Genomic DNA, 339815 nt, shown 5'->3' on the forward strand with positions numbered 1-339815 from the left:
GGCCCACTCGCCTCTCCACTTGCCGCAGCAATAGCGGAAATAGGATTGGGTCCCGGCTCGGCCTGACGGCCGTCCGGGACGACGGGGAGAGGACCTTCGATACGCAAAGGTCTCCATGAGGAGAGGGTAAGGGTGAGGGGGTAATCCCTCTCGGTAAGACAGGGCATCGCCACAAGGAGAGGCATTACCCCCTCACCCGGCACGCTTCGCGCGCCACCCTCTCCCCTTGGGATAGGGAAAGGCGGCGGCGTTTCGACCGTGCAGTTATTACCAGCGCCGGCCCCAACTGCCGCGCCAGCCGCCGCCGCCGCGCACGATGCTGATGAGGATCAGCAGCACGATCGCGCCGATGGTGGCGTTGATGATCGCCGCCAAGAGACCCGTGCCCAAGTGGATGCCGAGTTGCGGCAGGAGCCAGCTTCCGATCAGCGCGCCGACGACGCCGACTATGAGGTCGCCGAGCAGGCCGAAGCCGGTGCCCTGCACGATTTGACCGGCCAGCCATCCGGCAATCAGGCCGACGATGAGAATTACGGCAAGACTCTCGCCCGACATGTGCATCTTCATATCCTCCAGCAAAGAAGCGGACAAATCCCCCACGCGCAGGACGCGCGCGCTTGCCGCCGACAGGCTTTACGCTGTCAGCGGAAAGGCGGGGACAGCCCTTCTGTGCCATTCAGGCTACGCCCATGCCGGGGGCCGGACTGTGCAATATTGCTCATCGTGGTGAATTGAATGCTTCAATTCTTGATGTGCGGCTGGTCGTGCAGAATGACGTTCAGCAAGGAACTGTGCACCTCGATGCCGCCATTGTAGGAAATGAAGCCGAGCTTTCGAAATTTGTTCATGAAGAAGCTGACGCGCGCCCGCGTCGTGCCGATCATCTGCGCCAGCGTCTCCTGGCTGATTTTGGCGATCATCGGCTCCGGCTTGCTGTCCTTGCCGAAATTGGCGAGCAGCAGCAACAGCCGCGCAAGCCGTTTCTCGCTGGAATTGAAAAGCTGGTCGACGAGATCGGCCTCGACGCGGATGGCGCGGCCGAGCAGGTGGGCGATGAACATCTCCGAGAATGCCGTCTCCTCGTGGATCACCCTGAGGATCGCCGCCTTCTCGAGCCGGGAGATGACGCTGTCGGCCATGGTGGCGACGGTGGCGATGCGATGGGTCTGGCCGGCAAGGCAGCCCTCGCCGACGAATTCGTTCTTGCCGAGGATGGCGACGACGGCTTCCTTGCCCTGCTCGGAGACGACGGTGATCTTCACCTTGCCGCGCTGGATGTAGAAGACCGAATCGGCCGGATCGCCCTGGGCGAAGACGATCTGGTCCTTGCTGTATTTGCCGATGCTGCGGCCTTCCCCGACACGGGCGAGGAAGGCTTTGGGATCGAATTGCGGCGTCTGGCGCTTGACGGCCATGGCGAGACCTCCTGGCGCGGGGTTCGGTTGCGAACCATCCATGATTGCGTCAGGACATGATAGGTGCTGGCGCAAGATTTCGTAGGATAACAATGAGATTTCTTTATCTGTCAGTGCGAACAGGCGCTTGGCGCGCCAAACGAGGCGGCCCGGCGGCCCGATAGATCGAGCGCGGCTGTCTCGGGGAGATTTTCGGTACTGTTCAATCTTGCTCAGACATAGAGAACGCGCGCGGGCTAGTCTGGCCATTATCCCGGAGATGTCCTCCCCTTGTCACCGACGTCCGGGCCCTTCCCCGGCTGACACTATCAGCCGGGGCTTTTTACGTGCGGCGGGCGACAGGGCGACGCTGCATAACGCATTGTTTATTATTAATAAGGGCGGCGGTTGACGCGCGATGCCGCGGGCCCCGCAAGATTTCACACATTCTCACGCCATCTAACTCCCCCGCCGCACACTGTGACCGTAAGGTCGCGTGAATGCCTTGCCGCAGGCCGCGCGACGCATCGGACATCGGCTCCAAGACCTCGAAAGAAGGACACATGTCGAAAGTCTGGCTGATTACAGGCACATGCCGCGGATTTGGGCGGCTTCTCGCCGAGGCGGTGCTCGAAGCGGGAGACCGGCTCGTGGCGGCTGCGCGCAGGCCCGCCTGGCTTGCGCCCCTGGCCGAGCGCTATGGCGACCGCATCCGCATCGCCGGCGGCGATATCGGCGATGCGGCCCAAGCCCGCGAAACCGTGCGGGTGGCGGCGGACGGCTTCGGCCGCATCGACGTGCTGGTCAACAATGCCGGCTATGGCGATGTCGGCTCGATCGAGGACACCGGCATCGGCGAGTTCCGCGCCCAGATCGAGGCCGAACTGTTCGGCGCCATCACCGTGACCAAGGCCGCGCTGCCTTTGATGCGCCAGCAGCGCTCGGGCCACATCATCCAGCTCTCCTCCATCGCGGCCCGCATGGGATTGCCCGGCCGCGCCGCCTTCGCGGCCGCCAAATGGGGGCTCGAGGGCTTTTCGGAAGTGCTGGCCAAGGAGGTCGCGCCCTTGGGCATCAAGGTGACGATCGTCGAGCCGGGCAGCTTCCGCACCGATTTCGGTGCGCCGCCGGCGGTCGCCGGCCTCGCTCGCGGCATCAGCGAGCATACCGGGTTCCAGCCGGGCGATCCGGTCAAGGCCGCCGCTGTCATCACCTATATTGCCGGGCTGGCCGAGCCGCCCTTCCGCCTGCTGCTCGGAAGCGATGCCGTCGAATTGGCGCGGCAATGCGACCGCCTCCGCGCCTCGGCGGACGAAACATGGCGCGATTTGAGCCTCTTTACCGATTTCGCGCCGCCCGCCGGGGCAAGAAGCGCGCTCCCCCGGACCTCATGACGCGGCCAGCCGGTCGTACCACTGCGTCTGCTCGGCGCGGGTGAAATGGGCATTGGCCCCGCTCGGGTTGGGGACGAGAAAGACCCGGCTCGGCCCGAGGCGCAGATCCTGCGGCCCGAGCCGGATGCCGTCCGCCGCGCCGGTCAGCGCGCGCAGGACGTGGCGATAGCCGGTGACGCCGTGGAAGCAGGCGATGTCCGGGCGATAGCGCTCCAGCTTGGCGAGCAGATGCCCGACCCCTTCAGCGAATTCGGCCGGAGCCAGATCGCCGGCCTTGGGCGTCGGGCGCTTCACCAGGTCGGTGAAGCCGATGCCGTGGGCCAGCAGGGCCCGGTCATGCTCCGGCCCCAGCGCCTCGACGCCGAGCGCCCGCCGCGCCGCGAGGCTCAGCACCGAGCGCGACAGGCAGGGCCAGAAACGGTTGCTCCGCCGCGCGAAATAATGCCCGCGCTCGGCCGAATAGACCGACGGATTGATGCCGACGAAGACGATGCCGAGCCCTCCCTCGAGCAGATCGGGCAGGGTCGGCACCGGCTCGCCGCGCATCGGTTGGCCCTAGCGGTCGCCGAGGAAGTCGCGCAGATGGCCGTTGAAGGTCTCCGGGTCCTGCAGGAAGGCGAAATGGCTGACATTGGGCATGATCACCAGCTTGGCGCCCGGGATCGTCTTGGCCATATATTGATTGTGGTCCTGCCGGATGGCCTCGTCATGCTCGCCATCGGCGATCACGACGGGCGATTTGATGGTCTTGAGCTGGGCATCGGTCCAGTTCGGCTGCGACACCCACATCCGGCTGATCTGCTCCACGAAATCGTCATATTGCGTCGGCGTCGGCGACAGCCGGGCGTATTCCTGGCCCGCGCGCTTGATATAGGCGCCGAAGACGGGGTCGTTCTCGATGCCTTCCTTCAGGCCGCCGATGTTGGTGTTGGCGCCGAAGGCGAAGATGCGGCCGACGCGCGTCGGATGGCGCATCGCCATGTCGAGCGCGATGATGCCGCCGTCGCTCCAGCCGACGATGTCGGCCTTGTCGATCTTGAGCGTGTCGAGCAGGGCGACGACGTCGTCGGTCATCAGGTCGTAGCCGTAGGGCTTGCTGTCGCGCGTGCTGCGGCCGTGGCCGCGGCTGTCGACCAGGATGACGCGGTGCTTCGGGGCGAGCGCCTCGGCCTGCTTGCTGAGATAATCCGAATTGCCGAGCCCGCCATGCAGGATGACGACGGGCGAGCCGGCGCCGGTCTCGGCATAGAACAGGTCGATGCCGTTGACCTTGGCGTAGCCGGTCTTGGCGCCCGCGACCGGGGCCGGCGTCGGCGGCAGCGTCTGCCAGAGTTCGGCGGCCATGCCGGCCTGGATGGGCAAGGCGGCGAGGAGAAAGAGCGATAAGAGAATGCGGCGCATTCGGTCCTCCGTATGGGTGATGCGCGAGAGGCTGGATCGTCCGTGTTACGAAGAGATTTCAGCCTCCGGCCCCTCGTGTCAATGCCGGGGGCCATCACCCTTGTGGATGCCCGCGGGTCAGACCGTGCCGGGATCGGCCTCCAGCGGGCGCGTCGCGGGCGTTTCGCCGCGCCCGCCGATGCCGTAGCGGCCGTCGGGAAAGATCAGCGAAATCCTCGAGCCGCCGGCGCTGAAAACGCGGCAGACGCGGCCGCCGAGCCGGGCGGCGAGGCCGTCGACGATTTGCGTGCCATGGCCGGGGCGCGGACCCGTCGCCGCCTCGCCATCATCCATGACGGAACAGCGGATATGGCCGCCCGCGCGCCGGATCTCGACGCGGATGCATCCGCCCCGCTCCGCGAAGGCATGCTTGGCGGCGTTGGTGATCAGCTCGGAGACGACCAGTCCCACGGTCCAGCATTGCTCGGGCGTCAGCTCGACCCGTTCCTCGGCGAGTTCGAGCCGGATGCCGCGATCGTCGAGATGCGAGCGGAGGAGGGCGCGGCAGACGGCGCGCAGATGATCGGCGAGATCGGCCGCGTCGTCCTCGGCCGGCATTTGCAGCGCGCGATGCACATTGGCAAAGGCGAACAGGCGATCCGCTGCCGCGCTCAGCACCGCCTTGGCGTCGGAGGAGGTCGACTGAGCCGCCGCAAGCGACAGCGCCGCAATGGCGGAGCTGTATTCATTGCAGACGCGGTGAGTGATTTCGCGCAGCATCAGCATAGGCTCGCAGGCCCCTGGGTTCTCATTCGGCATCGCGTATCCTTAAGAGAGCCGGACGGGTCGCCGGGACATGTCAACGGGACCGGGCAACGGCTTTTGCGTCTTCGGCCGGAGCGGCGAAATGGGGATGGCCCCGGCAGCGGGTTGATTATGGATCGCGCGTGAGCCGAGCGCGCGTTAAACGTTGCTAGCCTGTGTGAGCAGGTGATATCGGCTACGCGCTGCGCAGTTGCGCGGGGCGCGGCTCCGTGCCGGAGAGCGCCCCGTTCGAATGTGCGGGCATGCCGAGTTGGTCCAGCAGGCGCCCGGCATATTTTACATCGGCGCTGTCGAAGCCTTCGGTCAGGCGCGCATAGACCGGCGCCAGCACCTCACGCGCCTGCTTGACGGCGTCCTGCGCGGCCCAAAAAGCCGCAAGGCTCGTTGCCGCGCGCAATTCCCATGCGAGCGCGCCCTGCCTTCGCGAAAGCTCCAAGGCGCGCCGTAAATACCCCTCCGCCTTGGCGGACTGGGCGCGCGGGCATGCCATCAGAATGCGGCCTTTGAGGCGAAGCAGCTCCGGCATGAAATAGCTGTCGCCGCCGCCGCATTCGGCGAGATCGAGGGTTTCGTCGATCTCCTTGAGCGCCGCCGCATGATTTCCCGTCATGGCCAAGCCGTTGGCGATCGAACTCTTGAAGCTTGCGGTCACCAATTCATAGCGGGCGGCGTGCAGCGTCTCCAGCGCGTCGCGCAACAGCTTCATGCCGGATTCGGCCTGGCCGCGCATGACCGCCAATTTGCCCTTCACTCCCTGTCCCACGGCATTATAGGGGGCGAGCGAATGCCGCTCGGCATGGGCCATGAAGCGGTCGAGACCTTCATCGGCGCTCTCGATATCGCCGCGCCAGACGCAGACCGAAACCGCGCAGATCAGCGCGATGCATAAGGTCACGGGATGTTCGAGCGCGGCCGCCTCCTCGACGGTCTGCCGGGCGAGGGCCAGCGCCTGATCGGCATGGCCTTGCAGCCAGAGCGTCCGGGCGAGGGTGATGCGCGCGCGGTTGCTGTGGTCGAAGCCGAAATCGCTGCTGTTGATGCGTTGGGAGCAGGGCGGCTGGATCAGCGCCGCTTCGAGATGCGCCCTGGCTCGGGCCTGATCGCCGTTCAGATGATAGCCGATGCCGAGCAGCGACTGCGCCGCCGCCATGCCGGCCGGATCGGCGATTTCGCCGGCGACGGCCGCGCCACGCTCGGCGCAGGCGAGCGCGCCGCGAAAATCGCCGATGCGCTCGTGAAAGATATGCAGCCTGCCGAGCAGCCTGAGCTGGCTGACCGGGTCTTTGAAGGCCTCGGCGAGCACCAGCGCCCGCGTGAAGGCGACGCGCACCTCCTCGCTATTGCCCTTGGTGAACATCAGGGCTAGTCCGAAGGCGCTCCGCAGTTCCAGCTCCCGCCGCGTGCCGCGCGCGCCTTGGTCGAGCGAGGCGAGCGCCCGCGCGGTCCAGCGGTGGCATTGGGTCAGCAGCGACATTTTCAGGAGGAGCGGCGCCGAAGCCGCCGCGAGGCCGACGCCGAGGGCGACATCGCCCCCCGGGCCAAAGCACCATTCCAGCGCCTTGCGTACATTGCCGACATGGATGGCGCAGGTGGCGCGCTCCAGGGACTGGGTGCCGCCACCGCGCAAGCCGGCTCCGATGCGCTCGAGATAATCGCGGTAATAGGCGGCGTGACGGCGGGACGCGGCATCGGCCTCGCCGCTGTCTATCAGCTTCTCCAGCACATAGGCGCGGGTGGTATCGAGCAGGCGATAATAGGTCTCGCCGGGCCCGATCGCGGCGGTGGCGAGCGACCTGGCCACGAGGCTTCCCACGGCGCCGACGATCTGTGCTTCGTCGACATCATCCCCGGCCGCGACCGACAGGCAGGCCTCGAGAGTGAAGGCGCCGGCAAAGACCGCCAGCCGCCGCAGGATCACCCGTTCCTGTTCGGTCAGCAGGTCGTAGCTCCATTCGAGCGTGGCGCTCAGCGTCTGGTGGCGGGGCAGGGCCGTGCGGCGCCCCTGCCAGAGCAGCCCAAAGCGGTGTTCCAGCAGCGCCGCCGTTTCCTTCACGCCATAGGCGCCGACGCGGCTCGCCGCCAGCTCGATGGCGAGGGCTATGCCGTCGAGGCGGCGGCAGATCTCGGCGACGACAGGCGCGTCGGCATCGCTCAGCTCATACCGGTTGCCGCAGGCGATGACGCGCTCGACGAAAAGCTGGATCGCGGGAAAGGCAAGCGCCTCGGCGGCGGTCAGGCCGGCGGCATCGGGCGGACTGTCGAGCGCGGCAAGGCGATGCACATGCTCGCCCTCGACCCAAAGCGGCTCGCGGCTCGTCGCCAGGATGTAGACCTGCGGCGCCTCCTCGAAAATGCGCTCGGCGAAAGCGGCGGCCGTCTCGATCACATGCTCGCAGCTATCGAGCATGAGCAGCATCCGCTTGTCGCGCAGGAAGCTGACGATGCTGGGCGTCGGATCGCTGTTGCGCACCATCAGCCCGAGTTCGGAGGCCAGCGTGCAGGGCACCAGTTGCGGGTCGCTGATCGGTCCGAGGTCGATGAACCGCACCGCGCCATCGAAGGAGGGGAGCAGCATATGCGCCACCGCCAGCGCGACGGTGGTCTTGCCGATGCCGCCAGGGCCGACAACGGTCAGGAAGCGTTCGGCGGCGAGCTGCTCGGTGATGGTCTGTACCGCGTCGTCGCGGCCCACCATCCGTTTGAGCGATGCCGGCAGCCGGTGGGCGGGCTCGGCGGCGAGACCGTCCTGCTCGGGCCTCCGGCGGGGCGAGGAGCGGGAGACCGGGGCGACAAAGCAATAGCCGCGTCCGGGGACCGTCGTCACGTAGCGGGCGCCGGACTGGCCGTCGCCGAGCGCCTTGCGCAAAGCGGCGATGTGGAAGCGCAAATTGCCTTCATCGACGGCGACATCGGGCCAGACGCGCGCGATGAGATCTTTCTTGCGCACAACTTCGCTGGCGTGCTCGACGAGGACGATCAGGATATCGAGAGCGCGCGCGCCAAGATTGAGCGGGCTGCCGGATTTTTCGAGCAGGCGCTCCCCGGCCAGCAGCCGGAACGGGCCGAACGAGACCGTGTCTTGGGCTTGGCCGGCTTTCTCATCGGTCATCCGCAACATCCCTGACGTGATCAATGCTGGCCGAAATCGCCAAGAGCTGCGGGCATTCCTGGAATGCCGACGCCGCCGCCAATGGCTAAACCCTCCACACCCGGCGCAGGGCAGCGCCAGACACCAGCATAAGGGTCCGGAACAAGGAGGGAGATAAAGAATTTAACATAATGAAGGCTCTATTAACGCGAGCGGACACAGCGATGCATCCGCCACGCCATCAAGGACATTCCGGTCTCCGCAATTGGACGAATAGGACCGCCTCAGGCGGCCCGGCGCCGTCCTACTCGCGCCGCTGCGTCCTTTACGCTCGGCCGAGGATCGCGCGCTATATGCTCACCCCGATGCCAGCTTCCTATAACACCTAGACATTATGGGCTTCGCTTTGCCAGCCGGTTAACATTACCCGTCTTGTTCTGGGGCGTCGGCTTGACATGCAAGCTCACCGCCTGTTGAAGCGCAGGCGCTTTTTCGGCCGGTGCCATGCAACCATTTACAGCAACTAACGGGATCTTACTCGGCTGCTGGAGCTTTGCCGCGTAAACTTCTCCAATCACTGCAAAAAACGTCAGAGCCGCTTTTGGGAGGGATCACGGAATGTTTAGCCCGGATTAATGGATCAAATGTCGGCCTCCGGCACTAATCCGTCGAGCCGCAGGAAGAGTACCGCATGAACGCCATCATTCCCGCCAATTTCACCCGGCCCAGAGAGATCGCGATCCTGGCGCTGGAATTGCCCGAGCTGCTCGACATTGCCGGCCCGGGGCAAGTCTTCGCGTCGGCCAACAGTCTCGAGGAGACGCGTGGCGCGCCGTACCGCGTCGCCGTCTATTCCGAGGACGGAGGCATGATCGAGACCGCATCGGGCGTCTCGATCGCGGCGCGGCCGCTGGCGGCATTGTCGCCGCACCGGGTCGACACGCTGATCGTCGCCGCCGGGCGCAGAGCGGTGCGGGGCGTGCCGCACCGGCAATTGTCGGTGCTGCTGGCGGCCTGCGCGCAAAGCTGCCGCCGCATTTGCGCCGTCGACGCGGGGGCCTTCCCGCTCGCCTCCTCGGGCCTGCTCCGGGGCATCAAGGCGACCACCCATTGGCGCTACGGCGAGCCGCTGCGCCAGCAATATCCGGACATTAAACTGGATTGCGACGTGATCTTCTCGCGGGACGGCGCCATCTGGACAGCGGCGGGCGGGGCGTCGAGCATCGACCTGTCGCTGGCGCTGGTCGAGGAGGATCTGGGCCATCTGGCGGCGCTGACCGTGGCGAAATCGCTGGTGGTGTTCCTCAAGCGGCCCGGCGGTCAATCCCAGCTCAGCGCGCCACTGAGCGCGCAGATCGCCTCGGCGACGGCGAGCGCGGACGAGCGCTTCATCGCCCTGCATGCCTGGCTTTCGGGCCGGCTGACGGAGAAGATCGGCGTCGAGCAGCTCGCCCGCTTCGTCGGCATGAGCGCCCGAAATTTCTACCGCAGCTACACCGCCAATACTGGCATGACGCCGGCCAAGGCGATGGAGCGCCTGCGCCTGGAAGCCGCCTGCCGGGAGCTGACCGGTTCGGCCTCCTCGCTGAAGCGGGTGGCGATGTCCTGCGGCTTCGGCAGCGAGGAGCGCATGCGCCGGGCCTTTCTGCGCCATCACGGCATTTCCCCTGCGCAATACCGCGCCCAAAGCCGCGACGCGGCGCATGTCCTGGCAAGCTGAGCCGGCCGGTTCTGATTGCGGCGAGGCGGGCGGCTGGTGCTATGCCCGGAGCCGCGTGAGTCCGGCTAATGCACCGTTCCATCCGCATCCGTAGCCTAGCTCCCTCGGGGAGCGGCTGGGGTGAGGGGGTAATACCTATCGGTAGGGCAGGCCGTCGCCTCAGCGAGAGGCATTGCCCTCACCCGGCGCGCTGTGCGCGCCATCCATGGGAGGGGTAGCCGCGACGCTGAGCGGCATCGCGCCGCTCAGGCCGATTTGAGTTGATGCGCCGCCTCCGCTTAGTCGCAGCCGTGATAGCGCGTGCAGCCGTAATAATCGCTGTTGCCCCAGCCCCAGCTCTCCGCGCAGCGATGACGCCAATAGCGGCAGCTATGGCCGTAGTCGCGATAGGATGAACCCTCATATTCGTCGTTGAAGAGCCAGCGCGCCCCCGCGTGCCGATAGCGGCGCCAGCCGTAATCTTCGTCGTCATCATCCCGGTAATATCGGCGGGAATAATAGCCGCCATAATATCCCGCCAATGTCACTTGTGTCCCGCTCGACGCGTCCGGAATGGCCGGGGCGGCGCCTGCCGGGAGCGCCGAGAGCAGGCCCGCAGCGCAGACCAGGCCCGCAATCAAACGAATTTTCGATCGGCTTTCCATGCTCGTCCTAACTCCATTGAATGAATTGCCTAAGTACGAAATGGTTAACGGCGAAGTATGAAACTGACAAAGTCATGTCAAAGAGCGCCATGCAAGTTCTAATTGCAGGATACCGAGTCATTATGGCGGAAGCTGTGAGTTTCGGCGGTATTTTGGGGATTGTTTGGCGCCGGCATTGCGTGAGAGGGGAGAAAGCGCGGAGCCAATTTTCGCCATCGTCAAGTCACAGCGGCTCGTACCTGCCCTCGGTCGGCCGCGACATTTTCCGATTGCGAAACAATGATGAAGCGCATTGCCCGCTTTGGCCATGGTCTTGTGATTCGCATCTGCGCGATTGCTTTGGCGGCAGCTTTGGTGCTCTGGCAGGTCTTTCCAAGCGGGGCCGACGAGGTGGCGCTGGGCAAAGCCGCCTGCCGCCGGGACTGGCCGGCCTGGAGGCTTATCGCGCCGGCCCTCAGGACCGCCTTCCGGCCGCCATCTTCCGGTGCTCGGCTTGCCCGACGCTGTTAAGCGCGCAGCCATCACCGCCTATCGCGCGACGCAGAAATAAGCGGAATTACTCAGAATTCTCAACGTGGCATTGGTGGACGCGCGGGGCGCGAGCCATCATGATGCGCGGAAAATATTTGACCTATTCTCGGAGTTATTATGCAAGTTTCTGCAAAGGCCGATCCGGCCCCGGCAAATCGCGCGGACGGCCGCGTCCCCATCGTCATCGGCATTGCCGCCGATAGCATCACCGCCAACCCCGATGCGCTCCCAGCGGCGGTCAAAGCGCAATGCGAGGAGCTGCGGTCGCGATACAAACACAGCCCGTTCCTAATCTTGTCCGGGCTGGCCGAGGAGGCCGACCGGACGGCGGTGCGGCTGGCGCGTGACCTACTCGGTGCCAGCCTCATCGCCGTGCTCCCGATGGCGCGCGAGGCGTTCGAGACCGAAGCGCCCACGCCCGCCGAGCGCGCGGAGATGGGCGCGCTGCTAGGCGCGGCGGAGGCGGTGCTGGAGCTGGGCGGCAGCGGCTTCACCAAGGCCGCCGCGACCATTGCGGAACACGCGCAAATTCTGATCGTGCTTGCGAAGGCTGGCGCGCCCGGCAAGGCCTCCGATGCCGTCGAGTGGTTTTGCCGGGGCCTCGCGCCGAACCGGTTCTCCTTCTATGCCGGCCAGCTCTCTCCACTCGACCCGCCCGAGCCGGGGCTGCTCATCCGCATCGATCCCGAGACCGGCGAGCAGAGCCGCCAGATCACGAAGAGCCGCGAGCAACTTGACAGCAACATCGAGCAGATCCTGGCCGAGACCGATCGCTTCAATGGTTCCGTCCTTGCCAATACTTCGCGCATGGGCAAGAATTACCCGTTGCTCGGTGGACTCATCTCCCAGGATGAGGCGGTGCGGGCCCGAGCCGAAGGGCTTGCCGCCGGCGTGGCGATGGTGCGCGCCGTCTACGACGCCGCCGATACGGTCGCGGTGCGCTTCGCCGGTCAGGTGCGGGTGCTGGACCAGTGCGTCTACGGCGCCGCGGTCGTCGCCTTCGCCATCTTCGCGCTGATGAGCGAGGCGCCTTATCTGGCGATCGTCTATTTCATCCTTGCCGGCATCATGCTCGCCGCCTGGGTCTACGTCTCCCGCACGGCGCTCGACAACCGCTTTCTGGAATATCGCGCGCTGGCTGAGGCGATGCGGGTGCTGTTCTTCTGGCGGCTTGCCGGGGTGAAGCGGGCCTCCTGGCTGAGCTACCTGCCAAAACATGCGGGCGTCGTCACCTGGGTGCGGCACGCCGTGCGCGCGGTCGAGTTCCGGCAGAACGCGTCCGGACGGCTCTTGCCCGAGCCGGGGGCGGACGGTGTCACCGCGGCGCGGGCGGAATGGATCGGCAGCCAGACGGAATATTACCAGAAGCGCCGGCGCGAGCACGAGATCTCCGGCAGGCGATGGCGGGCCTTCAGCCACAGCTCGCTCTATCTCTCCTACGCGCTCGCCTGTGTCCTAGTGCTCTGCGTTGCCTATTGCGTCCAGCAGCGCGGGCTCGACGCGATCACCGATTGGAAGGGCAACACCATCTTCACGATCACGGCGACGTCACTGGCCAACATCATGCAGATTGCGCTGGGCATCGCGGCAGCCATCGGCATCGCCGCGCGCGGATATCTGCAGCGCCGGGCGGACGAGGAATTGGTGAAGCAATACAGCGCCGCCCTGCACATTTTTTCCATCGCCAAGAGAGAGCTCGAGGAGGCTGACGCCGCGCTCCGCAACGGCACGGAGCCCGACTGGCCCCATGCCGCAACGCTCGAGCGTCTCGGGATAGAGGCGCTGACCGAACATGGCGAATGGCTGATCCTGCGGCACTCGCGGCCGTTCGAGCTGCCGCAGCAGTAAAGAGGCATGGGGCTTGGGCAAGCCCCGCCGGTGGAGGCCATCCCTGCCGGGGCAACGCCCGCTTCGCCCGCGCCGATTGGCGCGAAGTTGGCCGGGCGGAGCGATCACGCCGACTGCGCGGCGGCTGCGGGCGCGGCCTCCGGCTCACGCTTGGCACGGGCGGCGTCATAGGTGCGGTGGAGAAGCCAGATCAGGAAACGGATGAACATGCTGACGGCGAGGCCGATGAACAGCAGCAGGATCGATTTCGGACCCAATTCGCCCAGAAGCGTCGCATAGGCGCGATTGGCCAGTTCGGGCGAGAAGCGTTCGAGCTGGATGGCGAATTGGTTGAGCAGGTTGCGGCAGAGGCCGATAAGATAGCCGAAGGTCGCCAGGTGGTGCAGGTTCAAATACATATAGGCGACCATCGCCACCAAGACCTCGGCGACCAGATAGGCAATCAGCAGCGCCGAGAACACGATCGATTTTAAAAGCGATCCCACGCCGTCATTCCTCGACCGGGGCTTGGCCGCGCTCACGCGCTCCGCCTTCTTCTTGCGCCGTGGCCGGCCCACGCGCAAGCGCCCCATCCGCCTCAGCAGGCCGAGGCCGAGGAGGACGGGTGCGCCGGTTGCTTCAGATGTGTCACCGGTTGGCGTCATGCCTGGCCTTAGCGATCGGACAAGCACCGGCCCGGATTGGGCGTTACGAGCGGGGCCGCGAAGCGCGCCGCCGATCCGTCCGCCCGATGCTTGTCTCAAGCATAGCAAGCGGCACGGAACGGGAAAAGGGTCAGGCGGCCTCGGGTTCTCCATGCCGGTTTTCGCGGCGGCTGCTCATGCCCGGCTTGTCTTGCGGGGCGAGCGTGTCCTTGATGGCGCGGAAGCTGTTCTCGATGTGCTCGCGCAGCAGCCGGGAAAGCGTCGGCGCATCCCGACGCTCGATGGCCGCCATGATGTTCTGATGCTCGGCGATGATGTTCGCCCAGCGCGGGCCGGACAGGTCGACCGAGACACCGGCGCGGCGGATGCGGCTCGACACCGAGCGAATCAGTTGCACGAGATTGCGGTTGCGCGAGCCGGCCTCAATACGCTTGTGGATCTGCTCGTTGATCGCGAAATGGCCCTTCACGTCATGCTTTTCGTAGCTGGCGAGAAGCTGCTCATGCAGGTCGCGAATCTCGGCGATCTCTTCGGCGGTCAGGCGTTCGCAGGCCAGTTCGCCCGCCAGTGCCTCGAGCCGCGCGTAGATCGGGAAGGCTTCCTTGAGGTCCTGCAGCGTCAGTGCGCTGACGGTCGAGCCGCGATTGTGGTTCAGCACCACGAGGCCTTCGAAGGCCAAAACCTTCAGTGCTTCCCGTAAGGGGGTGCGGGAAACGCCGAAGCGTTCGCACAGTTCCTTCTCGGGGATCTTGGCGCCGGGCCGCAGTTCACCGTCGATGATGCACTCGCGAAGCCGGACCAGCAATTCGTCGTGGAGATGGCGCCGGGAGATCGGGCCGCTGCCTGGCTCCTCTTCGGCGAAATAATGCAGGGACGGGACAGACCGGCTGACCGCCGTGATCTCATTCATGCTGGAGACTTTCTCGTAAAGCGTAAATTCGTATTCTCGCGGCTGCCTTGCTGGAGCGCTTCCTGTGCCGGGCCTCGCCGTCAGGCTGCCCGATCGCTTTGTTTCGTCGCATTTCCGGCTCGAATCCGGTGCCCATCCCTTTGAGGCGGGCCAGTAATTACCCAAATGCTCTCGAACCCAACACCGCTTGCTTGCCGGGTGGCGTTTACCCGAAACGAGTTTTTTTCTTCCTCGCACTGCCGGGGCTTCCGACCTTGGTCCATTGCCCCTTACGCCTTTCATCTGCATGATATTATACGCAGATCACACTGCATACCAGCGCGGGCGGACGATCGAGCCATGCTCAAATCCGCAAATTGCCGTGATTATTCGACATAGCTGGCAAGCGGGCTCAGGCGCAGGCATCCCATGACCGGCGCCCCGCAAAGATCGAAGAGCTCGGGCCGAATTTAACGTATCAAGTGACGGATGACCGCCGGATTGTGCATACTTTCGGCCAAATCGGTATGCGTTATTATTCCAGCAGACTGTCGATGCCCGAACGCCGGGAACAAGGCTTTTCCCCATCACATTCTCCGGGGAGTCGAGATCATGCCCTGGGACGATTTCACGGCGCAATGCGGGCCAATGCGTAGTGCGTCAGTGAAGCATCCCCTCCCACTATCAAGGTCACAGAAGTGTGAATCGCGCAAGATAAACACAGTTACACTTGTAGTACTTTTTGTTTCAACCGCAGGAAAGCTGACATCGACATAATCCGATACAAAGCTTGAGCCGGTTGCGGGGAGAAATTCTGGAACATGCCACATTCTGGTGCGTTCTTGTAGCATCCCCCAATTCGGACACCGGGTCCGAGAGCGTATGTGAGAAAAGTATGATCACTTTAAAGCGCACAATGGCTGTTGTCGCGGTGGGCGCAACCATTGCGATCTCGGGCATCTTGCCCGGCTCCGCCGCACCTATCAGCGGATCCGCTCCGATGAGCGTCTCGCCTGACGGCTCCAGCGCCGGTAAAGCCACCGACGAAGGCCTCACTTTCGTTCGCCGCGGCGGACGCGGCGGCGGCCACTGGCGTGGCGGCGGCGGCGGTGGCCGGCACGCGTTTCGTGGCGGCGGCGGCGGCCGATATTTCCGCGGCGGCGGCGGACGCCGCTACGCCTGGTCCGGCGGTGGGCGACGTTGGCACGGTGGCGGCCGGCGCTGGCGCGGCAACCGAGGCTATTGGGCCGCTCCGTTCATCGCTGCGCCGTTTCTTTATGGCGGCTTCGGCGGTTACGGCTATGACGGCTACGGCTATTCGGGTTACCGCGGCTACGGAAATAGCTGCTACCAGCAATGCCGCTACTCGAACGGGCCGCGCTATTGCCGCCGGTTCTGGCGTCGCTACTGCTAAGGCAGCAAGGCTATCACATTGGGAGAGGGAGTGTTTGGACGCTCCCTTTCTTTTTGCCCGCGCTTTACTTTTCCCCAGGATTCAGCATTTCATAACCAAGAGCGCCCGTGCGTCGCGGCTGCTGTCAATCGTTTCGTATGGGACCGCCGGATGGGGCCAGACCGCGTCAGTGCCAGGGCGTCCGTCGTGGAGACCGCTTCGAGCTCCGGCGGGCTGAAGCCGGCTGAGCGGCAGCGCGTCGACGCGGCGGCCCGCTGGCTCGACAGCAATCTGGCCGCCCAAGGTGACCCCTCGCGCGCCAGCCGGATCCTCATCGCCGGAGACGCGACGCTTCCTCAGCCATGGGCCGTTGCGATTGCGCGCCTGCTGGCGGAGGACGGCGACCCGGTGCTCCTGATCGACACCAGCCAAGGCGGACTGGCCTTATCGGCGGCGCTGGAATTGCCGCGCTCGCCGGGGCTTGCGGAACTGTGCCAGCGCAGAGCCGAGTTCGAGGATGTGATCTGGCGCGACCCGCCGAGCGGATGTCATTTCCTGCCCTCCGGTCGGCCGCGCGCGGTTGGCGGCGGCTGGGGCGAGCCGGGCGCGGCGGACCGGGTGTTGCGCGCCCTCGATGCCAGCTACCGCACGCTGATCATCTGCGCCGAGGCCGAGGAAGCGCATCTGCTCGCCGGCAATCTCAAGCGCCGATTCTCCGCCGCGATCCTGATCGAGGCCCGGCCTCCCGGCCTCGGGCGGGGCATTCGCGACCTGTTTGCAGTGTTCGGTTTTCCCGCCTTGCAGGTCGAACCGCTGCGCTGAGCGCCCGCGCGCGCTCTCACGTATTTGCCTAAAATTTTACGCAAATCTTTGGAGGCGCGCCGAATCGTGCCAGCCTCGAATTGGGCATGTTTTTCCGCCGGTTCCGGGCACTGCGTAGGCGGTTTTTGGGGGATTGACCGTGGTGATTCGGGACTTGCCGAGAGGGCGATTCGACGCCTATCTGCGCACGCATTACAGGGACAAGCCGGGCATGCTTCCGCGCTTTTCCATGGGCTGTGGCGCGATTTTCATGATCCAGCGTGTTCAGCCGGTCGACGCGGCGGTTGCCTCGCGGGGCTCGCTTGGCGAGACCGATCCGGCCCTGCTGGAGGAGATGATTTCGCTGGTCGCGGCGCGCGGATTGGATGTGGTTTCGCCCGCCGAGATGCGCCGCCGCCTGCTCGAGCGGGATTTTTCGCGCCGTTTCATCCTGTTCACGTTCGACGGCGCCTATCGAGGCATCGTTGACACTGTGTTGCCGATGTTTCAGAAGCGGGCAATGCCGTTCACGGTTTATTCCGGCAGCGATTATCTCGGCACCGGCCGCTTGCCCTGGTGGCTGGCGCTGGAGGCGCTGATCGAGGGCAGCGAAAAGATCGCGCCGGAAATCGGGGCGGAAAAGCGCGAATATCGCTGCCGCTCGGCGTCGGAGAAGCAGGAGGTTTTCGCGGCGCTGTTCCGTCCGCTCGAGCTGATGGCGCCGGGCGAGCGCGACGCGCTGCTGGCCAAGGAATGCAAGCTTCAGGGCATCGGTCTCATGGATGCCGCCGCCCGAGAAATGCTGTCGGCGGAGGAGTTAAAAAGCTTGGCGCAGAACGGCTTGGTGACGGTCGGCAGTCAGGCTGGCGGCAGCCAGGCGTTGTCGGAGCTGAGCTTCGACGGGGCGCGCGAGGCGATCGCGGCTTCCCTGGCGGCGCTGGAAGTCGCCCTGGGCGAACGGCCGCGCCATCTTGCTTTTCCCGGCGGCGCCAAGGCCAATGTCACCGCCCGTGATGTGAGGCTTGCACGCGAATTGGAGTTGGAGACCGCCATGACAGCCATTGAGGGTGCGCTCTGGAAGGAGCACGCGGGGGAGCTGCTGGCACTGCCCCGCATCGCCCTCGACAATGACCCGGCGACGCTGGTCCGGGCCCTGATGCTGAGCAGCGGCGGCCTTAGCGATGTCGGCCAGCCCTGGAGCCGCGCGGCGATCGCCTGACCACGACCTATTCGGTATCCGGCGTTGTGTATACCGGCCCGGAGGGCCAGTCCGCCCATGGGAATGGCTTATCGTCGGTGTCGTGCAGCAGGTACAGCACTACGGCGCTGAGCCAGCGGGCGAGCGAACGGCCAAAAAGTGTGATGTTCGCGTTGGACTGGCCGGTGATCGCCTCCCAGAGGAACTGCAGGATAGCGGCAGCGGTCAAGACGGTCTGGCCGATGCCGAACAGGATCAGGAACGCAATCATGAACAGCGCCCGTACCCAGACGGACTGACCTTGCGGCTCGGCCGCTCGTGCTGGCGTCTGCTCGCTCATCGCTTGATGCTCCATTGGGGTTGGTTGCGGTCGATCGCGAGGGCCCGGGCCGGACTACATGCGATGGACCAGGACGGGCACCGTCGAATGCGTCAGCACCTTGACTGTCTCACTCCCGAGCAGGATCGCGGCGATGCCGCGGCGGCCATGCGAGGCCATCACGATCAGGTCGCAGCCTTTCGCTTTTGCCGTGTCGATGATCGCCTGATAGGGGTTCTCGTTCTCGACATGGACCGTTTCGCAGGCGACGCCCGCGGCCCGCGCCGCATCGGCAACCGCGCCGAGCGATTTCGCGGCATAATCGTGAGTGCGCGTGTCATAGGCGTCAGGCGTGTCCTCGAGCATGGAGGCGTCGGTCGTGAACGTATGAAACGGCGGCGTCGCGATGACGGCCGTCGTCTTGGCGTCGAGACGTTTGGCCAGTTCGATGCCGTGCCGGACTGCGTGCAATGCAAATTCCGACCCGTCCGTCGGTAAGAGGATATGGCTGTACATGGTCGCCTCCTTGCGCGTTGGCTTTCGCGCCGATAACGATCAGCCGGACGCGCCGCATCGACCTTGATTTTAATCAAGCGGCTTCAATTCTAGCGATGGTCTATTGGTGAACCGTTGTGGCGATTGCCTGGATTTGACAGGTCGCGCGCGAGGGATCGCATTTCCTGGCAAGTCGGCGACCCGGCGCCCAAGGGTCACAACCGCATGCGGGGCATGGTCGTTCGCCAAGGGGCCGGGGCAAGGGCGGGTCGTCAGGCGCGGCTGTACAGCATCCGGGCACGGATGGTGCCGGGGAGGTCGCGGATTTCCTTCAGCACGCCGCGGGCGTCGGCGACGGAGCCGTCAGCGTCCAGCACGACATAGCCGATCTGGCCGTCGGTCTGGAAATACTGGCCGGAGATGTTGATGTTGCGCCGATTGAAGATGGCGTTCAGCCGGCTCAGCTCGCCGGGCACGTTCTGGTGCACCTGGATGAAGCGCGTCCCGCTCGGGCGAGGCGGCAATTGCACTTGCGGGAAATTCACCGCGCCATAGGTCGAGCCGACGTCCGAATATTCGATCAGCTTGCGCGCGACTTCCGCGCCGATGCGCTCCTGCGCCTCCTGCGTCGAGCCGCCGACATGCGGCGTCAGGATGACGTTTTCCAGCCCTTGCAGCGGCGAGACGAATTTCTCGCCGTTGGCGGTCGGTTCGACCGGGAACACATCGACCGCCGCGCCGGCCAGATGGTTGACCTTCAGCGACGCCGCCAGCGCTTCGTCGTCGAACACCGTGCCGCGCGCATTGTTGATGAAGAACGCCCCCGGCTTCATCGCCCGGAATTCGGTCTCGCCGATCAGGCCCTTGGTGTCTGGCGTCTCCGGCACATGCAGGCTGACCACGTCGGACTGGCTCAGCAGCTCGCCGAGCGTGTCGACAGGCACCACATTGCCGCGATTGAGCTTGTCGGTCGGGTCGAAGAAGATCACCCGCATCCCCATGGCCTCGGCCAGTTCGGCAAGCTGGCTGCCGATATTGCCGTAGCCGATGATGCCGAGCGTCTTGCCGCGCACCTCATGCGAGCCGGCCGCCGACTTGTCCCAGCCGCCCTGATGCGCCGAGGCCGACTTCGGAAAAATGCCGCGAAACAGCATGACGATCTCGGCGATGGTCAGCTCGGCGACGCTGCGGGTATTGGAGAAAGGCGCGTTGAAGACCGGCACGCCCATGTCGCGCGCCGCCAGCAGATCGACCTGATTGGTGCCGACGGAAAAACAGCCGACCGCGATCACCGAGCGCTGCCCGTCCAGCGCCTCCGGCGTAAGCTGGGTGCGCGAGCGGATGCCGAGCATGGAGACGCCGGAGAGCGCGTCGCGCAGCTCATCACCGTTCAGCGCCTTGGTTTGACGTTCGATATTGCCGTAGCCGGCGGCGTTCAGCGCCGCGACGGCGGTATCGGAGATCCCTTCCAGCAGCAAAATCTTGATCTTGTCCTTGGGACGCGAAAGTGCCGTGCTCATGTGACCTTTAGAGTTTGGAATGCGTTTTCGCGGCCATGAACAGCAAATTGGCCGTGCGAATTCAAGCAAAGCTTTCGTGTTAGGTGGGTCCGGCGGCACGGCGTGGCAAGAAATTGCGTGCTTAAGACAAGACCGGGTCCTACCATCCGGCTAGCATCAACCCTTGTGTTTTGCTCGAAGGCGGTTGGCATGGGTGTCGAGATCGAACGGAAGTTCCTGGTCGCCACGTCAGACTGGATGGATGCGGCGGTCTCGTCCCGCGAATTGCGCCAGGCCTATATGGCCGTCACGCCCGCCGCTTCGATCCGCATCCGCATCGAAGGCGAGAGCGCGGCGTGGCTCACCATCAAAAGTGCGGCAGCTGGGATCGAGCGGGCGGAGTTCGAATATGCGATCCCCGTCAGCGATGCCGCGCAATTATTGACCTTGCGCACCGGCGGCGTGGTGCAGAAGCGCCGCCATATCGTGCCGGCCGGCGGCGATATTTGCTGGGAGATCGACGTCTTCGGCGGTCGGCTGGAGGGGCTGGTGATCGCCGAGATCGAATTGGAGACGCGCGAGCAGACCATTCCGCATCCGAACTGGCTGGGTGAAGAAATCACCGGAGACGCGCGGTTCTCGAATGCCAATCTCGCAATGAACGGGTTGCCCGAGGGATTTTTGCGTTAATTTTCGGTAACAAACGCGGCGCCGATCACGCGATTTTGAGCCTTAAACGAAAAAGGCCCGGGCTATTTCCCCCAGCCCGGACCTCTCTTCTGCCCCCCGGTCAAACCGTGAAACCCGCGATGCACGCGATTCGAGTACGTGGCGGATACTGGCCGCAGATTATGCCCGAACTGTGGCACGATGTGGCAAATCGCAAGGGATTCCCGCCCGTTATGGAACCTTCCGCGCGCATCATTATAAGCAACAGCGCTAGGCCCGTTTACGCATGCGGTGTTTTACCGAGCGGGATTTTGTTGACGGTGGCGTAAGGGACGCAAGGGGCGATTCGATTTTCGGGCCGCGGGCCTCGCCCTTTCCCTCCCTTCGTCCCGGACGCCGCGAAGCGGTGAGTCGGGACCCAATGGCCGTTCCGCGAACGCTGCTGCAGAGGAACCGCGAGTGGGCCGCGGCTCCGACGGCCCGGGCGACGATAAGAGGATTTCGGAAATCGCAGAGGTCTTCGCTGCTATGACGCGCTTAGCGTGCGGCGCACGGCGTCGCGCCAGCCGGCGAGTTTGGCTTCGCGGGCCTCCGCGCCGATGGAGGGTGTGAAGCGGCGGTCGAGGCGCCAGCTTGCGGCAAACCCTTCCTCATCCGGCCAGACGCCGGCCTGACGGCCCGCCAGCCATGCCGCGCCGAGGGCAGTTGTCTCCAGCACCATCGGCCGGTCGATGGGCGCATCCAGGATATCGGCGAGCCATTGCATGGTGCGGTCGGAGGCGACCATGCCGCCATCGACGCGGAGTACCGTGTCGCCATCCGAGCGCCAGTCGCGATGCATCGCATCGAGCAGGTCGCGGGTCTGGTAGCAGACCGATTCCAGCGCGGCGCGGGCGAGTTCCTTCGGGCCGGTCGACCGCGTGAGGCCGAACAGAGCGCCGCGCGCTTCGGCGTCCCAATGCGGGGCGCCGAGACCGGTAAATGCCGGGACGAGATAGACGTTCTGGTTCGGATCGGCGGCCTCGGCCATCGGGCCGGACTGGTCGGCGCGGTCGAGGATTTTTAGCCCGTCGCGCAGCCATTGCACCGCCGCGCCCGCAACGAAGATCGAGCCTTCCAGCGCATAGGTCGGCTTGCCGTCGAGCTGATAGGCGACGGTGGTCAGCAGCCGGTTCTTCGACGGCACCGGCTCCGCGCCGATATTCAGCAGCGCAAAACACCCCGTGCCATACGTCGATTTCATCATGCCCGGTTTGAAGCAGGCCTGGCCGACCGTCGCCGCCTGCTGGTCGCCCGCGATGCCGCCGATGGGGATCGCCGCGCCGAGGATGGAGGCGTCGATGGTGCCGAAATCGGCGGCGCTGTCCTTCACCTGCGGCAGCATTGCGCGCGGAATGCGGATCAGCCGCAAGAGCTCGTCGTCCCAGTCGCCGGTGCGGATGTTGTAGAGCAGGGTGCGCGAGGCGTTGGTCGCGTCGGTAACATGGACGCGGCCGCCGGTGAAGTTCCAGACCAGCCAGCTATCGACGGTGCCGAAGGCGAGCTTTCCCGCCTCGGCGCGCGCGCGGGCGCCTTCGACATGGTCGAGGATCCAAGCGGCCTTGGTGCCGGAGAAATAGGGGTCGAGTAGGAGGCCGGTGCGCGCGGCGACATCGGCTTCGGCGCCTTCTGCCTTGAGGCGGGCGCAGATCTCGGCGGTGCGGCGGTCCTGCCAGACGATGGCGCGGTGGATCGGCTTGCCGGTCTCGCGGTCCCAGATGACGGTCGTCTCGCGCTGATTGGTGATGCCGATGGCGGCGATGGCGCTGGCGGACAGGCCGGCATCGGCAAGGGCGAAGCGGATGGTGTCGAGGGTGGTGCGCCAAAGGTCGTCCGGCTCGTGCTCGACCCAGCCGCTTTGCGGAAAATGCTGCGGAAATTCCTGCTGGCCGCGCCCGCGCACGCGGTAGCCCTCATCGAAGACAATCGCGCGCGACGAGGTGGTGCCCTGGTCGATTGCGAGAATGAAGCCGCTCATGGTCCTGCCCTCCCTTTGAGCTTGTTTCCCGCATCTTACGCGGCGGGTTTGTGTGCGGAAAGGCTTGCGCTCAAGGCTTTCCCCCTCACCCACCCGCCTGACGGCGGGAGCCCTCTCCCACAAGGGGAGAGGCCAAGTGGGGCGCCTCTCGTTTTTTTGCCCTCTCCCCTTGCGGGAGAGGGCGGGCGCGAAGCGACCGGGTGAGGGGGACTTTTTCCTTCGCCTACTTCTTCTGCCAGCTCTTCACCAGCTCGTCATAGTTGACGGTGATCGGCTTTTCCTTCTCGTTGGCGATCTTGGGACGTGGGGCGCCGCCCTTCTTCATCCACTCTTCCGCGCTGGTCTCCGGGTTCAACTTGGGACCGATATCGCCCTGAACGCCGGAGCGTTCGATGCGGGCGAGCACCTGTTCCTGAGCCTGGCAGAGCGAGTCCATCGCCGCCTGCGCGGTCTTGGCGCCCGACGAGGCATCGCCGATATTCTGCCACCAGAGCTGCGCCAGTTTCGGATAGTCAGGCACGTTGGTGCCGGTCGGCGACCATTGCAGGCGGGCCGGCGAACGGTAGAACTCGATCAGGCCGCCGAGCTTGGGCGCGCGCTCGGTGAAGCTCTTGTCCTGGATGGTGGATTCGCGGATGAAGGTCAGGCCGACATGGCTCTTCTTCACGTCCACAGTCTTCGAGGTCACGAACTGCGCATAGAGCCATGCGGCCTTGGCGCGGTCGGTCGGCGTCGATTTCATCAAGGTCCAGGAGCCGGCGTCCTGATAGCCCAGCTTGTTGCCTTCCTGCCAATAGACGCCATGCGGCGAAGGAGCCATGCGCCATTTCGGCAGGCCCGCGCCATCGACGACCGGCAGGCCGGGCTTGACCATGTCGGCGGTGAAGGCGGTGTACCAGAAGATCTGCTGCGCGACCGCGCCCTGGGCCGGCACCGGGCCGGATTCGGAGAAGGTCATGCCATTGGCTTCCGGCGGCGCATATTTCTTCAGCCATTCGACATATTTCTCGATCGAATAGACCGAGGCGGGCGCATTGGTGTCGCCGCCGCGCGCCATGCACGATCCGACCGGCTGGTCCTTCTCGTTGACGCGGATGCCCCATTCGTCGACCGGCTTGCCGTTCGGGATGCCCTTATCGCCATTGCCGGCCATCGACAGCCACGCATCGGTGAAGCGCCATCCGAGCGAGGGGTCCTTCTTGCCGTAGTCCATGTGACCATAGACTTTCTTGCCGTCGATGGTCTTGCCGGTGAAGAATTCGGCGATGTCCTCATAGGCCGACCAGTTGACCGGCACGCCGAGATCGTAGCCGTATTTGGCCTTGAAATCGGCCTTGTTCTTCTCGTCGTTGAACCAGTCATAGCGGAACCAGTAGAGGTTCGCGAATTGCTGGTCGGGAAGCTGGTAGAGCTTGCCGTCCGGCGCAGTGGTGAAGGAGCGGCCGACAAAGTCGTTCACATCCAGCGTCGGCGAGGTGACGTCCTTGCCTTCGCCCGCCATCCAGTCGGTCAGGTTGCGGACCTGCTTGTAGCGCCAATGGGTGCCGATCAGATCCGAGTCGTTGATATAGGCGTCGTAGATGTTGTTGCCGGACTGCATCTGCGTCTGCAGCTTCTCGACGACGTCGCCTTCGCCGATCAGATCGTGCGTTACCTTGATGCCGGTGATCTCGGTGAAGGCCTTGGCGAGCACTTTGGATTCATATTCGTGCGTGGTGATCGTCTCCGACACCACCTTGATGTCCATGCCCTTGAAGGGTTCGGCCGCCTTGATGAACCATTCCAGCTCCTTCAGTTGCTCTTCCTTCGAGAGCGACGAGGGCTGGAACTCGGCGTCGATCCATTTCTTTGCCGCCTCGCTATCGGCGAGAGCCGGAAGGCAGCCGGCCAGCAGCGCGGCTGCCGCTACGGTTGCCATGAGATGTTTTCGCATTCTTCTTCCTCCCAGTTGGCTTCAGTCACTTCCAGTCTTCCCCGGCGGGGCGGCGCTTCCGGCCTATACCCAACGGAAAACGCAGAGCGCATAGGCGAATGAGATCGCCAGCGCCCACCATAGATTCGGGCCGATGAGCCCGAGCCAGGCGAGATGTATGAAGGCGCTGCCGAGCAGCGAGATGAACAGCCGGTCGCCGCGCGTCGTCTCGATGCGCAGCACGCCGTAGCGGGCGCCGCCGCCGGGCGAGTAATATTCCCAGACGCCCATCGAGGCGATCAGCAGCGCAATGGTGACGAAGAACAAGGCCGTCGGCCACGTCCAGGCCATCCATGACAGATCCATGCGAACGCCTCCTCAGACCCGGCCCAGGGCAAAGCCCTTGGCGATGTAGTTGCGCACGAAATAGATCACCAGCGCGCCCGGAATGATGGTCAAGACGCCGGCGGCGGCGAGCACGCCCCAGTCCATGCCCGAGGCGGAGATGGTGCGGGTCATGGTGGCGGCGATCGGCTTGGCGTCGGTGGTGGTCAGGGTGCGGGCGATCAAGAGCTCGACCCAGGAGAACATGAAGCAGAAGAAGGCCGCGACGCCGATGCCGGAGGCGATCAGCGGCATGAAGATCTTGCCGAAGAAGCGCGGGAAGGAATAGCCGTCAATATAGGCGGTCTCGTCGATCTCCTTCGGCACGCCGGACATGAAGCCTTCGAGAATCCACACGGCGAGCGGCACGTTGAACAGGCAGTGCGCCAGCGCGACGGCAATATGCGTGTCGATCAGCCCGAACGCCGAATAGAGCTGGAAGAAGGGCAGGGCGAACACGGCAGGCGGGGCCATGCGGTTGGTCAAGAGCCAGAAGAACAGGTGCTTGTCGCCGAGGAACCGGTAGCGCGAAAAGGCATAGGCGGCGGGCAGGGCGACGGTGATCGAGATCACCGTGTTCATCACCACATAGATGATCGAGTTGATATAGCCGTTATACCAGGCCGGGTCGGTGAAGATGACGGTGTAATTGTGCAGCGTCGGGTTGAGCGGCCAGAGCGAGAAAACGCCGGTGATCTCCTCATTGGTCTTGAAGCTCATATTGACGAGCCAGTAGATCGGCAGCATCAGGAAGACGATATAGAGCGTCATCACCAGCCAGCTATAGTCGCGCCGCCGCGTGCGCTTGGCGGCCTCGCGGGTCAGGCTGCGGGCGGCGGTGCGCTCGGCGGTTTCGCGGGACATGCCGCCGACGCCAGTCGTTTCCTCGCGGGACATCGTCATGGCCTATTTCCGGTCCTGTCCGGCATTGGTCATCACCGTGTAGAAGATCCAGGAGAACAGCAGGATGATCAGGAAGTAGATGATCGACATGGCCGCCGCCGGCCCAAGGTCGAACTGCCCGATCGCCATCTTCACCAGATCGATGGAGAGGAATGTCGTCGAATTGCCGGGACCGCCGCCGGTGACGACGAAGGGCTCGGTGTAGATCATGAAGCTGTCCATGAAGCGCAAAAGCACCGCGATCAGCAGCACGCGATTCATCTTCGGCAACTGGATGTAGCGGAACACCGCCCAGCGGGAGGCGCCGTCGATCTGCGCGGCCTGGTAATAGGCCTCCGGGATGGCGACGAGACCGGCATAGCACAGCAGCGCGACGAGGCTGGTCCAGTGCCAGACGTCGATCAGCACTACGGTGATCCAGGCGTCGAGCGGATCCTGGGTGTAGTTGTAGTCGAAGCCGAGCGCTTCCATTGTGTGGCCGAGCAAGCCGATATCGACGCGGCCGAAGACCTGCCAGATGGTGCCGACGACGTTCCACGGGATCAAAAGCGGCAGCGCCATCAGCACGAGGCAGAGCGAGACCGTCCAGCCCTTGCGCGGCATGGCGAGCGCGATGACGATGCCGAGCGGGATCTCGATGGCGAGCACGATGAAGGAGAACAGCAGGTTGCGCCAGAGCGCTTCGTGGAAGCGCTCGGAGGCCAGGATCTGCTTGTACCACTCGGTGCCGGCCCAGAAGAACTGGTTGTTGCCGAAGGTGTCCTGCACCGAATAATTCACCACCGTCATCAGCGGGATGACGGCGCTGAAGGCGACCAGCAAGAGTACCGGCAGCACCATGAACCAGGCTTTGTTGTTCCAGGTCTTTTCCATGGCTAAGCGGCCTCCGGCGTGACGAGACGGGCATCGGAGTAGATGTTGATGCGGGCGGGGTCGAAGCTGGCGCGCGGCTCGGCCGGCACCTCGTCGCCGTCGCCGAGAATGGCGTTGATCGGACGGCCGGCGACATGGCCGCGAACGATCTTGTGGCGCCCGATATTCTCGACCGCCCGGATGGTCACCGGCAGGTCGCCGGTCGCGCCGACGCGGACGAATTCGGGGCGGATGCCGAGCTCGGTCATGCCGGTCAGCTTGCCGTAATTGCGGCCGAGCGGGACGGTGAAATCCTGGCTCAGCCGGGCGCGGTCGCCCTCGACATGGCAGGGCAGCACGTTCATGCCGGGCGAGCCGATGAAATAGCCGACGAAGGTGTGCTGCGGCCGCTCGAACAGCTCGGCGGGCGTGCCCATCTGCACGACCTCGCCCTCATACATGACGACGACGCGGTCGGCGATGGTCAAGGCTTCGGTCTGGTCGTGCGTCACATAGATCATGGTGAAGCCGAAGCGCTTGTGCAGGTGCTTGAGCTGCGAGCGCAATTCCCACTTCAGATGCGGATCGATGACGGTCAGCGGCTCGTCGAGCAGGATGGCGTTGACGTCGTGGCGCACGAGGCCGCGCCCCAGCGAGATCTTCTGCTTCTCATCCGCCGTCAGCGCGCGCGCCTTGCGGTACGCCTTGCCGCCGAGGTCGAGCATCTGGATCAGCTCATCTACGCGCGGCTTGATCTCGGCCTCCGGCACCCGGCGGTTGCGCAAGGGGAAGGCCAGATTGTCGAAGACGGTCATGGTGTCGTAGATGACCGGAAATTGAAACACCTGGGCGATGTTGCGCTGCTCGGTAAGGAGGTACGTCACGTCGTCAGGGCCGAACAGGATGCGGCCATGCGTCGGCGTGATGAGGCCGGAGATGATGTTGAGCAGGGTGGTCTTGCCGCAGCCGGAGGGCCCGAGCAGCGCATAGGCGCCGCCGTCCTGCCAGACGTGGTCCATGCGGCGCAGTGCGAAATCGGCCTCGGTTTTCGGGTTCGGTAGATAGGAATGGGCGATGCCGTCGAGGGTGATGCGTGCCATGTGCCCCTCACGCGGCTGCTTGCGCGACCGGCCCGGCGGCGAGCGCGCCGGACGTGTCGAAGATGAAAAACCGGTCCGGCACCAGATAGACCGGGATGGTCTCGTCCGGCTTGATGACGCGGACGCCATGCACCAGCCCGACCCAGCGCGCATCGGCGAAATCGACGTGCACGAAACTTTCCGAGCCGGTGATCTCGGTGATGGCGACCTTGGCCTTGATCTGCACGGCCTCGTCGCGCGGCGGATCGAGATGCAGATGATGGGCGCGGAAGCCGATGATGTAGTCGCCGTCCGCGAGGCCGAGGCTCTTGCGCGGGACGGGGATCGAGATGCCGCCATCGAGCACGAAATTTGCGCCGGCCTTGCGCAGCCGGATGGTGTTCAGCGGCGGATCGGAAAAGATCTTGGCGGTGCGCAGGTTGGCCGGGTGCTGGTAGACGTCGATTGTCGGGCCGAATTGCGTGACCGCGCCTTCATGCAGCGTGGCGGTCTTGCCGCCGAGCAGCAGCGATTCGCTCGGCTCGGTGGTGGCGTAGACCAGGATCGAGCCGGTTTCGGCGAAGACGGGCGGCAGCTCGGCGCGCAGTTCCTCGCGCAGCTTATAGTCGAGATTGGCCAGCGGCTCGTCGAGCAGCACCAGCGAGGCCCGCTTGACGAAGGCGCGGGCGATGGCCGTGCGCTGCTGCTGCCCGCCGGAGAGATTCAGCGGCGTGCGGTCGAGATAGGGCTCCAGCTTCAGCAGGCGCGCGGCCTGGCGCACCCGCTTTTCGATCTCGGCGCGGTCGAGCTTGGCGACGCGCAGCGGCGAGGCGATATTCTCGTAGACCGTCAGCGAGGGGTAGTTGATGAACTGCTGGTAGACCATGGCGACATCGCGCTTCTGCACGGGCACGCCGATGACGCTCTTGCCGTCGACGAGGATGTCGCCGGAGGTCGGGCGGTCGAGGCCGGCCATCAGCCGCATCAGCGAGGTCTTGCCCGAAAGCGTCGGCCCGAGCAGGATGTTGAGCGAGCCCTTTTCCAGCCGCATCGACACGGAACGGATGAGCGTGTCGGAAGGCGTCGCCTTGCTCACATCGATCAATTCCAGCATGACACTCCTCCCTTCCCCCAAACGCCACTATATGCCGAATTCAGAGGCGCGCCGCCTTTAAAGACGGCAATTCATGCGTTTGGCTCATCCATCGCTCGAGCGCTTCGGCTTCTTCGCGATTGAGACGCAGCCCAAGTTTTGAGCGCCGCCACAGCACATCCGCCGCGGTGCGGGCCCACTCGGTTTCCATCAGATAGCGGACTTCCGCCTCATAGAGCGTGCCGCCGAAATGACGGCCGAGCCCGGCGATGTTGGTGACGCCCGCCAGTACATTGCGCGTATCGGTGCCATAGGCGCGGGCAAGCCGGTAGACATGGTCCGGCGCCAGGAATGCATATTGTTTGGCGAGATCGCGGTAAAGCGTGGCAAAGCCACTCACCGGAAAATCGCCGCCGGGGAGCTTGGCGTCCGCCGTCCAGGCCGGACCGCGCTTGCCCAGCACGGATTCGACCATCTTCATGGCGGATTCGGCCAGCCGCCGGAAGGTCGTGATCTTGCCGCCGAAGATGTTCAGCAGGGCCGGCTGGCCGTCCTCGTCCTGCAGCCGCAGCACATAGTCGCGCGTCGTTTCCTGGGCGCTGCCGGCGCCGTCGTCATAGAGCGGGCGGACGCCGGAATAAGACCAGACCACCTGATCAGGATTGACTGGCTTGGCAAAATATTCGCTTGCCGCGCTGCACAGATATTCGATCTCCTGCGGCGAGGCGGCGACGACGCCAGGGTCGCCCTCATAGTCGATGTCGGTGGTGCCGATCAGCGTGAAATCGCGCTCATAGGGGATGGAGAAGATGATGCGGCCGTCGCCGTTCTGAAAGATGTAGCAGCGCTCGTGCTCGTAGAGGCGCGGCACGACGATGTGGCTCCCCTTGACCAGCCTTACGGCGGCGGAAGCGTTCTGCCCGATGGCCTGCTGCAGGACTTCGGCGACCCACGGGCCTGCTGCATTGACCAGCATGCGGGCGGTCACTTCGCGGATCTCGCCGGTGGCGCCGTCATGCAGGGAGATGTGCCAGAGGCCATCTTCCCGACGCGCCGACATGCAGCGCAGCCGCGTGCGGATCTGGGCGCCGCGCGCGGCTGCGTCCCGGGCGGTCAGCACGACGAGGCGGCTGTCATCCACCCAGCAATCGGAATATTCGAAGGCCCTGCCGAATTCTGGTTTTAGGGGCTTGCCGGCCTCGTCGCGGCGCAGATTGAGCGTCCGCGTCGGCGGCAGCAGCTTGCGCCCGCCGAGATGGTCGTAGACGAAGAGGCCGAGGCGCAGCAGCCAGGCCGGGCGCAGGCCGGGCAGATGCGGCAGCACGAAGCGCAGCGGCCAGATGATATGCGGCGCGCTCTTCCAGAGCGTCTCGCGCTCGAGCAGCGATTCGCGCACCAGCCGAAATTCGTAATGTTCGAGATAGCGCAGCCCGCCATGTACGAGCTTGGTGGCTGCGGAGGAGGTACCGCTGGCCAGGTCATTCATCTCGGCAAGGAGGACGGAGAAACCGCGTCCGGCAGCGTCGCGCGCAATGCCGCAGCCGTTGATGCCGCCGCCGATGACCAGCAGGTCGTATTGAGCCGCTTGATTGCGCTCGTCCAAAAGCCTTCCTCCGTAGCACGATGCGTTATTGTAAGCTTCGCATCTGCGCGGGTGAATGGTAATCGAAAGCGCGGCGCTGTCAACCGAAAGAAAACGAAAGCGGTTCAGGCCGAAAGCGAAACCGGCTTGGGTGCCATCGCCTCATAGAGTTCGACCCGCGCCTCGGCGCAGATCTGGCGGATGGCGTCGTTATCGCAGCGGTCGGTGACGAAACTGTGCATCTGCGACAGATGCGCGATGCGAACCGGGGCGGCGCGCTCGAATTTGGTCGCATCCGAAACCAGGATGACATTGCGCGCATTGCTGATGATCGCCTGGGCCACCTTCACTTCCCGGTAATCATAATCGAGCAGCGCCCCATCGGCGTCGATCGCCGAGGCGCCGATAATGGCGTAATCGACACGGAACTGCTTGATGAAATCGACCGCCGCCTCGCCGACGATGCCGCCATCGGCGCGCCGCACGACGCCGCCGGCAATGATGACCTCGATATCGCGAACGGGGCGCATTGCGTTGGCGACGTTGATATTATTGGTGATGACCATCAGCCCCTGATGGCCGAGCAGCGCACGCGCCACCGCTTCGGTGGTGGTGCCGATATTGATGAAGAGCGAGGCATTGTTGGGGATCAGCGTCGCCGCCATCCGGCCGATGGCCTCTTTCTCCTCGTTGGCGATGGCGCGGCGAGCGTCATAGCCGAAATTCTCGATGCCGGAGGAGAGGATGGCGCCGCCATGCACCCGGGCCAGCAGCCGCTGGTCGCAAAGCTCGTTCAAATCCTTGCGGATGGTCTGCGGTGAGACGTCAAAGCGGGCGGCGAGGTCCTCGACCGTGACGCGGCCGACCTGCTTGGCGATCTCGAGAATGCTGTTCTGGCGGGCAACGAGCATGGGTCCGGTTTCGTTTCGGGTTGTCGCGAAACCATAAACGAAACCACGCAAATGTTGAATTATTATGCGGGAAGGCGGTGAATTTCCAGGGGCCGGCTGCCAAAGAGGCGTCGATAAGGGCCAATCCGCCATGGCATATGATATGCCTGACGAAAGTCAGCAGGCATATCGTATGCCAAAACGAAAGCCGATTGTCGCCAACCGCAGATGCTGAGCCGCTAGGGGCGCTCAGCGTGCGTTGAGGCCGGCGAGATAGCGCGAGGCCTGATCGCTGCCCAATTCCTGCGCCTGTTTGTACCAGCTTCGAGCCTGGGCGATGTCCGGCTGCAAGCCTCTGACTTTCAAATTGTTGAGGAATTGCGGATCGAAACTGCGGCCCATGGCCAGCGCTCCGGCGGCAATGCCCTTGCGCGCGACCTGCAGGTAGAACAGCCGCGCCGAAGCGATATCGCCTTGCTGGGCGAGGATATTGCCGCGCTCCATGATGGATTTGTCGGCGGGGCTCATTTCCTGTGCCTGCGGCTCGCTCCGGGCGACGATGCGTTCGGGCATGGTTTCGGCCGGCGGCGGAGCGACGGCCCGATCCGGGCGGATCACATTCGGCAGCCTGGGATTGGGCTGCAGCGCGGCCGTCGTCTCGGGGGCGTTGATGGCGGTGAAGGCGATGTCGACCGAATAGCGCTCGGGCTCGATGTCCTTGCCGCGGATAAGCAGCACATCCATGGTGAACATGCCTTGGAACTCGGGCGGCGGAATCAGCATCAGCCCGTCAATATCGTTCAGCGACACCGCCCAATAATCCTTCGTGCCGAAGCCGGCCGAGAGCTTGAACTCCGGCGGCAGGTTGCGGAACATCAGGAAGCTGTAGGCCTGGGCCTGATTGCGCGGCAGCCGAACCTTGAGCGCCAAGGGCATTCCGACTGTCCCGGCCGAATTCTCGACCGCGAAGCCCGCGCCGAACTGGATGCGCCGGAGCAGCGCCTCGCTCATCTCCAGGTCGGTCATCGGCGTCGCGGGAAAGGCGTGCGCCTTAAGAGGCGGACCGAATTGCGTCAGGCCGGCCGCGCCGACAATGGCCAAGATCCATGCCATGCGCCCGGCGGGCACCGATGCGGCGGGTTTGGCGCCGGCCGGCTGCGGGACGTTCGAAAAGCCAATGCGATTCAGGGTCATGGGACGGCTCGGACTCTGCTCAATGGTTGATGCACGATACAACGGCTCTGCAAGTCTCGGGCCGGTCGAGGCGGACGTGCCGCCGCGGCCGGGAGGATGGCATGGAGCAAACGCGCGGCCGGTCACCTGCCACGCGCAGGGCGCATGCAGGACGGCTTCGCAAAAAATCGAACCGGAGCTTTATCAAATCTGTGAAAGCCAAGGAAACGCCACCCCAATCCCCCAAGGATTGTGGCGTAATTATCGATAAATATCGACAAAAATAAGGGGACGTGTTTTTCCCCACGTCGATTGCATTCATTCCGTGTTCTTCGCGGTACAGCAGGCCCCCGGGGCAGCCGCGCGTTCGTTGCCCCGCAGCCGCCCTTCGGGGCTGGCGGAAAGCGGCGATCGGCACCTCAACGCGCCGTGCCCGGAGCGGGAATCCCCTGCGGCCGCCCGCGTCCGCCATTCGGGTCGAGCGGCAGGAATTCCACCCCCGACTGCTGCACCGGCTGCGGGTAGAGCGTCATCAGATTGAGCACGCTCTGCGGCAGGCCCAGCTTGACCGGCAGACCGAGCGCGGCGGCTTCGTCATAGGTCAGGGCGTAATCATGCGTCCAGTAGCCGCCCGCCAGCTTCTCGGCGAGCGCCGCTGCCCGTTCCTCGCCGAGCCGCTTGCGCGTCAGCTCGACCGCGCCGCGTTTCACCTGGGCCAGCGCCTTCTCGCTCATGTCGGCCATGACCAGCGTCAGGTCATGCACTTCGCTGAGCGGCTTGCTGTCGCGGGCGCGCACGATGCTGGCGGCGGGGAAGCCGGCGAGCTGCGGATCGATCGGCCCCAAAACCGAGAATTCGCCGAGCAGGATCTCGTTGGCCGCGAGCGCGATCAGCGTCCCGCCCGACATGGCATAGACCGGCACCATGACCCGGACGCGGGCCGGGTGCGCCTCGATGGCGCGCGCGATCTGCATGGCGGCGAGGACGAGGCCGCCCGGCGTGTGGACGATGAAGTCGATGGGCCGGTCCTTCGGCGTCTCCTTGATCGCGGCGATGATGGTCTGCGCGTCCTCCAGGTTGATGAAGCGCGAGACCGGGAAGCCGAGCAGGTTCCGCCGCTCCTGGCGGTGGATCATGGTGATGACGCGCGAGCCCTCGGAGCGCTCGATGGCGCGGATGGCATTCGCCCGCCGCATCGCCCGGACGCGCTCGGCGATGATCGGCTGCAGCGCCAGCACCAGGAACACGATCCAGATCCAGGAGAAGAGATTTTCCATGGCGAAGCCCCCTTTTTGCAGAACACGAACCTCATCATCGCAAACTTTCGCAAGAGCGGAAGTTCCGAATGGCAAAGCCGCGCCGTGACGGCCGCGCGGCCACAAAAAACCCCGGCACGCGGGCCGGGGCAGGTCGATCATCTCGTCTTATTCTTTGTTGCTAGGCGGACCCTCTCGAGGGGAATGGCGATGGGCGGGACGACGAATCGGGACGAAACTTTCGCCGGGCTGACGCGGACAGCCGGCGCCCATTCTGAGCTCGTATAATTCACCAGTCAGACATTTGTTCCGGAAAACTTCAGCGAATTTGCGACAGTTCTAGTGACCGGAACGTGCGTCTGCGGCATTCAATAAAACGTCAAACATGGTATAAGACCCTGATAATGGGTAGGCATTGGAATTTGGCCGCGAACGGCAAAATCAGTTTCAGATTTGGGCATTTTGGAAGGATTTGCGGGATCATGCTGCCGCTCGACTTTGGGGAAATGCCGGTGAGTTCGACGGACGGCGCGCTGGCAACGCGCCTGGGCCTGGGGGCCGCGACCCGGTGCGGAGGCAGAAATGACCGCACCGCCTGAGAGCTTTTCCAGCCTGACCGATGCCCGCGTCACCTCGCGGCTCGGCGAGATGAAGCGCCGCGTCGGCGAACTCGGCGAGGATCTGCAGGATGCCATCCATGGCCGCGTCGGCAGCTTCGTACATTCGCTGCTGAGCGATCTGGAATCGCATAGCTGCCGCATCGCGGTGATCGGCCAGATCAAGGCCGGCAAGAGCACGCTCATCAACGCGCTGATCCGCCGGCCCGACCTGCTGCCGACCGACGTCAACCCCTCGACCGCCGTCATCACCAAGCTCTATTTCGGCTCCGCCGCAGAGCAGAACAACACCGCCCTGTTCCAGTTCTTCAGCGACGACGAATGGGAGCGCATCATGTCGGGGGGGCGCGCCGGGGCCATGACCATGGAGCGCCACGCCGCGCTCCGGCCCGAACAGCTCGAGGAGCCGCTGGAGGAGCTGCGCCAGCGCGCGGAGACCCGGCTCGGCGCGGAATATCCAAAGCTGCTCGGCAAGCACCACCTGTTCTCCTCCGTTACGGCTGGGCTGCTCGAGCGCTATGTCAGCGCCGGCGATTATGACGACGTGCCCGCCGCCGATGGCGACCGCCGGCATTATTCCGACATCACCAAGACCGCCGAGGTTTTCCTCGAAGGCCAGCCGCTCGGCTATCCCTCGATCATCATCGACACGCCCGGCGTCAACGACCCGTTCCTGGTGCGGGACGAGATCACGCAAGGCAATCTGGGCGACGCCGACATCTATCTGGTGGTGCTGACCGCGCAGCAGCCGCTGTCCAAAAGCGATCTGGCCCTGCTGCGGATGCTAAAGGGCCTGCAGAAGGACCGCATCATCGCCGTCGTCAACCGCATCGACCTGGTGAATGTCGCGGGCGGCGCGGCGGAACGGCTGGCCGCCCATGTCCGCGCCAGCCTGAAGCGCGAATTCCCGCATACCGAGATCCCGGTGGTGCTGGCCAGCGCCCATTGGGGCAATGCCGCGCTCAGCCCCGACATCGATGAGCGCGACGCGGCGCTCGCCTCCTCCTTCGGCGATTATGCCGAGGATCTGGCGCGCCACGGCGAGCCCGGCTTCGAGCGGCCCCGCGCCGACTGGACGCCGGAGCGATCCGCGCAGATGCTCTATCGCGCGTCCGGCATTCCGGCCATCGTCTCGGCGATCTCGCGGCTGATCGGCCATTCGGTGACGGCGGAGCGGCTGCTGCCGGTGGCCTCGACGCTCGGGGCGATTGCCGAAAATACTTCGATCGCCATGCGCTACGGCATCAAGACGCTGCAAGGCGGCGATGGCGGCGACGGCTGGATCCGCGGCCGGGCGAGCCGCAGCTTGCAGGAGCTGGAGACGTTGCTGTCCAAGGTGGAGGCGACGCTGGCCACCTGCGAGCATGAGTTCACGGTGCTGACCGCCGAGGAGATCGGCCGCTTGCGCCGCTTCATGATCTACACGGCCGACAATTTCGCCGAGCAGCAGCGCGAAAGGCTGCTGCAATACGGCTCCTATGCCGCCTTTCGCGGCGAGTTCCAGGAGCAGACCTTCCAGCTCCGCTCGCAGCTCGCCGAGGATTTCTACAAATACATCACCGAGATCTCCAAGCAGTTCCTCACCCGCCAGCAGGAGGCGGAGGCGGCCTTGCGCGTGACGGTGCAGGAGGCGCTGCCGGCGCTCGACAATGTGCTGCATTTCGGCATCCAGGCGACCAGCCTGCCGCCGCCTTCTATCATGCCGCTGAGCAAGGTGACGGGGCTCGATCTCGACAGCTACTGGCTCCCGCGCGCGCATGCCGCGCAGGTCAATCCGGCCGAAGCCGAGAAATTCAAGCAGCTCGTTTCGGCCTCCTTCGCCGAACTGATCGAGGAGCTGTTTCAGCTCGCCGAAGCATCGCAGAAGGAGCATGTGTCCGACGCCCTGCGGCGGCTGCGCTTCCTGAGCTACAGCGCCGTCTACCCGATCGCGCAGCAGCTGCAACAGCTTGTTTCGGCACGCAAAACCATGTCCGGCCGGGCGGACGGGGGACAGGAATGGGTGGCGCCATTCTTCTGGGATCAATTTCTGGCGGAGTGCCGCCAGTCTCTGCTACGCTGCGAGGAGCTGAGCGCCGATTCAGTGACGATCCGGCGTCAATGCATCCAGATGATGAGCAATTAGGAGCGCCGCCCCGGTGGCCAGCAACCAAGACAGCCTGATGGCGGAGCTCAGGTCCATCCGCCATGCCTTGGCGGAGGCGGCGGGGGGCAAGCCGTCGGCCCTGCTCGGTCCCGTGCGCCGCGCGCTCGACCGGCTGGAGCGCTGCCTCGCCCGGCCGCTGCGGATGGCGGTGCTGGGCGAGGAGAATGCCGGCAAGAGCCTGCTTATCAACTATCTGCTGAAGCATCAGGTGCTCCCTTCGGGCGCTTTTGCTGGGGAAGGCAACCAGTTGCTGATCCGCTACGCCGCCGAACCCGCCGTCCATGCGGTCAGCCCCGATGGCAGCCGCAACCGGCTGACCTCGAAAGCCTTCGGCCGCCTGATCAAGCCCGAGACGGTGGTCGCGCGCGCCATGAGCGCCAGCGTGATCTACGACGCCGCGACGGCGGGCCGCTCCGGCCCGCGCGCGCCGATGATCGGTCCGGGCGATCTGGTGGGCGCGCCCCGCAAGACGCCGCAAGCGCCGATGCGTCTGATCGAGATCGGGCTGCCGCTCGATTTTCTGCGCCATCTCGAAATCGTCGAGGTGCGGGCGAGCCCGGATGGCGCATTGACCAGCCCGTCACGCCGCGCCTTCCGCAAGGTCGATTTCAGCATCTGGTGCACGCTGGCGACGCAGGCCTGGAAGGAAACCGAAGCGGCCGCCTTCCGGCGTATCGCGGCGGCGAACCGCAAATCGGCGTTGATGCTGGTGACCTACAAGGACGCCGTGCGGCGCGGCCGCGACGAGGAAAAGATCATCGCCCGACTGCGCCACGCCGGCGGCAAGCTGTTCGACAATGTCGTGCTGGTGTCGCTGCGGGATGCGCTGCAATCGCTGCTCTCCCCGGACGCGGACGATGCCCGGCGGCTCTTTGCCGACAGCAATATCGAGGCGGCCGAGACGGCGATCCGCGCCTTGGCCGACGGCCGCCAGCAGCGGCGCTACCGCAAGGCGGCGGGTCTGTTGCGCCACGCGGCCGAGCGGCTCGCATCGCATGCCCGGCAGGCGGGCGGCGCGGGTCTGGACACGGCGGCGCGGCTCAACCGGCTGGCGGCGGAGTTTCTTGACGCCTCGCCGTCGTTGTCGCTGGCCGAGCGGGCGGCGTGACCGGCGATGAGCGCCCTTTCTGACATGCGTCCTGTAGCCGGAAGGAGCCAGCCGAGCCTTGGCCAAGCTGCCGATGATTGACCGTAAAAACCAGCTCTGCGCCAATTGCCGCTTCTACTGCCAGGACGGCGATTCCGAGAACCGGCTCTATTTCGACGAAAAGAGCGGCGAGTGCCGGCGCAACCCGCCGCATGGCAATTTCTCCTGGTTCCGCACCCGCTCGCATCATTGGTGCGGCGAATGGGAGGCGCAGGGCGGCGGCGGCCGCGCGCGTTGGGCGCGGCTGTCGACCCATCCCAAGGACGACCGGCCGGTGCTGCTCTTCAAGAAGGGGAGCTTCTGCCGGCAGGGCGGCGTGATCGTCGGCTATTGGAATTCGGCCTTCGGCAAATGGCACGATGACGGCGACCGGCTGTTCGAATATAACGAATTCACCGGCTGGATGGAGCTGCCCGAGCCGCCTGATTCCTAGAGCGGGTGTGGCTTGAGATCACAATGATCTCAGTCTTGCATTTGGAGGCGGGCTGACGAGCGGAAAACCGGTCCCACTCCCGCTCTCATGACCGGAGCTGGGGAGGCCCCGTGAACCAGACCGTGCAATTCCTGTTCGCCGCGACTTTCGTCGTCAGCGTGATGTTCGCGATGGTCTCCGATTTCTCGCGGCTGCGCATTCCCAACAGCGTCTCGATCGTGCTGGTTGCCGCCTTCGCGGCCTATGCCCTGTTGGGCGGCGTTGCGCATATCTGGCTACATCTGATGCTGGCAGGCGGGGTGTTCGCGCTGCTGTTCGGGTTCTTCGCGCTGGGCTGGCTCGGCGCGGGGGACGTGAAGTTCCTGAGCGCCCTGATGCTGTGGGCGGGACCGGGGCAGGGGGTCAGCTTCATCGTGCTGTTTGCGGTTTTCGGCGGCGCGCTGGCCATGTCGCTGCTCGCGCTGCGGCGGGCGCTGCCCTATTATCCGATCCTCTCGGAATTGCCGGTGCTGAGCAAGTTCAGCCGTTGGGCGAGAAATGGGCTTTGCCCTTACGGAATCCCGATCGGGCTGGCGGCGCTCTGCGTTGCGCCGGCGATTTTCGCGATTCATTGAGATCCCGATTATTGTCATCCCCGCGAAAGCGGGGATTCAGTAAAGGGCAAAGCCAGCCGGTAGGCAGCGCTAAGCCGCGATTGCTGCGGCGTACCGGATTCGCGCCTTCGCGGGAATGACGAGCGCGGGGAGCCGCAGGGAACCAGGCCCTTCTGCCGCCACTACAACCCCCGCCCCACAATCAAATCGGCGGCGCGTTCGGCGATCATGATGGTGGGGGCGTTGGTATTGCCCCGGATCAAACTCGGCATCACCGAGGCGTCGACGACGCGCAAGCCTTCCGTGCCGATCACCTTCAGCTCCGGATCGACGACGGCGCCGGGATCGTCCGCGCGGCCCATGCGGCAGGTGCCGACCGGGTGATAGATGGTCTCGGCGCGGGCGCGGATGAAGGCGAGCAGTTCTGCATCCGACTGCATGTCCGGGCCGGGGTCGAGTTCGGGGCCGCGATAGGGGTCGAAGGCAGGCGCGGCGAGAATGCGCCGGCCGAGCCGCAAGCCCTCGATCATGATGCGCGCGTCGTCTTCATGGTCGAGATAGCGCGGGTTGATGGCCGGCGGCTTGACCGGATCGGATGAGGCGAGCCGGATTTCGCCCCGGCTTTTCGGTTGCAGGCAGCAGGTATGCAGGCTGTAGCCATAGCCGAAGACGCGGCTGCGGCCATGATTTTCGATGCGCACCGGCAGGAAATGGAACTGCACCTCCGGCAGCGCCGCGTCCGGACGGACCCGGGCAAACCCGCCCGCCTCGGCGATGTTCGAGGTCAGGAAGCCGCGCTTGCGCAACGCGTAATTGAGCACGCCCCAGATCATGGCCGGCAGTGCCGAGACCGCGATGGCATAACCGGCGCGCGAGCGCGTGCTGTGCTGCAGGGTGGCGTCGAGATGGTCCTGCAAATTCTGGCCGACGCCGGGGCGGTCGGCGATGGGCGCGATGCCGAAATCCGTCAGATGCGCCGCCGGACCGATGCCGGACAGCATCAGCAGTTGCGGCGAGTTCACCGCCCCTCCGCAGAGCAGCACTTCGCGTTCCGCCTTGAGATGGAGCGTCTCGCCGCCGCGCGAGAGCCTGACGCCCCGCGCCTTGCGCCCCTCGAACAGCACCGCTTCGGCAAAGCTCTCCGTCAGGATGGCGAGGTTCGAGCGTCCCGCCGCCGGGCGCAGATAGGCTCTGGCCGTCGAGCAGCGGCGGCCGGCCGTCTGCGTCACCTGATAGAGGCCGAGCCCGTCCTGGCGCTCGCCGTTGAAATCGGGGTTGGCGTGAAGCTGCAACTCGCCGCCCGCCTCGGCGAAGGCGCGCGAAAGCGGGCTGACATGGCGCAGGTCGCTGACCGAGAGCGGGCCGCCAATGGCGTGATAATCGTCGGCGCCGCGCTCCTGGTCCTCGGAGCGCCGGAAATAGGGCAGCACCGATGCCCAGCCCCAGCCGGTCGCCCCCTGCTCGGCCCAGCCGTCATAATCCTCCGGCGCGCCGCGAATGTAGCACATGGCGTTGATCGAGCTGGAGCCGCCGAGGGTTTTGCCGCGCGGCCAGTGCAGCCGGCGGCCGCCGAGCTCGAGCTGCGGCGTCGTCTCGTAGGACCAGCTTATGCCCGGCACTTTCGACAGGCCGGCGAGCCCGAAGGGAACGTGCAGGAAGGTGTGCTTGTCTGGGGGCCCGGCCTCGATCAGGCAGACGCTGACGGCGGGGTCCGCGCTGAGGCGGCCGGCGAGCACCGCACCCGCCGATCCCGCGCCGACGATGATATAGTCGAAGGCGCTGCCGTCAGCGGCGGTTTGCGCGCCCATCAGAAGGCCCTTTCCGACGGGAAGGCGGCCATCTGCGTCGTCAGCCGCCGCAGGTAGGACAGATGCTTGAAGCTGGCCCTGGCCCGCGCGCGCACCCGGTCGAGCTGAATGATAAGTTCGCCGTCCAATGGCATCGCCGCCTCCCCAGCCGCGTATTGAGCCAGAATGAGGCTGCAGCACCCGAATGTCCAGCATGGCGCGGTGCGGGATCACCAAGAATGCCTGACGCGAATTCTTCGAATTGCTAGTCTCGTAGAACTGCAAAAGCGACAGGACAGGCAATGAAAAACATGGATGGGAAGAGCGTCATCATAACCGGGGCGGGTACGGGGCTCGGCGCGGCGACCGCACTGGCGCTGGCCAAGCGCGGAGCGAATATCACGGTGAACTATGCCGCGAGCGCCGAAGCGGCCGCGGCGGTCGCCGAGGCCTGCCGCGCCGAGGGGGTGAAGGCGTTCGCGGTGAAAGGCAGCGTCGCCGATTTCGCCGATTGCGAGAGCGTCGTGGCGTCGGCGCGGGAAGCCTTCGGCGGCGTCGATGTGCTCATCAACAATGCCGGCATCACCAAATTCGCCGACCAGAAGGATCTCGACGCCCTCGAGGCGGAGGATTTCGAGCGCATCTACCGGGTGAATGTGATCGGCGCCTATCAGATGGTCCGCGCCGCCCGCAAGGCGCTCGACGCTTCGGGCGAGGGCGCCGTGGTCAACATCTCCTCGATCGCGGGCGTGATGGGGACGGGCTCGTCCTCCGCCTATGCCGCCTCCAAGGGCGCGCTGAACACGCTGACGCTGTCGCTGGCCCGCTCGCTGGCGCCGCGGATCCGCGTCAATGCGGTTTGCCCCGGCTATATGGCGTCCGGCTGGTTCACCAAATGGGCGGGCGCCCAGGCCGACGGGGCCATCGCCCGCAATATCGAACAGACGACACCGCTGCAGCGCGCCTCGACGCCCGAGGATATCGCCGAGACGGTGGTGTATTTCGCCTCGCCTGCCTCGCGGCATGTCACCGGCGAGTTCATTATGATCGATGCGGGCCTGCATCTGGGCGCATCGCCCATAAAAGCGCGGTAGGAGAGGCCGGGGGGCGTCCGAGTTCGGACGCCCTATGCCGCCATCAATGCCGGTAAAGCGATTCCAGCGCCCGGGCGTCGGTCTCGATGCGGGCGGCTCCGGCCGTTTCGAGCTCGGCGGCGACCGGCGCCTCGCCGCGCATGACGCGGATCATCGAGTCGGAGATCATGTCGAAAGCGGCGGTCCAGGCGGCGGCGGTCGGCTCGTCGAACTGGTCGCCAAGCTGCTCGGCGATGCTTGCCAGCAGCGCTTCCTTGCCGAGGCCAAAATCGTCGCTGCCGAGGCCGAGCTGGGCATGGTCGGCGACCAGCTCCGCGACGCCGGGAATGGCGATCTCGAGTTCGCGCGCGCCCGTGACGGGCATGGTCAGCAGCGAGCGGAGTTGCAGCTTGACGAATTCGCCAAGGAATTTCATCAGTTTGCGTTTGCTGGCCTCGAGGTCGGATTGCAGCGCCGGACGAATGTCCGGTGCCAATTCGCCAAGTTTTGCGTAAAAGGAGGTGCCGACCTGATCGGCATAGGGCTCGATCAGGGCAAAGCTACGCTGGACGAGCCGGATCTGTCTGGGAGTCATCGAAACTACGGACTCATAACGAAATGGGTGATGTTTTAGCGTAGCGAAGGTGGGGATTTGCGAATAGGACAAACGGGTGACAGTCGGGGATAAATTCTGCCCGCTTGGGGCCCGCCGTAGTCTCCCTCATGCTTGGCTGGCCGGATTCCGGGAAGAAAACAGTCGCAATTCCGGAAAATGCTCTTAGGTAAGGTCTCGATGCTACCGCAAGCGCCAGGATTCGCGCCCGCGCGGCGCATGATCCCCAAAAACAAGCCAGGAAGACGCCAGTGCTGAACACGCCCGCCATCACGAAGGATAAGCTCGTCGTCCGCCTCGCGCGCCTCTCGGACGTGCCCGCCATCGCCCGCCTCAGCGAGCGCACCTTCGTTGCGCCGCCCTGGGACTATGAGCGCGCGGTGCGCAGCCAGATCAACAATTTCCCCGAAGGCCAGTTCGTCGCCGAGCGCGGCGGCGAGATCGTCGGCCATTGCGCCACCTTCATCATCGACGGCGATATCGCGCTCAAGCCGCATAGCTGGGACGAGATCACCGGCGACGGCATGGCCTCGCGCCACGATCCCAATGGCGATTACCTCTACGGCATGGGCGTGTGCGTCGACAGCCGTTTCCGGCGGCTGCGCATCGGCCAGCGCCTCTACAGCGCCCGCCGGCGGCTGTGCGAAGATTACAAGCTGAAAGGCATCGTCTTCGGAGGCCGGATGCCGGGCTACGCGCGCCGCCGGGCGGAATATCCGACGCCCGAGGGCTATCTGGAGGCGGTGAAGGAGGGGCGGGTGCGCGACAGCGCCATACAGTTCCACCTCGCCGATGATTTCGAGACGATGGGCATCATCCGCAATTATGACGTCAGCGACCAGGAATCGCGCGGCTTTGCGGTGCATATGCTCTGGCGCAATCCGCTCGCCGACCAGACCCCCAGGGGCAAGGGCGAGACGCTGCACATGTCGACCCAGGACAATGTCCGCGTCGTCACGGTGCAGTTCCAGATGCGCGGCATCAGCGCCAAGGAGCAATTCGCCCAGCAGGTGGAATATTTCGTCGACGTCGCGTCCGATTACCGCGCCGATTTCGTAGTCTTCCCGGAACTGTTCACGCTGGAACTGCTGTCGCTGGAGGAAAAGGCGCTGTCGGCGAGCGAGTCGATCGAGCGGCTGTCGAGCTACACGGCCTGGTTCAAGGAGTTCTGCAGCAACCTGTCGGTCAGCTACAACATCAACATCATCGCCGGCTCGCATCCGACCAAGGACGATGCGGGCGAAATGAAGAATGTCTGCTTCGTCTTCCTGCGCGACGGCTCGATCCACGCGCAGGAGAAGATCCACCCGACGCCGAACGAGGCCTACTGGTGGAACCTGAAGGGTGGCAATACGCTGAATGCCATCAACACCGATTGCGGGCCCATCGGCGTGCTGATCTGCTACGACGCGGAGTTCCCGGAACTGGCCCGGCATCTGGTCGACCAGGGGGCGATGATCCTGTTCGTGCCGTTCTGCACCGACGAGCAGCGTGGCTATCTGCGCGTGCGCTATTGCGGACATGCCCGCGCCATCGAGAACCAGTGCTACGTCGTGTTATCGGGCGTGGTCGGCAATCTGCCCAATGTCGAGAACATGGACATCCACTACGCCCAGAGCTGCATCATCACGCCGTGCGACTTCGCCTTTGCGCGCGACGGCGTGGCGGCCGATACGGGTGCCAATACCGAGACCATCGCGCTCGCCGATCTGCGCCTGGGCGATCTGCGAGTCGCCCGCGCCTCGGGCACGGTGCGCAACCTGAAGGATCGCCGCTTCGACCTCTACCGCGTCGCCTGGGGCCGCCGCGCCGCGACGAAGGTGTAGGGCGGGATCATTTAGACCTTAGGCGCAATGCACCCGATTCTTGTCATTCCCGCGAAGGCGGGAACGACACCACAAGAGATGGCGGCGACCAACCGCATCAAAACCAATCCTCTTCAGGCCGCAAAAAAGGGGCTCTTCCGAGCCCCTTTTCCGCAGTCCTCAGGCGCACGAATCTCAGGCCCAGTAAGGCTGGGTCTTGTAATGGCGGTGTACGCCTTCTTCCCAATTGCGGTCCATCCAGCTATCGTCGCTGAAGGTGGGAGCGTCGCGGAGTTGGGCTTCGGTGATGCCGGTGATGAAGCCGTCCAGCGTGGTGTCGTATTTCAACGCTTGCCACGGAACCGGATAATGGCTGTGCCCGAAACCGAGAAAGCCGCCGAAGCTGATGACCGCGTAAGTCACCTTGCCCGATACCTTGTCGATCATCAGATGGTCGATTTCACCGATTTCCTCCCGGTTGGGACTGAAAACCTTGGTGCCCTCGACATCTTCACTCGAGATCAACTGGTGATTGGGGTGGACGGTTGCTTGTGCCATGGTGCTGTTTCCCGTGTTGTTGTGTTCTGGGAGTTCAACGCAAGGCTTGCCGCGCAAGTTCCTCTGTCGGGCGGCCGCCAACCACTTTCCATGGGCCGGAACTCGCAAGGTGACGGCGCGTTACGTCAAGGCAATTACACCCTCAGACAGGAGATGGAGAATGAAGCGCGAAGACAATCTCTCCCAGACCGCCGCATACAAGGCCCAGGCGGCCGCCAACAACGCGCATGACAAGGCCGAGGACGCCGCGGGTTCCGTCCGCGAGGTCGCCCACAATTTCGGCAATGCGCTGGACGATTCGCTGGCCAAGCAGCCGATGACCACGCTGGCCCTCGCGATCGGCGTCGGGTTTATCCTCGGCGCGCTCTGGAAGGCATAAAAAAATAACGAGGCAAAGAAAAAGCCCGCCGGGAGGCGGGCCTTTTTTATGCTTGACCTACTGATTGGTCGGCGGCGAGGCCGGCTGGGCCGGGGTCACCGGTTGGACGCCTTCGGGCGCCTGCGCCGGGGCCGATTGCTCGGTGGTGCTGCGCTGCGTGCTCGGCGGCACCTCGTCCGTGTTGGACAGCAGCATTCCGCCGATGATAAGGGCGAGCAGAATGGACGCGCCTAGGATCCAAACCGTCGCGCGCGGGGCGCCCGCCTGCTTGGTCTGGGTTTCCGTCCGCACAGGGCCTGTGCTGTGGTCGACATAGGGTGGGGCTTCGTCGCGATTCATGAAACGCCTCCTTGCGCTTTGATTCGTGGAAGTAACCCTTGCCGCTTCCGTCCGGTTCCACCGCACGGAACCGGCGCGCCAGACTGTTGGTTGCCTCGTTCTCACCCATGCCAGCAAAGGAGACGAGAAAATGCCCGCAAAGAGCAAAGCGCAGCAGCAGGCCGCCGGGGCGGCGCTTTCGGCCAAGCGCGGCGAGACGCCGAAATCGAAGCTGAAAGGCGCCTCCAAGCAGATGGAAGCCTCGATGAGCGAGACACAGCTTGAGGAATTCGCCGAGACCAAGCGCAAGGGTCTGCCGAACAAGAAATCCTGAGCGTCTGCGCGCCGGTGCCGGGGCGGTGCGGCGCTGACAAAGAAAAAGCCCGGCCGCGCGCTGGCGGACCGGGCTCGGTAGCGGATGAGACTCAGTTTTACTGAGTCTTTACCGGCTGGCTGACGGCCTTGGCATCGGCATAGACGAAGCTCGGAGCGGCCTGCAAGGCATCCTTAGTCGTGTCGAGACGGGCGACGCGAATATTGGAATTGTCCTGCGTGAAGGTCAGGGCGGCGAACGGGACGCCGATATTCTTCTCGCCGAGGCCCAGGAAGCCGCCGACGCCGATGATGGCGACAGCCGGTTGGCCGGAGCCGTCGACCACGATATCGCTGATGTCGCCGAGCGCTTCGCCCGCCGCGTTGCGAACGTCGGTGCCGGTCAATTCGCTCACCAGCATCTGGTTGGCGCCGACGCCGGTCGCAAATTGAATTGCTTCCGTCGTGGTCTTGGTCGTGGTGGTCGTCGTCGCTTTCGGCGTCTGCGTCACGGCCGGGGGGGTGGCCGGATCGGTGGCCGGGCGGTCCTGCGCAATCACGCCGGTGGCCAGCAGAGCCGCCGTGGCGGCGCTAATGGTCAGAAGCTTGAGTTTCATTGGATCTTCCTCTCCGTTACTAATCGATAAAGCGCGAGTGCGGCAGTTTGCGAGTGCCGCCTCCCTCGCTGGACCCTATCGCCAAACAACGCAGCGGAATCTTCTGAGTTCCCAGCCGGCGAACTCTAAAAGCTGCATGGAACTTGTGGCCGGGCGGCGAGTTAACTGCCCGGAAACCGTTTCTAAGGAAATCAGGAGTTCACAATATGCGCGGAGTTCTGCTTTGGTTGGTTGGTATTCCGATACCAATTATCATCCTGCTTTATCTCTTCGGAGTGATGTAGGACGCGCAAAAATCCGCCGGTCATCTTGGTCGGCGGATTTTTGTTATGCGGCACCGAAGCAGATTTCAGCCCGGGACCACCTCGCCATGCGGCACGCGGGCCGGTACGGCCTGGCGCTTGGCTTTGGCGGGCTTGGCGATCGGCGCATAGATCTGCTTCTGCGCCTCGACGATCATGACGCCGGAAAAGGCCGGCCACGCATAACTGCCGATGCGCTCCCAGGCGACCGCGGTATTCAGGACGATCGGCCGGTTGACCGGCGGCATGAACAGGCTGGGCCACCAGCCGGTCGCGCTATAGAGGCAATCGGCGAGAAGCCGTTCGAGTTGCCCTCGGCTGAAGGGATGACCATAACCGAACGGCGTCGAGTCGATCCGGGCCCATAGGCCGCGCCGGTTCGGCACCACCAGCAGCAGGCGCCCTTCCGGCGCCAGCACCCGCCAGATTTCCCGCAGCAGCGGCCGGGCCGAGCCCGAATGCTCCAGGCAATGCACCGCGAGTACCCGATCGACAGAGGCGTCGGCGAGCGGCAATTCCGTCTCATTGGCGAGAAAGCTGCAGACAGGCCCCTCTTCCGGCCAGCGCACCGCACCCTGTTCTTCGGGCATGGCGAGCAGGAGACGGCGCGCCTCATTGCGGAAGGGCCGCATGAAGGGCGCCGCATAGCCGATGCCGAGCACGGCGTCGGCGCAGACATTGGGCCAGACGCTGCGGATCCGGTGGGCCAGCAGCCGGCGCGCCACCGCGCCCAGGGGGCCGCGGTAGAATTCGCTCAGCTCGCTGACATCGGGCCGCATTGCCTCACCACCTCACCAAAGATCACGATCGCTTGACCCCTCGCCGATCCTGACCGGGAATCCCGCCGCTGTCTCGCGGCGACAGGAACCCCCTCCGCATCCGTGCCTTGACGGGGACGAGCCTTTTCCCGATCTTGCCTTCCATCCGACAGACGCAGTACCGGCTCGCGTTTTATGATAGCAAATGCGCCCCTGGGTCAAACAGGCGCCCGATGCAAAGGAGACGATGCGATGGCCGAGTTGACGATTGTCCAATTTCCCTGCCGAAGCGACAATTTCGGCGTGATTATCCACGATTCCGAAACCAGGATGACCGCCGCGATCGACGCGCCGGAAGCGGAACCCATCCGGCAGGTTCTGAAAGAGCGCGGCTGGAAACTGACCCATATCTTAACCACGCATTATCACCCCGACCATATCGAGGGGAACGAGGCGCTGAAGGCCGAGACGGGCTGCGTCATCATCGGGCCGGAGAAGGAAGCCGGGGGCGTTCCTGGCATCGATCGCACGGTCAAGGAAGGCTCGACCTTCGATCTCGGCGGCCACAACGTGACCGTGTTCGAGACGCCCGGCCACACGCTGGGTCATGTGACCTATTGGCTTCCTGACGATAATGTCACCTTTGTGGGCGATACGTTGTTCTCCCTAGGCTGCGGCCGTCTTCTTGAAGGAGATGGGGAGATGATGTGGAAATCTGTGCAAAAGATCATGGCTCTGCCCAAGGAAACCCTCATCTATTGCGGCCATGAATATAGCGAATCGAACGCGCGATTCGCGCTCAGCGTCGAGCCGAACAATGCCTCTCTTCAGCAAAGAGCCAAGGAGATACAGGCGCTTAGGGCGGATGGGCAGGCAACGTTACCTGTGACGCTGGCGGCCGAGCTGGCGCAAAACCCCTTCCTGCGCCCCGACAGTCCGGAGATTCAGGAGAGGCTGGGAATGGTCGGCCACCCGCTCGCCACAATTTTTTCGGAAATTAGACGGCTCAAAGATCGCTTCTAAAGTCGGCATTTGAGACCCGGGTTTGTGCGGAATTCGGGGTTGTCCACGATGGCCAGGGCGTGCGGCCGCAGGCCAATTGTGGATAAGGCAGACAGCGCCTGACTATGCTTGCGGTGAAGAACCGATTGACGTTTAGTTGGAATGAAAGGGCACGAGCGATTCGTCCGGTCGGCGGAAGCTGAATTAGGGCGGAAAAATAATAAGATAAAGGAACGAAGGCGCACCACGTAGGTTAAGTGATGGCGGGGAAAGTCTCACTTGGCAAAGAGGGCAGAAGCGGGTGCGTCCTTCCGTGTAAATAAAATTGCCGGGGTGCCGTTTGTTTGACGGAACCCGGTATACAGCGGGGTGTACGCAATGCTTCCGGGGAACGCGGGTGTTTGTTTATCCGCGATATTCATTGACTTTGACAATATTTACTTGTCGCTCAAGGGCCGGGACGAAGAAGCGGCGTCACGCTTCGCCAGGAATCCGTCCTATTGGTTACAACAAGTCGTGTCGGGTGCGCTGGTGCGCACCGATGCACCGTCTCCGCCGGTTCGCCGGCGGATCGCGGTCGGCCGATGCTATGGCAATCCGGTGCCGCGCCGCACGGGGCGCGACGGCGTCGGCGATCCCAGCTCCTTCGCCTATGTCCGGCACAGCTTCATGCGCGCCGGCCTCGAAGTGGTGGACTGCCCGCATCTCACCTCGCAGTTCAAGAACAGCTCGGATATCCGCATCGCCTGCGATGTGCGCGACTATCTCGACCATCCGACGCGCTTCGACGAATTCATCATCCTCTCGGGCGACGCCGATTTCACGCCCGTGCTGCTGAGCCTGCGCTCGCATAACCGGCAGACCATCATCTACGCCAACGACTATACTTCGCCTTACTACAAGGCGTTCTCGGATGGGCGCATCCGCGAGGAAGATCTCATCCGCTGCCTGATGCAGCCCGATGCGGCGCTGCCGGACGACCACTCCAACCTGCCGCAGCTCGAGCAGCCGCCGAGTTCGCCACGCTCCCGCGCCGCGCCAGCCGCTTTGCCGCCGCGCCAGGCCGCCATGGCCGTCACCGATGCCAGCCCGAAGCGCAAGGCCATCGGCACCCCCGAGGCCGCCATCCAGTCGCTGATCGACGATTTCAAGGTGATCGGCGACGAGATTCTCGGGCTGGTGCTCGAAGTCGTCGACTCGTCGGAAAAGCCGGTTCCGCTGGCCTATCTGGCCGACCGCGCGCAGAAGACGCTCGGCCATCCCAAGACCATCGGCACCAATTGGGCCGGTTCAGGCGGCTTCCTGAATTTCCTGACGCAGAACCTTCCCGAGCATCTGCGCCTGACGGAGAAGCCGCCGCATTTCGTCTACAACCCGGAGCGGCACCGCCTGCGCGAGGATGTGCGCGCCGTCGTCGACGAGCCGTTGCAGCAGCAACAGCAACCCGCGCCGGCACCCGTCGCAACCGCTTCGCTGGTGCAGGCGACGCCCTTGCGCCCGCGCGAGGCGCAGGGCGGCAGTAATGGCCGGCTCGCCGAATTGCAGCGCTCGATCACGCGGATTTACGAGGCCTGTCAGGCGCCGCCGCTGCCGCCGAGCGAATATCAGCTGCTGTTCACGCTCATCGCCGCCGAGGTGCGCGAAAAGGGCTTTGCCCCGGACCGCTCCGCCGACGCCGTGGTAACGCGCGCGGCGGCCGCGGGCCTGAAACTGTCGCTGAAGGATGTCGGCTTCGTCATCAACGCCGTCGACGAGATCGACCCCTGGCTGGAGCACACCCGCTCACCGGCTGCGGTCGCCCGGGCCTATCGCGATTATGTGCTGGCCCGCTGCGCCCAGGTCGGCGTCGATCTGACCGACGACGAATATCAGCTCATCCAGGTCTGGTTCGGCGCCAGCCAATGGGCCAGCGCCGGCGGCGACCAGCGCGCCGAGGCGCCCGCCGCGCCGCAGCAGGAGCAGAACCGCCGCTACGGCCAGCCCGATCTCGGCTTGCCTTCGCCGACGACCCATGGCGGCATCCCGCTGCCCGGCGATTTCGGCATGCCCGAAAGCGAGCGCCAGAACGAGCCGCCCGCCCAGTCCGGAAACCTGCGCTACAGCTTTCTGAAGCACGGCTAGAGGGGGCGATCGCCGGGTGGCTACTTCGCTTCCGGCTGACGCAACATATCGCAGACGACACGGCCCCGGAGCGCAGTCTGCGTTCCGGGGTTTTGTATGTGTGGCGATGTCTGTCTGAGTGCTGTTGTCGTTGAGCGGCGGATCCCGCGTCTCCTCCCCGTCGTCCCGGGCGGCCGTCAGGCCGGACCGGGACCCACTAGCCGCTCCGCCGGCACGGCGCTGGCGGAGAGATGGGTGGGCCCCGGCTCTTACGGCCGGGGCGACCGCATATGTCGTGGGTGTTCGGGCAAGTCGCGACCGCCCGCCCTCAAGCCACGTTCAGCGCATCCCGCGTCAACTCCAGCGGCGCGTGCACTTCCAGCCCGTGCATCACCTCATGGCCGAGCTTGACGCCGCGCTCGACCGTTCGCCACAGCTCCTCGATCACCTGCGCCCGGCCCTCGTCCGAAATCCGCTCGTAGGACAGCCTGTCGAAGCCGCTGATCAGCGCCACCAGCCGCCCGATCTGGCAATAGAAGGCGACGACCTTCAGGATCACCGGACGCGGCAACTCGGCCAGCTCGTTCAGATGGCTCTCATAGACGATGCGGTGGCAGGCGCTGGTGATATGCGGGCGCAGCGCCGCGTTGCTGCGCACGGCCTGCTTGGCCCGCTCCAGAGGCGGCGACAGCGCGATGAATTCCTCGAGGTCCTGGGTGTTGGCCTTGATCTCGGCATAGAGCGCGCAGATCAGCCGCTCGGCCTTGCGCGCCTCGTCGCGGCGGCGATAGAGCGCCGCGAGCACGTTCTTGACGAAATAGGCCGCGAAAACAGCCGCCGCCAGCAGCGCCGCCAAACCGGCGCTCTCATAGAAAAACTCCATGCGTGTCCCCCATCTGCTTGTGACCCTCTCTTAGTGCGAATCCGAGAGGTTTGGGAAGGCGGGCGGGAGCCGGAGGGCAATCGCCGCAGGCGTTGTTGCCCGGACACATCACCGGCGTTTTCATCGGCGCCGCGGCGGTCGCAACCGCACCCGGCGCGCGCATCGCAAAACCGCCCGCGCATCCTGCTTAAGTAGGGCTTCCGCGCCGCCGATCTGCTATAGAACGCGGCAGGAGCGGCGGTCCAGGCCGCACGGCGTTTCGGGAAACGGCGGCATGAATTCGAACAGCGACAGCCAGGATCTGACCAGCCGCATCATCGAGATCAAGCTCGATGAAACCTCCATCGGCCGCAATACGGCGGAGGTCGAGCATGAGCGCCAGATCGCCATTTTCGACATTCTCGACGCCAACCGCTTCGGCCTCGACGACGGCACGCCCGGCCCCTACCGGCTGCGCATCGCCATCGTCGAGAAGCGGCTCGCCATCGAGATTTCCAGCGACGACCGGCAGGTGCTGACCACCTTCGTGCTTTCGCTCTCGCCCTTCAGCCGGCTGATCAAGGACTATTTCATGGTCTGCGAGAGCTATTACGAGGCGATCAAAACGGCGCCGCCCAGCCGCATCGAGGCCGTCGACATGGGCCGCCGCGCGCTGCATGACGAGGGCAGCCGCATTCTTACCGACCGGCTGAAAGGCAAGATCACCACCGATTTCGACACCGCCCGGCGGCTGTTCACCCTGATCTGCGCGTTGCATTGGAAGGGGTAGCCCAGTTGAGTGCGACGCCTCCCCAGGCAGACCGACCCAAAGCCGTGCTGTTCGCCTGCAACATGAACTCGGTGCGCTCGCCGATGGCGGAGGCGATTTTGCGATTTCTGGCGGGCCGCCAGATCTACGTGGAGTCGGCCGGCGTGCGCGCGGGCGAGGCCGATCCCTTCGCGGCGGCGGTGATGGAGGAGATCGGCATCGATCTGTCCGCGCACGCGCCGCAAGCGCTTTCGGATCTCTATGACAGTTCCTTCGACCTCGTCATCAGCCTGGCGCCGGAAGCCCACCACCAGGCGCTTGAGATGACCCGCACCCAGGCCATCGACGCCGAATATTGGCCGACTATCGATCCCACCGCCGCCATGGGCAGCCGCGAGCAGATCCTCGACGCCTACCGGGAGGTGCGGGACGGGCTGTTCCGGAGGATCAAGGCACGGTTCCCGCTGGAAGGCCGCGCGGCCGATGTGTGACGGGGGTCCGACGGCGGAGGGCGAATGATTCGCCCCGCTAACCGCGACCGTTCTTCTTGAACGGCGCGAGCCCTTCGCGGGCCAGCTCGTCGGCGCGCTCGTTCTCCGGCTCGCCGGCATGGCCCTTGACCCAGCGCCAGTCGATCTTGTGGCGCATCCTGGCCTCGTCGAGCAGCTTCCAGAGGTCGGCGTTCTTCACCGGCTCCTTGCTGGCCGTCTTCCAGCCATTGGCCTTCCATTTGTTGATCCACTCGGTGATGCCCTTGCGGACATATTGCGAGTCCGTGTGCAGCTCCGCCCGGCAGGAGCGCTTCAGCGCCGTCAGCGCCTCGGTCGCCGCGCGCAGCTCCATGCGGTTGTTGGTGGTCATCGGCTCGCCGCCGCTGATCTCGCGGCGCTTGTCGCCGTAGATCAGCACCGCGCCCCAGCCGCCGGGGCCCGGATTGCCCGAGCAGGCGCCGTCGCTATAGATGATGACAGGCTTGTCGTCTTCGGCCTTGTCCATGCTCACAGCCCGTAATCATTGGCGGATGCGACTTGCTGATGGAAGCGCAGCTTGCGGCGGTATTCCAAGGGGTCCTTGGGCCTGACAAGCGCGTTCTCAGCGGTGTGGAACCAGTCATAGAGGCGCGTCAGCAGGAAGCGCAGCGCCGCCCCGCGCGCCAGCACCGGCAGCGCCTCGATTTCGGCCGCGCTCAAGGGGCGACGCTCGCCATAGCCGCGCAGCAGCGCCCGCGCCTTGGTGACGTTGATGGCATTCGGCTGCTCGAAGCACCAGGCGTTGAGGCAGATGACGAGGTCATAGGCATAGAGGTCGTTGCAGGCGAAATAGAAGTCGATCAACCCGGAAATCTTTTCGTCGAGGAAGAAGACATTGTCCGGGAACAGGTCGGCATGGATGACGCCGGAGGGCAGGTCGGACGGCCAATGGTCCTGCAGAAAGGCGAATTCGCGCGCGATCTCCTCGGCAAGGCCGGGCGCCAGATCGTCGGCGCGGGCGGCGGTCGCCTCGACCAGCTTGCGCCAGCCGGCGAGCGACAGCGCATTCTCCCGCGTTAAGCCGAAGCTGGCGCCCGCCAGATGAAACCCGGCGAGCGACTCGCCGAGCTGGGCGCAATGCTCGGCGCGCGGCCGGCGCACCGAATAGCCCGGCAGGAAACTGATCAGCGCGGCGGGACGCCCGGCGATCTGCTGCAGCGTCTGCCCGGAGCGGTCGCGGATGGGGGTCGGGCAGGGGATCGATTGGCCCGCCATATGCTCCATCAGCCCGATGAAGAAGGGCAGGTCGGAGGCGCTGACCCGCTTCTCGTAGAGCGTGAGCAGATACGGGCCCCGGCTGGTGGTGATGAGGAAATTGCTGTTCTCGACGCCTTCGGCGATGCCCTTGACGGAGACCAGCGTTCCGACATCGTAGCGCGCAAGGAACTCCGTCAGCTCGTCATCGGACACTTCGGTATAGACCGCCATCGCGCCTCAGGCCGCGCTTTCCTGCAGCGCCCTCGGAAGCTTGAAGGTGACGTTTTCGGTGGCGGTGGTGATCGTCTCGACGGTCACGTCGTAAACCTCGCGGAAGGCGGTAATGATCTCTTGGATCAGGTGCTCGGGCGCCGACGCGCCAGCGGTGAGGCCGAGACTGCGCAGATTCGAGAAGCGCTCCCAAGCGATCTCGCGCGCGCTTTGCACAAGCATGGCGTTCAGGCAGCCTGCCTTCTGCGCCACTTCGACGAGGCGGACCGAATTGGAGCTGTTCGGCGCGCCGACCACCAGGATCGCATCGACGCGCGGCGCGATGGCCTTGACCGCCTCCTGCCGGTTCGAGGTGGCGTAGCAGATGTCATTCTTGCGCGGCTCGGTGATGGTGGGGAAGCGCGCCTTCAGCACGGCGACGATCTCGCGGGTGTCGTCGACCGACAGCGTCGTCTGCGTGACATAGGCGAGCTTGTCGGCATCGGCGGGGACGAAGGTCTCGGCGTCGGCGACGCTCTCGATCAGCCGCACGGCGCCCTCGGGAAGCTGGCCCATGGTGCCGACCACCTCGGGGTGTCCGGCATGGCCGATCAGCAGGATTTCGAGGCCGCGCCCGAATAGCTGGTCGACCTGGACATGCACCTTCGAGACCAGCGGGCAGGTGGCGTCGAGATGGAACATGTTGCGGCGCGCGGCCGCCTCGGGCACGGATTTGGCGACGCCATGAGCGGAAAACACCACCGGCGCTCCATTGTCGGGGATCTCTTCCAGCTCCTCGACGAAGACGGCGCCCTTGGCCCGCAAATCGTCCACCACCGTCCGGTTGTGGACGATTTCATGCCTGACATAGACAGGCGCGCCAAATCGCTCCAAAGCCAGTTCGACGATCTGGATGGCCCGGTCGACACCGGCGCAAAACCCGCGCGGGGCCGCCAGGAGAATCGTCAGCGGCGGCTTTTTCGCGGAGCCATCATCCGGCGTCGCCTGGGCTTCGATCGCTGTCATCTGAGCGGGCCTTTGTTACGATTTGGGGGCTATGCACAATTGTCATCGTCATATAAGGCCAATAGGGGGCCTTATCGATCCGGGTCAGACTCGAATTGTCCATCACGCAAGCGGTTCTAGCAAGAACGGCGGGGGAAGAACAACATCGACGTCACACAGTGTCCGCAATCCGGCTTTACGGGTAGTGTGCGGGACGGTGGCACGTTCAGCCTTGGGGGAAGAAGTGAGCGCTAAGCTTTTCGGGACCTTCGGTCATCAGGCGTTGCGCGCGGGCGCGCTTGCGGCGCTTTGCGGCATTCTCGGGGGCTGCGGCGTCTCGACGCTGACATCGCCGTTCAAGAACGGCCTGTTCGGGGGCAGCCAGGAAACCACCGCCAGCACCGCTGCTCCGGCTCCCGCCGCCGAACCGGGCGTCAGCCAGGCCAATCTGCTGGGCCAGGCGCAGGCCGGACAATCGGGCGGCGGCGAGGTGACGGCCGCCAATATCGGCTGTCCCAGCTTCGACGTTTCCATCGGCGCCCGCAGCATCACCTTCAATGCGCCCGGCACATCCGGCGACAGCCTGTCCGTGATGCATCGCGGCGAGATCACCAATACCGCCCGCGAATGCAGCCCGTCGACCTCCGGGCTCGCGGTGAAGGTCGGCTTCTCCGGCCGTGTGCTGCTCGGGCCGCGGGGCAAGTCCGGCACGCTGACCTTGCCGGCGCAGGTGACCGTCGTCGACGGCTCCAAGAGCACGCTGAAGACGGAAAAGATCCGCGTCGTGGTCAATGTCCCGGCGGGCGAAACGGCGGGCTATTTCTCAGAAGTGCGCGAGATGGTGCTTCCGATCCCCGTCAGCAGCTCGCCGAAGAGCTACCGCATGTGGGTCGGCTTCGACCAGAGCGCGGCTGGCAAATAGCCGCCCAAATTACATGCAATAAAATGAATGTATAAAGCGCTCGACTGCCGCATTGCTTCGCGCTGGCCGAAGTGAAGGCCAACGCGGGGCGCAGCTTTAGGCGCAATATCGGGCAGGCGGCCACGATTTCCATTTGCGGTTAATTTAGCGCCCGTGCCGCTGCAAGCCATGCGAAGTAAAAAAGTGCTATTCCCAGCAGAATAGGCCGCGCGTTTTGGCGCATTGCAACTGAGACGATTTCAGGGCAAATTCTAGCGCTTCACGAATAATGGTGGAGCGCCGCTGATGAATATGCTGCCAATATTTGCGTCTAGCGACGTTGCGCGGCCGATATCGAGACAATCGCTTTTCGTCTATTTCTCTGCGCTGATAATGGCTTGCATAGCCTTGGCTTTCCCCGCACTTGCCGAATTCAGACTGGAGCGCGGCGTTCGCTCGGTGCAGCTCGCCCAGCATCAGGAAGGTGTCAAGGCCGTCTACTATGTCATGCTGGAATGGCGGTTCAAGACGGGGGAGCTCGATACGATGGCGCAGCGCATCAAGCAGGCGGCACCGAAAACCAAACAGATCCTGGTCCTCTATTTTCTGCGCGGCATGCGGCCCGAACTCGGCGCCTGGGCCAAGAGCACCTATAACCCGGCCTTCTCCAGCTTCGAGGTGGAGATCAACGAGGCCGCCACCGTGGACAACCCGCCCGATAGCGATCTGCGGGCCAATGCCGGGCAATAATCCCGCCGATCATCACGCCATCCCCGTCAGCGCAGGCGGCTCTTCAGAAGCTCGCCGCCGCGCTGCAGCACGGGATAGGCGGCTGCCGCCACGATATGCGCGTTCACATGCTTGATGTCGCGAACGAGATCGAGAAACAGGGTGGTGGTTTCGGCGATTTCGATGCGGCCCTCGCGCAGGCGCTGATAGTGATCCGCCGTCGCCGACACTTGAATCTCGCGAAAGGCCTGCTTCTCGTTGGCCAGCATCCGCGCCGCCCGCTTGTCCTCCGACAGGAAGACGCCGGCGGCCGTATGCAGATTGTCGCTCAGCCGCGTGAGCATCGCATCCAGATCGGCCCGCTCCTCCTTCGAGAAGCTCAACCCACGCTTCAGCCGCTTCGAGGCAAGGCCCAGCACATCGCGCTGGAGCAGATCGCCGGCGTGCTCGATATTGGTGACAAAGTTCAGGATCGCCGATTGGCGCTCGTGATCGGCCTCGCTCATCGCGTCGACCGTCATCGAGGTCAGGTAGGTCTTGATGGCGCCGTTGAGGCCGTCGAGGACGTCGTCCAGCTCCTTGGCCGCGCTCAGCCGCTTGCGGTCGCCGCCAATCAGCGCGTCCTTCGTCCCGCCCAGCATTTCGTCGAGGATGTCGGCCAGCCGCAGCGCTTCGCGGCCGGCGCTCGCGAGCGCCATGACCGGCGTTTCGCGCGCCGCCTCGCTGAGATAGAGCGGGCGCGACGGATCTTGCCTTGGCACGCGCGCCGGGAGGAGGCGCTTCAGCAGCGTGGCACACGGCGTCAGCAGCGGCAGGAACAGTGCCGCCATGATGATGTTGAACAGCATGTGGAAGCTCGCCACCGCCCGCGCGCCGTCCGGCAGCACGCCGCCGAGGAACGGGGTGATGACAGGCAGTGCCGCCAGGGCCACAACCACGCCCACCAGCCGGTTGATAAGATTGCCGACCGGCAGCCGCTTCGCCGCCGGATCATCGCCCGGAGGGCCTTCGAGCAAGGGGTTGACCGCCGCGCCCAGATTGGCCCCGAGCACCAGCGCGAAGGCGGACGTCAAGGACACGATGCCGCCGCCCGCCAGCGAGGCGACCACCAGGATCACGGCGACGCTGGAATGCATCGCCCAGGCCAGCACCGCCGCGATGATGACGTTTATCAGTGGCACCGCCTCGATCGCCTGCATGAACATCTGGAAGCCCGGCGAGGTCTGGTAAGGCGCGACGACGGCGACGAGCTGCAAAAGGGCGATCACCATCAGCCCGAGCCCGACGAGGACGCGGCCCAGATCATGCGTGCGCGACGTCCCCCCGCGACGGAACATGACGACGCCGATCAGGATGAAGACCGGGGCCAGCACGCCGACGTCGAAGGCCATCAGTTGCACGATCAGCGTGGTGCCGATATTGGCCCCGAGCATCACGGCGAGCGCCGTTGCCAGCGGGATCAGCCCGCCGACGGCGAGGCTGGTCGCCATCAGCGCGGTCGCGGTGCTGCTTTGCAGGAACAAGGTCACGCCGAGCCCGGCCATGAAGGCTTTCAGGCGGTTGTTCAGCGCCCGGCTCAGGATCGAGCGCAATTGCGGCCCATAGGCCCGCTGCACGCCGGTCTGCACCATGCGCACGCCCCATAGGAGCAGGGCGACGAAGCCGCAGATTTGCGTGATGACCAACAGTTCCGTCATGCCAGACTCCGAATATGCCGCCCGATTCCGGCCCCGCTCTCGCGGAAGCGCTCCCGCACTGAAAGGGATAGGAGTGACGAACGGATTTCAGAACGTAAGGAAGGCTGATGCTCGTGCAAGTTATGCACAGTCCGCTTACCCGAACCGAACGCCAGCAGCGCCGACAGCCTTCGCGCATCATGTGGCGCCGGCATGGCGATGCGGCATTCGCCCGCCAGGCTTTCGCACGTCGCGGCGTCGCCCCTCACCAAAATACAACATCCTCCCGTTAAGACCGCCTCACACGCTCGCATTTTGGGTGGAACTGCCCCGATCGATTTGCTATATGCATCGCATTAGACGGCTTTGCCCTCTATTCCCCGGTAGCTCAGTTGGTAGAGCAAGCGGCTGTTAACCGCTCGGTCGCTGGTTCGAGTCCGGCCCGGGGAGCCAATCAGCATAAAGATCTCCGTCGCCATCAGCCAGCTTTGCATGGACACAAGCGTGCTCCGTGCCTCGAATGCACCGCATTGCGGCAAATGGCCTTGGCCCACTAAAGGTCCGATTGCCCCCCACCGCATCGCCCTTCAATCTCCACATGTTGGGGGATTTTTGGGCGTGGGGCGAGTTCGGCCGATATTGAGCCTTCTGGCGGTATTCGGCGTGCTGTTGCATGGCGCGATGGTCGTGCGGCACGGCACGGCGATGCTCGGCTGGATGCAGCAGGTTCAGGCGCTGAAAAGCGGCATGGGCGTCATCTGCCTCGGCAATGGCGAGATGTCGCCGCTTGCCGCGCCCGACGCACCCGCCATCCCCGCCTCGGCCGGCGACCCGCCGAAATGCCCGATCTGCCTCGGCATGGGCTCGGCGGTCGCGATTCTGCCCATCCCCGATCTGGACCCGCGCCTGCTCGACCGCGCCTCGGCGCGGGTGGCGGCGGTCGGCGAGATCATCGCGCAAAAGCTGGCGGTCCGGCCGCCCCCGCGCGCCCCGCCCGCGATCTCCTGAGACGCAATAGTCCCCGCCCGCGCGATTGACGGCGTGTGATCGGCCATTGGCGCCGGCCGCCGCGCCCGCCCGGGCTGTCTCAGAAGAAGATTCAGGTTTCCACACATGACCACCACCCAGCCTTTTGGCGGGCGGCCGATGGCGTCGGCGCTCCGCACCCGCATGGCGTCCGCAGCGCTCGGCCTCCTCGCCCTGACGGCCGCCGAAACCGGCGCCCGCGCCCAGCAATCGCAACCCATCGCCCTGCCCGGCATCACCGTCGAATCGCAGCAGGCCCAGCCTGAGGCGCAGAAGGATTCCGCGGCCGCGACCGGCTTTCCCGGCGGTGAGCCGCGCAGCCGCAGCCTTACCGTGCCGACGCTCGAGGAGGCGCGGCGCGAGCTGTCGCTGGTGCCCGGCGCGGTCAGCGTCGTCTCCGGCGCCGACTATCGGGAGGCCACGTCCGCGAAAACCATCAAGGACGCGCTCGACTACGTGCCAGGTGTCTTCGTGCAGCCGAAATGGGGCGATGATTCGCGGCTGTCGATCCGGGGCTCCAGCCTGTCGCGCAATTTCCATTTGCGCGGCATCAACCTTTATATGGACGGCATCCCGATCAACACCGCCGACGGTTTTGGCGATTTCCAGGAGCTCGACCCTACCGCCTATGACTATATCGAGGTCTATAAGGGGGCGAACGCGCTGCGCTTCGGCGCCGCGACGCTCGGCGGCGCGATTAATTTCGTTACCGCGACCGGCCGGAATTCCGACCCGTTCGCGGCCAGCGTCGATATGGGCAGCTTCGGCTTCAAGCGGATCCAGTCGAGCGCGGGCGGCGAGGCCGGGGCGTTCGATTTCTTCGTCACCGGCTCGGCGCAGGAGCAGGACGGCTACCGCGATCACAGCGGGGGCGAGTCGCAGCGGCTGAGCAGCAATCTCGGCATCCGCCTTTCGCCCGATGCCGAAACGCGCTTCTATCTCAACGCCAATCACGTCGAGCAGGACATTCCGGGCGCCGTTACCAAGGACGCGGCGCTGAATTCACCGACCACGGCCGCCTCCGGCAACGTGACCAACGACCAGGAGCGCAATATCGACACGCTGCGCTTCGCCAACAAGACCACCGCGCTGGTAGCACCCGGCACGGTGGTCGAGGTGGGGGCCTTCGGCGTCGACCGGCATCTCAAGCACCCGATCTTCCAATGGCTGGATTACAAATATCTCGATTACGGCGCGTTCGGCCGGGTGATGAATGAAAGCAATATCGGCGGCTTCAAGAACCGGCTGCTCATCGGTCTGAACCAGCACAATGGATCGACCGACGCGGACCAGTACGAGAATAAGCTCGGCGAGAAGGGGCGGCTGCTCTCCAGCGCGCAGCAGGACTCGACCAACACCACGGCCTATATCGAAAACGCATTCTATGTGCTTCCCGACGTCGCGCTGGTCACGGGGACGCAGTTCCTCTACGCCTCGCGAGAGCTTGAGGACAAGTTCTTGTCCAATGGCGATCAGTCCGGTCAGAATGATTTCTCCGCCTGGAGCCCGAAGGTCGGCGTGCTCTGGGAGGTCGATCCGCATTGGCAGGTCTTCGCCAATGTCTCCCGCAGCGCCGAGGCGCCGAGTTTCGGCGAGAATAGTGACGATGCCGGCGCCGCCTTCAAGGCGGAACTGCAAACGGCCACCACCTATGAGATCGGCACGCGCGGCCGCCGTCCGGACTATAGTTGGGACGTGGCGCTCTACCGCGCCAATCTCGACCATGAGCTGTATTGCGTGACGGCGGCGGGGGCTCCGGCGGGGTCCTGCGCCATCCGCAATGCCGACGAAACCATTCACCAGGGCGTCGAACTCGGCTTTGGCGCGAGCGTGTTGAGGTCGCTGCTGGAGGAGGGCGAGCGGCCCGACCGGCTCTGGCTCAACATGGCCTACACCTATAACGACTTCCGCTTCGACGACGATGCGCAATATGGCGACAATGAACTGCCGGGTGCGCCGCGCCATTTTCTGCGGGCCGAATTGCTCTACAAGCATCCGAACGGCTTCTTCGCCGGGCCCAATGTCGAATGTGTGCCGGAGGCCTATTTCGTCGACAACGCCAACAGCGTCACGACGGAAAGCTATGTGCTCTACGGCATGAAGGCCGGTTTTGACGACGGCGGCGCGTTCTCGCTTTATGTCGAGGGCCGCAATCTGGCCGACACGCACTATATCGCCAGCACCAGCATCGCCGATCAGGCGAATGCAAGCTCGGCGCTCTTCGAGCCGGGCACCGGGCGGGCCTTTTACGCCGGCGCGAAGGTCCGGTGGTAGCATGTGGGGTCCGGCCTCAGATTCCGAGGCGCTGAATCCCATCTGATTTAGAATGAGGGGCGAACCCCCTCATTCCTCACAATCGAGCCGCGCGGGCAAATCTCTAGTCCAGAAACCGGTGCAACGCCGCAAGGGACGAAAGCTTTCTGACGCCGGCGGGCAGTCCGGCGTCAGCGCCGACATAGAATGCCTCGATTCCGAGCGCCAGCGCCGGGAGAATGTCGCTCTCCAAATTGTCGCCGATAAAGATGCATCGCGCCGGCCTCGGCGGCGCGTCCCGACGCCTTACGATAGAAATGCAAGGTGTCGTCGAGGTCGAACCCGACCCATCAAATTCCGGATTGTCCCGATCGCTCATGGGCAAGCGTCCTCGCGGATGCCGGTTGCTATCCGTTGCCATCAGCATCGTGCCACCAATGCCGGGCACGCAATCACGGGTTGCCCAGGGCGAGCGCGACACCGGAACACAGCAAAAGCCCCAATATGAGTCTCCGGAAGGCGGCCTCGTCCAGGACTCCGTAAAGCTTCATGCCGAGCCAGGTGCCGAGCAGCAGGGGCGGCAGTCCGATGAAGAACAGGCGCACCGTGTCGGCGTCGATGCCGCCGGTGCCGCCGAACCAGGCCAGCGTCAGCACGAAGGTGGCAAAGGCCGCCGGCTGGAGGACCGCGCGCTGCCTGTCCTTCGACCAGCCGCGCAAGGTGGTCCAGATCGTCGGCGGGATGCCGACCAGCCCAGTGCTGCCGCCTAGCACGCCGCTCGCCAGGCCGACCAGCGAATCCGAGACCGGACCTCCCCTGATGGGACGCAAACCGGGCTTGAGAAGGCCCCAAATGCCCAGGGCGATCGACAGAAAGCCGATAGAGGCGCGCATTTCCGCGGCGGGCATCCACCAGAGCGCTGCCGCGCCGAGCGGAATGCCGATGGCGCCGCCGGCGAATTGCGGCAGGATTTGCCTGGGTTCGATGACGTGTCGAAGCTTCCATACCGCCCAGGCGTTGATGATGATCGCGAATGCCGCGATGAGCGGCGCGCTTTGCGCGGGGGTGATGACATGCAGCCAGATCGCCGATGCCACCAGCCCGAAGGCAAAGCCGCTCATGCCCGCGACCACCGCCCCGGCGAAGGTGGCGATCATGAATGACAGGATATGCGGCAAGACAATATCGGTCATGGGAATGCCCTCGCGCTCCCCCGATGCGGCCGCGTCCAAGGCTGACGGTCGTGGCGGCAAGCGCTGATAATGTTCAACGTGGTGCGTGGCCGACATCCTGCGGCGCTGATCGCGCCGCAGGACTTTGTGGGACGGAGTGGCCTTCCGTCTCAGCAAGGCATGGATCACGCGGCGTGATGGTCCGGCGGGGCGGCTTCGTTGCCGATCGCCCTGGTCTGCAAATCCCGGCGGCGGGTGGCCGGGCCGGTCCGCGTCGCCAGATAATTCGCGCGAATGCGGCGCAGGACGTAGTCGCGGTAATTGGTCTGGGCAAGCTGCCGCCAGGCATGTTCGCGCCCCTCCAGGGAGCGCCGGGCGCAGGCGGCCAGATGCTCCGTCACCGGCACGGCGGCCATGGCCGGGGTCATGAAATCATAGCCATAATGGCGCATGTGGTCCTGCGCCAGGGTCTCGATGATCTCGATCTCGTCCATGCTGAGCTGCGATTTGTATTTATCGATATTCGCCGGGATCGGGGCGAAGCCGTTGGAAACCCAGAGGTCCGAGCGGCAGGCCAGTTCGGAGGCTTCCTGCGACCGCGAAATATCGAGCATCCCAGGCAGGAATTCCAAATCGAGAAACTGGCAGATCGCCCGTAGCGTGTGTTCGGGTCCGGCGAGGAAATCCTCGTAACGGACGGTCAGGACCCGGGCGGGGTGCTGTTCGGCGAGCGTCCTCGCCAGACGGTGCGCCTCGTTCCAGGTCATGGCATTCAGCGTCGAGTCGAAATCGTGGATGATGGCGCGGTTCATCGAGGCCACCTGCGCGCGCGGATCGCGGACGACGTTGAGGAACAGCATGTCAGGAAACAAAGCCATCAGCTCCTCGGCGTAGCGGACGCTGTCGAGCGATTTATCCATGACGATGCCGGCCTGGTGGGTCTCGCCCGCGCGCAGCAGCAGCTCCCAGACGATCCGGTGCACGCTTCGCGGCTCGGCCTGGATCGCGTCGAAGATCTCCATGGGATCGAAGGTGATTCCCGGCCATTTGACGACGTTGTTGGCCTGCAGGCCGATTACGTCGGCGACGAGCTGAAAGTAGCTGCCGTCATCGGCGAGGTCGCCATAGAGCGGCAGCAGCGGCATAAAATCGACGATATGCAGCGGGTAGGGCGAATAGAAATCGGGGTTGACGTTGAGGCGGAGGCGCAGGGCGTGGCTGCCGCAGCGGCGGAGCGGGATCATCATTACCGGACGCGGCCGTTTGGACATGCCTGTAGTATCGGGCGTGATCATGGGTCATCCTCGTCAAATCAATTGTAATTTATCGGTACGATAAAAATCGATCTTCTATGCGATGCTAAGTAACCAGTATTATAATTTGCCATCCCTGGAAAAATATTCAGAGGATGACCAGCGCCGCAATCGACACAATTTGACTAAAATTTCGCTTCAGCTTTGTCATTTTTGTGGCTGGCGCTTTACAGATTTATCGCGGGACAGCCCGGCGGTCTGTGGCGGTTAGCACAAGACCAGCATTTACAAGCAGTTAGATCGGCGATCTCGAAAGCATCGGTCACCGCGTGGTGTAAACCATGTTAGAGATCGGATTTTCACCGCGAAGCGCGTGGGGATTTTTCGTCCGCAGCACCGAGCAGGCTGGGCCGATCGCGCTCAGAGTGGCAGCTTTTCGAGATTGGGCGCGGCGGTGGTCAGCCGCCCCGGGCGGGCGGGCCGGCAGCTTCGAGGGCGGCGGCTTCGTCATCGGTGAACAGACGGCTGCGGGTGAGGAACCTGACGCCTTCGGGGGCCTCTAGCGAAAAGCCCGAACCGCGCCCCGGCACCACATCGATGATGAGTTGGGTGTGCTGCCAATAGTCGAACTGGGCCGCGCCCATGTAGAAATCGCAAGCCGCGATCCGGCCGAGCAGCACGTCCTGCGGGCCGACGCGGAACTCCTTTTCCGGATAGCACATCGGCGCCGAGCCGTCGCAGCAGCCGCCGGACTGGTGGAACAGCAGCGGTCCGTGCACCGCCCTGAGCGTATCGACGACCTTCACGGCGGCATCCGTGATGCGGACGCGGTCAACCATGGCTCATCCTCTCGCACAACGAATTTGGAAGATGGGCGCGCGAGGGATGCCCCCGCGCGCCCCCTCGCGATCGATCAGAAAAAGCCGAGCGCCTTCGGGCTGTAGCTGACCAGCAGGTTCTTGGTCTGCTGATAGTGGTTCAGCATCATCCTGTGGTTTTCGCGCCCGATGCCGGATTGCTTATAGCCGCCGAAAGCCGCGTGCGCGGGATAGGCGTGATAGCAATTCGTCCACACACGGCCCGCCTGGATGGCCCGGCCGAAGCGATAGGCTCGCGTGCCGTCGCGCGTCCAGATGCCCGCGCCAAGGCCATAAAGCGTGTCATTGGCCAGCGACAGCGCCTCCGCCTCGTCCTTGAACTTCGTCACGGATACGACCGGCCCAAAAATCTCCTCCTGGAACACGCGCATCTTGTTGTGGCCGGCGAAAATCGTCGGCTCGACATAATAGCCGTTGGCCAGCTCGCCGCCCAATTGCGCCCGCTTGCCGCCGGTCAGCACCTGCGCGCCTTCCTGGCGGCCGATGTCGAAATAGGAGAGGATCTTTTCGAGCTGATCGTTCGATGCCTGCGCGCCGATCATCGTGGCCGGGTCGAGCGGATGGCCCTGCTTGATGGTCTTGGTGCGGGCGATGGCGCGCTCCATGAACCTGTCGTAGATCGATTCCTGGATCAGGGCGCGGCTCGGGCAGGTGCAGACCTCGCCCTGGTTCAGCGCGAACATGGCAAAGCCTTCCAGCGCCTTGTCGAAGAAGGCGTCGTCCTGCGCCATCACATCGGCGAAGAAGATGTTCGGCGATTTGCCGCCGAGCTCCAGCGTCACCGGGATGATGTTGTCTGAGGCATATTGCATGATGAGGCGGCCGGTGGTGGTCTCCCCGGTGAAGGCGATCTTGGCGATGCGCTTGTTCTGCGCCAGCGGCTTGCCCGCCTCGACGCCGAAGCCGTTGACCACATTCACGACGCCCGGCGGCAGCAGGTCGGCGATCAGCTCCATCACCATCAGGATGCCGAGCGGCGTCTGTTCGGCCGGCTTCAGCACGACGCAATTACCGGCGGCAAGCGCGGGAGCGAGCTTCCAGGTCGCCATCAGGATCGGGAAGTTCCAGGGGATGATCTGGCCGACGACGCCGAGCGGCTCCTGGAAATGATAGGCGACGGTATCGTGGTCGATTTCGGAAATGCCGCCTTCCTGGGCGCGGATGACGCCGGCGAAATAGCGGAAATGATCGACGACCAGCGGCATGTCGGCATAAGTCGTCTCGCGGATCGGCTTGCCATTGTCGAGCGTCTCGACGAGGGCCAGCAGTTCGAGGTTCTGCTCGAGCTTGTCGGCGATGCGGTTGAGGATCAGCGCGCGCTCGGCCGCCGAGCTCTTGCCCCAGGCGTCTTTGGCCTTATGCGCGGCGTCGAGGGCCAGTTCGATATCGGCCGCGCCGGAGCGCGGGATTTGGCACAAGGTCTGGCCTGTGACCGGGCTTGGATTGTCGAAATAGCGTCCATCCGCTGGCGCGACCCAATCGCCGCCGATGAAATTCCCATATTTCTGCCGGATCAAAGCCTGTTTCGAGACTTTGTCGATCGCTTCCTGATACATGGACGTCTCCCTATTCGCCGGCAAGCCGGCTCGTTGACGCGCAATATTTCATTGGATATCGCGCACGTGAAGCCCAGCCATCCCGCATTTATTTAAAATTTGCGGGTGGAAATCGGCCCATCGCGTCAATCTAACCAAAGAGTTACTTCACTTGCGGCGCCGCAAGCTGTATCTCTTTGGAAAAATTATGGTGCGCCCAAGAGTATGTCGTGTCAACGCTGTATTCAGCGAGCTATTGCGGGGGGTTATGCTTGGTGGGCAAGCAGCGCGACGCTCCGTCCACGGGCGAACGGCTCTGGCAAAGGGCCCCCCTCGCGGGGTCGGGCGTGCTTTCCGTCCGTCAATCGTTCCATAATCAAGTTTTAGTGGCAAAACGCCGATTGTTTGTTCCAAAGCACTTTGAATTCTTCATGCGTTTGCTATGATGATCTTCATCGCGCGCCATGGCGCAAGCGGCGGCCCGCCGGCATTTTCAGCGGAGAGATCCCATGTTCGTGAATGATGGTGGCAGTTCGGCAATCTTGAATGCTTCGGTACCGGCCAGCGACGCCGAAGAGCAGATGAGGCTGGCAGTACAGAGGGCAGGGGGCGCGATCGGGACGAAGCCGGATGGCCGCGATTCTCGGTACGCCCCGCCGCCGCAAGCGGGTGACGTCCACGCGCAGTCGATCGAACTTGCGATTGAGGCCTATGTGCGGGCGAATGGCATGCCCGCCGTCGGCGCCGGCGAGGACGCCGCCGCCACCACGGCCGCAGCCTTCCGGCGCGCGATGTCGATATGGCGGCACCCTCAGCGGGACGACGAGCTTTTCACCCTCCACGCCGCCAAGGGCCGGAGCGGGGACGCCGAGTGAGCGCCAAACGAGGCTTGCAGGCGCCTGTCGCCTAGCGCGGCTCCGACATGGCCGAGGCGCCGCTGTCGTCATCAAGATCGACGCGGCGAAGCAGATCCTCGATCGGCTGCTGGGTCCAGGCGTCGGTGACGAAGCTTCCATGCGCTTTCGTGGTGGGCAGAAAGACCACGTTGCCGGCCGCGAGATGCGGCGCCAGTTTCCGCGTCACGGGGAAACGGCGTTGGCTGAGCGTCTGCTCCAGCGCCAGATTGCGGCCGCGTGTCGAGCTTGCATAGGCGCTGACGAAAAAGCCCGCCCGCTGGTCGATCCAGCGCGAGAACTTGTCGATTTCGCCGTAGAGCGCGTCGAACAGCACCACGCCCGTCACCCTCTTGCCGAGGCCGCCATTGGCGATCGTCCAGGCCGCCGGGACGAAGCCGCCGCTATAGCCGATGACGATGACCGGCATCGATGCGAAAGCCTCGCGCGCGCCGGCATCGCCCTGCATCTGGGCCAGCTTTACCGCTGCCTCGTCCAGGAAGCGCTTGACGCCGCCCGGCTGCCAAAACTTGCCGATGCTGCTGTCGCGCGCATCGACGGCAAGCTGCGGCGCCACCAGCACGGCATTGACGCCGGAATCGGAGATCTGCTTGGGAAGCTGCTGCCGCACCGCAACGTCGCGCTCGAGCGTGGCGCCATGGCCGTGGAAGAACAGCACCAGCACGGCCGGCTTCTTGACGTCGAAGCCGCGCGGAATGTGCAGCAGCACACGCGGGTCGTTATAGGTCTCGTTCTCCCAGTAGACGCGGCTATAGCTGCGGTGGCCGCGCCGGCCGTTCGAGACGATGTTGATGAACGGCGCCTTGGTGCCCGCGACGGTTCCGCTATAGGGGAAGGGGGCGCTCTGGAAGGCGACTAGGGAGGTCTTGGCCTGCTTCATCGGCGCCGGGCCGAGCTTGGGCGGCGTCAGCATCGCGGTCTCGATCATGGCCGAGGCCTCCGGGCTGGGTGCGGGTGGCGGGGCCAGACGTGGTGCGGGTGCGCTGACGGTTTCGGCAGCGGCGGCAAGCGGCGCGGTTGCGGTTTCCGCGCCGGGGGCGGCTGGCGCCTCCGCCGGGATCGATCCCGTTGCATCGTCCGCCGCGGCCTCGCGCCCGATCGCATCATCCTTCGCCGCGCCCTCGACAAAGGCGTTACGAAAGTCTTCGATCCGGCCATTCAGATTGTTGGTTTCCCGGTCGCGCTTTGGAGCCCCGGGTTCCTCGCGGCAGGCCGGCAAAGCCGATAGGGCGATCAGGGTGGCGGCGTAGAGGACGGCGGCTGGGCGGTCCCCGAACTTTCGCCGAAAAAGTCTGAATTCCAAATGCTTAGTCCGCCTCGCGGCTTCCGGCGGCTCCCCTTCTCCGCGCGGGGGTCGGAAGGCCCCGCGCCGTTGCTCCGAAGCCCCAGTCTATAAAAAAAGATCGTGACCAGAACGTGGGGAATTGGCGCACCCTGAAACAACCCAGGGTTTTATCCGTCGCGCGGCGGGTCCCAGGCGCGATCGCGGAAGCGGGACGGGCTTGCGGGAAACTGGGCTTAGGGAGGGAAAGTGCCGCCAATTAGTCCGAGTGATTAATTGCAATTTTATGTGTAGCGAAAGTGATTTAATTTCAATTTCAAATAAATATTCGATATCGTCCGCTAGCGTTGCTTCGCAACCAACACACAACATCACCGGAAAGCGGCAGACCATGTGCCGAATCAGGCGAGAGCTCCAGATTACCAAAACAATTTTAATAAAACAGCAGATTTAACTCAGTCTTCGCTCTTCAGGCGTAAAAGGAGAGCTGCGGGCCGGTTTCGCCCCGTGGATGCAGGCTCGCAACCCTCCGCCGCCGGCTGTGGGAATCCTCCCGAAGCTGGCGCATTGGTGCAAATTTCAGCGTGTTGCGTAGGTCAATGACCCTCCGATTCAGGAATTCTGCCACGGATATGACACATTCGAGCGGCGTCGCCGGCGTGGATCAGCGCAAGCTCGATGTCCCATCCGTATCCGCGATGACCGCGGTGGCGCTGGCCGTCGCCGACATGATCGGCATCGGCGTGTTCACCAGCCTCGGCTTTCAGATCGCAGCCATCCCCTCGCCCTTCGCCCTCCTGATGCTGTGGATCATCGGCGGCCTCGCGGCCCTTTGCGGCGCGCTCTGTTATGCCGAGCTCGCGGCGATGTTTCCGCGCTCGGGCGGAGAGTATAATTTCCTCTCCCGCAGCTATCACCCTGCCGTCGGCTTCCTCGCCGGCTGGGTCTCCGCGACTGTCGGCTTCGCTGCGCCGATCGCCCTCTCGGCGATGGCCTTCGGCAGCTATTTCACTGGCGTGGTGCCGGGCGCTCCGCCGATGCTGATGGGCCTGATCGTGGTCTGGTCGGTGTCGATCGTCCATCTCCTCGGCATCAAGCAGGGCAGCGTCTTCCAGAACGTCTCGACCTTTCTAAAACTCGGCCTGATCCTGCTCTTCATCGTCGCCGGGCTGGTCATGGGCGTGCCTCAGGGCATCAGTTTCGCGCCGACATCGGTCGATTTCAGCCTCATAAGCAGCGCGCCCTTCGCCATCGGCCTGGTCTTCGTGCTCTATTCGTATTCCGGCTGGAACGCGGCGACCTATATCGCCGGCGAAATCCACGATCCGAAGAAGAACCTGCCGCGCTCGATCATCATCTCCGTGCTGCTGGTCGTGACGCTCTATGTCGCGCTGAACGCGGTCTTCCTCTATACGACCCCGATGGCGCAGATGTCGGGCCAGCTCAATGTCGCGCTGGTCGCGGGCACGCATATTTTCGGCGACGCCGGAGGCCGCATCGTCGGCGGGCTGATCTGCGTCGGCCTGATCTCCGCCATCAGCGCCATGACCTGGATCGGACCGCGCGTCACCATGGCGATGGGCGAGGACTTGCCGCTGCTCAACGTCTTCGCCCGCAAGACCGCCAATGGCGTGCCCGCGACGGCGATCGCCACCCAGCTCCTCATCGTCAACGTGCTGATGTTCACGCAGAGCTTCGAGGCGGTGCTCGAATTCGTCCAGTTCAGCCTGACCTTCTGTTCCTTTCTCACCGTGGCGGGCGTCATCCTTCTGCGCATCACCCGCCCGGATTTGCCGCGTCCCTACCGCACCTGGGGTTATCCGGTGACGCCCCTGGTGTTCCTGTCGATCACGCTGTTCACCATGTACTATCTGCTGACCGAGCGGCCGCTCGAATCCCTGGCCGGCCTTGCCACCATGTTCGCCGGTCTCTTCATCTACTTTCTGTCGCAGAAGACCTGGCGCCAGCCCGCGCCCATAGGAGCCGTTGACCGATGAGTAAAGCGTTGAAGCTGATCCGGGCGACCGTCCCGGCGATGTTCGTCCTCGCAATCTGGGCCGGCGGCGCATTGGCCGCCGCCAGCACGCCGAACGATACGGCCCGCTTCCTGGCGGGCCTTGCGCCCGCGCCCGGAACCCCGCTCGCAGCTAAGGCCGAGGACGCGAACTGGAAGCGCCATGCCGCTTATTTCGACGGCGCCTGGGACCGGCTCGACAAGCGCCAGCTTTCGAGGATCCGGAGCTGGCAGGCCAAGAACATGACCTCGCCGCAGCCGACGCTCTTCTACATGTTCAGCGGGCCCGACTTCCTCTATGCCAACGCCTTCTTCCCCAAGGCGTCGACCTATGTGATGAGCGGCCTCGAGCCGGCCGGCAAGGTGCCGGAGCTGTCCGAGATGAATTCGCAGGCGCTCGCGAGGGAGACGCGCAATCTGGAAGTGTCGCTGAATTCGCTGCTGTCGGTGAGCTTCTTCATCACCTCCAACATGCAGCGCCAGCTCCGCGCGGGTAAGGTTTTCGGCACCTTGCCGGTGATCTATGTGTTCCTGGCGCGCTCCGGCAAGACCATCGACGATATGACCTATGTCGACATCGACGCCGAGGGCAATGTCGTCCCCGTGGGCCAGGCCGCCGATCCCAAGACCGCCACGCACGGCATCAAGATCGGCTTCACCGGCGCCGATGGTGCCAAGCAGACGCTCTATTATTTCACCACCGACATCTCCAATACCGGCGTGAAGAAATACGGCTTCATCAAATTCTGCGAGAAGCTGGGGACGGGCGACGCTTTCGTCAAAAGCGCCTCCTACCTGCTGCATTCGGGCGGGTTTTCCGGCGTGCGCGAGTTCCTGCTGGCCAAGAGCGCGACGATCCTGCAGGACGATACCGGCGTACCGGTGCAGTATTTCAAGGCTGACGATTGGGATCTGAAGCCGCATGGCCGCTATCTCGGCCCGATCAGCATCTTCCGCGGCAATTACCAGAACCGGCTGGCCAAGATCTTCAAGGGCGACAAGCGCGAGTCGATCGAATTCGGTGTCGGCTACCGCTGGCGGCCGAACGAGTCGAACCTGCTGATGGCCGTCAAGCGGCAGAAGACGACGGCTGTCGCGCGGTAGTAGCTTTTGAGAAAGCGGCTGCGATTGCGGCCGCTTTTTTATGGGAGAAGCCTGGAGGCGACGCCCGGAATCGAACCGGGATAGACGGCTTTGCAGGCCGCTGCGTAACCATTCCGCCACGTCGCCGATAGGTTGAAGATGCTTGGCGGCAGGCCCCCATGCACCCGCTCATGGCGAGACGCCACGAGCCAAGGCATATGTAGCGCACCTGCCGCGCGCTGATCAAGCGTTTCGGCGGGACTATCCCGTCAAACGAGCCTCGCCGATTTCAGGCTGACATGGCCGTCGCGGCCGACGATGAGATGGTCGTGCACGGCGATGTCGAGCTTTTCGGCCGCCGCCATGATTTCCTTGGTCATGGTGATGTCGGCGCGGGAGGGGGTCGGGTCGCCCGAGGGGTGATTGTGCACCAGGATGATCGCCGAGGCCGACAATTCCAGCGCCCGCTTCAGCACTTCGCGCACATAGACCGGCGTGTGGTCGACCGTGCCGCGGCCCTGCACCTCATCGGCGAGCAGGCGGTTGCGCTTGTCGAGGAAGAGGATGCGGAACTGCTCGCGCATCTCGAAGCCCATGGCGGCGCGGCAGTAACTCACCACCTTGTCGAACGAGCCGAGCAGCGGGCGCTTCATCACCTCGCCCTGCATCAGGCGGATGGCGGCGGCCTTCACCAGCCGGATCTCGGTGACGGCGGCGGCGCCGAGGCCCGGCACTTCGGACAGCCGCTCTTCGGTTGCGTTGATCGCCTCGGCGAAGCCGCCGAATTTGGCGATGATCGCCTTGGCCAGCGGCTTGGTGTCCCGGCGCGGAATGGCGCGGAACAGAATCAGCTCCATCAGCTCGTAATCGGGCAGGGTTTCCGCGCCGTTCTGGCGGAAGCGCTCACGCAGGCGCTCGCGATGGCCGTAATAATGCGGAACCGCTTCTTCCTTTAACGCCGACATCGCCGATCCCGCACGCGAACGCAATTCCCACCAGACGGCAGACTTCAGTCCCTGAGGACGGTGCCGTAATAAGGCGGCTTGTGCCAGCCGCGCGGCGAATAGGTGAAGATCTCGCAGCCCTCTTCCGTCACGCCGACGCTGTGCTCGAACTGCGCCGAGAGCGAGCGGTCGCGCGTCACGGCGGTCCAGCCGTCCGACAGCATTTTCACATGCGGCTTGCCCAGATTGATCATCGGCTCGACGGTGAACAGCATGCCCGGCTCCAAGACCGCGCCTTCGCCCGGCTCGCCGTAATGCAGGATGTTCGGGCGGTCGTGGAAGACGAGGCCGAGGCCATGGCCGCAGAAATCGCGCACCACGCTGCAGCGCTCGGATTCGGCGAAAGCCTGGATCGCGGCGCCGATATGGCCGACCGTATTGCCGGGCTTGACCGCGCCGATGCCGCGCATCATCGCCTCGTGGGTGACGTCGATCAGCCGTTCTGCCTTGCGCGAAATCTCTCCGACCGGATACATGCGGCTGCTATCGCCGTGCCAGCCGTCGACGATGACGGTGACGTCGATATTCACCACATCCCCCTCGCGCAATGGCCGGGGACCGGGAATGCCATGACACACGACATGGTTGACCGAGGTGCAAATAAATTTGGTGTAGCCGCGATAATTCAGCGTCGCCGGCACTGCATCATTGGCCAGGATGAAATCCAGCGCCACTTCGTCGAGCCGCTCCGTCGTCACGCCGGGCCGGACGTAATCGGTGATCATGTCGAGCGCTTCGGCGGCCAGACGCCCGGCGCGGCGCATGCCGGCAAAGGCTTCGGGCCCGTGGATCTTGATCTTGTTGGAGGTCGGCGAAACCGGCCTTTCGATGAACGTCATGAGAGCTTCGACCTTGCGCGGGCGTGAACAGGTAGCGTTTGACACATCATGTTACGAGAAATCCGATATTTAAATAGGCTTGCCAAGCCGTTCTTTGAAGTCCAGGTAATATTACGAGGTGACCGAACCGTTCGGTCCGGCCCCATGTTCAGAGTGCAACCGCACCGAGACCGGCTCCGCGCCACGGCTCAAAGCCGGCGCGTCCGAAACACGTTCGCATGGATCATGCTGCAAACAACCACGCCGCCGCCTGCCGCGCTCGCCAGCCGAGAGCAACCTTTTCCCGAATTCGTCGGCCTGATCGCGCTGATGATGGCGCTGACCGCCCTCTCCGTCGACATGATGCTGCCGGCTCTGGGCGAAATCGGCCATGATCTCGGCCTGGAGGCCGGCAATGACCGGCAGCTCATCATCACCTTCTATCTGGCCGGCTTCGCGGCCGGTCAGCCCTTCTTCGGCCCGCTCTCGGACCGCTTTGGACGCAAGGGCCCGCTCTATCTCGGCCTCGCTTTGTTCGCCATCGGCTCGGTCGCGGCGACGCTCGCGGAAAGCGCAACGGCCATGTTCGCCGCCCGCGTGCTGCAAGGCTTCGGCGCCGCCGCGCCGCGCATCCTCGCCATCGCCATCGTCCGGGACCGCTTCGCCGGGCGGCGGATGGCGCGCGTCATGTCCTTCGTCATGATGGTGTTCATCGCCATGCCGATCCTCGCCCCCTCGATCGGGCAGGCGGTGATGCTGGCGGCCCCCTGGCGCGCGATCTTCGCGGTGCTGCTGCTCGCCTGCCTCATCATTCTGGTCTGGTCCTGGCTGCGGCTCGCCGAAACCCATGCCGCCGGCTACCGGCTGCCGCTGTCGCCCGCCCGGCTCTTCGAGGCCATCCGCGCCATCATCACCCAGCGCCAGACGGCAGGCTACGCCATCGCCTTCGGCTTTATCTTCGGCATCCTCCTCAGCTATGTCGCGAGCGCCGAGCAGATTTTCGTCGTCGTCTACGGCCTCGGCACCAGCTTCCCGATCGTCTTCGGCGCCATCGCCTCGGCGATGATCGTCGCGTCGCTGATCAATGCCCGGCTCGTCGAGCGGATCGGGATGCGGCGCGTCTCGCATGTCTCGCTGCTGGCGCTCGCCACCGCCTGCGGCATCGTCGCCGCCTTCGGCTTCCCGGAAGCGCCGCCGCTGATCGCCTTCGGCCTGTTTATGGCGACGGTGTTCTTCTGCTTCGGCCTGATCGGCCCCAATTTCAACGCCATGGCCATGGAGCCGGTCGGCCATATCGCCGGCACCGCCTCCTCCTTCATCGGCTTCTATACGACCGCGTCGGGTGCGGTGTTCGGCTATTTGATCGGCCAGTCCTTCGACGGCACACTCCGCCCGCTCTCCATCGGCATCACGGCTTTGGTGCTCTGCGCCCTCGTCACCGTGCTGATCACCGAGCGCGGCCGGCTGGCGCGGCCGCAGCACGCGCCGCCCCCGGAGCCGAAATGAGGCCCATCCGGGAGTTTGCGCGGTTGACGCCCGGGCCGGAACCGGCTTAAACATATTCGCAATCTGAAAGCCGACGCTTTTCAGTGAACCTTGCACATGGCCGCAGGCCGGGAGGCAAGGCGCATCCCATCCGCCAGCGATGCTCGCCCGCGGATGCGTTTTTGTTTGGACGATGCATTGCGCGAACTTGCTCAGGCCTCCGGCGCTCCCTAGGTCTGTGACACCTGACACGGGAGCAAGGTTGAAAGATGTTTGACACCCTTTCCGAACGCCTTTCCGGCATCTTGGACAAGCTCACCGGGCGCGGCAGCCTGTCCGAGGCGGATGTGGCGACCGCCATGCGGGAAGTGCGCCGCGCCCTGATCGAGGCCGACGTCGCGCTCGAAGTGGTGCGCTCCTTCACCGACCGGGTGCGAGAGAAGGCGGTCGGCCGCGAGGTGGTGAAGTCGGTCACCCCCGGCCAGATGGTCGTCAAGATCGTGCATGACGAGCTGGTCGCGACGCTCGGCAAGGACGCCGAACCGCTCGACCTCAACGCTGCCTCGCCCTTCGCCTTCATGATGGTCGGCCTGCAGGGCTCGGGCAAGACGACGACGACGGCCAAGATTGCCAAGCGGCTGATCGGGCGCGACAAGAAGCGGGTGCTGATGGCCTCGCTCGACACGCGCCGGCCCGCCGCGCAGGAGCAGCTCAAAATCCTCGGTGAGCAGAACGGCATCGACACGCTGCCCATCGTCGCCGGCCAGACGCCGCCGCAGATCGCGCGCCGGGCGATGGAGGCGGGACGGCTCGGCGGCTATGACGTCGTCATGCTCGACACTGCCGGGCGCCTCCATATCGACGAGGCGCTGATGGCGGAGATGGTGGAGATCCGCGACGCCACCCATCCGCATGAGACGCTGCTCGTCGCGGACTCACTGACCGGCCAGGACGCCGTGAACCTGGCGCGAACCTTCGACGAACGAATCGGCATTTCCGGTATTGTTCTCACCCGTATCGACGGCGACGGGCGCGGCGGCGCCGCTTTGTCCATGCGCGCCGTCACCGGCAAGCCGATCAAGCTGCTCGGCACCGGCGAAAAGATCGATGGCCTCGAGGATTTCCACCCCGAGCGCGTCGCTGGCCGCATCCTCGGCATGGGCGACGTGGTCAGCCTGGTCGAGCGGGCGGCGGCGACCATCGACGCGGCGCAGGCCGAGAAGACCGCCCGCAAGATGCAGAAGGGCGAGTTCGACCTGCAGGATCTGGCCGACCAGCTCAAGCAGATGCAGAAGCTCGGCGGCATGTCCTCGATCCTGGGCATGCTGCCCGGCATCGGCAAGATGAAGAAGCAGCTCGACGGCGCCAATCTCGACGACCGCATGTTCAAGCAGCAGGCCGCCATCATCTCCTCGATGACTCCGAAGGAGCGCCGCAACCCGAAGATCCTGCAGGCGAGCCGCAAGAAGCGCATTGCGGCCGGCTCCGGTACGAGCGTGCAGGAGGTCAACAAGCTGATCAAGATGCACCGCCAGATGGCCGACATGATGAAGTCGGTCTCGAAGGGCAAGGGCGGTCTGGCGAAAATGCTCGGCATGGGCGGCGGCGGCCTGCCCCCGGAAGTGACGCCGGAAATGCTGGAGGCGGTCAAGAGCGGCAAGATGCCGGGGGGCCTGGGCGGTTTGCCGGGTGCCGGGCTGCCGAGCGGCGGCCTGCCGGGATTGCCTGGGCTGGGCGGTCTGCCGAAGGGGTTTCCGGGTATGGGCGGCGGGTTTCCGGGGCTGCCGGGGAAGAAGAAGTGATGGGCGAACGCTCTTCCCTTCTGCGAAATCCCCGCGAAGGCGGGGATCCAGTAACCCCGGTGGTGCTGGCGTGACTGTGCATCAAAATGGGCAAGGCACCCTGCTACGTTTACATCCTCGCAAGCCGTCTTGGCGGCACGCTGTACGTGGGGGTAACGAGCAACCTCACCGCCCGCGTTTACCAGCACAAGCAAGGCGCCGTTGATGGCTTTGCGAAGAGATACAGGGTGGACCGGCTCGTTTATTTCGAGTCGGTTGATGATCTGGACGCGGCGGTCTTGCGCGAAATGCAGATTAAGAAGTGGGATCGTAGCTGGAAGGTTCGACTGATCGAAGAGGAGAATCCGAATTGGGTCGATCTCTATCCGGAAATTGCGACGCCGTGAGTACTGGATCCCCGCCTTCGCGGGGATTTCGGGAAATTTGAATTTACAATAACAGGAACCAACACATGCCACTGAAAATCAGACTTGCCCGGGGCGGCGCGAAGAAACGGCCCTATTACCGCATCGTCGTCGCCGAGGCGACCGCGCCGCGCGATGGGCGCTTCATCGAGCGCATCGGATCGTGGAACCCGATCCTGCCCAAGGACAGCCCCGACCGCGTCGTGCTCGACGAAGAGCGCGTCAAGCATTGGCTCTCCGTCGGCGCGCAGCCGACCGACCGCGTGCTGCGCTTCCTCGACGCCGCGGGCATCAAGAAGCGCGAGGCGCGCAGCAATCCGAACAAGGCCAAGCCGGGCAAAAAGGCGCTCGAGCGCGTCGAGGAGAAGCGCAAGAAGGCCGAGGACGCGGCCGGCGAAGCGGCTGCGTAAGCGGTCGCCCGCTGACGTGGCGCGTGTCGGGCGGAAATCCGCCAGCCGCGAGCCGCGACGCGCCAAGAACGAGATTCGGTGGCTGCTCCCTTTCCCCACGCCGCGCACCACGGGCACGGCCGGACTCCCTCTCCCATGGGGAAAGGCTGGGGTGAGGGGGTAATGCCTCACCGATAGTTTGTAACCCCCTCACCCGGCACGCTTTCAGCGCGCCACCCTCTCCCACTGGGAGAGGGAAACAAGCGGCGCTCCTTCTGCGCTCTCAGGGCTACCCGATGGACAAAACCAACGGCCGATCCAGCGACGCGACCAGCAGCCTCGTGCTGCTCGGACGCATCGCGGGCGCGCACGGGCTGCGGGGCGAGGTGAAGATCAACAGCTTCACCGCCGCGCCCGAGGACATCGCCGCCTACGGCCCGCTGACGGACCCGGCCGGTCGCAGTTTCACCATCCGCAGCCTGCGTCCGCTGAAAGGCGGCGCCGTCACCGCGCAACTCGCCGGCATCTCCACCCGTGACGCTGCCGAGGCCCTGCGCGGCACCGAACTCTATATCGAGCGCGAAAAACTGCCCGAGCCCGATCCGGATGAGTGGTATTACGAGGATCTCATCGGCATGGCCGCCGTTTCGCCCGAAGGCGCCCCCATCGGCGAAATCGTCGCGGTGCAGAATTTCGGCGCGGGCGATCTGCTCGAGATTCGCTCGCCGGATGCGCGCCAGACGCTGTTCGTGCCCTTCACCGAGGCCACCGTGCCGGTCGTCGACATCGAGGCGCGACAGGTCACCGTGCTGTTGCCGGAGGAGATCGATGACAAGGACGAATGACGCCGAAGCCGCCCTCTCCTTCCGCGAGGCGACCCGCGCCGACCTGCCGGCGGTCATCGCCCTGCTGGCCGACGACCCGCTCGGCAAAAACCGCGAAATGGCCGGGCTCAGCGAGCTGCCCGAGCCCTATATCCGCGCCTTCGAGGCCATCGACGCGGACCCGCGCAACCAGATCATCGTCGCCGAAACCGGCGGCGAAATCGTCGGCTGCCTGCAATTGACTTACTTGCTCGGCCTCACCTATTCCGGCGGCGAGCGCGCGCAGATCGAGGGCGTGCGCGTCCGTTCCGGCCAGCGTGGCGCCGGGATCGGCAAGGCGCTGCTCCGCCACGCCATCGACCTCGCCCGCGAGCGCGGCTGCGTCCTGGTGCAGCTCACCTCCGACAAGCGCCGCGCCGAGGCCATTGCCTTCTACGGCGCGCTCGGCTTCACGGCCAGTCATGAAGGCCTCAAACTCCGGCTCTGACCATGTGGACCGCCTGCGTCCTGACCATCTTCCCCGAAATGTTCCCCGGCCCGCTCGGCCTCAGCCTTGCGGGGCAGGCGCTGGCGACCGGGCTGTGGCGGCTCGACGCCATCGACATCCGCGACTTCGCCACCGACCGCCACCGCTCGGTCGACGACACCCCGGCGGGCGGCGGCCCGGGCATGGTGATGCGGGCCGATGTGCTCGGCGCGGCTATCGACGGGGCGCGCGCCAAACATCCGGGCCTGCCGCTGATCTATCCCTCGCCGCGCGGCACCCCGCTCACGCAGCGCCGCGTCCGGGCGCTCAGCGCAGGGCAGGGGATGCTGCTGCTCTGCGGCCGCTTCGAGGGCGTCGACCAGCGCGTGCTGGAGGCGCGGCAGGCCGAGGAGATTTCGCTCGGCGATTACGTGCTCTCCGGCGGCGAGCTGGCGGCCATGGCGATGATCGACGCGGCCCTGCGGCTGCTGCCGGGCGTCATGGGTGCGGCGGCGTCGGCCTCGGAGGAAAGCTTCGAGTCCGGCTTGCTCGAGTACCCCCACTACACCCGCCCCCGCGAATGGGAAACCCGTAGCATCCCGGATATCCTTCTGTCCGGCGATCATGGACGGATCGCCAAATGGCGGCGGGCCCAAGCCGAAGCAATCACCCGCGCCCGCCGGCCCGACCTGTTGAAATCCGGCGGCGGCGATGAAACATAAGGGCAGGCGCAACCCAGACGTCGCACCCTTCACAAGGCGTTCATTCTTGGCGCCCAAGGGCATCGACAAGCGCGATTTTATGGATTATCACATGCCCAGTCTCCCGACATGCCGGCGCCTGCGAGCAAGCTCTTGCGGTCGATGCCGGTTTGGCGCGGCATTACGCCCGTCAAAAAGGAATTCAAGCGCAGCGAAATCGGCGCGACCGGCAAGCTGGCCAAGCAAAGGGCAACAGCCATGAACATTATTCAGGAATTTGAGAAAAACTACGTTGCCGAGCTTACGGCCAAGCGGCGCGTCCCGGATTTCAGCCCCGGCGACACCGTCCGGGTCAACGTCAAGGTCGTCGAAGGCACGCGCGAACGCGTCCAGGCCTATGAAGGCGTCTGCATCGGCCGCTCGGGCGGCGGCCTGCAGGAGAGCTTTACGGTCCGCAAGATCTCCTATGGCGAGGGCGTCGAGCGCGTCTTCCCGATCCATTCCCCGCTGATCGATTCGATCGAGGTCGTGCGCCGCGGCAAGGTCCGCCGGGCAAAGCTCTATTATCTCCGCGGCCTGCGCGGCAAGGCGGCCCGCATCTCCGAGCGCACCGACGCGCGCGCCAAGGCCCAGGCCGCCCGCGAAAAGATCATCAAGTTCAAGAAGCCGAAGGGCGCCCCGGACGACATCAAGGCCATCAAGGGCATCGAGGACGTCTACGGCAAGAAGCTGAACGACCTCGGCATCATCACCTTCGCCCAGATCGCCAACCTGACCGACGAAGAGATCGCCTTCCTCGACGATCATCTGGTCCTGCGCGGCCGGTTCGAGCGCGAGGATTGGGCCGGCCAGGCACGCAATCTGATGGCCGAATCGACCGTCAACGAAGTTCCGGTCGAAGAAGACGCAACGACTGAAAAAAAATAGGATTTGAGATGAGCAAGACGCTGTACGACAAAATCTGGGACGATCATCTGGTCGATGAACAGCCGGACGGCTCTTGCCTCATTTATATCGACCGCCACCTCGTGCATGAGGTGACCAGCCCGCAGGCCTTCGAGGGCCTGCGCATATCCGGCCGCAAGATGCGCGCGCCGGAAAAGACGCTCGCCGTCGTCGACCACAACGTGCCGACCACCGATCGCTCCAAGGGGATCGATGATCCCGAATCGCTGGTGCAGGTCCAGGCCCTGGCGACCAATGCGCATGATTTCGGTGTCGAATATTACGATGAGCGCGACGTCCGCCAGGGCATCGTGCATGTGATCGGCCCGGAGCAGGGCTTTACCCTGCCCGGCATGACCATCGTCTGCGGCGACAGCCACACCTCGACGCATGGCGCGTTCGGCGCGCTGGCGCATGGCATCGGCACGTCAGAGGTCGAGCATGTGCTCGCCACCCAGACGCTGATCCAGGCCAAGGCCAAAAACATGCGGATTACGGTCGACGGCCAGTTGCCGCCGGGCGTCACCGCCAAGGATATCATCCTCGCCATCATCGGCGAGATCGGCACCGCCGGCGGCACCGGCTATGTCATGGAATATGCGGGCGAAGCCATCCGCGCTTTGTCGATGGAAGGCCGGATGACGGTCTGCAACATGTCCATCGAGGGCGGCGCACGGGCCGGGCTGATCGCGCCCGACGAAAAGACCTTCGAATATATCAAGGGCCGCCCGCGCGCGCCGAAGGGCGCCGCCTGGGATGCCGCCATGCGCTATTGGGCGACGCTGCGTTCGGATGACGACGCGGTTTTCGACCGCGAAGTGCGTCTCGATGCGGCCAGCCTGCCGCCGATCGTCACCTGGGGCACCAGCCCCGAGGACGTCGTCGCCATCACCGGCGCGGTTCCCGATCCGGCGGCGATTGCGGATGAGGGCAAGCGCGCCTCGATGAACCGGGCGCTCGCCTATATGGGCCTGACGCCGGGCACCAAGATGACCGACATCGCCATCGACCGCGTCTTCCTCGGCTCCTGCACCAATGGCCGCATCGAGGATCTGCGCGCGGCGGCGAAGGTGCTGGAAGGCAAGCGCGTGCATGAGAAGGTGCAGGCGATGGTGGTTCCCGGCTCCGGCCTCGTGAAGGCGCAGGCCGAGGAAGAGGGTCTGGACAAGATCTTCATCGCGGCCGGCTTCGAATGGCGCGAGCCGGGCTGCTCGATGTGCCTCGCCATGAACCCGGACAAGCTCGCCCCGGGCGAGCGCTGCGCTTCGACCTCGAACCGCAATTTCGAAGGCCGCCAGGGATTTAAGGGCCGCACCCATCTGGTCTCGCCGGCCATGGCCGCAGCGGCGGCGGTCGCCGGGCATTTCGTCGACATCCGCACCTTCGGCTGATCTCGTGTTCCGTTCCGGGCGGCCGGCTTGCGTCCGAGGCCGCCAGGGAACGGGCAGCCCTGCCCGCGGGTTCCTAATGCGTCACACGAGCCGCTTGGAACCTGATTATGGCCGCTGTCAGCCGCGCCTCGGACGCGATCCGCGAGTTTTTGCGGCTTGAACAGGCTGGCGGCGTTCTGCTGGTCATGGCGACGCTCCTCGCCATCCTTCTGGCAAACAGCCCGCTCAGCGGCGCCTATCGCAGTTTCCTCGAAATTCCCGGCGCGATCCAGATCGGCGCGCTCAATATCGCCAAGCCGCTGATCCTTTGGGTCAATGATGGGCTGATGGCCGTCTTCTTCTTTCTGATCGGCCTCGAGATCAAGCGAGAATTCAAGATCGGCGAATTGTCGAGCATCTCGCAGGTGGTGCTGCCGGGCCTCGCGGCCATCGGCGGCATGGCGGCGCCGGCGCTGATCTATATCGGCATCAATTGGGGCCTGCCGCAGAGCTTGAACGGCTGGGCAATTCCCGCGGCTACCGACATTGCTTTTGCCCTCGCCGTGCTCTCGCTCCTGGGAAACCGGGTTCCGGCCTCGCTGAAGATCCTGCTGCTGGCCATCGCCATCTTCGACGACCTCGGCGCCATCGTCATCATCGCCTTCTTCTACAGCGGCGGCCTGTCGCATGAAGCGCTTCTGCTCGCGCTTGTGCCTATTGCGGCCCTCGTCGCGCTCAATCTGCGCGGGGTGACATCGACGCTGCCTTATCTCCTCGTCGGGATCGTGCTCTGGGTGTTGGTGCTAAAATCCGGCGTCCATGCCACCCTCGCCGGGGTGATCACGGCGCTCGCCATTCCGCTGGCGCCGGCAGGCGACGGAGACCGCACCGTGCTGGAGGATCTCGAACATGCCTTGCATCCGTGGGTGGCCTTCGCCATCCTGCCGCTTTTCGCCTTTGCCAATGCGGGCGTTTCCTTCGAAGGCATCGGGTTGGAAAGCCTTTACGAGCCGGTGACGCTCGGCATCGCGCTAGGCCTGTTCGCGGGCAAGCAGATCGGCATATTCGGCATGCTCTGGCTGGCGATCATCTTGCGGATTTCGCCGATGCCGAAGAATGCCCACTGGCTGCATTTGTATGGCGTCTCGGCGGTCGCCGGCATCGGCTTCACGATGAGCCTGTTCATCGGCTCGCTGGCATTTTCGACCGGCGCCTACGAAGCGCCGGTCCGGCTTGGCGTTCTGGTCGGATCTCTGGCCTGCGCGGGCTTTGGCTATGTCTTGCTGAGGCTTGCTAGCCGCCCCGACGAGACCTCGCACAAGGCCGTGCGGCAGGCCGAAATCTGATCGGTGCGTCCCGCCGCCCCTCTAAAGCCGCTTCAGCAATTCCGCCTTCTTCGCGCTGAACTCCTCGGCGGTCAGCACGCCTTTTTCCTTCAGCTCGGCGAGGCGTTCGAGCGCGGCGAAAATCGCGTCGGACGACACGGCGGATTCCGGCGCCCGCATCTCGCTTCGCGGCGCCGATGCGGGCACGCTCGACTGCCAGTCCGGCGTCGCCTCGGCCGTGCGCCACTCCGATCGCAGCGTCTCCTGGCGCCCGCCATCATCGACGCGGGGAAGGCTCTCCACCCGCACCAATCCGTGCTGGCTGGTGAAGCTGATCGAGGCGTCGCCGCTCTGCTGCTGGCCAAAACCCTGGATCGAGTGGTCAAGGGTGTCGAACACCTCCACCCGGCCGCCAATGTCGATCGCCAGCCGCTGCCGGTCGGGGAAATAGGCGTAGCGCACCGAATTCTGTGCGCCGGTCGCCGCCGGCTGGCCAAGGTCACCCGGCCACCAATGGCCGGAGCCGCCGCCCGATTGCGGCACGAACACGCTCGCCCCGCCGCCATATCCAGCGCCGCCGCTCTGCGACTGCGACTGGAAGCTCCCGGCCGCCGCGCCGAACGGGTCGCGGCCGAGCAATTCCGACAGCTCCGAGCACACCGCGTCGACCTTCGCCTTCAGCCCATGATTGAACATGTCGCCGACCATGGTCATGCCGCCGCGCAGCCACTGGCCGCCGCCGCCGAGTTCGGGATGGTTGAACTGCGCCATCGTGCCGCCGCCATTGGCGACCGCTTCGAGCAGCGTCCTCACCGCGTCGACGCTCAATCCGTGGCGCTGAGCGATCTCTCCGACAATCCGTTCGCCTTCAGGCGTGAGCGTGCGCATGGCGGTCTTCTCCAAGGGGTCAGCGGGACGGCGTGGGATAGTTTGGCATAAACGCAGGCGATTTTCGCCCGGCGATGCGGAATAACGGGCCAGGCCGGGAAAAGGTTCGCGCCCGGAACGATCTCGCCCTGCGGCGGTTCCCTCCGGCACAAAACGTCAGCAATGGGAGAAAAGCCGCAAGATGAGCTGGACCGCGTTACTCGATTCGACCCGCACCCACGCGCCGGAAATGGAAATCGCATTGCGGCTGGTGCTCGCCTCGGTGGCCGGCGGCATCGTCGGGCTGGAGCGCGAGATGCGCGATCGGCCCGCGGGCCTGCGCACCCATATGCTGACGTCGCTGGCGGCGGCGGTGTTCACCATCATCACCTTCGAGATCTTCCACGCCTTCCGCAGCATCGACCCGGCCGCCAGCATGGACCCGATCCGCATCGTCGAGGCGGTGACGGCGGGCGTCGCCTTTCTCGGCGCCGGCACGATCCTGCGCGGCGACGGCAGCGTCAAGGGACTGACGACGGCGGCCAGCATGTGGCTCGCCGGCGCGCTCGGCGTTGCCTGCGGCGCGGGGCTCTACACTATCGCCATCATGGCGGTGGCGCTGGTCGTCGCGATCCTGACCGGCGTCCGCCGTCTGGAGCGCCGGGTGACCGGCAAGAGCGCGCCGGCAAAGGAGCGTCCGGCCGTTTAGGGCCCGGCGGTTCCCGGCCGGGCGCGGGGCGCGCGCTCAGCGCTCGGCATGGGGGAAGGCCAGGCGTGCCGCCAGGCTCGCCAAATCTGAAGAATACTCGCTCGGCCTGGCTGAGTTAATCATCGCCGCATTCAAGCAATTCTGAAGCATGGAGCGGTGGTTTTCCATCTGCTCGTAATTCTTTATGTATTTTTGAAGCCGCTTTTCAGCTAAGTCTTTCGCATCTCCCGAAGTCCGGTAGGTGCGTACACGCTGGTTAGTGATGCGCTCAGCCACACGGCTGAGATAGACATCGGTCAGCACGATCTGATCTCGAATCAAGGCTTTAATCACGGCAACAACTCCGCTGACTGCGCCATTGCAGTCCGACTAAAAAACTTCGCTTACAAAACAATAACCTAATTAGTTGCATTGTAGCAACCCTTACCCTTCATGCGGGATTCGGGGCCCGGCTGGCGGCACGTTGGGCAAAACGAGACGGCCGCCGCCTGTCTCCCAGGCACCCCGGCGCCCGAGATCGCCGCAAGTTCATAATTCCCGGTAAAGTTTTGTTTCCTCTGACTTTCTCCAAATCTCCACACAATTCGGGGGGATGCTGGGCGCGAGCCATTCGCCGTCACCGCATGGGCAGAGCAGGAGAACCGGATGCCGCGCGACGCCGTCGCCAACAACGTTTTTATCCATGGCCCGCTCGGCGCGATCTTCGCAAGGACCGCGCTCCCGATCATCCTTGTGATGAGCATGCACGGCCTGCACACCGTCGTCGACGCCATCTTCCTCGGCTTTTTCGTCGGGCCGGACGCTCTTGCCGCCGTCACATTGATGTTTCCGGTCTACATGCTGATTGTCGCCTTGACCTCGCTGGTCACCAGCGGCATGTCGAGCCTGATCGCGCGGCGGCTGGGCGGCGGCAGGTTCGATGAAGCGCGGGCGATCTTCGCCGGCGCGCACGGTTTGGCGATCGCCATCAGCGGCGGCCTGATCCTGCTGTTCCTGGCATTCGGGCGCCAGGCGGCCCTGTTGGCGGCCGGCGGCTCGGCGCCGCTCGCTGCCATGGGCCACAGCTATCTGGCCATCGTCGTGCTCTATGCGCCGCTCACCTTCCTGCTCTCGGTCAGTTTCGATGCGCTGCGCAGCGAAGGCCGCATCGGCTTCATGGCGTCGATGAGCCTGCTGGCGTCCCTCGCCAATATCGGCTTCAACTACCTCCTCATCGCGCAGATCGGCCTCGGCGTCGCGGGCTCCGCCTATGGCACGGTCATGGCGAACGCCCTGGCACTCGCCATCATCCTCGGCTTTCGCCTGAGTGGCCGGACCGAGCTGAGGCTGACCGCACTCCTTCGCTACAGCCCGATGACAGGCTGGCGGCAGATCCTGGCGCTCGGCGCTCCGCAAAGCCTGAACTTCATCGGGATCGCGCTGATCTCGGCCGCCATCATCACCGCCTTGCAGATCGAGGCGACCAGCAGCTACGACGCCACCGTCTCCGCCTACGGCATCATCACCCGCATCATGACCTTCGTCCTCCTGCCGCTGCTGGGCTTTGCCCACGCCTTGCAGACGATCGCCGGCAACAATTACGGCGCCGGTCTCTGGCACCGGTCGGATGAAAGCCTGCGGCTCGGCGTCACCATCGCGCTGATCTATTGCCTCGCCGTGGAAATCATCCTCATCGGCTTCGCCCATCCCATCGCCCTCCTGTTCGTCAGCGACGGGGAGGTCGCCGGTGAGGTGGCGCGGATCATGCCGGTGATCGTCGCGATGTTCTTCGCGGCCGGACCATTGGCGATGATCGCGACCTATTTCCAAGCCATCGGCGATCCCCGCCGGGCGGCGCTGCTCGCCCTGGCAAAGCCCTATGGCTTCGCGATCCCGCTGATCTTCCTGCTCCCCGCCGCTTATGGCGAAGAGGGGATCTGGCTCGCCGGCCCCGCCGCCGAGGTGCTGCTGCTTTGCCTCACGGCCATCGTGCTGATGGACACGGCACGCGACCAGAAACTGAAATGGGGGCTGTTCAAGGCAAGCGGTCAGGCGGTGCAATGAGCGGGACACCGTGTGCGGGATGGCATCCCGCTGATGCCTTGAGCGACAGGCGGACCGAGGCTTCCCGGTCCGGAGGGCGCCATCCAGGCGCATAAAATTCTCCCCCAGGCGGGAAAACAGTTCAAATCCGCGTGATGCCTATAGTAGGCTCGCCGGGCTGGATTGCATGCTGTCCATCAAAAGGGGAACGAGATCATGAAGATAACCGCATTTGCGGGTGCCGCTGCCCTCGCCTTGGCTCTGGCGGCTCCGGCCTCCGCCCAGCAGAAATTCGTCACCATCGGCACCGGCGGCGTGACCGGCGTCTACTACGCCGTCGGCGGCGCCATCTGCCGCCTGCTGAACAAGGACCGCGCGACGACCAAGATCCGCTGTTCGACTGAATCGACCGGCGGCTCGGTCTTCAACGTCAACGCCATCAAGTCGGGCGACCAGGAATTCGGCATGTCGCAATCCGACGTGCAGTTCAATGCCGTCAAGGGCCTTGGCCAGTTCAAGGATGCGGGACCGGTCGCCGATCTGCGCGCCGTGTTCTCCGTGCATCCGGAGCCCTTCACCGTGCTGGCGCGCAAGGAAGCCGGCGTCACCAAATTCGAGGATTTCAAAGGCAAGCGCTTCAATATCGGCAATCCGGGTTCGGGCACCCGCGCCTCGATGGAGGAATTGCTTACGGAACTAGGCTGGAAGACCACCGATTTCTCGCTCGCCTCCGAACTGAAGGCCGACGAGCAGGGCACCGCGCTTTGCGACAACAAGATCGACGGCTTCTTCTACGGCGTCGGCCACCCCTCCGCGGCGATCCAGGATCCCACCACCGGCTGCGGCGCCAAGCTCGTCCCGCTCGAAGGCCCGGCCATCGACAAGCTGGTTGCCGAGAAGCCGTATTTCTCCAAGGCGACCATCCCCGGCGGCATGTACAGCGCCAATCCCAACCCGACCAGCACCTATGGCGTCGTCTCGGTGCTGCTGACTTCGGCCAAGGTGCCGGACGATGTCGTCTATCTGCTAACCAAGGCGGTGTTCGACAATTTCGACGAGTTCAAGAAGCTGCATCCGGCCTTCGCCAATCTCGATCCGCAGGCGATGATCAAGAACGGCCTGTCGGCGCCGCTGCACACCGGCGCAGTGAAATATTACAAGGAAAAGGGCTGGATGTAGCCCAGAGGCGAAACGGCGAGGCGGCTTAAGGGCCGCCTTGCTTTTATGACGGATTGTGGGGGCAGACATGGCCGATGACACCGCCGCTCCGGTCGCCTCGCGCGCCGAGCTCGAGCAACTGGTCGCCGAATCCGATCTCGGCGGGCGGCGTCCCGGCGGCCTTGTCGGCAAGTTCCTGACCCTCCTCGCCATTTCCTGGTCGCTGTTCCAGCTCTGGTACGCCTCGCCGCTTCCCTACGTGCTGAATTTCGGCATTTTCAATGACGGCGAAGCCCGCGCCTTCCATCTCAGCTTCGCCTTCGCGCTCTGTTTCCTCGCCTATCCCGCCTTCGCCAGCTCGCCGCGTGACCGCGTCCCGACGATGGACTGGCTGCTGGCGCTCGCCGGCATCGTCTCGGTGCTCTATCTGGTCGTCTTCTACCGCGAGATCGCCATGCGCCCCGGCCTGCCGACCACCGCCGACACGGTGATGGCGGCCATCGGCGTGGTGCTCCTGCTCGAAGCCTCGCGCCGCGCCGAGGGGCCCTGGATGCCCGTCATCTTGATCGCCGCGCTGATCTACGTCTTCACCGGCCCCTGGCTGCCCGGCCTCCTGGCGCATAAGGGCGTCTCGCTGTCCCGCGCCGCCTCGCATTTCTGGATCACCTCGGAAGGCGTCTTCGGCGTCGCGCTGGGCGTGTCGACCAATTTTATCTTCCTGTTCGTGCTGTTCGGCGCGCTGCTGGAGAAAGCCGGGGCGGGCAACTGGTTCATCCACGTCACCTTCGCGCTGCTCGGACGCTTCCGCGGCGGACCGGCCAAGGCGGCCGTCGTCTCCTCCGGCCTGACGGGCATGATTTCCGGCTCGTCGGTCGCCAATGTGGTGACGACCGGCACCTTCACCATCCCGCTGATGAAGCGCGTCGGCTATACGCCGGTGCAGGCGGGCGCCATCGAATGCGCCGCCGGCGTCAACGGACAACTCATGCCGCCGGTGATGGGCGCAGCCGCTTTCTTGATGGCCGAATATGTCGGCATTTCCTATGCGCAGGTCTGCATGCACGCGCTGATCCCCGCGCTGCTGACCTATGGCGCGCTGTTCTATGTCGTCGACCTCGAAGCCATGAAGGCCGGGATGAAGGGCGTCGCCTCGACGCGCCGCCGCACGTTGAAGGATTCCGCGATCAAGGCCGTGATGACGCTATGCGGCCTCGTCATTCTCGCCAATGCCGTCTATTTCGGCCTCGGCTGGCTGAAAACCCTGTTCGGCGAATCGTCCGGGCTGGTGACGATTGTGCTCGGCGGCGTGGTCTATATCGCCTGCGTCTGGCTGCGGGCAAAGAGCCACGATCTGCCTGAGGAGGACCTGACCACGCCACTCGTTGCCTCCGATTTCTATGACAGCGCGCGCACGGGCCTGCATTACCTCATCCCCGTCACGGTGCTGATCTGGTGCCTGATCGTCGAGGAGATGTCGCCCGGCCTCGCGGCTTTCTGGGGCGTCGTTGCCATGGCGGCGGTGGTGCTGACGCAGCGTCCGCTGACAGCATTCTTTCGCGGCGAGAGTGGTTTAGCCCGACATCTCGAGCGCGGCGCTCGCGATGTCATCGCCGGGCTGGAGACCGGAGCGCGCAACATGATCGGCGTTGGCATCGCGACCGCAACCGCCGGCATTCTGGTCGGGGCGGTGACGCTGACCGGCGTCGGGCTGGTGATGACCGAGATCGTCGAATATCTCTCCGGCGGCCAGATCGTGGTGATGCTGATGCTGGTCGCGGTGATCTGCATCCTGCTCGGCACCGGCCTGCCGACCACGGCAAGCTATGTCGTGGTGGCGACGCTGATGGCGCCGGTCGTCGTCGAACTGGCGGCGCAGAACGGCCTCGCCGTGCCGCTGATCGCCGTCCATATGTTCGTCTTCTATTTCGGGCTGATGGCGGACGTCTCGCCGCCGGTCGGACTGGCCGCTTATGCGGCGGGCGCCATCGCGGGCGCCGATCCGATCAAGGTCGGCTGGCAGGCCACCTGGTACGAGGCCCGGACGGCACTGCTGCCGTTCATCTTCATCTTCAATCCGCAATTGCTGCTGATCGACACCGGCGGCATCGTCAACATGGTGATCGTCATCGCCTGCGCCATCGTCGCCATGATCGCCTTCTGCGCGGCCTTCCAGGGGTTTTTCCTCACCCGCAGCCGCTCATGGGAGACCGCCGCGCTGCTGCTCGTATGCTTCACGCTGTTCCGGCCGAATTTCTGGATGGACCAGATCTTTCCGCCGACCCGGAATTTGCCCGCCGCGGAGCTCGACCGGGTGATCGGCGAGACCGAAGCGGGCTCGGCGGTGCGGCTGAACATCCAGTCCACCGACGTCGCCGGCGATGATGTGCTGAAGACCGTCCGGCTGACGCTCGGCAAGTCCGGCGATGCGCGTGAGAAGTTCGGCGCGACCGGGTTGATGCTGTTGCCGATGGGCGGCGAGCCGATGGTGACGGGCGTGCGGCCGGGATCGGAAGCGGCGCGGCTGAAACTGCGCCAGGGCGACAAGATCGACAGCGTGATTGTCGATGCCGAGCGGCCCGAGCCGTTCCTGTTCGCGCTGCCTGCCCTGGCGCTGCTGGGGCTGATCGCCATGATCCAGCGCACGCGACGCCGCGAGGCGGCTGCCGCTGGAGTGGTCGCTTAGAGACCATCCACAGGCCGTCGCCCCGGCCGTTAGAGCCGGGGCCCACTCGCGTCACGAAATTCCGCAGTGCTGGCCGATGGGCCATTGGGTCCCGGCTCACCGCTTCGCGGCGTCCGGGACGACGAAAAGGAGCTTGATTCTTGTAGCCCTCTCTCACGGGAGAGGGAGCTTGGTCGTGCCATGGGTTCAAGGGCGGCGGTCCACAGCGCGCAGGAGCGCGCGCGCTTCGCCGCGTCAGATCGTGAACGACGTCCCGCAGCCGCAGGAGGCCGTCGCGTTCGGGTTCGTGATCTTGAACGAGGCGCCGATCAGGTCATCCACGAAGTCGATCTCGGAGCCGTTCATGAACGGCATCGAGACTTCGTCGATGAGCACGGTCGCGCCCTGCTTCTCGATCACATGGTCGCCGTTCTCGCGGTCGGCGACGAGGTCGAAGGCATATTGGAAGCCGGTGCAGCCGCCTGCCTTGACGCTGACGCGGAGCATCGTCGCCGCAGCTTCTCCCGCGATGATCTCGGAGATGCGCCGCGCCGCGCGGTCTGTCACATGAACGGGTGTCGTCATTCTACCCACCGAATCACATAAATTGCCGTCAGAGTCGATTGCCTCTATGCAAGTGGGGATTGGGGGGCTTTTGTCAATCATTCCATGCCGGCTGCGGGAGGCGGCCTTCACGGAAGCAGGAGACGGGAATTTGCCGATGTCGATCCAGCCTCGTTACGCTGACCGGCTCGTCGCGGCCTATGCCTGCGCGGCCCAGGCGAGCCGTGGCCGGCTCTATGTGGAAGACGGCTGCTCGCTGCGCACCCCCTTCCAGCGCGACCGCGACCGCATCGTGCATTCCTCGGCCTTCCGCCGCCTCACCTATAAGACCCAGGTCTTCGTCTATCATGAGGGCGACCATTACCGCACCCGCCTCACCCACTCGCTTGAAGTGGCGCAGATCGCGCGCACGCTCGCCCGCATCCTCCGGCTCGACGAGGACCTGGCCGAGACCATCGCGCTCGCCCACGATCTTGGCCACCCGCCCTTCGGCCATGCCGGGGAGGAGGCGCTGCATGAAGTCGCCAAGCCGTTCGGCGGTTTCGATCATAACGCCCAGAGCCTGCGCACCGTCACCAAGCTGGAGAGCCGGTATGCGTCCTATGACGGACTGAACCTCACCTGGGAAACGCTTGAAGGGCTGGTCAAGCACAATGGTCCGCTGCTCGATGCCGCCGGCAATCCGACGCCGCGCTACGCCGCCGAGGGGCTGCCGCAAGCCATCGTCGAATATGGCGCGACCCACGATCTCGATCTCGCCAGCCATGCCTCGCTCGAAGCGCAGGTCGCCGCGCTCGCCGACGACATCGCCTATAACAACCACGATCTGGATGACGGTCTGCGCGCCGGGCTGATCGCCATCGACAAGCTGCGCGACGTGCCGCTGGCCGGCCGCTTCATCCAGGAGGTCGAGGCCAAGCATGGCGCGCTGCCGGTCAACCGGCTGATCTACGAGGTCAACCGCCGGCTGATCAGCGCCATGGTGCATGACCTTTCCGACGAAACGCTGCGCCGCATCGCCGAACTGGACCCGAAATCGGCGGACGACATTCGCAATGCCGGACATCCCGTCGCCGCCTTCTCCGAGGAGATGAAGCGCGACATGGCCGAGTTGCGCCGCTTCCTGTTCGCAGAATTTTATTTTCACCCGCGCGTGCAGGAGATCATGAACGGCGCGCAGAAAATCGTGACGGAGCTGTTCAACCATTTCCTGGCGCATCCGGAGGACTTGCCCGAAGGCTGGCGCGAAAAAGCCATCGGCGACCGCAAGGGCCGCGTCATCTCCGACTTCGTCGCCGGCATGACCGACCGGCTGGCGCTCGACACCCATCGGGGTCTATTTGACGACACGCCGCGATTGCGTTAGCGGGTACCAAGCGCCATCTGGCTCGTTCACACTCAAAGACATCGGCAATTGCAGCATGAATATCTTTACCCATTTCGAGGCGCGGTTTCATGAGGCGGCCGAGGCGCTGAAGGCCGAGGGCGTGCTGCCGGCCGACAGCAATACCGCCTCGCTGACCGTCGAGCCGCCGCGCGATGCCAGCCACGGCGACATCGCCTCGAACGCCGCCATGGTGCTCGGCAAGCAGGCGAAGATGGCGCCGCGCGACCTCGCCGCCCATTTCGCCAGGAAGCTCGAAGCCGACCCCGACATCGCCAAGCTCGACATCGCCGGGCCCGGTTTCATCAACATCACGCTGAAGCCGGAATTCTGGCCGCGCCTGCTGAAATCCATCCTGGAGGGGGGCGACGATTACGGCCGCTCGGCGCGGGGGCAGGGCGCCAAGGTCAATGTCGAATATGTTTCCGCCAACCCGACCGGGCCGATGCATGTCGGCCATACGCGCGGCGCGGTGTTCGGCGATGCGCTGTCCAACCTGCTCGCCTTCACCGGCCATGCGGTGACGCGCGAATATTACGTCAACGATGCCGGCGCCCAGGTCGATGTGCTGGCCCGCTCGGCCTTCATGCGCTACCGCGAGGCGCTCGGCGAGGATATCGGCGCGATCCCGGAAGGGCTTTATCCGGGCGATTATCTCCAGGCGGTCGGCGAGGCGCTGGCGGCCGAATACGGCAAGCGCCTGCACAATATGCCCGAGGCCGACTGGCTGCCGCTGGTGCGCGCCAAATCCATCGAGATGATGCTGGATCTCATCCGCACCGATCTCGCCGCGCTCGGCATCCATCACGACGTCTTCTTCTCGGAGCGCTCGCTGGTCGAGGGCAAGCCCAATCAGGTCGAGGAAACCGTCGAGGATCTGCGCGAGCAGGGGCTGATCTATGAGGGCATGCTCGCGCCGCCCAAAGGTAAGCTTCCCGACGATTGGGAGGAGCGCGAGCAGACCTTGTTCCGCGCCACCGATTTCGGTGACGATGTCGACCGGGCGCTGGTCAAGTCGGACGGCAGCTATACCTATTTCGCCTCGGACATGGCCTATCACCGGTCGAAGCTGCGCCGCGGCTTTGCACACATGATCAATGTTTTTGGTGCGGATCACGCCGGTTATGTTAAACGAATGAACGCAGCCGTCGCCGCCTTGAGCCATGGCGATGCGGATTTGGATATTAAGATCTGCCAGATGGTCCGTTTATTCCGGGCCGGCGAGCCGGTTAAGATGTCAAAACGTTCCGGGTCATTCGTGACCCTGCGTGAAGTGGTCGATGAAGTTGGACCGGGTCCGGTGCGTTTTATGATGCTTCACCGCAAAAATGACGCGATGTTGGACTTTGATTTCGCCAAGGTGCTCGAGCAGTCCCGGGACAATCCGGTGTTCTACGTGCAATACGCACATGCAAGAGCACAATCCGTTATGCGTAATGTCCAGGAATTAGCGCCCAAACTAGAAACAAGTGGAAAAGACCTCGCCGGCGCCCGGCTCGAGTTATTGCAGGATGAGGCGGAACTTGCCGTTGTAAAACGGTTGTCGCATTATCCCAGAATCATCGAGTCTGCAGCCGAGGCACATGAGCCGCATCGCATCGCTTTCTACCTCTATGAACTTGCGAGCGAGTTTCATGGATTATGGAACCGTGGCAAAGAGTTGCCACATTTACGTTTCATTATCGATGCCGATAGGGAGATTACCAGGGCGCGCGCCGGGCTGGTCGTGGCCGTCGCGCAGGTGATACGGTCGGGCCTTGGCATTTTGGGCGTTCAACCAATTTCTGAGATGCGCTGAAACTTAGCTCCGCTTGGGCCAAGCGGGGTTCAGGGCAAAGGAACAGTTGCACATGTCTATGTCTGACGATCCAAGAGGGTTCCGGCGCGGCCAACCCGGCAACCGTGACTATCCATCGTCTCAGCCGCAGCAGCAGCCATCGCGCGGCGCACGCCCCGCCCAGCCTCGCGACGACCGCTATGAAGGCTATCGACAGCCCGAACCGCCGCAGGCGCGTCCCGAGCGGCCGCAGCCGCCGCAGGAGAAACCGCAGCAGCCGGCCTTTTCCGCTTATCGTCCCGAGGCTTACGCCGCTCCCGAGCGCCGCCCGCCGGCCCGGCCGGAGCGCGCTGAATGGGAGGATACCCCCCGCAGCGCACCGCCCGCGCCGCCGCGCAGCATGCCCACCTCCGATCCGTTCCCGCGCACCCCGCCGCAGCCGCCATCGCGCGATCCCTATGCCTCCGGCCCGAGTGACCCTTACGCGCCGGCCTCCTCGCAGCGCGGCTACGAGAATGACTGGCGTCAGCAGGACCCCTATCAGGATCAGGGCGCGAACCAGTTTCCGAGCTTCTATCCGCCGCATGACGAGCCGTCGGCCGGCCCCGACGTGCAGTCGGTGCATAACCGTTTCTTCGCACCGGATCCCGAGCCGGAGCCGGCGCCGCCTGCGCAGAACCGCTTTCGCGGCTCCTTCGACGATCATGACCACGACCATGATTTCGGCGTGGACAGCCATTCCGGCTTCGGTTCCGAACCGGCGCAGCGCCATCACGGCACGCAGACCTTCAATTCCGGTTTCGACGATAAGCACGATTCCGATTGGGACAAGTTCGAGCAGGCGCCGCCGCCTGCTTCCGTGCGTCCTTTCCACCCGCCGGCAACCGTGCCCGACGATGATCTGGACGCCGATTTCTTCGCCGACGAGGACGATTATGACGGCGAGGATTATCCGGCCGAGCGCCGGGGCGGACGCAAGCGGATGATGGCCGCCGTGCTGCTCGGCGCGATCGTGACCGGCGGCGGTTTGGCGTTCCTCTATAAGTCTGGCGGCAATGGCAGTGCCGATGGCGACGGTCCGTCGCTGATCTCGGCCGACAACCGCCCGATCAAGGAAGAGCCGACCGAGCCGGGCGGGCGCGATTTTCCCAATAAGAGCAAGCTGATTTACGAACGCCTCGCCGGCGCTTCCGATGGCGAAGCGGGCGGTTCCAGGCTTTCCGGCGCTTCGACCGGCGGAGTGGTGAGCTCCGGCGGCACGCTGGAGGAGCGCATCGAGAATGCGCTGAAGGCGCAGAAGGACGAGGATCAGCCCACGGCCGCATCGGGCAAGGCAGCTTCGCCGGATGCGCCGCGCACCGTCCGCACCATGACCTTCGGCCCCGATGGCAGCCCGCAGGCCGTGCGCCCGAGCACGCAGCGCCTCGCCGCCAATCCGCCGACCACGCCGGACAGCGTTTCGCAGGGCATCGTGGTGACGTCGGAGGCAACCGCATCGTCGGCCCGCGACGTGCCGGGCGTAGACGATTCCGAGCGGCTGCCGACGGCGGCGCCGCCGCAGCGCGTCCGGCAGGCTCCGGGCCAGCGCGCGGCAGCCGTCGCCGAAGCGCCCGCACCCTCGATCAGCGAATCCGCCGGCGGTACGGGCAATTTCTTCGTCCAGATCGCCGCCCGCAACGATCAGGACGCGGCCATGACGGCCTTTGCCAGCCTGCAGCAGAAATATGCCGGCGTGCTGGGCAATCATTCGCCGTCGGTGCGCAAGGTCGATCTGGGCGACAAGGGCGTCTGGTACCGCTTGCTGGTTGGTCCGCTGGAGAGCAAGACCGACGCCGAGGAGCTTTGCAAACAGCTCCAGACCGCCGGTATGAAAAACTGTTTCGCCCGCAAGGATTGATGGTTTGCGGGCTTTCATCAGCGGCTGCGAGGGCCTCAGCCTGACGGCTGGGGAATTGGGCTTCTTCCGGGACGCCCGCCCCTGCGGCCTGATCCTCTTCAAGCGCAATTGCGGCGACGCCGACCAGATCCGGCGGCTCGTCGGCGACTTCCTCGAAGCGGTCGGCGACGAGCGTGCGCTGGTGCTGATCGACCAGGAAGGCGGCCGTGTGCAGCGGCTCGCCCCGCCGAACTGGCGGCGCTATCCCGCCGGCCGCCGTTTTGGCGACATGCATGCCGCCGACCCTGAGAAGGCGCTGGAAGCGGCCCGCCTCGGCGCGCGTATGATCGCCCGCGATCTGCTGAGCCTCGGCATCAACGTCAATTGCGCGCCCGTGCTCGACGTGCCCGCCCCCGGCGCGCACGACGTGATCGGCGACCGGGCCTATGGCGCGGCGGTCGCGGACGTGACGGCGCTCGGCCGGGCCGTCGCCGAGGGCTATCTCGAAAGCGGCGTGTTGCCGGTCATCAAGCACATCCCAGGCCATGGCCGCGCCGAGGTCGACAGCCACAAATCGCTGCCGGTCATCAAGGCGTCGCGCGCCGAACTCAGCCGCACCGATTTCGCGCCCTTCCATGCCTTGCGCGACATGCCGCTCGGCATGACCGCCCATATCGTCATCTCCGACATCGACCCCGACCGGCCCGCCAGCGCCTCGCCCATCGTCATCGCGGATATCATCCGCGGCGAGATCGGCTTCGACGGCCTTTTGATGTGCGACGATCTCGGCATGCACGCGCTGTCCGGCGATATGACCGAGCGCGCCCGCGCCGTGCTCGCCGCCGGCTGCGACGTCGCCCTGCATTGCGGCGGCGACATGCAGGAGATGCAGGCCGTCGCCGCCGTCGCCCCGGAGCTCGGCGGCGAGGCCATGCGCCGTTTCGATGCCGCCCTCGACCGCCTGACCGAGCCACAACCTTTCGACGTTGCGCGCGCTGAAATTCTTCTCAGCGAAGTTGTAGGCGAAATCGCGTGAATCAGCGATGATGCTAGGGATTTTAATCTCTTTTGCTTCAGAATCGGCATGAACGCGCGCCAGACAAAGCCCAATCCAGAGCAGGTTGACGAGCCGCGCGCCGCGTCTGCGGGCGGCGGCGACTTCGATAATGTGGTCCCCTTCGACGAGATGTCCGCCGCCGAGCGGATGCATGTTTCGCTCGACGGTTTCGAAGGCCCGCTGGATCTGCTCTTAAACTTGGCGCGCACGCAAAAGGTTGATCTGGCCAAGATTTCGATCCTGGAGCTGGCCGAGCAATATCTGCAGTTCATCGCCGAAGCCCGGGCGCTGCGCCTCGAAATCGCCGCCGATTATCTCGTCACCGCCGCCTGGCTGGCCTTTCTGAAATCCAAGCTGCTGCTGCCGGTGGAGGAGAAGCAGGATGAGGGCCCGAGCGGCCAGGAAATGGCCCTGCACCTGGCTTTCCGGCTCAAGCGCCTGGAGGCCATGCGCGACGCCGTCGCCCGCATCTTCAACCGGGCCCAGCAGGGCCTCGACTTTTTCGCGCGCGGCGAGCCGGAAGGCATCCGCACCGTGCGCAAGAGCGATTATTGGGCGAGCGTCTACGACCTCTTGAAAGCCTATGCAGAGCAGCGCGGCCGCAACGCGCAGGTGGCGCCAGTAAAGATGGGGGGCCGCAAGGTCTGGTCGATCCGCGAGGCGCGCGAGCGGATGCAAAGACTGTTCGGCATGACCATCAACTGGTCGATCCTCGACAGCTATATCGAGGAATATCTGCCGGACCCCGAGGTCAGCAAGACTGCGATCGCCTCCTCCTTCGGCGCGACACTCGAATTGACGCGCGAAGGCTTTACCGAAATCCGCCAGGCGCAGGCTTTTGCGCCGATTTATATCCGCTGGCTGAAGCCGAAGCCCTCCCAGGGCGCCGAGAGCGAAACTACATCTATCGGTTAGCGTTCGTTATTTGACTTCGCGGCTGCGGCGGGGCGCGTCCCGAGCCTGGGCCTCCATGGAATATGTGACATGTCAGAGAATGATAAGACCGATCCCGTCCAGGGACGCCTGCCGCTTCCCGCGCGCGAGCCGCCGCCCGCCCACCAGCTTGCGGCGAATATGTCCCGGCTGCCCTCCGCCGACCGCTGGGAGAAGCTGCGCGTGCTGGAAGCCGTGCTATTCGCCGCGCGCGAGCCGATGGATGAGAGCGCGCTGACCGAATATTTCACCGGCAAGGACGACATCGCCGCTCTGCTGCAGGAGCTACAGAACCTCTATGCCGGGCGCGGCGTCAATCTGATGCGCATCGCCGGCAAATGGGCCTTCCGCACCGCGCCGGATCTCGCCTTCATCCTGGAGCGCCATTCGGTCGAGCCGCGCCGCCTGTCCAAGGCCGCGCTGGAGACGCTCGCCATCATCGCCTATCACCAGCCGGTGACGCGGGCCGAGATCGAGGAGATCCGGGGCGTCTCGACCTCGAAGGGCACGGTCGACGTACTGCTCGAAATGGGCTGGATCCGCTTGCGCGGCCGCCGCCGCGCGCCCGGCCGCCCCGTCACTTACGGCACGACGGACATTTTCCTCGAGCATTTCGGCTTCGACAGCGTCAAGGACCTGCCCGGCCTCAGCGAGCTGAAGGGCGCCGGCCTCCTGGACAGCAACCTGCCGCCCGGCTTCTCGGTGCCCGAGCCGAACGACTCGCCGATGCTCGCCCCAGACGAGGAGCCGCTCGACGGCAGCGAGCCGGCCGACGAGGCCGAGGAGGAAGCGGCGGAGGAGCCTTTGGTGATCGAGCCCGATGTGCCGGAGGAGGATGTCGGACTGCATTTCCGCAACCATCCCTTCAATCTTTTAAGACAAGGGCAAGGCTGATAAAACTACACTTGGAGCGTGATTGAGCGGAGCAGCCTCACTTTTCGTAATCCCCGCGAAGGCGGGGATCCGGTAAAGGGCGAACGCTCCGTTGCGCTTTGCCGATGATCCAGTGCTGCGGCGTACTGGATCCCCGCCTTCGCGGGGATTACGGTGGATTTCTTGATCGTCCGGAGAGGATTTGCGTGGCGTTGTTCCGGCGGAACGAGCCGATTGCGGCTCACAGCGGAGCTGCCGGCATGTCCTATTGGGACAGGCGCCGCAAAGCCGCCGCGACCATTGCGGCCGGCGTTTCGCTTGCCGCCGTCTGCAAGACTTTCGGCGCGCGCGCTGCGGTCAGCGATTTCAGCCTCGAGATTGCGCCGGGCGAGATCGTCTGCCTGCTCGGCCCCTCCGGCTGCGGCAAGTCCACGCTTCTGCGCCTGATCGCCGGCGTCGAGCGGCTGGACGCCGGCCGTATCGCCATCGGCGATTTCGAGGTCGCCTCGCCAAAATTCTTCATGCCGCCGGAGGAGCGCGGCGTCGGGCTGATGTTCCAGGACTTCGCCCTGTTCCCGCATCTGCGCGTCATCGACAATGTCGCTTTCGGCCTGAAACGCCTCGGCCGCGAGACCGCGCGCAAGGAGGCGCTTGCCGCGCTTGCCCGCATGGGCCTTGCCGATTACGCCGACAGCTACCCGCATATGCTCTCGGGCGGCCAGCAGCAGCGCGTGGCGCTCGCCCGCGCGATCGTGCCGCGCCCGGGCGTCATGCTGATGGATGAACCCTTCTCCGGCCTCGACAGCCGCTTGCGCCACGCTGTCCGTAACGAAACGCTCGCCATCCTGCGCGAAGTCGGCGCGACGGCGATCATCGTCACCCACGACGCCGAGGAAGCCATGCGCATCGCCGACCGGGTCGCGGTGATGCGCGCGGGGCGGCTGGTGCAGGCGGGAAGCGTCGAGGAGCTGTACCAGCGCCCGGCCGACATCTACGTCGCCGAGACGTTCTCCGAGATGAACCTGGTGCCATGCCGGGTGATTTCCGGCTGGGCGGTCGGGCCGCTCGGGCGTTTCCGCGCCCCTGCCGGTTTCGAAGGCGAGGTCACACTCTGCGTCCGCCCGCGCGCCATCGAGCTGTGCGCCGCCAATTCAGGCACCCCGGCCCGCGTGCTGGAGGCGCGCCCCCTGGGCTCGGAAGCCCATGTCGAACTCTGCGTCCAGGGGCTGGAGACCTCGCTCGTGGTCAGGCTGCAAGGCGCCGCGATCCCCGCGCAAGGGGCTGAACTCTGCATCCGGGCCGATGCCGAGCAGGTGCTGATGTTCCCGAAGCAAGCCCAACAGGCGTAAACGTGGCGGTACCGGGCCGAAACGGGACGTAGGTCCAAGGCCCGCGCCCCGGTTGCGCATTGCTTGCGGCAGGCCCATATTGAGCGTAAGTTGCCTTGGTTCAGCCGCCCCTATGATAGCGCGAGTGTTAGGCAAAATGGCTCCGACTTGGTTCAAGCTCCTCATCGTTGCGTTCCTGATTTTCGCTCTTTTCGGCCGCGGCAGGATTTCGGACGTGATGGGCGACATCGCCAAGGGCATCAAGAGCTTCAAGCGCGGCATGAGCGATGACGCAACGGCCGATGCCGATCAAAAGGCCATCGAGGACCGTGCCGCCGCGACGATCGACGCCAAGGCCGGCGCCCGGGACACCCCGCGCGCGGCGCAGGCTTGAGCCCGGCTTCTGTTCCAGGGTGGTTGCGATCGCCCTATTACCTTTCGTGGAAAGTCTGATCTGCGATGTTTGAAATTGCCTGGTCGGAATTGCTGATTGTCGCGATCGTCGCAATTCTGGTCGTCGGCCCGAAAGAGTTGCCCGCGCTGCTGCGCACGGTCGGCCGCATGGTCGGCAAGCTGCGCCGCTCGGCCGACGAGTTCCGCAAACATTTCGACGACGCCGTGCGTGAAGCGGGCGCGGAGGATCTCCAGCGCGAGATGCAGGCTTTGCGCCACCACAATCCGCTGAGCCAGATCCGCGACACCATCGAAGAGGCCTCCCGCGACATCAATAGCAGCGTGAATTCCATCGCCGGCCCCGCCGCCACGCCAAGTACGCCCGCCATTCCCGAGCGCGACCCGTTCAACGACGATCTGCCGCCGCCTCCGCCCTTGCCGCCGCGCAGCGATACTGCTACCTCTCCGGCCGCCGCCACCCCGGCGCAGCCCCAGCCAAAGCCGGCCGAACAGCCCGCGGCTGCCCCGGCAGCGAAGGAGCTGAACGGCAATGGCGTCGACCATGAGGTCCGCGCCAATGGCGAACACCGCCCCACCAGCTGACCGAGGCGAGGGCCCTCCCGTGACAACCGACGACATCGACGCCTCAAAAGCCCCCCTGCTCGATCATCTGATCGAATTGCGCACGCGCCTGATCTGGGCCATCGCGGGCGTGACCGTCGCCTTCGTCATTTGCATCTTCTTCGCCAAGGACATCTACAACATCCTCGTGCTGCCTTATCGCTGGGCGGTCGGCGGGGATGTGCCGATTTCGATGATCTATACGGCGCCGCAGGAATTCTTCTTCACGCAACTGCGTCTCGCCCTGTTCGGCGCGGTCTTCCTCGCCTTCCCGATCATCGCCTCGCAGATCTATATGTTCGTCGCGCCGGGCCTCTATAAGAACGAGCGCAAGGCCTTCCTGCCCTATCTGATCGCGACGCCCGTGCTGTTCATCCTCGGCGGCATGCTGGTCTATTTCATGATCATGCCGCTGGCGATGAAGTTCTTCCTCTCCATGCAGCAGACCGATGGGCCGGTGCATATCGAGCTGACGGCGCGCGTGAGCGAATATCTGTCGCTGATCATGACGCTGATCCTCGGCTTCGGCATCTGCTTCCAATTGCCCGTCGTGCTGACGCTGCTCGCCCGCGCCGGCTTCATCTCGGCGCAGGATCTGAAGGACAAGCGGCGCTACGCCATCGTGCTCGCCTTCCTGGTCGCCGCCGTCCTGACGCCGCCCGATCCCATCAGCCAGATCTGCATGGCGATCCCGACCATCATGCTCTATGAGGGCTCGATCATCGTCATCACGATGATGGAGAAGAAGCGCGCGGCCGAGAACCCGCCGGACGCCGGCACCTAAGGGCACGGCTCTTTCTGTGCGCCGCCGCCGCCCTCCCGTCTCAAACTATGGACGGGACGCGGCGCGCGTCCTATAGAGACGGGCGGGCCCCGCCCGTTCCACCATCCATCCGCGAGTGTGCCGCCGTGCTCGATCTGAAACTGATCCGGGACAATCCTGAAGGCTTCGACGAGGCTCTGAAAAAGCGTGGGCTGGCGCCGCTGTCCTCCTCGATCCTGGCGCTGGATGGGGAACGCCGGCAGGCGGTCACCGCGCTGCAGGAGGCCCAGAGCCGGCGCAATCAGATTTCCAAGGATGTCGGCAAGGCCAAGGCGGCCAAGCGCGAGGACGAGGCGCAAAAGCTGATGGCCGAGATCGGCGCGCTGAAGGACGCGATTGCGGCCGGCGAGGCGCGCGACAAGGACATCTCGGCCAAGCTCGACGCCGTGCTGGCCGGCATTCCCAATCTGCCGGCCGAAGACGTGCCGGTTGGCGATGAGAGCGCCAATGCCGAGCTGCGCAAATGGGGCAAGCCGGGCAAATTCGCCTTCGAGCCGAAGCAGCATTTCGAGCTCGGCGAAGCGCTCGGCCTGATGGATTTCGAGACGGCGGCCAAGATCTCGGGCAGCCGTTTCGTCGTGCTGAAAGGCGCGCTGGCGCGGCTGGAGCGGGCGCTTGCCGCCTTCATGCTCGACCTGCATACGACCGAGTTCGGCTATCAGGAGATCAACCCGCCGCTGCTGGTGCGCGATGCCGCGCTGTTCGGCACCGGCCAATTGCCCAAATTCGAGGACGATCTCTTCTTCACCAGCGGCTTCCCGCTCTCGAGCGACGAGCTGGACGCGGTCAGCCAGCAGCCCGGCTTTTCGCATGATTTCGACCTCAGGACGCAGCTTTCCTTCGTCTGGCAAATGCTGCGGGCCGAGATGAGCAAGAACCGGCGCGGCCTGATCCCGACTGCCGAAGTGCCGCTCACTAATCTCGTGCGCGAGGCCATCGTCGATCCGGCGGCGTTGCCGCTGCGCTATACCGCGCATACGCCCAGCTTCCGCTCCGAGGCCGGCTCGGCCGGGCGCGACACGCGCGGCATGATCCGGCTGCATCAATTCGCCAAGGTCGAGCTGGTCAGCATCACCACGCCGGAGGCGTCCGATGCCGAGCAGGAGCGCATGACCAACTGCGCCGAGGAAGTGCTGAAGCGCCTCGGGCTGCCCTACCGCGTCATCGTGCTGGCGACCGGGGACATGGGCTTTTCGGCGCGCAAGACCTATGATCTGGAGGTCTGGCTGCCGGGGCAGAACGCCTATCGCGAGATTTCGAGCTGTTCCAATTGCGGGGATTTCCAGGCGAGGCGTATGAATGCCCGCTACCGTCCTGAGGGCGGCAAGGATCTGCGCTTCGTCCACACACTGAACGGCTCCGGCCTGGCGGTCGGGCGGACGCTGGTCGCCGTGCTGGAGAATTATCAGCAGGCCGATGGCAGCATTCGCATACCCGACGTTCTGGTGCCCTATATGGGCGGGTTGGAAATTATCGCGGGCGGGCGGTGATTGTGTTGAGGCTGTAGCGCCCCTCACCCGGTCGCTAACGCGCCCGCCCTCTCCCACAAGGGGAGAGGACTATGCAGTGCCAGATGGGAGTTACAGAGTCGCCGCTTGCGCCACTTACCCTCTCCCCTCGAGGGAGAGGGCTCCCGCCGATAGGCGGGTGGGTTAAGGGGGGCGGCCTCTCGGCGCGCTGGGCTGGAAAAGGGCGCCGATCCGTGGACGCTGGCGAAGGGCGGATTTCGGTAACGCCCTTGCATTTAATCTGACGCATATCGAGAGCTGCCGGAAACTGATGCTCGATCTCGGCAGTTAAGGCCCTGGGAGCGCGCCGTCACGCGCATGTCGGCTGGAGGCCAGCATGGAAATCGACCTCGATCGCGGTGAGGACTTGGCCGAGCGGCTGGCCGAGCGCGGGGTAACGGATCCGCGGGTGCTGGACGCCATCGCCAATACGCCGCGCGAAATCTTCGTCGGCCCGGTGCAGTCGGCCTCCGCCTATCTCGACATCGCGCTGCCCATCGATTGCGGCCAGACCATCTCGCAGCCCTTCGTCGTCGGCTACATGACGGAGAAGCTGGCACCGGAGCCGGGGGACGACGTGCTCGAAATCGGCACCGGCTCGGGCTATCAGGCGGCGGTGCTGGCGCGGCTGTGCCGCCATGTCTACACCATCGAGCGGCACGCCGAGCTTCATGCCGAGGCGCGCCGGCGCTTCCAGACGCTCGGCATCGGCAACATCACCACGTCGCTCGGCGACGGCAGCAAGGGCTGGCCGGAGCCGAGATTGTTCGACCGCATCATCGTTACCGCCGCCGCGCCGACCGTGCCGGAGGCGCTGGTCGCGCAGCTCAGGGAAGGCGGGCGGATGATCCTGCCGGTCGGGCGGCGGCTCTGGGCGCAGCGTCTGGTGCTGATCGAGAAGACACGCGAGGGATTGCAGCGCCGCGACCTGCTTTCGGTGCGCTTCGTGCCGCTTGTCGCCGAATAGGCAGTTTCCCCATCGTGCCAAAAATGCATCGATTTTAAATATCTTTTAACCGGCCCCCTGCAAAACTCGCTTCAGATGTGAGGTGGGCCATGATTTTTGTTGAGTTCGTGTCTCGGCGCCGTGTGTTGATCAAACGCGTTGCGTCCGTATGTGGAATAATTCTTGCGGCGCCTTTGGCGGGGTGCGCATCGCAAGGCCTCGATTACAGCGGCAATGACAGCGGGACGAAGAGCACGGCCAAGCGGGCAACGCTCACCGCGCCGATCCCCTCCGAGCCGGTCTACGGCGTTCCGGACAACCAGGGCGGCGCACGCGGGCCGCGCGCGGCTTTCGCGACCGGCGCCAGCGGACCGGATTCGGCCGTGCAGCGCGGCAGCCTCGCTCCCGTCGGCGCTCCGCCCGCCGATCTGGCGAGCGGTCCGGCACGCGCCTATGGCCAGGGCGATGCGCCGAGCGCCAGCCCCCTGCCGCGCTATGCCAGCAACGATCCGACGATCGCGCCGGTGGTGGGCGGCAGCTTCGCCATGCAGCCGGTCGAGGCGCATGCGCAGGGCAGCGCGCCCTACGCCGCCAAGGCGAATTACGAGTCCGCCAAGCGCGTCGCGGGCTCCGAATATCGCGACGATTCCGATGGCGGGGCCGCCTATCAGTCGCGCTACGATCAATATCAGCCCTATCGCCCCGATCCGCGCGGCGAGCGCCGGGAGCGCCCTGAGCGTTACGAGCAGGCAAGCGGCGGCGGTGAGGGCGAATATGTGGTCCGGGCCGGCGACACGCTGTTCAGCATTGCCCAGCGCCACGGCATGACCACCAGCCAGTTGGCCGAGCTGAACCGTCTCGACGGCGCGACCATCCACCCCGGCCAGCGCCTTCGCGTCCGTGGCGGCCGCCAGGACACCGCCGCCACCGGCAAATACAAGCCCGCGCCGAGGGACGAGCCGCGCTATGCGGACCGCGAGCGCGAGGAGATTGCCGACGACGACCGCAAATCGCCGCCTGCCGCCAAGGCGCCTTATCGCGACGACCGCTACAGCTCCTATGACAGCTACAACCGGTCGCCGTCGCCCTATGCCGGCAAGCCCGACACGCGCCGCGACGAGCCCCGTCGCGGGGAGCCCTATCCGCCCCGCGAGCAGGCCCGCTACGAAGCGCCGCCGTCCCGTCCCTATGCGGACAAGCCGTGGCGTGCCGAGAACCCCGAGCCGCGCGATCCGCGCTATGCGAGCCGCAGCGAAGAGCCGCGTGACGCTGGCCGCGAGGAGCGCTATGCGCCGCGTCAGACCAAGGCCAAGGGCTCCTATTACAGCTACAGCGTCAAGCCGGGCGAGACTTTGCTCGACGTGGCCCGCCGGGGCGGCCTGAGCCCGCGCCAGCTTGCCGAGTACAACGACATCCCCTCATCCGCGCCGCTTTATCCGGGCCAGGTGCTGCACATCCCCAAGGGCAAGGTCAATGAAAGCCGTGGCCGGGAAGAGCAGGGCGAGCGCGACGAGGGACGCGAGGAGCGCCCGGCGCCGCGCGGCTATGAGCGGGAAGGCTATGCGCCTCGTGTTCCCTTCTCGCAGAACGCGCCGGACAAGGCCCAGCCGAAGGCTCCGCAGCAGGCCGCGCCGGTGAATGAACGCGCCCCGAGCAGCGGCGAGCGCCGTGTCGCCAAGGCCGACGAGCGTCCGCAGACCGCCAATGACGCGAGCCCTGAGCCGCGCCCCGAAGCGCGTCCCGAGCCGGCCCCCGCGCCGCAGGCCAATAACGAGGCGCAGCCGGTCCTTGCCGCGCATCGCGAGGTCGAGGGCGGCGGGGCTCCGGCCGAGGCCCAGCCGGCAAGCGGGCAGGAATGCGAAAGCCTGCTCGCCAACCCGGCGGCCCGCAGCGCCGAGAATTTCCGCGAGCCTGTGCAGGGCATCATCACGGCCAAATTCGGCTCCAAGCAGGACGGCTCCTTCAATGACGGCATCGACTTCTCGGTGCCGAAGGGGACGCCGGTGAAGGCCGCCGAGAACGGCGTCGTCGCCTATGCCGGCAGCGAGCTGCCCGGCTTCGGCAATCTCGTCCTCGTCCGCCACGCCGACGGCTTCGTCACCGCCTATGCCCATAATGACGAGCTTTTGGTGCGCCGCTGCGATGTCGTGAAGCGCGGCCAGATCATCTCGAAGGCCGGCGCGACCGGCAAGGTGTCCCAGCCGCAGCTTCATTTCGAGCTGCGCAAGGAATCCAAGCCCGTCGATCCCGAAGGCTATTTTTCCCGGTCCTGACCTGCCCCCTCCGGTCCTGACCGCGCCCCGGCGGCAACCCCCCTGCCGCCGGGGCTTTTCTGTTTCTGTGGGGCGACGGCTCCTTTCGCGTATCGCATGAGGCGTATCCCGTTGTCCCGGGCGACCGTCAGGCCGGACCGGGACCCATTGGCGGAACCCCTGGCACCGTGCTTGCGGAGATGCGAGTAGGCCCGGCTCTGCGGCCGGGGCGACGGCATTCGGATCGCGGAGGCTTGAGGCGAGCGCCAACGGGAGAGGGCACACCGGCAGCGCCTTGCCCAGCACCTCACCCCGGCAGCAATTCGAACTTCAATCCCGCGCGGTTGTGCAGCAGGTCGATCAGGCGGTCGCCGAAGAGGGTGGCGGGGGTCCAGAAGCCGCCGGGCTTTTCGGATTTGGGCAGGTCGAGCGCCAGCAGCGCGCCCGTATGCGCCAGGATCTTCGACGTCGAGGCGTAGCCGGGGTCGCCGGCGCCGACGAGCTTGGCGCGCAGCACCTCGCCGTCATCGCCGGTGCCGAGAAAGCGCAGGTCGTAAAAGCCGTTTTTCTGCGCCTCCGGGCTCGGGCCCTCGCCGGGCGCCGGGACCATGTAGCGCTTGAGCAGCCAGCGCGTCGGCCGCAAGGCCGTCGCGATCAGGAAGCTGCGCAGCGCCGAGGCCATGACAAAGGCGGCGAGGCGGCCGCGCACGCCCCGGCCGGTCAGTACGGCCTCGTCATAGACGAAATCCTCGCCATAGGCGAAATCGGACAGCGCGTTGGTGCGGTGGACGATGCGGGTATTCGTCCCGGCCATCACGTAGGGCGCCGTCCAGCCGCCGAAATCATGGTCGAACTTCACGCCGGAGAGGCTGGGCTGGCGGGTCTCCGGCGCTTCCTCGCGCGGCGTCAGGGCGTAAGGGTTCGCCAGCTCCCGGCGCAGCGCCCGGTTGCGGGCGGCCTCGGCGGTGACGTTCATCAGGCTGGCGACGGAGCCGCCCGAGGCTTTGCCGCGCAGGGCCTTGACCCGCATCTTGACCTGCGAGCAGGGGCGGCCGAAGCGCTCCTCGGCGTGGCGCTGCAGGAAATGGACGCCCAGGTCCGAAGGGATCGAATCGAAGCCGCAGCCATGCACGATGCGCGCGCCCGATGCTTTCGCGGCGGGCTCGTAGCTGTCGATCATGCGGCGGATCCAGTGCACTTCGGCGGCGAGGTCGCAATAGTCGGTGCCGGTCTCGGCGCAGACCTTGACCAGGGTCTCGCCGTAGAGCGCGAAGGGGCCGACCGTGGAGACCACCACCTTGGTGCTCTCGCAAAGCTGGCGGAGCGCTTCTTCGTCGGTCGCGTCGGCGACGATCAGATGCAGATCGGCGGCATGCGGGCCAAGCGAGGCCCGCAAGTCCTGGAGCTTGCGGTGCGAGCGGCCGGCGGCGCCCCAGCGCAGCGGGCCGTCGACGCCGAAGGTGGCGGCGAGCCTGCGGCAGAGAATCTGCCCGACGAAGCTGGTGCCGCCGAAAACCACCAGATCGAGCTGGATATCGTCGTCCATCGCCATCGTCCCCCCTGCCGGTGGTCCCCGCTCTGCGAACCACCCTTCTGTTCGGGCGGCATCTTATGGTCCAATGCGCCGGGCGGAAAGCGCAGGTTGCCGACGCAAAGCTGATTTGCCGAGGGCGCGTTTCAGGCCGTCCGGGGGCGCTTGCGGCGGCCGATCAGCAGGGCGGCGATCGACCCGCGCGCACGCATGGCCGGCGCCTCGACGAATTGCCAGGAGAGGGCGGCGCAGAGCAGGGTCAGCGGCAAAGCCAGCGCGATATTGCCGTCCCAGGTTCGGCCGGCGGCGAAGCTGTGCGCCATCCATTGCTGCATCGGAAAGGCATAGATGTAGACGCCATAGGAGAGATCGCCGAAAGGGGTGATCGGGTCGGGGATCTTCGGTGCGTCATAGGCGAGCCAGAGCAGGAAATAGCTGCCCGCGATCAGCCGCGTGGCGCAGAAGCCGCCGAGCGAGGCGCTGGCGATCACCGCGCCGAGGCAGATCAGGGCGGCCGGCGTGTTGATCCGGATGGCGTCGCGATAGACATAGGCGATGATGCCGGCGAGGAAGAACTGGCCGAGATGGATGTAGTAATAGGCCGAAAGGCCGTCGGCCGGCGTTTTGATCCAGAATTGCTGCGCGCAGACCAGGGCGAGGAAGCCGGCGAGCAGCAGGCCGCGCGAGACGAACAGGCCGACCCAGAGCACCAGCGGCAGGGCGGTGTACATCACGACTTCAAAGCTCAGCGTCCACAGGCTGCCATTGACGCCCTGCATCGCGTTGTTGGTGAAGACGCCGGGCAGCGTGTAGTGCATCTGCAGCAGCATGTTGCGGAAATAGCCGGAAAAACCCCGGTGGGCGAAATAGGTGGTGAGATCGAGCGAGGTGGTCAGGGGTCCCAGCACCAGGGCCGAGAGGGCGATGACGACCGCGAGGCCGGGGAAGATGCGCATGATGCGGGCGGTGGCGAAGGCGATCAGCGAGCGCCGCCGCTCCAGGCTCCGGCTGACCAGAAAGCCGCTGATGAAGAAGAAGATGCAGACGGCAACGCCGCCGAAGGTGGCTTGGCCGCCCGTCCAGGCGCTCAGCGGTTCGGGCGTCGCCGTCCCCGATAGCGGGAAGGCGTGCGAGATCAGCACCAGGCTTGCCGCGATCAGGCGGATGAGGTCGAAATTATTGTTCGCCCCGTCGCGCGTGTCGATCAGCCTGCGCAGCGGCGTTGCCCGGGTCAGGATGGTGAGGGGCGTGCCGGGCATGGCGCGGCCTCAGCCGGTCTTGCGGAGCCAGAGGCTGCCGCCGCTATAGGCATCGATATTGCGGAGGAAGGCCGCGTCCTCCGGCAGCAGCGGCGCGAACATTTCGCGCAGCGCCTCGGGCCGCTGCAGGGCGGCGTTGCTGCTCGACCAGACCACCTCGAAATTCTTGTTCGACATCAGGAAGGCGAGCAGCAGATATTGCTCGTTCCACATGATGCCGATGTCTTCCAGCCAGATGCGGGGATATTCGGAGGGCAGGAAAATATCGTGGAAGTGCACATAGATGCCCGGCTTCAGGCGCGGCAGGCATTCGAACATCAAAAGGTTGAGGTCGGAGCCGAGATGGGAGCAATGGCTGGAATCGATGAAGAGCACGTCGCCCGGTTCCAGCGTCTCGAATAAGAGCGGGTCGACATGCTGGATCTTGCGCTCGATCAGCGTGTGCAGCCGGGGCCGCTGGCTGCGCAGGAACGGCGAGGGGAAGGGCTCGATGCAGGAGATCTCGATGCGGCGGGCGCAGCGTTCGGCGGCCATCAGCGCGACGGCGGTCGAATAGCCGCTGCCCACTTCGAGGATGCGCTGGGGCTCGAGCCCGCGCACGATGCCGTAATAGGCGGCGGCGTCGAGCGCCGAGAACATCGGATTGTTCCAGTAGAAGCGGCCCTCCTGGCCGGGCCGCTCGAGCGGGATGCCGCTCAATTCCCGGGAGAAGCCGGCGATCCGGCCGAGCATCTCGTCGATCGGCCGGGTAGGGACGGTCTTCCACGCCGCCGCGTATTTGTCGGCGCGCCAATCGCTGTCATCGAGCTCGTTGAGGTCGGGGGTGACGGCATAGAAGGTGTTGGCGACGATGGTGAAGCCGTGCTTTTGAAAATTCCGCGTCACCTCCGGCGCGACCCAATGGCCGGGGCGCATGCCGTGCTCGCGGAAGGATTGCGCGATCTGGGGCAGGGCCTCCATCAGGTCCGAGCGGCTGCGGTTGGGCCGGGTGCGCAGCGGCGGCGCGTCGGCATGGGCGAGCTGCCGGGTGCGCTCCGTCACCTGGGCAAGATGTTTCAGCCGCTTGCGCAGCGGCCTGACGAAACGCAGCAGCGGCCACAAGCGCGAGGAACGGATGCGCCCGCCGGTCTCCTGCAGCTCGGCCAGATTTTTGCGCAGGGAGCGGAGCCGCGCAAGCTGTGCGCCGCGTTCGGCGGCGAAGCGTTCCTGCTGGATCATCAGCGCGTCGATATGGGCGGCATCCTGGGCCGCGAGCGCCGCGCGCAAGGAGGCGATCTCGGCGGTGAGCGGCGCGGTGTCGATCGGCGGCGCCGGTGGTTGCGCGGCGGCGCGGGCGAGACGCAGCAATGCGCTTTCCGGCTCGCCGTCCCAGACGCCGCTGGCGGCGCCGAAGGCGTGACCGGCGATACGCGCGGTCAGGCGCAGGGCATCAGCGCATTCGGGATCGGCCGTCCAGCGCTCCAGCAAGGGCTGGATGCCGACGGGAATCTCCGAACCGGGGAAGAGGACGCCGAGGCCGCCGGAATGGTCGAAGCTGAGATGCGGGAATTCGGCGGACAGCGCCTCCCAGCAGGGCCGGGCGCCGGAGGCGTCCTCTCCGATGGCGATGTCCTGCAACAGCACGACGCCGGGCGGCGACAGCAAGGGCTGCCAGCCCCGGAAGGCGCGCATTGCGGCTTCGTGCCCGCGGGAGCCGCTGAGGAGCAGGAGATCGATCCGGGCGTCGCCGATTTCGGCAATGGCGTCGTCGACGTTCTTGCGGATGATGGTGGCCGGCGCGCCGATGGCGGCGATGCCGGCCTCGACGGCGTGCATCGCGGCGTCGCCCTCATCGCCTGGCCAGTCATCGATGGCGGTCGCCTGCATCGTGAGGCCGCTGGCCTTGGCGGCCGAGAGCGCGGCGAGGAAACCGCAGCCGCCGCCGGTGCCCAGCGCGACGAAGCGCTCCGGCCGGCAGAGGCCGACGACCAGACGGATCACCGGGATGAGGCCCGCCCGGGGCGATGCGACCGCGATCTCCGTCGGGGCGAACAGGGCATTGATCCAGCTTGGGTCCAGAATCATGGGCGTGCTGCTTTTCTCTCGCGGGGCCGCCGTCAGGCCGCCTCATGCAGTCGGATGGTTCGGGTCAGGGAGGGTTCGCCCGCGTGCGGCGTTCTGTAGAGGCGCCCGTCGCTGGCCAGCACGAACAGCACGACCCGGCTGCGGCCCTTGCGCAGGTGCGATTGGGTGAGGGGCGTGCGGCCGGCGAAAGCAAAGATCTGCTCCCCCAGTCCGCTCGGTTCGAGGCCGCAACTCGTGAGATAGCGGTAGGACGGGCGCAGGCGGGACGGCCGGGACAGGAACAGCAGGCCCGCCACCGGACGCGGCTCCGATCCCCGCATCCTGACCGAGCCGGAGAAACGCGCTTCATCGCCGTCCCAGTTGATCTGATCGATGCCGCCGTCGAGCCGGCGCCACAGGCCGACGAAGGGCAGGAACCCGCCGACGGCGTGGACGAAGATGGCCGCCATCTCGGCCGAGCGCGCCCGGAGCGGATTGGCGGCGTGATCGTCCGTTTCGGTCATGGTCAACAGCCGCCGCAGCGGCACTTTGACCGTCATTGTCTGCTTGTAGCGCTCGATCTCGCCGCGGGCGGCCTGCCAGGGGCGGCCGGTCTCGCCCTCGCCGGACGTCCCGGCGACGGTGTTGGAGCGGTCGGTCCAATGCACATAGTCGGCGATCGGCGCGCAGCGGGTCAGCTCATCGTCCCAATCGTGATCCTTCAGGGTCGAGAGCAGGAAATAATAATCCTCCAGCGCGCAAAGATGCTCCGGGAGGGTGACGGATTTGGCGATCTCGGCCTTCATCAGAAAGCTATGGATCGGGTAGGTGTTGGCTTTGAAGACGTCGTATTTCGCATTGCCGTGCGGGAAGGGCCGTTTGGCGAGACATGCGCCGGCGGGACTGCCGGGATCGAGTTCGGCGATGGCGATGGCACCGAAAGCGGCCGCCTTGCCGGTGGTCCTGATGCGCTCGACCAGGGTCGAATAAGCCCTCGGATAGAGATAGTCGTCGAAATCCAGGAAGGCGATATAGGCGCCGGTCGCCGCCTGCAATCCCGCCTGCAGCAGCTTGCTGCGGTGGTCGCCGGGGCCCAGATTGCGCAGGTTGACGATTTCGGGCGGGCGTGTCTCGGCGCGCCAGGGCAGGCGGCCGGAGGCCTGCCTGACCGCGTCCTCGTCGGCCGCGGAAAAGTCCTGCAGCATGATGACCGGGCTGAGCCAGGCATAGCGCTGGCCGCAAAGCGACATCAGCGCCAGTTCGAGCCGGTCGAGGCGGCGCGGATCATGCAGGCGCAGGATGGTCGAGATGTAAGCGGGCGTGCTCATCGGTCAGGACCAGCGGAAGGGGGCAAAGCCGAAATAATGCCGGAAATCGGCGACCTCGCCGCAGCGCGGATGACCGAGCGGCTGGCCCGCCCGGGAGCCGGCGCGGAGGGCCTCGTCCGGCGCGTCATAGAGCATTTCGGCGAGCAAGGTGGTCAGCCGGAGCGGCGCCGCGCCGCAAAGCCATTTCGACATCAGCCGCTTCATCGACAGCGCCATATGCCAGCGGGCGAAACGGCTGTCCGGCCGATCCTGCACGTCATGGAAGAAGAAGGCGTCGGGCGCGATGATGCAGGCCGCGCCGGCGAGACGCGCGCGCCAGGAATAATCGACATCCTCGCAATACATGAAGAAGCCGTCGTCGAACCCGCCGATCTCGGCGTGCAGACGCCTCGGCACCATCAGGCAGGCGCCGGAGCACCACGGCGTCGTCAGCGCCGCGCAATCGTAGAGCTTCGGATGCTCATTGGGGAATTGCCGCGCCTCGATCAGCGCGAAATCATCGAATTGGCTGCTGCGCGCGTGCATGGCCTTGATGGCGTCTGCGTGCAGAAAGCCATCCGGATTGCAGGCAAGATAATGGCTGGCCCCGTCGGCGAAGGCGGCGTCCATCAGCAGGTTATGGCCGCGCCCGAAGCCGATATTGCCCCGATGGGTGTAAAGCTCGGCATCGATCCCGCCGGGAACCGCCTCGGCGAAGGCGGCGTCGGTCGTGCGGCCGGAATTGTCGATGGCGGCCAACCGGCATGGCAACCCGGCGGCCTCGCCCGCGACGCGCACCGATTGCGCCAGCCGCCGCAGATCCTCAACCGGCGTCTCGTACAGCACCACGCCGCAAACAACCGAAGCTCCCATCGCCTCCAACCCCCGCCAAATGCCGGACAGGCGTTCTTTAAAGGCGTGTGGCCGGGTGAGAGCAATCAAAACCTAGGGTTGCTGAAAAGAAAATAACAACTTTTGGCAATGTGGCGCCGTTGCCGCGATACACTCCTCCCTCAATGCGCAGCCGATAGCCGACAGTGCGCGGATCGGTGTCCTGGACGATGACACAGGCATGGATTCAGAACAGAGCGCGCAGGGTGTCCGGAGCGGCGTAGCGGACGGTCTCGCCCTCGACCCAGGCGGCGCCGGAGGCGACCAGCGCCAAAGCGTGCGGATAGAGCCGGTGTTCGGCGGCGAGGATGCGGGCGGCGAGCGTGTCCTCGGTGTCGCCGGACAGGACCGGCACGGCGGCTTGCGCCAGGATCGGCCCGGCATCCATCTCCGCGCGCACGAAATGCACCGTCGCGCCTGAGATCGAGACGCCGGCGTCGAGCGCCTGCCGCTGCGGATGCAGCCCCCGGAATGCGGGCAGCAGCGAGGGATGGATGTTGAGCTGGCGGTCGCGCCAGGCTTCGCAGAAGCCCTCGGTCAGCAACCGCATGAAGCCGGCGCTGGCGACGATCTCGATGCCCGCCTCGCGCAAGGCGCGGTCGAGATCGGCGTCGAAGGCGGCGCGGTTGGGGTAGGCCTTGTGGTCGATCACCGCCGCCGGGATGCCGGCCGAGCGCGCGCGCTCAAGTCCGAACGCGCCGGGGCGGTTGGAGATGACAAGGGCGATTTCGGCCGGGTAATCGGGCGCGGCGCAGGCGTCGATCAGGCTTTGCAGATTGCTGCCGCGCCCGGAAATCAGAACGCCGACGCGCTTGCGTATTGTCATGCCGAGACCTTGAGGGCGCCGGAAAAGCGCACGGGCGCGCCGTCTTCGCGCGGAACGAGGGCGCCGATGGGCTGCGCCGTCTCGCCCTGGCTTTGCATGAAGGCGCAGAGCGCGTCCGCATCGGCGGCGGTGCAGACCACGGCGAGGCCGATGCCGCAATTGAAGGTGCGCAGCATTTCGGCCTCCGCGACGCCGCCTTCGCGCGCGATCCAGGAGAATACCGGCTGCGGTGTCCAGGCGCCGAGGTCGATCTCGGCAGCAAGGCCCGAAGGCAGCACGCGCGGCAGATTCTCCGGCAGGCCGCCGCCGGTGATATGAGCGAGCGCCTTGACCGTGCCGGTATGCCGGATCGCGCTAAGAATCGATTTGACATAGATGCGCGTCGGCACGAGCAGCGCTTCGGCCAGCGATTGCCCGGGGGCGAAGGGCGCGGGCGCGTCCCAGGCGAGGCCGCGATCGGCGACGAGCCGCCGCACCAGCGAAAATCCGTTCGAATGCACGCCGGAGGAGGCGACGCCGATCACCACATCGCCCGCCGCGATATCGCCGCGCGGCAAGAGCGTTCCGCGCTCGGCGGCGCCGACGGCAAAGCCCGCAAGGTCATAATCGCCCGTCGCGTAGAGCCCCGGCATCTCGGCCGTCTCGCCGCCGATCAGGGCGGCGCCGGCCTGCCGGCAGCCTTGCGCAATGCCGGCGACGACCGTCTTGGCGACCGCCAGCTCCAGCCGGGCCGAGGCGAAATAATCGAGGAAGAACAGCGGCTCGGCGCCCTGCACGATCAGGTCGTTGACGCACATGGCGACGAGATCGATGCCGATGGTTTCGTGGCGGCCCGATTCGATGGCGATCTTCACCTTGGTGCCGACGCCGTCATTGGTGGCGACCAGCACCGGATCGCGGAACCCGGCCGCCTTCAGATCGAACAGCGCGCCGAACCCGCCCAGATCCGCGCCCGCGCCCGGCCGCGCCGTCGCGCGCGCCAGCGGCTTGATCGCCTCGACCAGCGCGTTGCCGGCATCGATATCGACGCCGGCCTTGGCGTAAGTCAGCGCGCCATCGCCGTTTTTTCCGGCAGCCATGCCTGATGTCTCCATTTCGGGCGCAGACAAGCCCGGGCCGTTCATCTTCGTCAACCCCTACCTTGCCATTATCCCATTTTTGCCCGCAGCGCGATGGCCGGACATAAGGGGCGATGGCGTTTCGGGCCGTCATCGCGTAAATAGGGCTGAATTCCCGCCCAATCGCGAAGGAATCATAAGGCGATGCGGATGTTTTTCGGCGAGATCGGCCGCCTGACTGGGGGTGTGACGATGGTGAGGACTGGTTTTTTTGCGTTTTTGGCCGGCATGACGGCCTGCGCCGCGCTGCCGCTGGCTGCGCCGAAAGGGCCGACGATCTATACGGTCGCGAAAGTGTCGGTGACGGCCGACGCCGACAATGCCGTCACGGCGAAGGAGAAGGCGCTGGCCGAGGCGCAGCAGATCGCCTTGCGCGCGCTGTTGAAGCGGATGACGCCCTATAATGTCCAGGCGCGGCTGCCGGTGCTGGAGAATGACATCGTCGAGCGCATGGTCGACGGTTTTGCGGTGCGCCGCGAGAGCAATTCCAACACCCGCTATATCGCGACGCTCGATTTCACCTTCGAGCCGGCCGCGGTGCGCGACATTCTGAACCGTTTCGGCCTGCCCTATACTGACCAGCAATCGCCGCAGGTGCTGATGCTGCCGGTGATGACCGAGGGCGGCGCGCCCCGTCCGGCCAGCACCAATCCCTGGTTCGAGGCGCTGTCGGGCGTCGATGCCGAACATTCGCTGACCCCGGTGAAGCTCGCCGCGCCGCGCGACGACGTCTCCTCGATGATCGGTGGCCTCAGCACCAATGGGCGCAGCCTGTTCGAGACGCTGACCTATCAGTACCGCTCCGAAAATCTCGTGCTGGCCGTCGCCGAGGTCGATCCGCAGATCACGACGCTGCGGATGCGGTTGCTCGGCAAGGATGCCGTCGGCAATTTCTCGCTCGACCGCACCTTCCGCATTCCCGACCGCGATATCGATTATACCGCCAATCTTGCCGCGCAGGTGGCGGTAAAGGTGATCGAGGCGCGCTGGAAGCTGACCCGGCTCGCCAGCCAGGGCGTGACGGCGACCTCGGGTCCGGCCGAAGTGCAGACGGTGGCGCTGATCGCGCAGTTTTCCGGGCTGAAGGCCTGGCAGGAGATGCGGGTGCGGCTGCAAAAGGTGCCGGGTCTGCAAGGTCTCGACGTCAAGGCGCTGAATGCGCGCGGGGCGAATATCACGGTCGATTTCCCAGGCGGGGCGGAACGTCTGGCGCAGGCGGCGCAGTCGCAAGGGCTGGCGCTGGAGCAGCGGGGGCCGGACTGGCTCCTTGTCACGCGATGAGGCGCTAGTGGCGTGCAACTGGTCTATCTGCCCAACATCATAACCGTCTCCCGCCTGTTCCTGGTGCCGGTCATCATTTGGATGATCGTCGCCAACGAACTACTTGCGGCCTTCATCGTCTTTCTGACGGCGGGCCTCACCGACGCACTCGACGGCTTCCTGGCGCGGCGCTTCAACTGGCAGACGGAACTGGGCGCCTATCTCGATCCCGTCGCCGACAAGGCGCTGCTGATGGGCGTCTATGCCGTGCTCGGCTTTTACGGCCATCTCCCGGCCTGGCTGGTGATCCTGGTCGTCAGCCGCGACGTGCTGATCATCGGCGCGGTGATGCTGTCCTGGCTGCTGCACCGGACCGTCGCCGTGCATCCGCTGATGATCAGCAAGATCAATACGGCGATGCAGATCGGCCTCGCGGTGCTGGTGCTGGCCGAGGGCGGCCTGCAGATCGGTCTCGGCCCCTATATCTTCGTGCTGATCTGGACGACGGGCCTGACGACGGCGCTTTCGGCGGGGATCTACCTCGTCATCTGGATGCGCCGCATGGCGAGCTACGATATTGACGAGCGCCTGAAGAAGTCCGGCCCGCAGCCGGGGACGATGAATTGATGCGGGGATGGGCCGGTCCACCGCCTCTCCGCCGCACAGTGTCATCCCGCGAAAGCGGGGATCCAATACGCCGCAGCAGCAGAATAAAGGCATAACGTCCCGGCCCACTCATTGATTACTGATCTCCGCTTTTGCGGGGATGACAAGAAGGCAATATACTGAACTTCTCGCGGAGTATTGCGTGACCTATCCCCAGCTTGTCTTCGAGCTTCCGCATATTCCGGCCCTGGGCAGCGAAGATTTCTTCGTCAGCGCCTCGAACGAGCAGGCCGTCAAGCTGATCGACAACTGGCCCGGCTGGCCCAATCCCATCGCCGTCCTCGCCGGCCCGCAAGGCTCCGGCAAAACCCATCTCGTCAATGTCTGGCGCGCGCGGTCGGGCGCGGAGAGCTTTCCGGCCGAGGCCATGGGGCAGGCCGTCGAGCGCGCGCTGGCCGAGGCCGGGCCGCTGGTCATCGAGGACATCGACCGGGCTTCTTTTGACGAAAACGCCGCCTTCCACCTTTTAAATCTGGCCCGGGAACGCCATTTTGATGTTCTGGTCACCGCGCGCACATTGCCCGGTGAATGGAAAATTACTCTGCCCGATCTGCGCTCGCGGCTGCGCTCCGCCGCTCTCGTCGCCATTGCCGAACCTGACGAAGCCCTGCTCGGCGCGGTGCTGGTCAAGCTTTTTGCCGACCGCCAGCTCAGCGTGGAACCCGGCGTGATCGGCTATTCGATGCGGCGGATGGAGCGCTCGATGGCGGCGGCGCAGGCCCTTGTCGATGCGCTCGACCGGGCGGCGCTTGCAGAGCGCAAGGGCGTGACCAAGGCGCTGGCGGCAAGACTGCTCGCGGCGGAGGGTTTGAGTAATACCGATTTGCAGGACGGCTGAAACCGGAATGTTCAGCCGAAATGCTTCATAGTCTTTTTGGCGGTTTCATAGCATCATACCGGCAAGTCGATGTTTCATTCGCCCTCAGCGATCCGGCTGAATTCCTTGACGTGCGTTGCGGTATCCTGTCGCCGACTGGAGTTGTGACCGAGACGTGAGGCGGGCAGGTCGTCTCCGGAGCGGACGCATGCCTGTTATGAAAGTGCCGTATCATCATGTCGGGCAAGGAGCGAAAAGGAAGATTGATGCCACACGCCGCGAAACGATCCGAGCCGAGCGAAGCCGAAATCGTTGCCGCCTTCGGCCCGCAGCGCTTCTATAATCGCGAGCTGTCCTGGCTGCAATTCAACAAGCGCGTGCTGGAGGAGTCGGAGAACACCAACCATCCGCTCCTGGAGCGCGTTCGCTTCCTGTCGATCTCGGCCAACAATCTCGACGAATTCTACATGGTGCGCGTTGCCGGCCTGATCGGGCAGATCAATGCCGGCGTGGCGGCGCCCAGCTCGGACGGCTTCACCCCCGCCGAGCAGCTCAAGACCATCAACGAAGTGGTCGCCTCGCTCACGGCGCATCAGCAGCGCAACTGGGCGCGGCTGCGGGGCGAACTCGATGAGGCGGGCATCACCATCATCGAGCCGAAGAACCTGCACAAGGCCGAGCGGGAATGGCTCGAGCCGCATTTCATGAAGGACGTGTTCCCTATCCTGACGCCGATCGCCATCGATCCGGCGCACCCGTTCCCCTTCATCCCGAACAAGGGTTTTGTGCTCTGCCTCGAATGCGAGAAGAAGGATGCGCCGGGCACCATCATGCATTCGATCCTGCCGATTCCGAGCCAGCTCGACCGCTTCATCAAACTGCCCTGCGAGGCGGCCAAGGCCGATGGCGAGACCCCGCATATCCGCTTCATCCGGCTGGAATCGCTGGTCGCGCTGTTTGCCGACCGGCTGTTCCACGGCTATGAGGTGAAAGGCTTCGGCGGTTTCCGCGTGCTGCGGGACAGCGAGCTGGAAATCAGCGAAAAGGCCGAGGATCTGGTTTTGACCTTCGAGGCCGCGCTGAAGAAGCGCCGCCGCGGCGAGGTGATCCGGCTCGAAATCGAAGCCTCGATGCCCAAGCCGCTGCGCCGTTTCGTGATGAGCGAATTGGAGGTGAAGGAGGACGAGGTCTCGATCCAGGAAGGGTTGCTGTCGCTGTCCGACATCTCGCAACTGATCGTCGACGAGCGGCGCGATCTGCAGTTCAAGCCCTTCGTCATCCGCTTTCCCGAGCGCATCCGCGAATATAACGGCGACTGCTTCGCCGCCATCAAGCAGAAGGACATCATCGTCCACCACCCCTATGAATCCTTCGACGTGGTGGTGCAGTTCCTGCGGCAGGCGGCGGCCGACCCGGATGTGGTCGCCATCAAATGGACGCTCTACCGCACCAACCGCAAGTCGCCCATTGTCGAGGCGCTGAAAGAGGCGGCCGACGCCGGCAAGCTCGTCACCGCGCTCGTTGAGATCAAGGCGCGCTTCGACGAGGAGGCCAACCTGAAGGTCGCGCGCGATCTGGAAAAGGCCGGCGTCAATGTCGTCTTCGGCTTCATCCAACTGAAAACCCACGCCAAGCTTGGCCAGGTCATGCGGCGCGAAAACGGCGAATTGCGCACCTATTGCCATATCGGCACCGGCAATTACCACCAGCAGACGGCGCGCGTTTACACCGACCTCTCCTTCTTCACCGCCAATCCGGTGATCGGCCGCGACGTCACCCGCCTGTTCAATTTCATCACCGGCTATGCCGAACCGGCGCAGCTCGAAACCATGGCGACTTCGCCGCATGGCATCCGCGCCCGGATCATGAAGCATATCCAGGAAGAGATCGGCCATGCCCGCGCCGGACGCCCGGCGGTGATCTGGATGAAGATGAACGCCCTCGTCGATCCCGGCATCATCGACGCGCTCTACGAGGCGAGCCTTGCGGGGGTGCATATCGAGCTGATCGTGCGCGGTATTTGCTGCCTGCGGCCCGGCGTGCCGGGACTTTCCGAGAACATCCGCGCCAAAAGCATCATCGGCCGCTTCCTCGAGCACAGCCGGATCTACTGTTTCGGCGGTGGCGCTACCCTTCCATCGCCGTCGGCGCATGTCTATATCAGCTCGTCAGACATGATGCCGCGCAACCTGGACAGGCGCGTCGAAGCTATGATACCGATCACCAACGCGACAGTGCATGAACAGGTTCTCGGGCAGATCATGGCGGCCAATCTGAAAGACAACCAGCAAAGCTGGCGTGTTCAGGCCGACGGGACCTGCGAGCGCATCCAGCCCGATCCCGGCGAGGCGCCTTTCAACGCCCATGAATATTTCATGACCAATCCGAGCCTGTCCGGCCGCGGCGAAGCGCTGGCCGAGAGCTTTCCTCCCCGGGTTTTCGTCGGCGGAGCCCAGGACCGGATGGGGTGACCGGTGGATTGGCGCGGGACAATATTCACCGACCAAGCCGCTCCCGTCGCCGTTGTCGATATCGGTTCCAATTCGATCCGCCTCGTCGTCTATGAAGATGAGGTCCGGAGCCCGACGCCGGTCCTGAACGAGAAGGTTCTCTGCGGCCTCGGACGCAAGCGCACGGCCGAGGGCGGCATCAATAAGCGCGCGGCCGAACAGGCGCTGCTCGCCCTTCGCCGCTTCCGCAAACTCTCCGAGCAGACCCGCGTTAAGCGCACCTTCGCGTTTGCGACGGAGGCCGTGCGCAGCGCCAGCGACGGACGCAAGTTCATCGCCGAGGCGGAAAAGGCGCTCGGCTGCACCGTGCGCGTGCTGGACGGGCGCGAAGAGGCCGAACTGGCGGCGGCGGGCATCGCCTCTGGCTTCATGGCGCCGGACGGTTTTGCCGGGGATCTGGGCGGCGGCAGTCTCGAGCTGATCAACCTGATGGGCAAGGAGCTGCTCGACGAGGTTTCGGTACCGCTTGGCAGCCTCAACCTGATGGAGATCGCGGGCGATGATTTCGCCAAGGCGTCCGCCCATATCGAAAAACATCTCGATGCCATTCCATGGCTCGAGAAGGGCAAGGGACGCCCATTTTATCTGATCGGTGGCACCTGGCGGTCGGTTGCCAAGCTGAACATGATGGAGACCGATTATCCGCTCTCGATCATGCACCACTACACCATGACGCCGAAGCAGATCGACACGCTGTTCGCCAGCGTCGTCAGCCCCAAGCCGAGTGCCAAAAACCTCAGCAAAATCTCACGGGACCGCCGCGAGATGCTCCCCTACGGCCTGCTTTTGCTGAAGCGGCTGGTGGATCGCATCAAACCGTCCGAGGCGATCTTTTCCGCCTATGGCGTGCGCGAGGGCGTGCTCTACCGCAACCTGCCGCCCGCCGAGCAGGCGCTCGACCCGCTGATCTTTGCCTGCGAGGAGATGGCCGCGCGCCGCGCGCGCTCCTTCGACTATGCCGGCGAGCTGTTCGAGTGGACCTCCGGCCTGTTCCAGACGGCCGACCTTGCCGAGACCGCCGAGGAAACACGCCTCCGCCGTGCCGCCTGCATGCTGTTCGATGTCGGCTGGCGCGGCCATCCCGACTATCGCGGCGAAAAGGCGCTGGGGCTGATCGCGCAATCCTCCTTCGTCGGCGTCGATCATCCGGGCCGCGCCTATCTGGCGCTTTCGGTGTTTTACAGCCATGAGCGGGCGGTCAGCGGCGATTTCAGCCCTGCCTTGCGCAAATTGGCCGGACGCAACCTCAACCGGCGGGCCCAGCTCCTCGGCATGGCGGCCCGCGTCGCATATAAGCTGTCGGTGAACATGCCGGGGATTATCAACGAGACAACCATAGGCTACAATGGTGGTAATCTCGTATTGCAATTGCCGGCAAAGCTCGAAGTGCTGGATGGCGAGGCGCTGCGCCGACGCTTCAAGGCCCTCGCGCAACTGGTGAATTGCGAGCCGGAGATCGTGATTGAGCCGAAGCGGAGCGCGGCTGCCTCCATTCTGCGCGCCTTCGTGGCGCGGGAATAGGGCGGCGGCGTAAGCCGAGGGAGCTGTTGGTAAGGGATGTGTGGCGCCTCATGCCGTTGCGGGCATTCGTGCTCGTGCCCTAATCATTCTGCAATAATGGCCGCTGATGCGGAGTGAGTCGCGGACGATGGACCAGGACCTATACCAAATACTGAATGTCAAGCGGGCGGCAACCCACGACGAGATTCGCGGCGCCTATCGCAAGCTGGCCAAGGAGTTCCACCCCGACCGCAATCCCGGCAATGCGGCCGCCGAGGAGAAATTCAAGCGCGTTTCCGCCGCCTTCGACATTCTGGGCGATCCGGACAAGCGCCGCCGCTACGACAATGGCGAGATCGACGCGTCCGGCCGCGAGAGTTCAGGCTATTACGGCGACAATGGCGGCGGCCAGCGCTACCGTCCCTCCGATAATTTCGGCGATTTCGGCGACATTTTCGGCGATTTCTTCGGCCGCGGCGGCACCGGCACCGCCAGCGGCGGCTTCAACATGCGCGGTATGGATTACCGCTACCATTTGGAGATCGAATTTCTCGAGGCGGTGAACGGCGTCAAGAAGCGCGTGCTGCTGCCGGAGGGCGAGACGCTCGACATCAACGTGCCTTCGGGCGTGGTGCAGGGGCAGGTTTTGCGGCTGAAGGGCAAGGGCGGCCCCGGCGTCGGGCGCGGCCAGCCGGGCGACGCGCTGATCGAGCTGAAAATCCGCCAGCACCCGTTCTTCGAGCGCGAGGGCGACGACATCGTGCTGGATTTGCCGATTGCGCTGTACGAGGCGGTTTTGGGCGCCAAGGTCGAAGCGCCGACGATCAACGGCCGTGTCGCGCTGACCGTGCCGAAGGGCGCCTCCACCGGACAATTGCTGCGCTTGCGCGCCAAGGGCGTCAGGAACGCCCAGACCGGCAACACCGGCGACCAGCTCGTGAAGCTGTGCATCGTCATGCCCCAGCGCATCGACCGCGAGCTGTTCGACTTCATGGAAGGCTGGAGCGAACTCCACCCCTACGACCCGCGCTCGAAGCTGAAGGAAGCGATTTGAGGCGCTGAGATGAAGTGCGGCGTGTTTTGACTCCGCGTCTCAACAGGCCGAAGGCTGTCCCTCTCCCCATAGACATTTTCAGAACCCGCTACTCTCATTTCCGTCGCCCCGGTTGTTAGAGCCGGGGCCCACTCGCCTCTCCACCGGCACTGTGCTCGCTGTTCTGCCAATGGATCCCGGTTCGGCCTGACGGCCGCCCGGGACGACGGGAGGAGAGGTCCATGCGATATGCAAAGTGGGGGAAGGACTTGGCTGCTGATCGGTGTTGGTCTGGGACATTCCCGCCTGACTGATCCGCACTAACCGGCAAAATCCGCCCAGCCGCGATCCTTGTCGGATATCACCGTCACCGGCAGGGGCCAGTCGATGCCGAAGGCGGTATCGTCATAGCGGACGCCGCTCGCCGCAGTCGGCTCGTAAAAGGCCGAGATCAGATAGCCGACCTCCACGTCGTCCGTCAGCGCCTGGAAACCGTGCGCGAAGCCTTTCGGGATATACAACCGGTGGCGATTCTGCGCCGTCAGCTCAAAGCCCTGCCAGCGCCGGAAGGTCACCGCACCGGGCCGCAGATCCACGATCACGTCGAGGATCGCGCCCTTGCCGCATGTGACGATCTTCACTTCGCCATGCGGGTCGGCCTGGAAATGCATGCCCCGCAGCGTGCCCTGCTTCACCGAGGATGACGTGGCGTGCTGGACGAATTGCGTCTCCAGCCCGTGCTCGGCCAGTTCGCGCACGCAAAAAGTTCGGGCGAAGAAGCCGCGATGGTCGTGGACGGGCTCCGGCACGATCAGCCAGGCCCCTGGCAGGCTGGTCTCCTCAAACCGCATGACAAGGTCCTCCGTGCTTGGGCCCGCCGCGTGTTATTGCTGGGCTGGCGCATCCGGTGCCGGGGCGGCCTGCGCTGCGCCGGGAGCCGGTGCCGGGTCCGCGTCGGGCGTTGCCGAAACGGCGGGCTCGCCTACGTCTTCGACCGGCTCGGCGCCCTTGGCCAGCACGGTCGAGGCCCAATCCACCAGCTCCGTCGCCGCGATGCCGAACGCCTTGTTCAGCGCCTCGACCGCCGGGCCGGTATCAGCCGACGGCGCGGGAGCCTCGGCATGAAACAGCTTGGCGTCGATGATCTTGCCGTCCTTGTCGGCGATCTTGGCGCTGAAATCGAGTTCGGCGAGCGGCGTTGGGCCGGTCAGCATCTGGAAATTGCGAATGTCGGTCAGGAGCTGGAAATCGCCGGTCACCGCATCGCCATTCTTGCTGACGCTGCCGATATAGCCCGCGTTCTCGAAGCTCTGCACGATCTTGGACTGCACCAGCACGGTGAGATTGTCCGCCCAGCGCGGGCCCGGCGTCAACGGGCTTTCATTCGGCGAGGGCCGGAACAGGATGTTCTGCGTATTGACCTGGATGATCGCCGACGGCTCGGGGATGGTGAGCTGGCCGCGCAAGGGTTTTGCCGGGCTGTCGAACTTCGTCGCCGCGATCAGGTCGAAGGCCTTGTCGCTGTCGGGGCCGCGCACGCCGCCGGTCATGCGCTCGAGGCCGGCGAGAATGCCGTCGACCTTGGCGGCATTGCGCGACAGCGCGGAGGCGAAATTGTTCAGATTGCCGACAAGCTCCTTGAAGGGCTGCGAATTGTCGTCGAGGATGCCGTTGATCTTCAGAAGCGCGTCGCGGGCCGATGTCGTCACGGTCTGCCCCGCGCCGACGCGGGCGACCAGCAAGGGCGGACGGCCGTTCTGCGGCACCAGCGGCACGCCGCTATTGCCGCCGGTCAGCGAGATCGCCGCGACGCCGGTCAGGCCCTGATATTCGAGATCGACTTCGGTGTCGCTGCGGATCGGCGTGTCGGCATCGACCGCGACCTCGACATCGACCTCGCTCGGGCGCACGGCGCTCAGGCGCAGCGCGGTGACTTCGCCGACGCGGATGCCGTTGAACAGCACCGACGAGCCCGTGAACAGGCCCGATACCGATTTGTCGAAGCGGACATTGTAGGTCGCCCGCTGGCCGAAGCCAGCGGAGTTGTTGAGCCAGTAAATGAAGCCGAAACCTCCCGCGAGCACCGCGATGAGGAAGAGGCCCATGAGGATATAGCGTGCACGGATTTCCATCTGCTGGCCTTCACATGGCGGTTGGGCGGGGCGCTTGCGCGATCATGCTGGCGCGCTTGCCCCGGAAATAGGATTTCACCCAAGGGTGTTCGGACATCATCATCATGTCCATGGTGCCCTCGGCGACGACGACGCCGTCGGCCAGCGCCGCGATCCGGTCGCAGACCGTATGCAGGCTTTCCAGATCATGCGTGACCATGAAAACGCTGAGACCCAGCGTCTGCTGCAGCGTACGGATTAGCAGGTCGAAATCGCCGGCGGAGATCGGGTCGAGGCCGGAGGTCGGCTCGTCGAGGAAGACGATTTCGGGGTCGAGCGCCAGGGCGCGGGCGAGGGCGACGCGCTTGGTCATGCCGCCGGACAGCTCGGAGGGGAATTTATCGGCGTCGCGCGCCGTCAGCCCGACCATTTCCAGCTTGGCGATGGCGACCTCGTCCATCAGCCGCTCGGACAGTTTCAGATATTCCCGCATCGGGAATTGCACGTTCTGGCGCACCGTGAGCGAGGAGAACAGGGCGCCGTTCTGGAACAGCACGCCCCAGTGCCGCTCGACGCCGCGCCTTTGTGCGTCGCTCGCCGTGTCAAGCCGCGTGCCGAGCGCTTCGATGCTGCCCGCCCTACGCGGCAAAAGGCCGATGATCGTCCGCAGCAGCACCGATTTACCGCTGCCCGAGCCGCCGACGAGCCCCAGGATTTCGCCGCGATGCACGTCGAGCGACAGGCCCTTCAGCACATTGTGGTCGCCGAAACCGACCACGAGATCGCGCACTTTGATGATGGCTTCCGGCATCCCGCCTCACATTCCGATCGAGGCGAAGAAAATGGCGAACAATCCGTCCAGCACGATGACCATGAAGATCGATTTTACCACCGATGACGTTGTTTTGAGGCCGAGGGATTCGGCGCTGCCCTGCACGCGCAGGCCCTCGGTGCAGGCGACGAACCCGATCACCAGCGCCATGAACGGCGCCTTGATCAGCCCGACCTCGAAATGGGTGATGCTGATCGCCTCGCGCAGCCGCTCGATATAGATCTCTGGCGCCATGCCGCCATAGAGGAAGGCGACGAGCCCGCCGCCGAACAGCGCCGCCATCGAGCCGAGGAAGGCGAGGATCGGCAGCGCGATGAGCAGCGCCAGGATGCGCGGCAGCACCAGCACTTCGATGGGATCGAAGCCCATGGTGCGCAACGCGTCGACCTCCTCGCGCATCTTCATCGAGCCAAGCTCGGCGGTGTAGGAACTGCCCGAGCGGCCGGCGACCATGATGGCGACGATCAGCACGCCGATTTCGCGCAGCACCAGAATGCCGACCATGTCCACGACATAGATGTCGGCGCCGAACTGGCGGAAATGGAAAAAGCCCTGCTGGGCGATGATGCAGCCGATCAGGAAGGTGATCAGCAGGATGATCGGCACCGCCTGCCAGCCGACGCGGTCGAGATGGTGCACGGCGGAGGTAATGCGGAAATTTTTCGGGCGGGCGACGACCCTGACCAGCGCCTCGCCGACCGCGCCGAACATGTTGACGAAGGGCAGCGTGCCGCGCAGGGCGCCCTCGAAGCTGCGGCCGATGCCATTGAGCCAGCGCAGGATTCCGGCGGATGTCCGCCGCGCATCCGTGTCGCCGCGATTGGCCTGATGAACCTCGTCGAGCAGACCGCGATAATGCTCCGGCAGGCCGGTGATCTCGACGCTGCGTTCGTTGCCCTTCCAGGCGCGCACCAGCCGCTCCAGCAGCCAGGCGCCAAAGGTGTCGAACTCACGTACGCCGGTCATGTCGATCGACATGCCGTGCAGTTTCGCGGCGGCGGCCGCCTGATTGTCGACCAGCGATTCGAGCTGCCCGGCATAGGTTGCGGTCCAAGAACCGCTGGCCGCGAGGAGCAGCCGCTCGCCGCTCACCGTGCTGTTCAATGCGGGCGCCGATGCCATCCCCACCCCATACACTCTCCAGATTCACCTTACGCAGCTAAGCTTTAGCGTCCTTCGCACGAAAATAAAATAACCGATGCTCCGAACGGCGCGAGTGGCGTCAGCGACGCAACTTTAGCGTGCATCTCTGATGCGGACGACACGGAAGGTGCGCTCTTTGCCGTCCTGCTCCTTGAGCGAGACATAGGCGCCGAGCTCGAAGACATGCGTGTTGAAGCGGTAGCCGCTGTCATCGTCGTCCTCATTGCCCTCGCCGTCATAATGGAAGGCCCAGGCGCCGCCGGGCTTGCGGATGAGATGGCCGCTCTCCTCGTCCTCGTCGCCCCAGAAGCGGGTAACGGTGCATTCGCCGCGATGATGCTTCCATTCGGCCGCGTCCAGGCTGCCGTCCGCCGCCAAGGGAGCAACGAACTCATAGCCGTGCTCATTGCTGCCGTCCGGGAACTCATGATCTCTGGCAAGCTCGAGGCGGATGCTCTTCATGGTCATGGCGGTGTCCTTCCATTGTCCGGCGACCCGGAGCTGAGCATATGGGTATGAGCTTTCAAATAGGTCAAGCTGGCGGCAGTTCTTTGATTTGCGCCATGTTCACCCCACATTGCGCAACGACAAATGCCCACGGCCCCCTTGCTCTTTAAGGGCCACCTCCCTAAACCTGCATCTCAAGTCCTTCCCGATAAAACCCTCTGGTTCCCCGCAATGGTCAACCCCGCCGCTACCGATCATCCCCCTGTCAAGCACGGCAATATCGGCGTGCTGATCGTCAATCTGGGCACGCCCGACGCGACCAGCTATTGGCCGATGCGGCGCTATCTGAAGGAATTTCTATCCGACCGGCGGGTGATCGAGGTCAATCCGGTGGTCTGGTGGTTCATCCTGAACGGCCCGGTGCTGACCAAGCGGCCCTTCAGCTCGGGCGAAGCCTACCGCCAGATCTGGAACACCGAGCGGGACGAATCCCCCTTGCGCACCATCACGCGCAACCAGGCTGAGATCCTTAGCCGGGATTTGGCCGAGCAGCCGCGCGTCAAGGTCGACTGGGCGATGCGTTATGGCAATCCCTCCATTGCGTCGCGGCTCGAGGTGTTGCAGGCCGAGGGCTGCGAGCGCATCCTGCTGGTGCCGCTCTATCCGCAATATTCCGCCGCCACCACCGCGACCGTCTGCGACAAGGCGTTCGATGCGCTGAAGACCATGCGCTGGCAGCCGACATTGCGCGTGGCGCCGCCCTATTATTCCGATCCCGGCTATATCGAGGCGCTGGCCCAGTCGATGCGCGCCAGCATCGCGGCGCTGGATTTCGAGCCGGAGGTGGTGATCGCCTCCTTCCACGGCCTGCCGCTGGAATATTTCCAGAAGGGCGACCCCTATCATTGCCACTGCGTGATGACGGCGCGGCTCTTGCGCGAACGGCTCGGCTGGGACGAAAAGCGCCTCCAGACCACCTTCCAGTCGCGCTTCGGCAAGGCGGAATGGCTGCAACCCTATACGGACAAGACCATCGCGCGCCTCGCGGAAGAAGGCGTCAAGCGGATGGCGGTAATTACGCCGGGCTTCGTTTCGGACTGCGTCGAGACGCTGGAGGAGATCGCCATGCAGGGCGGCGAGACCTTCCACGAACATGGCGGCGAGCATTTCGCCGCTCTTCCCTGCCTCAATGACAGCCCCGAGGGCATGGCGTTCCTGGCGACGCACGTCCGGCGTGAATTGCAGGGCTGGATTTAGCCTCCGGGGTATGGCGGCGAACCGGGCGCCCGCCGCCATGCGCGATCAATCGCCGAATATATCGAAGATGCTCCGGCGCCCGCCGCGATTGCGCCCGTAGTCGTCGTCATCATCGTCATCCCCCCAGCCGCGGCGGCCTTCGGGACGGCCCATCGGCCGAGGATCATATCCTCCTTGCGCCCACCCCTCCCGGCGGTCGTCATGATGTCCCGACTCCGCCTCGCGCGCGAAGGCGAGCAGCTTTTCAAGCTCGCCGCGGTCGAGCCACACGCCGCGGCAGGTCGGGCAGATGTCGAACTCAACGCCGGATCGTTGCACGGTCTGCATCGGTCCATTGTCGTTCGGGCAAAGCAACAGGGGCATCAGGTTTCTCCTTTCAGGTTGGGATGGGTCGCCGGCGCGCCAGAGCAAACGGTCGTTGCCCGCGGCGGGGATGGCGAAGGCAAACGGCCACGCGGCCGGGATCGCGCGGAGGCGGCGCAGACGCCGGAGCCAGCTTGCTCAGTCTCTCGAATTGGGAAATTCAATGGCCACCTCCGTGTTAGGGAGTGGGCTCGATCGGGCGCCGTGAACATCGGGCCCAGGCATCAAGCGCACTCGATGCGGTCCGACATCACGACCATCAGGTCGCCAGAGGGGCCCGGCCCGCAAAATCGAGATAGGGGATCCGGATTGACCTTGCAAGGGGGGGAGGTTCCGGCTTCTTCGCCTATGTTTGTGCGACGTTGCGGCCGGCTAAGCGCTTGCCGGTCCGGGCTCGCCAGGTCGGCGGCCGCCCCCACTCGACCCGCGCCTCCCGGTTGCTGAACACTGCCATGGTTGGCCCGCATTCATTTGATGTGTGCTATTCCTTAACGGCTTTTTGCTTCCTATCGCACTGACACGCGCTCGAAGCGAAGATTCCGGGCTTCTGGGGAGAATAATCATGTCGGGCTTTTCGATTTTTATTATCACTCTCCTCTTCCTCATCGTCGTCACCGTGCTCTCGACCGCCAAGGTCGTGCCGCAAGGCAATAATTTCACCGTCGAGCGGCTTGGCCGCTATGTCCGCACGCTGGGGCCGGGGCTCGGCATCATCGTGCCGTTCATCGAGCGGGTCGGGCGCCGCGTCAACATGATGGAACAGGTGCTCGACATCCCCACGCAGGAGGTCATCACGCGCGACAACGCCATGGTCCGCGTCGATGCCGTCGCCTTCTATCAGGTGCTCGACGCCGCCCAGGCCGCCTATGAGGTCAGCAATCTGCAGCAGGCCATGCTCAACCTGACCATGACCAATATCCGCACCGTGATGGGCTCGCTGGACCTCGACGAATTGCTCTCCAACCGCAACGAGATCAATGCGCGGCTTTTGCATATCGTCGACGAGGCGACCAACCCCTGGGGCATCAAGGTGACGCGCGTCGAGATCAAGGACATCGCGCCGCCCGCCGATCTGGTCGTCGCCATGGGCCGGCAGATGAAGGCCGAGCGCGAAAAGCGCGCCTCGATCCTGGAAGCGGAAGGCAAGCGGCAGGCCGCGATCTTGCAGGCCGAGGGTGACAAGCAGGCGCAGGTGCTCTCCGCCGAGGGCCGCAAGGAAGCCGCCTTCCGCGACGCCGAAGCGCGCGAGCGCCTCGCCGAAGCCGAGGCCCGCGCCACGCAATTCGTCAGCGACGCCATCGCCTCGGGCAGCATCCAGGCCATCAACTATTTCGTCGCCAATAATTATGTCGGCGCGCTGAAGGAACTGGCCCGCTCGCCCAATCAAAAGGTTTTGATGCTGCCGATCGATACGGCCGGCATCATCGGCGCGATTGGCGGCATCGCCGAGATCACGCGCGAAGCCTTTGGCGGGCTGAACGGCGCCCAGAAGCCCGGCGATGGGGCGGATGGCGCGGCGGCGCGCGCCACGGCGGACGCGCGGGCGAAGGCTTCCGGGCGCACGACGCCGGGCGGCTCGGTGCCGACGGTCTCGTAGAGCGCCGTGATCGACCAGGATGCGGACATCAAACTGCCGCGCGATTTGGCAAATCCGGCCTCGGCCCTGTCCGATCGCGCCACTCAGCCGGGGGACACGCTTTCGATGGACAATTATCTCAACCTGCTGATCGGCGCGACCGGCTGGAACTGGCTGATCGCCGCCGCCATCTTCTTCGCCCTCGACGTGCTGGCGCCGGGCTTCTTCCTGCTCTGGTTCGGCTTCGCCGCCGCAGCCGTCGCGGCCCTGGTCTTCGTGGTGCCGCTGCCGCCGCATTGGCAGATCATCGCCTTTTGCACCGCCTCGGTCGCCTCGTTGCTGATCGGCCGCAAGCTCTGGGGCGGCGCCAATGAAGACACCAGCGACAAGCCGCTGCTCAACCAGCGCGCCCGCCAGCTCATCGGCCGCGTCTTCGTGCTGAAGACGGCGATCCAGGGCGGCGAAGGCCGCGTCTATGCCGGCGACGGCGTCTGGTCCGTCCGCGGCCCCGACATGCCCGCCGGCAAACTGGTCCGCGTCACCGATGCAGATGGGACCGTGCTGATCGTCGAGGCGGCGGAGGGGGCATAGGCCCGAATGTAATCTCACTCGCGTCGTCCGGACACCGCGAGCGCTGCGGCACGAGGAAAGGCGAGTGGCGCCGGCTCGAAGTCGGGGCGACGAGTTTGGAAATAAAAGGCGGGATCGACTCACCGCTGACCACGTCGCGACCGTAATTCTCCAGCAATCCCCGGAAGTTTTCCCGCACGGGTAAATTTATCCCCAAACGTGTTCGAATTCCCATAATACGCAGTATTGCGTAAGGTCGGCCCGGCAGAGTAAGAGATTATACGCACCTATCCGGTGCGGGGGGACTCCGATCGACTTGTATGCGTTGGGGAGCAGACTATGGCGCAGATGATACCGGAGCGGCTGCCGGCGAGGGCGAGCCGTGGCGAAGAGCGGCTGTTCGAGATCCTGAAAAAGCTGCCGGATGATTGCATTGTCTATTACGAGCCGATCGTCGCCGACCGTTATCCTGATTTCGTCGTCATCATTCCAAGTCTTGGCGTGCTCATCGTCGAGGTGAAGGGCTGGTATCTCGGCTGGATCTCGGACGCCGATCAGGAGCGTGTCGTCGTCAATGAGAATGGCGGACAGGTGCGCAGGGACCATCCCCTTCAGCAGGCGCGCAAATATCAGTACGAGCTGATGGACGAGGCGCGCAGGCAGGATTTCGCAAAATGCCTGCTTCATCAGGGCGGCGAGCGCCTTGGCAATTTTCTGTTCCCGTTCGGCCATTTCGCGCTGCTGACCAACATCACCCGCGAGCAATTGGACAAGTCGGACAAGCCGGCCGTGCGGCAGGCGTTTTCCTCGCGCCGCGACGTCACCCGCGATGTCATGGAGGAATGGGAAGCGCTGGGCGGCGAAGCCTTGCTGCTGGCGCTGCAGGCGCGGTTCGATCCTTATTGGCCGATCGAGCCGCTGAGCCCGCGGCAGGTCGATGCGATCCGCGCGGTAATTCATCCGGAGACGATCATCTCGCTGCCGGCAGTGGGCGGTGGCGCAGGCCCGCGCGATGGCCTCGACCTGCTCAAGATCCTCGATCTTCACCAGGAGCGTGAGGCCCGCAATATCCGCAGCGGACACCGGATCATCCGGGGCGTAGCGGGCTCCGGCAAGACGGTGCTGCTGCTGGCCCGCGCCAAAATGCTGGGCGGCGATGGCAGCAAGAGGGTGCTGCTGCTTTGCTATAATAGGGCGTTGGCGGGATATCTTCGTTCCTGTGTGTCGAACTATCCGAATGTCACTGTGCGGCATTTCTATGAATGGGGCAGGGCGAACGGGATCGGGTTCAAGCGTGACGAAGGCGCAGACGATTATGGGCAGCGCCTGCTAACTCAGCTTGAGCGCGGTGAAGGCGAGGCTGGCATGTTTGACGCTGTCTTGATTGATGAGTATCAGGACTTCGCCTTGTCCTGGTTCAAATGCGCCAAGCTCGCGTTGAAAGAACCGGAAGATGGGGATTTCGTCATTGTCGGCGATGCGAGCCAGTCGGTTTATAAGCAGCTAGGTTTTCGATGGTCCGATGCCGGTATCAAGGCGCGCGGACGCTCGACCAAGCTTGAGGTGAACTACCGCAATACCCGCGAGATGATGATTGCGGCCGCAAGCTTCGCGCCGCAAGGCCGTGACGACGAGGACGATCTCGGCGCGAGCGTTCCTCCGTCGGTCGAGACATGCCGCCGTAGCGGACCGAAGGTCGAGGTTATCCAGTGCCTCGACATAGCCGACGAAGTGACCCAGGCCGCGAGGCGAATCAAGCAGTGGATCGACGCAGGCCAGTACCGGCCTCACGAAATCGCAATTTTGTATGCACGTCGGGAGACCCGGCGGCACAAGTCCGAGCTGTACCGCCTTCGCGGTCTCCTGGACCCTTATCCATCGGTACTGCTTGCCGGTGATGCCGACGTTGGCTCGTATGCCGATCCGGGAATCAAGATCTCGACCATCTACAGCTCCAAGGGCCTGCAATTCCCGGCGGTTCTGGTGATCTGGGCCGATCTCCTTCCGTCGAATTTCCCAGATCGCGATGACGACAATGAGCGAAGCCAATTCTATGTCGCTTTGACCCGGGCCGAGCATCAGCTGGTGATTACGCATTCCGGCGGATCGACCTATGTCGACGAGTTGCGGAATAATCTTGAGCTTCCCCGGTCGGAGGCCGCGTTGGGGCAACCGTGGCTGCCTGAGATCGTGGATAGCCCGGAAGGCGTCGGGGCGAACGACAATCTGGGTCTTTAAGGCCGTTCCGCAAGTCAGGGCGCGGCGACGCGCCCTTCAGCGACCACGCACTTGTCATTCCCGCGAATGCGGGAATCCATTGCGCCCCAGCAGTCTCGGCTGAGGGAGTGCCTCGGCTGCAAACGTTGCCCTCTACTGGATCCCCGCTTCGCGGGGATGACAAAAAAGGAGAGCGTTCGCGAGCCGTCGCCCCTAAGCCACTCCGGCCCGCAGCAGATCGTGGATGTGGATGATGCCGACCGGCTTGGCGTCCTCCACCACGAACACCGCCGTGATTGCCGATTCGTTCACCAGTTGCAGGGCCGCGCTGACCAGCGTGTCGGGCGTGATTGTCTTGGGGTGGGCGGTCATGATCTCCCGCACTTCGGCGGACAGCAGATCCGGACCCATATGGCGGCGCAGATCGCCATCCGTCACGATGCCCAGCAATTCGCCCGCATCGCCGACGACGCCGAGGCAGCCGAAGCTCTTCTCCGTCATGATGACCAGCGCTTCGCCCATCCGGGCGGAGGCCGCGCAAAGAGGCAGGCGCTCGCCGCTATGCATCATGTCGGCAGCGTAACGTAAATTGGCGCCGAGCTGGCCGCCGGGATGAAAAATCTTGAAATCGGCGGCGCTGAAGCCGCGCGATTCCAGCAGCGCCACCGCCAGGCAGTCGCCCGCGGCGAGCTGCATCGCGGTGGAGGTGGTCGGCGCGAGGCCGTGCGGGCAGGCTTCCTGCGAATTGGGCAGCTTCAGCACCACGTCCGAGGCCTTGCCGAGAGCGCTCTCCTCGCGCGAGGTCAGCGCGATCAGCGGCACGGCGAAGCGGCGTGAATAGGTGATGATATTGCCCAGTTCCACGGTCTCGCCGGACCAGGACAGCGCCAGGATGACGTCCTCCGGCGTAATCATGCCGAGATCGCCGTGGCTTGCCTCGCCCGGATGCACGAAGAAGGCCGGGGTACCGGTCGAGGCGAAAGTCGCGGCGAGCTTTTGGCCGATATGGCCGCTCTTGCCCATTCCGGTGACGATGACGCGGCCGCGCGAGGCCCGGATGGTCTCGACCGCCGCCACGAAAGCTGCGCCCAGGCCATCGTCGATGGCGGCCTTCAGCGCGGCAAGGCCGCCGATCTCCAGATCGAGCGTGCGCCGCGCCGAGGCGATGGCGCCCTCCGGCTCGGCCTTTGTTCCTCGCGCGATGATGACCGGGCGACGGAGCGCCTCGTCCTGCAGCATGCCCTGCTCCCCTAGAAGGCTTCCCCAACAAGCATCGGGAAAGCCATCCCTCGCGGAACCGGGATAGACGCGGCTTTTCCCACAAAAAATGGTGCGCAAATAAAAACGTCCAGATTGTGATCGGTCCGGCTGGACCGACCGCCAATCTTTTCCCCAACCGCCCGGTCAGCCCGCCAGCAGCTTGCCCATCTCTTCGGCGAAGCGCGGGCCCAGCTCCTTATGGTCGAGCGCGAAGGCCGCATTCGCCAAGAGGAAGCCGAGTTTTGAACCGCAGTCGAAGCTGCGGCCGGAATATTTATAGGCGTAGAAGCGCTGCGTCTTCATCAGCGTCTTCATGGCGTCGGTGATCTGGATCTCGTTGCCGGCGCCGCGCTCCTGGCTGGAGAGGATGTCGAAGATCTCCGGCTGCAGCAGATAGCGGCCCATGATGATGAGGTTGCTCGGCGCTTCGGCGACCGAGGGCTTTTCCACCATCGCGGTGATCGGCCAGAGCGGCCCGTCGCCCGGCTCGATGCCGACGATGCCGTAGCTCGAGACCTCGTTCTGCGGCACTTCCTCGACGGCGATCAGATTGACCTTCTCGCCGGCCGCCGACAGCTCATTATAGACGTCCATCATCTGCGCGAGGCAGCTCGGCCCGTCATTCTTCACCAGCACGTCCGGCAGCAGCAGCGCGAAAGGCTCGTGCCCGACGATGTCGCGCGCGCACCAGACCGCGTGGCCAAGGCCGAGCGGTTCCTGCTGGCGGGTGAAGCTGGTCTGGCCGGGCGCGGGCAGAAAACGGTTCAGCGCCTCGAGTTCGGCCAGCTTGTTGCGCTGGCGCAGCGTGTGTTCCAGCTCGAAGGGGCGGTCGAAATGGTCCTCGATGACGCCCTTATTGCGCCCGGTGACGAAAATCAGATGTTCGGCGCCGCCCTGGCGCGCTTCGTCCACCACATGCTGGATCACCGGACGGTCAACAACGGTGAGCATTTCCTTGGGCATCGCCTTGGTGGCAGGCAAAAACCGCGTCCCCAGGCCGGCGACGGGAAAGATGGCTTTACGGATGGATTGGGTCATTTGCTGCTTTTTAATGTGGGTAAAATTACGGCTCAATTTGGGACAGAAACGCCCGCCCGGAATTTATGGCCGAAAGGGCAAACCCCGTCCAGACCAGATTTGCGCGATGTTTGACGCAGCATCCATAAGCGAACGACAACCTCCGCGCGCACTTCCGGGCTGGCATCGCGGCGCAGTCTCTGCCAGTATGCGCCCGGTAAACGATTTGAGGGTTCTGAATGTTTCGCTTGTGCGCCTGCCGCACGCTGATTGCCGTGATGCTTGCCGTCTGCGCTCTCGCGATGGCGTCCCCCGTAAGGGCGGCGAGTTTCGAGGTTTGGCTCGGCGAATTATGGCCCGAGGCCAAGGCAGCCGGCGTTTCCCGCGCCACCTTCGACCGCGTTTTCGCTGGAATGACGCCCGATTGCGGCGTGCCCGGCGTGTTCTGCCCGGGCGAGAAGGAGAAGCCCGCCGGCCGCACGCTGAGCGAGCGCACCGGCCTTCCTGAGACCTGTAACAAGATCACCCAGTCCGAGTTCCTGCAGCCGGAAAAATACTTCCCGCCCAAATATATGCGCTCGCTGGCGCTGCGCGGCAAAGGCATCCTCGACAAGCTCGAAAAGGAAGGGCCCAAGACCCATCAGGCGCTGATCGACATCGAGCAGAATTTCCGCATTCCGCGCGCCATGCTGATGGGCTTGTGGGGCCGCGAGACCGCCTTCGGCGACGCCAAGCTCGACCATAACGCGCTGCAAGCGCTCGCCTCCTCCGCCTATGCCGGCTACAAGAGCCGCCGCGATTGGAGCCGCAAGCAATTGATCGCGGCGTTGAAAATGGTCGAGGACGGCCATATCACGCCGGAGAAGTTCCGCAGCTCCTATGCCGGCGCGACCGGCCTCACCCAGATCATGCCCGACGAATTCCTCGGCTTTGCCGTCGACGGCGACCGCGACGGCAAGCGGGATATCTGGAATTCCATGCCGGACGCGATGGCGACCACGGCCAATGTTCTGAAGGATCGCGGCTGGCATAGCGCGGCGCGGAGCTGGGGCTATGAGATCAAGCTGCCGCCCACCAGCCAGAGTTTCGACTGCACCATGGAGAACCGCACCAATCGCTGGCCGATCGGCGAATGGGCGAGCCGCTACGGCATTTCCCGGCTGGCGCCCGGCGGCGGCACGCTGGACTTCCCCAACCCGGCGGTGACCGGCTATCTCGTCATGCCTGCCGGCGCGCGCGGACCGGCCTTCATCGCCACCGAGAATTTCGACGTGCTGCGCAGCTACAACCCGTCCGACCTCTATGCCCTGTTCGTCGGGCACTTGGCCGACCGCGTCGGCTGCGACACGGATGGGCGCGAATGCGGCTTCCAGACGCCCTGGCCGAAAGCCACCGACGCCGATTTCGAATTTTCGGTGGAGAATCTATGCCGGATGCAGGTGGCGCTGAAGCAACGCGGCTTTCTTGACGGCACTCCGGACGGGCTGTTCGGCGCGGGCACCCGCGTCGCCATCGGGCGCTATCAGAAAGCCATGCAGCGCTCGCCCGATTGCTATCCGACCCGCACAATCTTCCAGGAGCTGACCGGCAAATCCGGCACCCAGGCTCTCAACGCTCCGAACTAGCGATGGCGCGGCAATCAGGGTAGAACCGGCTGGACGATGGCGGCCAATTTCGTAAGATCTGGCTGACATATCGGACTTGGCGAAACGACGAAGATGACGGCAATGCGCATGATCCCCTCCCGGCCAAGACGGCGCCATCGGTTTCAGGCAATCGGCGCGTCGCTGCTGACCGCACTCGCCATGTCGGCCGCCCCGGCGGAGAACGCCGCCGCACAGGCGCAGAGCCAGGCCCAGAACCAGGGGCAGGCGCCCGCCTTCGCCTTCCGCGCCCGCTCCTATATCAATCCGTTTCCGCAGACCGACCGCTATCATCTGCATGTCATCGGCGATTTTCTCGGCGCGGGCCTCGCCAGCGGCCTCGAGGAAGCCTTCGCCCAGGACGGCACGCTGAAGATCATCAACTCGACCAAGCCGACTGCCGGTCTTGCCCGGCCAGACCGCACCAGTTGGGCCGCCGATATCGAGGAACTGGCAAAGGCGCAGCCGATCCACATCGCCGTCGTCATGATGGGCGTCAACGACGTGCGCAACATCCGCACCGATGGCGGCACCATCGCCCGCTGGGGCACCGAGGAATGGCGCACCGCTTACGGCGAGGAAGTCGACAAGCTGATCAAGGCGCTGAAGGACAAGGGCATCGCCATCTACTGGGTCGGGCTGCCGGTGATGGCGAACGCCAAGACCAACGAAGCCATGGCGCTGATGAACGACATCATCCGCGAACGGACCTATGTCTCCGGCACCAAATATATCGATAGCTGGAACGGCTTTACCGACCAGCTCGGCGCCTTCGCCGCCTATGGCCCGGACCTGACCGGCCAGTCCAAGAAGCTGCGCGAGGCCGACGGCACCTCCTTCACCGCGCGCGGCAACCGGAAGCTGGCCGATTACGTCGAGATCAATCTGAGGCGCGACCTCGCCGCCGCCCGCTCCGAGCGCAACATCCCGCTCGCCGGCGACGACGAGGAGCAGTCGCGGCTGGTGGCCAAGGCGCCGGGCGACGCCGCGCCGCTCGCCGACAATGCCGCGCCTTCCGCCGGGGCAAACCCCGCAGCGCCGCAATCGGACAATCCGTCCACGGCGCCCGCCGGCAAAACCGCCGCCGCCGCGCCGCAAGGAACGCCCGGCGCAGCGCCCCAGGGGCCTGCCGCGCCGGCGGCTCCGGCACCGGTTGCCGCCAACGCTTTTGCCAGCGGCTACTCGCCGCCCGGCGAAACGATTTTGGGCGATGTCAGCGAGGGCGTCACAGGTCTGGCGACTGTGTCTCCGATGACAGACCTCAACGCAAATTTCGGCGAACGCCGCCTTCCGGTCACGGAAAGGCTTTATTATAAGGCTCTGGTCAAAGGGGAAGCGCTTAAACCGAAGCCCAGCCGGGCTGACGATTTCAAGTGGCCGCGAAGCTGAAGGCAGGCGTCGCGGCTCGGCGTCGTTGCGTTATCGCGTTTTAGGGGGAATTGGAAGTTGATTGGGGCGTGGGCGGACTCCAGGCACGTGCGTCGCGCAGTGCGGATCGTGGCTGCGGGGGTGACGGCATTCGGCGTGGCCGGCTGCTTGCCGGGAAGCCAGTCCGCGAACAAGAAGGGCGATGCCGCGCATCCCTATGCCGAGGCATCCGGCAAGCCCGGCGCCATCCGCACCGGCAAGAGCGACCCGCAGCTCGACGAGATCGCCGAAGCCGCCGATAGGCTGTTTAACACCGACGCCGCCACCGCCAGCCGCAAATCGAGCCAGGAAGCGGCGATCTATACGACCGCCACCACGAGCGCTTCGGCCCAGGATGCTCTGACCGGCGGCGGCGGCGCGCCTTCCGTCGAGGAAATTCCCGAAATCCCGGCCAATGTCGCGCTCGCGCGGTTCTTCTCCGCGCTCGAGAAGTTGGAGGGGCGGCAGGGCACCAAGACCGTCACCGTGCTGCATCTCGGCGACAGCCATATCGCGGCCGACCGGTTCTCCGGCGGGTTGCGCGACCAGTTCCAGAGCCGCTTCGGCGATGCCGGCCGGGGCATGCTCACGCCCGGCCTGTATCTTGCGAGCGGCGTCAAATTCGATCGCGGCGGCCAGTGGCAGACCGCGCTCAGCACCGGCACCGTGCCCGGCCCCTACGGCATCACCGGCGCCAAGCTGACGGCGGAGGGCCGCGATGCCTGGCTGCGGCTGACGGCGGTCGACCAGCCATTTGCCTGGTGCGAATTGACGCTCGAGAGCGGCCCCGACACCGGCACCGTGCTGATCGATCTCGACGGCGACCAGAAGCAGGCCTCGACCCGCGAAGCGGCGCCGAACTGGCGCAATATCCGCATCGAGCGGCAGGCGCGCGAGCTTCTCATCAAGCCCAAGGGCGACGGCGCCATCACCCTGCATTCGATTTCCATCGGCACCGACAAGCCGGGCGTGCGCTACGTCAATCTCGGCCTGCCCGGCGCCACGGCGACGACGCCGCTATCCTGGGACCCCGCCTATATGGCGCGCGACATGAAGCGGCTGGCGCCCGATCTGATCATCTTCTCCTACGGCACCGACGAGAGTTTCGAGGACCAGCTCAACCTCGCCGATTACGAGGCCAAGGCCAGCACCGCCATCGCCCGCCTGCGCCAGAGCGCACCGCAGGCCTCGATCCTGATCGTCGGCCCGCCGGACGTGGCGCGGATGCCCAAATTCGCCGCCGGCACCGGCAAGGCGAGCGACGTCTGCCGCGCCCTCAGCGCGTCCGAGCGCGGCGATTACGGCAAGCGCCTCCGGGCCGGCGACCCGCGCCTTGCCCGCTGGCACCCGCCCTTCAACCTGGAAGCCGTCCGCAACACCCTGCGGCGCCTCGCCGCCGCGCATCAGGCCTTCTTCTGGGACTGGTCGAAGCTGATGGGCGGCGCTTGCGGCGTCCACGCCTGGGTGCATTCCAACCCGCCGCTCGCCGCCAACGACCACATCCACCTGACGGAAGAGGGCTCGAAGCGCTCCGCCCGCCTGCTGTTCCGCGAGATCATGAACGCCTATGACAGCGGCGGCCGCGGCGCGGTCTCGGCGAAGAAGTAGCAACGGGGGCAATTGGGAGCGGGACAATGGGACTGGTGCGATCCTGAACGCGCGGCGGCCTTGCCCGCCTCGGCGCGCCGGGTGAAGGGTTACAAGCGATTGGTAAGTTGCAGCGCCTCACACAATCTCCCTGAAGACACCCCACCTCCGTCGCCCCGGCCGAAGAGCCGGGGCCCACTCGCCTTTTTTCTTACCGCAGTGCTCGCTGATCGGCCATTGGGTCCCGGCTCGCCCTTACGGGCGTCCGGGACGACGGAGCTTGGCGATCAACTTCGAGGATTTTTCCGCGGCGCCCGTCTTGTTACGTGCCACGGGTGAACGGGGGGCACCTCACCCCACCGTCTGGCCGCCCTCCGACCCGCGCATGGCGTTGCCGCGGTGGATGTACGCGAAGATGTCGCGGGCGCTGATCCAGCCGGAAATCTTGCCATCGCTCAAGACGAAGGCCTGGTTGCCGCGGGTGCGGCCAAGCTGGCGCAACGCCGCAATCGCGCTGCGGTCCGCACCGACGGTCTCGTCTGCCTCCAGCGGGCGCACCGCCTCGCTCAGCGACATGCCGGCCCGCCGGTCGGCCGGGATCTTCTGCAGCTCCGACAGCAGCACCAGACCGATCGGCCGCCCGTCCTGCATCACCGGAAACAGGATGTCGCCGGCGCGCGCATCGGTGTGCGCGATCAGCTCGTCCACCTTGATCTGGCCGGGAACGCCGGCGGGGGCCGGCCGCATGAGCTGGCGCACGCTGACGCCGCGCAATGCCTCCATGATCTCGGTCTGACGCCGCGCGCCACCGGCCGCATTGTAGATGAAATAGCCGATCAGGATCTGCCAGAGCCCGCCGATGGTTGAGCCCTGGTAGCTGTTATAGGCGCCGTAGACCATCAGCGCGATGCCGAGCACCGCGCCGAGCACCGAGGCGATGCGGGTGGCGCTGCGCAGGTCGCCCTGCCACCACCACAGGCCCGCCCGCAGCATCCGCCCGCCATCGAGCGGGAAGGCCGGGATCAGGTTGAAGATTGCCAGCACCATATTGATCAGGCTGAGATAGCCGAGCAGGGCGAGCACCTGGATCGAGGCGCTGTCGAGCAGCAGCTCCGCCAGCCCCCACAGCGCGAAGGCCAGCACGACGCTGGAAATCGGCCCGGCGATCGCCACCAGAAATTCTGATTTTGCGGTTGGCGGCTCATCCTCCAGTTCGGCGACGCCGCCGAAGATGAACAGCGTGATGCCAGCGATCTTGATGTCGTAATAACGGGCGACGAGCGCATGCGCCAATTCGTGATAGACGATCGAGGCGAACATGCCGGCGGCGGCAAAAACGGCGGTCAGGTAGTAATCCTGAACGGTCAGGCCGGGCAGGACTTCCGGGAAATAGTTGGTGGCCAGGCTCCAGATCACCAGCGCGGCGAGGAAGAACCACGACAGGTCGATGCTGATGCGGAAGCCGAGAATGGAAAACAGCGGAAAGCTTTTGGTAAACATCGCACCTGTCCGGTTGCTCGCTTGGGTCGCTCCAACAGAGATGGGAGTTTGTGGCGAAATTCCTAAAGGAAGGAAAGCAAACGGTTGCGCAAACCCGCTTGCCCGGCGGCGGACGTGATGCTATGCAGCTTTTCCGCACCGGTCCTTCGGGGACCCGCCGGGTTTCGGTCGCTTAGCTCAGCGGTAGAGCACTACGTTGACATCGTAGGGGTCAGTGGTTCAATCCCACTAGCGACCACCATTCCTCCCGCCGCAAGTTCGCGGCTCATTCCGCCAGATCGCTGACCACGCGCTGCAAATTAATTGTGACGCGCGCCAGCCGAAGGGCCGTCGCCGGGGCCGCAGCAGATATGCGGGCGCCGCGTCGAATTCTACGTCAGCCGATTCATGCGCCAGGCGCTGCGGAGAAAAATCCCTCGCGCGGGACGGCGTCGCGTCGCCTCACCCCGCCAGCCGATCCAGGATCCGCGCCCAGGACCGAGCGCCTTTCTTAAAACTCGTCAGATTGTACTTCTCGTTCGGCGAGTGAATGCGGTCGTCCTCCAGCGCGAAGCCGACCAGCACCGAATCCATGCCGAGCTTGCGCTTGAACGAATCCACGATCGGGATCGATGCGCCGCAGCCCATCAGGATCGTCTCCGCATCCCATTCCTCGCGCAGGGCTTCCGCCGCGCGGCGAATGGCGGGCAGGCCGGTGTCGAAGCCGATGGCCGGGCTGCCGCCCGTACCCTTGAATTCGGCCCGGCAATCGGCGGGCAGGTTGGCCGTCACGAAGCGTTTAAAACCCTCCACGACCGCCGCAGGGTCCTGCCCCGGCACCAGGCGAAAAGTCAGCTTTGCCGAGGCCTCGGCGGGGATCACCGTCTTGGTGCCGGGCCCCGTATAACCCCCGACAATGCCGTTGATCTCGGCGGTCGGGCGCGACCAGAGCTGTTCCAGGAAACTCTTATCGGCCTCCCCCGCCGGCGTCGACAGGCCGACCGGGCCAAGCGTGCGCGCCGCATCGACGCCGAGCGCGCGCCATTGCGCGATCTGCGAGGCCGACGGCTCGATAATGCCGTCATAGAAGCCGGGGACCTGCACGCGGCCATCTGCGTCGTGCAGCCGCCCGAGGATCTGCGTCAGCGCCCGGATCGGGTTCATCGCCGGGCCGCCATAGAGGCCTGAATGCAGATCGCGGCTCGCCGCCTTGATAACCACCTCGGCATGGGTGAGGCCGCGCAAGCTGGTGGTGATCGCCGGCTGTCCCGGGCTCATCTGGCCGGTGTCGCAAATGAAGACGTAATCGGCTTTCAGCTCGTCCGCATAGCCGTCGAGAAAGGCCGGAAGGCTGGGGCTGCCGCATTCCTCCTCGCCTTCGAGCAGCACCGAAATCGAGGCCGGCAGGCCGCCCGTCACCGCCATCCAGGCGCGGAAGGCCTCGATGAACGTCATCACCTGGCCCTTGTCGTCGCTCGACCCTCGCGCCACGATCACCTGGCCGTTGGCGCCGTCCTCCGCCAGACGCGGCTCGAAAGGCGGCGTCTCCCACAGACCGAGCGGATCGGCGGGCTGCACGTCGTAATGGCCGTAGAAGAGCACATGCGGAGCGTTTGCCGACGAATGCCGCCAATGCGCGACCACCATCGGCTTGCCCGGCGTCGCCTGCACACGTGCCTCGAAACCGATCTCGCGCAACTGCGCGGCGCACCAGCCGGCGGCGCTTCGGCAGGCCTCGTCATAGGCCGGATCGGTCGAAATGCTCGGGATCGCCAATAACGAGAAGAGCCGCGCCAGCGCTGCATCGGTCGATGCATCGAGCTGCGCAAGCACAGGTTTCAAAGCTTCGCTCATATCGGCTATCCTCAATTGTCGCGGATCATCTCGAAAACCATACATACCGGCTTTGCTTACCAAAGTGTTTTCCCAGCCTCTCCTCCACAAGCCATTTCGCTCACTCATCACGCCATCGTGGCCGATTTAATGCAAAACCCTGGCCAGGAATGCTTGGCTTTCCCCTCACTCCGCATTAAACCGGATGGGGACCGCCCCGCCCCGGCCGGGCGCGGCACGGTTGCTGCACGGGGCGCGATGGGCGACAGCGAGTTCAGTCTCAGACGCAAAGAGGTGCAGGAGGGGCTGCCGCCGCTCCTGAAGCGGCTCTGGCGCTACGGCCTCGTCCTCTCCGGCGACAGCGACACCGCCCACGAGCTGGTCCAGGCGACCTGCCTGCGGGCTCTCGAAAAATGCGATCAGTTTCAGCCCGGCACGCAGATTTCGCGCTGGGCCTACACCATATTGCGCTCGATCTGGATGAATGAGCTGCGCTCGCGGCGCGTCCGCACCGGGAACGGCTTCGTCGATCCGGAAATTGCCCTGATTGCCGACGGCATCGGCGAAATGGACACGAATTTATTGGCTCGCCAGGTGTTGAAGGAGGTGGAGCGTCTGCCCGAAGGACAGCGCGAGGCCGTGTTTCTGGTTTATGGCGAAGGATTATCCTACCGCGAGGCTGCGGACATGCTGGGCATCCCGCAAGGGACGGTGATGAGCCGCCTGGCCGCCGCACGCGCGAAACTCGCCGATCTAAAGGATCACGGCGACCATTTATTGCCCGCCGAATAGCCCCGGCGGGGTGGAGAAAAGAGCTTTATGGCCCCGGCAGACCATAGTGACCTCAGCGACGAGACGCTGGTCGCCTTTATCGACGAGGCGCTTAGCCCCACGGAGCGCAGGCGGACGGCGGACGCTCTGTCGCGCAACGCGGAGGCGCGTGCCCGGCTCGAGCGGCTCAGGCGCGGCGGCCGCCCGTTCGGCGAGGCGTTCGATGCACTGCTTCAAGCTGCACCTGAGCACAGGCTGCACGCGATGTTCGCCGATTTGATGGCGAAGCGTGGCGAAACGGCGACAGTCGGTTTCGGCGGTAATGTTGCGCCGATGCGGCGGCGCGCGCGGAGCGGCGGCTCGTCGGCGTGGCAGATGGCGGCGGCCGCCGCTGTGGTGGCGCTCGCCTTCGCCGGTGGGCTGCAGACGGCGGGCTATTTCGGGACGGCGCGACAGATTGCTGAGCAAAAGCCAGGCTGGCGCGAGGCCGCTTCCCGCTATGTGGCGCTGTTCTCGAAGGAGACGCTGGAGGGGATGCCGCGCGACCAGCAGGCCCGGCAGGCCAATCTGCAGCGCGCCGCGCAGGTGCTCGGCCTGCCGCTCTCGGACGAGCGCATCGCCAATCCGGCCTTGGATTTCCAGGGCACGCAGATCCTACAACTCGACGGCAAGCCGCTGGCGCAGATCTCCTATCTGTTCGACGGCCGCACGCCGGTCGCGCTCTGCATCATCCGCACCGCGAACGCCCCGCAGACCGCGCAGATCGAGGAGCGGCACGGGCTGAACATCGTGCATTGGGTGAAGGGCGGTTACGGCTTCATGGTCATTGGCGACATCCCCGGACCGGAGCTGGAGCGGATCTCGCGGACCTTCCGGGCGCAGTTTTCGTAACGGTCGCGGCGAGGGCTGCGGCGGCTGCTTATGCGCAATCGCGCGGAGCCCGCGACCGGTGGCCGCCCGCTATAAGGGCAGCGGAACGCATCGCTTTTCCGGAAGGCCCGCCGCTGTATCAGTCCATCGCCCGCCGCCTCGGTTTCGCCAAGCCGCAAGCTGATGGCGCCAAAGCGCTGCTGCCCGAACTCGGCGCCTACGAAGCTCTGTGGCTGCGGCCGGGCGCGAGTTTCAAGACGCTGGCGGAGTGCATCGGGGCCGCGCCGCGCGGGTTGCCATCCGATCTGGTGGATAGGGCGACGGCGGAGCGCCATGCCGTCGAGATCGCGCAGCGGTTCGAGCGGGCAGGGCTCCGCGATGTCGGCATGCGCCTGCACGGCGCGCCGGACTATCCGGCGAAGCTGTGCGATGCGCGCTGGCCTTTGCGCGCCTTTTATTTCCGGGGCGATTGGGAGTTGATCCATTCGCCGTCCGTCGCGGTGGTGGGCTCGCGCCAGCTTTCGCCACAGGGCGTAGCGCGGACGCGGCGGCTGGTGCGGCGGCTGGTCGAGGACGGGTTTACGATCGTCTCGGGGCTGGCGGCGGGCACCGACCGCGTCGCGCATAGGACCGCGATCGAGGCAGGCGGGCGGACGATCGCGGTGCTCGGCACGCCGATCCACAAGACCTATCCGCGGGAAAATGCCGAATTGCAGCAGGAGATCGCCGAGCGTTTCCTGGTGATCTCGCAAGTGCCGATGCTGTTCTACGAGAGCAAGGATTGGCGCACCAACCGCAGGTTCTTCCCCGAGCGCAACATCACCATGTCGGCGCTGACGGATGCCTCGATCATCGTCGAGATCGGCGAGTCGGCGGGGACGTATATCCAGTCCAAGGCGGCGCTCGATCAGGGCAGGCCGCTGTTTCTCCTGAATAATTGCTTTCAGAAGAAAGGGATTAGCTGGCCGGCCCAGTTTGAGAAGCGGGGGGCGGCGAGGGTGCGGGATTATGCGGATATCGGGGAGCGGATTGCGGGTTTGGTGCGCCGAAGGTGGCAGCATGACTGAGGCAATCATCGGGAAAGTTGAAAAACTCAGGTTTTTCGATTATCATGAATTTATGGAGAAATCAGAGTCGAATCCCCCGCGCGTCAGCTCATCGGAGTTCCTGAAGAGCTACGGCGCCCTGTCCCGACGCGCCCAGCGCGAGCCGGTAACCATCACCAATCACGGCCAGGACAGCCTCGTGCTGATCTCGGCGGAGGAGTTCAAGCGGCTGAAATCGTTGGATACGCGGCGGGCTTATTATCCGTGGGAATTGCCCGACGAATTGAAAGCGGCTCTCGACGAAGCCGAGCCGCCAGCTTGGACCGCCAAGTTCAATCACGAATTGGATGAGAAAAAATAGCGCGCCGTGTCACTTCCCGAACCTGAAACCGGCATGGTCATTCGCTACGCCTATCTTTGGCGAGCCGAGGCCGGACGGGGATTGGAAGAGGGACAAAAGGATAGGCCCTGCGCCATCGTTCTCGCCCACAGACGCCAGGAGAACGGCGATACGACCGTTGTGGTCGCTCCGATCACGCATCAACATCCGACGGGCGATCCGGATGCGATCGCGATCCCATGGGCCGTCAAACGTCGTATTGGTCTCGACGACGAGCCATCGTGGATCATCACCAATGACGTGAATAGCTTTGTCTGGCCAGGTCCGGATTTGCGGAGTGTCGACCCGAGGACGTCTGGCTCGGGATTTGTATACGGTTTCTTGCCAGAAAATCTGGCGAAACAGTTGGTAAGCGCGATCAGGATGCATATGCGGCAGGGGACATTCCGACCGGTTCAACGGACCGAATGAACGCGGTAGCGCCTTACCCCAACGTCCCCGTACCGCCCCGGTCCTCGTCCACGCGCTCTCTCGCGTAATAAGGCAGCAACTGAAAAGCCGCATAGGGCGCGTATTGCTGGTTCTGAATCAGGCCCTGGAACATCTCCTGTTTCTCCAGCAGCTCATGCACTTCCTGCGCCTGCACCCCGCTCGCCGAGCCGGTCACAGCGCGCACCACGGCCTTCTTGTGATCCGGCTGCTGGTTCTTCAGGAAGATCCGCGTCGCCAATGAACCGGCGAGATCCGGCGGCAGATCGCCCGGATATTGCGTGCCAATCGCCAAACCGACGCCGAAGGCCCGCCCCTCGCGCGCCAGATTTTCCAGATGCTTCGACGATGCCACGCGCCAAGCCTCGTCCAGCACCAGGAGCCGCGTCAGGCGTCTCGGCTGGCTGCCGCGCACCAGATAACCGTGCAGGCGAATGATGATCAGCTCCGCGAGCGCCGCCTTGATCTCGTCCGTCGGCAGCTCGAACAGCGACAGGACCAGCCGCTCGTTCAGCATGGTCTCGAACGGCACTTCCAGCTCATGCGCCTTCGGGAACAGGCCCAGCTCGAACAGCGGCGAGACGCGGTCGATCAGGCTGATCGCGGTGGTGTTGCGCTGCTCCTTCTGCTCCTCGAGGATCGAGATCACGTCATCGAAACTCGGCGCGCGGATGGTATCGACCGGCGCCCAGCGCTGAGGATCGACGCCGTGCGCTTCAAACGCCGTCTTCATCGCGTCGCGCAGCAGGGCGGCCTGCCGGTCGCCGAGGCCGAAGACGCGCTTCAAGACGCCGGTGATGGTGAAGATGTGCTCGATGGGCTGGGCCATGCCGTCATCGGCGGCGCTCGGGAATAGGGGATTGAACGGGATGCCGTGGCGGCGCACGTCATGCACGCGCAGCCCCTGCTCGGAGGTGAAGCCGCGGTCGGCATAGTCGTTCTTGAAGTCGAAGATGCAGACCGGCGCGCCGATGCCGATGACGCCGTCGATGATGACGCGCAAGGTCTGAGTCTTGCCGGAGCCGCTGTCGCCGGTCACCAGCACGCCAAAATTCAAAAGCTTCGGGTCGCTCTCGAAGGGCGCCCAGAAGATGCCTTGGCCTTCGCCCTCATTGCCGAGGAAGACCGCCGGGCCAGTCGGCATTTTCCGCAGGATGCGGGGTTTGAGCGGCTCGACCACGCGCTTGGCCTCGAGCTCGATGGCGTTCTCATCGACCGGCGCGCGATAGGGATATTGCAGCACCTCGGACAGCGAGGCGATCTGCGTCAGCGGACGCGCGCGGCGTTGCCAGTCGATGAAGCCGGGCAGGTGTTCATGCAGCGAAAAGAAATCCTTCAGCGCCCGGATGCGCTCCCAGCTTGCCGCCTCGAACTGGCGCACGACGATGGCGCCGTTTTCGCTGGCATGGTCGAGCAGCGGCCCTGCCGTGCGTCCGCCTTTCGGGAACCGCCCGCCGCGCGGCCGCACCAGCACCGGGCGCGCATCGCCGTGGCAGGTCGCCAGCACGGAGCGGATTTCATCGGCGAGCTGCGAGCCCAGATTGGCCTCGTTGCAGAGCGCCACTTCGCGCCGCTCGACGACGGTCGAATCCTTCTCCAGGTCGAAGCCGATGACATAGGTTTGCGCGCGGCCCCGGCAATCGCGGCGGGTGCGCATGGCGGTGATGCCCTCGATTTCGGGCATGGCGGCCTTGATCGCCCATTCCATCAGATCGGCCTGCTTGGAGCCGTCATTCGGCACGCCGAAAAAGGAATGCTGGGCGTAATATTTATCCCATTGCGCGTCGAAATCGAGGGTCGGGGCCTGCGGGGCAACCGGAGCCGCCGGCGTGACCGCCGCCGCCACGCCCTTGCCCGGTTTCGCGGCCACATGCGCCGGCACGGCGCTCAACACGGCTTCCGGCAGCGGGAAATCGTCCATCGACGGAATGCGATCCAGCTCGACCAGCAGCCGCTGGAATTGCTGCACATATTCCGTCACATAGCGCGAGGTCTGGCCGGCCAGCTCGTCGAGGAACCAGGGCTCGAACGGATAGAGAGGATCGCTGGCATCGGGCGCCGCGCCGCAGACGTCGAACAACAGCGCCAGCCGCCGCTCGAGCAGCGCCGTCACCTCCGGCCGCGACAGGGGCTTCAGCACCACGGGCTGCGCGCCGAGCCGCTCGATGCGGTCACGGATCGAGGCGTCGATATTTTCGGTGATCTTGGCGTAGAGCGAGGGCAGCACGGCGAAGCTCACCGCCACATTCGGCAAGGTCTCGGTAATCAGCGCGCCGCGGCTGATCGCGTGGGTGAGACGGCCCTCCCAGCCTTCCAGCTTGCTCTGTTCCAACTGGTCGAAGGCGATGAACACCGCGCCGCCGAAAGCCCCGATGATCTTCACCAGCTCTTCCAGCCGCAGCCTTCCGCATTGCTCGCTGTCGGGATTGGTGACGCGCACACCGCCGATCATCGCATCGACCGGCAGGCCGCGTAGATAGTCGAACGCCTCGTCCTCGCCGAACAGCACGCCAAGAATGGCCGCAATGGTGCCTTCGCCCGCCGGCGGAATCCGGGTCGCCCGCGCCATTCGGCTGCGGATGCCGGCCACCAGTCCCTTGAACTCGGCCTCGCTGACGGTGACGTCGCCATCGTTCGCAGCCTGCTTCAGCCGCTTGGCGACCGGTCCCGGAACCAGATCCAGCAGCGCATTGCCGAGCGCCACCAGCGGCACCGGCGAGCCTTCCGGCACCAGATAGGGCTCGCTCAGCCGCGTCACGAGGCTGCGCGTCAGCCAGGCGTCGAACTGCGATTCGGAGACGAATTCCACCATCGGCAATACGGCGGCGAAGACATCGCCATGCCGGTGCAACCCGCGCACGGCGGTCAGCAGCGTATGGGTCTTGCCGGTGCCGGTCTGGCCCTTGATCAGCAGCAGCCGCGAGGCCGGGTCGGGATTCTTCGAGCGGGCGTGATGGACGACGGAGGCGATGGCCTCGTCGGCGGTCGGGCCGATATCGGAGACGTCGAGCAGCTCTTCCTCAGCCGCGCCGGCAAGCGAAGCCACCGCGCCGAAAACGCGGAAGAACTCGGGGCTTTTGAAGGCCTCAAGGCGCGGATCCATGAGCAATAATGTCCTTTAGGCTAAATCCATTCGTTGACGATGAAGTGCCGCTCGTCGCGGCCGAAGGCGATGCGGGACCGGTCCCGCAGAGCCGTGTCCATCGGTCCCGCGATGTCGTAGCGCTCCAGATCGATCAGCCCCGCCCGCCCGGCTTCCGCGACGCTGGCCTTAAACCCGTCGAGCGAGCCGAAGTTCAGCCCGCGCGAGGTGCCGGCGTCGTAGACCTGGGCGATGGCGACGCGGCCCGCGAAAGGATCGGTGCGCAGCGTCTTGGCGAGGTCGCGGACGGTCGCCGCGAATTCGGCAAGGTCGGGCGCTGCCTTGCGCAAATCCACTTTCGGCATGGACGGCGCGGGACGCGGCGCGGCCTTGGTGATGCCGGAGCGGATCAGCGCTTCGGCGACGCCGCCGGCCGCCTCGGGCCGGAGCCCCAGCGCCTTGCGCAGGAGCACGCTCTCGGCGTCCCTGAGCGCGCCGCGTTTCAGGCCAGCGGCGCCCAGCATGACGGCCCGGCCGATGGCGTCGCGCGAAGTGTTGTGCATGGAAATCTCCGTGAAGGCGGGTTCGCACTCGGGGAGGCGGCTGGCGATCATCGCGCGCAGCAACGCAAACCGGACTTGCGGACGCGTCGGCATGGTGCCGAGCCCTGACAATCCATAGAGGCGGGCAAGGGCGGCGCATTCGAGATTTTCGCGCCGCGCCAGATAGACCCGGGCCTTCTCGGTCCGCGGATCGATGCCGAGCGCCAGGACGGGCAGCGCACGGGAGAGGATCGCCGGCCAGGAGCGGCCGATGAGCTTGCCGATCTTGCCTTCGGCGCGGGCGCGTCCGCTGTCGTCGATGCGGCAGCGCCCGCCTTTGGAGAGCCAGATCAGCCCTTCATCGCCGAGCGCCGCCAGCGCCGTCCCGAACTGGCTGGGATCGGCGTAGAGCGGCGTCAGCGCCTTTTCGACCGCATCGCGCGAGGAAGACCCATGTCCGCTAATCGCCAGAAAGGCGAGGATGGGGAGCCCGGGATCGATCGGCGACAGGCGGTCGAGATCCGGCCCGGGCAATGGCGCTTGCTGCTGCGATGTGGTCATGATCCGGGGGCGTTGGCCTTTGGCATTAAACTTTGCTTAGGGATTATTAACTATCCGATTCGCGGGCCTGTGTTGACCCGGCATTATTTCCCGTGGATTTGCCGCGACTTGATGAAGACACGTTGCTGTGGAGACACGGCAAGAGAGGACCTTGGCGGCAGCTTTACGCAAACGTCAACCAATGGTAAATTTTGGCCGTTGCGTCAGCCGGGCACCGGGGCGCAGCTAACAAAACGGCGCCGGCCCGCGGCCGGTCATTGGGAGGATGGGTTATGCGTGTGGCAGGGATGGCGCTGGGCGCCGGATTGTTGTTGATATGCGCCTCAGGTCCGAGCTTTGCGCAATCGGCCGAGGATGCGCTTGGCGTGTGGGAGAACCCGGAGAACGGCTCGCATATTCAGATCGCCAAATGCGGCGGCGGCGTCTGCGCGACGGTGGTGAAGGTCAAGGACCCCTCGCGCACCGATACGCAAAATCCCGATCCGCAGCTTCGCAAGCGGCCGATCAAGGGCATCGTCATCATGAACGGAGCGACCAAGTCGGATGCCAAGACCTGGTCCGGCAAGCTCTACAATACGCAGGACGGCCAGACCTATAGCGGCACGCTGTCGGTCGTCGACAAGAACCATGTCAAGCTGCAGGGCTGCGTCATGGGCGGGCTGGTCTGCAAGGGGCCGACCTGGAACCGGGTGCAGTAACCCCGCATTGCGACAACGCAAAATCGTGAAAGGGCCGGCCTCGTCCGGCCCTTAGCATTTTGGCGGAATAGCGTAAGATCGGCGCCGCGAGGGTTAACCCTTTCGATGTAAATCCGCCGAAGGCTCTTGCGCTCTATCAACTCCGCGCTGCAAATGTTTGGCATTTGCCAGATAATGGATATTGCAACTCGCGAGCGGCCGGCGTTTTCCGCTCCCAAGCTCAAATGAGGCACAAGCGTGAATTTGCACTCCCCGCGCTTCCCGATCTCCTCCCGGCTGCAGCAGAAGGCGCATGCGCTCATCCCCGGCGGCTCGCACACCTACGCCAAGGGCGACGATCAATATCCGATCCTGGCGCCCGGCTTCATTGCGCGCGGGCAGGGCTGCCACGTCTGGGATGCGGACGGCAATGAATATATCGAATATGGCATGGGCAACCGCGCCGTCGGCCTCGGACACGGCTTTGCCCCGGTCGTCGCGGCGGTAACGGCGGAGCTGGCGCATGGCTGCAATTTCACCCGGCCGAGCCCGATCGAAGTCGAATGCGCGGAGAGCCTGCTCGGTCTGATCGGCGGCGCCGAGATGGTGAAATTCTGCAAGAACGGCTCCGACGCGACCTCGGCGGCGGTCAAGCTCGCCCGCGCCTATACCGGCCGCGATCTCGTCGCCTATTGCGGCGACCATCCGTTTTTCTCGGTCGACGACTGGTTCATCGGCCCGACGCCGATGGGCGCCGGCGTCCCCGACGCCATCAACAAGCTGTCGGTGACCTTCCGCTATAATGACATCGAGAGCGTCAAGGCGCTGATCGCGGACTATCCGGGGCAGATTTCCTGCTTCATGCTCGAGGCGGCGCGCACCGACGACCCCAAGGACAATTTCCTGCACGAGGTCAAGCGGCTGGCGAACGAGGCCGGCGCGCTGTTCGTGCTGGACGAGATGATCACCGGCTTCCGCTGGCACAAGAACGGTGCGCAGAAGCTCTATGACATCGAGCCGGACCTCTCGACCTTCGGCAAGGCGCTGGGCAACGGCTTCTCGGTCTCGGCGCTGGCAGGAAAGCGCGAATTCATGCGGCTCGGCGGGCTCGACCATTATGACCGGCCGCGCGTGTTCCTGCTGTCCACGACGCATGGGGCTGAGACGCATGCGCTGGCAGCGGCGATCGCGACGATCAAGGTCTATCAGGAGGAGCCGGTGATCGAGCGCATGCACGCCGCCGGCGACCGGCTGCGCAAGGGCTTTGCCGAGGTGATCGCGCGGCGCGGTCTCGGCGATTATGTGTCGGTTATGGGTCGGTCGAGCTGCCTGCTCTATGGCACCAAGGACAAGGCGGGTCAGCCGAGTCAGGCCTACCGGTCGCTGTTCCTGCAAGAGGTGATCCGGCGCGGCGTCATCATGCCCTCGCTCGCCACGAGCTATTCGCATAGCGACGCGGATGTGGACCGGACCGTCGCGGCGATAGACGGCGCGCTGGATATTTACGCGCGGGCGCTGGAGGATGGGACGGAGCGGTATCTGGTCGGACGCCCGTCGCAGATGGTGCAGCGGCGGTTCAATGTGCCGGACGCGGAGTGACGGTTCGCAGCGCTGGCGGGTCCCCGCATCGTCAGCACCCCACTCGTCGCCCCGGCCTACTCGCCTTGCCGCTTGCCGCAATGTTCGTTGATAGATGATTGGGTCCCGGCTCGGCCTGCCGGCCGTCCGGGACGACGCCCGTGATCAGTTCAGATCGAGCGCCGCGAGCGTCAGCGCCAGCCCTGGCACGAGGCTCGGCACCAGTTCCTCGCCCGCCTGCCAGTCGGTGACGTCGCGGAAACCGGTCGGGGTGGGCTCGCGCATGATGCGGGTTTGCAGCCGGACCGCGTCGATCACCCAAAGCTCGGCGAGACCGAAGCCGGAATAGATGCGTGCCTTCAGGCCGGTGTCATAGGCAAGGCTGGAATCGGCGATCTCGACGATCAGCAGCGCGGTCTGCGCATTGAGCCGGGCCAAGCCGTCGGCCCGCCGGTAGACAACAATATCCGGCTCCAAATAAGTATCTTTACTGAGCCGGAAAGTCGTTTCCGGAATCAGCATGAGCTCGTCCGGCTTAGTGCGATACCAACGCTCCAAGAGGACAGCTTTCAACGCCTCATGCTGGTTTCCCTTTGGGGACATCGGGACTATCTCACCGCCGATCAGCTCAAGGCGCTCGTCCTCAGTGAGTATACCCGCTGCAGTCATTTTTTCCATCTCGGAAATAGTGAAAGTCCGGCGCGGAAGTTCCTTTGCTGAAATCTTTGTCATTTGATTGGTCGGGCGGAAGCTGTTCATGACGTTATTATGACATACCCCATCGGCGAATTATATCATAACCGCCGGGGCGCGCACCCGCTACATGGCGTTGATTATCGTTCAAACCCATGAACTTCCGCCACAGTTCCATGAGCCGGGCCAGCGAAGTCCCTGAAAATCGGGCGATTCATAGCTCTTTGCGAAGCGCCAAAAAAAATCAGCGCGCCTCCGTTCGCCGAAGCTAGGAAGGCGCGCCGATCTCTTCGGAAAAGCCGATCAATTGTCCAGGAAGCTGCGCAGCTTGCGGCTGCGGCTCGGGTGCTTCAGCTTGCGCAGCGCCTTGGCCTCGATCTGGCGGATGCGCTCGCGGGTGACGCTGAATTGCTGCCCGACCTCTTCCAGCGTGTGGTCTGTGTTCATGCCGATGCCGAAGCGCATCCGCAAAACGCGCTCCTCGCGGGCGGTGAGGCTCGCCAGCACGCGGGTCGTGGTCTCGCGCAGGTTCGACTGGATGGCCGCATCGATGGGCAGAATGGCGTTCTTGTCCTCGATGAAGTCGCCCAGATGCGAATCCTCCTCGTCGCCGATCGGCGTTTCGAGCGAGATCGGCTCCTTGGCAATCTTCAGCACCTTGCGCACCTTGTCGAGCGGCATGGCCAGCTTCTCAGCCAGCTCTTCCGGAGTCGGCTCGCGGCCGATCTCGTGCAGCATCTGGCGCGAGGTGCGCACGATCTTGTTGATCGTCTCGATCATATGCACCGGGATACGGATGGTGCGCGCCTGGTCCGCGATGGACCGGGTGATCGCCTGCCGGATCCACCACGTCGCATAGGTCGAGAATTTATAGCCGCGCCGGTACTCGAACTTATCCACCGCCTTCATCAGGCCGATATTGCCTTCCTGGATCAGGTCGAGGAATTGCAGGCCGCGATTGGTGTATTTCTTGGCGATCGAGATCACGAGGCGCAAATTCGCCTCGACCATTTCGCGCTTGGCCTCGCGGGCTTCCTTCTCGCCCTTCTGCACGATCTTGACGATGCGGCGATATTCGGAGATTTCGAGGCCCGTTTCGGACGCCAGCGCCTGGATGTCCTTGCGGATGTCCTCGACGCGCTCGCCTTCCCGGTCGATGAAATTTTTCCAGCCTTTGCCCTTAAGGCCGCGCACGCGGTCGGCCCAGTTCGGGTCGAGCTCGTTGCCCTGATATTCGCGCAAGAACTCCTCGCGCTTGACGCTGTATCCGTCGGCGAGGCGGTAGAGGCGGCCTTCGAAACCCATCAAGCGCTTGTTGATGTCGTAAAGCTGCTCGACCAGCGCTTCGATGCGGTTGGAGTTGAGCGACAGGCTCTTCACTTCGGTGATGATCTCGCCCTTGAGCTTCTTGTAGCGCTTCTCCTGCGCCGGGCTCAGCTCGTCATCATGCAGCTTGCGGTCGACCAGTTCGTCCTGCAGCTTGCGCAGCTTTTTGTAGTTCTGGGCGATGGTGTCGAAGGTCTCCAAAACCTTCGGCTTCAGCTCGGCCTCCATCGCGGCAAGCGACAAAGCGTTCTCGAATTCCTCGTCGTCGAGATCGTCCTCGCCGGGCGGGGTGGCGCCGGGCTCGGCGGCTTCGTCTTCATCATCGCCGGCAGGGGCCGCGGCAGGCGCGGGCGCCGCCGCCGGAGCGGCATGGACGCCATTGGCGCCGTTCACCGGAATCTCGGCCGCAGCCTCGGGCTCGCGCGCGAACGGTCCGGAGTAGGTTGCCTCCAGATCGATAATGTCGCGCAGGAGGATCTTGCCCTCGTTCAGCTCGTCGCGCCAGATGATGATGGCCTGGAAGGTCAGCGGGCTCTCGCAGAGCCCGGAGATCATCGCCTCGCGGCCGGCCTCGATGCGCTTGGCGATGGCGATTTCGCCCTCGCGGGAGAGCAGCTCGACCGAGCCCATCTCGCGCAGATACATGCGCACGGGATCGTCCGTCCGCTCCGTCGGCTCGGCCGCCTTTTCAGGCTTGGCGAGCGGCATGGCGGTGGTCATGGAGCGATCTTCGTCCTCGTCGTCGAGGGCGGTGGTGTCGGCTTCCTCGGCCTCGTCGGCGTCGATGACGTTGATGCCCATGTCCGAGAGCATGGACATGATGTCCTCGATCTGCTCTGAAGAGACCTCGCTGGAGGGCAGCACCTCGTTCAGCTCGTCGTAGGTCAGGTAGCCGCGCGTCTTGGCAACCTTGATGAGCTTCTTGACCGCCGCATCGGAGAGGTCGAGGAGCGGACTGTCGGTCGACTCCGTTGCCGGAGCATCTGGTTCTTCGCGTTTTGCTGTCGTTGCCATCCCATACTCCAGATGGTCGCCTGACCCGGCTTCCATGAAAACCTAGCCGCCGGTGTCCCGGCTGCCCGCTGCGGCAGCCGTCCGAACGGCGCTGTGAAGTTCTGACGTCGTGGACACAGATCCGCTCAGCCTGAGCCGACCATCGTCCGACGCAAACGATATTCCTCTAAAACCCGGTCTTTCGCAGAAGAACTGGAAACGTCGCCGCAGCAGGCTGGACCGAATCACCGCAATCGCCTCAATATGGAGCTAATGCACTTAAGTTAAATATTCTTGAAACCGTCACCGGGCGGGTGACGAAGCATTAGCCATCTTCGGATTTTCCATAATCTGATGCTGCAATTTCGACACCCTCCGTGCTCCAGACTTGCCTGGAGAGGTCTTGCAGCCTCAGATAGTTCTCTTCCGATTGGTCGATTTCGTATGCGCGTCCGGCCGACTCCAGCTCCCGTTTCAACTCAACTGCCTTGCGGTGCAGCGCCAGCCTGTGACGCCAGCCTATCAAAACGCTCTCATGTGAGGCGTGAGGCTGCGTGTTCCAATCGCTGTTGTGCGTGATGGCGTGCTCAACCCGGGCCAAAAGACGAGAATGGCCCAATTTCCCCAATTGATGGCTTAGAGTGTCCTTGTCAAGAGGGTTTTGCTCCGTATGCACGGATAGGATGCAATCGCGCAACGTCTGTAGCGCATCGGCCTCAAATTGGATAGCGGCAACTTCCTCGCTATAATCGTCAAGTAACCAGGGATGGTTCAAAAGCGTCGTGACGATTAACGCCTCGCGATGCGGCAGCGAGCTGTCGGTGGCGCGGATCATCGCGCTTTCGGCGAGGCTTGCCGTCGCGCTTTGATCGACAAACGGCTGGTAACCTCCGCGTTTCGAGCCGGTGAAGCCGCCCGACTGGCGGGACGATTGGCCGGGCTTTGCTCCAAAACGGTTCGCTCCGCGCTGCGGGCCTTTTCCTTGGCCGCCCGCAGAAAAATCGCGCCGCGGCTGCTGGCCATAGCCGCTGAACTGGTCGCGCAGCCGCCGCCTGACCTCTTGAGCGTAATATTGCCGGACGGTCTTGTCGGCGATGGTCTCGATCAGCTCATTCAGCCGGGTCTCGAACCGGGCGCGCCGCTCCGGCGTCGTCCATTGCTCGGCGGAGAATTCCTTAGCCCAGAGCACTTCGACCAGGGGCTTCGGCGTCCTGAGCGCCGCGGCGACGCCTTCGGGGCCCTGCTGGCGCAGCAGATCGTCCGGGTCTAGCCCGTCCGGCAGGAAGGCGAAGGCGAGGCTTTTGCCGGGCGTCAGCAGCGGCAGGGCGGTTTCCACAGCCCGGTGCGCGGCCTTGATGCCGGCAGCGTCGCCGTCGAAGCACAGGAGCGGCTCGTCCGCCATCCGCCAGAGCAGCTTGATCTGGTCCGGCGTCAGCGCGGTGCCGAGCGGGGCGACGGCATTGGCGAAACCGGCGCGGGCGAGGGCGATCACGTCCATATAGCCCTCGGCGACGATAACGCCGCCGTCCGTATGCGCCGCCTGCCGGGCGATGGCCGCATTGAACAGCACCGAGCCCTTGTGGAAGAGCGGCGTTTCCGGCGAATTCAGATATTTCGGCTGCTGCTCCGCGGCAAGCGCCCGGCCGCCAAAGGCGATGACCTCGCCGCGCGGATCGGTGATCGGGAAGATCAGCCGGTTGCGGAAGCGATCATAGCTGACGGGGATGTCGTCGCCCGCGATCAGCATGCCCGAGGCCGCCATGTCGTCCGGGGCAAAGCCTTGCGCCGCCAGATGCTCCTTGAGCTGGTGCCGTCCCTGCGGCGCATAGCCGAGCCGGAAGCGCTCGATGTCCTCGCGCCCGAGCCCGCGCCGGTCGAGATAGGCGCGCGCGTCGCGCCCCTCCGGACTGGCCAGCATCTTCTGGAAATAGGCGCCGGACGCCGCCGTGATCTTCCTCAGGCGGACGACGAGTTCCTCCCGCGCCTCGGCCTGCGGCGTCGATTTCGGCATCTCGACGCCCGCTTCCCCCGCAAGCTGCTCGACCGCCTCGGGAAAGCTCAGCCCCTCGACCTTCATCAGGAATTTGAAGATGTCGCCGTGCTCGCCGGTGGCGAAGCAATGGTAGAAGCCCTTTTGATCGTTGACCGTGAAGGAAGGGGTCTTTTCCTGCTTGAACGGCGACAGCCCGGCAAATTCCCGCCCCTGCCGCTTCAGCTTGACGCGCCGCCCGATCACCTGGCTGGCCGGCAGCCGGGCGCGGATTTCGTCGAGCAGGGATGGCGGGAAGCGCATTCAGGCGTCCTTATATGTGCGGGGCAGAGCTTAAGCGATTCGAATTGCGCACAGGCCGCCCTGTCCCGCATGCGAGAAAAATGTGGATAAGAATAAGGAAAAGCCGGACGGCCGGTCAGGCCGGCTTGCCGCAGAGCCTTGCGCTGGCGCGGCATTTCTGCTCTCGGCCGATCGCGCCGCCGAAGTCGATATAGTCCTCGCAGGTCACCGTACGGTCCTGCACGAGGAAGGCTTTCAGTCCGCGGCTCGCGAGCGTGTCCTTGGCCTCGTTGATGGCGAGATCCAGATTGCCCTGTACGAAGGTGGTGACGTTGTCGAGCCCGAAGCCGACCGCGACGGCCTGCACGGGCTCGCAGATCCGGGCCTCTTCGGTGCGCGCCGGCTTGCGGGGCGCGGGCCGGTACGCCTTGGGCTGTGCAAGGCTGGTGCCTGCCGCGATGACGGCGAAGGCGCAGATCGGCAGGCAGACTCTGGCTGTACGCAACATGATTCCCCCAACTCAAGGCCCGTTCGGCTAGCCCCGCGCGGCGATCGCATCGGCGATGGCGACGGTCCGCTCGGCGATCCCGGCGTGCATCAGCTCCACCATCCGCCCGTCGAGGCTGATTACCCCCTTACCCAAATTCTCAGGCAAAGCAAAGGCTGCGATGAATCCGACGTGCTTGCTGCGGCGTCAATACACATGTATATACAAATGTCCGCCCGACGTAGGGCGGTTCGCGTATCAGTATGCGGTCCGATAATCACGTCGATTGAAGGAAATATAATTGCAGCACAAGAGCCAGCCATCGGCGTGCGCCCGCACGCTATGGCCACAACCGGCAAGGGAGCGGATGGCGATTGCATCCGCTGGTGCAAAGCAATGTTATTCGAATATTTCGAATGGGACGAGGGCAAGCGACGTAAAAATCTTGCCGCGCATAAAATAGATTTTGAAGATGTTCATGGCGTTTTTGAGGGTCCGTTTCTTTCCAAACGATCTGATCGCGACGGCGAAGAACGTTGGCTCGCAATCGGATGCCTGGGCAGTCAGATCGTTGCGGTCGTCTACACGATGAGAGCGGACCGCTGCCGTATAATTTCGGCGCGAAAGGCACGCACAAATGAAGGAGAAGCCTATTACCAAGCGATCAAAGGAGAAGCCTCGCCAAGGGAAAACTGACTGGGAGGCACTTGATCGTCTGAGCGACGACGACATCGCTGCGGCCGTCGAAGGCGACGCCGATGCGATGCCGCTGGATATTGATTGGTCGGGCGCCGAACTTAAGGTTCCGCCGCCTAAAAAAGCCATCAGCATCCGTCTGGACGAGGATATCGTCGACTATTTCAGGAAGACCGGGCCGGGTTATCAGACCCGGATCAATGCGGTTCTGAGGCATTATCTAGAACGGCGGCGCGGGAAAACCCTCTAAGCGTTCTCCCGCGCGGCGATCGCATCGGCGATGGCGACCGTCCGCTCGGCGATCTCGGCGTGCATCAGCTCCACCATCCGCCCGTCGAGACTGATCACCCCCTTACCCAAATTCTCGGGCAAAGCAAAGGCTGCGATGATTTTCCGGGCGCTCTCGACCTCCTCGGCGGAAGGGCTGAACACCGCGTTGCAGGGCTCGATCTGGCTGGGGTGGATGAGCGTCTTGCCGTCCATGCCGAGCAGGCGACCCTGCTCCAGCTCGGCCCGCAGGCCCGCTTCGTCGCCGATGCCGTTGAAGACGCCGTCGAGCACTTCGATGCCGTAGGCGCGGCCCGCCGCGATGCAGGTCGACAGCCAGCTCAGCATGCCGATGCGGCCGCCAGCGAGCGAAGCGCGGGTTTCCTTGGCGATGTCGTTGGTGCCCATGACGAAGGCCACGAGCGGATAGGTGCCGGGACCGGCGGCGGCGATGGCGGCGGCGTTGAGGATGGCGAGCGGCGTCTCCATCATCGCCCAGAGCGGCTGGGACGGGGCAACGCCTGCCCCTTGCAGCACCGCGCGCACGGCCTCCAGATCGGCCGCCGCCTGGACTTTCGGCAGCAGGATGGCGTCGGCTCCGGCGATAGCGGCGGCCTTCAGATCGGCCTCGCCCCAAGGGGTCGCCAGCCCGTTGACCCGGATCACGATCTCGCGCCCGCCGTAGCCGCCGCCCTTCACCGCCGCGACGACCTGCTCGCGCGCCGCCTCTTTCGCCTCCGGCGCCACGGCATCTTCAAGGTCCAGAATCAGGGCATCGGCCGGGAGGGTCTTGGCTTTTTCGAGCGCGCGCGCATTGGAGCCGGGCATGTACAGGACGCTGCGGCGGGGGCGAATGGTCATGTTTTACCCTTGAGTTTGGGAGCTCTGGAGGTAGTGTCGGCGTTGCTACTCAAAATAGCTGAGGCACCCCGGCCGCAAAAGGCCCGATTGCAGAAAGCCCCCCGATGCCGACCATTCTCAGCCTGTCCTCGCAAGTTGCACGCGGCCATGTCGGCCATTCGGCGGCGGTGTTCGCCTGGCAAAGGCTCGGGCTCGAGGTCGTGGCCCTGCCGACCATCATTTTGTCCAACCGTCCCGACTATCCGCACCGGGCGGGCGAGCGCGTCCGGCCTGAGCTTCTGGGCGAGATGATCGAGGCGCTGGACGCCAATGGCTGGCTCGGCGGGATCGACGCGGTGTTCACCGGCTATCTGCCGAGCGCGGCGCACGTGGAGGTGGCGCGGGCGCTGGTCGAACGGCTGCGAGCGGCGAAGCCTGGGCTGTTCTATTGCTGCGACCCGATTATCGGCGACGAGCCGGGCGGGCTCTACATCGCCGAGGACGCCGCCAAGGCGATCCGCAGCGAACTCCTGCCGCTCGCCGATCTGATCACGCCGAACCGCTTCGAACTGGGGTGGCTGACGGGGCAGGGCGTCGCGACGCGCGATGAAGTGCTGGCGGCGGCGGCCACTGCCGGCGCCATGGTGCTGGCGACCTCGGTGCCGGGCGAGACCGAAGCCGAGCTCATCAATCTGCTGGCGGCGGGCGGCCATGCCTGGCGCTGCGCCGTCGCCCGGCGCGATGAGGTGCCGCATGGGACGGGCGATCTGCTGGCGGCGTTCATGCTGGCCTATCTCATGCGCTCGCGCACGCCGCCGGATGCCCTGTCCATGGCGACGGGCGGGCTGGAGGCAGTGATCGACGCCAGCATCGGCGAAGAGGAGCTGAACCTCATCGGCGCACAGGACCGCTGGGCGTTGCCCGCGCCCTGGCCCGTCGAGCCCGTCGCGTGATCTCGTTCTTACATTGAGAGCGGGATGACGAGCGGAAAACCGGTTCCCACTTTTCCTTATCCCGCTCTTGTCGCCGGCGTCGACGGCTGCCGCGCGGGCTGGGTCTGCGTGCTGGCCGATGCGGAGACGGGCGCGCCGCGCGAGGCGTTTATCGCCAGGCACATTGCCGAGATCGCCGCGCTGGAGGGCGTCGTGCGGATCGCCATCGACATCCCGATCGGCATCCCGGATTTTGCGCGCAGCGGCGGGCGCGGCTGCGATACGGCCTTGCGCCGAAACCTTGGCGAGCGGCAATCGTCGGTCTTCACCGTGCCCGCCCGCGCCGCCTTGGCCGAGGCCGATTATTGGCGCGCCTGCGATGCCGCCGCCGCCCATTCGGATCCGCCGCGCAAGGTCTCCAAGCAGTGCTTCCACATCTTCCCGAAAATCCGCGAGGTGGATGCGCTGATGCGGCCGGAATTGCAGGCGCGGATCGTCGAATGCCATCCGGAAGGCGCGTTCTGGGCGATGAACGGGATGCGGCCGCTGACCGAGCCGAAGAAGGTCAAGTCGCGCGGCTATCCGGCGGGGCTGGCATTGCGGCGAGGGCTGCTGCAGGCGGCCGGCTATCCGGCGGAGTTCCTGAGCGCGCGCCGCTTCCGCGCCGCCGAGGCCGGGGAGGACGATATGCTCGACGCCTGCGCCTGCGCCTGGACGGCGCGCCGCGTTCTGCGCGGCGAGGCGCGCAGGTTCCCGGATGAGCCGCTGCTGGATCCGAAGGGATTGCGGATGGAGATCTGGGCGTGAGCGGCGCGGCTTAGAAGAAAATACAGGTCACGAAAGTATAAGTGCCCAGCAAAACCAGGCATACGAAGAAGATTTTCCGGAATTGTCCTTCCGGCAATCGCTGCCGGAAGAGCTGCCCGCCATAATAGCCCAGCATCGCCGGGATCAGCGCCAGCCCCGACAGCAGGGCGTGCGTCCCCGTCATGACGCTGTGCCCCGTCAACGAGACGCCCAGCGACATGCTGGCGACGAGAAACAGGATGCCCATCGCCTGGATCAGCTCGTCGCGGCTGAGGCGGAGGGCTTCCAGATACAAGGTGCCGGGGATGATGTACGACCCCGTCAGGCCGTTGACGATGCCGTTCAGGAAGCCGATCACCGGAGACAGCCAGACTTCCGCGCGCCCAGGCGGCGGCGGGGCAGGGCGCAATAGGCCCGCCAAGGCGTAAAGCGTCAGGATGGCGCCGAAAATGCCGCTCATCAGCCGCTGGTTGCTCGACGCCAGCACTTCCACGCCGAACCAGGTGCCGACGCATAGCATCGCCAGCAACGGCCAGAAGCGCTTGACCAGCGCCACGCCGCGCCCGCCGTCGAGCGCCTGCCAGATATTGGTCGCGATGGCCGGGATGACGACCAGGGGAATCGCGTCGCGCGGCTCGATGGCGTTGATCAGCACCGCGATGGCGACGGTCGGCAGGCCGACGCCGACCAGCCCCTTGATGCCGCCCGCGAGCAGGAACGCGCCCAGCACGAGGGCGAGCAGTGAGGGAGTGAATTCCACGGGAAGATGACGCTGACTTGGGGCGGGGAAGCCGCGCCGCAGGCATATGGCCCGCCGCGCGGAAAAGCGATCAGGCGGCTTCGCGCGCCTTCAGCAACTGCCGGTTGATGATGAGCTCGGCGATCTGCACCGTGTTGAGCGAGGCCCCTTTGCGCAGATTATCCGACACGATCCACAGCGACAGGCCGTTCTCCACGGTCTGGTCCTCGCGGATGCGCGAGACATAGGTGGCGTAGTCGCCGACGCATTCGACCGGCGTCACGTAGCCGCCGTCCTCCTGCTTGTCGACCACCAGCACGCCCGGCGCCTCGCGCAGGATGTCGCGCGCTTCCTGGGCCGAGATCGGCTTCTCGAACTCGATATTGACCGCTTCGGAATGGCCGACGAACACCGGCACGCGAACGCAGGTCGCCGTCAGCTTGATTTTCGGGTCGAGGATCTTCTTGGTCTCGACCATCATCTTCCATTCCTCGCGCGTCGAGCCGTCTTCCATGAAGCGGTCGATATGCGGGATGACGTTGAAGGCGATCTGCTTGGTGAAGACTTCCGCGGTGGGCGGATCGGTGACGAAGATGCCCTTGGTCTGCGTCCACAGCTCGTCCATCGCATCCTTGCCCGCGCCCGACACCGACTGATAGGTGGCGACGACCACGCGCTTGATGACGGCGGCGTCATGCAGCGGCTTCAGCGCGACGACGAGTTGTGCGGTCGAGCAGTTCGGATTGGCGATGATGTTCTTCTTGCGGAAGCCGGCGACGGCATCGGCATTCACCTCCGGCACGATCAGCGGCACGTCCATGTCGTAGCGCCATGCGGAGGAATTATCGATGACGACGCAGCCGGTCGCGGCGATGCGCGGCGCCCATTCCTTCGAAATGTCTCCGCCCGCCGACAAGAGCGCGAAGTCGCATTGCGAGAAGTCGAAGGTCTCCAGATCTTTGCATTTGAGCGTTTTGTCGCCGAAAGACACCTCGAGCCCCTGCGACCGGCGCGAGGCGATGGCAAACACCTCCTTGGCCGGAAATTCGCGTTCGGCCAGGATATTCAGCATTTCGCGGCCCACATTGCCCGTGGCGCCGACGACGGCGACATTGTAGCTCATTTTAAAATTCTTCCTGAGTTTTACGAACGGGGCTTTGTACGCCTCATAGATGGTGTTGTCCATTGGCTGGGCAAGGCGGATCATGCGGCCGGTTGCGCGGAACATCCCGTCGGCGGCGGTCAGGCCTATTGCTTCCGGGTGGGGCCGAAGTCGCTGCCGGCTCGTCCGGTCCACCTGCCCGTTTTCAGGCACGCCGCCTTTCTCGCATCGCAGCCTTTCGCGCCATTCCCGGCGCTGAGGCATCGCTGATGGCGCTCCGAGCAGGTTGGCACGGGATCGCCCTCGCATTGAGGCCCCATCTGCCTGAAATTGTAGCAGCCGCTCTGCTGACAGAGGCCGATGCGGCCCGCGCAGGTGTCGTTGCACGTCGCCTTGGACACGCCGGTTGGGCAAGTGGTCCGGCACACCTTATGCCAGCGGGCGCAAAACTCGGCGCGGCTCTCGGCTTTAGCCAAGACACAGCAGAAGACGAGCGCCAGCACGAGGAAGACAATGCGCTGCATCACACCCTCCCCAGTCAGTCATTGATCCTTCTACGGGGCACCATAAATTCCGACCCTGAGCAATAGCACAGTTGTTCGTCGAGAAATGTGGTGTCCATCCGATAGGGCAGGAAGAATTTGTTGCGGCGAACCATATCTCGGCCGGCGTTGGGCCGTCCATTCGGGGCTTCCCGGAGGCGGGCGGATCTACACGGACTCTTCATGTCCGGTGCCTAGGATAACGCCGCGGTGCGTTGGAGATGGGTTGCTGAAATGAGTTGCGTCGGCTGCCGTGACGGTGTTGGGTTCGACATGCCCATCACCATGGCCTTTCAGCCCATCGTCAATGTGGAGGCGCAGCAAATCTTCGGCCATGAGGCGCTGGTGCGCGGGCCGGACGGGCAGGGCGCGGGCTATGTGCTTGAGCAAGTCTCCGATGACAACCGCTATGCTTTCGATCAGCTCTGCCGGACCACCGCCATCGAGCTTGCCGCCAAGCTCGACATTTCCGGGCGCGGCGAGTGCGTCTCGATCAACTTTCTCCCCAACGCTGTCTACGAGCCGACCGCCTGCATTCAACTGACGCTTGCTGCCGCCTTGCGCACGGGTTTCCCCCTCGACCGCATCATCTTCGAATTCACCGAGAGCGAAAGCTACGAGCCGGCCCATATTCTCAATATCCTGCAGTCCTACCGGGCGCAGGGGCTGAAAACGGCGATCGACGATTTCGGCGCCGGCTATGCGGGGCTTGGCCTCCTCACCAAGTTCCAGCCTGATCTGGTCAAGCTGGATATGGAGCTGATCCGCGACATCGACACCAACAGCGTGAAGCGGACCGTGGTCAAGAACACGCTCGCCATGCTGCGCGACCTCGGCATCAACACGATTTGCGAGGGCGTCGAGACGATCGGCGAATATGACGTGCTGCGCGATCTGGATGTTTGCCTGATGCAGGGCTTTTTGTTCGCCCGGCCCGCTTTGTCGAGCCTGGCCATTCCGGCATGGCCGGACCACGCATAGCGCGGCATTCCGTCAATATCGCCAAAAACTTCTTTCCTGGGGCGTCGGCCATTTGCATCCCGGCATCAGGCACCTTTTCGGCGTCCCCGGCTGGGCGGCGGAGCGCTTTGCCCAAAGCGGGTGCGAGGGGTCCTGGAGGACGCGCGAGGGGAGCGCCGCGGTGACCGTCGGCTTGCTGGGGGGCGATGGCTCGGCCTCCACCGGCTCCGGGAGAGACGCCGTCGCTTGCTCCGAAATGTCCGGCATGGCGCTTGGCGCCGGGGTCGGCTCGCGGCTCATCGGCTCCGATCCGGCCCTATGGTCAGGTGGAGATTTCACAAGTGGCGGCGCGGCGGGTTCCAATGAGGCGAGTTCGGCCTCCGGAGGCAGCAAGGGCGCCTTCTCCGGCAGCGGCGGCAGCAATGCCGGCGGCGGAGCAAGACGGGGCGGCCCCGCCAGCGCGGCCGCGAGGGCGGGCAGCCCGTCCCCCTGTCTCGGCGACACGGCCGGCTCGGCTTGCGGCAGCGGCTCAAAAGGCTGGACGAACGGCACAACCGTGATCGTCTTGACCTCCCGGAAACGCTTCGGTGCCTGCGCCCTCAGTGTTTCAACGGCCCATTCCTGGCAGAGGTCCGCCGGCGTGGTGCGAAACAGCTCGGCCACACTGGCAATGTCGCGCCGGCGCCCGATGTCCCAGAAACCGTCCTCGCCGGCCTGCTGGGCGCGCTCGCCCTGCTCACGGTCGAAGGTCTCGCTCGAGGGCAGCTCGCGCAAGGTGGTCTCGACGGCCGTGATGGCCTGGTCGGCGATGGTCGGCTCGAGCAACCGCTTGGTCCGGCAATAGCGGATCAGCCCGATCTTGTTGCGCCCGGCCTCGTAGACAATATCGTTTTCGTTGAACTGCTGGGCCCAAACTCTGTGCGAGGGAAGAAAGCAGAATGTCAGCCCAAGCAGCATAAAGAGTGATGGGAGTTGGAACATACGCACCTCACCGCAGGTGGCATATTTGTATACAAACTTGCGGCGCCATGATGGCGAAATCGCGACGCTTCATGGCATGTGGTTCATACGCATGACGAAAAGCGGTCAGGCGAGCGCCCGGATTGCGACCGCGATTGTGCGAAAAATGCCTATCTGTCAACACAGTAAAGGCACGAAATAATCGTTAGCTGGCGCGTTGGGGTTTTTGGCGGAGGCCGGGGTGCGCTGGGCTAATCGATTATGCTGCTGTCTGTTCCTGGCTTTCGTCGTCGCGGGCGCCGGCGCGCCGCTTCACGCGACCGACCTGAAGTCACCCCATAAAACCTATCCGGACGAACGGCTCAACGCGGACGACGGGCCGACGGCGGACGATGTGGTGGAGTTCTGCTACGGCCAGCGCCGGATCTGCCGCAAGGTCTGCTATCTCCGCTTCCGCGACGACCTGATTGGCTGCCCACAATCCTGCGACAGCCGCGTGTCCCGTTGCGCCACCACAGGCTGCTACAGGTGGTCGGAGGCCGAAATCATCATCGCCGGCCGGTTCGGGGGCTATCAATGCCCTTCGAGATAGGTCGGGCAAGGGCGGCCGGTGCGGTCCGCCTTGGTCAGATCGCCGGATCGCGCAGGTAATATTTCACGATCACCGGCAAGAGCAGCGACAGGCCGAGAAAGCGCACCAATTGATGGGTGGCGACGAAGGCCGGGTCCAGCCCGAGCACGAAGGCGAGGATGGTCATCGCCTCGATGCCGCCGGGCGCGAAGGCGACGATGACCTGTCCGAAGGGCAGGCCGAGCGTCGAGGCGACCACCACGGCGCCGACGGCTGAGATCAGCAGGGCGATCAGAAACGATCCCATGGACGGCACGAAGGCCTGCAGCAGGAAGCTGATGCGCGTGCCGATGAAGCGGACGCCGATGGTGCAGCCGAGCAGGAGCTGGCAGGGGATGAGGAAGCCGGGCGGCATCGAGCCGACCAGCCCGCCGGACAGATGCAGGATAGCGCCGCTGACCATGCCGCCGAACAGCATGCCGGCCGGAAAATTGCGCTTCTCCAGGAGATAGCCGATGACGCCGCCGACGGCCGCTTCGACCAGCACGCCGAGATAGCCGCTGACCTGCGGCACCGGGAGGCGATCGGCGGCGACGGACAGGGTGATGAGCGAAGGCAGGACGGCGAGCAGCGCCACGATGCGCAGCATCTGCGCCACCACCACCAGCCGCGTATCGGCCGAGGAGCGCAGCGACATCGCCACCACATAGGAGAGCGCGCCGGGGACGGAGGCGAACAGGGCGGTCGCGCGGCTCCATTTGCCGTAGAGGATGAGAAACGCCGCCGACCCCAGGATGACGAAGACCACCGTCACGCCGAGGATGCCGATGCTGATCGGCCAGCGCGCCACATTCTCCATGATCGCCGGCGTGAAGCCCGAGCCGATCGAGACGCCGAGCATCAGGAACACCACCTGCCGGACGATGACGGGCATGTAGACCGGCAGCCCGGCGAGCGCCAGCGCGGAGACCGTCAACATGCTGCCGGTCAGCCATGCGGCGGGCGTGCCGAGCGCGTGCAGAGACAGCGAGCCCGCGACCCCGGCCGCGAGCGTGAAGGCGACATGGCGCGCCTTTTCCCAAGAGATCATGAAGAAGGTACTTTCGCCGGCCCGACCAGCCGCATGATGGAACCCGTGCCGGACCGGCAAGCGGATGCCGGTGAAAGGCTTTCCATATTAAGCGTGACCGCTGCCCTCAATCAAGCGCGCGCACAGCCAGAATTCGCCCTGAATGACGCAGCCTGGCGCGAGTTCGCCGCGGAGCTGGCGGGTATCGGCGACGACATCGACTGTGCCGCCGAGGATTTTCACCTGCGCCGCATGAAAAACCTGGCCGGTCACGCTGTTGCGGCGCTGCTCCACCGAGAGCACGCGGCCGGCGAAGAAGGCGCGGGAGGCGGCGGTAAATTCGTCGGCGCTGGGATCGTGGAAGACAGCCGCGGAGCCGGCCTCGCCGGAGGAGAACAGGCCGCTGGCGAAGAAGCTTTCGGGGGTGAACTGCACCGTCTGGCCGATTTGGGCGCGGGCGAAGGCATCCTCGTCGGGGAAGACCATGAGGTCATGCGGGAAGGCGGCGATCTGCGCCACGGCCATGAACGGCGTGACGCGATTGGCCCACACGGCGTAATCGACGACGTCGAGCAATGCCACGGTCGAGCATTGGCGCGGGCGCGGTCCCGGCTCGATCTCGACGAAGACTGCGCCTTCGAAAGCGTTGTCGGTCGGGCGCTGGCGCTTCTTCATGACCCTGACGGGCACCCGCCCGCTGCCGCTGAAATAGGGCGTCACCCCGACGATATCGAGCTTCTCGTCTCCGCCGCCGGCCGCCAGATGCACCCAGAGTTCCGAGCCGCTATCGGAGTGCCAGCGATAGTAATAGCCGGGCGCGCAAGGCTGTGAATAGGCGCCTGTGTCGGGCAGTTTACTCACCATTTCGGCCAGCTCTTCCGCCGAGCCGGCGTTGAACCCGATGACACTGAAATGATCAGTCATCGCCCCGCTTGCCTCTCTCTTACGCCTGAACGCGATGCATTACGCGAACGCCGGGACTGCCTGGGAGAAGCGCCCTCCGCTTCTCCCAACCCGGAAGCTTACGCCGCCAGCGCCTCAAGCTCCTCGATGACGGCCCCGCCCATCTGGGATGTCGAGACCTTGCGCATGCCGTTCTGCATGATATCGCCCGTCCGCAGGCCCTTATCGAGCACCCGGGCGATAGCCGTGTCGATCATGTCCGCCTCGCGCCCCATATCGAACGAGTAGCGCAGCGCCATGCCGAAGCTGGCGATCGTCGCGATCGGGTTGGCGGCGCCCTGGCCGGCAATGTCGGGCGCGCTGCCGTGGACGGGCTCGTAAAGCGCCGGCCGCTTGCCGGCCGCATCCGGCGCGCCGAGCGAGGCGGAGGGCAGCATGCCGAGCGAGCCGGTCAGCATCGCCGCGGCGTCCGACAGGATGTCGCCGAACAGATTGTCGGTGACGATGACGTCGAACTGCTTCGGCGACCGCACGAGCTGCATGGCGCAATTGTCGGCAAGGATGTGGCTCAGCTCAACATCGGCGTAGTCCTCGCGATGCAGCTTCGTCACCACCTGATTCCAGAGCACGCCGGATTTCATCACATTGCGCTTCTCGGCCGAGGCCACCTTGTTGCGCCGCTTGCGGGCGAGTTCGAAGGCGACGCGGGCGATGCGGTCGATCTCGCCGGTCGTGTAGACCTGCGTGTCGACGGCGCGCTGCTCGCCGGACTCGAGCGTGACGATCTCCTTCGGCGCGCCGAAATAGACGCCGCCGGTCAGCTCGCGCACGATCATCATGTCGAGCCCCTCGACCAGTTCGCGCTTCAGAGAGGAGGCGTCGGCAAGCGCCGGGTAGCAGATGGCGGGGCGCAGATTTGCAAAGAGCTGCATATCCTTGCGCAGGCGCAGCAGCCCGGCCTCGGGGCGCGCATCGTAAGGCACATTATCCCATTTCGGGCCGCCGACCGCGCCCAGCATGACGGCATCGGCCTTCATCGCCTTGGCCATGGTGGCGTCGGAAATCGCGACGCCGTGCTCGTCATAGGCACAGCCGCCGACGAGGTCGGTCTCGGTGTTGAAGCGGGCCGCGCCGCGCGCGTTCAGCCATGCGATCACGCGTTCGACTTCACCCATAACTTCCGGCCCGATGCCATCGCCTGGCAGGAGCAGCACGTCAAATGTCGGCATTGATAACTCTCGGCAGTGGGCGGCGCGGTGACGCCCGGTCGGTCCCATTGATTAACCTGTTGCTAATGGGAAACAGAATGATGGGCAAGCCGCAAGCCCGATTTTACGGAAAACCGCCCGGCAACTGTGATCTTGATGCACAGATTTATGGGCAAAACTACGCCATCAGCCCGGCGCGGCGGCCGACCTCCCAGCAGCTTTTGGCGCAGGCGCGGCAGGCCTCGGCGCAGCGGCGCATCTCGGCGTCGCCGACGGCGTCGCAGGAGCGCGCGCAGGCTTCGCAGATCGCCGCGCAGGTGGTGCAGACCGAGGCGTGCATTCGCGAGTTTCTGGTCATGAAATCGCCGCTGGTCTGACAGATCTGGATGCAGTCCACCATCAGCCGGACATGATCCGCCTCGGCGTGCTTGCCGCCTTTTTCGAGGCAATAGTTGAACAGCACGGATTGGCAGGTATCGCGGCAGGTCCAGCATTTCTCGATGCAATCCAGCAATGCCGGATCCGTATTGTGATGCATCTGGGATTTCTCCTTGGTCGGGTGGCATAACAACAGCTCGCGCCGGGGGTTCCGGGCGAATCGCGCGGGGGCGGTTATGACGGGGCGATGCGGTCGGGTGAAGGCGGACGCGGACGCGGCGCCGCTCGCATTTACGGATCACCTGCGACGCCTTGGGACGGCCTAAAAGACATGCAAGGTCAGGGCAGGGGCAAAGATGGGAAGAAAGACTCAACTGATGCGGACACGGATTTCAAAACTTGCAGCCGCGGCACTGGTCGTCCTCGCGGGAGCTTCGATGGTTTCCTCGTTGGCTCACGCCGACGCCACTCCGCTGTTCAAGAAACTTGTCGGGAGCTGGCAGGGGGCGGGCGATCTGGTTTTGGAGGACGGCACGCGCGAACAGCTCTCCTGCCGGGGCTATTACGGCCTCAAGTCGGAAGGCAACGGCCTGTCGATCGTGAGCCTTTGCAGCTCTCCGACCCGGAAATTTGAACTTCGCAGCCTCGTTACCGAGACCGCGACCGGCGTTGCCGGCCAGTGGGAAGAGCGCACGTTCCATGCCACCGGCGACGTCTCCGGCAGCGCGAGCGGCACGACCATGAACCTGAACTTCTCCGGCACCATCGAAGGGACGATCTCTATCGCGCTCACGGGTCAGACCCATTCGGTGAACGTGTCCGCCGCCGGTGCGGGGATCAAGGGCATTTCGATTTCGCTCACCCGCGGGTAGGGCGATTTTGCTGCCGGCATGCTGACCGGCTTCCCGGAGCCCGTGCGCGGGCCCGGGACCTGCGAGGGCGCTCGCTCGCCGGCGAGACGCCGTGACGGTCCGGTCAGGCGAACCTTATCGAACAAATCCAGCGTCGTTGGCTGGTTGGCGCAAGTGGCGCGGCCGGGCGGCTGCCGATGTCCCGTCCCGGCCTCAGCGTGGCGAGGAGACGCGGCGAGCCTTAGCCCGCCATCGCGAAAAACGCATAAGCAAATCGGTTTTTCATATTTAAGGCGTGCCGGTTTGAAGGCTAGCCTGAGGCGGAAACCATGGATTGGACCGCGCATGACCAAGGCCGCGACGCAGCTTCCCCTGACCGCCGAATCTGCCCAGCTGCAGGCCCTTCTCGCCGGCATCGCGGAGGGCGAGGCCGAGCGGGAGCGCGAGCGCGTCCTGCCATTCGCGCAGATCGATGCGATCCGGCGGGCGCGGCTCGGCGCTCTGCGGGTGCCGTCCGAACATGGCGGCGGCGGCGCTTCGCTCAGGGATTTGTTCGAAATCGTGATTCGGCTCGGCGAGGCGGACGCCAATGTCGCGCATATCCTGCGCAACCACTTTTCCTTCGTCGAGCTCTACGCGCGCTTTCCGGAAGACGCGCCCGGGCGCAGGTGGCGGCAGGCGGTCGCCGAAGGCGCGATCATCGGGCTCGCCAGCGCCGAGCTCGAAAGCCCCAAAGTCGGCAATGTCGCCCTCGCCACCACGCTGACGCGCGGCGCGGACGGCTATCGGCTCAATGGCGTCAAATATTATAGTACCGGCACGATCTATGCCGATCATGTCCTTGTCCGCGCCACCGGGCCCGATGATGTTCCCGCATCGGTCGTCATACCGGTGGCGCGGGCAGGGATCGAGGTGCTGGACGATTGGGACGGCGCGGGACAGCGCCTGACCGGCACCGGGACGACGCGCTTCTCCGACGTGCATGTCCATGAGGGGGAGGTGGTCTTCGACGGCGCGGAAATCGGCTTCGGCCGAGCCTATTACAACACCCACGCCCAGCTCTATCTCACTGCCGTCAATGCGGGCATTCTGCGCGCCGTCCTGCGCGATGCGACGGAACTCGTCCGCAGCCGAGAGCGGAGTTTCTACTACGCTCCCGCCGAGCGCCCGGCCGACGATCCGATCCTGCAGCAGGTGATCGGTCAGATCGCCAGCAACGCGTTCGCCGCCGAGACCGTGGTGCTCGCCGCCGCCGAGGCGCTGGGGCGGGCGGGCGAAGCCCGCGAGCGGGGCGATCCGGCCGCCGCCGTCGCGCTCGATGCGGAGGCCGCCTTGCGCGCGGCCCAGGCCAAGGTCGTGGTGGATGAACTCGCTATTCGCAGCGGCGGGTTGCTCTTCGATGTCGGGGGCGCCTCGGCGACCAAGCGCTCGCTCAATCTGGACCGGCATTGGCGCAATGCCCGCACGCTCGCCACGCACAACCCGTCGAGCTACAAGGCCCGCGCTATCGGAGACCTCGCCGTCAACGGCACGCCGTTGCCTTCGAAAGGATTTTTCTGAGCCGCGGCGCCCGAAGGTGCGGCGGCCCAGAATTTGCCTAAGCCGATTGCCCGAGCAGCTTCACGAATGTGTCCGAGGAGATCACCGGGGCGAAGAAATTGTTAATGCGCTCGAGCGCTGGGGCGAGCTGGGCCGGCTTCTGCGTGCCGGTTGCGTCGCCGATAACGATCGGCAGATAGCCGTTGTCCCGGGCGGCGCGGGCATTGCCCTCGATGCACAAGTCTGTGTGGATGCCGGTCAGCACGATGACCTCGACGCGCTTGCGGGCGAGTTCCAGCGGCAATTGCGTGCCGGCGAAGGCGGTCTGCAGCGCCAGCTCGTTGAATTCGAGATCGCCGGGGCGGACCAGCGCCTTGAGTTCATCGACCAGCTCATTGTCCGCCTTCTTCTTCTCGGGCGAAAAATTCAGGCCCTCGACCCAGGTCTCATATTGCACCTTGTCGAATTCCGACTGCGGGTAGGTCTCACGGAACACGGCATAGCCGACCCAGCTAAAGGAGACGAAATTCTGTGCCTTGCGGGCGGCCTGCGCGACTTTGACCGTGGCGGGCAGGCTGCCGCGCTCCCAATGGCGCTCGCCGGCCTGCGCGCCCCAGTCGCGGTAGAGCGAATTGTTCTGGCTGACCGAGACGAAGGCGGCGCGCTTTTGCAGGATCTTGGCCAGATCGAGCCTCTTCCATTGCGGCGCCAGCTCGGGAATGGCGGCGAGTTCGTCGCCGGTGGATTTGGCCTGCGCGGCGGCGGCGTTGGCGAGGCCAAGGGCGGCCAGCGAACCAGCGGTGCCGGCAAGGAACGCGCGGCGCGATGGGGTGGTTGTCATGGATCATTCCTCCTGGCCGCGCTGCCAGCGCTGCCGATGTTGCGGCCGGGTTGAGCCACGAGCAGAACGCTCACCACTTCCCGGTCTGCAAAATCATAGGCTCAGTTTTCCGCGCTCCAAAAGAAGTAATTCTGCAATGTAAATTCAAATATCCGCAAAAAAACTGCAGTTTGCTTGTTATTCCATCCGACGTTATTTAACTTTATCAGGAATTTTACAACGTCGCGCGTTCATAATTGCGAATTGATGTTGCCGTCGTTTGTACAGCTATGCCCGACATCATTACGGCGGCCGCGCTAAACCCTTCCTTTCCAGGGGACGGCCCAGCGCTCGATCAGCCGCATCACCAGCTCGAAAGCCGTGGCGACGAGGCCTATGGCGAGTATGCCGAGCACCACGACGTCGGTGCGCAGGAAATTGGAGGCGTTGTAGACCATCTTCCCGAGCCCGGCGTCGGCGGCGACCATTTCGGCTGCGACCAGCGTTGTCCAGCCGACGCCCATGCCGATCCGCAGGCCCACCAGAATGTCCGGCAGCGCCGCAGGCAGCACGACGTAGCGGACGAGTTGCCGGCGGCTCGCCCCCATCGACAGTGCCGCCTGGATCTGCTCCTGTGCGACCGACCGGGCGCCCGCCCGCGCCGAGAGCGCGACCGGCGCGAGGATGGCGAGGAAGAGCAGCAGCACCTTGGCCAGTTCGCCGATGCCGAACCAGATGATCATCAGCGGCAGATAGGCGAGCGGCGGCAGCGGCCGGTAGAATTCGATGAACGGGTCGAACAGGCCGCGCGCCGCCGGGCTGACGCTCATGCCGATGCCGAGCGGGATGCCGACAATGACGGCGAGCGCGAAGGCGGTGAAGACGCGGGCAAGGCTCGCCGCGAAATGGCTGAGCAAAGTGTGATTGTCGAGTTCGCCGCTCATGGCCTGACGGAAGGCGAACCAGATCGATTCCGGCTTGGGCAGGAATAACGGCTTCAGCAGCGGCAGCTCGACCGGCAGCGTCCCGCCCCACGGCAGCCAGATTGCGAAGGAGAGGTTGCGCGTCAGCAGCCACCACAGCGCGCCGGCTCCGATGAGGGCAACGATGCTGTAGGCGAGGCCCGAGCCTTCGCCGAGCTGGCGGTAGCGGCTGGTCTTCCGGGCATGGCCGCGCGCGGGCGCCGGGCGCCGTCCGGCCGGGTCAAGCATCGGCGGAGGCTCCCTGGCCGTTGCGCTGCTGGATGTCGGCCAGCACCTGTTCGCGAATGGCGATGAATTCGGGATGCGACTTGACCGCCCGCGCGTCGCCGCCCGCCAGATAGCGGCGGCAGAAATCGAGCTGATAGGTCTTCTCGATCTTGCCGGGCCGGGGCGTCATGACGATCAGCTTGGTGGCCAGGAACAGCGCTTCCTCGACCGAATGGGTGATGAAGAAGATGATCTTGCCGGTGCGGTCCCAGACGTTCAGGATCAGCTCCTGAAGCTGCTCGCGGGTCAGGGCGTCGAGGCTGCCGAGCGGTTCGTCCATCAGCAGCACATCCGGGTCGGAGGCGAGCGCCCTGGCGATGCCGACGCGCTGCTGCATGCCGCCTGACAGCTCGTAGATCATCTTGCGCTCGAACCCCGCGAGGCCGACCAGCCGCAGCTTTTCGGCGGCGATGTCCTGGCGCTCGGCGCGGGGGAGGCCCCGCATTTTCAGGGCGAAGGCGACATTGTCGGCGACGTCGAGCCAGGGCATCAGCGCATGGCGCTGGAACACCACGCCCCGGTCGGCGCCCGGCCCATGCAGCTCGCGGCCATGCAGGCGGACGATGCCCTCAGAGGGCGCGAGAAAGCCGGCGATGACGGAGAGCAGCGTGGTCTTGCCGCAGCCGGAGGCGCCGAGAGCCACGACGAAATCGCGGTCCTCGATGGAAAGATCGACAGCCGAAAGCGCCTCGACGATGCCGGAGGCGCTTTGGTAGCGGACGGAGAGACCGGTGATGTCGAGCGCTGGCAAGGGCTTCCTTTCGGAGAGAACGGACGAAGCATTAGAGCCTGCGCAAGCGGCTCCCCCTTACCCGGTCGCTTCGCGCCCGCCCTCTCCCACGAGGGGAGAGGGCTGAAAAACGAGAGGCGGCCCGCTTGCCCTCTCCCCTCGAGAGAGAGGGCTCCCGCCGCAAGGCGGGTGGGTGAGGGGGCCTTTTTTGCAGCATCAATTGTGCCTGAGGTCTTCGCCCCCGCAATCTATTTCGCGGCAGCGGCGGCGAACTCCGGGTTGACGAACTTGCCGAAATCCGCCGGGATGTCGGTGATCCGGCCCTGCTCCTTCAAGAACACCGCCGTATTGGCCAGCGCCTTGGCGACGCCGGACTCCTTGCCGCCGCCGAGCCACGCATCGCTCGCCTGCTCTGCGGGCGTCGGGAAGGCGTAATCTGCGAGCGTCGCCGGCACCGTCTCGGGCGAGCCGCCGACGGTCTTGGCGATGGCCTTCACCTCTTCGGACTCCTTGGTGTATTTGTCTTTGCCGGCCTTATAGGCTTCGTTCGCCTTGGCGATTTCCTTGACCAGCGCGGTGACAAAGGCCTTGTTCTTCTCCGCCCAGACCCGGTCGACGATGATGGCGTCGAAAGTCGGCGCGCCCTGCTTGGCGACATCGGCCGCCGAGAGCACGACCTTGCCATTCGCCTTCACCTTGGACAGCACCGGGTCCCAGATGAAGGTCGCGTCGATGTCCCCGCGCTCCCAGGCCGCCGCGATCTCGGCGGGGCGCAGATTGACGGTCTGCACATCGCCGGGCGAGACGCCGGCCTTCTTCAGCGCGAACAGCAATTGATAATGGGCGGTCGAGACGAAGGGCGTCGCGACCTTCTTGCCCTTCAAGTCAGCCAGCGCGCCGATGCCGGAGCCGTTGCGGGCGACGAGTTGCTCGGCATTGTTGATGTCGTCGAGGATCCAGATCACCTGCACGTCGAGCCCTTGCGCCGCCGCCGTCGCCGCCGGGCTGGAGCCGACCTCGCCGATGGGAAGGTCGCCCGAGGCAAAGGCGCGGATGACATCGCCGCCGCCGCCGAACTGCTTCCAGGTGATCTTGGTGCCGGTCGCCTTCTCGACGGCTCCCGCCGCCTGCGCGACCCGGAAGGGAACGACCATGTCCTGATAGCCGAAGGTGACCTCCTTCGTCTGCGCCTGGGCGGCGCCCGTCGCGCCAAGCCCGAGAGAAAGCGCCAATAGCCAGAGTTTCCGCATAGTTTCCGCCCCAGTCTTGCATTTGCGTGGAAGACCATCCGCCGCGCCCCAATGGACGCGGCGCCTCATACCCACGCTATGCTAAGCGCAAAGGCGCCTGGCTCTAACAACAAAGAACCGATAAGCTTATAAAAATAGACCCGGTACGGGCGCAACCATTGCGGCTCCGCGAGCGTTTCGGCGGTTGCTTGGTTGCAAGCGCTCAGGAGGGGGAGGCTGTTGTGCGTCCGACGAACGTTTCGCGCCCTCTCCCGTTGCGAGAGAGGGCGCCGCGCGAAGGCGGGTGGGTGAACGGGCTTAGCCAGGTCGCGGCCCGCCGAGACGGCTGACCGATCAGCCCCAAGGCCGCGCGGCGTGGGCCTTGGTCTCGTAATCTGCGATGCTGTCCTGCTTGGTGAGGGTCAGGCCGATATCGTCGAGGCCCTCCACCAGACATTTCTTGCGGAACGGATCGATGTCGAAATGGATGACGCCGCCATCCGGGCCGTGGATCTCCTGCGCCTCAAGGTCGACGGTAAGCGTGGCATTGGAGCCGCGCGAGGCGTCATCCATCAGCTTGTCGATCTCCGATTGCGGCAGGGCGATCGGCAGGATGCCGTTCTTGAAGCAGTTGTTGTAAAAGATGTCGGCAAAGCTCGGCGCGATCACGCATTTGATGCCGAAATCGAGCAGCGCCCAGGGGGCGTGCTCGCGGCTCGAGCCGCAGCCGAAATTGGCGCCGGTGACGAGGATCTTGGCCTTGCGGTAGGCCGGCCGGTTCAGCACGAATTCAGGCACTTCGGTGCCGTTCGTATCGAAACGCATCTCGTGGAAGAGGTTGGCGCCGAGGCCGGTGCGCTTGATCGTCTTCAAAAACTGTTTCGGGATGATCATATCGGTGTCGATATTGAGCATCGGCAAGGGCGCGGCGACGCCCGTCAATTCGGTGAATTTATCCATCGGTCAAGCCCTTCGGGATTGATTTGACGTGTATATTGACCGGAATCTGCCCCGCTGCAACCCCATTGCGCCGCCCGCGCGCCTCAAGCGGGCAATTCCCGCACCGTGACCTTATAGGCGAAACCCTCCGGGCCGCCATCGCCGAGGCGGGCGTCGGCGGTTTGGGCTAAGGGGCGCGTCAGGAACGGGATCGGGTTGGCGGCGGAATGCGGCAGCACGATATCGGCCGCGTTATTATAGGCGATCCAATTGCCCTCGCAGGCGCCGAACAGTGTCACGCGCGCGGCGACCGCCTTCGGCTCGCCCCCGGCTTGCGGCTCGGGCGGCTCGTGCTCGGCGACGCGCCGGGCATCGCCCGGATCGACCGGCACCCAGCCATAATCCTCCAGCCAGACTTCGGCGCGGCAATGCTCCTCATGAGTGATGTCGTCGGAGGCGGCGCCGAGGCTCGCAAAGCCGAATTGCGACGGCGCGACGCGCACGCCGTAGACGGAGCGGGCGGGCAGGCCGAGTGCCCGGACCAGTGCCACATAGAGTCCGTTGAGACGACTGCAGCGCGGGGCAGCGTCGCTTTCGACGGCTGGGGTCAGTGCGGACAGGGCAGCCAGATCGCCAGCGCCGCAGGTTTTTTTCGCCACCAGCCATTCATAGACCGCCATGGCCTTGCCGAGGTCGGTCTTGGCATTCTCGACGATGGCGGCGGCCGCGCCCCAGGGCTGGCTCTCGATCGGCACGGTGGTCGTAGAGGCGGTATAGCGGCGCCGTTCCTCGGCGGTGAGAGGGACGGGGCGGCGCGGCTTGGCGAATTCGGTCAGCCGGCTGCGCGTCGACGCCTCGCTGCTGACTTCGGCAACCGGCGCGGCGTCGCCGTCCGGCCATTCGAAATAGACCATTTCGGCGCCCGACGCAGGATCGGTTTCGAGTTTGGCGATCTTGGCATTGGTGCGCCAGTCGCTGCCGAGGGGCTTTGCCCAGCTATCCTCGTCGATCGATGGGACCGGCACCCAGGCTTGCAGCCGGCCGCGCGTCGGCCTTGCGAAACTCAGTCGCGAGATGATTTCGAATTTGCGCCAGGCGCCCTGCTCGACGATGAAGCGCTCCTGAGCACGGGCTAAATGCGGAAGTAGCGCGGCTCCGGCCAAGGCAGCGCCGAACTTGAGAAAGTCGCGCCTGTGCATGGCGATTGCTTCCCTGAAGCGGCTCGAAAGCGGGCGAACATGATCCCGCCAGAATGCGCGGAAATGGCTGTCGCTCCGATGAACGAAAGCCTCGCGCCGCCGAACTTTTCCGCGTATGTGGCAAATTTACACGTTCCGGCGGCCGCCGTCATTCGGCATCGAGCCATCAGAGTTCGTATCTTTCCAGCCAAATCGCTCTATGATTTGCGCTGAGAACAGACACCACATCAACGCCGACGGCATGGAGCTGAACATGGCGGAGCTGATTCCAATCGACGAAAAGACGTCCGTGGCCGGACAGATCCAGCTCGACGAGCTGGAAGAGCTCGCCGCGAGCGGCATCAAGGTGATCGTGAACAACCGGCCGGATGGCGAGGCCTTTTTCGGCCAGCCCAAGGCGAAGGATCTGGAGGAGGAAGCGGCTCGGCATGGCGTCGCCTTCTTCAACCTGCCGTTCACGATGCAAACGCTGACGCCTGAACTGGTCGCCGAATTCGCAAAAATCCTGAAGGATGCGGACGGGCCGATCCTGGCCTATTGCCGGACCGGCAACCGCTCGTCGCTGCTCTGGGCGGCCTCGCAGGTGGCGCTCGGCGCGCCGATCGAGGCGGTTTTGGCGCAGGCTCAGGACGCTGGCTACGACCTGCGCCCCGCCGAGCAACTCATCACCGATCTCGGCCGCCGCGCCTTGGTGGAATAGCCTCGGGCGAGAGCGAAGCCCCCATGCCGAAACCTCACATTCGTCGCCCCGGCCGTCAGAGCCGGGGCCCACTCGCCTCGCCTCTTGCCGCAGCATTCGCGGATGGATGATTGGATCCCGGCTCACCGCTTCGTGGTGTCCGGGACGACGAGCGTGGATGGTCGCGGGAGCCGAAGGCGAGGGGGAGCTGCCGGAGCTCGATCGAAGCGCTGTCAGACCGCTTTCAGGAACAGCGCGAAGGGCTCTTCGACCGTGCGCCGCAGCAGGCCGCGATAGGGCGCATAGCAGGGCTGGCCGGGTTTGATGCGGCCGAACTCGGCCGAAGGCATCGCCTTCAGCGGCGTCAGCACGATGGGCGTGGCGACGGGCGTGAGCTGCGCGCCCCGCCCCACCTGCAAGGTGGTCAGAATGCCGTGCAATTCGCCGCGGATGGTCGGCCGGGCGACGATGATGAGCCGGTACTGGCCGTGCTTGTTGGTGACGAGATAGATGTGCCCGGATTGATGCGGGGCCGAGACCACGCCGCCTTGCGTATATTCCGCGTCGATGCGCTCGGATTCCGTGAATACCAGATTTGACGCCACCTGATCCCAGCGGATCTGGGTGAGATAGGCGTAGATCGCCTCGGGCTCGCTGAAGGAGGGGCGGAGTGTGACGTAATCGCCTTCCATCCAGGCGACGGCGGGGCGCGAATAGGAGCCCAGCCCGTCCGGGGCGAGCCCGAACGGCGTGTCGTTCAGCGGTACGGAATTGCGCTGGCGCAAATTGACGGCGAGCGCTTCCTCGATCCGCACCAGCGTGGCCAGGGTGAATGGCCGCCTGCCGGACAGCGCTTTCTCGAGCGTAGATAGGCTGATTTTGGCAAGCGCGGCAAGCTGTTGGCGGGTCATGCGGCGGCGCGCCAGTTCCTCGGCGATGCTCGAGGCCGCCGCCCGGCTTTCCTCATCCGCCAAAGACTGCTCAGAGCGGCCCGACACGGCGTGCTCCCTCCGCCAAAAACCGTAATGAACCGCACATACCCGTAAAGCGACGAAGGATGCAAGCGGTTCGTGGCGGTTCGCGGCGGCTCCTTGCCGAACTATCGCGAAGAAGACGCTCGAAGCTCCCGGCCGCATCGGTGAAGGTTTGTGGGCATTGAACCCCCGCCAATGACGACCAGAGGTCACCCCCGATGTTTCCGCAATATTTTCGAGCCGGCAGCCGCCGGAGCTTTGCCATGATGCCGGGTCTCCACCTGATACTTGCGGCTATAGTTTCCATAATTGCATTTGCCGCCGCCCAGGCCGGCGTACCGACCATGCGCCCGGGCGATGCCCGCTCGGGGACGCTGCTGTTCAAGGCGGTCGAGGAAGGCCGCTATGTCGCGGCGCCGCTGGTCGGCACCGATATCGACATCGCCGTCTCCGGTCCGACCGCCCGTGCCCGCGTCACCCAGCATTTCTACAACCCGACCGAAAACTGGGTCGAGGGCGTCTATGTCTACCCGCTGCCGGAAAATTCGGCCGTCGACAGCCTCAAAATGGTGATCGGCGACCGCATCATCATCGGCGACATCAAGGAGCGCCAGGAGGCCAAGCGCATCTATGAGGAGGCCAAGCGCGAGGGCAAGAAAGCGGCGCTGATGGAGCAGGAGCGGCCGAACATGTTCACCAATTCGGTCGCCAATATCGGCCCCGGCGAGACCATCGTCGTGCAGATCGAATATCAGCAGAGCGTGCCGCAATCGGCAAACCGCTTCTCGCTGCGCGTGCCGTTGGTCGTCGCTCCACGCTACAATCCGAAGCCCCTGGTGCAGACCGTCGATTTCGGCGGCAAGGGCTGGGGCCAGATCAGCGATCCGGTGCCGGACCGCGACCGCATCGAGCCGCCGGTGCTTGACCCGCGCGACAACGCGCCCGTCAATCCGGTGACGCTGACCGTGCGCCTGCAAGCCGGCTTCCCGCTCGGCGAGGTCAAGAGCGCCTACCACACGGTCAAAACCGAAAGCCCGAGCGAGGACAGCCGCATCGTGAAAATCGAAGGCGCCGTCCCCGCCGACAAGGACTTTGAGCTCACCTGGGAACCCAAAGCCGGGCAGGCGCCCGCCGCCGGCCTGTTCCACGAGCGCCTCGGCGGCACCGATTACCTGCTCGCCTTCGTCACCCCGCCGGTGCTGTCGCAGGCCCAGGCGCCGCGTCCGCGCGAAATCATCTTCGTCATCGACAATTCCGGTTCAATGGGCGGCAGCTCGATCGTTCAGGCCAAATCCAGCCTGCTCTACGGCCTGCGCCAGCTCAAGCCGGGCGACCGCTTCAACGTCGTGCGCTTCGACGACACGATGGAGGTGCTGTTCCCTGGCGCGGTGCCAGCGGACATGGAACATGTCGGCCAGGCTCAAACGTTCGTCTCGGCTCTGCAGGCCAATGGTGGCACGGAAATGGTGCCGGCGATGAAGGCGGCGCTCACCGACGATGGCGGCGCGGGTGCCGAAATGCTGCGGCAGGTCGTCTTCCTCACCGACGGCGCCATCGGCAACGAGCAGCAATTGTTCGAGACCATCGCATCCGGTCTGGGCCGCTCGCGGGTCTTCATGGTCGGCATCGGCTCGGCGCCCAACTCCTATCTGATGCGCCACGCCGCCGAGTTGGGTCGCGGCAGCTTCACGCGCATCGGCAGCGGCACCCAGGTCGAGGAGCGGATGCGCGCGCTGTTCAACAAGCTGGAGAAGCCTGCGGTGACCGATCTCAGCGTCAAATTCTCGCTAAGCGGGGCCGACGTGACGCCACGGGTTCTGCCGGACCTTTATGCGGGAGAAACCCTGCAAATCGCCGCAAAACTGTCGAGCATGGGCGGTAAGGCTGAGATCAGCGGCATGATCGGCGACCGGCCCTGGACGGCGACACTGCCGCTCTCCGGGTCCGCCGAGGGCAAGGGGCTGTCGAAATTGTGGGCGCGCGAGAAGATCGCCGATGCGGAGGTCGAGGTGACGATGGGCCATATCAGTCAGGCGAGCGCCGATCAGCGCATTCTGACGCTGGCGCTGGAGCATAGTTTGATCAGCCGCCTGACCAGTCTCGTTGCGGTCGACAAGACGCCGAGCCGTCCGGCGGGCGCCACGCTCGTCCGCGCCGACCTGCCGCTCAACCTGCCCGCCGGCTGGGACTTCGACAAGGTGTTCGGCAAGCGCGGCGGCGAGCGCGGCAACGGTCCGGTGCAGGATGGCGGCGTCGTGCCCGCGCCGGATCAGGGAGACGCGCTGAAGCTCGACGCGGCCTATGTGCAGACCATCGCCGCAGGGCAGAGCCCGGCACAGGCGCAGCAGGCAGCGAAGCAGCAGTTCACCAACGTGGCGCTGCCGCAAACCGCGAGCGACGCACCGCTCTATCTCTGGCTCGGCCTGCTGATCTTGATCGCCAATGTGCCGCTGTTCGTCATCGCCCGGCGGCAGTCCCGGCGCGAGGCGGAATGGGAGTAATGTCGATGAAGCTGGCGGCTGTTTCCGCGCTTCGCTCAAAAATGCAGCCGCCGGCGCGTCCGGCGATGGCGGCTGCCGTCCTCCTCGGCCTGATCGGCCTCGCCTTGATCGGCAAGGGCCTTTATATGCACGCCAAAGCCGGACTGGCGCAAATCCTGCTGGAGAGCGCCTTCGCCGAAAGCCTCGCGACAGGGCAGCCGGTGAAGGCGTGGTCCTGGGCCGACACCTGGCCGGTCGCCCGGCTGGAGGTGCCGCGCCTCGGCGCCAGCGCCATCATCCTGAAGGGCGGCAGCGGCGAGGCGCTCGCCTTCGGCCCCGGCCTGCTCGACGGCACGCCGGCGCCCGGCGAGCGCGGTACCTCGGTGATCGCGGCGCATCGCGACACGCATTTCACCTTCCTGCGCGACATCCGCAATGGCGACATGCTGCGGGTGACGCGCGCCGATGGCGTCATCGTCTGGTTCCGCATCACCGCCACCGATGTGGTGCCGTGGAACGCCTCGGGCATCGACGCACAGGCGGATGGCTATGGGCTGGTGCTCTCGACCTGCTGGCCGCTGGATGCGGTGACGCATGGCGATCAGCGCTATATCGTCAAGGCGCAGATGGTCGGTCGGCAATTGTCGCAATCGCCGGCGCCCGGCGCCCCGCTATAGCGCCGTATTCGACTTGACGGGCTGGCCGATGATGCCCGGCCGCAGGATGCGCGAGAGTTTGAGCAGCGGCGTCTCGACATAGAAATAGCTGAGCAGCGCGAGCACGATGCTGGCGGCGAAGGCCGCGAGGAAGAAGGCCGCGCCGCCTTCGGTCGTGTGCCAGAGATCGAACTTGTGCCAGACCACCGCGACCGCCCCGACCGCGAACAGATGCGTCAGGTAGAGCGAGTAGGAGGCATCGCCCAAAAGCCGCAGGAAGGGCACCTCGCGCACCGCGCCGTGGCGCTCCAGATAGAGTGCGCCGAGCACGATGAAGATGGCGGGAATGCCCCAGAGGATGACGCGGGTATGCAGTGTCGCGCCCGCCAGACCCAGTCCGAGAAGCGCGAGGCCGCCGCCGATCAGCGCGATCCAGGCCAGCGTGCGCGGGAGCACCACGCCCGATGTGTACATCGCCCCGATGGCGACCCCGGCTGCGAATTCCAAAAGGATCGGCGAGGCCAGCCACCCGAGAACTCCGCCGGGCGACAGGATGAGTCCCGCCGCCACCAGCCCGGTCAGCGCGGCCAGCAGCGCGCCAGCCCGCAGCGACGCCGTAGAGGCCAGCAGGCAAAGGCTGAAGATCACGTAGAAGAACATCTCGAAATTGATGGTCCAGCCGGGCGTGTAGACCGGGAAATACATCGACGGATCGACCGGGCTCGGCCGGGGAATGAACAGCATCGAGGCCAGCAGGTGGTTCGGGTCGGCTGGCATGCCGCCGGCGATCGTGCCGGACACGAACGGCATGGCGAACATCACCAGCGTCACCAGCCAGTAGAGCGGCACGATGCGCGTGATGCGCCGCCACATGAAGCTGCCGGGCGAGATGGGCTTGCCGGCGGTGGTCAGCCACATGATCAGCCCGCTGATGACGAAGAAGATGTCCACCCCCGCCGCGCCGACCGCGTAGACCGAGGGGATGGCGAAATATTTCACCAAATGATCGGCGGCGTGAAAGAACACCACCATGCAGGCGGCGAGCGCGCGGAGATACTGGATGGAATAAATCATGCTTCGCCGCGCCTTCCGCGAGGATAAATCTCGTAAAATTTGCGCATATTCACCCGAATGATGCAATCGGCGCAACTGTCCTGACGGCTGATAAGGAAACGCTGTTACCTCGAAAGACTGAGCACCGGTCCATAGGCTAGCCTCTGTCTCGCGGCGGCAACCAACACTTCCTTTAGAGACGGTAAACGGCCCTGGCCGCCGCGACGGTGTTGAGGATGGCGGCGACGGTTTGCTCGATCGGATCGCAATAGCCCCCGCCGACGCCGATGCTGACCGGAATGCCCCGCGCCGAGAAGGTCTCGAACACCAGCCGGTCGCGCGCTGCGAGGCCCTCATAGGTCAGCGACAGCCGGCCAAGCTTGTCATGCACCAGCGGATCCACGCCGGACTGGTAGAGCACCAGGTCCGGGCGGAAGCCGAGGACGGCGTCGAGGCCATCATGCAGCGCGTCGAGATAAGCCCTGTCCTCGGTGGCGTCGGGCAGGCCGATGTCGAGGTCGGAGGCGGCTTTGCGGAAGGGAAAATTCTTCTCGGCATGCAGGCTGAAGACGAAGACCGACGGGTCATCGGCAAAGATCGCGGCGTTGCCGTCGCCCTGATGCACGTCAAGATCGACGATGGCGACGCGCGAGGCAAGTCCCTCGGCAAGGGCCGTTGTGGCGGCGAGGGCGAAATCGTTGAAGACGCAGAAGCCGGAGCCGAAATCGGCATGCGCGTGATGGGTGCCGCCGGCGAGCTGGCCGGAAAAGCCTTCGCGCATCGCCTCCCGCATCGCCGCGACCGCGCCGCCGAGCGTCGCCCGCGAGCGCAAAACCAGATGCGGGCTCCACGGCATGCCGATCCTGCGCATGGCATCGCGCGGCAGGGTGCCTTCGAGCACGGCGTCGACATAGGCTGGGGTGTGGACGCGGATGATATCGCCGCGTTCGGCGAGCGGCGAAAGCTCAAGCTCGTCGTGCCCGATCAGCCCGTCGCGCAGCATGGCCTCGCGCGCCAATCGGTTCTTGCTGCGCGGAAAGCGGTGATTGTCCGGCAGCGGGATCTCGTACCGGTCGGCGTAGAAGAGCTTCATGTCGCGAGTGTAGCGCGTGCGGGCAGGGGACGCAAAGCGGGGCGGACCGGCATGGCCGAGCCCGGGCCTGTATCCGTCATTCAGAATTTTATGCTATTTTACGGCAAATTTTTTAACGGAGTTGTGCCATGGCTGGGTCGCAGCCCCTGGTCCGGTTGATTTTCGTATTTCTTATCCTCGTTTTCGCCGGCCCTGCCGAGGCCGCAAGGACCCGGACCGCGCTGGTCATCGGCAATTCCGCCTACCAGCATACCGAGCCGCTCAGAAATCCCAGGAACGACGCGGCCGAGGTGGCGGCGCGGCTGCGCCGTCTTGGCTTCCAGGTCTTCGAGGGGCTCGATCTCAGCAAGTCGCAGATGGACGAGATGGTGAAGGCCTATGCGGTGGCGCTGGAGACCTCCGAGGCCGCGCTGTTCTACTATGCGGGCCACGGTCTGCAGATCAACGACCGCAATTTCCTCATCCCTGTCGATGCCGAACTGAAAAGCCCGGCGGCGCTCGAATTCGAGATGATCCGGCTCGACCAGATCCAGGCCATCATGGAGCGGCTGACCGAGACCAACATTCTCGTCATGGATGCCTGCCGCAACAATCCCTTGTCGCGCAACCTCGCCAAGGCGATGGGGACGCGCTCCGTCCGCATCGGCACCGGCCTCGCGCCGTCCGAATCGGGCGCGGGCACGCTGATCGCCTATTCGACCCAGCCCGGCAGCGTGGCGATGGACGGGGAGGGCGCGCATTCGCCTTTCACCGAGGCGCTGCTGAAATTCATCGACGCCAAGGGCGAGGACCTGTCGAGCATCCTCATCAATGTCCGCAACGACGTGATGCGCACGACCTACCGCAAGCAGATCCCGTGGGAGCATTCGGCCCTGTCGCAGCGCTTCTATTTCGTGCCGCCGGATGGCGAGCCGCCCCCTCCCGCGCCGGAGGAGGCGCCGGCTATGGCGGGCGATCCCCGGCTCGAGCTGGAGCTGTGGACCGCCGTCAAGGACAGCAGCGACGCCCAGACCTTGAAGACCTATCTCGACCGTTTTCCGCGCGGCACCTTTTCGGGCCTCGCCGCGCTGAGGATCGCGGAGCTGGAGAGGAAGACGGCGGCCCTGGCACCTGCGGCAGCGGGGGATCTCGGCGAGAAGCTTCAGGCGCAATTGAAGCGCGTCGGCTGCTATGCCGGCGCGGTCGACGGCGCGTGGGGCGAGGCGTCCAAGGCGGCGCTCGCGGCCTTCGCCCGGGCGCGGGGCGGTTCGGTCCAGCCCCTCGAGCCCAGCGAGGCGACGCTCGCCGCCCTGACGCGCGAGACCGGGCGGGTCTGCCCGCTGCAATGCCGCGCCGGCGCCTTCGAGCGCGACGGCGTCTGCGTCGCCAGGGAGCGGGACGATGCGCCCGCGCCCGCCGCCAAACGCCGCGCCCGGCCCCGCGACGACGATGATGACGACAATGACGGCCCCCCGGCCCGCGCCCAGGCCAGGAAACGCGAGCCGAAGCCGAAATTCGAGCTCTGCATGGACAGCCGCAATCTGATCGTCGACTGCAACGACGGCTCGGTGGTGCTCCGGCGGTAGCGATGGAAGGCCGAGGGGATTGGAAGTTCTGTCATCACCACGAAAGCGGGATCTGCACGCCCTGCGAGGCAAGCATGGCTCCGGCTGGAACCGAAGCGCGCCGCGATGGTTTTCAATCCGCCATGAGCATCGCCCTCATCGATAATCCCAATGTCGCGTCCGCCGAGGAGGCGGGGCTGCGCTATGTCAGCGACGACCGGCCCGGCTATAGCAGGCGGCGCGCCGGTGGCGGCTTCTGCTATTACGACGCGCAGGGCGCGCGCATCACCGATGCCAGAATCCTCAAGCGGATCAGGGCGCTGGTCATCCCTCCGGCCTGGACCGAGGTCTGGATTTGCCCCAATCCGCGCGGGCACATCCAGGCGACGGCCCGCGACGCGCGCGGCCGCAAGCAATATCGCTACCACCCGGAATGGCAGCAGACGCGCGGCCAGCAGAAATTCACCAAGACGCTCGCTTTCGCCCGCGCTCTTCCCGCCATGCGCAAGGCCGTCGCCAAGGATATTGCCGGGCCGCCCGCGGCTTTGCGCACGGTGCTGGCGACCATCGTCCGGTTGCTCGAGACGACGCTCATCCGCGTCGGCAACCGCACCTATGCCGAGCAGAACAAGAGCTACGGGCTGACGACGATGCGCAACCGGCATGTCGCCGTGAACGGCGCCTCGCTGCAATTCGACTTCACCGGCAAGAGCGGCAAGCGCCATGTCGTCAAGCTCACCGACCGGCGCGCGGCGCGCATCGTCAAGACGCTGCAGGAGCTGCCGGGGCAGGAGCTGTTCCAATATGTCGACGAGGCGGGGGAGCGGCACACGGTCGAGTCCGCCGATGTGAACGCCTATCTGCGCGAAATTTCAGGCGATGATTTCACCGCCAAGGATTTCCGCACCTGGGCCGGTACGGTGCTGGCCGCCTGGGCGCTCAGCGAATTCGAAAAGATCGACAGCCAGGCCGCCGCGCGGCGCAACATCACGGCGGCGGTCAAGCGCGTCGCCAGCGAGCTCGGCAATACGCCCGCCGTCTGCCGCTCGGCCTATATCCATCCGGAGATTTTGAACTCTTATCTGGAGGGGAGCCTGCTCGATCATCTCAAGCGCCAGATCAGGGCGAAGCTGCGCAGCCAGCTCGACGGCCTGACCGCCGAGGAGGCGGCTGTGTTCGTGCTGCTGCTGAACCGGCTGGATGTCGCCAAGGCCGCGTGAGGCCAAATTCAGTTGACGCGAGCCGCGCGAACGAGCTGCAGGCTGTCCGCCGCGGGTGCCGGAACCGGCGGGCGATCGGTCCGGCCGCGCGCCGCCATCCGCTTCCAGCGTATTAGATAGGCCAGCGTCTTCGTCAGCTTGTCCATGCTGGCCGGCTTGAACATCACTTGGCAGCCCGGCCAATGGGCGGGCAGGAAGCGGGTTTCCATATAGCCGGTATGGACCACGAATGGCACGCGCCGCCGGTAAAGCTCCCAGGCGAGCCAGGTACCGTCCTCGCCGCGCAGGCGCAGATCGAGCACCACGGCGCGGCATTCCACGGCATTCATGAATTGGAGCGCATCGCCGACGGTGGCGGCGGGGCCGACCGGCAAGGCGCCGGCTTCGGCCAGAGAGGCGGACAGATCGAGGGCTTGCAGCACATCGTCCTCGACGACGAGAACGGGGATCCCGCTAAGGAATAGAGGCTGATGACGCATGAGCACCTACTTCCGAAACACGTGGCGCGCTCCCTGCGGCTGATTGCACCGGTTGGCGCGCACCCTGCCGGGCACCGTTGAGCCCAGGGCATCGGACCAATGCCTGGAGCTAGGGAGCGGCACGGCCGAATTCAATGGAATCCGGCGCGAGTTAGTCCGCAGCGCAGCAGAGACAGATCATAATCAGTTTTCAGGCAAATGACCGCAGCACACTAAAGATGTGTCTGCAGAGCTTTCGCCTGTCCTCATGAAGCGGCGGCGCGTTGACTCGAAAATGTCATGCCGATCATGTTTGCCCAATCTCAGCCCGGTCGCTGCTCATATGAGGCGTTTCTCATCTGAGCAAATTCTAACCTAGTCCTGCCGTGAGACCAACCATTTCTGCCAAAAATTGTACAGTCTGATGTCGTTTAAAGCTGAAGAAACTATCGCAAATTTCGGCAAGATTTGCGCTTTTGGGCGGTGTTAGGCTGCCTGAACTAAGCTCCCTGGCGGGGGCTAATCAGGAGACTTGGACAGCATGCAAACCGTTACATTGCAGGTCGAACGCGTACAAATTCGATCCGATCGCAGTTTCGATGAGGTTCTCGCCGGCTTGGCCAAGCATATTAGCCGCCCTGATATGGCCGCGCTCAGCCATGCCATGGCCCGGGCCTCCACCTTCGAGGAGCTTCAGGATCTGATCCGCGATTCCGTCGGCCCCGCCGGGCTCATGGAGTTTCTGCGCCTCGACCAGGGCGACGCGCTGCGTCTCGACCCGAGGGCGCGGCCCTACCGGATGCTCCGCATTCTTGCCGGCAACCCGCTGATCATGATCCAGATGGCGCGCCACCTCCCCGCCGCCGGCTCCTACGCCCCGGTGACGATCCTGGTCCACGAGCAGGACGGCAGTGTTCACCTGGCCTATGAGAGGGTCGCCAGCGCGCTGAGCGGCTATGACAGTCCCGAGGCGCTTCGCGTCGCAAGCGCGTTGGACGACAAGGTGATCGCTTTGCTGATCGAGGCGGCCGGATAAGCGGCTCACATCACCGGGCCAAGGGCCGTTGGCTGGTCGAAAGTGTGATTTGTCGGAAGAAATTGGAGCGGGCGATGAGATTCGAACTCACGACCCCAACCTTGGCAAGGTTGTGCTCTACCCCTGAGCTACGCCCGCGCTCCTGTGCCGGCTAGCGGCTGCGAGATGCGTTTTATGGCGCAAAGCCGGACGCATTTCAAGCGGTCTTGTGGGGCTTTTCGCAAAATCACATGGCGGGCGTGCAAAAGCTCGGGGCGGCTTGCGGGCGGGCAACGGTTTCGCTTAGTCTGCCGCACACAATGAATAAAGTGCGAGTGACGAGCGATGGCATGGACGCGGGAGCAGCTTTTGGCGCATCTGGCCGATCTCGGCATCGAGGCCGAGACCATCGACCACCCGGCCGTGTTCACCGTTGGGGAATCGAGCGCGCTGCTCGGCGAAATTCCCGGCGCGCACACGAAAAACCTGTTTCTGAAATGCAAGAAGGGCAATCTCTTCCTCGTCACCGCGCTGCATGAGACGCCGGTCGACCTTAAGACGCTGCCGGCCAAGCTCGGCTCCGGCCGGCTCAGCTTCGCCAATGCCGAGCTGATGGGGGAACTGCTCGGCATCATGCCGGGGTCGGTCTCGACTTTTGCGATCATCAACGACACAAGCAGGCGGGTTTCCGTGGTGCTCGATCAAGAGCTGATGCGTTATGACCGCATCAATCTTCATCCGCTGGTCAATACCGCAACCACAGGGATCTCCCGCGAGAGCTTGATAAGTTTTCTAAAAGCTTGCGGCCGCGAGCCCAAGATCCTAGCACTGCATTGATCCTCGGGGGCCGCCCGCAATCGTCCCGAGCCGCAAATCTCTTGGCAAAGCGCCTGCCAACCGCCATTTTAGGCGACACATCCGACGAACGTCGCATTACCCCAGTCACCAGGCAACGCACATGGCACTCAATCTCTTCGGCAGTTCGGATCAGGCCGGTCCGGCTGCGGCGAACGATCTTATCAAGGAAACCACCACCCAGGCCTTCATGAAGGATGTCATCGAGGCCTCGCGGACGGTCCCGGTGCTGGTCGATTTCTGGGCGCCTTGGTGCGGGCCGTGCAAGCAATTGACGCCGCTGCTGGAAAAGACCGTCAAGGCGGCGAATGGCAGCGTCAAGCTGGTGAAGATGAATATCGACGATTATCCCGAGATCGCGGGGCAACTCGGCGTGCAGTCGATCCCGGCGGTGTTCGCCTTCAAGAATGGCCAGCCCGTCGACGGGTTCATGGGCGCGCTGCCCGAGAGCCAGATCCGCAGCTTCATCGAGCGCGTCGCCGGCAAGGGCGCCTTCGCGGGCGATGCGCTGGAGGCGGCGCAGGAGGCGCTGGATGCTGGCGACATCAATGCCGCGGCCACCGGCTTTGCCGCCGCGCTGCAGCAGGATAGCGGCAATATCGACGCCATCGCCGGGCTTGCCCGCGCCTATATCGCCGCCGGCGACCTGCCGCGCGCCGAGCAGACGCTCGCCCTGACGCCGCCATCCAAGGACAATGCGGCGCCGATCGCCAGCGCCCGCGCGGCACTGGAGCTGGCCCGCAAGGGCGCCGCCAGCGCCAATGTCGATGTCAGCAAGCTGAAGCGCGACATCGAGACCGACCCGGCCAATATGCAGCCGCGGTTCGACCTTGCCTTGGCGCTCAACGCCAATGGCGACCGGGAAGGCGCGCTCGACCAGCTCCTGGAGATCATCCGCCGCGACCGGGCCTGGAACGACCAGGCGGCGCGTAAGCAGCTCGTGGAGTTCTTCGACGCCTGGGGCTATGGCGACCCGATGTCGGTGCGTGGCCGCCAGCGCCTGTCTTCGCTGCTTTTCGCATAGGACATGGGTCTTGGGCGTGACCGATCGTTACCGAAAACCAAGCGATCTGCCGGATCTCGTCCCTGTCTTTCCGTTGCAGGGCTGCATCCTGCTGCCCCGCTCGACCCTGCCGCTGAACATCTTTGAGCCGCGCTATCTGGAAATGGTCGATGAGGCGTTGGCGGGCGAGCGCATCATCGGCATCGTCCAGCCGAAGAGCTCGACCGACGATCAGGAATCGCCGATCGGCAAGAGCACGCCCTTGCGCCAGACGGGCTGCGCCGGGCGGCTGACAGCCTATAGCGAGACCGACGACGGGCGCGTGCTGATTACGCTGACCGGCATCGCCCGCTTCGCCATCGTCGACGAGAAGCCGTCGCAAAAGGCGTTCCGCGTCTGCCGGGTGAGCTATGCGCCCTATGAGACCGACTTCGTGCGCGGCCATGGCCAGGATGCGGTCGACTGGCCGCGTCTGTTGCAGGTGCTGAAGACCTATCTCACCGCCCGCCAGCTCAGCGCCGACTGGCAGAGCATCGAGCGCTCGCCGGCGGAGTTGCTGGTCAACACGCTTTCGATGATCAGCCCGTATGGGCCTGAGGAGAAGCAGGCGCTGCTCGAGGCGGTCGATCTGAAGGAGCGCTCCGAGGTGCTGATGGCGCTGGCGCAAATGGAGCTGGCGACGCCCGAGGACGGCTCGGGGACCAGTTTGCAATAGGGCGGTTGCGGTGCATCCCCTCCGTCTTCATCCCGCCGCGAAGCGGCGAGCCGGGATCCAATCTCCTATCAGCAAGCACTGCGGCAAGCGGTGATGCGGGTGGGCCCAGGCTCTGACGGCTGGGGCGACGGGATTTGGGGAAGCTGCCTTACTCCGTGGCACAGCGACTAGCCGAGAGGCACCCCGCGCATCGAATCAATCACACGACGAGGACGCCATCTCCCGGCCGTACCATCTCCAACACCCTGACCATAGCCTCCCGCGAGACTGCGATACACCCTTCCGTCGGCCGATAGTCGTCGTGCGCCAGATGCAGGAAGATCGCGCTGCCTCGCCCCTGCGCGCGCGGCGAATCATTGAACCCCAGCACCACGACGAGATCGTACAGCCTATCCTCGCGCCACATCCGCTCGTGGCTGGCGGGATAAGGCAGCCGCACCAGCCGATTGTAATTGGCGTCGCCCGGCGCGTCGCACCATCCCATGTCCGGCGTCAGCGGAGAAACCGGCAGGGCGGTGTTGGGCCTGGCCACCCGGTCGGGCCGGTAGAACACATGCCGGATCGACCAGCGCCCGCGCGGCGTCACCCCGTCGCCCTCGCCGGATTTGGCGCCCCGGCCGCCGCGCCCCAGGGCGCACGGGACGTGTACAGCGCCGAGATGGAGCTTGCCTTGCGTGCCCGCCCGCGATAATCCCCTGACAACAATGAGCGGCATGGTCTATTCTTTGCATGTGAGCGTCCGGAGGACCTCCGGACGCCGCTGTAATCCTTCCATCATAGGCGGCTGTCTATATATGCTAATATCGATTGGATCGGAGAGCCTGGAATGAGCACAGCGCGAAAGATTCTTGTCATTGACGATGATGAGGACCTTCGGGAGTCGCTGACCGATCAGATCGCGCTGCATGAGGAGTTCGAGACCACCTCGGCGGCGACGGCCAGCGAAGGCATCGCCAAGGCGAAATCCGAAAGCGTCGATCTCATCCTGATGGATGTCGGCCTGCCGGACATGGACGGCCGCGAGGCCTGCAAGATCCTGCGCAAGAACGGATTCAAGGGTCCGGTCGTGATGCTGACGGCGCAGGACAGCGATTCCGACACCATCCTCGGCCTCGAATCGGGCGCCAACGACTATGTGACGAAGCCGTTCAAATTCGCCGTGCTGCTGGCCCGCATCCGCGCCCAGCTCCGCCAGCACGAGCAGAGCGAGGACGCCGTTTTCGCCATCGGCCCCTATAGCTTCAAGCCGGCGGCGAAGATGCTGCTGGACGAGACCGGCGGCAAGGTGCGGCTGACCGAGAAGGAGACCTCGATCCTGAAATTCCTCTACCGGGCCGGCGAAAAGGTCGTCTCGCGCGAGGTGCTGCTGCACGAGGTCTGGGGCTATAATGCCGGCGTGACGACGCATACGCTGGAGACCCACATCTACCGGCTGCGCCAGAAGATCGAGAAGGACCCCTCCAACGCCGAGCTGCTCGTCACCGAAACCGGCGGCTATAAGCTCGTCCCCTAGAGCTGCGTCTTTTTTGCCCTGCCTTCGAAAGATTGTAATTCGCGCTTGATCTTGCGCGGCACATTCGCATTGCCTGTGTTTTGCGACTCAGTCCAATCTTTCAACCTGGGAACAGAGGTGTATTGCGTTTCAATGCAATATTGGCAGGTTCATCATGGCGCTCGACAAGAACGCCGAACTCCTCGGCAGCGTGCCGCTCTTTCACGGGCTTGCTGTTGAGCAGCTCACGGCAATCGCGACCAAGTCGAAAAAATCCTTCTTCGAAGCCAATGCGACGATCTTGTCCAGCGGCACGCAGGGGCAGACCGCCTATCTCATCCTGAGCGGACGCGCGGTCACGAAGCCGCGAGAGGGCTCGCGGCTCGAGGCGGAGCCTTTGGAAGCGGGCACGCTGATCGGCGAAATGGCCATGCTGGTCGAGACCGAATATACGCTCGATGTCGTCGCCGAGAGCCGCGTCCGGGCTCTGGCGATCTCGCGCGACGAGCTGTTCGAGGTGATGGAGGACGACCCCTCGATCGCCCATCATCTGTCGGAGCAGATCACCGAGCGGCTGATTTTCCTCGCCTGCGACCTGCGTGAAGTCGACCAGCGCTTCGCCATGCTGGAGGCCACGCTCGACAATGTGATCGCCTCGGTCGGTTAAGCGCGGATCGGCATCGTCTTCCTCTTGCAAGCCAACGCGGTCTGGCATAACTTCCCGCCAAGCGACCCCGTCGCCGGATGCCGCTGTAGCTCAGTTGGTTAGAGCGCTAGATTGTGGATCTAGAGGTCCCCTGTTCAAGCCAGGGCAGCGGTACCAACAAAATCAAGGATTTACGGAAGAGTTTCCTGAGCCGGTGCCGCAAAGATCCGCGCGCGGTACCCGTCCGGAGCCCGTTTCGTCCAACGGCCATCCGGGCCTTCCCCAGACGTCGCAATCCTAACGCCGTCGCCCCGGCCGTCAGAGCCGGGGCCTACTCGCCTCTCCGCGAGCATGGTGCCAGCGGTTCTGCCAATGGGTCCCGGTTCGGCCTGACGGCCGCCCGGGAAGACGGGAGAACACGACATGGCAAGACCGGGACGTATTCGGGCGCGGCCCTTTGCACCGGCCCGCCTAAGGCGCAACCTGGCGATATTTCGTGATCAGGTCCCCGGAGGCCGCCGCCGCTTGTTGCAGCGCCGGCAAGAGCAGCGTCTCCGCGTTCCTGACGTTGCGGAGTAACGTCTCCTTCATGCGCATCCGGTCCGAGCTGAAGAAATTGCTCGAGGTCTTGAACCACTCGCGGGCGCGAGGGTTGCCCAGCGTTTCGCCGACCTCGTCATAGAGCGCCTGCATACCGGAAAGCGCGACCGGCGGGATGTCGAAGGCCGAGGTGGTCTGGCCGGCGGCGTTCCAGACGAACAGGCGCAGGCGCGGCCACTCCCCGACGCTCTCCGCCCCCGACGGATCGATCCTGCCGGCGAATTCATTCACCCGCGCGACATTATCCTTCAGCTCCGCATAGACGGCGGTGAGCAGGTCGGATTGCTGCTGCGCCTTGACGTAACGGTCATATTCCAGGGTGCGCTGGAACCCGACATAGCCGGCGAGATAGACGCCCAAAACCGTCGCGGCGATGGTGAAAAGCTGGGCCACGATGAATTGCGGTCCGCCGATACTTTCAAGGATGCTGAATTTTTCCGGCGTGCGCTGCGCTTCGTCGAGTGCGGCATTATTGAGCGTCATTGTCATCCCCCTTGCTTGGCGCGTCCTATTTTCGGCGGTTTGTAGCGCCGCAATTGGGGCGAACTTGCGGTCGCTTGGCCCGTCGCCAGCCGGACTTGGCAAACATCAGTTCTATAGCGCTCGCTCAAAAACCGGGTTATTCTCGCTCTCATTCCTCCCCATCGGGCGAGATGAGATGATGGCGCGGCCAAAATCCTTCGATGAAGACAAGGTGCTCGACGCCGCCATCGATTGCTTTTCGCGCAACGGCTTGAAATCGGCCTCGATCCGCGATCTGGCGGATGAGATGGGCATCGCCGGGCCGAGCCTTTACAACGCCTATGGCTGCAAGCGGGCGCTGTTCGTCAAGGCGCTGGCGCGCTATGCCGACGCCGCCGTACGCGCCAAGCTCGCGGCGCTCGAGCGCGCACACCCGGCGCCGGGCGCCATCGCCGCCTTCTTCGCCGAAACCATCTCCGATGCGCTGGCGGGCCCCGAGGCGCGCGGCTGCATGATCGTCAACACCGCCATGGAAGCCGATCCGCGCGACGCCGAACTGAGTGCGCTCGTCTCCGGCTATCTCGGCGAGATTCAAGAATTCTTCGTGCGAAATCTGACCGCCGCACGCGCGGCGAGCCTCATCCCTGGCGATCTCGATATCGAGGACGCGTCGCGCCTGTTCGTCGGCCTGTTGCTGGGCCTTGGCGTGCTTGCGCGAGCGCGTCCAGAGCGGGCGCTGCTGGAGGCGACCGTGCGTCCCGCGCTCGCGCTTTTGGAAACGGCCCCTAGATCCCGACGGAGAGGCTTATCATGATCGAGCTGCATTATTGGACGACGCCCAACGGGCATAAAATCACGATGTTCCTCGAAGAGGCGGGGCTGCCATACAGCATCGTGCCGGTGAACATCAACAAGGGCGATCAGTTCAAGCCGGAGTTCCTGGCAATCTCGCCGAACAACCGCATCCCGGCCATCATCGACCATGCGCCCGCCGATGGCGGGGCGCCGATCTCGCTGTTCGAGTCCGGTGCCATCCTGCTCTACCTGGCGGAGAAGACCGGCCGCTTCATCTCGCCCGATCTCAGAACGCGCGTCGAGACGCTGGTATGGCTGTTCTGGCAGGTCGGCGGCCTGGGCCCCATGGCGGGCCAGAACCATCATTTCGGCGAAAACCCGCCCGAGCGCATCCCCTACGCCTCTACCCGTTATGTCAATGAAACCAATCGGCTTTACGGCGTGCTGAACAAGCGCCTGGCGGATCGCGACTTCATCGCCGGCGACTATTCCATCGCCGACATGGCCTGCTATCCCTGGACCGTCTCGCATAAGCGCCAGCAGCAGAACCTCGACGACTTCCCGAATCTCAAGCGCTGGTTCCACACCATCCGCGAACGGCCGGCCACCATCCGGGCCTATGCCCAGGCCGAACAGTTCCGGGGCGAACAGGTTTCCGCCGAGGAAGCCAAGAAAATCCTCTACGGCCAGACCGCCAGCGTGGTGACCGCCTGAAAACGGGGACCGCGTCAGCCGTCCATCTTGTATCGGGGCGCGGCCCACCTAAATGGCATCCCGGACGGCTTCGACGCCGGACGGGGTGCGGGCCCGCTGCTGCGGCGCCCCGGCCGTCATTCTGCCGCCCGCCAAACCCATCTTTTCGCATTTCGGCTTTCTCCGGAATTTGCTAAGCCGGAGCTGTTGGCCAGCCCTGGCGCAAGGCTGGCGGCGCATCCTGTCGCGCAGCCTGAAAAAGCGCTTGATTATGAACACGCAAGCGCTCAGCACCGATGCATCGGCCCGGCCCGACGCTTCGTCCGGCCTTGCCGCCACCGATACCGCCTTCCCTTTGAAGGCTCCGCATAACCCATGACGCCGCAACGAAGGTTGCAGCCTCTCGCAAGGAGGTACCGCAATGATCACCGCTTATGTGCGCAATAATGGCACGCTGACGCCGGTGGCCGTGGAGAAGGGCAGGCCGCTGCCCGCGGACGCGATCTGGATCGACCTATACGGTCCAACCAAGGAGGAAGAGTCGCTCGCCGAGGAAGCGCTCGGGGTCGAGCTGCCGACGCGTGAGGAAATGCGCGAGATCGAGATCTCCAGCCGGCTCTATCAGGAGAACGGTGCGCTGTTCATGACCGTCACCGTGATGACGCAGGTCGAGGGCGACAACCCGGAAGCCGAGCCGATCACCTTCGTGCTGATCGGCCAGCGCCTCGCGACCATCCGCTACGCCAATCCGATGCCGTTCCGCGTCTTTGCCAGCCAGTGCCAGCGCCAGGCCGAGCTCGGCCTCTCCGGCGAAACCATCCTGGTCGGCCTGCTCGACGCCATCATCGACCGGCTCGCCGACGTTCTGGAGCGCGTGCAGCACGACATGAACCAGGTGTCGCGCAAGATTTTCTCGCGCGAGAAGACCGATTTCGAAGAGGTCATCCGCACCATCGGCCATGCCGAGGGGCTGACCTCGCGCTCGCGCGAAAGCCTCGTCAGCATCGGCCGCGTGCTGTCGTTTTTGAGCCGGCCGAACGAGGTGAAGCCCAACAAGGCGCTGGCGCGCGCGCTGAAGACGCTGTCGCGGGACGTGCTGTCGCTGAGCGATCATTCCAGCTATCTCGCCAACAACATCACCTTCCTGCTCAACGCGGTGCTCGGCATGTCGAATATCGAGCAGACCGACATCATCAAGATTTTCTCGGTGATGGCGGTGATCTTCCTGCCGCCGACGCTCATCGCCAGCATTTACGGCATGAATTTCCAGTACATGCCCGAAATTGGCTGGTCCTTCGGTTATCCCGTCTCGATCATCATGATGATTTTGGCGGGCGTGCTGCCCTACCTCTATTTCAAGCGCCGGGGCTGGCTCTAGCGACGGATCCCCGCCGCCTCGCCCCGTCAAACCGCCTGCCCGACGCCGTTCCATCTCGATCAGCGCCAGGGCGCCGCGATCGCGCGCACGGGCCGTGGCGCCGCCGGCATGGCGGGGCCGATGGAGGCGTGGATGCACTTGCGCGACGGAAGCGATGCGCGGGCTAGAGACAGCTCACAGCAAAAATCCCGGCCCGGCGCCGTGCGCCGTCCGGGACATCAAATCGGATAGGCTGAGGACGGGCGCCCGAGGGCGCCTCGCAATCAGTTCGCGGCGGTTTCCTCGGCGGGAGCCGCGGCCTTGGCTTTCTGAACTTCGCGCTTCAGCCGCAACATGCGGTCCGAAAGCTCCTCGTTCTTGGCCTTCAGCAGAAACGCATCGAGCCCGCCGCGATGCTCGACCGAGCGCAGCCCGTGGGCGCTGACCTTGACGCGCACGCGCCGACCGAGCGAGTCGCTGATGAGCGTGACGTCGCACAGATTCGGCTCAAAACGCCGCTTGGTCTTGATCTGCGAGTGGCTGACAAGATGGCCGACTTGGGCGTTCTTGCCCGTAAGCTCGCATCGGCGGGACATGGCGATCTCCAACTGGCTAGACGTTGACCGGTCATCGTCTAGGATTTTGTGTGTCCGCACGGAATTTGGGAAAACCGGCCTGCGCTTTCCCCAACGTGCTTTGTCCGGACGTGACGGAAAAAACAAAACGACCACAGCGGCACCGTGGTCAGCAGCGCATGTATAGTGAGCGCGGGCGTGCCAGTCAAGCTGCGTCGGCGCGGAATAGGTGATGTTGTTGGGGCGCGGGGCGGCCGGGAAACAGGGCTCTCGCGAGGGGCCGGCGGGCAAGGTTTACGGACAGGCAACGATCCGTCTGCGTCCGGCATCGCCGGCGCTTGTTTGAACTGCGCCGCCGCTAAGACGTTGACATTGGAGCCCGCCCTGATGGGCGGCGCGGCGTCCGGTTGCCCGCCGGTGGCCATTCATGCAATGTTCCCTTTCGTTCATATAGACTGGCCGAATGTCATGGCCACCCGAGGCATCCATGCACGCACCGCGACCCGTCCAGTTGATTTCCATCGTCCTGCCCGCTTTCAACGAAGGCGAAGCCTTGCGCATGGTGATCCCGGCCATCGCCCAGGCGCTGCGCGGCGAGCTGATCGAGATCATCATCGTCGATGACGGCAGCACCGATGCGACGCGGGCTGCCGCGCTGTCCGCGACCGCCAGCTATCCGGTGCGCTATCTGCGCTTTTCGCGCAATTTCGGCAAGGAAGCGGCGCTGTCGGCGGGCATCGATGCGGCGCGCGGACAGGCCGTCATCATGATGGACGCCGACGGCCAGCATCCGGTCGAGCTGCTCGCCCTGTTCCTGGAGCGCTGGCGGGCGGGTGCCGAGATCGTCTCGGGCGTGCAGAAGGACCGGCTCGACACGCCGCCAAAGCGTTTCGCCAAGCGCCTCTATTACCGGCTGATGGCGGCGGGCTCCTCGATCACCATCCCGCCGGACGCGGGCGATTTCCGGTTGCTCGACCGCAAAGTGGTCGACGCGCTGAAGACGCTGCCCGAGCGCAAGCGCTTCATGAAGGGCCTCTATTCCTGGGTCGGCTTCCGCACCGAGCTGATCCCGTTTGTCGCCCGGCCACGCGCGGCGGGCGAGACCAAATATGGCTGGATGCAGCTTTTCGGCCTCGGCCTCACCGGCATGACCGCCTTCACCATCGCCCCCTTGCGCATGGTGTCGATCCTCGGCCTTGCCATTTCCGTGACCTCGTTCCTGTTCGGCGTCTACCTGCTGCTCGAATATTTCCTCGATAGCAATCAACTGGCTGGCTGGGCGACGCTCGCCGTGGGCATGATGTTCTTCTCCGGGCTGCAATTGCTGGCCTTGGGGCTGATATCGGAATATCTTGCCGGCATGTTCGAGGAGGTGAAGCAGCGCCCCCTCTATATCGTCGCCGAGGACACCGGCGAGCGGGCTCCGGTTCCGGCGCGCGCCTCTACCGAAACTGTTATGGCCGAAGATGACCCTAGCCGAGTTTCTCGATAAAGCCCCCTTGCGGCGCCAGCTCGCTGGATTTTTCGTCGTCGGCTGCGCGGCGGCGCTGACGCATCTGTCCGTCGTCATGCTGCTGGTCGAGGCGTTTTTCTGGCCGGCGCTGGTCGCCAATATCGCCGCTTTCGCCGTCGCCTTCGGGGTGAGCTTTGGCGGCCATTCGCGGCTGACCTTTCCGGTCAGACCCTCGCGGCGCGCCGCCGCCCGCTACCGCTTCTTCGTCGTCGCCGTCTCGGCCTTTATTCTCAATCAGAGCGCCTATGCGGTAGGCCTGCAGCTTTTTGGCGAGCGCTTCTATCTGCCGGTGCTGTTCTTCGTGCTGCTGCTGGTCGCGGCGGCGACCTTCGTAGCTTCGAGGCTCTGGGCCTTCGCGCAGCCGGACGGCGTCTGATCGGAATTTAGCGGACAGGGCTCTAGCGGGGCGGGCCAAAATGGGCGGGCTGATCCTCAATGCCGATGATTATGCGCTCGACGAGGCGGTCGACCGCGCCATCCTCGATCTGGCGGCACGCAAGATCGTCACGGCGGCGAGCGCGATGGTGCTGTCGCCACGATGGCGCGAGGCGGCGGTGGCAATCGCCGACCGGCCCATCGATGTCGGCTTGCATCTGGATCTGACCAGCCACTTCGCCGCGCCGGTATTTCCGGTCGCCAGCCTGCGGGCGCTGATCGGCAAGGCCTATGCCGGCCGGCTCGATGTCATCCGCCTGCGCGCCGCCGTCGATGTCCAGCTCGACCGCTTCGAGGCCGAACTCGGCCGCCGCCCCGATTTCATCGACGGCCATCAGCACGTGCATCAATTGCCGGTCATCCGGCTGGAGCTGCTGGATGCTCTGAAGCGGCGCTATGGCAGCGCAGCCGGCGCGATCGGCTTGCGGATCTGCAAGTCGCGGCGGCCGCGCGGGCTGAAGGCGGAGCTGATCGGCGCGCTCGGGGCGAACCGTTTCGCCGCGCTGGCGCAAGGGCATCCGGTGAATTCGGATTTCCTCGGCGTCTACGGTTTCTCGCCGCGCGCCGATCTGGAGGCGCTGTGGAAGGCATGGCTGTCGCACCCGGAAGGCGAGGCGCCGCTCGCCATGTGCCATGTGGCGGTGGAGGGCCCCTCGGGCGGCGACCCGATCCGCGCGGCCCGGCTGCGCGAATTCGCCTGGCTCGGCAGCGGCGCATTCGCGGATTTATGCGCCGAGTTCTCGATCACCCCGGCGCGCTGGCCTGTGCGGGTGGGGTAATCCCACGCGCTCTCTTTTCGTAATCCCCGCGAAAGCGGGGATCCAGTACGCCGCAGCGTAAGTGGTTGGGCAGAAAGCCAATATCGAGTTTGCCCTTTACTGGGTCCCCGCTTTCGCGGGGATTACGTCTGATGAGTGGCAAACGCCTTGCCCAATCGCTACTTGCGGCCCCCAAACATCATCGAGCCAAGCTGCGCCATGGCGCCTTTGATCGGCCGGAAGCTGAACTGCACGCGGTGGCGTCCCGCCGGCACCGCAACAGCGCGGAACAGCACATTGGCTCGGAAGATCGGCGTCGGCTTGCCGTCGACTTCGGCGAACCACCAGGGGTGCCACACGTCGTTCAGCACCACGAAGCCGGGCTTGTCGGCGTTGACCTCGACATCGACCTGGGTGTTGCGATAGGCCATCAGCTTGGCGCCGGCCGGCTGGCCGCGCAGATCGGAAGTGCGGGCGGCGGGCATGATCGGGGCATTCGGCAACAGCACGGTCTCGCGCGGATCGACGTCAGGCCAGCGGCCGGTGCGGGTCAGCGTCGGGAAATCGGCGACGCGCCATTTCGACAGGAACATCACGCGCGGCAGGGCGCCGGCATTTTCGTAGATCGTGCCGTCAGGCGTGCGCACGAGCTGCGTCAGGTCGCCCGGCTTCAGCGCCTTGTCGATGCTCTCGACCGCGACCGGGCTGACTATATAGCGCAGGCCCATCAGGTCGGCCATGACCGAGTGGTAGGACGAGAAGAGCGGCGTGTAATAGCGCTGCTGCGGCACCGCGATGGTGTCGCCGGCGCCGAGCGTATCCTCGACCTCGCGCAGCCGCAGCGGATTATAGCCGAGCGTGTGGTCGAAGCCGTGGGTGAGGCCGGAATTCGGCCAGCTGAAACCGACGCCGAGCAGCTCGACCCGGTCGCGCCGGTCGGAGGGGAGGGCAGGCTGCGTCCTCGTCTTCAGATAGGTGACGACGGTGTTCAGCGTGCCGGGGTTGAAGGGCGAGGTGCGGCTGACGGCATGACCGGTCGATTCGTTCGGCTTGGCGTTGATGCCGAGGTCGAGGACCATGAAGCCGGCCACCAGCAGCACCACGAAGGAAGCCGGCAGCAACTGCATCCGCTGGCTGGCATAGATCAGGCCGAGCGCGGCGGCGGCGAAGGCGCAGGACGCCGCGACGGGCCGCATCGCATTGTGAAGCTGGGCGTGGCTGCTCGCCACGGCAAGGCAAAGGGCAAAGATGACGGCGAGCGTGCCGGCCAGAATGATGAGCTGCACGCTGCCGATCTTGCGTATGCCGTTGGTGAGCGCGAGGTGGAGGCAATAGCCGGCGGCGAGCGCGCTCAGCGCGCCGATGAAGAAGGTGGCGTCCGCCGGGCGCCGGAACAGTGGCACGCCGGGCAGCAGATCGTAGAAGATGCGGAAGGCGGGCGTGTTGGTGCCGAGCGCGTAAAGCAGGCAGAAGCCGAGCCCGATGCCGAGGAATTTTACGTCGCGGTGCCATTGCGCAGGGCGGGCGACGATCAGCGCCAGCAGGGCCAGCATCGGCAGGGCGCCCATATAGATCTGGCCCATATTCTGCGCCAGCCCTTCGCTGCCGTTCCAGCCGAATGTGCCCGGACCCCAATAGGTCACGGTCGGATCGTTGGCGCCGAACAGGTCGGCGACGATGGCGGTGAGCAGTGAGGCCGGGTGCAGCGAGGTGCCCGTATTGGCGGCAAAAGCGATCACCGGGCGGCTCGACGACAGGCCGAACAGATAGGTGAGCACGACCGGGATGGTGGCAAAGACGATCACCATCAGCGCGGCGGCCGCCAGCGGCTTGACCGATTGGCGCATCGACTGCCGCCAGTCCGGGCTCATCACCCAATGGCTGACGACATAGCCCGCGAGCAGGAACGCGCCGAGCAATTGCACCTGTCCCGGCTCCATCAGCATCAGCGCCGCCGCGCCGCCGGCGAGCACGCCGTAGAGCGGAGAGCGCCGGTCGAGGGCGCGTGAGAGCAGCCACAGCGCCAGCATGAAGAACACGAGGCCCTGCACCTGCGTCACATGCTGGATGCGGGCATTGGCCGAGGCGCCGAAGCCGAAGGCGAGCGCGGCCATGACGCCGGCGGCCGGATGCCAGCCGCGATCCTTGAAGATCATCAGCACGGCGAGGCACCCCGCCAGCACCACGGCGAAGACGTAGACGGCGAAGGCCCGCATGCTCGGCGCGCCGTCGAAATAGGCGAGCAGCAGCGCGGGCGAGAAGATCAGCGATTGCGGATCGGCGATCTGCGGCGAGCCGCCGAAGACGTTCGGCGTCCAAAAGGGCGAGTCGCCGCTATGCAGGGCATGCGCGAGGAACTGCAATTGCGGATAGAAATGCGCCTCGGCGTCATAGGGCAGGATCACCCGTCCCGTCAGCCAGGGCAGCGCCAGGATCACCCAACCGGCGAAGACGCAGGCGAAGGCCGCGAGATAACCCTGATCGGCCAGGCCGGCCAACGTACCGCTCTCGACCGACCACCTTTGGCGTTCGGGCCGGAGCGTTGAGATTTCGATGTCCGGTCTGTTCAAGTAAGTCCCCAACTCAAAGCCACACTCAATTCAAAGGCCAAGACCATAGAGCACACGCGCCCGGTTCCAAGTGGAATCTCGGAGAAGGCACAGCGTCAGATTGTGTAGTCTATCCCTCTTGCGCCGATCTGTTCTGTTGGGCGAATGCCCCGTTCAGTGTTGAAACCGCGCCGATCGTCACGGTCGGCGCCGCATGCATCGCCATGAAGGCCATCCGGTCGCTATTGTGCCCCAGATTGGGAAAATGGCGCCTTGCCGCAAAACCACCCGCCGAAAGCAGCGCGATCATGTCCCGCTCGTCAAACACCTGAAAGCCGAGGCTGGATCGCAATTTTCGGTAATCCGAGAAATAAGTCTTCACCAGCCCGGTGCAGGCGGCGAGGAAGAACCCGTTCGCGGCGGCGAATTTCAGTAGCGCCGCCGCATCGGCGACGGGCGATTGACCGGGCGGGACCACGTCGGCGATCAGCAGGCGGCCGCCATCGGCGAGTTTGGTCCGCCACAGGATCAGCGCCTTGCGCAAATCCTCGGCCGGCAAATATTGGATGACCGAATTCGCCACGATCAGGTCCAGCGAGCGGTCGGGCAGGGCGGCGGCGATCTGTTCCGGCGCCAGGATCCCGATGTCGCTGCGCTTGCCGAAATGTGCCGTCAATGCTTGGCGGACATTGGCCGAGGCGTCGCAAAGCGTGAGCTGCGCGCAAGCATCGGCGACGCGATCGGCCGATAGGGCCGCGCCGCATCCATAGTCCAGCACATGGCAGCCCGGCCCGGGCAGGTTGGCGACAATGTCCTCGGCGATCTGCCGGTAATGCGCCGCCTCATGGCGCGCATTGGCATAAATCGGGGGCTTGCCGTCCCAAAACTCGATCCAGCTCACCGTGGCTACCCGTTGGCTTCAAATTGTCCGCCCATCCGGCGGCCGGCATGAGAATAAAATGCGGATGTTTAAATGGCGTTCCCAAGGCTCGGCTTCCGGTTCGCGCCAGGCAGCGGTTCGCGCGCTGCCCGATACGGCCGGCGGTTCTTCGCCCGCCTGTTCCTCAACACCAGAATAAGCGCGAGTGGCTCGATTGCAACAGCCATGTTGCGGCTTCGCTAATGGGGTCTTTTTGCGCCTCCTTTTGCGGAGGGCACCATGGACCAGCGAAGATGAACGGAAGATGGCGAAGATCTGGCGCGGCGGCCGAGCCCGCCCCGGGCGGTCGGATCTTGGCGTCTATTGCGGCGAACCCCGGCGCGGCGGTCCGCATCGCTTGTCGCGCCTGGCCTGTCACAGGCGCGACATGGTTTTCGCGCCATGATGGAGAATAGGTTTGGCCTCGGCTGGAGCGGTTGCATGGCGCGCATCATCGCCCTTTCGGATCTCCATCTCTCGCCGACACACGGTTTCTTCTGGGAAAATTGGCGCATCGCGCGGGACTTCGCCAACCGCGCCGGGGCCGAGGCGATCATCGTCAATGGCGACCTCTGCATCAACGGGCCGGACAGCGATGCCGAAATGGCCTTCGCCGCCACGGCGCTCGGCCGTCTGAACGGCGTCGTGCTGGCGCTGCCGGGCAATCACGATGTCGGCGACGAGCCGCCGGGGCAGGATGTCCGGCAGATCGTCGATGCCGAGCGGCTGGCGCGCTGGACCCGCGCTTTCGGCCGCGATCACTTCGCGCTGGAGATCGGCGGCTGGTGGCTGATCGGCCTCGACGCCCAGCTTTTCGGCTCAGGTCTTGCCGAGGAGGCCATGCAGAACCGGCGGCTCGACGAGCAGTTGCGCGGCGCCGGCGGACGCCCGGTCGCGCTGTTCCTGCATAAGCCGCTCTTCGCCGAGCACCCGCATGAGAGGGAGGCGACATCGGCGACGCTGCAGCCGGTGCCGCGCCTCGAATTGCTGGCGAGGCTGGCCCGTGCGGATGTGCGCCTGGTGGTCAGCGGCCATCTGCATCAGTTCCGCGACCGGGTGATCGACGGCATCCGCCACCTCTGGCTGCCCGCCGTCGCCTTCCGCCCGACGCGGCCGGCGGGCGGCGACCCGCGCTGCGGGCTCGCGATCATCGATTTCTCCGACACGGGTGCGAAGGTGCAAATCGAATATCCAGCGGGCCTGGTCGATCACGACTTGGATGCAATCAAAGGCCATGGCCGCTATCGCTTCCTGCGCGAAATGCCCCCCTCTCCGCCACCCGCCGAACTCGGGTAAGCGCATTCTCTCTCGCCATGATTTTGCCCGGCCTGGATTTTTCCGGAAAACCCGCCTTCGCTTTCCGCCAAGCTGCACTACACTGGATGCGGCGGGGGACGGCCGGCTGCGGAAGTCCTCCCGCGTCCGTTGAGTAAAAAACCGGCCTCCCGGCAAAGGGAGCGTCCGCCAGGGAAACGCTTCATGAATCTGTTCCATCTCTTGCAGCAAGCGCGCGCGTCCGGACGGCCGGTGCGCGCCGGACTGATCGGCGCGGGCAAATTCGGCTCGATGTTCCTCGCGCAAGTTCCCTTCACCGAGGGGCTGAGCGTCAGCGCCATCGCCGATCTCAGCCCGGCCCGTGCGCGGTCGGCCTGCCGTGTCGTCGGCTGGGACGAGGCGCGCGTCGCCGCGACCGCCTTCATCGAGGACGGCAAGGCGCTTGCCGCGCGCGACGATGTCGACGTGGTGATCGAGGCGACGGGCCATCCCGCCGCCGGCATCGCCCATGCGCGGGCGGCGATCGCTGCGGGCAAGCATGTCGTCATGGTCAATGTCGAGGCCGATGTGCTGGCCGGGCCGCTGCTCGCCGCCGAGGCGGCCTCGGCCGGCGTCGTCTACAGCCTCGCCTACGGCGATCAGCCCGCCCTAGTTGCCGAAATGGTGGATTGGGCGCGGGCCTGCGGCTTTCGCGTCGTGGCAGCGGGCAAGGGCACGAAATATCTGCCGGAGTATCACAGCGTTACGCCCGCCGGCGTGTGGGCGCATTACGGGCTGAAGCCGGAGGAGGCAAAGGCTGCGGGCGTGAACCCGCAAATGTTCAATTCCTTCCTCGACGGCACCAAATCCGCCATCGAGATGGCCGCCATCGCCAATGCCTGCGGGCTGGACGCGCCGGAAGACGGCCTCGCCTTCCCGCCCTGCGGCGTCGATGATTTGCCGCATGTGCTGCGCCCGCGCAAGGCCGGCGGCGTGCTGGAGCGCTCCGGTACGGTCGAGGTGGTCTCATCGCTGGAGCGCGACGGGCGGCCGGTGTTCCGCGATCTGCGCTGGGGCGTCTACGTGGTGATCGAGGCGCCGTCGGACTATGCCGCCGCCTGCTTTTCCCAATACGGCCTGAAGACCGATGCCAGCGGGCGCTATGCGGCGATGTACAAGCCCTATCATCTGATCGGCCTGGAGCTGAACATCTCGGTGCTGTCAGCGGCGCTGCGGCGCGAGCCGACGGGGGCGCCGCGCGGCTTTAGGGGTGATGCGGTCGCGGTGGCGAAGCGGGCGCTGAAGGCGGGCGAAACGCTCGACGGCGAGGGCGGCTTCACGGTCTGGGGCAAATTGCTGCCCGCCGCGCGAAGCCTCGCCGAAGGCGCGCTGCCCATCGGCCTTGCGCATGGCGTCAAGCTGAAGCGTGCGGTCGAAACAGGCGCGCCCATTCGCTGGGCCGATGTCGAGATCGACGAGACGGCCGATGCGGTCCGCACCCGCCGTGCCATGGAGGCACGGTTCGCGGCGGCGGCGAGCTAGCGTTGCTTCAGCGGCGGCGGCTGGGGCGTGGGATCGGCGCCTGCCGGCAAGGCTCATGCGGTGCCGTTCTCTAGCTGCCGGGATTGCTCCGCGGCCCGCAGCCGTCCGCCTTGCGCGGCGGCCAGCTTGTTCATCTTGCGCAGGTCGTAATCGGAAAGCTGCATCGCTACGCAGACCCATTCTTCGACGATGTCGGCCATTTCCTGAAAGCCGATCGGGAAGCAGCGGCGGCGGGCATTGTAGATGGCGCGCGAGGCGTTGAAGCGGCGCAACAGCCTGCCGAGATGGCGATTCATTTCGGCACGGCCGGAGCCGCGCGCCACGACCTTCTCGACCAGGTCCATCTCCGCCATTTCGGACGCGCTGTAGAGATCGCCCTGCAGGATCAGGCTTTCCGTTTTCGCCTGCCCGATCCGGCGCATCAGGAAGGAATAGGCGCCCATGCCGGGAAACAGGCCGTAAAGCATTTCCGGCAGGCCGAACTTGGCCTGTTCCTCGGCGAAAATGAAGTCGCAGGAGAGGGCCGATTCCATGCCGCCGCCGAGCGCATCGCCCGCCACCAGCGCGCCGACGATCATCGGGGCGTCGAGGCCGCTATAATTGGTGAAGCAGACATCGACGCAGCTCAAGGCGTAAGCGCGCAGCCGCTCGTGATCCTTCTGCCGCACCAGCCGCTCGAAATAGCGCAGGTCGCCGCCGAGATTGAAGATGCCGTCGGTGGCCGAGGCCCAGACGAGGAATTTGGCCAGCTCGGCCGCATCATGCGGCTCGTCGCGGTGAAAATCGTGCAGGGCGCGCTGGACCGTGCGGATGTCGCGCAAGAGGCGCGGGGCAAAGCTTCCGCCCTCCCGATGCTGCTGAAAGCACCAGATCGTGCAGAGATCGATATCGATCTCAAGCTTCAGCTCGAACAGATCGAGGCCGCCGAGGATCGTTGCGAGCCGGATGGCGCCCGGATTGTCCCACAGGGTCGGCGGAAGCGGCCGATCGCTGGCGGCGGCGGCATGCGCCTCATCGGGCCATTGATAGGCAACGCCGTCGACGGAGATTTGCATTACGGTTCCCTCGCAAAGTTCATTAACGCAACTTTAAGTGGGTCGCATTGAAACGCGCCGCAACCAGATGAAAACATATTTTATTAGGTGGAACCATGGACGGAAGCTGCGAGGGTAAATGAACGGAAATATGCGATAAATTTGAATGAAATTGACCAGCAAATCTTCAGGGGCCGTTGGCCATTCGCCGAGCATGTTTTTGCGGAGTTTGCCAATTGGACTATAAGATTTTCGACATCTAAAAATCCGGCCGGCGGGCGTGATGTCAATTAGTCATTTCGATATTGGGAAAGCTCCAGATATACTTAAGAAACGGCGCAGGGCTGAAGCATTCGGATCGACGGTCGCGATTATCGACGATCTGGAAAGCAATAGGACGTTTCTCGAACATTTGGCGCTGAGGCTGCCTGAGATCCGGCGGGTTTTCACCTTCCAGTCGGCGAAGATGGCGCTTGCCGTTTTCGAGGCCGACCCGCCCGACCTCATCATCACCGACTTCAACATGCCCGAGATGAACGCGGTGGCGTTCCTGGAGGCCTTGCGGCAGACGCCGGAGCTGCAGGACGTGCCGGTGATCGTGGTCTCCAGCCATACCGAGACGGAGAACCGCTACCGGGCGCTGCAGGCGGGTGCGACCGACTTTCTGATGCTGCCCTTCGACACGTTCGAGTTCCAGGCCCGCACGCGCAATCTCTTGAGGCTGAGCCTGCACCAGAAGGCGCTGAAATCGCAGAGCCTTTCGCTGCACAGCGAACTGGTCGAGACCCGCCATCTATCGATGCAGACACGCGACCGCTTCACCACCATCATCGACAGCGTTCCGGCACTCGTCTTCTCCGTCAACACCGCCGGCGAATGCATCTTCGCCAATCAGTTCTGTTTCGATTTTCTCGGCCTTTCCGGCGGGGACGGCCTGCGCGGCTTGCAATTGCTGGCCGGCAAAATGGCGGGCGGCACCGAGACCGGCCCCGACGGTCTGCCGGTGGCGCGTGAGATCAGCCTGATTGGCCAGGACCAGCTCGAGCATGTCTTCCTGATCGTGCCGCGTCCGGTGATCTGCACGAAGGAAAAGAAGGATTTCACCGTCTATTCCGGCATCGAGATCACCCGGCTCAAGGAGACGGAGCGCTCGCTACGCCGCGCCAAGGAGGAGGCCGAGGTCGCCAATCGCGCCAAGAGCGCCTTCCTCTCAAACATGACGCATGAGATCCGGACCCCGCTCAATGCCATCATCGGTTTCACCGACATGATCTGCAACGAGTTGCACGGTCCGATCGGCAATGAGCGCTACAAGAGCTACCTGGCCGACGTCCAGTCGAGCGCCAATCATCTCCTCGCCATCATCAACGAGATCCTGGATTTCTCGCAGATCGAGGCTAAGCGCCACACCGCCACGCTGACCCGGTTTTCGCTGCGGGCCTGTCTCGCCGAGATCTGCAACCTGACCAAACACCAGGTCAACCTCAACGGCAATTGGCTGCTGCTCGACGAAATCCCGGACGTCATCATTGAGTCCGACCAGCAAAAGCTTGGCCAGGTGCTGCTGAATATCGTCACCAACGCCAACAAGGCCGTCTGCAATGACGTCATCCGCATCTCCGCTCTGCGCACGGCGGGCGGCGGGCTGGTGGTCACGGTCCAGGATCAGGGCATCGGCATGGACGCCGCCGAATTGCAGATCGCCATGACCGAATTCGGGCGCATCTCCCATTCGGCCTTCGTGAGCAACTCGCAACCCGGCACCGGGCTCGGCCTGCCGATCTCGATCGCCTTCATGAAGCTTCTCGGCGGCAATCTGGAGATCGAGAGCGAGCGGGGCGTCGGGACGAAGGTGCGCATCTGCCTGCCGCAGAGCGCCATCTATGAGCGCGAAGGCGTCTGTCCGCCGAGCCAATCCGAGGATAGGGCGGCGGGACTGGAGGCATAGCTGTGCCGGCTGCCGCAAGACTGCCCCGATCGCTGCTCGCCAGGGTGATGCCGGCCCTGCGCGCCGTCTGGCGCGGCATCGAGCGGGCCAAGGCGGCCGAGCCTCTCGAATTCGAACAGATCCTGATTCGCTACGCGGTCGGCCTCGTCATCACCGTCTACGTGGCCATTGCCTTCGCGCTCGGCGAGCTCGACGGACATTCGGCGCGGGTGATCGCGACCCTGCTCGCCTGCGCCTGGGGTCTGGGGCTTGCCTTCCTCGTGCATCTTTCGCTTTGGCCGGACCGCCAAATCGAGCGGCGCGCGGCTTCCATCGTCACCGATGCGATCGAGCTCAGCCTGCTGATGGCCTATGGCGGCAAGTCCGCCGCCATCTTCTTCCCGGTCTATCTCTGGGTTACGCTCGGCAATGGCTTCCGATTCGGGCTCAATTACATGTATGCCGCCATGGCGCTGAATTGCGGCTCCTTCCTGGTCATGGCGGCGCTCACGCCCTATTGGCGCGATGCCTGGCAATTCAGCGCCGGCCTCGCCTTGGCGATCATCGCCATCCCGTTCTACGTCTCCAAGCTGATCCGCAATCTGCGCAGTGCCATGAACGAGGCGGAGGAGGCGAGCCGGGCCAAGACCGATTTCCTGTCGATGATGAGCCATGAATTGCGCACGCCGCTGAACGCCATTCTCGGCCTCGCCCAGCTCTCGCGGATCACCGCGCCGAGCGCCAAGGAGCGCTTCAGCGCGGTCTCCACGGAGCTGGCCGCCGGGCGGCTGTTGCGCATGGTCGACACCATTCTGAAATTGCACCGGGTGGAAAGCGGCGCGGCCGACCGGCAGGACCGGCCCTTCGATCTACTCGACATGCTGAACGAGGTGCGCGCCATCATCGAACCGCTGGCGCGGCAGAAGGGGCTGGATTTCCGCATCCGCTTCAAGACCGGGCTCGCCGACCAGATCCGCTCCGATCCCGATCATATCCAGACCATCATCCTCAACCTGCTGACCAACGCCGTCAAATACACGCCGGACGGCGTCGTCACGCTCGAGATCGCGATGCGCCAGCGCGCGGGCGCCGGGCGCCTGCGCATCGAAGTGCGCGACACCGGGTCCGGTATTCCGGCGGAGACGCAGGAGCTGATATTCGAGCGCTTCGTGCGCGGCCGCGAGCATGTCGCCTCGGCCGAGCCGGGGGTGGGTCTTGGTCTGTCCTTGTGTAAATCGCTGACCGAGTTGCTCGGCGGCACGCTCGGCTGCGAAAGCGTCGTCGGCGCAGGCTCGCTGTTCTGGGCCGATCTGCCGATCTTGCCGGCGGACGACCGGGTGGGGCCCGCGGCCAAGGCCGCCGCGCCGATCTTCTGGATCGGCGCGCCCGGCTCCCGGGGGGTGCCGCCGACGGTGGATGCCGCGCTGGTGGAGGATGCCGCGAGCCTGCGCGACGCGCTCGACGATGACGCGGAGCTCGCCGACGCGGTGCTGGTGGCCGACGCCGCGGCGCTGACGCCCGACATGCGAAAGGTTCTGCGCGAGGCCATGACGAAGACCGACCGACCGCCGTCGCTGGTGTTGGTGGAGACGGGCGGCGAAGCGGCGAGCGATCTTGCCCCGCTCGCGACCGCCATCTTGCGCCGGCGCTCGCAGCGCGAGGTCGCGGCGATGGTTGGCACGGTCGCCCGCTGGCACCGCCGCATCGCGCAGCATCTGGCCGACGAGCCGCCGAGCGCCATCCCGCTGAAGCGGCGGCTCAAAATCCTGGTCGCCGATGACAACGCCCTCAACCGCGAGGTCACAAGCCGGATGCTGGAGCTCGACGGCCATTCCATCGTGCTCGCCGAGACCGGCGACGAGGCGCTGCAGCACATGCTCGACGGCGAGGTCGAACTGGCGCTGCTCGACGTGAACATGCCCGGGTTGAGCGGCATCGAAGCCTGCAAAACCTATCGTGCCGGGCTCGGCAGTGGCGCGCGCATCCCGGTCGTCGGCATCACCGCGGATATCTCGGCGCAGACCCGGAAAAACTGCCTGAAGGCCGGCATGGCGGAGGTGCTGGCCAAGCCGGTAACCTTGGATCAGCTTCGGCAGGCGGTTTCGGCCCACCTCACGGCCCCCGCCGTTGATCCCGGCGCCGGCATGGCGGCGGAGCGTCCCGGATTGCGGGATGGCGAGCAGCGCATCGCCTTCCTGCGCGAGCTCTTGGGCGAGGAGAAATTCCGCGACCAGTTCGTCCCCAGCTTCCGGCGCGACGTCGCCCACAGCCTCGATCTGCTGCGCGAGGGGGTCCGCAACCGCCGCGCCAAACTGATCCGCGACGCGCTCCACTCGCTCAAGAGCAGCGCAAGCACGGCCGGCGCCTCGCAGCTCCACAATACCGCTGCGGCTTTCGAGAAACGCGGCCGGGACGTCGACCTGCCGCGCTGCCAGCAGGATATCGAGGCGGCGCTGCAGACCTATTGCGATCAGGTCGCCCATGGTGACAGGCCGATCCAGCCGGAAAAGCGGTCGGCTTAACGAGCGCACGTCTGCCGCACAGCAAGAACCCCGCGGGGCCGCGGGGCTTGCTCATTCATAAAACGGTGCGCGCGGGACGTCTCGATCTCTGCCTTCCGCAGAGAGCAGACGCGCACCCGGCGTCAGGCGGCGCGAGAGGCGATCATTTGAAGGTAGCCAGATAGGCGATGACGTCGCGGCGTTCGGTCTCGTTGGCCAGCTTGAACGGCATCTTGGTGACGCCCTTGATCTGGTCGGCCTTGCCGGCGTCGGTGAGGTACTTTTTCAGGAAGGCGTTCGGATCGGGCAGGTAGTCGAAAATATTCTGCTCGGTCCAGATCAGGCCGGCCTCGCCCGCGGCCTTGTTGATCGGCGAGTAATTATAGCCCGGCGCCGTGCCCGCATGGCGGCCGACCACGCCGTTCTGCTCGGGACCGACGCCGTTCTTGGCGTCCGGACCGACCTTATGACAGGCGAGGCATTTTTTGAAAACCTGCTCGCCCTTGACCGGGTCGCCCCCGGTCTGCGCGGCCGCCGGCGTGGCGAAGGCTGCCAGAACCAAGGCCGCTGCCAGTAATGTTCCCTGACTATTCACGGTGTTTCCTCACTCTTTCATTTGCGCGTAGTATTGCTGCACTTTTCACCGTCGCCAAGCGCAATTGACGCAATTTGGAGACGCCAGCCGAATCACAACGCCGATCCAGCGCTGCGGGTTCAGTGTCGTGCATTAATAACAATGAAAATCAAGCAAATCACGGGGAGAGCGGGATAATATGTGTATCCCGCTTCATGTTGCCGCATCGGCTGGGGCAAGGAATGTGTAAGTCCGGGTCCGAATATTGTTTCGGGTCATGCCTTTATCCATTATCGCAGCCAAAGCCGGCCTGAGGTGCAATCGCGCCAGCGACACTCGATCGGCACAGGGTTAGCGAAAGGGCGCCATCGGCGAGACCTCGCTCGCGCAGCGACCGCGCACCCTTGGATGGAGCACCGAAGCTGCGAAAAAGCGGACGGTCTCGCCCGGTTTTCGAAAAGATAAATAGCGGGTATTTCGGGGGTGGGAGCTGTTGGCACGTGGAGCATGCCGTGAAACCCTTCCCCGGGCGTTTCCTCGAACCAAAACGAACACCGGGCCGATTTTTCGGCTCTAGGGGGACGGTGAATTCTTGCAACGCGGTTCCGTCCGATGGGGCTCGTCTTCCCGCAGGCATAATCACAATCTCCGGGGACGGGGTCAACAGTTTTTATTCAGCCGATTAACTAAGTCCTGGCAACGCCGGAGTGCAATGCTATATAGAGACAGGCCCCGGCCGTTCGGGGATGCGACTAAATGACTATGCCGCGATGCCAAGGACCGAGTTTTTGAACAGCGCCGATACCGCAAATCCGCCCTCCTCCGACACTCGTGCCAATGCGCGCGAGCAATTGCTGGCGGCGGCGAGCGACCTCATGCGCGAGCGGGACAGCCTCGATATCTCGCTGATCGACCTCGCCCGGCGGGCGCAGGTGAATTCAGCGCTGGTGAAATATTATTTCGGCAACAAGCATGGGTTGCTGACGGCGCTGCTCGACCGCGACCTGTCGATGGCGATCGAGCAATTGCGCGCGCTGGTGGCGCGCGACATCCCGCCCTCGCAGAAAATGCGTTTGCATTTGGCGGGGCTGGTCAAAATGTATTTCCGCTTTCCCTACTTGAATCGGTTGCTTATGGCCACGATCCGCGACGGCACGAAGGAGCGTGGCGAGACCATCGCCTCACGGTTTCTCGCCCCGATATATGAGGCCTACGCGACGTTGCTGGCGGAAGGCGTGGCGCTGGGCGAGTTCAGGCCGGTCGATCCGAAATTCTTCTATTTCACCGTCATCGGCGCCTGCGATCAGATTTTTTCCGCGCGCGCGGTGCTGCGTTTCGTGCATGGCGCCGGCGAGGTCGATGACGATTTGCGCCGCGCCTATACCCAGCATACCACCGAGATGATCATGGCCGGCCTTGCCGCGCCGGGCGTTCCCGCAATGGCAAGCCCTCTGGCTTAACTGAGCGATTAAGATCACTCTCTGTTGGAGTTGCCCGCTACGCGCTCGCATATTAATTAGGCGATTAAGCAACTGACCTTCTTTTGAGCGGAGTGCCGCCATGGCCGAAGCCTATATCGTCGAAGCGGTGCGCACCGCGGGAGGCCGCCGGAACGGCCGGCTTGCCTCCTGGCATCCGGTCGATCTCGGCGCGGCGGTGCTCGATGCCATCGCGGAGCGCAGCGGCATCGATCCGGCGGCCATCGAGGATGTCATCATGGGCTGCGTCGGCCAGACCGGCGAGCAGGGCTTGCACATCGGGCGCAATGCCGTGTTGGCCTCGAAGCTGCCCGAGAGCGTGCCGGCGGTATCGATCGACCGGCAATGCGGCTCCTCGCAGCAGGCGATTCAGTTCGCTGCGCAGGCGGTGATGTCGGGCACGCAAGATGTGGTGATCGCGGCGGGCGTCGAGTCGATGTCGCGCGTTCCGATGGGCTCAACCGGCAGCTTTCACGCCGACGTGCGCCCGGGCGGGGCCAAGAGCCCGCGCCTCGATGCGCGCTATCCCGGCATTGCCTTTAGTCAGTTCATGGGCGCCGAGATGGTCGCCGACAAGCACGGTCTTGCCCGCGAGGATCTGGACCGCTTCGCCCTGGAGAGCCACCGGCGTGCGGCGGCGGCAACCGCAAGCGGCGCCTTCGAACGCGAGATCGTGCCGCTCGCGGTTCCCGGCCCGGATGGCGGCACCGAGATGCATCGGTGTGATGAGGGCGTGCGGTTCGACGCCACGCTGGAGGGCATTTCCTCGGTGAAGCTGCTGCGCGAGGGCGGCAAGATTTCGGCCGCCAATGCCAGCCAGATCTGCGACGGCGCCTCGGCCGTGCTGGTGGTGAGCGAGGCGGCGCTGAAGCAGCATAATCTGACGCCGCTGGCGCGCATCCACATTCTGACGGTCACTGGCGGCGATCCGGTCATCATGCTCGAGGAACCGCTTTTCGCCACCGACAAGGCGCTGAAGCGGGCGGGCCTGCGGATCGAGGATATCGATCTCTATGAGGTCAACGAGGCGTTCGCCTCCGTGCCGCTCGCATGGCTGAAACATACCGGCGCCGATCATGCCCGGCTCAACGTCAATGGCGGCGCGATCGCGCTTGGCCACCCGCTCGGCGCCTCCGGCACCAAGCTGATGGCGACTCTGGTCCATGCGCTCCGCGCGCGCGGCAAGCGCTACGGCCTGCAAACGATGTGCGAAGGCGGCGGCCTGGCCAATGTGACGATTGTCGAGGCGGTTTAGGGTCTCGGTATTAAATAAATCGAGATCCCCGCGAAGGCGGGGATCCAGTACTCCGCAGCGCTCGCGGCCGCACATAATTTCGCGGCTGGTGTCGCCCTTTACTGGATCCCCGCCTTCGCGGGGATTTCGAAAAAATTAGAAATGCTCGTGCTTTAGCGGTCAAACTGCCACAGACTTGCGCACCGCACTCCAAGCATTATGCCCATCCGGCCCGATGTCACTTGCCAGCAGCGCCGCGAACCGGAACAGATGCGACAGCGTGCGTGCGTTCATCTTGCGCATGACGGCGGCGCGGTGATGTTCGGCGGTGCGCGTGCTGATGGCCAGACGCGCCGCGACCAGCTTGTTCGGCAGGCCCTCGATGATCAGCGCCATCACCTCGCGCTCGCGCGCCGTCAGCGTCTCGAACAGCTCCCAGGCGAGGCGGGTCTTGGCGCGGTCGTCGTCGCGCTCGACGAAGCGGCGGCGGGTGTCTTCGACCAGTTCGAGCAAAATTTCCGGGTCGAAGGGCTTTTCGATGAAATGCACCGCGCCCGCCTGCATGGCCTCGACCGCCATCGGAATATTGCCGTGGCCGCTGATCATGATGAGCGCGCTTTCGCTGTTGCGGCGCTTCAATTCCTTCAGCAATTGCAGCCCGCTCATGGCGGGAAGGCAGACATCGACCAAGCCGCAGACCGGCTTGCCCAGCGGCAATGCGGCCAGAAATGGTTCTGCCGCCTCGAAAGGCTGGCTGGGGATGCCGGATTTGGCCAAGAGCAGCGTGAGCGCCTCGCGGACGCGGGCGTCGTCGTCAATGACATAGACGGGAGGGGCGGTGGTCATCTCACTTCATCCTGTGCGGGCAACTCGACGATGAAGCGGGTGCCCTCGCTACCGATGGGCTCCCACCACAGACGGCCGCCATGCAGCGCCACGATCTGGCGGCTCAGCGCGAGGCCCAGCCCCATGCCGCTATCCTTGGTCGAAACGAAGGGCTCATAGAGCCGGTCGGCGATCTCGGGTGAAACGCCCGCGCCATTATCCTCGACGATGATCCGCGCTGCCCGCCCCTCCGCCGCCGTCGCAACCAGCACGCGGCCGCGCTTGTCGGCGCGGTCCGACGCCGCATCGACGGCATTGGTGACGAGGTTCAGCAGCACCTGCTCGATCTGGATGCCGTCGGCCGTCACCGGCGGAACCGGCGCGAGATCGAAGCCGATGCGGACGCTGCGGCCGCGCGCTTCCATGCGCAGCACATCGCCGAGCTTCGCGACGAGGGTGGAGAGGTCGGTTTTGGCCGGTTCGCTCTTGCCTTCGGAGATGAAGCCGCGCAGCCGGCCGAGCACCTCCATCGCCCGCCGCATCTCGTCGCGAGCGATGGTCAAGCTCTCGACCACTTCCCGCGATTGGCTGTCGGTCCCCGTCGTCTGGCTCAGCGCGACATGGATATGCGTCGCGACCGTCGACAAAGGTTGGCTGATCTGATGGGCGATGGCGACGCCCATGGCGCCCGCCGCCGTGTGCCGCCCCATGCGTCCGATCTCGGCCTGCTGCGCCTTGGCGCGCTCCTGGGAATGGCGCAGCTCTGAGATGGAAGCGCCGAGCAGCAAGCCGGTCGCGGCGAGCGTCAGCATCAGCAATTGCAGACCGATGAACTCGGTCGCGGCATAGTTGACGGTCTCGGTGACGGTCAGCAGTGCGATTTGCGCGAACAGGATGGCGAGCGCCGCACCGGAAAAGCCTTCCCGCACGGCTGCCCAGATCACCGGCAGGAACAAGAGATAGAAGAACTGGTGATCGTCGGTGCGCGGCAGGCCGAACATCAGGCCGAGCGCCAGCGCCAATCCGGCAGCCACCACGGCGATGTCGACATAGAGCGAGCCGCGCCCGGCTTCGGCGAAATGCGAACGGAGCAGCATGGCGGCCGAGACCGCCGGCATGACGATGACGATGCCGAGCGTGTCGCCGACCCAAAAATGGGTGATCGCTGTCAGCAGCCTGTCGCGCGGGATGTCGCCTGTCAGCACCAGCGCGCCGCAAGCCGCAATTGCCGTGAACAGCGCAATCGCCGGCCCGAGCGCCAACAGGCTCACCACGTCGCGCAAGCCGCCCCGCCCGAGCTGAAACCCGCTCCGGCGCAGCAAGCCGGCCAGCACCGTATAGCCGAGGGCAAGCAGCGCGCTGGAGGCGATGGTGCCGAGATTGCTGTGCGGGTCGCCGTGGACGAAGACGCTCGATAAGAGACCCGCGATGAACAGCAGCGGCGCCCAGGTGAGGCCGCGCGTCAGCAAGAGCACGAGGCTGGCGGCGGGCGAGGGGTTCCACAGGGCGATGTCGAGAAATTCGAAGGCGTGGAACTGGCTGGACCATTCCAGCGCCAGATAGACCGACAAATAGAGATAGAGGCTGGCGCTGCCGCCCCAGGGCGATCGCAGAAAATCGCGCTCCAGGGCGCGGAGCCGGTCGGCCGGTTTCACGGCGCCAGGCGGGGCCAGCATGGCGGGGTAGGCTGATGACATCGGTCCAACTCATCGGCGTCGCGTGGCCAGGATTTGGGGATGCGCCGCCCCCGGCCCAAGAGGCAGCTCCCTAGGTAGATCTACCCAGAAAACCTTTCGAGCCTTCAGGCGATTAGCCTTCGCCAGCTCCGGCGGACGCCATTTTACCGGGGTATATCTGCCTACAGTCTCCCGCCCTCCGATGCACTACTTTTAACGCGTGCTGGTATACCAGCGACCGAGCCGCCGCGGGACGAGCAGGCTCGGCGCCCGACAACCAAAAAACCGTATTGGGAGAGCATGGAAGACCTTTATCCGCAGCTCATCGCGCTGCTGCAGATCACGCTCATCGACGTCGTGCTGGCGGGCGATAATGCCATCGTCGTCGGCCTTGCCGCGTCCAGAGTCGCGCCGGAATTACGCGCGAAAGTGATCTTTTGGGGCCTTGCCGGCGCCGTTTTACTTCGTATTTTCTTTGCAGCCATTACGGCGCAACTGCTCGCCATCATCGGATTGACCTTTGCCGGCGGCCTGTTGCTGCTCTGGGTCTGCTGGAAGATGTACCGCGAAATCCGCACAGGTTCGATGGCGCACGAGACCGAGACCCGGCCACAATCGGTCGGCGCCGCCGCCGCGCCCGAAATTGCCCGCCCGATGAGTTTCTGGTCGGCCATCCTCCAGATCCTGATCGCCGACGTCTCCATGTCGCTCGACAATGTGCTGGCCGTCGCCGGTGCGGCGAAGGGCCATACCTGGGTGCTGATCGTCGGCCTCCTGCTGTCCATCGTGCTGATGGCCGTCGCCGCCAATGTGATCGCCAAGCTGCTCGCCCGCTATCACTGGATCACCTGGATCGGTCTCGCGATCATCCTCTTCGTCGCCGTCGACATGATCTATCGCGGCGCCATCGAGCTGCAGGGCTATGTGGCCGCAAATGGCGGTCTCGCCAGCCTGTCCGATATCGTGACGCGATTGTTTTAGAAAGAAAAACGCGATGCGCCAAGCCTCTCGGAATCTTCGCAGTTCATCCTATGACGAGGTGGCGAGGCGCAGCGCACGCCAGCAATGGCAGAGCGCCGTGGTTCTGGCGGGGGCTCTCGCCGCCGCCTCCTTCGTGCCGCATCCGATCGTGCTGCCGCTGACCAGCGTCATCCTGGTCGCGGCCGGCTGCGCGGTGGCGGCTTTCGCGTGGGTCAGGGCCGAAAAGCGCGAGGCGGATCAGTTCACCCGGTGGGATCAGGCCGGTATTTTCGTCTTCGCCGGCTTCCTGGCGGCGCTGACCGCCGATTCCGCCGAGGCTCTGAGCTTCATCGAGGCGTTCGCTGACCGGTCTCCGGCGCGCGAATAGGGTTTTCTCCCTGGGACGCCGGGCGGGGCCGATCAGGTCTCCCCGGCGGCCTTTTCCGGCAATGCGGCAACAGCGCCGCCATTTCCGCCGTACAAGTAACCGATTTCCGCGCTATATCCAGCGGTCGGGCCTTAAAAGGCGTGGTCATCGTAGCCACGTTAAGCGGTCTACTGATGGAAGGCGATGATGCGGTTCACTCGCGTTGCCCGTTCGATGGCGTTGCTGCTGGGCTTTGTGCTCGCCCTTTCGGGTGCCTGGGCGCAATTCGGCGCGTCCATCCGCCATCAGCATCCCGCCTTCAAGGGTTTGATTGCCCCCGTCGCCACCCTGGAAGACGGCGTCGACCTTACCAGCGATGATGGATTTGCCATCGCCCCGGAAGGCAATGGCTGGCCGGATGGCGCCATTTCGGCCGTTCTTCCCTCACCCTATAGCGTCGCCTCGCCCGCCATTCTCACGGCGCGGGAGCACGTCCAGCCGGCGGCCGGCGTTGGGCAGAAGGCGCATCTCTCGACAGGTCCGCCCGCCGCGTAATCCACCTTTGGTTAAGGATGACGCCCGAATTGCGCCCGGCAAGCTCTTTGCCGGACCTCTTGAGAGGTTGAAAATGCTTTCCTTTTCTACCATCGATGATGGCGGTCACGGCCGGCGCGCGCTCGGGTTGCAAACCAAGTCTGTTTCTTAAGCCCATTCGCATTTGATGGACGCATGACCATGCAATCCCGGATCGCACAGACCGCGAATCTCGCGGATATTGCCGGAAATCCCCGGCCTGACGATTTTAAGCGCAGCCTCTTCGGACTGCTTGCCCGGCTCGACTGGGGCAAGATCGGCATCGCCATCGGCGTTGCGGTGCTGGTGGCCGTCTGCCTGGGCTTGCGGCGTGAACTTGCGGCGATCACCTGGGATCAGGTCGGCGCGGCCATGGCCAATGTGCCCGCCGCCAGCATCCTGGCAGCGTTTGCGGCGACCGCCCTGTCTTATACCGCGCTGGTCGGTTTCGACTGGCTCGCCTTGCGCCAAAGCGGCATCAACTCCGTACCGCTTTGGTTCGTCGGCCTTACCTCCTTCATCGGCCACGCCTTCACCTTCACCCTCGGCTTCGGCGTGCTGACCGGCGGCGCGGTGCGGCTGCGGCTCTACCAGACCAAGGGCGTCCCCATCGAGCGCGGCGTCGCGGTCGGCGCGCTGTCCGCCATCGGCTTCTGGACGGGGCTGGCCGCCATCGGCGGCATCTGCCTGCTGCTGGAGCCGGCGGCTTTTGGCGCGGTCGACGGCCTGGGTCTCGCCGTCAACCGTCTCGCCGGGGCGGCTGTCCTGGCGGTGCTTGGCGGCTGGATCGCCTACACGGCGGTGAGCGACCGGGCGATTTCCCTCGGCGGCTGGAGTATGAACCTGCCGGGGCCGGCCTCGACGCTTGGCTCCATGCTGATCGGCATGGCCGATACCGGCGCGGCGGCGCTGGCGCTTTGGTTCCTGATGCCGTCCGGGCTCGACATGTCCTTCCCTGGCTTTCTGGTGATCTTCGTCGCGGCGACCATTCTCGGCGTTGTCAGCCATGTGCCGGGCGGGCTGGGCGTTTTCGAGGCGGTGTTCGTGCTTGCGGTCCCGCAAAGCCTTCGCGCGGATCTGATCGGATCGCTGCTGCTGTTCCGCGTCGTCTACTACCTCGTCCCCTTCGGCATCGCGGCCGGGTTACTGGCTTTGCACGAAGCCTGGCCCTACCGCTCGACCGTCGCCTCTGCGCTGGGCAATTTTTCCAAGGCGGCCGGACGGTTCATGCCGCAAATCACGGCGGGCGCGGTGTTCGTCGGCGGCTTCGTGCTCATTCTCTCCGGCGCGCTCCCCGCCGAGCCCAACCGCATGGCCGCCCTCCGCAACGTCGTGCCGCTGCCCTTCGTTGAAAGCTCGCATCTGGTGGCGAGCATCGTCGGCACCTTCCTCCTGGTGATCGCGCATGGCCTGTCGCGGCAATTGCGCTCGGCCTGGCGGCTCTCGATCTGGCTGCTGAGCGCGGCGGCGCTATTCTCCCTCGCCAAGGGCTTCGACTACGAGGAAGCGCTGATCTGCCTCGCCGTCGTCGGGCTGCTCTGGTTCAACCGGGATCAGTATTACCGCCTCTCCGGCGGGCTCGAAGGCGCGCTGTCGCTGCCCTGGCTGGTCGCCATCTTCAGCGCGGCGGCGGTGTCGATCTGGGCGGGTTTTTGGGTCTACCAGCAGGTCGGCTATGAGGGCTCGCTGTGGTGGGACTTCTGCTACAACGCCGATGCGCCGCGCTTCCTGCGCGCCAGTCTCGCGGTGTCGGTGACGAGCGTCGCGCTGATCCTCTATAAATTCCTGCACCAGCCCTACCTGATGCAGGAACCGGCCACGCTCGGCGACAATGCCGGGGTCGAGGATCTGGTCGCGCATTCCAACCGGCTCGACGCGCAATTGGCTTTCCTCGGCGACAAGCGCTTCGAATTCGCCGAGGGCGGCGACGGCTTCGTCATGTACGGCGTGCAAGGCTCGAGCTGGATCGCCATGGGCGACCCCATCGCCACCAGCGAGGAGGCCACCCGCAAGCTGATCTGGCGCTATAAGGAACTGGCCGACCTCTATCGCGGCGTCGCGGTATTCTACCAGATCGACACGCGCTATTTGCCCGTCTATCTCGACGCCGGTTTCGCCATGGCCAAGCTTGGCGAGGACGCCTGGGTCGACCTCAATAAGTTCTCGCTCGAGGGCAGCGAGTTCCGCAAGTTGCGCCAGTCGAAATCCCATGCCCAGCGGGCGGGCGTCAGCTTCGAGATCGTCAAGGCCGAGGACATTCCTCCGCTGCTGCCGGAGCTGAAACGGGTGTCTGACGCCTGGCTCGCGGGCTTTCCCGGCCAGGAGAAAGGCTTCACGCTCGGCTTCTGGTCGGAGGAATATCTGAGCCGCTACGATCACGCCATCGTCCGCAGCAATGGCGAGATCGTCGCCTTCGCCAATATCTGGGGTCCCGGTCCCGGGGGCGAATATTCCGTCGACCTGATGCGCCACACGCCGGACGCGCCCGGCGGCGTGATGGATTACCTGTTCATCTGCCTGCTTGAGCGGCTGAAGGCCGATGGCGGCCAATGGTTCAATCTGGGCATGGCGCCGCTGTCGGGCCTGCCGCAGCACCGTCTCGCGCCGCTCTGGAGCCAACTCGCCTCGCTGATCTACCATCGCGGCGGGCGCTTTTACAATTTCGAGGGCCTGCGCGCCTTCAAGAACAAATTCAAGCCCGAATGGCGGCCGCGCTATCTCGCCTATCCCGGCGGTCTGTCACTGCCGCAAATCCTGCTCGATGCCACACGCCTGATTTCCTCCAGCCCGATGCGGGCCCGCGCCGTCAAGGGGAACGCGCAATCATGAAACTCCTATCGTTTTGCCTGGCACTGCTGCTGCTGCTGGCCGCCGCCGTTCCCGCGCCCGCTTTCGCGCAGACCGCACCTCGTTCGATTACCACCGACATCGGCGACATCGGACGCATCGAGGTCCTGGCGCCGGAAGGCGAGCCCAATGCCTTTATCATCTTCATCTCGGACCGCGACGGGCTGACGCCGCAATTCCGCGCCCAAGCCCTGCAACTGGTCGGGAAAGGGGCCGCCGTCGCCCTGGTCGATGAGCCCGAGGTGGTCCGCCTCCAGGCCGCCAGCGACGATGTCGACTGCCATTATCTTTTCGGGGATTTCGAGGACCTGTCGCTCGGAGCGCAGCGCCAGCTCAACATGGCCACATGGCGCCAGCCCTTGCTTGTCGGCGTAGGGGAAGGCGGCGCGCTCGCCTATTACGCGATGGCCCAGGCCCCCGACAACACCACCATCGGCGCGGTCAGCGACGGGTTCAGCCCGCAGTTCGAATCCAAGCTGCAATGGTGTGAAGGCGCGCCGAAGAAAGCGGCGGTGGGACAGCTCTTCACCTATTCCCCGATGCCGGAATTGCCCGGACGCTGGACCTGGATCACCAGCGAGCAGCCGAAGGGCGATTTGGCCGCCTTCGCCACCGCCAATGCCCTGACCACGGTGAAGGTCGTGCCCGACCCGGCCGACCGCTTCAACGCCGTGGTCGAGGCCGCCTACGCCATCATAGGGACACCGAGCGAGCCGCTCGCCGGCCTTCCGCTGGTCGAGCTTCCCGCGACCAACGGCAAGCCGACCGCGATGGTGGTGTTCTTCTCCGGCGATGGCGGCTGGCGCGATATCGACAAGCAGATCGGCGACTATCTGTCCGCGCGAGGCGTCGCCGTCATCGGCGTCGATTCGCTGCGCTATTTCTGGAGCAAGAAGGATCCCAAGCAGATCGCCGCCGATGTCGACCGGATCGTCGCGCATTATCAGCGCAAATGGCATCCGGAGCGCATCGGCCTGCTAGGCTTTTCCTTCGGCGCCGATGTGCTGCCGCTCGCCTGGGGCAAGCTCTCCCGCGATACCCAGAAGGCCGTCAATCTGATCGCGCTGCTCGGCCTCAGCTCCACTGCCGATTTGCAGATTTCCGTCGAAGGCTGGCTCGGCCTGTCTTCGGGCGAGGGCATTGCTCCGTATCTGGCGGGGCTGCCGGCGCAGAAAGTCATGTGTTTCTTCGGCACCGACGAAAAGGCCGATAAGGAAACCGGCTGCATCCTCCCCGAACTGGGCAAGGCGACGCTCATCGAGCGACCCGGCGGCCATCATTTCGACGGCGTCTACCAGCCGGTCGCCGAAAGCATCCTCGCCCGCCTCGGCGAGGAAGGTTGACCGGGCGAGCCGGGATCAGATAAGCGGGACGCAAAGATCGCCCACGCTGCCGCAGCGCACCTCTCCATTTTGCAAAACTCAATCTATTCCGTCGCCCCGGCCGAAGAGCCGGGGCCCACTCGCCTCTCACCTTGCCGCAGTGCCAGCGGATCCGGTATTGGGTCCCGGCTCACCGCTACGCGGTGTCGGGGGTGACGAGGGGAAAGGCCGAATGCGACGCCTAAGGTCTCCGTAGGAGAGGGGAGGATATCTGCCCGCCGACGCCTGCCCTAGACATTCGAGCTGTAGATCGCCTCGACGACCGCGTCGGTGACTTGGCGGGTCGTCGCTGTTCCGCCGACGTCGGGCGTGAGGATGCCCGCGCCCGTTACCTGCTCCACCGCGCGCATCAGCCGTGACGACGCATCCGCCTCGCCGAGATGGTCGAGCATCTGCGCCGCCGTCCAGAAGGCGGCGACGGGATTGGCGATGCCCTTGCCGGTAATGTCGAAGGCCGAGCCGTGGATCGGCTCGAACATCGACGGGAAACGGCGCTCGGGATCGATATTGGCGGTCGGCGCGACGCCGAGGCTGCCCGCCAGCGCGCCGGCCAGATCGGAGAGGATGTCGGCCTGGAGATTTGTCGCAACGACGGTGTCGATGCTGCGCGGATGCAAGGTCATGCGCACGGTCATGGCGTCGACCAGCGTCTTGTCCCAGGTGACATCGGGGAATTCGGCGGCGACTTCGGCCGCGATCTCGTCCCACATCACCATTCCGTGCCGCTGCGCGTTCGACTTGGTAACGACGGTGAGCAGCTTGCGCGGCCGCGACTGCGCCAGCCTGAAGGCGTAGCGCATGATCCGGGTGACGCCGACGCGGGTGAAGATCGCGACTTCAGTGCCGACCTCCTCCGGCAGGCCGCGATGCGCCCGCCCGCCATTGCCGGAATATTCGCCCTCCGAATTCTCGCGCACGATCACCCAGTCCAGGTCGCCCGGCCCGACATTGCGCAAGGGCGAGAGGATGCCGGGCAGGATGCGGGTCGGGCGGACATTGGCATATTGGTCAAAGCCCTGGCAGATCGGCAGGCGCAGGCCCCAGAGCGTGATGTGGTCCGGCACGTCGGGTGCGCCGACCGCGCCGAAATAGATGGCGTCGAAGCGCTTGAGCCGGGCGAGCCCGTCCGCCGGCATCATCACGCCGTGCCGCTTGTAATAGTCCGAGCCCCAGTCGAAATGCTCGACCTCGAAGCTGACCTCGCCGAGCCGTTTCGCGAGCGCTTCGAGCACGGTCAGCCCGGCGGCGATGACTTCGGGGCCGATGCCGTCGGCGGGAATGGCGGCGATGGAATAGGCGCGCATGGGCAAGGTCAGCTTTCCCGGCTAGGTTGACGGTCAGAAGCCCTGATTTGGCAGGGCAAACACCGCTCGCCGCGCAAGAATGCCGACAGATCCGCGGCCGCGCAAGCGTGGGCAGCGCCTTACCGAAGCGATGAGGGAGCAAGCCGCCATGAAAGAGAAAACCATCCCGGCCGCCGCGCTTCAGGACCTGATCGACGGCGTCCACGCGGAATTGGCGCCCCGGCTCGGCGAGGGCCGAGTCGCCGATTACATCCCTGAACTCGCTAATGTCGATCCGAGGAAGCTCGGTATCACCATCGCAACGGTCGGCGGCGACATGGTGTCGGCGGGCGACGCGGAAGAGCTGTTCTCGATCCAGAGCATCTCGAAGGTGTTCACCTTGACGCTCGCCCTCGGCAAGGTCGGCGACACGCTGTGGCGGCGCGTCGGGCGCGAGCCGTCCGGATCGCCGTTCAATTCGATCGTGCAGCTCGAGGCGGAGCACGGCGTCCCGCGCAACCCCTTCATCAATGCCGGTGCCATCGTGGTGACGGACGTCGTGCTTGGCAACCGTGCGCCCTCCGAGGCGATCGACCAGATCCTGCAATTCATGCGCTGCCTCGCCGAGGATGACTCGATCGCCATCGATCCCGCCGTCGCCCGCTCCGAGAACGAGACCGGCTTCCGCAACCGGGCGCTGGCGAATTACATGCGCGCCTTCGGCAATCTCGACAATGATGTCGACAAGGCGCTCGGCGTCTATTTCCACCAATGCGCCATCGCCATGTGCACCCGCCAACTTGCCCGCGCCGGCCTTTTCCTGGCCGGGGAGGGGCGCGACCCGCTCAACGGCCAGCGCCTCGTCTCGGCCGAGCGGGCGCGCCGCGTCAATGCGCTGATGCTGACCTGCGGCCATTATGACGGCTCGGGCGATTTCGCCTTCCGGGTCGGCCTGCCCGGCAAGAGCGGCGTCGGCGGCGGCATCCTCGCCATCGTTCCCGACGTCGCCTCGATCACGGTCTGGTCGCCCGCGCTCAATGCGCAGGGCAATTCGCTGTTCGGCGCGCTGGCGCTGGAGAAGATCGCCGCCTCGACCGGCTGGTCCATCTTCTGAAGCGGGATCACCTGGCGAGGGGTGGATTCCCGTAAGGCGCAGCGCGTCGCTCCCGCTTTGGCGCAGCGTCCGATATCGACGCTCCGCATTACGGATGAAACCCCCGCCCCCGGCATTGAAACAGCCTCGTAGCCTGCGCCGCCTAGCCTGGCACTGCCGCCCGGCGTCTAACAGCCCAATGCCGGGATAGGTGGGATGTCGAGGCTGTCTGGCGCTCCCGGACACGCCGGGCAGCCTCGATCCAAAGTTTCGCGGGCGGCAAGGAGCGACGCATGAGCCAGCACGCAACGCTACCCGAAGATATCGCCTGGACCTTCATCAGCACGGCCGCGCACGCCGTCGACGGACCGCTCGAAGAAGCCTATGCCTGGGCCAGACGCGCCGCTCGCGCGCGCCGAGCTTGAGGGCCGTTCGCCCTTCTGGGCAGTCACCAAACATGAGGACATCCGCCTCATCAGCCGGCAGAACGACCTTTTCCACTCCGCCGACCGCTCCACCATCTTCACCACCAAGACCGGCGAGGCGCACATCCGCGAAGTGACCGGCGGCAGGGCGAACCGGCTCCGCCACATGATCCACATGGACGCGCCGGAACATCTCGCCAATCGCGCGATCACCCAGCCTGCCTTCATGCCCGGCTCCTTGCGCCAGCTCGAGGCGGGGCTAAGGGATCTGGCCCAGGGCCAGGTGGCGCGGATGGCCGCCTGCGAGGGCGCTTGCGATTTCGCCGCCGACATCGCCCAGATCTACCCCATGAGCGTCATCATGCAGATGCTCGGCGTTCCTGCAGCGGACGCGCCGCTGATGCAGCGCCTGACATCGGCAATTCTCGCCACCAACGATGCGCATTTCAATCCGGAGCTGAACCAGGTTTCCCCGGAGGAGAAATTTGGCGCCATCTTGAAGGCGGTCGATGCCAATATCGACGAATTCGCGGCTTATTTCGCCAGGTTGGTTGCTCAGCGGCGGGCGGAACCGCAGAACGACCTGCTCTCCACCGTCGCCAACGCCACCATCGACGGCGCGCCGATGAATGCGGAGGAGACGATGAGCTACATCATCCTCCTCGTGCTGGCGGGGCACGACACGACGGCGACATCCCTCTCCACCGGCATGCAGAAGCTGTGCGAGAGCCCGGAGCTGCTGGCCCGGATGCGCGGCGCCGACACCAAGCTGATCGACGGCTTCGTCGACGAGTCGATCCGCTGGGCCTCGCCCGCGCGCCATTTCATGCGCAGCGCCACCGCCGATACCACGGTGCGCGGGCAGCATATCGCCGCCGGCGACTGGCTGATGCTGTGCTACCCATCAGGCAATCGCGACGAAGAGGTGTTCGAGGATCCCTACAGCTTCCGTGTCGATCGCTCGCCCAACCCGCATCTCGCCTTCGGCTATGGCGTTCACAAATGCCTCGGCATTCATCTCGCCAAGCTGGAGATGCGGATTTTCTGGGAGACACTGCTGCCGCGCCTCGAAGCGGCCGAACTGGCGGGCACGCCGGAGAAGACCTATTCGATTCTGGTCAATAGCCTGCGCAGCATGCCGATCCGCTACCGTCTGAACTGACGCAAGTCAGGCCGCCAGCGCCCCGGCGATGACCCGAGCGAGCTCGCGCAGCCGCTCGGGTTCGCCGGGCTCGAGCTGGGAGCCATGGGGCCTGAGCGGCTTGCCCGCCCAGCACGGAATCACGTGGAAATGGAAGTGGTCGACGGTCTGTCCGGCCGCGCGGCCGCTGAACTGCGCCACCACTACGCCGTCCGGCTGCAAGGCTGTGCGGATCGCGGCCGCGATGCGCTGAACGGCACCGACCACGGTCTGCAAGGTGGCGCGTTCCATGTCGAGGATGGTCCGGGCGGTGCTGGTCTTGGAAATCACCAGAACGTGGCCGTCCGCCTGCGGATAAATATCCATGAAGGCTAGGATTTCGTCGTCCTCATAGACGCGCACGGCCGGCACTTCACCGCGCAGGATCTTGGCGAAAACATTGTCGTGGTCGTAGGTGCCGTCGAGCGACATAGCGCGCTCCTTCAATGGTACGCAGATGGTGGGATGGATGTCCGTGGGGGACGCTTTTGCGCGTCCAGGGCCTGCATTCGCCCTCCGCCACTATACAAATCTATGCCCGCATTGCTACCAGGCGATAACCATTGGCGCAGATCTGGTTACGATCGTAACAATGTCCACCCCAAGCCGGTCGCCGGAAAAATCGGCCAAGATCTGTCGGTTTTAGCCTCGGCCGCGCGTCCTCTGGGGGGATCGAATACAAGGAGGTTTCCATGGCCTATGTCGACGGATTCATAATTGCCGTGCCGAAGGAGAAAATCGAAGCCTATAAGGAGCTTGCGCGCCTCGCCGGGCAGGTCTGGAAGGAATATGGCGCGCTTGCCTATGTCGAGTGCACCGGCGACGACCTGCCCTATGGGGAGTTGACCTCCTTCCCGCGCGCCGTGCTGGCGAAGGAGGACGAGACCGTTGTCTTCGCCTGGATCGTTTATGAATCGCGCGAGCAGCGCGATGCGATCAATAAGAAGGTCATGGCGGACCCCCGGCTGCAGACCGATCCGGCCGGCTGCCCCTTCGACACCAAGCGCATGGTCTTTGGCGGCTTTGAGACTTTTGTGCAGGTTTAGCCCGGGGGCGGTTCACCTTTCGCATTTTACGCATTCCATGAAGTGTGAGGCAATGTTTTGGCGGCAAACTCAGGCTCTTAGCCATCGCTGAGAGCCGGGCCGATCCGGCCGGCGCTGCTTGGCGCCGGTCCATTCCCGCGCATTACAGGAGTCCTCAATGAGCATCTTCGGCAAAATCGCCTCGTCCATCTTCGGCTCCGGTGAAGGGCACGCGGCGGAGGCCGAGCCTGTCGCGGCCGGCGGCATTCCCCCGACGCCCGCCACGAAGGGCGCGGCCCCGGCGGCACCGGCGGCGGCGCCGAGATCGGTCGCGGCGACCGCGGCGGCCTGGGCATTCGGCGGCAAGGACAATCAGACCGTGGATGTCGCCGTCGTGCTCGACAAGCTCACCCTGAGTGCCGGCGCGCAGCAACTGCAATGGCGCACCTCCATCGTCGACATGATGAAATTGCTCAAGCTCGACAGCAGCCTCGCCGCGCGCAAGGCGCTGGCCGACGAGCTGAAATATCCCGGCGACAAGAACGATTCCGCGACGATGAACATCTGGCTGCACAAGCAGGTCATGACCAAGCTCGCCGAGAATGGCGGCGTCGTGCCCAAGGAACTCGTGCACAAAGCCTAAGCCCTCCTCCCGAGGCTGCGGCCGGTCGGACCTTCTCGCTTCGGCGCGGGATGTGCGGCCGGCCGCAGGCTTTCCTGCCTCTTCACGCCCCCACGCAATTCCTGCTTCTGCCAATCCCGGCTTGCGGTTAACCTATCGCGGAACGGGAATGTTTGGCCTCGGCCGGAAAGGGCGAAATCATGGACACAGTCGCGGGCACGGGCAGCACGGCGTCGGCCAATCAGGAAGAGGCGTTCTGGCGCGATGCCGGCGATCACCTCATCCGCTATGGCGGCAGCTTCGCGCCGCTGATCATCGAGCGCGCCGCCGGCTGCTACATGTACGACGCCGACGGGCGCGCCATCCTCGATTTCACCTCCGGCCAGATGAGCGCGATCATCGGCCACGGCCATCCCGAAATTGCCGAGGTGGTGGCGCATCATGCGCGCGAACTGGATCATCTGTTCAGCGGGATGCTGACGCGCCCCGTGGTGGCGCTGGCGGCGAAGCTGGCCGAAATCACGCCGCCCGGCCTTGATCGCTCGCTGTTGCTCAGCACCGGCGGCGAGGCCAATGAGGCCGCCATCAAGATGGCGAAGCTGGCCACCGGCAAATTCGAGATCGTCGGCTTTGCTCAATCCTGGCACGGCATGACGGGCGGCGCTTCCTCGGCGACCTATTCGGCGGGACGCAAGGGCTACGGACCGGCCGCCGTCGGCTCGCTGGCCATTTCCGCGCCCTATCCCTACAGGCCCCGCTTCGAGAAGAACGGCCGCTATGACTGGCTCGCCGAACTCGATTACGGCTTCGACCTCATCGACCGGCAATCGACCGGCAACCTTGCCGCCTTCATCGCCGAGCCGATCCTGTCCTCCGGCGGTATGATCGACCTGCCCGAAGGCTATCTCGCCGCGCTAAAGGCCCGCTGCGAGGCGCGCGGCATGCTGCTCATCCTCGACGAGGCGCAAACCGGGATGGGCCGCACCGGCGCCATGTTCGCTTTCGAGCGAGACGGCGTCGTGCCCGACATTCTGACCTTGTCCAAGACGCTCGGCGCCGGGCTGCCGCTTGCCGCCGTCGTGACCTCGAAGGCGATCGAGGAGCGCTGCCATGAGCGCGGCTTCCTGTTCTACACCACGCATGTCTCCGATCCGCTGCCGGCCGCCGTCGGCAACAAGGTGATCGAGATCATCTTGCGCGACAATCTGATGGCGCGCGCCCGCGAGGCCGGCGGGCGTCTGCGCAAGGGGCTGGAGGAGATCCAGGCGCGCTATCCCATCGTCGGCGATGTCCGGGGTCGCGGCTTGATGCTCGGCATGGAGATCGTGCGCGACAGGGCGACCAAGGAACCGGCATCGGAGCTGGGCGCGGCGATCACCGGCCGCTGCCTGGAGCTCGGGCTCAGCATGAATATCGTGCAATTGCCAGGGCTTGCGGGTGTGTTCCGCATCGCCCCGCCCCTGACGGCGAGCGACGCCGATATCGATCTCGGCCTCTCGATCATGGACGAGGCCATCGCGTCGGTGCTCGCCGGCACGAAGGGGCTCGCTGTCTAACCGCAGCCGCCCCATTCGTCGCCCCGGCCGTCAGAGCCGGGGCCCACTCGCATCTCCTCTTGCCGCAGCGTTCGGGGATAGATGATTGGGTCCCGGCTCACCGCTTCGCGGCGTCCGGGACGACGATCACAACGACTGCGGTCGCTGACCGTCAGACCGCGACCTTGCGGTGCCGGATGGGCTGGCCAGGGGTGATGCGCTCGGCGGCGTCGATGATGGCGTTGGCGTCGATGCCGTAATGGGCATAGAGGTCGCCGATGGTGCCGGTCTGGCCGAAATGCTCGACGCCCAGCGAGCGGACCTTATGGCCGCAGACCGCGCCCAGCCACGCGAGGGTCGCCGGGTGGCCGTCGATGATTGTGACGAGCCCGCAATCGCGCGGCAGCGGCGCCAGCAGCGTCTCGATATGGCTGACGGCGCGCTGGCCCTGGTCCTGCGCCTTCTGCGCCGCGCTCCAGCCGGCATTCAGCCGGTCCGCCGAGGTGATGGCGAGCAGGCCGATATCGCGCCGGTCCTCGCCGAGCAATCCAGCCGCTTCGATCGCCTCAGGCGCGACGACCCCGGTATAGGCGATGACGACGGCCGGGTTCGGCCCCGGTTCACGCAGCCAGTAAGCGCCGTTGATGATGTCGTTCGCCAGCTTCGGCGTCATGATGCGCTGCGGCTGCTCGACCGGCCGCGTCGAGAGGCGCAGATAGACCGAGCCGCCGCTGAGGTCGCGCAGCCAGTTGGCGGGATTGGCGCCGCGCTCGCCGTCGCGCTGCATATAGTCGAGGCCCCAGCGCATGATGATGGCGAGTTCGTCGGCGAAGGCGGGCTCGAAACTGGCCAGCCCGTCCTGCGCCATGCCGATCAGCGGCGTCGCGATGGATTGGTGCGCTCCGCCCTCCGGCGCCAGGGTGATGCCCGAGGGTGTCGCGACGACCATGAAGCGGGCGTCCTGGTAGCAGGCATAGTTGAGGGCATCCAGGCCCCGCTCGATGAAGGGATCGTAGAGCGTGCCGATGGGCAGCAGGCGCTCGCCATTGATCGAATGCGACAAGCCGAGCGCAGAGAGCAGCAAGAACAGGTTCATCTCGGCGATGCCCAGTTCGATATGCTGGCCCTTGGGCGAGAATTCCCAGGCGAAGGTCGAGGGGATCTTCTCCTTGCGGAAGAGATCGGCGACGGTTTCGCGGGCGAACAGGCCGCGCCGGTTGACCCAGCCGCCGAGATTGGTCGAGACGGTCACGTCCGGCGAGGTGGTGACGATGCGCCCGGCGATGGCGTGGTCGGAGCGCGCGAGTTCGTTCAGGATCAGGCCGAAGCTTTGCTGGGTGGACATGACAGGCGCGGGCGGGAAGGCCAGCGTCTCCGGCACGTCGATATGCGGCGCGGCATGGCGACGCGGCGTCCCTTTCGCGAAGGGCACAGCGGCGAGAAACGCCTCGATCTCGTCCTCGGCGAAGGGCATGCCCTCCAGCCGGTCCCATTCGTGCCCTGGCCGGACGCCTTGCGCGGCGCGCCAATTCTCCATCTGCGTCGGGGTCATCAGGCCGGCGTGATTGTCCTTATGGCCCTGGAACGGCAGGCCGATGCCCTTGATGGTATAGGCGATGAAGCAGACCGGACGGTCATGGTCGATGGCGTCGAACGCCTCGATCACGCTGGCGAGGTCGTGTCCGCCGAGATTGGACATCAGCGCCAGCAACTCGGCGTCGGAGCGCGCCTCGATCAGCGCCGTCACCGGCCCCTGGTCGCCGATCTCGTCCATCAGCCGCTTGCGGAAGGCGGCCCCGCCCTGGAAGCAAAGCGCGGCGTAAAGCTGGTTCGGGCAATTGTCGATCCATTGGCGCAAAGCCTCGCCGCCGGGCTCGGCGAAGGCGGCCTGCATCAGTTTGCCATATTTGATGATGACCACGTCCCAGCCGAAATTGCGGAACATGGTCTCGAACTTCTCCCAAAGGCCCTCGCGGATGACGGCGTCGAGGCTCTGACGGTTGTAGTCGACGATCCACCAGCAATTGCGCAGGCCCTGCTTCCAGCCCTCGATCAGCGCTTCGTAGACATTGCCCTCGTCCATCTCGGCATCGCCCACGAGCGCGATCATGCGCCCCTCGGGCCGGCCCTGCGTCCAGCCACGGGCGCGGACATAATCCTGCACCAGCGAGGCGAACAGGGTTTGCGCAACGCCCAGGCCGACGGAGCCGGTCGAGAAATCGACGTCGTCGGCATCCTTGGTGCGCGAGGGGTAGGATTGCGCGCCCTTATAGCCGCGGAATTTCTCGAGCTGCTCGCGTGATTGCGCACCGAGCAGATATTGGATGGCATGGAAGACCGGGCTTGCATGGGGCTTCACCGCGACGCGGTCCTGCGGGCGCAGCACGGAGAAATAAAGCGCCGTCATGATCGTCGCCAGCGAGGCCGATGAGGCCTGGTGGCCGCCGATCTTCAGCCCGTCGCTGTTCGGGCGGACATGGTTGGCGTGGTGGATCATCCAGGAGGACAGCCAGAGCACCTTCTTCTCAAGCGCCGCGAGCATGTCGAGCTGGGAGATGGGCTTGGTCATGAGGTCGTCCTCGATTTTCGGGCCAGATACGAACATACCGGAAACAGCGTGGCGAGATTTCTCAAATATCGCCTCTTGCCAGGCCGATCCTGGCAGCCCATTCTAAAGCTGACGGCCAGCTCATCAAATTATTCCAATGACCGAACTCGACGCCATCGACCGCAAAATCCTGGCGCAGCTTCAGCTCGACAGCCGCATCACGGTTCAGGAGCTGAGCGAGAAAGTCGGCCTGTCGCCGTCGCCCTGCCATCGCCGGGTGCGGCTGCTGGAGGAGCGCGGCGTCATCACGCGCTATATAGCCATGGTGGACCAGACGGCGGTCGGTCTGCCGGTCAGCGTCTTCGTCTCGATCAAGCTGGAGCGGCAGAGCGAGGAGGCGCTGGACCGTTTTGCCAAGGCCATTTCCGGCTGGCGCGAAGTGCTCGAATGCTACCTGATGACCGGCCCGCGCGATTATCTCCTGCGCGTCGTGGTGAGCGATCTCCCGGCCTATGAGCGCTTCCTCAAGCAGAAGCTGACGCGGCTCGAAGGGATATCCTCGATCGAGTCGAGCTTTGCGCTCGATCAGGTCAAATATTCCATCGCCCTGCCGGTCTCGCCCGATTGAGCGGAACAATGCAGAAGATACATGACGATAGGGAACGCCATCCGCAGCGGCAGCCATGATCGATAAGCTCGAATTCCTGATTGCGCTCGCCCATGAAAAGCATTTCGGCCGGGCGGCGGAGGCCTGCGGCGTCACCCAGCCGACGCTGTCGGCGGGCATCAAGCAGCTCGAGGAAACGCTCGGCGTGATGCTGGTCAGGCGCGGCTCGCGCTTCCTCGGTCTCACCGTCGAGGGCGACCGCGTGCTGGAATGGGCAAGGCGGATTGTCGCCGATTCCCGCGCGCTGAAGCAGGATGTCGATGCCCTGAAGCGCGGTCTCAGCGGGCATCTGCGCATCGCCGCGATCCCGACGGCGCTCCCCATCGTCGCCGCGCTCACGACGCCGTTCCACAAGCGCTATCCGGCGGTGCGCTATACGGTGATATCGCGCTCGTCGCAGGAAATCCTCGAGCTGCTCGGCAATCTCGAAATCGATGTCGGCCTGACCTATCTCGACAATGAGCCGCTCGGCCGGGTGAGCATAGTGCCGCTCTATACCGAGCGATATTGCCTGCTCATCAACCGGGACGCGGCGCTCGCGGCCAAAAAGACAGTGACCTGGGCGGAGGTGGCGAAGATCCCGCTCTGCCTGCTCACGCCGGACATGCAGAACCGACGCATCATCGACCGCAATCTGCAGATCGCGGGCGCGACCGCCTCGGCAACGCTGGAGAGCAATTCGATGATCGTGCTGTTCGCCCATATCCAGACCGGCCAATGGGCGACGATCATGCCGGAAAAGCTGACCCGCAGCTTCAGCCTCGCCGACAAGGTCAACGTGATCCCGATCGGCGCGCCGGATACCGCCTACACCATCGGCCTGATCGCCGGACCGCGCGAGCCGCTGACGCCGCTGGTGACGGCGATCATGCTCGAGGCCCGGCGCGCCGCCAGTTCCCTCGGCGATCTGGCCGGGTAGGTGAATGCTGCTTTGACACTAATGCCGTCGACAATCCGGTCCCGCCCGATCTAGACTGAGCGCCGCGCCTTTGGGTTCCTCCCGGAGAAGCGCAGCCGCAAGGGGAGCCTCATGCCCGTCTATGATTACGATTGCGCGCATTGCGGTCCCTTCACCGCGACGCAGCAGATGGCCAGGAGCGCCGAGCCGCTCGCATGCCCCGAATGCGGCGAGGCCGCGCCGCGCGCCTTCTTCACCGCGCCCGCCGTCGCCGGTATGGATGCCGGGCGGCGCAGTGCCATGGCCAGCAATGAGCGCAGCGCCAGCGAGCCGCGCCAGTCCAAGGCCCATGGGGCAGGCTGCGGCTGCTGCGCGGCGCCGAGGAAAGTCCGCGCCCCCGGATGACCGCGCGCTGAGGTGCGGCCCCGAGGCGATGGCCTCCCGCGACACCAAACATTTCAGGCGTATGGCTATCAAAACTGTGTGAGGTTGCCGCCCCGGGCAAGGCCCGGGCGGGGCCTTTGCCTATGCCGGACCATTTGCCCTCTGGTAGGATTGTGCGGTTAATCAATAAGGGAGGAACACATGACCAAACTTAGCCGCCGCGCCGTCCTGGCGAGCGCCGCCGCCGCGACCGCCATCGCGGCCAGCGCCGGGATCGCCCTCCGGCCCGCGCAGGCCGCAACGCCGAAGGCAACCATGCAGGCACCAGGATTCTACCGCTACAAGGTCGGCGACATCGAGGTCACCGTCGTCACCGATGGGGCGCGCTCCTTCCCGCTGCCCGACAATTTCGTCACCAATGCCGGCAAGGCGGAGGTCAACGCCGCGCTCGAGGCGGCCTACATGCCCAAGGACACGATGACGATCTATTTCTCGCCGATCATCGTCAATACCGGCTCCAAGCTGATCGTCATCGATACCGGCTACGGCCCCGCGGCCGCCGCCAAGCCCGGCAGCACCGCTGGGCTTTTCCAGCAGAACCTCGCCGCCGCCGGCATCGATCCGAAATCCGTCGACACCGTGGTTATCTCGCATTTCCATGGCGACCATGTGAACGGCCTGCTCGACGCCAATAGCGCGCCGACCTTCCCCAATGCCGAGATTCTGGTCCCGGCAGTGGAATATAAATATTGGATGGACGATGGCGAGATGTCCCGCGCGCCGGCCGGCCGGATGGCGGACCTGTTCCGGGATAACCGCAAGGTGTTCAACGACGAGATCAAGAAGCGCGTCGCGACCTACGAGTGGAACAAGGAGGTCGCGCCGGGCATCCTGGCGCAGGCGACGCCCGGCCACACGCCGGGGCATACCTCCTACGTGATCTCGTCCGGGACGGGCAAGGTCTTCATCCAGTCGGACGTGACCAACAATCCGGCGCTATTCGTGCGCAATCCGCAATGGCACGCCACTTTCGACCAGGATGGCGACATGGCCGAGGCGACCCGCCGCAAGGTCTACGACATGCTGGCCGCCGAGAAGATGCTGGTGCAGGGTTTCCACTACCCGTTCCCGGCCCTCGGCCACGTCGAGAAAGACGGCAGCGGCTACCGCCTCGTGCCGGTTCACTGGACGCCGCAGCTTTAGGCGGGTGTACCCCATTTTCGTCGTCCTGGACGGCCGTCAGGCCGAGCCGGGACCCAATGGCCCTTCCGCGAACCTTGCGGAAAGTGGCGATATGAGTAGGCCCCGGCTCTGACGGCCGGGGCGACAAAGTTTTTGCATCAGGTGCGAAGCCCCGATCCGGAATTGGCTGCAGCCAGGGTGAGGCGCTAATGGCCCGTCGGGCGATCTCCGCCCCTCCGCTTACTCCACGAACACCTTGTTCCGCGCCTTGTTGATCGACGGAACCAGCGAGATCACGATCAGGATCGCCGTCAGCGCCAAAAGCGTCGCCGAGATCGAGTGGGAGACGAAGGTCTCCAGCGCGCCGCGCGAGATCAGCAGCGACTGGCGGAATTTCTCCTCCAGCAGCCGGCCCAGGACGAAGCCCAGCACCAAGGGCGCGGGCTCGAATTCCAGCTTCATCAGCACATAGCCGAAGAAGCCGAAAATCGCCACCATGCCGACTTCGGCGGCGCTGTTGTCGATGGAATAGATGCCGATGCAGCAGAACAGCACGATGGCCGGGAATAGCAGCCGGTAGGGCGCGCGGATCAGCCGGATCCATAGGCCGACAAGCGGCAGGTTGATGACCAGCAGCATCAGATTGCCGATCCACATCGAGGCGACCATGCCCCAGAACAGCGCCGGCTGCTTGCTGACGATCTGCGGGCCGGGCACGATGCCGTGGATGGTCATGGCGCCGACCATCAGCGCCATCACCGCGTTGGGCGGAATGCCGAGAGTCAGCAGCGGCAGGAACGACGTCTGCGCGCCGGCATTGTTGGCCGCTTCCGGTCCCGCCACGCCCTCGATGGCGCCATGTCCGAAACGTGCGGGCTCCTTGGACAGCCGCTTCTCCGTCGCATAGGAGGCGAAGGGGCCGAGCAGCGCGCCATTGCCGGGCAAAAGGCCGAGGAATCCGCCGATGAAGGTGCCGCGCAGGATCGGTCCGCTCGACATTTTTAGGTCGCTCAGATCGGGCAGCAGACGGCCGATGGGCGCGTCCTGCACGACGCGCGTTTCGCGCTGTTCGATGGTGCGCAGGATTTCTGCGAAGCCGAAAATGCCCATGGCGATGACGGCAAATTCGATGCCGTCATAAATCTCGGCGACGCCGAAGGTCAGCCGCGCTTGCCCGGTTTCCAGATCCGTGCCGACGGTCGAGAACAGGATGCCGGTGAAGATCATCGCCACGGCCTTGGCCAGCGAACCGCGCGCCAGCACCACGGCGAACATCAGGCCGAACACCATCAGCGAGAAATAATCGGCGGGCCCAAACAGCAGCGCGAAGCGGGTCAGCGGCGCGCCGAGGGCGGCGATGAACAATGTCGCGATGGTGCCGGCGACGAAGGAGCTGATCGCCGCGATGCCGAGCGCGACGCCCGCGCGGCCCTGGCTTGCCATCCGGTGGCCGTCCAGCGTGGTGACGACGGAGGTCACTTCGCCGGGTATGTTGGCGATGATGGCGGTGGTCGAGCCGCCATATTGGGCGCCGTAATAGATGCCCGCCAGCATGATCAGCGCGCCGACCGGGTCGATGCCGAAAGTGACCGGCAGCAGCATGGCGATGGTGGCGACAGGGCCGATGCCGGGCAGGACGCCGATCAGCGTGCCGATCAGGCAGCCGAGGAAGCACAGCATCAGCGCTTTCAGCGACAGGGCGACGCCGAAGCCGAGGGCAAGATTGGCGATCATGTCGGCCATGAGCGGTGCCTCAATAGCCGAGGAGATACGGCATCAGCGGGATCGGCAAGCCCAGCAGCCATTTGAACAGGAGCGCGCCGCCGATGGTCATGATGACGGCGAAGGGGATGATCTCGACGAGGCGCGTTTCGCGGTCGCCGAAGGCGGAGATGATGACGGAGAGCGGCCCGGCGACGGCAAGGCCGAAATCGCGGATGGTGAGCGAGAAGACCAGCACGCCGCCGAAGACGAAGACGATGCCGCGCCAGTGCCAGCGCTCCGGCGCGTTGCCTTCGGTGATGAAGCTTTCGGCGATGAGCGCGGCGCCGAAGATGGCGATGGCGGCGCTGGCGATGCGCGGCATCATGCCAGGACCCATGCGGGAGAGCTCGCCACCGGGCAGGTCGATGGCGCCGTAGAAGCCGAGTGCGGCGAGTCCGAGCAGGAACAGGCCGCCAAAGAATTCGATGGGCGCCTTGATGCGCGATTTTCTTCCGGCCCCGGCAGTGTCGTCGGTCGCCGTCATAGGCCGAAACCGAGTTGCTTGCGCGTCGCTTCGGCTTCGGGGGCGGCCAGCAGGGCAGCGAGGCGGCGGGCGGCGTCCGGATGCGCGGCGAGGGTCGCGGCACCTGCGGTGTATATCGTCGCCAGCTCGAATTGCTTGGGCAGGACGCCGACGAGCGTCAGGCCGTCGACGGCCAGGATCTCCGTGATCTGGGTGCAGCCGATTGGGTGCGCATCGCTGGACGCGGCGAGTGCGAGCATGGCGGTCGCACCGTTGGGATAGGTCCGCAGCCGCGCCGCCACCTCATCCGCAATGCCGAGCGCGGCGAGGATCTTGGCGAAATGGATGCCCGCCGTGGCGAGCTTGGGGTCGGGGAAATAGATCGCATCCGCGGCGAGGAGCGCGGCGCGGAGTTCGCCCGCGTTGCCGATGGCTGGGGTCGGTTCGCCAGCACGCACCGCGACGGCGGTCAGCACGGAGCCGATGTCGCGGACGGAGGCCGGATCGATATGGCCGCCATCCGCCAGTTCGGAGATCAACGCCTGGGTCAAAATCACCAGATCGGCCGGCTCGCCATTGAGCACCCTGGCCTTCATGCCGCCGACCGCGCCGAAACTGCCGTCGATATCGAGACCGGTTTCCGTCTTGAACCGCGCCGCGAGCGCCCCGACCAGCGCCTGCGCCGCCCCTCCGCTCAGCACTCTCAATGCCATTCCTGCACGTCTCCTGGAACTCGTCGTTTGACTGGCGTCCGGCCCCCTCACCCACCCGCCTGCGGCGGGAGCCCTCTCCCACGAGGGGAAAGGGCAAGCAGGGCGCCTCTCGTTTTTAGCCCTCTCCCCCCGAGGGAGAGGGCGGGCGCGAAGCGACCGGGTAAGGGGGCTTTACGGCAGCACCCATATGCCTCACTGAACCTTCGCGCCGGAAATCTTCACCACCTCGGCCCATTTGGCGATGTCCTTATCCAGATAGGCCTTGAACTCGGCAGGCGTCATGATCAGCGGCGCCGCGCCTTGCTTCGCCCACATCTCGGTGACATCCGGCCGCTCGAGCACCCTCCTGATCTCGGCATTGAGCTTGTCGACGATCGGCTGCGGCGTGCCTTTCGGGGCCATGATGCCGAGCCATATGGTGGCGCTGTAGCCGGGCACGCCGGCCTCTGCGATCGTCGGGACATTGCCCAGCACGGCGGTGCGCTTGTCGCCCGTCGTGCCGAGCGCCTTGAGCTGCCCGGCCTCGACATTCGGCGCCATCGTCGTCACGGCGTCGAACATCATGTTGACGTGGCCGCCCAGCATGTCGTTGCGCGCGTCGGCGCTGCCCTTATAGGGGACGTGGGTGATATCGGTCTGGGTCATCGCCTTGAACAGCTCGCCGGCCATGTGATAGGGCGTGCCCGGACCGGAGGAGGCATAGGTCAGCTCCTTCGGCTTGGATTTGGCGAGCGCGATGAATTCCTTGAGGTCTTTCGCCGGCACCGAGGGGTGGATCACCATCACCAGGTCGGAATAGTTGACCGGGGCGACGGGAACGAAGTCGTCCATCAGCTTGAACGGCTTGTTCGGCATCAGCGATTCGTTGGTCGTATGGGTGTTCGACATCATGAGCAGCGTGTAGCCGTCGGGCGCCGATTTCGCGACGGCCTCGGTGCCGATCACCGAACCGGCGCCGGGCCGGTCCTCGATGATGAAGGGCTGCTTGAGCGCTTCCGACAGATAATTGCCGACGACGCGGGCATAGACATCGGCGGGTCCGCCCGCGGAGAACGGCACGATGATTTTGACGGATTTTGCCGGATAATCCTGCGCGGCGGCGGGGCTAAATCCGCCAAATGCAAGGACGGCCCCCAGGGCCACGCCCCGTGCCCAGTACGACATGCTCTCCTCCCCATTCCCTTGCCACCGCGTCATTTTAAGGTCTCGCGCGTGTGGTCGAGGCGATGGTAGCCGAACGGCGCCCATCCGCCAAGCGAGCGAACGGAGAGGCACGGAGGCGTGCCCTGCAACCTCTCCCCAGTCTGCGCAGGTTCAGCGATTCCAGCGCGGCCGCTGATTCGACAGACGCCGGGCGATGAACCAGCCGAGCAGCCCGGCGAGGGCCGCGATGAAGGCGAAGAAATAGGTCGATTGCAGAATGATCAGCGGCGCCCCCGCGACCTTGCCGGCGTAGATCAGGCTCCAGGCGACGACGCTGTAAAGAACCGCCCCGATCGAAAACCTGAGCAGCCCGGTCGCCAGCTTAGACAGCCCCTCGCGCTTCGTCGTCAAAAACACCGCCGCGATCAGCAGCACGGCGGCGATGATGAGCAGCATGGACCAGAAGGCGGAGGACGCGCGTGGCCCGAACAGCTCGTTGAAGATCTCACAGCGGGCGGCGGAGCCGATTATGACCGAGCCGTTGTCGATCGGAAAAAAGCACCCCTCGGCCGATTTGTCGACGATGATCGAGATCGGCTCGATCGAGGACAGGAAGATCGCGAAGGCGCCGAGCACGCCGAGATTGGTCGCCGATGCCTGAAGCCTTTGCAGCTCCCTCGTATTGTAGCGCGTCTCCTCGGTCTGCGAGACGATGGCGGCGGTCTGGATGTTCTCCATCACGATGGCGACGCGGCCCCGCAAGCGCTCCAGCCGCACGCCGACGCTGTCGATGAAATCGAAGAGCGGCTGCAGGCTCCGCAGCGCGAACTGGTTGTAGGACACCCAGGATTCGATGTTGCCGATGAGCAGATCCTTGCGCAGGTCGTCGAAGCGCTGGGCATAGAGCTTGGAACGGCTGATGCGGTAGGACAGGCCGCCGACCGCGCGCCTGCCGATCTTGTTCAGCGCCGAGCCGATGGCGAGCAATTGATCCTCGACCTTCTTGTTGAGGTCGGCGAGAGCGATACTCTGCTCGTCCTTGGCATCATCGTCCTGCTTGGACGTCTTGTAGGTCTCCCGGATGTCCTGCCGCTGCTGGATCCACCAGGCGGTGATGTCGTCGAGCTGCTGACCGCGCAGCCGGATATGGCCGCTGGCCTCGCGGATCAGCGACAGGTTTTTTAGCGCGAACAGCCGCATCGTGCCCATGGCGTTGATGCGGTCGACGATGCGGCCGAGCTGGCGCCGGTGCGGCTCGTGCTTGGTCAGGATAAGGTAGCGGACCGGCTCTTCGTCGTTGGGGCCGATCTGCGGGTCGTCGCCATTGCGGCGCCAGGTCTTGCCCTTTTCGTCGGCCAGCTCGGGCAGCGAGCCATAGGGGTCCTCGAACTGGCGGCCGAGGCTTTCACCGCCCTCGTCATAGCCGCTTTCGGAGCCGAGCGCGGTGACGTAGAGCGCCCGCCAGTTCATCACCCCGCAGGCGACATATTCGCGGGAGTCGGCATAGGTTTTCATGCGCCGCACGAATGGCCAGAACGCCTTGACGACGGCATTGGCTTCGGAGCTCGCCCGTTCATCGGAGGGCGCGCGGGGATCGGCGTCGTCGCCGAATTTCGGGAAGCGCCCCTTTCCGGGCGATGCGACGTGCCTGGGATCCGGGATGTGGGTGGCAAGACCGGCCGTGGACATGGCGAGGCCGCGGAAATTGGCGAAGACCCGGCCACGGGGGCCAGCTATGTCCTTCAGCTCGAAGCCGAAATCGCGGCAGAAATCGATCCAGATATCCGAATAGAGATATTTGGTGTCGCGCAGCATCTGCGACGTTGCGGCGATGCCGTCGAGGTCCTCCTCGCCCTCGGCGTTCAGCCGTCCCTGCTCACAAAAATATCGACGATCTCGGTTTTGAGGCCGGGGATCGGGACATCCTTCTTCGGCGTGACGGCCTCGATCGGCAGCAGCGTCCGCTCGATGGCGTCGCCCTTCAGGCGGCTCTCGCACGAGGCCTTGATCGCCTCGACCGCCTTGAAAATGCGCCTGCGCCGCTCGCCGGGCGCCTCGAGCGAGGAATAGACCGAGCCCGAGTGCCAGGATTTGCCGACATCGATGAGGAACGAGATGGCGAAATAGTCCGGCTGCGCTTCGACCTGCACCCTGACCCGGATCGGATCGAAGCCCGGCGCCCGCGCCGCCGATTGCGCCCGCGACGTGCTGGGGTCCTGCCACCAAAGCGTGAAGGCGAGCGTTCCCGGATTGGCGAACTCGGCGCATTCCTCGTCGGGCTCGTGCAGATGGTCGAGCTTGGCGGGCGCCGCCAGCGAGAACATCTTGGCATTGGCCGAGCGGCCTTTCGCCTGCAAACGGTTGAGCAATTCGTTCAGGCAGTCCTGGGCGTCGCCATCGCCGTCCATGATGAGGTGACGCCGCCGATTATGCTCGCGGATCGCATCGTCATAAGCGTTGGGGCTGCCTTCCGCGCTGCTGAATTGCACGTTCTCGGGATCCACGTCGGATTTCGGCCAGACCGCGACATGCCAGATCAGCGTCGGCGCGCCGATTTCCTGCGTCGGGCGCGTATGGGCGGCGCCGAGCAGGGTTCCGTATTGCGGCGTATAGGGCGTTTGCGGGCGCGTATTGACGAAAGGTTTGTTCATGCAATACCTCGGTCAAAATGGAAATGGTCAGCAACAGGCGATCATGAACCGGCAGCGCATCGCGAATTTGCGTCTTCTGCAGGCATGCGGACAAACGGCTTATCAATATGTCAAGTCGAGACCGGGTCGAGGCGGCACGGCGAACAAAATGCTACCGAGGTGTATCGGCGCTATTTTAAGCTCAACTTCGCCAGATCATCGCATCCTTCAGCAAGGTAATAAAGCGGTCAGATCTTATCAAGCTGTCACCGCCAAAGTCAGCCGGACAACTTGAAAAATTTCTCCATAATCATGCGCAACTGGCGATTGCCCGTGCATTGCTGCTGTGCCGGCAAGTGCTCTGGCCCGGGCTGGTGCCTTGAGCTACCCTAGTGGTGACCGCGCGTGGAAAGTCCCCCCGCCGGTTCCGCAAGCGAAGGCAATGCGCTTGCATCGGCCTTGCAGGCCGGATTGCCGCCGGCCCCGATGGCATCGAGGGCCGGTCGTTCCGCTCGCGCGGGCCAAAACAAGCCATGGAGGAAACAATGGAAACGTCACGACGCGATCTGCTGAAGATGGGCGCGGCGGTGGCCGCAACCGGACTTGCCGCGACGGCGAAATCCGACGCGGTCATCGCGCAAACCGCGAGCGCCCAGGCGGCTACCGTTCCGGCCGATAACCGGCTGCGGCTGGTGAGCTACGCGGCCATCGGCAGCGACAGCCCCAAACTTGGGGTCGTCCCGGCGAACGGCACCGTCATCGACGTCGCCAAGGCGGCGCAGGCGGCAGGGCAGACGCTCACCTACGATCCGACGTCGATGGTGGCCTTCATCGAAGCCGGACCGGCGGCGGTGGACCAATTGCGCGCCATCGTCGCCAAGGCGGGCGAGGGCGTACCGTTGAAGGACGTGGCGCTGCTGCCGCCGATCCCGAAATTGTCGCGCAACATCTATGCGGTCGGCTGGAACTATCTCGAGCATTTCGAGGAGGGCAAGGAGATGCGCGACCCGAACCAGAAGATCCCGGAGCATCCGGTGTTCTTCACCAAGGGCGTGCATGTGCTCAACAGCCCCTTCGGCCCCATCCCCTATGATCCGGCGGTCTCGACGCTGATCGACTGGGAGTGCGAGCTGGCGGTCATCATCGGCAAGAAGGGCCGCAACATATCCGAAGCCGATGCCATGTCGCATGTCTTCGGCTTCACCGTCATCAACGATACCACCGCCCGCGACGTGCAGACCACCAAGCATGGCGGCCAATGGTTCAAAGGCAAGAGTTTGGACGGGCATGGTCCGATGGGGCCGTGGGTGATCCCCGCCAGCGACCTCGATCCAAGCAATCTGAAGCTGCAACTCCGGGTCAACGGCGTCATCAAGCAGGACGCCTCGACGAAGCAGATGTATTTCAAGATCCCGCGCATTATCGCCGAACTGTCCTCCGGCCTGACGCTCGAGGCAGGCGACATCATCGCGACGGGGACGCCGCCCGGCGTCGGCCATGCCAGGAAGCCTCCGGAATATCTGAAACCCGGCGATGTGATGGAAACCGAGATCGCCGAGATCGGTACGCTGCGCAACGTGATCCAGGCGCTCGCCTGAGTTTTTGCAATAAGCCCGGCGCGCGATGTGCGCCGGGCCGCTCAGATAATCTCCGCGATCGGCGTTTCTTCCCGCTCTCACGAGAAATTGCGCGGGCGCGCCATCGGCGTGAATTGCTTCCGCCGGAACAATGCCCGAGACGAAAGCTTAAGCCGCAATCTGCTTGAATGCATTTTCACGCCCTTCCAGCAGCCGGAGACCATGATGAGCGAGAATTCCATGCTTCCATCCGACATCCAAGGCTTGACCAAGGCGGCGCCGCTCTCGCGCCGGATGTTCATGTCGGCCGCGACCGCTGCGGCGGCGGGCTATACGCTGGCGGCCGGTCCCGTCCGCGCCGAGGTCGTCACGACGGACACGAGTGGCCTCACGGTCGGCGACGGCAAGGCCAAGGTGGCGGATGGCGAGATGCCGGTCTATTTCGCCCGTCCTGAAGGCAAGGCCAATCCGCCGGTGATCCTCGTCGCGATGGAGATCTTCGGCCTGCATGAATATATCAAGGACGTGACGCGCCGGCTGGCCAAGCTCGGGGCCTTCGCGGTGGCGCCCGACTATTATTACCGCAAGGGTGTCGACCTCACCAAGATCACCGACACCAAGGAACTGATGCCGATCGTCAACGCCAAGCCCGATGCCGAGCTGATGAGCGATCTCGACGCGACCGTCGCCTGGGCGAAATCGCAAGGCGGCGACACCAGCCGGCTCGGCATTCTCGGCTTCTGCCGGGGCGGGCGCTCGGTTTGGGAATATGCCGCCTATAGCGACCAGCTCAAGGCCGGCGTGGCGTTCTACGGCTCACTGGTCGATCCGGCCAACCCGGCCTGGCCGAAGAGCCCGATGCAGCTTGCGCCGGAGATGAAGGCGCCTGTGCTGGGACTTTACGGCGAGGCGGACCAGGGCATTTCCGTCGCCCAGGTCGAGCAAATGAAGGCGGCGCTGGCGGCTGCCGGCAAGACGGCGGAATTCAAGATCTTCCCGGGCGCTCCGCACGGTTTCCATGCCGATTACCGGCCGAGCTACCGCGCCGATGCCGCCCAGGCCGCATGGAGCGACATGCAGGGCTGGTTCAAGACGTACAAGGTGCTCGACTAAGCCTTCGGTTCGCCGGCGCGAACGTCCTCGCGCCGGCTTCTTGCGTCTGGCCTCACTTCGGCGGCAATGCCTTCGCGAGACCGGCAATGAGCGCGTCGTTGAAACGATCTGGGGCCGAGACCTGGGGCGAGTGGCCGAGATCGGGGAACATCACCAGCGATGCGCCCGGAATCTGCGCCGCGATCTTGGGCGCCAGTTCCTTATAATTGCCGATCCGCTTCTTCACCGCGTCGGTGGCGCGGTTCTTGCCGATTGCGGTGTTGTCCAGCGCCCCGATCAGCATGAGCGTTGGCACCTTGATCTCGGGGAGCTCGTAAACCACCGGCTGCATGAACACCATGTCGGAGGTCAGCGCCTGATCCCAGGCCACCGCCTGCTTGCCCTCGCCCTGATACATGCTCGCCTGCATGTCCACCCAGCGATCATATTCCGGCTTCCAGACACCGGCATAGTAGGTGTCGAGCTGATAGGCCTTGATGCTCTGCGCGGTGGTTTTCTGCTCCCCGGCATAAAGCTCATCGACGGTCGTCACCGGCACGCCCTCGGCCTTCCAGTCCTCCAGGCCGAGCGGGTTGACCGTCACCAGCGCCTCGGTGGCCTCCGGATACATCAGCGTGTAGCGGAAGGCCAGCATACCGCCCATCGAGTGGCCCATGATGATGGCCTTGTCGATGCCAAGCGACTTCAACAGCGCATTGGTGTTCGCAGCGAGCTGATGCAGGCCGAACTGATAGGCTTGCGGCTTGCTCGATTTGCAGAAGCCGATCTGGTCGGGCGCGATGACCCGGTAGCCGGCCTTGGCGAGCGCGCGGATCGCCGATTCCCAGGTCGCGGCGCAGAAATTCTTGCCATGCATGGCGACGACGGTGCGCCCGTTCGGCTGGCCCTCCGGCGCGACATCCATATAGGCCATCGAGAGCGGCTGTTGCTGTGAGGTGAACGCGAAACGCTTGACGGGGTAGGGGTACTCGAAGTCGTCGAGCATCGGGCTGGCCGCGGCGACGTTGGCGGCGGCGCAGGAGAGGGCGGCGGCGGATAGCAGGCATCTCAGGAAACGCATTCTGGATCCCATTCGAAATAATGCGGCTGCGGGGCGGGAGCGCGGATGGCGCCGGTCTCCCGCCGGGATTGCGGAACGAAGCAGGCAGGCTGAACGCTGACATTCGTCCGCCTGCCTGCATCCGGGCAAATCAACATTGCTCGACCGGCGCCGCTGCGCCGGTCTGCCGGCCGCAAGTCAGGTCGTCAGCTTTCCGGTCTTGGCCTCGGCATAGCGCTCGCCGACTTTCCCCCAGTCGACGACACTCCACCACGCTTTGAGATAGTCCGGCCGGCGGTTGCGATAGGTCAGGTAATAGGCGTGCTCCCAGACGTCATTGCCGAACAACACCCGGCCGCCTTCCATGAGCGGGGTGTCCTGGTTCGGGCGGCTGACCATGGCAAGTTTGCCGTCGGGCGTCACGGTGACGAACACCCAGCCGGAGCCGAACACTTTTCCGCCCGCCGCGTTGAACTGCTCCTGCATCGTGGCGAAGCTGCCGAAATCGCGGGCGATGGCCTGTTTCAGCTCGCCGGTTGGCTCGCCGCCCTTGCCGCCCATGATGGTCCAGAACATCGAATGGTTGGCGTGGCCGCCGGCATTGTTGCGCACGGCGGTGCGAATGGGCTCCGGCACCGAATTCAGGTTGGCCAGGATTTCGTGCAAGGGTTTTGCAGCGACTTCGGGATGGCCCGCGACCGCCTGATTGAGATTGTTGACGTAGGCCGCGTGGTGCTTGTCATGGTGGAGGCTCATGGTTTCCGCGTCGATGCTGGGGGCATTGCGGTCGGGCGGATAGGGCAGGGGAGGCAGGGTGAACGGCCCGGTCGCGGCGGGCGGAGCGGCGGCGGGGGCCGGGGCCGCGCCGGTCGTCTCGGGCGCGGCTTGGGCGTGGCCGGCGTCGGCGTGCATCGAGGCGAGCGCGGCGCCGAAGACGGCAAGAGCGGCACGTCGGTCAAGATGTGGCATGGGAAGGTTCCTGTGTTGACGCCTTCAAGGGGCGAAGCCTGTCGGATGCGAGCGCCAACCATGCGTGGCGGAAACCTGCCTGAAGCTGGCGGCTCTGGCTGCCCGGCGCGCGGCGTTCGGCCTGGCGTCGCTGGTGGTCCGAGCGGAACCCCTGCGCCCTAACGGTGCGCCGGAGACCGCGTCTTGCCGGGATCGGTTAGCCTCGGCTAACGTTCACCGGACGGGCGCGGTTCCCGGCAAGTTTGGGCGGTGAATGGTCCGCGATTTGGCGCGGTGCATGGGCGGTGTTGGGCGATATGAAGCAATTCTGGCTGGCGTGCCTTGCCGGGCTCATCGCTGCGCCCGGGGCCTGCCCGGCGGCGGGCGATTTGCATCCCGGTATCGTCGGCGAGGACGACCGCGTGCCGGTGCAGTCGGTCGGCGCGCCCTGGGATGCCATCGGCCAGGTCAATGTTAGCGGTTACCGGAATATGAGCATCTGCACCGGCACGCTGGTGGCGCCCGATCTGGTGCTGACGGCCGCGCATTGCCTGATGGACCGCCTGACCGGGGCGCCGTTTCCCTTGCGCAGCATCCATTTCCTGGCCGGCGTGCGTCGAGGCGCGAACCAGGGCCATGCGACGGCAAAATGCCTGCGCTTCCCCGACGGTTACCAATTCATCGCGCCCGATCTGCGGGGAACGCTGCGCTCTGCGCCCAAGGTGCCGATCGCCGCCTTGCGCCAGGACGCCGCGATCATCGTGCTCAACGAAAGGTTGAAGGCCGAACCTGCGGCGCTCGCCGACGCGGCCGCGATCTCGCCCGAGACGCAACTGGTGCACGCCTCCTATCCCGCCGATAGACGCTACGTGCTGTCGATGCATGAGAACTGCCGCCGGCTGGGTGCCGTCGACGAGGGCAGGCTGTGGGCGACAGACTGCGACACGCATCCGGCAAGCTCGGGTGGCCCGGTCTTCATGCGGGGGGAGGGAGGGTTGCAGCTCGCCGCGATCATGGTGGCGACGGCGGGAGGTCAGGCCAATCTGGCGCTGCCGGCGCCGGAGTGGAGCGAGCTGCTGGGAGCGAGGGACTGCCCCTAGCGTGCCGCAGCGGCGCTAAATATCGGGCGAGGGGGGCGCCACGACCATTTTTTGCAGGCAATCGACCAGATCGGCGGCTTCGAATGGCTTTCGCAATATAGCGGCGTCGTTGCCCGCGCGGCGGCGGATGCGCTCCTGGGAAAAGGCGGTGATGAAGATGATGGGCGTGCGCGAGCCCTGCAGGGCAAGCTTTTCATAGAGATCGATGCCGCTCATGCCGGGCATCTGCACATCGCAGATGATGCAGGCGGTCTCGCGCAGCGGGCGTCCGCGCAGAAAATCCTCGGCGGAATGGAAGGCCTCGACCTCGTAGCCGAGCGAGCGCAGCAGGCTGCCTGTCGCATGGCAGACCGACGCGTCGTCGTCGATAACCGAGATGAGTTGCGGCTCTTGCACGATTTCCGTCCTGCCAGCCGCGTCATTGCAGGCTGTTCATGGGGGAACATGCGCTTCGTGACGGTGCAGCGGAATCATACACAGGTTTATCGGGCGGGCTTATCCCGGCGAATTTCCAGCGCTTCGGCCATCCGCACCAGATCGGCGAAGGAGCTGGCTTCCATCTTCCGCATCACCCTGCCGCGGTGAATCTTAACCGTAATCTCGCTAATGCCCAATTCGAAAGCGATCTGCTTGTTCATTAGCCCCGATGCGGCCAGCGCCATGACCTCCTTTTCGCGCTCGCTGAGACACCGATAGCGGGCGCGCTGGTCCTGGATCAGCCCGTCGCCTTCGCGGCGCTGGCGGTCGCGCTCAATGGCGGCGGTGACGGCGTCGAGCATGTCCTGGTCGCGGAAGGGCTTGGCGAGGAAATCCACCGCCCCGGCCTTCATGGCGCGCACCGTCATCGGGATATCGCCATGGCCGGTCATGAAGATGATCGGGATCGCGATGCCGGCCGCCGCGAGCTGGGATTGGAATTCGAGGCCGCCGACCCTGGGCAGGCGGATATCCAGGATGAGGCAGTTCGCCTCGCGCGCGGCGTCGCTGGCCAGAAAGTCCTGGGTGGCCCCGAAGGTCTCGACGCGGAAGCCGACCGAGCGCAAGAGGCTGCCCAGCGCGCTGCGGATGGCTTCGTCATCATCGACGACGGCGACCAGTGGCGCTTCGCCCGCTTGTCCCGGCCCGGTCATGACGCGCCCGGCACGTTCGGCACCAGCAGGACCCGGAAAGTCGCGCCCGGCCCGTCATTGCGCTCGGCGCGGATGCTGCCGCCATGCGCCTCGACGATGGTCTGGCAGATCGACAGGCCCATGCCCATTCCCTGTGGTTTCGTGGTGTAGAAGGCTGTGAAGAGCTGCGCCATCTCCGCGTCCGAGAGGCCGATCCCGCAGTCGCTGACGGCGATCTCCACCAGCCCCTCCTGCGACATCCGCGAGGCGATGCGCAATTCCCGCTCCTCGACCGTCCGCATCGCCTGCATCGCGTTGATCGCCAGATTGATGATCACCTGCTGCAATTGAATACGGTCGACCGAGACTTTCGGCAAGCCCGGAGCGAGCTCGAGCCGCAGCGACACCTCATGCTCGCGCAATTCCTGGTCGACGAGGCTGACCGCCTCCTTGATGACATCGTTGATGTTGAGCCGGATGCGCTGGGGTCCGCTATTCTTGGACAGCGCCCGCAGGCGCTGCACCACATTGGCCGCCCGCCGCCCCTGGCCGACGATTTGCTCGACATTGGCGCGGGCCTCCGCCATGTCGGGAACCGGGCGGTCGAGCCAGCGCAGGCAGGCCTGGCCGTTGCTGACGATGGCGGCCAGCGGCTGGTTCACCTCATGCGCGATCGAGGCCGTCAGCTCGCCGAGCATGGTGACGCGCGACATGTGGGTGAGTTCGGCGCGGGCTTGCTCCAGGGCGCGCTGGACCTTGTTGCGCTCGGTGATGTCCATGACGCTGACCAGCACACTGTTGAAGCGATGCGGCTCCGGAGCGAAGGTCGCGGCGACGAAGACGCTGCGTTTTTCGCCCTTGAAGGTCTGGAGCAGCGACTCGGCTTCATAATAGTCGCGCCGGGCGGCGACCGTCATCAGTAGCCCCTTCAGCATGGGAAGGCTTTCGGACGTGAAGATCTGGGGCAGCGAGGTCATGAGCTGGGTCCTGCTGTCGGCGTCGACCAGCCGCAAGGCGGAATCGTTCACGTCGATGGTTCGGATCAGCGACATGCAGGCGCGCACGAAGGCTGGGTTCTCGCTGAGATAGGCGTCCAGATCGGCAGGGTTGCGGTAGGGGAGCTGGTCCAAGGCGGCGGCGAGCTGGGAATAATCCTCTTCCCAGATGGCGACGGCGGTGGTTTGGAAGATCGACCGGTAGCGCTGCTCGCTAGCGGCCAGCACTTTGGTCGCGGTCTGGTTCTTCACGGCGAGAACGGTGGTGACGGTCAGCGCGGCAAGGCTGATCAGGCAGCGCAGAAACGGCGCTTCCTCCTCAGGGTCACTCGCGTGCCCGATGGCGAAACCGAGCAAGGTCAGCAACGCGCAGCCGGCAGCGATCATGATGACGCCGCGCCGGTCGCTGAAGGTCGCGCCGATCAGCACCACGATGCCATAAAGTACGGCGACGGCGATACCGATCGAACTCAGGCTGTCGAAAAGGAAAATGGCCAGCGCGAGCGCCGCCGCTAGGGCCGGAAAGAGCAGCGGCCGGCCGTGGCCGCTTTCGCCCCGAGGGGCATCCGCTTGGTTCGGCGCATCCGGGCCGAGGGCGCCAGCCTCGTCTGTCAAACCGTCTCCGGTCCGCCGCTCAAGCACGTCCAGACCTCGCATCACGCTTCTGCTTGCACGCGCGATTATGCTGCGTTCAGACACAGATAAGCGCGCCCAGTCCATGTTGCTAGTGGCATGTGCGGGCGCGCGCCACTAGCAGCGTTCCGCCGGCTAATAGCGGGCGGATGAATTCGGTTCGGCCTGGACCTGCACCGGCGCGCCGATCTGGGCGGGCGTGCCGGAGGCGATCACCAGATAGCGGCGGCTGTCCTCGCCGCTCTGGACGATCTGTCGGATCGGGCCGGTCGCGTTGACGATGGCCGACCCGGCCGGGTTCGTCATAAAGGCGGAGATTGGCTCCAGGGTTCCCGAGCCGCTGGGATCGGTCCCGAGCGCCAGCACGTAAGGCTGCTTCGGCTGGAGGCCGGTCACCGACGCTTGCACGACCTGGATCAGCCCCTGGTCGAAAAGCGCGACGCTGGTCGGCGCCTGCGCTGCCGCGTCCCCTCCGACAGCCGCCATCGCCAAATGCGCGGCCTGACCCGCGACGCCCAGCGGCTGGAGACCTTGCGTGCCGTCGCCTTCCGGCACGGCATTGGGGACGTAGTTGACCGCCTGCGGCGCCTGCCCGATCGGGACGGTGGCGACGACCTTGTTGGTGGCGGTGTCGATGGCGGCGAGCGCGTCGGCGTTTTCCAGCCCGACATAGATCCGCGTCCCGTCGCCGGACGGCCAGACGCCATGCGGCAGCGGCCCGGTCGGGATAGTCGCGACCTGCGAGAAATCGTCGGTGCGGAAGACTTTCACCAGATTGAGCCCGCCGATCGAGACATAAGCGAAAGTGCCCTGCGGCGTGGCGGCGAAATTGACGTGGTTGGTGATCGGCCCGGTCTCCATGCTTTTGAGCACGGCGAAGGGGGGCTTGGCCTCGAACACCGTGACGCGGCCTGTATCCTTCAGCGTGAACCAGACCTGCTTGCCGTCCGGGGTAGCGGCGATGTTCGGGCAGAAGGGCGAATCCTGCTTCACCCTGCCGACGACCTTATGATCGGCGACCGTGACGATGGCCGTTTCCGGATTGAAGGAGGAGCAGACGTAACCGTATTTGCCGTCCGGCGAAAAAATCTGCATCCCCGGGCCGCCGGCGACCTTGATACGCGCTGTCTCCTCAAAACTCTTGCTGTCCAGCACCGAGACGTAATCCTCGCCGCGCACAGTCACCCAGACTTCCTTGCCGTCCGGCGTGAAGAAGGCTTCATGCGGCGAGCGGCCGACATAGGTGGTGTGCTTGACCGCATTGGTCGCCGTGTCGATGAAGGTGACGGAGTTCGAGCCGATCGAGACGACGGCGATGGTCTTGTGGTCCGGCGAAAAGCCCATGCCGTGCACGAGCACCTGCCCCTTGTAGAGCGGGCTGAAATTGGCCGGCTGCGGATCGCCGAGCCGGATCACGCCGAGCAGTTTGTTGGCGGCTGGGTCGGTCACGGAGATGGTGTTGGAAAATTGCTCGGCGGCGTAGACGCGGTCGCGGCTGCTGAGGGGGATGTCCCGGTCGGAGGCGGCGCCCGGGGCCTGTCCGGCGCTTGCGGGCAGCGGCGCGGCGACGGCGGCCAGCAAAGCCAGCATCAACGTTTTGCGCGTCATGGGCGTCGGTCTCCTATTTCGGCGGCATGGGGTGATTGTGGTGGGGCATCGCGCCGCTCTCCGGAGTGGACGGCGGCGGATCGCCGATCGCATGACGCATGACAGTAATTTCCTGCCCCTGCGCGACGACGATCTCCTGCGCGAGCCGGCTCAATTGTTCGTTCTTACCGTAGCGCAGATAGGCTCTGGCCATGTCGATCGCACCCTGATGGTGGGGCGTCATCATGGCGACGAAATCGCGGTCGATGTCGCCGGTCGGCTTGGCCGCCATGTCGGTCATCATCTTGGTCATGGCGGCGTCGTTTTCAGCGAGGAAATCCGCCTCGGCCTGGGTCGGCTCCGTTGCGGAGGGCTTGTCCTGGGCATCGGCGAGGGAAAGCGGGGCAAGGCTCAGCAAAGCTGCGAAGGCGAAGCTCCGGACGTTTCTTGCGGGTGCATGGCGCGCGTTCAGACTGGCTCTCCGGCGATTGAAGCTGTCGGGATAGGGCGGCGTCCGGCGTTATTTCCCGTCGCGCTGCATTTGCTCGAAATAGGTCTTTGCCGGCACGGACCGGTCGTCGAGATGCGCCGGCGACCAGTTGTCCCGGTGCCTATGTTCGCCGCGCGAGGCCGCCATTGCGGGCGCAAGAGCTGCCAGCAGGGCTCCGGCGACCACCGTCGCCAGCACGATTTTGCTCATTATCATTCTCCATCACCTGGGAGGCTGTGCCGCCTTCTCAACCAAAGTAATGAAGATTTATTGGAGATCAACGCACGGATACTCAGCTCTTATTTACCAGAGCGTGAACGGGCGTGACCGCATTTTAAGGGATAGGGGTCGGCGAAGCGCGATCATTCACGCTCCGGCCGATCGATTCAGCGTTCGGCCGGAAACACGACGGCCGCGGCGGATCCTTGCGCACCGAAATGCTGCTGGAACCGTCCGCCAAGGCACGCGGCCAGATCCTTGATGATCCGGAGCCCGCGCCCGGGCCGGACTTCCCTCTGAGCGGTGCCGTCATCCGAGACGCGGCATTGGATCACCGCGCCCGACATCGCGACCTCCACCCGGACTTCGCCGCCATTGTCGCCGTCGAAGGCGTGGCGGGCGGCGTTGGTGATGAGCTCGTAGACGATCATGCCAAGCAGCCAGCAGCGCTCCGAGTCCAGCACCACCGGATGTTCGGTCAGCACTAGCGAGATATTGCGCCGGTCGAGCTTGGACCGGCTGATCGACCGGCAGAGCTGGCGCAGATAGGCCGCGACATCGACGGCAGTGCTCTGCTCCGGCATCTGCAGCGCCCGGTGCACGCTGGTGTAATTCTCCAGCCGCTCCATCACCGCGGCCAATGTCGCCTTGGCCTCGGCGTTCTCCGAGCGCGAGGCGGCGAGCGAAATCATCCCGGCCGCGCTGGCGAGCTCATTATTGATCCGGTGAGTCAACTCGCGCATCAAGAGACGCTCTTCGGAGGGCGACGTCCTGCTGGTTGCAAGTTCCATGGGAATACTCCTTTGAACAGACGCAATTGGGGGAGGCAGCGGCCAGCGCTCAGCCCTCCGAGAGAAGCTTCAGTCCGCGAATCCAGAGATCGTGGCTCATATCGATGGCTTGCGGGTCGAGGTCCCGGAGCGCCCGGGCGATAGGCCCCTTGCCCACCATTTGCGTCACCACGTGGCAGCCTGGGCCCTTATCCATCAATAGCCAGACGTGGTAGCTGTTCAGGCCACCGCCATCGCCGTGCCAGCCGATCCGGCTCTCGGGCACGAATTCATGCACCCGGCTTTCGACGTCGATGCCGAAGGTGCTCCATCTGAAGCGGCTACCCGATGCGAGCAGGCCGGCGACGGAATTCAGGACGCGGACATTGACGGCGTTCGAATACCATTGCGGCCATTTGCCGGCCGCGATCAGGTGCCACCAGACGGTGGCGCGGGGCGCCTTGATGAAAATCTCATTATGCGAGAACAGCTCGGCGTTGCCGGGCGAGAACTGCGCCGGCCAGCTCAACCCCGGCCCCTGCAATATCATGTCGTCCTGCATCACCGACGCGCCCCTGATTGGCATTGTCATTCTATTCAACTCGACTCCCAGACTAACGGCGCGGCGGGCGGGCTGCATTCACGCCGCGGGCTCGATTTGTAGGATCTTGGGATTATCGGGTTATACCGACGTATGATGCCGGGCGATCACCACACGGGATGGCGTCGAGGCGTTCAAGATCTCGCAACGGGGCTGTGATAGCTTTTGCGCTATGCCGGAGTGGTCAGCGGCAGGCGATCTGGCGGGCGGCCAAAATTTCCTTACCGAATTTTTACGCGGGTGCCCGTCCTCCAGTCTCGAAAATTTATGGCCCCGATGGCTAATAGCGTGGGTGCCGCCTCAATTCGGATCGCGGCGGCAGGCGGCTGCGCGGCCGCCCAGGTGAGGTCACTCAAAAAGTGATGATCCTGCAAATTTTACCGCATGATTCCTTCAAGGAGCGTCCCTTGCTCGACTTCACCCTCATCGCCATCGGCGTCGGCTTTTTCGTCGTCGCGGCCGCGTTCGCCTATGTCTGCGACCGCCTTTAGGAGACACCCATGAGCTTCGATCTCTGGCTTGCCGGTATCGTCGCGGCGGTGCTGCTGGTTTACCTGACATATGCGCTGCTGCGCCCCGAGCGCTTCTGAGGACCTGACCTATGACACTCAACGGCTGGATACAAATCCTGCTTTTCTGCGCGCTCGTGCTCGTGCTCGTGAAACCGCTGGGCGGCTACATGACGCGCGTTTTCGCCGGCGAGCGCACTTTGTTGTCGCCTGTCCTGCGTCCAATCGAGGGCGGCCTTTACTGGCTCGCCGGCGTGGATAGCGGGCGCGAGCAGCATTGGCGCACATATCTCGCCAGCATGCTCCTCATCAACGCGGCCGGCTTCGTGCTGCTCTACGCCATCATGCGCTACCAGGACCTCTTGCCGCTCAATCCGCAAGCCATGTCGGCCGTGGCGCCGGACCTTGCCTTCAACACGGCGGTCAGCTTCGTCACCAACACCAACTGGCAGAATTACGGCGGCGAAAGCACGATGTCCTATCTCGTGCAGATGTCTGGGCTGACGGTGCAGAACTTCCTGTCCGCGGCAACCGGCATCGCGCTCGCCGTCGCGCTGATCCGCGGCTTCTCGCGCGCCTCGGCCAAGACGCTCGGCAATTTCTGGGTCGATCTGACCCGGATCACGCTCTACATCCTGCTGCCGGTCTGCGTCGTCTTCGCGCTCGTCCTGGTCTTCCTCGGCATCCCGCAGACCTTGGGCGCCTATGTGAACGCCACCACGCTCGAAGGCGCGCAGCAGACCATCGCGGTCGGGCCGGTCGCCTCGCAGATCGCCATCAAGATGTTTGGCACCAATGGCGGCGGCTTCTTCAACACCAATGCCGCTCATCCCTTCGAGAATCCGGACGCGCTCAGCAACCTCTTGCAGATGGTCTCGATCTTCGCCATCGGCGCGGCTCTCACCAACGTCTTCGGCCGCATGGTCGGCGACGAGCGGCAGGGCTGGGCGATCCTGGCGGCGATGGGTGTGCTGTTCATGGCCGGCGTCATCGTCACCTACTGGGCGGAAGCGGCGGGCAACCCGGCCTTCGCGCAGCTTGGCCTCGATGGCGGCAACATGGAGGGCAAGGACGTCCGCTTCGGCATCGCCCTGTCGTCGCTGTTCGCGGTCATCACCACGGCAGCCTCATGCGGCGCGGTCAACGCCATGCATGACAGCTTCACCGCGCTCGGCGGCATGATCCCGCTCATCAACATCCAGCTCGGCGAAGTCATCGTCGGCGGCGTCGGCGCGGGCCTCTACGGCATGTTGGTCTTCGTCGTCATCGCCATCTTCGTCGCCGGCCTCATGGTCGGCCGCACGCCGGAATATCTGGGCAAGAAGATCGAGGCGAAGGAGGTCAAGATGGCCATGCTCGCCATCCTCATCCTGCCGCTGATGTATCTGGGCTTCTCGGCCATCGCGACGGTGCTGCCGGCTGCGGTCGCCTCGATCGCCAATGCCGGGCCGCACGGCTTCACCGAGATCCTCTATGCCTTCACCTCGGCGACCGGCAATAACGGCTCGGCCTTCGGCGGCCTGACCGGCAACACCTTCTTCTACAATCTGACGCTTGGCATTGCGATGCTGTTCGGGCGGTTCTTCGTGATCATCCCGGCCTTGGCCATCGCCGGCTCGCTGGTGGAAAAGAAGCGCGTGCCGGTATCGGCCGGCACCTTCCCGACGACCGGCCCGCTCTTCGTCGGCCTGCTCGTCGGCGTCATCCTCATCGTCGGCGGCCTGACCTTCTTCCCGGCGCTCGCGCTCGGGCCGATCGTCGAGCACCTGTCGATGCAAGCCGGCACATTGTTCTAAGATACTCGGAGTTCTGAAAATGGAATCCTCCACACGCAGGCCGGCTTCGCTCTCGGCCATGGCCGACCCGAAGATCGTGTTTCCCGCGATCCGCGCCGCCTTCGTCAAGCTCGACCCGCGCACGCTCGCCAGAAATCCGGTGATGTTCGTCGTCGAGATCGTGACGGTCCTGACCACGGTCCTGTTCATCCGCGATGTCATCAACGGCGCGGATGGCCTCGGCTTCACCTTCCAGATCCTACTCTGGCTCTGGTTTACCGTGCTGTTCGCCAATTTCGCCGAGGCCATCGCCGAAGGGCGCGGCAAGGCGCAGGCGGACTCGCTGCGCCGTCAGCGTACCGAGACCCAGGCCAAGCTGCTCTCGCCCGACCGCCGGACGCAGAGCCTGATCCCCGGCACCAACCTGAAGGTCGGCGATATCGTCATGGTCGAGGCGGGCGACATCATTCCCTCCGACGGCGAGGTGATCGAGGGCATCGCCACGGTCAACGAAGCCGCGATCACCGGCGAATCGGCCCCCGTCATCCGCGAATCCGGCGGCGACCGCTCGGCCGTCACCGGCGGCACCCAGGTGCTGTCGGACTGGATCATCGTGCGCATCAGCGCCGCCCCCGGCTCCACCTTCCTCGACCGCATGATCCGGCTCGTCGAAGGCGCCGAGCGGCAGAAGACGCCGAACGAGATCGCGCTCAACATCCTGCTCGCCGGCCTGACCATCATCTTCGTCTTCGCCGTTGCGACGATCCCGAGCTTTGCCACCTATGCGGGCGGCACGGTGCCGGTGGTGGTGCTGGTCGCCCTGTTCGTGACGCTGATCCCAACGACTATCGGGGCGCTGCTCTCCGCCATCGGCATCGCCGGCATGGACCGTCTCGTGCGCTTCAACGTGCTTGCCATGTCCGGACGCGCGGTTGAAGCGGCGGGCGACGTCGACACGCTGCTGCTCGACAAGACCGGCACCATCACGCTCGGCAATCGCGAGGCGGTGGAGTTCAAGCCGCTGCGGGGCGTCACCGAGTCCGAGCTGGCCGATGCCGCACAGCTTGCCTCGCTCGCCGACGAGACGCCGGAAGGCCGCTCGATCGTCGTGCTCGCCAAGGAGAAATACGGCATTCGCGGCCGAGAGGTCGCCGAACTCGGCGGCAAGTTCATCCCGTTCACGGCGCAGAGCCGGATGAGCGGCATGGAGGTCGGCGGCTCCTGGATCCGCAAGGGCGCCGTGGACAGCGTGCTGAACTTCGTCAACGGCCCCGGCCCCTTCGCCGGCACCGGCGGCGCGGCCATTGCGGCCAAGCCCATGGTCAGCGCCGAAGCCGCGCGCGAGCTGACGGCGATCTCCGACCAGATCGCCAAGGCCGGCGGCACGCCGCTCGCCGTTGCCCGCGACGGCAAGCTGCTCGGCGTGATCTACCTGAAGGACATCATCAAGGGCGGCATCCGCGAGCGCTTTGCCGAGCTCCGCCGCATGGGCATCCGAACCGTCATGATCACGGGCGACAACCCGCTGACGGCCGGTGCCATCGCGGCCGAAGCGGGCGTCGACGACTTCCTCGCCCAGGCGACGCCGGAAGACAAGCTGCGCCTGATCCGCGACGAACAGGCCAAGGGCAAGCTGATCGCCATGTGCGGCGACGGCACCAACGACGCGCCGGCGCTCGCCCAGGCCGATGTCGGCGTGGCGATGAACACCGGCACGGTCGCCGCGCGTGAAGCGGGCAACATGGTGGACTTGGACTCCAACCCGACCAAGCTCATCGAGATCGTGGAGATCGGCAAGCAATTGCTGATGACGCGTGGTGCGCTGACCACCTTCTCCATCGCCAATGACGTGGCGAAATATTTCGCCATCATCCCGGCGATCTTCCTGTCGTTCTACCCGCAGCTCGGCGCGCTGAACGTCATGCATCTCGCCAGCCCGCAGAGCGCGATTCTGTCGGCGATCATCTTCAACGCGCTGGTCATCGTCGCCCTGATCCCGCTGGCGCTCCGCGGCGTGAAATACCGCGCCATGGGGGCGGGGCAACTGCTCTCGCGCAACCTCTTGATCTACGGCGTCGGCGGCATCGTCGCCCCCTTCATCGGCATCAAGATCATCGACCTCGCCGTCGCAGCCTTGCACCTCGCGTAAGGAGGGAACAATGAAACAGATACGAGCCGCGCTCGTCTTCCTGATCGGCTTCACGATCATCACCGGCCTTGCCTATCCGCTGGCCATCACCGGCATCGCCCAGGCGATCTTCCCGACCCAGGCCAATGGCAGCCTGATCGAGCGGGGCGGCACCGTCGTAGGCTCGAAGCTGATCGGGCAGCAATTCTCCAGCGACCGCTATTTCCATGGCCGCATCTCCGCAACCGTAGGACCGGACCCGGCGGACCCCAGCAAGACCACGGCGCAGCCCTATAATGCGGCCAATTCCGGCGGCTCCAATCTGGGGCCGACCAACAAGGCGCTGATCGACCGCGTCGCCGCCGATGTGGAGAAGTTGAAGCAGGAAAACCCCGGCGCGGAAGTGCCGATGGACCTCGTGACCTCGACCGGCAGCGGCCTTGATCCGCACATCTCGCCGGAGGCTGCCCGCTTCCAGATCCCGCGCGTCGCCAAGGCGCGCAATATCTCGGAAGATCAGGTCAGCACGCTGGTCGAGCAGCATGTCGAGCAGCGCCTGGTCGGTGTGCTCGGCGAACCGCGCGTCAATGTGCTGGCGCTCAATCTGGCACTGGACCAGATTGCCGCCCAGTAATGTCTTAGATCACCGCCCCGAGGCACCGAATGTCGATAGCAGACGAACGGCGCGATCCCCGGCAACGGCCTTCACCCGAGGCGTTGCTGGAAGCTGTCCGCCGCGAGGATCGGACCACGGGGCGGCTCAAGATCTTTGTCGGCGCCGCCCCCGGCGTCGGCAAAACCTATGAAATGCTTCGGGAGGCGCATGACAAGGTCAGGCAGGGCATTGATGTCGCAGTCGGCGTGGTCGAGACGCATGGGCGCAAGGAAACCCAGGCGCTTCTCGACACGCTCGACATCGTTCCGCTCCGGACGACCGAGTATCGCGGCCGCACCATCCAAGAGATGGATCTCGACGCCGTGATCGCCCGCCGGCCCGGCATCGCCCTGGTGGACGAACTCGCCCACACCAACGCGCCCGGCAGCCGCCATCCCAAGCGCTATCAGGATGTGCAGGAGCTGCTGGACCGCGGCATCGACGTCTATACCACCGTCAACATCCAGCACCTCGAGAGCCTGAACGACGTCATCGCGCAGATCACCCGCATCCGGGTGCGCGAGACCGTCCCCGACGAAATCTTCGACCGCGCCCATGCCGTCGAACTCGTCGACCTCGCCCCGGAGGAACTGATCCAGCGCTTGCAGGAAGGCAAGGTCTACATTCCCAAACAAGCCGACCGGGCGCTGAAGCATTTCTTCGCGCCGGAAAATCTGACCGCCCTGCGCGAGCTGACGCTGCGCCGCATCGCCGATCAGGTCGATGACGAACTGCTCAACCAGATGCAGGCGCGCGCCATTCCCGGCCCCTGGGCGGCGACCGAGCGCGTGCTGGTCTGCATCAGCGAGGACCCGCGCGGCGCCGGCCTCGTGCGCTACGGCAAGCGCCTGGCGGACCGGCTGCACGCGTCGTGGACCGCCATCTATCTGGAAACGCGCCGCAGCAGCGAGCTGAGCGAGGAGGAACGCGACCGCATCGCCGACATGCTGCGCCTCGCCGAGATGCTGGGCGGTGACGCGGCCTCGCTCCCCGGCGGCGAAATCTCCGTCGCCGACGACATCATGCGCTACGCGCAGGCCAACAACGTCACCCAGATCGTGGTCGGCAAGTCTGACCGGTCGCGCTTGTTCGAAATGCTGCATGGCTCGGTGGTGCATGACCTCGTCCGCCGCTCCGGCACCATCAGCGTGCATGTGATCGCGGGCGAGACGGTCGCCGGCGAACCGATTGCGCGCAAGACCGTGAGCGCCGCGCCCGAGCCGCCCGCGGCCCGGCTGCCCTATGCCGTGGCCGCCGGGGCGATCGTCGCCGCGCTCGGCTTCGCCATGCTGATCCAGCCGTGGTTCGGCATCGAGAATGTCGATCTGGTGTTCCTGACCGCCATCGTGGCGACGGCGGCGCGGTTCGGCCTCGGCCCGTCGCTGTTCGCCAGCGTCATGGCCATGCTGTGCTACAATTTCTTCTTCATCCCGCCGCTCTACACCTTCACCATCGGCGACGCCAAGAATGTCGCGGCCTTCGTCTTCTTCGCCATCATGGCTGTCATCGTGTCGAACGTCGCGGCGCGGGTGCGCAGCCAGGCGCTTGCCGCGATGGACCGGGCGCGGGCGACGCAGCGGCTCTATGCCTTCAACCGTAAGCTGGCCGGCATCGGCACGCTCGACGACGTACTCTCGGCGACCGCCTATCACATCGCGACCATGCTCAATCTGCGGGCGGCGGTGATGCTTCCCGGCAAAAGCGGGCTGGCGGTCAAGGCCGCCTATCCGGCCGCGCCGGAGATGGGCGAGGCGGATCTGGCGGCGGCGCGCTGGACCTGGGATCACCACCGCACCGCCGGCCGCGGCTCGGCGACGCTGAGCGGGGCCAAATGGCTGTTCCTGCCGATGCGCACCGGGCGCGGCGCCATCGGCGTCATCGGCATCGATGGCGACGACCCCGGCCCCTTGCTGACGCCGGAGCAGCGCCGCCTGCTCGAGGCGCTGATCGGTCAGGGCGCGCTGGCAATTGAGCGCGTTCGGCTGGTCGAGGACATCGACCGGGTGAAGCGCACCGCCGAGGCCGACAATCTGCGCGCGGCGTTGCTGACCTCCATCTCGCACGATCTGAAGACGCCGCTCGCCTCGGTGCTCGGCGCGGCGACGACATTGCGCGAGGTCGGCACTCTCGCCGACAGCGAGCGCGCCGAGCTGCTCGCCACCATCATCGACGAATCGGAGCGGTTGAACCGCTTCATCTCCAATCTCGTCGACATGACCAAGCTGGAATCGGGCGCCGTCCTGCCCAATGTCGCGCTCGAGCATATCGACGACATCGTCGGCAGCACACTGGAGCGTGGGCGCAAGATCCTCGCCAATCATCTGATCGAATTGCAGATCGCCGCCGGCCTGCCGCCGCTCTTGCTGGATCCCGTCCTGATCGAGCAGGCGCTGTTCAACATCCTCGACAACGCCGCGAAATATGCGGCCGAGGGCACCACGATCAGCATCCGGAGCTGGCGCGACCGCGATATGGTATGGTTGCAGATCACCGATGAAGGCGATGGCATTCCACCGGCGGAGCTGGAGCTGATCTTCACCAAATTCCATCGCGCCAAGAAGGGCGATCAGGTGCGGGCGGGGACGGGCCTCGGCCTTGCCATTGCGCGCGGCTTCATCGAGGCGATGCAGGGCACGATCAGCGCCGCCAACCGCAGCGACCGGCCGGGCGCGATCTTCACCATCAGCTTTCCGATCCCGCCCGAGGAGCGCGCCGAGTGAGCGCAACGCCCATCCGCGTCCTGGTCGTCGATGACGAGCCGCCGATCAGAAAACTCCTGCAGGTGGGCCTCGGCACGCAGGGCTATCAGATCCTCGACGCCGCCGACGGCGCGGCGGCGCTCGCCATGATGGATGCGAGGCCCGATCTGATCCTGCTCGACCTCGGCTTGCCCGACATGGCCGGGCTCGATCTGCTGCAGCGGATGCGCGCCAAGGCCAAGCATGTGCCGATCCTGATCCTGTCCAGCCGGGGCGATGAAAAGGCCAAGATCGAGGCGCTCGACCTGGGCGCCGACGATTATGTGACCAAGCCTTTCAGCATGAATGAGCTGTTTGCGCGCATCCGGGCGGCCTTGCGTCATCAATTGCAGGCGCAGGGCGAGACCTCGGTGTTCCAGGTGGACGAGCTGAGCGTCGATCTGGTGCGCCGTATCGTCAAACTGGGCGACAAGGAGATCAAACTGTCGCCAAAGGAATACGACCTGCTCCGCATCTTCGTGCAGCATGCGGGCAAGGTGCTGACCTACAAGTTCCTGCTGAACGCGCTTTGGGACGGCTTCACCGACACCCAATATCTGCGCGTCTACGTGCGCCAGCTCCGCCGCAAGATTGAGCCCGACGCCGAGCAGCCGCATTACATCCGCACCGAAACCGGCGTCGGCTACCGTCTGCGCGCCGCTGATTGAGCGGGGCCGCTCCCGTAGGCGCTACCGCCGCACCGCGGGAGCCTCGACGGGGAGCCCGTTGCCGCGCCATGCGACGTACAGCTCCAGCGCCGCTTCCTCGTCGCCGCCTTTTGGCAGCGGCTCGGCCTTCATCATCCGGAAGCACATCGCAAGCTGGCCCTGGACCGAGGTAAATCCTGGTGGCTCGCGGTGGAAGGTGGGGAAGCCGTTGGTGTGGCCCTGGCTGATGATCCGGCTGCGCAGCGATTTGCCGTAAAGGCTGTTGTGGCAGCCCGCGCAGGACATGCCGAGCTGGCCCATGCGGGTCTCATAGATCGTACGGCCGCGCTCGAAAGCCGGCTGCGCGTCGCCGTCCACCCGAACATTGACCGGAACGCCGCGCGATTGCAGCCGAAGGAAGGCCGTCATCCCAAGCAATTCGTCCGATTCGGGCAGCCAGCTCGGCGCGCCCATCTTCTCGTAGCGGCAAAGATTGATGCGCTCCTCCAGGGTCACCACCCGTCCCGCCCGCGCATCGAATTTGGGATATTCCGCCGCCTTGCCGCGCATGGATTCGGCGGCGGTGCGATGGCAGGCGGCGCAGGATTTGCGCTCTGTGCCTTCGGCCTGCGTCCATGCGCCTTCGCCGCGCCCTACCCAGGCGAAACCGGGATTGTCGAAGTCGTCGTCTTGCAGGGCGCGGATATCAAGCGGGGTGAAGTAGTAGCCTGAAATCAGCTCGTTCAGCGGGTTGGCCGGGTCTTTCGGCGGCAGCGCGCGGCGGTCCTGGCCAACGGCGGCGAAGGCGAGCGCGAAGGCCAGCGCCGTCACCCCCGCGGCGGCCACGACAAACGCCTCCCCTTTCCTCCCCATCCTACCCCCGCTGGCGCATCACTTCAGGTTCTTCAGAAAGGCGATCACATCCTCGACCTCGCCGGCCGACAGGATGGGTTTGCCGGCAAGGCTCGCCGGCACGCGGGCAAAATCGGGCGGCGCGTGGAAAGCGGGCATCACGGTTTTCGGGAAAAGCGGTTTCGGATCGACGATGAGCTGGCGCAATTGCGCCTCGGTATAACGCCCGCCGACGCCGTTCAGGCTCGGGCCGAGATTGCCGTGCGAGGGCTCCTCGCTGATCACCGGCACGCGGTGGCAGGCGAGGCAATCGCCCTTATCGGCGTCCGCCATCAGCGCCCTGCCGCGCGCCGGATCGCCGATCGAGCCGGTCAACGAGGCGATGATGCCCACCAGATCGGTCGGCGAGGCCGATTTTAGGGTCGGCTCTGCTTGCAGGAAATAACCGGAGGTCTTGGGCTTGCACTGAGCCGCATGGGCGGGCGCGCCGGCAAGCATCATCGCGGCAAAGCACCCTCCCACGCCTCTCAGCCAAAGCGTCATCCTGCTCAAGAAGGTCCCCGGGTCGAACGGCAATCCTGAATGAACCGCATCGAGATCAAGCCTTGAAATCGTATACAAAGGTCGCCCGATCGGCGGCACTCTAATGCAGGGCGGGGCGGCGTGCCAGTCCCCGGAGCGCCCCGATATAGGGAGATTTTGCGCCCCGCGCGGCATTGACAAGGACTCCGCCTCATACCTATAGTGCCCGCCAACGCGGAAAGCGATCGCTCCTTCGCGCTTAATGCGCTGTCCCAGGCCCAGAGTCATCTCGAAGAACGTCATCTCGAATGGCCGCCAAAGTCCGCGGGTTTCCCACGGCGCCGATGGACGCGTGAGGATAAGGAAAAGGCAAGATGTACGCTGTCATTCGCACAGGCGGCAAGCAATACAAGGTCGCCCCGGACGATCTCCTGGTGATCGAGAAAATTCCCGGCGAGGCCGGTGATATCGTTGAATTCGGCGAAGTGCTGATGCTGGCCGGCGACGGCGAGCCGCAGGTCGGCGCACCGCTGATCTCCGGCGCGACCGTCGCGGCCGAGCTGGTCGACCAGCATCGCGGCGAGAAGATCATCATCTTCAAGAAGAAGCGCCGCCAGAACTATCGCCGCCGCAACGGCCACCGGCAGTATCTGTCGACGGTCCGGATCACGGAGATCCTCACCGGAGGCGAAAAGCCGAAGAAATCCGCCGCCAAGGCCAAGCCCGCCGCCGATGCCGCGCCCAAGAGAGGCAAGCCCGCTGCTGCTGGCTTCCAGGACGACGTCAAGCTGATCGGCGGCGTCGGCCCGGCTCTGGAGAAGAAGCTGGCGGCTTTGGGCGTCACCTCGCTCAAGCAGATCGCCGCGTTCACTCCGGCGGAAATCGAGCGCATCGATACCGAGCTCTCCTTCAAGGGCCGCATCGAGCGCGAGGAATGGGTCCAGCAGGCCAAGGATCTGATCGCCGGCAAGCCGCCGCGCGCCAAGGTCGACCAGGACGCTGCGGACAAATCGAAGAAGTAAGGAGCCCGATCGATGGCACATAAGAAAGCAGGCGGCTCGTCCCGCAACGGCCGCGACTCCGCTGGCCGCCGCCTCGGCGTGAAGAAGTTCGGCGGCGAGAAGGTCATTCCGGGCAACATCATCGTCCGCCAGCGCGGCACGAAGTGGCACCCCGGCACCGGCGTCGACATCGGCAAAGACCACACGATCTTCGCCATCCAGGAAGGCGAAGTGCATTTCCGCGCGCGCGGCAATGGCAAAGTCTTCATCTCCGTCGTCGGCGAAGAAGGCGCTGCGTCCTAACCCCATTCGGGTGGGCTTGGCGGGTCATGCATCGAGGCGATGACCTGATAGGATTTGAGGCGCCGCGCGAGCCTTTGCTCACGCGGCGCCTTTTCATGCGCCTGCCGGTCGCCGCCGATCTGGCAGCGATCTGCCGCCTGATCAACGATCCCATCATCGCCGAAAGCACCGGTCTGATCCGCTATCCCTATCCGGTAATGTCCGGACGAAAATGGATCGAGGCCGCGCATAAACCGGCGCGCCCGCGACTTCACATCCCCTACCTTCTGACGCTTCGGTCCAACCCGCACCTTATCGTCGGCGCAGCGGGCATCAGCCTCGGCAAAGGCGGCATCCCGACAATCGGCTATTGGATCGGGCGGCCCTACCGCCGGCGCGGCTACGCCTCAGAAGCCGCTCGCGCCTTGATCGACCTGACCTTTTCCTCCAGTGATTCCTCCGCTATCGGCGCAAGCGCTCGCGTCACCAATCTCGCGTCCCAGCGTGTCCTGCTCGGCGCCGGAATGCGGCGGGTCGGCACCGGCCGGATCAAATCCGCACAGCTTGGTCGCTATCTGCCGGTTCTCCGCTACCGGATCGAGCGGAAATGCTGGGAGAAGGCGCGCGTGCCGCGCTCAAATGCGCGTGAAGTCCACGAAGCGCTCTAATCGCGCTATAATCACGAGGGACTCAACCACCGGAAGGTCTGCATCGGCGATGAGGAAACCTCTGGCCGCCCTCGGCATTCTGCTTGCGGTTCTGGCGCTTGCGGTTGTCCTCATGCCCTATTGGCTGCCGCAGCCCTATTTGCAGCGCCAGCTCGGCCGCCTGCTCGCCAATGAAACCGGCCTCTATCTCGAAGAGGCGCAGCGCCTGCGCCTGTCGGTGTTCCCTCAGCTCGGCATCGCCGTCGAAGGCGTCAGCGTCATGCTGCCGCTCGGCGCCTCGAGCGGCCCCTCGATCCGCGCCGACCGCATCTTCACCGCTATCCGGCCGTCCTCGCTCTTCGGGCAGCGGCTGGAGGTCAGCAAAGTCACCATCGAGAACCCCTCGATGCTGTTCCATATCGACGCCTCAGGCCGCAGCAATTGGGATCTGACCGCGCTCTGGCCCTTCACCGCGCCGGTGCGTCTCGCGGCCCTCGGAGACAGCACGCAGATCGCCAAGGTCGCCACCGACATCCTGCCGCCGCAGGGCGAAAGGAGGGCGCTGCCATCGGTCGATATCGACATCGTCAACGGCTCCTTCGCCTATCGGGACGACGTGCGCCGCCGCGTCGTGCAAATCGAGAAATTCGACCTCTCTTTGCGCAGTCCCGGCGCCAACGGCCGGGTGACGCTCGAAGGCGGGCTCTTGTTGCAGGGCCAGAAAGTCCGGCTCAGTGCGACAGCGACGCCGCCCGATCCGCCCTCCGACCGCTCCGCCGCGCTGCGTTTCGCGCTCGCCAGCGATGCCATGCGCACCGATCTCGACGGCGTGCTGCTCTGGCGCGGCCGGCCGCATTTCGCCGGGACGAGCCGCGTCAAATTTTCCTCCGGCGAAGCGCTTGCCCGCTGGACCGGCGGCAATGCGCAGGCGCTATCGCGTTTCGACGGCGCGGAACTGGCCGGGCGGCTGGAACTCTCCGACCAGGAACTGGTGATTTCGGATGGCAAGCTGAGCGCGCCGGGCGCGAGCGGCGATTTTTCCGCCTTCGCCGATTTCGACGGCACCACCCGTATCAGCCTCGACAATCTGGCGCTGCATGGCGGCACGGGGCAGGGTAAGCTGACGCTCGACGCGCGCCAGCCTGAGCCGGTGCTGGCAGGCTCGTTCCAGATGGCGGGTGTCGACGGCCTGTCGCTGAGCAAGGGCCTGTCGCGCTTCGACTGGCTCTCCGGCCGCACCGATCTTGCGATCGACGTGGCGGGCGGCGGGCGATCGTTGGATGCCATCGCCGGCACGCTGACCGGCAAGGCGCGGCTGACGGTGGCGAACGGCGCCATCGAGGGGATCGACCTGCCGCTGATCGTCGCCAAGGCGAAAGAGGGCGAGATCGGCAAATGGCGGCGCGAGGCGGGGCGGCGCACGCCCTTCGACAGGTTCGATGCAAGCTACGCCATCGAAAAGGGTATCGCCTCGACCAGCGACATCACTCTGAGCGGCCCGAATATCGCCGCCAGCGGCGAGGGCAGGACCGACCTCACCCAGGGCAAGCTCGATTACAAGCTGAAGACCAAAGTGACCGCCCATGGAGGGGAGGCTTCTTCCCCGCCTCCGGCCGAGGCGACGCCCGCCGAAGGCGGGCCGCAGGAGCAGGCCAGCCTCGCCATTCCGCTGATCGTCAAGGGCGATTGGGACAAGCCGGACATCTACCCTGACCTTGCCAATGCGCTGAAGGACAAGGACGGGCTGGTCGGCACCGCGAAGCTTTTCGGCAAATCGGTGGAAAAGCTCACCGACGGCAAGATCAAGGCCGACGAATTCGGCAAGGCGCTCGACTCGCTGTTCGGCAAGAAGAAAAAGAAGAAGGACGCGGAGTAGCTTTCGGCTTCCGCCGGCTTGCTTCTTTTGTCATTTCCGTGAAGGCGGGAATCCAGTACTCCGCAGGCTGGCGGGATGAGGCTGAGCGTAAGGAGCGTTGCCGCGCGTGCTGATCGTCTTTGGATTGCTTCTCTTCCTGGCTCTTGCCATCCTGCCGACGCTCTGGGTGCGCGCCGTGCTCGACCGCCATTCCGGCGACCGGCCCGATTTCCCCGGCACCGGCGGCGAGCTGGCGCGGCATCTGCTCGACGAAATGCGCATCACCGGCGTCAAGGTCGAGGAGACCCCGCTCGGCGACCATTACGACCCCGGCGCCAAGGCTGTCCGGCTCTCCCCCAAGCAATTTCACGGCCGCTCGCTGACCGCCGTCACCATCGCCGCGCATGAAGTCGGTCACGCCATGCAGGACGCAACCAATTCGCAGCTCCTGAAAACCCGTACCCGGCTCGCCAAAACCGCCATCATCATCGAGCGCGTCGGCGGTGTCGTAATGTTGGCGGCGCCGCTCGCTATAGGCCTTACCCGCCACCCGGCCGGCGCGCTGATTCCCTTTGTCGCAGGGCTGCTGGTGCTCGGCATGGGTGTCGTGCTACAGCTCTCCACGCTGCCGGTCGAATTGGACGCCAGCTTCAACCGCGCGCTGCCCGTTCTCAAGGCGGGAAAATACGTACCGGAGCGCGATATCCCCGCTGCCCGCCATATTTTGCGCGCGGCAGCCTTTACCTATGTCGCCGCGGCGCTTATGAGCTTGATCAACATCGCCCGCTGGCTGAGAGTTTTGCGCCTATGACGGATACACTTGCGGCGCCCGGCGCCAAATCGAAATCGCGCTCCAAGTCCGCGCCTAAAGTCGGCTTCGTGAGTCTGGGCTGTGCCAAGGCGCTGGTCGATTCCGAGCGCATCATCACCCGGCTGCGGGCAGAGGGCTATGAGATCGCGCCGAGCTATGACGGCGCCGATGTCGTCGTCGTCAATACCTGCGGCTTCCTCGACAGCGCCAAGGCCGAGAGCCTGGACGCCATCGGCGAGGCCATGGCGGAAAACGGCCGCGTCGTCGTCACCGGCTGTTTCGGCGTCGAGGACAAGCGCATCCGCGCCGCCTTCCCCGACGTGCTGGCGGTCACCGGCCCGCATCAATATGAGGCCGTCATGGCCGCCGTGCGCCAGGCCGCGCCCGCGCCGCACGCGCCCTTCCTCGACCTCGTGCCGCCTGCGGGACTGCGCCTCACGCCCGACCACTATGCCTATGTGAAGATTTCAGAAGGCTGTAACAACAAATGCAGCTTCTGCATCATCCCGCAATTGCGCGGCGTGCTGGCGAGCCGCCCCGCCGCTGACGTCATGCAGGAGGCTGAGCAGCTCGTCGCGCGCGGCGTGCGCGAATTGCTGGTCATCAGCCAGGACACCAGCGCCTACGGCGTCGATCTGAAATTCGCCGCCAGCGGGTGGCGAGGCGATCCGCTCCGCGCGCGCTTCTACGATCTGTGCGCGGCGCTCGGCAGTCTGGGCGCCTGGGTGCGGCTGCATTACGTCTACCCCTATCCGCATGTCGACGAAGTGCTGCCGCTGGTGGCCGAGGGTAAGATCCTGCCCTATCTCGACATTCCGTTTCAGCACGCCGCGCCGAATGTGCTGAAAGCCATGCGCCGTCCGGCGAACCAGGAAAAGACGCTGGAGCGCATTGCCCGCTGGCGCCAGATCGTGCCGGACCTGGCGATCCGCTCGACCTTCATCGTCGGCTTTCCGGGCGAGACGGAAGAGGATTTTTCCTTCCTGCTGGATTGGATGAAGGAAGCCAAGCTCGCGCGGGTCGGGTGCTTCAAATACGAGAATGTCGACGGCGCGCAGTCGCGCGGGCTGGACGGGCAGGTGCCGGAAGAGGTGAAGGCCGAGCGCTATCATCGTTTCATGGAGACGCAACAGGCGGTTAGCGCCGAGGTCATGGGGGCGCGCGTCGGCCAGACGGTCGATGTGATCATCGACACGGTGGATGAGGAAGGTGCGGTCGGGCGCTCGACCTGGGATGCGCCGGATATTGACGGATCGGTGTTTTTGGCAGAGGCCGAAGGTCTGGCCGCCGGCGATGTCGTGAAGGTCGTTGTCGAGGAGACCGATGCATATGATTGCTGGGGGCGGCTGGCAGACTAGCGCCGTGCTCCCCCCGGGCCGGCATTGCTGTTAATTCTGCACGCTTGCTATGAGGGCTTCGCCTTCTTTCTGGCCGATCGCGCGCAACTGGAATGGACCTTCGATGCCATTGCCGCCTCCATTGATTGGTACCATTGAGGGTCCGATCGCCACATAAAGCGGCAAGCGTCCTTCCTGCACGACTTGGAAATATTGGGTCTGCCCCGCGACCAGCGTGATGTCCCGGTTATAAACCCCGGGTTCGAACTCATGATCCAGCGTCAATTTATAATGTCCGGCCGGACGATCGATGAAAAATGCGGACCCTGCGGCGAGATTGCCAACGCCCTTGCCGTCGACCTTGATGTCAGGGGACAAAGCCACGCCCACCATCGTTTTCGCGCGCACGAAGTAAACCCGGGCAAGTTTGGCGTCTCGGGCCTTGGTCTGGGATTCTAGAGCCGTGGTTGAAGCGCAGGCGCTGAGGCTCAGGCAGATCAACAGGGCGAGCAGCGGGCGTAAAATTGCGATCATTTCGGCTCCGGCTGTGATGGAGGTTTTCCATGGCATCAACGAGGGCGGCTTGCCCTCGGAATCAGCGGCGCTAAAGCATAATTCGGGTCGTCGTTGCAACCGCGCCGCATTGCCGGCACGCGGCGCACCTGCTGCGGCACCGATCTAAGTCGGAGCTACCTTGTAGGGCGGCCGAGCCTTATCTAAGCTTTTGTTACAATAAAAGGCACCGGGAGGCAGCCATGGCAGGACCGTTTTTCGACACCGAGGAGACGCGGCTGCCGGAGGCGCGGGAGGAGGAGTTGCTTCGGCGTCTTCCCAGCTTCATCGAGACGGCATTGCAGGAGGCGCCGGGCTGGGCGCGGCATCTGGCATCCATCGGCGACGCCCGTATCGCCACCCGTGCAGACCTCGCACGTCTGCCGCTCCTTCGCAAATCCGATCTGCCCGCATTGCAAGCCGCCGACCCGCCCTTCGGCGGCCTCGTGGCGGATAGGCCGATCGCGCGGATCATGGTCTCGCCGGGGCCGGTCTTGGAGCCGCAGCGGAGCGGCGATGATCCGTGGCGGATGGCGCGGGCGCTGTTCGCGGCTGGTTTCCGGCCCGGCGAGATCATCCACAATGCCTTCGCCTATCACCTGACGCCCGCAGGCTTCATGCTCGACGAGCCGGCGCGGGCGCTCGGCTGCACGGTGATCCCGGCAGGGGTCGGCAATACCGAGCAGCAGGCCGAAACCATCATCCGCACCAAACCGGCCGGCTATGTCGGCACGCCGGATTATCTCAAGGCGTTGCTCGACCGCGTCGGCGAGATGCAGGGGGCGCCTTGCAGCATCACCAAGGCGCTGGTCTCGGGCGGGGCGCTGCTGCCGTCGATGCGCGCGGATTATGCCGCGAGGGGCGTCGCCGTGCTGCAATGCTACGCGACCGCCGAGCTTGGCCTGATCGCCTATGAGACCGGCACCGATGGCGGCATGATCGTCAATGAGGGCATCATCCTCGAAATCGTCCGGCCGGGAACGGGCGAGCCGGTGCCCGATGGCGAGATCGGCGAGGTCGTGGTGACGAATTTCGACGAGACCTATCCACTGATCCGCTTCGCCACCGGCGATCTGTCGGCGATTCTGCCGGGGAGATCGCCTTGCGGGCGGACGGGAACGCGGATCAAGGGCTGGATGGGCCGGGCGGACCAGTCGACCAAGGTGAAGGGGCTGTTCGTGCACCCCTTGCATGTGACCGAGATCGGCAAGCGCCATCCCGAGCTGGGGCGGTTGCGTCTGGTCGTGCGCCGGGCCGGGGACCAGGACGAGATGTTGCTCCAGGCCGAAAGCCACGCCAACGATGAGCCCTTGCGCGGGCGCCTCGCCGAAACGCTGAATGCCGTGACGCGGCTCAAGGGTACGGTCGAACTTGTCGCGCCCGGATCGCTCCCCGATGACGGCAAGCTGATCGCCGACGAGCGCGATTACGCGTGACACGGTCGCCAGCATTTGCGGCCCCGGGCGAACTCCTACCGCGAGATCTGCGCCGAGGTCGCCGTGGTTTCCTCGCCGAGGCGGTCGACCATCTCGACCAGCTTGGCGCCGCCTGCGACCGAGCGCACGAACTGACCATAGAGCGGGCGGCTGGCGGTCTTGAAGGCGTTGACGTCGACCTGGTTGAGCTTCATCTCATCGCCGAGTTGGTCGAGCAGATCGCTCTCCATTCGCACGGCCGTCGTGTAGATCCAGGCCTGCATCTCCTTGGCGTTGCGCGTGATGATCGCCTGCACTTCAGGCGGCAGCTTTGAGAAATGTTCATCGCTGACAATGATATAGGCCGGAGTGTAGAGGTGATCGGACAGCGTCAGATAGTGCTGCACCTCATAGAATTTGCCGCCCTGGATCTGCGCCAGCGGGTTTTCCTGGCCGTCGAGCGTGCCGGCTTTGAGTGCCTCATGCACTTCGTGGAAGGCGAGCGGGACGGGCTCGGCGCCGAATTCCTTGAAAACTTTCTCGCGCTGGCCCTTGGGCACGCGGATCTTCAGCCCGCGCAAGTCTTCCGGGCGGTGGATCGGGCGGACATTGTTGGTGAGTTGGCGGAAGCCGTTTTCCCACAATGCCAGGATGCGAAAGCCCTGGCGCTTGGCCTCGGGTTGCAGCACCGGCTCCAGCAGCGTCTCGCCAATGCGCTTGACCTGCTCGCGATTGCGGATGAGGAAGGGCAGCTCGAAAAGGCCAAAAACGTCGCTAATTGAAGACATTACGGTGGAGGGCAGGCCGAAAGTTATCTCGCCCAGTTTGATTTTCTGCAGGATTGCGGTGTCGTCGCCGAGTTTGCTCTCGCCGGAGACGGTGATGCGGTAGGTGTCGGGAAGTTCCAGATTGGTGCGGCGGGCGAATTCGTTGACCGAGGCGTCGAAGAGCGATCCAGGGCCGCCATTATGAGCAAATCTTAGTTCGATGGGCGCGGCAAAACTCGCTGAAGAGGCATAAAAGAGGCTAAGAAAGATCGCAATCACAGATTGAGAGATACGCATGGCCGTACTCATCTGAACAGATTAAGGGACCTGCTTTCTACTCTTATCTCGGCGTCAACTTTGACGAACTGATGGCGATGCTGGAGTCTTTGCAGCAAAGCGCTGGAAAGCGGGGGATGAACCGGTCCGGACCGCCCGGAAGCGTCCTGATTGGCGGCGAATGCAGAATGGCAGCCCGTTCCCGATCAATCGGACGGAACGCGGCGGCGGGCAAGATAGGGGAAACCCTGACTTGCGGGGGGCGGAATGGGGAGACGTTTCGGCGGAAGGGCGGGGGCCGGCGGCGCGGGCGGCCTCGGTATTCTGTAACGGAATCAGATGGTTACCGGATCACCGCTTTCGCGGGGCTTACCAGAGAGGGAGGAGCGGCCACCGCCCTTGGACGCGGTCATCCGACCCGCTCTCTGCCCGAAAATTATGCACAGGCCACGGACGAAAACGGCGGCATCGCTGCCGCCGCCATCCGTATTGCCCCTGAGAGGACCGCCGCCCTAAACCGGCTGCGGCTCGCGCCCGGCGGGCTGTTCCGGCATGTCGGCGGGATGTTCCGGCATGTCACGGGATGTGAGCGGACCTTTGGAATGTGCCTCCACATTCACCGGGCCGGCGAGATAGGAATAGACCACCGGAATGACGAACAGCGTGAAGAACGTCCCGACCAGCAGCCCGCCGACGATCACCCAGCCGATGTCCTGGCGGCTCTCGGCACCCGCGCCGGTCGCGATCGCCAGCGGCACCGCGCCGAGCACCATGGCGCCCGTCGTCATCAGGATCGGCCGCAGCCGGAGCGTCGCCGACTCGACCACCGCCTCCCGCAGCGGCTTGCCCGCCGCGCGGAGCTGGTTGGAGAACTCTACGATCAGGATGCCGTGCTTGGTGATGAGGCCGATCAGCGTCACCAGCCCGACCTGGCTGTAGATGTTCAGCGTGCCGCCGCTCCACCATAGCGCGGCCAGCGCGCCGGTCATCGACAGGGGCACGGTCAGCATGATGATGACCGGATCGCGGAAACTCTCGAACTGGGCCGACAGCACCAGATAGATGAAGGCGAGCGCCAGGATGAAGGTGATGTAGATGTCCGAGGTCGACTCCTTGAACTCGCGCGACAGGCCGGAATAGTCGATCTGGGCCTGGCCCTGCAGCACCTCCTGCGCGGCGTTCTCCAGGAAGGTGAGGCCGTCGCCGACGGTATAGCCGGCGGTCAGATGGGCGGTGATGGTGGCGGCGCGGAGCTGGTTGAAATGGTTCAGCTCCTTCGGCGCGACGGTTTCGCGGATCTCGATCAGGTTCGACAGCGGCACCATCGCCCCATGCGAGCTGCGCGCATAGATCCGGCGAAGATCCTCCGGATTGCGGCGGTCGATATTGGCCACCTGCACGATGACGTCATATTGCTCGCCCTCGCGCTTGAAGCGCGTCACCTGCCGGCCGCCGAGCAGCGTTTCCAGCGTGCGGCCGAGCGTTTCGACCTGGACGCCGAGATCGGCGGCCTTTTCGCGGTCGACCTTGATGTTGAGCTGCGGCGTGTTGAGTTTCAGGTCGGTATCGAGATCGGTGAAGCCGGGATAGGTGCGCGCCTTGGCCAGCACGGCATCCTGCAGCGTCTGCAGCTTGTCGTAGGATTGCGTGGTCTGGATGACGAAGGAGACCGGCTTGTTGCGCACGCTCTGGCCGAGCGGGGGCGGGTTGCTCGGGAAGGCGGTGACGCCCGGCACGTTCTGAAGCTGCGGCTTCAGCTCTTCGCCGATGGCGAACTGGGTGCGCTTGCGCTCGGCCCACGGCACCATGCGCGCGAAGGAAATGCCCTGCGAGACCACCGGATTGCCGGACACCACGAAATAGCTGGCGAGATCGCCGGTCTTGGCGAAGATCGCCTCGAGCTGCTTGGCGTAGCGGTCGGTATAGTCAATGGTCGAGCCTTCCGGCGCCGTGAAGATGCTGACGATGGTGCCCTGGTCCTCGTATGGGGCGAGCTCCGATTTCAGCATCTGGACGAAGAACCAGCTCGATCCGGCGACCCCGAGACCGATCAGCAGCACCAGCGGGCGAACCTTGAGCGCGGCGCCGAGCAGGGCGCGGTAGCCGCCGGTCAGCTTTTGCAGGATCCATTCGATGGCGTTGTAGAGCCGCCCGTGCGACTGGTGCTCCTTCAGCAGTTTCGAGCACATCATCGGCGTCAGCGACAGGGCGACGAAGCCGGAGACCAGCACCGCGCCGGCGAGCGTCCAGGCGAATTCGGTGAACAGGCGCCCGGTGGTGCCCGCCATGAAGCCGATCGGCACATAGACGGCGACGAGCGTCAGGGTCATGGCGATGACGGGAAAGCCGATTTCGCGGGCGCCAACAAAGGCGGCCTGTTTCGGGCTCATGCCTTCCTCGACATGGCGGAAGATGTTCTCCAGCATGACGATGGCGTCGTCGACGACGAGGCCGATGGCGAGCACGAGCGACAAGAGCGTCAGCGTGTTGATGGAGAAATTCAGCACATACATCAGGGCGAACGCCCCGATCAGCGACACCGGGATGGTGACGAGCGGAATGAGGGTGGCGCGCAGGGAGCGCAGGAAGAAGAAGATGATGAGCACCACCAGCACCACCGCTTCGGCGATGGTGTGATAGACGTTCTTGACCGACTCGGCGATGAACACCGAACGGTCATAGGCGACCTCAACCTTCATCCCCTCCGGCAGCGATTTGACGATGGCGGGCAATTCCGCCCGGACCTCCTTCGACACATCGAGCGGATTGGCGGTCGCCTGCTTCACCACGCCCATGGCGACGGCGCTCTGGCCGTTGAAGCGGACGATGCGGCGCTCGTCGAGCGCGCCGAGCTCGGCCCGGCCGACATCGGAGAGCCGGACCAGATAGCCGCCGGTTTCCTTCAGGACGAGATTGTTGAACTGCTGGGCGGTGCGCAGGTCGGTTTCCGACAGCACGGTGAATTCGCGCGCCGAACTCTCGACCCGGCCGCCCGGCACCTCGACATTCTGGCGGCGCAGCGCATCCTCGACATCCTGCGGCGTCAGCGCGTAGGCGGCGAGGCGCTCGGGATCGAGCCAGATCCGCATGGAATAGCGCCGCTCGCCGAAAATGCGCACCTCGGTCACGCCGGTCAGCGTCTGAAGCTGGTCCTTCACGAAGCGGTCGGCATAGTCGGTGATTTCCAGCGCGGAATGGCGGTCGCTGGAGAAGGCGAGATAGATCACCGGCTGGGCGTCGGCCTCGACCTTCTGAATGACGGGCTCCTCGATCTCGTCGGGCAGCCGCCCGCGCACCCGGCCCACCCGGTCGCGCACGTCGGCGGCGGCGGAATCGGGATCGCGGTTGAGCTTGAAGCGCACCGAGATCTGGCTCTGCTCCTGGCGGTTGATCGAGGTGATGAAGTCGATGCCTTCGATGCCGGAGAGCGAATCCTCCAGCACCTGCGTCACCTGGGTCTCGACGATTTCGGCGCCGGCGCCGCGATATTCGGTCTGCACGGTGACGACCGGCGGGTCGATATTGGGATATTCGCGCACCGTCAGCCGCTGATAGGAAACAAGGCCCAGCAGCACGACGATGAGGCTCATCACGGTGGCAAAGACCGGCCTGCGGATCGAGACGTCGGAGATCGACATGGGGCCTCAAGCTCCCTTGCCGGCGGGCGTCTCCGAGACGGCCTCCGCGCCGCCGCCCAGCACGCGGATGGCGGCGCCGTCGCGGATCTTCTGCTGGCCGGCGGTGACGACGATGTCGCTCGCGGCGAGGCCATCGACCACTTCGACGCGGCCGTCGCGCCGGTTGCCGATCTTGACCTTGGCTTGCACGGCCTTGCCGTCGATGACCTTGAAGACGAACTGGTCGTCGCCGCGCGGCATCAGCGCCTGTTCGGGCACGCTGAGCGCATTGGGCTTCAGCTCCATGATGAGGGTGACGCGGGCGAACAGTCCCGGGCGCAGCACCAGATCCTTATTGTCGACGCGCGCGCGCAGCACGACGCTGCGCCCGGCGGCGTCGACGCTGGGGTCGATGGCGTAAACCTCGCCCTTGAAGCTGCGGCCGGGAAAGGCGTCGACGCCGATCTCGATGGCCTGGCCGGTGCGGGCGGCGGAGAGGAATTTTTCCGAAATGCGGAAATCGACCTTGATCGGATCGATGTCGACCAGGGTGAACATGTCCTGGCCGATGGTGACGTAATCGCCGACGCTGACCTTGCGCAACCCGCCAAAGCCGTCGAAAGGGGCAACGATGCGGGTCTTTTCGAGGCGCACGCGGGCCAGCTCGACGGTCGCGGTGCCGACATCGAGGCTGGAGCGCGCTTCGTCGCGCTGGCGCTCGGTGGCGATGCGGCCGGCGGCAAGCTCTTCGATACGGGCGTGGTTGCGCTTGGCCAGCTCCAGCCGGGCCGCGGCCTCGGCGACTTCGGCCTTGTTCAGGCTGTCGTCCAGCTTGAGCAGCACCGCGCCCTTGGCGACCGGGCGGCCCTCCTCGAAGCCGATTTCGACAACCCGCCCGGCAACTTCGGGCCGGATGATGACCGATTCATTGGCGCTCAGGCTGCCCACCGCCGTGACCCGCTCCGAAATCGGCCCGACCGTGACCTTGGCCGCCTCGACCGCGGTGACATTTTGCGCGGCGGCCTGCAGCCCGGCACAGCTCAGGAAAATCACGAACGCAGTCAGTAGACGCACCTTGTACCCCTCAACGCAAAGCGCGCGGTCCCATGCGCCCCGCATGAAGAACCACGGCGAAGAAATTCCGGCCAGCCATGTATTTCCCGGTGGCGCCGGACTGTCAACGCGAGCAACGTAATAATGTATACCACCGCCCGCGAGACTGACGGCGCCGCCCAAAGCGATCCAGCATTGCGCGATGTGCCTGGCAAGGGCAAGCCGGCGGCGCTGCCCGAGTTACGGCGAGATTGGCGCGCCATGATGAATTCTTCGTGAAAGGCCGGACCTGCGGACCGACCGCGGGGTAGGCACGAATGCGGCCGGCGCGATGAATGCATGATGCGATTGCATCGACCGGGCGCCGCGCCGGTGCTATGGCATAGCGCGCGGAAGGTGGCGGATGGGGGGAGCCTTGCGGGTCAGAACCATGGTTTTGCTCGCCCTGGCGGTCGTCGGGGCGGGGGTGTTCATTTGGTCGAGCCAGCGCGCGCCGGCCGTCGCGGTGGTGGCGCCGAAACGGGGCGAGGCGGCGCAAATCGTCTATGCCAGCGGCGTGGTCGAGCCGCGCTTCTGGGCAAAGGTCACCTCCCTGGTGCGCGAGCGCATCGTCGAGCAGTGCAATTGCGAGGCGCAGAGCGTCGAGCAGGGTGCGCTGCTTGCCCGGCTGGACGACAGCGAGGCCAAGGCGGCGCTCAGCGAACTGGACGCGCGGTTGCGGCTGGCGCGGGAAAACCTGTCGCGGCTGGTGACGCTGGTCGAGCGCAAATCGGCCAGCCAGCAGGCGCTCGATCAGGCCCAGGCGGAAGCGGCCCAGCTCGAGGCGCTGCTTGCCGGCCAGAAGGCGCGGCTTGAAAATTACGTCATCCGCGCGCCGAGCGCCGGGGTGGTGCTGCGCAAGGATGCCGAAGTCGGCGAGGTCGCCGACCAGGGCAGCATCCTGTTCTGGGTCGGACAGCCAAAGCCCCTGCTCGTCGTCGCCGATGTCAATGAGGAGGACATTCCGCGCGTCGAGCTCGGCCAGCGCGTGCTGCTGATGGCGGACGCCTTTCCGAGGCGCTCGCTCGAAGCGGTGGTCGACAGCATCACGCCGAAGGGCGATCCGGTGACCAAGACCTATCGGGTGCGCATCAAGCTGCCGGACGACACGCCGCTCCGCGTCGGCATGTCGACCGACGTCAACATCATCACCAATGTGGTCAAGAACGCGCTGCTGGTGCCATCCCTCGCCGTCCGCGGCACGGCGGTCTTCGTGGTCGAGAACGGACGGGCGCAGCGGCGCGATGTCGGCATCGGCATCCGGGGCATCACGGATGTGCAGGTCGTCTCGGGGCTCGGCGACGATGCGCGCATCGTGTCGCCTTATCCGGATCTGCTGGCGGATGGCGCGCGGGTGCGCGTCGCTCGGGAGTAGGGCCATGCGGCTGATCTTCGACATCGCCTTCACCCATATTGCCGGGCGCGGCCGGCAGACGCTGGTTGCGATTTTGGGCGTCGCGGTGGGGGTGGGCTTCTCGATCGCCATGGCGGCGCTGATGCAGGGCGGCCAGAACGATTTCGTCGAGCAGCTCGTCAACACCATGCCGCATGTGCAGATCACCGACGAGCGCCGCGCGCCGCCGCGCCAGCCCGCGCAGGACGCCTTCTCGACGGTCGCGATCTATGGCCTGAGGCCGCGCGAGGACCGGCGCGGCATCATCAATCCGACCGCCGCGCTCGCATGGCTGGAGGACTGGGTGCCCGGCCGCTTCGCGCCGAGCCTGAAGACGCAAGGCGTGATCCGCTATGCCGGCCGCGACGTCGGGGCGGCGGTGATCGGCGTCGATCCGGCCAAGGAACAGGGCGTCTCGCCGATCATCGAGGATTTCCGCCAGGGCAGCTTTGCCGCGCTCGCGGTCGGCGGCAACAATATCGTCATCGGCGACACCATGGCGAACCGCCTCGGCGCCAAGCTCGGCGACACCGTGACGGCGGTCTCCTCGACGGGCCTGGGGCGCAATTTCAAGATCGCGGGGCTCTTCCACACCGGCACCACCGCCCGCGACGAGGGCGAAGCCTATGTGCTCTTGAAGAACGCCCAGATCCTCAGCGAGCGGGCGAATGCCATCAACGAGATCCGCATCAAGCTCGACGATCCCAATGCCGCGCCCGCCATCGCCCGGCGGGCGGAGGCGGAGCTTGGCTATAAATCCGTCGCGTGGCAGCAGGCGAACGAGTCCATCCTGCAGGCGCTGGTGATCCGCAACATCATCATGTACACGGTGGTCGCCGCCATCATGCTGGTGGCCGGCTTCGGCATCTTCAACATCATCTCGACCATCACGCATGAGAAGGCGCGCGACATCGCCATCATGAAATCGCTCGGCTTTCCCGAGCGCGACATGCGGCGGCTGTTCCTGTTGGAGGGCGTCGCCATCGGCGCGGCGGGCTCGCTGCTCGGCTGGGCCTTCGGCCTGTCGATGGTCTATGCGCTGTCGCTGGTGCGCTTCGAGATCGCCGCGACCGGCCAGGAGCTGACCAAACTGCCGATCGCCTGGAGCTTTCTGCACTACCTGATCGCGGCGGCGTTCGCGCTCGGCTCGGCGGCGGTCGCGGGCTATCTGCCGGCCCGGCGCGCGGCGAAGCTGAACCCGGTCGACATCATCCGGGGGGCGACATGACGGCCCTGATCGAGGCGGAAGGCCTGACCCGCGTGCTGCCGGAGACGGTGCCGGTGACGCTGGTGCGCGACATCGATCTGACCGTGCACGAGCGGGAGTTCATCGCCATCACCGGGCCGTCCGGCTCGGGCAAATCCTCGCTGCTTTACCTGCTCGGCCTGCTCGACCGGCCGACCGGCGGCATCCTGCGGATCGGCGGCAAGGATACCGGGCCGATGGACGAGGACGAGCGGGCCAGGACCCGGCTCTCCATGCTGGGCTTCGTATTTCAGTTCCATTTCCTGCTGCCGGAATTCTCCGTGCGCGAGAATGTCGAGATCCCGATGCGCAGGCTCGGGCGCCTGTCGCGGGCCGAGATGCATGAGCGCTCCGCCGCGCTGCTCGCCTCGCTCGGGCTGGAGGGGCATCTCGACAAGCGTCCGGACCAGCTCTCCGGCGGCCAGCGCCAGCGCGTCGCCGTGGCGCGCTCGCTGGCCAACGACCCGCCCGTGCTGCTCGCCGACGAGCCGACCGGGAGTCTCGATTCGAAGAATTCCGAGCAGGTGTTCGGGATTTTGGAAGGACTGGTGCGGGAGCGGGGCAAGACGGTGATCGCGGTCACGCATGACCTCGCCATGGCCGGGCGGATGCACCGGCGCATTCATCTGGTGGACGGGCGCATCGAGGCGGTGGAGCAGGATGCGGCGGCGGGGGCGGGGGATTAGGCGCGGGGAGCAAGCGGCTCCCCCCTCACCCGCCAGCGGGGACGCTTCGGGCATCTCGCTGGCCTGTCGGTGCAAGCTGTTTCCCTATATTCCCCTCTCCCCTTGAAGACCTTTGCAAAACTTCGATTCCTCGCCCCGGCCGTTAGAGCCGGGGCCCACTCGCCTCTCCACTTGCCGCAGCAATAGCGGAAATATGATTGGGTCCCGGCTCGGCCTGACGGCCGTCCGGGACGACGGGGAGAGGACCTTCGATACGCAAAGGTCTCCCATGGGAGAGGGAGCTTGGCAGTGCTCCCGGCTAAAGCGCTCCGCTTAGCCCTCTCCCCTTGAGGGAGAAGGCGGACGCCGCAGGCGGCCGGGTGAGGGGGAGCCACGCGCACAGCCTGTGCCCGCTCGGCTACCGCCTCCCGTCCGCCAGAATCATCTCCGCGCCCTTCTCGGCGATCATGATCGTCGGCGCGTTGGTGTTGCCCGAGGTGATCGACGGCATCACCGAGGCATCGATCACCCGCAAGCCCCCGATGCCATGCACCCGCAGCCGCTCATCCACCACCGCGCCGGCATCGCTGCCCATCTTGCAGGTGCCGACCGGATGGAAGATCGTCGTGCCGATGTCGCCCGCCGCTTGCGCCAGTTCCTCGTCGCTCTCCAGGGCCGGACCGGGGCGGAATTCCTCCGGCTCGAAACGCTGCAAGGCCGCCGCCGCCATGATCCGGCGGGTGACGCGGATGCTGTCGGCGGCGACCCGGCGGTCGGTGTCGCTGTCGAGATAGTTGGGCTGGATCTTCGGATGGGCGCGCGGATCGCTGCCGGCGATATGCGTCGAGCCCCGGCTTTCGGGGCGCAGATTGGCGACGCTGGCCGTGATCGCCGGGAAGGCGTGCAGCGGCTCGCCGAACTTGTCCAGCGACAGGGGCTGCACGTGATATTGGATATTGGCGGTCTCGAATGAGGCGTCGGATCTGGTGAAGACGCCGAGCTGGCTCGGCGCCATCGACATCGGCCCGGAGCGCCTGAGCGCATATTCCAGCGCGATCGCCGCCTTGCCGCGCAGATTGCCGGCGCGCGCATTCAGCGTCACCGCGTTCTTCACCTTGTAGACCGTGCGGATTTGCAGATGGTCCTGCAAATTCTCGCCGACGCCGGGCAACTCATGCCGCACCGCCACGCCGTTGCGGCTCAGCACCTCGCCCGCGCCGATGCCGGACAATTCCAGAAGCTGCGGCGAGCCGATCGCGCCGGCGGCGAGGATCACCTCGGCGGCGGCCGTGGCGCGCGCTACGCCGCCCGGACGCCAGAACTCGACGCCGGTCGCCCGGCCGTCCTCGATGAGGATCTGCTTCACCTGCGCCAGCGGCAGCACGGTGAGGTTCTTGCGCCCCCGCGCCGGCCGCAGAAACGCCTTGGCGGTGTTCACCCTGATGCCGCGCCGCTGATTGACCTTGAAATAGGAGGCGCCGAAATTGTCGCCGCGGTTGAAATCCTCGATCCTGGGGATGCCGACCTCCTCGCAGGCCGCGATGAAGGCGTCCAGGATCGGCCAGGACAGGCGCTGGTCCTCGACCCGCCATTCGCCGCCCGCGCCGTGCATCTCATCCGCCCCCGAGGCATAATCCTCCGACTTGCGGAAAAAAGGCAGCACGTCGTCCCAGCTCCAGCCGCTATTGCCGAGCTGGCGCCAATGGTCATAGTCGCGCGCCTGGCCGCGCATATAGATCATGCCGTTGATCGAGGAGCAGCCGCCGAGCACGCGGCCGCGCGGATAGTTGAGGGCGCGCCCGTTCAGGCCCGGCACCGGCTCGGTCTTAAAGCCCCAGTCGGTGCGGGGATTGCCCATGCAGTAGAGATAGCCGACGGGCACATGGATCCAGAAATAATTGTCGCTGCCGCCGGCTTCGAGCAGCAGCACCCTATTGCGCGGATCGGCGCTGAGCCGGTTGGCGAGCACGCAGCCCGCCGAGCCCGCGCCGACGACGATATAGTCGAATTCTCCCAAGGCGTCCAAGGCGTTCCGTCCCGATTGCTTTTGCTTGCGGGAAGGGTAGGCGCTTTTGCGGCCGGGTGAAAGTGGGTTGCGTCGGCGTGGCAAAGCGGTCCTTCCGCGAGCCGGTGAGCGGTCAGCAGCGCCGCGATCTTACCCTTAGCGCCCGACCCCGCCGAAGCCTTGGCCTCTCGACCACAGGGCGGACGAGGATTCGGGGAGATCGTCGACAGTCTTCAGCCAGCGAAGGCTAAAACCCCGGCGCCGCGGCCGGCCCGGCTCCGCGCAGATTTATTTCTCGGGCCGTTGCGGTCTCGTCTGCAAAGCGAATAGATGTTTTGCAATGGTGACTTAGACCGTCTTGCCCGGGCAAGACTGTCCGCGCCCCGCGCCATGCTGTCGCCCAAAAGCTGCCTGGCGACAGCCGAACTGCCACGAATCAGCCTTTTGCGCTATGCTTGACTTATCGAGGGGCCGCGTCACGCGGCGTCTTGCGATGCGGGTTTTGCGGCTTTGATCGATGAAAGATCATCCTGTCCGGTCCGCCGCGCCATGTCCGCCTTTCGCGGCAATGGCGAGGCCCCGGCATGGTGAGGCGCGTCATGCGCCCGGAGCGATCGAGGGCGGCGGACCGGCAGGTTGCTCTAGCTGCGGGAGGTGCGGATGTCCGTGCGCCAAATTATAGACAATTTGAAGCAAATTTTACCTACCATCCTCATCGTGCTGGTGGCGGTCGCCGCGGCGGCGGCGGCGATCTATCTGCTGCCGAACCGCACCGCCGCCGTCATCCTCGGGGTGCTCGCCGCCCTGGCGCTCAGCGCCTATGTGCTGCGCGACCTGCAGCGCCCGACTCAGATCGCCATCCTCTGGCTGTCCCTCGGCGTCGTCGCCGATGCCGCCTATGCCAAGCTCAACGATCAGGTGCCGGTCACCATCGCCGGCGCGCTGGTGAAGCTGGTCGAGGGCGCGGTGAAGCTGCTCGACGTGCTCATCCGCAGCATCGGCTTCGCCGGGCCGAATGTGCGGGCGCAGATGTCGGCGGTGACGCCCGATTTCGTCTGGGCGCTGATCCTGACCGCGACGCTGATGCTGGCCATCGGCCTCGTCGGGCGCCAGCGCAATGCCAGCGCCAAGCCCGAGCTGCGCCGCGCCGCCTGAGCCTGCCCGCCGGGGCGCGCGTGTCCGCCCGCTCCGGCGGCGGCACGGGCGCCCTTAGCCGGGGCGCGGCATTGGGTGGGTGTCGTCCGCCTTCAATGCGTTCAGGGTTGATCCGTGTTCGCCGCATCCGGCGCCAGGGCAGCGTGCGCGTTCGCGGCGTCCGGCAGCCGGGCAAGGTCCGCCTTTGCGGCGCCTGACAGCGTCGAGAGCACGCGCGCGATATTGTCGAAGATCCAGTAATGGCCGGCCTTTTCGATGGTCTCGACGCGGCAATGCGGGATCAGGGCGCCGAGGCCCAGCGCCGCCGGGATCGAAATGTTGCGGTCGGCGAGGCCCTGCCAGAGGAAAGCGGGCGCGGCGATTTCGTTCAAAGGGATGTGCCAGGGGCGGGAGAAAATGCCGAGCTCCTGCATCCCCGCGCGGATGCCCGGACGGCAGCCTTCGGCGACGCCGGCCAGCAGATTGCGCCGGACCTCGGGGCGGGCGAGGATTTTCCAGTCGGACGGGGCGGCGCGGCTCATCAGGAAGCCGTAGATCAGCTTCGGCGCATAGAGGAAGCCGCAGCGGCCGATGCCGAACATGCCGGCGAGCAGCGGCGGCAGGCGGGGCGTCACGCGGAAGGCGAAATAATGGCCGGGGCCGATCGCGCGCGGCCTCTCCTCGCCGGCCATGGGGCCGACCGGGCTGACCAGGCCGAGCGCGGTGACCCGCTCCGGCAGCAGCGCGGCGCAGGCGGCGGCGTACGGTCCGCCTCCTGAAATGCCCGCGACGGCGAAATGCGCGATGCCCAGCGTGTCGGCGAAATCGGCGATGTCGAGCGCGTAGCTGGCGAGCGTCCGGCCCCGCTGCGGCGAGGAGATGCCGAAGCCGGGCCGCTCGGGCGCGAGCAGCCTGATGCCGAGCTCCCGCGCCGGCTCATGGGCGAGGCGGAACATCAGCCGCGATCCGGGCGTGCCGTGGAAGCCGAGGATCGGCAGCCCGCGCGGATCGCCATAATCGGCATAGCCCATGCGGCGCCCGTCAGGCAGGGTGACGCAGAGATCGAGCGGCGGGTCGGAGGCTGGCGCCGTAGGCGGCGCGGTCACCGGCAGGTCCATGTTACGCGTTCCATGCGGGTCGAGCGGGCCGGGAGAAGTCGCCGGATGACCGGCAGTTCCGCTCTTGCGGCACTATCATGCGCCGGATTTTGCGCCGGGGCACGCCCCGCGGTTGGCGCGGGCCGGCGGATGGCGCCGCGACGGCGGCGTGGCCGCGGCGGTCCGCTTCACCGGCGAGCCGCCGCGATCTCCCTCAATGCGCGAGAGCCGGTATTGGCGGTCCCCGCTTTGCATCGCCGCCTATCGCCGTAAGGTCGCGGGTGCGGTGGGCGAGGGTTCGGTGCTGACGCTCATCTGGACGCCGCCATAGCCGAAATAGACGAGCGCGCCAAAAATTATGGCAAAGACAAGTGCCGTAACAAAAGCGCTGATGACACGATTGCTGAACGTAATTGTATTCCCGATCCAGGCAAAGAAGAACACCACGATCGAGGCGATCAGCACCTGTTCCGCCCACGCATACTCAACGGGCAACAACATTTCAATTCCCCCTATAAAGCTGCAAGCTTAGCTGACGCTAGCGCTCCCCTTATATCAGCAACGGGATGGCGCGCTAACTATTCCTTCGCCGCGCGGCGGCGCAGGAGTGGAGCCCGATGAATGGGGCGGCGTCGGGGCCGTGCCTGCGACGAATGCGAGCAGGAACCGCAACTTATGCCGCTCGCGCTCGGAAGGCGGGGGTCAGGCCGCGCCGAGCCGTGGGACGGCCTCGCCCGCCTCCTCGCTCGCCCAGGGCACGGGCCCTTGCGGCTCGATGGTCAGCTTCAGCAGGTAATCGCCATAGGCGCTCTTGCGGAAGGCGGCGGCGCGCTGGAGCAGGTCGTCCTGGCTGATCCAGTTCTGGCGCCAGGCGATCTCCTCCAGGCAGGCGATCTTCAGGCCCTGGCGGCGCTCGATGGTGCGCACGAACTCGCTGGCCTCGACGAGGGAGTCGCAGGTGCCGGTGTCGAGCCAGGCATAGCCGCGGCCGAGATTTTCGACGCGCAGGTCGCCGCGCGCGAGATAGGCGCGGTTGACGTCGGTGATCTCCAATTCCCCCCGGCCGGAGGGCCGCACGGCGCGGGCGATCTCGACGACGTCATTGTCGTAGAAATAGAGGCCGGTGACGGCGTAGTTGGATTTGGGATGGCGCGGCTTTTCCTGGATCTCGACGGCGCGGCCCTTGGCGTCGAAGCTGACGACGCCGTAACGCTCGGGATCGGCGACCCAATAGCCGAACACGGTCGCGCCGTGTGCGCGGGCGGTGGCGCGGGCGATCAGCTCGCGCAGGCCGTGGCCGTAGAAGATGTTGTCGCCGAGCACCAGGGCGACGCCGCCGGCGCCGATGAAGCCGGCGCCGATGATGAAGGCCTGGGCGAGCCCCTCCGGCTTGGGCTGCACGGCATAGGTCAGGGACAGCCCCCATTGCGCGCCGTCGCCCAAGAGGCGCTGGAAGGCCGGCGCGTCGACCGGGGTGGTGATGATGAGGATGTCGCGGATGCCCGCCAGCATCAGGGCGCTGAGCGGATAATAGATCATCGGCTTGTCGAAGACCGGCAGCAATTGCTTGGAGACGGCGAGGGTCAGCGGATGCAGGCGCGAGCCGCTGCCGCCGGCGAGGACGATGCCTTTCATGACGCCCCCATCGCCTGTTCGCGGCGCATCTCGTCGAGCACGTCGCAAAGGGCGGCGTGCCAGGGCCGGGGGGTGAGGCCGTAGACCTGCTGCAGCTTGCCGAGCGCCAGCGCGGAATTGCGCGGGCGCGGGGCGGGGGCGCCGAAGGCTTCGGTGGTGATCGGCTCCAGGATCGGCGGGATGCCGGACCAGCGCGCGGCCTTGGAGAAGATGGCGCTGGCAAAGCCGTGCCAGCTCGTCGCCGGGCCGCTGTTGCAGACGTGGTAGAGGCCCCAGGCGCCTTCGCCCTGCATCGCCTGCATGGCCATGCCGAGGGCGGTGTCGGCGAGATCGGCGGCGGCGGTCGGCCGGCCGATCTGGTCGGCGACGACGGGGAGGCGGGTGCGGTCCTTGCCGATGCGCAGCATGGTGCGCAGGAAGTTGTGACCCTGGCCGGCATAGAGCCAGGAGGTGCGCAGGATCAGATGGCGCGGATTGGCGGCGGCGACGGCGATCTCGCCGATCAGCTTGCTCTCGCCATAGACGCTGAGCGGATTGGGCCGGTCCTCCTCGGTCCATTCGCCGTCCTTGGAGCCGTCGAAGACATAGTCGGTGGAGAAATGCACGATGGCAGCGCCATGGGCGGCGGCGGCCTTGGAGAGGCTCGCGGCGCCGTCGCGGTTGATGGCGAAGGCGAGTTCGGGATCGCTCTGGGCGCGGTCGACGGCGGTATAGGCGGCGGCGTTGACGACCAGATCGGGGGCGATCTCGCCGACGAAGCCGTCGATTTCGCTGGGACGGGTCAGGTCGAGCTGGGCGCGCGAGGCCGCGATCAGCCGCGTGCCGGAGGCGAGCCGGCTGCGGCAGATTTCACGGCCGAGCTGCCCGGTCGCGCCGGTGAGGAGGATTTTCATGATGCGATCGCCTCCACCAGCCCGAGCCGCTGGCCGCCATAGACGCGCGCGCCGACGCCGCGCCACCAGCTTTCATGGCCGAGATACCAGTCGATGGTGGCGTCGAGCCCGCGGCGGAAATCGCGCGCCGGGGTCCAGCCGAGCTCGGCCCGGATCTTGCCGGCGTCGATGGCGTAGCGCAGGTCGTGGCCGGGCCGATCCTCGACATGGCGGATGAGGCGGGCGTGCGGCGCCTGCTCGGGGAAGCGCCGGTCCATGGCCTCGCAGATCCACTCGACGACGGCGATGTTGCTGTGCTCGCAATTGCCGCCGATCATGTAGCTCTCGCCGATGCGGCCGCGCTCGAGCACGCTCCACAGCGCCGCCGCGTGATCGTCGACATGCAGCCAGTCGCGGATATTGTCGCCCCGGCCGTAGACCGGCAGCACCTCCGCTTTGCGGGCGCGCAGCAGCATCAGCGGGATGAGCTTTTCCGGGAATTGCCAGGGCCCGTAATTGTTGGAGCAATTGGTGATGATGACGGGGACGCCGAATGTGTGGCCCCAGGCGGCGGCGAAATGGTCGGATGCCGCCTTGGAGGCGGAATAGGGCGAGCGCGGCGCATAGGTCGAGCGCTCGGTGAAGCCGGGATCGCCGGTGCCGAGCGAGCCGAAGACTTCATCGGTCGACACATGCAGGAAGCGGAAACGCGACCGCTCGGTGCCGGTCAGCGTCTCGAAATAGGCGCGCGCCGTTTGCAGCAGGGTGAAGGTGCCGAAGACATTGGTGGTGACGAAATCGGCCGGCCCGTCGATCGAGCGGTCGACATGGGTTTCCGCCGCCAGATGCAGCACGGCATTGGGGCGATGCCGCTCGAAGATGGCGCGCAGCCGGTCGGCGTCGCAGATGTCGGCGCGCTCGAAGACGTGGCGCGGATCGTCCGCCGCCTCCTCCAGCGCCTCGGGCGTGGCGGCATAGGTGAGCTTGTCGAGATTGACGATGTCGTGGCCGCTGCGCCGGATCGCATGGCGGATGACTGCCGAGCCGATGAAGCCGCAGCCGCCGGTGACGAGGATTTTCATCAGGCCGCAACCTCGCTCTGAATGGTGCCATGGACGAAGGGGCTGACGATGTCGCGCAGGGAAGGCTGGTTGGCGTCGTTCCTGGACAGCACCGCCTCCTGCTCGGTGACCGGCCATTGGATGGCAAGCCCCGGGTCGGCCCAGAAGATGCCGAGATCGTGCTCGGGCGCGTAGGGGGCGCTGACCTTATAGGCGACATCCGTCAGCGGTCTGAGCGTGGCAAAGCCATGCGCGAAGCCTTCGGGAATGTAGAGCTGGAGCGCGTTCTCGGCGCTGAGCTCGACGCTGACATGGCGACCGAAGGACGGTGAGCCGGCGCGGATGTCCACCGCGACGTCGAGGATCGCGCCGCGCACGACGCGGATGAGCTTGGCCTGGGCGTAGGGCGGGCTTTGGAAATGCAGGCCGCGCACCGTGCCGCAGGCGGTCGACAGCGACTGGTTGTCCTGCACGAAGCGGGTATCGACGCCGTGCCGCGCCAGTTCCAGCGCATTATAAGTCTCGCAGAAGAAGCCGCGCGAGTCCTGAAAGCGGGTCGGCTCGATCAGCAGCGGGCCGTCGATTTCGAAAGCATGAACCTTCATGGGGACCTCAATAGGGCTTGGTGCGGCGGCCGATAATGGCGCCGAGTTGGGATTCGTAAGGGGAGGCGAAAGCGTCGAGCGCCCGGTGCCAGTCGTAAATGCCGAGCCGGGTGGCGGTGGAGAGGGTCTTCAGCGCCATTTTGCCGAGCTGAAAGCGAAGCCCGCGCCGCTCGCGGCGCAGCGCGCGGCGGCCCCAGCGGTAGGATTCGATGATCGCCGCGTTGCGGTGCCGGCGCTTCAGATAGGCGCGCGAGGCTTGCAGGATGCGGATGGTCTGATGCCGGGTCAGGGCCTCGGAGGCGCTGAGCTGGTTCGGCGCGCCGCCGAGATAGAAGCAGACCGGCTCGCGCAGGCGGACGAGCGGCCCGGTGGCCGTCATGCGCAGCGCCAGGGCGAAATCCTGGCAGGAAATGAGATGCTCCGGCAAGGGCAGGGCGGCCTTGGCCGCCTTGCCGCGGTAGATCGCGCGCGAGGTGGTGAAATCCATCGCCTGGATCAGGTGCATCAGCGCGTCGGGATGCACGAAGGAGGCGCAGGCGACCGGCCGGATGCTCTCCAGCGCCTGAAGCGGCAGCGGCTCCGGCCCGTAGGGCACCGCGCCGCCATAGGCGATGGCCGCATCGTCGAGCTCGGCCATTTCGATGAGATAATCGGTGGAGCCGAGGATCAGCGGATCGTCGCTGTCGCAAAGCCGGATCCATTTGCCCGAGGCGAGCGGCAGCAGCCGGTTGAGCGCGGCATAGACCCCCCTGTTCTCCTGCTCCAGCAGCACGACGCCCGGATTGGCGGCGGCGAAATCCCGGCAGATCTGCGCCGAGCCGTCGCTCGAGCCGTCATCGAGGATGACGATCTGGCCGCCGGTGGCCGCCTGCTCGCGGCGGATGCTCTCCAGCACGCAAGGCAGGAAGGCGGCCTTGTTGTAGGAGGTGAGGAGGTAGGAAACCTCAGCCATGACGTACCATCCGCGCCGGGATGATTCATCCCGATTTCACTTTCGCGACGGAAGGCCGGCGGCCGGCATTGCCGGACACACAACCGAGATCGCCCGTCGCGTCTCGGTTGTGTCTTAGCGGGTTGGGTTAAATCAGTTCAACCTAAAATAGCGGAAATAAGTAAACACACGCAGAGATTTAAACAGCTTCGCGGTCACCCTGTGCAAACTGGATGTCGTAGAGGCGCGAATAGAGTCCGCCTTGCCCCAGCAATTCCCGGTGCGTGCCGCTTTCGGCGAGGCGTCCGTGGTCGATGACCTGGATGCGGTCGGCGTTCAGGACCGTCGCGAGGCGGTGGGCGATGACGATGGTGGTGCGCCGCTCGGTGAGCTGGGCGAGGGCGCGCTGGATCGCCTGTTCGGACTCGCTGTCGAGCGCGGAGGTGGGCTCGTCGAGCAGGATGATGGGCGCGTTCTTCAGGAAGGCGCGGGCGATGGAGATGCGCTGGCGCTGGCCGCCCGAAAGCTGGTTGCCCAATTCGCCGACCTGGGTGTCGTAGCCGGCGGGCAGCCCCAGGATGAAATGATGGGCATAGGCGGCCTTGGCCGCGGCGATGACCGCCTCGTCGCTGGGATCGCCGACGCCGGCGGCGATATTTTGCCGGATGGTGCCGTCGAACAGGAAAACGTCCTGGCTGACCAGTGATATCTGCGCCCGCAGCGAATGCATGGTGACATCGGCGATATTCTGGCCGTCGATGGAGATGGCGCCCTCGGCCGGGTCCCAGAAGCGCAGGATCAGGTTCATGATGGTGGTCTTGCCGCTGCCGGACAGCCCGACCAGCGCCGTGGTCTTGCCGGCCTCGGCTTCGAGCGTCAGGTCGCGCAGCACCGGGGCGTTGGCGGCATAGCCGAAGGTGACGCCATCGAAGCGGATCTGGCCTCTTGGAATTTTCAAGGCCGGCGCGCCGGGCTTTTCGATCATGCTCGGCTTGGTGTCGATCAGCTCGTACATCATCTGCACGCCGATGCAGGCCTGGCTGAGGCGGACCTGCAGGCGGGCGAGCCGCCGGGCCGGTTCGTAGGCCATCAAAAGCGCGGTGATGAAGGAGAAGAACTCGCCGGGCGTCTCATTATAGGTGAGGCTGCGCCAGCCGGCATAGAAGATCACCCCGGCGACGGCGAAGCCGCCCAGCGTGTCGATCATCGGATTGACCCGCGCATTGACCGAGACGATCTTGTTCGACACCCGTTCCACCGCGCCGATGGATTCGTTCATGCGGGCGCTCATCGCGGATTCGAGGGTGAAGGATTTCACCACGCGGATGCCCTGTGCCGTCTCGCGCATGGTGCTGACGATATTGCCGTAGGACAGCACTTCGCGCTGCGAGACGCTGCGGATGCGCCTCACCAGCTTCTTCTGCATGTAGATGCCGATCGGCGCGCCGAGGGCGCAGATGGCGAACATCATCGGCTGCTGCACGACCATCACCGATACGAGGCCGACCAGCGTGACGAGATCGCGCCCGAGGCTGGTGGCGAGCAGATTGACCGCCTCGCGCGTCGCCTGGGCGTTATGGGTGATGCGGGTGATCAGCTCGCTGGAGGCGAAGCGCTGATAGAAGGTCAGATCCTGCCCCAGCAGGTGGTTGAACATCTGGGTCTGGGTTTCGGCCACCATCGCATTGCCGATGCGGGCCATCAGCACTTCCTGGAAATAGCTGGCGATGCCCTTGGCCGTGAACACGCCGACGACGACGGCGGGCAGCCACATCAGGGCCGAGCCTTCGCGCTCGACGAAGATCAGGTTGACGACGTCCTTCATCATCCATGCCGAGAGCGCCGTCGCGCCGGCGACGACGAACATCAGGGCGAAGGCGACCACGTAGAGCGGGGCGTATTTGCGCCATTTGTCCAAGACCAGCCGCTTGATGATCGACAGATCGCTGCGCGGCAGGAAGATTTCGAAAAGGCTTGAAGGTCTCATCAAGGAGCATCACCCGTCTTATCGCGCGCCAGCTCAAGCGCCGCTCGAAAAAACGAGAAAGCCGCGCGTGCCCATGACGCTAAATAAACGCTTCTATGGCAGCTTGTCAAAATTGGTTTCAGGGATGGGTGAGGCACAACCAACGGCTTTTGGCATTTGATTTTTCCCTCGTTTCGCGCAGAGTTCGGCCCGTGCCCTGACCGTTATTGGCAGGGAATCGGGGCGCAAACAGGATCATATCAGCGGCCGCGCCGGCGAGTGGGCCTCATTCGCGCGAGACGGACGCTTCCGTTTGGGCTCACTCGGCATGAATTCGGATCCTCTCATCACCATGGTGGTCGGCGGCATCGTCGCGGCGTTCGCGCTGGGATTCCTTGCCCATAAGCTGAGCATTTCGCCGATCGTGGGCTATCTGCTGGCGGGTATCCTGCTCGGACCTTATACACCGGGATTTTCATTCGACGCGGATCTGGCGCGTGAATTGGCCGAGCTCGGCGTGATTCTGATCATGTTCGGGGTGGGGCTGAAATTCTCGCCGCGCAAGCTGATGGACTGCCGCTGGGTGGCGCTGCCTTGCGCGCTGGGCCAGATGGCGATCGTCACGGCGCTGGGCTTCGGCCTGTCCTGGCTGCTGCGCATCCCGCCGCTGGAGGGGCTAATTTTCGGCTTCTGCCTGTCGGTCGCCTCGACGGTTGTACTGCTGCGCACGCTCGAGGACCAGCATCTGGCGCAGTCGCCGACCGGCCATGTGGCGATGGCCTGGCTGATCGTGCAGGATCTGTTCGCCGTCTTCGCGCTGGTGGTGATGTCGGTGCTGGCGGCGCAAGGGACCGGGCCGGTCAAGAGCGGCCAGATTTTGCACGGCATCGCGGTCAAGGCGGCCGAGCTGACCACATTCGGCATCATCATGTTCGTGGTCGGGCGGCGCATCCTGCCGGGGCTCCTGGTGTTCATCGCGCGGGCCAAGTCGCGGGAATTGTTCTCGCTCGGCGTCTTCGCCATCGCGCTCGGCATCGCCTATCTCGCCGACGCGGTGTTCGGCGCGACTTTCGCCATCGGCGCGTTCCTCGCCGGACTGGTGCTGAGCGAGGCCGAACTCAGCCACCGCGCGGCGGAAGACATGCTGCCCTTGCGCGACGCCTTCGCGGTGCTGTTCTTCGTCTCGGTGGGGATGCTGTTCGACCCGCATGTCCTCATCACCCAGAAATGGACCATCCTCGCCGTGCTCGCGGTCATCATGGCGGGCAATGCCGGCGCGGCCTTCCTGATGACGTCCCTGGTGCGGATGCCGCTCGCGGAAAAACTGCTGCTGGCCGGCGGGCTCGCGCAGATCGGGGAATTCTCATTCCTCATCAGCGGTTTCGGCATGAATGTCGACCTGATGTCGGAGGAGAGCCACGGCCTGATCGCGGCCGGCGCGCTGCTGGCGATCGCGCTGAACCCGCTGTTGCGGCTGGCGATGCGGCTGCTGGCGCGCCATCACGCCGGCGCCGCGGTCGAGGATGTCCCGGCGGCCTTGGGCAAGGCGGCGGGGGAGTAGCGGGCGGCGCAGGACGATCTGTGGCAAACCGCATGTCCTGTACATTTCATGAACAAAGAATCGCCCTTAAAGCACCAGAATCATCGTCTACCGAAATGTCTTGGGAAGGGAAACGCTTCCAAGAACCGAATTACCGCATGGTTAGGGAAGTAAAACCGCTTCCAAGACCCGAAAGATTGAAATCTCTTACAGGAGATCCATCATGAGCTCAGTCGTCCGTTCCGTTCTTGGCGCAGCTCTGCTTCTGACCGGCGCCACCGCCGCGATGGCTGCGCCCGGCACCCCTCAGGCCGCGGGCCAGGCCGGCGCGCCTGCGGCGGCCACCAACAGCGCGCCCGTCGCCTATGGGTCGGTCCAGACCGGCGCATCCGCCGCCATCGCCGCGCCCGCTGCGGTTCAGCCCAAGAAGGCCCCGCCGGCCACCACCTTGCAGGACAATAACGATCCCAATGGCGGTCATGATCCGAACAGCGCCGCCGGCATGCGCGCCTTCTTTGCACCGCAATACTGATCGCCGATTTCCGATCCTGCCGCATCTTTGCCCGTGACGGCGCCATCCGTGCCGCGGCCTCGCAGAGATGCGGGTGGTGTGACGCCGGAGATCCGTCTGCCACGCATCCCTTAAATGAGGGGTGCTGCCTATGCTATAATGCCGCTTTCAGATCCAAGCGTGATGGCGCTCCGGCATTTGAGCGGCGGCACGATGCCGGACGCCGGGCCGGCAAGCGGCTGTTGCACGATGATTTCGCCGCCATCGCCGCCGATCTGGTGCGGCGCGGCGTCACCAGCCCCCGGCGCATCGCGGCGACCGGCGGCTCGAATGGCGGCATGCTGATCTCCAACATGCGTCACCGGCACGTCCAATAGCTGCCCATGTCGAAATGGAAATGGTTGGCGTGCGCCGCATTGTGGTCCGGCCCCAGCACGACATTGAAGGCCCGGCAGGCGCCCTGGTGAATGTCCCTCAGGAAGGCGGCTTTTGCCGGCTGCCCCTTGCTGTTCCAGTCTCTTTGCACGCTGATGAGGGTTCCGTCGGCCAGCACGAAGCCGGTGACGTCGATGGCGTTGGCGCGCGCATGTTCGCTGCGCCGGGCATGGGGCCGGTTATAGACATTGCGGCATGCATAGGTGCCGACATGATCGACCCTGGCGACAGGCTGGCCGAAATGCGCCCTGGCCGCCTGCTGCAGCGTGTTGTGGCGGAAGATCTCCCAGGCGGCGGCCAGCGGGCAGGACGCCGTGAAGCTGCGGCTGAAACCGGCGCCCGCCCTGGAGAGCCGGACGATGTTGACCAGCGGGCACTGGCCGCCGGGCTGGTCTTCGAGCGGGCGGAATTCGGCGTCCGTGCGGGCGAGCGCTTGCAGGCAAAGCGCGCGATCATGCTTCAAGCGGTAGAGCTTGAAGCGCGCGAGCAGATTGGGCGGGGCGGTCAGATCGATCGGTGCGAACGGGTTATATTGCGGCGGGACGGGCAGATAGCCGCTCCAGAGGCCAACCCCCGCGGCCAGACCCGCAAGACACACAAGCATGACGATCCGGCGCATGCGAAAAGTCCCCTAAGGCCCGGTTCGCGGACCACGTTTTCGGAAGGCATCGCATCCGGGGGCGGCACCATGGCGCGGGCCTCCGCTCGCGCGGCGACGTCGACCCATGTTGACGGCCGGACACAGACCTGTTAGCCGCACACGGCCAGCAGGGGCATGTTTTGTTGTGCCTTCAATGCTAGGGCCCCGGAATCCGATTGGAGGTCAGCGTCGTCGGATGAGACTGCTCCGATATACGCCCTGCGCCGCCTGATGGCGATGTCTTCTTCTCAGGTGGTCTTCACCCGGCATGGCGTGCTGCGCGGAGCCTGGGCGAGCCTGCCCTTGTGGATCGGCACCGTGCCGTTCGGGCTGGTGGTCGGCGTGCTCGCCTATGCCAAGGGCATGTCCTTCGCGGAAACCGGCCTGTTCAGCGCAACCGTTTTCGCCGGCGCTTCGCAGCTTCTGGCGCTCGACCTGTGGGCGGACCCGGCGCCGGTCCTCGCGGCGGCGGTCGCGGCGTTCGTGGTCAATATCCGCATGGCCGCGATGGGCGCGGCGCTGGCTTCCTGGCTCGACCGCGTCGAGGGCTGGCGGCTCTGGGGCACGCTGGCGACGCTGGTCGATCATTCCTTCGCGCTCTCCGTGCAGGACCAGCGCCGGGGCGGCCGGGACGCGGGCTATCTGCTCGGCGTCGGCATCGGGCTGTGGACCTGCTGGCTGCTGGCGACGCTGGTCGGCCATGTCGCCGGCAGCGTGGTGCGGCTGCCGCCCGGCCATCCGCTGTTCTTCGCTTCGACGGCGGCCTTCCTGTCGATCATGGTCGGGCTCTGGCGGGGGCCGCGCGTGGATTTCGGCCCTTGGGCGGTCGCCGGGCTGGTGGCGCTGGCGGCGCATCGGGCGGGCCTGCCGCCGCCGCTGCCGTTGCTGCTCGGCACCGTCTCCGGGGCGGCGCTCGGGGCCTGGGTCGAATTGCGGGAGCCGCGCGCATGACGATCAGGGGCGACGTGCTGCTGGCCATCCTGCTGATGGCGCTGGTTTCCTTCGTCTGCCGCGCGGGCGGCTACGCCATCCTGCGCAAATTCCGCCCGCCGGTTTTCGCCGAGGCGATGCTGCGCCACCTGCCGGGCGCGCTGTTCGCGGCCTATGTCACGCCGAGCCTGGTGGCGGGGGGCGTTCCGGCGCTGATCGGGGCGCTGGCGGTCGCATCGATGCAGATCGCAACCCGCAATCTCGGCCTCGCCATCGTCGCCGGGGTGGCCGCCGTCTGGGCCGCGCAGGCGGCCTTGGGGTGAGCGGCGGGGCCGCATCCCGCAACCTCCCGTCGGCGCCTGCCGCGCATCGCAACCGGATAAGGCGAAGATGCGGCTCTGATAAGCGCTTCTAATCGCCATCGATTAGATTTCGCTATTTGTATTCTGCACATGAAGGCGGTCTCATAGGGCGTACACGATGCCCGGCGGGCGACTATTGCGCGTCGGCGCGGCAGCGTGGCACCGGGCGGAAGCGGTGCGTTGGATGGTGGGCGCGGCCTATTTCAGTGGGGGATTGCGGCGGCGCGGTTGATCACGTCTCGTGCAGGGAGGGCCGAATTATGCGGATCGATGGCGGCGGCGGCGGCGGAGCACCTGTCACTCCTGTCATGAGCGATATGGAGGAAATCCATCAGCTCAAGGTTCAGATGGCCCGCCAGCGCTATCTGGAAGCCCAGGCCGCCGCGCGCCGGGCCGCCGAACAGCAGGCTAGGACCAACACGCAGACCGCCCGCCAGAACGCCCATGCCGGACTGACCAAATATAACAGCGCGGCGCAGGCGCATCAAAAGACCTGGGCTAAGGCGCATCAGGGCGCCTACACATCCGAGAAGGCAGCCCTGGCGGCCTGGCAGGAGGATTGGGAGGAATCGGACGAAGGCAAGCGCGCCTGGGCCGAGCTGGCTCCCCTGCTCGACACCTATGACCGGGCGGTCGCCAATGACCTGCGCGTCGCGGCCGCCAATGGCGGCGGCAACGTCAAGGCCGCCGTCGCGCAGGAAGCGGGCGAGCTGAAAGCCCCCGGCTCGGGCGATAGCTGGGAAGACGATCAGCTCGACAAGATGGTCGACAAGCAGCAGGCCAAGATCTCGGTTGAGACGCCCGAGGCCCGCGCCACGGCCATGGCGCTCGATAAGTGGCAAGCCGCCAATGACAGGCTGGCCTATGCGCAGGGCCAGCAGGCCACCGCGCAAAAGGACGGCGCGCTCAGCGTTCTCGAATATTGGGACCATGAGGTCAGCAAGGCGCAGACCGAAGCCGACGCGGCGGCGTCCGAATTGGGAGCCACGCTCGGCACCGAGTTCGACGTGGAGGCGGGGAAGGTGCTGGGGGTGCCGCCCGGCCAGGTGAAAGAGGCCCTCAAGGGCATGACCGACGAGCAGTTCGATCAGGTCATCAAGAACGTCAAAGCCAACCATCCCGGCGATCCGCTCGCCGGGTTCCTGATCGATCAGGTCGGCGAGGCGCGCCGGTTCGACCGCGACATCACCGTCAAGATGAAGGAGGTGCAGGGCGCCGTTCAGGACATCGGCAATCATCTCGACCAGCTCACACCGCTCGAGCGCAAGATGTGGGACCAGGGCGACCGCGCGACGCTGGCCTTTCTGAAGCTCGCCAAAGTCGATCTCAGCCAGGGCGGGGACGGCAAGCTCAAGATCACCGTCGATGGCAAGGAGATCGAGCTCAGCGAGATCGAGAGGAAGCTGCTCCGGGACGATGACGAGCACGATCCGGATCTCCGCATCCTGGGGCTCATGCTGCTGGGCGGCATCAGAATCAACGAGACGGTGGTGGAGGGCAAGCCGTCCGCCGTCTTCACGCTGAACGGCGACCGGATGATGCCTGTCGCCAAGCCGGACGGCTCGATCGAGTGGCTGCGCTTCCGCGACGCGGGCGACGGCGGCTGGATTCCGGTCGAGCAGGCGCCCGACGGCAGTTGGGTTCCGGCGCTGAAGAAGGACGGCCAATCCGTCCCCGTCGTCAAGAACGACAAGGGCGAGTGGGTCCAGGCGACGAAGAACGAAAAGGGCGAGTGGGTCCCCGTCCCCAACGCCGCCCCGCTGGCCTCGGTGAAGGATCTGAGCGGGTACGGCATCTCCAACGAGCTGCTGCAACAGGCCTCAAGCGACGCCAAGGGGACGACCCTTTCCAATCTCGCCTACTCGCTGATGCCCTATATGGAGATGACCCCGGACCTGAAGGTCCTGATGGGGGCGACCTCGATGGTCCGGGTACAGAACACCAAGGATCAGGTCCAGGCGCTGCTGGCCGCCGGCGACGAGACCGGCGCCATGCGCGCCCTCACCACGAATATGGACGCCGCCTTTTCCCCGGCGGAGCGCCAGCGGATCTGGACGGATGTCGGCCTGACCGAGCTCGGCTACGATTTCATCAAGGAGCATATCCGCGATCTGACGGCGAAGCCGAATTCCGATCCGATGGCGAACGATCCGGAGACGCTCCAGGCGCGTCAGGATTCGACCACCTATGCCGACAAGGTCGGGCGGTGGATGCAGACCATATTGGATGTCGCGCCGCCGGAATTCGCCGACCTGCTGCTGACCGTGGTCAAGGACGAGGCGAGCAAGGACTGGCAACTCGCCAACAATTCGGTCCCCGGCGTCGATCGCGGCCTCGATTTCTACAAGGGCATCAGCAAGGCCGTCGAAATGGCGCCGGGGCGCGCCGAGGAATTTGCGAATTGGATGACGGATTGGGACGGCGCGGCCTATTGGGTGCTCCCGTCCCTGCAAGGCCAGAGCTTCCTCACGACGGTGCGCTCGACGATGAGCGGCGGCGACGGCGCGCTTTCGCTCGCCATTGCCGACAAGCTGGCGCATAGCGAAGGCGGCAGCGCGCGCTACTCGGAGTTCCAGCAGGCCGTCGATATCGGTGATCAGGAGTACCGCGAGCACCAGGCCAAGACCGTCAACCGGCTGCTATTCGAGGACTTCCAGGCCAACCAGGGCCGCATCGTCAACCCCTATTTCGACCATATCCTGAACGGCAAGGTCGACGTCACCAAGTTGCAAACCATCGGCGGTCACGAGGGCGAATTCTGGCTGGAGAACTTCATCGGCACGGCGGAGGGGAAAACCCCCACCAACCTCGCCGCGGCGGAGGCCGGCGACAACAGCCAGCGCTGGTTCGAGGCTCAGCAGGATGTCATCGAGATCGATCTCATCGCGCGGTGGATCAGAAAGGAGTCCGGCGACGATTGGCAGATCCGCGCCATCCCGGTGATCTACGCCTCCGAGCGCGACGGCTACAAATACGGCGCCCTGTTCCAACTGCAAGGCCCCGACGGCAAGCAGGTCGTGATCGACGGGCTCGCCGCTCCCGACCTTGCCGCCAAATCCGGCGGCGATCCGAAAAAGGTCGATGACGACGAGCTGCCCTACAAATATGACAGCCTGCGCAATTACCAGGACGACAACCATCTTTCCGAGGGCGGCAAGCTCTATCTGCCCTACGAGCTCGCGGAGGGGATGGACCCCCACGGGCTGGAGCATTTCAAGGGCAATTCCGACATCGCGGTCATCGACGCCGGGTACAAGACCAACTGGGAGAGGGCGAAGTTCGTCGGCGGCATCGCGCTTGCGATCATAGGCTTTGCCGCGGCGCCTTTCACCGGCAGCGCGTCCGCCTGGATCAGCGGGGCGGCCTGGACCGCGATCGGCCTCGGCGTCGGCTCGGGCATCTGGGTGACGGTCGACGATCTCGCCACCATGTCCGGCCATGGCCAATCCATCGGCTGGAGCAACGCCCAGGCGCGCAGCGCCTGGATCGGCCTTGCCGGCAGCCTCGTCGGCGGCAAGACCGTGTTGCTCCGCATAGGCAATCAGTTCGGCGCGCTGAATGCCCTCAACCGCTTCAGCGGCAATCTCGCCCTGGCGGGCGCCATCGGCGGCGATACCGTGCGCATGAATGTCGGGCTTGCCGGACTGGGCTTCGTGCGGAACTCGCCAAGGCTCGTCATGGCCTCCGACGTCTTCGCCGTCGGCACAGGCGGTTATCTCACGCTCGAGCAGGGCAGCTCGCTGCTCGCCAATTGGGATAGCATGACCGATAGCGAGAAAAACGAAGCCGTGTGGATGTTCGGCCTGGGCATCTTCCAGCTCGGCACCGGCGTCGTGGGCCTGCGCAAGCCGATGGAGCTGCAGGTCGGCGCGAATTGGAAAGGCGCAAAGGCGAACCCCGCCGTCGCGCCCGCGCCGCACGCCAACAATCCGCAGCATCCCGGGCAATTTCCCCGCCCGGTGCGCATCGCGGGGACCGGCCTGCAGAACGATGTCGGCAAGAAGGTCTTCGTCGGCGGCCAGTGGTTCGACAAATCGACGGGGGAGGCGATCGAGGTGGCCTCGTCAGGCGATTTCAGGCCGGCCTCCGATCTGGTTCCGGTGACGCGGGCCGAGGGCTTCGATACGCCCGAGGTGGCCGCCTTGCCGGAGATCGTCAACGTATCGGACGAGTCCGGCGCCTCGCCGACCGACCGCCCGTCACAATACCAGGCCCTCGGCTCGGATCTGGCGACCCGCATCAATATTCGCGGTTTCACGCGCGAAGACGATCTCAACACCTATGTCTATGTCGGCGGCAAGCTGTACAGTCAGGCGACCGGCGAGCCGGTCAATCTGAGGCCCTCGGACGGGTTCACGTCGCTTCCCGAGGAGATCCCCGGCTACATCACCACCGGCGGAGGTCAGCCCCGGGCGACCCTCAGCGGCCACACGCCGAATCTCAGAGTGGTCGAATTGGATCCGGCCGCGCTGCGCAACACGCCGCTCGACCTCGACCGGATCCGGGCCAGCACCACACTTGCCGCCTGGGTGAAGGGCGGCGCCGATAAGCTGAAGCAGGCCTCGATCGCGGTAGCGGCGGTCGAGGATGGCGGCACGAGGAAATACGTGCTGGCGCTGAGCGGCCTGAAGATCTGGAAAGGCGGGGTTCCGGAGTCGATCAAGATCGCCGGCACCTGGTATGAGCTCATCCTTCCAACCCGGAAGACCACCGTCCCCGCCTGGGATCGCTGGACCGTGATGCGGACCGACGCCAAGGCGAGCGTCGACAGCCTGTTCGGTGGCACCTCGCATACCATCGAGATGTCGAACAATTACCACCCCGACAGCCTGGTGTTCGAATATCTGGAAAAGACGTACGCGGGGCGGACCGGCGATATCGATATCGCCATTCAGAATGTGTCCAGGGACGATCCCGGCATGTGCATCGGCTGCACCATCAATGTGCACCGTTTCGCCGAGACCAATCCCCACTTGAATCTGAACGTCATGGAAGGCACGGCCGGCACCGCGCGGTCGGCGCTCGAAATCGACCCCGGCCTCGACGCCGCCGGACGCCGCGCGCTTCAGACGGCCCTCGCAAGCGCCATCGACCCGAGCCTCGCCGGGCGGCCGGTGCATCTGGTCGTCACCAATGGCGCAACCTTCGACTATGCCTTCGGTATTGCCAGCGGCCAGGGCCGCCCGCCCGTCGGCCAAAGGACCGGGGCGATCGCGGGCCTCGATCCGTCCGAGATGACGGTCTTCGTCAGCACCGACGGCTCGCCGCAAGGGGTGACGCTGGTTTTCGCCAAGCGGACGGCGACCGGCGAGGTCCCCGATGTCATCGGCCTGCTCGAGGGCGGCAGCGTTCCCGTCGTGTCGAAAACCCTGGCGATCACCCATCCGCCGCTCGACGGCAATGGTCCGATCATCCTGAACGAGCAATACGCGGCGGGCGATCCCGCTGAAACCATCCCGGCCGCGCAAGGCGGAACGCAAAGGCCGTTTACCGTCAAGATGTCGCCGGCCCGGCAACGGCTGTTGCAGACCAAGTTCGATGTCGAGACGGAAGCGGCGGTGCGCAAGCAATTCTCCGATCAGATCGACCCGGCCGCCCCGTTCAGCAAGCCGGTCATCCGTCTCGGCGATGCCGAGTTCGAAGCCCTGTATGCCGCCAAGGGTGGGAAATGGCCGCCGAGCCAGGTTCGCGCCTTCCGTGATCCCGCCTCCGATCAGATCTATTTGCGCGACCGGCCTGCCAGCTTCCTCGATACGGCCGCCCGGACGACGCTCGGCCATGAATATCTTCATCAATATGCCGCCCCCGAGTTCGACGGCGGTCCCGCCGATGTCGTCCACCGGCTGACCGATGCAAGCATTCATGAAGGGGCAACGGAATATCTTGCGTTCAAGGCGTTCGGTCCCAAGCAATACGCCGGAAAACCATTTGGATATTTGCAATATATCAAGAGCGTCATTGATAGGACGAATGCCGTCCCGGATGACTTGCCGTACTGGCGGGAAGCCCTGATCGCGGAGAATGTGTTCGAGCGAATGGGGCCTGCCGCGAGCGACGCCTATTTCCGGGGCGATCGGAGCGCGATCAACGATTTCCAATTGGAGGCTCTGCTCGACGAGGACGTCAGCCTCGTGTTTCGCGGGCCGGGCTTCGTGCGGAGCGCGCCGCAGGCAGCGGCTGCCGGCCGTCAACCGCGCGCGGCCTCGCAACCGCCGGGCGATGCCTATGCGGCTTCGAGCTGGGGCACTTTCTATCGCCGGCTGCAAAAGGGCCAGGTCACCTATCCGACCGACCAGTATGTCTATGTGGTGAGGTCGCCGCGCGGCGCGGACGCGCTGTTCTCGGCCGGCGACATCGCTTACCAGGGCAAGATCCGCGCCGGGGCAACCGACATCGATTGGATCGGCGCTCCGCCCCCCAATGTCTCCGCCCGAAAGGTTGCCGATATTTTCGGATCGCCCGGCCAGGGCAAGCTGTTCCGGGTCGTCGTCAGCAGCATCGATCCGCAAGCGATGCAGCAGACGCAAGGCCGGATGCGCGTTCCGCTGACGCCGCAATTGCCGGGGCAGCCCGTCAAGGCGGCGACGCCCACGGTGACGGCGCTGAGCGGCGACGGCTATCCGGCCTATAGCTGGACGACATTCCGCAGCCGGCTGCAGAATGGCCGGCTCACCTACCCGGCGGACCATTATGTCTATGTCGTCCGGGCGGGCAAAACCGGCAAAGGCGGCGATCTATCGTTCCGCGCGTCCGATATCGCCTTCCAGGGCAAGATCGATGCCGGGGCCCATGATGTGAACTGGATCGGGGCGGCGCCCAATATCGCCGGCAAGACGGTGGCCGATATCTTCGGCAGCGCCGGAGCGGGCAAACTCTTCCGCATCGTGGTCAGCCCGGAGACGCCGGCGACGCTGGCGCAGAACCAGGGCGTGCTCAAGGTCTCCTTCACGACGAACCCGCCGGGCGCCCCCGTGACCGTCAAGACCCCGGTGCCTCCGCCGGTCCCCGCGCCTGCCCCCCTGCCGCCCGTGCCGCAGGGCGTTCCGCTCTCCGGTGCGGCGTCCAAGATCTTTCCGACCCGGCTCTGGCCGGAGACGGAAGCGGCGATCCGGCGCGGCTTCTTCGCGTCGCCGGACGACCAATATGTCTATGTCTACGCTGTTCCGCAGAAGGCAACCGGACTGCCCGCGGATCTCAGCGCCGGCGATCTTCAGGCCTATGGCATCCTTCCAGCCGGCGCCGACGAGATCATGTGGCAGCCCGGCTTCAACGCGACGCCGGAGCAGATCGCCAAGGGCGGCACGGTGCTGGAGGCGTGGGGCACCCCGACCCAGCCTTACCGGCCGGGTGTTCCGCGTGGCAGCGAGATCCTCGCCTTCGTCATAAGCAAGACGCCGAAGAAAGATTTGGATAGCGCCGGCAGCATGACCGATATCCCCTGGGTTCTGGAGAAGAGCAAGATCCCGGGGCCGGCCAACGCGGCGGCTTATCAGCAGCCGCGCTACGGCTTCAAGGGCGGGTTCAAGGACCATGACCGCGGACCGAGGGCCTATGCCGGCGTGCAGACCGTCATCGGCGTCAACGACGCCTATCACCGGATGCGCGGCCAGGTCTATCGGCCGGGCGAGGGGTGGGGCCCATCGGGAGAGCCCAACGACGTCCGCCGGGTGCCGCAATTCGCGGTGACCTTCCTGCGCGGGCCCAAATATGCCTATCAGGACAAGGCGCGTGGAACGGTCGTCGCGGAAGCCCATAATCACAAGGGCACTTTCGTCCATCCCTTCTACATTCACGACCGGGCCGCGGTGCAGAGGCTGCTGCGGGCGGGCAATACGCCCGGCATCATCAATGATCCCGATGTCGAGATCCAGATTTCGAACCAGTTCGTGCCCTATGCGGTGATGCGGGGCGGCAAATGGACGGGCTACACCGACCGGGATACCGCGCGCACCACGGTGAAATATGCGCCGATGGACGACTGGAAGACCCTGCGGCATTGGTCCGAGCTGACCCCTGAGGAGCAGGCCCACGTCATTCCGTCCATCACCGGCATCCCGACCTATCCGGGCGCCGGCATCGATCCGGTGAAATATCTCTCCGATCTCCTGACCTGGAACTATGACGTCTATCCCATGGCCGGCGAACTGACGGTCAGGGCCAAGGAATTGTGGACCATCCTCACCGGCCGGACGCACACGACGACCAAGCCGCTGCTGTCGACCGATGTCGGCGAGATGGTCGGACGCGACGAGCAAACGCTGCTGTCGGTATTCGAGGCGCTGCGCGACGCGGGGATCCTGACCAACATCCACAATGATGCAAGCTTTGCCGAGTTCGGCGTCGACGGCAGGCCGACACCGGCTTCGGGCGATGCGCGGTTCTTCTTCGGCCTGATGCGTCTTTTGATGATGGTCGGCCCTTACGACATGTCGGGCATACCCTTCGACGGGCCCAATTTCAGCCTGAGCGACGGCGACGTTTCCACGGTGCTGGCGGCCGGCCCGTCGCGCCGGGGCATGAACGTCTTCGGTTCCCACTTCTTCATGGCCAATATCACCAAGGCGGCGCCGCATCATTTCGAATTGCTGACGATGCTGCTCAACCATCCATTGCTCGAGCACGTCAATCTCGACGCCTCCTGGCTGCCGACCGCCGAGCACATGCTCTCCGATGTCAACGGCTTCGCCGACATCATCAGCACCGGACGCGTGTTCTACGGCGGCGACATCCTCAACTTCCAAAGCATCCAGCAGCTTGCGGCGCCGTGGTTCATGCAGCAGCCGATCCTGGGCAGGCTCGACGCCATCGGCACCAATGCCATGGGCCACGACGCGCTCAACTGGTATGCCGGCGACGCATTCCGCGAGGCCTACGCCAAATCCAAGCCAGCCATCGATTGGTTCCGCTACAGAAACTACCGGGCCGGCACCTCGCAGGCCTTGATCGACGACATGCCCCGCGCCCGCCGCGCCGGCTACGACAAATGGATCGCCGATTATGAGGCCGCCCATCCCGAGGTGCTCGATCCGGCCATCTATCAGTCTCTCCTGGCCAAGGATCAGATCCCCGGCCAGCAGCCTGTGTCCGCGCTCTGGACGCCGAAATCGACCAGCCTGCCGCGGATTCAGCTCCGGTCGACCGACCTCCAGGACGCCGTGTTCAAGCTGGCGCATGGGGAAGAGGTCGATCTGAACGAGATCACCGGCAGAAACAAGAATCCGATGCTGGCGGAGCCGCCCGCTTCGGCGAGTAAGGGAACGCCGGTCACACTGCCGAGCAGGGCCGATATCGAGGCGTTTCTGCTCGGTGACGCGATCGCGGATGTGCGCAGCATTACCCGGCCCGACGGCAGCCCCTATTCCGAGGCCGCCTATGATGCCGGCGACAATGCGCGCAAGACCGGAGCCAACCGGGCGCTTCAGCTTCTCACCATGGCGATGACCGATCTGGTCGACCGCTCGCAGGAACCGGTCAACGCCAAGCTGGAGGTCGAGGGCAATCACAGCGACCGCAGCATCCGCAACCGGTTCATTGGCACCTTCGCGGCGATGGTGGCGACGGCATCCGGGTTTTCGGCCGCCGCAACCGCGACGCCGGAGCTGCGGACCTTCCTCGAAAACAACCCCGCCGTGACCGGCTCCCTGCCCTGGATCGTGGCGGGTGCCCTGTTCGTGCGCGGTACGGTCAACGTCTTCGGCAATGCGAGCCGGCAGACCAACCGGAAGCTCAGCGAAGCGCAAAATGAACAGGGCATCGCGCGCCCGAAATGGATCGAGTTCCTCAAGGGCCGCATCCTCAAATACGGCCCTCAGAGCGGCCACGACCCGCGCCGCTTCGAAGGCGACCAGGGCATCCGGGAGGTGCTGGACAATGCCATTGCCGGCGTCGCCTATCTGATGGACTCGCCTCTCGATATCGATGCCGGCGAGACTCAGGCCTTGCGCCACCAGTTCATCACGACCATCGAGTCGCTGCTCCAGGGCCAGGTCGGCTCGATATTGGGCGCGGCGCAGGGCGGGCTGGAATCGACGAATTTCCGTACCCCGTCCGGGAAGTGGATTTCGGCGGGCACCGCAATTGCCTATGAGTTCGGCGTGCTCGGCTCGATCGCCGATCTCGCCGTCCACCCGGATCATTTCTATGCCTATGCGTCGGGGCTGGGCGCGTTTTTATACGCCACCCATCATGCGCTCGGCGCGATCAGCGGCCATTACCAGGCGAACTGGACCGAGCTGCCCTTCTTCAACAGGACGATGAGCATCGGCGCCAATGCCGTCGTGTCGAGCGGCGCGGGCCTTTACGCCGCCGAAGCGGCAAGCGAGGGCCATTATGGCCAGGCCGCCTTCGCCGGCATCGCCAGCCTTGCCATGATCATGGCCGCGCGCCTCGGCTTGCGGGCCGAATTCCCCCGGACGCCGGCGGAGCTGCGGCGGCATCCTTCGGACTCGATCGGCAAGCTCAGGGATCTGCTGGAAAGGGCCGTGCTTCCCGGCGATACGGGTCAGCCCGGCGTGAGCAAGCCGCGGCGTCTGCCCATGTGGCTGACCGCCGCCGGTGTCTCGCTGATCGGCCTGGCGCTCACGATGGCGCTGGACGAGTTGGAGAAGGATAAGAAAAAGCAGATCCAGCCGGGCCAGACGCCGACGCCGTCACCCACGCCCATATTGACGCCGTCGCCGAGCCCGACGCCAACCCCGAGTGTCGTTGCGACGCTGAGCCCGTCGGTCTCGCCGTCGCCGAGCCTGTCGCCGTCGGTGATCCCGACCTATGTGCCCCGCCCGCGCGGGAAGCAGCCGCTTCCGTGAGCCGGTCCGGCACGCATCCCCCCAGGATGCGTGCCGGGGTCCCGGCGAATGCTTCATTCTGGCGCGCAAGGGCGTTTTCGCCGCCCCCGAAACCCGTTGCGCGCCGAGGATGAGGTGGGAATCGCTGACGAATTGTTTTGGCGCTGATGCGAACCCGGTATAATGCACGGCATGCGAGCATGGCCGCCGAACCTCCGAATCGGCGCCGTGGGCAATAGGCGTTCGAGGCAAAATGGTTTCTGAAACGATGGGCGGCGCGCGCGACGCGCTCTCGGTCCTGGGCGTCGGCGGGCGCAAGGCCGTCCGCGCCGTGATGACCTCATCCTTCACGCGCGCGCTGATCGGGGCGCCCAACGCGCATCACCTGCGCATCATCCCGCAGGATTTGCGCACGGCCGACCCGAGCTTCGCCAGCGAGCTGTATGACGGGTATTTCGGCCTCGCCGGCACCGTCGCGCTGACCGGCTCGGAATCGCCCTATACCATCCAGCCGCCGAGCATCCTGTGGCAGAAGGAGCTGTATTCGCTCGGCTGGCTGCACAATCTGGAAGCCGCCCGCGACGAGATCGCCCGCGAAAAAGCCCGGGCGCTGGTCGCGGACTGGATCGGCCACAGCCGCAACGCCCCGCCGGTCGCCTGGGACGTCGACATCGTGGCGCGCCGAGTAATCTCGCTGCTCTCCCATGCCGGGTTCCTGCTCGAAGGCGCCAAGACACCTTACTATGAACTGGTGATGCGGGCACTGTCGGCCGAGCTGCATTATCTCTCGGTCGCCTATACCGATCCCGGCAACACCGCGCCGCGCCTGCGCGCCCTGACCGCGCTGCTGCTCGCGGGTCTGTGCATCGCGGAGCAGCACAGCTATGTCACCAGCTTCCTGCCGACCTTCTGCGTCGAGCTGGAGCGCCAGATCCTGCCCGATGGCGGCCATGTCTCGCGCAATCCGCATACGCTGATCGACCTGCTGCTGGAATTTCTGCCGCTCAAGCAATGTTTTCTCGCCCGCTCGCATGAGGCGCCGGAAGCGCTGAACAGCGCCATCAACCGCATGATGGGCATGATCCGCTTCATCCGCCTCGGCGACGGCTCGCTCGCCCGTTTCAACGGCATGAGCGCCACCCGCTCCGACCTCACTGCCGCCATCCTCGCCTATGCCGACGACAATGACATGCCGCATTTCAACGCGCCGGATTCGGGCTATTGCCGGCTGCATCGCGGCGACACCGTGCTGATCGCCGATTGCGGGCCGCCGCCGCCCTTCGCCGCCAGCAGCGACGCCCATGCCGGTTTCCTCGCCTTCGAAATGACCTCCGGCATCGAGCCGATGATCGTCAATTGCGGCGCGCCGCGCGATGAAAGCTCCGACTGGGCCATCGCCTGCCGCTCCACCGCCGGCCATTCGACGCTGACGGTCAGCGACATCTCCTCCTCGAAGCTGGTGAAGCGGCGCGTCGGCTTTCCGGCGCGTCCCATGCACCTGCTCTCCGGCCCGAAAACCGTGCGCGGCGAAGTCAAGGAGGACCAGGGCGACCTCCTGCTGCGCGCCATGCATGACGGCTACAAGGACCGCTTCGGCTTCATCCATCACCGCCGCCTGCGCCTCGTCGCCAATGGCAAGGTGGTGGAGGGCGTCGACCAGCTCGCCTGTCCGGCGCAGGGCAAGCCGCTGACCAGGGACGGCGACAGTTTTGCCATCCGCTTCCACCTGCATCCGCGCGTCTCCCCGCGCCTCGACGCCGAGGAGAACAGCGTCAGCCTCACCCTGCCGGACGCGCAATTGTGGAAATTCCGTGCGGCGGGCGCGCGGGTCGAGATCGAGGAGAGCATCTTCCTTGCCGACCCGATCATCCAGAAGCGCAGCCTGCAAATCGTGCTGCGGGGCAAATGCGCCTCGGAGGTGCATGTGGTCTGGTCGGTGCGCAAGATCGAGACCAATGTCCGCGATTCCAGCCGCAGCGGCTATCGCGGCGCCGCGCGCGCGATCGAGGATGGCGGGCAGGGGTGAGGCGCCGCGGCCCGCGCATTCTGGCCACATTCGGGCGTTGCACTCCGGTCCGAGTCGGCATGTGCGAAGAATTTCCGCCGTTTTGCCGCCGCAATTCGGCTGCGCAGCCAGTTGGCAGTTCGCGCCGCTGCGTATAGTGTAGGGCCCCGACGGGACACAATCCAGACGACCAGCCCACATTGGCGGACGCTTTCCATGGTCGAGGCCTCTTCCAGAAGCGAGATCGCGGCGCGCGCCGGCGATCGCCAGATCGTCACCATCCTGTTCGCGGACGTGGTCTCGTCCACGAAGCTCACCGCCAATCTCGATCCCGACGACATTCGCGAGCTGATGGATCACGCGACCGCCGTCATGGCGAGCGCCGTCCGCAGCTATGACGGCGCCGTCGTGCGCTTCCAGGGCGACGGCATCGAGGCGGTTTTCGGCGCGCCCCGGCCCGCAGAGGATCACGCGGTGCGCGCCTGCCTCGCCGGTCTCGCCATTCAGAAAGCCTTCGCCGCCAATGCCTTATCCGGATTGCCGCCGGGCGCCAGTCCGAAGGATCTGCTGCGGGCGCAATTGAAGGTCCGCGTCGGCATCCATTCGGGCCTCGTCATCGCCCGCGAGGTGAACAGCGATCTGGGGGGCGGCCTCGACATGCTCGGCGCGACGGTGTCGCTGGCGGCGCTCGCGGAAAAAATCTGCCCGGCCGGCGCCGTGACGGCGACCGAGGCGACCGCCGATCTGGCCGGCGCCTTCCTGGAGGCGCGGCCCTTCAACGCCGCCGGGCACGAGCTCAGCAGCCAGTATAATTTCGTCGAAGTGCTCGGCGTCAACCTCTCCGCCCCCGCGCTCGCCCGCGATCTGTTCGTCGGACGCATCGACGAGCAGCAGATGCTGCTGCGCGCGCTCGATGAGGCGGCGCAGCGCGGGCGCATCGTGGCCCTCGTCGGCGATCCCGGCATCGGCAAGAGCCGGCTGTCGAGCGAGATCGCCCGCAGCGCCGCCGCCCGGCAGATCCCGCACCACCAGATCCGGGGCCTGTCGCTGATGCAGGCGACGCCCTATGCGCCGATCCCGGCCTTCCTTGGCGCGCTGCTCGGCATCGCCGACCGGCGCGACGGCCAGAGCGCCGCCAGGGCCGCCGCCAATCTCGGCCTCACCGACACCGAGACCGCCGGGCTCATCGAATTGCTGGCCATGCAGAGCGAGCCGCGCGCCAGCCGCATCGCCGCCGACGGCCAGGAGCACAGCGACGTGCTGCAGGAAGCCTTCAGCGCGGTGGTCGCCAAGGCCTGGGGGCAGGCGCCGGCGCTTCTCGTCATCGACGACATTCAACTGCTCGACGCCGAGACCGTCGCCTGCCTGCGCCGGCTCGCCCGGCAGATCGGCGACAGCCGCGCCTTCATCCTGGTCAACGGCCGCCCGGAATCGCGCGACATCATGCGGCGGATGACGGCGGAATTCATCGATTTGCGCCCGCTCGGCAAGGACCATCTGCTCGAGCTGGTGGCCTCGCTCGCCCCGCATATCGCCGAGGATGGCGAACTCGCCAACCGCGTCGCCGAGCGCTCGGGCGGCGTGCCCTTCGTGCTGGAGCAGATTCTCCGCGCCATGTCGCGCCAGGGCGCGTCCTTCGACGACCGCATCCTGCCGACCAATGTCGAATCCATCATCCTCGCCCGGCTCAACCGCCTCTCCGGCGAGGCCAAGCATTTTGCCCAGCTCGCCAGCGTCCTCGGCGAGGAAAGCGACTATCCGCTGCTGCGCTGCGCGGCCGCGCCCTCGCTCGGCGACCCGGAGCGCTGCGTCAAGGAACTGGTCGAGGCCGGCTTCTTCGTGCCCGTCGCCGCCGACACGGTCCGCTTCAAGCATGCCCTCATCCGCGACGCCTGCCTCGACAGCATCGTCCGCCCCGAGCGCCAGCGCCTGCACGCCCGGATGCTGGACTGCTTCCAGGAGCAATATGCCTCGCTCTCGCCCTATTTCGAACAGCTCGCCTATCACGCCGAGGGCGCCGGGCGCGACGATCTCGCCGTCGAATATCTCTGGAGCGCCAGCAAGAACGCGGCGCGGAACTCGGCCGTGCATTCGCTGGAAATCCTCCTGGAGCGGGCGATGGCCTGCTGCCAGCGGCTCGGCGCGGCGGGGGAGAAGCGCGAGGTCGATTTCGTGCTGCTCGCCTTCGACGCCCTGCAGCAGCATGGCAAGCTGATGAGCGTCGTGCCCCGGCTCGGCCGCACTGCGGACCTGGCCGCGCAGCAGGGGCGCAAGGACAAGGAATGCCTCGCCCGCGCCCATCTTGCGACGGTGCTTTGGTTCCAGGCGCAGCACCATGACGGGCGCAAGCTCGCCGAGCGCGCCGTCGATCTGGCGCGGGAGATCGGCGCGCTGCCGGCCTTGCTGCACACCCAGTTCACGCTCGCCAATCTGCGCATCGGCTGCGGCGACATTCCCGGCGCCATCGCCCTGCTGCGGGCCAATATCGAGCTGCTCTCCGGCGACCTCGAGCGGGCCTCGCTCGGCGCGGTCGGCCTGCCGAGCGTGATGTCGCGCAGTTTTCTCGGCTGGTATCTGACCGACCAGGGCCGGCTCAGCGAAGCCGCCGAGACCATCGAGCGCGCCGTCGCCGTCGCCGATGCGGTCGGCCGCCCCTATCCGCGCGTGCTCGCCCACCTTTCGCGCGGCAGGATGCTTTACGAGCGCGGCGATTATGGCGGTGCGGTCGACAGGCTGACCGAAGTGCGCGATTGGTGCTGGCAGCACCGCATCTATGCGATGGAGCCCGCCGTCACCGGCCTGCTGGCCTCCGCGCTCTGCCGGACGGGGGCGGCAAGCGCCGCGCTCGCCGCGACGGAAGCCTCCATCGCCAAGGAGTTCTACCGGGGCGCCGCCCGCATGGCCTGCTTCTACCTCTTTGCCGGGCACGGCGAAGCGCTGGTCGGCTGCGGGCAGCCGGAGCGCGGCGCGGCGGTGATCGCCAAGGCCGTCCGCGAGACCGAGACGCCCTATGACCCCTGCCTCTGCGTGCCGGGGCATATTCTGGCGGGACAGATTTCTTGCGCCGCCGGCGATTTCGAGCGCGCCCGGCCCGAATTCGGCAGGGCCTTGAGCGTCGCCCTGGCGATCGGCATGGTTCCAGGCGCCGCGCGGGCCTATGAGGGCCTCGCCGAATGCAGCCGGGAGGCCGAGACCCATCTCTTCAGGCAAAATGCCGAGGCCGCCGCCCGCCTCTACAGGCAATGCGAAATGGCGGTGCCTCCGGCGCTTTGCTGACGGCCCTTTGCTCAATCGATGCCGCCTCGATTGGGGTTGAACGGGTAGAATTTCAGCCGCAGCGCATAGTCCATCCGCGGCGGATATTCCACGACCTCGCCATTCGGCCCCGCAAGGCGCGTCAGCCCGCGGAACTTGCCCGCCGCGCGGAACAGCTCGCCCAGCACCAGCCGCCCCAGCGACTCGCCCCAGCAGCGATGCACCCCGCCCGGTGGCCCGAACAGCAGATAGGCGCCCGGATCGCGCTTCGGCCCGCCGAGCGGCTTGGGCAGATGCGCGCCGAGCGAGAATTTGTTCGGGTTCTCGAAAATCTCGGGGTCGCGGCAGGCGACGGGCAGCAGCGCCGCCACCCAGTCGCCGCGATTGACCTGCGCGCCGCTCGGCAGGGTGGTCGTGGTATCGCAGCGCCGGAAGATCGCCGGGGCGGACGGGTTCAGCCGCAGCAATTCATAGGCCAGCAGCTCGACATTGCTGTAGTGCTCGGGCGCCGGCAGTCCGTCGAGGACGGGGACGAGCTTCGACAGGTCGAAGCGGAAGGCCAGCGCCGCCTGGATCGCCTTCGAGAAGGGCAGGGCGATGTTCATCGAGATGGTGGTCATGATGTCGGCGAGGATCGCCCGCACCTCGGCGAAATAGGCGTCGGTCTCGATGTCGGTCGCGCCGGGTGGTGCCTGCCGGACCAGCTCCTGCAGCAGCGTGCGGGCGGGGCGCTTGGGGTCCGGCACTTTCAGCCGCTCCTCCATGATGGCTTCGTCGATATAGGTGAACATCTCCGATGTGCCCTGGATGGCCGCCTCGGTCAGCTCGCGCTTGTCGAGGATGTTGCCGATCACTTCGGCGAAGGCGAGCCGGGACCACATCTGCGTCGTGACATAGCCGGGCTCGGCGATCTGCTGCTCCTGGCGGTTGCGCAGCCAGTCCGGCGGCAGCTTCATGATGTTGCGCTTGGCAAAGGGCAGCGCCACCACGAGTTCGCTCAGATGTTCGGGGCCGGGCAGGCCGATGAACTTCTTCAGGATGCGGTAGGGGATGTAGAAGGCCAGATCCTGCAGCACGTCGACCCGTCCGGTCTGCGAGACGCGGTGAACGATATTGTCGACGAGGTCGCGGATGAATTCGCGGACGTCGTTATTGGCCTCGAAGTCGGTCCATGGCTGCGCCTCCCACGCCCTGCGCATGGCGGCGAGCCGCCCGAGGCGCTTGTCGTTGAGCGGGCCGCCGGGGTCCATGGTCAGCAGCAGATCCTCGCCGCGCGTGATCTCGCGGGCGGCCTGGTAATAATGCGCGACGGAGAAGGCCGGCTTTGCCGACGGGCCTCCGCTCACCGGACATTTGCCCTTGGTGCGGCCGTCCAGCACCATGGCGACATCCTTGTAGCGGCCGACGAAGACGAAGCTTTCGCGCGGCGCGGGCGGCGCGCCGTTTTCGCGGTATTCGTCCGGCAGCTCGACCCTGACCGCGCTTTGCGGGGTGCCCAGGATCATGCCGGCATAGCGCTTGAGCCGCGCTTCGCTGAGCAGCGACGGCGTCTCGGTATAGGAGGAGGAGAACGGCCCGAACGGCGCCGGCTCGGCCTTGATCCTCTCGCCGCGCGCGATGGTTTTCAGCGCATCGAGGCTCGGCACGAAGAAATATTCGCCGCCCTTCGTCGTGACGAAAGAGGGGATGCCGCAGATCGGCGCGACGCCCCCGGCCTCTAGGAAGCGGTCCTGCGCGCCGCCGCCATTCGAGCCGGTCAGCGGGCAGCGCCCCGCCCCGACCTGGCCGAGAAATTCGCCGCCATTCAGCCAGTCGCGCTGGATGACCTCGAATTGCAACTCGATGCGGGCATTCGCGGCGAGGAACAGCAGGCCGCGCTCGCGCCCGTCGCCGAGCGAATCCTCGGGCAGCAGCGGGCCGCCATAGGACATGCCGCGCCGGAGCAGCCGGTGCCGCTTGACCTCGTCGCGCCCGCCGGTGTCGCGCGGGTTAGAGCGGCGGATATGCGAGCCCACCGCGCATTTGCGCCCTTGCGGGTCTTCGGCGAAGAAGCGGAAATCATTGATCGAATTCTCCGCCTCCAGGCCGACATAGCTGGCGTCCGATTCCGGGTGGCGCACCAGCGGCGCGCCGCTCCGCCAGCGTCCGACGATCTGCGCCGCCAGCCGCTCCTGCTCCTTCGGCGTCGAGCGCTGGCTCGCCAGGAAGGTGCGGAAGCCGGCGACGTCCTGCTCCAGCTTGCGGAGGACCAGATAGGTGCTGCCGACGCGCAAGGTGGCGTTGGTGGGCTGGTCGGCGGTCAACTCGTCCTCGTCCGGCGGCCCGAGAAAGACCTCGCCCGCCGCGACCGGCGCCCAGGTGCCGTCCTTGGCGGGACGGCCGCCGCCGGGCAGCGGGGTTCTGAGGCCGAGATCGATGAAAGGCTGGCTGATGCCGTCGCGGAAGCCGAAATGCTCGACGCGGTGGGGGAGCCGCTCGATCTCGGCCGCGCCGTTGCCATTGGCGACCTTATAGGGTGTCTGGCCGAACTCGACATGCAGCACCTCGAAGCCGAAGCGCAGGAACAGCAGCGCGAGCGCCTGACGCAGCCCTTCGTCGCCCGCATTGAAGGCGTCGACCTGCTTGCGGATGCGGTCCCAATGGGCAAAGCCGGTTTCGGTGACCTGGAAATAGGCGGTGAGCAGGCCGTGGATGGTGCGCTTGCCGAGCTCGCCGTCCCAGTTCTCCGGCGCGGAGCGGCCGACATCGCCGAGCCGTTCGGCGCGCACCGCCATGCCGTCGCGGAAGGCTTCGGGGAAGGAATCCAGCACCTGCTTGTCGATGATCGGCTGCTCGGCGTCGCCTTCGACCGTCTTCAGCGCGGCGAGGCCGCCATGGGTGAAGCTGATATCGACGGCGGCAATGGAGAGATCGGACGAGGGCAGTTCGTCCTTGGCGCTGCGCAGGAGGCCGGCGCCCTGGCGTCCGGCATCCGGGCCGTTCTCGTAGCGCAGGCATTCATGGGCGCACACGCCGAGCAGGCCCTGGCGGAACCAGTCATTGGCCTTCGCCTCCTGGCTGAGCCCGGCATCGGGAAGCCTCAAATTCAGCTTCGCCAGATCGCCGGCGAGCGTCGTCTCGGCCTCGGGCGCGGCAAGGCCGAGCTGCTTCCTGAGGAAGGCCAGGAACCAGTCCGACCGGGCCTCGCCGTCACGCCTCGGCCGGTCCGTCGCCAGTCCGGCGAAGGAGTCCACCGACAGATCGTCGGTCGCGACGCGGGCGCGGGCGAGCTTGACCGCCTCGGCAGGGGCGAGCTGCTTCTCGCGGGCCGCAGCCGCCAGCGTCTCGTCCTTCAGCCTTTGCACCTCGTCGAGACCGAGGATGCGGAAGAACAGAAACAGCGACCAGTTGCGCTCCTTCTGTGCGCTGGCGAAATTGGCCTGGATGTTGCCGGCCAGTTGAGCGGTGCCGTTTTGACTCATTTCAGCCTTCCCTTGACGCGGTCGCCTTGCGTCTCGTCGTAAGTGCCGCCCGGTGCCGGGAAATCGGCGGAATATTGCATATTGGCGCGCAGGAATTCATCGAGCAGCGGCCCGATATCCTCGCGCGAGGTGCCGTCCGGATTGCGCGTGCGGGCGATGAATTCGTCGAAGCGGTCCTTGAAGACGCGGAGCTGCTGCACCTTCGGCACGGTCAGGCTCGGATAGGCGGCGTAGAAGACGTCGGTATTGATCTGGTGGCGGCGGGCATAGAGCCAGAACTGGTCGAAATCGCGCGCGCCCGGATAGCCGTAGCAATTGCCCCAGACCCGGTCGACATCCTCGCGGATGGTCTGCACGACATGGCGGACATAGGATTTCAGATCGCCGTCGAAGGTCACCACGAAGAGCAGCCAGGAAAGCAGGCGCGGCCGCTTCGCCTCGTCCGGCCCCGGCGCGCCGCCGGCCGGGAATTCGCGGTAATCGTCCAGGGCCTCGGGCGTGTGCTGGAGGCCGCGCGTCGCGGTCGAGGGCTCGGCATCTCCCTCCTGCGGCGCGGCGGGCGGCAGCCGGTCCTCGACATAGCGGATGCCGGGCACGTCGGAATATTGCAGATATTGCTCGGGCCGCAGGATCAGCCAGCGCGCGTAATGGATCGAGGTGATCGGCCGCACGAAGGACGGCACGGAGGCCGCCTCGCGCCGTTGCAGCGATTGCAGATGGTCGCGCAGCCGCTCCTCATAGGTGCGCCGCTCGCCGGGGACGCGTCCCGGGATGATGGGCGTCAGCAGGCTCAGCTCGCTGACCACGCCCGATGTTTTGGAGGCCGCCCATTCCAATGAAGATCGCGCGGTCGGAACATAAGCAATCACCATGAATACTATTCCCTCGTATGATCTGCCGGGGAGTAATGCTTAGAATTTGTCTGGAATCCCAACCCCCGGGCGGTAGTGCTCACGACACTTGCGCGATCGTCGGCGTAATTTTGAATGTATTATTGGAATTCAATTGGAAGCAAGCTGCGATCGCGAGGCCAAATCACATGATCGCATGGTTTGGCTGGAATTCTAAGACAACAAATGCAACAGTCTTCACCCATTTGGGTGAGAGCGCCACCGAATTGCCATGGCCGCGCCCAGGTGATCGCTACCGCAGATTGCAGTCCCGTTGCGGCTAAGCCGCTCATGCAAGGGTAATTTAACTATAATCGTCTGTGAGCGTGGCCTGCATTGTGACATGATGATGGTCATCCCCGCGGCGCCGGATCGCTTTTCATGACCCCTGCCGAACAGAGCCAGGCCCTTCGGCAGATTTCGATCTTCCAGCGGGCCGCGCAGCCCACACTCGATCGCGCCGCCGCGCTCTGCCGCTGGCAGCGCCATCCGCCGGGCACCATCATCCTGTCCTATCAGGACGCCTCGACCGACATTTTCTTCATCCTCGAAGGCGCCGTGCGGGCGATGATCTACGCCCCAGACGGCAAGGCGATGCTGTTCACCGACCTCGACAGGGGCGAAATCTTCGGCGAGATCGCCGCCATCGACGGCGGCCCGCGCTCCGCCAGCATCGAAGCCCTGCAGCCGACCCTCCTCGCCGTCATGAGCGCGGGCAATTTCGAACTCATCCTGCAATCGGACACGGAGGTGAGTTCGTCCATGCTGCGGTTGCTGACCAGCCGCGTCCGCCGCCTTTCCGAACGCGCCTATGAATTCCGCGCCTTCGCCGTGCAGCACCGCATCCACGCCGACCTGCTGCGCCTCGCCAAGGGCTCGCGCATCGCCAGCGGCGAAGTGGTGCTATTTCCGGCCCCGACCCTCGCCGAAATCGCCGACCGCGTCAGCACCCATCGCGAGGCCGTCTCGCGCGAACTCAGCCGCCTCGGCGGGCTCGGGCTGATCGTGCGCGAGGGCGGCGCGCTGCGCATCACCGACATCGCGCGGCTTGCCGAACTGGTGCGCGAAGTGCGGGGCGACTGACCGCTCATCCCGCCTTGCGGAATATGCTTAATTTTACCGCCATCACGCTGATGCCTTTGGCAAATACCAACGCCTGCGCCGCGCCGTGCCGCCATGATCGGCCTCGTGGGTGGGGGCGCCCTTGCACCGCAATAGCGAGGCGAGACAACGATGGATCAAGCAACAGTTGATATGAGTTCGGCCGATGCCATCTCCTGCGACGGCCATGATGAGGATTGGGCGGAAGAGAGCAGCCGGGTGCCGGTGATGGCGCCTGAATTGCCGCTCGGCCTGGCGCTCGACCTGATGCGCATGAGCGTCATCCTGACCGATGCCAACGGCCTGATGCGCTACGCCAACCGCGACGCGCGCGGCCTGCTTAGCGCGCAGCGCTTTCTCCGCCTCAGCCGGGGGCGCCTGTGCGCCGTGAACGCCAAATGCGCCGGCGCGCTCGCCCAGGCCATTCGCGCCAGCACGGAGGGCGATGTGAGCGCCGCCGCGCCGACCGGCGCCGCCGTGCCGCTGCTCGATGCCGAGCAGCGGGCGATCGCGGCCTGGGTTCTGCCGATGCGGCAATGCCCGGACCGCTGGGACGCGCGGCTCGCCGCGGTCTATATCCGCAGCAGCGTCGATGTGCTGTCGGAGGAGATGTTCGCCTCGACCTATGGGGCCAGCATGGCGGAGATCCGCGTGCTCAAGCTGCTGATGAAGGGCCTCAATATCGACGAGGTCACCGTGGCGCTCAGTCTTTCCCGCAACACCGTCAGAACGCATGTGAAGGCGCTGTTTGCGAAAACGGGCACGACGAGGCAGGCCGAACTCCTCCGGCTGGCCGCGTCGTGCATCGCCCCGGCATCGACGGTGGAGGTTTGCGGCCGGGCCGCTGCCGAGCCGAACGGGCCGGCGGCGCGCGTTGCCGGCCGCGGGCGGGGTCCGTGCCCGGGCGCGCGGCGGCTGCGGCAGGCCGTTGAAGTTTAGGCGTGTGTCGACGCCCGGATTACGCGCGCAGCGCAGCCCCCGCGCTCGCGCGTAATCCCTCTTTTCCGAGAATCAAAATTCGCAGTCAGCGCAAGCGCTTAAGCGGGTGCGCATCTATTGTCATCCCCGCGAAAGCGGGGATCCGGTAATGGGCAGCGCCAGCCGAGGGGCATTGCGTCGATCCCGGTTGCTGCGGCGTACTGGATCCCCGCCTTCGCGGGAATGACAGCGGAGAGCGCGATGCGCAACTCGATCTCACGCCTGAGCGCCATCATTTTCGGCCCGACCCTATCCGTAGCCGAACCCTCTCCAAGGGGAGAGGGTGGCGTGCGTTAGCACGCCGGGTGAGGGGTTGCGGACTCACGGCTAAGGCACGAACCCCTCACCCCCGCCCTCTCCCAAGGGAGAGGGAGTCCGGCTGCGGATCGTGGAGGCACTCGCCTTTCGGGCTCATCTAAGCGATCCTGCTCTAACCCCTTACGCATCGCGTTGGGTATCATCTCCCGTCGTCCCGGTCGGCCGTCAGCTTGGACCTGGACCCGCTCGCGGAATAGGGGCAGCGTGCTTGCGGCGAGCCGAGAAGGCCCCGCTCTACGGCCTGGGCGACGGAATGGGGATTCGCCCTAAAGCGGCACCCGGATCGTCGCCTTCAGGCCGCCCATGCGGCTTTCGCTGAGATGAATCTCGCCGCCATGGGCGCGGATGATGTCGCGGGCGATGGCGAGACCGAGGCCGGTGCTCTTGACGTTCTGGTTGCGGGCATCGTCCAGGCTGTAGAACGGGCGGAACACGGTCTCGCGCAGGCCCGCCGGGATGCCGGGGCCGTCATCCTCGACGGTCACCACGAGATTGCGGCGCGAATGCACGGCGGTGATCGAGATCTGCTTGCCGAAGCGGGTGGCGTTGCTGACCAGATTCATCACCGCCCGCTTGAAGGCATTGCGGCGGATGGTGACGAAGAACTGATGGTTCGGCGCATTCAGCCGGACGCTGCGGCCGGGATGGCCGGCAAAGGCGGTGTGGATCTCCTTCAGCATGGCGAAGACATCGGCGGTGGCCGCTTCCTCGCCGGTGCCGCCCTTGGAGAAGGCGAGGTAATCCTCCAGCATCTGCTGCATTTCATCGACATCATTGGCCAGTTCCGCCACTTCCGGCTTGTCGCCGAGCATCGCCAGTTGCAGCCGGAAGCGGGTCAGCACCGTGCGCAGGTCGTGGCTGACGCCGGCGAGCATGGTGGTGCGCTGCTCGACATGGCGCTCGATGCGGTCGCGCATTTCCATGAAGGCGAGGGCGGCCTGGCGCACTTCGCGCGCGCCGCGCACGCGAAAATCCTTCGGGACGGGTTGCCCTCGGCCGAAACATTCGGCCGCCTCCGCGAGAGCCAGGATCGGCCTGATCTGGTTGCGCAGGAACAGGATGGCGACCGTCAGCAGGATCAGCGAGGTCGTCACCATCCAGATCATGAAAATATGGGTGTTCGAGGCGTAGGTCTGACTTCGCCGGGCCAGCACTTTCAGCACCGCGCCGTCGAGCTGGATGCGGATGTCGACATGGTCGCTCTCGCCGACGGTGTCGATCCAGAACGGATTGTCGATTTTTTCGCGCAGCGTCTTGGTCAGGGTGCGGTCGAGGAAGCCGAAGAACGGGCGCGGCTGGCGCGGCGGCAGCGCGCCGCGCGGGATGATCTGGGCGGCGAGGCCAAGCTGCTTGCGGGCGAGATCGGTCAGTTTTTCATAGCCGTCCGGATGCGGGTAGCTCTCATAGACCGAGACCAGCATGGCGATATCCTGGACGGTCGCGGTCGAGAGCCGCCGCGTGACATATTCCCAATGCCGCTCCATGAAGACGAAGACGAGCACCGATTGCAAAAGCACGATCGGCGCGATGATGATGATGAGCGCGCGGGCGTAAAGGCCCTTCGGCAGCACCACCGATCCCAGCCCGCCCAATTTCCGGAAGAACTGCCGTGTCCTGTCGGCGGGGCGGATCGGCTCGACGCCGTGCTGGTCGGTGATCGAGGCCATCAGTCGACGTAGAAGATGTAGCCGCGTCCCCGGACCGTCTGCAGATAGGCGGGATTGGCGGGGTCGGCTTCGATCTTGCGCCGCAGCCGGTTGATCTGGACGTCGACGGCGCGCTCGCTGTCATGGCCGGAGAGGTTGGCAAGGTCCTCGCGGTCGACCGGCGTGCCCGGGCGCAGCGCAAAATGGCGCAGCAGGTTGCGCTCGATTTCGGTGAGCTTGATCGCCTCGCCGTCGGCGCGCAGCTCGCCCCGGACGGGATGGAAGCTGTATTTACCGAAAACGATTTCCTGCGGCCCGGCGGCGACTTCGGTGCGCCGGTTGAGGATGTTCTTCATGCGCAAAAGCAATTCGCGCGGCTCGAACGGCTTGGAGAGATAATCGTCGGCGCCGATTTCGAGCCCGGCGATGCGGTCTTCCGCCTCGGTGCGCGCCGTCAGCATCAGGATCGGGATCTGCGAATGGGTGCGCAGCCCTTGCGCGAAGGAAAGGCCGGTTTCGCCCGGCATCATGATGTCGAGCACGATCAGGTCGAAGGCGAGGCCGCGCATGGAGGCGCGCGCCGCGGCGGCATCCTCGGCGGTGGTGACGCGGTAGCCGCTCTCCATCAGGAAGCGGGCGAGCAGGTCGCGGATGCGCTTGTCGTCGTCGACGACGAGAATATGCGGCGCATCGTCGGGCACCGCCGTCGCGGCCGGTCCCCCATTCATCACCTCGCTCATGGCCTTCCCCTCAATCCATCCTCCGCGAACGGGTCCGTCGCCCTCAGGCGCGGCGACGGCTCGGCCGGGCCGATCATCGCCTCCAGGAAGCGCCTGACCGCCGCGTCGCCATCCTTGCCGAGCGGCCCCAATGCCGCGCGCAGCTTCTCGATCTGCGGCGCGGCGAGACGCCTCGCCAGCACGCCGCCCTCATCGGTGACATAGAGCAGACGCTCGCGCCGGTCCGATTTGCCCGAATGCTGGGCAACATAGCCTTCTTTTATCAGCTCGCGAAGCACTCTCGCCAAACTCTGCTTGGTGATCTGCAGGATGTCGAGCAGATCGGCCACACGCATGCCGGGATAGCGGTGGATGAAATGCAGGACGCGGTGATGGGCGCGGCCGAATCCGATTTCGTCGAGGATGCGGTCGGGGTCGCCGATGAAGTCGCGATAGGCGAAAAACAACGCCTCGACATACCAGTAGAGATCCTCCTGCCGTAGCGGCTCGGCGCGGTCCCTTTCGGGCGCGGCTTCGGGGTCACTGATGCGCGAATTTATGTCAGCCATGTTGACATATTTGATCTTGTTTGTTAGCCGGAGCAAGACTAACCTCTTCACGTTCGCGCTTTTTTCCGACGTCCCGCCGAAAAAAACGCGGGGGAATAATGTTTTAGGGCAGCAGCCAGCGCTATCTCAAAGAACCCGCTAGAGGCTTATGCCCGCCGCTGGAGGAAATTATGGCATCCGAACCCTTCGACCAAAGAGACGGCTTCATCTGGTTCAACGGCGCGCTGGTTCCGTGGCGCGAGGCCAAGGTGCATGTGCTGACGCATGGGCTGCATTATGCCAGCGCCGTCTTCGAAGGTGAGCGCGTCTATGGCGGCGAGATCTTCAAGCTGACCGAGCATACCGAGCGCCTGCACAATTCGGCCAAGCTGCTCGGCTTCGAGATCCCCTATAGCGTCGCCGAGATCGACCAGGCCTGCCGCGAGGCGGTGCGCGCCAACAATATCGTCGACGGCTATGTCCGCCCGATCGCCTGGCGCGGCTCCGAGCAGATGGGCGTCGCGGCGCAGAACAACCGCATCAATTTCGCCGTCGCCTCCTGGGTCTGGCCGAGCTATTTCGCCATGGAGCAGCGGCTGAAGGGCATCCGGCTGTGCATGGCCGAATATTGCCGCCCCGACCCGCGCACCGCGCCGTCGAAATCCAAGGCGACCGGCCTCTATATGATCTGCACCATCGAGAAGCACCGCGCCGAGCGGCTCGGCTATGCCGATGCGCTGATGCTGGATTGGCGCGGCCGCATCGCGGAATCGACGGGCGCCAACATCTTCTTCGTCAAGGGTGAGGAGCTGCACACGCCGCTTCCCGATTGCTTCCTCGACGGCATCACCCGCCGCACCGTCATCGGCCTCGCCAAGAAGCGCGGCTGGACCGTCATCGAGCGGCCGATGATGCCGGAGGAGATGGCCGATTTCGAGCAATGCTTCCTGACCGGCAGCGCGGCGGAAGTCACGCCGGTGTCGGAGATCGGCGATTACCGCTTCACCGTCGGCGAGATCACGCAGACGCTGATGCAGGATTACACGCTGGAAGTGCAGCCGGCGACGGCGAAGCTCGCGGCAGCAAGCTGAGCTGCTGCGCCAGTCGTGAATCTGTTCGGGCTGAACCAAGATCCTCCCACCCGCCGCAGCGCAACCTCTCCCTTGGGAGACGTCGGCGCGAAGTGCCGGGTGAGGGGTTCGTGAGTCAGCCGTGAGGCACCAACCCCTCACCCTAACCCTCTCCCCAGGGAGAGGGAATCGGGCAGCGGATTGGCGCGAGGTCCGGCTTGAAAACGGCTCCAGTAAACTGACCGCGCTCAAATAAGCCCGGCTCGTCGCTTCGCTCCGTCCGGGGCGACGAAATAACAGATCACCACCATGCGTCGTCCCGGGCGGCCTTCAGGCCGGACCGGGACCCGGCGCCGTCAGCGTGATGAGGGCGATTTCCGGCGGCACCATGAAGCGCACCGGGAAGCACGACAGGCCGAGCCCGGCCGAGACGATCAGATGCCGTCCGCCCTCGACGATATGCCCGTAAGCAAAGCGCTCGCCATAGCGCGAGGGCACCGCCGGACGGCCGATGAAAGGCAACAGCACCTGCCCGCCATGGGTATGGCCGGACAGCGTCAGCGTCACCCGTTCCGGCACGCGGGGGAAGATATCGGGCTCATGCGCGAGCAGGATGGCGGGATCGGTGTCGCCTGAGATCTGCGCGATGGTGGTCGGCAGGTCGTCGACGCCCTTGAAGCCGCGCGCCTGCGGGATGGCGAGCTGGTCGCCGAGACCGGCGAGCCAGAAGCGGCGGCCGTCCCCGCTCAGCTTCACCGCCATGTTCTCCAGCACCTCGATGCCGGAGCTCTCCAGCCCGCGCCGGACGGCCTTGGCATCCACCCACCAATCATGATTGCCGAGCACGGCATGGACGCCGAGCGGCGCCCGCAAAGCGGCGAGCGCTTGCGTCCAATCGGCGATCGGCACGATGCCGGTGCGAAACCGCTGCATCCCGGCGACATAATCGCCGAGCAGCACGATCAGGTCGGGCCTCAGCGCATTCGCCTCCGCGACGATGGACTCGATGCGCGGCACCGGCATCCACGGATGCATGGCGTGCAGATCGGCGAGCGCGACGATGCGCAAGGGCGGCGCGGCGGCGGGCCATGCCGGATGCGCCACCGTCCACTCGGCGAGCGAGAGCCGGAAGCGCGGCTCGATCACGCCGGCATAGGCGCTGCCGCTCGCGCCGAGCAGCACCAGGCCGCCCGCGCCTTGCAGGAATCGCCGCCGGGTCAGCATGCGCGCAGTCGCCGCATACACAACCTGTGCTTGTGTCCGATAAAATCCGTTACGCGATACGCAGCCATAATTCACCAACACTACGCCATGATCCTGAATGCATCATGCGTGAGCACCCGTCGATCAGAACAATTTTTGGGCTTTACGTTAATCTGCTCGATAAGGCGCCGGCATTGAACGGCGCTTGAACGGCGAAAATGGGGACAGCCTTCGTACATGCGTATGTTATTCATACTCGTGCTTTCGCTGCTCTTCGGCCTGCAGGCCGCCGAGGCGAAGCCCAAGCGGGCAAAGCATCGAGCCAAGCCCGTCGCGGCGGCGCCGTACTCGCCGGCCGCCATGGAAATCTTCGGCGCCCAGAAGCTGCCTTCGCCGCTCGCCGCCCGCTCCTTCGGCGGCTATGCGCGCGGCTGCATCGCCGGCGCCAAGCCGCTGCCCATTGACGGCCCCTCTTGGCAGGCCATGCGCCTGTCGCGCAACCGCAATTGGGGCCATCCGGTGCTGGTCGCCTATCTGGAGCGGCTGGCGGAGGACGCCAAGGCCAAGGACAACTGGCCGGGCCTGCTGGTCGGCGACATGGCGCAGCCGATGGGCGGTCCGATGCTGACCGGCCATGCCAGCCATCAGATCGGCCTCGACGCCGATGTCTGGCTGACGCCGATGCCCGCCAATACGCTGAGCCCCCAGGAGCGGGAAGACAAGGCCGCGACCTCGATGCTGGCCGAGGACGGCGTCTCGGTCGATCCGAGGATCTGGAGCGAGGGGCAGGCCAAGCTGATCAAGCGGGCGGCGTCCTATCCGGAAGTGGCGCGCATCTTCGTGCATCCGGCGATCAAGAAGGCGCTCTGCGTCTGGAACGGCGACAAGAAGGAGCCGTGGCTGTCGAAGGTGCGGCCCTGGTGGGGGCATCATTATCATTTCCACGTCCGGCTGGCCTGCCCGGCCGGATCGCAGGGCTGCATCAACCAGCCCCCCGCCGGCACCGACGATGGCTGCGGCAAGGAGGTCGATTCCTGGCTGAAGAAGCTGAAAAAGCCGCCCGTCGTCGCCACGCCGCCCGCTCCCACGACCCCGGCAAAGCCCGCCAAGCCGAAAAAGCCGATGACGGTCGCCCAGCTTCCCGCCGAATGCGCGGCCTTGGTCGGGCTGGACAAGAAGCCCGCTGCCGCCGCCGCCGCCGGCATCGTTCCGGTCGACGCCGTGCCCGTCCCCGAGCGCAATCCGTCCGTGGCGAAGAAATCCGCGGAGAAGAGCGAGAGGAAGGGCGGCTAGGAGGGGCGGTTGCCATTGCGCCGTGGCGCGGTTCCGTTGGCGAGTGCCCGCGTGTTGTGCCGTCGAGGGCGGAATGTCGGATTGCCCCGGGTGCGACTGACTGGACTGTCCAATCTCAATCCCGTCGCCCCGGCCGTAGAGCCGGGCCCTACTAGCCTCTCGGCTGCCACGGTGCCAGCGGCTCTGCCAATGGGTCCCGGTCCGGCCTGACGGCCGCCCGGGACGACGGGAGGAGAGGTCCAGGAGCACGCTAAGCGCCTTCGGGCTTAAATTCTCATCGGCCAAAAACGTCTTCCGAAAAGGACTGGTCTGCCCGCGGCGCCCCTGCAGCCAAGGAGGTGGTGCGTCCGGGCGGTCACGCGCTAAGCTGAAGGGCTGATCCTACCGCTCGCGGCCACCGGTCTCGCTTGAACGCTTCCCGAAAGCGTCGGCCCATCGTGGATGGCCGGTCCATATCACTTTCGTCGGAAAAGGAACGAGCCGGTATGGCTGAACAGATCGAATTCCCCATGCGCGCGGCGACGCGCTTCGGGCTCTCCGCGCCGCGCGACGTGATGCGCCAGCTCTGCGACCATTTCGTCGAGCATTGCGACGTCATCGTCGATGGCGACAAGGCCCGGCTGGTGGCCGAGTTCGGCACGGCGATCCTCGAATGCGACGACAGCCGCATGAGTGTCCAGGCTTTCGGTTATGACGAGAGCACGCTGTCTTACGTGAAGATGATGGTCGTCGAGCATGTGCTGGAATACGCTCCCTCCGACAAGCCGGATATCGTCTGGCGGGGCGACGGCGTCACGGGCGGGCCCCTGCCGTTTTTCCGGGAGATGCGGGTTGTCGGCGCTCGCGACGTGACGCCCAACATGCGGCGCGTCAGGCTGGCCGGCGAGGATATTGCCCGCTTCGCCAGCGGCGGCCTGCACATCCGCCTGCTGTTCCCGGCATCGGGGCTTGCGGAGATTTCCTGGCCGACGCTGGGCGCGGATGGCCGGATCGTCTGGCCGACCGGCGCCGCCAAGCTGACCGGCCGCATCTATACCATCCGCTCGATCGACGTGGCCAAGGGCGAGATGGACGTCGATTTCGTCATCCATGAGGGCGATGCCTATCCAGGCGCCGGCTTTGCGGTGAAAGCCAAGCCGGGCGACATCGTCGGCATCACCGGTCCCGGCGGCGGCGTGACGCCATCCGCAGACTGGGTTCTGCTGGCGGGCGACGAAACGGCGCTGCCCGCCATCGGGCGCATGCTGGAGGAATTGCCCGCTTCGGTGCAGGCGGTGGTGCGCGTCGAGATCCCCGATGCGGCGGAGGAGCAGCGGCTCGCATCGGCCGCCGGCCTGGATCTGGCGTGGCTGCATCGCGGAGAGGCCAAAGCCGGCACGACGACGCTGCTGGAAGATGCCGTGCGCGGCGTCGCCATCCCCGATGACGGCCGCAGCGTGTTCGTCTGGGCCGGCGGCGAGCACAAGACGTTCCGCTCCTTGCGCAAATATCTGCGCGGCGAGCGCGGGCTGACGCGCCAGCAGCACATGGTCGCGGCCTTCTGGCGCCGCGGCTTCGACGGCGACAGCCCGGAAGCCGAGGAAGCCTGACCGCTAAAGCGGAATGATCATGGGCGCTCCCGTGACAGGATCGGGCATGATGCGGGCCGAGAGCGCGAAGGAGCGCTGAAGATTTTCCGCCGTCATGACCTCATCGGGGCGGCCTTCGGCAACCACCCCTTGCGGCCCCAGCAAAATCAGATGATCGGAAAAGCGCGCAGCGAGGTTGAGGTCGTGCAGCACGCTGATCACCGTCGTTCCCGCCTCGCGGTTGCGCCGGCGCAGCAGCGAGAGCACCTCGATCTGATGCGGCAGGTCGAGCCAGGTCGTGGGCTCGTCGAGCAGGAGAAGCGGCGTCTTCTGGGCGAGCACGAGCGCCAGCCATGCGCGCTGGCGCTGGCCGCCGGACAGCTCGTTCAGCGAGCGGCGGGCCTCGGCCCGCATGTCGACGGCGGCGAGCGCCTCGGCGCAGGCCTCGGCATCGGCCTCGCTCCAGGGCGCGAGGAAGCCGCGCCAGGGCGTGCGCCCGCGCTTCACCAGATCCTCGACGACGATGCCGTCGGGCGCCAGCGGCGCCTGCGGCAGGATGGCGATGCGCCGGGCGAGCGCGCGCGTGTCCTCGGCGTGGATGTCCTTGCCGCCCAGGGTGACGCGCCCGCTGATCGGACGGATCAGCCGCGCCAGCGCGCGCAAAAGCGTGGATTTTCCGCAGCCATTCGGCCCGAGAATCGACGTGACCTTGCCCACCGGCGGCGACAGCGTCAGCTCGCGGATCACCACGCGGTCGCGGTAGCCGAGGGTCAGCGCCTCGGCTTTGAGCGTCATCTCCGTCACAGCTCGCCTTTCTCCATTTCGCGCGACAGGCGCCAGAGCAGATAGGGCGCGCCCAATATGCCCGTCATGATGCCGATCGGCAGTTGCAGGCCCGGGATCGCCGCGCGCGCGGCAAGATCCGCCAGTACGGTGATGATGGCCCCGGCCCCGGCCGCGGCGGCGAGCCGTCCCGTTGCGCCGCGCGCACCGGCGAGCCGTGCCCCGAGCGGCGCGGCCATCAGCGCGACGAACGGGATCGGGCCCGCAACGGCCACCCCCGCCGCCGCCAGCAGGACGCCCGTCAGCGCGAGAAGCCAGCGCGCCCGTCCGACTCTCAGCCCGAGCCCTCCGGCGAGATCGCTGCCGAGGTCGAGCAGTTCCAGCGCCCGCACCTGAGGCACGAGCGCCAGCGCCAGCACCGCGCCGATCCCCCACACCTGCAAGGCATGGCCCCAGTCGCGCGCCGCGAGCGAGCCGGCGAACCAGCGCTGCGCCTCCGCCGCTTCCGGACCCGGCAGGCGGGTCACGACGAAGGCGCCGAGAGCCGCGATCGTGTAGGCGACACCGAGCCCGACCAGGACCAGCGTCAGCGGGGCGACGCTCTGGCCCGGCCGATAGGCGCAGACGGCGACGACGGCGGCGGCGGCGAGCCCGCCCGCCGCGGCGACGAGCGGCATGGGTAGGATCAAACCGGCCGAAAGCGCCGCCACCACGGCAAGCCCGGCGCCGGCGGTGAAGCCCATCACGTCGGGCGCGGCCAGCGGATTGCGCAGCAGCATCTGGAAGATCGCGCCGGAAAGCCCCAGCACCGCTCCGGCGCCCAGCGCCACGGCGACGCGCGGTCCGCGAATGATGCGGATCGTCAGCGCGCCCGGCCCGTCGCCGCCCCACAGCCCCTGCCACAGCGCGTCGAGGCCGAGATGCACCTCGCCGAGCGTCAGCGACAGCGCGGCGGACAGGGCGATGATCGCGGCGAGGATGATGGCGCCCCTCATGTCTGGCCTCCCGGCAAGAGCCGCCGCGCGATCAGGACGAAGACGGGGCCGCCGATCAGCGCGGTCATCACGCCGGCGCCCAGCTCGGCTGGGGCGAAGATCAGCCGTCCCGCCGTGTCGGCCAGCAGCAGGATCGATGCCCCAAGGCTCGCCGAGACGAGCAGTTCGGCGCGCAGCTCGTGCCCGGTGATGCGGCGCGAGATCGGCGGCACCATCAGGCCGAGAAAGGCGACCGGCCCCGCCACCGAGACCGCCGCGCCGGTCAGCGCCGTCACGGCGAGCAGCCCGCCGGCCTGCACTCTGCCGGGGCGCGTCCCGAGACCCCGTGACAGCGCCGAGCCGAGCGACAGCGCCTCGATGCGCGGGGCGAGCGCGAGGGCCAGCCCGGCGCCGAACAGCGTCACGGCCGCCATGGCCATCAGCGGGCGCTCGCCGGCCTGGGCGAGCGAGCCCACCACCCAGAAGCGGAACACCTCCAGCGAATCCGCCCGCAGCACCACCACTCCCGAAACCAGCGAAAGCAGCAGCGCGTTCAGCGCGGCGCCCGCCAAAGCGAGCCTGACAGGTCCGGCATCGCCATGCCGTCCCCCGCCGAGCAGGAACACGGCCAGCGACGCCAGCGCCGCGCCCGGGAAGGCCAGCACCGCGACCAGCCCGACATCGGCCTGTTGCAGCAGCAGCGATCCGAAGACGATGGCAAAGGCAGCGCCCGCGTTGATCCCGAGGATGCCGGGATCGGCGAGCGGATTGCGCGTCAGCGCCTGCATCACCGTGCCCGCCATGCCGAGCGCCCCGCCCGCGATGATGCCGGCCCAAAGCCGGGGCAGGCGGATCGACAGAATGGTGACATGGGCCGGATTGTTCGGGTCAGGCGCCGCGAATGCCTGCCAGATCTCGGCGATGCCGACCGGGCGCACGCCGATGCCGAGCGTCAGCGCCGCCGCCACCGCAAGCAGCAGCATGACCCATCCCAAAGGCTTCATGGCGCCAGCCCCGCTGCCTTGGCCGACGGGACGGCCGTTCCCAGCGTGCCGTCCGAGGCGGCCGCGATGTCGTCCTCCAGCTTGGACAGGGCGAAGGGCAGCGACAGCACGCTGCAAAACGACATCGCTCCCGCGAGCAGCGCCCCGGCAAAAACCTCGCGGCCTTGCGCGTAGGCTCTCAGCGTGCGCCGCATCGGCAGGGCGACGAGGTCGGGCGCCTTTTCGAAGGCCGAGACCCAGACCAGCACATCGGCATCGAGCGGCGAAAGATCCTCGGGCGACAGGTCGGTGTAAAAGAGCTGCGGCGCGCTCAGCCGCTCCACCTCCGGGGTCGGGCGGAAACCGAGCTCGGCGAGAAAGCGCGCCCGCGTATCCGCGCCGACGAACGCCCCCGTCCGGCCGCCGCCATGATAGGCGGCCACCGCCGTCTGGCCGGACCAGGCCGGATGCCGCGCCGTCGCCTCGGCAAAGCGCTGCCTGACCTGCGCGATGAGATCATCGGCGGCGGCCTCCTTGCCGAGCGCGCGCCCGAGCGTGCGCGTCAGCTCGTCCCAGGGCGTGCCATAGGCCGAGCGGGCGGCGTCCTGCATCAGCACCGGGGCGATACGCGACAGCACTGCATATTCCGCCTGCGAAATGCCCGAGCCGATGCCGACGATCAGGTCGGGCTCCAGCGCGGCGACGACCTCCGCCGAGACCTCGCCCGAGATCAGGAGCGGCTGCGCGCCGTTGAGGTAAGGCTGCGCCCAGGGCCAGACGCCGAACGGAAACGGCCCGTACCATTGGCGGATGGCGAGGGGCGGAACGCCGAGCGCGAGCAGCGCATCCTGCGTCGTATAGCCGAGCGACACCACGCGCCGCGCCGGGCGCGGCAGCACGGTCTCGCCATAGGCGTGGGTGAAACGAATGCCGCTCGCCGAGTCGGCGGGCGCCGCGAGGCAGGCCGCTAGCGAGGCGAGCGCGGCGCGGCGCGTCATGCGCATGTGAATTGGACTTCTATCCGTAATGGTTGCGTCCCCCGGCCCTGCGAGCCGGGGACAATGGAAGGGGCTGGCGCGCGATGGCTTACCAAGTGTGCTTCAGGGTTGCCCGACCGTCCTGGCGTCGCCGTAAAAGGCATCGGTGCCAAAGTCCGTCGCGACATAGTCATTGTCGAACAGATTGGTGGCGTTCACGATCAGGCTCCAATCGTCAGCAAGACCATCGCGTCGACCACGGCGCGAGAGTCGACACCGTGTTGGCGCTATCCCGAAGGTCTGGCCAACCGCTCCGAGCGTAAGATCGCCATTGGCCGCATCTCCGGGGGATCCGCCGATCTTCCTGATTCATTACGCTAAAGTCCCCCAACATACTCAAACGGAGGCGGCTATGACGCCTCTCACGCATCTACGCACGCCGAGACATTCGGGCAAGGGAATTCCTGAGTGGACTACTCGGAAATTCCGCCGATGTTGCCCGGAATATACAATCCGGGCATCGATTGAGCGCGGGCGGCCGAACCACACGTCCGGACGCCCGCCTGGGCGCGCGTCGGCGATCTCGTCTGGTGGTGACGCTCGTCGCCAGCAGGCCCGGGAGCACTTTCCAGAGCATCTGGCCGCAACATGGCGATGGCGCCATTGCCGAGCGCGGAGTCGCGTTGCCGAGCGGATTTCGACATCGAGCGGAAGGAGGCCGTGCCTGGCGCGGGCTCTTCCATATCGTGGCGCGGGAAGCCGAGTAGCCGCGGGAGATCACCGAAGCGGGCCGGCTCCGCGCTTGTTTCGCCGGTCCCATACCCGCGATCGGACGCCGCCGATTAACCCGGCGAGCGTGTCTTCGGGAGGCTGCCGCCGCCGGCGCGCCCGTGCCCTGCTTTGCCCCGCGCTAAAGCCCTCCCGCCAGAATATCGGAGATGGCCTGGCGGCGGAGGCGGCGGTCGGGTTCGGGCTGGCGCTGCTCTTGCGCGAGCCGGGGCTGGGCAGGCGCCTTTTCGGGCACCTTGCCGGTCACATGAGGAACCTTAGCGGACAGGGATGGTCTGGGCTGGCTCGGCTCGGTCTTGAGGCTCGCCGGCCAGGGGCGTTCCTCGCCTGCCTGCTCGTCGGGGAGCGAGTGAGTGTAGAGATCCCAGACTTCTTCCTGGTCCTCGTCCCGGTCGCGCGGGGCGAGCGGGTCCATGCTTGCGGTTGATTGCGAGCGGTCTTCGCCGAGCGCGTTTCTGACCGCCCGGATGCGGAACATGTCCGAGACCGCGTCGCGCGATGACCGGCCGCCCTGGACGCCGCGCATGAGGACGCGGCCAAGCGCGTCGCGGCCAAGGTCTTCGGCCTGGATTTGCGCTGCGCCCGGTGATGCGGGCTGTGCCGGGATTTGTGCGGGCGCGACTGAGCCGGCCGCGTCCGCTTGTGCTGGACGAGCCGCTTTTTCGCTATGGTCGTCGCCAAGAGGGCGGGCAGTCCCTCCCAGGTCAGAAGCCGCCGGTTGTGGTTCAACCTCAGCCGCCGCCGCGCGCTGCTCCGGCCCCGGTGGCGCGGGTGGCTGTTCGCCGGCGGGCGACTCGGCCTGCGCCGGCGCCGGGTCCTGGCCGGACGCGGTTTCCGAAGGCGTTGGAGCGGCGTCCGGCGCTTCGGTCAAACTCGCCAGCTTCTGCTCGGGGGCAGGGGCCGGTTCGGCATGGTCCGCCGCTGGGGGCGTCCCGGCGGCGGGCGCGGGCGCAGCGCTGTCGCCGGCCGTGCCGGGCGCGGGCTCGGCGGAGGCCGTTTGCTGCTCGGGAGCGGCGCTGGCGTCGCTGGCCGTCTCGGTGTTCGGCGCGGCCTGTTCGCCCTGTCCGGCCGGAGCCTCCGTCCCGGCATCCGCTTGCGGCGCATCCGTCCGGGCGAGCGCGCCGGGCGGCTCGGCCGCGGCGGCGGGATGCGCGCCCGATGCGACCGCGTCGCGCTGCGGACGATGCGTCTCCAGACGCGCTTCGGCGCCGAAAAGCTTGGTTTGCTGCGGCGCGGCCTCGGTATTGGTCCGGACGGGGGTGCCGTTGCTCATCCGCGCGCCGGCATCGCTCCAGGGCGTCGATTCCAGCCGCTCGAGCGTCTTGGGCGGCGTGGCGACGGCGATGGCGACGCGCCCGCGATCCTCGCTCAGTACGGAATGCCAGACGACGCCGAGCACGCTGCCGCAGAGCAGCAGCGACATGGCGGCGGCGGCATAGAAGCGGAAGGCGTAGCGGCGAAACTGTTTCCTGGCGGCAAATTCCGGGCTGATCTCGCCGTCATGGCCGATCTCGCCGCGATCGTAGCGCACGCGCTTTTCGGCATCGTTAAGGATGCGGTAGGCGGTCGAGACGCGCTTGAAGGATTCCTGCGCCTCGACGTCGCCCGGATTGAGGTCGGGGTGGAATTTCTTCACCAGATTGCGGAAGGAGGCGCGGATCTCATCCGGCTTTGCCGTGCGGACGACGCCCAGAACCTCGTAAAGATCCTCATAGCGGGCGCGTTCAGGGACGGCATATTCGCGGAAAAAATCGTCTTCCAATTGCGGGAACCAGCTATCGGGGGGCGTCAGATGGGGAGGCAGGACGGTGCTGGCGTCGCCATGCGCGACCGCGATCTGTGCCTGCGTGAGATTGCGCACATTGGCGAAGCTGGCGCCGATGACGATGGCGCCGTCGAGCTGCGCGCCGGCCAGATCCGCATGATCGAACAGCGAATCGGTGAGATCGGCAGCGGTGAGATTGGCGCCGTCGAGGCGCGAATGCACCAGATCCGCCGCGATCAGCGTCGCATGCTGGAAATCGGCGCCCGTCAGCGTCGCGTAACGCAAGGCGGCGCCGCTCAAATCGGCGTCGCTGAGATTGACGGGCCCGCCATTACTCGGCCCGAACTGGCGCTGACTCAGGGTTAGGCTTGCATCTCTAAGATCAGGAAGAAGCTCAGTTTTATCCCTGCGCCAAGCATTCCAGACTTTTGGCCCTTGGCAAAGCTTATCCAGATGAACGGGATCTGCCACTATAGGTGCTCCCCACGAGCAAAGGTTCGTTAGCACAGAATGGCACGCAAGGGGCCGGGTGACCAAGGTTGGGTCGATATAAGGGCATTTGTGAGGCACCACGAGGTGTGCTTCGACAAAGCGGTGGATAAGCTTTCATAATTCTGGAAAACTCCCGCAGTCTCATTGCTGAGCACACGAGAGGATTGAGTCGCGCGAACGACTCACCTTGGTTCAGACCCTGTATTTGCCAAATAAAGCAAGGGCCGCGCAATATGGGAAATTGCGCAGCCTGTGGATATCGCAAGGCGGAACGATGGATCTGCCGCGGGCGCGGCGCGGCGGCAACTATTCCGCCGCCAGCCCCACATATTTCCCCTGGCCGACCGGGCATTGCGCCCACATCGCCGACAGCGCCGAGGCGAGCCAGTCCATATGCTCGTCGGTGTGCAGCGGCGTCGGGGTGAGGCGGATGCGCTCGGTGCCCTTGGCGACGGTCGGGTAATTGATCGGCTGTACGTAGATGCCGTAA

General features: G+C 65.3%; 294 protein-coding genes, 5 tRNA genes and 6 pseudogenes. 157 read left to right on the forward strand and 148 right to left on the reverse strand.

Annotated elements, in window-relative coordinates:
- Positions 1-267: 267 nt before the first annotated feature.
- Both BLEFHOIH_RS10915 and BLEFHOIH_RS10920 read right to left on the reverse strand, forming a co-directional pair.
- Positions 268-561 carry a GlsB/YeaQ/YmgE family stress response membrane protein gene (locus BLEFHOIH_RS10915; protein ID WP_088345830.1) on the reverse strand — a complete coding sequence of 98 codons (294 nt, stop codon included), beginning with the start codon at positions 559-561 and terminating at the stop codon, positions 268-270.
- Positions 562-740: 179 nt separating this feature from the next.
- Positions 741-1415: a Crp/Fnr family transcriptional regulator gene (locus BLEFHOIH_RS10920; protein ID WP_088345313.1), complete on the reverse strand. Its 675-nt coding sequence runs from the start codon at positions 1413-1415 to the stop codon at positions 741-743.
- A 542-nt stretch (positions 1416-1957) separates the two neighbouring features.
- Here BLEFHOIH_RS10920 and BLEFHOIH_RS10925 point away from each other — a divergent pair.
- On the forward strand, positions 1958-2788 hold the full coding sequence (locus BLEFHOIH_RS10925; protein WP_088345832.1) for an SDR family NAD(P)-dependent oxidoreductase: 831 nt from the start codon (positions 1958-1960) through the stop codon (positions 2786-2788).
- Here BLEFHOIH_RS10925 and BLEFHOIH_RS10930 read toward each other — a convergent pair.
- The 4 genes from BLEFHOIH_RS10930 to BLEFHOIH_RS10945 form a co-directional block, all read right to left on the reverse strand.
- Positions 2783-3334 (reverse strand): mismatch-specific DNA-glycosylase, encoded by a 552-nt coding sequence (locus BLEFHOIH_RS10930; RefSeq protein ID WP_088345315.1) that lies wholly within the window; start codon positions 3332-3334, stop codon positions 2783-2785. The two genes, BLEFHOIH_RS10925 and BLEFHOIH_RS10930, sit on opposite strands and share 6 nt — an antisense overlap.
- 9 nt (positions 3335-3343) lie before the next feature.
- Entirely contained in the window at positions 3344-4189 is an 846-nt protein-coding gene (locus BLEFHOIH_RS10935; protein ID WP_088345317.1) for an alpha/beta hydrolase, read from the reverse strand.
- A 117-nt stretch (positions 4190-4306) separates the two neighbouring features.
- Complete coding sequence (locus tag BLEFHOIH_RS10940) at positions 4307-4987, reverse strand: sensor histidine kinase (protein WP_088345319.1); 681 nt, start codon at positions 4985-4987, stop codon at positions 4307-4309.
- Between the two features lie 181 nt (positions 4988-5168).
- Positions 5169-8102: a winged helix-turn-helix domain-containing protein gene (locus tag BLEFHOIH_RS10945; RefSeq protein ID WP_088345834.1), complete on the reverse strand. Its 2934-nt coding sequence runs from the start codon at positions 8100-8102 to the stop codon at positions 5169-5171.
- Positions 8103-8772: 670 nt separating this feature from the next.
- On the opposite strand from BLEFHOIH_RS10945, the gene BLEFHOIH_RS10950 reads away from it, so the two are divergent.
- The gene (locus BLEFHOIH_RS10950; protein WP_088345321.1) at positions 8773-9801 is read left to right on the forward strand and encodes a helix-turn-helix domain-containing protein; all 1029 of its coding nucleotides are present in this window, start codon (positions 8773-8775) and stop codon (positions 9799-9801) included.
- A gap of 278 nt (positions 9802-10079) precedes the next feature.
- On the opposite strand, the gene BLEFHOIH_RS10955 is transcribed toward BLEFHOIH_RS10950, so the two are convergent.
- Positions 10080-10445 carry a hypothetical protein gene (locus BLEFHOIH_RS10955; RefSeq protein WP_125461660.1) on the reverse strand — a complete coding sequence of 122 codons (366 nt, stop codon included), beginning with the start codon at positions 10443-10445 and terminating at the stop codon, positions 10080-10082.
- A 648-nt stretch (positions 10446-11093) separates the two neighbouring features.
- On the opposite strand from BLEFHOIH_RS10955, the gene BLEFHOIH_RS10965 reads away from it, so the two are divergent.
- The gene (locus tag BLEFHOIH_RS10965) at positions 11094-12824 is read left to right on the forward strand and encodes a hypothetical protein (protein ID WP_088345327.1); all 1731 of its coding nucleotides are present in this window, start codon (positions 11094-11096) and stop codon (positions 12822-12824) included.
- A gap of 104 nt (positions 12825-12928) precedes the next feature.
- Here BLEFHOIH_RS10965 and BLEFHOIH_RS10970 read toward each other — a convergent pair whose 3' ends face one another.
- Complete coding sequence (locus BLEFHOIH_RS10970; protein WP_125461661.1) at positions 12929-13309, reverse strand: hypothetical protein; 381 nt, start codon at positions 13307-13309, stop codon at positions 12929-12931.
- A 289-nt stretch (positions 13310-13598) separates the two neighbouring features.
- Entirely contained in the window at positions 13599-14378 is a 780-nt protein-coding gene (locus tag BLEFHOIH_RS10975) for a GntR family transcriptional regulator (protein WP_088345331.1), read from the reverse strand.
- A gap of 874 nt (positions 14379-15252) precedes the next feature.
- Between BLEFHOIH_RS10975 and BLEFHOIH_RS25940 the strand changes: the two genes are divergently transcribed.
- From BLEFHOIH_RS25940 to BLEFHOIH_RS10990, 3 genes are all read left to right on the forward strand, one after another.
- Entirely contained in the window at positions 15253-15771 is a 519-nt protein-coding gene (locus BLEFHOIH_RS25940) for a hypothetical protein (RefSeq protein WP_125461662.1), read from the forward strand.
- A gap of 186 nt (positions 15772-15957) precedes the next feature.
- Positions 15958-16572 carry a hypothetical protein gene (locus BLEFHOIH_RS10985; protein WP_088345333.1) on the forward strand — a complete coding sequence of 205 codons (615 nt, stop codon included), beginning with the start codon at positions 15958-15960 and terminating at the stop codon, positions 16570-16572.
- Between the two features lie 250 nt (positions 16573-16822).
- The gene (locus BLEFHOIH_RS10990) at positions 16823-17770 is read left to right on the forward strand and encodes a polysaccharide deacetylase family protein (protein WP_170937107.1); all 948 of its coding nucleotides are present in this window, start codon (positions 16823-16825) and stop codon (positions 17768-17770) included.
- Positions 17771-17777: 7 nt separating this feature from the next.
- Here BLEFHOIH_RS10990 and BLEFHOIH_RS10995 read toward each other — a convergent pair whose 3' ends face one another.
- The 3 genes from BLEFHOIH_RS10995 to serA form a co-directional block, all read right to left on the reverse strand.
- Positions 17778-18089, reverse strand: a complete 312-nt coding sequence (locus BLEFHOIH_RS10995; RefSeq protein ID WP_170937108.1) for a DUF4389 domain-containing protein — start codon at positions 18087-18089, stop codon at positions 17778-17780.
- Between the two features lie 54 nt (positions 18090-18143).
- Positions 18144-18584 (reverse strand): universal stress protein, encoded by a 441-nt coding sequence (locus BLEFHOIH_RS11000; RefSeq protein WP_088345339.1) that lies wholly within the window; start codon positions 18582-18584, stop codon positions 18144-18146.
- A 251-nt stretch (positions 18585-18835) separates the two neighbouring features.
- Complete coding sequence (gene serA, locus BLEFHOIH_RS11005; protein ID WP_088345341.1) at positions 18836-20083, reverse strand: phosphoglycerate dehydrogenase; 1248 nt, start codon at positions 20081-20083, stop codon at positions 18836-18838.
- A gap of 189 nt (positions 20084-20272) precedes the next feature.
- Between serA and BLEFHOIH_RS11010 the strand changes: the two genes are divergently transcribed.
- A complete protein-coding gene (locus BLEFHOIH_RS11010; protein WP_088345343.1) occupies positions 20273-20752 on the forward strand; it encodes a CYTH domain-containing protein in 480 nt (159 codons plus the stop codon).
- Positions 20753-21257: 505 nt separating this feature from the next.
- Here the strand turns inward: BLEFHOIH_RS11010 and glpK are convergent.
- The 11 genes from glpK to BLEFHOIH_RS11065 form a co-directional block, all read right to left on the reverse strand.
- Entirely contained in the window at positions 21258-22748 is a 1491-nt protein-coding gene (gene glpK, locus BLEFHOIH_RS11015) for a glycerol kinase GlpK (RefSeq protein ID WP_088345345.1), read from the reverse strand.
- Between the two features lie 223 nt (positions 22749-22971).
- The gene (locus BLEFHOIH_RS11020; protein WP_088345347.1) at positions 22972-24681 is read right to left on the reverse strand and encodes an ABC transporter substrate-binding protein; all 1710 of its coding nucleotides are present in this window, start codon (positions 24679-24681) and stop codon (positions 22972-22974) included.
- A gap of 63 nt (positions 24682-24744) precedes the next feature.
- Complete coding sequence (locus BLEFHOIH_RS11025; RefSeq protein WP_088345349.1) at positions 24745-25026, reverse strand: DUF2160 domain-containing protein; 282 nt, start codon at positions 25024-25026, stop codon at positions 24745-24747.
- Between the two features lie 12 nt (positions 25027-25038).
- Positions 25039-25815 (reverse strand): carbohydrate ABC transporter permease, encoded by a 777-nt coding sequence (locus BLEFHOIH_RS11030; protein WP_088345836.1) that lies wholly within the window; start codon positions 25813-25815, stop codon positions 25039-25041.
- A 135-nt stretch (positions 25816-25950) separates the two neighbouring features.
- Positions 25951-26820: a sugar ABC transporter permease gene (locus BLEFHOIH_RS11035; RefSeq protein ID WP_088345351.1), complete on the reverse strand. Its 870-nt coding sequence runs from the start codon at positions 26818-26820 to the stop codon at positions 25951-25953.
- Between the two features lie 2 nt (positions 26821-26822).
- Positions 26823-27899, reverse strand: coding sequence for an ABC transporter ATP-binding protein (locus tag BLEFHOIH_RS11040; RefSeq protein WP_088345353.1), 1077 nt, complete (start codon positions 27897-27899; stop codon positions 26823-26825).
- A 7-nt stretch (positions 27900-27906) separates the two neighbouring features.
- Positions 27907-28992, reverse strand: a complete 1086-nt coding sequence (locus BLEFHOIH_RS11045) for an ABC transporter ATP-binding protein (RefSeq protein WP_088345355.1) — start codon at positions 28990-28992, stop codon at positions 27907-27909.
- Positions 28993-29032: 40 nt separating this feature from the next.
- A complete protein-coding gene (gene glpD / locus BLEFHOIH_RS11050) occupies positions 29033-30574 on the reverse strand; it encodes a glycerol-3-phosphate dehydrogenase (protein ID WP_088345357.1) in 1542 nt (513 codons plus the stop codon).
- A gap of 104 nt (positions 30575-30678) precedes the next feature.
- Positions 30679-31464, reverse strand: coding sequence for a DeoR/GlpR family DNA-binding transcription regulator (locus BLEFHOIH_RS11055; RefSeq protein WP_088345359.1), 786 nt, complete (start codon positions 31462-31464; stop codon positions 30679-30681).
- 228 nt (positions 31465-31692) lie between these two features.
- Positions 31693-32637, reverse strand: coding sequence for a hypothetical protein (locus BLEFHOIH_RS11060; protein ID WP_088345361.1), 945 nt, complete (start codon positions 32635-32637; stop codon positions 31693-31695).
- Between the two features lie 398 nt (positions 32638-33035).
- Positions 33036-33893: an ATP-dependent Clp protease proteolytic subunit gene (locus tag BLEFHOIH_RS11065; protein ID WP_088345363.1), complete on the reverse strand. Its 858-nt coding sequence runs from the start codon at positions 33891-33893 to the stop codon at positions 33036-33038.
- A 561-nt stretch (positions 33894-34454) separates the two neighbouring features.
- Between BLEFHOIH_RS11065 and BLEFHOIH_RS11075 the strand changes: the two genes are divergently transcribed.
- The 4 genes from BLEFHOIH_RS11075 (at position 34455) to BLEFHOIH_RS11090 (ending at position 38829) form a co-directional block, all read left to right on the forward strand.
- Positions 34455-36614 (forward strand): dynamin family protein, encoded by a 2160-nt coding sequence (locus BLEFHOIH_RS11075; RefSeq protein ID WP_088345367.1) that lies wholly within the window; start codon positions 34455-34457, stop codon positions 36612-36614.
- A gap of 13 nt (positions 36615-36627) precedes the next feature.
- On the forward strand, positions 36628-37743 hold the full coding sequence (locus BLEFHOIH_RS11080; protein ID WP_088345369.1) for a hypothetical protein: 1116 nt from the start codon (positions 36628-36630) through the stop codon (positions 37741-37743).
- A gap of 58 nt (positions 37744-37801) precedes the next feature.
- Positions 37802-38215 carry a DUF551 domain-containing protein gene (locus BLEFHOIH_RS11085; RefSeq protein WP_088345371.1) on the forward strand — a complete coding sequence of 138 codons (414 nt, stop codon included), beginning with the start codon at positions 37802-37804 and terminating at the stop codon, positions 38213-38215.
- Positions 38216-38325: 110 nt separating this feature from the next.
- Positions 38326-38829, forward strand: coding sequence for a prepilin peptidase (locus BLEFHOIH_RS11090; protein ID WP_088345373.1), 504 nt, complete (start codon positions 38326-38328; stop codon positions 38827-38829).
- A 161-nt stretch (positions 38830-38990) separates the two neighbouring features.
- Here the strand turns inward: BLEFHOIH_RS11090 and BLEFHOIH_RS11095 are convergent, their stop codons facing one another.
- Together BLEFHOIH_RS11095 and BLEFHOIH_RS27505 are read right to left on the reverse strand one after the other, a co-directional pair.
- Positions 38991-40616, reverse strand: a complete 1626-nt coding sequence (locus BLEFHOIH_RS11095) for a choline dehydrogenase (protein ID WP_088345375.1) — start codon at positions 40614-40616, stop codon at positions 38991-38993.
- The gene (locus BLEFHOIH_RS27505; protein WP_280950390.1) at positions 40616-40750 is read right to left on the reverse strand and encodes a hypothetical protein; all 135 of its coding nucleotides are present in this window, start codon (positions 40748-40750) and stop codon (positions 40616-40618) included. Before BLEFHOIH_RS27505 ends, BLEFHOIH_RS11095 begins: the two co-directional genes overlap by 1 nt.
- A 147-nt stretch (positions 40751-40897) precedes the next feature.
- On the opposite strand from BLEFHOIH_RS27505, the gene BLEFHOIH_RS11100 reads away from it, so the two are divergent.
- Positions 40898-41689 (forward strand): glucose 1-dehydrogenase, encoded by a 792-nt coding sequence (locus BLEFHOIH_RS11100; RefSeq protein WP_088345377.1) that lies wholly within the window; start codon positions 40898-40900, stop codon positions 41687-41689.
- A gap of 43 nt (positions 41690-41732) precedes the next feature.
- Here the strand turns inward: BLEFHOIH_RS11100 and BLEFHOIH_RS11105 are convergent, their stop codons facing one another.
- The gene (locus BLEFHOIH_RS11105; protein WP_088345378.1) at positions 41733-42263 is read right to left on the reverse strand and encodes a globin domain-containing protein; all 531 of its coding nucleotides are present in this window, start codon (positions 42261-42263) and stop codon (positions 41733-41735) included.
- Positions 42264-42532: 269 nt separating this feature from the next.
- On the opposite strand from BLEFHOIH_RS11105, the gene BLEFHOIH_RS11110 reads away from it, so the two are divergent.
- Complete coding sequence (locus BLEFHOIH_RS11110) at positions 42533-44107, forward strand: GNAT family N-acetyltransferase (RefSeq protein WP_245296970.1); 1575 nt, start codon at positions 42533-42535, stop codon at positions 44105-44107.
- 174 nt (positions 44108-44281) lie between these two features.
- On the opposite strand, the gene BLEFHOIH_RS11115 is transcribed toward BLEFHOIH_RS11110, so the two are convergent.
- Entirely contained in the window at positions 44282-44644 is a 363-nt protein-coding gene (locus BLEFHOIH_RS11115) for a PRC-barrel domain-containing protein (RefSeq protein ID WP_088345379.1), read from the reverse strand.
- 160 nt (positions 44645-44804) lie between these two features.
- Between BLEFHOIH_RS11115 and BLEFHOIH_RS11120 the strand changes: the two genes are divergently transcribed.
- Positions 44805-45023, forward strand: coding sequence for a DUF883 family protein (locus BLEFHOIH_RS11120; RefSeq protein ID WP_088345381.1), 219 nt, complete (start codon positions 44805-44807; stop codon positions 45021-45023).
- Positions 45024-45080: 57 nt separating this feature from the next.
- On the opposite strand, the gene BLEFHOIH_RS11125 is transcribed toward BLEFHOIH_RS11120, so the two are convergent.
- Entirely contained in the window at positions 45081-45362 is a 282-nt protein-coding gene (locus BLEFHOIH_RS11125) for a hypothetical protein (RefSeq protein ID WP_088345383.1), read from the reverse strand.
- A gap of 130 nt (positions 45363-45492) precedes the next feature.
- Between BLEFHOIH_RS11125 and BLEFHOIH_RS11130 the strand changes: the two genes are divergently transcribed.
- On the forward strand, positions 45493-45675 hold the full coding sequence (locus BLEFHOIH_RS11130) for a DUF3008 family protein (RefSeq protein WP_088345385.1): 183 nt from the start codon (positions 45493-45495) through the stop codon (positions 45673-45675).
- Between the two features lie 97 nt (positions 45676-45772).
- Here the strand turns inward: BLEFHOIH_RS11130 and BLEFHOIH_RS11135 are convergent, their stop codons facing one another.
- Positions 45773-46270, reverse strand: a complete 498-nt coding sequence (locus tag BLEFHOIH_RS11135) for a PRC-barrel domain-containing protein (RefSeq protein ID WP_088345387.1) — start codon at positions 46268-46270, stop codon at positions 45773-45775.
- 349 nt (positions 46271-46619) lie between these two features.
- Entirely contained in the window at positions 46620-47351 is a 732-nt protein-coding gene (locus tag BLEFHOIH_RS11140; protein ID WP_088345390.1) for a methyltransferase domain-containing protein, read from the reverse strand.
- A gap of 231 nt (positions 47352-47582) precedes the next feature.
- Here BLEFHOIH_RS11140 and gloB point away from each other — a divergent pair, with 231 nt between their 5' ends.
- Together gloB and BLEFHOIH_RS11150 are read left to right on the forward strand one after the other, a co-directional pair.
- Positions 47583-48353: a hydroxyacylglutathione hydrolase gene (gene gloB, locus BLEFHOIH_RS11145; protein WP_088345392.1), complete on the forward strand. Its 771-nt coding sequence runs from the start codon at positions 47583-47585 to the stop codon at positions 48351-48353.
- 357 nt (positions 48354-48710) lie between these two features.
- The gene (locus BLEFHOIH_RS11150) at positions 48711-50453 is read left to right on the forward strand and encodes an NYN domain-containing protein (RefSeq protein ID WP_088345394.1); all 1743 of its coding nucleotides are present in this window, start codon (positions 48711-48713) and stop codon (positions 50451-50453) included.
- Between the two features lie 307 nt (positions 50454-50760).
- Here the strand turns inward: BLEFHOIH_RS11150 and BLEFHOIH_RS11155 are convergent, their stop codons facing one another.
- Positions 50761-51315, reverse strand: coding sequence for a hypothetical protein (locus BLEFHOIH_RS11155; RefSeq protein WP_088345396.1), 555 nt, complete (start codon positions 51313-51315; stop codon positions 50761-50763).
- 274 nt (positions 51316-51589) lie between these two features.
- Here BLEFHOIH_RS11155 and BLEFHOIH_RS11160 point away from each other — a divergent pair, with 274 nt between their 5' ends.
- Complete coding sequence (locus BLEFHOIH_RS11160; protein WP_088345398.1) at positions 51590-52084, forward strand: UPF0262 family protein; 495 nt, start codon at positions 51590-51592, stop codon at positions 52082-52084.
- 5 nt (positions 52085-52089) lie between these two features.
- On the forward strand, positions 52090-52554 hold the full coding sequence (locus BLEFHOIH_RS11165; protein WP_210191712.1) for a low molecular weight phosphatase family protein: 465 nt from the start codon (positions 52090-52092) through the stop codon (positions 52552-52554).
- A 37-nt stretch (positions 52555-52591) separates the two neighbouring features.
- Here BLEFHOIH_RS11165 and rnhA read toward each other — a convergent pair whose 3' ends face one another.
- The 3 genes from rnhA to ispH are packed head-to-tail and all read right to left on the reverse strand — an operon-like array spanning position 52592 to position 55026.
- On the reverse strand, positions 52592-53059 hold the full coding sequence (gene rnhA / locus BLEFHOIH_RS11170; RefSeq protein WP_088345400.1) for a ribonuclease HI: 468 nt from the start codon (positions 53057-53059) through the stop codon (positions 52592-52594).
- A gap of 2 nt (positions 53060-53061) precedes the next feature.
- Complete coding sequence (locus BLEFHOIH_RS11175) at positions 53062-54021, reverse strand: homoserine kinase (RefSeq protein ID WP_088345402.1); 960 nt, start codon at positions 54019-54021, stop codon at positions 53062-53064.
- Positions 54022-54027: 6 nt separating this feature from the next.
- Entirely contained in the window at positions 54028-55026 is a 999-nt protein-coding gene (ispH, locus tag BLEFHOIH_RS11180) for a 4-hydroxy-3-methylbut-2-enyl diphosphate reductase (protein ID WP_088345404.1), read from the reverse strand.
- A gap of 223 nt (positions 55027-55249) precedes the next feature.
- Between ispH and BLEFHOIH_RS11185 the strand changes: the two genes are divergently transcribed.
- Positions 55250-55927, forward strand: coding sequence for a hypothetical protein (locus BLEFHOIH_RS11185; protein WP_125461663.1), 678 nt, complete (start codon positions 55250-55252; stop codon positions 55925-55927).
- Between the two features lie 387 nt (positions 55928-56314).
- Positions 56315-56656 (forward strand): hypothetical protein, encoded by a 342-nt coding sequence (locus tag BLEFHOIH_RS11190; protein ID WP_088345408.1) that lies wholly within the window; start codon positions 56315-56317, stop codon positions 56654-56656.
- Between the two features lie 26 nt (positions 56657-56682).
- On the opposite strand, the gene BLEFHOIH_RS11195 is transcribed toward BLEFHOIH_RS11190, so the two are convergent.
- Entirely contained in the window at positions 56683-58332 is a 1650-nt protein-coding gene (locus tag BLEFHOIH_RS11195) for a Na/Pi cotransporter family protein (protein WP_088345410.1), read from the reverse strand.
- 356 nt (positions 58333-58688) lie between these two features.
- Between BLEFHOIH_RS11195 and BLEFHOIH_RS11200 the strand changes: the two genes are divergently transcribed.
- The 3 genes from BLEFHOIH_RS11200 (at position 58689) to BLEFHOIH_RS11210 (ending at position 61611) form a co-directional block, all read left to right on the forward strand.
- Positions 58689-58764 (forward strand) — tRNA-Asn (locus tag BLEFHOIH_RS11200).
- 165 nt (positions 58765-58929) lie between these two features.
- Positions 58930-59319, forward strand: coding sequence for a DUF2946 family protein (locus BLEFHOIH_RS11205; protein WP_170937110.1), 390 nt, complete (start codon positions 58930-58932; stop codon positions 59317-59319).
- Positions 59320-59424: 105 nt separating this feature from the next.
- Entirely contained in the window at positions 59425-61611 is a 2187-nt protein-coding gene (locus BLEFHOIH_RS11210; RefSeq protein WP_245296971.1) for a TonB-dependent receptor, read from the forward strand.
- Positions 61612-61714: 103 nt separating this feature from the next.
- Here the strand turns inward: BLEFHOIH_RS11210 and BLEFHOIH_RS11215 are convergent, their stop codons facing one another.
- From BLEFHOIH_RS11215 to adh, 5 genes are all read right to left on the reverse strand, one after another.
- A complete protein-coding gene (locus tag BLEFHOIH_RS11215; RefSeq protein WP_125461665.1) occupies positions 61715-61969 on the reverse strand; it encodes an HAD hydrolase-like protein in 255 nt (84 codons plus the stop codon).
- A 73-nt stretch (positions 61970-62042) separates the two neighbouring features.
- Positions 62043-62783 carry a sulfite exporter TauE/SafE family protein gene (locus tag BLEFHOIH_RS11220; RefSeq protein ID WP_170937111.1) on the reverse strand — a complete coding sequence of 247 codons (741 nt, stop codon included), beginning with the start codon at positions 62781-62783 and terminating at the stop codon, positions 62043-62045.
- A 164-nt stretch (positions 62784-62947) separates the two neighbouring features.
- Positions 62948-64057 (reverse strand): sulfotransferase, encoded by a 1110-nt coding sequence (locus tag BLEFHOIH_RS11225; RefSeq protein ID WP_088345418.1) that lies wholly within the window; start codon positions 64055-64057, stop codon positions 62948-62950.
- Between the two features lie 416 nt (positions 64058-64473).
- Positions 64474-64854 carry a DUF779 domain-containing protein gene (locus BLEFHOIH_RS11230; protein WP_088345420.1) on the reverse strand — a complete coding sequence of 127 codons (381 nt, stop codon included), beginning with the start codon at positions 64852-64854 and terminating at the stop codon, positions 64474-64476.
- A 74-nt stretch (positions 64855-64928) separates the two neighbouring features.
- Positions 64929-66449: an aldehyde dehydrogenase gene (gene adh, locus BLEFHOIH_RS11235; RefSeq protein WP_088345422.1), complete on the reverse strand. Its 1521-nt coding sequence runs from the start codon at positions 66447-66449 to the stop codon at positions 64929-64931.
- Positions 66450-66937: 488 nt separating this feature from the next.
- Between adh and BLEFHOIH_RS11240 the strand changes: the two genes are divergently transcribed.
- Positions 66938-67303, forward strand: coding sequence for a hypothetical protein (locus BLEFHOIH_RS11240; RefSeq protein ID WP_088345424.1), 366 nt, complete (start codon positions 66938-66940; stop codon positions 67301-67303).
- Between the two features lie 31 nt (positions 67304-67334).
- Here the strand turns inward: BLEFHOIH_RS11240 and BLEFHOIH_RS11245 are convergent, their stop codons facing one another.
- Positions 67335-68645 carry an alpha/beta hydrolase gene (locus BLEFHOIH_RS11245; RefSeq protein WP_125461666.1) on the reverse strand — a complete coding sequence of 437 codons (1311 nt, stop codon included), beginning with the start codon at positions 68643-68645 and terminating at the stop codon, positions 67335-67337.
- Positions 68646-69256: 611 nt separating this feature from the next.
- On the opposite strand from BLEFHOIH_RS11245, the gene BLEFHOIH_RS11250 reads away from it, so the two are divergent.
- Complete coding sequence (locus BLEFHOIH_RS11250; RefSeq protein ID WP_088345428.1) at positions 69257-70621, forward strand: amino acid permease; 1365 nt, start codon at positions 69257-69259, stop codon at positions 70619-70621.
- A complete protein-coding gene (locus BLEFHOIH_RS11255) occupies positions 70618-71742 on the forward strand; it encodes a hypothetical protein (RefSeq protein ID WP_088345430.1) in 1125 nt (374 codons plus the stop codon). Before BLEFHOIH_RS11250 ends, BLEFHOIH_RS11255 begins: the two co-directional genes overlap by 4 nt.
- A gap of 52 nt (positions 71743-71794) precedes the next feature.
- On the opposite strand, the gene BLEFHOIH_RS11260 is transcribed toward BLEFHOIH_RS11255, so the two are convergent.
- The 3 genes from BLEFHOIH_RS11260 to map all read right to left on the reverse strand — a co-directional run bounded on the left by BLEFHOIH_RS11260 (position 71795) and on the right by map (position 73564).
- A tRNA-Cys gene (locus BLEFHOIH_RS11260) sits at positions 71795-71868 on the reverse strand.
- 122 nt (positions 71869-71990) lie between these two features.
- Entirely contained in the window at positions 71991-72686 is a 696-nt protein-coding gene (gene radC / locus BLEFHOIH_RS11265; protein ID WP_088345432.1) for a DNA repair protein RadC, read from the reverse strand.
- 44 nt (positions 72687-72730) lie between these two features.
- Positions 72731-73564: a type I methionyl aminopeptidase gene (gene map, locus BLEFHOIH_RS11270; protein WP_088345434.1), complete on the reverse strand. Its 834-nt coding sequence runs from the start codon at positions 73562-73564 to the stop codon at positions 72731-72733.
- 225 nt (positions 73565-73789) lie between these two features.
- Here map and BLEFHOIH_RS11275 point away from each other — a divergent pair, with 225 nt between their 5' ends.
- The 10 genes and pseudogenes from BLEFHOIH_RS11275 (at position 73790) to nhaA (ending at position 83275) form a co-directional block, all read left to right on the forward strand.
- Entirely contained in the window at positions 73790-75049 is a 1260-nt protein-coding gene (locus tag BLEFHOIH_RS11275; RefSeq protein ID WP_088345436.1) for a multidrug effflux MFS transporter, read from the forward strand.
- Positions 75050-75297: 248 nt separating this feature from the next.
- On the forward strand, positions 75298-76830 hold the full coding sequence (gene ffh, locus BLEFHOIH_RS11280) for a signal recognition particle protein (RefSeq protein WP_088345438.1): 1533 nt from the start codon (positions 75298-75300) through the stop codon (positions 76828-76830).
- 86 nt (positions 76831-76916) lie between these two features.
- Positions 76917-77216 (forward strand): GIY-YIG nuclease family protein, encoded by a 300-nt coding sequence (locus tag BLEFHOIH_RS11285; RefSeq protein WP_088345440.1) that lies wholly within the window; start codon positions 76917-76919, stop codon positions 77214-77216.
- Between the two features lie 65 nt (positions 77217-77281).
- The gene (rpsP, locus tag BLEFHOIH_RS11290; protein WP_088345442.1) at positions 77282-77644 is read left to right on the forward strand and encodes a 30S ribosomal protein S16; all 363 of its coding nucleotides are present in this window, start codon (positions 77282-77284) and stop codon (positions 77642-77644) included.
- A gap of 275 nt (positions 77645-77919) precedes the next feature.
- Positions 77920-78468, forward strand: a complete 549-nt coding sequence (rimM, locus tag BLEFHOIH_RS11295) for a ribosome maturation factor RimM (protein ID WP_088345444.1) — start codon at positions 77920-77922, stop codon at positions 78466-78468.
- On the forward strand, positions 78452-78934 hold the full coding sequence (locus tag BLEFHOIH_RS11300) for a GNAT family N-acetyltransferase (protein WP_088345446.1): 483 nt from the start codon (positions 78452-78454) through the stop codon (positions 78932-78934). Before rimM ends, BLEFHOIH_RS11300 begins: the two co-directional genes overlap by 17 nt.
- A 2-nt stretch (positions 78935-78936) precedes the next feature.
- Positions 78937-79635: a tRNA (guanosine(37)-N1)-methyltransferase TrmD gene (gene trmD, locus BLEFHOIH_RS11305; protein WP_088345448.1), complete on the forward strand. Its 699-nt coding sequence runs from the start codon at positions 78937-78939 to the stop codon at positions 79633-79635.
- Positions 79636-79872: 237 nt separating this feature from the next.
- Positions 79873-80214, forward strand: a pseudogene (gene rplS, locus BLEFHOIH_RS27605) (50S ribosomal protein L19); the annotation flags it as partial.
- 335 nt (positions 80215-80549) lie between these two features.
- Entirely contained in the window at positions 80550-81950 is a 1401-nt protein-coding gene (leuC, locus tag BLEFHOIH_RS11315; RefSeq protein WP_088345450.1) for a 3-isopropylmalate dehydratase large subunit, read from the forward strand.
- Positions 81951-82057: 107 nt separating this feature from the next.
- Complete coding sequence (nhaA, locus tag BLEFHOIH_RS11320) at positions 82058-83275, forward strand: Na+/H+ antiporter NhaA (RefSeq protein WP_088345452.1); 1218 nt, start codon at positions 82058-82060, stop codon at positions 83273-83275.
- A gap of 21 nt (positions 83276-83296) precedes the next feature.
- On the opposite strand, the gene BLEFHOIH_RS11325 is transcribed toward nhaA, so the two are convergent.
- Positions 83297-84142, reverse strand: coding sequence for an SHOCT domain-containing protein (locus tag BLEFHOIH_RS11325; RefSeq protein WP_088345846.1), 846 nt, complete (start codon positions 84140-84142; stop codon positions 83297-83299).
- A gap of 181 nt (positions 84143-84323) precedes the next feature.
- On the opposite strand from BLEFHOIH_RS11325, the gene BLEFHOIH_RS11330 reads away from it, so the two are divergent.
- On the forward strand, positions 84324-84830 hold the full coding sequence (locus BLEFHOIH_RS11330) for an MgtC/SapB family protein (RefSeq protein WP_088345454.1): 507 nt from the start codon (positions 84324-84326) through the stop codon (positions 84828-84830).
- Between the two features lie 36 nt (positions 84831-84866).
- Here BLEFHOIH_RS11330 and BLEFHOIH_RS11335 read toward each other — a convergent pair whose 3' ends face one another.
- Complete coding sequence (locus tag BLEFHOIH_RS11335; protein ID WP_088345456.1) at positions 84867-85163, reverse strand: hypothetical protein; 297 nt, start codon at positions 85161-85163, stop codon at positions 84867-84869.
- Between the two features lie 312 nt (positions 85164-85475).
- Here BLEFHOIH_RS11335 and BLEFHOIH_RS11340 point away from each other — a divergent pair, with 312 nt between their 5' ends.
- The 3 genes from BLEFHOIH_RS11340 to BLEFHOIH_RS11350 all read left to right on the forward strand — a co-directional run bounded on the left by BLEFHOIH_RS11340 (position 85476) and on the right by BLEFHOIH_RS11350 (position 90693).
- Positions 85476-86873: an MATE family efflux transporter gene (locus BLEFHOIH_RS11340; protein ID WP_088345458.1), complete on the forward strand. Its 1398-nt coding sequence runs from the start codon at positions 85476-85478 to the stop codon at positions 86871-86873.
- 195 nt (positions 86874-87068) lie between these two features.
- Complete coding sequence (locus tag BLEFHOIH_RS11345; RefSeq protein ID WP_088345460.1) at positions 87069-88031, forward strand: TAXI family TRAP transporter solute-binding subunit; 963 nt, start codon at positions 87069-87071, stop codon at positions 88029-88031.
- 67 nt (positions 88032-88098) lie between these two features.
- Positions 88099-90693 carry a TRAP transporter permease gene (locus BLEFHOIH_RS11350; protein ID WP_088345462.1) on the forward strand — a complete coding sequence of 865 codons (2595 nt, stop codon included), beginning with the start codon at positions 88099-88101 and terminating at the stop codon, positions 90691-90693.
- A 234-nt stretch (positions 90694-90927) separates the two neighbouring features.
- Here BLEFHOIH_RS11350 and BLEFHOIH_RS11355 read toward each other — a convergent pair whose 3' ends face one another.
- Positions 90928-91257, reverse strand: a complete 330-nt coding sequence (locus tag BLEFHOIH_RS11355; protein ID WP_088345464.1) for an iron-sulfur cluster assembly accessory protein — start codon at positions 91255-91257, stop codon at positions 90928-90930.
- 136 nt (positions 91258-91393) lie between these two features.
- Here BLEFHOIH_RS11355 and BLEFHOIH_RS11360 point away from each other — a divergent pair, with 136 nt between their 5' ends.
- The 13 genes from BLEFHOIH_RS11360 to BLEFHOIH_RS11420 all read left to right on the forward strand — a co-directional run bounded on the left by BLEFHOIH_RS11360 (position 91394) and on the right by BLEFHOIH_RS11420 (position 107028).
- Positions 91394-92602: a deoxyguanosinetriphosphate triphosphohydrolase gene (locus BLEFHOIH_RS11360; protein WP_088345466.1), complete on the forward strand. Its 1209-nt coding sequence runs from the start codon at positions 91394-91396 to the stop codon at positions 92600-92602.
- 55 nt (positions 92603-92657) lie between these two features.
- Positions 92658-94418: an arginine--tRNA ligase gene (argS, locus tag BLEFHOIH_RS11365; protein ID WP_088345468.1), complete on the forward strand. Its 1761-nt coding sequence runs from the start codon at positions 92658-92660 to the stop codon at positions 94416-94418.
- Between the two features lie 52 nt (positions 94419-94470).
- On the forward strand, positions 94471-96294 hold the full coding sequence (locus BLEFHOIH_RS11370; protein WP_088345470.1) for an SPOR domain-containing protein: 1824 nt from the start codon (positions 94471-94473) through the stop codon (positions 96292-96294).
- 4 nt (positions 96295-96298) lie between these two features.
- Positions 96299-97309, forward strand: a complete 1011-nt coding sequence (gene nagZ, locus BLEFHOIH_RS11375) for a beta-N-acetylhexosaminidase (protein ID WP_210191710.1) — start codon at positions 96299-96301, stop codon at positions 97307-97309.
- 150 nt (positions 97310-97459) lie between these two features.
- On the forward strand, positions 97460-98245 hold the full coding sequence (locus BLEFHOIH_RS11380; protein ID WP_088345848.1) for a ScpA family protein: 786 nt from the start codon (positions 97460-97462) through the stop codon (positions 98243-98245).
- Positions 98246-98314: 69 nt separating this feature from the next.
- Positions 98315-99157, forward strand: coding sequence for an SMC-Scp complex subunit ScpB (gene scpB, locus BLEFHOIH_RS11385; protein ID WP_088345474.1), 843 nt, complete (start codon positions 98315-98317; stop codon positions 99155-99157).
- A 239-nt stretch (positions 99158-99396) separates the two neighbouring features.
- The gene (locus BLEFHOIH_RS11390; protein ID WP_088345476.1) at positions 99397-100485 is read left to right on the forward strand and encodes an ABC transporter ATP-binding protein; all 1089 of its coding nucleotides are present in this window, start codon (positions 99397-99399) and stop codon (positions 100483-100485) included.
- 217 nt (positions 100486-100702) lie between these two features.
- A complete protein-coding gene (locus BLEFHOIH_RS11395; RefSeq protein WP_348626045.1) occupies positions 100703-100858 on the forward strand; it encodes a hypothetical protein in 156 nt (51 codons plus the stop codon).
- A gap of 65 nt (positions 100859-100923) precedes the next feature.
- The gene (gene tatB / locus BLEFHOIH_RS11400; protein ID WP_088345480.1) at positions 100924-101460 is read left to right on the forward strand and encodes a Sec-independent protein translocase protein TatB; all 537 of its coding nucleotides are present in this window, start codon (positions 100924-100926) and stop codon (positions 101458-101460) included.
- 19 nt (positions 101461-101479) lie between these two features.
- Positions 101480-102262 (forward strand): twin-arginine translocase subunit TatC, encoded by a 783-nt coding sequence (gene tatC, locus BLEFHOIH_RS11405; RefSeq protein ID WP_088345482.1) that lies wholly within the window; start codon positions 101480-101482, stop codon positions 102260-102262.
- Positions 102263-102387: 125 nt separating this feature from the next.
- Positions 102388-103791, forward strand: coding sequence for a serine--tRNA ligase (serS, locus tag BLEFHOIH_RS11410; protein ID WP_210191708.1), 1404 nt, complete (start codon positions 102388-102390; stop codon positions 103789-103791).
- A gap of 355 nt (positions 103792-104146) precedes the next feature.
- Entirely contained in the window at positions 104147-104776 is a 630-nt protein-coding gene (locus tag BLEFHOIH_RS11415; RefSeq protein ID WP_088345486.1) for a protein-L-isoaspartate(D-aspartate) O-methyltransferase, read from the forward strand.
- Positions 104777-104949: 173 nt separating this feature from the next.
- On the forward strand, positions 104950-107028 hold the full coding sequence (locus BLEFHOIH_RS11420; RefSeq protein ID WP_170937112.1) for a peptidoglycan DD-metalloendopeptidase family protein: 2079 nt from the start codon (positions 104950-104952) through the stop codon (positions 107026-107028).
- A 286-nt stretch (positions 107029-107314) separates the two neighbouring features.
- Here BLEFHOIH_RS11420 and BLEFHOIH_RS11425 read toward each other — a convergent pair whose 3' ends face one another.
- From BLEFHOIH_RS11425 to purM, 7 genes are all read right to left on the reverse strand, one after another.
- The gene (locus BLEFHOIH_RS11425) at positions 107315-108553 is read right to left on the reverse strand and encodes a saccharopine dehydrogenase NADP-binding domain-containing protein (RefSeq protein ID WP_210191707.1); all 1239 of its coding nucleotides are present in this window, start codon (positions 108551-108553) and stop codon (positions 107315-107317) included.
- Between the two features lie 131 nt (positions 108554-108684).
- Positions 108685-109797 (reverse strand): acyltransferase, encoded by a 1113-nt coding sequence (locus tag BLEFHOIH_RS11430; RefSeq protein ID WP_088345492.1) that lies wholly within the window; start codon positions 109795-109797, stop codon positions 108685-108687.
- A gap of 9 nt (positions 109798-109806) precedes the next feature.
- Positions 109807-111861 carry a class I SAM-dependent methyltransferase gene (locus BLEFHOIH_RS11435; protein ID WP_088345494.1) on the reverse strand — a complete coding sequence of 685 codons (2055 nt, stop codon included), beginning with the start codon at positions 111859-111861 and terminating at the stop codon, positions 109807-109809.
- Between the two features lie 32 nt (positions 111862-111893).
- Entirely contained in the window at positions 111894-113168 is a 1275-nt protein-coding gene (locus BLEFHOIH_RS11440; RefSeq protein ID WP_088345496.1) for a glycosyltransferase family A protein, read from the reverse strand.
- 3 nt (positions 113169-113171) lie between these two features.
- Complete coding sequence (locus BLEFHOIH_RS11445) at positions 113172-114020, reverse strand: glycosyltransferase family 2 protein (protein WP_125461667.1); 849 nt, start codon at positions 114018-114020, stop codon at positions 113172-113174.
- Between the two features lie 205 nt (positions 114021-114225).
- Positions 114226-114864 (reverse strand): phosphoribosylglycinamide formyltransferase, encoded by a 639-nt coding sequence (purN, locus tag BLEFHOIH_RS11450; protein ID WP_088345500.1) that lies wholly within the window; start codon positions 114862-114864, stop codon positions 114226-114228.
- Positions 114861-115943 carry a phosphoribosylformylglycinamidine cyclo-ligase gene (gene purM / locus BLEFHOIH_RS11455; RefSeq protein WP_088345502.1) on the reverse strand — a complete coding sequence of 361 codons (1083 nt, stop codon included), beginning with the start codon at positions 115941-115943 and terminating at the stop codon, positions 114861-114863. Before purM ends, purN begins: the two co-directional genes overlap by 4 nt.
- Before the next feature lie 183 nt (positions 115944-116126).
- Between purM and BLEFHOIH_RS11460 the strand changes: the two genes are divergently transcribed.
- The 6 genes from BLEFHOIH_RS11460 to BLEFHOIH_RS11485 all read left to right on the forward strand — a co-directional run bounded on the left by BLEFHOIH_RS11460 (position 116127) and on the right by BLEFHOIH_RS11485 (position 123789).
- Positions 116127-117263 (forward strand): DUF2066 domain-containing protein, encoded by a 1137-nt coding sequence (locus BLEFHOIH_RS11460; protein WP_088345503.1) that lies wholly within the window; start codon positions 116127-116129, stop codon positions 117261-117263.
- Positions 117264-117275: 12 nt separating this feature from the next.
- Positions 117276-117869 (forward strand): CDP-alcohol phosphatidyltransferase family protein, encoded by a 594-nt coding sequence (locus BLEFHOIH_RS11465; RefSeq protein ID WP_088345505.1) that lies wholly within the window; start codon positions 117276-117278, stop codon positions 117867-117869.
- Positions 117870-118050: 181 nt separating this feature from the next.
- Positions 118051-118746, forward strand: a complete 696-nt coding sequence (locus tag BLEFHOIH_RS11470; RefSeq protein WP_245296972.1) for a hypothetical protein — start codon at positions 118051-118053, stop codon at positions 118744-118746.
- A 245-nt stretch (positions 118747-118991) separates the two neighbouring features.
- Positions 118992-121196, forward strand: coding sequence for an RNA degradosome polyphosphate kinase (locus tag BLEFHOIH_RS11475; RefSeq protein ID WP_245296973.1), 2205 nt, complete (start codon positions 118992-118994; stop codon positions 121194-121196).
- 3 nt (positions 121197-121199) lie between these two features.
- Positions 121200-122756: a Ppx/GppA family phosphatase gene (locus BLEFHOIH_RS11480; protein ID WP_088345509.1), complete on the forward strand. Its 1557-nt coding sequence runs from the start codon at positions 121200-121202 to the stop codon at positions 122754-122756.
- A gap of 127 nt (positions 122757-122883) precedes the next feature.
- Positions 122884-123789, forward strand: coding sequence for a J domain-containing protein (locus BLEFHOIH_RS11485; RefSeq protein ID WP_088345511.1), 906 nt, complete (start codon positions 122884-122886; stop codon positions 123787-123789).
- 299 nt (positions 123790-124088) lie between these two features.
- Here the strand turns inward: BLEFHOIH_RS11485 and rfbC (BLEFHOIH_RS11490) are convergent, their stop codons facing one another.
- The 5 genes from rfbC (BLEFHOIH_RS11490) to BLEFHOIH_RS11510 all read right to left on the reverse strand — a co-directional run bounded on the left by rfbC (BLEFHOIH_RS11490) (position 124089) and on the right by BLEFHOIH_RS11510 (position 128322).
- Entirely contained in the window at positions 124089-124619 is a 531-nt protein-coding gene (gene rfbC, locus BLEFHOIH_RS11490; RefSeq protein WP_088345513.1) for a dTDP-4-dehydrorhamnose 3,5-epimerase, read from the reverse strand.
- Between the two features lie 33 nt (positions 124620-124652).
- A complete protein-coding gene (locus tag BLEFHOIH_RS11495; protein WP_088345515.1) occupies positions 124653-125900 on the reverse strand; it encodes an MlaD family protein in 1248 nt (415 codons plus the stop codon).
- Between the two features lie 10 nt (positions 125901-125910).
- Positions 125911-126690 carry an ATP-binding cassette domain-containing protein gene (locus BLEFHOIH_RS11500; RefSeq protein ID WP_088345517.1) on the reverse strand — a complete coding sequence of 260 codons (780 nt, stop codon included), beginning with the start codon at positions 126688-126690 and terminating at the stop codon, positions 125911-125913.
- Positions 126691-126696: 6 nt separating this feature from the next.
- Positions 126697-127833, reverse strand: a complete 1137-nt coding sequence (locus BLEFHOIH_RS11505) for an MlaE family lipid ABC transporter permease subunit (RefSeq protein WP_088345519.1) — start codon at positions 127831-127833, stop codon at positions 126697-126699.
- 114 nt (positions 127834-127947) lie between these two features.
- On the reverse strand, positions 127948-128322 hold the full coding sequence (locus BLEFHOIH_RS11510; RefSeq protein WP_088345521.1) for a hypothetical protein: 375 nt from the start codon (positions 128320-128322) through the stop codon (positions 127948-127950).
- A 210-nt stretch (positions 128323-128532) separates the two neighbouring features.
- Here BLEFHOIH_RS11510 and hemH point away from each other — a divergent pair, with 210 nt between their 5' ends.
- Positions 128533-129558 carry a ferrochelatase gene (gene hemH, locus BLEFHOIH_RS11515; protein ID WP_088345523.1) on the forward strand — a complete coding sequence of 342 codons (1026 nt, stop codon included), beginning with the start codon at positions 128533-128535 and terminating at the stop codon, positions 129556-129558.
- Positions 129559-129603: 45 nt separating this feature from the next.
- Here the strand turns inward: hemH and BLEFHOIH_RS11520 are convergent, their stop codons facing one another.
- Positions 129604-129921: a zf-TFIIB domain-containing protein gene (locus BLEFHOIH_RS11520; protein WP_088345525.1), complete on the reverse strand. Its 318-nt coding sequence runs from the start codon at positions 129919-129921 to the stop codon at positions 129604-129606.
- Between the two features lie 562 nt (positions 129922-130483).
- On the opposite strand from BLEFHOIH_RS11520, the gene BLEFHOIH_RS11525 reads away from it, so the two are divergent.
- The 3 genes from BLEFHOIH_RS11525 (at position 130484) to BLEFHOIH_RS11535 (ending at position 134305) form a co-directional block, all read left to right on the forward strand.
- Positions 130484-131518, forward strand: coding sequence for an SPFH domain-containing protein (locus BLEFHOIH_RS11525; RefSeq protein WP_088345527.1), 1035 nt, complete (start codon positions 130484-130486; stop codon positions 131516-131518).
- A 6-nt stretch (positions 131519-131524) separates the two neighbouring features.
- Positions 131525-132088 carry an NfeD family protein gene (locus BLEFHOIH_RS11530; RefSeq protein WP_210191706.1) on the forward strand — a complete coding sequence of 188 codons (564 nt, stop codon included), beginning with the start codon at positions 131525-131527 and terminating at the stop codon, positions 132086-132088.
- 318 nt (positions 132089-132406) lie between these two features.
- A complete protein-coding gene (locus BLEFHOIH_RS11535; protein ID WP_088345529.1) occupies positions 132407-134305 on the forward strand; it encodes a nuclease-related domain-containing DEAD/DEAH box helicase in 1899 nt (632 codons plus the stop codon).
- Positions 134306-134497: 192 nt separating this feature from the next.
- Here BLEFHOIH_RS11535 and BLEFHOIH_RS11540 read toward each other — a convergent pair whose 3' ends face one another.
- Together BLEFHOIH_RS11540 and galU are read right to left on the reverse strand one after the other, a co-directional pair.
- The gene (locus tag BLEFHOIH_RS11540; protein WP_088345531.1) at positions 134498-135523 is read right to left on the reverse strand and encodes a KpsF/GutQ family sugar-phosphate isomerase; all 1026 of its coding nucleotides are present in this window, start codon (positions 135521-135523) and stop codon (positions 134498-134500) included.
- Positions 135524-135688: 165 nt separating this feature from the next.
- On the reverse strand, positions 135689-136582 hold the full coding sequence (galU, locus tag BLEFHOIH_RS11545; RefSeq protein WP_088345533.1) for a UTP--glucose-1-phosphate uridylyltransferase GalU: 894 nt from the start codon (positions 136580-136582) through the stop codon (positions 135689-135691).
- A gap of 218 nt (positions 136583-136800) precedes the next feature.
- Here galU and BLEFHOIH_RS11550 point away from each other — a divergent pair, with 218 nt between their 5' ends.
- The 3 genes from BLEFHOIH_RS11550 (at position 136801) to BLEFHOIH_RS11560 (ending at position 141219) form a co-directional block, all read left to right on the forward strand.
- Positions 136801-138186 (forward strand): peptidoglycan-binding protein, encoded by a 1386-nt coding sequence (locus BLEFHOIH_RS11550; protein ID WP_088345535.1) that lies wholly within the window; start codon positions 136801-136803, stop codon positions 138184-138186.
- A gap of 93 nt (positions 138187-138279) precedes the next feature.
- A complete protein-coding gene (locus tag BLEFHOIH_RS11555) occupies positions 138280-139593 on the forward strand; it encodes a GDSL-type esterase/lipase family protein (protein ID WP_088345537.1) in 1314 nt (437 codons plus the stop codon).
- An 87-nt stretch (positions 139594-139680) separates the two neighbouring features.
- A complete protein-coding gene (locus tag BLEFHOIH_RS11560) occupies positions 139681-141219 on the forward strand; it encodes a GDSL-type esterase/lipase family protein (protein WP_170937113.1) in 1539 nt (512 codons plus the stop codon).
- A gap of 330 nt (positions 141220-141549) precedes the next feature.
- Here BLEFHOIH_RS11560 and BLEFHOIH_RS11565 read toward each other — a convergent pair whose 3' ends face one another.
- Positions 141550-142698: a site-2 protease family protein gene (locus BLEFHOIH_RS11565; RefSeq protein WP_088345541.1), complete on the reverse strand. Its 1149-nt coding sequence runs from the start codon at positions 142696-142698 to the stop codon at positions 141550-141552.
- Positions 142699-142864: 166 nt separating this feature from the next.
- Here BLEFHOIH_RS11565 and BLEFHOIH_RS11570 point away from each other — a divergent pair.
- Positions 142865-142939: transfer RNA gene (locus BLEFHOIH_RS11570), tRNA-Val, on the forward strand.
- A gap of 200 nt (positions 142940-143139) precedes the next feature.
- Here the strand turns inward: BLEFHOIH_RS11570 and BLEFHOIH_RS11575 are convergent.
- On the reverse strand, positions 143140-144531 hold the full coding sequence (locus tag BLEFHOIH_RS11575) for a M20/M25/M40 family metallo-hydrolase (RefSeq protein ID WP_088345543.1): 1392 nt from the start codon (positions 144529-144531) through the stop codon (positions 143140-143142).
- A 15-nt stretch (positions 144532-144546) separates the two neighbouring features.
- On the opposite strand from BLEFHOIH_RS11575, the gene BLEFHOIH_RS11580 reads away from it, so the two are divergent.
- The 5 genes from BLEFHOIH_RS11580 to BLEFHOIH_RS11600 all read left to right on the forward strand — a co-directional run bounded on the left by BLEFHOIH_RS11580 (position 144547) and on the right by BLEFHOIH_RS11600 (position 148008).
- A complete protein-coding gene (locus tag BLEFHOIH_RS11580; RefSeq protein WP_348626048.1) occupies positions 144547-145302 on the forward strand; it encodes an RNA polymerase sigma factor in 756 nt (251 codons plus the stop codon).
- Positions 145303-145329: 27 nt separating this feature from the next.
- The gene (locus tag BLEFHOIH_RS11585) at positions 145330-146172 is read left to right on the forward strand and encodes a hypothetical protein (protein ID WP_088345547.1); all 843 of its coding nucleotides are present in this window, start codon (positions 145330-145332) and stop codon (positions 146170-146172) included.
- Between the two features lie 287 nt (positions 146173-146459).
- Positions 146460-147218 (forward strand): DNA-processing protein DprA, encoded by a 759-nt coding sequence (locus BLEFHOIH_RS11590; RefSeq protein WP_245296974.1) that lies wholly within the window; start codon positions 146460-146462, stop codon positions 147216-147218.
- Entirely contained in the window at positions 147211-147558 is a 348-nt protein-coding gene (locus BLEFHOIH_RS11595) for a type II toxin-antitoxin system prevent-host-death family antitoxin (RefSeq protein WP_170937114.1), read from the forward strand. The genes BLEFHOIH_RS11590 and BLEFHOIH_RS11595 overlap by 8 nt, the downstream gene beginning before the upstream one ends.
- Positions 147559-147564: 6 nt before the next feature.
- On the forward strand, positions 147565-148008 hold the full coding sequence (locus BLEFHOIH_RS11600) for a hypothetical protein (RefSeq protein ID WP_088345551.1): 444 nt from the start codon (positions 147565-147567) through the stop codon (positions 148006-148008).
- 13 nt (positions 148009-148021) lie between these two features.
- Here BLEFHOIH_RS11600 and BLEFHOIH_RS11605 read toward each other — a convergent pair whose 3' ends face one another.
- Both BLEFHOIH_RS11605 and BLEFHOIH_RS11610 read right to left on the reverse strand, forming a co-directional pair.
- Positions 148022-151129 carry an ATP-binding protein gene (locus BLEFHOIH_RS11605; protein WP_088345553.1) on the reverse strand — a complete coding sequence of 1036 codons (3108 nt, stop codon included), beginning with the start codon at positions 151127-151129 and terminating at the stop codon, positions 148022-148024.
- A 20-nt stretch (positions 151130-151149) separates the two neighbouring features.
- On the reverse strand, positions 151150-152211 hold the full coding sequence (locus BLEFHOIH_RS11610) for a hypothetical protein (RefSeq protein ID WP_088345555.1): 1062 nt from the start codon (positions 152209-152211) through the stop codon (positions 151150-151152).
- A gap of 272 nt (positions 152212-152483) precedes the next feature.
- On the opposite strand from BLEFHOIH_RS11610, the gene BLEFHOIH_RS11615 reads away from it, so the two are divergent.
- Positions 152484-152909, forward strand: coding sequence for a DUF2147 domain-containing protein (locus BLEFHOIH_RS11615; protein ID WP_088345557.1), 426 nt, complete (start codon positions 152484-152486; stop codon positions 152907-152909).
- Positions 152910-153146: 237 nt separating this feature from the next.
- Positions 153147-154487 (forward strand): glutamate-1-semialdehyde 2,1-aminomutase, encoded by a 1341-nt coding sequence (locus tag BLEFHOIH_RS11620; protein WP_088345559.1) that lies wholly within the window; start codon positions 153147-153149, stop codon positions 154485-154487.
- A gap of 144 nt (positions 154488-154631) precedes the next feature.
- On the opposite strand, the gene BLEFHOIH_RS11625 is transcribed toward BLEFHOIH_RS11620, so the two are convergent.
- The 5 genes and pseudogenes from BLEFHOIH_RS11625 to BLEFHOIH_RS25945 form a co-directional block, all read right to left on the reverse strand.
- Positions 154632-155225, reverse strand: coding sequence for a Uma2 family endonuclease (locus BLEFHOIH_RS11625; RefSeq protein ID WP_088345561.1), 594 nt, complete (start codon positions 155223-155225; stop codon positions 154632-154634).
- A gap of 237 nt (positions 155226-155462) precedes the next feature.
- Positions 155463-157499: an RNA polymerase sigma factor RpoD gene (gene rpoD, locus BLEFHOIH_RS11630; protein ID WP_088345563.1), complete on the reverse strand. Its 2037-nt coding sequence runs from the start codon at positions 157497-157499 to the stop codon at positions 155463-155465.
- Positions 157500-157803: 304 nt separating this feature from the next.
- Positions 157804-159771, reverse strand: a complete 1968-nt coding sequence (gene dnaG / locus BLEFHOIH_RS11635; protein WP_088345565.1) for a DNA primase — start codon at positions 159769-159771, stop codon at positions 157804-157806.
- Positions 159772-159886: 115 nt separating this feature from the next.
- A complete protein-coding gene (locus tag BLEFHOIH_RS11640; RefSeq protein ID WP_125461668.1) occupies positions 159887-160255 on the reverse strand; it encodes a hypothetical protein in 369 nt (122 codons plus the stop codon).
- Between the two features lie 30 nt (positions 160256-160285).
- Positions 160286-160433, reverse strand: a pseudogene (locus BLEFHOIH_RS25945) (CoA ester lyase); the annotation flags it as partial.
- Positions 160434-160633: 200 nt separating this feature from the next.
- Between BLEFHOIH_RS25945 and BLEFHOIH_RS11645 the strand changes: the two are divergent.
- Together BLEFHOIH_RS11645 and BLEFHOIH_RS11650 are read left to right on the forward strand one after the other, a co-directional pair.
- Complete coding sequence (locus BLEFHOIH_RS11645; RefSeq protein ID WP_088345569.1) at positions 160634-160933, forward strand: BrnT family toxin; 300 nt, start codon at positions 160634-160636, stop codon at positions 160931-160933.
- Positions 160875-161183 (forward strand): BrnA antitoxin family protein, encoded by a 309-nt coding sequence (locus BLEFHOIH_RS11650; protein ID WP_088345571.1) that lies wholly within the window; start codon positions 160875-160877, stop codon positions 161181-161183. The genes BLEFHOIH_RS11645 and BLEFHOIH_RS11650 overlap by 59 nt, the downstream gene beginning before the upstream one ends.
- Here the strand turns inward: BLEFHOIH_RS11650 and BLEFHOIH_RS11655 are convergent.
- Positions 161180-162061: a CoA ester lyase gene (locus BLEFHOIH_RS11655; RefSeq protein WP_088345573.1), complete on the reverse strand. Its 882-nt coding sequence runs from the start codon at positions 162059-162061 to the stop codon at positions 161180-161182. The genes BLEFHOIH_RS11650 and BLEFHOIH_RS11655 overlap by 4 nt on opposite strands.
- Before the next feature lie 104 nt (positions 162062-162165).
- Between BLEFHOIH_RS11655 and pdxY the strand changes: the two genes are divergently transcribed.
- Positions 162166-162993 carry a pyridoxal kinase gene (gene pdxY, locus BLEFHOIH_RS11660; RefSeq protein WP_088345575.1) on the forward strand — a complete coding sequence of 276 codons (828 nt, stop codon included), beginning with the start codon at positions 162166-162168 and terminating at the stop codon, positions 162991-162993.
- A 24-nt stretch (positions 162994-163017) separates the two neighbouring features.
- A complete protein-coding gene (locus BLEFHOIH_RS11665) occupies positions 163018-163779 on the forward strand; it encodes a DUF429 domain-containing protein (RefSeq protein ID WP_088345577.1) in 762 nt (253 codons plus the stop codon).
- Positions 163780-163789: 10 nt separating this feature from the next.
- Here the strand turns inward: BLEFHOIH_RS11665 and BLEFHOIH_RS11670 are convergent, their stop codons facing one another.
- The 3 genes from BLEFHOIH_RS11670 to BLEFHOIH_RS11680 all read right to left on the reverse strand — a co-directional run bounded on the left by BLEFHOIH_RS11670 (position 163790) and on the right by BLEFHOIH_RS11680 (position 166144).
- Positions 163790-164539 (reverse strand): sulfite exporter TauE/SafE family protein, encoded by a 750-nt coding sequence (locus BLEFHOIH_RS11670; RefSeq protein ID WP_170937115.1) that lies wholly within the window; start codon positions 164537-164539, stop codon positions 163790-163792.
- Between the two features lie 70 nt (positions 164540-164609).
- Positions 164610-165641, reverse strand: a complete 1032-nt coding sequence (locus BLEFHOIH_RS11675) for an aspartate-semialdehyde dehydrogenase (protein WP_088345854.1) — start codon at positions 165639-165641, stop codon at positions 164610-164612.
- A gap of 125 nt (positions 165642-165766) precedes the next feature.
- On the reverse strand, positions 165767-166144 hold the full coding sequence (locus tag BLEFHOIH_RS11680; RefSeq protein ID WP_088345581.1) for a hypothetical protein: 378 nt from the start codon (positions 166142-166144) through the stop codon (positions 165767-165769).
- 291 nt (positions 166145-166435) lie between these two features.
- On the opposite strand from BLEFHOIH_RS11680, the gene BLEFHOIH_RS11685 reads away from it, so the two are divergent.
- Positions 166436-167143 (forward strand): EAL domain-containing protein, encoded by a 708-nt coding sequence (locus BLEFHOIH_RS11685; protein WP_245296975.1) that lies wholly within the window; start codon positions 166436-166438, stop codon positions 167141-167143.
- Between the two features lie 12 nt (positions 167144-167155).
- Here the strand turns inward: BLEFHOIH_RS11685 and BLEFHOIH_RS11690 are convergent, their stop codons facing one another.
- A complete protein-coding gene (locus BLEFHOIH_RS11690; protein WP_125461669.1) occupies positions 167156-168103 on the reverse strand; it encodes a hypothetical protein in 948 nt (315 codons plus the stop codon).
- Between the two features lie 220 nt (positions 168104-168323).
- Here BLEFHOIH_RS11690 and BLEFHOIH_RS11695 point away from each other — a divergent pair, with 220 nt between their 5' ends.
- Positions 168324-168674, forward strand: coding sequence for a hypothetical protein (locus tag BLEFHOIH_RS11695; protein WP_125461670.1), 351 nt, complete (start codon positions 168324-168326; stop codon positions 168672-168674).
- A gap of 34 nt (positions 168675-168708) precedes the next feature.
- Here BLEFHOIH_RS11695 and BLEFHOIH_RS11700 read toward each other — a convergent pair whose 3' ends face one another.
- From BLEFHOIH_RS11700 to BLEFHOIH_RS11715, 4 genes are all read right to left on the reverse strand, one after another.
- Positions 168709-169743: an AbrB family transcriptional regulator gene (locus tag BLEFHOIH_RS11700; protein ID WP_088345589.1), complete on the reverse strand. Its 1035-nt coding sequence runs from the start codon at positions 169741-169743 to the stop codon at positions 168709-168711.
- Between the two features lie 87 nt (positions 169744-169830).
- On the reverse strand, positions 169831-170646 hold the full coding sequence (locus BLEFHOIH_RS11705) for a hypothetical protein (RefSeq protein ID WP_088345590.1): 816 nt from the start codon (positions 170644-170646) through the stop codon (positions 169831-169833).
- Positions 170647-170744: 98 nt separating this feature from the next.
- The gene (gene leuB / locus BLEFHOIH_RS11710; protein WP_088345591.1) at positions 170745-171854 is read right to left on the reverse strand and encodes a 3-isopropylmalate dehydrogenase; all 1110 of its coding nucleotides are present in this window, start codon (positions 171852-171854) and stop codon (positions 170745-170747) included.
- A 157-nt stretch (positions 171855-172011) separates the two neighbouring features.
- A complete protein-coding gene (locus BLEFHOIH_RS11715) occupies positions 172012-172371 on the reverse strand; it encodes a four-helix bundle copper-binding protein (RefSeq protein WP_095407239.1) in 360 nt (119 codons plus the stop codon).
- A gap of 196 nt (positions 172372-172567) precedes the next feature.
- On the opposite strand from BLEFHOIH_RS11715, the gene BLEFHOIH_RS11720 reads away from it, so the two are divergent.
- Both BLEFHOIH_RS11720 and BLEFHOIH_RS11725 read left to right on the forward strand, forming a co-directional pair.
- Positions 172568-173083: a hypothetical protein gene (locus tag BLEFHOIH_RS11720; RefSeq protein WP_125461671.1), complete on the forward strand. Its 516-nt coding sequence runs from the start codon at positions 172568-172570 to the stop codon at positions 173081-173083.
- Positions 173084-173407: 324 nt separating this feature from the next.
- A complete protein-coding gene (locus tag BLEFHOIH_RS11725; protein WP_088345595.1) occupies positions 173408-174622 on the forward strand; it encodes an acyl-CoA dehydrogenase family protein in 1215 nt (404 codons plus the stop codon).
- Between the two features lie 37 nt (positions 174623-174659).
- Here BLEFHOIH_RS11725 and BLEFHOIH_RS11730 read toward each other — a convergent pair whose 3' ends face one another.
- The 6 genes from BLEFHOIH_RS11730 to BLEFHOIH_RS11755 form a co-directional block, all read right to left on the reverse strand.
- Positions 174660-175442: a cysteine hydrolase gene (locus BLEFHOIH_RS11730; RefSeq protein WP_088345597.1), complete on the reverse strand. Its 783-nt coding sequence runs from the start codon at positions 175440-175442 to the stop codon at positions 174660-174662.
- A gap of 296 nt (positions 175443-175738) precedes the next feature.
- The gene (locus BLEFHOIH_RS11735; RefSeq protein WP_088345598.1) at positions 175739-176632 is read right to left on the reverse strand and encodes an ABC transporter permease subunit; all 894 of its coding nucleotides are present in this window, start codon (positions 176630-176632) and stop codon (positions 175739-175741) included.
- Positions 176625-177422: an ATP-binding cassette domain-containing protein gene (locus BLEFHOIH_RS11740; protein WP_088345600.1), complete on the reverse strand. Its 798-nt coding sequence runs from the start codon at positions 177420-177422 to the stop codon at positions 176625-176627. The genes BLEFHOIH_RS11735 and BLEFHOIH_RS11740 overlap by 8 nt, the downstream gene beginning before the upstream one ends.
- Positions 177423-177649: 227 nt before the next feature.
- Positions 177650-178651: a taurine ABC transporter substrate-binding protein gene (gene tauA / locus BLEFHOIH_RS11745; protein ID WP_088345602.1), complete on the reverse strand. Its 1002-nt coding sequence runs from the start codon at positions 178649-178651 to the stop codon at positions 177650-177652.
- A 333-nt stretch (positions 178652-178984) separates the two neighbouring features.
- A complete protein-coding gene (gene leuD / locus BLEFHOIH_RS11750) occupies positions 178985-179590 on the reverse strand; it encodes a 3-isopropylmalate dehydratase small subunit (protein ID WP_088345604.1) in 606 nt (201 codons plus the stop codon).
- Between the two features lie 83 nt (positions 179591-179673).
- Positions 179674-180768: a transglutaminase-like domain-containing protein gene (locus BLEFHOIH_RS11755; protein WP_088345606.1), complete on the reverse strand. Its 1095-nt coding sequence runs from the start codon at positions 180766-180768 to the stop codon at positions 179674-179676.
- A gap of 253 nt (positions 180769-181021) precedes the next feature.
- On the opposite strand from BLEFHOIH_RS11755, the gene BLEFHOIH_RS11760 reads away from it, so the two are divergent.
- Complete coding sequence (locus tag BLEFHOIH_RS11760; RefSeq protein WP_170937116.1) at positions 181022-181468, forward strand: TIGR01244 family sulfur transferase; 447 nt, start codon at positions 181022-181024, stop codon at positions 181466-181468.
- 212 nt (positions 181469-181680) lie between these two features.
- On the opposite strand, the gene BLEFHOIH_RS11765 is transcribed toward BLEFHOIH_RS11760, so the two are convergent.
- On the reverse strand, positions 181681-182445 hold the full coding sequence (locus BLEFHOIH_RS11765; RefSeq protein ID WP_088345609.1) for a helix-turn-helix transcriptional regulator: 765 nt from the start codon (positions 182443-182445) through the stop codon (positions 181681-181683).
- Positions 182446-182684: 239 nt separating this feature from the next.
- On the opposite strand from BLEFHOIH_RS11765, the gene BLEFHOIH_RS11770 reads away from it, so the two are divergent.
- Complete coding sequence (locus BLEFHOIH_RS11770; protein WP_245296976.1) at positions 182685-184922, forward strand: marine proteobacterial sortase target protein; 2238 nt, start codon at positions 182685-182687, stop codon at positions 184920-184922.
- Positions 184923-184987: 65 nt separating this feature from the next.
- Entirely contained in the window at positions 184988-185578 is a 591-nt protein-coding gene (locus tag BLEFHOIH_RS11775; RefSeq protein WP_245296977.1) for a class GN sortase, read from the forward strand.
- On the opposite strand, the gene BLEFHOIH_RS11780 is transcribed toward BLEFHOIH_RS11775, so the two are convergent.
- Both BLEFHOIH_RS11780 and BLEFHOIH_RS11785 read right to left on the reverse strand, forming a co-directional pair.
- On the reverse strand, positions 185573-186631 hold the full coding sequence (locus BLEFHOIH_RS11780) for an acyltransferase (RefSeq protein WP_088345615.1): 1059 nt from the start codon (positions 186629-186631) through the stop codon (positions 185573-185575). The genes BLEFHOIH_RS11775 and BLEFHOIH_RS11780 overlap by 6 nt on opposite strands.
- Positions 186632-186803: 172 nt before the next feature.
- Entirely contained in the window at positions 186804-187703 is a 900-nt protein-coding gene (locus BLEFHOIH_RS11785; protein ID WP_088345617.1) for a histone deacetylase, read from the reverse strand.
- Positions 187704-187831: 128 nt separating this feature from the next.
- On the opposite strand from BLEFHOIH_RS11785, the gene BLEFHOIH_RS11790 reads away from it, so the two are divergent.
- Positions 187832-189268, forward strand: coding sequence for a caspase domain-containing protein (locus BLEFHOIH_RS11790; RefSeq protein WP_088345619.1), 1437 nt, complete (start codon positions 187832-187834; stop codon positions 189266-189268).
- A gap of 74 nt (positions 189269-189342) precedes the next feature.
- Positions 189343-190467, forward strand: a complete 1125-nt coding sequence (locus BLEFHOIH_RS11795) for a DNA topoisomerase IB (RefSeq protein ID WP_348626049.1) — start codon at positions 189343-189345, stop codon at positions 190465-190467.
- An 8-nt stretch (positions 190468-190475) separates the two neighbouring features.
- Here BLEFHOIH_RS11795 and BLEFHOIH_RS11800 read toward each other — a convergent pair whose 3' ends face one another.
- Positions 190476-190946, reverse strand: a complete 471-nt coding sequence (locus tag BLEFHOIH_RS11800) for a response regulator (protein WP_088345623.1) — start codon at positions 190944-190946, stop codon at positions 190476-190478.
- 595 nt (positions 190947-191541) lie between these two features.
- Between BLEFHOIH_RS11800 and BLEFHOIH_RS11805 the strand changes: the two genes are divergently transcribed.
- Positions 191542-191961 carry a DUF302 domain-containing protein gene (locus BLEFHOIH_RS11805; protein ID WP_170937117.1) on the forward strand — a complete coding sequence of 140 codons (420 nt, stop codon included), beginning with the start codon at positions 191542-191544 and terminating at the stop codon, positions 191959-191961.
- 63 nt (positions 191962-192024) lie between these two features.
- Here BLEFHOIH_RS11805 and BLEFHOIH_RS11810 read toward each other — a convergent pair.
- A tRNA-Gly gene (locus tag BLEFHOIH_RS11810) sits at positions 192025-192099 on the reverse strand.
- 186 nt (positions 192100-192285) lie between these two features.
- Here BLEFHOIH_RS11810 and BLEFHOIH_RS11815 point away from each other — a divergent pair.
- The 3 genes from BLEFHOIH_RS11815 (at position 192286) to BLEFHOIH_RS11825 (ending at position 194513) form a co-directional block, all read left to right on the forward strand.
- A complete protein-coding gene (locus BLEFHOIH_RS11815) occupies positions 192286-192777 on the forward strand; it encodes a prolyl-tRNA synthetase associated domain-containing protein (RefSeq protein WP_088345627.1) in 492 nt (163 codons plus the stop codon).
- A gap of 121 nt (positions 192778-192898) precedes the next feature.
- Positions 192899-193819: a thioredoxin gene (gene trxA / locus BLEFHOIH_RS11820; RefSeq protein WP_088345629.1), complete on the forward strand. Its 921-nt coding sequence runs from the start codon at positions 192899-192901 to the stop codon at positions 193817-193819.
- Positions 193820-193835: 16 nt separating this feature from the next.
- The gene (locus tag BLEFHOIH_RS11825) at positions 193836-194513 is read left to right on the forward strand and encodes an LON peptidase substrate-binding domain-containing protein (RefSeq protein ID WP_348626050.1); all 678 of its coding nucleotides are present in this window, start codon (positions 193836-193838) and stop codon (positions 194511-194513) included.
- A gap of 199 nt (positions 194514-194712) precedes the next feature.
- Here BLEFHOIH_RS11825 and BLEFHOIH_RS11830 read toward each other — a convergent pair whose 3' ends face one another.
- Entirely contained in the window at positions 194713-195228 is a 516-nt protein-coding gene (locus tag BLEFHOIH_RS11830; RefSeq protein ID WP_088345633.1) for a L,D-transpeptidase family protein, read from the reverse strand.
- 111 nt (positions 195229-195339) lie between these two features.
- On the opposite strand from BLEFHOIH_RS11830, the gene BLEFHOIH_RS11835 reads away from it, so the two are divergent.
- The 3 genes from BLEFHOIH_RS11835 to BLEFHOIH_RS11845 all read left to right on the forward strand — a co-directional run bounded on the left by BLEFHOIH_RS11835 (position 195340) and on the right by BLEFHOIH_RS11845 (position 196828).
- Positions 195340-196026 carry a response regulator transcription factor gene (locus BLEFHOIH_RS11835; RefSeq protein WP_088345635.1) on the forward strand — a complete coding sequence of 229 codons (687 nt, stop codon included), beginning with the start codon at positions 195340-195342 and terminating at the stop codon, positions 196024-196026.
- A 154-nt stretch (positions 196027-196180) separates the two neighbouring features.
- Entirely contained in the window at positions 196181-196672 is a 492-nt protein-coding gene (locus tag BLEFHOIH_RS11840) for a cyclic nucleotide-binding domain-containing protein (protein WP_088345637.1), read from the forward strand.
- Positions 196673-196751: 79 nt separating this feature from the next.
- A tRNA-His gene (locus BLEFHOIH_RS11845) sits at positions 196752-196828 on the forward strand.
- Between the two features lie 294 nt (positions 196829-197122).
- Here the strand turns inward: BLEFHOIH_RS11845 and BLEFHOIH_RS11850 are convergent.
- Positions 197123-197734, reverse strand: coding sequence for a hypothetical protein (locus BLEFHOIH_RS11850; protein ID WP_088345639.1), 612 nt, complete (start codon positions 197732-197734; stop codon positions 197123-197125).
- Between the two features lie 175 nt (positions 197735-197909).
- Here BLEFHOIH_RS11850 and BLEFHOIH_RS11855 point away from each other — a divergent pair, with 175 nt between their 5' ends.
- The 3 genes from BLEFHOIH_RS11855 (at position 197910) to corA (ending at position 200579) form a co-directional block, all read left to right on the forward strand.
- Complete coding sequence (locus BLEFHOIH_RS11855) at positions 197910-198527, forward strand: TetR/AcrR family transcriptional regulator (RefSeq protein WP_245296978.1); 618 nt, start codon at positions 197910-197912, stop codon at positions 198525-198527.
- Positions 198524-199222: a glutathione binding-like protein gene (locus tag BLEFHOIH_RS11860; RefSeq protein ID WP_088345641.1), complete on the forward strand. Its 699-nt coding sequence runs from the start codon at positions 198524-198526 to the stop codon at positions 199220-199222. Before BLEFHOIH_RS11855 ends, BLEFHOIH_RS11860 begins: the two co-directional genes overlap by 4 nt.
- Before the next feature lie 400 nt (positions 199223-199622).
- Positions 199623-200579: a magnesium/cobalt transporter CorA gene (corA, locus tag BLEFHOIH_RS11870; RefSeq protein WP_088345645.1), complete on the forward strand. Its 957-nt coding sequence runs from the start codon at positions 199623-199625 to the stop codon at positions 200577-200579.
- Positions 200580-200842: 263 nt separating this feature from the next.
- Here corA and rpmB read toward each other — a convergent pair whose 3' ends face one another.
- Complete coding sequence (rpmB, locus tag BLEFHOIH_RS11875) at positions 200843-201154, reverse strand: 50S ribosomal protein L28 (protein WP_088345860.1); 312 nt, start codon at positions 201152-201154, stop codon at positions 200843-200845.
- A 466-nt stretch (positions 201155-201620) separates the two neighbouring features.
- Here rpmB and BLEFHOIH_RS11880 point away from each other — a divergent pair, with 466 nt between their 5' ends.
- From BLEFHOIH_RS11880 to BLEFHOIH_RS11890, 3 genes are read left to right on the forward strand one after another with little or no spacing between them, the layout of a single operon-like run.
- Positions 201621-202625, forward strand: a complete 1005-nt coding sequence (locus tag BLEFHOIH_RS11880; protein WP_088345647.1) for a glycosyltransferase family 2 protein — start codon at positions 201621-201623, stop codon at positions 202623-202625.
- Entirely contained in the window at positions 202600-203022 is a 423-nt protein-coding gene (locus BLEFHOIH_RS11885; protein WP_088345649.1) for a GtrA family protein, read from the forward strand. The genes BLEFHOIH_RS11880 and BLEFHOIH_RS11885 overlap by 26 nt, the downstream gene beginning before the upstream one ends.
- A gap of 40 nt (positions 203023-203062) precedes the next feature.
- Positions 203063-203860, forward strand: a complete 798-nt coding sequence (locus BLEFHOIH_RS11890) for a ChbG/HpnK family deacetylase (protein ID WP_088345651.1) — start codon at positions 203063-203065, stop codon at positions 203858-203860.
- A gap of 158 nt (positions 203861-204018) precedes the next feature.
- On the opposite strand, the gene BLEFHOIH_RS11895 is transcribed toward BLEFHOIH_RS11890, so the two are convergent.
- Together BLEFHOIH_RS11895 and BLEFHOIH_RS11900 are read right to left on the reverse strand one after the other, a co-directional pair.
- Entirely contained in the window at positions 204019-206409 is a 2391-nt protein-coding gene (locus BLEFHOIH_RS11895) for a YfhO family protein (protein WP_170937118.1), read from the reverse strand.
- A 109-nt stretch (positions 206410-206518) separates the two neighbouring features.
- On the reverse strand, positions 206519-207289 hold the full coding sequence (locus tag BLEFHOIH_RS11900) for a class I SAM-dependent methyltransferase (protein WP_088345655.1): 771 nt from the start codon (positions 207287-207289) through the stop codon (positions 206519-206521).
- A gap of 459 nt (positions 207290-207748) precedes the next feature.
- Between BLEFHOIH_RS11900 and BLEFHOIH_RS11905 the strand changes: the two genes are divergently transcribed.
- Together BLEFHOIH_RS11905 and BLEFHOIH_RS11910 are read left to right on the forward strand one after the other, a co-directional pair.
- Positions 207749-208603, forward strand: coding sequence for a metallophosphoesterase (locus tag BLEFHOIH_RS11905; RefSeq protein WP_170937119.1), 855 nt, complete (start codon positions 207749-207751; stop codon positions 208601-208603).
- A gap of 183 nt (positions 208604-208786) precedes the next feature.
- The gene (locus BLEFHOIH_RS11910) at positions 208787-210103 is read left to right on the forward strand and encodes an SAF domain-containing protein (protein ID WP_088345659.1); all 1317 of its coding nucleotides are present in this window, start codon (positions 208787-208789) and stop codon (positions 210101-210103) included.
- A 53-nt stretch (positions 210104-210156) separates the two neighbouring features.
- On the opposite strand, the gene BLEFHOIH_RS11915 is transcribed toward BLEFHOIH_RS11910, so the two are convergent.
- Complete coding sequence (locus BLEFHOIH_RS11915; protein ID WP_088345661.1) at positions 210157-211158, reverse strand: crotonase/enoyl-CoA hydratase family protein; 1002 nt, start codon at positions 211156-211158, stop codon at positions 210157-210159.
- 262 nt (positions 211159-211420) lie between these two features.
- Here BLEFHOIH_RS11915 and BLEFHOIH_RS11920 point away from each other — a divergent pair, with 262 nt between their 5' ends.
- Positions 211421-213085 carry a response regulator gene (locus tag BLEFHOIH_RS11920; protein WP_088345663.1) on the forward strand — a complete coding sequence of 555 codons (1665 nt, stop codon included), beginning with the start codon at positions 211421-211423 and terminating at the stop codon, positions 213083-213085.
- A gap of 2 nt (positions 213086-213087) precedes the next feature.
- Positions 213088-215586 (forward strand): ATP-binding protein, encoded by a 2499-nt coding sequence (locus tag BLEFHOIH_RS11925; protein WP_125461674.1) that lies wholly within the window; start codon positions 213088-213090, stop codon positions 215584-215586.
- Between the two features lie 142 nt (positions 215587-215728).
- On the opposite strand, the gene BLEFHOIH_RS11930 is transcribed toward BLEFHOIH_RS11925, so the two are convergent.
- Complete coding sequence (locus BLEFHOIH_RS11930) at positions 215729-216127, reverse strand: cytochrome c family protein (RefSeq protein WP_245296985.1); 399 nt, start codon at positions 216125-216127, stop codon at positions 215729-215731.
- Between the two features lie 800 nt (positions 216128-216927).
- Here BLEFHOIH_RS11930 and BLEFHOIH_RS11935 point away from each other — a divergent pair.
- Together BLEFHOIH_RS11935 and BLEFHOIH_RS11940 are read left to right on the forward strand one after the other, a co-directional pair.
- Positions 216928-217599 (forward strand): TetR family transcriptional regulator, encoded by a 672-nt coding sequence (locus BLEFHOIH_RS11935; RefSeq protein ID WP_210191705.1) that lies wholly within the window; start codon positions 216928-216930, stop codon positions 217597-217599.
- Between the two features lie 100 nt (positions 217600-217699).
- Positions 217700-218872 carry an acetyl-CoA C-acetyltransferase gene (locus tag BLEFHOIH_RS11940; RefSeq protein ID WP_088345669.1) on the forward strand — a complete coding sequence of 391 codons (1173 nt, stop codon included), beginning with the start codon at positions 217700-217702 and terminating at the stop codon, positions 218870-218872.
- 159 nt (positions 218873-219031) lie between these two features.
- Here the strand turns inward: BLEFHOIH_RS11940 and BLEFHOIH_RS11945 are convergent, their stop codons facing one another.
- Complete coding sequence (locus BLEFHOIH_RS11945; RefSeq protein WP_088345670.1) at positions 219032-219697, reverse strand: response regulator; 666 nt, start codon at positions 219695-219697, stop codon at positions 219032-219034.
- A complete protein-coding gene (locus tag BLEFHOIH_RS11950) occupies positions 219694-221373 on the reverse strand; it encodes an ATP-binding protein (RefSeq protein ID WP_088345672.1) in 1680 nt (559 codons plus the stop codon). The genes BLEFHOIH_RS11945 and BLEFHOIH_RS11950 overlap by 4 nt, the downstream gene beginning before the upstream one ends.
- Before the next feature lie 279 nt (positions 221374-221652).
- On the opposite strand from BLEFHOIH_RS11950, the gene BLEFHOIH_RS11955 reads away from it, so the two are divergent.
- The 5 genes from BLEFHOIH_RS11955 to BLEFHOIH_RS11975 all read left to right on the forward strand — a co-directional run bounded on the left by BLEFHOIH_RS11955 (position 221653) and on the right by BLEFHOIH_RS11975 (position 227442).
- Positions 221653-222333 (forward strand): TerC family protein, encoded by a 681-nt coding sequence (locus BLEFHOIH_RS11955; RefSeq protein ID WP_088345674.1) that lies wholly within the window; start codon positions 221653-221655, stop codon positions 222331-222333.
- Between the two features lie 13 nt (positions 222334-222346).
- Positions 222347-222700 carry a hypothetical protein gene (locus BLEFHOIH_RS11960; RefSeq protein ID WP_088345676.1) on the forward strand — a complete coding sequence of 118 codons (354 nt, stop codon included), beginning with the start codon at positions 222347-222349 and terminating at the stop codon, positions 222698-222700.
- A gap of 183 nt (positions 222701-222883) precedes the next feature.
- The gene (locus BLEFHOIH_RS11965) at positions 222884-223234 is read left to right on the forward strand and encodes a hypothetical protein (protein ID WP_125461675.1); all 351 of its coding nucleotides are present in this window, start codon (positions 222884-222886) and stop codon (positions 223232-223234) included.
- Between the two features lie 174 nt (positions 223235-223408).
- Positions 223409-226081 (forward strand): bifunctional lysylphosphatidylglycerol flippase/synthetase MprF, encoded by a 2673-nt coding sequence (gene mprF / locus BLEFHOIH_RS11970; protein ID WP_245296979.1) that lies wholly within the window; start codon positions 223409-223411, stop codon positions 226079-226081.
- Entirely contained in the window at positions 226078-227442 is a 1365-nt protein-coding gene (locus tag BLEFHOIH_RS11975) for a virulence factor family protein (protein WP_170937120.1), read from the forward strand. The genes mprF and BLEFHOIH_RS11975 overlap by 4 nt, the downstream gene beginning before the upstream one ends.
- A gap of 269 nt (positions 227443-227711) precedes the next feature.
- Here BLEFHOIH_RS11975 and BLEFHOIH_RS11980 read toward each other — a convergent pair whose 3' ends face one another.
- Positions 227712-228785: a tartrate dehydrogenase gene (locus BLEFHOIH_RS11980; RefSeq protein ID WP_088345682.1), complete on the reverse strand. Its 1074-nt coding sequence runs from the start codon at positions 228783-228785 to the stop codon at positions 227712-227714.
- A 148-nt stretch (positions 228786-228933) separates the two neighbouring features.
- On the opposite strand from BLEFHOIH_RS11980, the gene BLEFHOIH_RS11985 reads away from it, so the two are divergent.
- From BLEFHOIH_RS11985 to BLEFHOIH_RS11990, 3 genes are all read left to right on the forward strand, one after another.
- Positions 228934-229878, forward strand: a complete 945-nt coding sequence (locus BLEFHOIH_RS11985) for a glutaminase (RefSeq protein WP_088345865.1) — start codon at positions 228934-228936, stop codon at positions 229876-229878.
- A 272-nt stretch (positions 229879-230150) separates the two neighbouring features.
- Entirely contained in the window at positions 230151-230282 is a 132-nt protein-coding gene (locus BLEFHOIH_RS27510) for a hypothetical protein (RefSeq protein ID WP_280950637.1), read from the forward strand.
- Positions 230242-231444 (forward strand): cytochrome P450, encoded by a 1203-nt coding sequence (locus BLEFHOIH_RS11990; protein WP_245296980.1) that lies wholly within the window; start codon positions 230242-230244, stop codon positions 231442-231444. The genes BLEFHOIH_RS27510 and BLEFHOIH_RS11990 overlap by 41 nt, the downstream gene beginning before the upstream one ends.
- Positions 231445-231450: 6 nt before the next feature.
- On the opposite strand, the gene BLEFHOIH_RS11995 is transcribed toward BLEFHOIH_RS11990, so the two are convergent.
- Positions 231451-231894 carry an HIT family protein gene (locus BLEFHOIH_RS11995; RefSeq protein WP_088345684.1) on the reverse strand — a complete coding sequence of 148 codons (444 nt, stop codon included), beginning with the start codon at positions 231892-231894 and terminating at the stop codon, positions 231451-231453.
- Positions 231895-232154: 260 nt separating this feature from the next.
- Here BLEFHOIH_RS11995 and BLEFHOIH_RS12000 point away from each other — a divergent pair, with 260 nt between their 5' ends.
- The 3 genes from BLEFHOIH_RS12000 (at position 232155) to BLEFHOIH_RS12010 (ending at position 234665) form a co-directional block, all read left to right on the forward strand.
- Positions 232155-232508, forward strand: a complete 354-nt coding sequence (locus BLEFHOIH_RS12000; protein WP_088345686.1) for a DUF1428 family protein — start codon at positions 232155-232157, stop codon at positions 232506-232508.
- Positions 232509-232665: 157 nt separating this feature from the next.
- Positions 232666-233130: a DUF3597 domain-containing protein gene (locus BLEFHOIH_RS12005; RefSeq protein WP_088345688.1), complete on the forward strand. Its 465-nt coding sequence runs from the start codon at positions 232666-232668 to the stop codon at positions 233128-233130.
- A 179-nt stretch (positions 233131-233309) separates the two neighbouring features.
- Positions 233310-234665 carry an aspartate aminotransferase family protein gene (locus BLEFHOIH_RS12010; RefSeq protein ID WP_088345866.1) on the forward strand — a complete coding sequence of 452 codons (1356 nt, stop codon included), beginning with the start codon at positions 233310-233312 and terminating at the stop codon, positions 234663-234665.
- Positions 234666-234816: 151 nt separating this feature from the next.
- Here the strand turns inward: BLEFHOIH_RS12010 and BLEFHOIH_RS12015 are convergent, their stop codons facing one another.
- A complete protein-coding gene (locus BLEFHOIH_RS12015; protein ID WP_088345868.1) occupies positions 234817-237213 on the reverse strand; it encodes a transketolase in 2397 nt (798 codons plus the stop codon).
- Positions 237214-237349: 136 nt separating this feature from the next.
- Between BLEFHOIH_RS12015 and BLEFHOIH_RS12020 the strand changes: the two genes are divergently transcribed.
- From BLEFHOIH_RS12020 to BLEFHOIH_RS12035, 4 genes are all read left to right on the forward strand, one after another.
- Positions 237350-237820: an Lrp/AsnC family transcriptional regulator gene (locus BLEFHOIH_RS12020; protein WP_088345690.1), complete on the forward strand. Its 471-nt coding sequence runs from the start codon at positions 237350-237352 to the stop codon at positions 237818-237820.
- Between the two features lie 55 nt (positions 237821-237875).
- The gene (locus tag BLEFHOIH_RS12025) at positions 237876-238778 is read left to right on the forward strand and encodes a LysR family transcriptional regulator (protein ID WP_088345692.1); all 903 of its coding nucleotides are present in this window, start codon (positions 237876-237878) and stop codon (positions 238776-238778) included.
- A 111-nt stretch (positions 238779-238889) separates the two neighbouring features.
- Positions 238890-239162 carry an FmdB family zinc ribbon protein gene (locus BLEFHOIH_RS12030; protein ID WP_088345694.1) on the forward strand — a complete coding sequence of 91 codons (273 nt, stop codon included), beginning with the start codon at positions 238890-238892 and terminating at the stop codon, positions 239160-239162.
- A 180-nt stretch (positions 239163-239342) separates the two neighbouring features.
- Positions 239343-240344: an MBL fold metallo-hydrolase gene (locus BLEFHOIH_RS12035; RefSeq protein WP_088345695.1), complete on the forward strand. Its 1002-nt coding sequence runs from the start codon at positions 239343-239345 to the stop codon at positions 240342-240344.
- A gap of 219 nt (positions 240345-240563) precedes the next feature.
- Here BLEFHOIH_RS12035 and BLEFHOIH_RS12040 read toward each other — a convergent pair whose 3' ends face one another.
- From BLEFHOIH_RS12040 to BLEFHOIH_RS12065, 6 genes are all read right to left on the reverse strand, one after another.
- Complete coding sequence (locus BLEFHOIH_RS12040; protein ID WP_088345697.1) at positions 240564-242066, reverse strand: tripartite tricarboxylate transporter permease; 1503 nt, start codon at positions 242064-242066, stop codon at positions 240564-240566.
- 10 nt (positions 242067-242076) lie between these two features.
- A complete protein-coding gene (locus BLEFHOIH_RS12045; protein WP_088345698.1) occupies positions 242077-242571 on the reverse strand; it encodes a tripartite tricarboxylate transporter TctB family protein in 495 nt (164 codons plus the stop codon).
- Entirely contained in the window at positions 242568-243263 is a 696-nt protein-coding gene (locus BLEFHOIH_RS12050) for a substrate-binding domain-containing protein (protein ID WP_088345700.1), read from the reverse strand. The genes BLEFHOIH_RS12045 and BLEFHOIH_RS12050 overlap by 4 nt, the downstream gene beginning before the upstream one ends.
- 192 nt (positions 243264-243455) lie before the next feature.
- Complete coding sequence (locus BLEFHOIH_RS12055) at positions 243456-244427, reverse strand: tripartite tricarboxylate transporter substrate binding protein (protein ID WP_088345702.1); 972 nt, start codon at positions 244425-244427, stop codon at positions 243456-243458.
- Positions 244428-244577: 150 nt separating this feature from the next.
- Positions 244578-246221, reverse strand: coding sequence for a hypothetical protein (locus tag BLEFHOIH_RS12060; RefSeq protein WP_088345704.1), 1644 nt, complete (start codon positions 246219-246221; stop codon positions 244578-244580).
- A 47-nt stretch (positions 246222-246268) separates the two neighbouring features.
- The gene (locus tag BLEFHOIH_RS12065) at positions 246269-247057 is read right to left on the reverse strand and encodes a hypothetical protein (protein ID WP_088345706.1); all 789 of its coding nucleotides are present in this window, start codon (positions 247055-247057) and stop codon (positions 246269-246271) included.
- Between BLEFHOIH_RS12065 and BLEFHOIH_RS26200 the strand changes: the two genes are divergently transcribed.
- The 3 genes from BLEFHOIH_RS26200 to BLEFHOIH_RS12075 all read left to right on the forward strand — a co-directional run bounded on the left by BLEFHOIH_RS26200 (position 247056) and on the right by BLEFHOIH_RS12075 (position 249726).
- Positions 247056-247331, forward strand: coding sequence for a hypothetical protein (locus BLEFHOIH_RS26200; RefSeq protein WP_125461676.1), 276 nt, complete (start codon positions 247056-247058; stop codon positions 247329-247331). The two genes, BLEFHOIH_RS12065 and BLEFHOIH_RS26200, sit on opposite strands and share 2 nt — an antisense overlap.
- Before the next feature lie 250 nt (positions 247332-247581).
- Positions 247582-248634, forward strand: a complete 1053-nt coding sequence (locus BLEFHOIH_RS12070; protein WP_088345870.1) for a fumarylacetoacetate hydrolase family protein — start codon at positions 247582-247584, stop codon at positions 248632-248634.
- Between the two features lie 204 nt (positions 248635-248838).
- A complete protein-coding gene (locus BLEFHOIH_RS12075; protein WP_088345872.1) occupies positions 248839-249726 on the forward strand; it encodes a dienelactone hydrolase family protein in 888 nt (295 codons plus the stop codon).
- A gap of 52 nt (positions 249727-249778) precedes the next feature.
- Here the strand turns inward: BLEFHOIH_RS12075 and BLEFHOIH_RS12080 are convergent, their stop codons facing one another.
- Both BLEFHOIH_RS12080 and BLEFHOIH_RS12085 read right to left on the reverse strand, forming a co-directional pair.
- Positions 249779-250786, reverse strand: a complete 1008-nt coding sequence (locus BLEFHOIH_RS12080) for an alpha/beta hydrolase (RefSeq protein ID WP_088345708.1) — start codon at positions 250784-250786, stop codon at positions 249779-249781.
- 177 nt (positions 250787-250963) lie between these two features.
- A complete protein-coding gene (locus BLEFHOIH_RS12085; protein WP_088345710.1) occupies positions 250964-251734 on the reverse strand; it encodes a superoxide dismutase in 771 nt (256 codons plus the stop codon).
- 296 nt (positions 251735-252030) lie between these two features.
- On the opposite strand from BLEFHOIH_RS12085, the gene BLEFHOIH_RS12090 reads away from it, so the two are divergent.
- Complete coding sequence (locus tag BLEFHOIH_RS12090; protein WP_088345712.1) at positions 252031-252813, forward strand: trypsin-like peptidase domain-containing protein; 783 nt, start codon at positions 252031-252033, stop codon at positions 252811-252813.
- A 15-nt stretch (positions 252814-252828) separates the two neighbouring features.
- Here BLEFHOIH_RS12090 and BLEFHOIH_RS12095 read toward each other — a convergent pair whose 3' ends face one another.
- The 8 genes from BLEFHOIH_RS12095 to BLEFHOIH_RS12130 all read right to left on the reverse strand — a co-directional run bounded on the left by BLEFHOIH_RS12095 (position 252829) and on the right by BLEFHOIH_RS12130 (position 259208).
- Positions 252829-253209, reverse strand: coding sequence for a response regulator (locus BLEFHOIH_RS12095; protein ID WP_088345714.1), 381 nt, complete (start codon positions 253207-253209; stop codon positions 252829-252831).
- A gap of 86 nt (positions 253210-253295) precedes the next feature.
- The gene (locus tag BLEFHOIH_RS12100; protein ID WP_088345716.1) at positions 253296-253943 is read right to left on the reverse strand and encodes a response regulator; all 648 of its coding nucleotides are present in this window, start codon (positions 253941-253943) and stop codon (positions 253296-253298) included.
- Entirely contained in the window at positions 253940-255532 is a 1593-nt protein-coding gene (locus BLEFHOIH_RS12105) for an ATP-binding protein (protein WP_170937121.1), read from the reverse strand. Before BLEFHOIH_RS12105 ends, BLEFHOIH_RS12100 begins: the two co-directional genes overlap by 4 nt.
- Positions 255533-255685: 153 nt before the next feature.
- Positions 255686-257158, reverse strand: coding sequence for a YncE family protein (locus BLEFHOIH_RS12110; RefSeq protein WP_088345720.1), 1473 nt, complete (start codon positions 257156-257158; stop codon positions 255686-255688).
- Between the two features lie 13 nt (positions 257159-257171).
- On the reverse strand, positions 257172-257555 hold the full coding sequence (locus BLEFHOIH_RS27250) for a DUF305 domain-containing protein (protein WP_348626051.1): 384 nt from the start codon (positions 257553-257555) through the stop codon (positions 257172-257174).
- A gap of 102 nt (positions 257556-257657) precedes the next feature.
- Complete coding sequence (locus BLEFHOIH_RS12120; RefSeq protein WP_088345723.1) at positions 257658-257837, reverse strand: hypothetical protein; 180 nt, start codon at positions 257835-257837, stop codon at positions 257658-257660.
- Between the two features lie 176 nt (positions 257838-258013).
- Positions 258014-258637: a sensor histidine kinase gene (locus BLEFHOIH_RS12125; RefSeq protein WP_088345725.1), complete on the reverse strand. Its 624-nt coding sequence runs from the start codon at positions 258635-258637 to the stop codon at positions 258014-258016.
- Positions 258638-258686: 49 nt separating this feature from the next.
- Positions 258687-259208: an SRPBCC family protein gene (locus tag BLEFHOIH_RS12130; protein WP_170937122.1), complete on the reverse strand. Its 522-nt coding sequence runs from the start codon at positions 259206-259208 to the stop codon at positions 258687-258689.
- Positions 259209-259579: 371 nt separating this feature from the next.
- Here BLEFHOIH_RS12130 and BLEFHOIH_RS27515 point away from each other — a divergent pair, with 371 nt between their 5' ends.
- From BLEFHOIH_RS27515 to BLEFHOIH_RS12160, 7 genes are read left to right on the forward strand one after another with little or no spacing between them, the layout of a single operon-like run.
- Entirely contained in the window at positions 259580-259708 is a 129-nt protein-coding gene (locus tag BLEFHOIH_RS27515) for a hypothetical protein (protein WP_280950638.1), read from the forward strand.
- 9 nt (positions 259709-259717) lie between these two features.
- Positions 259718-259807, forward strand: a complete 90-nt coding sequence (locus tag BLEFHOIH_RS12135; protein ID WP_088345729.1) for a K(+)-transporting ATPase subunit F — start codon at positions 259718-259720, stop codon at positions 259805-259807.
- A gap of 11 nt (positions 259808-259818) precedes the next feature.
- Positions 259819-261522 carry a potassium-transporting ATPase subunit KdpA gene (kdpA, locus tag BLEFHOIH_RS12140; protein WP_088345730.1) on the forward strand — a complete coding sequence of 568 codons (1704 nt, stop codon included), beginning with the start codon at positions 259819-259821 and terminating at the stop codon, positions 261520-261522.
- Positions 261523-261541: 19 nt separating this feature from the next.
- Entirely contained in the window at positions 261542-263650 is a 2109-nt protein-coding gene (kdpB, locus tag BLEFHOIH_RS12145) for a potassium-transporting ATPase subunit KdpB (RefSeq protein ID WP_088345732.1), read from the forward strand.
- A 10-nt stretch (positions 263651-263660) separates the two neighbouring features.
- A complete protein-coding gene (locus BLEFHOIH_RS12150) occupies positions 263661-264263 on the forward strand; it encodes a K(+)-transporting ATPase subunit C (RefSeq protein ID WP_088345734.1) in 603 nt (200 codons plus the stop codon).
- 35 nt (positions 264264-264298) lie between these two features.
- Positions 264299-267004, forward strand: coding sequence for a sensor histidine kinase KdpD (locus BLEFHOIH_RS12155; protein ID WP_088345874.1), 2706 nt, complete (start codon positions 264299-264301; stop codon positions 267002-267004).
- Positions 267001-267690, forward strand: a complete 690-nt coding sequence (locus tag BLEFHOIH_RS12160; RefSeq protein WP_088345736.1) for a response regulator transcription factor — start codon at positions 267001-267003, stop codon at positions 267688-267690. The genes BLEFHOIH_RS12155 and BLEFHOIH_RS12160 overlap by 4 nt, the downstream gene beginning before the upstream one ends.
- Before the next feature lie 21 nt (positions 267691-267711).
- On the opposite strand, the gene soxA is transcribed toward BLEFHOIH_RS12160, so the two are convergent.
- Both soxA and soxX read right to left on the reverse strand, forming a co-directional pair.
- Positions 267712-268515, reverse strand: a complete 804-nt coding sequence (soxA, locus tag BLEFHOIH_RS12165) for a sulfur oxidation c-type cytochrome SoxA (RefSeq protein ID WP_170937123.1) — start codon at positions 268513-268515, stop codon at positions 267712-267714.
- 45 nt (positions 268516-268560) lie between these two features.
- Positions 268561-269022, reverse strand: a complete 462-nt coding sequence (gene soxX, locus BLEFHOIH_RS26645) for a sulfur oxidation c-type cytochrome SoxX (protein ID WP_176427216.1) — start codon at positions 269020-269022, stop codon at positions 268561-268563.
- Between the two features lie 395 nt (positions 269023-269417).
- Here soxX and rplU point away from each other — a divergent pair, with 395 nt between their 5' ends.
- The 6 genes from rplU (at position 269418) to rimO (ending at position 274997) form a co-directional block, all read left to right on the forward strand.
- Entirely contained in the window at positions 269418-270065 is a 648-nt protein-coding gene (rplU, locus tag BLEFHOIH_RS12175; RefSeq protein ID WP_088345742.1) for a 50S ribosomal protein L21, read from the forward strand.
- A gap of 12 nt (positions 270066-270077) precedes the next feature.
- Entirely contained in the window at positions 270078-270347 is a 270-nt protein-coding gene (gene rpmA / locus BLEFHOIH_RS12180) for a 50S ribosomal protein L27 (RefSeq protein ID WP_088345744.1), read from the forward strand.
- A 95-nt stretch (positions 270348-270442) separates the two neighbouring features.
- Positions 270443-270994 carry a GNAT family N-acetyltransferase gene (locus BLEFHOIH_RS12185; RefSeq protein ID WP_170937125.1) on the forward strand — a complete coding sequence of 184 codons (552 nt, stop codon included), beginning with the start codon at positions 270443-270445 and terminating at the stop codon, positions 270992-270994.
- 49 nt (positions 270995-271043) lie between these two features.
- Positions 271044-272849: an AsmA family protein gene (locus BLEFHOIH_RS12190; protein ID WP_170937126.1), complete on the forward strand. Its 1806-nt coding sequence runs from the start codon at positions 271044-271046 to the stop codon at positions 272847-272849.
- Positions 272850-272955: 106 nt separating this feature from the next.
- Positions 272956-273639, forward strand: a complete 684-nt coding sequence (locus tag BLEFHOIH_RS12195) for a zinc metallopeptidase (protein WP_088345876.1) — start codon at positions 272956-272958, stop codon at positions 273637-273639.
- On the forward strand, positions 273636-274997 hold the full coding sequence (rimO, locus tag BLEFHOIH_RS12200; protein WP_088345750.1) for a 30S ribosomal protein S12 methylthiotransferase RimO: 1362 nt from the start codon (positions 273636-273638) through the stop codon (positions 274995-274997). The genes BLEFHOIH_RS12195 and rimO overlap by 4 nt, the downstream gene beginning before the upstream one ends.
- 30 nt (positions 274998-275027) lie before the next feature.
- Here rimO and BLEFHOIH_RS12205 read toward each other — a convergent pair whose 3' ends face one another.
- The gene (locus BLEFHOIH_RS12205) at positions 275028-275510 is read right to left on the reverse strand and encodes a DUF2846 domain-containing protein (protein WP_170937127.1); all 483 of its coding nucleotides are present in this window, start codon (positions 275508-275510) and stop codon (positions 275028-275030) included.
- A 221-nt stretch (positions 275511-275731) separates the two neighbouring features.
- On the opposite strand from BLEFHOIH_RS12205, the gene BLEFHOIH_RS12210 reads away from it, so the two are divergent.
- Positions 275732-276964 (forward strand): AMP-binding protein, encoded by a 1233-nt coding sequence (locus BLEFHOIH_RS12210; RefSeq protein WP_088345754.1) that lies wholly within the window; start codon positions 275732-275734, stop codon positions 276962-276964.
- Positions 276965-276999: 35 nt separating this feature from the next.
- Here BLEFHOIH_RS12210 and BLEFHOIH_RS12215 read toward each other — a convergent pair whose 3' ends face one another.
- The 3 genes from BLEFHOIH_RS12215 to BLEFHOIH_RS12225 form a co-directional block, all read right to left on the reverse strand.
- On the reverse strand, positions 277000-278007 hold the full coding sequence (locus BLEFHOIH_RS12215; protein WP_170937128.1) for a TRAP transporter substrate-binding protein: 1008 nt from the start codon (positions 278005-278007) through the stop codon (positions 277000-277002).
- 491 nt (positions 278008-278498) lie between these two features.
- The gene (locus BLEFHOIH_RS12220) at positions 278499-281624 is read right to left on the reverse strand and encodes an efflux RND transporter permease subunit (RefSeq protein WP_088345759.1); all 3126 of its coding nucleotides are present in this window, start codon (positions 281622-281624) and stop codon (positions 278499-278501) included.
- A gap of 6 nt (positions 281625-281630) precedes the next feature.
- Positions 281631-282677, reverse strand: coding sequence for an efflux RND transporter periplasmic adaptor subunit (locus BLEFHOIH_RS12225; RefSeq protein WP_170937129.1), 1047 nt, complete (start codon positions 282675-282677; stop codon positions 281631-281633).
- A gap of 409 nt (positions 282678-283086) precedes the next feature.
- Here BLEFHOIH_RS12225 and BLEFHOIH_RS12230 point away from each other — a divergent pair, with 409 nt between their 5' ends.
- Genes BLEFHOIH_RS12230 through BLEFHOIH_RS12240 form a run of 3 tightly spaced genes read left to right on the forward strand, consistent with a single transcriptional unit; the run spans position 283087 to position 286020 of the window.
- The gene (locus tag BLEFHOIH_RS12230) at positions 283087-284070 is read left to right on the forward strand and encodes an efflux RND transporter periplasmic adaptor subunit (RefSeq protein ID WP_245296981.1); all 984 of its coding nucleotides are present in this window, start codon (positions 283087-283089) and stop codon (positions 284068-284070) included.
- A 4-nt stretch (positions 284071-284074) separates the two neighbouring features.
- Entirely contained in the window at positions 284075-285316 is a 1242-nt protein-coding gene (locus BLEFHOIH_RS12235; protein ID WP_088345764.1) for an ABC transporter permease, read from the forward strand.
- Entirely contained in the window at positions 285313-286020 is a 708-nt protein-coding gene (locus tag BLEFHOIH_RS12240) for an ABC transporter ATP-binding protein (protein ID WP_088345766.1), read from the forward strand. The genes BLEFHOIH_RS12235 and BLEFHOIH_RS12240 overlap by 4 nt, the downstream gene beginning before the upstream one ends.
- A 397-nt stretch (positions 286021-286417) precedes the next feature.
- Here BLEFHOIH_RS12240 and BLEFHOIH_RS12245 read toward each other — a convergent pair whose 3' ends face one another.
- Positions 286418-288016, reverse strand: coding sequence for a GMC family oxidoreductase N-terminal domain-containing protein (locus BLEFHOIH_RS12245; RefSeq protein ID WP_088345878.1), 1599 nt, complete (start codon positions 288014-288016; stop codon positions 286418-286420).
- Positions 288017-288664: 648 nt separating this feature from the next.
- Here BLEFHOIH_RS12245 and BLEFHOIH_RS12250 point away from each other — a divergent pair.
- On the forward strand, positions 288665-289159 hold the full coding sequence (locus BLEFHOIH_RS12250) for a hypothetical protein (RefSeq protein ID WP_125461678.1): 495 nt from the start codon (positions 288665-288667) through the stop codon (positions 289157-289159).
- Positions 289160-289260: 101 nt separating this feature from the next.
- Here BLEFHOIH_RS12250 and BLEFHOIH_RS12255 read toward each other — a convergent pair whose 3' ends face one another.
- From BLEFHOIH_RS12255 to BLEFHOIH_RS12290, 8 genes are all read right to left on the reverse strand, one after another.
- A complete protein-coding gene (locus tag BLEFHOIH_RS12255; RefSeq protein ID WP_088345770.1) occupies positions 289261-290256 on the reverse strand; it encodes an alpha/beta hydrolase in 996 nt (331 codons plus the stop codon).
- 240 nt (positions 290257-290496) lie between these two features.
- Positions 290497-290736 carry a hypothetical protein gene (locus BLEFHOIH_RS12260; RefSeq protein ID WP_245296982.1) on the reverse strand — a complete coding sequence of 80 codons (240 nt, stop codon included), beginning with the start codon at positions 290734-290736 and terminating at the stop codon, positions 290497-290499.
- 201 nt (positions 290737-290937) lie between these two features.
- On the reverse strand, positions 290938-291870 hold the full coding sequence (gene rfbA / locus BLEFHOIH_RS12265; protein ID WP_088345772.1) for a glucose-1-phosphate thymidylyltransferase RfbA: 933 nt from the start codon (positions 291868-291870) through the stop codon (positions 290938-290940).
- Complete coding sequence (gene rfbD, locus BLEFHOIH_RS12270; RefSeq protein ID WP_088345774.1) at positions 291867-292763, reverse strand: dTDP-4-dehydrorhamnose reductase; 897 nt, start codon at positions 292761-292763, stop codon at positions 291867-291869. The genes rfbA and rfbD overlap by 4 nt, the downstream gene beginning before the upstream one ends.
- Entirely contained in the window at positions 292760-293824 is a 1065-nt protein-coding gene (gene rfbB, locus BLEFHOIH_RS12275) for a dTDP-glucose 4,6-dehydratase (protein ID WP_088345776.1), read from the reverse strand. Before rfbB ends, rfbD begins: the two co-directional genes overlap by 4 nt.
- A complete protein-coding gene (gene rfbC, locus BLEFHOIH_RS12280) occupies positions 293824-294408 on the reverse strand; it encodes a dTDP-4-dehydrorhamnose 3,5-epimerase (RefSeq protein ID WP_088345778.1) in 585 nt (194 codons plus the stop codon). Before rfbC (BLEFHOIH_RS12280) ends, rfbB begins: the two co-directional genes overlap by 1 nt.
- A gap of 7 nt (positions 294409-294415) precedes the next feature.
- Positions 294416-295360: a glycosyltransferase gene (locus BLEFHOIH_RS12285; protein ID WP_088345780.1), complete on the reverse strand. Its 945-nt coding sequence runs from the start codon at positions 295358-295360 to the stop codon at positions 294416-294418.
- Positions 295361-295538: 178 nt separating this feature from the next.
- The gene (locus BLEFHOIH_RS12290; RefSeq protein WP_088345782.1) at positions 295539-297326 is read right to left on the reverse strand and encodes an ABC transporter ATP-binding protein; all 1788 of its coding nucleotides are present in this window, start codon (positions 297324-297326) and stop codon (positions 295539-295541) included.
- Between the two features lie 307 nt (positions 297327-297633).
- Between BLEFHOIH_RS12290 and BLEFHOIH_RS12295 the strand changes: the two genes are divergently transcribed.
- The 3 genes and pseudogenes from BLEFHOIH_RS12295 to BLEFHOIH_RS27255 all read left to right on the forward strand — a co-directional run.
- Complete coding sequence (locus BLEFHOIH_RS12295; protein WP_088345784.1) at positions 297634-298866, forward strand: cation:proton antiporter; 1233 nt, start codon at positions 297634-297636, stop codon at positions 298864-298866.
- Positions 298867-299068: 202 nt separating this feature from the next.
- Positions 299069-299377 (forward strand): hypothetical protein, encoded by a 309-nt coding sequence (locus tag BLEFHOIH_RS12300; RefSeq protein WP_088345786.1) that lies wholly within the window; start codon positions 299069-299071, stop codon positions 299375-299377.
- Between the two features lie 188 nt (positions 299378-299565).
- A pseudogene (locus tag BLEFHOIH_RS27255) lies at positions 299566-299724 on the forward strand (prolyl oligopeptidase family serine peptidase); the annotation flags it as partial.
- Here BLEFHOIH_RS27255 and BLEFHOIH_RS12310 read toward each other — a convergent pair.
- Positions 299715-300410, reverse strand: a complete 696-nt coding sequence (locus BLEFHOIH_RS12310) for an extensin family protein (RefSeq protein WP_088345789.1) — start codon at positions 300408-300410, stop codon at positions 299715-299717. The pseudogene BLEFHOIH_RS27255 and the gene BLEFHOIH_RS12310 overlap by 10 nt on opposite strands.
- A 252-nt stretch (positions 300411-300662) precedes the next feature.
- On the opposite strand from BLEFHOIH_RS12310, the gene BLEFHOIH_RS12315 reads away from it, so the two are divergent.
- From BLEFHOIH_RS12315 to BLEFHOIH_RS12335, 5 genes are all read left to right on the forward strand, one after another.
- Complete coding sequence (locus BLEFHOIH_RS12315; RefSeq protein WP_210191652.1) at positions 300663-301382, forward strand: AzlC family ABC transporter permease; 720 nt, start codon at positions 300663-300665, stop codon at positions 301380-301382.
- The gene (locus BLEFHOIH_RS12320; RefSeq protein ID WP_088345792.1) at positions 301379-301684 is read left to right on the forward strand and encodes an AzlD domain-containing protein; all 306 of its coding nucleotides are present in this window, start codon (positions 301379-301381) and stop codon (positions 301682-301684) included. Before BLEFHOIH_RS12315 ends, BLEFHOIH_RS12320 begins: the two co-directional genes overlap by 4 nt.
- A 299-nt stretch (positions 301685-301983) precedes the next feature.
- Positions 301984-312528, forward strand: coding sequence for a hypothetical protein (locus BLEFHOIH_RS12325; RefSeq protein WP_088360690.1), 10545 nt, complete (start codon positions 301984-301986; stop codon positions 312526-312528).
- Between the two features lie 232 nt (positions 312529-312760).
- Positions 312761-314533 carry a heparinase II/III family protein gene (locus BLEFHOIH_RS12330; RefSeq protein ID WP_088345796.1) on the forward strand — a complete coding sequence of 591 codons (1773 nt, stop codon included), beginning with the start codon at positions 312761-312763 and terminating at the stop codon, positions 314531-314533.
- A gap of 195 nt (positions 314534-314728) precedes the next feature.
- On the forward strand, positions 314729-317788 hold the full coding sequence (locus BLEFHOIH_RS12335) for an adenylate/guanylate cyclase domain-containing protein (protein WP_088345798.1): 3060 nt from the start codon (positions 314729-314731) through the stop codon (positions 317786-317788).
- A gap of 11 nt (positions 317789-317799) precedes the next feature.
- Here BLEFHOIH_RS12335 and BLEFHOIH_RS12340 read toward each other — a convergent pair whose 3' ends face one another.
- The gene (locus BLEFHOIH_RS12340) at positions 317800-321228 is read right to left on the reverse strand and encodes a cytochrome P450 (protein WP_088345800.1); all 3429 of its coding nucleotides are present in this window, start codon (positions 321226-321228) and stop codon (positions 317800-317802) included.
- Positions 321225-322100 carry a hypothetical protein gene (locus BLEFHOIH_RS12345; protein WP_125461679.1) on the reverse strand — a complete coding sequence of 292 codons (876 nt, stop codon included), beginning with the start codon at positions 322098-322100 and terminating at the stop codon, positions 321225-321227. The genes BLEFHOIH_RS12340 and BLEFHOIH_RS12345 overlap by 4 nt, the downstream gene beginning before the upstream one ends.
- 399 nt (positions 322101-322499) lie before the next feature.
- On the opposite strand from BLEFHOIH_RS12345, the gene BLEFHOIH_RS12350 reads away from it, so the two are divergent.
- Together BLEFHOIH_RS12350 and BLEFHOIH_RS12355 are read left to right on the forward strand one after the other, a co-directional pair.
- Positions 322500-323201, forward strand: coding sequence for a Crp/Fnr family transcriptional regulator (locus BLEFHOIH_RS12350; protein ID WP_088345803.1), 702 nt, complete (start codon positions 322500-322502; stop codon positions 323199-323201).
- Between the two features lie 171 nt (positions 323202-323372).
- Positions 323373-324158 (forward strand): helix-turn-helix transcriptional regulator, encoded by a 786-nt coding sequence (locus BLEFHOIH_RS12355; protein WP_170937130.1) that lies wholly within the window; start codon positions 323373-323375, stop codon positions 324156-324158.
- 623 nt (positions 324159-324781) lie between these two features.
- Here BLEFHOIH_RS12355 and BLEFHOIH_RS12360 read toward each other — a convergent pair.
- From BLEFHOIH_RS12360 to BLEFHOIH_RS12370, 3 genes are read right to left on the reverse strand one after another with little or no spacing between them, the layout of a single operon-like run.
- A complete protein-coding gene (locus tag BLEFHOIH_RS12360; RefSeq protein ID WP_088345807.1) occupies positions 324782-326182 on the reverse strand; it encodes an ATP-binding protein in 1401 nt (466 codons plus the stop codon).
- Complete coding sequence (locus BLEFHOIH_RS12365; RefSeq protein WP_088345809.1) at positions 326182-326901, reverse strand: response regulator; 720 nt, start codon at positions 326899-326901, stop codon at positions 326182-326184. Before BLEFHOIH_RS12365 ends, BLEFHOIH_RS12360 begins: the two co-directional genes overlap by 1 nt.
- On the reverse strand, positions 326898-327449 hold the full coding sequence (locus tag BLEFHOIH_RS12370; protein WP_088345882.1) for a MarR family transcriptional regulator: 552 nt from the start codon (positions 327447-327449) through the stop codon (positions 326898-326900). The genes BLEFHOIH_RS12365 and BLEFHOIH_RS12370 overlap by 4 nt, the downstream gene beginning before the upstream one ends.
- A 170-nt stretch (positions 327450-327619) precedes the next feature.
- Here BLEFHOIH_RS12370 and BLEFHOIH_RS12375 point away from each other — a divergent pair, with 170 nt between their 5' ends.
- Positions 327620-328519: a branched-chain amino acid aminotransferase gene (locus tag BLEFHOIH_RS12375; RefSeq protein ID WP_088345811.1), complete on the forward strand. Its 900-nt coding sequence runs from the start codon at positions 327620-327622 to the stop codon at positions 328517-328519.
- Positions 328520-328828: 309 nt separating this feature from the next.
- Here BLEFHOIH_RS12375 and BLEFHOIH_RS12380 read toward each other — a convergent pair whose 3' ends face one another.
- Positions 328829-329722 (reverse strand): metallophosphoesterase, encoded by an 894-nt coding sequence (locus BLEFHOIH_RS12380; RefSeq protein ID WP_088345884.1) that lies wholly within the window; start codon positions 329720-329722, stop codon positions 328829-328831.
- A 216-nt stretch (positions 329723-329938) separates the two neighbouring features.
- On the opposite strand from BLEFHOIH_RS12380, the gene mepA reads away from it, so the two are divergent.
- Together mepA and BLEFHOIH_RS12390 are read left to right on the forward strand one after the other, a co-directional pair.
- Positions 329939-330994 carry a penicillin-insensitive murein endopeptidase gene (mepA, locus tag BLEFHOIH_RS12385; RefSeq protein ID WP_245296983.1) on the forward strand — a complete coding sequence of 352 codons (1056 nt, stop codon included), beginning with the start codon at positions 329939-329941 and terminating at the stop codon, positions 330992-330994.
- A 485-nt stretch (positions 330995-331479) separates the two neighbouring features.
- Positions 331480-332583 carry a siderophore-interacting protein gene (locus tag BLEFHOIH_RS12390; RefSeq protein ID WP_088345815.1) on the forward strand — a complete coding sequence of 368 codons (1104 nt, stop codon included), beginning with the start codon at positions 331480-331482 and terminating at the stop codon, positions 332581-332583.
- 3 nt (positions 332584-332586) lie between these two features.
- On the opposite strand, the gene BLEFHOIH_RS12395 is transcribed toward BLEFHOIH_RS12390, so the two are convergent.
- From BLEFHOIH_RS12395 to BLEFHOIH_RS12425, 7 genes and pseudogenes are all read right to left on the reverse strand, one after another.
- Positions 332587-333357, reverse strand: a complete 771-nt coding sequence (locus tag BLEFHOIH_RS12395) for an ABC transporter ATP-binding protein (protein WP_088345817.1) — start codon at positions 333355-333357, stop codon at positions 332587-332589.
- A gap of 5 nt (positions 333358-333362) precedes the next feature.
- Complete coding sequence (locus BLEFHOIH_RS12400) at positions 333363-334340, reverse strand: iron ABC transporter permease (protein ID WP_088345819.1); 978 nt, start codon at positions 334338-334340, stop codon at positions 333363-333365.
- Positions 334337-335323, reverse strand: coding sequence for an iron ABC transporter permease (locus BLEFHOIH_RS12405; RefSeq protein WP_088345822.1), 987 nt, complete (start codon positions 335321-335323; stop codon positions 334337-334339). Before BLEFHOIH_RS12405 ends, BLEFHOIH_RS12400 begins: the two co-directional genes overlap by 4 nt.
- Positions 335320-336306: an ABC transporter substrate-binding protein gene (locus tag BLEFHOIH_RS12410; RefSeq protein ID WP_088345824.1), complete on the reverse strand. Its 987-nt coding sequence runs from the start codon at positions 336304-336306 to the stop codon at positions 335320-335322. The genes BLEFHOIH_RS12405 and BLEFHOIH_RS12410 overlap by 4 nt, the downstream gene beginning before the upstream one ends.
- 2269 nt (positions 336307-338575) lie before the next feature.
- Positions 338576-338830 (reverse strand): annotated as a pseudogene (locus tag BLEFHOIH_RS27610) (DnaJ domain-containing protein); the annotation flags it as partial.
- Between the two features lie 90 nt (positions 338831-338920).
- Positions 338921-339406: pseudogene (locus tag BLEFHOIH_RS27615) on the reverse strand (pentapeptide repeat-containing protein); the annotation flags it as partial.
- Positions 339407-339631: 225 nt separating this feature from the next.
- A pseudogene (locus BLEFHOIH_RS12425) lies at positions 339632-339815 on the reverse strand (aminotransferase class I/II-fold pyridoxal phosphate-dependent enzyme); the annotation flags it as partial.

It is taken from the genome of Rhodomicrobium sp. R_RK_3, assembly GCF_002198715.1.
In the GTDB taxonomy this organism is placed as follows: domain Bacteria; phylum Pseudomonadota; class Alphaproteobacteria; order Rhizobiales; family Rhodomicrobiaceae; genus R-RK-3.

Excerpts from the sequence above, each read along its gene's own strand:
- BLEFHOIH_RS11475 (WP_245296973.1), top strand. The coding sequence starts at position 118,992 with ATGCCACACGCCGCGAAACGATCCGAGCCGAGCGAAGCCGAAATCGTT.
- BLEFHOIH_RS11135 (WP_088345387.1), bottom strand. The coding sequence starts at position 46,270 with ATGAAACTCAAGCTTCTGACCATTAGCGCCGCCACGGCGGCTCTGCTG.
- BLEFHOIH_RS11840 (WP_088345637.1), top strand. The coding sequence starts at position 196,181 with ATGGCGCTCGACAAGAACGCCGAACTCCTCGGCAGCGTGCCGCTCTTT.
- BLEFHOIH_RS12335 (WP_088345798.1), top strand. The coding sequence starts at position 314,729 with ATGGTCGAGGCCTCTTCCAGAAGCGAGATCGCGGCGCGCGCCGGCGAT.
- BLEFHOIH_RS12295 (WP_088345784.1), top strand. The coding sequence starts at position 297,634 with ATGAATTCGGATCCTCTCATCACCATGGTGGTCGGCGGCATCGTCGCG.
- BLEFHOIH_RS11195 (WP_088345410.1), bottom strand. The coding sequence starts at position 58,332 with ATGACGGAACTGTTGGTCATCACGCAAATCTGCGGCTTCGTCGCCCTG.
- trmD (WP_088345448.1), top strand. The coding sequence starts at position 78,937 with ATGTGGACCGCCTGCGTCCTGACCATCTTCCCCGAAATGTTCCCCGGC.
- mprF (WP_245296979.1), top strand. The coding sequence starts at position 223,409 with ATGACCATGCAATCCCGGATCGCACAGACCGCGAATCTCGCGGATATT.
- BLEFHOIH_RS11595 (WP_170937114.1), top strand. The coding sequence starts at position 147,211 with ATGACTGAGGCAATCATCGGGAAAGTTGAAAAACTCAGGTTTTTCGAT.
- BLEFHOIH_RS11105 (WP_088345378.1), bottom strand. The coding sequence starts at position 42,263 with ATGACTCCCAGACAGATCCGGCTCGTCCAGCGTAGCTTTGCCCTGATC.
- BLEFHOIH_RS11725 (WP_088345595.1), top strand. The coding sequence starts at position 173,408 with ATGACCAAGGCCGCGACGCAGCTTCCCCTGACCGCCGAATCTGCCCAG.
- BLEFHOIH_RS12070 (WP_088345870.1), top strand. The coding sequence starts at position 247,582 with ATGGAAACGTCACGACGCGATCTGCTGAAGATGGGCGCGGCGGTGGCC.
- BLEFHOIH_RS10920 (WP_088345313.1), bottom strand. The coding sequence starts at position 1,415 with ATGGCCGTCAAGCGCCAGACGCCGCAATTCGATCCCAAAGCCTTCCTC.
- soxX (WP_176427216.1), bottom strand. The coding sequence starts at position 269,022 with ATGATGCTTGCCGGCGCGCCCGCCCATGCGGCTCAGTGCAAGCCCAAG.
- BLEFHOIH_RS11715 (WP_095407239.1), bottom strand. The coding sequence starts at position 172,371 with ATGCATCACAATACGGATCCGGCATTGCTGGATTGCATCGAGAAATGC.
- BLEFHOIH_RS10935 (WP_088345317.1), bottom strand. The coding sequence starts at position 4,189 with ATGCGCCGCATTCTCTTATCGCTCTTTCTCCTCGCCGCCTTGCCCATC.
- BLEFHOIH_RS11285 (WP_088345440.1), top strand. The coding sequence starts at position 76,917 with ATGGGCAAGGCACCCTGCTACGTTTACATCCTCGCAAGCCGTCTTGGC.
- BLEFHOIH_RS11010 (WP_088345343.1), top strand. The coding sequence starts at position 20,273 with ATGGGTGTCGAGATCGAACGGAAGTTCCTGGTCGCCACGTCAGACTGG.
- BLEFHOIH_RS12065 (WP_088345706.1), bottom strand. The coding sequence starts at position 247,057 with ATGAACAAACCTTTCGTCAATACGCGCCCGCAAACGCCCTATACGCCG.
- BLEFHOIH_RS10950 (WP_088345321.1), top strand. The coding sequence starts at position 8,773 with ATGAACGCCATCATTCCCGCCAATTTCACCCGGCCCAGAGAGATCGCG.
- BLEFHOIH_RS11160 (WP_088345398.1), top strand. The coding sequence starts at position 51,590 with ATGAATTCGAACAGCGACAGCCAGGATCTGACCAGCCGCATCATCGAG.
- argS (WP_088345468.1), top strand. The coding sequence starts at position 92,658 with ATGAATATCTTTACCCATTTCGAGGCGCGGTTTCATGAGGCGGCCGAG.
- BLEFHOIH_RS11735 (WP_088345598.1), bottom strand. The coding sequence starts at position 176,632 with ATGCTTGACCCGGCCGGACGGCGCCCGGCGCCCGCGCGCGGCCATGCC.
- trxA (WP_088345629.1), top strand. The coding sequence starts at position 192,899 with ATGGCACTCAATCTCTTCGGCAGTTCGGATCAGGCCGGTCCGGCTGCG.
- rfbC (WP_088345778.1), bottom strand. The coding sequence starts at position 294,408 with ATGAAGGTTCATGCTTTCGAAATCGACGGCCCGCTGCTGATCGAGCCG.
- BLEFHOIH_RS11885 (WP_088345649.1), top strand. The coding sequence starts at position 202,600 with ATGACCCTAGCCGAGTTTCTCGATAAAGCCCCCTTGCGGCGCCAGCTC.
- BLEFHOIH_RS11950 (WP_088345672.1), bottom strand. The coding sequence starts at position 221,373 with ATGTCATCAGCCTACCCCGCCATGCTGGCCCCGCCTGGCGCCGTGAAA.
- BLEFHOIH_RS11775 (WP_245296977.1), top strand. The coding sequence starts at position 184,988 with ATGGCGGCTGCCGTCCTCCTCGGCCTGATCGGCCTCGCCTTGATCGGC.
- BLEFHOIH_RS11360 (WP_088345466.1), top strand. The coding sequence starts at position 91,394 with ATGTCGATCCAGCCTCGTTACGCTGACCGGCTCGTCGCGGCCTATGCC.
- purM (WP_088345502.1), bottom strand. The coding sequence starts at position 115,943 with ATGGCTGCCGGAAAAAACGGCGATGGCGCGCTGACTTACGCCAAGGCC.
- pdxY (WP_088345575.1), top strand. The coding sequence starts at position 162,166 with ATGCCGACCATTCTCAGCCTGTCCTCGCAAGTTGCACGCGGCCATGTC.
- BLEFHOIH_RS11850 (WP_088345639.1), bottom strand. The coding sequence starts at position 197,734 with ATGACGCTCAATAATGCCGCACTCGACGAAGCGCAGCGCACGCCGGAA.
- BLEFHOIH_RS11435 (WP_088345494.1), bottom strand. The coding sequence starts at position 111,861 with ATGATTCTGGACCCAAGCTGGATCAATGCCCTGTTCGCCCCGACGGAG.
- BLEFHOIH_RS11960 (WP_088345676.1), top strand. The coding sequence starts at position 222,347 with ATGCGCCAAGCCTCTCGGAATCTTCGCAGTTCATCCTATGACGAGGTG.
- BLEFHOIH_RS12025 (WP_088345692.1), top strand. The coding sequence starts at position 237,876 with ATGATCGATAAGCTCGAATTCCTGATTGCGCTCGCCCATGAAAAGCAT.
- BLEFHOIH_RS12020 (WP_088345690.1), top strand. The coding sequence starts at position 237,350 with ATGACCGAACTCGACGCCATCGACCGCAAAATCCTGGCGCAGCTTCAG.
- BLEFHOIH_RS12080 (WP_088345708.1), bottom strand. The coding sequence starts at position 250,786 with ATGCGTTTCCTGAGATGCCTGCTATCCGCCGCCGCCCTCTCCTGCGCC.
- BLEFHOIH_RS11985 (WP_088345865.1), top strand. The coding sequence starts at position 228,934 with ATGAAAGAGAAAACCATCCCGGCCGCCGCGCTTCAGGACCTGATCGAC.
- BLEFHOIH_RS12380 (WP_088345884.1), bottom strand. The coding sequence starts at position 329,722 with ATGCTGACCCGGCGGCGATTCCTGCAAGGCGCGGGCGGCCTGGTGCTG.
- BLEFHOIH_RS27510 (WP_280950637.1), top strand. The coding sequence starts at position 230,151 with ATGAGCCAGCACGCAACGCTACCCGAAGATATCGCCTGGACCTTCATC.
- BLEFHOIH_RS11340 (WP_088345458.1), top strand. The coding sequence starts at position 85,476 with ATGCCGCGCGACGCCGTCGCCAACAACGTTTTTATCCATGGCCCGCTC.
- leuC (WP_088345450.1), top strand. The coding sequence starts at position 80,550 with ATGAGCAAGACGCTGTACGACAAAATCTGGGACGATCATCTGGTCGAT.
- BLEFHOIH_RS12350 (WP_088345803.1), top strand. The coding sequence starts at position 322,500 with ATGACCCCTGCCGAACAGAGCCAGGCCCTTCGGCAGATTTCGATCTTC.
- rpsP (WP_088345442.1), top strand. The coding sequence starts at position 77,282 with ATGCCACTGAAAATCAGACTTGCCCGGGGCGGCGCGAAGAAACGGCCC.
- BLEFHOIH_RS11500 (WP_088345517.1), bottom strand. The coding sequence starts at position 126,690 with ATGCCGGAAGCCATCATCAAAGTGCGCGATCTCGTGGTCGGTTTCGGC.
- BLEFHOIH_RS11550 (WP_088345535.1), top strand. The coding sequence starts at position 136,801 with ATGTTTCGCTTGTGCGCCTGCCGCACGCTGATTGCCGTGATGCTTGCC.
- BLEFHOIH_RS11395 (WP_348626045.1), top strand. The coding sequence starts at position 100,703 with ATGGGCGACATCGCCAAGGGCATCAAGAGCTTCAAGCGCGGCATGAGC.
- BLEFHOIH_RS11700 (WP_088345589.1), bottom strand. The coding sequence starts at position 169,743 with ATGATCTCTTGGGAAAAGGCGCGCCATGTCGCCTTCACGCTCGCGGCC.
- BLEFHOIH_RS12395 (WP_088345817.1), bottom strand. The coding sequence starts at position 333,357 with ATGACGCTCAAAGCCGAGGCGCTGACCCTCGGCTACCGCGACCGCGTG.
- BLEFHOIH_RS11230 (WP_088345420.1), bottom strand. The coding sequence starts at position 64,854 with ATGGTTGACCGCGTCCGCATCACGGATGCCGCCGTGAAGGTCGTCGAT.
- tatB (WP_088345480.1), top strand. The coding sequence starts at position 100,924 with ATGTTTGAAATTGCCTGGTCGGAATTGCTGATTGTCGCGATCGTCGCA.
- rpmB (WP_088345860.1), bottom strand. The coding sequence starts at position 201,154 with ATGTCCCGCCGATGCGAGCTTACGGGCAAGAACGCCCAAGTCGGCCAT.
- BLEFHOIH_RS12215 (WP_170937128.1), bottom strand. The coding sequence starts at position 278,007 with ATGCGTATCTCTCAATCTGTGATTGCGATCTTTCTTAGCCTCTTTTAT.
- BLEFHOIH_RS11140 (WP_088345390.1), bottom strand. The coding sequence starts at position 47,351 with ATGCGGCCCGATGTCAGCGAGCTGAGCGAATTCTACCGCGGCCCCCTG.
- BLEFHOIH_RS12330 (WP_088345796.1), top strand. The coding sequence starts at position 312,761 with ATGGTTTCTGAAACGATGGGCGGCGCGCGCGACGCGCTCTCGGTCCTG.
- BLEFHOIH_RS12110 (WP_088345720.1), bottom strand. The coding sequence starts at position 257,158 with ATGACGCGCAAAACGTTGATGCTGGCTTTGCTGGCCGCCGTCGCCGCG.
- BLEFHOIH_RS11585 (WP_088345547.1), top strand. The coding sequence starts at position 145,330 with ATGGCCCCGGCAGACCATAGTGACCTCAGCGACGAGACGCTGGTCGCC.
- BLEFHOIH_RS11540 (WP_088345531.1), bottom strand. The coding sequence starts at position 135,523 with ATGCTGCAGGACGAGGCGCTCCGTCGCCCGGTCATCATCGCGCGAGGA.
- BLEFHOIH_RS11460 (WP_088345503.1), top strand. The coding sequence starts at position 116,127 with ATGCGGATGTTTTTCGGCGAGATCGGCCGCCTGACTGGGGGTGTGACG.
- BLEFHOIH_RS11495 (WP_088345515.1), bottom strand. The coding sequence starts at position 125,900 with ATGGAAATCCGTGCACGCTATATCCTCATGGGCCTCTTCCTCATCGCG.
- kdpA (WP_088345730.1), top strand. The coding sequence starts at position 259,819 with ATGACACTCAACGGCTGGATACAAATCCTGCTTTTCTGCGCGCTCGTG.
- BLEFHOIH_RS11790 (WP_088345619.1), top strand. The coding sequence starts at position 187,832 with ATGGCTGGGTCGCAGCCCCTGGTCCGGTTGATTTTCGTATTTCTTATC.
- BLEFHOIH_RS11115 (WP_088345379.1), bottom strand. The coding sequence starts at position 44,644 with ATGGCACAAGCAACCGTCCACCCCAATCACCAGTTGATCTCGAGTGAA.
- BLEFHOIH_RS11415 (WP_088345486.1), top strand. The coding sequence starts at position 104,147 with ATGGAAATCGACCTCGATCGCGGTGAGGACTTGGCCGAGCGGCTGGCC.
- BLEFHOIH_RS12120 (WP_088345723.1), bottom strand. The coding sequence starts at position 257,837 with ATGAGCAAAATCGTGCTGGCGACGGTGGTCGCCGGAGCCCTGCTGGCA.
- BLEFHOIH_RS11065 (WP_088345363.1), bottom strand. The coding sequence starts at position 33,893 with ATGGAAAATCTCTTCTCCTGGATCTGGATCGTGTTCCTGGTGCTGGCG.
- BLEFHOIH_RS11025 (WP_088345349.1), bottom strand. The coding sequence starts at position 25,026 with ATGGATCTGTCATGGATGGCCTGGACGTGGCCGACGGCCTTGTTCTTC.
- BLEFHOIH_RS10940 (WP_088345319.1), bottom strand. The coding sequence starts at position 4,987 with ATGCCGAATGAGAACCCAGGGGCCTGCGAGCCTATGCTGATGCTGCGC.
- BLEFHOIH_RS12370 (WP_088345882.1), bottom strand. The coding sequence starts at position 327,449 with ATGGCTGACATAAATTCGCGCATCAGTGACCCCGAAGCCGCGCCCGAA.
- BLEFHOIH_RS12290 (WP_088345782.1), bottom strand. The coding sequence starts at position 297,326 with ATGAGACCTTCAAGCCTTTTCGAAATCTTCCTGCCGCGCAGCGATCTG.
- BLEFHOIH_RS12100 (WP_088345716.1), bottom strand. The coding sequence starts at position 253,943 with ATGACCGGGCCGGGACAAGCGGGCGAAGCGCCACTGGTCGCCGTCGTC.
- BLEFHOIH_RS12030 (WP_088345694.1), top strand. The coding sequence starts at position 238,890 with ATGCCCGTCTATGATTACGATTGCGCGCATTGCGGTCCCTTCACCGCG.
- BLEFHOIH_RS11210 (WP_245296971.1), top strand. The coding sequence starts at position 59,425 with ATGACCACCACCCAGCCTTTTGGCGGGCGGCCGATGGCGTCGGCGCTC.
- BLEFHOIH_RS12000 (WP_088345686.1), top strand. The coding sequence starts at position 232,155 with ATGGCCTATGTCGACGGATTCATAATTGCCGTGCCGAAGGAGAAAATC.
- BLEFHOIH_RS11390 (WP_088345476.1), top strand. The coding sequence starts at position 99,397 with ATGTCCTATTGGGACAGGCGCCGCAAAGCCGCCGCGACCATTGCGGCC.
- BLEFHOIH_RS12075 (WP_088345872.1), top strand. The coding sequence starts at position 248,839 with ATGAGCGAGAATTCCATGCTTCCATCCGACATCCAAGGCTTGACCAAG.
- mepA (WP_245296983.1), top strand. The coding sequence starts at position 329,939 with ATGCGTATGTTATTCATACTCGTGCTTTCGCTGCTCTTCGGCCTGCAG.
- BLEFHOIH_RS11445 (WP_125461667.1), bottom strand. The coding sequence starts at position 114,020 with ATGGGAGCTTCGGTTGTTTGCGGCGTGGTGCTGTACGAGACGCCGGTT.
- BLEFHOIH_RS11945 (WP_088345670.1), bottom strand. The coding sequence starts at position 219,697 with ATGACCACCGCCCCTCCCGTCTATGTCATTGACGACGACGCCCGCGTC.
- BLEFHOIH_RS11155 (WP_088345396.1), bottom strand. The coding sequence starts at position 51,315 with ATGGAGTTTTTCTATGAGAGCGCCGGTTTGGCGGCGCTGCTGGCGGCG.
- BLEFHOIH_RS12060 (WP_088345704.1), bottom strand. The coding sequence starts at position 246,221 with ATGCTGCGCGACACCAAATATCTCTATTCGGATATCTGGATCGATTTC.
- BLEFHOIH_RS26200 (WP_125461676.1), top strand. The coding sequence starts at position 247,056 with ATGCAATACCTCGGTCAAAATGGAAATGGTCAGCAACAGGCGATCATG.
- BLEFHOIH_RS12405 (WP_088345822.1), bottom strand. The coding sequence starts at position 335,323 with ATGAAGCCTTTGGGATGGGTCATGCTGCTGCTTGCGGTGGCGGCGGCG.
- BLEFHOIH_RS12205 (WP_170937127.1), bottom strand. The coding sequence starts at position 275,510 with ATGATCGCAATTTTACGCCCGCTGCTCGCCCTGTTGATCTGCCTGAGC.
- BLEFHOIH_RS11760 (WP_170937116.1), top strand. The coding sequence starts at position 181,022 with ATGGCGGAGCTGATTCCAATCGACGAAAAGACGTCCGTGGCCGGACAG.
- BLEFHOIH_RS12340 (WP_088345800.1), bottom strand. The coding sequence starts at position 321,228 with ATGAGTCAAAACGGCACCGCTCAACTGGCCGGCAACATCCAGGCCAAT.
- BLEFHOIH_RS12210 (WP_088345754.1), top strand. The coding sequence starts at position 275,732 with ATGGCAGGACCGTTTTTCGACACCGAGGAGACGCGGCTGCCGGAGGCG.
- BLEFHOIH_RS12045 (WP_088345698.1), bottom strand. The coding sequence starts at position 242,571 with ATGACGGCGACCGACGACACTGCCGGGGCCGGAAGAAAATCGCGCATC.
- BLEFHOIH_RS27505 (WP_280950390.1), bottom strand. The coding sequence starts at position 40,750 with ATGCCATTGGACGGCGAACTTATCATTCAGCTCGACCGGGTGCGCGCG.
- BLEFHOIH_RS12185 (WP_170937125.1), top strand. The coding sequence starts at position 270,443 with ATGCGCCTGCCGGTCGCCGCCGATCTGGCAGCGATCTGCCGCCTGATC.
- BLEFHOIH_RS12235 (WP_088345764.1), top strand. The coding sequence starts at position 284,075 with ATGCGGCTGATCTTCGACATCGCCTTCACCCATATTGCCGGGCGCGGC.
- BLEFHOIH_RS11835 (WP_088345635.1), top strand. The coding sequence starts at position 195,340 with ATGAGCACAGCGCGAAAGATTCTTGTCATTGACGATGATGAGGACCTT.
- BLEFHOIH_RS11100 (WP_088345377.1), top strand. The coding sequence starts at position 40,898 with ATGAAAAACATGGATGGGAAGAGCGTCATCATAACCGGGGCGGGTACG.
- dnaG (WP_088345565.1), bottom strand. The coding sequence starts at position 159,771 with ATGCGCTTCCCGCCATCCCTGCTCGACGAAATCCGCGCCCGGCTGCCG.
- BLEFHOIH_RS12240 (WP_088345766.1), top strand. The coding sequence starts at position 285,313 with ATGACGGCCCTGATCGAGGCGGAAGGCCTGACCCGCGTGCTGCCGGAG.
- BLEFHOIH_RS11650 (WP_088345571.1), top strand. The coding sequence starts at position 160,875 with ATGAAGGAGAAGCCTATTACCAAGCGATCAAAGGAGAAGCCTCGCCAA.
- BLEFHOIH_RS11045 (WP_088345355.1), bottom strand. The coding sequence starts at position 28,992 with ATGCTGGAATTGATCGATGTGAGCAAGGCGACGCCTTCCGACACGCTC.
- BLEFHOIH_RS11880 (WP_088345647.1), top strand. The coding sequence starts at position 201,621 with ATGCACGCACCGCGACCCGTCCAGTTGATTTCCATCGTCCTGCCCGCT.
- BLEFHOIH_RS12375 (WP_088345811.1), top strand. The coding sequence starts at position 327,620 with ATGGCATCCGAACCCTTCGACCAAAGAGACGGCTTCATCTGGTTCAAC.
- BLEFHOIH_RS11370 (WP_088345470.1), top strand. The coding sequence starts at position 94,471 with ATGTCTATGTCTGACGATCCAAGAGGGTTCCGGCGCGGCCAACCCGGC.
- BLEFHOIH_RS11605 (WP_088345553.1), bottom strand. The coding sequence starts at position 151,129 with ATGGATCCGCGCCTTGAGGCCTTCAAAAGCCCCGAGTTCTTCCGCGTT.
- BLEFHOIH_RS11800 (WP_088345623.1), bottom strand. The coding sequence starts at position 190,946 with ATGCGTCATCAGCCTCTATTCCTTAGCGGGATCCCCGTTCTCGTCGTC.
- BLEFHOIH_RS11555 (WP_088345537.1), top strand. The coding sequence starts at position 138,280 with ATGACGGCAATGCGCATGATCCCCTCCCGGCCAAGACGGCGCCATCGG.
- rpoD (WP_088345563.1), bottom strand. The coding sequence starts at position 157,499 with ATGGCAACGACAGCAAAACGCGAAGAACCAGATGCTCCGGCAACGGAG.
- ffh (WP_088345438.1), top strand. The coding sequence starts at position 75,298 with ATGTTTGACACCCTTTCCGAACGCCTTTCCGGCATCTTGGACAAGCTC.
- BLEFHOIH_RS10995 (WP_170937108.1), bottom strand. The coding sequence starts at position 18,089 with ATGAGCGAGCAGACGCCAGCACGAGCGGCCGAGCCGCAAGGTCAGTCC.
- BLEFHOIH_RS11055 (WP_088345359.1), bottom strand. The coding sequence starts at position 31,464 with ATGCTCGTTGCCCGCCAGAACAGCATTCTCGAGATCGCCAAGCAGGTC.
- purN (WP_088345500.1), bottom strand. The coding sequence starts at position 114,864 with ATGACAATACGCAAGCGCGTCGGCGTTCTGATTTCCGGGCGCGGCAGC.
- BLEFHOIH_RS11975 (WP_170937120.1), top strand. The coding sequence starts at position 226,078 with ATGAAACTCCTATCGTTTTGCCTGGCACTGCTGCTGCTGCTGGCCGCC.
- BLEFHOIH_RS11325 (WP_088345846.1), bottom strand. The coding sequence starts at position 84,142 with ATGCGCACGCTCACGCCTGAAGGCGAACGGATTGTCGGAGAGATCGCT.
- BLEFHOIH_RS11430 (WP_088345492.1), bottom strand. The coding sequence starts at position 109,797 with ATGCCCGGCACGCCCCTCACCATCCTGACCCGGGCAACGCCGCTGCGC.
- BLEFHOIH_RS12300 (WP_088345786.1), top strand. The coding sequence starts at position 299,069 with ATGAGCTCAGTCGTCCGTTCCGTTCTTGGCGCAGCTCTGCTTCTGACC.
- galU (WP_088345533.1), bottom strand. The coding sequence starts at position 136,582 with ATGACCCAATCCATCCGTAAAGCCATCTTTCCCGTCGCCGGCCTGGGG.
- BLEFHOIH_RS11940 (WP_088345669.1), top strand. The coding sequence starts at position 217,700 with ATGGCCGAAGCCTATATCGTCGAAGCGGTGCGCACCGCGGGAGGCCGC.
- BLEFHOIH_RS11830 (WP_088345633.1), bottom strand. The coding sequence starts at position 195,228 with ATGCCGCTCATTGTTGTCAGGGGATTATCGCGGGCGGGCACGCAAGGC.
- BLEFHOIH_RS12365 (WP_088345809.1), bottom strand. The coding sequence starts at position 326,901 with ATGAGCGAGGTGATGAATGGGGGACCGGCCGCGACGGCGGTGCCCGAC.
- rfbA (WP_088345772.1), bottom strand. The coding sequence starts at position 291,870 with ATGAAAGGCATCGTCCTCGCCGGCGGCAGCGGCTCGCGCCTGCATCCG.
- BLEFHOIH_RS11565 (WP_088345541.1), bottom strand. The coding sequence starts at position 142,698 with ATGTTTACCAAAAGCTTTCCGCTGTTTTCCATTCTCGGCTTCCGCATC.
- BLEFHOIH_RS11705 (WP_088345590.1), bottom strand. The coding sequence starts at position 170,646 with ATGACTGATCATTTCAGTGTCATCGGGTTCAACGCCGGCTCGGCGGAA.
- BLEFHOIH_RS11680 (WP_088345581.1), bottom strand. The coding sequence starts at position 166,144 with ATGCAGCGCATTGTCTTCCTCGTGCTGGCGCTCGTCTTCTGCTGTGTC.
- BLEFHOIH_RS11625 (WP_088345561.1), bottom strand. The coding sequence starts at position 155,225 with ATGAACAGCTTCCGCCCGACCAATCAAATGACAAAGATTTCAGCAAAG.
- BLEFHOIH_RS11255 (WP_088345430.1), top strand. The coding sequence starts at position 70,618 with ATGAGTAAAGCGTTGAAGCTGATCCGGGCGACCGTCCCGGCGATGTTC.
- BLEFHOIH_RS11525 (WP_088345527.1), top strand. The coding sequence starts at position 130,484 with ATGTCGGGCTTTTCGATTTTTATTATCACTCTCCTCTTCCTCATCGTC.
- BLEFHOIH_RS12285 (WP_088345780.1), bottom strand. The coding sequence starts at position 295,360 with ATGGCTGAGGTTTCCTACCTCCTCACCTCCTACAACAAGGCCGCCTTC.
- BLEFHOIH_RS11350 (WP_088345462.1), top strand. The coding sequence starts at position 88,099 with ATGGCCGATGACACCGCCGCTCCGGTCGCCTCGCGCGCCGAGCTCGAG.
- BLEFHOIH_RS12345 (WP_125461679.1), bottom strand. The coding sequence starts at position 322,100 with ATGGTGATTGCTTATGTTCCGACCGCGCGATCTTCATTGGAATGGGCG.
- BLEFHOIH_RS11075 (WP_088345367.1), top strand. The coding sequence starts at position 34,455 with ATGACCGCACCGCCTGAGAGCTTTTCCAGCCTGACCGATGCCCGCGTC.
- BLEFHOIH_RS11150 (WP_088345394.1), top strand. The coding sequence starts at position 48,711 with ATGCTTCCGGGGAACGCGGGTGTTTGTTTATCCGCGATATTCATTGAC.
- BLEFHOIH_RS11675 (WP_088345854.1), bottom strand. The coding sequence starts at position 165,641 with ATGAGCTACAATGTCGCCGTCGTCGGCGCCACGGGCAATGTGGGCCGC.
- BLEFHOIH_RS11855 (WP_245296978.1), top strand. The coding sequence starts at position 197,910 with ATGATGGCGCGGCCAAAATCCTTCGATGAAGACAAGGTGCTCGACGCC.
- BLEFHOIH_RS11690 (WP_125461669.1), bottom strand. The coding sequence starts at position 168,103 with ATGTTCCAACTCCCATCACTCTTTATGCTGCTTGGGCTGACATTCTGC.
- BLEFHOIH_RS11905 (WP_170937119.1), top strand. The coding sequence starts at position 207,749 with ATGGCGCGCATCATCGCCCTTTCGGATCTCCATCTCTCGCCGACACAC.
- BLEFHOIH_RS11720 (WP_125461671.1), top strand. The coding sequence starts at position 172,568 with ATGGGAAGAAAGACTCAACTGATGCGGACACGGATTTCAAAACTTGCA.
- BLEFHOIH_RS11860 (WP_088345641.1), top strand. The coding sequence starts at position 198,524 with ATGATCGAGCTGCATTATTGGACGACGCCCAACGGGCATAAAATCACG.
- scpB (WP_088345474.1), top strand. The coding sequence starts at position 98,315 with ATGTCAGAGAATGATAAGACCGATCCCGTCCAGGGACGCCTGCCGCTT.
- BLEFHOIH_RS11610 (WP_088345555.1), bottom strand. The coding sequence starts at position 152,211 with ATGACCACATCGCAGCAGCAAGCGCCATTGCCCGGGCCGGATCTCGAC.
- BLEFHOIH_RS12310 (WP_088345789.1), bottom strand. The coding sequence starts at position 300,410 with ATGCGCCGGATCGTCATGCTTGTGTGTCTTGCGGGTCTGGCCGCGGGG.
- corA (WP_088345645.1), top strand. The coding sequence starts at position 199,623 with ATGATCACCGCTTATGTGCGCAATAATGGCACGCTGACGCCGGTGGCC.
- BLEFHOIH_RS10930 (WP_088345315.1), bottom strand. The coding sequence starts at position 3,334 with ATGCGCGGCGAGCCGGTGCCGACCCTGCCCGATCTGCTCGAGGGAGGG.
- BLEFHOIH_RS11345 (WP_088345460.1), top strand. The coding sequence starts at position 87,069 with ATGAAGATAACCGCATTTGCGGGTGCCGCTGCCCTCGCCTTGGCTCTG.
- nhaA (WP_088345452.1), top strand. The coding sequence starts at position 82,058 with ATGGCCGCTGTCAGCCGCGCCTCGGACGCGATCCGCGAGTTTTTGCGG.
- BLEFHOIH_RS11730 (WP_088345597.1), bottom strand. The coding sequence starts at position 175,442 with ATGACAACCACCCCATCGCGCCGCGCGTTCCTTGCCGGCACCGCTGGT.
- BLEFHOIH_RS12015 (WP_088345868.1), bottom strand. The coding sequence starts at position 237,213 with ATGACCAAGCCCATCTCCCAGCTCGACATGCTCGCGGCGCTTGAGAAG.
- BLEFHOIH_RS11910 (WP_088345659.1), top strand. The coding sequence starts at position 208,787 with ATGAATCTGTTCCATCTCTTGCAGCAAGCGCGCGCGTCCGGACGGCCG.
- BLEFHOIH_RS12400 (WP_088345819.1), bottom strand. The coding sequence starts at position 334,340 with ATGAGGGGCGCCATCATCCTCGCCGCGATCATCGCCCTGTCCGCCGCG.
- leuB (WP_088345591.1), bottom strand. The coding sequence starts at position 171,854 with ATGCCGACATTTGACGTGCTGCTCCTGCCAGGCGATGGCATCGGGCCG.
- BLEFHOIH_RS11440 (WP_088345496.1), bottom strand. The coding sequence starts at position 113,168 with ATGAGCACGCCCGCTTACATCTCGACCATCCTGCGCCTGCATGATCCG.
- BLEFHOIH_RS11965 (WP_125461675.1), top strand. The coding sequence starts at position 222,884 with ATGATGCGGTTCACTCGCGTTGCCCGTTCGATGGCGTTGCTGCTGGGC.
- BLEFHOIH_RS11300 (WP_088345446.1), top strand. The coding sequence starts at position 78,452 with ATGACAAGGACGAATGACGCCGAAGCCGCCCTCTCCTTCCGCGAGGCG.
- BLEFHOIH_RS12005 (WP_088345688.1), top strand. The coding sequence starts at position 232,666 with ATGAGCATCTTCGGCAAAATCGCCTCGTCCATCTTCGGCTCCGGTGAA.
- BLEFHOIH_RS12410 (WP_088345824.1), bottom strand. The coding sequence starts at position 336,306 with ATGCGCATGACGCGCCGCGCCGCGCTCGCCTCGCTAGCGGCCTGCCTC.
- BLEFHOIH_RS11535 (WP_088345529.1), top strand. The coding sequence starts at position 132,407 with ATGGCGCAGATGATACCGGAGCGGCTGCCGGCGAGGGCGAGCCGTGGC.
- BLEFHOIH_RS12150 (WP_088345734.1), top strand. The coding sequence starts at position 263,661 with ATGAAACAGATACGAGCCGCGCTCGTCTTCCTGATCGGCTTCACGATC.
- BLEFHOIH_RS11000 (WP_088345339.1), bottom strand. The coding sequence starts at position 18,584 with ATGTACAGCCATATCCTCTTACCGACGGACGGGTCGGAATTTGCATTG.
- BLEFHOIH_RS12055 (WP_088345702.1), bottom strand. The coding sequence starts at position 244,427 with ATGTCGTACTGGGCACGGGGCGTGGCCCTGGGGGCCGTCCTTGCATTT.
- BLEFHOIH_RS11780 (WP_088345615.1), bottom strand. The coding sequence starts at position 186,631 with ATGATTTATTCCATCCAGTATCTCCGCGCGCTCGCCGCCTGCATGGTG.
- rimO (WP_088345750.1), top strand. The coding sequence starts at position 273,636 with ATGACGGATACACTTGCGGCGCCCGGCGCCAAATCGAAATCGCGCTCC.
- rnhA (WP_088345400.1), bottom strand. The coding sequence starts at position 53,059 with ATGGACAAGGCCGAAGACGACAAGCCTGTCATCATCTATAGCGACGGC.
- BLEFHOIH_RS11035 (WP_088345351.1), bottom strand. The coding sequence starts at position 26,820 with ATGGAAAAGACCTGGAACAACAAAGCCTGGTTCATGGTGCTGCCGGTA.
- tauA (WP_088345602.1), bottom strand. The coding sequence starts at position 178,651 with ATGCGGAAACTCTGGCTATTGGCGCTTTCTCTCGGGCTTGGCGCGACG.
- BLEFHOIH_RS11990 (WP_245296980.1), top strand. The coding sequence starts at position 230,242 with ATGCCTGGGCCAGACGCGCCGCTCGCGCGCGCCGAGCTTGAGGGCCGT.
- BLEFHOIH_RS11330 (WP_088345454.1), top strand. The coding sequence starts at position 84,324 with ATGAGCTGGACCGCGTTACTCGATTCGACCCGCACCCACGCGCCGGAA.
- map (WP_088345434.1), bottom strand. The coding sequence starts at position 73,564 with ATGACGTTCATCGAAAGGCCGGTTTCGCCGACCTCCAACAAGATCAAG.
- rfbD (WP_088345774.1), bottom strand. The coding sequence starts at position 292,763 with ATGAAAATCCTCCTCACCGGCGCGACCGGGCAGCTCGGCCGTGAAATC.
- BLEFHOIH_RS10925 (WP_088345832.1), top strand. The coding sequence starts at position 1,958 with ATGTCGAAAGTCTGGCTGATTACAGGCACATGCCGCGGATTTGGGCGG.
- BLEFHOIH_RS12050 (WP_088345700.1), bottom strand. The coding sequence starts at position 243,263 with ATGGCATTGAGAGTGCTGAGCGGAGGGGCGGCGCAGGCGCTGGTCGGG.
- kdpB (WP_088345732.1), top strand. The coding sequence starts at position 261,542 with ATGGAATCCTCCACACGCAGGCCGGCTTCGCTCTCGGCCATGGCCGAC.
- BLEFHOIH_RS10975 (WP_088345331.1), bottom strand. The coding sequence starts at position 14,378 with ATGAATGAGATCACGGCGGTCAGCCGGTCTGTCCCGTCCCTGCATTAT.
- BLEFHOIH_RS11685 (WP_245296975.1), top strand. The coding sequence starts at position 166,436 with ATGCCCATCACCATGGCCTTTCAGCCCATCGTCAATGTGGAGGCGCAG.
- BLEFHOIH_RS12230 (WP_245296981.1), top strand. The coding sequence starts at position 283,087 with ATGGTTTTGCTCGCCCTGGCGGTCGTCGGGGCGGGGGTGTTCATTTGG.
- BLEFHOIH_RS10945 (WP_088345834.1), bottom strand. The coding sequence starts at position 8,102 with ATGACCGATGAGAAAGCCGGCCAAGCCCAAGACACGGTCTCGTTCGGC.
- BLEFHOIH_RS11815 (WP_088345627.1), top strand. The coding sequence starts at position 192,286 with ATGGCATGGACGCGGGAGCAGCTTTTGGCGCATCTGGCCGATCTCGGC.
- BLEFHOIH_RS11275 (WP_088345436.1), top strand. The coding sequence starts at position 73,790 with ATGCTGCAAACAACCACGCCGCCGCCTGCCGCGCTCGCCAGCCGAGAG.
- leuD (WP_088345604.1), bottom strand. The coding sequence starts at position 179,590 with ATGGATAAATTCACCGAATTGACGGGCGTCGCCGCGCCCTTGCCGATG.
- BLEFHOIH_RS12260 (WP_245296982.1), bottom strand. The coding sequence starts at position 290,736 with ATGTTGTTGCCCGTTGAGTATGCGTGGGCGGAACAGGTGCTGATCGCC.
- BLEFHOIH_RS12255 (WP_088345770.1), bottom strand. The coding sequence starts at position 290,256 with ATGGACCTGCCGGTGACCGCGCCGCCTACGGCGCCAGCCTCCGACCCG.
- rpmA (WP_088345744.1), top strand. The coding sequence starts at position 270,078 with ATGGCACATAAGAAAGCAGGCGGCTCGTCCCGCAACGGCCGCGACTCC.
- serA (WP_088345341.1), bottom strand. The coding sequence starts at position 20,083 with ATGAGCACGGCACTTTCGCGTCCCAAGGACAAGATCAAGATTTTGCTG.
- hemH (WP_088345523.1), top strand. The coding sequence starts at position 128,533 with ATGGTCAACCCCGCCGCTACCGATCATCCCCCTGTCAAGCACGGCAAT.
- BLEFHOIH_RS11955 (WP_088345674.1), top strand. The coding sequence starts at position 221,653 with ATGGAAGACCTTTATCCGCAGCTCATCGCGCTGCTGCAGATCACGCTC.
- BLEFHOIH_RS11645 (WP_088345569.1), top strand. The coding sequence starts at position 160,634 with ATGTTATTCGAATATTTCGAATGGGACGAGGGCAAGCGACGTAAAAAT.
- BLEFHOIH_RS11425 (WP_210191707.1), bottom strand. The coding sequence starts at position 108,553 with ATGGACGACGATATCCAGCTCGATCTGGTGGTTTTCGGCGGCACCAGC.
- ispH (WP_088345404.1), bottom strand. The coding sequence starts at position 55,026 with ATGACAGCGATCGAAGCCCAGGCGACGCCGGATGATGGCTCCGCGAAA.
- BLEFHOIH_RS12250 (WP_125461678.1), top strand. The coding sequence starts at position 288,665 with ATGTCCGTGCGCCAAATTATAGACAATTTGAAGCAAATTTTACCTACC.
- BLEFHOIH_RS11785 (WP_088345617.1), bottom strand. The coding sequence starts at position 187,703 with ATGAAGCTCTTCTACGCCGACCGGTACGAGATCCCGCTGCCGGACAAT.
- BLEFHOIH_RS11485 (WP_088345511.1), top strand. The coding sequence starts at position 122,884 with ATGGACCAGGACCTATACCAAATACTGAATGTCAAGCGGGCGGCAACC.
- BLEFHOIH_RS11355 (WP_088345464.1), bottom strand. The coding sequence starts at position 91,257 with ATGACGACACCCGTTCATGTGACAGACCGCGCGGCGCGGCGCATCTCC.
- BLEFHOIH_RS11665 (WP_088345577.1), top strand. The coding sequence starts at position 163,018 with ATGACGAGCGGAAAACCGGTTCCCACTTTTCCTTATCCCGCTCTTGTC.
- BLEFHOIH_RS12320 (WP_088345792.1), top strand. The coding sequence starts at position 301,379 with ATGACGATCAGGGGCGACGTGCTGCTGGCCATCCTGCTGATGGCGCTG.
- BLEFHOIH_RS11770 (WP_245296976.1), top strand. The coding sequence starts at position 182,685 with ATGATGCCGGGTCTCCACCTGATACTTGCGGCTATAGTTTCCATAATT.
- BLEFHOIH_RS11215 (WP_125461665.1), bottom strand. The coding sequence starts at position 61,969 with ATGAGCGATCGGGACAATCCGGAATTTGATGGGTCGGGTTCGACCTCG.
- BLEFHOIH_RS11575 (WP_088345543.1), bottom strand. The coding sequence starts at position 144,531 with ATGAGCGAAGCTTTGAAACCTGTGCTTGCGCAGCTCGATGCATCGACC.
- BLEFHOIH_RS11795 (WP_348626049.1), top strand. The coding sequence starts at position 189,343 with ATGGCTCCGGCTGGAACCGAAGCGCGCCGCGATGGTTTTCAATCCGCC.
- BLEFHOIH_RS11240 (WP_088345424.1), top strand. The coding sequence starts at position 66,938 with ATGTTCGTGAATGATGGTGGCAGTTCGGCAATCTTGAATGCTTCGGTA.
- radC (WP_088345432.1), bottom strand. The coding sequence starts at position 72,686 with ATGTCGGCGTTAAAGGAAGAAGCGGTTCCGCATTATTACGGCCATCGC.
- BLEFHOIH_RS10965 (WP_088345327.1), top strand. The coding sequence starts at position 11,094 with ATGCAAGTTTCTGCAAAGGCCGATCCGGCCCCGGCAAATCGCGCGGAC.
- BLEFHOIH_RS11120 (WP_088345381.1), top strand. The coding sequence starts at position 44,805 with ATGAAGCGCGAAGACAATCTCTCCCAGACCGCCGCATACAAGGCCCAG.
- BLEFHOIH_RS11250 (WP_088345428.1), top strand. The coding sequence starts at position 69,257 with ATGACACATTCGAGCGGCGTCGCCGGCGTGGATCAGCGCAAGCTCGAT.
- BLEFHOIH_RS12085 (WP_088345710.1), bottom strand. The coding sequence starts at position 251,734 with ATGCCACATCTTGACCGACGTGCCGCTCTTGCCGTCTTCGGCGCCGCG.
- BLEFHOIH_RS11130 (WP_088345385.1), top strand. The coding sequence starts at position 45,493 with ATGCCCGCAAAGAGCAAAGCGCAGCAGCAGGCCGCCGGGGCGGCGCTT.
- BLEFHOIH_RS11890 (WP_088345651.1), top strand. The coding sequence starts at position 203,063 with ATGGGCGGGCTGATCCTCAATGCCGATGATTATGCGCTCGACGAGGCG.
- BLEFHOIH_RS12220 (WP_088345759.1), bottom strand. The coding sequence starts at position 281,624 with ATGTCGATCTCCGACGTCTCGATCCGCAGGCCGGTCTTTGCCACCGTG.
- BLEFHOIH_RS12035 (WP_088345695.1), top strand. The coding sequence starts at position 239,343 with ATGACCAAACTTAGCCGCCGCGCCGTCCTGGCGAGCGCCGCCGCCGCG.
- BLEFHOIH_RS11020 (WP_088345347.1), bottom strand. The coding sequence starts at position 24,681 with ATGCGAAAACATCTCATGGCAACCGTAGCGGCAGCCGCGCTGCTGGCC.
- BLEFHOIH_RS11095 (WP_088345375.1), bottom strand. The coding sequence starts at position 40,616 with ATGGGCGCGCAAACCGCCGCTGACGGCAGCGCCTTCGACTATATCATC.
- BLEFHOIH_RS11220 (WP_170937111.1), bottom strand. The coding sequence starts at position 62,783 with ATGACCGATATTGTCTTGCCGCATATCCTGTCATTCATGATCGCCACC.
- BLEFHOIH_RS11225 (WP_088345418.1), bottom strand. The coding sequence starts at position 64,057 with ATGATCACGCCCGATACTACAGGCATGTCCAAACGGCCGCGTCCGGTA.
- BLEFHOIH_RS11380 (WP_088345848.1), top strand. The coding sequence starts at position 97,460 with ATGTCCGCCGCCGAGCGGATGCATGTTTCGCTCGACGGTTTCGAAGGC.
- rimM (WP_088345444.1), top strand. The coding sequence starts at position 77,920 with ATGGACAAAACCAACGGCCGATCCAGCGACGCGACCAGCAGCCTCGTG.
- BLEFHOIH_RS12325 (WP_088360690.1), top strand. The coding sequence starts at position 301,984 with ATGCGGATCGATGGCGGCGGCGGCGGCGGAGCACCTGTCACTCCTGTC.
- BLEFHOIH_RS27515 (WP_280950638.1), top strand. The coding sequence starts at position 259,580 with ATGATCCTGCAAATTTTACCGCATGATTCCTTCAAGGAGCGTCCCTTG.
- adh (WP_088345422.1), bottom strand. The coding sequence starts at position 66,449 with ATGTATCAGGAAGCGATCGACAAAGTCTCGAAACAGGCTTTGATCCGG.
- BLEFHOIH_RS11510 (WP_088345521.1), bottom strand. The coding sequence starts at position 128,322 with ATGACCATGAAGAGCATCCGCCTCGAGCTTGCCAGAGATCATGAGTTC.
- BLEFHOIH_RS11175 (WP_088345402.1), bottom strand. The coding sequence starts at position 54,021 with ATGGCGGTCTATACCGAAGTGTCCGATGACGAGCTGACGGAGTTCCTT.
- BLEFHOIH_RS12190 (WP_170937126.1), top strand. The coding sequence starts at position 271,044 with ATGAGGAAACCTCTGGCCGCCCTCGGCATTCTGCTTGCGGTTCTGGCG.
- BLEFHOIH_RS11040 (WP_088345353.1), bottom strand. The coding sequence starts at position 27,899 with ATGGCACGCATCACCCTCGACGGCATCGCCCATTCCTATCTACCGAAC.
- BLEFHOIH_RS11030 (WP_088345836.1), bottom strand. The coding sequence starts at position 25,815 with ATGACGCTCTATATCGTCTTCCTGATGCTGCCGATCTACTGGCTCGTC.
- BLEFHOIH_RS11505 (WP_088345519.1), bottom strand. The coding sequence starts at position 127,833 with ATGGCATCGGCGCCCGCATTGAACAGCACGGTGAGCGGCGAGCGGCTG.
- BLEFHOIH_RS11755 (WP_088345606.1), bottom strand. The coding sequence starts at position 180,768 with ATGCACAGGCGCGACTTTCTCAAGTTCGGCGCTGCCTTGGCCGGAGCC.
- BLEFHOIH_RS12355 (WP_170937130.1), top strand. The coding sequence starts at position 323,373 with ATGAGTTCGGCCGATGCCATCTCCTGCGACGGCCATGATGAGGATTGG.
- BLEFHOIH_RS25940 (WP_125461662.1), top strand. The coding sequence starts at position 15,253 with ATGATCACTTTAAAGCGCACAATGGCTGTTGTCGCGGTGGGCGCAACC.
- BLEFHOIH_RS12135 (WP_088345729.1), top strand. The coding sequence starts at position 259,718 with ATGAGCTTCGATCTCTGGCTTGCCGGTATCGTCGCGGCGGTGCTGCTG.
- BLEFHOIH_RS11920 (WP_088345663.1), top strand. The coding sequence starts at position 211,421 with ATGTCAATTAGTCATTTCGATATTGGGAAAGCTCCAGATATACTTAAG.
- rfbC (WP_088345513.1), bottom strand. The coding sequence starts at position 124,619 with ATGCGGTTTGAGGAGACCAGCCTGCCAGGGGCCTGGCTGATCGTGCCG.
- BLEFHOIH_RS10915 (WP_088345830.1), bottom strand. The coding sequence starts at position 561 with ATGCACATGTCGGGCGAGAGTCTTGCCGTAATTCTCATCGTCGGCCTG.
- BLEFHOIH_RS12125 (WP_088345725.1), bottom strand. The coding sequence starts at position 258,637 with ATGGAACTTGCAACCAGCAGGACGTCGCCCTCCGAAGAGCGTCTCTTG.
- BLEFHOIH_RS12315 (WP_210191652.1), top strand. The coding sequence starts at position 300,663 with ATGGCGATGTCTTCTTCTCAGGTGGTCTTCACCCGGCATGGCGTGCTG.
- BLEFHOIH_RS12390 (WP_088345815.1), top strand. The coding sequence starts at position 331,480 with ATGGCTGAACAGATCGAATTCCCCATGCGCGCGGCGACGCGCTTCGGG.
- BLEFHOIH_RS10990 (WP_170937107.1), top strand. The coding sequence starts at position 16,823 with ATGATCCAGCGTGTTCAGCCGGTCGACGCGGCGGTTGCCTCGCGGGGC.
- BLEFHOIH_RS11980 (WP_088345682.1), bottom strand. The coding sequence starts at position 228,785 with ATGCGCGCCTATTCCATCGCCGCCATTCCCGCCGACGGCATCGGCCCC.
- gloB (WP_088345392.1), top strand. The coding sequence starts at position 47,583 with ATGGCCGAGTTGACGATTGTCCAATTTCCCTGCCGAAGCGACAATTTC.
- BLEFHOIH_RS11060 (WP_088345361.1), bottom strand. The coding sequence starts at position 32,637 with ATGACCCTGAATCGCATTGGCTTTTCGAACGTCCCGCAGCCGGCCGGC.
- BLEFHOIH_RS11915 (WP_088345661.1), bottom strand. The coding sequence starts at position 211,158 with ATGCAAATCTCCGTCGACGGCGTTGCCTATCAATGGCCCGATGAGGCG.
- BLEFHOIH_RS10955 (WP_125461660.1), bottom strand. The coding sequence starts at position 10,445 with ATGGAAAGCCGATCGAAAATTCGTTTGATTGCGGGCCTGGTCTGCGCT.
- BLEFHOIH_RS11995 (WP_088345684.1), bottom strand. The coding sequence starts at position 231,894 with ATGTCGCTCGACGGCACCTACGACCACGACAATGTTTTCGCCAAGATC.
- BLEFHOIH_RS12090 (WP_088345712.1), top strand. The coding sequence starts at position 252,031 with ATGAAGCAATTCTGGCTGGCGTGCCTTGCCGGGCTCATCGCTGCGCCC.
- BLEFHOIH_RS11615 (WP_088345557.1), top strand. The coding sequence starts at position 152,484 with ATGCGTGTGGCAGGGATGGCGCTGGGCGCCGGATTGTTGTTGATATGC.
- BLEFHOIH_RS12040 (WP_088345697.1), bottom strand. The coding sequence starts at position 242,066 with ATGGCCGACATGATCGCCAATCTTGCCCTCGGCTTCGGCGTCGCCCTG.
- BLEFHOIH_RS11125 (WP_088345383.1), bottom strand. The coding sequence starts at position 45,362 with ATGAATCGCGACGAAGCCCCACCCTATGTCGACCACAGCACAGGCCCT.
- BLEFHOIH_RS12130 (WP_170937122.1), bottom strand. The coding sequence starts at position 259,208 with ATGACAATGCCAATCAGGGGCGCGTCGGTGATGCAGGACGACATGATA.
- glpK (WP_088345345.1), bottom strand. The coding sequence starts at position 22,748 with ATGAGCGGCTTCATTCTCGCAATCGACCAGGGCACCACCTCGTCGCGC.
- BLEFHOIH_RS12010 (WP_088345866.1), top strand. The coding sequence starts at position 233,310 with ATGGACACAGTCGCGGGCACGGGCAGCACGGCGTCGGCCAATCAGGAA.
- rplU (WP_088345742.1), top strand. The coding sequence starts at position 269,418 with ATGTACGCTGTCATTCGCACAGGCGGCAAGCAATACAAGGTCGCCCCG.
- rfbB (WP_088345776.1), bottom strand. The coding sequence starts at position 293,824 with ATGAAAATCCTCGTCACCGGCGGCTGCGGCTTCATCGGCTCGGCAGTC.
- BLEFHOIH_RS11520 (WP_088345525.1), bottom strand. The coding sequence starts at position 129,921 with ATGCCCCTGTTGCTTTGCCCGAACGACAATGGACCGATGCAGACCGTG.
- BLEFHOIH_RS12360 (WP_088345807.1), bottom strand. The coding sequence starts at position 326,182 with ATGGCCTCGATCACCGACCAGCACGGCGTCGAGCCGATCCGCCCCGCC.
- BLEFHOIH_RS11655 (WP_088345573.1), bottom strand. The coding sequence starts at position 162,061 with ATGACCATTCGCCCCCGCCGCAGCGTCCTGTACATGCCCGGCTCCAAT.